Raw genomic sequence first — 457,061 nt, 5'->3', positions numbered from 1 at the left:
CGAGTTCCGGGGGACGCAGGACCGTGCCGTCCGCGGTGATGCGTTCCCCGACCTCGATCACCCGCTCGTACAGGGCCCGGGGGAGGGTGATCGCCCGGTCGAAGATCCGGGGCCGGTTCTGGTAGCCGATGCGCAGCGCGTCACCGAAGCCGCGGGTGATGACCAGTGCCGTCCGCTCGCCGCCGCGCTCCAGAAGGGCGTTGGTCGCCACGGTGGTGCCCATCCGTACGGCCTCCACCGTGCCGCTCGTGACGGCCTGGTCCTCCCGCAGGCCCAGCAGCGTGCGGATCCCGGCCACGGCGGCGTCCCGGTAGCGGGCGGGGTCCTCCGACAGGAGCTTGTGCGTCAGCAGTCGGCCGTCGGGGCGGCGCGCCACGATGTCGGTGAAGGTACCGCCACGGTCGACCCAGAACTGCCATGTCCCACCAGCGCCGTCCGTCACGTCAGCTCCCTTCACCGCCGGCCGCGTCGCGGCCCGCCACGCCCCTACCGCAGGGTGATCTCCTCGCCGATGCCCCGCTCGCGGGCGGCGGCGAGGACCAGCGCCGCGGCGGCGGCGTCCTGCACCGCCACACCCACCGATTTGTAGAGCGTGATCTGCTCCGGCGAGGTGCGCCCCGGCTTGTCGCCCGCGACGAGTTCGCCCAGTTCGGTGTGGACGTGCCCGGCGGTGATGACGCCGTCGCGGATCGGCTCCAGAAGGTCGTTGCTGCCGGTGGGGAAGGGGGCCAGCGCGGTCCGCCGCGACTCGACGCACACCAGCGCCTCGGCGACGGTGGCATCGTCGATCTCACGGCCCTTCGGGTTGTACCCGACCGAGGTGATGTGCACTCCGGGCGCCAGCCAGGGGCGGCGGACCACCGGATCCGTGCTGTGGGTGGCCGCGGCGGCGATGTCGGCGCCGTCGAGCGCCTCGGCGTAGGTCGGCACCGCCCGCACCTCGGCGTCGAGTACGGACGACAGGTCCTCGGCCAGAGCTGCCGCCTTCGCCGGGTTCCGGCCCGCCACCCGGATCTGCCGGATGGGGCGGACCCGGCACATGGCGCGGGCGTGGGAACGGGCCTGCACCCCGGTGCCCAGTACGGCCAGCACGGACGCGTCCTCGCGGGCCAACAGCCGCGCCGACAGCGCGGAGCAGGCACCGGTGCGTTCCGCGGTGATGGCCGTACCGTCCAGCAGACCCACGGGCTCACCCGTCTCCGGGTCGAACACGACGATCAGCGCCTGGTGGGTGGGCAGCGGCGTTCCCGCGTTGTGGGGAAAGAGGGAGACCAGCTTGCTCATGAGCACCCCGGCCGAGGGCACATGGCCCGGCATGGCGGCCAGCAGCGCCTCGCGCCCGGGCACCAGCGCGGCGACCCGGTCCGGCGCCGAGGCGCGGCCCGCACTGAGGTCGGCCATCGCCGACGCCAAGGTGTCGATCAACTCGTCCAGGTCGAGCAGGGTCTCGACCTGGGTGGGCCCCAGAACCAGCACACGCCTCAGCCTCCCGATTCGCCGTCCCGCCGCACGGCCGGGGCGCCGGCCCGCGGTCCGGGCCGACGCGGCCACGAACACACCGCGCCGCCGGGCACGTTCACCGTTCGTACACGTCCGAACGCGTTCGACTGTACGCGCTGTCCGCCTCGTGTCCGTGCCGCCGGGCCCCGGCCACGGCGCCGTCACCCGCCCGCCGCACGGGGCGAACGCGTCGTTCACCCGGGCGAGCCGGTTCAGGCGCCCGCCTCGGCTTCCCGCCCCGGCGGCCGGGGCACGCGGCGGCGGACGGTGGCGTGCAGCGGGGTGGCCGGCTGGAGCAGCAGGCCGGCCTGGACCGCCGTCTCGCCCGGATCGACGTCCACGTGGTACCGCAGGCCCACCGTGGCCAGCACCACGGCGGCCTCGACCAGGGCGAAGCGGGCTCCCAGGCAGGTGCGTTGACCGCCACCGAAGGGGAACCAGGCGTGGTCGGGGACCGGAGCGGGGGCGTCGGGGTCCCAGCGCTGCGGGCGGAAGGCCGTCGGCTCGGGGAACCAGCGGGGGTCCCGGTGGGCGGTCCACTGACTGCACCACACGACCGTCCCGGGCGGCACGGCCGTACCACCGAGGGTCGATCCCTCCCGGGCGACGGCGGCGATCAGCCAGGCGGGCGGATACAGCCGCAGTGCCTCCTTGACGATCTGTTGGGTCCAGCTCAGCCGTTCGTAGTCGTCGATGGTGGGCAGCCGTCCGCCGAGCACCCGGTCGAGTTCCTCGTCGAGCCGGGCCCGGGCCTCCGGCGACTTCGACAGGAGGTACCAGGCCCACGTCAGCAGGGTGGAGGTCGTCTCCTGACCGGCGGCCCAGAGCGTCACCGCTTCGTCCCGGACCTCCTTGGCGGACAGCGGCAGGCCCCGTTCGTCCCGGGCCGCGAGCAGCCTGCTCAGCAGGTCGTCGCGTGCTTCGGCGTCCGCACCCGCGGCCCGGCGCTCACCGATCAGCCGGTGTACCTCGGCGTCGATGGTCGCGACGGCGGCGAGCAGCCGCCGGCGCGCCGGTGTACGCACCCAGGGCGGCAGGAAGAGACCGATTCCGCGCAGCTCGGCGCCGACCTCCCGTTGGGCCACGACCATCGCGTCGCTCAGCGTGCGGGCCTGGTCGCCGATGTCGTTGCCGAACAGCGTCCGCACCACGATCCGCTGGGTGAGCAGCGCCATCTCCCCGTGCACGTCGACGCGCCCGCCGTCCGTCCAGCGGTCGGCCGACCACCGCGCGCAGTCAGCCATGGTCGCGGCGTACGCGCGGACCTGACGGGGGCGCACGGTCGGCTGCACGAGGGAGCGTTTGCGGCGCCAGTCGGCCCCCTGGCTGAGGATGACGCTCCGGCCGGTCACCTGCTTGAACGCCCAGCCGATCTCGAGCGTGTCGTAGGTGTGCTCCACGGCCCCCAAAAGCTCCGCGATGTGTTCGGGGCGGGAGACGAGCAGGCTGCGCCTCGGCCCCAGCGACCACGTCACCGCGTCCCCGAACTCGTCACGAAGCCGGGTGAGGAAGCCCAGCGGGTCCTGGCCGAAGGCGGGGAGATTCCCCAGCAGCGGCAGACCGCGCGGGCCGGGGACGGGACGCAGCGGTAGAGCGGTCGCGGTCATGACACAGCCCCCAGGCAGTACGAAGACCCTTGAAGTGGGTATTAATGATGATTACCCACCGCTCGACCGCGTAAAAGCCGGAATCGGGTGATGTGGTGACGTACGGACAGCGAACCGCCGACGTCGCGGACCTCCGTCCGTAAGGCTCGCGCCGGAGGGCTACCCCGGTGGGCGCGGACCGGCGGTCAGGGTGAGGCTGCCGGGGAGGGCCGCGCAGGCGTCGCGCAGACGGGCGGCCAGACCGGCGCGGGTGGGGGTGCCCGGCCCGGCCGTCCAGGTGTCCAGGGCGCAGTGGAAGGCGGCGACCAGCATGTCCACGGCCAGCCGGGTGCGTGGGTCGTCCGGGTCGGCCAGGTCGAGGCGGCGGTGCAGGATGGCGAGCGCGGCCCGGCCGGTGTCGTGGCAGAAGTGCAGGCCGTGCGCGTCCATCGACGGGGTGACGGCGGCCAGCCGGCGGGAGAGCAGGACGCGGTGGGCCCAGCCGTCGGCGGTCATCCGGTCCATCGCGGCGAACAGGGCGTCCTGCAGCATCTCCAGCACCGGGCCGTCCCCGGGCTCGCGCGTCTGGAGGTCCGCGAGGAAGGCCCGCCACAGGTCCTGGGTCGGTGCCATGGCGACGTCCTCCTTGCCGACGAAGTAGCGGAAGAACGTGCGCTTGGAGATCTCCACCGCGTCGCAGAGTTCGTCGAGTGTCACCCCGTTGAAGCCCCGCTCGGTGAACAACTCCAGGGCGGTGTCGGCCAGGGCCTGTCGCGTGCGCAGCTTTTTGCGTTCGCGCAGCGGGAGCCGGTCGTCGGGGTCGCGGGACGGCAGCGCGTTGCTCATGGCGCAAGCGTACCTGAGGGGTGAATGCCACTTGCGCGCTTATGCCACTCAGTGGCATAACTGTGTTTCCGATCTTCACCGACCTGATCTCCGGTGGCGATCCGACCCCAAGGAAGGTGCACCCCGTGCGTGCTCTGCTCGTCGACCGATCCGTCCCCGCCGGCCTCCGCCTCGGCCGGGCCTCCGACCCCGAACCCGCCCCGCACCAGGCCCTGGTGCGCGTGACGGCGACGTCCCTCAATCACGGCGAGGTCGAGTTCGGCCTGAAGGGCGCGCCCGAGGGCGCCGTCCTCGGCTGGGACGCGGCCGGAGTCGTGGAACGGGCCGCCGCCGACGGCTCCGGCCCCGCGGCCGGTACCCCCGTGGTCACACTCGGCGCCGACGGCGCCTGGGCCGAACTGCGAGCCGTCGACACCGACTTGATGGGGATCGTCCCGCCGGGAGCCGACCCCGGAGCCATCAGCACGGTGCCCGTGGCGGGCGCCAGTGCCCTGCGCGCCCTCCACCGCGTCGGGCCCCTCCTGGGCAGGCGCGTCCTCGTCACCGGAGCCACGGGCGGCGTCGGCCGGTACGCCGTACAGCTCGCCCGGCTCGGCGGAGCGCACGTCATCGCCTCCACCGGGGACCCGGGGAAGCACGGTGACGGCCTCCTGGAGCTGGGGGCCCACGAGGTGGTGAACGGACCGCTCCAGGTCGACGGGCCGGTCGACGGTGTCGTGGAGCTGGTGGGCGGACAGCAACTCGTCGACGCCTACGGCAAGCTGGTCGAGCGGGGCACCCTGGTCGCGGTCGGGCACTCCGCGGGGCAGGGCGAGACCTTGCCGTTCGGCGCGCTCTTCGGCGACCAGGGCCGGCACGACCGCGCGATCACCAGCTTCTTCCTGCTCGGCTGCCCGGGGCTCGCCCCGGACCTGACCTGGCTCGCGGACAAGGTCGCCACCGGAGGGCTCGACCCGCAGATCTCCTGGCGCGGCGGCTGGGACGAGGCCGCCGACGCCATCGGGGCGCTGCTCGGACGCCGGCTTCACGGCAAGGCGGTACTGGACATCCCCTGATACGCACCGGGGGACAGAAGGTGAGCGGCGTGATCGCCTGACGTGTGCCGCCCGGCACAGTCCTACGGCATCGGCCCCCACGCGGCGGCGCCGTGCACGGTGTTCGTCGACAGCACCTCGCAGCCCATCGCCGCCACCGCCCCGAGCACCGCCCGGCGGGCCCGCTCACTGTCCCCGGGCGGGAACGCCACCCGGATCTGATGGCCGTACGCCGTCTCGTACGTCAGCCGCCAACCGGTCTCCACGGTCGCGAAGTGGTCCTGGCGGCTGTCGTCGTACACGGAGTGGAAGCTGCCCCGGTCGACAGTGGGCGCCAAGGCGGCACGCAGGATCCGCAGCCGCTCCGCGTAGGGCAGGGACCCTTCCGACAGCGGCACGTACACATGGACCTCCTCGCGCGCCGCGTCGAACCACGGGGCGAGTCCCTCGTCGTCGGGCATGGCCTCGGAGACGATCCGCCCGCTGACCCAGCCCTCGATGAAGTCGGTGGCACAGCAGTCGTATTCCTCGTGGTCGTCATCGCGTGACCAGACCACCACCGACCAGGAATCGGGCTCCCCGACGGTCAGCCAGCACAGATGGTGGCCCACATCGGTCAGCCCCCAGGCGATCAGCCCGCCCGGTTCCGGGAACAGCGGATACGGATAGCGCTCGGGGAACATCTCCCGCGACGAGCCGTAGTCCTCGAGCAGGTCCGCCGTGAGCCGCACCGGGTTGTCCTCCCCGAACGGGGTGCACAGCCCGATGACGTCACAGAACTCCCCCCGGCCGTAGCTGGCGACGAGTGCCTTGAAATCGGACGGCAGACGGGTCCCGAGCGAGGCCTCCACGGCCGCCCAGTCGCCCTGACCGCCCGTCGGGCGGGCCGGCGGCGGCACGCGCCGGACGAGGTCGGTCAGCAGAGGGCTGGAAAAAGACATGCGGGCCACCCTAATCGGGCCGCTGCGCCGCTTCGCCGATAGCCTGGTTCCCCATCTGTTCGGCAACCACGCGAAAGGGGTCCGTCATGGTGAAATTCACCGGTGCCGTCCCGGTTCTGACCGCTGTCGACGTGTTGGCCGACGTCGCCTTCTGGGTCGATGCCCTGGGCTTCGAAGAGGACTTCGCGGACCCGGACTTCGCGGGCATCCACCGAGGTGACGTACAGCTCTTCATCAGCCGGACGGAACACCAGGTCGTCGCGGACAACACCTCCGCGTGGGTGGAGGTCGTAGGACTCGACGCCTTGCACGAGGAATGGTCGCGCGTGGTCTCCACCGACTACGCGGACGTCTCCGGCCCGGCCATGACCGCGGTGGGCGACTCACCGGCGGGCCGCGAGTTCGCGGTCCGCGACCCCGCCGGGAACTGCGTCCACTTCGCCGCCGAACGCTGAGGCGACGGGCGGCACCCACTCGCGATCGTGCGGCGCTCGCGCCCGGGCGCTACGAGCAGTCGGAATGGTAGGCGTAGGGCCGGTCGGGACACCGGGTGCAGACGAAGAGGTATATGCCGCCCATGTCACCGAGCGTCAGCCCCGGCGGCCCCTGGATCATCCGGCGCTCCTCGTAGGGCAGGTCCCAGATCTCGCCCGTGGCGGGCGTGTCCTCCAAGGGCAGCCAGCCCCGCCACGACTCCCCGTCGAACTCCCTGCTGTTGACCGTCAGCAGATGCTCCATGCGCAGGCCGCATCCGGTGCAGTCGGGCCAGTACGGATCCTGGGTCCACGTCGGGTATCCGCCGACCTTGACGCCGTGGGGCACCGAGAGATGGGACCAGTACGACCAGCCGGTCTCCTCCTCCACCTCCTCGAACCTCTCCTCCAGCGCGTCGGCGATGTCCTCGGGCAGATCCCAGTTCGGGTACTCGGTGACCCGCTCCGGGTGCAGCACGCACGGGTCCGGGAGGTAGTCGTCGTGGGCACCGGCCGGCCGGTGCGGTGCGACGGGTTCACCGTCGCACCGGGCGCTGTCCCACCAGTGCAGCTCCGGGCGGGGCACATAACCCGCCTTGTGGTCGAAGGGGCACCACAGGACCTGCAGGACGTCCGTTCCGGCGGGAAACGGCAGCTCGGGCACATCGGCGGCGAACAACTGGAGCACGGGCACCAAGGGCAGCGCACCGGCCTCCCGCGGCGGCGCGAACGCCGTCGACGGGTGGTCGTCCTCGCAGTGCGGCCAGTCCACCGACCGCGGCCACAGCACCGGCCCGCCCAGCGAACTCTCCCGCGCGCCGGGGCTCCCGGCCCGTGGGTGCAGCCGGACCGCGTCCCTGCGGTAGGGAACGACCTCGGGGAACAGCGCCTCCACGTCGAGGGGGCGGGGCGGGGTGGTACGAGCCATGGCGGGCACTCCTGACGATCCGGTCGCACGGCGGCTCCTGCCGCGGCGAATCGAGAGCGTAACCCCCGGGTATGACACACCCGCCGAAGAACTTGCGTTGAAGCACGCTCCAGCTCGTAGCGTCGTGGGCACGACCTCATCCGAAGGGAACACCGTGCGATACACACTGTTCGGCAGGACCGGTCTGCGCGTCAGCGAGCTGAGCCTGGGCGCCATGACCATCGGCGACGACTGGGGGTGGGGCGCCGCCAAGGACACCAGCGGGCGCATCCTCGACGCCTACGCCGACGCCGGCGGCAACTTCATCGACACGGCCGACATCTACACCGACGGCACCTCGGAGACCATTCTCGGCGAGCTGCTCGACGGCCGCCGCGAGAGTTTCGTCCTGGCGAGCAAGTACACCTGCGCCACCCGCAAGGGCGATGTGAACGCGGCGGGCAACCACCGCAAGAACCTCGTGCGATCGGTGGAGGAGAGCCTCGGCCGGCTGCGCACCGACCGCCTCGACGTCCTGTGGGTGCACGCCCGGGACAACTTCACACCGGTCGAGGAGGTCATGCGGGCGCTGGACGACCTCGTCCGCGCGGGAAAGGTGCTCTACATCGGCGTCTCCGACTGGCCCGCCTGGGAGATCGCGCAGGCCAACACACTCGCCGAGCTCCGCGGGTGGACCTCGTTCGCGGGCTCGCAGCTGCGCTACAACCTGCTGGAGCGCACACCGGAGCGTGAACTGCTGCCGCAGGCCCGCGCCTTCGACCTGGCCGTGCTGGCGTGGAGCCCGCTCGCGGGCGGCAAGCTGACCGGCAAGTACCGGCGCGGCGAGACGGGCAGGCTGAACGCCCCGGGCTGGGACAGCGGGACGGACCGCAAGGAGGACGAGATCATCACCGCGGTGATGGAGATCGCCGAACAGGGCGGCTGGAGCCCGGCGCAGGTGGCGCTGGCCTGGCTCCTGGGCCGTCCCGGCAACATCGTCCCGATCATCGCCGCCACCAAGGAGAGCCAGCTCGCCGACAATCTCGCCGCCGTCGAGGTCGCCCTCGACGCGGCCGCCGTCGAGCGCCTCAACGAGGCGAGCGCGGTGTCGCTCGGGTTCCCGCACGACTTCCTGCGGGAGCCGGGCATCACGGAGAACGTCTACGGCGACCGGTGGACCGCCATCGAGGACCGACGCTCCACCTATCGCCGCACGCCCGGCGAGATCCTCTAGGGGGAAACCCTCCAAGCCCGGCCGGACATCGTTGTGCCGGTCAAGACCACCGGGTTCGTCGGAGCGGCCGCAGACTTGCGGGACGGGGCGGCCGAGGCGGCCGCCGCGTCCTTGTCCGTGACGACACCTGGGACATCACACCGTGAGCGAACGCGTCATCGCACCCAAGAGCCGGGGCTTTTTGTTCCTCGACTCGCATCCCGGCGGCTGCCGACAACTGGTGGACGAGATGTGGCAGGCCGTCCCCGCCCCGGTCCCCGCCGGGAGCGAAGGGCCGGTGGCTCTGGTCATCGGCTCGTCCGCCGGGTACGGGCTGGCCGCCACGATCGCGGGTCTGGCCCGTGTCGGTATCCGGGGCATCGGGGTGTGCTTCGAGAAGGCGCCCGCGCGGCGCACCGGCACGGCCGGCTGGTACCGCACCGCCGCCACCGCCCGGCTCGCCCGACAGCACGGGCGGGACATGGTCTTCCTCAACGGCGATGCGTTCAGCGACACCGTGAAGGAGCAGGTCGCCGACCTCCTCGTCGAGCGGTTCGGGGGACGACTCGACTACCTGATCTACTCGGTGGCCGCGCCTCGCCGCACGGACCCGGACACCGGCCAGGTGCATGCCTCGGTCCTCAAGCCGATCGGCTCGCCGCACACCACCAAGATCCTCGTCTTCGACGAGCACGGTGCCCCGGAGGTGAAGGAGATCACCGCCGCGGCGGCCGAGGGCGACGACATCGAGCAGACCGTGGCGGTGATGGGCGGCACCGACTGGGAACGGTGGATCACGTTCCTGGCCGGCCGGTCCCTGCTCGCCGACGGCTTCGCCACCGCCGCCCTGTCCTACATCGGCTCGCCGCTCACCGCGGCGATCTACCGGCAGGGCACCATCGGCGCCGCGAAGTCCCATCTGGAAGCCACCGCACGCAGCTTGGACGAGCGACTCGGCAAGACCCTGGGCGGCCGGGCCGTGACCTCGGTCAATGCCGCCGCCGTGACCCAGTCCTCCACCGCCGTCCCCGGCATCGCCCTGTACGTCGGGCTGCTGCGCGGCGTCCTCGGCGACGCCATGGTGGCCCCCGTCGGTCAACTGGTGGAGCTGTGGGACCGGCTGACCGGCGCGCGCCCCCTCGACCTCGACGACGAGGGCCGGGTCCGCCTAGACACCTGGGAACTCGACCCCGCCGTGCAGAACGCCGTGGCCGAACGCTGGAACACCGCCACCAGCGACACCATCACCGCACTCGCCGACCTCGACTGGTTCGGCGACGAAGTCCGCCGTCTCTACGGTTTCTCCGTCCCCGGCGTCGACTACACCGCCGCCGTCGAAACCGACGTTCCCTGGCCCGCTCCCACCACCTGACCCGCGCCGCGAGCCGAAGAGGCGGCGCGCCGTCAGTCGAACCGGATGTGCCGGGCCCCCGTCCACGCCCGGCGCAGCCGGCCCCGGAGCGGGCTGTCGGTATTGGGGGTGAGCGCCAGCCCGGCGGAGTCCGCGATGTGGTCGGCGACCGCCGCGACCGGGATGTGGTCGGTCCACACGTGCTCGGCGAACTCCGCCTCGCCCAGCCGCTCCAGACACACATAGAGCTTCGACACCGCGAAGCTCTCCCGGCGCAAGGGGGCGTCCTTGCCGGCGACGACCCGCACGGCGTGCCCGAAGCCCCGCTCGCTCAGCCGTCGCAGCACCGTCTCCCGCCGGGCCAGCAGCGCGAAGTGCCGTACGTCGTGGCCCCGTTCCCGCAGCCGGCCGACGATCTCCCGGAAGTACACGGGCTCCACGACCGTCATCGGCACGATCACCGTGCCCTCGTACGCCGTGAGTGTCCGGTCCAGTACCTCATACACGCCCTGCCGCCAGGCCGGAAGGTCCTGGAAGTCCCCGCGCAGAGCCGGGGGCATCATCCGGTGCAGTCCGAAGCCGACGTGTTCGGGGTCGCAGACGACACTGCCGGGGAGCCGACGCTGGATCTCGTGCGCGGTCTGCGTCTTTCCCCCGCCGAAGGGGCCGTTGATCCATAGAAGCATGGACAGACCCTACGAGACCGTCCTCCGGCGGCGCGAAGGCAAGCCCGTCCGGCCGGCCCGGTGTGCTGCCGGGCCGGCCGGCGCGCAGGGGTCAGCGCGGTTGGTGGGCCAGGACCGGCGTCTGCTGCTCCGCCTTGGCCTCGGCCGCGTACCGGTCGACGTACTCCTGCTCCGACAGCTTCAGGAGCGCGTACATGATCTCGTCCGTGGCGGCCCGCAGCACCTCGCGCCGCTCCTCCATCCCCGCGTAGCGGGAGAAGTCCAGCGGCTTCCCGAAGCGGATCGTGATCGGCATGAGACGCGGGAGGCGGCGTCCGATCGGCTGGGACTCGAACGTGCCGATCATCGCGCACGGAATCACCGGCGCCCCCGACCGTATCGCCATGGCCGCCACCCCCACCTTCCCCTTGTAGAGCCGGCCGTCGTGCGAGCGGGTCCCCTCGGGATAGATGCCGAGCAGCTCCCTTCTGCCCAGCACGCGCAGACCCTCCTCGACCGCCGCCCGCCCGGCCCCCTCACCGGACCGGTCCACCGGGATCTGCCCGTTGGCGCGGAAGAACGCCGCGGTCAGCCGGCCTTTGAGGCCGCGGCCCGTGAAGTACTCCTTCTTGCACAGGAAGGTGACCCGGCGCTTGATCATCACGGGCATGAGGAAGCTGTCGCAGAACGACAGATGGTTCCCCGCGATGATCGCCGCCCCCTCGTGCGGCACGTGCTCCAGCCCCTCGACTCTCGGCCGGAAGAGCCACCGCAGCAACGGCACCAGCACCACGGTTCTGAACACGTAGTAGAACAAGTCAGTGAGCCTCTCTCCGTCAGCGACCCCCGTGCCGAGGGACGGTAAACCGCCGGGAGCGGCGAGCGGGAGAGTGCCACTTGAGCCATAAGAGGAACGCCGGGGGTGGCCGGAAGTGGTGTTCGTGCACCGTGCCGTGAGCGCGCCCGCTACTCGGCCGGTTCGCGCACGGCCTCGACGTCGACGATGACATCGATCATGTCGCTCACGACCACCCCGCCCCGGTCGACCACATCGTTCCAACTGACCCCGAAGTCATGTCGGTTCACCCGGGCCTTGGCCGTGAAGCCGGCGCGCTGCCTGGGCCCGAGGTCCCGGCCGTCCTCCCACCAGGGGGTGTCCCACTGCCCCAGATACGACACGTCGAAGGTCACGGGTCGCGTCACTCCGCGCACGGTGAGATCGCCGGTGACCTCGAACCCGGTCGCGCTCACCTGGTGGACGCGCGAGGAGGCGAACGTCCAGGTCGGGTGGTGGTCGACATCGAAGAAGTCGGCACTGCGCAGATGGGCGTCACGCTCGGGCTGCCCGGTGTACACCTGGGTCGCGTCGATCGTCGCTTCGACACGGGCCTTCTCCGGCTCGTCGGGGTCGACCTCCATCATGCCGCGCACGTTCTTGAACTGGCCGCGCACATAGGTGACCATCATGTGCCTGGCACAGAACTCCGCACCGGTGTGACCGGGCTCGAAGACCCACTTCGTCGTGACCATGGCAGCTCCCTGGCGCTTGCCCCTGCAGCCAGCGTAGGACGGGAGCGCGCGGGATTCCTGCGGAGGGGATCCCGGGTACGGTGACCGGGTGGGGAATGTCTTCGGAGGCGGCGGTCACGACCTCTATATGTCCAACGGCGGCACCGCGGTCTTCGCCGACACGCTGATGCTCGCGGTCACCGCGCTGGCCGTCACGGAGTGGGATTACCGCTTCGCGGCCCTCATCGCCCGCCAGGACCAGTCCCTCATGGGCTCCGGCGCGGTCGGTTTCCTGCTGGAGGACATCGACTGGGGCGAGAACCCCGCCGAGTGGGCCCGGAACAAGCGCTTCGTTCTCGACGTCGCCACGCTGGCCCTCGACCGCCACCGCTGGGACGAGCTCGGCTACGAGCCGCCCTTCGCCCTGAAGTATCTGCACCGCTTCCGCCGCATCGTCGCGGCCTTCGACCCGGCCACCGCCGGCGGGGAGCCGGACGAACTGCCGGCTCCCCATGACGTGATCCCCGCCTCATGCGTCCGGGACCGGGTACTGACCCCGCTGGCCTGGTGCGACGTCTGCATGTTCTGCGGCCGCGACTGGGGCGTCTGAACCGGCCCGGCCGCTACAGCCGCCCGTAGGCCATCCAGTTACCCGGAGTCTCCAGCGGCTGGAAGCCGACCTTCTCGTAGACGCCGTGGGCGTCCCCGGTCGAGAGCAGGATGCGGTTCAGCCCGAAGGGCGCGAGGTGGTCACGGACGGCCGTGACCAGCGCGGTGCCGAGTCCCTTGCCGCGTGCCCGGCGGTCGACGTAGACATCGCACAGCCAGGCGAACGTGGCGCGGTCCGTGACCACCCGCGCATAGGCGACCTGGGCGCCCGACGCCTTCTCATAGGCCCCGAAGTTCAGCGAACCGGCCATCGCGCTGTCCTGCTTCTCACGTGAGCGCCCCACCGCCCAATACGTGTCGGTGGAGATCCAGTGATGAATCAAGGCGCCGTCCAGGCGGGCCGGGTCGCTCGAGAACTCATAGTCATCGATCATGGAAGACGACCCTGCCACAGGCAGCCGGGGCCTCGCACCGGGGTATTTTCCGGACCGCGCCGGACCCCTTCCTGCCGGATCATCGCAGATCCGGCAGGCTCCGCAACTCGCCGATCTCGAAAGCCTTCGCGAGCAGCACGAACAGGAACACCATCGTGACGCCTCCCGCCGCCAGGCTCAGGGCCGGTGCCCACGCGGCCGGGACGAGGGCCGTGGGACAGGCACGGCCCGCGAGCCAGCCGAGCGTCCCCGCCAGCACCGCGGACGTCGTGAGCTTGCCGTACGTGCGGCACAGCCTCCGGCCGTCCAGCCGGCCGTCCAGACGGCGCCGCAGCACCAGCGCGGTGACCACCAGGCCCACGGCATAGGAGACGGTATAGGCGGCGGCCATGCCGGTGACCGCCCAGCGCGCGGGCAGCAGGAAATGACAGGCGGCGGACAGGCCGATGTTGACGGCACTGATCCACAGGGCCATCCGGAACGGTGTACGGGTGTCCTCGAAGGCGTAGAAGCCGCGGAGCAGCAGGTACTGCGCGGAGAAGGGCATCAGACCGAGTCCGAACGCTTGCAGCATGTGCCCGAGAGGACGGGTGGACGCGGCATCGGCCGCGCCGTGCGCGAACAGCAGCTGCGCGATCTGCGGGCCGAAGGCGAGGAAGAAGAAGGCGGCGGGAACGATGACGACGCCACTGACCCGCAGGGCCCGGGAGAGATCACCTCGCAGATCGTCGAGGCGGTCCTCGGCGACGGCCCGGGTCATCCGTGGCAGCAGCGCCGTGACGAGTGTGACCGTGACGATCGACTGCGGCAGCATCCAGATCGTCTGCGCGTAGGTGTAGGCGGTGAAGCCCACACCGTCGTGGGGCAGTGCCTTGTCCGCCGCGGTGGCGTAGTGCGTCACCACCGTGGTGGCCGCCAGGTTGACCAGCACGAACAACAGGGTCCAGCGGGCCGCCGCGACGCTCTTGCGCAAGCCGGTGCCACGCCAGTCGAAACGCGGCCTGAAGCGGAATCCGGCGGCGCGGACGCAGGGAATCAACGCGAGGGCCTGCACGGCCAGGGCGAGCGTGGTGCCCACCCCGAGTAGCGTCACCTGCGTCGGGGTGATGTCCTCCACCCGGTCCGGGACGGTCATCATGCCGACGTACACGCCGAACATCGCGATCAGAACCACGTTGTTGAGGACCGGAGTCCACATCATCGCCCCGAATCTGCCCCGGGCGTTGAGGACCTGGCCCAGGATGCTGAACAGTCCGTAGAAGAAGATCTGCGGAAGCAGGAACCGGGCGAAGACCACGGTCAGCTCGAACGCGGCGTGGTTCTCCGGTGAGTCCGTCTGGTAGACGCTGATGATCTGCGGGGCGGCCCACACGGCCAGCAGCGTGCCGATGCCGAGCACGGACAGCACGAGCGTCACCAGGCGCTGCTCGAAGGCCAGCCCGCCATCAGGATGCTCGGCCCGGGCCCGGACCAGCTGGGGCACCAGCACCGAGTTCAGCGCCCCTCCGATGAACAGGAAGTACAGGCTCGTCGGGACGACGTTGGCATTGTTGTACGTGGTGGCGAGCAGGCCGGTCCCCAGGGCACCGGCCTGGAGTATCTGTCTGATCAGCCCCGTCGCCCGGGACACCACCGTCCCCGCCGCCATCAGTAAGGACGAGCGCCTCAGCCCGCCCTTGCCCGCCCCCGGCTTCCGGGCGGCGTGCCGCCGCCTCCGTTGATCACGCGGCCGCGTCGCCGCGGTGTTCTTGCCCTCTGACATGGGCTCAAATCTACGGCGCCGAAATCATTCGCGGTCTTCCGCCTCATCCGGGCAGACGGGACGCACCCCGCTCCGTGCGCTACGGCACCGGTCTCAGGGGCGGGGTGCGCCGTGGGCCGGCCAGGGGTCGACGGGGCGCGGGGCGCTGCCTTCCGCGCAGCAGCGCAGGGCTTCCGCGGCTGCCCTGCGGCCGGCTTTGGCGAAGATCACCTCGTTGGAATCGACCTCGTGCCACTTCGCGTCGTGCAGCCGGACCCGGAACGCCGCGGTGGGTACCCGGCGGGTACCGGAAGCGCAGAGCGCGTGATGGACCCCGTGCTCGAACGCGTCCGCGAACTCGCGCGGGAGCCGGTCCTCCGGCACCTCCGCGGCGAACTCGAAGAGGAGGCCCGAGTCGGCGGGGAGCGGCTCGAAGTCGGTGGTGGCGATGGCGAAGACTCCGCAGGCGGCGGGCGTGACGAGCCGGACACGCACATCACGGACGGGGCGGCCGGGCACGCTGGGCCGGGGTCCGGGCACGTCGTACTCCGGCACCGGGTGCGTCGCCGTACGGGCGGGCGGCCAGCGCGTGAGGTAGGGGCGCGGGAGGACGCCTTCATGGATGCAGTGGCCCGCCTCACGGGCGGCACGCCGGCCGGCCCACGCGAAGCCGGCGGCGGTCGACTCGCCTTCGCGCCAGCGCGCGTCACGCAGCCGCACCCGCACCGCGTACGGCGGTACGCCGTTGAACGACCACGCGCGCAGCTCCGCGAGAACGCCCTCGCCGAACGCCGCACCGAACTCCGGTGGCAGCTCGGCGGCCGGCACGTCGTTGACGAACGCGAGGACGTCGGCGCCCTCGCCCTCGGGCACCAGTGGTTCGAAATCCGCCGACGCGAGGGCGTACGGCCGGAGGCCACCCGCGCTCGACAGGAACGCCTGCACGTCGCGCACCGGCTGCTTCAGGCGGAGGGGGTAGTCGCGCACTCTGGGCATGGGACCACCGTAGGACCTCGTGCCGTGCTCGGGGCGGCATCACCGGCTCGCCACGACGGGGTTCCGGATGTGTGACTGTCCGTTCGTCCCCTTACCGTCCCGGGGCGCGGCGTACGAAGCGGATCGGTTGTGACGGAACCTGAACGGCCTTGCTGCCGGACGTCCGGGAGTGGCCCCGGCCGGGGCGCCGCGGACTGACCGTATGGACCTTCAACCTCGGCTTCTTAAGATTCAGCAAGAGACCCCGAGAGACACCAAAAATCACCCTTCGCCCAAAAGGGGTCATTCTCTATTACGGATTGGCTCAACGGGCATACTTTCGCCTATCATTTGGACTGTCTTCGAGAAGGGAAAACCGCAATGGCCGTCAAGTTTGTCCAGGTCGACGAATCCGAAAAGGGTGAGCCGGGAGTGGAAGAGGCTGTCACCACTACGGTAGTCGGCGGCCAGACACTTACGACGACAACCTACGGGCGTCTGCTCCAGCACGACGACCTGAAGCCGGATGTCACCGAGGGTGTTTTCTCGGTCGAGCTCCTGGTGGCAGCCAAGGGCACCGAGGAGTACGACACGGGGGAGCAGAACGAGGACGGCAGCCCGAAGATCGCCATGCGACCGTGCGTGGTCTACGAGCGCCGGGAGCTGGACATGGGCGAGGACACCTTCAAGGAATACCTTGAGGCTCTTCAGCCTTATGTGGCTGCTTCCCGGGAGGCCCAGCAGGTTCCGGCGCAGGCCCGAAAGCGTCGTGCGAAGACGTCCAAGCCGGCCGCGGGCGAGCCTGTATAACGGTTTTTAGCCAGGTGCCCCAAGGGTAATCCGCAAAGGCGGCCACTGATTCGGTGGTCGCCTTTTTCGTACCCTTGGTAAAGGGCGCGTACATTGCGGCAGCCGAAATCGGAAACGGCAGGGCACGGATGTGTTCCGTGGTCGGCCGTCATTCCCGTAAAAGGCGCCACCCCGCACCTCTTCCATGGTGGGGTGGCGCCTTCCTGTCCTGGCCGTCAAGGCCGCGTTTCACCGGCCGAGGAAGCGCTCCACAGCCGCCGCCAGTGCTTCGGGGGCCTCTTCCGGTGCGTAGTGGCCGGCGTCCGGGAAAACGTGGAGTTCCGCATGCGGGTACCACCGCAGCCATGTGGACTCCATCGCCTCGCCGCCCAGCGCCGGGTCGTGCGCCCCGGCGACGAGGAGCACCGGCACCTGGTTGCCCTTCACGCGCTCGTGGAAGTCGTCGCGCGCCCAGGAGTCCAGATACGCGCGGAAGGCAGCCGGCGAGGACCTCTCCACCGAGCGGCTCACCATGGCGTCCAGCCAGGCGTCGTCGTGCTGCCCGCCCGTCGTGTTGTCGATGATCGCCCTGCGGTTGCCGGGATGCTCCGCGGCCCCGGCGAAAAGCCCCCACGTCTCCTCGTCGAGGGGGAAACCGGACGCGGGCACCGGAGAGATTCCGATGATCGAACGGACGCGGGACGGCGCGTCCAGCAGCATCAGTTGGGCCGCTTTCCCGCCCATGGAGTGGCCGACGACCGAAAACGTCTCCCAGCCCAGATGGTCGGCCACGGCGAGGGCGTCCCCGGCGACCTCCTCCATGGTGAACGCGCCGGCCATGTCCCTCGCCTCGCCGTACCCGCGGCAGTCCAGGAACGCGTAGCTGAACGCGTCACCGTTCAAGTGCTCGCGCATCGGCCCGAAGCTCGTACGGTCACCGAACCAGTTGTGGAGCAGCAGGCACCGTTCGGAGCCGTCACCCTGTACCTCGTGCGGAACAACCTGTCCTGTCACCACGTCTCCCGGTCGTGAGGCGGTCGCCCAGTGCTGGTGCCGGAGCCGGTGTCGGCGGCTGCCGGACGGTCCAGTCTCGCGACCTCCGTCGGGTGAGGTCAATACGCCATGCCGTGACGATCGGTGCGGTATTCCGCTGCGCCCGGATGATGGAACTCTGCCATCATGCGACGATGATCGAACATGAGACGACGGGCCCCCGGCCGCTGCTTCGACGCCCCGATGAAGGGGAGTTGATGGACGTGGCGGGGGTCGAGCACTTCTTCAAGCTGACCGCCGAGCACACCGGGGGACGGTTCTCCTTCGAGGAGTTCACGTTGGAGCCGGGGATCGTGGGTGCCCGGCCCCATGTCCACCACGGACACGACGAGTATTTCTATGTACTGGAGGGGGAGTTGACCCTCCACAACGGGGACGGCGAGGTGACCGCCGGTCCCGGCACCCTGCTGGCTGCCGTCCGGGGGACACCCCACGGCTTCCGGAACGCGGGCACGGAGACCGCGAGGGCCCTGTGCCTGTACACCCCCGCCGGATACGAGGGGTACTTCCGCGACGTGCACGCCGCGGTGGCCGCGGGCGCCGAGGTGACCGACGAACTGCTGACGGAATTCCGCGGCCGCTATCGCACGACATCGAGCTGAGCCCGCCCCGGGCTCTCCGACAAGTGCCTCCCCCACGCGAGGGAGGCCGGCGTACCCGGGGAGCATTTCGCGTGTGTCGTGTCGTGGGCGTCCGCTTCGGCATGCGGGAATGAGACCCGGGAACGACGGACCGACACATTCGGGAGCCCGCGTCCGTGCGCGCTGAGCGCGGTGAAGCGGCGAGCGGAGGAAGCCATGACGGACAAGCCGACATTTGTCTACGTCACCTACATCGAAAGCACACCCGAGAAGGTCTGGCAGGCATTGACCGACGCCGATCTGACGGCGGAATACTGGGGCCACAGCAATGTCTCGGACTGGCAGCCCGGCTCCGCCTGGGAGCACCGGCGGACGGACGGCTCGGGGATCGCCGACGTCGCGGGCACCGTGGTGGAGAGCGAGGCGCCCACGCGGCTGGTGACCACCTGGGCGGACCCCGGTGCTGAGCAGTCCGGTGAACCGTCCAGGGTGACCTTCGACACCCAGCCGTACGGCCAGATCGTCCGGCTGACCGTCACTCACGAGAACCTGGCCGACGAAGCCGAGCGGGAAGCGGCGGCCGCGGGGTGGGCGGCCGTGGTCTCGAACCTGAAGTCCCTGCTGGAGACGGGGAGCGCCCTCCCGCAGGAGCCGTGGCTGATGCCCGAGGGCAACCAGCGCTGAGCCGCCTCCCGGCGGCCGTCACCGGCCCGCCGGACTCCGGGCACCGGACATGCGCGGCGGCACGGGGCCCTCCGGGCGCCGCCGCACCCAGGTGAGCATCATGACGGCCGCCACCGCGGCGAAGGCGCACCAGGTGGAGATGAACTCCAGCCGCCACAGCGCCGCGCAGATCACCGCCCCGACCGCGACCAGCACCCCGAGCAGGCGCAACAGCGGATCACCACCGAGCAGCAGAGAGCCGACCGTGGCAAGGAGATAGCCCCCGACGATCAGCGGAGCGTGCGGCAGGTCGAGGACGTAGCCGAGCGTGTGGCCGCGGATCTCGGCCGTCACGGGCCGCGTGCCGAGGAAGTACGCGAGGACGCCGGAGGTGGCGATCCCCACCGCGGCGGGGGCCACGAGTCGGCTCCGGACGGCGGACGGAGCGGCGAGCCATACGCCGAACGGAACCCATACCGCCAGCAGCGGCAGGGCGATGACGGCCCAGGCCAAGGTCGCGGGGCCGGTACCGCCGCCGGAACGCCAGACGGCGGACTCGACGATCTGATGGGTCCCCAGGAGCAGCGGCAGCGCGCCGAGCGGCAGATCACGGGCACGCCGCAGCCGCACCACACAGACCACCCCGACCGCGGCGATCCCGCTGCCCGCCACGAGGTCCGCCGTCGCACTCCAGCACATGACGCCACCCGGAAACCCCGTTGCCGTGAAACACGTGTGACCCGACGCCTCCAGCATGCACACCGAAGGCGTTCGCGCGCGTCGGCACCCGCCGGCCGAAGGGCGTTGTCACAGGCATGTGGTGGGATCGAGGCGCACGATGCGGGGACGAACAGAGGGGGCGCCCGGTGGCGCGTACATACGGGCACGAGGCGGAGTCGCGGCGGCACGCCCTTCGGTTGTTGGCACCGGGGCTGCCGCCGGAGGACAGGTCGTCGTTGAAGCGGCTGTTCGGTGCGGACGCGCCGGAGCCGGAAGCCGAGGAGCACGGCGGCGGGGGCGTTGCTGCGCCCGGTGCGGCTCTGCGCGAGGCGCTCGCCGCGCCGGGCGCTCCCGCCCTCGGCCGGCTCGCCGACGCCGCGCGCAAGGCCGGTGAACTCGACGACGAGCTCGCGGGGGAACTGGTCGAGCGGGCCCGGCCGGCCCGCGCCCTGGCGGGCCTGCTGGGCTCCGCCGCCGTCCCCGACGGCCGCGCGGCAGCCCGCCTGCGGGACCTGGCCGCACGGCACCTCGGCACGGATCCGGTCCGCTGGCGGGGCGTGCACGACGCGCTGGGGGCGTACCGAGGCACTCTGCCCGAGCTGCTCGCCGCCGAGCCGAAGCCGGCCACCGACCGGATACCGCTCCCGCCCAGGACCGTGCCCGCCACCTTGTGCCTGCTGCTGGAACACGCTCCACCGGAGCACGCGGCGGCAGCCCTCCCCACGCTGCCGGACACCACCCTCCGCGACATGCTGGCCACGGGCTCCCTCCCCGGCCCCGCCCTGACGGCCACCGTGACCGCCCGGGGCGACCGACGGTCCCGTACCGCGCTCGCCGCTCACCCCAGGCTGGACGCCCGCGTCCTCAAACGGCTCGTCGCCGCCGACGACCCGGCCGTCAACGCCGCCGTCTACCGCACCCCCCGGTGCACCCCCTCCCTGCGCCGCGCCATCGCCCACGCGGCACACCGCGTGCCGCTGGAGCGCGGGCTGCGCGCCGAACTGCTGTCCGCCACGGGCGACGTCCCCCACACCTGGCTCGTCCCGCTGCTCGGCTGCGGCGACCCCGAACTCGTCGTGCGGGCCCTCGGTCAGGACGTACGCAAGACGGCCCAGCGCTACGCCCTTATCCGCGTATGGGAGCTGCGCGGTCCGGACGCCGTGCGGCGCATGCTCGCCGATCCCGCGACCACGCGTCACCTCCACCCGGACATCAGCGCCGAAGCCGCCGCCGCGCTGGACGAACCCGACGGCGCCGCCCGGCTGCGCGCCCGGGGCGAGCCGTACGAGGACCCCGCCACGCTCACCCGTCTGCTGGCCACCGTGCGCGGCACCAGCACCATCCGTGATCTGCTCGGCGAGCCGTACGCCCAGGACTTCCGCGCCCTGGCCGCCGCCAACCGGCGGACCCCGTTCATGCCGAAGGCCGCCGAGGAACTGGTCCGGCACGAGGACGCCACCGACGAGGACCGGATCGACTTCTCGCTCAGCGTGCTGAACGCGTCATGGCGGGCCGCCGGCCGATACGGCGGCAATCTCACCCCACCCGCCCGGCGGCTGGCCCAGGAGCCGCTGGACGACTCCGCCCGCCAATGGACCACGGGAATGGTCCGCGCCGGATTCCTGGACCCCGTCGACGTCGTGCGGCTCGCCCGCCCCGCCGCCCGCGCCGTGAGCGCGCTGGCCACCCTGGCGGATCGCGGTCTGCTGACCGACAACGCCCGCGAGGCGCTGCGCACCGCCGCACGGGAGCATCTCTCAGGCCGCCCCGAGGCGTGGGAAGCGCTGGCGCGCCTGGTGCCCGCTTTCGACGGCACCCTGCCCGAACTCCTCACGGTGGCAGGGCGGACACCACCGGCGGACAGCACGATCGAGAAGGCGGGGCGGGGCTCCCGGGAACAGTCCACTCCTGAACAGCCCGCTCCCGAGCAGGACGCGGCCTGCCCCACGGCGGTGGCCGCCCCAGCCGACCGACTTCCCGACGCCCCGCGCGGCGAGCGGCAGCGCGCGGTACTGAGCGCCCTGGACCTGCTGCTCTCGCTCTGCCCCGGGGACGCCCCTCTGCCCACCGACCCCGGAAGCCTCCACTTCCTCGCCCATACCGACCTCGTCGACTGCCCCGGCTGGGATTCCCCGGACTGGCTCATCCGCGCATGCCGCGACCACGGCGTCGCACCCAAGGACGGCTGGTACGCCGCTCCCACCCGTGACGAGGTGCTGACCGAGCTCACCCGCCCCCATCCCAGGACCGCCTGGCGCCTCGCCGAGCGGGCCTACACGCACGGCATCCTCCACGCCGACGACATCCTCCACTCCTTCCCCGCCTGCCAGCTGATCCACCTGCCGCACGACTGGCGCCGTCTGGCCTTCCCCGTGGCCTGGCGGAACGCGCTCGCCGAACTGCTCCACCGCGAGCTCGGCACCGACGCGGACGCCTGGCTGCGGCTGGCCGCGGCCGCGTCCGAGGAAGCCCACAGTGACAGTTGGCGGCGGGACGACGGCGCCACCTGGCCCGAGGTGCTCGACCGCTCCCGCACGCTGCCCGTACCCGACGGCGCCGACGTGGCAGCCCCGCGAGAGGACATGGGCGACGGGAAGTCACGGCACACCCCCGTCCCCACCACCCCCGACGACGCCGTGCGTCTCCTCGCCCGGGGAAACCACCTGTGGCTGTGGCCGGCGGGCACCCTGCTCTGTCTGGCGCGACCCGAGACCGTCGCCACCGTGCTGCCCCGCCTCGGCCCCGACGGTCCCTGGTTGCTCGCCGCCTATCTCCTGCGGCACGACCACACCCCGTCGGCCGCCTTCGACCACCTCCTCCGGCTGCGAGATCCGCAGGCGCTGCGGGTCCTCGCCGAGCAGTCACGCTGGCTGCACGAAGACCTGGAGCACCGGCTGGCCGACCTCCAGGACCCGGCCACCGACCTGATGCTGATACGCAACAGCCAGAACCACTTCGTCCGGCGGCGCATCGCCACCACCACGTCGTCCCGGGTGGCCGGCACGCTGACCCGTGAGTTGCGAGCCGACCCCGCGGCGACCCCGCCCGGAGGCGCCCTCTGGCTCCAGTCGGCCGAACCCGACCTCATCGAACTGGTCTTCGCCCGGATGGGCAGGCACCTGGGCCTCGCACAGCAGGTCGTCGGCTGCCTCAACCTCCTGAAGCACGGCGGCAGACAGCGCCTCGCCGCCCTGGTGGACAGCGGCCACCTCGGCCCCGCCGCGACCCGGCTCTGCCAGAAGGCGCTGGCGGCCGACGACGCCGCGGCCGCCCTCGCCGTCCTCCGCGCCCGCGCCGACCGCGAGCTGGCCACGGACAAGTTCGCGGGGCGGCTGCGCCGCTGCGAGCAGCGATGGTCGGCTACGAGCCAGATCCACAGCCTGCCCGGCGAACCGGACTGGGATCTGCTGGAAGCCGAACACCGCCGCGCGCCCATTCCGCATTGGTCGTTGCTGGTCAACCACCCCGGAGCACCCGCCGAGTTCAGACTCCGCCACGCCGCGGACCTTCCCGCGCCCACACGCCGTGGTACCACCACCGCGGACCCGGAGACGACACGTGCCCGGATCCGCCACGGACTGGGCGATCATTTCCACGAACCGCTCACCGTCCAGCTCGACCACCTGCTCGGCGCCGGCTTGCTGACCGGCCCCGAGCTGGTCGGCGAAGCCGCCCCGGCCGCCCTGGTCCTCGCCTACCTCAACGCCGCCCGCCACCGCACCGACGCCCCGGCTCCCGCGCGGGCGGCCCTGGCGGAGGTGGCCGCCCTGGTACGCGACCGGCTCGGCACCGACGCGGTGGCCTGGCGTCGTGTCGCCGACCGCCTCACCGAACGCGACCCGGAATGGAACCCCCTCAGCCCGATCGCCTCCCTGATCGGAGCCACCGGCCAGTAGCGCCCGCACCGCGTCGGCGCGCGGCCCGGGCGCCGGGGAGCAGTTGTCCACAGCCCCTCGCGCGCCGCGCCGTGAGCTGCCATGCTGAGCTCGTGGCGGTGAGCTATCAGGCAATCACTCTACGTGTTCTGAGCGAGTGTTCGACGATCGGGTGGACGCTGCGTGACGGTGACACCTGGTGCATGGTCACGCCGCCGCGCCATGTGCCACGGCAGCAGGGCTGGAAGCTGCACCTGTCCGCGACCCCCGCCTCCGCGGCCCGCGTTCTGGAGAGCGCGACCCGGGTCCTGGCGGCCCACGCGTGCGCGTTCAAGTTCGCCGTCTCACCACGGGTCACCGCCGAACTCACCTCGGTCCGGGCGCCCCGCGCGCAGTCGGGCAAGTTCCTCACTGTCTATCCTCTCGACGACGATCAGTTGCGGATCCTGACCGGGCAACTCCACGAGGCCACTGTCGGACTTGCCGGACCGGCCATTCTGTCGGACCGGCGGTACCTGCCGGACAGCCTGGTCCACTACCGCTACGGCTGTTTCGCGCGGCCCCGTGAGCTCAACGACGAAGGTCTCTACGAAGGGCGGCTCCAGGCACCCGACGGAACGTTCGTAGCGGACGAGCGCAACCCGTGGTTCTCACCACCCCCTTGGGCCCGCCCCCCGTTCGACCCGCCCGCCCGCGCAGCCTCGGGCCGCCGCCGCGGCGACCCCGTCCTCCTCGCCGACCGCTATCTGGTCCGTGAGGCCATCCGGCACTCCAACCGTGGTGGTGTCTACCGCGCGAGCGACCGGCGGACCGGTGACGATGTCCTGCTCAAGGAGGCCCGGCCGCACATCGGAGCCACCTCGGACGGCAAGGACGCCAGATACTGGCTGCGCTACGAGGCCGGCATCCTGAAGCGGCTCGCACCCCTTGGCATCACCCCTGCCGTCCGCGACGTCTTCGCGTCCGCCGGTCACGTCTTCCTCGTGGAAGACCTGATCGACGGCAAGAGTCTGCAACGGTGGACCACCGACGCCCTCGCACGGGACGTCCAAGGGCTGCTCCCGGTCGCGGCCCTGTGGAAGCTGGCCCGCGAACTCACCCACATGATCGGCCGGATGCACGCGGCCGGATTCGTCCTGCGCGACCTCAAGCCCGGCAATATCGTGATGACCCCCGACGGCACCCCCGTCCTCGTCGACATGGAATGCGCGGTCCGCGCGGACGAACGGGCCCATGTCGTCGGCACCCACGGCTTCACCGCCCCCGAGTACCTGGGCACCCCCGACCGGGACAGCGACTCACCACCACCCGCACCCGGCCCCGAAGTGGATTGCTACAGCCTGGGTGCCACCCTGCTGTACGCCGCCACCGGCATCATCCCCCTGCTCGCCGACGACTCCGTGCCCCGCCGTCCGGCCGGTGAACGGCTCGCGGAGATCGTCGACACCGCCGCACCGGCCGCGCCCGCGCTCCGGGCGCTCGCCCCCCTCGTCATCGGCCTCACAGCGGACGGCCCGTCCCGCTGGCCATTGGAGAAGGCCGCCGCCTTCCTCCGGGCGGACCCCGTCGGGACACCGGTGTCGGCCGCACCCGCGCCGACGCGCGGTGTCGTCGACCGACTGCTGGCCGACGGCCTGGCCCACCTCGCGGCCACCGCCGAACCGGACGCGGAACACCTGTGGCCCCGGCCGCGTTCGGCTCCGCTCAGCGACCCCTGCAACGTACAACTGGGCGCGGCCGGTGTGGTGGCCGTCCTCGACCGGGCGGTCCGCTCCGGCGAGACCACCGCCGAGCCGCTGTTGCGGACAGCGGCCCGGTGGCTGGACCGACGGCTCACCGCGCCGAGCAGGATCCTGCCCGGCCTCTACTTCGGCCGCTCCGGCACGGCATGGGCGCTCCACGACGCCGCGCGGACGCTCGGCGACCAGGGAATGGCGGACCGGGCCGTGGCATACGCCCTGCGCATCCCGCTCGACTGGCACCACCCCGACATCTGCCACGGCCTCGCCGGCGCCGGCCTCGCTCAACTGCACCTGTGGCACGCGACGGGCGATCCACGATTCGCCGATCGCGCGTCGGAGTGCGCCGACCGGCTCGTCCGCCTGACCGCGGGCGCCGAGCACGGCGTGGACTGGCCCGTCGGTCCGGAACACCGCCGCGAGCTCGCCGGCTCCGCCCTGTACGGCTTCGGGCACGGCGTCGCCGGGAACGCCGCCTTCCTCCTCGCCGCCGGGCGGGACCTGGGACGAGCGGACCTCGTCGACATCGCCACCGGGGCGGGGCACGCCCTGTGCGCCGTCGCCGAACCGCGCGGTGACGCGGCCGTCTGGCCGAAGGGGCCGGGCCGGACCGAACGGACCGATCTGAACTTCTGGTGCCACGGCGCCTCCGGCATCGGAACGTTCCTGGTCCGGCTGTGGACCGCCACCGGCGAGGCGCGATTTCGTGAGTACGCCGACCGCGCGGCGCGGGCGGTGCACCGGGACCGCTGCCGGATCGGCCCCAGCACCTGCCACGGGGCGGCCGGCAACGCCGAGCTGTTGCTCGACCTCGCCGACGCGACGGGGGAGGAGTACTACCGCACCCGGGCGGCGGAGACCGCCATGTGGCTGTCCGCCCGGGCGGTCCGGCGCGACGGCCGCCTGCTGGTGCCCGACGAGACCCTGCGCGACGTCAGCGCCGGCTACGGCGTCGGCCTGGCCGGCGTGCTGGATTTCCTGCTGCGCCTCACCCACGGCGGCAACCGATCCTGGCTGGTCGACCCTCGATGACCGGCCGACACCACCACAAAAGGAGAAACCCACCATGGAAACCGAGGTCCTGGAACTCCAGGAACTGCCCGAGACGGATGAGCAGTCACTGGAGCCGATGATGTGCTGCGACACCATCTTCACCACCGACCGCACGGACGGATGCACGGAGCCGCCCCGCTGTCGCTAGAAGAACCCAGAAGAACCCAGAAGAACCCAAAGAACACGGACAACGTGAGCCCGTTCCGTGCGGCCGGCCGGTACGGCCGCACGGAATCACCCGGGGACGAGGAGCCGACGTGGCGGGATGGACGGCCGTACTGCCGCCCGACACGGCCGCCGCGGCCCTCGATCTGGTCACCACCTTGGCGGGTCGGCCGCGCGCCACCCCCACCTGCGTCCGCCCCGACCTCGCCGGCGGCGGACCGGGGCTCGCCCTGACGTACCACCAGTTGGACCGCTGCATGCCGGGGCTGGGCTGGGACGCCATGGCCGACGGCTATCTGTCCGCGGCCGTCAGAGGCGTCGAGCGGCTCGGCACGAGCACCCCCGCGCTGTTCGGGGGCCTCGGCGGCCTCGCGTTCGCCGCCTGGTCGCTGTCTCCCGACGCCCCCTCGTTCCGTTCCCTGCACGACGGCGTCGCCCGGGAAGCGGGGCGGCGGGCCCGGGCCCTCGGCGACTCGCACGGCATGCCTGTCCGGGTTTTCGACGTCATCTCCGGCGTGACCGGTACGGGCGCGTATCTGCTCGGCCGCCGCCACGATCCCGCCGCCCGTGACGCGCTGTGTGCCGTGCTCACCGCCCTCGTGTCGCTGTGCGGTGAACGGGCAGGCACACCCCACTGGTACACCCCCGCCGAGGCCCTGAGGGACGCCCGGACGCGCGAGGAGTTTCCGTACGGCGTCCTCGACTGCGGTCTGGCGCACGGCGTTCCGGGGCCGCTCGCGCTGCTCTCCCTGGCCCTCGACGCCGGCGTCACCGTCCCCGGCCAGCGGGAGACCGTCGCCCGCGTGGCCGGATGGCTGGCGGAACACCGCACCGATGACGCCTGGGGCCCCGACTGGCCCGGAAGGGCACCACCCCCCGGCCGGCCCGCTCCCCGAGTCCGACGCCCCGCCCGGGCCTCGTGGTGTTACGGCAGCCCCGGCGTTGCCAGAACGCTGTGGCTCGCCGGGACGGCGCTCGACGACGCCTCCTTGCGTGCCCTCGCGGTGGACGCCCTCAAAGCCGCCCTCCGGCGGCCCGCGGCGCGGCACCACGTCGACGGCGCCCCTGGTCTGTGTCATGGAGTGGCCGGGCTGCTCCACATCACGTCCCGCTTCGCGTCGGACACCGGCGACCCGGAGCTCGCGCGGGCGGCGACCGCGCTCGCCGGGCAGTTGCTCACCTCACCCGCCGCGCTCTCGGCCGAAGGCCCGGGGTACCTCGAAGGCGCGGCGGGCGTGGTCCTCGCCCTGCTGGCGGCGGCCACCGATGTCGCACCGATGTGGGACCGGCCCCTGCTCCTGGCCTGATGCCGGTCCGGGCAGAGGTTGCTACCGCACGAGGTCGCTCGGGTCGGTGTTGGCGCCGCACAACACCACAGCGATCCTCTCGCCGCGGCCGGGCACGTAGGCCCCGGAAGTGAGGGCCGCCAAAGCGGTGCCCGCGGCGTGCTCGACCGCGAGGCGCCGGTGGTCCCAGAGCGACTGCCGGGCCTCGACGATGGCGGCGTCGGGCACGAGCACGGCCTGGACATCGCCGTGCTGGGCTGCCTCCAGAGCGGTGCGGGAGACGCGGCGGGCACCCAGGGAGTCCGCGGCGACCGAGTCGACCGTGACGTCGACCGGCCGGCCGGCGGCCAGGGCGGCGCCGAGGGCGCGGCAGTGCTCCGGCTCGGCCGCCACGACACGCACACCGTGCTGACGGGCGGCGGTGGCGACACCGGCGAAGAGGCCCCCGCCACCGACGGCGACGACCACGGTGTCGAGGCCGGGGAGCTGTTGGTGTATCTCGTCGAGGAGGGTGCCGGCACCGGCCGCGATGAGGGGGTGGTCGTAGGCGTGGGAGGCGAGCGCCCCGGTGGTGGCGGCGAAGTCCTGGCACGCGGCGAGTGCCTCGGCGTACTCGGTGCCGGTCAGGCGCACATCGGCCCCGTAACCCCGGAGTTTGGAGACCTTGACGGCGGGCGCGGTCCCGGGCAGGAACACGGTGGCGGGCACGCCGAGCCGGCGGGCGGCCCAGGCGCAGGCGAGTCCGGCGTTCCCGCCCGACGCGATGGTGACCCCGGCGTCGGGCAGGGCGCCTTCCTCCCGGTGCGCGGCGAGGAAGTTGTGCGCGCCGCGTGCCTTGAAGCTGCCGGTGTGCTGCAGGTGCTCGAGGGCGAACCACATCTCGCACGGCAGACCGCCGGGTTCGCCGGGATCGGCCGGGGCGAGGACGACGGGCCGGACGTGCCCGGCGACCCGGCCGGACGCTCGTTCGATGTCGTCGTAGGTGAGGCGCTGCACGGTGGGATTTCCTTCCGGCGGGGTCGGGGCCGAGCGAGGCCGGCCGGTGCTCGTTCTCGAATCCTCGCAGGTCGGGCCCTTGGCGCTGAGGGCGGTCCCGTGCGGCACCAGGCGGCCCGTGCCGGATTCGCCTGCTCCGAACCAGCAGGCCGAAAATCGACGAACGCTTGGCCGGAAACTCGAAGACGGGTGCGATCGGTGTGCGGCGGGATCAAACGTGTCCGCCCCGTACGGGGTAAGAGGGCGATCTGTGGCAGTGAGCCGCATTTTCCGTCGTAATGATGGGCCGCTCATCCGACATGCCGGAGCTGGGGAGGTCGGGATCGGTGACACGTCCGCGCGCGGTGGTCATTACGGGGTGCTCGTCCGGAATCGGTCGTGCCGTCGCCCTGCGCCTTCTCGGCCGGGGGTACGCCGTGTACGCCACCGCTCGAAGCACCGAGCCCTTGCGGGAATTCGCCACCGCGGGAGCCGAGGTCCTGCCGGTCGACCTCACGGACCAGGCGTCCATGGAGGAGTGCGTACGCCGTGTGGAGAAAAGGCACGGAGCGGTCTGGGGGCTGGTGAACAACGCGGGGTACGCCCTGGCGGGCCCGGTCGAGGAGCTGGACCTGCGCGACATCCGTCAGCAGTTCGAGGTCAATGTCTTCGGGCAGCTGGCCATGGCCCAGTTGGTGCTGCCGGGCATGCGGAGGACGGGGGAGGGGCGCATCGTCAACATCTCGTCCGTCGCGGGCAGGTTCACGCTTCCGGGCGCGGGCTGCTATCACGCCAGCAAGCACGCCCTGACCTCCTTCAGCGACGCCCTGCGGTTCGAGACCCGCCCCTTCGGGGTCCGGGTCAGCACGATCGAGCCGGGTGCCGTCCGGACCCGGTTCATCGCGACGGCCTTGCGGCTCCTCACCGCGCACGAGGCGCGGGACCCCGTCTACACGGCGTTCCGCGACGAACTCGCCCACTGCTACCGGCGCGTGCAGCGCTCTCCCCGGCGGTACGGCGTCGGCTCGCCGGCGGGCGTGGCCCGGGCCGTGGAACGGGCCCTGAGCGCTCGGTCACCCCGGTCGCGCTACGTGGTAGGCACGGCGGCCCGGGCGTCACTGGGCCTGCGGCGAACGCTGCCGGGGGCGTTGTTCGACGCGTTGGTCCGCACCCAGCTGCCCACACCGTGCCCCAAGAGGTGAGCGGCGTGCGACGGTGGGGCGTCCTCGGGGTCCTGTGCCTGTCCTTGATGCTGCTCGGCGTGGACCAGACGGTTCTCAACGTCGCCCTGCCCGGGATGCAGCGCGAGCTGCGTCTCGGCTCGGCGCAACTGCAGTGGGTGGTCGGCGCCCATATGCTCGCCCTCGCCGCGGGGGTGCTGGCAGCGGGGAACTGGGGTGACCGGCGGGGGCGGCGCACGGCACTGCTGGTGGGGCTGACGGTCTGCGGCCTGGCATCGGTCCTCGGTGCCCTGGCTGTCGGCGCGGGAGGCATCATCACGGCCCGTGCGCTGATGGGTGCCGGTGCCGCTTTCATCATGCCGTCCACCCTCTCCATCGTGGTGGAGGTGTTCACGGACGCCGGGCGGCAGGGGCTCGCCATCACCGCGTGGGCGACGGTCGCGGGGGCGGGTGTGCTCGTCGGACCTGTTCTCGGTGGCTGGCTGCTGGAGCACTACTCCTGGCAGTCGTGCTTCTGGGTCAACGTTCCCCTGGTGGCGGTCGCCCTGGTGGGCGTGGTCTTCCTGGTACCGCCCTGCCGGCAGGATGCGGCGCCCGCCGCCGATCCGGGGGGTCTGCTGCTGTCGTGTGCCGGTCTGTTCGCCGTGGTGTGGGCTCTCATCCAGGCACCGGCACGGGGCTGGAGCGACGCGACGGTGATGACCGCCGCGGTCGTCGGCCTGGCGCTGCTCGTGGCGCTGATCCGGTGGGAACAACGGGCACGTGCGCCGATGCTCCCCGTCGAGCTCTTCCGGAACCGCGGTTACGCGGTGTCCGCGGCGGCGCTCTCCCTGCTGTTCTTCACCCTCGTGGGCTCGACGTTCGTCCTCACCTTCTACTTGCAGGGCCTGCGGCGGATGTCGCCTCTCGAAGCGGGGTCGACCATGCTGCTCGGAGGGGCCGGAGTCGCGCTCGGCGGCCTGCTCTCGGCGGCCGGGGCGCGCTGGACGCGGCCCAGAGGGGTCCTGGTCGCGGGCATGGTGCTGTGCGGGTGCGCCTTCGTCCTCCTCGCCGGGACCACCACCGACACGGCCATGGGCCGGCTGCATGCCTTCCTCGTCGTCGTCGGGCTCGGCGTCGGACTGGCGGGCGGGCCCGCCACGAGCCTGATCATGCGGGCCGTGCCGACGGAGCAGGCCGGCATCGGGGCCGGGATGAACGACGCGGTACGCAGCCTGGGCAGCACCTCAGGGGTCGCCGCGATCGGGTCGGTCTTCAACACGGTCTACTCGGCGCGCATGAGCACGACGGCGGACGGAACGGCCGAAGTGACACCGGGGGCCGTCCGGGACCACTTCCTGCGCGCCGTGTCGGAAGCCGAGCACCTGGTCGCCACGGCCACCAAGGGGGACACCGCCCACCGGCTCCACCACCTGGAGCAGGCCCGCCGACTGGTGCGGGACGCGGAGCACGCCTTCGTCGTCGCGCTGCAGACGACGTCCTGGGCCTGTGCCGGTGTCTGTTTCGCCGGCGCATGCCTCGTGCTCATGACGCTTCCCGCCGAACGCCGCACGACGGCAACCCCCGGGCCCCCGACGGCCGTTCCCCCCGCGGCGGTGCGGCATGGAGCCGGGAAATGACCGCGGTGCGCGCCCTGCTCGTCGTCAACCCGGTCTCGACGGCCGCCGCCGCGGCCGGCCTTCCGGCGATCACGTCGCCGCTCGCCGCCGTCACGAGACTCGACGTCGCCGTCACCACGCACCCGGGCCACGCCGGCGAACTGGCGCGTGGTGCCGGCCGGGACGGTTTCGGCGTGGTGCTGGTGCTCGGGGGCGACGGAACCGTCAACGAGGCGGTCAATGGCCTGCTCGCCGACGCCCCGGACGCCGGAGTGGAGAGCCGCCCCGCCCTGGGCATCCTCCCTGCGGGAGGCATGAACGTCGCCGCGCGCTCCCTGGGGCTGCCCCCGCACCCCGCACGCGCCGTCCGGCGCCTGGTGGCCGCGCTGAGTCAGGAACGACGGACGGTCGTCAGCCTGGGCAGGGCCGACGGCCGCTACTTCCTGACCGGCGCGGGCATCGGCTTCGGCGCGGAACTCATGGCCCGGGTCGACGCGGCACGTTCGGCCGGCGGGCGCCCGCCGACCTGGAGGCGCTATCTGACCGAAGGGGCACGGCAGTTCCGGCACGCCACCGAACGGAGGAGCCCGGCGCTGCGCGTCGAGGCCGAGGACGGCAAGGCGGTTGACGACGTGTGCGCCGTCCTGGTGGCCAACGCCTCGCCGTACGCGTACCTCGGGCCGTGGCCCCTGTCCCCGTGCCCGCGCGCCTCCTGGCAGGGAGCCCTGGAGGGGTTCGCGCTCACCACACTCTCGGTGCCTCGCTGCACGGCCCTGATGACCCGCATGCTGCTCGCACCACGGCGTGAGCACGGCGGCCGGGCAGTGCGACGCTTCCGTCAGCAGAGGACGCTGACGGTCACGGCCGACGCGCCCTTCGCCCTGCACATGGACGGAGAACCGCTCGACCGGTGCCGCCGGGTGCGTTTCACCTCCTTGGAACGAGCGCTGGCCCTCGCGCTCTAGCCCACCCCCGACGACATGCCCGCAGCCAGGCCGAACACTCACCATGGGAGTACATGTGCGCTTCACCGGCGTGACCGATCGGACACTCGCACACCAGGGCTTCCCCGCGGAACACGACGGTCACGGTGAGGTCCCCGCACAGGGCGGCGACAGCGACGGCCCGGACGGTACGGGCGAACTGCCGCCCGTGGTGCGCCGGGACATGCTCCGCTTCAGCACCGGCATCAGCACCCACCTCATCGCGCTCTACCCCGACGTCCTGGACCTGACCGTCACCCGGGACCTGCTCGGGCTGGCGGAGGACCAGTGCCTCGACCCCGCGCTCGCCGAACAGATCGCGGGCCGGCTGCACGACACCCTCGTACGGCCGGTGCGCCATCTCATCGACTCGGGCGGACACCGGTGGCGTCCCTATCTGCTGGCCAAGGTCATCGATGTGCTGGGCGGCGACAGCGAGCGGTTCGCCCCGCTCCTGGCCGCCGGTGAGCTGATGCACACCGGCTCGCTGATCATCGACGACATCGAGGACGACGCCGGCCTGCGCCGGGGCAGGGCCGCGTCACACACCGTGTTCGGCACGGCTGTCGCCCTCAACGCCGGTACGGCGGCCTACTTCGCCTTCGACCGGGCCCTCCACCTCGTCCTGCCCGATGACGTGCCGCTGCGCTGCGCCGTCCAGGACGCGTATCTGCGGGCCTTGCGGTCCGCGCACGCCGGACAGGCACTCGACATCATCGGGCTGCGGGAACAGATGGACACGGCGGTCGCCACGGGCCGGGCGGGCCCCCTGCTGGAGCAGGTGCGCCTGACGCACCGGTTGAAGTCCGGCATCCCCGTGCGCACCGCCTTCGAGGTGGGTGCCCTGCTGGTGGGGGCGCCGCCGGACCTGCGGCGCGGCCTTCAGCGGTTCGGGGAGGCGATCGGAACGGCCTACCAGGTGACCGACGACGTGCTGGACCTCCGTGGGGTGATGCGCGCGGGAGCCCCGACGAAGACGGTGGCCGAGGACCTGCGCAACGGAAAGGTCACCATGCCGCTGGCGCAGGCGGTGGCGCTGCTGCCGCGCCAGGAGATGGCGGACATGTGGCAGCGGATCCGCGGTGGTGCGGTGACCGACGGCACGGTGCGGGAGGTGGTGACCGCACTGGAGTCCTGCGGAGCGCTCCATGCCTGTGTGGAGGAGACCGAGCACATGCTGCAGCCCGCGTGGACGGCCTTGCGGCCGCTGCTGCCGCGCACCCGCCCCGCCCTGTTCATCCAGGCCCTGGCCCGGTTCACCGTCCGGCGCGCGCGCGTCGCCTGACGCCAGCCCGGCTCACGTACGCCCGCGCCACCGGGGCTCGACGGCGGTGGGCGCGCTGACCCCGAAGTCCTCCACCGTGTAGTCGTGCTGGGTGCCGGGGTAACTGCGGACCTTCGGCGGGTGGTCGTAGAAGGACCGGCGCCGTGGCGGCAGGAGGCGCGAGCCGCGGGCCCGCAGCCGAAGTCCCAGCCGGGCGAGGTCCGCCACGGCACGCGGCTCGGGGTAGGCGAACGCCCGGCGCAGCGGTTCGTCCATGAGACCGATCACCATCGTGCGCATGACCGGCCGCAGTGGGCCGGGCACCCAGTGGCAGGCGACGTCGACCGCGTGATCGGCCACGCGGCGCCCGCCCGGTGCCGGGGCGAACCGCAGTGCCTCGTATTCCCGGTTGTACCGTTCGAAGTCCTCGTAGCGCCCGGGGATGTCGCGGATGTTCATGCGCAGGCCCACGTTCCGGTAGAAGTGGAAAGCGGCGACTCGTTCCTGTGCGACGAGGGGGCGCCACCCGTACCGTCCGATCCATCTGATGGGCTCGAAGACGAAGGCGGACAGCGTGTACAGCAGATCGGCGTTGTCGATGGCGTACCAACTGTGCGCCCTGTTGATCGTACGCAGGGCGGTCCTGCCTTCGGGTGAGTCGTATCCGTACTTGGCGAGCGCCGCCATGAGGACGAGCGTGTCGTCGTAACGACGTTGTCCGGCGTGGGCGAACTGGCCGGTGGCATCGATGAGCCCACCGATGGCGGGAACGGCGAACGTGCGCAGGAGTGCCAGTTCCAGGGCGCGCTGGTAGTCCCAGGGGAACTCCAGGCCCGAACTGATCCGATAGATGTGCGCATGGTCGCGTTCGGCGTCGAGGGTGGCGAGGTGCCGGGCTCGCGCGTAGCGGTCCCCGCGGCGTGGAGGGTCGAGGTGCCTCGGTGCCATCGCGCATCCCTCTGTTCGGCTCTCGCGGTCCGGCGCCGATGCTCCCCGGATCCTCGCGCTCCTGGGAGCTCTTCAGGGGATGACCATACGATCGGGCGAACTGTAGGGCGCCCGGCCGCCTCGTGCGGTCGTAGCGCGGGCGCACGGCCCACGCTACGACCGGACCGGGTCGGGGAGCGGTGCGGGCCGCCCCTCCCGATGCCTACTCGATGACGAGATCGACCTTGATGTTGCCGCGCGTCGCGTTGGAGTACGGGCAGACCTGGTGTGCCTGCTCCACCAGGCGGGTGCCCGTCTCGCCCGCGAGGTCGGCCGGGAGCTCGACGCGGAGGGTGACGGCGAGGGCGAAGCCCGGGCCTTCCTTGCCGATGGAGACCTCGGCGGTGACGGAGGCGTCCTTGGTGTCGACCTTCGCCTGGCGGCCCACGAGGCCGAGCGCGCTGGCGAAGCAGGCCGCGTAACCGGCGGCGAAGAGCTGCTCCGGGTTGGTGCCCTGGCCGTTTCCGCCGAGCGCCGGGGGCATGGCCAGCGCCAGGTCGATCTGCCCGTCCGTGCTCACGGCCCGGCCCTCGCGGCCGTTGGCGGTGGCGACAGCGGTGTACAGCGCGTCCATGGAAGGTCCCTTCGAGTCGGTTCGGCGGGCTGTCCGCCCGCCGCACACCAAAAGCATCGCACACGATTGAGTTGTGCACAATCTAATCGGGTCGGGGCTACCCTGGGTCCATGACCACGCCGCCCCTCCCGCTGCCGGACGACGCGGAGCTGCTCCGCCTCGATCACCAGATCTGCTTCTCGCTGCACGCCGCGTCGAGGGCCTTCGGCGGCGTCTACCGCAGCGCCCTGAAGGACCTCGCCCTGACCTATCCGCAGTACCTGGCGATGATGGTCCTCTGGGAACACGGCCCTCAGCCGGTCAAGGCCATCGGAGAGCGGCTGAGGCTCGACTTCGGGACGCTCTCCCCGCTGCTCAAGCGCCTGGAATCGGCGGGTCTGCTGCGGCGCGAGCGCAGCGTCGAGGATGAGCGCTCGGTCACCGTGCGGCTCACGGAGGAAGGTGAGGCACTGCGCGAGCGGGCACTGTCGGTGCCGCGCCGGATCGCCGAGGCCGCCGGGATGCCGCTGGACGACATCATCACGCTGCGCGGACTCCTCGAACGGCTCACCGACAACCTCGACGCCGCGCAGAACGGCCGGCCGAGGTAGCTTCCCGGCCCCCTTCGCACCGAGGCCGGCGGGGTCACCGCGCGGGTGAGGACGCCTTCCAGGGGGCGAACGCGTTGTTCACCGACTTCATGGACGAACGCAGCTCGGGGAAGTGCCGCAGAAGCACACTGACCATGCTGTTGTTCTCGATCCAGTCGAGACCGGTCCGCGTGTACACCTGCGGCGTGTAGTCCTTGGTCAGGAAGCGGTCGCTGTTCAGCCGGCGGGACGCCATGAGGACGAAGATCCGAAAGGCCGTGTCGCTGAAGGCGAAGCCCTTCGGCCGGGGCTCGGCGAACATCCCCACCATCAGGTCCACCTGCTCGATGTCGCCGTCGTACACCCGACGCAGTTCCTCGGCCCAGACCGGGTTGTCCGTGAGCGCGTCGAAATCCTTCGCCGGGGGGAGATGCAGCCGGCGCCTGAATTCGTTGTACCGCGGTACGCCGAGTTCCCGGGTCCGCAGGATGTCGACTGCCCCGAGGTCCATGAGATTGCCGTCGGGCCGCTCGAACTCCTGGAGGAATCGGGGGTAGTTGTGCAGGGTCACCAGGCCCGGGTGCGAGGTGCCGAAGGAATAGAAGAGATCCGGCAGGGTGTGTTTGCCGAGAATCTTGTAGGCGTGCCGCCCCGCCAGGTCCCGGAAGGTCGCCTCCTGCAGCAGGGAATCGTCCGCGACCGAGCGGAAGCTCCAGTCGTCGGGGACCAGCGGATGCATCCGGTAGACGGCCACGAACTCCTCGGTGAGGGAGTAGGGGACGCCGAAGTGATCGGTGCGCCCGCCCACGATGCCGCTGAGCACCTCGCTGGAGCTGATCCGGCCGAGCAGCCGGTGCACCCGTTCACCGAGGACGCCGAACCAGTTGACGCGCATCCCGGTGACCATCGTCGGATGGCTGATGACCGCCGGAGTCCATTCGATGGTGTGAATCTTGGCGATGAGTGCCGCCGTGATCAGCCGCGCCCGCTGGAAGATCTCCTCGTCCGACCAGCCGGGGTACTCGCCGCGCAGTCTGTCGCAGATGGCGTTGTGCTCCAGGATGAACAGCGTGTGCATCATGGCGAGGCCCACCCAGAACCCGGGCACGCTCGCCGGGTCCCGCTCGGGGTCGTCCGGGAACAGCGAACCGTTGCGGGGGACCTTGAGCTTGCCGTCCTCGCCCGTGCGCAGCTGCCGCTGTGCGGCCAGGTCGTCGCCGTAGAGCTGGGACGCGTCCCACCAGTGCGACTTCTCGTTGATGTAGGTCGGCGGCAGGCCGTCGCCGCCCTCCGGCCGGGTCGGGTCGGGCAACGTCCGTGGCACGAGCATCGGCCGGGCGGGCCACGGGTCGTCGTCGACCAGCTCGATGTGCCAGGGGCGGTCCACCGTGCCCTGACCATGGCTGACCCAGTCCCGGATCATGAACTGCAACCACGCGGCGACCAGGGCGTTGACGGACTCCGCGGGCACGAACGCATCCCTTGTGAGGACCGCCCGGCTCACTTCACGAGGGCTCGGCGACATGAGCTGCGGCTCGGTCTCGGGGGCGTTCACCTCCGGGGGGACGTTGCGTCCGAAGCGCGAACCGGCCATGCCCATACGGGGATTGCTCAGATCGTTGTACGTACCGTCGGCTGTGCGCTCGGTGAGGTGCCGCGGTTCCGACGGCCCGATCGGCGGCGGATTCCGGGTCGGATAGGTGCTGGTGTCGAAGAGGTTCTTCCGGCGCAGATTGTTGCGGAGACCGATGAGGGTCAGCATGCCGAGCCACTTCGGCAGATTCTGCCAGCCGATCTTGTGGTCGACGGTCAACGCCAGCTTGTTGTGCAGCTGGACGAACCAGGAAGCGGATCCCCTCTCACCGGTCTCACCGGTCCCGCCGGTACCTGCCGAAGTCGTGCGGCCCGCTGAGCCGTCGGGAGCTCTACCCATCGTGGAAATCCTTCCGGCGTCCGGTGCGGGTGTCGATGAAGACAAGGTCAGTGCGTGGCAGGACGGCAGCAGATCCGACGCTGGGCCAGGAACGTGAGGGCGACGTTGACCGTCGAGATCGCGGTGGCGGCCATCGCCGGCCGCCGGGCGAGAGCCCCCTCCTGCCCGGCCCAGGCCGCTGACAGCGCGTCGCTCGTATGGATGAGCGTGCCGACGCGCAGCGCCCGGTCGAGCTCGTCCGGGTCCTTGAGGCAGAGCAGCTCGGCGCCCAGGACGACGGTGCGTACACCGAACATCCGCAGCACGTGGATCAACGCCGGCCGGCTCGGGTCCGCCCCCAGCCGACGGGCCACCACCCGGGGGGCCAGCAGCGCCGCGACGCCGTTGACCAGCCGGATTCCGGCGAGGCTGTATCGCGCGATGGTGTGCCGGTCCATGGTCGTCGCCCCTTTTCCGCGGGGTAGTGCATGCCGCGTACGACGCTAGGGCATGTCCCCTCGGATCGCGCGCCGAGTCCGCCGCGTGGCCGAGCCGTGTCAGCCGTCGTCACCGGGGTCTTCGTGCGGTGTGCCGTTCATCGACTGCCGGAGCCCGGAGAGACGGAGATAGATGGCGCGGCGGGCACGGTTCTGATTGCCGAGCGGGCGGTGCTCGGGCAGCGCGTGCCAAGGGTTGAAGGAGAGCCGGTCGGAAAGGGCGAACTGCCGCGTCGCGTCGAACTCCTGTCTAGGAAGCCGCAAGGTGGCCACGGGGACGAACGGCGACAGCCGTTCGGGCCAGACCACCGACGCGTTCTCGATCGGCATCCGATGCGGGTCGGTCTGCACCTGCACGAGGAAGTCGAAGGTGACGTCCTGCTCCCGCAGCGTCCTGGCCAGGGCCTCTTGCAAGTAGTCGTCCGGAGGGTTCCACGGCGCCCGCGTGCGGGCACCGTCACGCGGGACCACGGAATACTGCATGGCCTGGCCCTCACCGAGCAGATACGGGGTGCAGCTCCAGTAGCGGGCCTCCAAGGGGCTGGAGTGTGTTCTGGCGTACAACCCCTGCATCACCATGTCGCACAGATGCGGGTGTCGCGGGCCCAGGAAATACAGGAGCGGGGTGCTGTCGAAGACGTGCCGCTGCAGCTCGAGGTTCTCCACCACGTCGGGGGTGGTGAAGGTCGGCGCGCTGATGCCCGTGAAGTCCTGGCTGGTCCGCTCGTCGTCGAGCAGCTTCATGCCTTCGACGCCGAGCAGTTTCACGCCGATGCTGAGAATGCCGTTGTCCTTGATGTCGGGCGGCGACAGGGGGCCCGGCCCGGCGAAGCGGACCCACGCCCGGAAGGTCGCCGGACGGCTGAAGACACCGTGGCGCAGCCGTTCGGGCACACCGGCGGGCACGGTGAACTCGCCGCGCACGACCCCGTAGGTCTTGGTGTTCCCCGCCCGCCGCGCGTGCCCGGGCGCGTACTCGCGTGTGACGAAGCGACCCATCTGACGTGCGATGTCCTCGGCGATTCCGGCTTCCTCGGGCCGGATCGTCTCCTCGGCGAGACGAAGGTGCTCATCGCGGCGGCGGACGTTGATGAGCCACTGCACCAGAGCCTGCACCGGTCGGCGCAGCAGCCGGTCGAGCAGCGGCCGGATGTAGGGATCGACGCGCCGTTCGAGATGGACGCACCACAGGATCGCGTCGTTGACCCGCTGCGCGCCGGTCACCGCTGCCCGTCCTCGCCGGTGGCCGTACAGAGATAGCGCAGTGCCCGCAGCCCGGGCAGGAAGAAGTAGGCGCCACCGCGTACGGAGACGAACTGCGGCAGGTCGAGGCGGCGGGTGCGCAGGGGCCTCGCCTGTTCGGTGAAGGTGGCGCGACGGTGCGAGCGGGGTGCGACGAGCGGGTCGGGGGAGTCGTAGAGCCCGTTGAAGTTCGGATTGTTCAGCCAGGTGTGCTGGATGAACTCGAACTGACGCGAGATGTTCGCGTTGAGGCAGAGGAAATGCAGCCCGCGCTCGCCCTCCGGACCACCGTCCGCGTAGGCCCGGCCCCGGCGCAGGATCCGGTGCCGCTTGCCGATCGCGACCGATGCGGCGGAGCCCGGCCGGGGGTCCAGCGAGTCCCGTGGGTTGGCGCGGCGGACGTGCGCGCCGAGGGGGCAGCGCAAGCCGTCCCGGTCGGTGGCGAAATAGCCGAAGTCGTTGTCCGTGGCGCGGTCCGGATCGTCCCGCAGCGGTGCGTGGACCAGCGGTGCGCCGCCGGGCCAGCGTCCCACCATGCGTGCGGCGAGCGCGTCGCGCGCGGCGGGATCGCCGCTGCCGTCGGGGCGCCTCGTCGCCGCGTCGAGGTAGTTCCAGAACGCGTCGACATCTTGCTGGAGTTGCCGGAAGACCAGATAGGTGCCGTTGTGTCCGAGGTCCGCGTCGGGGCCGCCGGGCACGCGGGGCAGCAGGCCCGCTGAGTCGTGCGGGGGCGGCAGCAGGGGCCGGTCCGTCAGCAGCCCGTACTCGTTGGGGTAGCCGAGGACGAACTCACCGGCCTTGACCACCTCGTCACCGGCTGTGCCCTTGGTACGGGCGGCCGTGGCCTTGGGCAGCCCCTCGACGAGCGGTTGTGAGATGCCGTCCCGGAAGCCGAAGGGTTCGCGTTCGGTCAGTTCGGCCGTTCCCAGCCGGACGATCTCGGCGAGTCCGCCCGTGGCGAGGGCGGCGTGGCGCACCTCCGCTTCGAGTCGTCCCAGCCCCGCCTCGTCCCGCGCGTACAGCAGGGCGAGGGCGTGCACGGGAGGGGTGGCCGGGCCGCCCCACCGCCAGTACCGGGGGGCGTTCTCCCCGGTGTCACCCAGGAGGCGGCTGCGGTTGGGGTCGGTCATCCCCGAGACGAACTCCTCGGGAAACCCCTCGTGGCCGGCGGCTACCAGCCCCAGAAGCCGTATTCCGTCCGAGGTGAAGGCGAGGTTCACGGCCGTCTCCGGGGGCTCCGCGCGGCCGTTCGTCACCCGTGGCGTCAGCTGACCGAGAGCGGCGCGTGCGCCCGCGGGATCGGTGATCGAGAGCATCAGGAAGCTCGCCCACCGCAGGCCGCCGTAGCCGCGCGTGATGAGCCCCTGCATGTCGTCGAGGTCCAAAGTCGCCGCCATCACGTTCCCCCTTCCTCAGAGCAGGGCGAGCCAGGCCTCGGTCTCGGCCGGGCTGAGCGTGCCGAACAGACCCGCGCGTACACGGGCGTTGGTGCGGACGTTGTCCGTGGTCAGGGTGTCGTACGCGGAGTACCAGACCTGGGTCGGCAGCTGGTGGGAGCGGAGGTAGTGCTTGAAGGCCAGCTCGTCCTTCGCGCCGTCCAGCACGAGCCACCGGGTGCGGGGATAGCCCAGCCCGTTGCTGAAGACGGCGTTGAGGCCCCAGGCGACCTTGTCGATGAAGTCGTCCATGTAGCTTTCCAGGCTGCCGTCGTAGTTGCTCGCGAAGACCACCCGCCGTTTGCCGTCGATGAACAGCCAGCGGGCGAAGTGAATGGTCTTGACCCCGGCGAGATTCCCCCGGTGGAAGAAGTGGCGGACGCCGTAGTCCACGACGAACAGGATCGCGGTCAGGGTGGCCCGCCGGAACCGGCCGGGCTTGACCGCGCCGACGGCGGTGAAGGGATTCTGCGCGACGAAGTCCTCGTAGGACGCGAGCTCGCGCACATGATCGCGGTCCGGGCGCTGCCGGCTGGGAACGTCACGGCGCTCGTGCGCTCGTACCAGCACGGCCCACACCGGCAGGGCGATCACAAGGAGTGGCAGCAACACCAGGCCGACCAGCGGTACGCCGACGAGATGAGCCGCCCGGCGGATCCGCCATCGCAGAGCAGGCGGCGCGGGCCGCGAACGCGCCCAGGCCAGGTCCTGGCGACCGGTGACGTATTCCTGGACGGCGGCGCGTATCCGGGCGGGGTCCTCACCCGACAGCTCGGCACGGTGCCCATCGAGGAACTCCTCGATCGCCTCACGCAGCCGGGCCTCGTTCAGTATCTGCCGCCGCCCCCGGCCGACGGTATGGACGTAGAAGGCCGCGCACGGCACGTGATGCGATCGCAGCCAGGCGACCCGCTCGCCCTCCGACGCCCCGCCCGCCGGATATCCGTCGCAGTACGCGAAGACCTTGTCCAGCTCGTCGCCCGCGCTACGGACGAGGTCGGCGAGGTGGTCGGACACCGGCACGTCCACCTCGCTCATGTAGACGACGCAGGGCGGCAGCAACGCCCCGGTGCTGCCCGGCCCTTCGGGGACCAGGAGCAGCCGCGCGAAATGGACCCCGGCCACCTCGGCGAACCGGAACACCTCACCGGTGCCCCTCCGGCCGGCCTCATTGAGCGCCTCCCGCACGTCCTCGACCCGGGCCGGGGGCACGGTGGCCAGTACGGTGACCGCCGATTGGTGCGGCATGTCCAGCACCTCCCACCCTGCCTCACGGCTGACGGGCCGTCGCCTGTGGTGTGTCAGGACGTCTCAGGTACGCGGACCGGTGAAGTGCAGGGAGAAATTGAGGATCCTGTGTCGCCCCCAGTACACGATTCCCAGGTAGCGGTGGGGGCCGATCTGGCGGATCTCGTCGCGTATCCGGTGCGCGAGAACAGAGGTGCGGGAGTAGTCCAGGACGATGCACTCGCCGTCGTCCAGCAGGCTCGAGTCGCGGTAGACCTTCGCGCGTACCGCCCGCACACCGAACGGCGTGACCTTGTTGCGCAGTCCGCCGCCGTCGCGGTCGAAGACCTTCCCCTGCCACGCGAGGAGACGTGCCGACGCGGCCACCGCCTTGGACAGCTTCGCACCGCGTGCCACCAGCACAGTGCCGCGCCCCTCACCCCGAGGTATCTCGCCGGGGGGACTGGCGCGGAACAACCGGTCGAGCTCCGACCGGGACATGGTCAGCAGCTCATCGACGTCCGCCCCCGTGTCGTGACTCATCACCCACACCTCCAGGGCGGGCCCCGGGAGCACGCCGTCCTGCCCGCGTCCGGGCACGGCGTCCCTCCCGCTCGCTCGCCAGCACCATCGTATTTCGGTTCGGTGTGCCCGGCATCCCGCAGCCGCCGCTCCTCGGTGCCGCCCTCTGAAACTGGTAGGACACTACAAAACTTCCTTGTCCACTTCCGTGGATCACCGCACATGATCATGCTCAGTTCCCCTGGCAGGGTGGACGATGAGTTGATTCCTCCCCGTGATCGCCCGTGCGGGGAGTTGTATCTCTACTACAAGGGGGTTCATCCGTGAACGCTGGCACCAATGATGTGGTGGTCACCGGGCTGGGGGCCACGACGCCGCTCGGCGGGGACGTCACTTCGACCTGGTCGGCGATGCTGGCCGGGCAGTCCGGGATCAGCCGGATAACGGAGGAGTGGGCGGACGACTTTCCCGTGCGGATCGCGGGCCGGCTCAAGGCCGAACCGACGGAGGTCCTGGACCGGGTGCAGGCCCGCCGCATGGACCGCTGTGAGCAGATCGCGCTCGTCGCCGCCCGTGAGGCATGGGCCGACGCGGGCCGCCCCGACGTCGATCCGGAGCGGCTGGCCGTCGTGATCGGCACGGGCACGGGAGGCGCGTTGACCCTCCTGGGCCAGGACGACATCCTCGAGGCCTCCGGAGTCCGGCGGGTGTCTCCCCACACCGTCCCGATGCTCATGGCGAACGGTCCCGCCGCGTGGGTCAGCATCGACCTCAATGCTCGGGCCGGTGCCCATACCCCGGTCAGTGCCTGCGCGTCCGGGGCCGAGGCGATCGCGATGGGAATGGACCTGATCCGACTGGGCCGGGCCGACGTGGTGGTGGCAGGCGGCACCGAAGCCTGTGTCCATCCGCTGCCGCTCGCCGGGTTCGCCCAGGCCAAGGCCCATTCGAGGCGCAACGACGAACCTCAGCGGGCGTCCCGGCCCTTCGACGTCGACCGCGACGGCTTCGTCATCGGCGAGGGATCCACCGTGGTGATCCTGGAGCGTGCCGAGTTCGCCGCCGCCCGGGAAGCCCGCGCCCACGCGACACTCGCCGGGGCCGGCGTCACCTCCGACGCGTACCACATCACCGGGGCACACTCCGATGGCCAAATACGCGCCATACGCCAGGCGTTGAACGTCGCGGGACTGTCCCCGCTCGACATCGAGCACGTGCACGCCCACGCGACGTCCACGCCGCAGGGGGATCTCGTCGAGGCCGAGTCCATCACCGAAGCCATCGGCACCCACCCGGCCGTCACCGCGACCAAGTCCATGACCGGCCATCTCTTCGGAGCGGCGGGAGCGATCGGCGCGCTGGCCGCGATTCTCGCGGTCCGCGACGGCGTCATCCCCGCCACGCAGAACCTCGACTCCCTCGACCCGCGGGTCAAGCTCGACATCGTCACGGGCGGGCCTCGGCGAGGAGGACTGAAGGCGGCGCTGACGAATTCCTTCGGCTTCGGCGGTCACAACGCCTCGCTCGTCTTCACCCCCGCTCCCTGACCCGACGCGGACGGCCGCGCGGGCCGGGGCGTGAGCCGCGGGGGCCGGTGCCCATCCTCTTCAGTGCAGTTGCTGTACACCTGTCGCGTCGCGGACGAAGACCGAACGGGTGTCGGCCGGGCGGTACCGTTCCCTGAGGGTGAACGCCTCAGCGGTGCCGGTCACGGGCGTGTCCGGCGCCTCGAAACACAGGACGTACGTCTTGGCCGTGTCCGATACCTCCGCCAGTTGCAGCCAGCCTTCGTAGCCCGCTGCCGGGAAGGTCCCGGTAGCCGTGACGGTCACCGCGGTGGCTGTCCTGGTGAAGGCGTAGTCCGCGGTGCCCGGCTCCAGGCGTTTGCGGTCGCCGTCCTTCCAGCGTCGGAAGAGCTCGACCCATTCGTCGGGCCACGGCCCGCCACCGGCGACCGGCGGCATGTCGTTCTCCAGACGGGCGAGAATGTCGTCGGCCTGCGAGACGACCGCGTCGTAGTCCCAGAGATCGAACGCGAAGGCCATGTGCTCGCGGTCCGTCGCCCGGAACATGGGCTGGATGTGCAGCTCGAAGACGGGCGTGCGCATATCAGTCGTACACCTCCATCAGCACGTCCCTCAACGCGACCTCAGCGACGAGTTCCACCGGGTCCTGGGCCTCGCCCGTGGGCGTGGGCGAGGGCAGGTACTGAAGCGTCAGCACATGGTCCCCGGCCGCCGCCGTCGCCGACGCCAGCACCGCCGTCACATCGAAGCGAGCGGTGCCGGCGGTCGGATGGTGGGCCGGCGGCCCATGGCCTCCGTGGTGGCCGTGGCCTCCGTGCGGTCCGTGCGGGGTGCCGTGGCCACCACCGTGGGAGGCATCGTGCGCCCGCCACATCGACACATAGCCGACGCCGTAACTCCGTGCGAACGCCTCGTCGTCCCGCCGGAACTCCACGTCGGCCGGGTGGACGAAGCCCCGCAGCACATAACTTCCGGTCACCGACACCTTCAGCTCGTCCAGCCTCACGATCACCCGCCTGCCCCGGCCGGGCGGGGCCGTGAGACGGAACTGCACCCGGGCCTTCTCACGCAGCCCCGTCGTGAAGTCGGCTTCGGACACCGCCTCCAGCGGCTGCGTCATCACCAGCTCACGAGGTGGCGACGGCGGCGGCACAGGCACCCCGAACGCCGTGTCGAGCCGGTCGGAGTACGCATACGCGTAGTCCAGGTCGAGTGTGTCGTGGAAGTCCGCGACCTTGTGTCTTGGCTGGTCCAGGAACCCGCGCAGATCGTGGTCCGGGGAGGTCGGGGGCGGTGAGCCGTTGCGCCGTTGCCACTCCGCCCACAGCAGGTCGACGAAGCAGTGGAAGCTGAAGTAGACCGGGTCCTGGGCCGCCGTGCCCGGCTCGGCCATCGCACCACCGATGAAGTCGGTGTGCATGTAGTTGTGGGGGCCCAGTTCGAGCCGGCCGTAGTCGCCGCCCGGATGCGCCTCGGGGTACCCGCCGAACTCGCCGGGGTCCGTCTCGGTCGTCACGATCTCGAGCGTGTCCGGTGGCAGGGGCGTCGGGGAGAGGTTGCGCCCTGGTGCGAACAGCCCGGGCAGGTCGAAAGCGGCCGGGAACTTCCCGGCCGGCTGGGCGTGGATCCAGTCCCAATAGGGCACGGTGACGTTCGCCGTCCTGGGCGGATCCGTTCCTTGCAGCAGCTTCTCGAAGTAATGCAGATGCGCGCGATGCCACGGCAGGAACAAGTCGCTCCCGTGCTCGCACGGGCCGACGAAGACATCGTTGTGCAGTGCGGCCTGGAAGTCGTATCCGGTCGGATCGTCGGGGTCCGCCGCCGAGCGTGCACGCAGGATGTCGACCGCGTGGATGTAGTCGCTCAGCTGACCCGCACTCAGTTCGTTGATGTCCTGACGGCTCTTGGGCATGGCTGTGCCTCCAGTCGCGAACGAACCTAGACGAGCCGTCGGCGGGTGGGGCGGCACGCGTCCGAACGTGGGCGTGGCACCCGGCCCCGGTCTCCCATTGGCGTACTCCACACAGCGCCCGGGCCGGTGGGGGAGTGAGGCTTGCAGCACCGACTTGGAGGTGTGCTGTGTCCGGACTACGCAGCAACGGCATCAGGCTGTTGCTCCGCCTTACGGCTCTGACGGTTGCTCTGCTCGCTGCATTGACGTCGCCGGTCTCACTGGCGGATGCCGCCGGTACGACGGAGCCGGTGGTACGTCAATCCGCATCCGCGCGCGGATTCAAGCACCCGGGGGTGTTGCTGAGCAGGACTCAGCTCGACCGCCTCCGTAAACGGGTCAAGGCCGGCGGCGAGTGGCGGTCGTCGTTCGCCGCGATGCGCCACAGCCGGTACGGGTCGCTCGGCTACCACGCGACGCCCGTCCGGATCGTGGAATGCCCGCCGGACGACCGGCCCGGTTACGGGTGCGTCGAAGAACGGCAGGACGCGATCGCCGCCTACACCCAGGCGCTCCTCTGGTACGTCACCCGGGACCGCGCGCACGCCCGCAAGGCCGTGCAGATCATGGATGCCTGGTCCGCGGTGCTCAGGGACCACACCGACGGCAATGCCGGCCTGCAGGCGGCATGGGCGGGCAGCTCCTGGGCGCGGGCCGCGGAGATCATGCGGCACACCTACGGCGGCTGGCCCCGGCACCGGGTGCGGCGCTTCGCCGGGATGCTGCGCACGGTCTACCTCCGCGAGGTGACGGTCACCGCACCGGACTACAACGGGAACTGGGACCTGGCCATGACCGACGCCGCCATGGGGATCTCCGTGTTCCTCGACGACCGGCGCGGTTTCAACCGGGCCGTGCGCAGATTCCGGGCCCGCGTCCCCGCCTACTTCTACCTCAAGTCCGACGGGCCCCTGCCCAAGCGCCCGCCGGGCGGCCACATCAGAACCCCCGACAGGATCAGGGAGTACTGGTTCGGGCAGCGGAGGTTCGTCAACGGCCTCGGCCAGGAGACCTGCCGGAACTTCACCCACATCGGCTACTCCCTGGCAGCCACCGCCCACATCGCGGAGACCGCCTGGCACCAGGGCCTCGACCTGTACGGCGAGGTCGGCACACGGATGCGGGCGGCGCTCACCCTCCACGCCCGGTACCAACTGGGCGCCGACGTGCCGCATTGGCTGTGCGGCGGGAATCTGGACCTCGACATGGGGCCGGACACCGAGGTGGCCCTCAACCACTTCCGCAACCGGAAGGGCATCTCGATGCCCCAGGCCCAGCGGGTCGCCCAGCGACTGCGGGACGAGGGAACGGACGACCTCTTCGTCGCCTGGGAAGCCCTGACCCACGCGAAGAACCGCTGAGACGACTGCTGTGGGTATGCCGAAGGGCGGCGGCACCGGGTGGGGTGCTGCCGCCCTTCGGCGTGCGGTGTCAGCTCCCTTAGTACGCGGAGTTGACGTTGTCCATGGAGCCGTACTTGTCGGCGGCGTAGTTGCAGGAGGCGGTGATGTTGGCGACGGGGTCGTAGGGGTCCCAGGAGGTGCCCTCGACGTGGTAGGCCTTGAAGGTCGGGTCGATGATCTGCAGCAGGCCCTTGGACGGGACACCGTTGGCGGCGTTGATGTCCCAGTCGTTGATCGCACGCGGGTTGCCGGTCGACTCGCGCATGACGTTGCGCTTGATGCCCTCGTAGGTGGCGGGGATGTTCTTGGACTTCAGGATGTCCAGGGACTCCTTGATCCACCCGTCGAGGTTGTCGGCGTAGGCCTTCTTCACCGGAGCCGCGGGGGCCGCGGGCTTGGCGGGGGCGGCGGGCTTGGCGGGGGCGGGCTTGACGGGGGTGCGGGCCTGGGAGCGGCTGGCGGCCTGCTGGTCGGCGCGGGCCTTGTCGGCCTTGGCCTTCGCGGCGGCGTCGGCCTTCTTCTTCGCCTCAGCGGCGTCGGCGGCCGTGGTCTTGGCCTGCTGGGTGATGTGGTCGTGGGCGCCGAGGTCGGTGGTGGTCCACGCGACGGGCTTCACGGCGATGGAGGGGGTCTCGGTGGCCTGGCCGGGGGTGACGGCCATGGCGAGGGCTGCGGCGCCCATGGCGACGGTGATGCCGGCGGCGGAGAGCTTGTGGGTCTTGGTCAGTCGGGCGGTACCGGTGGTGGTGGAGCGCATGCTGGCTGAACCTCTTCCAATCGCGTGAGTCGCACGGGCCGGATCGGCGCGAAGAAAGCGCCGTTTCTCGATCGACGGCGCCATGCGACTCGGCAATTGTTAGCGGCCCGAAAAGCCCCTGGCAAAGGTGTGACCTACTACCCGACCCCGGAACAACCGCCCACCCCGAACCCCACCCATCACCCCACTTCACACCCAAATGTCCGAATCAGGACTCCACTACCGGGGTTCGTAAGTGATCCGGGTCCCATGAGCGGCCTCACACCGCACCCCCCACCACCACACACCACGTAACGGCCCGCGCACCTACCGTGCAGAGCTGCTGACGCGTGCGGCTCAGGCCCGAATCCCCTGCCCTGACGGCACTTCCCCGGCGCCCAGTACCCGCGCGTGGTCGTCGACGGTGAGTGTGTGCCCGTGTGCGAAGGCCGCCGCGAACCCGTCCTCTCCCAGCGCCGCGCGTGCTCGCGCGGCGGCTCTGTCGACATCGGTGCGCTCGGGGGCCGGGAGCTTCGCGTCGACGGACTCGCGGAGGGAGGCGGCTGTGCCGAGGAGCTCGGCGGCGTGGTGAGGGTGGCCGCCCAAGGTTCGGGCGCCGGCCAGCCCCTCCAGGGCCAGGGCGACGGCGCGAGGGTCGCCGGTTCTGCGAGCCGCCGCCAGACCTTCGAGGTGGAGCTCCAGCGCGCGCCCCGCTTCACCGCGCTGTTCGGCGACGTAACCGAGCTGCGCGAGAATCAGGGCGGCGCCGGAGTCGACGCCCAGTCGGCGGTTCCACTCCAGCCACGGGAGGAGGTGTCGCTCGGCGGTGTCGAGATCGCCGCGGCGGCGGGCGCCGAGGGCCAGGCCCGTCTCGGCGAACTGTTCCGCGGGGCGGTGGGACTGTCGCTCGGCGAGTTGCCGGGCGCGCTCGTGGCATTCGGTGGCGCGCGTGTCGTCCCCGGTCAGCAGGGCGACCCGGCCGAGCCGGGCCAGCCGGAAGGAGACGTCGGTCCACAGTTCCAGCTCCTCGGCCCCGCGCACGCCCTCGTGATGCAGACGGGCCGCTTCCTCGTACGCTCCGCTGATCTCGGCGAGCGTCCCCAGATGCTCCGAGGCCCGCAGCCGGCCCCAGCGGTCGCCCAGCTCCGCGAAGAGAGCCGCGCTCCGCTCGGCGCTGCTGCGCAGCGCGGGGAGGTCGCCCCGGAAGCCCGACCGGGTCGCGCGGGTGATCAGCACCGCCGCCGTGCCCCAGTGGTCGCCGAGTGCGCGGAACTCCTCCAGCAGGCCGTCGAGCGGGTCGTCACCCGTCGGGCCGTCGAAGCCGCAGCGCGCGTAGTCGAGCAGCCAGCGGGCCCGGGGCGTCGCGGCCTCGTAGGTGTCGCCGTGTGGTGAACCGTCGCCGGTGAGCAAGGAGAAGGCCGCGCGTCTCGCCCGCGCGCTGTCCCGGGCCGTCGCCGCGCCCCCGGCGCATCCCAGTGCGAGATCCAGCGAGCGGCGGGCCTCGCCGAGGCGCCCGCGCAGGAACCAGTACCAGGACATCGCGTTGACCAGGCGCAGGGCGAGCGCGGCGTCCCCGTGCTCCACGGCGGTGTCGAGCGCCGCCCGCACATTGGCTGCCTCACCGTCGAGCCGGCGCAGCCATCGTCGCTGGTCACGGCCGTACAGATGGGCTTCCGCCGCTTCCGCGGCGGCGGCGTAGTGAGCCGCGTGCCGCAGCCGCGCGGCGCCGTGCTCACCCGCTTCACGCAGTCGCTCCCCGCTGTACGCCGTGACGGACTCCAGCGTGCGGTAGCGGGCCGGCTCCGTAGCGTCGGCCGCCGTCACGACCAGCGAGCGGTCGACGAGCCGGGTGAGGACGTCGAGTACGTCCTCATTCCGTACACCCTGAGCCACGCACACCGCTTCGACGGCGTCCAGGTCGAATCCTCCGGAGAACACGGCCAGCCGGCTCAATACGGTCCGCTCGGGTGCGGTCAGCAGCTCCCAGCTCCAGTCGATCATCGCGCGCAGCGTGCGCTGGCGTGCGGGGGCGTCCCGCCGTACCTGGTTCAGCAGCCGGAACCGGTCGTGCAGACGGTCGCCCAGGGCGTGCACGCCCAATGTCCGCACGCGCGTGGCTGCCAGTTCCAGGGCCAGCGGGATGCCGTCGAGGCGACGGCAGATGAGGGCCACGGCTTCGCTGTTGTCCGCGTCCAGGACGAAGCCGGGGGCGGATGCCGCCGCGCGGTCCGCGAAGAGCCGCACGGCATCCGCTTCGGCCAGCGGGGCGACAGCGTCCAAGGTCTCGCCCGAGATGGCCAGCGGTTCCTGGCTGGTGGCGATGATGTGCAGGCGTGCCGACCGGCGCAACATCTGCTCGGCGAGGGCGGCCACGGGCTCGATGACGTGCTCGCAGTTGTCGAGGACGAGCAGCATGTGCCGTGAGCCGACGGTCCGGATGAGCCGGTCCACCGTCCCGCCCGGCCCTGACTCGCGTGGGCTGTCGTCGCGCACGCCCAGGGCCGCCGCGACCGTCTCGGCCACCTCTCCCCGGGTCCCGGCGAGTTCGACGAGCCGTACGCCGTCGGCGAAGGTGTCCGACAGCCGGGCCGCCGCCTCCAGGGCCAGCCGGGTCTTGCCGACCCCACCGGGGCCGGTGAGTGTCACGAGCCGGCTCGACGCCGTCGCCGCGCATATCCGGGCGACGTCATCGCCGCGCCCGACCAACGCGGTGAGCGGAGCGGGCAGGTTGGTGTGTGCCGCGGTGGCTGATGGGGCCGGCGCGGGGCCCGGGGTGAGCTCGGGGTCCTGCTCCAGGACGGCCTGATGGAGGGCGGTCAGCGCGGCACCGGGGTCGAGGCCGAGTTCGTCGGCGAGCCGCCGCTCGATGTCCCGGTAGGCGTTCAGTGCCTCCGTCGGGCGCCCCGCTCGGTACAGGGCCCGCATATGGGCGCCGCGCAGCCTTTCCCGTAGGGGATGCAGAGCGACCACTGCCGTCAACTCATCTGCCAGGGCGGCGTGTTCGCCGAGTTCCAGACGGATCTCGGCGAGCTCTTCCGTCAGGGTCAGTCGCTGTTCCTCCAGGCGGGCGGCTTCCGCCCGGGCGAATTCGGCGTCACGGAAATCGGCGTACGCCTCTCCGCGCCAGAGGCCGAGGGCGTCCGCGAGCAGCCTCGCCTTCGCCCGCGGTTCACCGGTCGTGTGCGCACGGGCGACGAGCGCGGCGAACCGTCCGGTGTCCACCGCGTCGTCCGTGACGCGCAGGGTGTAGCCGGCCGGCCCGTACTCCACCAGCCCCCTGGCGCCCGGTTCGGCCTTCTCCAGCGTTCTGCGCAGCTGGGAGACCTTGGTCTGGAGGGAGTTGCCGGGATTCCCCGGCAGTGCGTCGCCCCACAGGTCGTCGACCAGCCGGTCCACGGGCACGGGCCGGCCGTGATGCACCAGCAGATCGGCGAGCAGGGCCCGGACCTTCGGCTCGGGCACGGTGACGGAAGAGCCGTCCTCCGTGGTCACGTTCAGTGGGCCCAGCACGTCGAATCGCATGGCGTCACGCTAACGCGCGGCCCTCAGCGGCCCGTGCGCGCACCGTCAGTGGTTCGTGCGCGGCCCCGTCCATGGTGGTCACATCAGCCGGTCCGCAGCAGCAACGGAAGAGAGAACCATCATGAACGACATCGCGACGCACACCGTCTCCCGGGAGATCCACCTCGTCTCGCGCCCCGTCGGGACCCCGGTTCCCGAGGACTTCGCCCAGGTCACCACCGCGGTGCCGGAACTCGCGGAAGGCCAGGTCCTCGTCCGTAACACCTGGATGTCCGTGGACCCGTACATGCGCGGCCGGATGGACGAAGCCCCCTCGTACATCCCGCCGTTCCCGCTGGGCGTCGCCATGGAGGGCAGCGCGATCGGCGACGTGGTGGCTTCCCGTGCCGCGTCGGTACCGGTCGGCGCGACCGTCTCGCACTTCCTGGGATGGCGCGAGTACGCGGTCCTCGACGCCGCGGCCGTGACCGTGGTGGACACCTCGTCGGCCCGGCCGCAGGACTACCTGGGGGCGCTGGGCACCACGGGCCTGACCGCGTACGCGGCTCTCACCCGGGTCGCCCCCGTCCGTGAGGGGGACGTGGTGTTCATTTCCGCCGCGGCGGGCGCGGTCGGCAGCGTCGCCGGACAGCTGGCCAGGAAGCTCGGTGCCTCCCGGGTGATCGGATCGGCGGGCGGCCCGGCCAAGACCAAGAAGCTGCTCGACGACTTCGGATACGACGCCGCTGTCGACTACCGCCAGGGCCGGCTCGGCGAACAGCTCGCCCAGGCCGCACCGGAAGGCATCGACGTCTATCTGGACAGCGTGGGCGGCGACCACCTCCAAGCGGCGATCACCGCGATACGGCCCGGTGGCCGGATCGCCCTCGTCGGCGCGATCAGCGGCTACAACACCACCGAGCCCGCCCCCGGCCCCGACAACCTCTTCCAGGCCGCAGCCAAGGAAGTGACGCTGCGCGGCATGCTCGTCAGCAGCTACTTCACGCTCTTCCCCGAGTGGATCGGACAGGCCTCCGGCTGGCTCGCCGACGGCACCCTGCGCACCGAGGAGACCGTCACGGAGGGCATCGAAGAGGCACCCGGCGCCTTCCTGGGCATGATGCGCGGCACGAACACCGGCAAGGCACTGGTCCGCCTGGCGACCGGGCAGTGACGACCGGGGCCTGACGGCAGGCCCCGGGAGGCGGCCCCCGGCTCGGCGAGAGGACTCGGCGAGGGGGGCCGTCACCCCTGGTCCCCGCATGAATGTTCCCCCTTGGCGGCCACGGTGGGTGAGCTATGTTGAGCGGGAGAAGGACGAGAGGGAGACCACCAGTGCCATCAGGGCAGCAGGCACGCGCGCAGGCGTCCGCGATCACGCCGGGCAAGCGGTCTCCGGGGGCGGAGCCGCTTCCCGCGGACAAGGTTCGCGCCTTGTTCGGCGACCACCGGTTGTCTCCCGCGCAACGGCGCATCGCGCGCTACATCACCGACCACCTCACCGAGGCCGCGTTCCTGTCGATCACGGACCTCGCGGAGCGGGTGGGGGTGAGCCAGCCGTCCGTGACCCGCTTCGCGTCCTCCCTGGGATTCAGCGGGTACCCCGGACTCCGGGAGGCCCTGCAGCCCATCGCGCTGAGCGCGGTCGCGAGGTCCACGGGAACGCGGGCGGAGGACCGCCGCAACGAGCTGCAGGCGGCCGTCGACGCCGAGATCGCGAGCCTGGAGAGCCTGCGCCGGGTGTTCGCCGACCCCGACCAGGTGCTCGACCTCGGCCGTGAGCTCGCCCGGTCCGTTCCCCTGACGATCCTGGGCCTGCGGATCTCCGTCTCGCTGGCGGAGTACTTCGCGTACGCGGCGAAGCGGATCCACCCGGACGTGCGGCTCGTCTCCCGCGGGGGCAGCGTGGCCTACGACGCCCTGCTCCAGTCGCGGGAGGCGGGCGGGACGTGGGTGCTGGCGTTCGCGATGCCGAGGCATGCCAAGGAGATGCTGGCGGCGATGCGGGCCGCGCGCAGCACGGGGCTGCGCATCGCGCTGATCACGGACCAGACGCTCGGGCCGCTGGTGGAGGAGGCCGACGTGGCTCTCACCGCCGGCACCGGCTCCCGCCTTGTCTTCGACTCCTACGCGGCACCCGGGGTGCTGTCCGCAGCCATCCTCCAGGCCATGGCCGACGCCGACCCCGAGCGCACGCAGCTCCGGCTGGAGAAGTACGAGCAGGCCGCTGAGCAGCACGACTTCTTCCTCGAACACTGACAGTTCTCCCGCGAACACCGACAGCGTCCGACGCCCCGCCGCTCCGGTCCTCCCTGCCCTACACCATGCCGGGGAGGACCGGATTTTTTGGCGCCTGAGCGAATGAAAATTTTCATACGCTTGATTACTCGGCAGTAAATATATTTACTTCAGGTGGCACCGGGGCCCGCAACGGGCTGCAGCCGGCACAACAGCGCTCGCGACGGCGAGCCCCCGGGGCAAATGGACGAACGCCCAGGGACGACAACCTCCTCGTCGGCCCGAAGGTGTTCTGTTCCGGGTAGTCCGCTCCCCTCGGATGGCCCCCCGGAGGCCCCGGTCACCCCCTGGACCGGGGCCACCGGCATGTCTGGTGCGGTCACCGGTCGAGGCGGGCCCGACGACCGAGGGCGAAGGCAGCCGCTGCCGTGCCGAGTGCGAGGAGCACCAGGGACGCGTGAACGCCGACCGTCACACCCTGCTGGATCCCGCCCGACGCGCCCGCGGTGAGCGCTGCGGCAGGCAGGTCACCGGACGGTGCCCCGCGCCCGAAAGGCAGATGTGCCGCGATGGCGAGCGCGGCCCCGGCGGCCACGGGACCGGACGCGCCTCCCAGCATGGCGAACGTGGTGGCCGTCGCGGTGGCCCGGGAGGTGAGGTGAGCGGCGCGGTGCCTGGTGACCGTGGTCATGGCCGCCCCGTTGGCCAGGCCGAGACCGCAGCCGACCAGAACGTAGCCGCCGCTCAGCAGCCAGAGGGGGGTGGGTCGGCGACAACCCGCGGTGGCGGCGAGCAGGCCGGCCGTGACGCACAGCAGACCGGCCCGTATCAGCGCCGGACCGCGGTGGTGTGCGGAGCGTGCGACGGCCAGGCGACCCGCGATGACTGCGGGAAGCGTGGCGGGAAGGGCGACGAGCGTGGCCTGGACGGGGCTGAGGGAATGCGCACGCGAGAGGTGGAAGTAGGCGAGGAAGTGGAATGCGGAGTTCGCGGTGAACAGCGTGAACAGGGTCAACAAGGCGCGACGTGCGGGAGCCCGGCGCAGGAGTCCCGCGTCGAGCGCGGGGTGAGAGTGCCTCCGGGTCTGCCGGACGAGGAGGGCAAGGAGCACGGCGGAGCTCAGCGTGGCAGTCGTCGCGAAGGCCGCGGAGTGTGCCGTCGCCGCTGTGAAAGTGATCAGAATCGCCGTGCCGGCTCCCGTGCACAGAGCGATTCCCAGGGCGTCCAGCGGCATCGGGGCCTTGGGATCCGGGTGCGGGGCGGGCAGAGAACGGGCGCGGCATGCGGTGAGGGCAGCGAGAACGGCGAGAGCGCCGAAGACTCCGCGCCAGCCGAGAAGACTGGTGAGCGAGCCGCCCAGAAGCGGTCCGAGGCAGGACGCGACGGCGGCCGTGGACACCCACCCGGCAACGGCACGGTCCTCGTGCCCGGACGCCGAGTGCAGGCCCAGCAGGAGCGTGAGGCTGACGGGAGAGAGGGCGGCTCCGCCTGTTCCTTGCAGCAGGCGGGCAGCGATCAGACAGGGGGCGTGGACGGCGACAGTGGCCAGGAAGCTCCCCGCGGCGAAGACGGCCAGGGCGCCCAGCAGTACCCGACGGGGGCCGAGGCGATCGGCGAGTCCGCCCGCTCCCAGTTGGAGCGGTCCGGCGCACAGCTGATAGCCGGCGGCGAACCACTGGACCTGCGCCGGGCTCATGTGCAGGGCGTGTGAAGCCGACGGCACGGCCGCTGTCGGGGAGGCGATGGCGAGGGCGCCGCACAACAGCGCCAGATGGCAGGTGAGCCGAGCCGCGTCCGGCCTTCGGACGGCGAGGAGGAGATGACGCATCGCGGCGGGCCGCGGACTACAGGGTGTGCCCGTCGGGGCGGACGACGCACGCCCGTGGGCACGCGTCGGAGCGGGCGGTCAGCAGGGGGTGGGCCAAGTCCGCCGCACGGGGGTCCGGGGTGCCGCACGCAGGGGTGAGATGGACATGATGGCCGCTGCGCAACGCCTCGAAAAGACGGCCCGGGGCGACCTGGCCCGGCGCGGCGCGCAGGAGCAGATCGGGCACGCGCTGCCCGCTGCGGAGCCGGCTGTCTGCTCGCGTGGCATGGGGGAGCCCCGCCAGCGCGGCGGCGAGACGTTGTCGTACGACGGGCAGCCGGGCCGTGCGGAGTCCGACGGCGCGCACGGCACAGGCCCACAAGGAGGGAGCCGCGTTGAGGTGAAGCAGCGCGCCGGTCAGACGCAGGACCCGCTCGGCGGCTTGCCGTCGTTCCTTCGCATACGCGTCCAACAACCCGTCGTGCCGAGGGTCGGCGGCGGCGGACGCGAGACGCCACCCCAGACTCATGGCATCGGCGATCCCGGTGTTGAGCCCTTGCCCACCGGTGGGCGGGTGGACGTGGGCGGCATCTCCCGCGAGGACGACGCGATGACGGCGATACCGGACCGCGTGGCCGCGCTCGCACCGGTATCGGCTGATCCATTGCACGTCGCGCAGACAGAGGTCGCGTCCCGAGACGCGGCGCAGCAGCGTTTCCGCCTGATCGAGCCCGCTGGTGGGTGCGCCACCGGTCCCGCGCGGACGGTAGTCGTACAGAATGATGCGCCAACGCCCGTCGCCGAACGGCAGCAGAAGGGCCATGCCTTCGCGCGCACACCGGCTCCAAGGCTGCTGGGAGTCGAGGTCGAGCCGCGCGTCGATGGACGTCACGTCGTAGGGATACACGGAACGGGACGCGGGGATGCCCGCCAGCCGGCGCACCGGGCCGCGGGCGCCGTCGCACCCGGCAACGTAGGCGGCGCGTATCCGGCGGACCTGTCCCGCGTGCCGCACCGTCAGCACGACGCCGTCGGCTTCCTGGAGCAGGCCGGTGACCTCCGCGCCCCGTACGAGAAGGGCGCCCTTGCCGCGCGCGTATGCCTGCAACAGGGTTTCCGTCCGATGCTGAGGCAGAGCGAGGGCGTAGCCGAATGAGCTGTCCAGCGTGGTGAAGGAAGCGTCGGCGCGCACGGTACCCAAGGGATAGTGCAGGTATCGGTGTCCGGCTGCGACGAATGACTCGGCGATGCCCCGCATGTCGAAGTACTCCAATGTCCGGGCGTGCAGGACCAGCGCCCGTGTTGCCTGCGCGATGTGCGGTTCCCGCTCCAGGACGGCACAGTCGATACCGCGCAGGGCGAGTTCGCCTGCCAGCTGCAGCCCTACGGGCCCCCCTCCCACGATGGCGACCTGCACGGCAGCGGGCAGGACTGGGCCCTGGGCGCGAGGCCGGGATGGGGAATCGGGCACGTTGCGCCCCTCCTTCCGCAGGTGACCGTGCGACGTGCTGGATTTCGCTGTCCTGGGGCGGCTGGAGTCGGCCACGCCAGGGTGACAGGAGCCAACTCCCCATGTCCAGATGGCCATTTGGAGGACCCGTAGAACCCGGCGGGTGGGGTCCGCGTGATACCCGCATTCGGATAATCGTATGGACGGTATGAAGTACGGGCTTACTTACACGGGAGGCGTTGACCTGCGGGACGGGCGCCTGCGAATGTGCTGCAGCGGGCGTCGCGGGAGGCGGCGTTTGCCGCCCTCAGCGGGACGGAGGCCGGTGGGACACATCATCGGAGACCACGCGTACGGCGAGTCCGGAATCGAATTTCTGCTGGTGGACAGAGCACAGCCGGGGCAGAGGGTCCGCAGGATGCGTGCGGACGTCAGCTTCGTCGTGGACCTGCCCGAGGCGTACCGGGACGGCGACAATGCCCGCCTGATCCCCACGGGCGCGATCAACAACACGGTACTGGCGCTCGGAGCACAGCACACCGACGCCGAACCCGAAGCCTACGCGCTGGCGTTGGCCGAGCGCTTTCTCGCGGCGGTGCCACCCGTCGAGACCGTCGATCTGCACCTCTCGGCGTCGGAACTGACGCCCCTGGAGACCGGCGCACGACACCCCGGCGTCCGGCACTTCGGCGCTGCCTCGCTCCCCCGGGACCACGCCCACGTCACCCTCCCGCGAGACGGCGAGCCCGTCGTACGGGGCGGCCTGCGTGACGTCGAGCTGTTCGTGACCGCCGGTGCGACGTTCACGGGTTTCGCCCGCGACGAGTACACCACCACGCAGGTCTTCACCGATCGTGTCTTCGGCGCACGGCTGGATGTGACCTGGCAGCTTGCGGAGGGGAGCACGGGCCGTCGGTGCGTTCGGAGCCGCGCGCTCCAGGCAGTGGTCGAAGCCTTCACCGCGCACACCAGCCGGTCGAGCCAGCACACCTTTCACGAGCTGGGCGCCGCTGTTCTCGACGCCTGCCCCGACGTCACGGTGGTACGTGTCGAGGGAGCCCACCTGACGCGTTCCCTGGTCGATCTCAGCCCGTTCGGGAGGGAGAACGACGGCCGTGTCTACACCGCGTCCGACTCTCAGCGGAGCACGGTCTCGGTCGTCGTGAACCGCACCTGAGCCACGTCTGCTCCGACTGCCCAACCATCCCCGCATCCCGGCACATCGGCACGTCCGTGTTGCTCGCCGCTTCGAAGAAGGAAGGGACCCTTGTGATCACGAGACTCCTCAGCAGGACGCGGATCGTCGTAGCCGCAGCTCTCCTCGGTGCTGCGACCGTCATCCCGGCGGCCCGGGCGACGGAGAGCCCCACCGTTCTCGTGGCGTGCGCGGGAAGCGTCGCCGCCACCTATGCGCCGGGGCTGACCTACGCCCCCCAGCCCACCGCGATCAGGTCGCACGCCGTCGCCAAGTGCCCCGTCTCCGTCGGGTCCACGCTCACCTCGGCAACCTTCGGGGGAAGCTCGACGGGTACGCTCTCCTGCCTGGCGGGCTCCGCGAGCGGCACCCTGACCCTCCACTGGGACAACGGGAAGTCTTCCACCGCCTCCATCACCAGCATCGCCTCGCTGCGCCCCAACGGGAACATGGTCACCGTCAGCACAGGAGCCATCACCGCCGGGACGTTCACGGGGGCGGCCGTGGTCACGGAGGTCACCCTGCTCGCCTCCAGCGTCAGCGCGTGTCTGACCCCCAAGGGCCTCACTTCGGCGTCCGGCCCCACCACCGTCACCGTGACCCGGCTGGTGAAGACTTCCCACGAGAGCTGAAACGATCGCCGGACGCCGCCGCCCCCGGGCAGCGAGCCGCCCTTTGTCCCCCCGTGGGCGGGGGGACAAAGGGCGGCTGGTTGCCGGTTGCGGACAGGGTCAGCCCGTGATGATCGCCGGGTCGCTCACGCCCGGCTCGCCGTTCTCGACGTGCCCCGCGAATCTGCGCAGGAACGTGCTGTCCTTGTCGGAGGTCACGGACAGGTCGTACCACCGCCGGCTCTCGCGCAGATCCACGGTGTGCACCACGCGCCCGCCCGCGCGCACCGTGAACGTCTCGCGCTTGCCGCAGTAGGCATTGCTGACCGTCAGACGACATGCGGTGCTGCCCGTGTTGGTCATGGTCAGCGCGATGCGCCCACTGCCCGCGTCATGGCGGGCGGTCACCTCGGGGCCCGCGGCGCTGCCGGGGCCCTTGAAGGTGCGCAGGAAGCCGTTCGGTCCGAACACCGACAGGTCGTGGGTGCCCTTCGAATAGGCGGAGTTCCAGGTGTCGGAGAGCTTCTTGCCGGCCTCGGTGGTGTACGTCCACGGCCCGTCCGTGCGGTTCCCGGACGTCACGGTGAAGCACACCCCGGCCGCCGCGCCGCCGCTGAAGGTGAGCGTGAAGCGCCCGGTCGAGGGTGTCGCGGAGCCGTCCACCCATGGTGCGTAGGGCAGGGGGCGGGTGCGCTTGGCGCCCTTCTCCTGCTTGGGCAGGGAGGGATCGGCCGGGGGCTTCGGTACGTAGTCGGGGTGCCGGTTGTTGTCCTTGGGCTTGTAGGCGTCGGTGCCCGGCAGCGACGCGGGCCCGGTGTGTGCGAGGCGGAAGTCGAAGGCCGAGGTGAGGTCGCCGCAGATGGCACGCCGCCAGGGGGAGACGTTGGGCTCGCCCACGCCGAAGCGGCGCTCCATGAACCGGAGGATGGACGTGTGGTCGAAGACCTCCGAGCAGACGTAGCCACCCGTGCTCCAGGGCGAGACCACGATCATGGGAACGCGCTGGCCGAGCCCGTAGGGACCGGCCGCGTAACGGCCGTTCCCGGCGAAGACGTCGAGCTTGGTGTCCACGGTGGAGGCGCCCTGCGCGGCCGAGGCCGGCGGGAAGGGCGGGGTGACGTGGTCGAAGTAGCCGTCGTTCTCGTCGTACGTGATGAAGAGCGCGGTCCTGCTCCACACCTCGGGATCGGAGGTGAGGGCGTCCAGCACCTGGGAGATGTACCAGGCGCCGTAATTCACCGGCCAGTTGGGGTGTTCGGAGAAAGCCTCCGGGGCGGCGATCCAGGAGATCTGCGGCAGCTTGCCCGCTTTCACATCGGCCTTGAGGCCGTCGAAGTAGCCGTCGCCGTTCTTGACGCTCGTGCCGGTGCGCGCCTTGTCGTAGAGCGGATCGCCGGGCTTGGCGTTGCGGTACTTGTTGAAGTACAGCAGCGAGTTGTCACCGTAGTTGCCGCGGTACGCGTCGTTGATCCAGCCCCACTTGCCGGCCGCGTCCAGGCCGTCGCCGGTGTCCTGGTACACCTTCCACGAGATCCCGGCCTGCTCCAGCCGCTCGGGGTACGTGGTCCAGTCGTAGCCGGCCTCCTCGTTGCCGAGGACGGGGCCGCCGCCCTTGCCGTCGTTCCCGGTGTGACCCGTCCACATGTAGTAGCGATTGGGATCGGTGGCTCCGATGAAGGAGCAGTGGTAGGCGTCGCAGACGGTGAACGCGTCGGCCAGTGCGTAGTGGAACGGTATGTCCTCGCGCGTCAGATATGCCATCGTGCCCGCGGACTTCGCGGGAATCCACTTGTCGTACCTGCCCTGGTTCCAGGCCTTGTGGCCGCCGGCCCAGTCGTGGTTGAGGCCCGCGATGAACTGCATGCCGAGGTCCTTCGCGTCCGGCCGGAAGGGCAGCACGTCCTTGCTGCCGTCCGACTGGTGCCAGACCGACTTCCCGCTGCCCAGGGTCACCGGGCGCGGGTCACCGAATCCGCGGACGCCCTTCAGCGAACCGAAGTAGTGATCGAACGAACGGTTCTCCTGCATCAGCACGACGATGTGCTCGACGTCCTTGATGGTGCCGGAGCGTCGCGTGGCGGGAATGGCGGCAGCACGGTCGATGCTGCTCGACAGGGCGGCGAAGCCCGCTGTCGCGCCGGCGATCTGCAGGAAGCGCCGCCGATTGAGTTCAGCCATGAGTCCGGGAACCTCTTGGGGTGTGAGGGCTGGATCGAACAGAGTGCTCCAAGGGCAGCGAGCGCCGGGGAAGAGGACGTGTCGTCAGGGTGAAGCAGTACGGTACGTGTGGCGAACGTCGTCGTAGAGGCATGCTGCTCCCTCCTCACCCGCGACGGGGTGAACCGGCACATGGAGATCCGGCCGCGAGGATATAGCGGGAGGCGACCAGAGTGAACAGGGCCTACTGCCGGGCCTGTTGAGGCCTGCGCACGCAGCCGCCGTCCCTTCGATGTCATCACCGCTGTGCTGCCGCTCCGCCGTCGGCCCCCAGGGTGGCACCGGTGGCCCGCAGCGCCGCGGTCACCGGCTGGAAGAAGGTCTCGCCGCCCCGGGTGCAGTCACCACTGCCGCCGGAGGTGAGCCCCACGGCCGAGTCCTCGGCGAACAGTGAGCCTCCGCTGTCGCCGGGTTCCGCGCACACGTCCGTCTGTATGAGGCCGTTCACGATGTCCCCGTTGCCGTAGTTGACCGTGGCGCCGAGTCCCGTCACGGTGCCGTCCTTCAGCCCGGTCGTGCTGCCGACCCGCTGTACCCGCATGCCCACGTTCGCCTCGGCGGCCCCGCTGATCTGCTGGACCGTGCCGTTCAACAGATCGACCGCGCTCGCCGCTCCGGCGTTGGGGTCGTCGTAGGTCACCAGGGCGAAGTCACTGCCCGGGAACTGCGAGTCGGCGACCGTGCCCACAGGTGTGCCGCCCGCCTGGTCCGCCGTCCACGTCCGCGAGGCATTGCCGCAGTGACCCGCCGTGAGGAACGCCGGTGCCCCCTGGACCGTGACGTTGAAGCCGAGGGAGCAACGGGAACCCCCGCCGAAGATGGCCCGCCCGCCGATGAGCGCACCGGCGCCCGGGGCGTCACCTTGTGCCCGGGTCCGTGAGCCGGACCGCCCGTGACCGGCCGGCGGCGGGCTGCCCTCGTACCGCTTGAACTCGCCGGATGACCGCTTGACGCGCACCAGCTGGCCCATGCGGTCGGTGACCTTCGTGAGGGCGTCGAGCTTGGCACCGGTCACCGTCCGGTCGGCGGTGACCACGACCTTGTTGGTCCTCGGGTCGATCGACCAGGCGGTGCCGGGCACCGAGGCCCGGTCGCTCAGCGTCCGGGTCGCGCCCCGCAGCGCGGCGGTGCTGTTCCGCACGATCCGCGGTACGGCACCGGTGGCCTTGACGCGCTGTGCGGCGTCCTCGGCCGTGACGTTCACGACCATCCGGCCCGTGGAGCCGTCCAGGTACCAGCCCGCCGTCTTCTCCCGGACACCCGGTTCGAGGGATGCCGCGAGGTGCGCGGCCGACCGCGAGGTGAAGGTGCGAGGAGAGCCGGGCTGGTCCGTGCCCGGCTTGTCGGTGCTCGCGTCGGCGTGGGGGAGCAGGGTCGCCGCCGCCACTACGGCGGCGGCAGCGGCGACGGCGACGGCTCCGCGGCGACGATTGACACGACGGTGGTTCAACGGATCGACCTCCGGCTCGGGGTGTGATGCGTACGGACGGCGGGGAGTTCATGAGTGCCGGTGGCCGTACGCGCTTGCCGTCCAGTACTACGGGCCCGGTGCCGACGGGTCTCACGGCTGCTCAAGGTGTGATGAATTCCCGGCAGGCACGGCCACGCGGCCGTATGCTTCTTCGTTCGCGCCCGGCCGTGACGGAGGGAGACCGTGGTGTCCGTACCCACCGCCGAAGACCCTGGCGCCCCGCAGCGGGCACCGGCGCGACGCGCCCTGGTCGCGGGCTCGGTGGGCAACTTCATCGAGTGGCACGAGTTCGGGGCGTACGGCTGCTTCGCCACGGTCTTCGCCGCCAACTTCTTCGGCGCGGGCTCGGGGGACGGCACCGAGAGCCTCATCAAGACCTACGCGTCGTTCGCGCTGGCCTTCTTCTTCCGGCCGGTGGGAGCGGCGCTGTTCGGCCGGATCGGGGACCGGTTCGGCCGGCGTCCCGCTCTTGTGCTGGCCCTTGTCCTCATGACGGGCTCCACCACGGCGATCGGGCTGCTGCCCACCTACGCCACGCTCGGGGCCGCCGCGCCCTGGGCCCTCACCCTGGTGCGCGTCCTGCAAGGCCTCTCCGCGGGAGGGGAGTTCGGTGGTGCGGTCTCGCTGATGACCGAGTCGGCGCCGCAGGGGCGGCGCGGGCTGTACGGGGCGTGGCAGTCGTTCACCGTCGCCCTGGGACTGCTCGCCGGTGCCGGGCTGGCCGTGGGGGCGGCGGCCGTGCTCGGGGAGCGCGCACTGTACGACTGGGGGTGGCGGGTGCCGTTCCTGCTGGCGCTGCCCCTCGGCCTGGTGGCGCTGTGGCTGCGGTGGAAACTTGAGGAGACGCCCTCGTTCCGGCGCACGCGCAGCACCGGTGCGGGGCCACCGGGCTCCCCGGCCACCCGCGGTGAGGTGTTCCGGTCCATCTTGACGGGCATCGGGCGGATCATGGGCTGGTCGGCGGCCGGATACACCTTCCTGGTCGTCCTTCCGGCCTACCTCCAGAACACGCTCGGTGCCACGTTCCAGGAGGCCCTGACGGCAGCCGTCCTGGCCAACCTGGGATTCGCGCTGACGATCCTGCCTGCCGGAGCGCTGAGCGACCGTGTCGGCCGCCGGCCCGTCATGGTGGCCGGGGCGGGGCTGGTCGTCCTGCTCGCCTTCCCGTTGCTGTGGACCGTCCGCAGCGGGAGCACGCCGACGGTGGCCAAGGGCCTCGTGGTCCTCCTCGCCGGAGCGGTGGTCGGGCTGATGGCGGGGCCGGGACCCGCCATGCTGGCGGAGATGTTTCCCACCAGGGTGCGCTGCACGGGGCTGGGCCTGGCCTACTCGCTGGCCAACGCGGTCTTCTCGGGCTGCGCCGGCCTCATCATCACCGAGTTGGTCCACCGCACGGCCAACGCCGACATCCCCGCCTACTACACCGTGGTGACCTGCGCGATCAGTGCGGCCGCGCTCCTGACGCTGCGCGGGGACGACCATCGGCGCGCGCTGCGCGACTGAGGGAGAAAAGGGACGGGTGACCATGCGGGTGATCGGTTTGATGTCGGGGACCTCGTACGACGCCGTCGACGCGGCGGCGGCCGACCTGCGGATCGAGGGGGACACCCTCCATCTGACGCCTCTCGGCATGATCGGCCTGGGGTACGGGGAGCGGCTCCGTGCCGAGATCGCCGCCGCCCTGCCGCCGGCGCACACCACCCTCGAGACCGTATGCCGACTGGACACCCGCATCGGGCAGGCCTTCGCCGAGGCCGCCGACCGGGCCGTCCGGGAACTGTGCGGGGGCCGGGCCGACCTTGTCGCCTCGCACGGACAGACCGTCTACCACTGGACGGACAACGGCCGCGTCCACGGCACCCTGCAGATCGGCGGGCCCGCCTGGATCGCCGAGCGCACCGGACTGCCGGTCGTCTCGGACTTCCGCTCCGCCGACGTGGCCGCAGGCGGTCAGGGCGCCCCGCTGGTCGGCATGGTGGACGTCATGTGGTTGCGCGACAGGCCCGGACGCCCGGTCGCGCTCAACCTCGGCGGCATCGCCAACATCACCGTGAGCAGCGGCGACCGGGCGCCGTACGCCTACGACACCGGGCCCGGGAACGCCCTGATCGACGCGGCCGCCCGGTATCTCACCCACGGACGGTGCGCCATCGACGAACACGGCGCCATGGCCGCCCGGGGCGGAGTGTGCCGACCGCTCCTGGACCGGCTGCTCGACGAGCCGTACTACGCGCGCCCCGCCCCGAAGACCACCGGAAAGGAGCTCTTCCACCTGCCGTACCTGCTGACGGCCGTGGCGGGCCTGGGGCCCCTCGACGCCGATGACATCCTTGCCACGGTCACGGCGCTCACCGCACACACCGTGGCCGCCGCCGTCCGGGACCACGGGGGCACCGAGGTCGTCGCCTCCGGGGGTGGCACGCGCAATCCGACCCTGATGGGAATGTTGCGGACCGAGCTCACCGGCGTCCCGGTGCACACCTGCGACGAGTGGGGCGTGCCGACCGAGGCCAAGGAGGCGTATGCCTTCGCGGTGCTGGGCTTCCTGACCGCGCACGGACTGGCCGGCACGCTACCGGCGTGCACCGGCGCCCGGCACGCGAGCGTCCTCGGCTCGATCACACCCGGTGCCGGGCCCCTGCGACTGCCACCCCCGGTGGCCGGTGGTGCGCCCGTCCGGCTGAGGGTCGCGGGACAGCCGTGAACGGGCGCCGGTGACGCTGGTGCGTACGGCCAGGGGTGATGGCTGTCTGTCGGGCCGTCGGCGATGACGCGTAGGCTCCGCGCCCATGAACGACGACGTACGCAACATCGCCCTGGGGCTGGTGGCCAGCGGGGTCAGTGCCACCGCGGGCTGGTTCTTCCGCACCTACCTGTGGCGCCGCCAACTCCGCCGCAGGCAGCAGTTCTTCGGGCTGCCGGGCGGTTCGGAGTGTCTCCTGGTGGTCAACCAGGATCCGAGCGCGAGCGGCCGCGGGGTCTCCCGGCACGACGCCTTCGCGCTGCTCGAACTGTCCGCCCTGATCAAGGAGTGCGGGGCGCACGCGGACATCGTGGTGCACGACGCCGCCCGTCAGGGCTTCGGCATACGGACGGAATTCTGTGTGGGAGGCCCGGCCTCGAACCGGCGTACCGACGCGCATCTGCGCTCGATGCTGCCGGGCGTCGCGGTGAACACCGACTTCGAGGACGCCACCGACGGTGGTGCGTTCACCATCGGCGGCGAGTCCTACCGGCTGGAGAAGGGCATCGCGGAGTATGTGCTCCTCGCCCGGCTGACCGGCCCCGAGGGCGGCCGGCCGGTCTTCCTCGCCTCCGGTCAGCGGGGGATCACCAACCAGGCGGCCGTGCGCTATCTGGCCCGGCACCACGCCCGGCTCGCCCGTCGCCATGGACTCGACGGCACCTTCTGCCTGTTGCTGAAGGTCGTCAACTCCGACGCCTACGGACCGGACATGGTGGAGCTGGTCGCCGATGTCACCGCGTCGGCGACCGCGGGGACGGTCACCGGACGCTGACGGCGTCCACGGCGCAGCACCCCACTGACCCCACCTGCGACGATCAATTGCACTAGTGCAAAAGGGTATTGAATCTAGTTCAATACGGGGTTAGGGTTTCGCGTATGCCTGCCACGACACCCTCGCCCGTAACCCTGACCGGCCGCCATGTGCGCCTCGTGCCGCTGACGATGGAGCACCTCGGTGAACTCTTCGCGGCAGGAGGCGGGGACGAGGAGGTGTGGCGCTGGCAGGGGCCGACGCCGCACACGCGGGACGAGTTCGCGGCCAAGCTCCGCGGCCTCCTCGAAGCCGCGGAGCAGGGGGAGTACGTTCCGTTCGCCGTCATTCACCGTGCGACCGGCCGGGCGGTCGGATGGACCACCTTCATGGACGTCGACACGGACCACGAGCGTCTGGAGATCGGCTGGACCTGGTACGGCCGCGCGTTCTGGCGCACGGCGGTCAACTCCGAGACGAAGCTGCTGTTGTTGACGCACGCCTTCGAGGAGCTGGGCATGGGGCGCGTGCAGTTGAAGACGGACCATATGAACCATCGTTCGCAAGCCGCCATCGCCCGTCTCGGGGCCCAGCGCGAAGGCGTCCTGCGTCACCACCGCCGCCGCCCGGACGGCACCTGGCGGGACACCGTCTACTTCTCCATCCTCACCGAGGAGTGGCCCGCCATCAAGGCGCGGCTGAGTGCTTCGCTCTGACGTCCTTCGACGGGCGGCACTCACTTGTCCGGGGCCCGGCCCGCCCCGGCGTCGGCGGCGGCCTTGTGCAGCGAGCGCAGCGCGAGCAGCAGGATGCCGATGTCGTCCAGATAGACAGGGTCGGGCACCAGGTCCACGGGGGAGACCAGATACAACAGGGCTCCCCAGAAGATGATCTTCTTGTTCTCGGGGACGCCGGCGTCACGCAGCAGACGCCGGGCCCGGAAGAGCCGTACCGCCACGACCACGGCGGCGACGGCCATCGCGGTGACCAGGACGGCGAGCAAGCTGACGAGGGTCCAGGATTCGCTGCTCATGCCTCACGTCTACCCCGTCGCCACCGATGCGTACGGGTGGACGCGCTGCGGATGCCGGACGGGTCGCCCGGAGCCGGCGGGCGTCAGCGGGGGAGAGCCGTTCGGAGCCGGCCCAGAAGGGCTTCGGCGGCGGGGCTGGAGAGGCCGGCCGTCCGCCAGGCCAGAGCGACCCGGCCGCGCAGTCGTGGCTCGGTGATCCGCAGGGTCCGCAGTCCGAGAACCGACGCCGCCTCGGCGGGGAGTCCGGGGACGACGGCCACGCCGAGGCCACGGGCGGCGAGCTGCGCCAGCACGGGCGGGGCAGCGGCCTCGAAGGCGATACGGGGGCGAAATCCCGCCTCCGCGCAGGCCCGCTCCAGCACTCCGCGCAGCCCTGTGCCGCGCGGCAGGCTGATCAGGGAGCGATCGCGGAGCGCGGCCAACGGAACGTCCGTGCGGTTCGCGTCGGCGAGGAGGGGGTCACCCGGAGCCATGGCCGCGACCAGCGGCTCGTCGATCAGCACCTGGAGCGAAATACCCGGCGGGGCCTCCTCGTCGGTGAGCCCGACCGCGGCGATGTCGAGTTCACCGCGGCGCAGCGCGGCGAGCATCCGCTCCGACGTGTCCTCGGTGAGCGCGATCTCGACCTGAGGGTGGTCGTCATGGAAGTCGGCCAGGACGGAGGCCACGTCGAACTCGGGGGTGACGGCGCCCGAGACGACACCGATCGTGACATGACCGCGCAGCAGCCCGGTGAACTCGTCCACGGTCTGCCGCGCCCCTTCGACGGCGGCCAGCGCGGCCCGCGCGTACGGCAGGACGGCCTCGCCGACCTCCGTCAGGGTCACCGAAGGGCCGGAGCGGTCCAGCAGGGGCTGGCCGAGTTCGCGTTCGAGCAGCCGGATCTGGGAGCTCACCCCTGGCTGCGCCAGATGCAGACGGGCGGCGGCACGGGTGAAGTTGGCCTCCTCCACCACAGCGACGAAGTACCGCAGCTGTCGAAGCTCCATAACCGCTGATTCTAGCCGTGAGACATAGGCGTTCTTGGACGTATGGCCCTGCCGTCGACACCCTTGATGACATGGGGAAAGCACCGCACCAAAGGACGGCGATGGACATCAGAACCGCGATCGCGGCCGAACGCCGGGAGCTGGCGGCCTTGTTGGACGGGCTGCCTGCCGACAGCTGGGACGCGCCGACGCTGTGCGCGGGGTGGCGCGTACGGGAGGTCGCGGCCCATATGTCCCTGGGGTTCCGCTACTCCTTCCCCCAGGTGGCGTGGGAACTCGTCAAGGCACGGGGCAGCCTCGACCGCATGACCGATCGATGCGCCCGCCGGGACGCGGCCGTACTCTCGACGGACGAGCTGGCCGCGGCACTCGCGGACAACGCGAATCACCCCTGGAAGCCGCCGACCCTCGGGATCGAGGCCGCGTTGGGCCACGACGTGGTCCACGGCCTGGACATCTCGGTCGCGCTGGGCCTCGACCGTCGCGTACCCGAGGACCGCTTGCGCATCCTGCTGGAGGGTGTCGATTCCAAGACGCTCACGTTCTTCGGGGCCGACCTCGACGGCGTCCAGCTCCGCGCCGACGACCTCGACTGGACCTTCGGCACAGGCACGCCGCTGACCGGCGCCGCACAGGATCTCCTGCTGCTCGCCTACGGTCGCAGACTGCCCCCGGGACACCTGCGAGGGGAGCGGTGCGACCGTTTCGTCGCCGCGTAGGGACGGCGACCCGGTTCGTCACGCGCCCACCGTGTCCCCAGGGCCGCAGCGTGAGTCGCCGCCGTGCGGCGCTGCGGCCCGTGGGTGACGTCACGGCTCAGTGGAGCCTGGCGAGCGCCTCCGTGCTGAAGGGGGTGAGCTCGTCGGTACGCCCGTCGAGGATCTTCGTGGCCCACTCGGGGTCGCCCAGCAGGGCCCGGCCGACCGCCACAAGGTCGAACTCGTCCCGCTCCAGCCTGTCCAGCAGCCCGTCGATGTCGGCGACACCACTTCCCTGACCCTGGAACGCCTTGAGGAATTCGGTGTCGAGGCCGACCGAGCCGACGCTGATCGTTGCCTTGCCCGTGAGCTTCTTCGCCCAGCCCGCGAGGTTGAGGTCCGAGCCGTCGAACTCCGGCAGCCAGTAGCGGCGGGTGGAGCAGTGGAAGGCGTCGACCCCCGCCTCGGCGAGCGGATCGAGGACGGCTTCGAGCTCCTGGGGCGACTCGGCGAGCCGGGCCCGGTAGTCACCCATCTTCCACTGGGACATCCGGAAGATGATCGGGAAGTCCGGTGACACCACCTGGCGGCAGGCCGCCACGATCTCCGCGGCGAAGCGGGTGCGGGAGACGGCGTCGCCTCCGTAGGCGTCCGTGCGCCGATTGGTGTGCGCCCACAGGAACTGGTCGATGAGATAACCGTGGGCACCGTGCAGTTCGATGCCGTCGAAGCCGTTCGCCTCGGCCGCGGCGGCACCGGCGGCGAAGGCGGAGATCACCTCGTCGAGGTCGGCCCGCGTCATGCTCCGGCCCGGCTCCGAGTCGTCCAGGGGAATGCCCGAGGGGCCGACGCGCGGGGCCTCCGGTACCGGCGGGGCACCGACGGCGCGTGCCATTCCCACATGCCACAACTGCGGCACGATCGCACCGCCGGCACGGTGGACCGCCTCCGCCACTTCGGCCCAGCCCGCGAGCGCGTCCTCGCCGTGGAACCGGGGGACGCGATCACTGGTCCCCGCCGAGGCGTGGCCGACATACGTCCCCTCGGAGATGATGAGACCCACCCCGCCCGCCGCCCGCCGCGCGTAGTACTCCGCCACATCGGCTCCCGGCACACCACCGGGCGAGAACTCACGGGTCATCGGCGCCATGGCGATCCGGTTCCGGACGGTGAGGCTCCCCAGGGAGACGGGACGGACGAGCACGTCCGTCGCGCGTGCGGCTGAGCTGCTGGGTATCAAGACATCCACCTTCGGTCGACGGGTGACCGTGCCACGATCGGCACGCGCTTTTCCCACCAACCCCATGGCCCACCGTTCCGATTCCCGGCGGCCTGGGAAATCTCGTGGCGACAAGGACGGGAACCGGCCACTCCGGCGGCCACCGGTCAGGACGTGAAGGGCATCACACCACGAACGAAGCCGTCGTCGTCCGGGCACCCTTACGCACGGACAATGGTCCGGTCCTTGCCGGGGCCCGAGGCCGGAGGCCCTCCGTCGATGACGGCGTCGGCCGGAAACCCGGTCACTTGAGGCTCAGCGCCCCCACCCGGCGGCCGAGGAACCGCGTCGGCGACTGGCGCAAAACCCTGAGGCATATGTCAGAGCCCGCCTCTACCGTGGTTCTCATGTCCCCGACTTCCCTGGACGCCCAAGCACTGAACGCCGAGATCCGCGCGTTCTTGCGCGCGCGGCGAGGCCGGGCTCTGACGGCGGCAGAGCGCCGGCGGTACGAACGGCTGCGCGCGGAGTGGCTGGCGGCGGTGCGACGGGCACGGCGGCGCACCGCCGCGTAGGCCGGGCCGTGGCCCGGTCGGCCGGTTCATCGGTCGGGCCACGGGATCCGCTCCGCGAGGAGCGTCCATTCCTGGTCGTCACGACAGGGGACGCTTCGCCCGGCGGCGGCCCAGCGCGTGGCCAGCGCCTCGAAGATGGGGGTGTCGGCCGGGCCTCGCGGGGGCGTGTCGTTGCCGGGGGCGATGACCGGCGTGGGCCGCATCGTCGTCATACGAGGTCAACGCCCTCCCGGCGGCGGAGGTCACGCGACCGCCCCGTAATGGCTCAGAAGCGGCGTGCCCCGCAAGTCTGCAGACGACTACGCCCGTGGCCGCCGTCGGCCACGGGCGTAGTCGTCTGCAGATCCGCTTGTCGTGGTTTTCCGGCGCGGGACACGCGAGCGCTGCCCGGGTACCGGCTGCCGATGGTGACGGCAGTAACCCGCTTCATCCATGGGCGAGTTGGGGTGAGCGGAGGGCCGGGAAGCGCCCGTGGCGGCGGCGAGAGGTGCATCCGCGCGTGGAGGATCATCGCACGCGCAACGCCTATGGTTGTCGGACGAGCCGATTGTTTACATCACGTACAACAGAGCGCGCGTGCTCTGCTGCGCGCAGCCAACAGAAGGGCGGTCACGCGGTGGAGGCTCCGCGCGTCGAGTTCAAGGTGCTGGGGCCCCTCGAGGTCGCCGCCGGCGACCGCGTCCTCCCGCTCGGCGGTCCGAAGCAGCGGACACTGCTCGCCACTCTGCTGATCCATACCAATGCCGCGGTCTCCGGGGACCGGCTGTGTGACGCCATCTGGGGTGCCGCCCCTCCCGTATCGGCCCAGGCCAATGTCCGCAGCTATGTCGCCGCGCTGCGCAAGGTGATCAACCCCGCCGCGGGCGAGGACCGGTTGAGCCAGGGGCACGGCGGCTATCAGTTGCGGGTGCTGCCGGGCGAAGTGGACCTCCACCTCTACGAGGACCTGGCCGCGCGTGGCCGCGCTGCACTGGCCGGGGGCCGGCACCGGGCGGCGGCCGGTCATCTGCGCGAGGCGCTGGACCTGTGGCGCGGCGGTGCCTTCGACGGGGTGGCGCACCACGACGCCCTGCACATCGAGGTGGCCCGCCTGGAGGAGTCGCGGTTGGCCGCGTTGGAAGACCACGCCGAGGCACACCTCGCACTCGGGGAACCCCGGGACGTGATCGGCCCGCTCCAGGCGGAGGTGGCCCGGTACCCGCTACGGGAGTCGCTGTGGGCCAAACTGATGACCGCGCAGTACCAGTGTGGTCGCCCGGGCGACGCGCTACGGTCCTACGCCCTCGCCCGCGTCGCGCTGCGGGACGAACTCGGGCTCGAACCGGGCGCGGAACTGCGCCGACTGCATCACGCGGTCCTCACCGGAGAACCGCTGCCGGAGCCGGAACCCGCCCCCGTGTGCGCCGAACGCCCGGTGGACTGCTGGCAGCCCACGAGTCAACTTCCCTCCGACACCACCGACTTCGTCGGCAGGAGCCTCATCCTGTCGCGGGCCGCGGCGGTGCTCGCCCCAGCCACCCCGGCTGCCGGGGACGCGCCGAGCTGCGCCGTGCCCGTCGTGATCCTCACCGGGCTCCCCGGCGTCGGCAAGACCGCCCTGGCCACCCGGCTCGCCCACGACCTGCGCGACGCCTTCCCCGACGGCCGGCTGTTCGTGCACCTGGACGGTGCCCGCGGGCCCCGCCGCGCGCCCGGCGCGGTCCTCGCCGATCTGCTGGTCAGCCTGGGCGTCGCCGGATCCTCCATTCCCGAGGCGACGGTCGACCGCGCCGCGATGTTCCGCTCCCTGCTGTCCGGCCGCAAGGTCCTGGTGCTGCTCGACGACGCACAGGACGAGGCGCAGATCCGACCGCTGCTGCCCGGCACCCCCGGAAGCGCGGCCCTGATCACCAGCAGGACGCGGATGGCCGGCCTGACAGGGGCTCAGCTGATCGACGTCGCCCCGTTCAACGACGAGGAGTCCCAGGACCTGCTGCGCCGCATCGTCGGCTCCCCACGGATCGCGGCCGAACCGGAGGCCACCGAGCAGGTCCTGGCCAGCTGCGCCGGCCTGCCGCTGGCCCTGCGCGTGACCGCGGCGCGGCTCGCGAGCCGCCCGCACTGGCGGATCCGGCGGCTCGCCGACCGCCTCGCCGACGAGCGGGGCAGACTGGCGGAACTCACGGTGGGAGACCTCGCCGTCCGCACCAGCGTCGCCGCCAGCTACCACGGCCTGACGCCGGAGGCCGCCCGGGCCTTCCGGGCCATCGGCATGCTTCCCTCGCCGGAGTTCCCCGGCTGGGCGCTCGCCGCCCTGCTCGACTCCCGCGACACCGATCAGGCGACCGACGTACTGATCGACGCGAACCTGGTCCAGGTCGCGTCGGTCGACCGTCAGGGCCTGCCGCGCTTCCGGACGCACGACCTGCTGCACGTCTTCGCGGGGGAGCGCGCTCTGGACGAGGAACCGCCGGCGTGGCGCCGGGCGGCGGTGGCCCGTCTCCTGGACGGCTGGCTCTCCCGGCTGCGGACGGCCGCCGACCAGATCGTCCGTCGAGAGGCGGGGGAGGGCGTACCGGGAGAGACCGGGGATCTCGTCGGCTGGCTGGAGGGCGAGCGGACCAGCCTGGTCACCGCGGTCGAGTTCGCCGCCAGTGCCGGCTACGGCACCCAGGCGGCGGAGCTGGCCTCCGCCATGGAGGACGTCTGCCACCTGCGGAACTGGTGGGACGAGTGGGAACGGGTGGCACGGGCCGCGCTCGACCGGGCGAGAGCCGACGGCGACCCGGTCGCCACCGCTGTCGCCCAGGGCTCCTTGGCCAGGTCCTTCGCCGTCCGCGGCCGGGTGGACGACGCGGTGATCCGGTGGTCCGCGGCCATCGAGCAACTGGACGCACACGGCGAGGCGCACCACGCCGCCCGGCTGCGTACGCACCGGAGCTTCGCGATCGCCGACCGGGGCATGGCCGAAGCCGCCCACGACGACGCCCGGGCGGCTGCCGCCGTGATGAGCCGGCTCGGCGACGAACACGGCGAGGTCGTCGCCCTGCGCAGCCTCGGCTTCGCGCTCGTCTGTCTGCGGCGCGAGGCGGAAGCCGTCGACGTCCTGGAATCGGCCCTGGAGACGGCGGAGCGACTCGGCCGGCCCCTCGCCCTCGCCGACGTCCTGCAACTGCTGTCGTGGGCCGAGATCTGCCACGGCCGGTTCGACCGGTGCGTCGGCCATCTGCACCGGGCCCTGGCCGCTTTCCGCACGGTGCGCCACCGGCCCGGTGAGGCGTACGCGCTGCTGACCCTGGGGCGGATGCACATCGCCCTCGGCCCCGACCAGGCCGCGCACGCCCTCGGCCCGCTCGGTGAAGCGGCGTCGATCTTCACCGAGCTCGGGGAACGCCGGGGTGAGGCACTCGTCTCCTACTGGCTGGGCCGCACCTACGCCGCGGCGGGTGACCCCGACCGGGCGGAGAGCCACCTCGCCACGGCACTGAACGGATTCCGCAATCTGCGCATGCCGTTCTGGACCGAACAGGCACGGCTCGGCATCAGCAGCCTCGCGCGGGCCGTCACCCCCTCCTGAAACCCTTCCCGAACCCCTTCCGCAGGACCTCCTCCCCGGCGCGACCGGGCGGCCGCGCGACCCCTGGTGCGACCTCTTGTGCGTTTCTCATGCGCCCGCAGAGCACGGTGGGAACCAGTCCACGAAGGGAGGCGCGGTGTCCGATCTCGCCGCACCCAACAACGAACAGGTCGCCGTAGCGATACTCCGGGAGATCCTGGCCCACCAGCGCAGAATGCGCGGGGGCGGTTGCACCGGAGAGGTCTGCCCGCAGTGCGTCGGGCACCATCTGAACGCCGTGCGCGGCGCCGTGGAAAGCGGTCGGCGCATCGACTTCGTCCTGCCGGCGTTCCCGACCAAGTCCCCGAACCCGGCCAAGGTGATCGGCCCGCTGCCCGATCTCGCCGAGGAACTCGCCCTGCGCTTCCTCAACTCGCTGTGCGAGCGCATCACCGAGATCCACCCACCGGGAGCGGCCATCCTGATCTGCTCCGACGGACGGGTCTTCAACGACCTGCTCGGGGTGAGCGACGAGAACGTCAGCGGCTACGCACAGGAACTCGACGCCATGATCACCGAAATCGAGGCCACCCACCTCGAGCAGTTCACCCTCGACGACGTCTACGACGGCGCGGGCCACGAGGACATGCGCGCCATGCTCTCCGCCGGCTACGCCCCGACGATCGAGGAACTGCGCGAGGAGGTGCGCAACGGCGGTGCCCCGCTCGCCATGTACCGGGGCATCACCAGATTCATGCTGGAGGACCTGTCCGGCCCGCACTACACCGGCACCCGCTCCGCGCTGCAACGTCACTGCCGCGCGCTCGCCTACCGCGTCATCCAGCGCAGCAGGGCATGGGGAGGGCTGCTGGACGGGCTCTTCCCGGCCGCCGTCCGGCTGTCGATCCATCCGCAGCCCTGTGCCACGGACAAGATAGGCATCCTGCTCGCGGACACCCCGGACGCCTGGCTCACGCCCTGGCACAGCGTCGCGGTCGAGTCCGGCGGACGCTTCACGCTCATGAAACGCGCCGAGGCCGAGGAGGCCGGAGCCAAGCTGGCCTTCACGGCGGGCCGCCCCAGCCACTACGCGCTGGAGCAGCCCGGCACATCCCCCACGTCCGACACGGCCGGCGCCCCGGACTCCGCCTCCGCGCACCACGAGCCGTGGGACCGGGCCTGCGCATGACGGTCAGCCACGGATCCCCGCACGGCCCACGTGCCGTGTCCCCGCATCACGACCAGAGGAGGAACCACATGACCGACGACCGCGATCCCCTCGCCGGCACCCGGTACGACATCACGCCGATCACGCCCTTCGGCGTGGCGATACAGGCGCGCGAAAAGGGCCTGCACGTCCGGGACGTCCCCGTGGCACCGCTGCGGACACTCGTGGCGGAGCACCACATCCTGCTGCTGCGCGGCTTCGACACCTTCGACGCCCCGGACGAGCTGTCCGCGTACTGCGAGCGCTGGGGCCGGCTGAGCGTATGGCCCTTCGGCACCGTGCTCGAACTGGTCGAGCAGGAACAGCCCGAGGACCACATCTTCGACAGCAGCTACATGCCGATGCACTGGGACGGCATGTACCGTGAACAGATCCCGGAATTCCAGGTGTTCCAGTGCGTGAACGCGCCCGGTGAGGGCAACGGCGGCGAGACCACCTTCTCCCACACCACCGCCGTGCTCGAACGCACCGACCCGCAGACCGTCGCCCGATGGTCGAAGGTGACCGGCACCTACCACCGGGCCATGGAGTACTACAACAGTGTCACCGTCTCCCCGGTCGTGACCGCCCACCCCCTCCACGGCGCTCCGGTCATCCGCTACAACGAACCCACCGTCGCCGATGACGCCGACTTCGTGAACCACCCCGACCTGCGGTTCTCGGGACTGCCGGACGACGAGATCGCCGAGGTCCACCGCAGCCTGCGCGCTGCGCTGTACGACCCCGCGCACCTCTACGCCCACAGCTGGCGGACGGGCGATCTGGTGATCACCGACAATCACACGCTGCTGCACGGTCGGAACGCCTTCACCAGCGGCGCACCCCGCCATCTGCGCCGGGTGCAGGTGCTCGGCACACCGCCGCTGGACAACCCGGGGCTGGTTCGATGACCGACCACCACACGCTCATGACGGGCGAGGAGTATCTGGAGAGCCTGCGCGACGGCCGCCAGGTGTATCTGGACGGAGACCTGGTCAAGGACGTCACCCGGCACCCCGCCTTCCGTAACTCCGCCCTGTCGGTGGCACGGCTCTACGACGCCCTGCGCGACCCGGCGACCGCCGACGTGCTCACCGGGGTCGACGCGGGGACGGGCATCCGCACCCACAAGTTCTTCAAGCCCAGCCGTTCGGCGGCGGAGCTGGTCGAGGCCCGCGAGGCGATCGCCACCTGGGCGCGGATGAGCTACGGCTTCCTCGGCCGCACACCCGAGTACAAGGCGTCCTTCATGTCGGGCCTGGGAGTCAACGCCGACTACTACGGGCCGTTCGCCGCCAACGCCACCGCCTGGTACCGCGAGTTCGCGGGCAAGGCGCTGTACCTCAACCACGTCATCATCAACCCGCCGGTCGACCGCAAGCGGGCGATCCACGACATGGAGGACGTCTTCGTGCACGCCGTGCGCGAGACGGACGCCGGTGTCGTCGTCAGCGGGGCGAAGATGCTGGCCACGGGCTCCGCCATCACCAACGCGGGTTTCGTCGCCCCGGTCGGATCGGCGGTCCTCGCCCCCGGCAAGGCCGAGCCGTTCGCCCTCGCGTTCTTCGTCCGGATGGACAACCCCGGCGTGAAGCTCGTCTGCCGCACCCCGTACGCGCAGGCCACCCGCAGTCCCTTCGACGCCCCGCTGAGCAGCCGCTTCGACGAGAACGACAGCGTGCTCCTGCTCGACGAGGCGCTGATCCCCTGGGAGGACGTCCTCGTCTACCGGGACATCGAGCGGGCGACGGGCTTCTACGCCACGTCGGGCTTCGCGAACCTGTACAACTTCCAGTCCGGAATCCGGCTGAGCGTGAAGCTGGAACTCATGGCCGGCCTGCTCGCCCGCGGCACCAGGGCGAACGGCACCGACGAGTTCCGCGGGGTCCAGGCCGCCGTCGGGGAGGTCATCACCATGCGGGACATGGTGTGGGCCCTGACCTCGGCGATGGCCTACGACCCCGAACCGGGCAGCGGCGGCATGGTCGTGCCCCGGCTCGAGCACGCCTCCGCGATGCGGATGTACAACGCCCAGGTGTGGGACCGGGTCCACGAGCTGTTCGAGACCACCCTCGGCGGAGCGCCCCTGGCGGTCCCGTCGAGCGCCCGCGACCTGGCCAACCCCGAACTACGGCCGCTCATCGACCGCTTCTACCGCGGCGCGGACACCAGCGCCCTGGACCGCATCAAGCTCCTGAAGCTGGTCTGGGACGCGATCGGCACCGAGTTCGGCGGCCGGCACGAGCTCTACGAGCGGAACTACTCGGGCAACGGCGAACAGGTCCGGCTGGATGCGCTGAAGTGGGCGACCCGGCGCGGCAACCTCGCCCGCTGTGAAGCCCTGGTGCAGGACTGCCTCGACGACTACGACCTCGACGGCTGGCGCAGAGGCCCGTGGCACGACCTGACCCCCACCGACTGAGGAACGGAGCAGACACATGTGTGGCATCACCGGATGGGTCGACTACACCCGCGACCTCACCACCCAATCCCCGGTCCTCGACGCCATGACCGACACCCTGGCCGCCCGGGGGCCGGACGCCCGCGGCGTATGGCTGGACACGCACGTCGCCCTGGGGCACCGGCGACTGGCCGTCATCGACCTCGAACACGGCACGCAGCCCATGCGCACCCCGGAGCGCGGCCCCGGAGATCTGCCCCGGGCGGTGATCACGTACGGCGGGGAGATCTACAACTTCCCCGAGCTCCGCTCCGAACTCGCCCTGCGCGGCCACCGGTTCACCACCCGCAGCGACACCGAGGTGGCGCTGCGCGCCTACCTGGAGTGGGGCGAGGGCTTCGTCCACCGCCTCAACGGCATGTACTCCCTCGCCCTCTGGGACACCGCCCGCGACGAGCTGCTGCTCGTACGGGACCGGCTGGGCGTCAAACCCCTCTTCTACTACCCCACACCGGACGGTGTGCTCTTCGGCTCGGAGCCGAAGGCCATCCTCGCCAACCCCCTGGGGCGGGCCGAGGCGGGACCGGAGGAGCTCTGCGACGCGCTGCTGTTCCTGCGCACCCCCGGGCGGGTGCCCTTCCGCGGCATGCGTGAGGTCAAGCCGGGCCACCTGGTGCGCGTCGGCCGCGGCGGGATCACCGAGGAGCGGTACTGGGCCCTGGAGGCCCGCCCGCACACCGACGATCTGCCGACCACCGTCGCCACCGTCCGCGAGCTGCTCGACGACATCGTGCCCCGCCAGATGGTCGCCGACGTCCCCCTGGTCTCGCTGCTGTCCGGCGGCCTGGACTCCAGCACGATCACGGCTCTCGCCGCGCGGACCAGGTCCGCGACCGGAGCCGGCCTCTCCACCTTCTCCGTGGACTTCACCGGTCACACCGAGAACTTCCGGGCCGACGCCATCCGCCCCACCCCGGACGGCCCGTACGCCCGCGCGGTCGCCGAGCACGTCGGCAGCGACCACCACGCCATCGTCCTCGACCGCGCCCGGCTGCTCGACCCTGCCGTCCGCCGGAGCGTCCTCGGTGCCTGGGACCTGCCGTTCAACTTCGCGGACCTCGATGTCTCCCTCCATCTGCTCTTCGCCGCCGTCCGCGAACACGCGACCGTGGCCCTGTCCGGAGAGGGCGCCGACGAGGTCTTCGGCGGCTATCTGTGGTTCTCCGACCCCGCCGCGCGGCGCGCGGAGACCTTCCCCTGGCTCAAGCTCGGCGCCCACCGGGGCCTCGACCCCCGTTCGCTGTTCCACCCCTGGTTCGTCGACGGGCTCGACCTCGGGGAGTACGAGGCCGATCTGTACCGCACCGCACTGGCCGAGGTGCCGCGGCTCGAAGGCGAGAACGCCGAGGACCGGCGGACCCGGGAGCTCAGCCACCTGACGCTGACCCGCTGGCTGCCGATCCTGCTGGACAAGAAGGACCGGATGGGCATGTCCGTCGGACTCGAGGGCCGGGTGCCCTTCTGCGACCACCGCCTGGTGGAATACGTCTTCAACGTCCCCTGGGCGATGAAGACCTTCAGCGGCGAGGAGAAGTCACTGCTGCGCGCGGCCGCCGCCGACCTGCTGCCGGAACCGGTGCTGCGCCGCAAGAAGGCCGCCTACCCCTCCATCCAGGATCCCGCCTACGACCGCGCCCTGATCACCGGACTCACCGCGGCGGCGGGCGACGGCAGCGCGCCGCTGAGCCCCTTCCTCGCCGGTGAGGCGGTGCGGCGGCTCACGGCCAAGACCTCCGGGGGCAGCCTGTCGGAGTTCGAACGGATCCTCGTGGAGTCCACCGTCCGCCTGGACGACTGGCTGCGCACCTACCAGGTCGAACTGACCGGAGTGAAGGGAACGAACTGATGCACGCGATCGAGATCCGTGAGACCGGCGGCCCCGAGGTCCAGCTCTACGTCGAACGGCCGGACCCCCGGCCGGGCGAGGGGCAGATCCTCGTCGAACTCGCCGCGGCCGGCGTGAACTTCATCGACCTCTACCGCAGGGAGGGGCGCTATCCGCTGCCCGTGCCGTGCGTACCCGGCGAGGAGGGCTCGGGGACCGTGGTGTCCACCGGCCCCGGCGTCAGCCGGTTCAAGCCCGGCGACCGGGTCGCCTGGACCACGGTCCTCGGCAGCTATGCGAGCCGCGTGGTCGTACCCGAGGACAAGGCGATCGCCGTGCCCGACGGCATCGACCTGATCACCGCCGGCGGGGTGCTCGTCCACGGCATGACCGCCCACTTCCTGGCCAACGACTCCTACCCGGCGCGCGAAGGCGACACGGTGCTGGTCCACGCCGCCGCCGGCGGGGTCGGGCTCCTGCTCACCCAGCTGCTCAAGCGGCGGGGCGTCCGCGTCATCGGCACGGTCTCCACCGCGGAGAAGGAAGCACTGGCCCGGGGGAACGGCGTCGACGACGTCATCCGCTACACCGACTTCACCGAGGAGGGAGCCCTGGCCGCCGAGGTGCGCCGGCTCACCGGCGGCGAGGGCGTCCACGCCGTCTACGACGGCGTCGGCGCCGCAACCTTCGACGCGAGCCTCGCCAGTCTGCGCACCCGCGGCACCCTGGTCCTCTTCGGCGGCGCCAGCGGCGCCGTGCCGCCCGTCGACGTGATGCGGCTGCTGTGGGGCGGCTCCCTGACCCTGACGCGGCCCTACCTGGAGCACTTCCGGGCCACCACCGAGGAGTTCGAGTGGCGGGCGGGGGAGGTCTTCGCCGGCATCCTCGACGGCACCTGGAAGTTCACCGTCGCCGGAACGTACCCCCTGGCCGAGGCCTGCCGTGCGCACGAGGACCTCGCCGCCCGGCGCACCAGCGGAAAGCTTCTGCTCATCCCCTAGCCCCACGACCGCGAAGGAGGTCGCCCATGGGCGACATCGTCGGTGCGGGCCTGCTCTCGCACGCGCCCGTCATCATGTTCCCCGAGCAGATGAGGATCAGGGAGAACGGAGGCCGTGACTTCACCCTCGCGACCGGCCTGACCCGGCTCCGGCAGGAGGTGATCGATACGAGGGACCACGACACCGTCGTGGTGTTCGACAGCCACTGGGCGACCACGACCGAAACGGTGATCACCGCCCACCCGCGCCGCGCGGGCCTGTTCACCTCGGACGAGATGCCCGGCGCGATCAGCCGGCTGCCCTACGACATCCCCGGGGACCCGGAACTGGCCCACGCCGTCGCCCGAGCGGCGGAGCGGCGATCGCGGTGGCTCACCGCCAACGACGACCCGTACCTGCCGATCCATTACGCGACGCTCAACCTCTGGACCTACCTCGGCCGGGCCGGCACCCCCTGGGTCTCCGTCTCGGTCTGCCAGACGGCGACCACCGAGGACTTCCTCGAAGCCGGCGAGGTCGTCGCGGAGGCGGTCGCCGGCCTCGACCGCAAGGTGCTGCTGCTCGCCTCGGGAGGTCTGTCCCACCGCTTCTGGCCACTGGCCGAACTGCGCGAGCGCATGGCGGGGGACCCGGGCAACATCGTCACCCCCGAGGCGCGCGCGGCCGACGAACAGCGCATCGCCTGGCTGGAGGCGGGCCGGCACGACCAGGTGATCGGGTCCATGCCGGAGTACCTCCGCTTCGCCCCCGAGGCACGTTTCGGCCACTACCTGATGCTGGCCGGCGCGGTCGGCGGCGCGGACTGCGGGGCGCCGGGCAGCCGCTTCGGCACGTACGAGAACGGGATCGGCACCGGGCAGGCCCACATCTGGTTCGACCGGCCCGCCACCGGATGGCAGCCCGCACCGAACGGCCACTGAGGGCGATTCCGCAGCCTCGGGCCTCTTCCCTCCCGCCCCGCCGGTGCTTCGGCGGGGCGGGAGGAAGCCCTTCCGGTACCGGCCGTGAGCCCGCCGTGTCCGGATCCGCCCCAGGCCACCGGGTGTAGACCGCCCCTGGATGGATAAGGATCGGCCGGGGCGGTGCCTTGCAGCGGCCCGCCCGCCTTGTCACAACCCGCCTTGTCACAAGGGGAGGGACGTCTGAAATGGATGGTGCCCCGTTATATCTGGAGCCACGGCTGGAACAGCCGTTGGCGTCGTTGCTGGAGTCGGCGGCGTTCCTCCACACCCTGGTCGACGCGCTGGGCTCGCCGCTCAATGTCGTACTGCCCGAGCGGATCGCGGAGAACGTCGAGCGCTTCCGTTCCGTCTACCGCCGCCACAGCCTGGCCGGCCAGGTGTACTTCGCCCACAAGGCGAATCGTTCCAGCGCCCTGGTGCGCCGGCTCGCGATGACCGACGCCGCCATCGACGTGGCGTCGCTCGGCGAACTGCAGCATGCCCTCGGCGCCGGATTCGGTGCGGAGCGCATCGTCGCCACCGGCCCCAAGGACCCGGAGTTCCAGTGGCTCGCCGCCCGCTGCGGGGTCACCGTCAGCATCGACGGGCCCGAGGAGCTGGAGAGCCTCGCCGCCCTCGTCCGCGCCTACGGTCTGCCCCCGGTGCCGGTATTGCTGCGGTTGTCGGAGTTCGAGACGTCCGGGGTCAAGGTGCGCTCCCGGCAGAGCCGCTTCGGCACCTCCATGAAGTCGCTGCCCCGGCTGCTCGACGCCGTCGCACATCACCGCGACGTCCTCCGGCCGACCGGCGTCGCCTACCACCTCGACACCACCAGCCTGGACGAGAAGGCGACGGCCCTCGAAGGCTGCCTCCGGGCCATGGACGAGCTGCGCCGCCGGGGATTCACCCCGCGCGCCGTCGACATCGGCGGCGGCTTCGGCGTCAACTACCTTGCCCACGAAGCCCAATGGGACCGCTACACCACCGAACTCACCCATGCGGTCCTGGGCAGACGCCCGCCCCTGGCCCGCGGCGGGCACGGCTACGGCCTCCGGGCCGAAGGCGGCACCCTGCGCGGCGCCCTGAGTCTCTACCCCGCCCACCGCCCGGTCGCCGGGGCCGGCTATCTCGACGCGCTGCTGTCACGGCCCGCCCCGGCCCTGAACCGGCCGCTGGGCACCCTCCTCCTGGAGAACCTGTACGACCTGTACACCGAACCCGGCCGGGCCCTGCTGGACCAGTGCGGGCTGTCGCTGGCGAAGGTGCTGGAGGTACGGCGCACGGACCGCGGTGATCCCCTGGTGCGCCTCGCGATGACGGCCGACGACGTCAGCCTGGAGGAACACGGCGTCCTCATGGACCCGGTGCTCCTCGCCCGCGACGCCGCCCCCGCCGAAGCCGGCGAGGAGCGTGGCCCGGTGGGCGTGCACCTCGCCGGCAGTCTCTGCCTGGAAGCCGACCTGATCACCCGGCGGACGGTGTACCTGCCCCGTATGCCGCGGCCGGGCGACCTCCTGTGCTTCGCCAACACCGCCGGGTACTGCATGGACTTCCAAGCCACCCACGCACAGCGCCGGCCCGTAGCCCGGAAGGTCGCGGTATACCAGGAGGGCGGCTCCTGGCGCTGGTGTCTCGACGAGCGGTACTGGCCCATCACACATCCGGGAGGGCACGAGGCATGAGGTACGACAGCATCACCGACGCCATCGGCGACACCCCGCTGGTACGCATCGATCCGTCCGTGCACGGCCTGCGCACCATCGACCTCTACGCGAAGCTGGAGATGCTCAACCCCTTCGGGTCGGTCAAGGACCGGGCCGCCTGGAACATGGTGCGGCCCGGACTGCCCGCGGCGGTGCGCGGCGGCGAGACGGTCGTGGAGCTGTCCAGCGGCAACACGGCCAAGGCACTGGCCGTCATCGCGGGCATGCACGGGCTGCCGTTCAAGAGCATCACCAACCGGATGCGGGTACCGGAGATCAAGGACCTGCTCCTGCTGCTCGGCGCAGAGATCGAGGAATTGCCCGGACAGACCGAATGCCTCGACCCCACCAACACCGACGACCCGCTCACTCTCTTCCACCAGGAACTGTCACGGCCGGGCAGCCCCAACCTCCACACCGACCAGTACTTCAACGCACGCAACACCGAGTCCCACGCCGCGGGCACCGGCCCGGAGATCGTGGCGGATCTCGACGGGCGGGCACCGGACTTCTTCATCGCCTGCGTCGGCACCGCCGGTTCCTCCACCGGGGTGGCCCGGGTCCTCCGCGCACACGACCCCGCGGTAACGGTCGTCGGCCTGGTCGCGCAGAAGTCGGACTTCATACCGGGGATCCGCACCATCGACGAAGTGCAGGAGGTCGGCCTCTTCGACCCCGCCACGTACGACACGATCGAGGCCGTGAGCGCCGACGAGGCCATCGACGGGATGCTGACGCTGGTACGGCGCTGCGGCATCCTGGGCGGCCCCACCGGCGGGGCCGCGTACTTCGGGGCGCTGCGCCATCTGCGCCCGCTCGACGCGGAATCGACCGAGCGGAGGACGGCCGTCTTCATCGTCTGCGACCGCGTCGAGAGCTACGTCGGCTATGTGCGCCAACGCCGCCCGGAGCTGCTGGGCAGGCCGCCGGTGAAGAACTCCGTGAGCGCGCTCTCCGACGCCGAGGTGGCGGCCGCCACGGTGATCGACACCGCCGACGCGCGGAAGTGGATCGCGGAGGAACGCCCTCTGGTCGTCGACCTGCGGGGCTCCTTCGCCTACGCGGCGCTGCACATCGAGGGCTCGGTGAACATCGTCGACGAGCTCTTCGACGAACTTCTGCGGGGCGGCCTGCCGTTCAGCAGGCGGCAGGCCGTGCTGCTGGCCTGCCCGGTCGGTGACAAGTCCGCCCGCTACGCCGCCCTGCTGACCCGCATGGGCCATCCCGACGTCCGCAGTCTGGCCGGCGGCATCATCGCCTGGCGCGACGCGGGCGCCCCATTGGAGCGTGGCTGACATGGACCGACCGCTGGACGAGCTGCGCGACTGGCAGCGTCCGCTGCGCGCCCAGTTCCCGATCATCGTGGACCATCCGGACCTGGCCTATCTGGACAGCGCGGCCACCGCGCAGAAGCCGCGGGCCGTCCTGGACGCCGTGCAGAGGTACCTCACCACGTCCAACGCCAACTCCGGCCGTGGTACGTACCCCTGGGCCAATGCCACGACGACGCTGGTGGAGCGGACCCGCGACCGGGTCAAGGAGTTCCTGGGCGACCGAGCCCCGGACCGCTCGGCCGTGCACTTCACCAGCGGTACCACCGAAGGGCTGCGCACCGTGGCCCGCGACTGGCTGCCCGCCGTCCTGACCGACGGCGACGAGATCGTGGTGCCCTTCGCCGACCATCAGGCGAATCTCTCGCCCTGGCTGGAAGCGAGGCAACTGCTGGCCCGCCAGGGGATCGACGTGGCCGTCCGCCCGCTGCCGTACCAGGAGAGCTCGGGCGACTACGACCCGCGGGCGCTGGCGGAAGTCGTCGGCCCCCGCACCCGCTTCGTCGCCGCCACCCATGTGCACCACGTCTACGGCGGCGACATGAACGTGCACCGCATCCGCCGGGTGGTCGGCCCCGAGGTGCCCATCTGCCTGGACGCCGCACAGAGCGTCGGCCATCTGCCGGTCTCCGTGGCCGATCTCGACGTGGACTTCCTGGTCTTCTCCGGCCACAAGGCCCTCGCCCTGCCGGGCTCCGGAGTGATCTGGTCCCGCGGAACGCGTGGGCCGCGGCTGAGGCCCGGCGGGTGGAGCGGCACACCGAACACCGCCGGCATCGCCGGCCTGGCGGCCGCCCTCGACTGGCTGGACGCGGCGGGCCTGGACCGGATCGAACAATGGACCGTGGCCCTGGCGGCCCGGCTCACCGACGGCCTGCGCCGTCTGTCCGCCTACGAGGTCCTGGGCTGCCCGCTGAGCCTGCCCGCCGGGTCCCCAGTGCAGCGGCGCCGCAGCATCGTCACCTTCCGGCACCGCGGGGTCAACTCCAACGACCTCGGGTTCATCCTCTTCAGCCACGGCTTCATGGTGCGGTCCGACGGGCACTGTCAGGCCGGGGCAGCAGGGGAAGAAGGCTCCGTGCGGGTGAGTCTGCACATCCACAACACCCCAGAAGAGATCGACGCGTTGCTCTCCGCCCTCGCTAAACTACAATGATTGTCAATACCACCAGAACCGCGGGCGGGTGAGATGGCTGAGGTGCGCAGCAGGCCGGGCGTGAGCGCGGCGACGGCGGCACGCTGGGTGAAGCGTTGGGAAGGCCAGCAACAACGGTATGCGGTCGACCGCGAGGAACGATTCACCGTGATCGCCGACGTGGTCGACCACGTCACGGCCGGCCGCCCGAGACCCCTGGTCGTCGACCTCGGCTGCGGCCCGGGAGCACTGGCGGCACGCCTGTCGCGCCGACTGCCGCACGCGGAGGTTCTCGCCGTCGACGCCGACCCGCTGCTGCTCGAACTCGGCCGGACCCACTACGGCCCCGCCGTCCGGTACGTCGAAGCGGTGATCGGCGCACCGGGCTGGCTCAGAACCCTCGGCCTGGACCGCCCCCTGGACGCGGCCGTCTCGACGACGGCACTGCACTACCTCGGCGAGCGCACCCTGCGGCAGGTCTACCGGCAGCTCGCCGCCCTGCTGCGTCCCGGCGGAATCCTCGTCAACGGCGACCACCTCTGCCAGGACACCGCGAAGATCTCCAGGATCGCCACCGCCGTCGGACGCCGCTGGGCCGAACGAAGAGCGGTGCTCGCCCACGAGGACTGGCAGTCGTGGTGGACGGCGATGGAAGCCGACCCGGAGCTGGCCCCTCTCCTCGCCGAACGCCGCACCCGTCCACTCCCCAGCAGCCAGGGCGAGGATCTGACGCTCTCCCGCCACATCACGCTCCTGCGCGAGGCGGGATTCGAGCACGCCGGCGCGGTCTGGCAATTCGGCAACAGCCACGTCCTGGTCGCCGTCCGCTGAGCCTCGACCGGTCATGGCTCAGGGGAAGAGCCAGCGGGTCTGGCTGTACGTCTCGCCCTTGCCGAAGCCGAAGGCCGTACGGGGGGTCACTTCGAAGACCACGGCCTCACCGGCGCCGGGATTGACGAACAGCCCGTCCCGTACGTCGAAGTGCCATTCCGCGCCGTACTTCGCTTCCCACGCCCCGGCGAGCCGCCGCAGCCGGGCTTCGTCGCCCACCCGCACGGCCTCACCCTCGACGACCAGGTCGTAGCCCTCCCGCAGACTGTTGGTCCCGGTGGTGAGCACGACATGCGGGTTGCCCCGCAGGTTCTTCGCCTTCCGCTCATGCGCTCCGGTGCAGAAGTGCAACGCGCCGTCCGCCCAGACGCCGATGAGCGGGGTGACGTGCGGGCGTCCGTCGGGGCGTACGGTCGTCAGCCAGTACACCTCGGCCTCGGTCAGCCGGGTGACGGCGTCCGTCCACGGCACTGCCGTCGCCCGCTCGTCGCTGTAGCGCGCGTCCAGCTCGGTGCGGGGTTCCTTGTCGGGCATCGGGTGTCCTCCTGGAGTCCGATGGTGCCCTCCCGGCGCGGGCCCCGCATCCGCGCGGCGAAGAGGGCACCTGGGACTACTACCGCGTCGAGCCGTCCGTGCTCGCCGCGATGGGCCGCCTGCCCGTCTCCGTCCGATCCCCTCGCCCGCCCCGCCAGGCCAGTGCCACGTAGACCAGGGCGACCAGGACGGGCACCTCGATGAGCGGGCCGACGACGCCGGAGAGGGCCTGGCCGCTGGTGACGCCGAAGGTGGCGATGGCGACCGCGATGGCCAGCTCGAAATTGTTGCCCGCCGCGGTGAACGCCAGGGTCGCGGTCCGCTCGTAGGTCAGGCCGATGGCCTTGCCGAGGGCGAAGGTGCCGAACCACATGATCGCGAAGTAGGCCAGCAGGGGCAGCGCGATCCGGGCGACGTCCCCGGGCCTTGAGGTGATCGTCTTTCCCTGGAGGGCGAAGAGGATCACGATCGTGAACAGCAGTCCGTACAGGGCCCACGGGCCGATCTTCGGTAGGAATGCCGACTCGTACCTCTCGCGGCCCATCCTCTTCTCGCCCAGGCGGCGCGTGAGGAAGCCGGCCAGCAGGGGGACGCCGAGGAAGACGACGACGTTCAGGGCGATCTTCCACAGGGAGATGTCGAGGTGTGCGCCGTCGCCCAGGCCCAGCCACCCGGGCAGCAGGTCCAGGTAGAGCCAGCCGAGAAGGCCGAAGGCGACGACCTGGAAGACGGAGTTCAGGGCGACCAGCACGGCGGCGGCCTCACGGTCACCGCAGGCCAGGTCGTTCCAGATGATGACCATGGCGATACAGCGGGCCAGGCCGACGATGATCAGGCCGGTGCGGTACTCGGGCAGGTCCGGCAGGAAGATCCATGCCAGCGCGAACATCACCGCGGGCCCGAGGATCCAGTTGACGGCCAGCGAGGAGACCATCAGCTTCTTGTCGCCGGTGACCGCGTCGAGCCTGTCGTAGCGGACCTTGGCCAGTACCGGATACATCATGACCAGCAGACCGACGGCGATCGGCAGGGAGACGCCCCCGATCTCGACCTCGGCCAGCGCGTCGTTCAGGCCCGGGATCAGACGGCCCAGCCCCAGGCCGAGGCCCATGGCGATGAGGATCCACACCGCGAGGAAGCGGTCGAGCGTGGAGAGCTTCGCGACGACCGAGGCTTCCGCCGTGCCCGCGGGGCTTTCGGTGCGGGTCACGGGCAGGACCTCTTCCGGTCGGCGGCGGCACGGGCGTGCTCGGCCAGCTCGGTGAACTGCCCGGCGAGGGTGGCGATGACCTCGGGCCGAAGCCTGTAATAGGTGAACCGCCCGCAGGGCTCGGTGTCCACGACCCCGGCTTCCCGCAGCACCTTCAGGTGGTTGGAGAGATTGGTCTGCCGCGCGCCCGTCTCCTCGACCAGATGCGTGGTGCACAGCGTCTCGTGGGCGAGCAGGGTCACGATCCTCAGCCTGAGCGGGTCGGCCAGCACCCGGATCAGATCAGCATCGACTGATGTCATCATGGGCTGATATTCTCACATCAGTCGATGCTGATACCAGTCGTGGCTGATCCATGAATCGGCATCCCGCCGGGCACACGCTCGCTCCGTTGCTCGAACCGCGAAGGAAGAACCGATGTCCGCACCCCGCTCCGCGTCCGTCCTGTTCGTCTGTGTCCACAACGCCGGGCGCTCGCAGATGGCCGCCGGCTTCCTCACCCACCTCGCGGGCGACCGGGTCGAGGTCCGCTCCGCCGGGTCGCTCCCCGCCGATCAGGTCAACCCCGCCGCCGTCGAGGCCATGCACGAGGCCGGGATCGACATCGCCGGTGAGCAGCCCAAGCTGCTCACCACCGAGGCCGTCCAGGCCTCCGACTACGTCATCACCATGGGCTGCGGCGACACCTGCCCGGTCTTCCCCGGCAAGACCTACCTCGACTGGGCCCTCGAGGACCCCGCCGGTCAGGGGCTGGCGGCCGTCCGCCCCATCCGCGACGAGATCCGGACCCGTGTCGAGGCCCTGATCGCCGAGATCGACGCCCGCCGGGACCGGTGACACCGCTGACGCACACGAGCGGCGTCGCCCGCCCGATGCTTCGCCCTGGGGGAGGACCGGGCGGCCTCCCCCAGGGCGCCCGTCACAGGTCTCGGCTCTTCTCCGTGGCGTCGGCGGGCTTGCGCTGCCCGGGAAGGGTGGCGGTCTGTCCGTCCATGAACTGACGGCGTTGCATCTCGTAGAGGTCGCGGAAGATCCCGACCGGCGGGTTGTCCGTCAGTTCCTGGAAGGTGCCGCTCTCGCGGAGCCTGCCGTTCTCCAGGACGTGGATGAGGTCGGCGTCACGCACCGAGGCCAGCCGGTGCGTGATCAGGAGGACGGTCTGGCCCGCTTGGGCGAGTTGGCGGATCTGCTCGAAGACTTCGAGTTCGGCGCGGGCGTCGAGGGCCGAAGTGGGTTCGTCGACGATCAGGATCTGGGCGTCGCGGTAGTGGGCGCGGGCCAGGCCCAGTTTCTGCCACTGCCCGCCGGAGATCTGGTGGCCGCCCTTGTAGCCCCGGGAGAGCAAAGTGTCCCACCCGCGCGGCATCCCCTCGACCACCTTGCGGGCTCCCGCGTAGCGAGCGGCCGCCTCCACCCGCTCCTCCTCCAGCGGCCGGTCGGTGCGGCCGATGGCGATGTTCATCCGGGCGGTCAGCGGCCAGCGGTGGAAGTCCTGGCTGACCATGGCGAACCGGGAGAACAGCTCGGCCCGGTCCAGGGCGCCCGCGTCCTGGCCGTCCCACCGGATCGTGCCCTCACCGGGCTGGTAGAGGCCGGCGAGCAGCTTGACCAGGGTCGTCTTGCCGGAGCCGTTCTCCCCGACCAGGGCCACGATCTTTCCCATGGGGATGTCGAGGGTCACCCCGCTGAGGGCGGGCCGCTCGGTGGGGGAGTCGCCCGGGTAGGTGAAGGTGACGTCCTCGAAGCGGATGAGCCGTGGCTGTTCGGGGACCGGCAGTCCGCCGACGGGAATGGCCCGCTTCCCTGCCTCGACACACAGCCGCTCCAGGTCCATGACGTAACACGCCTCCTCGTAGAGGCTGTTGACCTGAAGGATGAGGGTCGTCAGGCTCGCCGCCCCGCTGCGGGTGGCCAGCACGGCGGTTCCCGCGACCGACAGTGCCATCACGCCGGTCAGCAGGAGGCCGCCCAGCGCGAGATAGGTCACGAGAGTGGCGAGGCCCGTCAGGGCCGAGGCGATCAGCCGGGTCTTGGCCGCGCTGCGCGCGAGCCTGGTCTGTTCGCCCTCCGAGCTCTCCGACATGCTCCGGAAGTGGCCCAGCAGGAAGGGCCCCACGTCGTGCACCCGGATCTCCGGCGCGGGATCGGTACGGATCAGGGTCTGGCTCAGCAGACGGCCGGCCCGGGAGTGCTGGGCCCACCGCTGGAACGACTCGTAGCGCGTCCGTGAGTTGCGCAGCGCGGCCCAGGAGCGCGGCAGCGTCATCAGGAGCAGTAGGGGCAGCAGTACCGGGTGCAGGATGGTCAGCACGCCGGCCGCGGCGGTGAAGGAGACCAGCGCTCCGACGACCGCCGTGCAGTACCGGATCATGCGCCGGGCCCCCGCCGCGCCGTACTGGGCGGTGTCCAGCAGCCGGTGGAAGTTCTCGTCCTCGATCGCCTCCAACTCCACGCGGATCACGCGTTCCAGGTACATCTCGGTCGCCACCCGCTCGACCTTCGGCTCCAGCCGTCCGGTGCCCGCGGTCGAGGCGGACATGGCCAGAGCCCCGACGAGACCGGTGGCCGCGACGCAGATCAGCGCGGGCACGGCCGCGTGGAGCCGGTCCGCGATGGGGCCGGTGGCCAGCACGGCACCGAGGACGTCGTTGACCGCCACGAGACCGATGGCCTGGGTGACGCCGTGCAGGACCTCCGCGCAGCCCACCGCCCACAGCGCCCGGCGGTCGGCCCGCCACGCCAGCCGGACGGTGGAGGCGACCAGGCGGGGCAGGCTCAACGCCATCGCCCACAGCGACATTTCCAGATAGGCGCGCTCGTGCTTGTTCCAGCCCGTGTCGTGCAGCAGCGGCCCGCCGAACAGCAACCGCTCCGAGGGCGAACCCTCCTGTGTGCCCGGACCCGCCGTGGCGGTGGTGTTCTCGGCACGGCGACTCACATCGACCACCTCCCGGCGGTCGCGACGACGGCCCCGGCGGACGTCGTCGGACTCACGTGTTCGAACAGCAACCGGGCCCCGGTGGTGTGGGTGTGACGGTCGTGACGGTGATGCACTACGCCTCCTCGTTGACATCCTGATCGGACGAGTGATCGGGAAAACGACCCCCGATCGGAGGAGTCACGGCCACCGGAGGGCGTGAGGTAGCGCAAGGATTCGAAGGTGCGTCAACCGCCCCGAAGTCCCGGGGCGGGGCGTCGGCCGGAGTTTGTGCGATTCACTCCACCGTGGTCCGTCACCCGATCCGGGCATTGCGTTGCTGCCGGAAACGATGAGCGCGCATCACGCGGAAGGGGGTAGGGCGTCCGGGTTGAGGTGCGCGACCAGGCGGTACAGCAGGCTGTGCGCGGTTGCCTGTTCCGCCGGGGAAAGCACGGACAGCGCGGCATCGTTGACGTCCTTGACGACGGCCTGGGCGCGCTCGGTCAGGCGGCGGCCGTCGTCGGTGATGTGCAGACAGAGCACGCGTCGGTTGGTCGGGTGGGGCCGGCGTTCCAGCATGCCCCGGTCGACCAGGCCGTTCACGGCGGCGCCCATGGACTGGGCCGTGACGCCGGTGCGGCGGGCGGCGTCCGCGCTGGAGATACCGGGGCTGCGGGCGATGTGCATCAGGGCGGTGTGCTGCGCCAGCGTCAGGTCCAGCACCCGTAGCTCCTTCTCCAGGCGGGTGCCCATGACCTGGGAGAACTGCCAGGCCAGATAGCCGGTCGTCGCGGACTGCTCGTTCATGGACACCACCATTTGTAAGGCACCTTATATTTCCTGCTACGGTTATCAGGCAGCTTACAAGTTTGGATGGTCTTCGTGTCACTCCCCACTTCCTCCCGCCCTGCCGCCGCGCGGCAGGCACACCCGCACGCCGACATACCGGACGAGGCCCCGGCTCCGCACCCGCAGGGCGGCCTGAAGGGGGTACTCCTCCCGGTCGCCGTCGTCCTCGCGATCGGCACGATCTTCGTCAGCGTCTACCTCGCCGCGTTCCATGCCCCCAGGCCGCACGACCTGCCGGTCGCCGCCGTGGGCACGTCGCAGGAGATACACCGGCTCGAAAAGGGCCTGGAGTCGGCTCTGCCCGGTGGCTTCGACGTACGGCCCTACGGTGACGAGAACGCGGCCCGGAAGGCCGTCGAGCACCGCGACGTCTACGCCGCCTACCTCACCGGACGCGGCGAGCCGACCCTGCTGTACGCCGGCGCCAACGGGCCCTCCGTCACCGGAACCCTCACCGGAGCCTTCGGCCCGGTCGCCAAGGCGGACGGCCACCGGCTCGCCCAGGAAGACATCCTTCCCAGCTCCGAGGGTGACACCCGCGGCCTGTCGATCTTCTACGCGGCCTTCGGCCTGGTCCTGGCCGGCTATCTGTTCGGCATGATGACCTACCAGGCCGCGCCCACCCTGCGCTTCAGGCAGCGCATGGCCAGCCTCGCGCTCTTCGGAGTCCTGGGCGGGATCATCATCGCCCTCCTCGCCGGAAGCACCGGATTCGGCGCACTGCCCGGCTCCTTCGTCGGGATCGCCGGGATGACCGCGCTGATGGCGATGGCGGCCGGCGGCGCGACCATGGTGTTCATCCGGTGGACCGGAGCGGCGGGCGCCGGGCTGGCCTCGGTCGTTCTGCTGACCCTCGGCAACAGCACCAGCGGTGGTGTCATGCCCGCCCCCTACCTGCCCGGCTGGCTGCACCCGCTGTCCGAGGTCCTGCCTGTCGGCGCCGGTGTCCGCGCCATTCAGGGACTGGCGTACTTCCACCACGACGGTCTGGAGCGCGGCATCATCGTGCTGGCCATCTGGATCGTCGCCTGCGCGGGGCTGCTCTACCTGCGGGACGCGCGCGGCGCCCGCGGCCGGCGGGCCGTCACCTCCTGAGCCCGGACCTCGCCGGGGACGACCCCTGGGCGGGCTGCCGGGCCCTGCCCGGGGCCTTTCCCCGGCAGCCTGCCCGGTGCCGGCGCCGAGCAGGCCCCCGCGCCGCCCTTACGCCTCGGGCCGCCGTCCGCTGCCGACCGCCTCGCAGGCCGGTGGCTGCAGGGCGTCGGACGGCAGGGTGGCCGTGATGATGGTGTCCAACACTCCGCGCGCGGCCAGGAGATCGGCCACGGCATCGCTGATCCGCTGCCGTTCCCGGTACAGATCGGGAAGCATCTCAGGGCACGCGGGCGCCAGCCCCCGGCCGTCGTCCACCATGCAGGGCAGCAACTCCCCGATCGTGGTGGTACTGAGACCGGCGGCGAGCAGGGTGCGGATGCCGCGCACCGTGTCGATGTCCTCGTCGCGGTACTCGCGGTACCCACTGGGCCGCCGGTGCGGACGCAGCAGACCCTGTTCCTCGTAGTAGCGCAGCAATCGTTCGCTGACGCCGGTCCGCCGGGACAACTCTCCGATACGCATGGTGACCGCCGTCACGTCGAATCGAGTGGACTCTCACATGGATGTGAAACTTTAACGTGCCCGTATGACCACTCAGCACGCAACAGACCCGATCCACACCGCCGTTACCGTCGTCGGACTCGGCCCCATGGGCATGGCGCTCGCCGAAACGCTGCTGAAGCAGGGCCACCCCACGACGGTCTGGAACCGTACTCCGGAGAAGGCCGACGGCCTCGTCGCCGAGGGCGCGCACCGGGCGGCGACGATCGCTGACGCCGTTGCCGCGAGCCCGCTGACCGTCGTCTGTCTCAAGGACTACGCGGCCATGTACGAGATCCTCGATTCCGCATCAGCGGCCCTGGCCGGCCGCGCCCTGGTGAACCTCAGCTCCGGTACGCCCACCGAGGCTCACGCGGCGGTCGCCTGGGCCGGGGAGCGCGAGGCCGACTACCTCGACGGTGCGATCATGGTCCCGCCGCCGGCGGTGGGGCACCCCGACTCCGTGTTCCTGTACAGCGGTTCGCGGGAAGTCTTCGACGGCCACAAGCCGACGTTGGCAGCCATGGGCGGCCCCACGTACCTCGGTCCCGACCCGAGCCTGGCGGTGCTGTACAACACCGCGCTGCTCGACTTCATGTACGCGTCGCTGAACGGCTTCCTGCACGCCGCCGCCCTGGTGGGCACGGCGAACGTCGAGGTGGCGAAGTTCGCCGAGCTCGCGATCGGCTGGTTCCTGCCCGCGGTCGTCGGCGCGACCGTCCTCGCGCAGGCCCCCCACCTGGACCAGGGCGACTACCCCGGTGACCAGGGGACCATGGAAATGAACCTGAACGCGCTGGAACACATCGCCCGCACCAGCGTGGAGCGGAACGTCAGCTCCGACCAGCCGAAGCTGATGCAGGAGCTCGCCGAGCGGGCGATCGCCGAAGGTCACGGCGGACAGAACTACCTCGCCGTGTTCGAGCTGCTCAAGAAGCCGACACCCTCGTCATGACGAGCGCAGGACAAGGCAGACGAATCCCAATGTGTCCCGGTACACGCGCAGCCACTCGGAGCGGTGGGTCGCGGCTGCCTCGAGCGCCTGGGCGCTCCCCGGATCGTCGGGGTGGTCCAGCGCCCATGCGGACAGGGACCCCGTCCACGCCCATTCGTAGGCGTCCAGCTCCTGGCGTGTGCTGACGTGACCGTGCACGGGGGTCCACCCGTCGGCGACGACGCGGTCCACCGTGGTCGCCAGGTCGTCGAAGTCCCCGAGCATGTCGACGGCCTCCGGTGAGGGCTCGCGCTCCCAGAATCCGTCACCGACCAGGACGCGTCCGCCGGGCGCCAGATGCTTGCGCGCGGCCGCGAGGGTGGGGAGCAACCCACCGAAGGCATGCGTGGACCCGACACAGAGCACCAGGTCGAACGGGTGCGGGGAGGTGAAGCCCGAGGCGTCCTGCTGGTGGAGTGTGAGCCGGTCCTGGACGCCGAGTCCCACCGCGGCCTCGTGGGCGCGTGTCAGGGACGCCTCGGATATGTCCACGCCCTCGGCCCGCAGCTGCGGGCGGGCGGCCAGGGCGCGCAGAAGCCATTCCCCGCCACCGCAGCCGAGGTCGAGAACACGCTCGTCGCCGCGAGGGATGCCGTGGTCCAGCAGTTCGCCGACCGAGGCGTCGTCGAGCGGGGCTGCGATCGGATGGTCGGCGTGCGCGAGTCTGGAGATCATTTCACGTTTCACCGGCGCAGTCTGACAGCGGCAGGTTGCGCCCGCACCTGCTTTTCCGACCCCCCCCGGGCGGGGACGACCCGCCCGGGGGCCGTCGGCGGGATTCACGCGATCGCCCGCCCCGGCTGCCGGTCGTGTGATCGCTGCGTGTGATAGCAAAGGGAACGGCGGAAATCGCCGTGAAAGCACCACGGAGAGAGGAGTCGGCATGTCCTCGAAGCGTCGCCGTAAGAAGAAGGCACGTCGTAAGCACGCAGCCAACCACGGCCGACGGCCTCAGTGCTGAGACAGGCCCGAGCGGCTGGATTCACGACGGGGCGGCCCTCTGGGGCCGCCCCGTCGTGCACCGGACCGTGTGTGTCCGACTGCTCACGTGGTGTGTGGTGGTGGGGGGTGTGATGTGAGGCCGCTCATGGGACCCGGATCACTTACGAACCCCGGTAGTGGAGTCCTGATTCGGACATTTGGGTGTGAAGTGGGGTGATGGGCGGGGTTCGGGGTGGGCGGTTGTTCCGGGGTCGGGTAGTAGGTCACACCTTTGCCAGGGGCTTTTCGGGCCGCTAACAATTGCCGAGTCGCATGGCGCCGTCGATCGAGAAACGGCGCTTTCTTCGCGCCGATCCGGCCCGTGCGACTCACGCGATTGGAAGAGGTTCAGCCAGCATGCGCTCCACCACCACCGGTACCGCCCGACTGACCAAGACCCACAAGCTCTCCGCCGCCGGCATCACCGTCGCCATGGGCGCCGCAGCCCTCGCCATGGCCGTCACCCCCGGCCAGGCCACCGAGACCCCCTCCATCGCCGTGAAGCCCGTCGCGTGGACCACCACCGACCTCGGCGCCCACGACCACATCACCCAGCAGGCCAAGACCACGGCCGCCGACGCCGCTGAGGCGAAGAAGAAGGCCGACGCCGCCGCGAAGGCCAAGGCCGACAAGGCCCGCGCCGACCAGCAGGCCGCCAGCCGCTCCCAGGCCCGCACCCCCGTCAAGCCCGCCCCCGCCAAGCCCGCCGCCCCCGCCAAGCCCGCGGCCCCCGCGGCTCCGGTGAAGAAGGCCTACGCCGACAACCTCGACGGGTGGATCAAGGAGTCCCTGGACATCCTGAAGTCCAAGAACATCCCCGCCACCTACGAGGGCATCAAGCGCAACGTCATGCGCGAGTCGACCGGCAACCCGCGTGCGATCAACGACTGGGACATCAACGCCGCCAACGGTGTCCCGTCCAAGGGCCTGCTGCAGATCATCGACCCGACCTTCAAGGCCTACCACGTCGAGGGCACCTCCTGGGACCCCTACGACCCCGTCGCCAACATCACCGCCTCCTGCAACTACGCCGCCGACAAGTACGGCTCCATGGACAACGTCAACTCCGCGTACTAAGGGAGCTGACACCGCACGCCGAAGGGCGGCGGCACCCCACCCGGTGCCGCCGCCCTTCGGCGTATCCCGCGGAACCCCGCTCCCAGCCCCGCGCTTGCGCTGCTCAGTCCGCGGTGCCTTCGAGCGCGACGAGGTCGGCCAGCGCCCGCAGCCCGCCGTCGGCCCATGCTTGCCGCTGCCGGTCGGCCGGCGTGCCGCGCTGAAGGAACTGATGCAGCAGGGAGGTCACCTCGCGGGTGTCCCCGTTGTCCTCGAGTGCGGGAGCGATGTGGTCGAGCAGCGCGCAGACAAGGTCCCCGGCGGACCGTTGGCAGCCCTGGGGGTCGATGAGTCTGCCTTCCAGACCGTGCCGGGCCGCGTGCCAGTTCGCCGCGTACAGCGCCTCCGGCAGACACGGGGGGACAGGGACCCCTGTGTTCTCCTCGCGCAGGGCGGTGGCGGCCAGCGCGCGGACGATACCGGCGAACATCGCCGCCTCCTCCGCCCTGAGCTGGACATCGAAACAGCGCACCTCGAGGGTGGGGTACCGGTCGGAGAGGCGTGCCTGCCAGTAGACCTGGCCGGTGTCGGCGATCGCCCCGGCCTTCACCAGTGCGTCCACCCGCCGCTCGTAGTCGGCCGCGTCGGCGAAGTGGGGAGGAGGCCCGCTGACCGGCCAGCGGCCGAAGACCACCGTGCGCCAGCTGGCGAATCCGGTGTCCTGGCCACGCCACAGCGGGGAGTTCCCCGCCATGGCCACCAGCAGGGGTAGCCACAGGCGGACCCGGTTGAGGACCGCCACGCCCGCTGACCTGTCGGGCATCGCCACGTGCACGTGCATGCCGTTGACCAGCTGCTCGTCGACCAGCCGCGCCCCTTCCGCGCGCAGCGCCAGATAGCGGGGGCTCGGGGTGACCGGGACCGGGATCCCGCCGGTGAGCGGCGCCGCCCCGGTGGCGGCTGCCCGGCAGCCGACGGTCGAGGCAGCGGCGCTCACCGCGTGGCGCAGCCGCAACAGGTGCCCGCCGACCTCGGCCAGGTCCTCGCACACCGGGGTGGCGACCTCCACCTGGGCCTGTAGCAGCTCCGGCTGGACCTCTTCCTCGCCCGCGATCCGCTGCAGCCCGGCCGCCGCACGCGTTTCCTCGGCCAAGGACACAGGCAGGGCGGTGACGGGGTCGAGCAGCAGGTACTCCTCCTCCACACCAATGGTCATCACTCAGCTACCCGTACCCGCACGTCGGGAGGCCAATCCCGGGCACCCTTCCGGGGCGGCCCGGGAGGGGCAGTCCCCCCGCCGACGGAGGGAGAGCGGGCGGCGTCGGCGCCCGCCCGTACTCACCCGAGTGGCGGAGCGGTCGGCTCGCCTCCCTCCATGCCCCGTCCACGCGGAGGACGACGGAGAACCCACGAACAGCACACCCGTCGTGAGCACCTGCCTCGCGCGGTGCCCGGTGGAGAGCCGCCGCGTGCGGCCGTCCAATGGTGACGCCACACCGCCGCACCGGAAGAGAGCTGATCATGGCCGTTGTAGACCCCGTGGCAGACCCCGCGGTCACCACCTCGCCCGTCGAGTCGTACAACGAGTGGGACCCGCCGAATACACCGCTCGCGCCGCCGCGGAGCTGGAGGATTTCGCGGCCCGAGTCGCCCATGGCCTGGCGCTCCCGCTACTTCGAGGCACACGCGTACCAGCGTCTGCTCATGGACTACTTCCGCCGGGGTGCCAAGTGGATCAGTGCCCCCGGCCACGGCTGCTGGACAGCCTGTACGACGAGGACTTCGACGACGAGCGTCCCTACCGCAGCGGCCGGTACGCCACCACGGAGGCGGAACCGACCTTCGACGCGGCCGACTTCGTCCGCTGCGGACGTGACCTCTTCGCCCAGCGCAGCCACGTGATGAACCTGGCGGGCATCGAATGGGTCCGCAGGCACCTCGGGGACTCCTACCGCGTCCACCTGGTAGAGGTCGCCGACCACGCGCCGATGCAGATGGTCGACAAGCGGCGAGTCGTCGTGGAGGCGGGCGAGGCCCCGTGATCGACTTCCTGCAGGACTGGGTTCTCGACGTCCTGCAGGTGAGCTTCCGCAACGTGATCCGGTTCGGCGGCTGCTTCCACTGCGTCACGGCGGACGTTCGCCGACGTGGGGAACTGCACTCGTACTTCTGAACGGCTGGGACCATGGGGGACATGGCTCAGTCGCGAAGGGATCACTTGACGTTGACCGCGGTCCACGCGGCTCCCACCGCCCGGTACTGGGCGCTGTCCTGCCCGTGGAGATCGGCGGCTGCGGCCAGCGTCGCCTGGCGCGCGCCGTGGTAGTTGACGTTTGACGTCATGCGTTCGGTGAGTGCCTTGTAGAGGATCTTCTCGGCTGCGGATCGTCCGATGCCGGTGACCGGGCGGCCGTCGTAGGTCGGGCTGTTGTAGGAGACGCCGTTGATGACCTTCTGCCCGCTGCCCTCGGCGAGCAGGTAGAAGAAGTGGTTCGCGGGGCCCGAGGCATACTGCGGATGTATCTGGCTGATGCCGGAGTACCAGTAGTCCTTGGAAGCGCCGTCTCTTGACGGCTTGTCCAGGTAACGCAGGGGAGTGCCGTCGCCCGAGATGTCGATGCCTTCGCCGATGAGGTAGTCGCCGGGGTCGGCACGGTTGCCGGCGTGGAATTCCGCGGCCACGGCGAAGATGTCGCCGATCGCCTCGCCCAGCCCGGCGGTCTCCCCGAAGTAGCCGAGGTTGGCGGTCGCCGCGATGACGCCGTGGGTCATCTCGTGCGCACCGACGTCGATGCGCGTGAGGTACCGGCGCGTCGAGGTTGCGGTGCCGTAGGTCATGCAGGAGGTGGCGAGGTTGTAGAAGGCGGCCTCGTTGCCGTAGCGGACGCGGCTGCAACCGGCCCGCCCGTCGTTCCGCATGCCTTTTCTGCCGTGCGCGTCGAGGAAGTAGTCCCAGAACACGGAGTGGATGTAATGGGCGGCCACGGCGTCCGCCTGCCGGTGGTGAGGATCGTTGTCGCACCAGACGTTGTCGTCGTCGGTGACCAGGGTGCCGGTGCCCGTCGTGCTGCCGTTCATGTCATAGGTCTTGTGGTTGCCCCGCTTGGGGTCGTTGAGCTCGTACCGCTTGGTGTCGGGGTTGTACGTGGTGTCCAGCTTGACGCCTCCCGCGCCGGTGGCGCAGCCGAAACCGACGGCGGCGTCACCGGCGGGCCGGGCGCCCGCGGGGCCGGTCTGGAGACAGGAGGCGAAGACGACGGTCGCCGCGAACAGGCCGGCGGTAAGGGTGCGACGGGGAGAGCGGGACAAGGCCATGTCGGCTCCTGGTGGCGTCGGATCCGGTGCGATTGCGCTGGCGGCCTGGATTGTAGGAAAGCGCCCCTCGACGCGCCAGGCCCCGGGAGTGCCGTTACCGGGACGGTCGGCCGGGGGAGGGGGGGAGAAGGGGGATCTGGCGGCGTGGTGCTGTTGCGAGGCAATCGCACCTGGTCACAGGGTGTATGACGGCTGTAGCCGCAATCGGATCGGTGTGCCAGTGTGGGATGTCATGGAGGGGTTTCGGCACACGCGCACCCACGACCACTACCACGACCGCGGCGGATCGGGGCATCGGCAGGGCGGGGAGCGTTCCCGCGCGTCCCGTCTGCGGCACGGGCTCGCCCATCTGGTCACCCCGCACCGCCATGAGGCCGGCGACAAGGTGGACGCGGCGATGGAGGCCTCCCGTGAGGGGATGCGCACGTTGTGGTTCTCCCTGGTCGTCCTGGGGGCGACGACCGTCGTCCAGGCCGTGATCGTCGCCCTGTCGGGATCCGTGGCGCTGCTCGGCGACACGATCCACAATGCCGCCGACGCCCTGACCGCCGTCCCGCTGGGAATCGCGTTCCTGCTGGGGCGGCGGGCGGCGAACCGCCGTTACACCTACGGCTACGGCCGCGCCGAGGACCTGGCGGGCATCGTCATCGTGGCGACCATCGCGGCTTCCGCGGGCCTGGCCGCCTACGTGGCCGTCGACCGGCTGCTGAACCCCCGTGAACTCACCCACCTCTGGGCGGTCTCCGCGGCCGCCGTGGTCGGGTTCGCCGGCAACGAGTGGGTCGCCCGCTACCGCATCCGCACCGGGCGGCGGATCGGCTCCGCCGCGCTGGTGGCCGACGGTCTGCACGCCCGGACCGACGGCTTCACCTCGCTGGCCGTCCTCCTGGGCGCAGGCGGTGCCGCACTTGGCCTGCGGACGGCCGATCCGATCGTCGGCCTGCTGATCACCATTGCCATTCTGCTGGTCCTCAAGGACGCGGCCCGCGAGGTCTACCGGCGTCTGATGGACTCCGTCGACCCCGCCCTCGTCGACACCGCGGAGACCGCGCTGCGTGGTGTCGACGGCGTGCTGGACACCGGGCAGGTGCGGATGCGGTGGATCGGTCACGCACTGCGGGCCGAGGCCGACATCATCGTCGCGTCGCACCTGACCGTAGTCCAGGCCCACGAGCTGGCCGTCGCGGCCGAACACGCCCTGATCCACGCCGTTCCCCGGCTGACCGCGGCGACGGTCCACACCGACCACCTCCCCGCCGGCGGCGACCCGCACGCGGCTCTCGCCCACCACGGCAGCCGGCCTCAGGCGCCCACGTGAGGCCGGATGAAGGCTGTTCACCAACGGGGCTTCTTGTCCAGCTGGTTCCACTTCGCGCCGGGTGGCAGGGTGAAGTCCGGCTTGAGCGACGAGCCTTCCCAGCGCCAGCGGACGTCCTTCGGCCGCCCGGACGGACAGCACTGGGGGTCGCCGGTCCTGAACTGGGGGAAGCGCACCGTGACGGTCGTACCGTCCGAGGACCGGACCGACACCACTTCCGTGGTGAGATCACCGACCTTCCTGGAGCCGTGGAAGAAGTAGAGGACCTGGCAATCGGTCACGACGTGGGGGCAGACACCGGCCACGGCCCGTAGGGGGCCGGGCTGGTCGGCAGGGTCGTTGAACACATCACTCACCCCCGCTTCAGCCATCAGCCGGCGGACCGTGCGAGCCTCGAAGTCGTCCCGCTCTCCGCTCGGCGAGGCGGAGGAGGGTGCGGGAGAGCCGGCAGGTAACGCTCCGGACGAAGATCCGGTCGGGCGGCCGGAGGACGGGCGGGCGCGTACCTCGTCCGGTGACGAGGCGCACCCCGTGGCGGCGTACAGGGCGAGCAGCGTGAGAGCGGGGACCGCTCGGGGTAAGTTCATCGCTTCACCTCTGGTTCGGGGGCCGGGCACAGCGTGTCGTCGTCACTCCCTTTCGGGAATGTCCGGCGTTCGGTCGCGGTGGGCTCGCGACCCACCAGAGCGCACAGATGCCTGATCCATCGCCCGGGGCCGAAGGGCACGGGCCGGACCTGCCTTCCGGACGCGATCAGAAGGGTCTCGCCGGATCGTGTGACCGCCATTCGCAGGTTCGTCGCGGTCTGCCGCAACTCGGGCCCCACCAGATCGGCTTGGACCAGGTGGCCGTCAGGGCCGAGGGCGCTCAGGCGTGCCCTGCGGTCGAAGGCCGCCAGATATCCGCCGCTGAAGCCGATGAGCCGGTCGCTGTTGTCGGTGCCCGAGAGGAGCCCCGTCGTCCTGCCGTCGGCGAACCGGTGCACCGTGGTCCGACCGTGGGAATCGATGAGGGCGAGACGGTCGCCGTCAGGGCTGAAGACGGCGCCCTCCGCGGTCGTGCCGGACGCCGTGCTGAACGTCCTCGTCTGTTTCCGCCGGTGGAGGTCCCGGACACCGACATCGGCGATGCCGTGCACGACCAGGGCGACCTGCCCGGTGCCGGGGCGGGGAACCAGCTCCGCCTCCGGCCGGGCCCCACCGGCGCCCGCTCGCGGAGCCGGCCCGGGGGCCGCCACCGGCAGGGGCCGGCCGATGCTCCTGCCACTGTCGACGTCCCACCGGGTGAGCATGCCGTCGCGCCACACCAGCAGGCGGCCTGCCGAGTCCGCGCCGATGGCCTCGGGCCGGTCGCGCTCGTCGGCCGACCGGGGCGGGGCGATCAGTCTCGCTTCTCGCAGGGACGGGAGCGAACGCAGCACGATGCCGTCGCTGCGGCTCTGCGCCAGGAACCTCCCCACGAAGGCGAGGCGTGCCTCGCGCGGCGCCGACTCGTCGGCGATCTGCCGACCGGTACCGAGGTCGTACAGCCGAAGCCGGGACTCCTTGTCCACCAGCGCGGCATAGCGGCCGTCGTCCCGTGACACGAGGCTCGACGCCGCTCCGTCCATGCCCACCGGAACCAGCCGGTCGTCTTCGCCCAGTGCGACAAGGGTGTTGGCGGTGGTGGTCACCACCATGCCGTTCCGCGGCCCGCCGAGTGGCAGCGGCAGCCGGTCCCGCGCGGACATCAGTCCGTATTCGGCCACCTTCTCGTAGGTGTCGTCGCGGCCGTCCGCGGTGGCTTCGGGAGCGGGCCGTACGCCCACGGAAGCCTCGGTCGCGAGGACCGCGGCGTGGGAACCGTCACCGAGCTCGATCAGATGGGTCTCCTCGAGGTTGCAGGGGGCGAGCTCGGACGCGTAGCCCGGGGTGCGGTGGCGCCCGGAGACGAGGTCGGTGAGCTGCCACGTGCCGACGTTGTCGGTGAATTCGCAGGCGAGAGCCTGTTCCCCCGACGAGGACACGACCCGGCCGTTCCCCTCGTCGGCCGGCGCGAGGGCAGTGCCGCGGACGGGACGGGGAGGGCGGCCCGACCAGATGGTCACCTCATTGGTGCCGGCTCCCGCGGCGTGCGTGGCGGCGGCCCTCCCCTCGGTGAGGACGCGCCCTTCGGTCCCCGGCCAGACGCGGGAGAATTTTTCCCGCCCCGCGGCGTCGGGCCGGATGAGCGCCGGAGCCCCGTCCGCCCGGCGCAGGTCCCAGACGACGGCGCCGAGCCCTCCGGCCGCCATGCCCACGAGCCGTAGACCCGAGGCGTCGAACGCCAGGCTGACGACACTACGGCCGGCTCCCTCCTGGACCGGGGGAACCGGGAGCGACCGGACACGCCGATGCGTTCGAGCGTCCCACAGGGCGACCTCGTCGCCGGGCACCGCGGTGGCCAGGTGACTCTCGTCCTTCGACACGGCGACGGCACGGGCGCGTCCGTCCACGAGCACCCGGGCGCGCTCCCCGCTTCCCGGGCGCCAGGCCAGGACGCGCCCCTCGCTGCTCCTCGCGGCGACGAGCCGGCCGTGCGAGCCCGTGGTGTAGGCCATCTCCTCCCCGTCGGGAGAGGGGAGGAGAGCCTGGTGGTGCCGGGTGCGGAGGAACTGCAGCAGCAGACTCTCCCAGGCCTCGGGAGTCGCCTCCGTCCGGTAGGCGGCGACAGCGGCCAGCCCCGCGGTGTCGGGCGCGGTCGCGGCGTCCTTCGCCCGCGCGGCAAGTTGCTTGGACGCGCTGGTCCTGCGCGTATCGGCGGCCTGACGACTTCTCACATCGACCACCACGACCGCGGCGACGAGCGCCAGGACCAGGCAGACGGCCAGGGCGACACCGCCGGTCCGCAACAGCGCATGGCGGCGCCTGGCGCTGCGACCGGCCAGAATGTAGGAGCGTTCCGCCTCGGTCAGGTCCGCCTTGCGCTCGTCGAGCCATCGCAGGGCGGCTTGCAGGGACCGTCGGGTGAGCAGCCCGCCGCGTTCGCGACCGCCGCGCTCCCAGAGGGCGATATGGCCCCGCAGCTCCTCCTGCCACACCCGGAACGTCCTGTCCTCGGCGACCCAGCCCGCCAACCGCGGCCACGCGCCGATCAGCGCGTCATGGACGAGACTCGCGGTCCAGCGACCTTCCGGATCCTTGTCCGAGACGAGGAGCCGGGCCGTCGAGAGACGGTCGACCACCGACTGGCGCCGTGGGGTGAGATCGTCCAGCGCCACCGCCCGCCCCGTGTGCCGTCCGGAGGCGTCCGGTCGCACCAACTGGGTGAACAACCACCGTGCGTCCTCCTGCCCGGCGGGCTCCAGACCGTCGCGCCAGACGCGTTCCGCGTAGTGGGCGAGGGCCCCGGTGACGCCACCGAAGCCCTCGTAGACCCGGTGCGTCATGAGGCCGGCGCTGCGCTGCTCCCACAGCAGGCTCAAGGTGAACTGCACCAGCGGCAAGGGCTCGGCCGCCGAGCCCACCTCGTCGAGGATGCGGCTGACCAGCCCTGCCTCGAATCCGATGCCCCACCAGCGTGCGATCGGGCGCTCGATGACCCGTCGCAGGTCGTCGACGGAGAGCCGACGCAGCAGCAGCGGGTGTTCGGTGACCATCCGGCTCAGGACGGGGTGGCGCAGCGCCGCGTCGAAGAAGTCCGCGCGGAGGGCGACCACCAGCCGCAGTACCGCCGGCCGCGCCGAGGGCCCGCCGACAGCCAGCGACAGGAGCTGTTCGAGGACACGGTCGTCCTCCTCGGTGGAGGCGATGACGAGCTCCTCGAACTGGTCGATGATCAGGACGAGTTCCCGGTGGTGTGATTCCGCGGCGCCGACGACGATGTCGGGCAGCCGTCCCCGGGCGATGTCCTCCTCGAGCGACCGCACGAGCTCATGGCCGGGCGGCGTACCGTCGGGGGAGGGCGGTGCCGTCAGCCTCGCCAGGGAACGGGCCAGCGCCGAGCCGAGAGTCGTTCCCGCCCGGGGCCGGAGCACCGCCCACGGGGTGTCCGAGCGCGCGAGCCGTGGCACCAGCCCCGCGTGCAGGAGCGAGGTCTTCCCGCTGCCCGATCCCCCCACCACCGGGACCACACGGTGGGATCCCGTCAACGCGTGCAGACGGTCGACGTCCCGTTCCCGGCCGTGGAAGACGGCGGCGTCCTCCGGCCGGAACGCTTCGAGCCCGCGGTAGGGACTGGGCGGGTCGACGGCGGAACGCAGGTCCGGCCAGGCGTCCAGGAGAGCCGACGTCGGGAGGGCGTACCCGGTGCGGCGTTCGGCGCGTGTCTCGACGGCGACGACCATGCCGACGACCGCTTCGAGCCGTAGGTCGTGGACGGGCGCGCCGCTGAACCCGCGCGCCACGGGGAATCCGGTCGTGCGGGTGTCCTCCAGCTGGAGCCACCCGCCCGCCTGGCGGGCGAGCAGCCTGCCGCGGCTCCACACGCCCATGGACCTGCCCTCGGGCAGCCCGAAGGTCAGGTAGGGGTGGTCCCACAACTCCGTCACGGGGCTGAGGCGCACGGCCCGTACGGACGGGGGCAGGGGGCCCAGCACACGCAGCCCCGCCACATCGCCCGACTCGTCGTCGGCCACCGGATGCCAGGTCACGACCTCGGCGAGGACGGGCTCGCCCGGCGCCACCAGAGGGAAGACCAAGGTGAGACGGTGCCCGATCCAGGACGCGGGGTGCGGATGGACCGCTGCTTCCACCACATGCGCACAGGTGATCACTTCACGCGGACCGACGAGGAAGGCGAGGCCGGAGGACGGGCCCCCGGCGTCGATGACGGCGATGGCTCGTTCGATGGCGCTGCCCGATGACTCCCGCATCCGCGACGTCGGATCGCCGGGGCGTCAGTTCGCCGGACGTGGGCCGTCGAAGCCCCGACCGTCCGGTTCGGCAGATGGTGGGGCGGGCACCGCTTCCCGGCGCCAGGTCAGGGAGACCTGGAGATGCCCGTCGGCGCCGGTCCTCGCGATGACCGCACCCGCTTCGGCGTTGAGACGGACACCGAACTGGATCTGCACCTCGTCCGGCCGCGCCTCCATGCTCCGGAAGCCGCTGAGGGCGGCGTCGGCCGCTCTTCGTACGTGATCGAGCGCGGCTTCGAACGACTCCGTGGTGGAGGTGATCAGATTCCCCACCCGCGAGGCTCTCGCGATCCCCGGCTCGTCCGCCTCGACCTCCACCATGATCGAGCCGTGCTCGGCCAAGTCGAAACGCAGTAGGTCGGACATGTCCCCCCCCCGTGGTGGAACACCGGGTATCAGCCTGCGCCCGTACCCAATGAGTCCTCGCGCTCTGCCTGCGGACCACGATAGGCCCGTCCCACGAACGGTGGAAGGCGTAGGCCGCGGCCCTTCCCGTTCTCCGATTGCCGCATCGCCGGGTGCGTGACGCTCCCGCGCCGATACGCTCGATTCCCCGGGCCGCGTCGCCTTGCGAGGGGCAGCGCGGAACAGGGGAAGACAGCGGGGGAGGGGACTGACTTGTTGGATCAGTCGTTGATCGCGTTGGCCTCGGCAGCCGGGGCGGCGGTGGCCTCGGCAGCGGGCACGGACGCCTGGGCGGCGTTCCGGGAGCGGGTGGCCGGTGTTTTCCGCCGTGGCGACACTTCGGGGAGCGGGCTGGTCGCCCGGCGCCTCGACCGGACAGTGGCCCAGCTCGAAGGCGCCGGCCCCCAGGAGGCCGAGCGGCTACGCGTCCTTCTCGGGGCGTCCTGGCAGACCCGGTTCGAGGACCTGCTGGAGAACCTCGGCGATGCGGAACGCGCCGAAGTCGCCGGTCAGCTGCGTGACATGGTGGCATCGGCCCGGCGGGCGACGAACGCCGTCTCGGCGGGGGACGGAGGACTCGCCGTCGGCGGGAGGGTGGACATCCGCGCCGACCACGGATCGGCGGCCGCCGGCGTCATGGGGGACGTGGCGCTGGGAAACCCTCCGCAGCCGGGTCCGGAACGGGGCTGACCGCACCCGGCGCGCACACGGCCCCGAACGTCCCCGACGCCGCCTCGGTCACCGCCCGGGACCACAGCATCGCGGCCCTGACCATCGGTCGGCTCGAATACCACGCCCCGCCACGCGCGCCGGTCCCCTGGCCACGATCGGTCGGGATCGTCCCCCGGCAGGCGGACTGCTTCCAGCACCGCGCCGCCGCCGACGCCCTGAGCGGCACGGCCGGCACGGGCGGTCCCGAGGCGCTCTGCCACGTCCTCTCCGGGACCGGCGGAGCCGGCAAGACCCAGCTCGCCGCCCACCACGCCCGCACCACCTGGGAAGCCGGGGGTACGGACCTGCTGGTGTGGGTCACCGCGACCGACAGGGCCGCGATCCTGAGCGCCTACGCCGAGGCCGCCGCCGCGGTGACCGGCACCGACGACACCCGGCACCTCGGCACCGACGACCCCGAGCGCGCCGCCGCCCGCTTCCTGAACTGGGCACAGTCCACCGACCGCCGATGGCTGATCGTGCTGGACGACGTGGCCGACCCCGCGGACCTGAGCGGCCTCGGCGGCCGGCTCGCGCTGTGGCCCCCTACGCACCCGCGGGGCCGGACGGTGGTCACCACCCGCCGCCGCGACGCCGCCCTGCCCGGCGACCGCGTCGACGTCGGCCTGTTCACCCCCGCCGAGTCCGTCGCCTACCTCACCGCGAAGCTCGCCGCGCAGGACCGCCGGGAGGACCCCGAAGACATTGCGGCGCTCGCCCGCGACCTCGGCCGGCTGCCGCTCGCCCTGGCCCAGGCGGCCACCTACCTGGTCGACCTCCACCTGAGCTGCGCCGAGTACCGCGCCCGACTGGCCGACCGGGCCCGCACCCTGCCCGACCTGGTACCGGAGGACAGCGGTCTGCCCGACGCCCACCGCGCCACCGTCGCCGCCACCTGGTCCCTGTCCGTCCAGCACGCCGACCGGCTGCGCCCGCGCGGCCTGGCACGGCCCATGCTGCAGCTGATCGCCCTGCTCGACCCCAACGGCATCCCCACCACCGTACTGACTTCGCCCCCGGCCCTGGCCCACCTCTTTGAGCGACGCACCCCCGGCCAGGACGGACACCGGCCGGGCCACCCCATCGGCATCGAGGACGCGGCGGACGCCCTGCGGTGCCTGCACCGGCTCAGCCTGGCCGACCACACCCCCGGCACACCCCACCAGGCGGTGCGCGTCCACGCCCTCGTCCAACGCGCCACCAGGGAGACCCTGCCGGAGACCGCGCGCGACACCCTGGCACGCACCTGCGCGGACGCCTTGTTCACCGCCTGGCCCGACACCGAACGTGACACCGCCCTCGCCCGGGCCCTGCGCGCCAACACCGCCGCCCTCACCGCCTGCGCCCCCGGCGCCCTGTGGGAGCCCCGGGCGCATCCGGTGCTCTTCCGCACCGGAGACAGCCTCGGTCACGCCGGTCTCGTCATCTCTGCCGTCACCCACTTCCAGGACCTCCACGCCACCGCCTGCCGGCACCGGGGCCCGGACCACGCCGACGCCCTCCAGGCCCGGCGCCGCCTGGCCTGGTGGCGGGGCATGGCCGGGGACGCGGCGGGCGCGGCCCTCGCATATCAGGAGCTGTCGGCCGACGAACTGCGGCTGCTGGGCCCCGACCACGCCGACACCCTGGACACCCGGCACGCTCTGGCCTGGTGGCGGGGTATGGCGGGCGACGCCGCCGGCGCCGCCACCGGCTTCGCGGAGCTCCTGGCCGACTACCTGCGGCTGCTGGGCCCCGACCACCTCCACTGCCTGGTCACGCGCGGCAACCTGATCCACTGGCGGGGAGAGGCGGGCGACGCCGTCGGCGCCGCCACCGGCTTCGAGGAACTGCTGGCCGACCATCTGCGGGTGTTAGGCCCCGACCACCCCGACACCCTGAACGTGCGTCATGGCCGCGCGTGGTGGCGCGGGGCTGCGGGGGACGCCGCCGGTGCCGCCACGGCCTTCGAGCACCTTCTGGGCGACTACCTCCGCGTCCTGGGCCCCGACCATCCCACGGTCCTGACCGCCCGCTCCGACCTCGCCCACTGGCGGGCCGAAGCGGGCGACGCCGCCCACGCCGCCGCCGCGTACCGGGAACTGCTCACCGACAGCCTTCGGGTGCTGGGACCCGATCACCCCAACACCCTTCACGCCCGCCGTGGACTGGCCCGCTGCCAGGGGGCGGCCGGTGACGCCACCGGCGCGACCGCCGCCCTGGAGGAGCTGATGGCCGACTACCTGAGGGTGCTGGGCCCCGACCACGCCGAAACCGCCAATGCCCGCGTCGAGCTGACCCGATGGCGGGATGGTGCCGCCCTCGGCTGAGGGCACCGGTGTCAGGGCGAACGCTTGAGGTGAGTGACCAGCCGGTCGAGCACGTCGGGGTGGCTTGCCAGGGACAAGTGGTCGACGCCCGGGTTGTCGGTCAGGCTGAAGTCGTGGCACGGCATCGCCCGCCAGGCGAGCACCGCCTCGTTGGTGATGTCCTCCTGGTTGCCGTCGCCGTCCCGGGTGAGGAACTGGTCGCCGCCGACGATCTGCCCCGGGGACAGGTTCGCCAGCCGCGCTCCCACGGCGGTCGGGAGACCGGAGCCCTTCTCGGCGTACACGTCGACATCCGGGAACGATCCGGCCTCGGTGAACGCGACGAAGCCGATGTAGTGATCGGCGATCTCCTTGGCCACCGGCAGCTTCGCGTCGGTGAACAGCTTCGCGTGGTCGCGTGGTGTGTAGGAGACGCCGGTCGAGGTGTCCTGGACGACGACCTCGCGATCGCCGAAGATCTTCGGGTCGGCGGCACCCATGTACGTCGACGGGGCGCCGGCGTGCATGCGTGCGCTGCTCGCGGCGTTCTCCTTGGTCGTCGGGTAGCTGAAGTCCCTGGTGTTGAGCCCGGTGAAGGGCAACGAGTAACTCAGCCCCTGCCCGGGGAGGTTCCCCGCGATCGGGGTGAACCCCTGGATGTACTTGTCCCGCCAGGCGCGTGTGGTGTGGGTGAGCAGATAGTGCGCGTAGACGGGCCCGTTCGAATGGCCCACGAGATGCACGCGGCGGTTGCCGTTGTCCCGGTAGGCGGTCTCGACGAGCCGGCGGGTCCGTTCGAGGAAGCCGCCGATGTCCGGGGTGAGCCGGCTGTCGTAACCGGCGACCCGGATGTCGGTGTCCCGCCGGTATCCCTCCGCTTCGAGCCGACGGTAGAGCGGCTCGTAGAGCGGCGCGCTGCCGGTCTTGCCGTAGTCGATGACCCGGACGTCGACCCCCGCCAGGTTCGAGAAGCGCGCGGACATCGGCTTCGACGGATCCGCGTCGTAGCGAAGGGTGAGCAGCCGGTCCTGGCAGACCTGACTGAACACGGTGCTCGGGCGGTCGTTGCCGTACCAGTCCTCGAAACTGCCCGACCGGGGGCACTCGGGTGCCCCGGTCTGCTGGTCGACACTCACCTTGAGCTTGGTCGCGTGGAACGCGGGGAAGAGCACGACCGGGGCTCTGTCCGGTGGTGACGCGTTGGCGGTACCCGGTGCCGAGACCAGCACGATGAGCGCCGCCGCCACACCCCGAAGCCAGGACTTGCCGAACATCCGTGACCACCCCCGTCACTTGAGACTCTCGTTCACCTTAGCCATGTCTCCTCGCGCCAGTGGGGTGTTTCGCCGCACCGCTCAGTAGCCTGCCGGGCGCACCAGTCCCGTCTCGTAGGCGAAGACGGCCGCCTGGGTACGGTCGCGCAGGCCCAGCTTGAGCAGGATCCGGCTGACGTGGGTCTTCACGGTCTGTTCCGCCACCACCAGCCGCTTGGCGATCTCCGCGTTCGACAGGCCCTGCGCGATCAGGGACAGGACCTCCGTCTCGCGTTCCGTCAGGTCACCGACGCGTTCCTTGAGCGGGGCGCGCGGGGCGCCGCTCATGCGGGAGAACTCGGCGATGAGACGCTTGGTGATGTTCGGCGCGAGCAGGGCGTCACCGTCCGCCACGACCCGTACGGCCTGGGCGAGTTCGGCGGCGGAGGCATCCTTCAGGAGAAACCCGGAGGCGCCCGCCCGCAGCGCCTCGTACACGTACTCGTCGAGGTCGAAGGTGGTCAGGACGAGGACCTTCACGGTGGCATCGGCCGGTTCGGTGATGAGGCGCGTCGCCTCGATGCCGCCGAGTCCGGGCATCCGTATGTCCATCAGGACGACGTCGGGGTGCAGTTCGGCGACCTTGGCGACGGCGTCGAGCCCGTCCACCGCCTGCCCGACGACCTCGATGCCGGGCTCGGCGTTGAGCAGCACCGTGAAGCCCTGGCGGACCATCATCTGGTCGTCGGCGATCAGCACGCGGATGGTCGTCATGGGGTGTCCTCGGCAGGTTCGGCGGGCGCGGCGGGGGGCTGTACGGGCAGGATCGCGGTGACTTCCCAGCCGCCGTCGGGGGTGGGGCCGGTGGCCAGGTCGCCGCCCAGCATGGCAGTGCGCTCGCGCATGCCGAGCAGGCCGTGGCCGGTGCCCGGCGAGGCCGGGGCGGGCCGGTCCGGTGCGGTGTTGGTGATCCGCACGGTGACCCCGGCGGAGCGGTACCCGATCTCCACCCGGACATCGGCGCCGGGCGCGTGCCGTATCGCGTTGCTGAGCGACTCCTGCACGATGCGGAACGCCGACAGCTCGACGCCCGGTGACAGCGGGAGCGGGTCCCCGCTGGTGTGGCGGGTGACCGTGAGCCCGGCACTACGTACGTTGCCGAACAGGTCGTCCAGCCGGTCGAGGGTGGGCTGCGGGGCGTGCCGTACGGTCTCCGGGAGCGGGTCCTCGGAGCGCAGCACGCCGAGCACCTGGCGCAGTTCGGTGAGTGCCTCGACGGCGTTCTCACGGATGCCCGCGAGGTTCTCCTTCAGTTCCGCGGACGGGTTCTCGACCAGGTGCGGGGCGACCTGCGCCTGGATGGAGATGACCGACATGTGGTGCGCGACGACGTCGTGCAGCTCGCGGGCGATCCGGTTGCGTTCTTCCAGGAGCGTGCGCCGGGCCCGCTCCTCCGCGGTGAGCTCCTCCTGCTCGACCAGTCGCGAACGGGCCACCGCGCGGCCGCGCAGCGCGGCGCCGATCGCCGTCGCGGCGACGAAGACCGGGACGGCCACATCGGCGTCCTGGTAATAACCCGTCTGCGGTGGGCTCGCCAGGCAGACCAGCCCCGACAGCGAACTGATCACCAGTACCGTGACCGAGGCCCGTACACGGACCCGCAACGCCACCAGGAACAGCACCCCGGCCTGCACACCGATCCCGCCGTGGGTCCACGGGAAGGGCATGGCGAACCTGGTGTCGGCCAGGGACTGGGCGGCCACGAACGTGGCGAGCGTCGTGGCCCACCAGGCCGGGACCGGCCGGTACATCGCGACGACGAGGGCCACCGACTGGACACAGGCGAGCGCAAAGCCGAGGTCTTTGCTCAACTGGTAGTCGAACATGTAGTCGTTGGCGTTCAGGATCAGCAGCAAGCCCGCCACCAGCGCCAAGGGCACGGCGAGCGCGGGCCGCCATTCCAGCCAGCTCGTCCGTCGCGCGTGGGGCGGCGGGGCGGGGGCGGCCGTCCACAGGTCCTCGCGCAGTGCGCGCGCCACCGCCCGTACGCCCTTCGACCACTTCGCCATGTTCTCCCCCTGTACAAGATCCACTCTAGGCACCGCGCACCACTGTCTTCCGCGCGGGGCGCCCCTCGCGCACGACCCGGCTGTCCTTGCGCGGCCGCCCTCGCTCGTAGGCGCGGAACGCCGCCCAGCACACCAGCAGCGCCCCCGCGAACACCGGCAGCCAGGCGAGCCGGGCGAGCAACCAGCCGGTCCCGTCGGGGACGGTGTGCAGACCGGGCAGGGCGCTGCCGGTGAGCAGACCGAGGGCGGTGACCGCGATCATCGCGGTCTGGTGCCACAGGAACACCGTCATCGCGGAGAGGTTCGCCAGCGCCACCGCCGCCCACACCGCCGGCCGCCGCAACACCCGGCGCAGCGGGCCGAGCAGCAGCAGGGCCGCCCCGCTCTGGGCCAGGCCGAAGCTGACGGCGGCGAGGGTGGGCGGGTTCAGGTTGGAGATCCTGGCGCCGGGCACGCCGACCATCGAGGCCGGGTAACCGGCGAACAGCACGAGAGAGGCGGTGGCGCACACACCGCCGAGGAACAGCCCCCACCCGATCGCGGGCCGTCCCGGCAGCCCTTGCCGTGCCCAGCGCGTCCCCAGGCAGTACGGGACCATCCAGCCCGCCGCCACGTTGATCCAGCCGAGCGGCTCGGGACCGTCGAAGGCGAACCGGAGCACATCGACGGACAGCACGACGGCCAGAGGCCACAGCGGGTGGAGCCGGGTCAGCACCGGCGTCGCCACTGTCAGCGCGGTGAAGACCAACAGGAACCAGAGCGGCGACACGACCAGTTTGCACAGGGCCTGCACGGTCGTGAAGCCGGCCCCCGACAGCAGCATGGCTCCCGCCGCCACCGCCCATACCGTCAGCACGGCGGCGACCGGCCTGAACAGCCGGCCCGTCCGCGCGCCGGTCCACTGACGGTACGTCACCCCCCGGGCGCGTGCGGCGGCATGGCTCCTGGCCCCGACGTACCCGCCCACCAGGAAGAAGACGGCGAGGGTCTGGAACACCCAGGAAACGGGGGCGAGCCGGGGAAAGTAGTGCAGGGGGCTGATGCCGCGTATCGTGCCGCTGTCGGCGACCAGGGCGGTCACCAGCCAGTGACCGAGCACCACGCCGAGGATGGCCAGGGCGCGCAGTGCGTCGACGGCCCGGTCGCGGTCGGGCGGGGTGGCGGCGTCGATCCGCCGGACGAGATCACGCATGACGGCCGGCCAGGGACGGTGCCTGTCCGGAGACGATCCGGGCGATGTTCTTCAGGGGCACGGAACCGGGCTTCAGATAGTCGCTGTGACCGCCGGTCCCCGCGTCGAAGACACGGGCACCGAATTCCCTCGCGACCGGGTCGGTCCCGAAGCCGACGGTGACGAAGGGCAGTCGGAGCCGCGCATGGGGCACGGCGGCGATCCAGTCGTCGGCGCCCCGGCCCGCCCAGACGGCGGCCCGGCTGCGCAGCCCGTCAACGCTGTCCGTGCCGGTGCCGGGGCTGCCGTACAGGACGACGGCGTCGGCCCGCAGGCCCGAGGCGCCACGGGCGCAGACGACCGAACCGTAGGAGTGACAGAGCAGCGACGTCCGGGCCGCGGGCTTCACCGCACGCAACTCCTCGAAAATTCGCCGGAGCCGGGGCGCCGCCACCTCGGCCCGCCCCGGAGTCATCGCCTCGGGGCTCGCCGTGCTCGGTGTCCGGTAGCCGAGCCAGGCGATGACCGCGGCCCGCTCGCCCAGCTGCTGCCGCAACGCGACGGCGCCGGCCCGGAAGCGCCCGTACGTGTCGAGGCTCGTGTCCGAGCCCGGTACCAGTACGGCTATCCGCTCGGCCCGGGACAGGTCACCGAAGACCTCGGTGGTGCGGCCGCCGTCGCGGCCGTCGAAGGAGAGGAAGTGACGCGTCGGTTCCGCCATGGCGCGCAGCACCGCGGCCCGCCTGCGGTCACCGTGGTCCGCGGCCATCCGCCCGGCCGCCCGGATGCCGTCGCGGTTGACTGCGTACCGCTCGTCGAGGGCGGCGGGCGTCGCGGCCCGCATCGGGGCGAGGAGGGCCGGGGCGGGTGCCGGGACGGCCGCGGGGCGGGCAGCTCCCGCGACCGGCACCGCCACCGAAGCGGCGACGAGCACGGCGAGCAGCGTGCGGAGCGGGCGGCTGCCGCGCGGGCGGAACGCCATGGTGGGGGTCCTTCCGTACCGGGTGTCTTCCGTGTTTCCGGTACCGAAGTTATGGATCGCGCCGAGTGGTCGGCGTCCCGCCGGGGAGCGCACTCTCCGCGTAGCTCCGGAGTACTACGGGTAGGGGGTGGGGCCGGCCTGGGGCCGCCGTACGCATACTGCGCACGGTGTGCTCTAGGGTGGGCGGGGAGCGAGACCGACAGGGAACGAGGAAGCCGTATGTCAGCCGATGAGCAGCCGATCGCCTCGGTCTGGACCCGTCCGCGCCACCGGCGTGAGCAGCTGAGCCGGGAGCAGATCGTCTCCGAGGCCGTGGCGCTGCTGGACGCCGAGGGCCTCGAGGCCCTGAGCATGCGGCGCCTGGGCACCCGGCTGGGTGCCGGGGCCACGTCGCTCTACCGGCACGTGGCCAACAAGGACGAGCTGATCGAGCTGGTCGTGGACGAGGTGTACGGCGAGCTCGAGGTGCCGGCCGCCGACGAGGCGGCGGGCTGGCGTCCGGCCGCGGTCCGCAGTGGTGCCAGTCTGCGGTCGATGGCCCTGCGGCACCCCTGGGTCGCCTCCGTACTCGGACAGGTCGGCCTCGCCCACCTGGGGCCCAACGTGATGCGGATGTCGGAGCGCATGCTCGCCGTCTTCAAGACCGCGGGCTTCGCCCCGGACGAGGCCGACCAGGCCATGAACACGCTCATCGCGTACGTCATCGGCATGGCGACCAGCGAGGCCGCGTATCTGTCGCTGATCGCCCGGAGCGGCAGGAGCGAGCAGGAGTTCGTGGAGAGCCTGCGGGCCACGCAGGAGCACCTGCGGGTGCCGGAGGGGCAGCTCGCGCAGCGCGGCAAGGATCCGCGGCAAGTCCGTGAGGACAACTTCGACTACGGGCTTCAGCGCGTCCTCGACGGTCTGGAGGCCCGGCTCCACAGCGCCAACGGCTGAGGTTGCCGTCTGTGGTGGGGCCTCTCAACGCAAGGCCCCGGGGCGGGAATTGAGGATCCTGGGACACGGCGGGCCCCCGCGCGGAAGGATCGGCGTATGAGGTCTGACGCGACATCCGCTTCCGGCAGTCAAGAGGGCATACGCGAGCCCGACGGCCCTCGGCGTCGCGGCGGGCCCGCGCTGAAGACCGACGCGCGGTCCGCCGTACCCGACGTCTGCGCCGCCCTGGCCGTCACCGCTACCGTTTTCCTGTTCCTCTTCGCGCGTGTGCGATCGGGGGAGTCGGCGACCGTCGCGGTCATGCCCTTCATGAAGGACGCCGGCACCTACTGGATGTATATCCTCAGCCAGGCCTTCGGCTGGTCGGGACTGCTGTGGGCCTGGATCACGATCATGCTCGGGCTGCTTCTCTCCGGTCCCCGGCCCGGCCGGCTGCCGGTCTCCAGGGCCGGGCTCGAACGCCGGCACCGCGTCACCAGCCTCACCACCATGGCGCTGATGCTCGCCCACGCCTTGATGTTCGCGGCGGAACTCATACGCTACAAAGCGGAGTTGACCTGGGCTCAGCGCTTCTGGGACGCGTTCGTGGACACCTTCGTGCCCGGCGGGTACTCCTCGGGGACCGGCCGGCTCGCCATCCCCATCGGACAGGGCGCCCTCTATCTCGCCATCCCCCTGGGCCTGCTCTTCTACGTCCGGCACCGTATCGGCCCGCACACCTGGCGCAGACTGCACCGCTTCATCGTCGTCGTCTACGTCCTCAGCGTCTGGCACACCCTGCTGTACGGCACCAACGTCTGGTACGCCGAGTGGCCGCGCACCGCGCTGTGGCTGCTGCAACTCCCCGTCGCCGCCCTGCTCCTGCTACGGCTGCTGCGCCCTGCCCGCCGCGCCGAGCGGCTCACGTGGCCCGGCCGGCGCGGAGGCGGCGCCGACCGGCCGCCCCCGCCCCGACTCCCGGCATGGGCGGCCCGGGTGGTGGGCCGGGTCGCGGTCGGCGCGGTGCTCGTCGGCCTCGTCGCCGTGGTCGCCTCGGGTCACGACGGCGGCCGGGAACGCCCCGCTCCCGCCCCCTCGCCGCAGGCCCCGCACGACCACGGGTCCGGTTGACGCCCGTCGGTGGACGCGGCCGGTTCCCCGGTCACCACCACGTCCCCGCCCGTCGCCGCCTCCTCGGGGAGGAAGGTGACATGGGGTGCGCCGGTCCGGGGATGGACGGTGACTTCTCCCCTCACTCCGTAGACCTCGGCGAGCAGCCGGGCGGTGAGCACCTCCCGCGGCGGCCCCGACGCCGCTACCGAGCCGTCCCGCAGCACGTAGAGGCGGTCGCAGTAGTAGGCGGCCAGGTTGAGGTCGTGGAGCGCGACCAGAGCCGTGGCGGGGATTCGGCGCAGGAGGCCCAGCACCTGCATCTGATGCCGGATGTCCAGGTGGTTGGTCGGCTCGTCGAGGACCAGGAGGGCGGGCTGCTGGGCCAGTGCCCGCGCGATCAGTACGCGCTGTCGCTCGCCCCCCGAGAGTTGGTCGAAGGGGCGGTCTGACAGCTCCGTCGCGTCGACCCGTGCCAGTGCGGAATCCACCAGCCGGGCGTCCTCGACGGTGTCCCCGTCGAGCAGACGTTTGTGGGGAGTGCGCCCCATGGCCACCACGTCGCGCACCACCAGATCGAAATCGGCGCCGGGCTCCTGCACCACCGCCGCCAGCGTGCGTGCCAGCCGCCGCACGGGCAGCCGCCAGGCGTCCGCCCCGTCGACGAGCACCCGCCCGGCATCCGGGCGCAGAACCCGGTAGACGGTGCGCAGCAAGCTCGACTTGCCGCTGCCGTTGGGCCCCACCACCCCGACCACCTCACCGGGGGCGGCGCTCACGGACACGTCCCGGATGAGGCGGTGCGCTCCGGCAGTGACCGTGAGGCCCTCCACGTCCAGTTCCGTCGCGCTCATTCCACCCCCCGGCCGGTGCCCCGCCGGGCGTCCCGGCGCATCAGCCACAGGAAGAACGGGCCACCGCACAGGGCGGTCAGCACCCCGACCGGAATCTCCTGCGGTGCGGCGACCTTCCGGGCCGCGATGTCGGCCCACACCAGGAAGACCGCCCCCGCCAGAGCCGCCGTCGGCAGGACACGGCGGTGGTCCCCGCCGACGAAGAGTCGCACGATGTGCGGCAGCATGAGCCCGACGAAGCCGATGGGCCCGGCCGCCGCCACCAGGACACCGGTGACGAGGGAGAGCAGCACGAACATCCGGCCGCGGAACCGCGCCACATCCAGTCCCATGGTGGTGGCGGCCTCCTCGCCCGCCAGCAACAGATTGAGCGACCGGGCCTGCAGGAGCAGCAACGTGACGGCCACCAGCAGTGCGCCCGCCGGCAGCCAGAGGGTGTCCCACCGCACTCCGCCGAGGCCCCCGAGCGTCCAGGCGAGCACCTCGCGCGCCTGGTTGCCGCGGTCGGCGGTCAGGAGCACGAGATCCGTCAGGGCGGTCGCGACGGCGGCGACGGCGACTCCGGAGAGCACCAGCCGGACGGAGGTGATCCGCCCGGCGGCCCGGGCGGTCGCGTAGACCAGCAGCAGGGTGAGCAGGGCTCCCGCGAAGGCGGAAACCGACAGCGACAGCGTGCCGAACAAGGTCACACCGGAGACGATGACCAGGACCGCTCCCAGCGAGGCGCCCGAGGACACACCCAGCAGATACGGGTCGGCGAGCGGATTGCGGACCAGGGCCTGCATGGCCGTGCCGACCACCGCGAGGCCGGAGCCGGTCACCGCGCCGAGCAGCACCCGGGGAGCCCGGGCGTCGAGGACGATGGTCTCCCGCGCCCGGGACCAGGCCGGCTCCGGCCACGGCGCCCCCATGCGGTGGGCGATGATGCCCCACACCTCACCGGGCGGCACGTTCACCGAACCGATGGTCAGCCCGGCCGTCACCGAGACCAGCAGGAGAGCGCCGAGCAGCACCAGGACCAAGGGATACGGCACCTTGCGCCGTCGGCGCGGTGGCATCCCGTCAGAGCGCGAGCGCCGGGACGCCGTGCCGGCCGTGTCCGCCATGGCCGACGGACGGGCCGTCACCGGAACCGCTCGGGATGCAGTCGACGGGCCAGGTCCTCCACCGCGTAGGGGGGCCGCACACCGACCAGGGTCGAGGTCAGCGGCAGTACCGTGAACCGCTGGTTCTTGACGGCGGGCACGTCGGCGAGGGCGGGGTGGGACAGGAGGAACTTCTTCTTCTGCTCGACGCTGCCCGAACCGCGGTAGTCGTAGATGGCGATGACCTCGGGCTTGCGCTCGGCGACCTGCTCCCAGGAGACGTCGCCGAAGACCTCGTCGAGGTCCCCGAACACGTTGCGCCCTCCGGCCAGCCGGATGATCTCCGTGCCCAGGCTCTTGCCGCCCGCCGTGAAGGCCGCCTTGTCCCCGCTGTCGTAGACGAACACCGGCACCGGTCGGCCGCCTTCGACCGTCTTGGTCGTCTTGTCGACGCGTTCCTCGAGGCGGGTCACGAGCTCGTCGGCCCTGCCCTGGATGCCGAAGATCCGGCCGATGGTACGGATCTCCTCGTAGGCGTCCGCCATGGCCACACGGCCTTTGCCGCAGTATTCGCGGTTCAGGTAGGTGTGGATGCCCGCCTCGGCGAACACCTTGCGGGAGCGTCCCTCCTTCTCCGCGAACGCGGAGCCGTAGCCGCCGTACACGAAGTCCGGGTCGGCGTCCACGACCGTCTCGAAGGACGGCTCCTTCTTCGCCAGCTCCGGAATTCTGTTGAAGTCACGGCGGTGCTCGGGCAGCACCGCGGAATCGGGGAACGCCGTGCCGACCATGGCCTTCTTCAGCCCGAGGGCGAGCATCAGCTCGGCCGGGTGCTGGTGGATGGTCACCACCCGGGTGGGTGGCTTGTCGTAAGTGGTCCGGGTGCCGCAATTGTTGATGGTGACGGGGAACCCCTTCGCCCCCGGGGCCCCGGCCCGGTCGTCCGCACGGTCCGTCGCTCCGCAGCCCGCCAGGATGGTCGTGGCGAGAACCGAAGCCAACGCACAGCGGAGGACCCGCCGACGGGTGGGGGACGAAAAGGAAGGACGGTGGATGCCGTCGTACACGTGATGCCTCCTGCGGAGTCCGCGCTCCTCGGACAGCCCTCGCGACGGGACAGTGTCCTGACTCCCGGAGCGACGTTCCCTGGGACCCGACCGCGCTCGCGGTGGTCTCCCAGAGGTGTCGCTTCCCGGTCACAGTGGCGGGACCGTGCCGGACTCACACCGGCTTCCTGATTCCCCGTCGCGACGATGACCCGGTGATATTACGAGTGGCGGGCGAGGCGGGAAAGGGCGCGCGACCGATGGCTTCACGCCCCCCCTTCGCCTCGTTCAGCCCTTACGGGTGGCGCGAAGGATCAGCCGTTCGGCGTCCTGGTCGTAGGGCCGGCCGTCGAAGCCGCCGAAGATCTCCACCTCTTCAAATGCGGCCTCCTCGGCCATCGCCCGCAGCTCGACCGCGCTGTACACGAACCAGACCAGGCTCGCCCGGTGCACGCGGTCGCCCCGGACCAGTACCCAGTCGCTGCGCAACCGGGCCCAGTCGTCGAGCACGGTGTCGGTCTGCACCAGCAGATCACCGCCCCGGTGGACGACCTTCGGCGGCACGACCTTTCGGGCCAGGAGCTCCTTGCCCGCCACGTCCAGCAGCAGACGGCCACCGGGCTGCAGACAAGCGCGCATGTTGTGCAACACCCGCATGTTGTCGGCGTGTTCCTCGAAGTACCCGAACGACGTGAACATATTGAGCACGACGTCGTACGCCTCCGGCTCGACGTGGTGCAGCGCGTCGGTCCCGACGAAGCGGGCCTTCGCCCCCGCCGCCCCGCAGAACTCCCGCGCCCGCTCCAGCATCGCCGGGCTGCGGTCCACGCCGGTGACGTGATGGCCGCGACGGGCCAGCGGAACGGTGAACACCCCCGGGCCGCAGCACAGGTCGAGGACGCGGGATCCGGGAGTGAAGTCCAACAGGGGAGAGGAGTCGAGGAGTTCCTCCGCTTGCGTGTAGCGCTGTTCGGAGAAGAGAAAGTCGTAGAACCCGGTCCAGAACTCGTCGTCCTCGAACCCGTCCGTCCGTGTCATCAGGAATCAGCCTTCCTTCGCGTCGTCGAGTCGATCGGTTTCCGTGCACCCGGTGCCGCGCGCACCGCGAGCAGCAGGGGCGGCAGAAGCAGACACTGCGCGGCGGCCGCCAGCCAGAACCAGCCGGTCTCTCCGGCACCGAGGCCGAGACCGTAGAGCTGTCCGCCGAGAATCCCGCTGGCGCACGCGCCGAGGCCGGCCGCGAGACGCTGCTGCCCGAACACGACGGCATCGGAGCGCGGGCTGCGGCGCAAGGCCTCCAGGTCGTTCTTCAGGAACAGCACGATGTCACCGAAGGTGATCAGCGCACCGCCCAGGAGCAGCGTCGGACGGGTGCCGGCCGCCAGGACCGCCATCCCGGCGGCGAGCGCGAGGAAACCCCCCACCAGCGCCCACCGGTAGGGCATACGACGGATCCAGCCGGAGGCCAGTGGCTGGACCACGATGACCAGGACGAAGCAGGTGAGCAGCACCAGGCTGTAGAACTCGCTGGACGCCCGCTCCACCGCGAACACAGCCAGATAGTGCTGGAAGTAGAAGTACAGATAGAAGGCCAGCAGATTGGCCGCGAAGGGCAGCGCTGCCACGCCCGAGAGCAGGCCCCGGCCCACCGCCGCACCACCGGCCCTCCCCGCATCCGCGCCGCCGGCCCCACCCGTCGGCCCCACCGGCGCGCCCTCCGCGGGCAGCAGCGCGTGGCCGGCCGTCACGACCAGGAACAGGGCGGCCGCAGCGAGGAACAGCCAACCGGGCGAGGACAGTACGAACGGGCCGGCGATCAGCGGTCCGACCGCCATGCCCGCGTTGAGCGCCGCGTTCCCGGCCGACAGGAACATCGGCCGCCGTGCGTCGTCCACGCCGTGCACCAGATACGCCTTGTTCGCGGGGAGATACAGCGCCGCACCGCAACAGGTGAGGATCAGCGCGCCCACGACGAGCGGCGGCCAGCGCAACGCCGACAGCAGACCCACGAAGCCCGCCGTACGTATCACCAGGGCCCACACCATGGTGCGCCGCAGACCGATCCGGTCCGCGAGCGCCCCGCCGACGACGCCACCGGAGAACTGCACGAGGGACGCCACGGCCAGGACCAGACCCACCGCTCCCAGGCCCATGCCGAGCCGTTCGTGCAGGAACACCGACATGAACGGCAGGACCATGAAGCTGCCCAGCGGGATGAGGAAGGAACTGACCAGCAGGAACCGCAGCGGTCCGCTCAGCCGGAGAAGCGAGACCCCGAGGGGCGCCGCCGTGGCCCGCCCTCCACTCACCCGGCCGCCCGCTCGGTGTGGACCCGTACGGCGTTGGCGGCGGCCACGGCGCGGTGGGTGGCCAGTTCAGCGGTGTCCGCTTCCGCCCAGACGATGCCCGCGTAACCCCGGCTGTCGCCCAGGTGCTCGATACGGTCCCCGACGCGCTTGACCGGATACCAGGCGGGCGACCCCGGCATGTCCTCCAGCCGGTCGAGGCCCGTCACACCCGTGAACACCCCTGCGCGTTCCGGGTATCCGAGTACGAACGCGACCGCCGGGCCGCCCGGCAGCTCCGCGTCGATGAGGCGGGGGCGACGGCCGAGAGAGGCCTCCACCATCGCCTCGTACACATTGCAGCCGAGAGCCCGGCACATGCCCTCCGCGACGAGAGCACCGCCGATCCGAGGATTGATCTCGATGATCTCCGGGCCCGTCACGGTGAGGGCGAACTCGACGTGGGCAAACCGGTCGGTGTACCCCACTGCCGCGAGGATCTCGCCCAGCCACTTCTCCAGCGACAGGCGTTGCGGCTCGGGGAAGGCGACGGGGAACGCGGTGATCTCCTCACGGAAGTGCGGCTCGTGCGACATCAACCGGCTGGAGACGCCCAGCAGCCTGGTCCGCCCCTCCCAGGTGAGTGTCTCGGCGCTGTAGAGAGGCCCGGAGAAGTACGGCTCCGCGAAGAGGCGGCCGGTCAGCCGCCGCCCGCCGGCCTCGCGCAGGGCCTCTTCGAGCTCCGGTAAGTCCCGGGCGAGCCAGACGTTCTGGCTGCCGGTTCCGGCGGTGTCCTTCAGGACGGCGGGGAAGCCCACCTCCTTCCCCAGCCGACGCGGGTAGTCGGCGTCGGCCCCCAGGGCTCCGGCCTCCACTGCCCGGCCCCTCGTCAGGCCCGCCTCGTGGAGCAGATTGCGCACCCTTGCCTTGTCCCGCGTCAGCTCCAGCACGGCGGCGTCCAGGCCGGGCAGCCGGAAGCGGGCCGTCAGCTCGGCACCGACCAGCGTCCAGGTGTCGGTCGAGCTGATGAGCCCCCGCAGCCCCGGGAGGCGGGCGAGGTCCGCGGCCACGGCCTCCACGTCGAAGGTGTCGATCTCGACCACGTCGAGGGCCCCGTCCGGCAGCTGCCGCAGTTCGTGCGCGTAGACGAGCGGGTCGCGGGTCAGCAGCCGGATCCGCTCGCCGAGCGCGTCGGCGGCCCGGACCAGGTGCCCCAGGCCGAAAGTGAGGGCTTCCAGGGAGACCACCGTCACGATGCGAGCTCCTTCTGCCGGCCCGGTGCGGGGCTGCGGTTCCAGGCCATCGTCGACCAGGGCATGGACAGGTCCGCCGGCGACGTGATCTCGGCCGGGCCGAGCGCGGCGGTGTCCAGGGCCTCGCGGTGCCGGGCGAAGACCCGCTCGACGTAGCGGTGACCGGTGTCGGCCCCGATCACCAGATGGAGCCGGCCGGGGCAGCGGCGCGCCTCCCAGGAGGCGGCGAGGTAGGCGGCGCCCGTGGACAGGCCGGCGAACACCGCGTGCTCGCGCAGCAGCGCCACGGCCCCCGCCATGGCGTGCTGGAAGTCCATCCAGTGGATCGCGTCGTACAGATGGTGGCGGACGTTGTCGAAGACGATCGAGGAGCCGATGCCGGCGATGATGGCCTCCGGATCGTGGTGGTCCTCACTGCCGAAGGTGACGCTCCCGAAGGGCTGCAGACCGATCAGACGGACCGACGGATCACGCCGGCGCAGATGCTCGACCAGCCCGCCCGTGGAGGCGCCCGACCCGATCCCCCCGACGACGGTCAGCGGCCGGTCCGGGAGCGCGGTGGCGACGATGTCCGCGAACTCCCGGTATCCCAGATAGTGGATGTCGTCGTGGTACTGACGCATCCAGTGGACGTCGGGACGCTCCGCCAGGATCTGCCGCACCCGCGCCACGCGCAGCTCCTGGTCGAGTGCGAGGTTCTTCGACGGGGCGACCTGCTCGACGGTGGCGCCGAGGATCTCCAACTGGGCGCGGGTGGTGGCGTCGACGGTGGTGGACGCGACGATGTGGCAGCGCATGCCGTAGCGGTGACAGGCCAGCGCCAGTGCCTGGGCGTAGATTCCGCTGGAGCTGTCGACGAGGGTCTGCCCGGGCCGGACCGTGCCCCGGTCGAGCAGTCGGCGCACCGCGGCGAGCGCGGAGTAGATCTTCATGGATTCGAAGCGGGCCAGGACCATGCCGTCGGACAGTCGGATCAGGTGCGGGGACTTGAGAGCGTCGGCGATATGGGCGTGTATCACCCGTAGCCTCCTTGGGCGAATGAGCACTGGTGGCCGAGCGTGTGGAAGAAGCCGGACAGTTCGTCCTTGAGCGCGGGGGAGGGGCGGCGGGCGAAGAGATAGCCGACGAGGCAGCCGGTGTGCGCGACGAACACACCGTCCGCCCCGAACTCCTCGCGGTGTGCCAGCACGGTCTCGAACGTGGCTTTGGGCAGCACCTCCTGGGAAAGAGCGGCGCTGGTCGTCGCCGAACGGGCGACAGCCGCGGGATCGGCTGCCGAGAAGCCCTTGAGGAGATCGGTCAGGCAGCGCTCGTAGTCCGCTGACCGCCGCAGGTAGTGCCGCAGCAGCAGCGGGGTCACCGCGGCCGTGTCGACGGTGCCGGCCTCCGTGATGAACGCGGTGTGGAAGGCGATGGCGGTTCCCATGCGGCGGACGACACGGTGCCGGTCACTGAGATACAGCGCGAACTCGTCGAGGAAGACACTGTCCGCGCGTTCGATCGCGGACAGCACCTCGATCACCGCACGCGGGTCGTAGGGCAGCGAGAAGATCCGGAACAGACAGCGCAGCGTCGCCACGATGTCGGCGGTGGAGCTGGCCATGCCCACGCCGACGCGCAGGTCGGAATGGGCACTCCACCGGCCCGGCGGCAGGGTCAGGCCGTAGCGCTCCAGGAACAGCCCGGCGGCCCGCGCCGTCTTCTCCCCGGCCGGCAAGGCCCCCGGAGGGCCGGCACCCCGGGTGAAATGCACCCAGGAGTGCCGGTCGACGGGGAAGGAGACGAGCGCGATGCGTTGCTCGCCCTCGTGTCGGAGCGGCCCCTGGAACAGCTCCCCGAGGGTGCCGTGGCACACCCCCGAGAAGGTCCGCCCGTCCCGTGCACACGGAACGCGGAGCACGGGCCGCGCGTCGACGACGGCTCGATCGGTCTGCGGCGCCGTGCCGACCGCCGTACGGGAGGGCGGGACGGGGGCGCCCCCTTGCCCGGAGGACGTCACCGAGGCGGCCTGGGGGGAGGGCGGCGAGGGACATCGGTCACCAGGGCACTCCTTCGCGCGTCGCCGGGATCCCGGGACCGCTGAGGGCACGCGAAGGAACAGCGGACGCCGCCCGGCACGAGCACGATGCCCACCTGCACCCGCCGGCCCACCCTCGAGGCCACCGCGATCAGCGCGTGCGGGCCGCACGCGCGCAGTGGGCAGGTTTCGGACTCGTGGGCCTGCGAGGTCGCACGCGACCTACCTCGCACCTACCGGCCGTCGCTTCCCGGACCCGTTCTCCCGGACCGGTGCCGATGACGACGTTCGTTCCCACTCACCGTTGCGGGGCAGTCCCGGACTCCCACCGGGTTCCCTCTTACGACGCGGCTGCCAGGCGGACAGCGCGAACCGACTGCGCCTCCAGAGTAAAGGGGCGGACGCGTGTGCGACAGGGGGCCTGACGACCCCACCGGGGTGTGAGGGAAAGGGACTTGGGGCGAAGGGGGCTGGGGGCGACCCCTCGTGTCCACCGACCGGTGGACACGAAGTTCAACCGGTCGAGGCTCATGGCAGCGGCACCCCGGCGACCAGCATGGACACCATGACGACCTTCCCTGTACGTATGGCCCGTTGGAGTGCCGGGCACCCGTGGCGCGCGATAGGCGGCTGGTTCCTGTTCGTCGCCCTGTGTCTCGGCGCCGGGATCTCGGTGGGCGCCAACGCCGCCACCAGTGAGGATTTCCGCGTCGGTGAAGCGGGCCGGGCGGAGGCCATGGCGGCCGGGGGCGGACTGCACCAGAAGCCCGTGGAGCGCGTGCTGATCACCGCGAAGCCCGGCACGGACACGCTCGACCGGACCGCCGCGGACACCGCCGCCCGGGACATCACCGCCCGGATGCGGAAACTTCCCGAAGTCGCCTCCGTGGGCGCGCCCGTGCGCTCGGCCGACGGCAGAGCGGTCCGGGTCGATGTGACCATGAAGGGCCCCGAGCTCGACGGCAAGAAGCACGTCGCACCGCTGCGGGCGCAGACCGCCGCGGTGCGGGCCGCACACCCCGCACTGCGCGTGGAGGAAACCGGCAGCCCCTCCATCAGCAAGGGCGTCGAGAAGCTGCGCGGCGACGACCTCTCCCGCACGGAGATCATCGCGCTGCCCGTCACCCTGATCACCCTGCTGTTCGTCTTCCGCTCCGTGGCGATGGCCACCGTGCCGCTGCTGCTGGCACTCTCCTCGATCGCCGCCGCCATCGGCCTGTCCATGCTGGCCTCGCACGCCTTCCCCGACGCGGGCGTCGGCACCAACGTCATCCTGCTGATCGGCCTGGCCGTCGGCGTCGACTACACCCTCTTCTACCTCAAGCGCGAACGGGAGGAACGCGCCCGGGCGGGCGGCCGGCTCAGCTCGCAGGCCGTGGTGGAACTCGCCGCGGCCACCTCCGGACGGGCCGTCGTGCTCTCCGGGCTCGCCGTCGCCGTCTCCAGCGCGACGCTGTACCTGGTGGACGACGTCATCTTCTCCTCGATCGCCACGGGCGCGATCGTCGTCACCCTGGTCGCCGTGGTCAGCTCGCTCACCGTGCTGCCCGCGCTGCTGGCCACGTTCGGTGAGCGGGCGGAGCGCCGCGCGCTGCGCAAGGCCGCCCGCGCGGCCGGGAGCGGGACCGCACAGCCGAAGCACCCCCGGCAGCCGAAGGGCGGTGCCGGTCGCCTCACCGGGGCCGTCCTGCGCGCCACGAGCAGGCGTCCGGCCGCCACCCTGACCGTCGCCGTCCTCGCGACACTCGCCCTGGCCGCCCCGCTGCTGGACCTCGAACTGACCGACATGGGCCGCGAGACCCACTCCCGCTCCATCCCCGCCATGCAGACGTACGACCGGCTGAACCACGCCTTCCCGGAACTGAAGTCCATGCACCAGGTCGTCGTACGCGCTGAGCCCGCCCTCGCCGACGAAGTGACCGGCGCGCTGCGCGAACTCGCCCGCCGCGCCGAAGCCGACCCGGCCCTCACCGGCACGGCGGAACTGCGCACCTCACCCGACCGGCGCGTCAGCCTCCTGGAACTGCCCGTACCGCACCACGTGAGCTCCGACGCGGCGCAGACATCCCTCGAACGCCTCCGCGGGACGTACGTACCGGCCACCGTCGGCCAGGTGACCGGCGCCCGGACCGCGGTGACCGGGGACGTCGCCCGCTACGCCGACTACCCCGAGCACCAGAAGCAGAAGCTGCCGATCGTCATCGGGTCCCTGCTCCTGGTGACCTTCGCCATGACGGTGTGGGCGTTCCGCTCCGTGCTCCTCGGCCTCATCGGCGTGGCACTGAACCTGCTCTCGGCCGCCGCCTCGCTCGGTCTGCTGGTGCTGGTCTTCCAAGGCGAATGGGCCGAGCCCCTGCTCGACTTCACCTCCACCGGCTCGGTCGGCTCCCGGGTACCGCTGTTCCTGTTCGTGATCCTCTTCGGCCTGTCGATGGACTACCAGGTGTTCGTCATCAGCCGGATCCGGGAGGGTGTGCTCCGCGGTGTGCCGACCCGGCAGGCCGTACTCGAAGGCATCGGCGGCTCGGCGAGTGTGGTGACCAGCGCCGCCTTCGTGATGGTGACGGTGTTCGCCAGCTTCGTGCCCCTGCACATCATGGAGATGAAGCAGATCGGCTTCAGCCTGGCGGTGGCCGTACTGATCGACGCCTTCGTCATCCGTATCGTGATCCTGCCCGCACTCATGCTGCTGCTCGGCGACAGGTGCTGGTGGCCGTCGCGGAACGGTCGCGGAGCACCGCCCGTCGTCCCGGTCGGCCGACCGCTCGAAAACGTAGGCTGACCAGCATGATTCAACGGCCACAGCCCAACGACCGGTTCTGGATACCGACGCTTCACCGGTGGTACACCGTCGCCTGGGTGCTCCTCGGTCTGGCGCCCTCCGTCATCGGTGTGCGGAACGATTCCGGAGCGGCGAAATACTGGTCGCTGGCGCTGCTGGCCGTGATCTCCCTCGGCTACGCCACCCTGCGTCTCTTCCCGGGCAATCCCGTGTGGCGTCCGCGCGTTCATCTGAGTGTCCTCGCCCTCGGTGTGGGGGCGATGGGCGGTCTGCCGGGCGGGGGCGCGGCGCTGTTCATCGTGTCCCTCCCGCAATTCTGGATGTTCGCCGCGAGCCCGGGATCGGCCATTGCCTACAGTGGCGCCGCCGTGGTGGTGACCGTGACCGCCCGGGCCGTTCGGCACACGGAACTCCTCACGGGCAACGTCGCCTTCACCGTCATCGGCTACGCGGCCGGTGTGCTCGTCGGGCTGCTGGTGCATCGCATCGTGCGGCAGAGCGACGAACGTGCCCGCCGACTGAACGCCGAGCTGGAGAACGCCCACCAGCAGCTGGTCGAGGCCCACCAGCGCCAGGGCGCCGCGGAGGAGCGGGAACGGCTCGCGCGGGACATCCACGACACCCTCGCCCAGGGTTTCGCGTCCATCATCGTGCTCGCCGAGGCGGCCCGCTCCGGACTCGGTACCGACCCGGGGAAGAGCGCCCAACAGCTGCTCTCCATCGAGCACACCGCCCGCGAGAACCTCGCCGAAGCGCGCGTCCTGGTCGGCTCCGCCCCCCAGAGCGGCGTCGCCCCCGGCTCGGTCGCCCGCGCCCTGCGCCGCACCCTGGACCGCTTCGCCGAGGACACCGGCCTCACGGTCGACGCGGAGCTGCCGGACGTCGAATGCGACCAGCAGACCCGGATCGCCCTCCTGCGCTGCACGCAGGAGTCGCTGGCCAACATCCGTAAACACGCGGCCGCTTCCACCGTGGGCGTCGTCCTCGCCGACCACGGCTACGGTCTGGAACTGGAGATCACCGACGACGGCCGCGGCTTCGTCGTCGCGGACTCCTGCGGCTTCGGCCTCGACGGCATGCGCAAGCGGCTGGCCGAACTCGGCGGCGAGCTCACGGTCACCAGCTCGGTCGGCGACGGCACCCGCGTCCTCGCCATGGTCCCCACGAACGGTCAGGTGTGACATGACGGCTGTGACAGCGACAGAAGGAAACCTCCGCATCATCGTGGTGGACGACCATACGGTGATGCGCGCCGGCGTGGTCGCCCTGCTGGCCTCGGAGCCCACCATCGACATCGTCGGCGAGGCGGGCAACGGCCGGGAGGCCGTCGAGCTCGCCCGGCGCCTTGAACCCGATGTGGCCCTGATCGACCTGCGCATGCCGGTCCTCGACGGGGTGGCCGCCACCAGGGAAATCGTGGCGGGCCAAACCGGGACGCGTGTTCTGATCCTGACGACGTACGACACCGACGTCGAGATCGAGCGCGCGGTCGAGGCGGGCGCCATCGGCTACCTCCTCAAGGACACCACGCGCGAGCAACTCGTCGACGCCATCCGCTCCGCAGCCCGGGGCGAAACCGTCCTGGCCCCCCGGGTCGCGCAACGGCTCATGGCCAGAATGCGGCAACCCGCCCCGGTCGCCCTGACCGCACGGGAGCGGGACGTACTGAACGCGGTCGCCGACGGCCTGTCCAACGCCGACATCGGCAAACGCCTGGCCATCGCGGAAGCCACGGTGAAGACGCACCTGCTGCGTGTCTTCGCGAAGCTCGATGTCAGCGACCGCACGCACGCGGTGGTCACAGCCCTCGAACGCGGCCTGCTCAGCCGCCTGGAGCGGGGGTAGGCGCGGGGGCGGGAGCAGGGCGGGGGAACGAGGTCGCGGACGGGTCCGCACACCTGCCATGGTGTCCGTCATGAGTTCCGAGCCGATCGACCGGACCCGCCACTACGACCCGGGAAGGGGATTGGTGCAGTTCACCGGCTGCATCATCGTGGTCTGCCCCCGGTGCGGCGGGTCCGCGCTCGTCGTACCCGGCCCCGGTCTTCCTGAGCCACGCCACTTCGGCGAGTTGCTGTTCCAGCCGCGGCGCCTGACGTGTGCGGGGTGCGGTGCCGTCGACGGCTGGGAACCCGAGGCGCGGGGCGCCGGCGTGGTCGGCGCCGTGCCGGGTGGTACGCACGACCCGTTCTTCCGGCGGCCGCTGTGGCTCCAGACCCGCTGTGCCGGGCACATCCTGTGGGCGTACAACGAGGAGCACGTCGACGAACTGGGCGCGCACATCGGAGCCCGGTTGCGTGAACGGGGAGGCATGCGTCCCACGATGGCCATGTTCGCCCGGCTGCCACGGTGGATGCGGGCGGCCGGCAACCGCGACGAGGTGCTGGCCGGCCTGGAGACGCTCCGGAACCTGGCCACGCGGTCCGCCCCGGCGGAACGGTCCGACGCCGCGTACGAGCGCGGCGACCACCCGCGTTCGCACCAGAGCATGTACTTCCGGGGCGGCCCCTACCGAGCCGGGCGCACGTAGGGGCTGTCGCCCGGCCGTCACAGCCCGGTCGGTGTGCCGCCGGCATCGAGGGCCGCGCGTTCCGTCGCGCTGGCCTCGATGCAGAACTCGTTACCGGCCGGGTCCGTGAAGACCACCCAGCCCCTGCCGTTCGGCTTGCGCCGGTCGTCGACGATGGTCGCGCCGAGCGCCGACACCCGCTGCACTTCCTCATCGCGCGGCTGGTCCGGTTGCAGGTCGAGGTGTACGCGGTTCTTCAACGTTTTCGCCTCGGGTACCCGGATGAACAGCAGGGTCGGCTGACCGGTGGGTACCTCCAAGGCCACTTCGTCGTCGCCCGGTTCGTCCTCCGGGTGGACCGGATGACCGAGGACCCGGCTCCAGAACTCGGCCAGCTCGTAAGGCTCGTGCGGCTCGGCGCAGTCGAAGGTGATGTGCCGGATGAGGGACGTCATTCGATCTCCTTGTGTGCCAGGGACGCGAAATGCCCCTCGGACTGTACCGGGCAGGACCGGCGGCCGCCGGGGTATTTCGCCGGGCCTCAGGCGAGCCGTGCTGGTACCGCGCAGGCATCGGCAATCACGGCGGTGTCCCAGTAATAGGGGCGGACCTCGACGATTTTCCCGTCCCGCACGGTGATCGTCTGCAGGATCGGGAAGGAGAGCTCACGGCCGGTCGCACGGGCGCGCGCCCGTACCTGGGTGAGCACCACCGCGGTCTCGCCGGTGGCGAGGAATTCCTGATCCACCATGTCGAACGACTCCCACGCGTCGCTCATCGCGAGGAAGAACCGTGTGAGACCCGCGTGTCCACGCCAGGTGCCGCCATAGGGGAGCGCATCGGCTTGATGGAGGACGACATCGGACGCGAAGAAGGGGGCGAGGAGATCGAAGGGTGCCTCGCCGGGGCCGCCGGCTGCCAGGTACTTCGCCTCGGCCTCGTACATGCCGGTGAGGAGAGCTGTCGAGTCGGTCGTGCGTGGTTGCGTCATACCACCAGGGTGATCGGTGGAGCCGGACGTTGCTGGCGGCCTTCGGACATCGATGTGCGGTGCAGCGCCCCACGCCCCGCCCGAGCCGATCGGCACAGTGACGTGAAATCCGGGACGGACAGGCATAGCCTGGGGGAATGGGTGGTGACCTGGTCACCCTGTTCCTCAGCGGTGACGTGATGCTCGGCCGCGGCGTCGACCAGATCCTTCCGCACCCCGGCGACTCGGCCCTGCGGGAGGCGTACATCAAGGACGCCCGCGCCTACGTCGAGCTGGCAGAGACGGTGAACGGCCCGATTCCCCGCCCCGTCGATTTCCGCTGGCCGTGGGGTGACGCGCTGGCGGTGCTCGAGGAAGCCGCGCCCGACGCGCGGATCCTCAACCTGGAAACCAGCGTCACGCAGAACGACGAGGTCGCACCCGGCAAAGAGGTGCACTACCGCATGCACCCCGCCAACCTGCCCTGCCTGGCCGCCGCCCGTCCCGACGTCTGCGTGCTGGCCAACAACCATGTCCTGGACTACGGCCACCGAGGGTTGGAGGAAACCCTCGATGCCCTCGCCGGCGCGGGCCTGCGTACCGCCGGAGCCGGGCGCGACGCGCAGGAGGCGCGACAGCCCGCGATCGTCCCTGTCGCCGGGGACCGACGAATCCAGGTCCACTCCTTCGGAATGGCGTCCAGCGGCGTCCCCCGGAACTGGGCCGCCACGGCAGCCCGGAACGGCATCCACTTCGTGGCCGGGCCGTCGGACGCCGCGGCGACCGAGGCGGTCGCACGGATACGGCAGTCGAAGCGCCCCGACGACATCACCGTCGTGTCGATCCACTGGGGTTCCAACTGGGGTTACGACGTCTCACGCGACCAGATCCGCTTCGCGCACGCCCTCATCGACGGCGGCGCGGACGTCGTGCACGGGCACTCCTCGCACCACCCCCGGCCGCTGGAGGTACACCGGGGAAAGCTCATCGCCTACGGCTGCGGTGACCTGGTCAATGACTACGAGGGCATCACCGGCTACGAGGCGTACCGGGACGACCTGCGGCTGCTGTATCTGGTCTCGGTCGAGCCCGGCACCGGCCGCCTCCACGAGGTGCGCATCACGCCCTTGCGGGCCTGGCGCATGCGGTTGCGGCACGCCTCGTCGGAGGACTGCCGTTGGCTTCACGGCCTCTTCGAGCGGATCGGCCGTGACTTCGGTACACGCGTCGATTCCGCGCCGGACGGCACACTGATCGTTCGGCCCGCCTGAGACGCGCGCCGCAGTCGCCGCCCGCGCGCCCCGTCACTCACGTTCCGCACCGCCGCTCACCTTCCGCACCCGGTGGTTGCCGAAGTCGGCGATGTACAGCTCGCCGGTGACCTCGACCGCGATGCCGAGAGGCTGATCGAGCAGGGCCAGAGAAGCGAGTCCGCCGTCACCGCCGTACCCCTTCACCCCTCCGCCTGCCACCGTGGTGATGATCCCGTCCGTACCGACCCTCCGAACCCGCTCATTGCCGTAGTCGGTGATGTAGAGGTTGCCGAGGCCGTCGACCACCACGCACTGCGGCAGGTTCAGGGCGGCCGTGACGGCAGGGCCTCCGTCACCACTGAACCCGATGGTGCCGTTGCCGGCCACGGTGGTGATGATGCCGTCCGTACCCACCTTCCGCACCCGGTAGTTGTACCGGTCCGCGATGTAGAGATTGGCAAAGCCGTCGAAGGCCACGGCGTGGGGAAAGTGGAGCGAGGCGGCGGTGGCGGGCCCTCCGTCGCCACCGAAGCCGTCGGCACCGTCACCGGCCACGGTGGTGATGATGCCGTCCAAACCCACCTTCCGCACCCGGTGGTTGTAGTCATCGGCGATGTACAGAACGCCGGCAGAGTCGACCGCCATGGCGTGGGGAAAGTTCAATGAGGCGGCGGTGGCGGGGCCGTCGTCACCGCCGAATCCGGGGGTGCCGTCACCGGCCACGGTGGTGATGATGCCGTCCGGACCCACCCTGCGCACCCGCTGGTTGGAGCGGTCCGCGATGTACACGTTGCCCTCGCCGTCCAGCGCCACACCGGCGGGATCCTTCAGACTCGCGGCCGTGGCGGGCCCGCCGTCACCGCCGTATCCCTTGGTGCCGTTCCCGGCCACGGTGGTGATGATGCCGTGCGGATCCACCCTTCGCACCCGGTGGTTCTGGTAATCGGCGATGTAGAGAGAACCGAGGCCGTCGAGCGCCACGCCGAAAGGGCAGTGCAGACCGGCGGCCGTGGCGGGCCCGCCGTCGCCACCGAACCCGGCGGTACCGCTGCCCGCCACCGTGGTGATGCTGCTCTTGAACGGCGCCGCCGTCGGCTCGGCGAGGCCGTCCCTCGTGGCTGTCATATCCATGAAGCACCCTTTCGCAGGCTGATCGATGGTCTGTCCGGGTTGCCCACACGCGGGCCCCGCCCGGGTGGGGCGGGGCCCGCATAGGGGCTTCTCGTGGTCAGAGGACGTTCGCGTACAGCGGGATGGTGGTGGAGCCGATGGTGACGTCGCCCCGCTGCTTCCCGCGCGGGGCGTCGTTCTTCGCCCGGATGGTGAGGGTGTACTGCACCGGGCTCCGGTCCTTGGCCGGGTCCGTGTTCAGGCGCAAGGGGGATGTCACGAGCAGGGTCGTGTCGTTGTCCGCGAGCTCGGTCGTGAGTGTCCCGTTGGGGTGCGAGGCGATGTAGTAGTAGCCGTACGTCGCCCCGCCGGTGAAGACGAACCCGGTGGGTGCCTTGAAGCGCTGCACCACCTGGGTGGCCCCGTCGAGCCGCTGAGTGGAGCGGATCTCCACATTCAGCTTGCCTTCGCCACCGGGCGCCGCCTGGGCCCGCTCTTCCGCCACCTGCGTCAGCTGCAGGGGTGCCACCGTGCCCGTGACCTCGGCTTCGAGCTGGACGGCCGGGTGCCTGCCGACGCACGCCCTGCCGTCCTTGCGGGGACCGGGCTCGGCTTCGGGCAGCGCCTGGAGGACGAAGGTGTAGACAAGGGGGCCCGTCGCTTTGGTGACGCGGGGGTTGGCCGTGAACACCAGCGTCCTGCTCGGGTACCCGTCGGGGCTGCCCAGGTTTCCCTGGACGCGAGGCTTCGTGGAGTAGTAGGCGTACGACGGCTGCCGGCTGAACACGAACCCGCTCGGCGCGGTGAACGTCTGGGTGATCTCGCCGGGGTCGACCGGCTTCCCGGTGGGGGAGGTGAACCGGACGTTGAACTTGACTGTTCCACCAGGAGCCACGGCCGGAGTCGGCTGCTCCTGTTGGATCTCCAGTGTGGTCTCGTCGCCACCGCCGGTCCCGCCGACGACCCCGATCACTTGGCGCACGCGGCCGTTGTCGGTGTCGGCGATGTACAGGTTGCCCCAGCGGTCCAGCGCGACCCCGCGGGGGCGGGTGAACTTCACACCCTTGTCCGTGGCCCGGCCACCGTCCCCGCCGTAGCCGCGCTCCCCGGTGCCGGCCACGGTGGTGATGATGTTGTCGGGCGTGACCTTGTAGACGCGGTCCTGTTCGTTCCCGGCGAAGAAGAGGTTTCCGGCACCGTCCACGGCCATGCCGTTGGGAAAGTCGAGCGGGGTGGCGGTGGCCTGGCTGCCGTCGCCCGCGTAACCGCCCTGCCGGCCGTTGCCCGCGACCGTGGTGATGATCCCGGTCGTGGCGTCGACCTTGCGGATGCGATGGTTGAGCTCGTCGGCGACGTAGAGGTTCCCGGCGGCGTCCACCGTCACATAGCGGGGAGTGTTGAGCTGGGCGGTCGTGGCCGGCCCGCCGTCGCCACTGAAACCGGGCTTCCCGGTGCCGACGACCGTGGTGATGATGTTGTCAGGGGTGACCTTGTAGACGCGATGCCGCCCGTTGCCCGCGATGTAGAGGTTTCCGGCGCTGTCCACGGCCACGCCGTTGGGCTCCTTGAGCGGTGTGGCCGTGGCCTGGCTGCCGTCGCCCGCGTAGTCGCCCTGCCGGCGGTTGCCCGCGACCGTGGTGATGATCCCGGTCGCGGCGGTGACCTTGCGGATGCGGTGGTTTCCCTTGTCGGAGATGTAGACGTTGCCCCGGCCGTCCACCGCCACGCCGAACGGGTCGTGCAGCTTCGCTGAGCGCCCCTGGCCACCGTCCCCGGCCCAGCCCGGCTCGCCCGTGCCGGCCACCACGGTCATGGTGTTGTCGGGAGTGACCTTGTACACGACGTGGTGGCCGTGGTCGGCGACGTACAGGTTTCCGTCGGCGTCCGTCGCCACGCCGCCCCATCCGAAGTCGAGATGGGCCGACGTCCCCTGGGTGACGCTCGGGTCGTAGTGGCTGTTGCCGTCGCCGACCACGGTGCGGATCGTTCCGTTGGGGAGGTTCGCTCGCACCGCGGATGTGCTTGCTGTCGTCACTGTGATGTCCCTTTCCGTGTTTCCGGGGTCGGTGCCTGCACGTCACCGCCCCCTGCGTCGTGCGGGAGGACTCAGCGGGGGCGTATGCCGAGCAGTCGGCCGCAGGCCGCGGCGCAGCGTTCCCCCGCGCGCCCGTCGCCGTACGGATTGGTGGGCACGACCGCCCGGATCGCGTTGCCGGGAAACGCGTTCTCGCGGGCGAATTCCTTCTCGACGGCGGCCACGATCTCCGATTCCTCGGTTCCGACGAGTCGGGCGAGGCCGGATGTGATCCCTTCGGTCCGTTCGGTGTTGTCCCGGGTCACGAGGACCGGTACGCCGAACGCGGCCGCCTCTTCCTGGATCCCGCCGGAGTCGGTGATCGTCAGCAGGGACCTGGCCAGGATCCGTGCGAACGAGCCATAGGGGATCGGGCCGGTGAGCCGCACATTGGGTATCCCGCGCAAGGATTGCTCGGTGGCGGCCCGGACCGACGGGTTCATGTGGGCCGCGACGACGAAGGTGATGTCGGGATACCGGCGGCTGAGATCGGCCACGGCCCCACTGACGCGTCGGATCGGTTCGCCCCAGTTCTCCCGCCGGTGGGCGGTGACCAACACCAGAGGTGCGCCCGACTGCTCCACCTCTCGCAGGAGAGGGTTACCGCTTGCCGTCGGCCGTCGGCTCGCTTCCACCACCGCGTCGATCACCGTGTTGCCGGTGACGTGGATCCGTTCGGCTGCGACGCCTTCGGCCAGCAGGTTGTCGCGGGCGGCACGGGTGGGCGCCAGGTGCACGTCGGTGATCCCGGCGATCATTTTGCGATGAGCTTCCTCGGGGAAGGGGCTGCGCGGGTCGCCCGAACGCAGGCCCGCCTCCACATGCGCCACGGGGACGGCCGCGAAGAAGCCCGCCATGGCCCCGGCCAGGGCGGATGACGTGTCGCCCTGCACCACGACCGCTTGCGCGGCTGTCGCGCGAAGGGCGCCGTCGAGCCGGGAGAGCAGACCGGCCGTCAGCTCGGCGACCGAGTCGTTGCCGCGGCGCACCGTCAGCTCGATGTCCGGCCGCAGTCCGAAGCAGGAGAGCGTTTCCGGGACGACGTCGCCGTGCTGACCGGTGGTGATCAAGACAGGGTCGGCCCAACTGCTCCGGCTCAGCGCCAGGGCCACGGGGGCGAGCTTCACGGCTTCGGGCCGGGTGCCGATGACGATCGCTATGCGCCGACGTCCGTTCCGTTCTTCATGGTCTGCGAAGGAATCCGGGTGCATGGCCGCCTGTGGAGAGAGGTCGTGGGAAGGGAGAAGCGGCAGAGCCTCCGGACATGCGGAAGCCCGACCGGGACCGCCGTCCACCCACGCCCAGGGGCGCGAGTGGACGGCGGTGGCCGACAACGCCTTGGTCAGAGGACGCGGGCGATCAGTGGTACGGGCGCGAGGCGGCCGATGACGGCCCGGCCGTCGTTGGGCTGGGTGCCCGATGTCGCGCCCGGCAGGGCCTTGACCACGATCGTGTGGATCAGGGAGGTCTTGTCCGTGGTGCCGGTGTTCAGGTGCGGGTTGGACTGGATGACGAGCGTCTTGCCGTTGTCCTCCAGGCGGGTGTCGAGGTTCCCCGTGACGTACGGCTTGGTGTTGTAGTAGCCGTAGGAGGCAGCGCCGGTGAACTCGAAACCGGTGGGTGCGGTGAGGCGCTGTTCGATGGTGCCGGGGTTGACCGGCTGGTTGTCGAACGAGCGGAACTCCAGGTTGAACTTGGAGGTCTGGCCCGGTGCCGCCGCGGGTACCGACGCCTGCACCACACGCAGCGCGGTCTCGTCGTGGGCCTTACTGGTGATCTTGCCGGAGATCTGGACCGGGGTGTGCCGCCCGATGCTGGCCGAGCCGTTGTCGTACTGCCCGGGCACCGCGTTGATGCGGGCCTGGACGGGGATCGTGTAGATCACCGAGCCGTTGTCGCTGGTGGTGGTGTTGACGTGCGGGTTGGCGGTGATGATCAGGGTGCGGCCCTCGTCCTCGATCCGGTAGTCGAGACTTCCGGTGACGATGCCGTCGAGGGCCTCGTAGTACGCGTACGTGGGCTGTCCGGCGAAGATGAAGGACGTCGGGGCGGTGAAGCGCTGGACGATGGTGCCGGGGTTGACCGGCTGCCCGGCCGCTGAGGTGTAGCGCATGATGAACGTGGACCGCTGGCCCGGGGCTACGTCGGGAACGGTGTCCTGGTAGATCGTCAGCGCCGTCTCGTCCGCGACGGGGGCGGGCACGACGACTGTGACGGGCAGGGCGAACGTGTTGTCCTTGAGGTTCAGGTCCCCGCCGTACTGGATCTCCAGCGTGGACTCGTACGTGCCCGCGGGGGTGGTGTCCGGGGCGATCACCCGGAAGACTCCGTCCAGGCTGCCCTGGTACGGAATGAGCTGCTGTCCGGTGAACGTGCGGGTGAGCCGCCGTCCCGTGCTGCCGGGGCCGCCGACCAGGCCGTCGGCCAGGGTGAGCACCACGGTCACGTGCTGGCCGTCGGCCGGGTTCGGACCACGGCTCCTGATCCGAGCGCCGAGGTCGAACTCCTGGCCGCGCTGCACCCGGTACGGGCTGACGACCTCTCCGTACAGATCGGCGGCCGGCGGGGGCGGCGGCGTCATCTGGGCCACGCCCGTGACGCCGCGGACCCGCTGGTTGCTCTGGTCGGCGATGTACAGGTTGCCGGCCCGGTCCAGTGCGATTCCATTGGGGTAGTACAGGCGCGTGCCCGCGGCGGGGCCGCCGTCGTCCACGTATCCGGCGGTGCCGTTGCCCGCGATGGTGGTGATGATGCCGTCCGAAGTGACCTTACGGATCCGGTGGTTGTGGTTGTCCCCGATATAGAGGTTGCCTGCCTCGTCCAGGGCCAGCCCCCAGGGGTAGTGGAGCCGGGTGCCGAGAGCCGGTCCGCCGTCGGAGACGTATCCGGCGGTGCCGTTGCCCGCGACGGTGGTGATGATGCCGTTGGGGGTGACCTTGCGGATGCGGTGGTTGTGCCGGTCGGCGATGTACAGGTTCTCCTGGGCGTCCACGGCCAGCGCGATGGGGTAGTAGAGCCGGGTCGCGATGGCCGGTCCGCCGTCGGAGACGTATCCGGCGGTGCCGTTGCCCGCGACGGTGGTGATGTTCCCGTTGGGGGTGACCTTGCGGATCCGGTGGTTGCCGTAGTCCGCGATGTACAGATTTCCGCTGCGGCCCACGGCCACTGCGTACGGGCAGTTGAGCGGGGTTGCGATGGCCGGTCCGCCGTCGGAGACGTATCCGGCGGTGCCGTTGCCCGCGACGGTGGTGATGTTCCCGTTGGGGGTGACCTTGCGGATCCGGTGGTTGCTCATGTCGGCGATGTAGAGATTGCCCGCGTCGTCGACCGCCACGTCGCTGGGATTGTAGAGGCGGGTGGCGACAGCCGGTCCGCCGTCGGAGATGTAGCCGGCGGTGCCGTCGCCGGCGATGGTGGTGATGTTGCCGTTGGGGGTGACCTTGCGGATGCGGTGGTTGGCCTGGTCGGCGATGTAGAGGTTGCCGTTCTTGTCCACGACCACGCCGTTGGGGTTGTAGACCCTGGTCAGCGCGCCCGGTCCGCCGTCGGAGATGAACCCGGCCACGCCGTTGCCCGCCACCGTGGCGATGGCGCCTTCGGCCAGGCCCGCGGGTTGCGGGCCGGTTCCGGTGCTGGGGGTGGTTGTCATGAGTTGGTGCTCCTGTCTGGTCGGAGGACGCGAGCGGTCAGTGGTGCGGGTGCGAGGCGGCCGACGGTGGCCTCGCCGTCGTGGAGCCGGGTGTCCGGTGTCGCCGTGGGCGGTGCCCTGATGGCGAGGGTGCGAATGAGGGAGGTCTTGGCGCGGCTCGACGTTCGCAGGGGCGGGGTATCGGGTACGGGCCGGGAGGCCGGCGGCACGTGACCGGGTATCGCCGGGCTGACCGGCCGCCCCCGCGGGGATCCCGCAGCGGGGGCCGGTTGACTCCTCGCACCCGATAACGCGCCGGCGTCCGCGAATTCCCTTTCCGCCGCCGCGTCGACCCTCACACCCAAGCGAAGGTGCTGCGTGAAATGAGATCCGGGGCGCGCGTTCGGGGCGTGACCGTACATCGACTCCTCGCTCGCGGTACGGACCAATGGATTCATGTGGCTTGCCACCGCAAAGGTCAAAGACGGGCACTGATGGTCGATCCGTCTCGATGCCCGATCAATGCGTCGGATTGAAAGCTTCCAGTTTCTTCCTCGGTGCGCGGCCGCCAGAACGGACGAGGGCGTAATTCTGTTCGATTCTTTTTGATTCGGAATCGGATCGTCAGTGAACGGCCTTCGGATCGTGGTGCCGACCGATTCGATCGTGGTGTTGTCGGTCGCCGGAATCCGTGTGTGCTGTCGGGCGTTCGACGTCCCCATGCTCTCCGCCCCTCGTGCGTAAAAAAGCGGCCGGCATGTCGGCGGCCCGAAGGAATGGTGGCGCACAGAATCGACCGCTCTCGCTCAGCGATGCTGAAGGCCGAGCAAAGGCAGGGAAGTTGAAATGGATACCTGTCACTCATGGTGTGGAGTGCGGTCCGCCCATGAAGTTAACGGCCCGCGTACGCGGCGTGCAATGGGCTCGATACGGCGTGATTGGCCGGATCCCCACAGTGTCGGTATTTACTGGGCGGAAACCCCTTGGTGTGCCTGGCGGGCGGGGAATCCGGATACCTCCTGGGACGGCGCGAAACTGCCCTCCGGCGCCCTATGCGCGTTGTGGTGGGGTCTGGTCACCGGCCGTTTCCTGAGCAAGAGTGGTCGGACTCTCTTCCCCCGCTGCGCGCAGGACGCGCTCCTTGCTGCCCGGAGGTGCCGCCGCACTATGTACACGGGATTCACCTGGCCGCTGGTCGGCGGCATGGCGGCCACCCGTGTCGGGGGAGGCGTCGCGCCCGGCCGCGGCGCACTCCTGGCGGTGATCGGTGCGGCAGTGGTGCCCGTGGGCTTCGTCCTGGGACGGGAGCTACAGCGTCGCATCACCGGGAGCGTCTGGATGGCTGAACCCGCCCTGGAGAAGGCCGGCGGCCTTCCTGCGGTACCCGCGCACCCGCACCCGGCTCCCGCGGTACCGGTGGGGCCGCCCTCATGGAGACGTCAGAAGTGGGAGGCCCGTCGGTGAGACGCAGGCTCTTGAAGGCCGTTGACACGATCGGCCTTGCCGTCATCGGCATGTCCGCGGGCTACCTCGCCCTCGCCATGGGTGCGGGTCTCATCGAACTGCGCCGCCAGAAAGCCGCGTTGCGCGTCCAGGGCGACACCGTGTACGGCAGTCCGCATCTGGGCCGCCGCGACCACCGGCATCTGTACGCCCTCATCCCGTGTCTCAATGAGGAGTCAGTGATCGGCACGACGGTCACCGGGCTGCTCGGACCCCGTACCACGGTCGTGGTCATCGACGACGGCTCGGACGATGCCACCGGGCAGGAGGCGGAAAGGGCCGGCGAGGAGGCGCGGGCGGCGGGGCGGCCGGGCGAGGCGGTCGTGCTGCGTCGGGAGCTGCCGAACGCCCGACAAGGCAAGGGCGAAGCCCTCAACCACGGAATTAGGCGGATCCGGGAGAGTGTCGTGGCGCGCGGCCAGGACCCCGGTGAGGTGATCGTGTGCGTGATGGACGCGGACGGCCGCCTGTCGGACCGGGCGCTGCGTCATGTCCTGCCGCTCTTCGACGACCCCCGTGTCGGCGGTGTTCAGCTCGGTGTGCGTATCCGTAACCGGCGCGGAAACTTCCTGACGTGGTTTCAGGACTACCAGTTCTGGGGGATGGCCGCGGTCACCCAGTTCGGCCGCAACCTCACCTCGACCGTCAGCCTCGGCGGCAATGGACAGTTCACCCGGCTCTCCGCTCTCGACGGCCTGGGGGACCGCCCCTGGTCACGATCGCTGACCGAGGATCTGGACCTGGCCATCAGTCTCGCCGCGCGGGGGTGGCGACTGCGCACCACCGCCCACGCTTCCGTGGATCAGCAGGGGGTGAGCGATCTGCGACGGCTCGTCCGGCAGCGGACCCGCTGGTACCAGGGCCATATGACGGCGATCCGGCGGATGGGTGAGATATGGCGGGCGCCGCGGATGCGGCATCTGGCCGCCCTGGAGATGTTCTCCTACCTGCTGGTCCCCTGGGTGCTGGACCTGCCCTGGTCGATCCTCTTCCAGTACTGCCTGATCTGGTTCGTCCGCAGCCCCAATGTGCTGGTGCTGCACGGCCGGCGCGTCGCCGCCGTCAACGCGACCTGGCTGAAGTGGCCGGTCAATCTCATCGCCTGGTACCTGCTCACCTTCGCGCCCGCGCTCGCCACGTCCTGGACGTATCTGCGCCGGGACAGGAGCGTCGGCGTGGGGCGGGCTCTGGTGCTCGGGCACTCCTTCGTCGTCATGAACTACATGTCGTTCCTCTGCGCCTGGAGTGCCCTTTTCCGCATGATCCGCGGGCAGACGGGCTGGACCAAGACCGCCCGGGAGGCCGAGGCGGTGGTGGTCTGACCGTGGGACAGCACGGCCACGCCGCTGTCAGGGGCGCCAGGGTTGTGGGACTTCACCGCGACAAGACGGATGAAAAGTATTTTCCCGGCGATCTGCGAAGCTTATGTCATGAACCATCAGCTCCGTTTGCTTGCCGGGCGCTGGCCCTTCCTCATGCCTGCCCTGGCCGCCGTCGTCCTCGCCCTGACCTGGGGACGGTCACTGTCCGCCGGGATGGTGGCGCTGGTGAGCTGCTGTCTGGCCGGTGCGGTGCTCTCCGCGGTGCACCACGCGGAGGTGATCGCGCACCGGGTCGGTGAACCCTTCGGATCGCTGGTGCTGGCCGTCGCGGTGACCATCATCGAAGTGGCCCTCATCGTGACCCTGATGGCCGACGGCGGCGAGAAGAGCAGCTCGCTCGCCCGCGACACCGTCTTCGCCGCCGTCATGATCACCTGCAACGGCATCGTCGGCCTGTCGCTGCTGGTGGGCGCGCTCCGACGCCGGGTGGCGGTGTTCAACGCCGAGGGCACGGGCGCCGCCTTCGGGACCGTGGCGACACTGGCGGGGCTGAGCCTGGTGCTGCCGACCTTCACGACGAGCACCCCGGGCCCGCAGTTCTCCTCGGCCCAGCTGGTCTTCGCCGCGATCGCCGCGCTGATCCTCTACGGGCTGTTCGTGGCGACCCAGACCGTGCGGCACCGTGACTACTTCCTGCCGGTGACCGCCGAGGGTGTGGTCATCGACGCCGACGACCACGCCGATCCGCCCTCGTCCAAGGTCGCCCTCACCAGCCTCGGCCTGCTGGCCGTCGCGTTGCTGTCGGTGGTCGGTCTGGCCAAGGGCGTCTCCCCCACGATCGAGTCGGGGGTGGCCGCCGCCGGTCTGCCCGCCTCGGTCGTCGGGGTCGTCATCGCGTTGCTGGTCCTGCTTCCCGAGACGATCGCGGCCGTGCGGGCAGCCCGCCGCGACCGCGTCCAGACCAGTCTCAACCTCGGACTCGGCTCGGCCATGGCCAGCATCGGCCTGACCATTCCCGCGGTCGCGATGGCCTCGATCTGGCTGGAGGGCCCACTGATGCTCGGCCTGGGCGCGACCCACATGGTGCTGCTGGCCCTGACGGTGGTCGTCGGCACCCTCACGGTGATCCCGGGCCGCGCCACACCGCTCCAGGGCGGCGTGCACCTCTCCCTGCTGGCGGCTTACATCGTGCTCGCGGTCAGCCCCTGACCTGCCCCATCGGCGCCGCACGGTCCCGCCTGCCCCGTCGGCGGACTCATCCCTCCGGCAGAGCGAAGACCATGAGGATCACGATCACCGGTGGCAGCAGCGCGCACCACGCGACGATCCTGCGCGCCGTCGAGAACCGCATGCGGCGCGGCAGAGCCCAGGAGGTCAGAAGCAGCACGGGCGTGCCGAACAGGGTCGCGTACAGACATCCGATGATGCCCGCGAGGGCGTGTTCGAGGGCAGCGGAACAGTGGTCCGGGCCGCAACTGTCCGTGGCCATCGGGGAGAGCCCGCCGAAGATCATGGCAACGGGGATGAGGAACAGCGCCAGTCCCGTGGCCCAGCCGGGTGCCACCCAGGCGTTCTCGTCGCGGTCGGCGGGTCCTCGGGGTGAGGTGTCGCGTGCGTCCGCGGCGGCGTCCGCGGCGTTGGCGGCGGCCCACGCCCGCCGCAGTTCGCGGTCCGCGACCGTCTCTTGATCGTTCATACGGGCAGTGAACCCTCCGGCCCCGGCGATGCGCTTCGGGACGGGTACTCACAAGACATCGGTACACATACTCAGTACCCCGGGGCGCCCGCGGCCCCGTCGCGTCCGGGGAAGCCGGATCCGATCGGGCAGAGGCACGTGCCGCGGATCTCCTCCCGGGTGCCCAGCATTGGGCAGCGTCCCGCCCCGCACCCAGCCACTCTGGGGTCACCTTGCCCGGACTTCCGGCCGGACCCTGGAGGGACCATGAACCACCTCGGCATGAGGACACCTCACACCACGGACTCCGATCCCTCTTCGTGCTCCTTGGCATCCCGCTCCGCGGACGAGGTCGCGGTCGAGCGTCTGCGCGTACTGGCGGGTGACGCCTTCGCGGAGTTGCAGCGCGGTGATGCCAAGGCGGCGGCGCTCTGCGGCACGGCGGGGGCCGGCCTGGGAGCGGTGATCGCGGCGGTGTCCGCGGCGGCGCACGCCCTGCCCCTGTGGGCTGTGATCGGTCTGTGGTGTGCGGGCGCGTGCTTCGTCCTCTCGATCGGACAGTGCCTCTCCGCCGTGCGTCCGTCGCTCCGGGCCGGGAACCGGCGACGACCGGCCTGCTACCTGGACTGCGCGGAGACCACCACCGACGAGCTGCTGGCCGTGGTGGCCGGCCTCACCACCGCCGACCTGGCCCGGGCCGAAAGCCGCCGCGCCACGGAGCTGTCCTTCCTCGCTCAGGCCAAGTTCAGGATGCTGCGCCGAGCCACCCTGTGGTCGCAGCTGGCCTTGACGGCGGCAGGTCTCGGCGCCCTGACCGCGTTCGTCGACGCGGTCGCCGAATGGTGAACGCGTTGAATATGCTCTACCCCTGACGGCCCGTCGAGGCTGCGGGCGGCCCGCACCTCCCCTCTCCTCAACCGGGGGTGCCTTGTACCAGTCCCATCGGGCGTTGCTCGGCGACCGCTTGTGGAACGCCCTGCTGCGCCTCGCCCCCGAGCGGCCCCGGGAGCCCCGCAGCGTGCTGCTGCGTCAGGACGCTCGGCCCACCCACGTCCTCGTGCTGTCCTCAGGATCCGTCGCCGTCATCCGGCGGGACGGGCGGGGGCAACGTTCGCTGCTCGCCGTGCGCGGAGCCGGCGAACTGCTCGGCGAGCTCTCCTGGCTCGACGGCGGAGTCCGCAGCGCCACCGTCATCGCGGCCGGCCCCTGCCGGGTGCACACCGTGCCCGCACCCGACTTCGAAGCCTTCGTCAGCGAGCACCGACTGATGCACGCGCTGACGCGGCACGCGGTGGGCCGTATCAGGGAGAGCGAAGAGATCCGCCAGGAACTGGCGACCGCCCCCGCTCCCGCCCGGCTCGCCGCGGCTCTGCTCCGCCTGGCCGAGGCCTCGGGACAGCCGGCTGTCCTGCCCGTGCACATCGGGCTGACCCAGGAGGAGCTGGCCCAGCTCATCGGCACCTCACGCAATTCCGTGGTGCATTCGCTGTCACCCTGGCGCGCCGAGGGATGGATCCGCGCCGCGCCGGGCGGTGGGCTCGTCCTCGAGCATCTCGACGGATTGAGGCGCGTCGTCGGTCCCCGGTGAGGTGCCACGCGGCCCGATGAGACGCAGGCCATGCGCGCGGTGCCCAGTTCTGGGCAGCGGGGACTTCGTGGGGCGCGCATCATCGTCCCGAACACTTCCTCACCGCTCCCTCCGACAGAAGGACATGCGCACATGGATGCCCAACAGCCCGATGACGTCCGTGACATACCGGACTACCAAGCCCTGGTCGTGATCGACATGAAGGGGTACAGCAAGGTTCCCTCCCACCGCATGCCGGCCATGCGGGCCGACCTCGACACCATGCTCGCCACGGCCTTCGCGGAGAGTGGCCTCGGACGGGAATGGGAAGAGCGCGCGTACTGGAGCGACACCGGCGACGGCTGCATCCTGGCCCTGCCGGTCCGCCGGATGTGGCGGCTGGTGGACCCCCTGCCCGAGATACTCGACGGCGTGCTCGCCCGCCGTGACCGGGAACGCCTCGCGTCGACTCCGGAGATCCGGGTGCGCATGAGCGTTCACGTCGGCCCGCTTCCCGACAGCTACCGGGGCGATCCCATCAACGACGCGTGCCGGCTGATCGACAGTGACGCGGCCCGTGACGCGGTGGACAAGGCGCGGGCACTGGGTTCGTACGTCGCGTTGGTGATCTCCGAAGCGGTGTTCCAGGCCGTCGTGCGTCCTCGGCGCACGACTCGGCTCACCGAGCACGACTTCCTGCCCACACGGGCCGAGGTGAAGAACAAGTACTCCGAGACCGCGTGGGTCCACGTCCCCCGGCGGAGCCCGGCCGATCTCGGTACCCCGGCGGGAAGCGGATCCGAGCGGGCCGCGGAGGCGGCGCCGCCTCCCGAGGCGCCGGGAGCCTCGCCGGCGCCGGCGGCCCCCAGGTTCGCCATCGAAACCGTAGGCAACATCATCGATACGCCCCAGGGAGACCTGTCATTCACGCAGGACTTCAGGCGGTCCGGCCGATGAGCGACCGGCGCCCCGAACGTCGTCTTGAGGAGGACATGTGAACGAGCCCGTACCCGGCCTGCCGGTATCCGACGAGGCAGCCCCGAACCCGCCCGTGGACCACACCCATGCCCCTGATCCGCAGGCCACGCCCCAGGGGTCCGACCGGGAGCTGCCCGCGGATCCGGTCCGACCAGAGGACAGTCCGAGTCGGGAGGAGCCCATGCCACGAGCGCAGCCGTACGTGCCGATCGCCACGCTCACGCTCCCCGGCCGCACACCGTCGATCGATACCGTCGGCAACCTCATCGTCGGCCCCACCGGGCCCATCAACGTCAGCCAGACGTATGAGGTACGCACCGCCGACCTGCTGGAGACCGTCCTCGTCTCCCGTGAGCACGTCCTCTCCGATGCCTCCTACGTCGAGGCCGAGGTGTGGCGGGAAGTGCGACGACGCGCGGCCGGGGCGCTCGCCGAAACCTCCGTCGTGTTCCTCGTCGCCCCGCGCCGGCACGGCGCCACCACCTTCTCCCTGCGCCTGCTCGCCGAAGCGACCGAAGAGACCGTGGCCCTGCAGGTGGTCGAGCCCAGCTGGGACCGTCCGCTGGTCAGCAAGCTTCCCGTCCAGCCCGACTCGGCTTATCTGCTCGACTTCCAGGACCCGGAACGGGACAGGATCGACAGGTCCTTCCTGACCGGTCTCGAACAGCACGCGCGGAACCTCGGCGGCATCGGCTCCCGTCTCGTCATCACCATCACCCCGGAACTCTGGTCCCACGTCGCGGGCCAAGTGCCCGCCGGGCTCGCCGTGGTACGGCTGAGCAGCCACCCGAAAGCCGACCAGGTGGCGCGGGCGCACCTGCTGGCCCGCGGGCACAGGGGCCTGACGCGTTACCTGGACGATCCGCCGGTGCGGGACGGCATCGAGGCCTGGACACCCGCCCGCGCGGTGTGGCTGGTCGACGAGATGATCGGCCTGGCGCGGGAACACGCCCGTACCGCCGCCGAAGAGGGAGCCGCCCTCGCGGACCACGAGGAGCGCCTGCGCTCGGCGGTGCGGGAACTGGCCCAGGGCTGGGCGACGATCCTCGGCAGCCGCTTCGCGGACAGTACGAGGCCCGGAGCGCGGGGCACCGCGACACCGCACGGCCATGTGGCGCCGCTCGATGTCGACGACCGTTGTCTGTCCCTCGCCCTGGCCGTTCGTGGCTCCGGCCCGGTCACCAGGATCCAGGCCGACGCCGAGCGCCTGGCGGGCATTCTGGCGGGCGCGGCCGTGTCGGGTGCGCCGAAGAACGGCGAACGGAAGGGGCCCGTCGATCTGACGCACGTCCTCGGCGGTGTCGGACTGCGCACCCGCTTTGAGAACATCGGCGCCGAAGTGCGCTTCGGAGAGGCGGAGTTCACCTCGCCGACCTACGGGGACGCCCTCCTGACGCACATATGGGACCAGTACCACCCGCTGCACGAGCGGCTCATCGGCTGGATGGTGTCCTGCGGGGAAGAGGACGGGCGTGCCGCCGGTGACGATCCGGCCGTACGGGCCATTCTGGGAGTGCTCACCTACCACCAGGACGACTCGCAGCTCGCGGAGGTCCGTAAGCAAGCCTCTGCCTTGGGGAAGACACAGCTGGCCACCGCCGTGATGGCCGGAGCGGCGCGCGATGAGCACTTGGGCCGCCGCGCCCGTCAGTTGCTGTACACCTGGGCGGGACAGAAGGACGCGAACACACAGCGGCTGGTCGTCGCCGTCTGCCGTGAACTGCTCGACGACCAGCCGGTCCCCGCGCTGACCCGGCTGCGCAGGGTCGCCGACAACCGCGCCGACGAGCACGTCACCGCCGATGTCCTGCGCACGTTCAAGGAGGTGGCGAACGTCCCCCGGCTGACGGGCTGGTTCGCCGAATCCGTCACCGCCTGGCAGCACCAGGCCGGAAACGGGGGCTCGCGCGCCGTGAACCTCGGAACGCTGGCCCTCATGTCCGTGGACGCGGGGGACCGCCCGTGGCTCCTGACCGGGGCCGCACCCGAGCTGGACGTCACCGCCGCGCTGCGTGAACTCTTCGCGGACCTGGACGAGAACGCGGAGGTGATCGACGAGCTCACCCGTTGGCTGCGAGCCGACGGAGGCACGCTGCACGACCAGGTGCTCGCCCTCTTCCAGGACGCCGTCTCCGACCGGGTCGGATTCAAGGCTCTGGCACGGCTGATCAATGAGTTGGGCAAGGTCCGCAGGCCGGACGGCAGCGACCCCGGCACGCGGTTGCGGGACATCCTCGGGGACGACCCCGACCTCGGAGAGCTCCCTCTGAGGACGTACCCCGCGTGACGTTCCGATTCCGCCGCCGACGCCCACCCGTGTACACCGAGCACATCTTCACCGAGCCCAGGTCACTGCGCAGCGGCACTCCGGACATCTGCTTCACGGCGACGTTCTCCGCCAGGTGGCTGCTGGGCGGCACCGGCCATCACGCCCCGGAAGCTGTGGTGATCACCGAACTCGTACGGCTGGCCGCTTCGGTCACCGGGAACTGGGAGGCCACGGACGTCCGCGGCGCCGAGGACGCGCTCAACGCGGTGCTCGGCCACCCCGTCCCGATCCCGGGGATGGCGGACTCCGAACTTTCCGCGCGCGCCCGGCTGACGCTGTCGGCGCGGGCGCGCGCGGACGCCGAGCAGTACCGCGAGGACAGAGCCAGGGTGGCCCGGCTGCGCTACCTCAAGGAACACCTCTACAGCGATCCGGAAATGGTGCTTCTGGACCATCTGGAACGGCACCCCCAAGACCTCAGGACCGCGGACATCAAGGACTTCCAACGTCTGTCGCGCAGTCTGCGGGTGGGGGGCCAGTGGTGGTACCCCTTGCTCGACTGCCTCGAAACGCTCTCCGTCGAGCTCCCCGACCGGCACGGCGACCGGCTCGCGATGAAGCTGCTGCTGAGGGCGTTCAAGGACACCCTTCCCGAGCTCATCGACCGGTACCAGCTGCGGGAGGTGGTCGACCAGTTGCTGGACGAGCCGGAAGGGGGCAGCCCATAGGGCCCGGCACAGGTTTCGACGTCTCCCCGGATCGGAATTCAGTTTTCCGCATTTCTTGATCAGGTCGGCCGAGGGTGAAGATCAATACCCAACTGATCTATCGGCGGCGGCACGTGAAGAAAATGCAGATGCTTTTCAGATCTTGACTCGTGCTGCGAGTGAATCCATGATGGGCACGCGCAGAGGCACCAGGAGTCCCAAGCGGGTGCTTGAGTCCCTCGCGGCATGGAGTCGCGAGGTTTATGACGGGGAACGTCCTATTTTGCATTCGCATGCGACGCTGCACGGCGCACCGAACGCTGAAAAATGATCAGCTCCCCTTCATATCTCTTGGCGTCCGGAGGAAATGGAGGGTCAATGCCGGTGCAACCGACCTATCCCGGCGTCTACATCGAAGAACTTCCCAGCAGCGTCCGTACCATCACGGCGGTCAGCACCTCCGTGGCCGCGTTCCTCGGGCACACCCGCCGGGGCCCGGTCAACCGGCCGGTGACCATCACCAGCTTCGCGGACTACGAGCGCCGGTTCGGCGGTCTCGCCTCGGACAGCGCGGTCAGCTATGCCGTCCAGCAGTTCTTCCTCAACGGGGGATCGGTCGCGGTCGTCGTGCGGGTGGGCGCCGCGGGGACCGGCAAGTCCGCCGGGGTGACGCTGACGTCGAGCGAGACCGAGGCGGCGGCCGACGCGCTGGGGCTCACCGCCAAGGAGCCGGGGGTATGGGGCTCAGGGCTGCGCGTCGCGGTCGACTACGACACGCCGAAGCCGAAAGAGACCTTCAACCTGCACGTCTTCGACAGTGCGGGCGGGTCGCGGGAATCCTTCACCGGAATCTCCATGGATCCGGCCCACCCCCGTTATGTGAAAGCCCTGGTGGATTCCGCTTCCTCCCTGGTCCAGGTGACTTTGGCCCGGGGTGGCCGCCCCGACCCCGTGGGAACGGTTTCCAAGCCGTTCGGGGAACGGCTTCCGGATTTGACCTCGGCGATCGACGTGAAAATCGGCGCGGTCAAGCACACATTCAAGATCTACGATCCGCGGACCGACGGCGACTCGCCACCGAAATCCGTACCGCAACTCGCCCTCCTGCTGGAACGCAAACTGCGGGCCCTTCCCGACGCCCCGGGCAAACGGGCCTTCGCGGGTACCCGGGTCACCGCCTTCGGGCAGCGGCTCCAGGTCGTGGCGGGCTCCCTCGACCAGGACGACGTGGTCCATTTCAGCGGCGACGCCGCAGGACCGCTCGGCCTCGAGGACTTCGCCCGGCCGCCCGCCTTCGTCCTCGACGGCGGTCAGGACGCGAGCCCGCCGGGACCGACCGACCTGATCGGCAGCGAGGCCGGGAAGACCGGCATCAACGCCCTGCGCGAGGTCCAGGACGTCAATCTCCTGATCCTGCCGGAGGTGGCCGGCTACACCAACGTCGATGACGCCGCGACCGTCCTGTCCGCCGCCGTGGCCCTGTGCCAGGAGAAGCGGATGTTCCTGGTGGCCGACGCGCCCGCCGCGTGGCGGAGCATCGACGCCGCACGGGCCGGCCTGCCCATGTTCGAGTCCGTGCCCGGAGCGCACGCGGCCCTGTACTTCCCGCACCTGGAGATGGTCGACCTGGTCACCGGGCGGCTGCGGGCCTTCCCGCCGTCGGGCGCCGTCGCCGGGGTCATGGCCCGCACCGACAGCGAGCGCGGGGTGTGGAAGGCACCGGCCGGCACCGAAGCCCGGCTCGCCGGGGTACGGGCGCTCACCGTGCCGATGACCGACCGGGAGAACGGGCTGCTCAACCCCGTGGCGCTCAACTGCCTGCGCTCCTTCCCCGTCGTCGGCCCGGTGATCTGGGGCGCACGGACCCTGGCGGGGGCGGACGTCCTCGCCTCCCAGTGGAAGTACGTACCGGTCAGGCGCCTGGCGCTGATGCTCGAGGAGAGCCTGTACCGCGGCACCAAGTGGGTCGTCTTCGAGCCCAACGACGAACGTCTGTGGTCGCAGATCCGGCTCAACATCGGCGCGTTCCTGCACACGCTCTTCCAGCAGGGGGCGTTCCAGGGCACGGCCGCGCGCGAGGCGTACTTCGTCAAGTGCGACAAGGACACCACCACGCAGGACGACATCAACCGCGGCGTGGTGAACGTCGTGGTCGGATTCGCTCCGCTCAAGCCCGCGGAGTTCGTGATCGTCAAGATCGAGCAGATGGCCGGACAGATCGAGGTATAGGAGCTCCATGGCCGAGTTCACGGTCAACGCGCAGCGGTTCGACCCGTATAAGAACTTCAAGTTCCTGGTCGTCTGGGACGGGCGCGTCGTCGCAGGCGTCAGCAAGATCAGTCCACTCAAGCGCACTACTGAGGTGGTCAAGCACCGCAACGGAGGCGACGCCAGCTCTCCGCGCAAGTCACCGGGGCGCACCGAGTTCGAAGCCGTCACGCTGGAACGCGGCGTCACCCACGACACCGAGTTCGACCGCTGGGCGAACAAGGTGTGGATGGTCGGCGCGGGCCGCGGCTCCGAGGTGTCACTGGCCGACTTCCGCAAGGACATCGTCATCCAGGTGCTCAACGAAGCAGGTCAGGTCGCGGTCTCCCACAAGCTCTACCGCGCCTGGATCAGCGAGTACCAGATCGTCGGTGAACTGGACGCGAACGCCAACGCGGTCGCGATCCAGAGCCTCAAGCTCGAATGCGAGGGCTGGGAGCGGGACTACGAGGTCCCCGAACCGGAAGAGCCCTCGTACCAGCAACCGGCCTAGGCCGGTCAACGATGGAACACCTGGAGGCCGGGGCGCTGCTCGCCGCGTGGGAGGCGGGACTCGCGTCCGACGACGGCGGGCGCGCCCTGCTCCTGCACGGGCTCGCCCGCCCGGGGTCCGAAGCCGGGGAACTGCTCTCGGTGCCGGTGGGTCGGCGTGACGCCGAGCTGTTCGCCGTCCGGCGGACGCTGTTCGGGGCGCGGCTGGAGGTGCGCACCGACTGCGCCGAGTGCGGGGAGGAGATGGAGTTCGCCTTCGACGCGGGCGATATGGGAACCGCCGGCGACGTGCCCGGCAAGCCGATCCGCGTCGAAGCGGGGGAGTGGACGGTCGAGTTCAGACTGCCCACCCCCGCCGACCTCGCCGCGGTCGAGACCGTACCGGATGACCGGGCCAGAGCCGCGCTGCTGGCCCGGTGCGTCCTGCGGGCCGAGCACGGCGGACAGGACGTGGCGGACCGGCCCCTGCCCGACCATGTGCAGCGACGGATCGCTGCGGCCTCCGAGGAATCCGACCCGTTCGCCGACGTCACGCTCAACGTCGCCTGCCCGGCGTGCGGGAAGGCCACCCGGGCCGAACTCGACATCGCCTCCTACCTGTGGGCCGAGCTGGACGCCTGGGCCCGCGACACCCTCCTGGACGTCCACCTGCTCGCCACCGCGTACGGCTGGAGCGAACCGGAGATCCTGGCGCTCAGCCCGCTGCGGCGCCGCTACTACCTGGAGCTGTGTGCGGATGCCTGACTTCTTCGACCGCCTGCTGGCACGCCACGTGCCCGGCCGGCAGGGCGCGCCGACCGCCGTGGCGAGGCTGCGGCCGCGCCTGCCAGGACCGTTCGAACGGATCGAGACGGCCGGGACGGACGCGCCCTCGCCCATCGTCGGGCCCGCGCCCGCTCCCGGCTCCGCCCGGAGTGCCGGGCCATCACCCGTACCCGTGCCGCCGCGACCGGCCCCACCGGCCGCTCCGCCCGCGCCCCGCGCGACGACGACACCGGCCCCGGATCGCCCCGCCCCGGCGGTACGTCTCGTTCCCGCGCGGCCCCTGCTCGTCGCCCCACCCCTGCCACCGGCCGCCACCGTCGCACCGAACGGCGAACGGGCGCCGGGCCGGCCCACCGGCACCGCCCGGCCCGACGCCACCGGACGGCCCTCGGCGCAAGCCACCCGGCGACCCGCCGCACCGGCCTTGCGGCCCTCCACGCCGACACCCGGCACACCCGCCGTCGCGGCGGCCCGCCCCAAACCTCCCCAGCGGCCCGCCGACAGCACGGCCGCCGGCGACCGGCGCCGACGCCAGAAGCCACCCGAGCGGGTCGTCCACGTCAGCATCGGCCGCCTGGAGGTCACCGCCGGGCAGCGTCAGGGCCCGGCGAAACCGGACCGGCGCACTGGGACCGAGGACGGCGGACGGCCCCGGCCCGCCATGACACTCGACCAGTACCTGGGAGCCGGAAGGGGCGGGGAGTCATGAGCAACTCGCTGGCCATCGCCACCGTCACCGAAGCGCTGCGCCTGCTCATCGCGAACTCCGTCGCCCTCGACGTCCCGTTCGCCGTCGACGTCGCCGCCATCAAACCGCCCGCCCAGCCCCCGGCCCAGCCCACGGTCACCGTCTTCCTGTACCAGGTCGCACCCAACGGGACGCTGCGCAACCGCGACACACCGACCCGAACGGGCGACGGCACCCTGCTCACCAAGCCCGCCGCCGCCCTCGACCTGCACTATCTGGTCAGCTTCTACGGCGACGAACGGGAACTCGTAGCTCAGCGCCTGCTCGGCTCGGTCGTCCGCACGCTCCACGAACTCCCCACCCTGCCCAAGGAGGTGATCGACGAGGCCGTGGCCTCGCCGTTCCTCGTGGGCAGCGACCTCGCTGCAGCACCCCAGCGGGTGCGGTTCACCCCCTCGCAGATGGACGTGGACGATGCCTCGAAGCTCTGGTCGATGCTCTTCCAGACCCCCTACGCGCTGTCCCTGACCTATCAGGGCACCGCCGTCTTCATCGAGGGCAGGCAGGAGCCCATCGCCGGAAAGCCGGTGCTGCGCCGTACCGTGCGGGCCATCCCGACCCGGCAGCCCCTCATCGACCGGCTGCTGTCCCGCCCCGCCGGATCACCACCCGGCACCGAACCGGTGGAGGGACCGGTGCCGGCGGGCCACGAACTAATCGCCCGTGGCACGGGGCTGCGCGCCGACCGCGTCTCCGCCCGCGTGGGCGGTCGCGAACTGCCCCTCGACGCCGACAAGGTACGCGACGACCAGGCCGTCATCCGGGTGCCGGACGACCTGCCGCCCGGCGTCCACCCGGTGCAACTGCTGCACGCCCTCGACCTGGGCATTCCGGCGACACCGCACTGGGGCCTCGAATCCAACGCCGCCACGTTCGCCCGCCGCCCCGGCATCACCGGCCCCATCGGGGTCGAGGGCCGCGCCGGCGACGACGAGATCTCGGCCGTCCTCGTCCTCGGCCTCGACATGCCACTCGGCGCCGACCAACGGGTGCTGCTCCTGCTCGACGAGAAACAGCCACCCCCGGGCCGGCGCCCGGCCGGATACCAGTTCCGCGCGCCCTTCCCGCTCGGCCAACGGCCCGACCCCAAACGGCTGAGGATCGCGATCGCGGGCGTACGACCCGTCGCCTACCTGGTGCGGGTCCAGGTCGACGGGGTGCCGAGCGCGCTCACGTTCTCGGACGAGGGCACGTTCGACGGCCCGACTCTCGACCTCGGCGAGACGCGCTGACGGGGGCCGGACGGTGACGACACGGGGGACCGGGCGGCGCACTTCGGACACGTCGGGGGAGGACATGAACGAGCGGCACGGCGCACACCAGCGGGCGCTCGCCGCCGCCGTGGAGGCGGTCCTCCGACGCCTGGACGCGCACGCCTCCGCGCGTCCCCGCGCCGGGACCCGCACCACCCCGGACGCACCGACCGGCGAACCCGCCGACGGAGATGCGGGATCCGCGCCCGCCCCGGCGAGCGGCGTCCCGTCCTTCGACGCCCTGGCGGTCGTCGTCTCCTGCCTCGGTCTCACCCCCTTCGAACGCGATGTGCTGGTCCTCGCCGCCGCGGCCGAGACCGACCCGACCACCGGCCCCCGCTGCGCCGCCGCCTGCGGCGACCCGGCCCGCCCCCACCCCACCTTCGCCCTCGCCCTCGCCGCCCTCGACGACCCGCACTGGAGCGCGCTGACCCCCGTCGGGCCGCTACGCCGCTGGCGGCTGATCGAGCTCGACGACGACACCTCACCGACGACGTCACGCTTACGCCTGGACGAACGCATCCTGCACTTCCTGGTCGGCGTGCCCTACCTGGACGTACGCCTGCACGGACTGCTCAGGCACCGGGCTCCCGGCCGGGAGGAGCTGCCCCCCGGCCACCAGGACGCCGCAGAGAGCATCGCCCGCGCCTGGACCGGCGCAGAGCTCGACGGGCCACCGCACACCGAACTCGTCGGCGCGGACCGCGCCACCCGCTGGGACATCGCCGCCACCGCCGCCGACCGCGCGGGCCTGTCCCTGTACACCGCCTCCGCGGACGACCTGCCCACCGAGCCCGCCGAACGGGACCGGCTCGCCCGGCTCTGGCAGCGCGAAGCCATCCTGCTGCCGGCGGCCCTCCTGATCGAGGGCGGCGACCGGGCGGGCGAACACCGCGGCGCGGCCGAGGCCTTCCTCGCCGAGCTGCCCGTACCCGTGATCGTCTCCAGCGACGAACCCCAGCCGGGCCTCACGGCCCGCCGCGAACGGGTCATCGCCCAGCCCCTCACCCCCGACGAGCAACTGCGGCTGTGGACAGGGGCGCTCGAAGGCGTCGCGGGCGTCCGGGAACAGGACGTACGCGACCTCGTCGCCCAGTTCTCGCTGCCCGCCCATGTCATCCGCTCGGCGGGAGCGGCGGTGCGCCGGGCCCCCGAGGGCGACGCCAAGAAGCTGGCGTGGCGCGCGGGCCTGGCCGAGGCACGCATGTCCCTGGACGAGCTCGGCCGCCGGATCGAACCCCGCGCCGGATGGGAGGACCTCGTCCTCGCCGACCGCCAGCGCGAGGCGTTGAGAGAAGCCGTGGCCCACGTGCGGCGCCGCGCCACCGTCTACCAGGAGTGGGGCTTCGAGGCGGTGCTGCGACGCGGCCTCGGGGTGACCGCCCTGTTCGCCGGGGGGTCGGGAACGGGCAAGACACTCGCCGCCGAGGTCGTCGCGGGCGAGCTGGGCGTCGACCTGTTCGTCATCGACCTCTCCCAGATCGTCAGCAAGTACATCGGCGAGACCGAGAAGAACCTGCGGAGGGTCTTCGACGCCGCCGAGCGCGGCGGCGCCCTGCTGCTCTTCGACGAGGCCGACGCGCTGTTCGGCAAGCGCAGCGAGGTCAAGGACAGCCACGACCGCTACGCCAACCTCGAAGTCAGCTATCTGCTGATGCGGATGGAGGCGTACCGAGGACTGGCCATCCTGACCACCAACATGAAGCAGGCACTCGACCAGGCGTTCATGCGCCGGATCCGCTTCATCGTCGACTTCCCCTTCCCCGGGGTGCCGGAGCGGGCCGAGATCTGGCGCCGGGTCATCCCCCGGCAGACACCGAGCGAGGACCTGGACCCGGAGCGGCTGGCCCAGCTCACCGTGGCGGGTGGCTCCATCAGGAACATCGCCCTGTCGGCGGCGTTCCTCGCCGCCGACGAGGGCAGCCCGCTGCGGATGCGGCACATGCTGGCCGCCGCGCGTACCGAGTACGTGAAGTTGGAGCGCTCGCTGACCCCGTCGGAGGTACGCGGATGGGTGTGAGGGATCCGGGCCGCGATCCGGGGCGTGATCATTTGGGGCGCGATCGTCCGGGGCGGGTTCATGTCGAGATCGGCGAGCTGGCGCTGCACGGTTTCGAGCACGTCGACCACGAACGCGTCGCCGAAGCCTTCCGGCACGAACTCCACCGGCTGGTCCGGGACCGCGGTGTCCCGATCGCCGGGGACACCGGCGTCCGTCTGGACCTCGTCCGCGGCCTGCCACCGCTGCCGGCCACCACCTCCCCGCACCGGTTGGGCGCGGCCCTGGCGCGCGCGGTGCACGCCGGTCTGACGGGTAGGGGCGACGCGGGCGCGAGGCGTACGGATGCCGGGGGGCGGGGCGCATGAGCCGGGTCCAGGTGTCCGCCGGGCACCAGCAGGCGAACGAGGCCGCTTCGCAGCAGCGCAAGCGCAAGGCCCGTGCGCCCAAGGCCCGCACCCCGGAACCCAAAGAGATCATCACCGGCGCCGGACAGCCGCTCGACCTGGGCCTGCGCCGCGAGCTGGAGGAGCGGCTCGGCCACGACTTCAGCCGCGTCCGTGTCCACACCGACCGTGACGCGGCTCTGCTGACCGATCTGCTGGGCGCGGACGCCGTCACGGTGGGCGAGGACGTCTTCTTCGCCGAGGGAAGGTTCCGGCCGGGAACGGAGGACGGCCGACGGCTGGTCGCCCACGAACTGCTGCACACCGTCCAGGCGCCGCACCCTCTGGGCGCGCTGAAGGCGGGCCGCGACCTCGGCGCGGTCAGCATGCCGCAGGACGCGGTGGAACGGCAGGCCGAGGACGGAGCCCGCTCGGAGAGCCCGCGCCCGGAGGTGACGCGGAACGCCACACCGGGCTGGCTGCGGTACGCACGGGTGCGCGCCGACCAGTTCCGCACCGAGCTGCTGGACCCGGCGACGCTGGTGGACCGCCTCACGGCGGGCATCCTCCGCTCGCTGCGCGGCGACCCGACGGACGCGACCGGGCGGGTACGGCAGCAACTGACGCGTTTCGCACCGGAGTTGAAGGCGTCGGTACTGGAAAGGCTCTCCCTCCGCCTGCCGTCGTCGGACCATGAGCGGCTGCTGGAACTGGTGGAGCGGAGCGAACGCGGCCCGGCGGAGACGGACGCGGGAGTGATCCCGGGGCCGGTGACGGAGCCGACGCACGAACCGGTCGAGGAGTCCGACGTCCCTCCGAAGGATCTGCCGAAGGACCCGGCGGGGGAGAAGGACGAGGACGAGCCGAAGCCCGAAGAAGAGGAGAAAGGCAAGGAGAAAGGCAAGGAGAAAGGCAAGGGGAAGGGGAAAGAGGAGAAAGAGAAGGAGAAGTCCGAGGAGGAGGCGGAGGAGGAACCGCCCGCCAAGGACAAGGAGCCCGAGCCCGGGCAGACAGGCCCGGCCGGAACCGAGCGTCCCCAAGAGGCCACCGTCGGCGCCACCGCCGGGGCGGTGGGGGGCGCCGAACCACCCACGGCGACTGCCGCCGCGCAGGCCCCCGGTGCGCCCGAGCAGCAGCGCATGGCCGGGCAGCGCCGCCCTGCCGAGGGCTCCAGGCCCAAGGCCGTCGACCGGCGCCAGGACCAGCAGCCCGGAGCGGCCCGCCCTGAGCAGGTGGACAAGCTCGCCGGTGCGAAGGACAGTCCGCTGGCCCGGCACGGCCTGCTCGACGACGAGAAGGGCACGGCGGTGGACGAGCCGCTGGGCGTGGAGGCGGAGGCCGAGAAGGAAGTCGAGACCCCGAAGGACGAGGAGCCGGAGGCCGCCAAGCCGGCCGGCCCGGAGCTGCGTCCGGAGGACTTCGTCCCGAGTACCGATCTCGATGTCTCGTCCGTACCGACCGCCGACCGGCTTGATATCTCCGCGGGCGGACCGGCCGCGCAGGAAGCACCCTCGTTCCCCGAGCCGCCGCGCACCAAGGCCGACGAGATCCAGCAGGACCGGGAGAACGAGGCGGAGGAGGAACCCGAGGAGGCACCCGAACCGCCCGCTCCCCGACAAGCCGAGGCCGACCGGCCCGCACCGGCACCCGAGGCCGATGCCTCGGCCCGGCGTGAGGCCGACCGGGAGGCGGAGAGCCGCACGGCGCGGGATCTCCAGCCGGACAAGCCGGTCGAGCAGGAAGTCGGACCTGACCCGGAGGCGGGGGGGCCCGAGGCGGGCCGGCTGGGCCCGGAGACGGATCAGGAGGCGGTGCCCGAGCTCTCCCACAGCGACGGCCCCGGGCGGCAGAACGTCGAACCGGCAGCCGCCGAGGCCCCGTCGGCGGATGTGCGTGGCCGCTCCGAGCGGGGGGCCCGCCCGGGCCCGGGCGGGCCAGGGCCCTCGGACGCCGCCGGAGCGCCCGGCGCCATGGCGGAAACCGAGGAGCCCGGCCCGGGTCTCGGTGCCATGGGTCCCGCCGCGGAGCAGTCCGAGGCACCCGGCGCCCTGGGTGCCCCCGGTGCGCAGGCCGGTCCGGATGCCTCCATGGAGGCGGGCGGTGGCGCCTGCGCCGGCGCCCCGCAGCCCACCACCGAGGAGGCCGGTGGCGGTGAGGGCGGCTGTGGCGGCGGTGGCGCGGGCGGCAAGGAGAAGGAGGCGGAGAAACCTGCACCTCCCGACGTCTCCGGCCAGGACCCCCAGAGCGCCCTCGCCACGGCCGGCACCCTGCCGCCCGACCAGATGGTGCCCACGCTCGACGGCGTCGACGGGGCGGTGGACCGCTCCGTCGGCGAGCAGCACGCCGCCCTGGAGGCCAACGCTCCCACCGCGCAACGCCCTTCGGGTGCCCCGCGCACGCTCTCCGGTACGCCGGAGGAGGCGGTACCCGCCCAGCAGGTCACCGAACGCGTCGAGCGGGAAGGCGCTGAGGGCGGCAAGGAGCAGAAGAAGGCCGACGGAGAGAAGGTCGGGGGACAGAACCCGGCGGCCGACGTGTCCCGCCCCAACGTCGCGGATGACGCGGCGAACCAGGTGACCGCGCAGGACGTCCAGAACATGCAGCACGCGGTGGGCGAGGTACCCACCTCGGACCCGTCCCTCAACACCACCGTGGGCACGGCGCCCAAGGTGCAGCTCACCGGGGAGAGCGACCCCCGGCGCACCGACAAGCAGGCCGAGAACCTCAAGGCCTCGTCGGCAAAGATCCTCGGCGTCGGCCGCGAGGACGCGGCCAAGCCGATGGGCGAGGACCAGATCTACCCGGACGTGCCCGGGGAGACGCTCCGGGGCGACGTACCAGGGGGCGGCGGCGGGGCGGGCGGGCGGCGCCGGGCCGGCGCGGCAGTCGCGGCCAAGCCGGGCGTGGCCGTCGTCGCCCAGCAGGAGCGGGGCCCGCAGATCCAGGCCGCGGTCGGCCAGGGCCAGGGCCGCATGGGCCAGGAGCAGTCCCAGCAGAAGCAGGCCGAGGCCGAGGAGCGCCGCGCGAGCCAGGAAGCCCAGGACCAGGCCGTCGCCGAGAACGCCGAAGCCCAGGCGGGCGAGCGCGGCCAGGCCGCCGAGCAGGTGCGGGCCGAGCGCACGCAGTGGCAGTCGGAGCAGGACGAGGAGATCGGCCGGGCCGACACCGACGCGGCGAAGGAACACGGCGACAAGAACAAGGAGATCGACACCAAACGCACCGACACGGACAAGGACGTCGGCAAGCGCCAGGACGGGGACAACCAGAAGATCCAGGACAACCGGAAGGAGGCGGAGGAGAAGGCCCGTAAGGAGAAGGAACGCAAGAAGGAGGAGTCCTCCGGCTGGTGGGGCTGGGTCAAGTCCAAGGTGAAGGCGGCCTTCGACGCGCTGCTGAGCGTGGTCACCGGGATCTTCGACTTCTTCCGCAAGATCGTCAACGGGATCATCGAGAAGTTCCGGGAGTTCGCCAACTGGGCGATCGAGCAGGCCAGGAAGTTCGCGGTCGAGCTGATCAAGAAGCTCGCGGACGCGCTGATCGCCATCGGTGACGTTTTGCTGGCGGCGTTTCCCGAACTGCGGGAGAAGTTCCGCAACAAGATCCGTCAGTGGCGTGACCAGGCGATAGCCAAGGTCAACAAGTGGGCGGACAAGCTCAAGGCAGCCGTCAACAAGCTCCTCGACGTGCTGGCCGCCGGCCTGAACAAGCTGCTGAACCTGCTGGAGAAGGGCCTCAAGGCCGCGATCGCGATGGTCCGCGACGCGGTGGTGGCCGCCATCGACTTCGCACAGAAGGCGATCGCGATGCTGGGCCAGTTCGCGGCACTGGTCGCGGACATCGCCCCGGACCCGGGCGGTTGGCTGTCGAAACTGGGCACGGCAGCCAAGGAGGGCATCCAGAACCACCTGTGGGGCGCCGTGAAGACGGCGGTGAAGTCGTGGTTCAACGAGAAGGTCGAGTCGGTGCTCGGCTTGGGCAAGACCATCATCAACGTCCTGGTCAAGGGCTGCGTCTCGATGGCCCAGATCGGACGGATGGCCTGGCAGGCGCTGGTCCAGTCGCTGCCCGCGATCATCATCTCGATCGTGGTGGAGAAGGTCGTCTCGATGATCGTGCCGGCCGCCGGGGCGATCATGACGATCATTCAGGGCCTGATGGCGGCCTGGGGCACGATCAGCAAGATCATCGCCGCGTTCGGCAAATTCTTCGGCTTCCTCAAGGCGGTCAAGAGCGGCGTAGGAGCGGCTTGCCTGTTCGCCCAGGCGGTCGCGGCGGGCGTGGTCGCGCTCCTCGAATTCATCACCAACTTCCTGCTGAGCCGCCTGAAGCTGGCGGCGAAGGGGGTCGGTGGGCGGCTCAAGGCGATGGCCCAGAAGATCATGAAGGGCCTGGCGAAGGCGACGAAGGGCCCACGGAAGGCGGCGGGGGCCGCCGTCAATCGCGCGAAGGCCGCGCTGACCCGTGCCGGCCAGGCTCTTACGGGGCGCGGTCGCCGTCGCCCGACGGCGAAACCGGTCCGTCGCCCGGCTTCCCCCACGAAGCCGGCCACCACCCACCGGCCCCCGGAGCGGCTGGCGTCCCGCCCGGCCGCCCCCAAGCCCAAGCGGTCGACGGGCCGCCGCCCCGGCCCGTCGCTTGCGGGCCGCGCCCTGAACGGGGCGAAGGCCGCGGTCAAGGGCGCGCTGAAGAAGGTCGGCAACGCGGCGAAGGCGCTGGGGCGCAAGCTCAAGAACAGCCGGGTGGGCAAGGCGCTCACGAACGGTGCGAAGAAGATCCGCGAGGCGTTCGCGCGGCAGCGGGACCGCTTGCGGGACCGCTTCAACAGGCGCAAGCAGCAGCGAGACGAACGCCATAGGCGGGAAAATTCTCAGCAGAGCAAGCAGAACCGTCTCAAGGTCATCGTGGCGCGCATCCGTCCCAGGCTCCAGCGCCTGCTGAACCGAGGCGTTCCCATCCGGTCCTTCCGCTTCCTGCTTCCTGTGCTACGGGCTTGGTACCGGCTCACTCGCTTGGAAAAGGCAGGTGCTGCTGCTTTCCAAGTCCTGGCCGTGCTCAACCCGCAAGAAAGGGCGGTCGATGGAATCGATGTCGACATCGCCGACCGCCTGCTGCTCATGATCAATCGCATCGGTGAGGAGTATCGGACCCGGGCTCTCGCCGAACAAGGAGGCGTCGTACCCCGGCCTGCAGCTGCACGAGTCGACTCGCCGGAGCTGGAGCAGCGGATAAGCCCTCGGAACATGGAGCGGCGGCAGACATCCGACCGGTACCCCATCGCTGAGGGAGGCACCTCCTACCAGGCTTCGGGCATGGTCCAGTCGATTCCACCTCGGCAGAGCGCGAATTTCTCCAGCTATGTGGAATACCAGGACCAGGGAGGAGCGGCGGCGAGTGTCCGCAGGGACCAGGGCCCGAACTACGCTGGAACGCTGCTACAGGAAGACCAGGTCGTCCACTGGACCTCTGCAGAAGGCGGGGAGATGAGGTCCCAGGCTCTAAAGCATGAGGAATTCACCCAGGTGCTGAGCTCACAGTGGACGGCGGATCAACGCCGGGCGTTGGCCGGTGAGGCATTGTCCGTCGTAGGTGGTCGAACCCCTCGAGGGCCACACCGGCAGAACTCCGCAGAGTTCGTCCAATGGTTCTTCGAAATCGAGGGCGGTCGTGATCCGGCGATGTTCCCGTTGACGACCATGGGGCTCGACATGGCTGTGCGCGGACGAGGGCGGCTCACGCTCCCGGGTGAAGCTGTCGACTACTCAGACCTGCTTCAGTTCGCCCGAGACTTCCCCATGCGAGAGGTGAAGGCGAAGAAGATACGGCGCGATCTGGGACGGCACCTGGCAAGCGTCCAGAAATTTTGGCAGAACCCCTTCACCGCTCGTGGGAGTGCTCGTAGGCGCCCCTTGGTCAACACCGATTCACTTAGTGGGCAGCAGAAGGCGGATATGCGGCGGCGGCAACTCCGGATATTTCGTGCCTGGCTGTCCAGTATGGATGATCTCAAGGCCTGGGCGAAGGCTATAGAGAAACTTTCCGCCGAGGATCCCAAGGTTGTGGAGAGTAAACTGGCAGAACTCGAAAAGATAGTTCGGGCTAGAATGCAAAGGCTCTGGGAACAAGGACATGGGCAATCCGAATAGGCGGGTGCGTGTAGTGGGTGGCGGCAGCAGTGAATTCGGCTCACGGCGACGTGTGCTCAAGGAGTCGAAAGGGGAGGCCGAAGTCGCGGCGTTCTGTTCGGCGCACGACTGGCCGCGAGCCCGGGAAGGTTGGCTGGATCCCGACACAAAATGGGAATACAAGATCACTTGGTCTTGTGGGCCTGCTGTTCAACTGCACTACGTAGAGGACGGGCTGGCTGGCTGTCGTTATGTTCAGACGTCCAGTACGAACTCCGCCCTGCTGGCAACCTATGTCGAAATGGCGGACGAGGAACTGTCCTTCTGGAGTCGGGGGGAGTTGTTGCGTGATGTGGACGACAGCGCAGATCCCCTGAGTAAAGGGCGCGGACTCATCCGCATGGGTGTCGGTGCTCCGATCGGCGAGGACCCCGAGGTCATCACGCGCATCCAATGCGGACTTCGGAACAGCGCTCGGGAAGTGAGGGACATGTCCATCCTGGCGGCCTTCTATGCGAAATACCCCCAACTTCGCACGACTCTACGGGAGGTCGCAGAGGAGGACCAGGACGGGGAACTGAGGTTGAGGGCCCGCGCGATTCTCGAAGCCTACGACACTCTCGGGGTGAGACAGCCATGACCCGCTACGCCGACCTCGCCAAACCCATCCGCTCCGGAATCGTCATCATCGACCCCCAACGCGGAACCCCCCGCGGCATCATCGTCCTCCAATTCAACCCCGACTCCCTGGAGCGCTCCCTCACCCCCCAAGGCGCCGGCGCCGAAGGGGCCGGGGACCGGACCGAGGCGTTACGGCTCAAGGGGCCCGCCGCCGAGACGTGGAAGTTCACGGCGGAGATCGACGCCACCGATCAGATGGAGCTGCCCGTCCCGCAGGGGATCCAGCCTCAGCTGGCCGCGCTGGAAACGTTGCTGCACCCGGCGAGCGCACTGCTGCGGCGCAATCAAAGCCTCGCATCCCTGGGGACGTTGGAGATCACGCCGATCGAGGCGCCGCTGACCCTGTTCACCTGGGGGCGCAGCCGCGTGCTTCCCGTTCGGCTGACCGAGCTCACCATCACCGAGGAAGCCTTCGATGTCGAGCTCAACCCCATCCGGGCCTCGGTCGGGATCGGGCTGCGGGTGCTGACCGTCAATGATCTGCCCACCGGGCATCGCGGTGCGGAGCTCTACCTCGCGCATCTCGCGCAGAAGGAGCAGCTCGTCGGGCCCGCGGCCGGCGGGAACCGCAGTGCCCTCGGGCTCGGGAACGCAGGGGGTTTCTGATGACTTATGACACCGGGAACGGCCACACTCCGGACGCGATACCCGCGCCCTCGTCCTACCCCCGCTCCAGCCGCTACCACGGCATACCCGTCGCCGTGCACACCGAAGCCGACGGCCGGCAGACCCCCTACCTCAGGCGGCGTCTGCTGCCCGACCCCGCCCGGCTGAGCACGCTCACCGAGCACACCGTCAGCGTCGGCGACCGGGCGGACCTGCTCGCGTACCGCTACCTCGGCAGCGCCGAGCAGTGGTGGCAGATCGCCGACGCCAATCCCGTCGTCGACCCGGGGGAGCTGACCCGGACACCGGGGCGCAGGCTCAAGATCGCCCTTCCGGCGGGCGTGCCCGGAGCCGCGAATGGTTGACGCCCCGGTCACCGCCGGACCGATCCGGCTGACCCTGATGATGGGGCCCCGGATCCCCGTGCCCGTGCCCCAGCCGGTCACCGACGCCCTGCTGTCCGCCCAGGTCACCGTGGCCAGCGGGCAACGCAGCGGGTTCCAGCTGGCGTTCGACCTGTCGAAGAACGGGCTCATCAACACCGCACTGCTCCCGGGTGGGTTCTTCGATCCTGAGATCCGGGTCGTGCTCGTCGTCACCGTCCAGGGCACACCGACCGTCCTCATGGACGGAGTCCTCATCCGTCAGGAGGTCGGGGTCAGCAATCAGCCCGGTCAGTCCACCCTCACCGTCACCGGCGAGGATCTGACGGTGCTGATGGACCTGGAGGACAGGACCGGTACGGACTATCCGGCGATGTCGCCCGCCGGGCGGGTCGCCGTGATGCTGACCCGGTACGCCCAGTACGGCATCACCCCGCTGGTCGTTCCCGAGCTGATCCCGCAGATGTCGGTGCCGACCCACCGGGTGGAGGCTCAGAACGGCACCGACCTCGCCTACATCAGCGAACTGGCGAAGGCCAACGGCTATGTCTTCTACCTCGACCCGGGTCCCGTTCCAGGGATGAGCCGGGCCTACTGGGGGCCGGAAGTGCGGCTCGGCATTCCCCAGCACGCGCTCAACGTGAACATGGACGCCCTGTCCAACGTCGACCAGCTGACCTTCGCCTTCGACGGCACCGCCCGTGAGGAGCCGAGGGCGCGGGTGCAGATCCCCGCCACGAAGATCTCGACCCTGCTGCCCATCCCCGAAGTGAGCATCCTGCGGCCCCCGCTGGCCCTCAAGCCCGCACCCGCGCTGAAGAAGACGACGGTCAACGACGCCGCCAAGAAGGAAACCGGATCGGCCCTGGCCGAAACCCTCGCCAAGGCCATGGAGTCGGCCGACGCGGTATCGGGGTCCGGGCAGCTCGACGTCGTCCGTTACGGCCATGTGCTGCGCCCCCGCGAACTCGTGGGCGTACGCGGCGCGGGGATCACCTACGACGGCCTCTACTTCGTCAAGAGCGTCACCCACAACCTCCAACGAGGCTCCTACACACAGAACTTCACCCTCGCCCGCGAGGGACTGATCTCCCGCACGCCCGTCGTACGCCCGTAAACGCAAGGAACCACAAGAAGCGCAAGGGGCCACCAGAAGCACAAGGGGCCACCAGAGTTGTCAGAGCCCGACAGAGCAGGAGCACAGGAGCAGACGCATGGCCACTGAACCCACCCGCTACCTCGGCAAGTACCGGGGCACCGTGGTGAACAACACCGATCCGGAGCGGAGAGGCCGCATCACGGCCCTGGTGACGGACGTCCTCGGTGAGACGCCGTCCAACTGGGCCATGCCCTGCTTCCCGGTGGCCGGCCGGGGGATGGGGCACTACGCGGTGCCCCCGGTCGGGTCCGGGGTGTGGATGGAGTTCGAGCAGGGCAACCCCAGCGACCCCATCTGGTCCGGCTGCTGGTACGGACACGAGAGCGAACTGCCGCCGCAGGCGCTCACCGGTCTTCCCGGCGCTTCCAACCACGTCCTGCAGACGACGCTGGGCCGGCGGACCCTCGTGCTCTCCGACGACCCGGTCACCGGGATCACCCTCAAGTCCGCGAACGGCGCCTCCATCGTGATCAACGACTCCGGGATCCACATCGACAACGGCCAGGGAGCGAAGATCACGCTCATCGGCCCGACCGTGACCATCAATCAGGACGCCCTGAGCGTGACCTGAGAGGGGAGGGTTCTTTTGTCCGGGAATCTCTTGCACGTCAACGCCACGGTGACCTGTCCGCACGGCGCACGGGCCACGATCCTGCCCGCGCAGACCCGGGTCGTGGTCAGTGGCAACGTCGCCTCCTCGGTGGCCGACCTCTACACCGTCAGCGGCTGCCCCTTCACCGTGGCCAATGTGCCGCATCCGTGCGTGACGATCCGCTGGGTGGCGCCCTCCACCCGGATCAGGATCAACGGCTCGCCGGCCGTACTGCGCTCCTCGACGGGCCTGTGCCTGGCCGCCGACCAGGCGCCGCAAGGGCCGCCCAACATCTCCGTGGTCCAGCAGCGGGCGGTGGGGCGATGAACGAGCGGCGCAGGGGGATGAGCATGCGGGTCCCCGAGGCGGGGCCGCGTCGGACCGACATCGCGTTCCCGTTCCGGATCGGCAGCCGGGGACGTACCGCGGACACCGGATACGACGACCATGTGCGCGACCTCGTGGAGCAACTGCTGTTCACCAGCCCCGGCGAACGGGTGATGCGCCCCGACTTCGGCTGCGGACTGCTCGACCTGGTCTTCGCGCCGAACAGCCCCGAGCTGGGCTCCGCGCTCCAGCTGACCGTGCAGGCGGCCCTGCAGCGCTGGCTCGGTGACGTGATCGAGGTGGAGTCCCTCGAGGTGGTGAGCGAGGAGAACGTGGTGCGGGTGCACCTGGTCTATGTGGTGCGCCGGACCGGCTCGCACCGCGTCGAGGAGTTCGAAGGACGGGGAGCGGCGTGATGGGCGGGGCAACGGCGCACAACTGCGCCACGGAACGCAGACGGGACGACGTCCGGCGGGCGGAACTCAACGGCGTCGACGGGATCGAGGTGAGCGACGACGGCCGTACCCTTACCGTCACCTTCCTCGGCAAGGCGCCCTCGCCGTGCCACATCGGCCCGCAGAACATCCGCATCGACGGCGGACGCCGCGTCACGGGCATCCGCGCCGTCGAGGTGACGGTGGAGGTCGAGGAGGACCCCGAGCGCGACGACCGCATGCTGGTCACCGTCGACAAGGCCGGGGACGCCTCCCGCTACCGACTGGGCGTGGTCGAGGCCGACGCCTACGGGCGGCCGGGCGAGCAGCCGTACCGGGGCTTCGACCCGCGCTACCACCAGGCCGAGTTCGGCTTCGACCGCTCCTGTCCCACCCCCTTCGACTGCCGCAGCACAGAGCCCTGCCCGCCGGAGCCGGGGGCGCGGCCGGTCATCGACTACACCGCCCGCGACTACGAGAGCCTGCGGCGCCTGGCCCTGGACCGGATGACGCTCACCACCCCCGACTGGGCCGAGCGGCACGTCCCGGACCTCGGGGTGACGCTCGTCGAACTTCTCGCCCACACCGCCGACCGGATCAGCTACCAGCAGGACGCGGTGGCCACCGAGGCGTATCTGGACACCGCCCGGCGCAGGGTCTCCGTGCGCCGTCACGTCCGGCTCATCGACTACCCGATGCACGACGGCTGCAACGCCCGCGCGTTCGTGGCCCTGGAGGTGGACGACTGTCTGACGCTGGAGGCCGGCACCTTCCGGTTCGCCGCCGTGGACGTCAGCGGACTCCCGCCGCAGGAACGACCGGAACTGGGCACCGTCATCGCCGACGGGGAACTGGACACGATCGCCGAGAACGCCCTGGTGGAGGTCTTCGAACCGCTGGGCCGGTGCGACCTCGAACTGCGTCCGGAACACAACGCCGTGCGTCTGTGGACCTGGGGCGACGAGGAGTGCTACCTGCCCGCGGGAGCGACGGCCGCGACCCTGCGCGACGAGTGGCAGGACGGGGACGGCACGGAAGAGGCGGGGAAGGGGGACGAAGAACGGGAACGGGCCCTCGCGCTGTGCCCCGGCGACGTCCTGCTGATCGAGGAGGTGCTCGGTCCGCGCACCGGCGCCCCCGCCGACGCCGATCCGGCCCACCGCCAGGCCGTCCGGCTCACCTCGGTCACCCCTGCCGTGGACGAGCTCTACGACCAGCCCGTCGTCGAGGTGACCTGGGCCCCGGCCGACGCCCTCACCTTCCCGGTGTGCCTGTCCAGCCGCGGCGGCACCGACTGCGCGCTCCTGACGGACGTGAGCCTGGCCCGGGCGAACATCGTCCTCGTCGACCACGGCCGTTCGCTGACCCACTGCGACGGCGAGCCGGAGTGCGTTCCCGTGCCGCCCGCACCCGTCGTCGTCGCCGGGTGCGAGCCGCCCGAGTTCGGCTGTGGCGACCGCGCGGAGACCACCGGTTCCGCCGCGGCGCTGCACGACCTTCTCGACCTGACCCGGTCGGGGCACCAACTGGACCCCGACCACGTGCGTGAACTGCACCGGCTCGTGGGCGAGGCGGCCGTGGCCCGGGCCGGGCTCGACATCCACCTGGCCCCCGGCTTCGACGGCGAGGAGCAGGTCGTACCGCCCGGCGCCGACGCACAGGCCGCCGCCCTGGAGACCCTGCTCGCCCAGACCGGCTATCCGCGCCTGCCCGTGCGGTTCCGTCCCGTACTGCCGTACGCGCCCGTCACCCAGGCCACCCCCTACCCGGCCCCCGCGCACGTCGCCGCGGGCCAGGCCGATCTCCTCGCCACCCTCCCCGAGCGGCTGCGCGTACGGCTGGAGGAACTGTGGCGCCAGGTCCATGACGGCGAGGACCTGACACAGGAGCAGACGGCCGAGCTGACGGTCGTCTTCGGCGCCCGCACCCTCGACCGGTTCCAGCTGGGCCAGCGGCCCGCCCAGGCCCTGCGCGAGCTGATCGCCCGCCGCGAGCGGCTGCTCGCGGGCAAGCTGCGACGCCTCTCGGTGCTCGTGGCCCGGGCCCGCGCCGGCGGTGTGCTCGACCGGCGCACCGCCTGGGAGGTGCGGCACAGCTGGGGCGAGGAGTATGCAGACGGCCTCGACCCCGCCGACCCCCGGCTCGCCGGGCCCGCCGCCGCGACCGGCCAGGACCCCCGCTCCGCCCTGCCGGCCGTCAGCGCCGTCGGGGGACGGGGCGAGGGCGCCCGGACCGGGTGCCGCACCAGGTGGCTGCCCCGCCGCGACCTGCTTTCCAGCGGGCGCAGGGACCGTCACTTCGTCGGTGAGCTGGAGGACGACGGCAGGCTCGCCCTGCGGTTCGGCGACGGCCGGCACGGCGCCGCGCCGACTCCCGGCTCCCGGCTGGAGATCGCCTACCGGATCGGCAACGGCCCGGCGGGGAACGTCGGCGCCGAGGCCATCAACCACCTTCTCCTGTGCGGCTCCGGCTCCTGCGAGGTCACCCGGGTACGCAACCCGCTGCCCGCCGCCGGGGGCACCGCGCCCGAGTCCCTGGACGACGTCCGCCAGCTCGCCCCCCTGGCCCTGAAGCGGTCCCGGCTGCGCGCCGTCACCGCCGGGGACTACGCCGAGCTGGCTGCCCGCGTTCCCGGGGTGCAGCGCGCCGCCGCCGACATCCGCTGGACCGGCGCCGCCCAGGAGGTTCACGTGGCCGTCGACCCGCTCGGCTCCGCCGCACCCGGCACCGTCCTGCTGGAGACCGTCGGCCATGTCCTCGACGGCTACCGGCGCATCGGCCACGACGTGGTGGTCCACCCGGCCCGCCTGGTCCCGCTCGACATCTCCCTCACCGTGTGCGCCGCCCCCGGCCACCAGCGCGGGCACGTCCTCGCCGAGCTGCGCCGGGTCCTGGGCACCGGAGTGCTGCCGGACGGCCGGCCCGGCTTCTTCCACCCGGATGCCCTCACCTTCGGTGAGCCCGTCCGCGTCAGCCGGCTGGTCGCCGCGGCCGCCGCGGTACCCGGTGTGCTGAGCGTCCACGCGACCCGGCTGCGCCGGCTCCACCACCACGACGACGGTGAGCTGGAGGCCGGAGTGCTGCGGCTGGGCCCGCTGGAGATCGCCCAATGCGACAACGACCCGGACCGGCCGGAGAACGGCCGGCTCGCGATCGAGATCGGAGGCGGCCGATGAGCGGCCGATGCGACTGCGGCTGCCGGGGCACCTCGGCGGCGACACCCACCGAGGTGACGAACCCGCCCGGCCAGGACGCGATCCACTACCGGGTGGGCACCTACCGGGAGTTCCGGTCCTCCATGCTCGCCCGGCTGTCCGGCCCCGCCTACCCGGCGCTGCGCGATCTGACCGTGCGCACCCCCGACGACCCGGCGATCGGCCTCCTCGACACCTGGGCCGTCCTGGGCGACCTGCTCACCTTCTACTCCGAGCGGATCGCCAACGAGGGATATCTGCGCACCGCCACCGAGGACGGCTCCCTCACCCTGCTCGGCAGGCTCGTCGGGCACCGGCCCCGCCCCGGCGTGGCCGCGGACACCTTCCTCGCCTACACCCTCGACCGGGACCCGCGCCCCGGCCAGGAGACGCCCGTGCTGATCCCGCGCGGCGCCCGCAGCCAGAGCGTGCCGGGGCCGGGGGAGGAGCCGCAGTCCTTCGAGACCTCGGAGGAGCTGACCGCCCGCTGGTCGTGGAACGAGCTCGCCGTGCTGCGCCGCCGCCCCTACCAGGTGACGCCCGACCGGCTGGAGAAGCGCACGGAGCTGTTCGTCGCGGGTACGGCCAACAACGTGAAGCCCGGCGATCAGCTCCTGTTCGTCTTCAGCGCCGAGGAGTCCGCCCGGGACAAAAGGTTTCTGCGCACCGTTCCCCACGTGCGCATCGACCGTGAGAACGATGTGACCGCCATCGGTCTTCCCGTCGCCGCGCAGCCGTCGCTGAAGAGGCTCCGTGAGGAGCTCGGCACATGGATCGCCCCGTCGGCGAAGGACTCGCCCCACCCCCGGCCCAAGAGCAGCCGCCTCGTCGACCGGTTCGACAAGGACGTCCTCGCCCCGCTGCGCGACGACCTGGACACGCTCAAGACCGCCACCGCCTTCGCCGACCGTCTGACCCGCGACGTGGAACGGGTCCACGAGGCCGCCGAACTCGCCCGCCGGTACCAGGACATCGCCGGCTGGTTCGAGACCCTGGCCGCGAAGTTCACCGAACTGATCGGGCAGGCCCGCGCGCTGGAGCCGCCGCAGCCCGCGAAGCCGCCGGCAGGTGACGGGAAGAGCGAATCCCTCTTCGCCGGACTGCGTCTGGGGTCCGGCGCCGTGGCGGAGCACGGCGGGCAGCGGACCGCGGTGGCGGAGACGACCGGAGGGGCCAACCCGGCCTTCCGCGGTCTGGGCGCCCTGCTGCCCGCCCTGCGGACCGCGCCCGTACGGCCCCCGGCGGGCGCCCGCCACCTCGCCCGGGACCCCGAGCGCATCTACGCGCCCGGCTCCGACATCGGTGCCCAGCTGCTGGCCGCGCTCGACGCCAGGGTCCGCGACGGTCTGCACGACGCCTGGCGGCAGGCGGACCTGACCGCGCCCCTGGCGCTGGCCACGGTCCAGGTGATGAGGGCCACCGCGACGCCGTTCGGTGCCACCGCGCCCATGAAGCCCCGCTACAAGAACAACAACGAGATCGACTACTACGAGGACTGGCCGCTCAGCGGAAGCACTTCACTCGACACCACGGTCACCTACGACACGGCGGGCACCGTACCGGCGAAGATCACGTTCACCCACTCGGTCGCCGACTCCTCCTCACCGACCAAGGAGCTCACCCTCCCCGACGACGAGGAGATCAACAAGAAGGTCCCCGACGTCGGCCCCGGTGAGGTGCAGGTCAGCACCCTGCTGCCACCCCCCGAGCCGGACCCCGACCCGGCGGGCGAGCCCGGCGGGGCAGCACCGCCCCCGCCCCCGGACCCGCACAAGCTCGGCGTCCGCGCGGAACTGCTGCCCAAGCTGCCCAGGGCCACCGTTTTCGTCTCCCGGCCCAACAGCGACAACAGGGTGCTGGTCACCGTCACCGACGGGACCACCACCGTGGAATACCCCCTGGGACCCGACGAGTCCGCCCAGCAGCGGACGCTCGGCCGGCTCACGATCAACGTGGCCCGCAGGACGCCCACCGGCAAACCCTCCACCGTCAGCGTGACCATCGGCACGCAACTGGAGGTCACCGACCGGAACAAGCTGGCCCTCGACGCCGTCTACGAGGGCATCGGCCCCGGCAGCTGGGTCGCCGTCGAACGCCCCCGCAAGGGCAGCCCCGGCCAGATCCCCGGCAGCAAGGAACTCGCCCTGGTCGTCACCCGGGTCACCGGTATACGGGTCCTCTCCCGGGCCGCCTTCGGCATCACCGGCAAGGTCACCGAACTCACCCTCCAGGACGACTGGCTCGACGCCGACGACGTCTCCCTGGCGCACATCAGGGACGCCACCGTCCACGCCCGCGGCGACGCCCTGCGCCTCGCGGAGGAGACCGTCACCGAGGACGTCCACGGCAACGAGATCGAGCTGGCCGGGCTGTACGACGGGCTGGCCCCCGGCCGCTGGCTGGTCTTCAGCGGCGAGCGCACCGACATCCCCGGCACCACGGGGGTACGCGGCACGGAGCTGGCCATGGTCGCCGGCGCCCGGCAGAGCGTCGACCCCGCGTTGCCGGGCGACGCGGTGCACACCACGCTCGTGCTCACCGCGGACCTGGCCCACCGCTACCGCCGCGACACCCTGCGCATCCACGGCAACGTGGCACGGGCCACCCACGGCGCCACCCGGGACGAGCCCATCGGCAGCGGCGACGCGGGCAGGGCCCACCAGACCTTCACCCTCTGGCAGTCCCCGCTGACCTGGCTCGCCGCCGAGAACGCGCTGGGCGCGCAGAGCACCCTGGAGGTCCGGGTGGACGGGGTGCGCTGGCGGGAGGTCGACAGCCTCGCCGGACGCGGCCCGCAGGAACGTGTCTTCGTCACCGGCACCACCGGCGCGACCGACCCCGCGGACGCCACCGCCGGCCGTACCACCATCACCTTCGGCGACGGCGTGCACGGCTCGCGGCTGCCCACCGGACACGAGAACGTCCGGGCCCGCTACCGCATCGGCGTCGGCAGATCCGCCAACGTCAAGGCCGGCCGCATCACCCAGCCCACCACCCGGCCCCTCGGGGTCACCGCCGTCGTCAACCCGCTGCCCGCCACCGGCGGCGCCGACCCCGACGGCCCCGGGCTCGCCCGCCGCAACATCCCCCTGGCCGTCACCGCGCTCGACCGTCTGGTCTCCGTGGCCGACTACGAGGACTTCGCCCGCTCCCGGGCCGGCATCGGCCGCGCCAGCGCCCGGGAGATCTTCGACGGCACCCGGCGCAGCGTGCACCTGACCGTCGCCGGCGTCGACGACATCGCACTCGGCGACGACTCCGACATCGTCCGCACCCTGCGGACCTCCCTCGCCGCCCACGGCGACCCCCGGGTGCCGGTCACCGTGGCCGTACGGGAACTGGTGCTGCTCATCGTCGCGGCCAACGTCAGGGTGCACCCCGACCACTCATGGGACCTGGTCGAACCGGTGCTGCGCCGCGCACTGCTGGCCCGGCTCGGCTACCCGGCACGCGAACTCGGCCGGCCCGCGTACCTGTCGGAGGTGCTGGCGACCGCCCAGTCCGTACCGGGCGTGGACTACGTGGACGTGGACGCCTTCACCGGGGTGCCCGGCAGCCTGACCCCCGAAGGCCTGGAGAAACTGCCCGAGAGACTCAAGCGCCCTCAGGCGGTGGTCGAGTCCCGGCTCGCCGGGTACCAGGAGGACCGCTACCGGGTGTCGCCCCCGGGCCAGGAGACCACCGAGACCCTCACCGCGGTGGCCGCGAAGAACGGCATCACCGTCGCCGAACTCCTGCGGCTCAACCCCGACATCACCGACACCCGGCCGCTGCCGAAGGGCCGCACCGTGTTCGTCTTCCGCGGCATCCGCCCGGCGCAGTTCGCGCTGCTCTCCCCGGACGTGCCGGACACACTGATCCTTAAGGAGGCACGGGCGTGAACCGTGAGCCCGACGGCCTGCTGGAACTGCTCCCGCAGTGGCACCAGCTGCGCGACGCCGAGGCCGGGGAGCCGCTGCGGGCCCTGCTGGCCGTCATCGCCGAGCAGGTCGACCTGGTGCGCTCGGGCGTGGAACAGGGCTACGAGGACTGGTTCATCGAGACCTGCGCCGACTGGGCCGTGCCCTACCTCGGCGACCTCGTCGGCTACCGGATCCTGCCCGGCTACGAAGAGGTGCTGACCACCGGCCTGTCCCCGGGCGGCCCCGGCGGCGACCGGGCCGCGTCCCGGCGGCGCCTCGCCGCCCGCCTCGCCCCCCGCCGCGACGTGGCGGACACCGTCGCCAACCGGCGGCGCAAGGGCACCCTGGCGCTGCTGGAACAGCTGTCGGCGTCGGTGGCCGACTGGCCCGCCAGGGCGGTGGAGTTCTCCCGGCTGCTCGGCGCCCACCAGCCGGTGCGCCTGTTCGGGGCGGGCCAGGAAGCGGCCACCGCGACCCGGCTGACCCGGGGGCGGCTGCTCGACGTCCGCGAGGGGGCCACACTCGACCTGCTCGGCGGGGCCTTCGACGCGGCCGCGCACAGCGTCGACGTCCGACGGGCCGGATCCGCCCGTCGCCGCAGTGGATACACCCCGGCGGGCGTCGGCCTGTTCGTCTGGCGCCTGAAGCCCTACTCGGTGACCCGCGCCCCCGCGTACTGCGTCGACCGGGCCCGCAACCTCTACACCTTCTCCATCCTCGGCAACGACAGCCCCCTGGTGGCCAAGCCCGAACCCGAGCCCTCCGCCTCGCACCTGGCGACCATGGACAACGTCCCCGTCCTCATCCGCCGCCGGCAGCTCGCCGGCCGGCTCACCGACACCTACGGCCCCGGCCGCTCGTTCGCCCTCTGGCGGGACGACGACGAGGAGCCGGTGCCGCCCGCCGACATCGTCGTCGCCGATCTGTCCGACTGGACCTACCGGGCCCGGCGCGGTCAGGTCGTCGTCGACCCCGAACTCGGCCGGATCGCGTTCGGCACCCGCTGCGCGCCCCGGCACGGGGCATGGGTCAGCTACCACTACGCGTTCAGCGACGACACCGGCGGCGGGGAGTACCCGCGCGAACGCGACACACCGCCCCGGTCCACCGTCTACCGGGTCGGACCGGGCCGCCCCCACGAGCGCATCATGGACGCCTACGAACAATGGCGCTCCGACGGCGGCGCCGAGGCCGTCATCGAACTCACCCACAGCGGCGCCCACCAGGAGCAGCTGGACTTCGACCTGTCCCCCGGGGAGCGGCTCGAACTGCGCGCCGCCGAGGGCGCCCGGCCGGTGATCCGCCTGCTCGACTGGTACAGCAACCGCCCCGACGCGCTCAACATCCACGGCAACCCCGGGGACGGGCCGGCACCGCGCGTCGTCCTCGACGGCCTGCTCGTCACCGGCCGCGGCATCAACGTGACCGGCCCCGTCGGCTCCGTCGTCATCCGGCACTGCACGCTGGTACCGGGCTGGTCGCTGGAGCCGCGGTGCGAGCCGCACTCGCCGCAGGAGCCCAGCCTGGTCCTGGAGTGCACCACGGCCTGCGTACAGATCGAACGCAGCGTCCTCGGCACGATCGAGGTCGTCGGCGACGAGGCAGGCACCGACCCGCTCGAGATCCACATCGCCGACAGCGTCCTGGACGCCACCGGCTCCGACCGCGAGGCCCTCTCCGGGCCCGAGTGCCGGCACGCCCACGCCGTGCTGCACGCCCACCGCACCACGGTGATCGGGGAAGTCCACATCCACGCCGTCGACATCGCCGAGGACAGCATCTTCACCGGCCGCGTCCACACGGCCCGGCGCGGCATCGGCTGCATGCGGTTCTGCTACGTCCCGCCGGGCTCGCGCACCCCCCGCCGCTACCACTGCCAACCGGACGGGGTGCGCGCCGCCGTGCGGGAACGGGCCGACAAGGACGGGATCGACCCCGCCGACGTGCCCGGACTGCAGGACGCCGAGGCCGCCCGCGTCCGGCCGGTGTTCACCAGCCTCCGCTACGGCACCCCGGCCTACGGCCAACTGGCCGACGGCTGCGCACCGGAGATCACCCGCGGGGCCGAGGACGGCTCCGAACCGGGCGCGTTCCACGATCTCTTCCAGCCCCAGCGCGAGGACAGTCTGCGGGCCCGTCTGGAGGAGTTCTCACCGGCCGGCACCGACGCCGGGATCATCCACGTCACCTGACCCTGCCCGACGGACCCAGGGGAACGAACACAAGGGGAACGAACTCATGCACGCAGACCTCTCCCGCCTCACCTTCCGGCCCGCCAAGCACTACTCCGGTGTGCTCGCCCAGCAGGGCCGGGTCCAGCTCGACGCCGACGCCAACGAACAGGCGGCGATCACGCAACACCAGGCGCGCACCCTGGCCGCCGACCTGATCGGGCAGCACGGCGGCCCGCACGGTGCCACCGGCTTCCGCATCGACTACTGCCCGGGTGAGAACAAGCTCGACAACCTGGCCGTCCACGGCGGGCGTTACTACGTGGACGGCATCCTGTGCGACGCCGACCGGCTGCCGGCGGGGACACCGGCAGGGACTCCGGCGGGACAGGAGCCGACCACCACGCCGCGCGACGCTCCGGCCGGTGACACCGGCTCCACGGGTTCCGATGGTTCCGATGGCGGCACGGACGGGGAACAACACCCGTGCACCGACGGAACGGTCTGGACGTACTGGGACCAGCCCGACGCCTACCGGGACCCGGAGAAGCCCGCCGACCGGCTGCCCACGCAGTTCCCCTACCTCGTCTACCTCAAGGTGTGGGAGCGGACGGTCACCGCCGCCGAGGATCCCGAGATCCGGGAGGTGGCCCTCGGCGCCGCACTGCCGGACACGGCGGCCAGGATCAAGACGGTCTGGCAGGTCCTGCCGCTATCCGGCACCGACCTGGGCGCCCCGGCCAACCCGACGGCCGACCAGGTGCGTACGGCCTTCCGCACCTGGTCCGACGCACAGCGCGCGACGGCCGCGACGGCGGCGTTCCGCACCGAACGCCCGGAGCGCTCCGACGACGAGCCCTGCCTCACCCGGCCCGACCACCGCTACCGGGGCCCGGAGAACCAGCTGTACCGCGTGGAGATCCACACCGGGGGCACGGACGGGACCGCCACCTTCAAATGGTCCAGGGAGAACGGGTCCGTCGTCTTCCCCGTGGCCGCCCTGGACGGCACCTGGGTGGAGCTGGCCACCCTCGGCAACGACGACAAGCTCGACCTGGGCGCCGGGGACCGCGTGGAACTCGCCGACTCCGCCTACACCAGCCGCGGCGAGCCCGCCGATCTGCTGCGGGTCGAGGAGGTCGACCTGCCGGGCCGCCGGGTGCGACTGAGCGCCGAGCCCGGCCCGGGCACCGGCAGGCTGCCCGCCCTGCACCCCTTCCTGCGCCGCTGGGACCACCGCGCCCCCGGCGGACGCGGTACGGCCAAGCACCACCGCAACGGCGCCCTGAAGGTCGTCGAAGGCACGTGGATCGACCTGGAGGACGGGATACAGCTCTGGTTCGAACCCGGTGGCCGGTACCGGCCGGGGGACTACTGGGCCGTAGCCGCCCGCACCGCCACCGGCACGGTGGAGTGGCCCGTGGCGGCGGACAGCCGGCCACTGCTCCAGCCCCCGGCGGGCGTCGACGCGCACTACGCCCCGCTGGCGTGGGTCGTGGGCGGCGAGCGCGCGGTGACGGACCTGCGGTACACGTTCCGGCCGTTGGCCGTGCCGGTCGAGTCGGCCGGGAGCGCCTCACGGGAGTGACGTCCCGGACGACTTGTTGTTCCGCACGCGAGTACGACTTTGTACGTAGTCAAGGAGGAAGTCATGGCAAAGCCCCTGTCCGCCGACCGACTGGTCGAGGCTCTCCGTCAGGAGGGTGTGACGGTGCGGGAGCACCGCAGTTGGCGTACCCACAACCGCAACGGCAAGGGGGCGTGGGGTCCCGTGCACGGGGTGGTCATCCATCACACCGTCACCTCGGGGACGGCGGCGTCGGTCGACCTTTGCTACGACGGATATGCGGAGCTGCCCGGGCCGTTGTGCCACGGCGTCATCGCCAAGGACGGCACGGTATATCTGGTCGGCAACGGCAGATCCAACCACGCGGGACTGGGTGACGGCGACGTCCTGAACGCGGTGATCGAGGAGCGGTCGCTGCCCGCGCCCAACGAGAACAACACCGACGGCAATGCCCGCTTCTACGGCTTCGAGTGCATCAACCTCGGCGACGGGGAGGACCCATGGCCCGCCGCCCAGCTGGAAGCCATCGAGAAGGTGTCGGCGGCGATCTGCCGTGCCCACGGCTGGACCGAGCGCTCGGTGATCGGCCACAAGGAGTGGACCAACAACAAGATCGATCCCAAGGGCTTCACGATGAGCTCGATGCGCTCGCGGACAGCCGACCGCCTCAAGGGGAAGCCGGGCGGTCCGGGGCCCCAGCCGAAACCACCGCAGTACGAGCCCTTCCACGGCGCGGACTTCTTCCGCCCGGGCCGGAACAGCCCCGTCATCACCGCGATGGGCAAACGGCTGGTGGCGGAGGGATGCGGCCGTTACGAGGAAGGCCCCGGTCCTGAGTGGACCGAGGCCGACCGCAAGTCGTACGCGGCGTGGCAGCGCAAACTCGGCTACTCCGGCGCGGACGCGGACGGCACTCCCGGCAGGACGAGCTGGACGAAGCTGCGCGTGCCCAAGGTGTGAACCCCGCCCGCACGTCCTGTGGTGGCCCGGTGCCCGTGAGCACCGGGCCACCGGACGTCCGGCCCCGTCACAAGCCGTGCAGGAACTCCTCGAGGGCCTGGTTGAAGGCGTCCGGCTGCTCCATGTTGGGGAAGTGGCCGGTGCCTTCGACGGCGGTCACGCGGCCGTCGGTGACGGCACGGGCGACGTGCTCGGCCATGCCGATGAGGTCGGACGCGTCGAGTGCGCCGTTGAGCGCCAGGACGGGAACGGAGATGTCCTTCGCGCGCGTCGCGGTGTCGAGCACCGGAACGTTGAAGTCCGTTTCGTCGGCGGTGTGCTTGGCGATGGTCCGCCCGGCCATCTCCCGCAGCCGTCGTACGAGGTCGGGGTGGACGGCGTCGGGCGTGCGGTGCGGGCCGGCCGCGGAGAGCGCGAACGTGTCGAGCCAGCCCCCGATGTCACCGGCCCCCAGCGCGCTGAACTGGGCGGCCCGCAGCTCCTCGGTCCAGGGGTCGCCGGGTCCCGGGGTGCCGCCACCGCTGACGACCAGGGCCCGCACCAGGCCGGGGTGCTCCAGCGTGGTGTCGACCGCGATGTTCGCCCCCATCGACACCCCGACGAGGACCGCCGGGCCGACATCGAGGTGACGCAACAGCGCGGCGACGTCGTCGGCCTGGCGGAACGGTCCGCTCGCGTTGGAGGACCAGCCGTGTCCGCGGGCATCCGGGGCGATCACCCGGTGGTGACGCGCGAGCGCCGGTATCTGGTCGTCCCACATGGTGTGGTCCAGGAAGCCCGCGTGCAGCAGCACCAGGGGCGCTCCGCTGCCGGTGTCGCGATAGGCGAGGGGGCCGTCGTGGCTCTCGAAGGTGCGGAGTTCGGAGGCGTGGTTCATGACAACCAAGGTGCCATATTCCCACGGGTTCGACAACCAAGTTGTCATGTGTTCCTGAAAGACGGCACCCCGGGTGTCATCATGGTCCGGTGACCGACACCGATCAGCCCCTCCCGCCCGACGACCTCGCTCCCCGACTCATGGAGGTGTTCGCCCTGGTGGGGCCGCTGTACCGGCGTGTCCAGCGCAAGGTCGAACAGGACGCGCCGAACCAGGGGGTCTCCGTCGGGGTGCGTGGCGTCCTGGAACTGCTCAAGGAGCACGGCCCCATGACCGTCCCGCAGATGGGCCGCGCCCAGGCGCTGAGCCGCCAGTTCGTGCAGCGCATGGTCAACGACGCCGCGGCACGACACCTCGTCGACATCCTCCCGAACCCGGCCCACCAGCGGTCCTCGCTCATCTCGCTGACCGACGACGGCCGGGCGGCCATCGCCGCCGTGCTCCACCACGAACACGCCCTGTTGCGCCAGGTCGGCGGGGACCTCACCGACGCCGACGTCACGACCTGCGTACGGGTCCTCGGCCGGATGCTGGAACTCTTCGACGACGTCGACGTGAACTGAACCCGTTGCCTCACGGTCCCGGAGGGAGGTTGCGCCGGTAGAAGCGCCGGTACGCGCGCACCGAGTCGCCGTCCGCCGCCGACCACAGGTCCTTGGCCACCGGGCGCCGCCATCGCAGGACGTCCACGTCGGACGCGGCGTTGCGCCGCACCACGCGCCGCAGGAACGCCGCCCACAGCCGGTTGACCGGCCACAGCAGCCAGTCCGGGCCGAGCTTGCGGACGACGACGGCCCAGATCGCGATCGTCAGGCCGGGACGCACGGGGCTCACGGCGGCGATCACGGTGAGCATCGGCGGTTCGGCGTCCGGCTCCGGCCGGGACTGGGCCGTGACCAGGGCCAGGGTCGGGCCGGCCATCGTGACCAGGGCATACGGGCGGAAACGCTGCACACGAGTGACGTTCGTGTCGACCGGCTGGATCACGAAGGAGAAGTGACGCCCTTCGTCGCGCAGCGGAACGTACCTCATCGGCCCCGGCGCGCCGTGCGCGCAGGGCCAGTGCGCGACATCGGTGACGTGCTCGCTGACGGTCAGCAGGTCCGAGTGGCACACGTGCACCTCGCCGGGCAGGTACAGAAATCGCCGGCGGTCCCGCGCGTGGTCGAGGTCGGTGAAAGGTGCCGCGGGGCCGGGGCCGTGCCAGAACCAGACGCACCCGCTGTGTTCGGCCACGGTGAGACTGCGCTGCGCGGCCCGGGACGGGATGCGGCAACCGCCGGGGATCTGCACGCAGCGGCCCGCGACGTCGAATTCCCAGGCGTGGAATCCGCAGGTCAGGCTTTCCTCGCGGACGTATCCTCCCCGGGCCAGATGCGCGCCCATGTGGCAGCACTGACTCTCGATCATGCCGACCTGCCCGCTCTCCGTTCTGAACAGGGCGTACTCCTGCGACATATAGGTGACCGGCACCACCTGACCGCGCCGCAGGTGCTTGCTGAACCGCGCGAAGTACCAGCCGGTGGGGCAGACGACGGGCTCGGGGACGACGTTCGGCGGCAGGTGGTCGTGGACCTCCCGGTCGTAGGGTCGCAGGTGCGGACGTCGGGTCATGGCTGCTCTCCTCGCTGCTCCCCGTGCGCGGGCTGCGTGTGGTGGCTGTCCTGCGGCGTCGCGGGAGCGGGCAGGTGGACGCGGCCGGTCGGGGTGTGCCAGATGTAGGCGCGGGGATCGAAGCGGCTCAGCCGGTGGACGAGCCGCCCGGTGGACCAGGGCCATACGAAGGTGTTCCGCCCGCTGGGGGCGAGGTAGTAGCTGGCGCAGCCGCCGGAGTTGTACACCGTGGTCCGCAGCGCCTCCTGCACGGCCGCGTTGTAGGTGGCCTGCACGCCCGGCCGGACGTCCAGGGCGGCATGGCCACTGCGGCCGAGATGGGTCAGGGCCGCGGTGAGGTACGTCAGCTGGGCTTCGAGGGCGGTGATCGCGGAGGTGGATCCGCCGAGCAGATTGGGCCCCAGGAGCACGAAGAGGTTGGGGAATCCGCTGACGCTGGTACCCAGGTAGGCCTGTGGCTCTCCGCCCCAGGCATCGTGGAGGGTGCGGCCGTTCACACCGTGCAGACTCCGGGCCAGTGGCAGCTCACCGACGCGGAAGCCCGTGGCCGTGACGAGGACGTCGGCCCGGACCGCGGTGCCGTCGGCCCCGAGGATCTCCTGGCCACGGACAGCCGTCACGGCCGTGGGGTGCAGGTGAACGTGCGGCCGGGCCAGGGTGGGGTAGTAGGTGCTGGACGTCAGGAGGCGCTTGCAGCCCAGTCGGTAGTCCGGTGTGAGCGCCCGGCGCAGCCGCCGGTCACGGATCGCGAGCCGCAGGTGCGCACGGGCGCCCACCTCGACGAGGCGCGCGAGCTCCGGATGACGGAAGGCGCAGCCGAGGCTCTCCTGCAGCCCGTACTGTCCGGCACGCAAGGCCCGCCGGGCTCCGGGAAGACGGTCCAGGCACCGGTTGACCGCGGCGGGGACCGGCAGGTCCGGTTTGGGCAGCACCCATGGGGCGGTCCGCTGGAAGAGGTGCACCGCCGAAGCGCGCGCCTGGACGGCCGGGACGAGCTGGATGGCGGAGGCGCCGCTCCCCACCACGGCCACACGGCGGCCGGTCAGCTCGACGTCGTGGTCCCAGCGGGCGGTGTGGAGCACGGGTCCGGGGAATTCGTCGACGCCGGGCACGTCGAGGCCGCGCGGCTCGTGCCACGGCCCGGTGGCCAGGACCAGTATCGCGGCGGTGCGGGGCCCGTCACTGGTGTCCAGCCGCCAGCGCCCGACGCCCGGGTCCCACCGTGCTCCCAGGACCCGCACTCCGCAGCGCAGCACGTCGCCGAGCCCGTACCGCTCGGCCGTCGACCGCAGATAGGCGTGTATCTCACGCTGCCCGGCGAAGACTCTCGTCCAGGCGGTGCCCGGGGTGAAGGAGTAGCTGTACAGCGTCGAGGGCACATCGCAGGCGCAGCCCGGGTATGTGTTGTCCCTCCAGGTGCCGCCGAGTTGTGGTCCCTTCTCCAGGAGGAGCACGTCGTGGAACCCCGCCCGGCGCAGTCGGACGGCGGCGCCGATGCCGGAGAAGCCCGCTCCGACGACCACGACGTGCGTGTCCCGGCCGGGCCGGGCGGGCTGCGCCGGGATCACCGCATCGGTCATCAACGGGCCTTTCCATGATTACAGTCCGGATTGCGCCAGAGTGTCGTGTTGGCCGGGTTCCTGGCAGAGCGCGAACCGCGGCGCCCGGATCGCGGGGCGCGGCGCGGCGTGCCCCGCACGCCCGTCCGTTCACCTGCCGCCGGGCCGACGGCGTTCAGCCCCTCCACCTGCTTCCGGCTGCCCGCGAGGGGGCAGGCATGAAAGGCCGTCGCGATCAGGAAGGCGGCCGGACACAGGGCAAGAGGGCTGCCGCGGTGACGCGGCGGTCGCACGGGAGGAACCGGAGTGGGGACAGACCGGCACGCTTTGGCGATGACGCACACCAGTGCCGACGCGGTGCGGCACTACGAGAGGGCACTGGAGCATCTGCTCTTCTTCCGTGACGAGGTCACCACCGAGGTCCGGGCGGCGCTCCGTGCCTCCCCGCACTCGGTCATGGCGAACGTCCTCACTGCCTACCTCGGCCTGCTCGGGACGGAGGAGAAAGACGCGGCCGAGGCCCGCGCGTCCTTCGACGCGTTCCGCAGGGGCGCGCCCCTGACGGACGTCACGCCTCGGGAGCGCATGCACCTCGCGGCCGCGTCCTCCTGGCTGGACGGCGACATCCATGGGGCCGGCCGCATCCTCGGCGAGATCAGTGTGGCCAGTCCGCGGGACGCCCTGGCCCTGGCGGTGGGCCACCAGATCGACTTCTTCACCGGCAGCGCCGCGCTGCTGCGTGACCGCGTGGGCGGGGCGCTGTCCGCCTGGGACGAGGACGACCCGCACTTCGGGCTGCTGCTCGGCATGTACGCCTTCGGCCTGGAGGAGGCCGGCCACTACAGCCGGTCGGAGCAGGTGGGACTGGCGGCCGTCGAACGCAACGCGCGCGACGTGTGGGGCATCCACGCCGTGGTGCACGCCTACGAGATGCAGGGCCGGTTCGCCGACGGCATCCGCTACCTGGACGACCGCGCGGGCGACTGGACGGACGGCAACTACCTCAAGGTCCACAACTGGTGGCACTACGCCCTCTACGTACTCGAGACGGGGCGCACGGACCAGGTGCTGGCGGTCTACGACGACGCCGTGCACCACGAGGGATCAGCGGGGGTGGCGATGGAGCTGCTGGACGCGTCGTCCTTGCTGTGGCGACTGCATCTGGCCGGCACCGACACCGGAAGCCGCTGGGCGACGCTCGCCGATGCCTGGGCCGGACGCGAGGACGGCGCCTACTACGTCTTCAACGACATCCACGCCGTCATGGCCTACGTCGGCGCGGACCGGACGCTTGAGGCCGAACGTCTCGTCCGCGACCGGGAGGCCTGGATCCGGTCGACCCGTCCGGAGGTCTCCAATGTGGCGATGACCGCCGAGGTCGGACTGCCGGTGAGCCGGGCGCTGCTCGCGTACGGGCGGCAGCGGTACGACGAGGCAGTCGATCTCCTGCTTCCGTTGCGGTACCGCCTGCACCTCTTCGGGGGCAGTCACGCCCAGCGGGACGCCGTACAGCGGACCTTGGTGGAGGCGGCTCTTCGCGCCGGACGGCACGACGTGGCACGTGCGCTGCTGAGCGAGCGCACCGGCCTGCGCCCGGTGAGCCCCTACAACTGGGGAGCCCGGGCGCGGCTCGCCGACCACCTCGGCGACACGGCCCGGGCTGCCGCCGACCGTCGCCGGGCGCGGGAGCAGGCGGCGGCGGTCATCGGCTGACGAGAGGCCTCGGCGTACGTGCCGAAGGCACCGCGAGGTGCGCGGTGCCTTCGGTGTTCGCGGACGACGTCAGGCGCGTGCGATGTCGGACATGTTGACGTCGGAAGGCTTCGAGGTCAGGCGCGCACGGTGTACCACGCGCCGAGGCCGCTGCACCCGGTCGCGTTGTAGGTGGTGCTCCGGTAGCCGGCCGGAATGGGCGAGCCCGGGCAGGTCCAGATGCCGTTGCGGACCAGCTGGTGGTACCAGGCGCCGATGCCGCTGCACCCGGTGCGTTGGTACATGGTGGTCACGTACCCGGACACGATGGGCGAGCCCGAGCAGGTCCAGATCCCGTCACGGGCCAGCTGGTGGTACCAGGCCCCGATGCCGCTGCAGCCGTTGCGGTCATACATGGTGGAGACGTACCCGGTCACGATCGGCGAGCCGGCGCAGGTCCAGATCCCGTCGCGGGCGGGCTGCTGGAACCAGGCTCCCGCGCCGTTGCAGCCATTGCGGTCGTACATGGTGATGACGTACCCGGCCGGAACGGGCGCCCCGGAGCAGGACCACCCACCGGCCGCGGCCTTGGCCTCGGCGGGCGCGGCGGCGGCTGTGCCGGTGGCGGCGCCGGTGAGGACGGCCGCGATCAGTGCGACGGCTCCTACCATCGCGGAGATCCGTCTTCGGACGGCCGCGATCGCCGTACGGGTGCCCCACAGCTGACGTAATTGGCTGTTCACTTCACACCAGTCCTATCGACATGCGCACGGGAAGTCTCTCGATGGCCGCGAACACCTGTCGGCACAGCAGGGAGGCCCCTTCTTGCTCGGCCGACTTACTCGACCTCGCCGAGGAAATGAGGGCTTCTCGCCCAGGGGGAAACAGGGGCCGGAGTATCGGAACGGGAATGCGCGATGGAGCGGAGAAAATGATTCCGGTTCGGTGGCGGGGCTGCTGTGCACGGTGAGCAGGCTGCGCGTTCATCGGCATCTTGTCGCGTATCCCTCAGCCGGGCAAGGGGCCCTCTGTGAAGGAGTTTGCCGGGGAGCGGTTGCCGCGGGGGGGCGAGGTCAGGCGCGGTGCGGACGGCAGGACGCGGCGGGCGCGGGAGGTCTTCGCTTCTCCGGTCCGCGGGCGCGGCTTTCCGCTGTCGAGAGAAAATCGGTGTGTGAAGGGCCCGCTGTTTCGCCGCGGGCCCTTCACGATCCGCTATGAGGAACGGCGACGCCGGGAGGCCCGGCGAATCAGGAAGATCACCAGCACGATCAGCGCCACCACGAAAAGGGTGCCGAGGAGCATGACCACCAGCAGGGCGGCGCCCAGCTTACGGAAGAGGCCCTTCTTCTTCTTGTTCTTTTTCTTCTTCTTGTCCTTGCCCTTGGCCAACTTCTTGTAGTCCGCCGTCTTGTGGTGCGACGAGGAGAGGGATCCGTGCTGGGACGCTGCCGCGCCCACCGCCCCGGCAGTCATCGGACGGGCGTCCGTGCTGCTGAGGAGGGAGTGCTGGCCGGTCCCGGCCGGGGTGTGCACGCCGGCGGCCGACGCGGGCGTTGCCAGCAGGGCGGCGCCCAGTGTGAGGGCGATGAGCAGGGAAACCCTGCGGGCCAGGCGCTGTCGGCGCCTTCCCTTGTATTGCTGCTCGCTCTTCATGCGCGTGCCCCCTGTATCGGTGCTCTCGTGGTTCGGTGCGCCTCGCCTGCGCGGGGCGCACCCATTATCGACACACCAGAGGCGTGCCCGGTTCCGGGCTGTTGATGCGCGGTATTGATACCGAGTCGAGGCCTCTTGGGGTATTCGCGTGAAAGCGAATGGGCTGGGCATTTATCCGGCTTGAGGTTTTGGGTCGCGGACAATTGATCAAAAAACAACCGGGCCGGACCGACGCCCCGGCGCTCCCGCTGCTACCTTCCGGGTCCATGGACGACAGTGTGTATGTGGGCAACGCGGGGCGGGACGCGGCGCTGGACCGAGGATGGCTGCTCGGACACTTCAAGGACACCGCGGACCCCCGGCACAGCGAGGACGTCGAGATCAAGTGGGGTGTCCATCAGCGGGGCGACAAACGCACGCGATGGGTGAACGGCGAGGAACGGACCGCCCTGCTGGTCCTCATCAGCGGCCGCTTCCGCGTGGAACTCCCCGGTCGCAGTGTGGTGTTGGAGCGGCAGGGCGACTACGTCGTCTGGGGCCGGGGTGTCGACCACTCCTGGTGTGCCGAGGAGGAATCCGTCGTACTGACGGTCCGCTGGCCGTCCGTCCCGGGTTATCGGGCCGAGTGAGTGGTCACCCCGTGCTTCGCCTTCACGCAGGGGTGTAGCCGCGGGTGTGTACATGGTCCTCGACGATCCGGGTGAACGCCCGGGTGGCGGCGCTTCGGTAGGCGTTCTCGCGGCGCAGCAGGCTGACCGTACGGGAGGGGAGGGCGGGGTCGAGGGGGACGGGTGTGAGGTGGGGGTGGTCGTGGGTGATGGCGTCGGGCAGGACCGTGGCGAGGGTGGTGCGCTGGACGATTTCGGTCAGGGCCTGGATGGAGTTGGCCTCCACCACGATGCGCGGCGTGACGCGGTGCGCGGCGAAGTAGGCGTCGATATGGCCGCGGGTGGCGAAGTCGCCGCTCAGCAGCGCGAGATGGCGGTCGGAGAGATCCCGGACCGGTAGCGGATCCGGCCCCTCGGCGCCGGTCCGGCCGGTGCCGGTCACGAGGCCGAGAGTCTCGGTGAACAGGGCGGTTGCCGTGATGCCCGGCAAGTGGGAGCCGTGGAACGCGATGCCGAGGTCCACTTCGTCGGCCAGCAGGCCCGCCTCCATGCGGTCCTGAGGCAGCTCTTTGACGTCCAGGGTGATGCCGGGATGGCGGGCGTGCAGCTCGGCGATGAGCGGACCGATGAGATACGCGGTGAAGGTGGGCGTGAAGGCCAGGCGGAGGTGGCCACGGGAGAGGTCGGCCACATCCACCACGGCACGTTCGGCGGCGGCGAGGTCACGCAGGGCGCGACGGGCGTAGTGCACGTACGTTTCACCGGCATCGGTGAGACGGACCGTACGGCCCGTGCGGTCGAGAAGCTGGGCGCCGACAGTGCGCTCGAGCTGCTTGATCTGCTGGGAGAGCGTGGGCTGCGAGATGTGCAGATCTTCGGCGGCGCGGGTGAAGTTGGCGTGCTCGGCGACGGCGAGCAGATAGCGCAGATGACGGAGTTCCAGAGCCATGACCACAACTATAGATGTCATCGATAGTAGCCATGAATATCAGGTATTGGACGCTATAGAAGCAGGTCATGCATGGTGGATCTCGTCAGCCCCACGGGGCGGACAGCCACCGAAGGGAGTGACCATGCAAGACCTCACCGAGGGTGTCGCGCGTTTCCAGCGGGACGTCCACCCGGCCAAGGCGGAGCTCTTCGCCCACCTGGCCGCGACGCACCGGCCGACGACGCTGTTCATCAGCTGTTCCGACGCCCGTGTGGTGCCTGAGCTGCTCACCCAGAGTGAGCCGGGTGACTTGTTCGTCATCCGCACCGCCGGAAACCTCGTCCCCGCCTACACCCCCGGCTCCGACGGGGTGGCGGCCAGCATCGAATACGCCGTGGCCGTCCTGGGCGTACGCGACATCGTGGTGTGCGGGCACTCCGCCTGCGGTGCGATGACCGCACTCGCCGAGGACCACGACCTGGGCGGTGCCCCCGCGATCGCCGACTGGCTGCGCCACGCGGACGCCTCCCGGGCCCGTACCACCGCGGAAACCGGCACGGACAAGGTGGCCGCCCTGGTGCGCGGAAACGTGCTCGCCCAACTGGCGAACCTCGCCACCCACCCCTCGGTGGCCCGTGCCCTGGCGCAGAACACCGTCACCCTGCACGGCTGGGTCTACGACATCCCCACCGGCGCGGTCGAGAACGTGACCGCGGCCGGTCGCCCAGGTGCCCTCGCGGCCTGAGCCGGCCGCCCCCATCCCGATCACCCCGGAGCCGTTCCCACGGCTCGCGGGTCCCCAGAAGCTGCCGTCCCCCTTCTCCTCGGGAGCGGCACCCCCCGAAAGGAAACCCTTCTCATGGTGCACGCCCAGTTCGACCCCACCGCCCGTCAGGCCCTCGCTGTGAAGGCGGTCGAGGCCAAGGTGCGCAAGGACCTTTCCTGGCAGCAGATCGCCGACGCCGCGGGCCTGTCGGTCGCCTTCGTCACCGCCGCCGTGCTCGGCCAGCACCCCCTGCCGGAGAACTCGGCCAAGGCTGTCGCCGAACTCCTGGGCCTGGACGACGACGCCGCGATGCTGCTGCAGACCATCCCGACGCGCGGCTCCATCCCCGGCGCCGTTCCGACCGACCCGACCATCTACCGCTTCTACGAGATGCTGCAGGTCTACGGCACCACGCTCAAGGCCCTGGTCCACGAGCAGTTCGGCGACGGCATCATCAGCGCGATCAACTTCAAGCTGGACGTGAAGAAGGTCGCCGACCCCGAGGGCGGCGAGCGCGCGGTGATCACCCTGGACGGCAAGTACCTGCCGACCAAGCCCTTCTGATCCGGCTCACCCCACTGATCCGGTAGACCCCGGGGCGGGCCCGTGGCGACGAGGCCGTCGGCCCGCCCCCTCCCGTAAGGAACCCTCATGGACTTCGCACAGCGCACCATCGACATCGCCCGCCGCAACGTCGAAGAGGGCGGCCGTCCGTTCGCGACCGTCATCGTCAAGGACGGGGACATCCTGGCCGAGAGCCCGAACCTGGTCGCCCAGACCGCCGACCCGACCGCCCACGCCGAAATCCTCGCCATCCGTGAGGCCTGCGTGAAGCTGGGCACCGAGCATCTGACCGGTACCACCATCTACGTGCTCGCCCACCCCTGCCCGATGTGCCTGGGATCGCTGTACTACTGCTCCCCGGACGAGGTCGTCTTCCTCACCACCCGCGACGCCTACGAGCCGCACTACGTGGACGACCGCAAGTACTTCGAACTCGACACCTTCTACGGTGAGTTTTCCAAGGACTACACCGAGCGGCGCCTGCCCATGCGCCACGAGGCCCGTGACGCCGCGGTCGAGGTGTACAAGTTCTGGCAGGAGCGCAACGGCGGTGAGCGCCGCGTGGCAGGCGCCCCCACCGCTTGAGGGGACGGCTGACCCCTCACAAATCACTTGATCCGTCGGCATAGGGTTCCCGCATGACGACCACGCTCCGCCTGGAGAAGATCACTGCCGACAACTTCGACGCGGCGATCGGCCTCACCGTACGCCCCGACCAGGAGCACCTGGTGGCTCCTGTCGTGAAGTCCCTCGCCGAGGCGTATGTGCACCCCGATACCGCCTGGCCCCGCCTCGTCCTCGACGGCGACAGGCCCGTCGGCTTCCTCATGGCCTTCCTCGGCATCGACTTCGCCGGTGACGGTACGGGCACCGACATCCGATCGGGCCTGTGGCGCCTCAACATCGCCGCCGGCGAGCAGGGCCGCGGCTACGGCCGCTTCGCGGTCGAGTCCGTGGCCGCCGAGATCCGCCGCCGTGGCGGCACCCGCCTCACCACCACCTGGCACCCGGGCGAGGACGGCCCCGAACGCTTCTACCTGGCGCTCGGCTTCCGGCCGACAGGGGAGATGAGCGGGGACCAGACGGTGGGGGAACTGGAGTTGGGCTAGACACCGGCCCGCCGGTGGGCGGGCCTCAGTTCCGCAGGTGCCCCAGCACCGATCGCACCGCGCGGTCCACGGCCTGGCGCGCCTGCTCGGTGTGGTCGGTCGTCTCGAACCCGTGGTGACCGAGCGGTATGTCGATCACCTCGACAGCGGCTTCGCAGTCCGTGGCCGCCGCCAGGAATTCCTCGACCGTCCGCGCGATCGCCGCGCTCTCCAGGCCCACCCGGGTCAGCACGACCGGCAAGGGCCCGGCGGCACGCACCGCGGCCGCAGGGCGGAACCGGTCGCTCAGCCCCCAGTTCGGCAGCGGCGCGAGTATCGGGTACGTCGCCGCCACACACCGCAACCACGGCGGGGGAGCCGCGAGCCAGTCCGCCGACAGCAGCCCGCCACCGGAGAAGTACCACAGCGCGACGCGTTCCCCGTCGACGCGCGGATCAGCGCGTACGAGCTCGACGGCTTCGGCGACATCCTCGGCGGCCCGTTCGTAATCGGCGAGATCGTGCAGCCGGTGGTCCAGCGTCACCCCGACCGTTCCCAGACTCGCCACGTACCGGCCGTAGCCGACATAAGCCGGCCAGTCGCGTGGTGTCGGCCGGGCGTCGGCCGGAACGGGCCCGCCATGGACGAACACCACCGCCGGACGCGGCCGGTCGGCATCGGGCAGGTAGAGGTCGACCCGCCCCACCCGCTCGCGAGGCCGCTCCGGCACTTCCATGAGGAAGGACCGCAGGTGCGCGGGCTGTGCGCTCGGCGCGGCCAGCCGGTGCCCTTCCCCCGCGGCGGCCCGGAGCAGTACCCCGGCCAGTTCGCCGGGGGTGGACAGCATCGGCCAGTGCCCGGTGTCGAGTTCGAAGAAAGTCACCCGCGGGTCGACGAGCGCCCGGAAGCGGGGATCCCCCAATCCCACCAGCGACTCGACCATGGCGATGCCCGCACCATTGGCCGTGCACAGGACGCCGGTCATCGGCAGCCCGGAAGTCGCCCCCGACAGCCGGAGCGGCTGGGTGAGGGTGCCCAGCGGCTGCGGTGCGGCAAGGCGCACCAGCCGATCCAGCGCTTGGGCGGGGATGCCGACGGTGCTGCCCCAGCGGTGCCACTCGTCGTGGGACGGCGGGGTGACCGACCCGTCGCCCTCGGCCTGCTCCGCCCGCAGCAGCCGGTCGCGGACCGCCCGGTCGGGTACCAGCTCGAGGGCCGCATCGCCGTCCCGGGGCATGCCCGCGTCCAGATGGACGATCCGGGCGATCCGCTCCGGCCGTCGGTCGGCAGCGCCGAGCACCGGGTGGATGCCGTAGCAGTGACCGACGATCACCACCTCCGGCGCCCGAACCTGGTCGATCAACCGCACCAGATCCTCGATATGCGTCTCCAGGTCCGCCCCCGGTCCTGCCGTACCGCGGCGTTCACCCATGCCGGTGAGCGTCACCGGATACACCTCGGCTCCCGACTCTCCCAGTCGGGCTGCCACTTCCTCCCATACCCAGCCGCCGGTGAAGGCGCCGGACACCAGGATGAATGCCGTCATGAACATCTCCTCCCACACGTTGGCCCGCACGGCCGGCCACCGGGGCCGTCCGCGCTCACCGGTACGGTAAGAACTCCAGCTGGGGGAGGTTCAAGTCGTGTCGTCCGACAGCAAGCGGAGCCCTGACCACACGTGGAGCATCGGAGAGCTCGCCGAGCGCGCGGGGGTCACCGTCAAGACCGTCCGCTTCTACTCGGACCGGGGCCTGCTGCCGGAAGCCGGACGCAGCGCCGGGGGCCACCGGCGGTACGGGCCCGAAGCGCTCGACCGGCTGCGTCTGATCCGCTCCCTGCGCACCCTCGACCTCCCCGTCCCGGAAGTCGGCAGGATCCTCGACGAGGAGGACACACTGGAGGACGCCATCGCGGGCCAACTGCGGGAGGTCGGCTCGCGGATGGCCGCCCTGCGCTGGCGGGAGGCCGCCCTCCACCTGCTCCGCGACTGTGCCGCCGAAGAACGCGTCGACCGGTTGCGTCTGATCGGGGCGATGGCCACCCCGCCCAGCACGGCCCCACTGGCACGCTTCTGGCGGCGGTGGCTGCCGCCGCGGCTCCCGTCCCGGCTGGTCGCCACCATCGTCGAACAGGCGGTGCCGCAACCACCGGCGGATCCGACCCCCTCCCAGGTGCTGGCCTTCGCCCGGCTGCACGCCTTCACCTCCGGAGACTGCCGCGGCACCGATCGCGGACAGCCCATGGCACACCGCTCCGACAAGGGCTACCGCCCGGCCGTGCTCTACGACGGCCTCATCGAGGCGTTCGCGCTGGCCTCGCCGGAACTGCGGGCGCAGCGCGCGCCGCACCAGGGCGAGGCGCTCGAATGTTTCGTCTCCGCCTACGCCCGCGCGTGCGGTGCGCGCGACACTCCCGCCTTCCGCCACGGGCTCAGCGCCCAGCTCGCCGCGGACCCCCGCATCGACGGCTACTGGCGACTCGTCGCCGAACTGTCGGGCCCGTCACAACCGACCCCCGGCGCCGCGCACGACTGGCTCCGCGCCGCCCTCGTCGAGGGCGAACTCACCGTCCATGAACCAGCCATGCGCGGTCAAAGCCAGGAAGCTGAAATACGCCGGTCAGTCGGCGGTGTCACCCAGGGCGGTCAGGATGTCGTCGAGGGTGTGCTCGAAGAGCGGTTCGGGGTCGGTGAGGGCGAAGTCGAGGTGCCCGAAGACTTCCACGGCCACCGTCCCGTACAGACGGGCCCAGGAGGCGACGAACACGTAGATGACCTCCAGCGGTACCGGTTCGCCGGAGAGGTGTTCCCGCACCTCCTCCAGTTGCGTCACCCAGGCAGGATCCAGGCCGGCGGGCGGGTGAATCCTTCCGCTGCGCCATAGCCGGACCATGAGGCCGAGGATGACACCGCCGAAGCGCCAGCTCGAGTCGTGGGCGACGGTGCCGGGAGTGGTGTCGGCGTCGGTGACGGGCTTGGCGAACAACAGCGTGAACTCGTTGGGGTGGGCGAGTGCCCAGCGACGCAGCTCGCGGCCCGCCTCGCGCAGCTGCCGGCCCGGCTCGGCGGAGGGGTGACGGTCACGGGCCGCGGCCAGGGCAGTGGCCAGTTCGTCGTAGAGCGCCGAGGTCAGCGCCTGGATCAGGTCCCGGTGGCCGGCGTAGTAGCGGTAGAGGCCGGGCGCGGTCATGCCCATCTCGCGGGCGATGGCCCGCAGCGTGACGGCACCGGGGCCTTCCTCGACCAGTAGCCGCCGACCGGTGCGCAAGATCTCCGCCAGCGCCTCCTCACGTACGCGGTGGCGGCGGCCGGTACGGGTACCCGCAGTGCTCGACATGGGCTCGGACCACTTCCGTTGACAAAGTTAACACCTATCACTTTAGCTCTTCCCTGAAAGTTAATGGTGTTAACAACTGCTCCGGGAGAGTTCATGAAGTACGGCATCGTTCTGACCTACACCGTCACCGAGCGGTGGCTGGCGCTGTCACGCGAGGAGCGCAACGCGATGCGTGAGACGCATCTGGAGCCGGTCTTCGCCTCCTACGCCGACCGGGTCCGGGCCCGCTTCTTCGACGCCGAGGCGTTCAGCGGCCGAATCTCCGACTTCGCCGTGCTGGAGACCGAGGACCTGGGCGCGTACTACTTCCTGATCGAGGCCCTGCGCGACACGCCGGTCATCGCCGAGGGCTACCTCACCTTCGGCGAAGTCTTCCTGGGGGTCGAGGACGGCTTCCACCAGTACGAGCAGATGTTGTCCCGGTGACGCCGAGTGCACGGATGACCCCCGCGGTGCCGTCCTGCTGCTCGATCAACGCCCCGATGCGGCAGGTCCGTTCGCGGTAGCGGCTGTCGGCGAGGAGCCGTGTCAGGGCGAGGCCGAGACCGTCGGGGCCGAGACGGCGCATCGGGACAGTGGCGGGGGTGAGACCGAGGGAGCGGAGCCGGGCGGCCCAGAAGGGCTGGTCGAGCTTGAAGGGGACGGGGAGGGTGGGCAGAGCCGCTCGCAAGGAGGCATGAGTGGTTCCCGGCCCCGCGTGATGGACGGCGGCGGCCATACGCGGGAAGAGCCAGGCGTGAGGGCATTCCCCGATGGTGAGGATGTCGTCGCCGTCGCCTGTCAGGCCTGCCCAACCGTTCTGGACGACGGCGCGGATCCTGAGCCTGCGGACGGTGCGCGTGATGATCCGGGACAACCGTTCCGCCTGGTCTTCGCCCATGCTGCCGAAGCCGAAATACACGGGCGCGGGCCCGGAGGCGAGGAAATCGGTGAGACGCGCATCAGGGCGCCAGCCCGGCGGCTGAGCGGGCCGCCAGACTCCGACGGTCTTGTGCGCGGCAGGCAGAGGCATGCGGTCGGGCAGCAGAGCGCTGCTGAAACCGTAGTAGACGGTGTGGCGACGGGCGGAAGGGATCAGGGCGTCGCCGGTGAAGCGGTGACGCAGGCCGAGTTCGCGGCGTAGGGCGGTCATCACCGGTGCGTACAGCGGGCTCAGGGCCAATTTGACCAGCGCATCGGCGGCCGCGTAACGCGCGCGTGGGGTACCGGCGATGAGGCGGGGGAGCATCATGGCATGCGAGACGGTGTAGACGCCGTGGCACGGCAGACCGAGCCCTTGGCCGATGACGGCGGCCTGCGGGTGCAGCAGGGGGTGGGAGAGAAGAACGTCGGTGCCTTCACCGGCGGCTTCCAGAAGCACTGTGCCTGCGGTGAGCGCCATGTCCCGGCCGTTGTCGATACGCGCGCGGCGCGTTGTGTGTGCCCCGACCGCCGCCTCCTGTTCGTCCAGGGGCATGGCCCGTACCCGGAGCCCGTGTTCGCGGAAGAGGGCCGCGTACCGCCGTGAGGTCACCACGGTCACCTGGTGGCCCGCCCTGCTCAGGCCGGTTGCGAGGCCGGTGTAGGGGGCGATGTCGCCGGTGGTACCCCACGTGGCGCCGACGTCTCCCACCCGCAGGCCGAACTCGAGGCGCAGCTCGCCGAGGTGTACGCCCAGCCCGAGGCTGCCGCCCTTCACGGGTCGAGGCCTCCGGGAAGCTGAGGCGGCACGAGGGCACCGACGCAGCACACGATCCCCGGCGGCAGCGCTAGGCAGTGTCCGGCGGATCATGTGACTGTCGGACTGCTGGCTCGCTTGCCGGCATGGGGCGGGGCGATCTGACGAATACCGAGTGGGTCCGGCTGGAGCCACACTTGCCGGCATCGGGACAGCGTGGCGGACGGTGGACCCATCACCGCAAGGTGATCAATGGGATCTTGTTCCGGGTGCGAACCGGCATACCGTGGCGGGACCTTCCGGAGCGTTTCGGCAGCTGGAAGACCGTCTACGAACGGCACCGTCGCTGGTCGGCGGACGGCACGTGGGACCGGATCCTGCGTGCCGTCCAGGCGGACGCCGACCTCGCGGGCCGGATCGACTGGAGCGTGGTCAGCGTCGACTCGACGTCCTGCCGTGTCCATCAGCACGCGGTCGGCGCCCGGAAGAAGAAGCCACGCGTCCCGAAAAAGGACAACGCCCCGGCACCACCGCCCCGACGAAGGACCCGGACGGTCCCGGGGCGGCCTCACCTGCAAGATCCACCTCGCGGGAGAAGGCGGATGCCGACCGATGGCCTTCCTGGTCACGCCCGGCCACTGGGGCGACGCGCCGCAGATGATCGAGGTCCTCGAACGCATAAGCGTTCCCCGTCCGCAGGGCGGTCACCCCCACGCCCGGCCAAACCACCTCGGCGGGGACAAGGCATACAGCTCACGCCGCAACCGCCGTTACCTGCGAAGACGCCAGATCAAGCACACCATTCCCGAGCCGAAGGACCAGCGGGCCAATCGCAAACGGCGCGGCAGCAAGGGCGGCCGGCCCACCAGAGGTCGGTGGGCGGCGAGGACTTCGACTTCGTTCTGCAGAACGCCCGCAACTTCGCCCAGACTTACACCTTCTTGACCCTCGACCCCGGCGACCAGGAATCGTCGACCGCCATGCAGGGCTACCGCGACCAGGTGATGGCCGAGACGACGGCATGGTGGCAGCGGCGCACCGGCGGCAGGGTCTTGCTGTCGGCCCACAACGACCACGCAGGCTACGCGGCCACCCACCCCACGATGTACCCGAAAACCCAGGGCTCGTTCCTCCGCGACACCCTGGGCGCGGACTACCTCGCCATCGGTACCACCTTCGACCGGGGCTCCTTCCTCTCCAAGGACGAGGCGCTTGCCGGCGAGTGGAAGAAGTTCACCGTCGACCCGGCCGGTCCCGGCACGAACGAGTACACGCTCGACCAGGTCCGGTACCGCGACTACTACGCCGACCTGCGCAAGGCCCCTGCCGCCGCCCGCAGGTGGCTGGACGCCTCGCGCCCGACATGCAGCGTAGGCACGCAGTACCTGAACGACAAGACGCCTGAGATCGCCATCGGCAGGGCCTACGACGCCCTGGTCTACCTCCATACCGTTCGGGAGGCGGGCAAGCTATAGCGCCCCAGCGCGAACCGGGCGTCTGCCGACTACCGGGCAACGGCGCCCGCACCACGCACCCGCACGCACGCCGACCTCCCAACAGGCCCCGCTGACCTGTCGCAGCGAAGGTTGAGCATTCTCATCAAGCATTGATTGGTGCCGTCATGCCGTCATGCCGTCATCACGAGGACACGGTCAGGGCCAGCGAGGCCACGGCGGTGGCGAAGTAGAAACCGGGAAAGGCGAGGTTGTAGAGCACGCGGGCGCGCAGATGGAAGGTGAGCGCGCCCATGTAGAGCAGCACGAGGCCGCAGGCCGCGGCGGCGCCGAGAGGGCGCAGTGCGGCGTCGTGGAGGCCGAGGAGGAGGCCCGCTGCCCCGGCCAGCTTGAGGGCGGCCAGCCGGGGCAGCCAGGCTCGAGGCACACCCACCTCCGCCGAGTTGGCCAGTACGAAGCGCGCCCCGGCGAGGTCGGCGACGGCCATACCGACGTTGACGGCGGCGGTGAGCAGGGTGACGACGAGGAGGGCGAGCTGGATACCGGTCATGCCTTCAGGATCCGCGGTCACCTTGGCACCGTCCAATAGCTGCTTCTATAACCTGGCGGCATGGACGTGAACACGCGCCTGCTGCGGTACTTCGCCGCAGTGGCGGAGGAGGGCAGCCTGACCGGGGCAGCTGAGAGGCTGTTCGTTTCGCAGCCTGCGCTGACCAAGCAGATCCGGCGCCTGGAGGAGGATCTCGGGGTACGGCTCTTCGTGCGTTCGCGGTCGGGGATGGCGCTGACCGAGGCTGGCCGTGAGTTCGCCTCGCGGGTGCCCTCGCTGTTGGACAGCTGGGACGAGGCGGTCCAGGCAACCGGCCGGGCGGCGCGGGTGCTGCGCCTGGGCTTCCTGGACGCGGGCGGGGTGGGTGCCGTCCGCGAGGTCATCGCCGCATTCCGGCAAGCCCGGCCGGAGTGGCGGGTGGAACTGCGGCAGTTCGACTGGTCGGACCCGAGCGCCGGCCTGGCCCGGGGTGAGGCGGATGCGGCAGTGGTGCGTATGCCGTTTCCGGGCCAGGAGAGGTTGACAGTGCGGGAGTTGTACGTCGAGGAGCGCGGGGTGCTGCTACCCGCTCGGCATCCGCTGGCGAACAGCGAGACTGTGGAGTTCTGGGAGCTATGGGACGAGCCGTTCGTCGCGGCCGGAGCCGAGACAGGAGCCTGGAGGGAGCACTGGCTGGCGGCGGAGGAGCGGGACGGGCACCCCGTCCAGGTCGGCGCCGTCGCCAGCCTTCCCGACGAATGGCTCGCAGCGGTGGCGGACGGCTGCGTGGCGCTGGCCCCGGCGTCGGCGGCTCGTTTCTACTCCCACCCGGACGTGGTGTTCCGTCCGGTCCGCGGGGTCTCACCGAGCCGGGTGGGGCTGGCTCGGCCTCAGGGGCGAACGCAAAAGGCGGCGCTGGATGAATTGCTGGAGGCCATCGCGCGGCGGCTGAGTCGGAGTTGACGACGGGGCCGACGTACCGCGGCGCGCTGTCCGGCCGGATCGACGCTACTGCCTACCACGCCGAGCCGATGACACTCAGTGTTCGATGAGAACACTCAACCTTCGCTGCAACAGGTCACCCGCAACGACGAAATCCCGCCCGATCAGATTGATCGGACGGGATTTCGTCAACCGCTCCCGAGCTAACTCAAGAACGGCCCTGCGAGAGGCTGACCAGGGACTCGTCCACGATGTCCCTCACCCGAAAGAGACACGTGCGACGACGGCCAGGAGCTCACCGGTGCGGGCCGCTTGCGTCAGGACCGTCTCGTCGGCGGCGTCCTTGACCGGTCCAGCGACCAGGACGTGCTGGGCGCGGTCGAGGAGGTCCCACCAGTTCTCCGACAGAGACACGGTCCCGGCCGCGTCCCACAGGTGCGGCAGGACGTCGTCGCCCTCCTCAGTGACGTGGGTCAGACTCACCAGGGACCGGGAGGCGATGTCCACCGCAGCCGCCTGGAGACGTCGAGCCCCGGCATGCGGCGCAGGTCCCAGGGCTGCCAACCGGTACGGCGGCGCAGATCTTCGATCCCGGCACCCGTGGTCTCGCACTCCAGCGTGAGCATGGGCAACCACCCCTCCCCGCCGGGCGCGGCCGTACGGGTCAGCAGCACCCGGTACCGCGGAACGCCGTCGGGGTCGTCAAGCAGGAGACGGACAACCTTGAAGGGGCGGCTCCCGGGGGCCTCGACCCACGCGATCGCACTGCCCTGGGAGCCCGTATCCAGCGCCTGGGCCGTCAGCGGCGCGCCGCCGGCAGCCCAGTGGTCGAGCACGTCCTCCAGGAGTTCGGCGGCCGCCGCTTCCGGCAGCTGCTCGAGCGCGGCGAACGCCGCGGTGCCGTCCCCGGATTCGGCGGCCGCCAGCGCCAGCGGCGCCCACAGGCGCGTCGTGGACGAGGCGAGCGGTGAGTGCGCGGCACCGCGGTTCAACGACAGCCCGTAGACCGTGCCGGCGACCGTACGTTGACCGGCGGCCGGGGCCTCGACTCACCTAGCTGCCCCCGGGGGCCAAGGTGTTACGACCGTAACAGCTTCGGTGATGCCCTCGAACGAAGGTCCAGGAAGAGGTGCGTTTGAACCGCTTCCTGGACATGTGAGCGATCCCCCACCGATACGTCGTGCCTTACGTGCCTAACTGCGGGCTACCTGTCTGACCTGCACAAAAAGTCAGCAGCACTAGATAACCAGCGCTTCGGCGAAGCCGCAGCTGTTGAAGAACGCTCCCAGTGCAGAGGGTTGACCCGCTCCGAGGACCCCACAGCGCCAGCCAGCAGGACGACGTACGGGCACCGGCCGGGCGCTGATGTCCGAGTTTGCGCGCCAGGCCCAGGAAGCCGGGGCCACCGGGATCGGACTCTTGGCCGAGCATGGCGGAGACCGTGACGGCCGCGGGGAAACTCGCCCCGGGCAGCAGCGCGGAGGGGTCAGCGCTCGGCGCGGTGGTCGTAGACCGTGAGGGCCAGGGCTCGCATCGCGGCCTGGGCGCGCTTGGTGTCCACGCCCTGGTCGACGGCTTCCAGTGCTTCGGCCGCCGAGACCCGTACCGCGAGGGGGAGGCCGTCGTAGGCGGCGGCACGGTAGGCCAGGGTGCGGCGGGCCTGGCGTTCCGTTTCGCTCACCCCGTCGGGGGTGAGGGGGAAGACGGCGGCCTGGTAGGTCGCGATGGTCACCAGGACCGCGTCGGCGATCCCCTCTGCATAGCCGTCGGCCCGGATGGCATCGGGGTCGGGGTGGAAGAGGGCGGCGATCTGGCGGCGGGCGAGGAACGAGCCGATCCCCGCGCCCAGGCCTGCCGCACCCGCGGCAACCAGGGCCGTCGTGCGGCCGCCCATGAGGAGACCGAAGCAGACTCCGCCGAGCGTCGCGCACGTCACCAGCACGAAGGTGATCAGCAGGTGTATGCGGGTGGCGAGCGGAGACGTCATCCCAGCAGTATGCACAGCACCCCCAACACCCCCAGCACCTCCGCGGGGACCGCGGGTCGCGGGCGTTGGCCCCAGTCCACCCCGCGCGCCCGGCGATGATCCGTCGGTCTGTGCGGACTTGACCCGCTCGAATTGGTCCGCCCATCGCGCCCATGGATGGTCCGCCGATCGCCCGGGCCACGCGTTACAGCCCGGCGTCCGCCCGCGCGTCTGCGTATGCAGCCCGACGAGGTCACCCGCCTATCCCAGGTCAGCGGCCTCGCCGAGATGTTCGCCGACGCCGAGTTTTCTGAAGCCTGGGAGGCCGCTGCTGGCGACCCCTTCATCGCCGAGTAGCACCACCACCTCACTGGCCCGCCCGGCGCCATACATCTGGGAGAAGACGCATCGGCGGCGTTGCGGGCGAAGCTGCTGATGATGAGCATCCCTCTGCGCGACGACCGTCACGCACAGCTACACGAAACGGCGCGGACTCCCATCTCGGACATCAGCCACAAAGTAGCTATGCACGAAGTTCAGGCCGTATGGTCCGCATCGCGAGGATGTGGTGGACGGTGGCACCATAGGTCACCCTTGTTTTTTGCCTGTCAAGGCTGCTGTTGAGCAAGGTGGCGCTGAAGGTCGATGTGCCGGAATTGGTACACCGTTCCGACCTGCCGCAGCACGCAGCGATGCTCGTGCGCGTCCTGGAGAAAGGCCATCAGATCCCGCGGGACTCTGCGGCGTACTGTCAGGTAGGCCCTGGCCACCGCGAAGTACGCCCAAGCGGTGTGACTGGGCCCGTCCGTGGTCCCGCCGGCGAGACCGAAGGCAAGCCCTGTCGCAAGCCCGGCCACGGTCCCGCCCGCGAGGCCGAGGGCAAGCCCAGTCGCAAGCCCGCCAGCTAGCCCGGCCCCGACCCCGATCCCGAGGATGATGAAGGTCCGGCGATCTGAGGAGAGCAGCACGGCTGGGGCGGTGATGGTGGTGAGAGCAGGTCTCTCAGTCCCGATCCCGACCCCTAGCCCAATCGCGGACCGGGTGTGAGGCGCAGCGGCGCCAGACCAAGCGCGGGCCCGCCGCTCGCAGCCGAGCTCAACGGCCTACGAGGCAGGTGACCGTGACCTTGCGCACTGGGAGGCCAGCTCAAGGCTGGCGCAGTCCACGCCGATGTCCTGCGCTGAGCAGCTATCTCCCCGGCGTGCTCTGCACTATCTCCACGTTGAGGGCCCCTGCTTCTCCAGCCCAGCCTTTCGCTGCTGCGCAGAGGGCTGGTCGTAGGAGACCACCGAAGTGCGGCGCTCACCGCCTGCCGCGGGCGTCCATTTAACCCGGTAATCGATCACCATCGTCCTCCAATAGCGTGCTCGTGGCCCCGAGGGCAGCAGTGGCTCTGCGAGGCGCACCCGCTCAGGCCCGTACCGCCACTGACATCGGCGGTGCTGTGGCGAGAGTGCCCCTTGTCGGCTTGCCGGGGTCGGGGCCCGGCCGCGTTCGGCGACGCGTTCATGGGCAAGCAGAGCTTGCCCGCCACCTGGGGGCTGCGTAACCAGACGAGGACGCACCGGCGGATCCGCGCCGCCCTCTCCGGCGACGACACGGCCAGGCCGTCGGTCACACCGCGTCAGCCCAGCCGCCTACGGGGCGATGATCACCTGGAAGGCCTCGCCGTCGAGGATGCGGTCGGACCGCACCGCCGCGCCAAATTCTTTACTGCCCGCATCGACGTTGTCCTTGTTGGTGACGTGGCCGCGTACACAGGGCGCGTTTGTCTTGACGTTGCCGTTGCGTAGGACCTTGACGTTGCTAACGTCCCATACGCCGCCCACTTGTTGGGGGAGGATGTCCACGCACAGGGTGCCCGCTTTGCCGCCCTCCTGGGTCGCGGCGAAGGGGAACTCGTCACAGGAGTCGTCCGGCACCGAAGGGTCTTTGACGAACCTGTCCGGCGCCCGATTGCAGGTGAGGTCTCGACTGCGGTTTTTTTCCTCTTCGGTCTTTTTCTTGTAGTGCAGGGGTTTGTTCTTGGTGCCCATGCTGAGGGTGGTCAGGTTGTTCTGTGCCCACTCGTAGGTGATGGCGGCGGCCCGGTAGAGGGACCTGCGGATGGTCACGTTGGCCATGTGTTCCGGGATGACGCAGCCCGTCCAGTCGCCGGTCTTGCCGTCACAGCGTATCTGGGGGCCGCCCCAGTCGTTGTTTGCAGGCGGCAAAGGCACCCCGGGGACCAGAAGGTTCAGCATCGCGTGGTACTGGGGCTGGACCAGTGTTTCGCCGCCCGGGCCGACCGGAGAATTGTAGTCGATGGTCCCGCCGACGTGTTCACCCACATTCGACAGCTTCGCCACGAGGGGTGCCGACGCGGAGCACTGCCCGGTGCAGATGGCCTGCAGGACCAGTTCCACGGCGGGAATATTGTCCGTTTTGCTGTCCAGGGTGACGATCACGCTCTCTTTCCAGTTGGAATGCGGCACGGCCTTGAGTTTGGAGTAGATGTAGAGCCTACCCGCAGCGGCGCCGATCATCTCCTTCTGGTCGGGGCCGTAGTAGATCCACAACAACTCTTTTTCAATGCAGTACACGAGGCGGGTGGAGTTGTCGGGGGGCTGTTTGCCGCACAGGGCTTCCGGGCTTTCCGGGTCCGGTTGGTCGTCGCGGGGAGCGGGGGCAAGAACACGTGCGGTGGCGGGGGCGGGGGCAGACGCCCCGGGCTTGGCCTCGTAGCAGGCCCACGCCGCGCCCTTGGGGGCCCCGCTGTCAGAGGGGACAGCCGTGCAGGTGCCGCGGCCCTGGGGGGCGGGCAGGGCCGTGGTCCGGGCAGCGGCGGCCGAGGAGGTTCCCAGGGCCAGCAGGGCGGCGGTGAGGGCAAGTGAGACTATTGCCGCCAGCAGTCGTCTGACGCGTTCGTGGTGGCGATGTAAACGTGGTAGGGGCATGTTCGTTTTCTCCTTGTGTTTCCGATTGGCCGGGGTTTCGTGCCCCGTGCTGGATGCGCTCGGGGCTCATGCGGACGCTGCCGGGCCGGTCGTCGGGACCGGCGTTCCTGCTTCCGGCTCACCGCCAGACATCGTCTGGCTCGATCCGCTGAATTCCCTTCTGTTGTGCCGACTTTGTCGCGCCCAATCGTTCATAGGGCCGCTTACGCTGGCGCGCAAACATTTAAGGCGCCGCGGCCGCCGGAGGCCGTCGGTTTCAGAACGGCCAAGTTGGCCGAATGTCGTGATGGCTTGGCGGCAGTCGGCTGCGCCGGGCGGATGATGAGAGGCCGGTCTGGCGGGCCCTGGTCGTCGCGGTGACAGCAGAATCACGCCTGAACAGCCTATTTCTGCGGTGCCGGTGGCGGACCTTAGCTACGCGGATGAAATCTTGATGAACCACTGGCAGATCAAGGCTTCCTTACAGCCCATGAGGGGTCATGGATTTCTCCTCGGACCGGCTGATTCCGTCATCGTCACTGCGTCGCTGCCGACGCTACATTGACCTTGATCGACCACCACTCCCGCCGCGTAACTGACAGAGCTCCGGCTGGGGCGACATGACGCCCGGTCAGGGAAAGGGCATAATGGGTCACTTGAGATCTGCTGGCCGCTGGGCCAGAGGGCTGGTCGCCCTCACCGTAACCGCTGCATCGACGCTGGCCGCCATAACTGCCGTGGCCGGCCCCGCCGCGGCAGGGCAACTGAAACCCGCCATAACCGCCGGCAAGCCGAAGCTCGGCGACGTCTGCACCTCCGCCGATCTTGGTACCCGTCACCCGATCATCAAGAGCGCCGACGTCGCCCCCACCGTCACGCACTTCAAGGGCTGGTACGTCACCGAGGGCTCGACCGGCAACCAGAGCGTCAACACGAACACCACGGAGACCATCTCCGTCTCCGTCGGCCTCAACGGCACCGTGCAGGGCAGCTTCGCCGTCGAGACCCTCGGCTCCGTCGGCGCGAGCCTGGGCCTGAACGTGCAGGTGAACTACACCTCCACCAGCAGCACGTCGACGTCCGTCACATGGAACTTCCGCACCCCCGGCTACTACGGCCTCTACAAGGGCACCAAGAAGGTCACCGGCACCTATGGGAGTCTCAACTGCAACCGCGTCCAACAGGGCGACGGCAGTTGGGCGCTGAAGTGGACCGAGGGACCCGACAGCGGCAGCTACACCACCTTCACCACTCTCGAAGAAGGCGCGGTGCGCTGCGAGGACAAGGTTCCCGCCAACAGCATCATGGCCAAGGCCCAGGGGCTGTTGGACTGCGGCTCCCCCGCCGCCACCGCGAAGCAGCCGGCAGGTCCCGTCCCCTCGGCCAAGGCCGACCGGGCCAAGCACGACGCCGACAACGCCGCCAAGGCCGCCAAGAGCGTGAAGGCCACCCAGGCCGCCAAGCCCGCTCCGCGCGCCGCCCTGAACTGCCAATCCGGCGTCTACAGGATCCACGTCCCCGGCAAGCCCTTGAACTGGAGCGCACCGCTCCTGGCCAACGACGGCATCCGCCTGCGCGAATCGAACTGGACCAGCGCCCACCTGGACAACTGGCGGCTGTGCAACGTGACGGAGCGCAACGGGGTCATCGAAGCGTCCCTGTGGAACTGGGGCAACGGCGGATGCGCGACCATCCCGGCGGACATAGCCAACCGGGAACAGGCCTACCTGACGACGGCCACCTGCGCGGAGGACGACCTCCAGCGGTTCTACTTCTACCGCGACGTCCCCGGCAGCTCGAAGATCGGTCTGCAGAACAAGTACACCGGCTCCATGCTGGGCCACGACCGGTACGCGGACGGGGAGCTCATCCGCCAGTATTCCAGCGGCCGGCAGGACGGCACCGGTACGTACACCCTGACCGCAGTCTGACGGCCCCCACCAAGTGGGCGCGGCCCCGCACGTGCCCCCCCCGGTCTCCCGGCGGTTCCGTGCGGGGCCCTCCGCGTCTCTACCCCGAGTCCAGCCTCGGGGACCGGTGCCCGCGGCTGAACGTCCCCGCTGCACGCGGCGAACCCCTGCCAAGGCGGTTCGCGCTTCAACCCGACGACAGGAGCGAGCTCACCTCATGCGTATACAGGGCCCGTTGGCAGTGGCCTACGAGTTCTCGTCTCGGTTCGTCACCGACCCACCAGACAGGCCCTAGGCCGTTCCTTGTGGAGCCGACCCGGCTGACCGAGGGCAGAGCTTTGGCAGAGACGCCGTCAGGGCGTGTCGCCGGAGTAGTAGAGGCGGCAACTGACGCCGGGGCCGGGTGTGCGGGGTTCGCCGGGGCGCGGGTCGTACAGGGCGCGGCCGCCGGGCCACCGGCAGAGCTCGGTGGTCAGGGCGACACCGTCGTCGACTTCCCCGGCCCGCCATCCGTGGATGTCGAGCAGCAGGCCGTCCAGCGGCCCGCCGACCAGTTCGGCGTAGGTCCGGTGCGGCAGAGGGCCGGGGTGGGGATCATCGTGGTCGTGGCCGGGGAGGCGGCACTGGGCCCGGTCTGATGGAGGCAGTGCCCCGTCGCCGGGACTAGGCCGGCTACCGGCGCGGTCCCGGTAGGCCGCGGTTCTTCATCGCATGATTCGTCTGGCACCGGCCACGAAAGGACCGCTGGTCCTAGCCCAGGATGGGTCGCTCTCGCACTGGGCGGGGGCGACCAGGCAGGGGCTGACCCCCTTACGCGCCTAGCCCGTCGGGTCGTCCTGATCGGGATACGTGCGTCGGTGGGGAGACGCCCCTATGGGGTTGGTCAAGGCGGTGGGGCGAAGATGGCGCCATGACGATCTGGTTCCGTGCCTACTATGAGGATGAAGACCTGTGGCAGTACTTCGAGGCCGATGATGAGGGCTGGGCGGTCCGTCAGGTTGAGGTTCGGGGGGATTCCCGGCCGGTGACAGCCGCGTCTCTGATGGAGGTCGTGCATCTGCGTGATCACTGCGACTGGGCGGCGATGAGCCGGTATGAGCAGCAGTACGGAGTCCTGGCGGACGGCAGAGTCTTTGACGGCTGGAAGGACGAACCGGATGCCGAAGAGCTCTCCGTTGAAGAGTTCGAGCAGGTATGGGCTCGGGCCAGTCAGGCCCTGGGTGGCCAGGCTGACGTAGCGGGTGGGGTTTCGTAGAAGGTGCTGTCGCGAGCATCGCGAAGACGTCGGCCCGCCGTCTCGTGAGGCAGAGCACTGCTCGGGTGGGGTGTTTGCCTTGGAGCAGGCCCGCACGGGTGATCGGTATTCTCACGTGCATGGGGCTGGACATCACTGTGCTGATCGCCGACTGGACATGGCTGAGTGAGATTCCGCCCAGGGACAGGCTCTCGCGCTTGAGAGGTGCCTGGTACGCCGACGAGACCGGGCTGTGGGATGACGATGCGCCCGTGGTCGAAGGCGCCTGGGCGCGGCCAGGTGGGTCCAGTAGCGCGTTCTTCGCCGTCTACGAGTTCCGGGGCACCCTCGGTTCGTTCAAGCCCCACTTCTGGGCGGGGGAGCGGTGGGAGTCCGTGCGCGACCATGCCGACCCGCTGGTACGGGCCCGTTTGGATACCTTGCTGCTCGGGCTGATCTGGGGAGGGCTGGACGGTGAGGCGGAGCACGTGGATCAGGGCTTCTTCTGTGATGACCCCGCCGTCACCTATGGTGTTCTGCTCGCGAGGTCGCCGGCCAGCGTGCGGGAACTGGCCACGACGTCGGAGGAGGTACGGCCGTGGCTCGACGGGTTGCGTGGGGCGTTTGACGAGCATGCCGCACTGCCCGGGGGATGGGTCCGCGACTTCGAGGAGTTCACCGAGCTGCTGGAGGACTGGGGCCGCGTCCTTTCCGAAGCCGCCCGGAGGGGCTGGGGAATCGTAGGGCTGAGCGAGTAGGGGCAGGCCCGGTCGCCTCGCGCGACATGGTCACGCCGGATCGCTGCGGACCGGCTCTCGCCCCCGGCCGCCGCTGATCGGACTGACTGGGCACCATGAAGCCGCAGGGGAGGACGATTGGCCGCTGCTGGTCGGTTCCGCATTCAGATGAGGCCTTGGCGGAGTGCATAGGCCACGGCGTGCGAGCGGTTGCGGAGCTGCAGCCGGGTCATCAGCCCATGCAGCACGTTCTTGATGGTCCGCTGGGAGTAGGCGAGCTTCCGGGCGATGTCGGCGGTGTCGAGTCCCTCGGCGACCAGCCGCAGTACTTCGATCTCGCGGGCGGACAGGCCGTTGAATTGATGCCGCGCGGCCCGAGCACCTCGCCCTGCAGACGGCCGACCTGCTCCAGCAGGCTGCCCAGCAGATCGGCCGGCACATACCCCTCTCCCCGCGCCACGGTCCCGATCACCTGGACCAGCCGTTCCGGAGTGGCCTCAGAGCGGCGGACGACTCCGACGAAGCCGCATTCCGCCGCGCTCACCAGTTGTTGCTCGTCGATCTGCGTGATGACCAGCACCTCCCGCGCGGTGCTGGTCCGCTGGATCTGGCGCAGCACGCGCACGACGCCCTCGTCGACGGTGTCCACGACCATCACGATGACCTGGGCGTCCTCTGCGTCGCTTTCGTCGATGAGGCGTACTTCGGGGCGGGGGCGGAGCTGGCCCGCCACCCCGGCTTGCGAGATGGGGTCGTACGCTCTCACGTCCACCACGATGCGGTCCGCGGATGCCCCATTCACTGTGCATCCTTCAGGCGCTGGTCGGCAGGTGTCAGGTACTCGGCATGCCAGTGAGTCTGTGGCAGCGGGATACGGCTCGAACCGTGTCCAGCCGTTGCTGCGATGGCAGCGTGTGCTGCCAGAGAGGGGAGAGCTCTGTGGGGCATCGCGGGATCCTTCGAATTGTCGTAGCTGTGGGCCACGGACGTCGGCCGAGGGAGTTCTCCCTCGGCCAGATGAGCTCCGGATGATGGCCGGCAGCGCCGTGTGCCGGGCAGGGCTGGCCGGAGGTGGCGGCGGGGCACGAGAAGACCTCGTCAGGTAGGGCGGTGGTCCAGGGCCGTGCGGGGGGAACCTTGTTGTGCGGTGGTGATGTCGTGGGCCCTACGCAGGGCCCACGCACGCATCCGGTGCGCCACGTCGTCGACCTTCGCATCCCGGCTGGTGCTGACTGACAGCAGGACGTCGTCTCCTGCGGCGATGGTAAGGACGTAGCCGGTGCCGAACTCGACGAGGCTCATGCGCCATGAGGCATCGCCCGGCGGGCAGAACTCGGCGCTCACCCGGTGGGTGGCGTGGGCTGCGGCCAGTCCGGCCGCGATCCGGTTCCGCCTCCTGCCGCTCCAGGTTTTCGCTGTGCACGTGGACCAGGCCGTCGAGTGTCAGCACCATCGCGCCCCTGACCGCAGGGTCCGCGACGATCTCGTCCAGGAGGCGGGCGTCGTAGTCGTGATGGGTATACACACAGGTCCTTTCCCGGGGGCGGGGGCGGGGGTGCGGCGGGCGGTTCGCCCGCCGCACCTGGCGCATCAGGCGCGGGTGAAGCCGCGGCGCCGCTCGGTGTCCGGAACCTCGTAGCGCAGCGCGTCCAGTTCGACCTGCGCCGCGTTCTGGTAGTGGCGGGCGACGGTGGGTGTGAGGAGGTGTTCGGCGAGTCCGCCGTCCACGTAGGCGGCGAGGGCCTGGTCGAGGCTGGCCGGGACGGGAGCGTGGGCGGTCGTCTTGTAGGCGTTGCCGGTGCTGGCGGGCGGGGGTGTGAGGGCTTCGCGGATGCCGTGGTGGGCGGCGGCGAGAACGGCGGCCAGGGCGAGGTAGGGGTTGACGTCGGCGCCCGGCAGACGGATCTCCAGGTGGCGTCCGCGTCCGTGTCCGGTCACACGCACCGCACAGGCACGGTTGTCGTGCCCCCACGTGAAATGGGTGGGGGCGAAGGAATCAGGCCGGAAGCGCCGGTAGGAGTTGGGGGTCGGTGCGTACAGGGGGGCGAGCTGGGGCAGCGCGTCGAGCAGCCCCGCGATGACCTGCAGAGCGACCGGGGACAGTTCACCGGTGGAGTCGGCCAGGACGGGCTTGTCGCCGTTCCACAGGGAGAGGTGGATGTGGAGCCCGCTGGCCAGTCCCGTGGCGGGCGCGGCCATGAAGGTGGGCACCAGGCCCTGGCCGTCGGCGACCGCCCGGGCCCCGTGCTTGAACACCAGGTGGCTGTCGCAGGCCTTGAGCGGATCGCCGTAGGGGAACGTCACCTCCACCTGCCCGGGCGCGCCTTCGGTTTTGACCGCTTCCACGGGCATTCCCGCGAGCCGCAGGTGTTCCGGGAGCGTGCGCAGGTACGGGGCCAGCGGGGCGGGGTGGTCGAGGGTGTAGTCCAGATTGTGGGGGGAGACCGGTGCCAGGGGCCGGCCGTCTGCGATGCGGGCCGGGTCGCAGGGGTAGAGGAAGAACTCCGCCTCCAGCCCGACCTTGGCGGACATGCCGAGTCGGGCTTCCAGCTCCTTCAGCTGGCGGCGCAGTACCTGCCGGGGCGCGACCTGGACCGGCTGACCGTCCAGGTCGTGGGCGTCGGCGAAGACCAGGGCGGTCCGTGAGGCCCACGGCAGGACGCGAAGCGTTGCCGGGTCGGGTATCAGGCGCAGATCGCCGTAGCCGGTGTCCCAGGAGGACAGTGCGTATCCGTCGACGGGCCGCATATCGACATCGGTGGCGAGAACATAGGCACACGCCTCGGCACCCTCCCCCGCGATCCGCTGGAGGTAGTGCCGGGCGTCGTGGGCTTTGCCCTTGAGGCGTCCCTGGAGATCGGGCACAGCGAGCAGGACGGTGCTGATGTGGTCGGTCTCGATCAGCTCTCGCAAGTGGTCATCCTCGCCGGAAGCGGCGGGGCGGGGCTCATCGGCGGAGGTGGCGGCGGGGGTGGGCATCAGACGATTTCTCCTTCGAGGTTTTCCATGCCGGCGCTGCTGCTGGCGCGGGGCGTTAGGTAGGAGTGACGGCCGGAGACCGCCCACCAGATGGCAGCCAGCGACAGGACAGCGACCAGGGCAACCGGGGCATAGTTGAACGAATTGACGGTGATGGGGCTGGACTGCGGCAGGCAGAACAACACCGTGACCAGGCCAACCCACACCACCGCGGCCCAGCCCACGACCCGGCTCCACGGGCCGAGATGCCACGGCCCGGGAGTGAAGTCCTTGGCGCGCAGGCGCAGGTAGATGGGGATGGCATAGGCGGGGGTGATGCCGATGACGTTGATGGCGGTGACCGCACCGTAGGCGGTGGGGGAGTACAGCGAGGGCAGCGCGAGCACCGCCGCCGCGGCGACGCACAGCCACACGGCCGGGCGGGGCGTGCCGGTGGCTTCGTGGACCTGACGCCAGAGCCGTGAGCCGGGCAGCGCCCCGTCACGCGAGAAAGCAAAAACCATCCGGCTGGTGGCCGCGACTTCGGCGTTCCCGCAGAACAGCTGCGCGCCGATGACGATCAGCAGCAGGGCCTTCGCGCCGTAGACGCCGAGGGAGTCGATGAAGATCTGCGCGGGTGGCACACCGGTTGCTGTGGCCTGGGTGCCGGCGTAGTCCTGGATCGCGAACGTCAGCCCGATGAGGAGGACAAGGCCGGCCAGCCACGACCACCGGATGGCGCGGACGATCCCGCGCGCCGCGGCCACCGCCGCCCCCGGTGTTTCCTCGGACAGGTGGGCCGAGGCGTCGTAGCCGGAGAAGGTGTACTGGGCCAGCAGCAGGCCGATCGCGGCGACGTACCAGGGGCTGGACCAGCCGGTGCCGTTGTTGAAGTGCCCGAAGACGAAGCCGGCGGACTGGTGGTGGGAGGGGACGACGGCCAGGACGGTGACGATGACGGCGACGCCTATCAGGTGCCACCACACGCTGACGCTGTTCAGCACGCTCACCAGCCGCACCCCGAAGAGATTCAGCAGGGCGTGGAGCAGCAGGATGCACAGGAAGATGACCATGACCAGGCCGGGGGTCGGGTCGATGCCCCACTGGAGGTTCAGGAAGGCGCCGGTGAAGAGGGCGGCGCCGTAGTCGATGCCGGCGATCGCCCCGAGCAGGCCGAGGAGGTTGAGCCAGCCGGTGTACCAGCCCCAGCGGGGGCCGCCGAGTTGGTCCGCCATGAAATACATGGCCCCCGAGGTGGGGTAGGCGCTGGTGACCTCGGCCAGGGCGCCGCCGACCAGCATCACCATCAGCCCGACAGCCACCCACCCCCAGATCATCACGGCCGGGCCGCCGGTGGTGAGGCCGAAGCCGTAGAGGGTCATGCAGCCGGACAGCACGGAGATCACACTGAAGCTGATCGCGAAGTTCCCGCGCGAGGTCATTCGCCGGGACAGCACGGGCTTGTAGCCCAGGCGGCGCAGCGTTACGTCGTCATCCGGCTGCCCGTCAGAGCCGGGGCCGGGGCGGGGATGAGGGGAGTGAGAGTGGGACACGGCAGAACCTCCAGATGCGTAGATTCGAAAGAATGAGACGGGAGCAAAGGGGGGTTGGGGGGGGTGCCCGGCAGGGTATGGCGGTCATGCGGCCGGGGGGTGGTTGCGGGCGTAGGACAGGGACTGTGTACGGGCCCGCACGAAGTCCTCCCGCCACTTGTCCGGGGTGTCGCTGACGTACCGCCAGGGCTCACTTGTGGCATAAGGCCCCTTCGCGGTGAATACCCTGGCCGCGTCCTGGAAGTGGTGGGCAGCCCAGAGGGCGTGAGCCAGGTGGCTGAGGTCGAGGACCGACCGGACCGGAGACGACTCCTGCACCTCGTGGTCGAACCAGCCCTCCAGCGCCCGCAGGGTGTCACGCAGGATGTGTTCCTTGGTCCACTCCTGGCGGACCAGCAGCTCATCACCGCGCTGGCGCCGGTACCAGTAGCTCCTCGCGTAGGTGTACAGCGGCAGCACCCGCAGCGCCGTGCCTGCCGGTGCCCAGGACCCCACCCAGCGCCCGTAATCGACGGCCTCGCCGGGGGAGCCGCCGTGGCGCACGTACAGGAATGCCAGCAGCCGGTGATACGCCTCGCGGTTGTGCTGATCACGCTCGTCTGCTCCGTGCAGCAGCCGCCACGGGCCAGGAGGGAGGGTGGGCTCGGCGGGCAGCCACCGGTTCTCCCGGAGCGACTGCCGCGGATCCAGCTGCGCCAAGGCGAGCATGGACACCCACGGCACAGGATCGGAAGGCGCACAATGGGCGGCTGCCTCGCACGCCGCACGAGCCTCTTGTGCCAACTGCCAGCTGTAGGCAGTCCGCTGGCGCTCTGCCCGCAGAGCCCGTTCCACCATCACGCGGGCCCGCGTCACTGCCGCATCCACACTGCCTCGCTCCTCGGTCTCCCATTCCTGGATGACGGTCGAGCCCGCAGCCGCGGCCGCCAACACCTGGGTCCGCGCGGTGCGTAATCCCCAGCGATCCTCAGCGCGGGCAAGGAGGTTGCGCATGGCCAGCCAGCGGCCGACCTCCAGCTCCTCCAGGACCTGGTGCAGCTCGTGGTCCAGGCCCGCCGGGTGATACACCGGCCAAAAACCCCGGGCCCGGCTCACTCCTCCTCCCCGCAGCGGTCCTCAATCTCGCGCAGCAACGCCAAGCCCGCCTCCGCAGACCCGGCTTGAGCCCAAAGGCCGTCCAGCACCGAGTACAGAGAGCCGTCACCGGCGGTGGAGTAGCCCACCGCGAGCGACTCCTGAACGAAAAGCGCCTCACCACCCGGCAGGGTCAGCTCCGTGAGATTGCCCGCCGGCACGCTCAGCCCCCGCTCCGGGCTGAGGAAACGCACCTCAACCTGCCCCAGCCCGGCCGCACGGCGCAGCCACCAGCACTGGCCTGCCACGACCCCCCGCCCCCAGCTCGCGCTGCGCAGAGCTGCCTCCTCCAGCAGGATCTCCACCCGGCACCCCGAGGGATGCCCCCGTGGCACAGGCCGGGCAGTGACGGCCGACAGATCGGGATCGACGATCAGCCCACCGTGCGGCCTGATCAGAGCCTGCGCGTAGGCCGGCGTCTGGAACATGCCCGGCACCATGAGGGAGGAGTAGACCCGCATCTCCATGGCCTCCCGCTCGACAGCGAGCAAGCGGGCCAGCCGCCCGGGGGCCACATCCCCCACCGGATGACACGCCTGTGGGAACCGGGACTGCGCCAGCAGACGCTCGATCCCCTCAAGCTCCCAGGCGCTGTAGCGCTTGTACAGACGCAGGAGCGTCACAAGCTCCCCCTCCGGCGGCGGGGCCTCGGCGCGCTCCATCCGGCTGATCGTCGCGACGCTGCAGCCGGTCGCATCGGCCGCGTTCTGCTGGACCTTGTCGGCCCGGCAGCGTAAGTACCGCAGGTACGCGCCGACAACGAGCGCGGCGGCCGGTGGCGGACTGCTCATGGTGTGGCCTTCCAGGGAGCTGATCGGGACGACCGCGCGCGTGACTGGCCGCTGCCGGTGAGGACGCGGGGCCGTGTACAGGGACGGGTGATCACGGGCGTCACAGGGCGGTTTCGGGGTGGACGAGCCACAGGAAGACGCGGCGGTCGCGGCACCAGCACAACTCAGCCCTGTACAAGCGGTCGCAGGTGCTCAGGTGGGTTCGGGTCGGCATGAGGACCCCGTGGGCGCGCTGCTCCAGCAGGGCCTGGCGGACCTGGGCCCACCCCGGCCGGGTCCTGGGGTCGCTATCGCCCGTGGCGTCGTGGAAACACTCACGGACCTGCCACCTTCGGGAGACCGCAAAGTCCTGGGCCTCGGCCAGGGGAACCGCCGGGTCACCGTGGGCAGTGGTGAGGGCATAGACCACCACGGACACCCTCTCGGCCGCCGGGGCGAGAGAGGCATCGAAGACCTGCTGACGCAGGGCGCGCAACTGTCCCGCGGCCGAAACGGCTGCCCCTTGCGGCGGGCCAGGGCGCGCACGGGCGGTTTGCGCTGGCCCGAGCCCCGGACCCGGTAAGAAGGCGTTCATGCTGCGCCCTTCCTGGGAAAGCGGCTGTTGCCGGGCTTGACCGCCGTGTTGGCCTGGGCGCAATGGAACGTGGCGTAGATGCCCGGGTCGGCCGCGGCCTGGGTCGGCATGAGAGTGAGCAGCAGAGTTGGGCGAACGGCCAGCAGGGCCCGAAGGGCCGCCGCGAGGAGCGGCGCGGCTGCACCGATCGTGTCCAGCGGGTCACCGTGCGGTCACCTCCGCACCGAGAATTCCGTAGGCGTGACCGAGCTTGACCACGTGGGTTTCGCTGCGCGCACCGGCCCGCACCGTCAGGTCTTTGATCATGCCGCGGGCGGTGTGCCGGGAGACCTTGAGGCTCTGCCCGATTTCCGGCAGCGGCTTGGTGGCGAGGAGATTCCACAGGTCATGGTCTCGCTGGGTGAATTCGCCGGGCGCTTCGGCGGCATCGGGCCGCTGCAGCTGCTCACCCATATACGCGGCGTGGACCATGACGGGCCGGTCAGTGACGATCAGTTTGTCGCGGATGTGCGCCAGGTGTCCGCCCAGCGTCCTGGGCGTGATGCCCATCGTCTCGGCTACCTCGCGAGTGGTGAGCCCCTCGGCCAGGTGCTCGAGGACGCTGACCTCCGTCTTGGTCAGCTGCGCTAAATCTCGATTGAACCCTCTGGTCCCCATGATTCCTCTCCGATAGAGCTGCACACCGTGTGCAGCTTGATGGGCAGGGCCTGGCGGACCCCTGCGGTCTGCGCGACGGGACTTCGTGGCGGTCCGCTGGTGGGCTGGTCGTCGAAGGAAGGCAGCGGTCAGTGGTCATTTTCGGCACCGGTCGGGAGGTGCGGGTGGCGGCGGCGCAGCGAGCGCCTGACCGGGGAATCGGTCATCCCTCGTCCTCGTCCAGGACATCGAGCATGGCCAAGGTGATCAAGGCGAGCCGGCGCAGATACGTCCGTGCCGGGCCGAAGCCCGGAGGCGGGGCCTCTCTCAGCAGGACGTGCGCTCGGCCCGCTGCCGAAGCCGCCGTGCCACGGCTGACAGCCACCAACTGGCTGAGGTTCTCGCGGAACCGCCCGGTGAGCTCCTCCACCTCGGCCCCGCTCGGATCGGCATGCTCACCCAGCACGGCTTCGAGGTCGTCATACATGGCGTCCAGGGCCCGAGACCCACACAGCCCCGCCAGGACCCTCTCAACGAGATCCAGTCCCCTGGATGCCGCTGCGGCCTGGTTCAGTGGGCCTGACGTGCGTATGGCCCCCAGCGCCACATCGAGGGGCAGGTGCTCCCAACAGGAAGCCGGGGAACGGACGGTGCACGCACAGGCCTCACCGGTGCCCCTCCGCCCAGGGCGTGACGGCTCCTCCGCAATCGGCCCGACGAAGTCCGGTGCGCACTGCCCGGCCTGGCCGCTGGCTGGGGTCCGGCGTGCCTGGTGCCTTCCGCTGGGATGGCGGTGATGTGCCCGCTGCCCGGGGGCACTGGGTCTGCTCGCGCTCATCGCGGTTCTCCGGTGAGGTCCAGGAGGTCCAGGGTGGCCAGCGCGACCCGGCGGAGGTAGACGAGCGCGGGTATCGGATCTGAGGGCGGGGCCACGGTCAGCAGAGTCCGGGCCCGTCCGGCGACCCGGTGCGCCTCGCAGCCCGCAGTTGCGGCCACCGGGAGCCGGGCCTCGCCGGCCAGCTGTCGCAAGACCGGGAGCAAACGGAGGGTGAGCTCGCGGGTCTCGTCTGTGCCCGGAGGGGTGTGCGCGGTGTGTTCGCCGAGAACCGCCTCGAGGTCTTCGTACACGGCTCCCGCCCAAGCGGCGTCCCGGATCCCCCAGAAGCCGGCGCCGTCTTGGTCAGCCAGGCCGCGCCTGGGCAGTGCCGGGACGCAGCTGTCGTCCCACCGCGGCATGGCGCACTGCGGCTGGTACCGGTTGATGTCAGGGAACATCGTGCTCGGCGACAAGGGATCCTCCAGGACAGGGTGCTGGTTCGTACGCCGTGACCGTTGCGCGGCTGACGTCGGGGTGTCCCGGTTAGGCGGTGGGGGTGGTCTCCGCGATGAGCGCTGCGAGCGACGGCGTCCGCCGGGGAGAGTGCTGGAGCAGATGGACATGGCGGCCGCCGCGGAGCACCGTCTCCACACCGCCGCAGTGCATGTCGTCACGGGCGTAGCGCATCAGTCGATCGGAGCGGGCGACGCCGCGCAGCCAGTCCACTCCACCCAGGCGCGCCGCATAGTCCAGTGCCCACCACACCATGAACCGGCTCAGTCCCTGGCTGCGGCACCGGGGGTCGGTGAAGAGGGCTATGACGCTCAGTGCCGGTTCGGCCAGCTGCTCTGCCGACCAGCCATGCCCTGGGGTGGAGCCCAGCAGCGCGATGCATCCCAGGAGCTGGGAATCCTCGCGCAGCAGCCACACGATGGGGCGGCCCGTCTCGGTTTGGCCCAGGAGCTCCACGACCGTGGCCCCGGGGGTCTCGATGCCGGCGCGTGCTCCCTCGCCCAGCTGAAGGATCCGGTCGGCGATCAGGTCTGAGACCGCCCTTCGGTCAGCCTGGGTAGCCGGCTGCATCTCGTAGACCGGGGCATGCCCGCGCCCGTGCGCCCGGGCGGGGTCGTGCGGGGTGGGGACAGCGCGGGTGTGCTGGTCGGTGTTCTTCATGCGAGGGGCTCCGGATCAGCGAGGTGGTGACATGCCTGTCGTGCCGCCGTGCGGGCCGCTGCGTACCTGGCGGGTACGCGCCTGCGTCGATCGGCTCAGGAGGTCAGCCACGGCGGGTATTCCCCGCCCGTCGCCCGGCCCGTGTGGCCCACGCGAATCCGCTGGTCGAGAGGTGTCTGCGGTGCCCGGCGTGTCGTCCGGGCGGCGGGCAGAGGGTGCCAGGTACCGGGGATGTCCGCCAGGGACAGCGGCACGCCGCCGTGGGACGGCGTGCTCACGCGGATGCCGCCGCATGCTGGCCCACCGGGCGGTGGGCGGGATGACCTGGCCGTCCGGCAGGAGAGCCCCGGTGTCCTCGAAGTAGAGAAGGCCGTTGCATAACAGGGTCCACCCCTGCTCGGGGTACCAGGCGGTACAGTGCGCGGCCTCGCGGTCGGAGGCGTGCGCGCTGGGGCACAGCGGTGTGTGCGAGCACGTACTCATCACGGTCCCTTTCACGTAGGGGCGTAACTGGCCCGCATCTCGCCCATCGCAATCAGGTGACGCGGGTCCGGTGCACTGATCGGGTGCGTGGCAGGCCAGGACTGCGGGCAGGGGCGTACAGCTCCCGTGTATCGGGTGGCGAACTGTTCGGGCCGGGAGGGCAACTCTCGTGCCCCCAGGGGCTGTTGCGCACGTCAAAGTGTGCGATATTGCAGACCGCTGCAATATCGCAGAGGAGATACGTACCGCGCCGCCGGGAGTGGTGTATGACGGACACACAGCAGCCCCAGGAGGGCCAGCTCGACACGGAGCGCGGGCAGCCTCCACAGGCCGCAAAAGCCCTGCCCTCAAATATTTGGGCCCGCCCCGACGTACGCGAGGCCCTGGCCGCGGCGGACTTCAGCGCCCTGTGCCGGGCGCTGCGCAAGCACTCCGGATGGCGCCAGCAAGACCTGGCCGCCCTCGCCGGGGTATGCCAGGCCTACTGGTCGCAGCTCGAGCGCGGGAGGCGCGGAATGCCCTGGGCCAAGGCCGCAGGGTTCCTGCGTGCCCTCGGGGCGCCGACGTCACTGCTCCCCGCCGGCCCGGACCCCAGAACACTCGCGGTCGCCTGCCACCGCGCGCAGCGGTGCCCTGGTGACACCGCTTCAGGCAGTGGGACCAGCTTGTCGGCCCTCAGTGCAGCCAGCGCTGACTCCTCCTTGCAGTTCGTCGAACTGATCACATCGGGCGCGGTCGACTCCGACGAGCTCGAGTACCTGTCCCTCCAGCTGAGCCGCCTTGCCACGGCTTACGTCCACGCCCCGCTGCTGCCGCTGTTCAAGGACCTGATCAAGGTCCGAGACCGGATCTTCGACCACCTCCGGCGCCATCAGGGCCCCGCCCAGACCCGGGTGCTCTACCGGCTGGCCGGAACGGCCTGCCTCCTGCTCGCCCACGCATCGCAGAACATCGGCGACGAGCACTCCGCCCTGGGACAGCTCAGGACGGCAAGGACCTTCGCCGAACAGGCCGACCACACCGGTCTGCGCGCCTGGACCCGCGGCACCTACGCCCTGTTCGCCGAATGGTCACCACGCCGGCGACAGGCGCTCGCCTTCGCGGAGGAGGCCGCTCGCCTGGCTCCACCGGGTGATTCCCGTATCCGCATCGCCGCCATTGCCGCGCGTACTGCCGCCCGCCTCGGCGACCGTGACCGGGCCCTGGTGGCCCTGACAGCCATGCGCGCCGCCCAGGCCCAGACGCCCGTCGAGGACGAGCTGTCCGAGATCGGCGGGATCCTGACATTCCCCCGCGCGAAACAGGACTACTACACCGGCACCGTCTACAGCCTCCTGGGCGACCACAGCCGGGCCGAATACCACGCCACCCGAGCCCTCCAGCAGTACGCCGCCGGGCCCGCCGAGGAGCGCTCCTACGGCGACGAAGCCCTCCCCCTCACCGACATCATCACCGCCCGCCTGGCGCACGCAGACTTCACCTCCGCCGGCCGGCTCCTGCAACAGCTCGTAGACCTTCCCCCCGCCCTGCGCATCCGCCAGCTGGGAACCGGCCTCCACCGCATCCAGTCGATACTCAGCCAGCCGCAACTGCGCACCACTCCCGCCGCCCGGCACCTGGCCGAACTCACGCACGCCTACAAGGTCATCGAAAGCGCCGGCCCGGTACCGTCCGTGCGGTGACCACCACCACAGCACAGTCCAAGGACGCGGCCCAGGCCGCCTGCCGGGCCCTGGGAATGGACCCACGCGGCCTCACCCCGCTACGTGTTCATGCCACAGCCGTCTACTTCCTCCCCGGTCAGGAGACGGTCGTCAGGGTCAGCCCGGGGGCCAGGGGCGAAGCCATTGAGCGGGCCACGGGCCTGACCCGCTGGCTCGCCGGCCAGGGCTTCCCGTGCGTCGAACCGCTGCACCGGCCGGTGCACCACGAGCAGCACGTCGTCAGCTTCTGGCGCCACTACCCGCAAGACCGGCGGAAGCAGCCACCGGCCGAGCACCTCGGCGGTCTCCTGCGACAGCTCCACGATCTCCCGCCACCGCCCCTCGACCTGCCGGTCTACCAGCCACTGGCCACGCTCCGGCAGGCAGTCACCGGCAGCAGCTTCCTGACACAGGAGATACGGGCCTGGCTCATCGAGACCTGTGACCACCTGCTCCGGGCCTACCAGGATCTCGAATTCCCCCTCGGCATCGGTCTCGTGCACGCAGACGCCTACCCGGGCAACACCCTGTGGGACGGCAACCTGGTCCGCCTCGGAGACTGGGACGAAGCGGCCACCGGCCCACGGGAGCTCGACCTCGCCAACACCTACCAGGGGATCCGATTCGGCCGGCTACCCGAGGAGCTCGACGCGTTCACCCGCGCCTACGGCTACGACCCGCGCACCTGGGAAGGACTCCCCGTCCTGATCGCCATACGCGACCTCCACACCCTGGGGCCATTCATCCGGCGAGCCGACACCGGAGATACCCAGGCCACCGTGCAATTGCAACACCGCCTGGACACTCTCCGTTCAGGAGACACCGCGACGCGTTGGGACATTTTCTGACGCCCCAGTCTCAGCCGGCACTGTGAGGCACGCCGAATCGGTGTCCGCAGCTGCTTGCCCCTTCATGAGCACGCCCCGGTGTCTCTTCTGCTGGTCGTCAGAGTGTGAGCCACGGTCCCACGACCGCCGCCGGAGGGCCCCTTTGCAGGTGTGATTCAGGTGGTGCTTGCCCGGCACCCGCGGACGTCTGCCGGGGCGTGGACTGCCCCTGCGGCGGCCTGGACCGCCGCCGACAAGGCGGCCGCGCGTTCCGCGCGCGAGATCTCATCCTGAGCAATGGCGGCTTCCACGGAATCGGCCATTTTCCTTCTCACCGTGTCCGAAATCAGCGGACGCTTCACGGAGGCGGAACTGGACGAGCCTGTCGGCGCCGCTCGTCTTGTCGGTGGCCGACCGTAGGGTGCACAGGGTGAGTGACCTCTATGAGCTGATGATTGCCGTCGACCTGCGGGACGAGATCTCCGAGAACGAGCTCGCCGAGCTGAGCTGGCATCTGGGGATCGGGCCCCGGCCGGAGCACCTGTCCATCGTCACCAAGTTCCCGGTCGTGGTGGTGGACGACTCGGGGGCCCCGGTGATTGAGGACGATCCCTATCCGCTGCTGGCCGGGCGGGGCGCGGCACTGCGGGTGGGCGGTGTGCTCTGCTCGGCACTGGCCAGTCGCGCGGACCTGCCACGGAAGGGCTGGTCGCTGATGTCCCGTCAGGAGATCCACCCGGACGAGTTCGAGAAGGTCGGTGAGCTGCTGGGCTGGCTGGCCACAAGGGCTCACGAAACGCACCTGCTCGGGGATGGCGCGGTCGGGATCGGATTTCTCAGGTTCCATGAGGCCAGGGTTCCGGATGTACTTCAGGTCGAGTATGGGCAGGTCAGCTGGCCGTAACGGCCTGCGCGAGTGGTGTCCTGGTGCGGCGTGCGGATCCCCGGGCCGACGTTCTCCGGCCTGCCGGCCGCAGTACCTCCACCAGCGAGTGGGGGCAAGCACCCGGGACATGACCTTAGGAGGTGAGGCTGCCGCTGTTGCGCCGCCGCCGTGACCTTCTCCGGGCGCGGACCGGGCGGGATTCGAGGGTCAGGAAGAGCGATCTCCCGTGGCGGTATGGGCTCCACAGGGCCCACCGTGTGATGCAGATCGCCAGCCTCCCGGAGCGGCCGCCAACCGGCCGCTCGGTATCGGCGTGCCGGGGCAACTGGGGTGCGTGGTCCCTCTCCCTCTGGCACCCGTTCCATGATCCACTAGTGCCGTGTTGTGCCCGGTGTGGGCGCACTTGATGTCATAAAGGGGGGCCTATGCAGTACGTGTTGACGCAGGCTGTGCGTGTGAGCGCTGGCCTGGCGTACGCCGCTGGCGCTGCGGGGTTTATCTGGGCTCTGGGGATCGATTATCAGCCGGCTCCGCATACCGGTGTCCTCATATGTGTGTGGGCGGCGGCCGGCTTCGCGGTCGTCCGGGCGGTCCTGTTGTGGGTCCGGCGCATGCATGGCAGACGCCCGCCCCGGCCGGCACCCGCTGGTGTGTCCCTGGAGAAGGGTTCGTGTGCGGTCCGCCGTCAGGGGTGGGACCTGTTCGATGCCGTGCCGGACGGGTCGGAGGGGTGGGCCAAGGTCCGGCGGCTGGCCGTGAACTTCCTGATCCTCGCGGCATCCATGACCGCTGTCACCCTGCCCTCCTTGCCGGAGCGCGACAGTGTGACGGCCACCCTTCAGCGCGCGGGTGCCGAGGTCGCGAACGCCAGCGTAGTGGAGCAGCCTCGGGTCATCCGCAAGAGGTATGACGATGATGACCGTGATCTCGTCGTGGGGTATGTGGTTGAGATGGTGGTGTCGGTTCCTCATGGTCCCGCACGTCTTTCCCTTGCCCGGGTTGAGAGGAGCGAGCTGCCGCGCGTGGGTGAGCGTATGTCGGTGCTGTGGTCGCGGGGGGACCCCTCGCTGGGCGGCATTACCGGTACCGCTTCCGAGCTGCACCGGCTGGCGGACACCCAGTGGAAGGTGAATCTGATGGGTGGAAACGTCTGGGCAGGCGTTGCCCTGGTTTTCGGGCTGTGCATGCTTCCCTGGGTCTTCCTGTTCGCGCTGGGCCTGGAAGGCGACACTCTCCAGGAGCTTGCCTGGTCGCCAGGCGCCCAGTGGGTGCACGCCCTCATCATCCTGTGCGCAGCCTATGGCTACACACCAGCGCTCACCGGACACTCGGCCCACGGTCTGCAGGCGCTCTTCCAGGCCGGCGGGTGGCTCCTCCTCGCCGGCATGCTCTTCTCACCCGCCTACCAACTGGTCAAAGAGAACCGGTCCTGAACCACTCAGCCCACTCACGACCGCGGCCTTCCGCGTTCTCCCTCAGTCTGTGTGGCGGAGAAAAGGATCAGGCGAAGAACATATTCGCCTTGGGCTGAACGGCGAGAACGCTGATCAATTCCGCTTCGTGTTCGCCTGACCCTATTCGACAAGGCTCCTGCTGTGCGTGGTTTGTCCCGTCGGCCCGCACCAGTGTCCGGGCGACATCACCGACGCCCTGCCTCCGTGCACTCCTGATGCACCGCGATCACCCCGTTCGCTCAGGCACCGGCTAGCTAGTCCACTCGGACGACTCGCCACTCGCCGCTCCGCTCGGCCACCAGGAACTGCGTGAAGCCCAAGGGATTGACGGGCAGGTTGACGGGGATCAGCGGGTCCTTCTTCCTAGGGGTGACGTGCTTCTCGGTCAGCTCTTCCTCAGCTATGGAATCGCGTTGCTCGCCGGTGAGGGGGCGGGCCAGGGAGGTGACGGCTGAGGGGCAGTCGGCCGCGCCATGGCGGTTGGCCAAGGAGGTGGCGGCGGGTCTGGTCAGCACCGCACACGCCGCCGAACCGTCCCCTCGTCCGAGCGCGTGCAACAGGTCGGTGGCGGTCCGCGCGACCGCGTCCTGCCTAGCGTGGTCCTGGCGTCCGGAGGGGACCACTACACAGGCATAAGTGAGCCCTAGGATGAGTGTCACTGCGGCCACGGGCAGGTAAGTCGTCGCGGGGATTCTCATAGCCGGGAGCCTATGGCGCCCTCGCCGGGACCGGGAACCTCAGCCTGAAGAGCCCGTAACCCCATGAGGCCCGACCGTGCACTCCCAGGTGTCCGCGAATCGCGAACACCTTCTCGCGTCGGACGCCGCGGTGCCCTGAGCGAGGGGACCGTCGTCTACCAGGCCTCGTCGAGCCACCGTGCGCGAGCGCACAGACCCCCGGCAAGAGCACGGTCCGGCACCCGCACCTTCCCCCTTTCCGACCCCCCCTTCCCGGCGTCGATGGCGGATCTTCACATGCTCGCCGCCTGTATGAAATCGCCGTCCGGGGATTGAAATTGATACAGGCGGGAAAGCGTTCTGGGGTAGGACTTGAATACCGAATCCGGATACGAAGGCGCTCCGTCGAGGAAGTTGTCCAGCAGATCCTCCCGAGCGAATTCATAGATGGTTGGATCGTGTGGATCCTCCAAGTTGATGGCCAGGTAGGATCGATCGTTTTCCGTCCAGGATCCGATGGGGTAGAGCTTCGCGTATTCCATGAAGAGCGAGTGATCTTCTCCGGCCATGTCGCCCAAGGCGAACGTGTACCAGACCTTGTGTACGAGATCGAACCTGGCGCAGTCCTCATCGTATTCAATGAAGCGAGCAGGCATCGACGTGCGCATACCTGCAAGTGCCCTCCGAAGCTCTCGCAGCCATCCTGGAAGCGTCACGCCATCCCTGACTTCAATTCCATCGAGATAGCCCTCTGTTTCCTGGTAGAAGGTCAGGCCGGGGAAGTTGTCGATGAAGGAAACGAGGTCTTTCTTGGCCTCTCTGTTGAGTCCGGAAGCCGCCACCCAGGCCAGGGCTTCCGAGTCCGTTCCGAGTATTACCCCTTCGGTCATGCTGCGCCCTTCCTGGGGAAGCCGACGTTGCTGGGCCTGGCCACCGTGTTGGCTCGCGCACAGTGGAACGTGGCGTAGATGCCCGGGGCGGTCGTGGTCTGGGGCGGCATGAAGGGGAGCAGCAGCGCGGGCCGGGTGGTCAGCAGAGCGCGAAGGGCCGCGGCAAGGAGCGGTGCGGCCGCGCCGGTGGTGTCCAACAGGCGCATCACCGTGCGGTCACCTCCGCGCCAAGGACCCGGTAGGCGCGGCCGAGCTTCACCAGGTGGCTTTCGCTGCGCGCGCCGGCCCGCTTCATCAAGTCCCGGATCCTGCCTCGCGTGGTGTGCTCGGAGAGGTTGAGGCGCTGCCCGATCTCCTTCGCCGTTGTGGTCGCGACCAGGTGCCACAGTCGCAGGTCCTCTTCGGAGAAGTCGGCCGGAGCGTCAGCGGCTTCGGTCCGGGCCAGTTGCCCGTTCAGATACGCCGTGTGTACTTGAGCTGCCCGGCCGGAAACCAGGAGTTTGCCCCTGATGCTGGTCAGGTGCCCGACGTAGGTGCCCTTCCCCATGGACAGCCTCTCGGCTCTTTTCTCGTTCGTGAGCCCGTCCGCAACAGCCTCAAGGACGCGGACCTCTGTGGCGGTCAGCCGGGTAAAGTCCTTCACCCGGCGGTATCCGCTGATACCTGACATGACATCTTTCTTTCTCATGAGAAAACCGTGTGGCCTGGACGGGCCAGGCGGGAGCAAACCAGCGCGGCCCCGCGCGCTTTGAGACTTCAGCTGGCCCTCCAGCCCGGCAGCCGTCAGGCCTTCAGAGACTCGCGCGAGAAGTGAGCCTCGGTCAGCTCGTCGTCGACTGTGCAGATTCGAAGTGCGCGGCGGGGTCGGCTCTGACCGCCGACGGAGTGGATCCCGCTGTCGCCGTGATGTGCGCGAAGCGTCTACGCCCCTGTTCGAAGCGGGCCAGGGCCGGGAGCGCCGTCCTTACGGAGCACGATGGCGGCGGTACGACCCACGCAGCTCGGTTCACAGCGCGCCACGGAATCCCAGCCCTGGCCCAGGCCGTCGATCTCCGCCCTCGTCAGCCCCGCAGGCCACCATCGCTCAGGCACTTTCTCTCGCACGCTCGTCAGCACGTACATCGCTCCCCCTGGCCTCAGCCAGCCGTGCACCCGGTCGATGAACGCCTCCCGGTCGATGAGGTAGGCCAGCGAGTGGCGGCACACCACCAGGTCGACCGACGACGGCTCCAGCCCCGGCGGACTCCCTGCCTCCAGGTCATGCTCCAGATACCGCAACCGCCGCTCTCCCGTGGCCGTGCGCGCACGGATCAGCGCCTGACGTGACCAGTCGAGACCGGTCACGTCGTACCCCAGCTGCCACAGCTGACGGCTGAAGATGCCCAGCCCGCACCCGGCGTCGACCGCCACCTGCCCCCGAACCGGCCGCACCAACCGACGGAACTCGATCATCTCCGCGTTGCTGATCATCCGCAGACCAGTCCCCTCGCCCTCGGCATACGCCCGGTCCCAGTCAGCCATGCTGCGCACCCTGTTCACCGCTGCTCCGCCTCGGCACAGGTGAGCAGGGGCGCCGGGCGGGAGACGACCGGACCCGTCCCGTCCGCCATGACCGGTCGCGGGGGAGGGGCCGTCCAGGAACGATCCGCGCCAGGCCGGGCAGGCGGCCGCAGGGCCTGGTCCGGCATACCGTCCGGCTCGTCCTCAACGGGCGGTTGCTGCCGGGCTTCGGCGTAGCCTTCCGGCAAGCCGTTGGTGAGCTCAATGAAGGTGCCGGTGGCTTCCGCTTCGAGCGCGGCGCGGATCTGGAGCGCCAGGAGCGGGGAGCATTGACTGCCGATACTTGCTGGCCCGGCCTGGGGCTCCTTGAGGAGACGCACGTGGGCGTCGAGGACGCGCACCTCGATGGCCTCGTCGATCATGAGCCACCGGTAGGCCCAGATCTCAGGACTCCGGCCATCCGGCTCCGGCAACACGATCTTGATGTCCTGGGGGACAGGCCGGACCGCGTAGACGAACTCGGTGGTCGGCTCCTCCTCGCCCACGTACCGGTGTTCAAGGACGAGAAGCCCGCGCGGTTTCAGCGTGAGGCCGGTCAGCCTGCGCACCTCGTACTCCACAGCGTCCCGCGGCGTTTCCCTGGGGCGCACGTAGCCGCCAGGCAGCCAGTACCGGTCACGCTCGGTATGGCAGACGGTGAGCACCCGGCCGCTGCCGTCGCGGATCAGGGCAGACGCACGGCGCCGCGGGCCGCGCGCGTCGTAGTCCCTCTGCATCAGCAGTGCCCCTCCCGGGCGGCTCCGGACCGGTTCACCAGGGCGTCCCGACGGTCGCCGCGCGGCAGGTAGGCGGCGAACCCGGTGTCCAGAGTGGTCAGCGGCACACCGAAGACGTCGTTCATGCGGCGCACTGGCTCATCGCACCCGCCGCCGATGAGGGCGCGTTCGAGGACGCTGGCGCAGACGCCCGCCTTCAGACCGGTGCACTCACTCAATACCCGCTCGGCCGGGGCATCGACCGGGATGACTTGGGTGGCGACGCCGGCGTGCTGGGCGGTGATGGCGGCCTGTACGTGTTCGGCCTGGGTGAGCGCGAGCGGCGAGGAACGTGCACTGATACGCAGCGGGCGGGGCATGGCGGGCCTCCAGGACGGGGATGGGGTGGGCAGGGGGCAGGGCTGAGATCAGGCAGCGGGCGGGGCCAGCTCGAGAACGACGGGCAGGTGATCGGACAGGAGTCGTGTCTCCTCGGTGTCGTGCACGGCCGCGCCGGTGACCTGGTCGGCGGCATGCCGGTTGGGCAGGATGAAGTCCGAGCGGTGGTCCACCAGGTCGGTCTTGCTCCAGTAGCCGGCCGTGCGGGCCGGGCCCAGGCCGAGCAGGTCGAACGGGTCACGGAACCCGGCACGGGCCAGCAGCTGGATCGCCCGCCGGTCGGTGTCGCCGAACGCCCCGCTCGCGGTCAGGTGGCGGTGGCGCGAGTGCAGGTGGGACGGAATCCGGTTCCAGTCCGGTTCGGGGTCGTGCTCACCGATGCTGTTCAGGTCACCGAGCAGCACCACCCGCTGCGGCTCGCCCTTGTAGGTGTTGCCGTACCCGGTCAGCCACCGCGCCTCGGCGTAGCGTTCGGCCCCGCCGAGGAAGGAGAGGTGCGTGAACAGGACGGTGAGCAGCGGTTGGTCCCGGACGTAGAGCCGGGCCCGGCCCAGCCCGTGATGGAACGCCCCGCGCGCCACGTTGTTGTCGTAGTCGTCAATCCGCACGCTGCCCGGCCGGTAGAGCAGGGCGAGATCGTTACCGCGGCCGCGCGCGGAGATCACCGGGGGCAGCGGCACCATGCCCAGCAGGTTGGCGGCCTTCCACAGCCGCCACCAGCCGCCCTCGTCCCAGCCGCGCAGCTCCTGCAGCGCGATCAGGTCGGCGTCCAGCGAGGCCAGGAACTCAATCTGCTTCCGGCGCCGCCACTCGTCTCGGTCGCAGTCGATGCCGCCGGTGAGCGTGTTGTAGGTGACCAGCCGGGCGCTGTCCGCGACCCGTTGCCGGTCACCGGCGGCCGTGAGTACACGGTGGGGAGCGGCGGTGGGGGCGCCGGTCAGCAGACAGCCGGTCAGATCGGTCCCCGCCTGATGGTCCTCCGTAGACGGATCCGGGAGGGCGATCGTCAGGTCCCGGGGGCGGAGGGGGAGCGGGGGCTGGAGGCTGGCGCGGGCAGCGGTCACCGGGTACCGCCCACGGTGAGGGGGAAGTCGAAGCTGTGACCGCGCCCGCCGGGCCGCAGGCCGATGCTCTCGTACCGTTCGTTCATGTCGGCCAGCCGCCGGTCGGCTTCCTGCTGATCCAGCCAGTACCGGGCCGGCGGATCGCCCCACGCTTCGCGGTAGCAGGCATGGGTGCAACAGCCCGTGCGGTAGGCGTGGTTCTCCCGGTTGCTCCGGTGCACCAGACTCAGCAGGTTGCTCTCGGCGAGCCGCCAGACCAGCGCCCCCTGGGCGAGGACCACGTGGACCATGGCATCCACCGGGGCCGGGACCGCCAGGTGGCTGGCCTCGTCGTCGATGGTGAGGACCAGGACACTCGCCCGCAGTGCCACCGCGCGCAGGGCTTCGGTGAACAACGGCCCGCAGTCCCGGGCGGCGTCCCACCGGCTGATGAGCGGGAAGCCCGCAAACGACACCTCCGTGGAGGCCAGCGCCGCAACCCTCAGGCGCTCGTACTCGCCGTCGGCCTCGATCCCTTTCAGGACCTGCTGGGCCCCCTCAGCGACCTCCCGGACATCGGGCAGGACCGTTTTGCGGGACATAGGGAACACCACTTCCATGTGATCGTGAGATGGGCTCGCCCAGCGGCCAAGGCCAGCGAGGCGGGGAATGTGGAGACCGTGGACCCGGTGGTCAGCTGGCCACGGCGGGTTAGAGGGTGACGCTCACGTACCCGGCCTGCACCGGGCCGCGCGTCAGGGCCATCAGGCGCAGGTCCGCCGGCCGCGCCGCATCCCCCTTCGGTAGCCCCACCCGGTGCCGGCGCAGCCCCAACAGGCACGGGGCACCGACCGGGTGCCGGCTGGCCGTGCCGTCGGAGCCCAGCACGTACTGCGTGCCGTACAACTGCGGCTCGTTGTCGTGCATCAGCAGCCGGTCAGTGAGGTAGGCCAGATGCCGGGCCGGTGCCGCGCCCCGGCCGACGGCCTCCTGCAGGAGCCGGTGGGCGTCCCGCTGGAAGAGCGTCTGCCGGTCGCAGAGCAAGGTCACCCACCACGCCGCCTCCGCCCCGACCTCACCCACCAGACCCGGCCCCGGCCACCCGTGCGCATCCAAGATCGGTGCCAGCTCCCTCGCAGCGCGCTGCTCCCACCGCACTATCTCCAGCAGCTCCGGACGCGTGGGCACGAGGTCACGGGTCATCCGGGCGGTGATCCCTCCGCGGTGCAGACGGCACAGGGTGAACAGGAGATCCAGACGGACCTGGGGGCGGGTGGCGAGCTTCATGCGGGTGTCCTTCGGCAGGGCAGAACCGGAAGATCAGACAGAGAAGCGCCGACCAGTGCGGGCCCGGCTGCGACGGTGAGAGGCTCCCTGGCGGCGGGCTTCGGGGGCGGCCGCCGCCAGGGGCCAGATCACGGCCTGCTGCTCATAGCAGGAGAGGGGTAAGACGAGCCGGGCACCCACCCGCTGGGCAGGCGCCCAGCAGCAGGAGAACGGCACCCCGGCGCCGCCTCACCGGACCACCGGGGGAGAGCGAGGTTGCCGGGATCGCTAGTGGCGGTGTCATCGGCATCAGCGGGACGCACTTCACCTGCCGGGCCTCCGTAACGTCCGGGGCGTCCGCTGGCCGGGCGACGGGCGGCGGTCACCGTGTGGCCTCCTGATGTGCGGGGCGCACGTAGGCCCAGGTGGACAGGTGGCCGTCGGGCAGGGTGCGCCAGCCCCAACGGCCCAGGCTCTCCACCAGATCCAGCCCGCGGCCGTGCTCGGCATCCTCGTCGATCTGCCGCCGGGCGGTGGGTCTTCCCGCCCCACCGGAGTCTTCGACCTCGATCAGGATCGCGCCGCCGCCCTCGGCGATACACAACCCGATCTCCGAACCCCGGCTGGCATCGTCGGTCCCGCTGTGGCGGAAGGCGTTGGTCAGCAGCTCAGCCGCGAACAACTCCGCGCAGAACGCCTCCTCGCCGGCTACGCCCCACTGGAGCAGCAGCTCCTTGACCAGACGGCGGGCATCACTCACCGCTTCCTTTCGTCGCGCCACGGCCATGGCTTCCATGTGCGCCGCGCGCAGGCGGGGCCGTTTCCTCAGCGCGGGCACGGTCCGGAGCGGGGCGGCACACGGGGAAGTCGCGACGCTCATGACGCACCACCGGCTGCGCTTCCGAGGACCAAGCCGGTAGGGGCGCTGTCGTGCGGGCTGCCCAGGGCCCGGTAGCAGCGCCGGGCGCCGTGTCCTGCCGGTACCGCACCGAGTCCCGACCGTGCTTCAGCTCCTGCGTCCTGCCCATGCACGGTAACGAACTCCGCAGGGCCGGATGCAGGGGTACCGCCGTCACCCGACTCCAGCACGCCGCGACCCTCGCCCCCGGCCGCAACACCAGTGCCGCCATCCGGTCGCTGCTCAACCGCGAGGCAGGCATAGTTGGCAGTGACTGCTTCTTCGACGCGGTCGTTGACGAATACCGACAGCTGCTCGCCGACGACCCGTCCGGCGCCGGGGGGCTCCTTGCCCGGGCGGCAGCGGGGGCGGTGGTCCAACGACTGCAGCGCATCATCCGCACCGCGGGACAGTCGCTGCCCAACCTCATGACGGTGGCGACGGGGCACCGGCTTCGCAATGAGATGGCCGCGTAACGGGAAAGCCGAACGCGGGCACGCGATGCCACTGCCGGTCTCGGTTCTTGCCTCATTCGCAGATGTGCGCACAGACCTCTCCCTTCCCTCCGTAAGGCAGAGCGATGAATCCGGACCTCCGGCGCCGCACTCGCTGTGCTGCAAAGAGCCGGCCCAGGAGACGCAGAATGGTCATGACCACGCGCCGCAACAACCTGCAAAATGTGCCAGGTTGCCAGCAACCGTCAGAAAATGAGGTCGGGAGGCGAGGCGAACAGTGAGAAGTTCACTGTTTCCCGTCACGTGATGCAGGGCCCAGTTCCTATGATCGTGCAAGCACCCACGCACGAGCTGGGGAGGGTGAACAGGTGGTGGATCCCACGCACTCACGCGCCTGCGCCACGCGCCTGCGTGAACGCGCGCAGCAGGAAGACTGGCCGACTGAACAAACGGCCACGGCGATTCACCAGTGCTGCGGGGTCAGCAGGCTTCGCGCACACCGCCTCGCGCACGGGTGGACCCTGCGTGCGGCGGTAGAGCGGTTGCTGAACCTTTGTGCGGAAGAAGGCCTCACCGCGCCGAAGATCGATGCCGACCAACTGGGGCACTGGGAGAGCAACACGCACACGCCGCGAGCGACGACGGTCGACCGCTTATGCCGGCTGTACCGCACCGACGCGCACAGCTTGGGACTGGCAGGCGCCGCCGACTACCGCCCGCACCAGGGCGCCCCGACCACAGGCCCTGCACCGGCCGTCACCCCCTCTCGCCACCTGGTGGCGAAGCGTTCCGCCGTACCGCTTGCGCCTGCCCCGGAGCACGACGTCGATCTGCAGATCGAGCAGCTCCGACGTTCCGTGGACCGCACGCTGGCCACGGGCAGTGTTAGCTCCGGGCAGCTGGACCTGATCGAAGAACGACTGCTGTGGTCGCGCCAGCGGTACCTGTACGCCCCGCCCACCGACATACTCAAGGAACTCATCGAGGAGCTGTCCGACGTCCAGGCCCTCGCCGCTGAGCGACAGCCGGCCAGCGTGCAAACCCGCTTGTCGGAAATGACGGCCGTCCTCGCGACCCTGATCGCGGACGCGCTCATGAAACTCGGCAACCTGCGCAGGTCACACGCCTGGTACAACACCGCCCGCACGGCAGCAGACGACAGCGGCAACCTCGAACTCCGCGCCCGCGTCCGGGCCCAAGCCGCCATGCTGCCCTACTACTACGGCCCCATCGAAGCCGCCGTATCACTGACCAGAGAAGCCCGCCTGATGACGCGTGCCCGCCCGACAGCAACCGCCGCCTTCGCAGCCGCAGCCGAAGCCCGCGCACTCGCCCAACTCGGCGACGCAGCATCGGCCGAGCACGCCATCCACAGCGCCCAACACGCCTTCGAACAATGCGACCCCGGCGCGGACAACGACGCCTTCGCCTTCCCCGCCCGGCGCCTGCTGCTCTACCTCTCCGGCGCCTACACCGCCCTCGGCCACAGCATCCAGGCACGCCGAGTCCAAGAGGAAGCCCTCACCCTCTACCCGGCGCGCACGGGCATCGACCCGGCGCTGCTCCACCTGGAGGCCGCGATCTGCCTAGCCCACGAGCGCAGCCCGGGGAAAGCCTGTCAGCTGGCCTGTGACACGTACCTCCAGGTGCCGGCAGGGCACCGCACCACCATCCTCGGGGCCCGAGCGCAGCAGGTCATCGACGTGCTGCCCACCTCCGCACGATCTGCCCGAGCTGTGCGGGAACTGAGCGACGTCCTCGCTCTGCCCGGGGGACCGATGTGACAGCCGGGCTGAGCGTCGGCCAGCCTTGGCCCATGACTGCACCAGCAACGGTCCATGGCGGGTTCGAAACGCAGGAGATGAACGAGGTTCTGCGCCGCGCTTGCGCGGCTGCGGGGCTCGACAGCACAGACGCGAAGATCCTGCGCGGTCACACAAACGCCGTCGTCCTCCTCGCGCATGACCCAGTCGTCGTGAAGATCGCCCGCCGGGGCTCCAGCCAGGCCAGCGTCCAGCGCACCGTCCGCTTCGTATCCTGGCTGATGGAGCTCGGCTTCCCCACCGTCCCCCTTCACCCCGTGCCGCAGCAGCCAACGGTGATCGACGGCCACCCGGTCACGTTCTGGACCTACCTGCCCCAGCCGCAGCACCCGGTAGCCGCCGAACTGATCGCCCCGCCGCTCCGCGCCCTCCACCAGCTTCCCGAACCCCCAGAACCGCTGCGGGAACTCGACAACGCCGCCGCCATCAAGGCCTCCATCAACGCCACGACCTCCCTGCCGGCAGCTACCTTGGACTTCCTCACCCGGCGGCTGGCCACTCTCGAAGCCCGCCTGGCCGACGTGGCCTTCGCCCTGCCGCGAGCCGTCGTCCAAGGCGACCCTCAACACCGCAACGCCCTGCACCACGAGGGGCGGGCAGTCCTGTGCGACTGGGACACAGTGGCCCAGGGGCAACCGGAATGGGACCTGGTCACCATCGAGATCCACTGCCGCCGGTTCGGGTATGGACAAGAGCACTACGACGCCTTCGCGGACAGCTACGGATTCGACGTGACGACCTGGGAGGGCTACCCCACCCTGCGCGACCTCCGGGAGCTCCGAATGATCACCACCAACGCCCGGAAGGCCGCCCAGGCCCCGGGAACCCTGGCAGAAGTCGAACGCCGCATCACAGGGCTCCAGCGCGAGGACGCGGACCTGCGCTGGAAGATCTTGTGACAGGGGTACTGATCACGTCGTGCCGCCGATGCCGCCACCACCGTTCCTTCTCGGGCAGGGCTGTGGCCAGGCACGCAGCTGACCACAGCAAGCTTCCTTCCGCTCCCCCGAACGTGAGGCCAGGTGCTGCGGGCCGGACATGCAGCCGTGCCGATGGCGGCAGGATGGGCGGAGACTCGATCCACGCTGACGTTGTCGCCGTTTCGTCAGCCGGTGAGGACACCGCCGGAGGAGGGCACGGGGGTGACCTTGTCGGGGGCCGGGGCCACCGCCGCCACGGGCTTGCCGAAGTCCGCGAGGTTCATCGTCACGGTGACACTGACCGGGCCCCTCGCCACTGCCATCCTCGACCGGCTCCTGCACCACTGCGACGTCGTCTCCATCAACGGTCCGAGCTACTGGCTGAAGAACCGGTTCGCCGCCATCGAACGTGACACCAACGTCGCTTGAAACAATCACCCAGCCCGGGAACTCAGGCCGCCGCCCACGACTCAGCACGCCAGCCAGGCAGTTCCTTGTCCAGCCATTCCTCGACGGTCCGCCGCCAAGGGTCGGTGGAGTCACTGTCGACGACATCGGCCCAGGTGTCTTCAGCGAGGTCCGGATCGACGACAAGGCTGTCGAGGTAGGTGTCGAAGTCGTGAGCGACTTTGGTGAAGGCCCCCTTCGACAGGTACCCCGGGTGAGGGATGCCATGAACGAAGGCATGGAGCTGGCCATGGGTCGCCGGGTTCAGGTCCAGGAACAGGGTGTCGCTGCCGCCGTTGCGGGCGATCGGAAGAAGGCCGGCCAGTGAGACCTCATGGGCGAGCAAGCCATCACGGCTGCGGCGGTACTCGCCGAGCAGGGTGCCCCAGCCGTATTCTCCATCGTCGTCACGGCCGAGCTGATAGAGGTCGTCGAAACTCTGGAACGGCTCCGGGTCGCAAGCCGGCAATCGGACCGAGTATGTGAGGCTCTCCCCTCCCGCCGCCTCAAGGAACGAGCGATAGGAAGACGGCAGTGGCAGCCCGATCTCCCGTTCGAGACCTTCAACTTCACCGACCTCGAACGGCCTGAACGGCCCCACGACCAGGCGGCCTCGATACCAGCGCGACAACTCCTCAGACACGGCCAGATTGTCGCACTCCGTCGCATCCCGAAATCCTCCAAGCCCCCGCGTTACTGAACGTCGAGCTGAGCACATTCATCCGTACCTGCCTGAGCACTCCGACGGCTCTGGCAAGATTTTCGTAGCCGGAGATCATGTCGGTGACCCGGTCGGCCGGTCCGAATCCCGGGCAGCCTATGCCTGTGCTCTGTTGAACTGGCGAGCCTGTTACCGCAGTTGACCAATGTGCTGGTGGTCTCGGTCGATGTCTCCGATGCTGTCGTTGTGGTCCGCGCCCGCACGAGATCCGGTGTATCAGCGGGATGTACCGGATGCGGCGAGCCAAGCACGTGGGTCCACAGCCGCTATGTACGGCGCCTCGCCGACATCGCTCTCGGAGGCCGGCCTCTGCGCATCGACTTGTCCGTACGCCGCCTGTACTGCGAAAACCCGACTTGCCCGAAAGTGACCTTCGCCGAGCAGGTCCCAGGGCTGACCGTGCGTTACCAGCGCCGCACACCGCAGTTGCAGCGCCTTGTGGAGGCCGTCGGTGTGATCCTGGCCGGCCGGGGCGGCGCCCGGATGCTGCGCATCCTGAACGTCACGCTCTCGCGGTGCACGGTTCTTGCTCAGCTGATGCGGGTGCCGCTTCCGCCACTGGAGACACCCCGGGTGCTGGGCGTGGACGACTTCGCGCTCTACGGCGACACCTACGGCACCCTCCTGGTCGACGCCACCACCCGGCTCCCGCTCACGCTCTGGGAGGGACGCGACGCTGAACGGCTCGGCCGCTGGCTCCGCGAGCACCCCGGTGTCGAGGTGGCTTGCCGCGACGGCTCGCTCACCTACCGGCAGGGCATCACCACTGGTGCCCCCGACGCGGTGCAGGTCAGCGACCGTTTCCATCTCTGGCAGGGCCTCTCCCGCCGGGTCCAGGACATCGCCTCCACGCACCGCTGCTGCCTGCCCGCAGCACTTCCCCCAGTCAGCGAGATCGATTCAGCCCCGATCGAGGAGACTGCCGAGGACGCCGCGGCGGACACCCGGGCCGGGCGCCATGCCCGCAGGTTGTTCGAGGCCGTGCACGCTCTGACGCGCACCGGCCGCAGCCACAGTTCCGTGGCCCGGGAGCTCGGCCTGGACCGCCGCACCGTGCGCAAGTACGCGCGAGCCCGAACCTGGCAGGAAGTGATGCGCCGCCCGCCCCGCAAGCCCTCCAGCCTGGACCCCTACCTCGACTACCTGCAACAACGCTGGGACGAGGGACAGCACAGCGCGAAGATCCTGCACGAGGAACTCCAGGCCAAGGGCTACCTCGGCCACTATCAGCGGGTGAAAATGGCCGTCGCACCCCTACGACGGGGCCTGCCCCTGGACGCGCCTCGCGAGCGACCGCCTTCCCCACGCGAAGCAGCCCGCTGGATCACCACCCACCCGGCCCGCCGCAGCCCGCACATCAACGACCGCCTGCCCCGGCTCCTCGATCACTGCCCTGAGCTCAGAACCGCCCACGACTTGGTCCGGCGGTTCGCCGGCATGCTCGAAAACCGCGACGCCCTACTCCTGCCGGGCTGGCTCGACGACCTCGCGAAGAGCGGACTGCCCCCTCTCGCCGGCCTCGCGGGAGCCCTGCGCGAAGACCGGCATGCCGTCGCTCAGGGCATCGCCACCCCCTACAACTCCGGAGTGAACGAAGGCCGCATCACCGATGTCAAGCTGCAGACACGTCTCATGGCTGGCCGCGCCGGCGTTCCACTCCTCCGCCAGCGCGTCGTCCTGATCGCCCACCTCCGCCGACAATACGCAGACCGGCCGACCGGGTCACCGACATGATCTCCGGCTACGAAAATCTTGCCAGAGCCACTCCGACGAGTACGCGGACACAGCCCCGTGATCAGTGCCTCCCCTGCTCCCTGCCGGGGCGCCTTGCGGGTGGCGCCGTCGCCCGGCGGCGGGCCCTGAGCCTCGCGTCCGGGGGCTTATCCGTGCCGGGCAGGCTGATGTGCAGGCGTTTGCCGCGATGGACGACCAGGGCTGCTTCACTGGCCACAGGTGAGGCCCGCTTTGGGGTGACGGAAGGGCATCGTCGAGCTGGTCACTGGTCTACCTGCTGAGCTCGAGCCCACGGCTTGCCGGGCATGGGCTCGGATCGATCTGGTCCGGGCGTGAACGCCCGTGCGATTAGTCTGGTTATCCAGTGTGATCAGGGACTGACGGAGGCAGCGTGCGCGCTCTGAGGCAGGCAGCGGCTATTGCGGGGACGGGTGTGATCCTCGTGCTCGCCACAGCATGCGGTGGGGGTGAATCTGTCGGTGCGAAGGCCTCGGCGAAGGGGGCGCAGGAGTCGGCCGCTTCCAAGTCGAAGGCCACGAACATCGCTTTGCGGACCACCACGCCCCAGAAGGCCACGTGGACCGACCGTGAGGAGAAGCCGCACCAGCTTCGGGTTGCCCCGAAGAGCCTGATGCGCGGTTCGGTATCGGACCTTGACCGTGTGCGGCTCGACGACGAGCTGAAGGGGATGACGCCTTACTACCTCACCGTCTCCTTCTCCAACACCAGCAAGGACGCGCTGAGCCAGCCGGACCTGGCAGGACAGCTTTCCGTCGTGGGGACGGACGGGATTCGAGCCAAGGGAGTCACGCTGTTCAGCAATGCCCTGGCGACCGGTTCGGGTCTGCCGAAGGAGTGCAGCCGCGGAAACCCCGGAGCACTTGCAGCGGGGGGCACAGCGGAGGTGTGCACGCTGGTCATGCTGGCCAAGGATCAGGAGCCGGCGACTGTCTCCTACTCCGACGACGGGAGCGGCACGGCCCTTTGGGAGGTGGGGGGCAGCCGGAACGGTGGGGCCGGTGACGTGCTGGCGATGGGGAAGACCGCTGATGCCACCGTCGATGACAATCACGGCCACATGCTCAAGATCAAGGTCACGCCGAAGACCGTGCGCGAGGGGAACCTGGAGGACCTCAAAGACTTCAAACTGAGCGGTGACAAGGACCTCGTCCCCTACTACGTGACGATCGAATACCGCAATACCGGCGCGTACGACCTCCTCCCCAGCATGCAGGATGACGTGGTGCTGGCGACTGCCGGCGGGGAACAGGTACGGCCGCTGGTAATGCTGGCCATCGGCGCCAAGGTCGAACAATGCCCGGACAGTGAACCCCACGCCATGGTGAAGCCGAACGCCACCGTGAAACAGTGCTCGATCCACATGCTGCCCAAGGGCGACCGCCCTGCCATCATCAACTACAAGGGCGACGACCCCGACGCCAAGTGGCTCACATGGCGCGCAACGAGCTGATTCGAGCACTGTTCACAAGTCCGCCACTCCATGTACTGGCTTGTTCGTTCAATCCGCGCCGGTAGCGGCTTCCCTGACGGCAGGCCGCAGCGATAGAGCTGACCTAGGCCGTCTCTTTCGGATCTTGGTTCGGAGGAGTCCGCATGCGGCCTGCCCGCACATATATTGGCGAGGTGGACGAAGCCGAAGCGAGCGGTCAGGTGTGGAGGGACGAGGTTCGCGTGCGTCCGACGGCTGAGCAGGATCGGGACGCGTTGGCACGGCTTGTCGAGGTGGACGCAGACCCTTTCGAAGTCGAGTTGTACGAGCGCGCGGCGGACCCCCAAGCGCTTTTGATCGATCGAGCTCAGAGGTCGCGGGCCGGGCAGTACGCCAGGCATGTGCAGCGGCTTCGAGAGCATCAGCAGCGCCAAGGCAGTTGAGCAGTACCCTTCGGATCATCTGATAGAAGGGGCCCCGGCAGACGAGCCGCACGATTATGCCCTCGGGCGCTCCCGTGGCGGGCTGACCACAAAGATCCACCTTGCCGCCGACAGTCGCTTGTCTGACCACAGCCCTGTTCCCAGAATGCACGGCGGAGAACGACATCGGCGCACTACGTGATCAGTGGCCTGTCACAGGATCTTCCAGTGCCAGCCCCTGGCCTTCGTGATCACACCTGGACAAGTCGGTGACGCACCCGTGTTCCCCCAGGTCATGGCCCGCTTACGGGTTCCGCGACCGGTCGGCAGGCCGAGAGTGGCACCGGACGTGGTCCTGGCCGACCAAGGCCTATTCGTCCCGCGCGATCCGCTCGCAGCTACGCCGGCACGGGATCCGGGCGGTGATCCCACAGCCCTCCGGCCAGGCTGCCCACCGCAAACGGCTCGGCAACCGTGGCGGCAGACCACCGGCCTTCGACCGCGACGCATACAAGCCAACCTCGATACCGGACCACTTAGCTGGCGCCATCCGCCGACCGGGCCGGCGTACCAATGTGGCGCTTGACTAGGCGAGCGCCTGTAGATCCCGTGGGGGGCTCGCCGAGACGCCCACGGATCACCTCCTGGATGCCCGGGCGCCGCTGCTGTGAGCCCGACGTGCGCGGCGTGCCAGTCGGCCGCACGCTGGCGCCACCCTGACCGTCGGCTCGCGCACGCCGGTGGCCGGGCACCCCGCCTGGGTAGCCTTCGAGGTCGTCCGCGGCGGATTCGCTACCGGCGAGGCAAGCGCCGGTACTCCGCTGCCCTACGAGCACGATGGCCCGCCACCAGCTGCGCCCTGCGTGTGCACATGCCCCTTCCGAGCCTGTGCTGAAATGGGGGCGATAGAATCGATATTCGATATTTGAGGGCATGTCGGTGTCGCCCTGTCATAACTTTCTTGGGGGGAAATTGCGACGTTCATTCGTCCTTGTCAGTGCCGTTGTTCTGTCGTGCGCGGCATGTTCCACGGATTCGGCGGAGAAGCCGCGTCAGCCCGCGGAGACGGCGGCCGGGCCCGCTTCCTCGCCCAGTGCGGGGGCTGATTCCGGGCAGGTGGTGCGGGCCGCCGCGACCGCAACGGCGAAGAGCAGTGCCCGGATCGACAACAAGATCGAGATACGCGCCGACGGCACGAACATGGCGCTGGCGGTAAAGGGAAGTCTCGACATACCAGGTGGCACGGGGCGCCTGACGGTGAACCTCTCAAGCCAGGGCGAGGGGAAGACGGTTTCCCTCGACGAGATCTTCACCGGCGGCACCGTGTACTTCAGGATGCCAGGGGAGAAGAACGGCGACACCGCCTGGCGCTCGGTCCCCCGTGACAAGGCCGAGTCCCACTACCTCCTGCGCTCACCAGTGAACGACCCCGAGCACGTCCTGCAGCAAGTGGAACGGATGCACAGCGTGTCGAAGGCCGGCGAGGAGAACGTGAACGGTGCGCCGGCCGTGCACTACCGCGGCAAGCTGGACCACGCGACGCTCACGCTCCGGATGGCCGAGGACCGGCGCGCCAAGTTCACCGAGGCACGGGACCGATTGGGCAGCGACCTCCCCGCCGTCGCGGATGTGTGGATCAGCCGGGACGGGCGCATCGTCCGCACGCGCCTCGACTGCCCCATGGGGACAGCCGGCATCACGGCCACGATGAACCTGACAGATCTCGGCAAGCCCGTGGAGACACCGGCCGTCCCGGAAGACGCCTCAGCGATACCGCCGAACACCGTTGGCGGACCGCTCACAGGCTAAGACACCCGACCACCCGGCATCGGTTCCCCTTCCCGTAGCAGTCCCGCGGGCTGCCTCGCCCTCCGCCAGGCACCCCGCGGAACTCGGGCGCCAGGCTGGGCGAAGGGCGCCCAAGCCCGGTGCGCGGAGGCGACGCCCGCCTCCGCGCACCCTTGCGCTGCGGCGCCACTACCCGGCCGGCACGCCAGGCCCGCGGACCAGCCCGCAGACCCCTCGCCAGGCCGCGGACTTCCGGCGGCGCCTGCTGACAGCTCTCACCAGCAGGAGGCGAACCGTCACGGCGCTGCTCGGCGCCGGTGGTGTCCCGGAGGAGTGCCAGGACCTGCTGGGGGCCACGCTCCTCTTCGCCCTCGTTCAGGCACAGTTCGGGCACGGCCCGATCTGTGAACCCCACGCCATGGTGAAGCCGAACGCCACCGTGAAACAGTGCTCGATCCACATGCTGCCCAAGGGCGACCGCCCTGCCATCATCAACTACAAGGGCGACGACCCCGACGCCAAGTGGCTCACTTGGCGCGCGACCAGCTGATCCGGGCACGGTTCTCAAGAATGCCGCTCCCTGCGCTGCCTCGTTCGTCCGGTCCGCGTCGCATGCGAGCCACGGGCGGCACGCGGCCCCCCTTTCAGGGCCTATACCGCGCCAGTGCGGGGTGGGGGCTGGCCGGCGTCCTCTTGGCCCCGAGCCTGGGCCCGCCCGCCGGGATGAGGGGGATGGCGACGGCTGCCATGACCGACCGCGGGGCAGTAGCCCTCCTCGCGGTTCAGCCGGACGTCGCGAATACGGCGAGAGCGCCGATGAGCATGAAGGGGCCGAAGGCGACCTGGGCGCGGCGGTGGCGGCCAGTGGCCAGCAGCGCTACTCCGCATACGCCGCCGATGAGGAATCCGGCGAGCGCGCCCCACCACAGGCTGGTCCAGCCGTGCCAGCCGAGGAGGGCGCCAATGGCCGGGGCGAGCTTGACGTCGCCCAGGCCCATTCCCGCGGTCAGCGGGAGGAGAAGGAACACGGCAGTGACGGCTCCGGCTCCGGCCGCGGCCCGGCCGAGACTGCCGGGTTCGCTGGCGAGGGCCGCACCGGCGAGCAGCAGGATCGTTCCGGCGCAGGCCGGGGCGGTGAGCACGTTGGGTAGGCGCTGGACGGCGAGGTCGATCAGCGCTAGGGCGACGCCGCATGCGGCGAGCCAGTACTGTGCGGCGGCGAACCCGCTCGTGGCGCCGCCGGCCGCGAGCGCGGCGAAGGCCGCGGCTGCCAACAGCTCCGCCGAGAGCGAGGGGGCCCAATGCGCTGCCTGCATTTCGGGCAGCGTCCCGAGGGCGGTAGCGGCCGGAGCTGGCGTGCCCCGAGGAGTGCGTTGCCGCAGTGAGGGCAGCTGTTGCGCGAGGTCGCGCCCGTGGGGACCGAGCGGGCAAAGACCACGGGGCGCGCTGCTGCTCCGGCGGCAGCGGAGGCGGCAACGCTGAGGGCGGACACGGTGGAGGGCTCCTTGCGCACGGCTCGGCCTCGACGGCGCTCAGCCCGACGACTGGTCGGAACTGCTCGGGCTGAGCACGGACGGCAGATACGGCCTCTTCTCATCTCTGGCGTCCAATCTGGTGCCCGGCGACACCAACCGCTTGTACGACGTGTTCGTCCGGGACTTACGGACCCGGCGTACCGAGCGGGTCAGCGTCACCGATGACGGCTCGCAGTTGAAGGGGTCCACGAGTCAGGCGGCGATCAGCGGCAACGGCAGATACGTGGCGTTCGGCTCCGATGCCACCGACGTCGTGGCGGGACAGCCTGCGAACGGCGGCTCGCACATCTTCGTCCGGACCGCCGGACGGGACACCCCGAACTCGTCACGGCCGGAAGCCCGCCGGAAGCGACAGGACCGGCAGCTCCCACAGCCCTGCCATCAGCGGGGACGGCCGGTACGTGGCGTACTCCTCCGACCGGAGCGACCTGGTGCCCGGCGAGCAGCCCGGGCCGGGCCGGAACATCTACGTCACCGACCGCTGGAAGGGGGCCACCCGACTGGTCACCGCCGACGCCGACGGATCCCCTGCCGACAACGCGTCCTACGAGCCGGTGATCAGCGCGGACGGCACCACCATCGCCTTCCGTTCGAAAGCGACCAACCTGCTGCTCCGAGGCCGGACCCCTGCGGCCCTCGCCGGTTCGAAGCCTGCTCCGGCGCGCCACATGTTCCTCTTCTACGTGCACGACGCGCGCACCGGCCGGATCCAGGGCGCCAGCGTCGACCCCGCCGGCGTGCCCCCGTGAGATAGGTCGACGATCGACCTGGGAAGACTGGGGCTAGATTCATCGCATGCCTTCGCATCTCAGCCCTGGCGCATCCGGAGCCCTCCGACGCTTCGCTGGATGGCTCGCCCGGGGGACGGTAGGCCATCCGATACTGGAAGGGGTCGACTACTGGGAGGAACTGCGCGAGTCGCCCTCTCAGGTGGAGATCTGCGTCGCGATCTTCGCCAACGTCCTCGAACTGGACGAGCAGGGAGAACCGGTCAACGAGAAGCATGCGGAGCGCAGAGCTGCGACCTGGCTCTATCGATACTGCACCGGGGAGCTGCCCCCGGGAGAGCCGGACATCGAGCCTTGGGAATGCCAACTTCATTGACCGTTGATGTGCGACGCCAATCGAGTAAGGCAGCCCCGCCTCGCCCCCCTGCGCTGTGGGAAGCCCGCGATCTCATACGCCCACTCAGCTCCGCTGACGCCATCTGTCGACCAAGCCCCAGGGCCTATGGCTCAGATCGCCGGCATTCCGGGTGAGGGGGGCCGTCGCCTTCCTGGGCTTCGTTGTCAGTAGTGGGCCTTACCGTGGTGGTAGGGCGTTTGGCAGGTCAGGAGACGCTATGGGGAGGCGGCATGCCCGATTGGGCTCTCGCGATACTTGTTCCGGTCGGTCTGCTGGCTGTGGGCCTGGTGACGTTCTTGATCTGGGCTCGCCTGGGGACGAAGGAACCGTTGAAGCACGACAACCGGATGCCGGAGACCCATTTTCGACAGGGTGGTGGTGTCGGCGGCAGCTGACCGGCGGCGCCCGGCTGGGCATGGGCAGGGCCGCTTCAGCCTCGGGCCCGGTCCGGCTTGGTCGCGCCGGATGTCGAGGACGGCTGCCTGGAAGGCGCTGGAGAGCGACCGTGGCGTGACCGCGCAGAGAATCGCGTCCATCTGCCCGCGATCGCTGGAGCGGCGCCGATGCCTGCCGGGCTGCTGATGTCCCCGGCCAGCGAGCTGAACACCGCTCCTGTATGCCGTACGCCGCCACTTCTCTGAGCTGCCCAGACCGCCGGAGTAGGACCACGCGACCGCGCCCGTCTGTGTCCCTGTTTCCCGGCGGTTCCAGGGCCCTGTTTGCGCAGTGCTATGAGGAGACGTCCCTTCAACCTGGTGGGTGTTGCGTCCTGCAGGGCGGTGCGGTCAGGGGTTGCTGGGGAGGACATGCAGGCGCGGCTGAGCCGTCGTGCCGGAGCTGCACCGCGGCCCACCTTCGCGCACTGTTGGACCGGGCCGCGTGGTAGTGGTTCGGCACCCGCCTTGGCGCGAGTCCCCTGGTCGGCGTTGTGCCCATCGGATCGGTCAGCATCTGCGACGCGAACTGGCCCCCCACAGTCATCACTAACCGAACGGACGCATCCGGCCATCTGACCAACCCAGCGAAGGGCGCTGGATGTTGCGGGCCATGACGTTGGTGACACAGGTCAATGCCGGTAAAACCCAAGTGCCTCGACGGGCACCAGTCGGGTACCGTGCGGGCCATGTCGAGTCCTGAGTCAGACAAGGTGGGGGCTTTCGGTCACGCCGTCAGCCCCCTGAACCACTGAGCTCGTAGCCCTGTCGTCGCACCGCATTCTGCGGTCGGGCGAGTGTGCCCTTGGGGCTGCCGTGCGGTGACGAGATGACCTTCTCGTGCTTCTCCTCACCTCGGAGCCACTCGATGCCCATCCCGCTGTATTTTCTTGCCATGGCGGTCTTCGCCATGGGCACCTCGGAGTTCATGCTCGCCGGCCTCCTGCCGGACATCGCCTCAGATCTCGACGTCGCAGTTGGGACAGCAGGCACGCTGACCTCGGCCTTCGCGGTCGGCATGGTCGTCGGTGCTCCCCTTGTGGCAGCGCTTGCCCGCGACTGGCCCAGGCGCTCCAGCCTTCTCGGGTTCATCCTCGTTTTCGCGGCGGCTCACGTCGCGGGTGCCATCACCACGAGTTTCCCCGTCCTGTTCGCTACCCGTGTCCTCGCTGCGCTCGCGAACGCGGGGTTCCTCGCCGTCGCTCTCACGGCTGCCGCCACGCTGGTCTCGCCCGACAAGAAGGGACGTGCGCTGGCCGTGCTGCTGTCAGGCACGACGGTGGCCACGATCGTCGGTGTCCCTGGTGGGTCGGTGCTCGGCACGGTGCTCGACTGGCGGGCCACATTCTGGGCCGTCGCCGCGCTCTGCCTGCCTGCAGCTTTCGGCATCCTGAAGGGGACCCCAGCGGGACGTGAGACGGAAGAGGCGACTGGCAGGCCAGCCCTGCGAGCGGAGCTCGCCCAGCTCACAAGGCGGCGGTTGATTCTGGTGATGCTGCTGGGCGCGCTGGTGAACGCCGCAACGTTCGGAAGCTTCACTTTCCTCGCCCCCGTCGTGACCGACACCGCCGGCCTGGGCGAGCTGTGGGTCTCTGTCGTTCTGGTGCTTTTCGGGGCGGGTTCCTTCGTCGGCGTCACCTTCGCCGGCCGGTTGTCCGACCAGCGCCCCGGTCTGGTCATCGCCGTCGGCGGTCCGCTGTTGCTCATCGGATGGTCGGCCCTGGCTGTGCTGGCCGACAAGCCGGCCGCTCTGCTCATCCTCGTTTTCGTGCAGGGCGCGCTGTCGTTCGCGCTGGGCAGCACACTGATCACGCGGGTCCTCTACGAGGCCGCGGAAGCCCCCACCATGGCCGGGTCGTATGCGACCGCGGCACTCAACATCGGCGCCGCCGTCGGCCCCCTCATCGCCGCGACCACCCTCAGCACCGGGGCCGGGAACCTTGGGCCGCTATGGTCGAGCGGCCTGCTCGTCGCGATCACACTGCTCATCGCTTTCCCCCTCCGCACGGTCGTCGCGGCGGACCGAAGCACCGAGGTGCTCCAGTGACGCATGCGAACGCCCCTTGAAGATCGAGGGGCACCGAAGGCTCGTCGAACCCTGCCACACCTGTCCGATCGTCCACGTCGCCGCCGAGGCCGGTGTCTCCCGACACGTACAGCGAGGCTGGGCTGCGGGGCCGTGCGAGCGTCCCGGACTCCTCTGGACGGACGCTTGACGTCCGGGTTCGCACCGAAGGCGGCCGATTCCTAGTAATTGGCCATAGCAGCAGACGCGCTCATGAAAGTTGTGGCCGCTGACGATCCTGAAGCTGTCGACGAGCCTGCGACCAAACGGTCTCGAACTCATGAGCCGACAACCACTGCGGGTCGTGCCCCTCCCACTCAGAGATGGGCAGTTCCGCGATCAGGCCGTAGACACTCTCGTATTCAGCCAACCGGCCGTCCCTTTGGGCTCCTTGACTTTCGGCCAGCCAGGCAGCGGCCAACGCCTTACTGCCGGGCTCCTGCAACTCGACTTGCCGCATCACGTAGCCATCCTTGTCCAGCTCGAAGTAGAACCAGACGCCCTCCTCGTCCCAGAAACAGCGAACCCAGCGCGTCATGGGCTCACCACGTCGAAGGGCTCGTCGTGCCAGCGCCAGGCGGCGGTGCCGTCGTCGTGGATATGCAGCATGAACTCAGCGACCGGGCCGCCGTCGGGGAATGTCATGGTGAGTGCACTGCGGATGTGGGTGTAGCAGGCGTCGGCCCGCTCCCAGTCCTCCTCTCCGAGACCCCGTTGTTGCTCACGGAAGAGGGGGCGGAACTCATCAAAACCAGACAGTGCGTCGACTTCGGCGTGAGTCCAGGGCATATCGGTGCCGGTGACGGTCAGCAGAGCAATCTCCTGGTCGTTGTGGTGAAGCCGCCAGATACTGCCCGTGGCCAGGTTCGGGTTGGTCATACCCCCATGATGGCGATCACCACTGACAGACGTGGAGAGTGAGCCGTTCGATCGTGACTGCGATGTCCTGGCCCTCGGCTTGCCGAGGACGAGGTTGCTCGCAGACTCCGCAGCAGGCCGACAGGCACCTCGTGGCCCAGTCCGCCGCCGGACAGTTATACCGATGCTCCGCCCGACGGCTGGCCGGTGCTGCACACTCTGCTGTATCACCGGCCTCGATCTTCACCTGCGCCCAGTTACTTGCAGCCCTCGCCCTAACCGCCTGATTCTCAGTTGGCCGGCGCGCTCAGCCGGCGCATGGCCGTGAGCAGCTCGGGAGGGGGCTGGACGGAGAACTGTCGTGTCTCGTGGTCGATGTGTGTGATCGAGGTCAGCCTGCCCTGGTGCCACCAATACAGCCGGGGAGAAAGCTGCCCGTCGCCGACGGCGTCCTGATAGGCCCCCAGGCCGAAGGAAGCCAGGGCATTGACGGCGCTGACGGCGTGTTCGTCGACGATCAGGTGGAAGGCCAGACGGTGACGGCTGGGAACTGTGAGCAGCACGCCGTCGGCGGGCGGCTCCTGGCCGAGATATGTGCGCAGCAGCTCGGGCAGCACGAGGGCCTTGCTGGCCACGAAGAACGAGTCGCCGGCGATGAGGTGGATGAGAGCACCGTCATGGCAGACGGTCTCGCGGTCGACGGGCTCGTTGATGAGGTTGGCGCGGGCGGCCGACCGCAACGCCTCCCGTCCGATCGCTGTCACGTCCTTGTCGTCGAGGAGCCGGACGGCATCCGGGGTGTCCAGGGCGATGGCTTCGAGCAGCCCGTCGGCGACAGGTTGGGCGTATGAGAATGCGGCGGCGGCTTCGGCCGGCAGGAAGTCGTCCGGGACCAGCCGCAGATAGGCGCCGCGCAGGACGTCCTCTGCGGAGCCGGGACCGTTTTCGGTGCCGGCGAGCGTTGAGATGTGCGCGTCGACCAGCGCCGGCCACTGACCGCTCTCGGCGGTGCTGCACCGGCGGGCAAGGCTCTCCAAGGACAGGACCCGGCTCTGTCCGCGCAACACAGCGCCGTCCACCGTGACGCGTATGCCGCGGTCGTCCAGACACTCGACGGCGAGGCTACGCAGACGGTCGGCCTGCTCGGCGGTCAGGACCGGCAAAGATGGATCCCGGTGTCCGACCGGACGCGGGGTCAAGGGCTCGTTGGAGTCGGGAACTGCACGTGGTGTCATGCTCAGACCCTAGGGTGCCGCTGTGACATTGCCGCGAAGTGCGGAGTGCCGACTGCCCCCTCAGGTCGCGTGGGACGGGCCGGCCGCGTGGGGGCCGCCAACAGGGGCAGCGAGCGTCCGCCGGTGCGCAGTCGTCGGCCATCGGCCGGGCGGTGACGGCCGGGCGGTGACGCCGGCGTCGGCGCCCTGGCCGACGACGCTGCGCGACGTGGGCGCGATCACCGCGTGGCATCCCGGGGCCGCGTCGGCGCAGGTGCTCGCCTGTCATACGGTCGATTTCACTGCCGCACTGACCGAGTTGGCCGCGGATGAGCCGGACGGCTCGCCGACGGCGGTGTGCTGGTGGCTGGCCCGGGAGATCCGCCGCCGGGATCATGCCCAAGGACCAGCCCGTACACCCCGAGTGCAGCTTCTGGCCGCCCGCGCCGGGGTACCGCATCTAACAGGCCGCGCTCAGCCCCTGGGCGCACCCCCTCGGGCGGGTCCGGTCAGTTCTGCCGGTACCGCGTGTGCCGCGGCCTGGCATTCGGAAGGAGCGCAGGCCTATAGGGCGATCGGGCGGTAGGCGAGGGCTTGCTCGACTACCTCCTCGGCCGAGAGCTCGCCCGCCGGAGGCCAGAAGATGAGGTCACTGACATAACCCGTCGGACAGGCCAGGGATCTGTCGAGTGCGTCCAGCCAGCGGTCCGCTTCATTCTCCGCGGCGTAGTCCGCATTCATGATCCGCTGTACCAAGGCCACGGCCTGGGCCCGGCTCATCCCCGCCGAATCCATCACACCATCATCCCCAAAACCATCCCGCGCATCCTGCGGCGTCGGCCGCACGAGCCAAGAATCCTACCGGCCGGGCCACGAACGCCTCGGCGGCCGGGCACTGCGCACCGTCGGCACCCTCATGGCAGGCCTCTTCCTCGACGCTGGTCCGCTGCCTCCCCGGCCGCTCGCTGGCGGGCCCAGCTACCTTCGCCCTATCGGCATTGGACAACTGCCCCACCGTCGCGGAGGCCTTCTCTGCGGCCTGGAAGGTCTACGACGAGCTCGTGGAGGTGCGACGGACCGCCGAGCGCTTCCACCGCAGCCAGCCCGTACGCACCATCAGCACCCCCATGGGTGGCCAGCCCCGCTGAAACCAGCCCGGCGCGGCGCCTGCTCACCTCGGTGCCGGCCGCCGCGCGGTAGGACCGCAGGCCGGCCAGGCTGTCGTTCATCCTCTTCGCCCGGCGGTGACACGGATCGTCGGCTGGCAGTTGTCTGGCAAGGAGGCACAGTCGGCAGCACAGGGTGCCGACACCCCACGCGATCCCTTCCGCGAGGTCAGGGCGGCTGCCTGGCACCGCTCGCCAGATGCGGCGCTCGCTTCGGAGTGTGCAGCGAAAGAGGTCCGTGTACCCCTCGCTGCTGACGGCTAGGGCAGCCCCACCAGCCCCCAACCGCGGTGGGCGGCCTCCGTGGTCACGTCGCCCCATTCGCGCAGAAGCGCGGCGAAGTCCTCGAAGGTGTCCGGGCGGCCTGCCCAGCCCTCGCACTCGGCGGCAAACGGTTAGCGCAACTGCTCAAGGTGGGGCTCCACTTGCTGCCAGGCGCGGGCCTTGCCGGGGACTGTCTCAGGCGGGCACACCAGAAGGACATGCGGGAGCCCTCGGCCGGTGGCCGGCGGGAAGAGCCCTCCGCCGCCAGTCAGCGCGGGGTCGTCGGCCGGATCCGCATCCCAGATCAGACCGACGAGGAGGGTGTCCATCGCCTCGCGTACGGACGCGTCGACGAGGAGCCGTATGTCGGCCCATGCATCGCCCGCGCGGGCATGCGGGCTATAAGCGCCGGTGGTGGTGAAGAAGTTGTACTCGGCGCACCATGCAGACCCCCGATCAGGGGGCCACAACCAGCCTCCGGCCAGTCCGTACCTCAGGTACTCGTCGTCGCGCTCCGGTGACCATGCCGTGTCGTCCAGTGCTTGGACCCGGTTCTCGACGGGGATGGCACTCAGCTGCTCCCAGTCCGCCATGAACAGCGTGAGGTTCAGACCCATAGCGGCAGCATAGGCAGGCCACGCGGAGCAAACCAAGGCCTGTCGGCACTCCCGCCGCAGTCGGCGTCCTGGCCCTCAAGTCAACGTCCCGCTCAGCGGCCACCAGCTGAATGAAAATCGCAAACCGTCACGAGATGTTACGGGGGAGGCGTCGCGATAGTGGCGTACGGTCTGGCGGTGTTCCCTGCCCTCTAACTTGAGACGTTTGGCAGCGAATCCAGCTTTTGCGGCTTATATGGAAATAAATCCAGTGCTGCGGCCCGGGGAGGCTCACCGGCGCCGTGGAACAGCTCGAAATAACTGCACCGTTCGGTAATGTGTTCGCCCGGGGAGGGCCCGAGCGGCAGCTGCCAGCGTCAACGGTAGCCACAGATGTGGACACGTCCCATGACCACGGGCATCGGCACGGCTTCCGGTGTTCCTGATCCTAGATGACGGACCACGAGACGAATGGGGGAACACCGATGACGACCGCTCACGTCTTTTCCGAGGTTGGGAGCAGCCCACCACCGGGGAGCGACACGGTCATCGATGTACGGGATCTGCGGATGCGCTACCGCAGTCAGGACGTACTGAAGGGGGTCGGCTTCACGGCCCGGCGAGGCGAAGTCGTCGTGCTGCTCGGCCCGAACGGCGCGGGCAAGACGACCACGATCGAGGTGCTGGAAGGCTTCCGGATGCGCTCGGCCGGAGACGTGACCGTCCTGGGCACCGATCCGGCTCGCGGGGATGAGCGGTGGCGTGCGCGCCTGGGCATCGTGTTGCAGTCCTGGCGCGACCACGGCAAGTGGCGGGTGCGGGAACTGCTGGCTCACCTTGGCTCGTACTACGCGCCGTACTCCACCACCCTCGTGCGGCGGCCGTGGGAAGTCGACGAGCTCATCGCCGCTGTGGGGCTGACTGAGCAGGCGGACAAACGGATCGGAACCCTGTCCGGCGGGCAGCGTAGGCGTTTCGACGTGGCCGTCGGCATCGTGGGCAAACCCGAGGTGCTGTTCTTGGACGAGCCGACGGCAGGTCTGGACCCGGAGGCCAGGAACGAGTTCCACGGCCTGGTACGCGGGCTCGCGGACGAGAACACCACCGTTCTGCTGACTACGCACGACCTCGCCGAGGCGGAGAAGCTCGCCGACCGGATTCTCATTCTGGCCGGTGGCCGGATCGCGGCCAATGGCTCTGCCGAGGAGCTGTCCCGGCAGGTATCAGCCGAGGCCACCGTGCGCTGGACTCGGGACGGGCAGCCCTTCGAGGAGTCGACGGCTGAGCCGACCCGGTTCGTCCGTCGGCTGTTCGAGGAGCACGGCGAGGCGATCGGCGGGCTGGAGGTGCGCCGGGCGAGCCTGGAAGACACTTACCTGGCGATGGTGCGAGAGCTGGAGGCGGGGAGCGCCCCCAGCGAGCGGGCGGCACACGCTTTCGGGGAGGAATCGCGATGAGTCCGGTGTGGTGTGCGGCGAAAGCAGGGGTGAGGCGTGGCTGGACAGAACTCCGGCAGACCTTCACCACAGGCCAGGAAGTGTTCGGGTACGTGCTCTGGACGGCCCTGCTCCTCGTGCCGCTGTTCCTGGTCAGGGACGAACCGCTGAAGGGCGCAGGTATCTCGGCGGGCGCGTTCATGCTGCCGAGCATGCTGGGGATGACGCTGGCGTTCACCGGGATGATGACCACGGCGCAGCTGCTCGCGACCGAGCGCGAGGACGGCACGCTGCTGCGGGCCAAGGCCGTGCCCCACGGCATGGTCGGCCACCTGATAGGCAAGATCATCATGGTGTCGGGGACGGCTCTCGTCTCCATGGCATTCCCCTTTGTCGTCGGCGTGTTCCTGGTGGACGGTGTTGCCCGGCAGGGCGGCGGAGCGTTGCTGACGCTGGTGTGGGTGGTGCCGTTGGGCCTCTTGGCCACCCTGCCGGTGGGGGCAGTCATCGGCTCACTCGTCAACAGTCCGCGCACCATCGGTTTGCTGATGCTTCCGGTGATGGGGCTCGTCGTGATCTCCGGGATCTACTTTCCCTTGTCGAAGCTGCCCGAATGGCTGCAGACCGTTGGACAGATCTTCCCCGTGTACTGGCTCGGCCTCGGTCTCCGCGCCGCGTTGCTGCCGGCCGAAGCGGTCGCCGCAGAGGTCGGCGCGTCCTGGCGGCAACTGGCGACCGCGGGCGTGCTGGGTGCCTGGGCGGTCGCAGGCCTGCTTCTCGCACCGTTCGTCCTGCGCAGGATGGCTCGCCGCGAGTCCGGGGCGGCGATGGCTGAACGGCACCGGAAGGCGATGCAGCGAGTCGGTTAGTGATGTGCGGGGAGATCGACTCATGCGGATCATCTCGACCCGCTCGGTCCAGAGCAATGAGGTCAACCGCTGAGCCGTCCGCCCCTGGCGTGCCCGCCGCCCTCCGGACAGGTCTGTCCTGCGAGATCAGGGGCAGGACGCCGCCTCCGCCCTTGGACGTCGCGCGCTTCGTCCGGCCGGTCGGGATTGAAGTCAGCCCGGGGCTTCACCGGTCTCAGGGCCCCGAGTGACTGGTCAGCCTCACCCGGCCGGAGCAGACTCCGTGGTTGACGGAACTGATGCCACCCAGCTGACCGGGGCCTGGTACGCGATGTCCAGGGCGGCATCGAGGTGTTCCAGCGCGAGGCGGGCCTCGGCCAGGAAGGCACCGGGTTTGTCAGGAGTTCGCCAGACCCCCGTCTCATCGGCGGTCTAGGGTACGAGCACGCCGTCCGCGGTCACCCGAGGAGGAATCCTGTGTCATCGCCCTGCGACCCCCAGTACGCTCCCGCCGGCGATGTGGGCGCAGCACTCATGGCGATCGATTCTCGGCTCAAGAGCATCCACGCCGGCAAGGCCGAGGCCGATCCCGAACAGCAGAAGCTGATCGACCAGTACATTGCGTCCCTGAGCCCCGAGGGAGCCAATGACGTGCTGGACGGTGCGTGCACCCTCGTCTTCCTGTTCATGGAATGGCTGCGGATGACCCACCAGGACCATGACAAGGACGTCATCGAGTACGTGCTGCCTCCTCTCGTGGCCACACTGCGGAGGATGCCCAAGAGCGTCAGCCCCGAGACCATTCCCACCATGGCCGGCTTGGTAGTCGCTGCGGGCACCGGCCTGAGCCCAAGCCTGTGGCGCAAGCAGTACGGGGACTGGAGTGAGGGCGAGATGAATGCCTTGGAAGCCACCGTCTTCCTGCTCGCCGAGCACATCAACCGTGTTACCGACGACCCTGACTTCGCTACCCGCATGGTCACCGAAGCTTTGTCCAGTGCGGACGATGACTGACGTGTCGCACGCTTCGCGGGCGGCACGGGCCAGCCCACCGCCCGGGGCGGATACCTCATGCACACGGCATACCGTAACGATCACCGCACGTGTCAGTCCCCACGACAATGCACAGGCGAGTCAGTAAGCGGCAGGCACGGCCGTCAGGGGGCGTTCTGTCTCGGGCCCTCAGTGTGGGAAGCGGCGGGGTGGGCGGGTCACGGTGGATTCGCGGAACTCGTTGATCCGAGAGTGGACTTGGCGCATCAGGTGAGTGTCCTCGAGTCGGTCCAGATAGAGGCAGCGGGCTGCCAGCCCCGGAAGGTCGAAGGCGAAGTACACGGACATCAGCGGGTTCACGAACAGCTCGCTGCCCCGGGTTCGGTCGGTGAACTGGACATCGCCGAATGAGCCGCGCACGGCTGCCGCGATGGAGCCGTTGACAATGCTGGGGTGCTCCGGGGTGTGGTGCTGGGCGTGCGTCACCGCGTCAAGATAGAGAGCACCCTCACGGGTGGCGCGCGGTATGGAGAATGCGCCGAGGTACGCGCCGTCGCGTTCCAGCGCGGCGATATTCTCCAGTACCTGCACGTGGTTTACGCCGTGGTAGGCGTCTATGCCGAATCCGACCGAGACCACGAGTCGGGTCCTTATGGTGTTCAGCGCGGCCAGCGCCGCCACGCTGGTCAGGTCCTCCTCCGGAGTTCCCAGACCGGATTCGTCGCCGCGCAGCAGGATGTCCGTACCGCCGTCGACCAGTACCACAGCGTCGATGCCGTGCAGCTCGATCAGTGCTTGGTAGGCGGCCCGCAGCGGGCGCACCCCGGTCTGGGGGAAGGCGTACACGGTGGACGGGTAGCCGTGTTGGCGTAGCCACTGGGCGAGTGTCCGCTCGGGGAAGTAGCTCTGGTGCAGGGCGGAGTCGGGAGTGATGACGGCCAGGTCGGGGGCAGCCCAGTCGTCGACGGGGAGACCGGCGAGTGCGCTGAAGGAGAGATTCGCGAGATATACCTCCTTGTCCTGGTGCAGGAGGGAGAGGGCCAGCGGGAGGCCGGAGTAGATGTCGAAACCGCCGCCCGCGCCCGCGATGAGGATCCGTTCGGAATCGGCGAGCCGGGTGAAGAGTGGGTTGGCGTGGAGGGAGGTCATAACGACCATTGTCCCGGGACCTGGCCGCCGGGCGCTCCTGAACGCCATTGCCCACCGACAGCACCTGAGATTTCTTTCCGTTCAGCCGAAGGTCCACTGCGAGACGGTGCTGTGGACCCCACGACTGCCACGTGTACAGCACCTCCGCGTCGCTGCTGATCGACCCGTTCCCGCTGGACCGTGCAGCTGCGGGAGGAGGTGCCGGCGCTCCTCGCCGCAGGTCTCGACCGCCCGGCGTAGATGAATGCATCGACAGGGTTAGTGGGGCAGTGCTTTGTAGGCGGCTTGGATGAGTTTGTGGCCGCGCGGGTCGCTGAGGCCGAGGTAAGTCATCTGGTTCATGACGTAGGTGACGGTCAGGCGTGCGTCACGGTCGTTGATGATCAGTGATCCGCCTCTTCCGCCCCAGTAGGCGGTGTTGGGATTGGGTGTGCTGACGGGTGCGTCGCCGGCCGAGAGGGCGTAGCCGATGCCGAACCGCAGCGGGATACCGAGCACGAGATCGACGCCGCGGGATTGTTCGTCGAATACCCTGCGGCAGGTGGCTTCGGACAGGAGGCGGGTGGAGGGCGTCTGGCCTCCGGAGGCGACTACGGATTGGATCGCGGCCACGGATCGCGCGTTGCCGTAGCCTGCTGCGGCAGGGATTTCGGCGCGGTGCCATTGGGGGGTCCAGGTGTCCTGGGGGGTCACATAGGCGCCGACCGGGATGGTTACGCGGGGGTTGGCTGCGGGTGCGGGGCCCGGGGCTGGGATGACCTCGGAGACCCGGTGGTCGTCTTCGGCGGGGAGGCCGATGTGGAAATCGGCGCCCAGTGGGGCAGCGATCTGGTCGGCGAAGAATGCGCCGGTTGACTGCTGGGAGATGCGGCGGATGACTTCGCCGATCAGGAAGCCATGGGTGAACCGGTGGTAGCCGGACGCCGTGCCGGGTAACCAGCGGGGCGTCTGGCGGCCCAGCAAGGTGGTGGCCTTCTCCCAGTCGCACAGGTCGTCGAGTGTCATGGGCCGGTCCCAGTCGGGGAGGCCGGCGGTGTGACTGAGCAGGTGTCGGACCTTGATGTGCTCCCTTCCTGCGCTACCGAACTCCGGCCAGTACTTCGCGACCGGCGCACAGAGGTCGAGTTCGCCGCGGTCGGCGAGGAGGAGAGCGCACAGTGCGGTCATCGTCTTCGTGATGGACCACACGTTGGTGATGGTGTCGCGCTGCCATGGCTGGGTGCGGGCCGGGTCGGCATACCCTCCCCACAGGTCGACGACGGGTTCGCCGTCGAGGTAGACCGCCACCGAGGCACCGACATCCGCTCCGCTGCGCAGGGAGTCGGCGAATACCTCCCGTACTGCGCTGAACTGATCGCTGCAGCTGCCTTGAATATCCATGGTGAAAAGGTCTCCGATCTCATTGTGTCGCTATCAGGTCGAGGCGCCAGGGGCCGGCCCCTGTGGACTGTATTCGTACCCTCACGCCTCGGAACCGTCGTGTCGTCCCGTCAGAGGAGCGTCTTCACCATCACGCGTTCCCTGGATACACCGTCGGACAACCGCCACAGCGGCCAGTCGTTTGTCGTGAGAACCTGCAGGTGCACCATGGTGACGAGTCTGCCGCGACGCTCGGGGAGAAGTCCACGGCGCCTTGGGTTCTGACGGGACAGTGTCCGGCAGTTACGGGACAGTGTGCGGTGTTGGAGCCCCTGATAGGTAGATTGGCGGTTGCTCTCCCTTGACCTCGTCGGTCACCCAGGAGAGCCCGAGCCCTACTGCGATGCCGAGACCGATCGCTGCCGCCGCGTTGGCCACCACAATGGCGGCTCGGAGGCCGGAGTCACCAGGGCTGCCATCGGGGCGCTCGGCCGGATCCTCGTTGTTCTCCGGGTAGACGTCGCTGGGGTTGTCGTTCTCGGATGGGACCGGGCGTCGCCGGAACGCGACCTGCCGATGTGAGCCTTGGCTCGTGACCTCCGAGCCGGAACGGCCCTGTACGCAACACCACGCACCCGATGGGAGATCCGGAAGACGCACAGCGCCGCGGAGAGCCGCAGACCGGCCAGTAGCTTCAGTGCCCAAAGGTTCAGTGCCCAGAGGCGTCCATGTCCTCGGGGTTGACGTCGCGAGCCCGATCGCCCATCTGGTCCCAGAACCTGCGCATGCCGGCGACCGGTACCTTGCGCTGCCACGGAGCCTCCCGGCGGAACCGCAGGAAGAGCCACGACCGGGGCTGCCACGCCCTCAGCAAATCGTGCTGGTGCACGCAGAAAACCTCGCTGAACTCCACTCGCAGGTTCTCCACCTTGGCTGGGTACGGGCACATCCTCATCCCGCACTCGTCCGTGCAGTTGCTGCCCGGTTGTGAGGTGCGTTCCACGGCGCGTACCGGGTCCAGCCGTGTGCGGTCCCTGCTGAGGCACGAGGGGAGCCTGCAGCTCTCCGGACAGCAGAGCTCAAGGAGACGGAAGAGGTCCTTCGGGCGGTAGCCACGTTCGCCGAGCACGGCCAGCACCAGTACGTCCGCCAAGAGCTGCTGGGCCGCGGGGTCCAGGGTGCTCCACCCGGTGGACGGCGGGATCCAGAGGTTGTGGACCCGTTGTTCTCCGGGGCTGCTGACCTCGGTGCCCACTTCAGAGGCCACACCGGCCTCGTCGATCCACAGGAACCGCTCGGGGCGACGGGTCTGCAGCGCGCGGACCGCCAGCCTGCCCGCCGCCGCGACCAATGGGTGTTCCCGCTGCCCGTCTGTGGGCGCCAGCCACTCCCGCACCTGCCACTTGAACCCTTGCGCGAGCGAGACCCCCAGAGCCAGTCTGTTGCCCTGGCCCATCGTCTCGTCCGGCGCGTCCCCCCTGGTCGCCTTGGCTATCCATCGCTCCAGATCGTCGCGTGGACTGCCGAGGTGACGCGACATCATGATGCTGTCGACGAGCATGGGGAGCGCCCAGGCGCACATGGTGTTGGCGTACCACTTCTCCCTCTCGACCAGGGCCTCTGAATGGGCGGCCATGCGTTCGTACCGTTCCTTCCGCCTTTCCAACAACCGCACCACCGCGCGTCGCTCCCGGTCTCCCTGCCCCTCCACCCAGTCCAGGAAGGGTTGCCGGGTGGGTTGTTCGCCGGGTGGCTTCGGGGGGCGGCCGTCGCTGACGACGTGCTGGGGGCACTCCAGGTGCTCGTACAGAGCGAGCGCCTTGTAGGCCTGCTCGCCACCGCTTCCTGCGCGATCGCGGTTCGTACTCGGTAGTCCGGCTCGCACTTGCCGATCTCGAAGAGCTTCTCGTAAGCCCGTGTGTTGCTCCCGGCGACGGCGACGCGCCGGGCCGCCGCCCCGCACTGCCCCACCAGGGCGATCTTCGCCTCGCGGAGCGCCACGGGGCCCTGGCCCCATCCGAACTCCATCCAGTGCTTCCTGATCTCGCCGAAGAGTTCGTTCTGCTGCGGCCTTGCATCGACGCTGTCGATGTCCGCGGCGGATCCGTAGATGCTGAGCGCCCTCAGCCGAGCACCGCCCCGATCATCGTGACTGCGGCTGCCGAGGCCGGTCGCACGGCCCTGTCGCGAGAGTTTCTCGGCCCGCATCGCCTCATCCAGCTGGTTGCCGGCCTCCTCCCGCAAGAGGTCACGCCTAACGGCGACCGAACAGGTCCCGGCCGCATCCGTCTGCCGGTAGCCGCACCTGCACCGGCCGTCGAGCGAACGGGAGTGCAGTGTGAAGGCGATGAGAAGTTCCCGTCCGCCCTGCCGCAGCGCCTGGAGGATGTGGTGGTCCTTGCTGAGCTGAGCCAGGAGCGGCACCGCATCCACGCACACGCCAAAGGCCGGTGACTGTCTCACCGGGCTGCCGAGCACTCTCGCCAGGAAGCGGGACCCGAGATACGCCTGCATGACGCTGTGCTGGAAGCGTGCCTTCCGCCCGTACTCATGCACCAGCCCCATCCGGGCACCCCACGTCGCGGCAAGCCGGAGATCGGTCCGGAGACCTTCCAGGCACTGTTTTCCGGCGTCAGCCGAGCCGTCCGGTGAGGTCTCCTGGCACACCGACGCGCCAGCGGGCTCCTGCGGACTCCGCGCTCGTCGCAGGCAATCCAGCTGGCAGTCCAACTCCTCGGCCACACGTTTGTCCCATTCGTCATTAGACGGCACCTGTGTGTTCCACTGCCAGTCTCCGCGTCGCTGAGCTGGTCTCCGCCGTGCGAGGGTCGAGTTCCCACAGCCCCACTTCCGCGCGGTCCGACGCCAGCCCGATGCAGGCGAGCGCCGAGATGTGGGACACCACCACCGACCTGGTGTCACGGTCTATGGGCAGCTCCGGGTGGACCTCCCCGTCGACGAGCGCGTCGAGCCACCTCTCCATGAGGTCACCTCGCAGCTCCCAGGTGTCGTGGAGCGTCGGATCCGTCGTTCCGCCTTCCGTCCACAGTGGCTCCAAGAGGTCTTTGCGGTGCAGGTCCTTGGCGATCTGCAGATAAATGGGCGACTCCGGCATTTTCGCGACTTCCACGACCCGGTCGAGGAGGAGGGAGTCCGAGCGCCAGCTGCCGCTGCGGGCGATGTACTGCAACGCCGCCTCCGCGCTCAGCGGCTCCAGTTCCGTCATGGCGGCCTGCATCGCGCGCAGCGGTTCGTGCGGCCGGGAGGCGATGACCAGCGGCAGCCCTTCCTCACCGGCCTTACGTATCGCCTTGCGGATCAGGTTGTCGCGCTGACCGCTCGCGTGATTCCGGCTGAGCGTCTCTTCGAGACCGTCCCCGAGCACCACGATCCGGTCGGCCCGCTGCCGCAGCCACCGCCAGATCCGGTCCACCTCACCGTCCGACCGCACCACCGGCTGCACGATTTCCTGGCACCGCTGGCGGGCAAGTTCGCAGAAGTCCAGACTGTCCCCCTGGGCGTCGCGCAGCCGTACTGGAATGGGGACGGCACCCTTGGCCGCGAGTTTCTCGGAGAGACGCACCAGCAGGGCGGTTTTGCTCGCCCCGACATTGGCGACGACGATGTGCGGGCGGCGGGCCTTCCGGTCCCGGAGATTGTTCATGATCGCGTTGCAGAGCTGGTCACGCCCGACCACCTCGTCCATGAGGCTCCCCGCCGTCTGTACGAAGCTGCCGGCTTCCTTCCTCGCCTTACGTGTGCAGAACCTGCGGACCCGCCCGAGCCGCCAGGCCAGGAACAGCAGGGTCGAAATGGTCAGCAGCAGCACCGGCATCACCACTCCGTTGGCCGCTCCGCACGACGTCCCGATCTTTGAACAGGCCTTGTCCGGGTTGAACGCCCCCCACCACCACCCGTTGTCCTTCTCGCCGGTGTCGTTGAAGAAGACCGCGACCACAAGTCCCCGGAGCGCCCAGATGACGAACACCGCGGCGAGGACGCCGAAGACCAGGATCCCCACGGTCGTCACGAACGGGTTCCGCCACCGTCTCGCATGGGTGATACCCCGATGCAGCAACCACCAGGTCCGCAGCGCCCTGACGGTGGCGTCGAAGGGCCGCCGGAGGTGCGCAATCGCTTCCCGGAAGAACCCACCCTCCGGTGGGCCGGTGACGATCCTGACCTTTGACGGCGTCGCCAGGCTGACCAGCTGAGCCGGTGGGCCACATCGCGCACATGGTGGGCGACGAGCATCGTGAACAGGCGCTGGATCTCGTTGCAGGTGAGCGGGATCAGCCCGTCCGGGGCGGGATGGCGAGTGTGTTCGCCGGCGCGCACGACGGCGAGGAAGGCATGGGCGAGCATGGCGAGGGTGACCCAGTGAGACCACGAGGTGAAGCGGCGGAGTTGGTGCTCGTCCAGTCCCGCCAGCCCCTTTCCGGCCTGGAAGGTCCCCTCCACCCGTCATCTCGACCCGGCGACGCGCACCAGCGTGGCCAGGGGCGCCGGGGTCGGCGACCAGCAGCGATAGTAGGCGAGTTCACCGGTGGTGCGGTTGCGGCGGATCAACAGCCGGTGGCTGCCGGGCCGCTCTTCGGCCAGGTCGATGAGGGCCCAGTCGTAGAAGCGGTGTCCTTTGGCCCCGGCACCTTCCGACAGCTTCTGCCAGACCCGTTTCGGCACCTTCGCGCCCAGGACGTTCGCACGGAACTTCCCTGCCCCGGTGAAGACTTCAGCCGAGCAGGCGGCGGCGAGCACGTAGCCGACCTTGTGCTCTTCCAGCGCAGACCGCAGCTTCGGGTTGCCGCCGTAGACCTCATCGCCTGCGACCCAGCCCACGGTGCCCAGCACCCAGGAACCGGCCGATCATCCGGGCGGCCAGCTCCGGCTTGGTCGCGAACTCGGTGTCCCCGCTCAGGCCCGCCGCCCGGCAGCGGTCCGGATCCGCAGTCCACGAGCGCGGGATTACAGCTCACGGTCCACCGCCGTGTGCCCGCGCTCTCCCTCTTAGGTGAGGTAGACGGCGACCTGCGCGTTTTCGATCCTCCCGGCGGTGCCGGTGTACTGGCGCTGGACCCCGACGGTGTGCGTGCCCTTCTTCACGTCCCCGGTCTCGTCGACCACCAGCACCGCATCCTCGCCGTGCAGATGCTCCAGCACGTACTCACGCACGTCATCACGCATGCGGTCGGCATCCCACCGGGCCCGGCCGAGCAGGTGCTGCATGCCGTCCGGGCTCGCTTCCCCGGCCCACTCGGCGATCGACCAGCAGTTCTTGCGCGGCAGGTCCGACAGCAGCCCCCGCACCAAGTCCCTCATCCGGCGCCGGGGCTCAACCCGCGCGAACCGGCCCGCTATCCGGCCGATCAGGACCTCGAACGCCTCCTGCCAGCGGGCAGACTCTACGCTGCGACCCGTGGCCACCGCATGATCTTCAGTCTTCACATACCGATGACCAGCGGTGGCCGTGGCCTTCCCGCAGCCGGTCCACCAGCAGCATCAATGTGTACGGCTGGAATGCTAGGAGCGGGTCCGGCATAGTTCTTGACCCACGAGTGTGATCATGGCCTGCTGGGTGTCCTGACCGCCGTCACTGGTGACGTACACCACGGCGGTCCGGGCCCCGTCTCGGGTGGCGCCGCCCCAGGTGACATAGCCGAGGAGTTCGCCCCGGTGGCCGAAGTAGCTGCCGCCACAGGGCAACGGGATCTCGGCAAGACCGAGTCCATACCTCACGCCCAGCTCGGGCAGCGCGGGCATGGTGGTCGTCATCTCGTCGAGCTGCGCCGGAGCCAGCAGACGGCCGCCGAGCAGCGCGGCGTAGAACTGGTTCAGATCATGCGCGGTGCTGATGATCGAGCCGGAGCCGACGGCCATACTCGAATTGAGCTTCGTGACGTCGATGCCGGTGTCGGTGCCGAACGCGGCGTAGCCCTGGGCGTGCGGGCCCAGGATGGACGGGAAGACGCCGGGCGTACGGGTGTTCCTCAGGCCCAGGGGGCGGATGATCCGGTCCTTCACCTCCCGTGCCCAACTCCGGCCGGTGACCTTGTGGATGATCATCGCGGCGAGAATGTAGTTGGTGTTGGAGTACGACCAGCCAGCGCCCGGGGAGAACTTTTGCCGCATCGCCAGCCCCACTAGCTCCTCGGGGGTGTACGTGCGGAACCGCTCGGCCCGATAGCCGTCCGCGCTGTTCAACGCGGATATCTCCGGCTCGACATCAGGGATGCCGCTGGTGTGCTGCAGCAGCTGCCGCACGGTGATCTGGCTGCCGTCGTTGCCGTTGCCCCGGACCACTCCCGGCAGCCACTGCTCGACGGTGTCCTTTAGGGACATTCGCCCCTCGCCGACGAGTTGCAGCACAACCGTGGCGGTGAAGGTCTTGGTGGCACTGCCGATCCGGAACCTGCCGTCCCGCGGCATGGGTCTCCTTGTGTTCATCGCGGCCGTCCCGGCGTACGCGCTGTCGCGTGTGTCCGGTGACCTCACCTCGGCGTGCACACCGACGGCCCCGGTGTCGTGGATCGCCTCCACCTGCCGTTGGAGCGGATGGGCCGGCCACGGCTTCGCCGCCGCCGTGGACGCGGTCGATGCGGCGAGGACGGCTGTAGCCAGGCCGGTCAGGGCGAGCAGATCTCGCCGGCGGCTTCTTAACCCATGCATGACAACCCCTTCTCTGTTCAGGTTGCGCGCGCGTTCAGGGACCGCTCAGGCTGTGCCCCCGCGACTGTGTCGCCTCGGGAGCCGGCGGTCGGTGACCATCCCACCAGCGGAGGAGGGATCGCCCCATCCGGCTTTCCCCCGACGTATTGATGCGCTGTCCTCAGGGCGGTGCCGGGGGTTACCCCCCGATGCTGAGACTCCCTCCCCGGCCGGGCCCCGACCAGCAAGATCACGATCTACGGCTGGAGTATTAGGGGCGAGCCCTTATTGAACGTATCCGAAGGGAATGGTTCGCCTGACCGGCGAGATTGGGGGGCTTCCCCAAGCAGCAGTGAATTCTGACTCAGGGGAAACAGGCCGCCATGCATTTCCATTAACGGTTGCCGGTAGCTTCTTGTGCAGTTCCCGGCAGAGCCGAGCCTGTTCTTCCGGCGGAGGTGGATCTGGAACGGCGATCTCAGCACTGCCGTCAGACCCGCAGCCGGCAGACGCAAGCAGACGACACGCCAGGTGTGGGGCGGAGAAGTGAGCCTTGTCCGCGGGGAGTTTGACGGGTAGGCGCCGCGTGGTCCCGGCGGGACTGGACGGCGGTATGCCGTGGATGAACGGCTTGTGATCCATACGGTGAAGCGGCGATGTGCGGTGGCGGGCCATGTGTCGAACGTCGGCGGCAGATGCCGCCAGGCCCAGCCGCTGGTCAGCGCGTACACCACTGCCGTGGGCACGGCCCGCTCGTCACACGGAGCGGCCCGGCCACCTTGCGGACGAGCGTCATCGATCATGCGGCATGAGCCTGTCATGGGCTGTTCGTGGTCTCAAGATCCCGTAGGTGGTCCGCACGACGGGCGGAGCCGAGGCCTGGCCATGGCCGCCGCCCTGACCTGCTACAAGAAGCCCGCGAAACTTGCCACGAGAGGCAACCCTAAGTCGCTTACTCCTGTGCTCCCTCCCATGCGGATCATTCAAGACAGGGGCGCAGCACCTGCACACGCGCGCCACGCTCCTTGAGCCAGCGCTCCAGGTTGGCTCCGTGAAACTCGCGCGGACCGTCGGCGTCGTCGGCGACGGTGGCCGGTCCGAACAGCGTTCCCGTCACACCCTCGACGACCGTCCCACGGCCTATGGCCACCTCGAAGAACGTTTCGTTCACGGTTGCTCCGGAGAGGTCCGCACCCTGTAGCCGCACGGTGTCCAGGAAGGCGCCGTTGAGTCGGGCGCCGCGTAGGTTCGTGCCGGTCGCGTTCACCTCGTGGAGCTCAGCACTTCCCAGGTTGACCTCCTGCAGATTCGCCCCGAGCAAGGACGCTTCGTCGAGGATGGCCTTGTTCAGGCAGGCACCCGAGAGGTCAGCTCCCGTGAGGTCGGCTGCCTTGAGGTGGGCTCGGTACAGGCACGCTCCGGAGAGTTGGACTCTGCGAAGGTCTGCCTCGCTCGGCCGGCTGCGAAATCCACCCGCGTGAGATCGGCTCCTCTCAGATCGAGCGACGTCGCGTCAATGGTCCGGCCGTCCTCGGCGGATCCCCATTCCGCCAGCCATCCGGGGCCTCTTCGTCCGTCGGCAGCTTCCTGATCCGCCGCGCGCAATCGCATCCATCCCGCACAGTGCGCCCCCCGTCGTGCCTCCTCCTCGTGCCCGGCTTTCGTATTCAGTCGTCTACGGTCATTGCGAGCAGGACAATGTGCGACTGCGTGACCAGCAGGAAGTTCTTGTTCCAAGTCGCTGGACATCCCTCGTCTTCGATGACGACATCCGCGGCCATGCGTACGCTTCCCAGATACTGCTCGATGGCCCTGGCGACGGCGAGCGCCCCGTCTTTCCCCGGTCCCGGCTGGCCGTCGGAGGCGGCTCGTCGTGCGGTCCTGTCGATGGTCTGCCCCAGTTCGCCAGTCCAGCGCGACGGGGGCTTCAACGGCCGTACGCCCGTCACCGCCTCGGAAGGGGCCGTCACCGATCGAGCCATTTCTGTCAATGAGGACCGCGGCGGGAAGCCTTCCACAAGCGGCTCAGCCGCGACCAGCGATATACAGACGGCGCGGTCGGCTCCAGTGATCGCTGCCTCCAGCGGGGCCACGACGTCACGGAGCGCCGCCCGCGCCGCACGGGCTGCTTGTGTGGCCCCAGTGTCCGTTGCACCTTTTGCCGAACGAGGCCGCGCGCCGCGGGGAGCGGAATTCTTGTCCCGTTTCACGGGATCATCCTCGCAGGATCACACGCACTCGTCCGGCTTGCCACCGCCCATGAGCCGCACGCTATCTTGGCGTCATCCTCATCTGGGCCCGGCGCTGACCCGGTCCACGAGATCAGTCGCCCGGACTGAGAAGCCGCTGCACGTCCCGGAGCCGTTGACGTGCCTCAGGGATCCACCCCTCGTCCATATCGAGTGGGACTCTTACGGAGATCTGGGTCTGGTGCTGGTCATGGACTTCCACCACGTAGGGATCGTCCGCGATGAAGCGGAGATAACCGTCGTTACCTGCAGGGGGCCAGTCGACGCTGAGGACGTCCCCGTTGGCAGCCCGAAGCTCGTCTGCTTCGATGCGGTCCAGGGCTCCGGTCCAGTGATCCAGGTCCTCAAGCGTCACGAGGATCCGAAGCTGAGCGTTCACGAAGTCGCTGGAGATGATGATGTCGGCAGCGTAGTAGCCCGGGTCCCACGCCGGCACACGATCGGCAAGCTTGACACTGACCACCTGGTGCCCATCGGCCAGACGGATCAGTTCGAGAGCTGTCGCTTCATCCACAGGCCGAGTGTCTCAGAGCCTCCCATGGACGGGTCAGCCGCCTCGTTCAAGAGACAGTGCCTAGCTGTGTCCCCTTGCCGGGTTGGCCAATTGATCGGATGCGTCGATCCCGGTTAGCGATCAATGATGCGATACAGGGCCTCGATCGCGCCGCTGGTGCCGGCCGATCCGGTCCGAGGGCGGCGGTGGGACCTGCCACTGCCGCACCCCTCAGACCATCGTGTCGCGCGCTTCGCCTGGGGACTCCACGTTTGTCGGCGCCACTCGCCTTGTCGGTGGCCGGCCGTAGGGTTACCGGGTGAGTGACCTCTATGAGCTGATGATTGCCGTCGACCTGCGGGACGAGATCTCCGAGAACGAGCTCGCCGAGCTGAGCTGGCATCTGGGGATCGGGTCCCAACCGGAGCACCTGTCCATCGTCACCAAGTTCCCGGTCGTGGTGGAGGACGACTCAGGGGCCCCCGTGATTGAGGACGATCCCTATCCGCTGCTGGCCGGGCGGGGCGCGGCATCGCGGGTGGGTGGTGTGCTCTGCTCGGCACTGGCCAGTCGCGCGGACCTGCCACGAAAGGGCTGGTCGCTGATGTCCCGGCAGGAAATCCACCCGGACGAGTTCGAGAAGGTCGGTGAGCTGCTGTGCTGGCTGGCCACAAGGGCTCACGAAACGCACCTGCTCGGGGATGGCGCGGTCGGGATCGGATTCCTCAGGTTCCATGAGGCCCAGGTTCCGGATGTACTTCAGGTCGAGGCCGGGCAGGTCAGCTGGCCGTAACGGCCTGCGCGGGCGGTGCCCTGCGGCGTGCGGATCCCCGGGCCGACGTTCTCCGACCTGCCGACCGCGGTACCTCCACCAGCGAGTGGGGCAAGCGCCCGGGATACGACCTTACGCAGTGCCGCCGCCGCGGTTGTGCCGTCGCCGTGGCCTGCTCCGGCGCGGACCGGGCGGGATCCTGAGCCAGGTGGACAGCGACCATGGCCGCAACCCTGATACCCGCCCATTCAGCCGACGTCATCCGCCGACCGGGCTGGCGTACCTATGTGGCGTCCGAGTAGGCGAGATGGGATCCGCAGGACCGGCACCGGAACAGGTAGGCGGTCGGTTGGCCGTCCTTGGACAGGGCACTGAGGTACTGCTCGGTCTGTGCCGGCGGCCAAGACGCATCGGCGAGCTCCTGTCGGAGAACTGCCAGTGCCGCGGGATAGTTGGCAAGTTCCGTGGCTCCGGCGGGGCCGAGGAAGGCTGCGCCGTCGCCGCAGTGAGTCAGCCAGCGTTCCTGCTGCCAGGCGGCGAAGCCGGGCGTGCGACCGGTGATGATCAGCAGCAGTTCCAGGGGGACGTCGTCCACCACGTCCGTGAACTGGGCTTCAAAGCGTTCCGCGGCGCTTCCATCGGCGATGCACCAAGGACAGAGCCGTCGCCCAAGGTCCTCAACCGCGTAGACCGGGCCGGTGTAGATGTAGCCGCGTGCTCGCCCGCAGCATACGCATACGGTTCCGGAGCGGACGACGGCACCGGTGGCCACCGGATCCGGGTGGTAGGGGAAGTCGGGAAGCGCCTGGGTCACGGTCAGCGACCGTATCAGCCGCCTTCTGCCGGACGCTGCGAGGCGGCCGCCGGACCAGACGCCTGGACCACCAAACCCTGACCCGGGCCGACTCGGGGCTGGCCAGCTTGTTTACTGCATGCGATTACGCGACTGCCGCGCCCCCGCAACCCGGCGGCCTTGTGCACGACACCGACCGCCGGAGGAACGCCCCTGCCCTGCCGCTCAGCTCAGGCGTTGTCGGCGGTGGCGTGGAGCACGGTCTCGGCGATCTCACGGATCCGGTCCAGGGTGATACCGGTTCGCTGTTCAACCGCGAGGGGGTGGTTCGTAGGCTCCAGCTCGATGAGAGGGCGCTGGCCGACTGGGCGGGTGTGGACGTGAGTCTTCAGATCGATGGTGCTGGGGGAGTAGAGGGAGAGATCGGTGCTCAGCCAGCCAAAGTACGGCTCCTCGGCTTCGCGGCCCGCGGTGTCCCATCTGCCCACGGCACGAGCGAAGTTCTCACGGCTCAGGGAAACCCAGACGCCCCAGGAGAACACGGCATCACTGCTGCCAACGACCGGTATTTCGATCAGGCCCTTGACGAAGTAGTGCTGGGCCTGGATGACGCACTGATCCGAGCTGAGTAGACAGTCCGAACGATCGGAGAATCTCTCGTCCCACACGTAGGGCGCGGTGGTCGAGTATGCCATCGGGAGCTCCGGGTGCTGTGCTCCGCAGCACGAGCAGGTGAAACCGGCATCGTTGGTCATGGCTGGCAGCCTAATCGGCCCGGGAGGCGCCACCTTGTCCGGGCCTTGGACGGCTGCCTGGGCAGGTAGGCGGCCGGGCGGTGATGCTGATCCCGCACCGTGCGCCGGACGTGGAGGGAGTCCATGCCCCCGCCGGACTACCAGCGCGTTTTCGCCGCTGTGCGGCAGGCCGCCGGGCCGGTCATGGCCCGGCAGGTCGGCGAGGTGCTGGCGGGGCGACGTCGCCGTGAGGTCTAAGCTGGAATCACTGCGCGGGAGGATGGTCAGGCTGACTGACCGCCGCTGGCTGCGCAAACTGCCCGACGGCTGGTTCACCATCTGCCTGTGACCGGGGACACTACGCCCGGAGTGGTGTGCCGCTGGCGTAACCACGGTGCCCTCGGCGGCCGTTGGATTCGTGTGACGAAAACCAAAGAATGCGCCGAGGGCACCTGCCTGCTTGTCCACCAGTGCCGTCTGCCGCTGTCCACGTGGACCGTCAACCACCTCGCCGGTCTGTTGCGCCGCCATCTGAAGGCGATCCGTTCCAGGTGGCGAGCCCTGCCGCACGGACGCATCGCGGTGATCGTTCTGGCCGTGCTGCGCCACGACCAGCGCCTGGCCGACATGGCCGGCGGCAACAACGTGTCCGAGTCCACCGTCCGCCGCTGGCGCGACGAACTGATCGGACTGCTCGCCGCGCAGGCTCCGCGCCTGGACCGCGCCCTGAAGAAGGTCGCCAGGCAAGGCGGGTAGGTCGTCCTGATCGACGGCACCCCCACCCAGCGCCGGGCCGGGAAGGCCGACCGGCGGAACTACGCCGGCAACACCGCAGCCACGGCCTGCACTTCCCTGCCCTGACCGACGGGAAAGGCCGCCTGACCTGGATATCCGCAGCCCGGCCCGGCCGCACCCACAACCTCATCCTGGCCCACTTGCGCGCCATCGGCCTCGGCGCTCTCGCGGGTCTCGGCTTCCGCGGCCTGGACAACGACGTCCGCGACCCCGTGATCGTCACGGTCTTCCATGCCAGCCGCGCCCACAAGCTCACCGCCGGTCAGAAGAACGCCAACCGAGTCCTCGCCGTCGGACGGGCACCGGTCGAGCACGGTTTCGGCCACCTCAAGAACTGGCGGATCCTTGCCAAGCTCCGCACCGATCCCGCCCGCGCCACCCGGCTCCTGCGAGCCCTGCTTGTCCTGACAAACCTCGAAGCCAACCGCCGACGTAGGTGGGGCCGCACCGTCTGAACGTTCAAAGTCACTCAGCGAGGGTGAGTGAACGAAGGTCAGCGTCCAGCATGCGGATCAACTCACCAACCCGCCCGCCGCCACTCGGCGCCGTCGGGAAGCGTTTGAGCACGTCAACGACGACCGGCGTCGCACGATGCAGCATCTGCTCAAGATGTTTGGCACCAACGCTCCGATCATCGTCGGCGACAAGTTCGACCGCTCTGGCCGCGTATGCGCCAGCTCCGAGAATGTGCTTGACCTGGGTGGCCTTGGCCAGCGGATGCAGGTACGCGGCGCCTGCCGCAGACATCGCTGCCCGAGCCGCCTCGCGCGCAGCCGCAGTGTCCGCGCTCTTGGCTGCCTTGAGTGCCGCCCACGCTCTGTCGCGCAGAGTCTTCCCTCGCTCACCACCTCGAGCGAACTCCCACGCCGCGCCGATAGCGTCTCGAGGCCGCAAGTCGTCCGGTTGATCGCTCTCGAATACCTCGAGTACCACTTCCGCGCATGCTGCAGCGAACGCGGTGACCTCACGAAGATCTTGCTTACTCAGATCGATCTCGCTCACTTCCCCTGTCATGACTCCATCCTCGACCATTGCGCTGGACAGCCAAGCGGCTGGGGCGGCTCTGGGCTAGGCCGTTTCCTTTGGATCACCTCGCTGAAAACACGGGTGCGTCACCGGCTTGTCCAGGTGTGATCACGAAGGCCAGGGGCCGGCAGCGACTGTCGGCGGCGAGGTGGATCTTTGTGGTCAGTCCGCCACGGGAGCGCCCGAGGGCATGATCGTGCGGCTCGCCAGCCGGGGCCCCTTTTGACGGGCTCCGGCGGCGTGCTGGTGGGCCCTGACGACGGTGGAATCGACCGCGACGACCCATTCAAGGTCGCCTTCGGCGTCGGCCTGAGCGAGCAGAGCGGTGAAGACCTTTTCCCAGGTCCCGTCGGCAGCCCACTTCCGCAGCCGATTGTGGGCGCCCTTCCAGGACCCGAACTGCTCGGGTAGATCCATCCACGGCGTGCCCGTCCGGTACTTGAACGCGATCGCGTCGATCACCTGCCGGTGATCACGCCACCGACCACCCCGCTTCGGCGTCCCCTCCGGCAATAACGGCTCGATGCGCGCCCACTGCGCGTGAGTCAACGACACACCCGACAAACGATCAGATGATCCGAAGGATACTGCTCAACTGCCTTGGCGCTGCTGACGCTCTCGAAGCCGCTGCACATGCCTGGCGTACTGCCCGGCCCGCGACCTCTGAGCTCGATCGATCAAAAGCACTTGGGGATCCGCCGCGCGCTCGTACAACTCGACTTCGAAAGGGTCTGCGTCCACCTCGACAAGCCGTGCCAACGCGTCCCGATCCAGCTCAGCCGTCGGACGCACGCGAACCTCGTCCCTCCAGACCTGACCGCTCGCTTCGGCTTCATCCACCTCGCCAATAAATGTGCGGGCAGGCCGCATGCGGACTCCTCCGAACCAAGTCCCGAAAGAGACGGCCTGTTCCACCACCGCACCCGTGGCCTCACGCCAGCCCGCCACGTAGTCCACGACGCGTACCACGCTTCCGCACCAACCAGGCGGCCAAGACCTCAGCCTCAGATCCTGCTTTGCCACTCTCTCTGGCAGGTAAGGAACAGGTAGACGATGCGAGGGCAAGGGAAGAGCCATCGCATAGCGAGTATCGCCACGCTCGGAAGGCAGGCCACTCGGGCCCCTTGGGTAAACCTACTTAGCTCTGATTGAGCACGCCGCCCCTGTCGACCAGCCTGTCCCATAAGGTGGGATCGCCTTATGGAGACACACCCGCCCCAGGAATCGATCGCCGACCCTGCGTCCATCCCGACCGCCACGGTGAGCCGCAAGGTGGTCGTGCGGCGCTGGCTCATCGGCTTGGCTGCAGTCGGAGTGATCTGGGGGACGTGCTCGGCTGTGTCCGACTTCCTCGAGGACCTCCAAGGCGGCCCCGTACGGTCTGTAGCGGACTACCGCAAGCAAGACACCAAGACCCGCGAAGCCGGAAGGCGGGCTATCGGCGAACTGCGGCCGGGCGCCGCTGACGCGAACCTGGAAAGAGGAGAAGACAGCACCTCATGTGTCGACGACCTGGGGTTTGACCGGGGCGGTGTGACCCGGGAGCAGCCCCGCTACGAGTGGGGCCTGCGGTACTCCAGCAAGGCCGACTATCTGGCAGACCTGGGCAGGCTCCGTACCACCTGGGAGCACCGTGGCTGGAAGACATACGACGTACCGCCACCCGAGCCGCCGAACCGCGAAAGCACCCTCCCTGACTGGCCGGGCATACGAACCACCGACGACCATGGCATCGCCATCAGGATCAGCCTCGACTGGTACTCAGGAAAACCGACTCTGTCGACCGACGGCGGCTGCATCCGCTACGACCGTGATGACACGGTCACCGCGCGCAAACGCACTGGCGCCGCTGACGGAAGGCGACCGAGGCGAGAGGGCACCATCACCTACGGCGACGGCGTCCAGGTCTCCATCGGTCCCGTCCAGCCCATCACGCCGACGCCGGAGATGACAGGCGATGCCCCGCCGGCCGCTCACACCTACCGCGTAGTCGTCAGAGTGACGAATCGAAGCGGCGCTCCGGTGGAGCTGAACAGTCGCGGCATCGGGAGTTACAAGGGGGCGAACCCGGGTGTCAAGTGGCTTGCCGGTTACCCAGCGGAACTCCAGGCGGGCAGCCGGAACGAGGTGGCGGAAGGTACGTCGACGCGCCTGGAATACGTACTCACAGCGCAGGCCAAGCCCGCACACCTGGAGATCACGTACGGCCCTGGCAAGCTCCACACGCGCTACCCGTGGCTTCTCTCTGTCGCGTAGGGCTGTAGGCAGGGCGAACGAGACAGTCGGCAGCTTGACGCGGGAAGCAGGTGTGCCGAGCCAAGCCGGATTCGGCTCAGCCGGCGGCCGCCCAGAGAGCCCTGGAGGACGGGGCGGCGGTTACTGCGACCCTTGGGGTTGGGTGATCAGAGCTTCTCGCCGGTGTGTACTCGACTCCACGCCTGGGGGAGAGGTCGCCTCCGAAACCGCCCCTCGCCGCCTCTTTTCCTGAGGCCGGCTGGGGAGACGCAAGGCGAATACTTCGGCCCTGTCGTACGGTACCGGCATGGTTACTGCAGAGGAGATGAAGTCTGTTGAGCACGACCTGGCGAGTGGCGAGTGGGTGCCGAGTGAGAGCGAACGCGCTCTGGGCCGCGCGCTCTTGGAGTGCCATGACCGGCTGGAGTGCGCCCCCTGTCCGGCGGATATGCGGCCCGGCCGTGACACGTGGGATCTGTGGCTGACACAGGGCCTGGATGTCCGTGTGCTGCTGGCTCGCGAGATCTCCAAGGTGCTCCTGCCGCGGTGGCGGGGCGAGCTGGAGGGAAGCCGGATATTCCGTCTGGCAGAGGCCTACACCCAAGCACTCGCTCCGGTCTTCCCGCACGCCGAACGTCTCCTGGCTGCATGGCAGACCTCAGCGCCTGGGGCGCCTACCCCAGACCGGGTGGCGCAAGAAGCAACCTACCTGGGCCTCACGCTTGCTGAAGCTGAAAGAGACCTGCGATACCAGGAGATCTGGTCCTGGGAACTAACGCAGCTTCGCCCAGACAAGCGGCATGAGGTGGAGGTCGCCCTGGAGGACACGCGGTCGGTTGGGAAGGTCATCTATGCCGCCGTCGCCGGCAGCCACCGGCCATGACCGTTTGAGGCCAGTGTGCCCAGGGGGGCACCGGCTCCCGGGTGGCCGCCGCCGACACGGCCGACGAGGCATGCACCGCGCTCTCCTCGCTGCATGGGGCCGGGCCCGCACGGCCGGACCCACATGACGCCCTGTCCAGCCTTGTCGTCCTCGTCACCACAGTGAGGACGTCGATGCACTCAATACCTGCGCCCAGACTCTGGGGTGCGCCACGCCGCGAGACGCCGGCGCTGGTAGTCGGCCACCTTGTACAGGTGCGGCAAAACGACTACCGCTCCCGCCACCGCGGCGCCGGCCCGGATGTCCTGAACGGCTACCGCGCAGTGATCACCGCCGTGTCCACAGACGACAGGTGCAGATCACCTGTCGGCGGGAGGACCCCAGCGGCACTGTCCGCTATCAGCAAGCGTGGATGCCCCCCGCTCAGATCAGCCAGGGCGCCCTCAGCCCGGGCCACGCAATGACGACACGGTCACCCAGCCGCTTCGCGTAGCTTGCGCCATTCCGGCGCCAGCACCGACCAGATCTCCATGTCGTGGCGTACGCCGCGGAACAGGTTGCTCTCCCGCAGCACCGCGTCCCGCACCATCCCCAGCCTCTGGGCGACGTTGATGCTCGCGGTATTGGCGGAGGCCGCCAGCCACTCCACGCGGTGGATCCCGCGTGCGTCGACCGCCCAGTCGATGAGCACCCTGATCGCGCGCGTGACCAGCCCGCGGCCGACGGCCGACTCCTCCAGCCAGCAGCCGACCTCGCAGGTGCCGGCTCCGGCGTCGAAGGTGCGGAAGAGGACACCACCGACGAGCGTGCCGTCCGCCCAGATGCCGTAGATACGGCCGCTGTCGGCGGCCTTCTTGTCCGCGTACAACTGGAGGAACGCGGTCGCGGACGCGAGGTCGACGGCGCGGTCCGCCAGCGCGATATGGCGCCCGATGTACTCGCGGGACCGGTTGATGTGGGCCAGGTACTCCTCGGCGTTCCACGGCTCCAGAGGCCGCAGCTCGGCACCGTCGTCTCCCAGCGATATCGCGAACATCTTGCCCCTCCACGCCGTGTACGTAACAACGGCTCAACCTCTGCGGAGGCGCTGGAGTTCCCGAGGACCGCGGTGACCGCCGCTCGGTCACCGAGCCACGACGTAGGCCCGTACGCCGGCTCCCGTGTGCAGCTTGAGCGGATGTCCGAAGGCGCCGCGCGGGGTCGGCGGGCACAGGACGGTGCCCAGGTCCACGTAATCCCCGTGGTCGAGGAGAGCCGCACGGAGCTCCTGGTGGGAGGCGGTGGGCAGGAGGTCCAGGAGACGGGCGGGGAGGGAGCCCAGGTCCTCTCCCGTCCACGAGTGGACCCGGGCCACGGAGTCGCCCGGCGCGGCCCTTTCCTGTACCAGGACGCCCGCGCCGTCGTGGCTCTGCAGGAGGAGGGCCCACAGGGTGCGTTCCACGACGTCGCGCGGGAGCGCGAACAGGTGCCGCGCCAAGGCGTTGTCGGAGCCGGAGAAGGCGTGGAACTCGGCCGCGGCCGGAGGGGCCGGGGCCCCGGTGGTCGAAGCAGAAGAGGGTGCGACGGTCATGGTCATCCGCCTTGCTCGGCCGGTCGGGTGGGACGGTCAGGTGAGCCGGGTCAACTGCGGCCGGTGGGGGATTCCACCGACTTTTCCGCGGCCGACGGGCGGAGCCGCGGAGGTTTCCTCACGACGGTCACGGCCATGGAAGCCGCGGCGAGCAGCGCCGCCGCGGCGGCGGTCAGTGCGCCGAACCCGGGGGAGACGTGCTGGACGACCACACCCGTGACGAAGCTTCCGGCCGCGAAGCCCACCCAGTTGGACGCGACCAGCACCGCGAAGGCCTGCGCCCGGGTGGCGGCCGAGGCGTACTCGCCGACCAGGACCGTCTCGATGGCGTCGGCCGGCCCGTTGACGAAACCGATGGCCACCAGCAGGGCGAGGGTGAGCAGGGTGCCCGGCCCCGGCCCCAGGGCCAGGATGCACCCGCCGTACAGGGCGAGGGCGGCCGTGAGCTGCGCCGGGCCGCTGCCGGGCAGCCGCAGGCCGCCGTACAGGAAGCTGCCCAGTACGCCGCCGCAGGCGAGCGCGGCGAGGAACAGCCCGGCGTGGGTGCCGAGCTCGCCCGCGTGTGCCGTCACCGACACCTGTACCCCGCCGATCGCGAACGCGGCGGCGGCCACGACGAGTTGGATGTGCACCTGCCGCCGGTTCCAGTCGATGCGCATTCCCGGCCCCGTCAGCGGTGGTCGTTCCCGGTCCACGAGCCGTACCGCCGGTGCCGCCCGCAGCCACAGCACCCCGATGGCGGACACGGCGGCCGTGACCACGACGGCGTACAGCGCGGGCAGCACCATGACGGTGGCGGCCACCAGCAGCGGGCCGCAGACGAAGACACTCTCGGTCAGGAGCCCGCACAGGGCGAAGAGGGTCTTGCGGTCCTCCTCCCCGGCAACCACCGCCATGTACACCGCGTTGGAGATCGCGGCCGCCGGGGGAGTGGCGGCACCGGCGAGAAACGCCGCCGGCACCAGCAGGGCCGGCCACGCCGACGCGGCGACGAGCGCCACGAACAGGCCGAAGGAGAGGGACTGCAAAGAGGCCGACCAGGCCAGGGCGGTCCGGGCGCCGTGCCGGTCCGCGACCCGGCCCCACACCGGTGAGGTGAAGGCGAGGGCGACGGCGTAGGCACCGGAAACGGAGCCGGCGTTGGCGTAGCTGCCGCTGGCGTCCTTGGCGACGAGCAGCAGCGCCAGACTGACCATGCCGGACAGCATGCGGCAGACGAAGGCGGCCGCCACCACACGTGCGATACCCGGGTGGGCGAGCGCCGTTCGGTACCGTGCCATGACTGCCATCCCGGGCCACCTCCACCGAGCGGGTGTCCTGCCGACGGTCGGACGCTACCCGGCGAGCGGTGATCCGGGAAGTGAGGCGGAGAACCCCCGACGGAATTCGCCCCGAGGGATGTACACGAAGGGGCGTACGCAAAGTGGTGTACGCGGCGGGAGCGGCTCGGTGTGTTCACGGACCGGTAGGTCACCGACAGGGAAATGCCGGGCATCGCCTGCCTACCGGTAGGGGACTAGCGTGGCGAACCTCAAGCGGCCCATCCGGAAAACTCCATTCGGAACATCGACCCGCAACGTCCACCCGGAAACACATCCGGAAATCCGGACCACGGAGGTACCGCCGCAATGACCACCCAATCAACCCGCGCCGCACAGCACATCACCGCCGCGACGGCCCAGGCATGCAAGACGGCGGCATGGGACTGCCAGTCGCACGTCTTCATGGGCTCGCCGGAAACGGTGATCGAGAATCTGGCCGGCCTGCCCGACGAGCTCGTGGGCCGGCGGGTGTACATGCTCCTTGTCCAGGGCGACAGCCACGCCGAGGCCCGTATCTTCGAGCGCTTCAACCTGGAGGACACCGAGGGCACCGTCTCGAGCTGGGCCGAGGACGACATGCACGGCATGGTCAGCCAGATCACCGAAGTGCTCGTCGCCAACCGCGGTGTGCACTGTCCCGGTGAGCAGGTCAAGGCCACCCTCGAGAGCACGCGTGAGATCCACGTCGGCGCCCCGGCACCCGCGCCCAAGTCCACGGCCGAGGCGTTCACCCCGCTCGTCGAGGGCTTCAAGCACGACAAGTTCGTCCGGGCCACCGTGATGGTCCTCTGCTGACGGCATCGCGGCGGACGCACCGACCATCTCTTCCGCCGCTCATGGCAGCGTGTCGGCTCAGCCCTCGCGGGCGTCCGGCACGCTGCACGGAATCCCGCCCTCCATGAGCCATTTGGCCACCAGAGCAGCCCGGTTGTGCACATTGTGCCGGTCGTAGAGACGCTGAAGATGCGATTCGACCGTGCGCGTGGACATATCCAGCTGCCGGGCTATTTCCTTGTTGCAACAGCCCGACACGATCAAAGAGAGGATCTGTTCCTGTTTGGGGCTCAGGTGCACGGGACTCTCCCTCAAAAGAGGATCTTGGCGAACCGGGGTGATCCCCGGCGAGCGCGGTGCACATGACCTGCTGTCAACAGCGTGGATTATTCCATGTGCCTCCCCACAGGAGAAGCCGTGGCCGAGTTCCCGACCCCCGCCCCCCTTCCCTACGGCGCCTGGCCCTCTCCGCTCACCGCCGGGATCGTGGCCCGGGCGCGGTTGCGCCTGGACTTCCCTCTCGCGGCCAGCGGCCGTGTGTGGTGGCAGGAGTCCCTGCCGACGGAGGGCGGTCGGACGACGGTCGTCGAGTACACCCCCGGCGGCGGCAACCGGGAGCTGATCCCGGCGCCCTGGGACGCCCGCAGCCGCGTCCACGAGTACGGCGGGCTGTCCTACCTGCCGGTGCGGTCACCACGGGACGGCAGTCGGCAGATCGTGTTCGCCCAGTTCACCGACCAGCGGCTCTACCTCACCGCACCGCGCGGGCAGCCGCCGGTACCGCTCACGCCCGAACCGGCCGCGCCCGCCGCGCTGCGCTACGCGGACTTCGCGCTCTCTCCCGACGGCCGGGAGGTGTGGTGCGTGCACGAACGGCACGACGACCCGGGCGGGATCACCCGCTCCATCGTGGCGGTTCCACTCGACGGCTCCGCCGCCGGGGCGCCGGGCGCCCTCCGCGAACTGGCGGTAGGAGCGGACTTCTTCGCCTACCCCACCCCCTCGCCGGACGGCCGGCACCTGGCGTGGATCTCCTGGAACCACCCCGACATGCCGTGGGACGCCACCGAGCTGCGGATCGGCCCGGCCGACCGGGCGGGACCGACCACCGGCCGACCGGTCATGGGGGCCGGACCCGTCCGGGAGTCGGTGCTCGCACCGTGCTGGCGCGACACACACACCCTCTACGCGGTTTCCGACCGCTCGGGCTGGTGGAACCTCTACGAGGTGGATCTGGCGGAGTACGCGCGGCCCCGCGCCCTGTACCCGGCGGAGGAGGAGTACGGTCACCCGCTGTGGGACCTGGGCGGCCGCCCCTTCGCTCCCCTCGCCGACGGGCGCCTCGCCGTCGTCCACGGACGGGGTGATCAGCGGCTGGCCCTGCTGGATGCGAAGACCGGCACCCTGACCGACCTCGACTGCGGATACCCCGTGTTCTCCCCGGCGCTGTCCACCGACCGTGCCTTCGTCGTCGGGCTGGCGGGCGGCCCTACGACACCGCCCTGCGTCGTACGGGTCGACACCACCACCGGCGTGGCCGAGGAACTCCGCCGCGAACTCGACGTTCTCCCCGACCCGGCGTATCTGCCCGCCCCTCGCCCGGCCGAGTTCCGCGACGCGTCCGGTCAGGTGGTGCACGCGTCCGTCTACCCGCCGTCCCACCCCACGGCCCGGGCGCCCGAGGGCGAGCTGCCGCCGTATGTGGTGTGGGTCCACGGCGGGCCGACCGGCAGCGAGTCCGGGGTGGTGGATCTCGCCAAGGCCTACTTCACCAGCCGTGGCATCGGTGTCATCGCCGTGGACCACAGCGGTTCGAGCGGCTACGGCCGTGCCTACCGCGAACGGCTCAAGGGGCAGTGGGGCGTGGTGGACGTCGCGGATGTCGTCATGGCGGCCCGTCAACTCGCGGCACGCGGTGAGGCCGACGGCAGGCGCCTTGCCGTACGCGGCCCGTCGGCCGGTGGCTGGACGGCACTCGCCGCCGTCACCACGGGCATCGCGGCCCACGGGCCGGTGTTCCGGGCCGCCACCTCCTATTTCGGCGTCGCGGATCCCAGGCTTCTCGTCGCCCAGCTGCACGACTTCGAGTCCCGCTATCTCGACGGCCTCATCGGCCCGCTGCCCGCCTGTGCCGACCGCTACCGACAGCGATCGCCGCTGGGCCATGTCACCGCCGGCACCTGCCCGGTGCTGCTGCTGCACGGCACGGACGACCCCGTCGTGCCGCCCGCCCAGGCGGAGGCGCTGGTCAGGGAGCTGGGGGAGCAGGGCATCGGCCATCTACACCTGGCCTTCGCCGACGAGTCCCACGGTTTCCGCAAGGCCGAAACGATCGCCCGGGCTCTGGAGACGGAACTGGCCTTCTACGGCAGGACCCTCGGCTTCGATCCGCCCGATGTGCCACCGGTGGAACTGTCCTGACCTCACGGGGCGCCGGAGCCGGCGACGGCGACCGCTTCCCCGAGTTGGTACAGACCTATTGACGCCATGTCAGGGCCGCCCTACGTTCGAAGACATCCGGGCGCGCACCGCTCGTCCCGCCATCGGCTGCCTCTCCGGGTGGAAGGGAGAGAAGCAATGGTCGGTCGGATCTCACCGCTGCCGGGCCTCGCCCTGGCCCTGGCCCTCGTCGCCCAGGTGCCGCTCGCCCCGACGGCGAGCGCGTCGGCCGAGGAGACCTGCGCGGTCAAGTCGAAGCCCACGGGCAAGGTGCTCCAGGGGTACTGGGAGAACTGGGACGGCGCCGCGAACGGCGTCCACCCGCCCTTCGGATGGACACCGATGACGGACCCCCGCATCCGCGAACACGGCTACAACGTGATCAATGCGGCGTTCCCGGTGATCCGCCCGGACGGCACCGTCCTGTGGGAGAACGGGATGGACGCGACGGTGAAGGTCGCGACCCCCGCCGAGATGTGCCAGGCCAAGGCGGCCGGTGCCACGATCCTGATGTCCATCGGCGGCGCGACGGCCGGCATCGACCTCAGCTCCAGTACTGTCGCCGACCGGTTCGTCGAGACGGTCGTGCCGATCCTGAAGACATTCAACTTCGACGGCATCGACATCGACATCGAGACGGGTCTCACCGGCAGTGGCGACATCAACAGACTGTCGGCCTCGCAGGCCAACCTCGTTCGCATCATCGACGGCGTGCTCGCCCGGATGCCCTCGAATTTCGGCCTCACCATGGCGCCCGAAACCGCCTACGTCACCGGGGGCAGCGTGACCTACGGCTCGATCTGGGGCGCCTATCTGCCGGTGGTGAAGAAGTACGCGGACAACGGCCGCCTGTGGTGGCTGAACATGCAGTACTACAACGGCAACATGTACGGCTGCGCCGGCGACTCCTACTCCGCCGGGACGGTCAAGGGGTTCACCGCGCAGACGGACTGCCTGAACAAGGGCCTCGTCGTCCAGGGCACCACCATCAAGGTCCCCTACGACAAACAGGTCCCCGGACTGCCGGCCCAGCCCGGCGCCGGAGGCGGCCACATGGCGCCGCACCTCGTGGCGCAGGCCTGGAACACCTACAACAACCAACTCAAGGGACTGATGACCTGGTCACTCAACTGGGACGGCTCGAAAGGGTGGACGTTCGGCAATAACGTCAAGGCCCTGCAAGGCCGCTGAGGCCGGGCCGTGAGCACACGAACGCACGACGGAATGCCACCCGCCGACCCCGTGCCCCTGCACCGGCTGACGCTCCCGCCACCGCAGGTCCCGCCCTTCACCATCGGCTCCTTCGACGCCTTCGGCCCCGACTCCCGCGCGGGCTATCCGCACCGGCACTCCTTCTACGAGATCGTCTACGTGACCGCGGGCTCGGGCGGCCACGTCATCGACCTCGTCCGCCGACCGCTGCGCCCTCCGCACCTGTGCGTTCTGCTGCCGGGACAGGTGCACTACTGGGACCGGGTCCGCGGCCTGCGGGGTGTGCTGATGCTGTTCACCGACGACTTTCTCCTGGCCCGCCCCGGCGACCGGCAGCTCCTGCGCGCCCTCGGCGAGCGGTCATGGCTGCACCTGCCTCCCGGAACGGGCGGCAGCGACGCCGCGGGTCTGGGTGCGTTGATCCGGGCGATGGAGCGGGAGTTCACCGACCGGGCCGACGGCTGCGCCTCCGTGCTCGCGGCGTATCTGCACATCCTGCTGGTCCACGCGCTGCGCCTGCCCGGCGCCGCCCCGCGGCCCGACGCGGCCACGGGGCGAGCCGCGGGCGTCTCCCGGCAGTTCGGCCTGCTGCTCACCGAGACCGCCGGGGCCGCCGGGTGGTCGGTCGGAGCGTATGCCGCGCGGCTCGGGGTCTCGGTCGGCTATCTGAACGAGGCCGTCAAACGGACCACGGGCCGGACCCCCGGCGAGCTGGTCCGCGCGGCCAGGACGCTCGAGGCGAAGCGGCTGCTGGCCGGCTCCGACCTCGGAGTCGGCCAGGTCGCCCGGCGGGTGGGGTTCTCCGACCCCGCGTACTTCTGCCGCTTCTTCCGACGCGAGGCCGGGGTGAGCCCCGGGGAGTTCCGCCGCACGGCGGACGGGAATCACCACGTTCACCGAACGGAGTCCATCGATCCGCACGGCCCGCCGCCCTAGCTTCGTGAGTGAGGTACTCACCCCTGGAGGCAGACCATGGCGGACGAGCACATCCCCACCCACGACACGGAGGCCGAGCGACGGCCGGTCAGTCGTAAGACCCTGGTCAAGGCGACCCTCGTCGCCGTATCCCTGCCCGCGCTGCTCGGCGGCGGCGTGGCCCTGGCCCGCGACCACCGGCCTTCGGACGCGCCCCTGACGCCGACGCCGTTCTGCGACGACGGGGACGATCCCACTCCGCCGCAGACCGAGGGGCCCTACTTCAAGCCACGCTCACCCGAGCGCCTCTCCCTGCTGGAGCCCGGGACGCGGGGCACCCGGCTCACGGTCACCGGCTATGTCTTCGGGCTCACCTGCCGTCCGGTCGCACACGCGCTGCTGGACTTCTGGCAGGCGGACGACGCGGGCGCGTACGACAACCGGGGATTCAGGCTGCGGGGGCACCAATACACCGACGCGCGCGGCGCGTTCACCCTGACGACGATCGTTCCGGGGCTCTATCCGGGACGTACCCGTCATCTCCACGTCAAGGTGCAGGCACCCGGCCGGCCCGTGCTCACCACGCAGCTCTATTTCCCCGGCGAGCCCCGCAACCACACCGACCCGCTCTTCAACGCAGCCCTGCTGATGAACGTCCGTCAGGCCGGACCGGCGAAGCAGGCGAGCTTCGACTTCGTCGTCGACTCCGGCGGCCCCGGCCGGTAGGCCGACCGGGCGTCCCGACGCGTCAGGCGGTCTCCGACGAAGGGCGGCTGCCCGGGCGGCACTCCCGGTATTCGTTCGTCAGCAGCGCGTCCATGGTCCCGCGGAGGTGGCCGATGAAGTCCTCGAACCCCTGGAGCTGCTCGGGGGTGTACCGCGCCATCTCCGCGGCCATGCGCTCGGCGTAGGGGCCGAAGAACTCCACTGCCCGCGGCCTGATGTCGGGGCTGCTGCGCAGGGTCACGATTCTGCGGTCGGTGTGCTCGCGGGTGCGGACGATGTGCCCTGCCCGTTCGAGGCGGTTCAGCAGGATGGTCGTCGCGCCGGACGACAGGGAAACGCGCTCGCCCAGCCGGGCGGGGGAGAGGGGGGAGCCCTTGTCCTCGGCGTACAGGATCTCGGCCAGTGCCGCGGCGTCGGTGGAGTGCAGCCCCAGCCAGGTCGCGAAGCGCTGGGTGAACTCGGTGTAGTTGGCGCCGAACGCGCGCAGCCCCTCCATGAGGCGGTCGCGCCGCGCCTCGAGGTCGCCGGACTTCGGATTCTCCATGCGCGTGCTCCCCTTTCCGGTCCGCGCGGGCGACTCACACGCGCGGGTGATGTGATCCACCGCTCGGTTGACAACCTACCCTGCCCGAAATAGCTTTGCCGCAAAGCTATCTACCTTTGTGGCAAAGGCATTCAGGGCGGAGTCATCGTGGACGGCACAGCACAATCCCCTCTCATGAGCCGATGGTTAGGACTCATCGCCGTATCTCTGGGCGTGGCCCTCATCGTCGTGGACATCACCATCGTCAACGTGATCCTCGCCCCGATCATCGAGGACCTCTCGATCGGCGCGGTCGAGGCCCAATGGATCCAGGAGTCCTACGCGATCGTCTTCGCCGCGCTGCTCCTGCTCACCGGACGCCTGTCCGACCTCCAGGGCGCCCGTAAGATCTTCCTCACCGGCATCGGCGTGTTCGGCGCGACCAGCGTGATGGCCGCCCTCGCACCGAACGCCGGCCTGCTGATCCTGGCCCGGTTCCTGCAGGGCATCGGCGGCGCCATGATCCTGCCGACGTCATTGGCCCTGGTGAACGCGTCGTTCACCGGCAAGGCACGAGGGCAGGCCTTCGCGGTCTGGGGATCGACGATCGGCGCCGCGGCGGCCGTCGGCCCGCTGTTGGGCGGCTGGCTCGCGGACTTCTCCTGGCGCTGGGCCTTCGGCGTCAACCTCCCGCTCGTGGCACTGATCACCGCGGGCGTGCTGCTCCACCTGCCCGCGTCGCCCCGCACCCGGGGGCGTGTCGACGTTCTCGGCGGCGCCCTGTCGACGATCGGGCTCGGCCTTCTCGCGTTCGCGCTGATCGAAGGACGCACCTACGGCTGGTTGACCACCACCGAGCCGCTGACCGTCGGCGCTCTGTCGTGGAGCGGCGGCCCCTCGCCGGTCCTCGTCGCCTTCCTCGTGTCAGCTCTGGCCCTGTTCGCCTTCTGGCGTCGGCAGACAGTGCTCGGCCGCACGGGCGGTGAGCCGCTGATGGACGTCCGGCTGTTCTCGATCCCCTCGTTCCGCAACGGCAACGTCGTGACGCTGGTCGTCGGCATCGGAGAGTTCGGCATCATCGCCGTGCTGCCGCTGTGGTTGCAGTTCGCGCTGGACTACAGCGTGTTCCAGGCGGGGCTCGCCCTCGTCGCCCTCGCCGCGGGCAGCTTCTGCGCCAGCGGGGCGAGCTTCTCGATGCCCGCTCCGCCGCTCGTGCACGTACGGACCGGGCTCCTCCTGGAGCTCGCGGGCCTGGTGCTGCTGGGGCTGACCGCCGCCACCGACAGCGCCTGGTGGCTGATCGCGCTCGCGTTGTTCGTCTACGGAGTCGGCGTCGGGTTCGCCACCGCGCAGGTCACCAATGTCGTCCTCGCGGACGTACCCGCCCCGAGCGCCGGACAGGGATCGGGCGTGCAGAGCGCGGCCCGCGAGCTGGGATCCGCCCTCGGCATCGCCGTACTCACCACCCTGTTCTTCAGCACACTCGCCACCACCCTGCATGACCGCCTCACCCGCTCCGGTCTCCCGGGCCAGGACGCCGAACGGCTCGGCACGGTCGTGACGGAGAGCGCCGGATCGGCGATCCCCTCGCTCTCGGCCGATCCGCGGACCGCGGCGGTCGCCGACGCCGCACGCGAGGCGATGACCACCGGGCTCGCGGTCTCCGCCTACGTCTGCGCGGGACTCCTGGCGCTGGCTCTCGTGGCCACCGTCTCCATCGCCCCGAGGGCCACGACCACCGCCACCGATGAGCACGAGCCCGCACGCCGGGAGCCGACCCCGCGCGCGTGAAGCTCCGCTGTTGACCCGGTTAAGAAATCCTCGATGGACGGAGCCCCTCCGGCCCGTCAGATTGGTACGCGTTCGTCGTCGGCCCTTTCACCACGCCTGGAGCCACAGCCATGAAGGCACTTGTCAAGCAGCACGCCGAGCCCGGGCTGTGGCTGATGGACGTACCGGAGCCGGAGACGGGCCCGGGCGATGTGCTGATCAAGGTGCTCCGCACCGGCATCTGCGGCACGGACCTGCACATCCGGTCCTGGGACGGCTGGGCGCAGCAGGCCGTCACCACGCCGCTCGTGCTCGGTCACGAGTTCGTGGGGGAGGTCGCGGCCGTCGGCGCGGACGTGGCGGACATCGCGGTCGGCGACCTGGTGAGCGGCGAGGGTCACCTGGTGTGCGGGAAGTGCCGCAACTGTCTGGCCGGCCGTCGCCACCTGTGCCGCTCCACCGTCGGACTCGGCGTCGGCCGCAACGGCGCCTTCGCCGAGTACGTGGCCCTGCCCGCGTCCAACGTCTGGGTGCACCGCACCAAGGTGGACCTGGACGTCGCCGCGATCTTCGACCCGTTCGGCAACGCCGTGCACACCGCGCTCTCCTTCCCGCTCGTCGGAGAGGACGTACTGATCACCGGTGCGGGCCCGATCGGCATCATGGCGGCGGCCGTCGCCCGGCACGCCGGCGCGCGCAATGTCGTGATCACCGATGTCAGCGAGTCCCGCCTGGCCATCGCCCGCAAGGTCGGCGCGACCCTGGCGCTCAACGTCGCCGAGTCGGACATCGCCGACGCGCAGCGGCAGTTGGGCCTCAAGGAGGGCTTCGACATCGGCCTGGAGATGTCGGGCCGCCCCGAGGCCATGCGGGACATGGTCGCGAACATGACGCACGGCGGCCGGATCGCCATGCTCGGCCTGCCCGCCGAGGAGTTCGCGGTCGACTGGTCAAAGATCGTCACCTCGATGATCACGGTCAAGGGCATCTACGGCCGTGAGATGTACGAGACGTGGTACGCGATGACCGTCCTGCTGGAGGGCGGGCTCGACCTCAGCCCCGTGATCACCGGCAAGTACGGCTACCAGGCCTTCGACGAGGCCTTCGACGAGGCCGCCACCGCACGCAGCGGCAAGATCATCCTTGACTGGACGACCTGAGCCACCGACGGGGCCCCGTCCCGCCCTGCTCCGTCCTCCCGAACCGGGCCGCGCCCCGGCCCCCGGTCCCGCAGAACCACCGCCAGGAGAGAATCCCCGCATGTACGCATCCGTCCGCGACGACCTGCGCACCACCCTTGACGAGATCCGCACCGCCGGTCTCTACAAGCCCGAGCGCGTCATCGGCACCCCGCAGAGCTCCTCCGTCGCCGTCGCGTCCGGCGACGTGCTCAACTTCTGCGCCAACAACTACCTCGGCCTCGCCGACCACCCCGACGTGGTCGCCGCCGCCAAGGACGCGCTCGACCGCTGGGGCTACGGCATGGCCTCCGTGCGCTTCATCTGCGGCACCCAGGAGATCCACAAGGAGCTGGAGCAGCGGCTCTCCGCCTTCCTGGGCCAGGAGGACACGATCCTCTACTCCTCCTGCTTCGACGCCAACGGCGGCGTCTTCGAGACGCTCCTCGGTCCTGAGGACGCGGTCATCTCCGACGCCCTCAACCACGCCTCGATCATCGACGGCATCCGTCTTTCCAAGGCCCGCCGGCACCGCTACGCCAACCGTGACCTCGCGGACCTGGAGCAGCAGCTCAAGGAGACCCAGGACGCCCGCCGCCGGCTCATCGTCACCGACGGCGTCTTCTCGATGGACGGGTACGTCGCCCCGCTCGCCGAGATCTGCGACCTGGCCGACCGGTACGACGCCATGGTCATGGTCGACGACTCGCACGCCGTCGGCTTCGTCGGCCCCGGTGGCCGCGGCACCCCCGAGCTGCACGGCGTCATGGACCGCGTCGACATCATCACCGGCACCCTCGGCAAGGCGCTCGGCGGCGCCTCCGGCGGCTATGTCGCCGCCCGGGCCGAGATCGTCGAGCTGCTGCGCCAGCGCTCGCGCCCGTACCTCTTCTCCAACTCCCTCGCCCCGGTGATCGCCGCCGCGTCGATCAAGGTCCTCGACCTGCTGGAGTCGGCCGGTGAGCTGCGCGAGCGCCTGAGCGCCAACACCGAGCTCTTCCGCACGAAGATGACGGAGGCGGGATTCGAGATCCTGCCCGGCGACCACGCCATCGCCCCCGTGATGATCGGCGACGCGGCCGAGGCCGGCCGGATGGCCGAGCTGCTGCTCGAGCGCGGTGTGTACGTGATCGGCTTCTCCTACCCCGTCGTCCCCATGGGCGCGGCCCGGATCCGTGTCCAGCTCTCCGCCGCGCACTCCACCGCCGACGTGGAGCGGGCCGTGGCGGCGTTCGTCGACGCCCGCGCGACAATGGCTGGGTGATCGACCCCCGAAGGCTGCGCATACTGCGAGCCGTGGCGGACCACCGGACGGTGACCGCCGCGGCCGCGGCGCTGTATCTGACCCCCTCCGCCGTCTCCCAGCAGCTCGCCGCACTGGAGCAGGAGACCGGCCACACCCTGCTGACCCGCAGCGGCAGGGGCGTACGGCTGACCGCCGCCGGCGACATCCTGCTCGCCCATGCCAACGCCGTACTCGTCCAGCTGGAGCGCGCCGAGGCCGAGCTCGCGGCGTACGCGGGCGGGACGGCCGGCGAGGTGCGGGTGGTGGCCTTCGCGACAGGTATCGCGGAGGTACTGGCCCCGGCCATCGGCCGGCTCGCCGACCGCCACCCCGACCTGCGGATACGGGTGCGGGACGCCGAGGGCGAGGAGAGTCTGCGGCTGGTGCTCGACGGGGAGGCCGACGTCGTGCTGGCCGTCGAGTACCGGGGCTCGCCGGGCGAGGACGACCGGCGCCTGGCACGCGTACCGCTCTACGCGGAGCCGTTCGATGCCGTTCTGCACACCTCGCACCCCCTCGGGCAGGGCGCGTACGTCGCGCTCGCCGAGCTGGCGGACAGCGACTGGATCGGCCCCTACCCCGGCAACCCCTGCCATGACGTGATGCTGCTCGCCTGCGAGCTCGCGGGGTTCCAGCCACGCCTCGTGCACTCCTCGGACGACTTCCGTGCCGTCGTCGCGCTGGCGGGGGCAGGGGCCGGGGTGGCGCTCGTACCGCGCTCCGCGCTGCGCGGCATGGAGCTCAAGGACACCGTGGTACGCCCTGTGACGGGCCCGGCGGCGACCCGCCGGGTGTTCGCCGCCGTACGCCGGGGGGCCGAACACCATCCGCTGATCAGACCGGTGCTGGACGCGCTGGCGGCATCGGCGGCCGGACTCTCCATCGACTGACACACACCCCTGGGAGGACGTCCCCCGGGCGGACCGTCGCTCCGCCCGGCGGTGGGTGAGCCGTGTCTCATCCAGGCGGTCTTGTCTATGCAACGAGTTGCATAGGAAGATCCGGGCTATGGCGCTCGAGCACGCGATCCTCGTTTCCCTGCTGGAGAAGCCGGGCTCCGGCTATGAGCTGGCCCGGCGCTTCGAGCGGTCCATCGGCTACTTCTGGACCGCCACCCACCAGCAGATCTACCGCGTTCTCAAGCGTATGGAGGGCGACGGCTGGATCGATGTCCGCGAGGTGCCGCAGCAAGGCCGTCCGGACAAGAAGGAGTACTCCGTCGCCCCCGACGGCCGGACCGCCCTCTCCCAATGGCTTCACGAGCCGATCGAACCCGAGAGCGTCCGGCACGACCTCGCCGTGAAGATCCGGGGCGCGGCCTTCGACGACCCGGCCGCGCTGATCCACGAGGTCGAACGGCACCACCGGGAGCACACCGACCGGCTCGCGCACTACCTCGCGGGGGAGCTGCGCGACTTCACCGGACCCGAGGCCCCCCGAACACCCGACGCCGGTCAGGAACTGCAGCACGCCGTGCTGCGCGGCGGCATCGCCTACGAGCGGATGATGCTCGCCTGGCTCGACGACGTCCTCGCCACTCTTCACCGGCTCCGTCCCGAGCGCTGAACCCTCTCCTACCCGCCCTCGACATCCGTCAACTGCCCAGCAGGAAAGGCGAACACCCATGGCTGACCCGCTTCTGTTCAACCCGCGCACCTACGACCCGGCGCACTTCGACCCCGAGACCCGCAGGCTGCTGCGCGCCACCGTGGACTGGTTCGAGGAGCGCGGCAAGCGCAAGCTGATCGAGGACTACCGCTCCCGTGCCTGGCTGGCGGACTTCCTCGCGTTCTCCGCCAAGGAGGGGCTGTTCGCGACCTTCCTCACCCCGGCCTCCGCCGCCGACGGGCAGCAGGACAAGCGCTGGGACACCGCCCGGATCGCCGCCCTCAACGAGATCTTCGGCTTCTACGGGCTCGACTACTGGTACGCCTGGCAGGTGACCATCCTGGGTCTCGGCCCGGTCTGGCAGAGCGACAACGCCGCCGCCCGGGCCCGCGCCGCGGAACTCCTCGCCCAGGGGGAGGTGTTCGCCTTCGGACTGTCCGAGAAGTCCCACGGCGCGGACATCTACTCCACCGACATGCTGCTGGAGCCCGACGGCGACGGTGGCTTCCTTGCCAGCGGCTCCAAGTACTACATCGGCAACGGCAACGCCGCCGGGCTCGTCTCCGTCTTCGGCCGCCGCACCGACGTCGAAGGCCCCGACGGCTATGTCTTCTTCGCCGCCGACAGCCGCCACCCGGCGTACCACCTCGTCAAGAACGTCGTCGACTCCTCGAAGTACGTCAGCGAGTTCCGCCTCGAGAACTACCCGGTCGGCCCCGACGACGTGCTGCACACCGGCCGTGCCGCCTTCGACGCCGCACTCAACACCGTCAACGTCGGCAAGTTCAACCTATGCACCGCCTCCATCGGCATCTGCGAGCACGCGATGTACGAGGCCGTCACCCACGCGCACAACCGCATCCTCTACGGCCGCCCCGTCACCGCCTTCCCGCACGTGCGCCGCGAGCTGACCGACGCCTACGTCCGGCTCGTCGGAATGAAGCTGTTCAGCGACCGCGCGGTCGACTACTTCCGCTCGGCCGGCCCCGACGACCGCCGCTACCTCCTCTTCAACCCCATGACGAAGATGAAGGTGACCACGGAGGGCGAGAAGGTCATCGACCTGATGTGGGACGTCATCGCGGCCAAGGGCTTCGAGAAGGACACCTACTTCGCCCAGGCCGCCACGGAGATACGCGGGCTGCCCAAGCTGGAGGGCACGGTCCACGTCAACCTCGCGCTGATCCTCAAGTTCATGGGCAACCACCTGCTGAACCCGGCCGAGTACGCCCCGGTGCCGACCCGCCTGGACGCTGCCGACGACGACTTCCTCTTCCGGCAGGGACCGGCCCGTGGCCTGGGTGCCATCCGCTTCCACGACTGGCGCACCGCCTACGACGCGTACGCCGAGGTGCCCAACGTCCGCCGCTTCCGGGAGCAGGCGGACGCGCTGTGCGCGTTCGTCACCACCGCCGCCCCCGATGAGGAGCAGAGCCGCGACCTCGACCTCCTCCTCGCCGTTGGCCAGCTGTTCGCGCTCGTCGTGCACGGCCAGCTGATCCTGGAGCAGGCGCAGCTGACCGGCCTCGAGGAGGACGTGCTCGACGAGCTGTTCGCCGTCCTCGTCCGCGACTTCTCCGCGCACGCCGTCGAGCTGCACGGCAAGGACTCCGCCACCGAGGACCAGCAGAGCTGGGCCCTCGGTGCCGTCCGGCGCCCCGTCGTCGACGACGCCCGCTCGGCGCGCGTCTGGGAGCGTGTGGAGGCCCTGTCCGGCGCGTACGAGATGAAGCCGTAGCCGTAGGACCGCGGCGACCAGGCCGTCCGGCCTGGTCGAGCCGGTAGCCGCCGTGGACCGCGGGAAGCCGCACTTCCCGCGGCCCACGGACCTCACCGTGCGTAGGAGCCGAGGCCGACCAGGCAGTAGACCACCGAACTGATGGTCCGTCCGTTCAGTGTCCTCTCGGAGGAGAAGGAATACTGCGTGTCGGAGTCGCTGCGGCACCGGCTCATGTCGGTCGTCCCGTGGAAGGTCTGGATCACCCGGTAGTGGGCGTCGGCGGACGAGCAGGCGACCACGTCCACGTCACTCACGCTCACCGGGGTCGTCGAGTCGGGGATGGTTCCGTCCAGGCAGGTGCCGGCGCGGTACGGGCTGGGGGCGACGGGCGGGGTCGTGAGGGCAGGGCCGGTGCCCGGGTCATGGGTAGCGGAATCCGGGTGGCCCGTGTCGTCGCCCGTGCCGCTGGAGGTCGGGGCAGTGGCGCCGGCGCCCGGGCCCGATGCCGAGGGTGAGGAATCGCCTTGGCGGGTCAGAAGGACGACGACGGCCAACAGTACGCCGAGCGCCACCAGGACGAACAAGGGCCTGGCCAGAGGGCTGCCGGTGAAGGCCCGTCGCGGCCCCGGCTGCGCGTCGGTGACACGGATACGGATGAAGGTCGTCTCGCCCGTAGCGGTGGAGACCTTGATGAGGTTGTTGTCCCGCACAGGTGGAATGCGCAGGTTGACCGGGCCTGTCGGAAGGTCGACGACTCTGATGACGCCAGAGGCCGCTTCGTTCGGGGTCAGCCATAAAGGGACTTCTGTCGGCACCGGTCACTCCATGGAGGGCTCGGGGATGGTGCGCGCAGGCGCGGCCATCTCGGTGGACTCCCCGAATTGTCTTCGGAAAGCCGCCTGTTGCCCAGCCCCAGCCGGGCAACAGGACCGAGCGGTCAGGTGCAGGAGGTGAAGGTCGGGCTGGTGTTCGCGACGTACATGGTGGCGCCGCCGGTGGGGTCGTCCTTGAGGGGGACGGTGATGGTGTCCTCAGCCGTCCAGGGGAGGCCGTGTGCGTCGAACGTCCAGGTGCCGGTCACCTTCTTCGCCAGCACCGACAGGGTCACCCAGCCGTACTGCTTGGGCGGTACGGAGACCGTGACCGTGTTGTTGACGGTCTTGGAGCCCTGCCAGACCTGAATGAAGTCCAGTTGCGAGCTGACGACCGCCATGACTCCCGGCATGGACCCGGCGTGGAGCGCCGACGACATGTGGGTCCCGATCGTGTTGCTCCAGCCGGTCATGTCGGTCACCGAGAAACCCTGGGCGATGGGCTCGCTGGTGTTGTTGTACCAGACCGACGACACGCAGACCTTCGGCAGAGGAGCCGCGGCGGCCGTGCGCTTCACTGCCCATGTGCAGCTGGAGGTGTCCTTCTGGCACTGCTTGGCGGCGTGGTCCACGGCCAGGTTCTGGGCCTCCGTGGTGGTGGTCCACCGCTGGTTCGCCGCGCCGTGGCAGTTGGACTTACCGGTCCAGGCGTCGTTGTAATTGGCACTGGCGATGAGGTCGATGCACGAGTTGTCGCTCTGGTTACGGATCATGAAAGCCTTGTCGGCTCCCGCGACCGGCTGGAAGTACCACTTCTGGCTCTGCTGGCCCCTGCAGGTCTGCTGGCGCAGGGCCGGCCAGCTGAGGTCGATGCACTTGCCCGTCGCGTTGTTCACAATGTTGAAGGACGAGTCGGTCGAATCGACGCTCAGACGCCAGGTCTGGTGGTAGCCGGGCGCAGAGTTGGTGACGATGATGGCCCCGTCACCGGTCGAGCCGTTCTGCACGTCGAGCGCGCGGCCATTGCTCTGGGATGTGAAGGTCACACACTGGAGCGGGGAAGCACAGTTCTCCGCCGCGTGGGCCTTGGCCGTGGTGGCCGGGGACAGCATGAGCCCCAGAGCGACGCAGCAGGTCGCCAGGACGGCGGCTATGAGTCGCAGGCAGGGAACCGAGGGTCTCGGAACCGGGGTGGATGTCACAGGGCATTCCTTACTGTTCGGGATGGTGTCTCTGTCGACAGGAATGTGCGCAGCGCGGAACGGCCCTTGCCGTGCTGCGTGTGGGGTGGGATCGGGTGCGCCGGGATCATCCGGGCGTCAGGGGCCGACCGGGCGGTCTGCCGCCCGATGTCTCATCCGCGCCGGGCAGCGGGAGCGTGCGCCGGCCCCTGCGACGCGAATGCCGTTTCGAGCCGCGGGACGTAGTCCACGAGGTCCTGTGCCCAGCAGCCGTAGTTGTGGCCGCCGTTGCAGTTCTCGCCCCAGCCGGAGCCGTTGCCGTAGTCCACGTAGTGCGCGGGGTGGTTGAGGGCGTCCAGGCGTTCCTTGGCGTGCTGGGAGGCGGACTGGACCCAGAACTCGGGCTCGGCGGGGTTGCCGCCGCCGTTGCCGGTGTAGATCGTGACGCCCGTGCCGGCCCGGGCCAGGACGTCCATGTGCGCGACCGGGTCCGCCTCGTTCCACCGCCAGTCGGCGTTGAACACCGGATACGGCGTGCCGAAGACCGCGTCGCTGGAGACCGTGGGACCGAAATTGAGCGAGCAGGTGGGGCTGGAGGTGCCGCAGAGCGGGGCGCCGATATTGGTCAGCGTGGCGACGACGGCGGCCCGCATGACGGCGTGGTTGCGCGAGAATTCGTTGGCGCCGGAGAGCGTGGCGACCTGGCTGAAGAGGCCGGGGTGGCGCTGGGCGTAGTGCAGGGCCCCGAAACCGCCCATCGACAGGCCGGCGACGGCCCGCCCCTTCTTCGTCGCGGTGGTCCGCAGGTTCGCGTCGATGAACGGGATGACCTGGTTGATGTGGAAGTTCTCCCAGTTCTGCGCACCGGCGGCGGTGCCCTGGTCCAGCCAGTTGCTGTACCAGCCCCGCAGGCCCCCGTCCGGGATGACCGTGATCATCGACTGGGCCGCGGCCAGGGCGGGGTAGGCCAGGTTCGGGTTGCCCGGGTCGTCGGACGCGCCGTGCAGGAAGTACAGCACCGGATACCTCTTGTCCGGGTTGGCCGCGTAGTCACGAGGCAGCAGGATCCGGATCCGGTGCGCTCCGGCGACCTGGAGCGTGTTGACCGTGACCACGAAGTTGGTGGCCGTACCGGTGGCACCGCCGGCCTGCGTCAGACCGAAACCGTCGGACATCTTCGGCGGACCCGACGCGGCCTCGGCACGCACGGAAGGCGCCCCCAGCATGAGAACGGCGGCTGCCACGGCGATGACGGCCGCCTTCACACCCGGGAGCCGGGTTCTCACGACGCACTCCGGACGACGGCCCCGGGTGTCCGGGGTAACCGCGGTGTGCGTAGGGCCTCTGTGGTGTGGTGGATTGCCATGGCGTGCACGGTAGCCAGGTCCGGACTAATTTTCTACAAGATCACTCCAATACCTTTAACGGCCGATCAGCCCCGTCGTCCTCGCACGTTAGGGGTCCCGAGCGCCGCCTTCTCACTCCTCCCGTCGCGCCCGTCGGACACCGCCTGCGCGCTGGGGTGTTTGCGCACACGACGCGGGGGCAGCCGGAGGATGGCAGCAACGGGGGCGATGAGAAGGGAGTGATCGCATCATGAGCGCAGGAGAGAAGGCCAAGGCCAAGGGCGAGCAGGTCAAGGGCACGGTCAAGAAGGAGGCGGGCCGTGCGGTCGGCAATGAGAGCAAGACCGCCGAAGGCCGGACCGAGAAGTCCAAGGGTGATCTGCGCGAGGCCAAGGAAAAGGCCAAGGACGCCTTCAAGGACTGAGGCATCGCACTCCGCAGGAGTTGGCGGGGCCCAGCCGTCATGGCTGGGCCCCGCTGCCATGAGACAGCGGGGCGGCCCCTCCCGATCCCGTCAGGCGGGGGTGTCCGGCTGCTCCGGTGTGGTGCCGGCCGGTGAGGGAGCGACGAGGTCGAAGCACGCGTCCACCGAGGCCGCGGTGATGATGGCCTGGTCCATGCCGGTCAGGGCGAGTACGTGCCGCACGTGGCCACCGACCGCCGCCAGGGCGATCCCGCCACCGGCTGCCCGGGCGCGCTGCTCGGCGCCGAGGAGGGCGTTCATTCCGCGCGAATCGCAGAACGCGAGCTGAGAGCAGTCCAGAACGATCCAACGGTGCCCGCCATCCAGCACCTCGGTCATGGCCGCGGCCAGGACCGCCTCACTGTCCAGGTCGAGCTCACCCGTCAGCCGGAGCACGGCTTGCTCCTCCTGCTCCCGGCTCGCGGGGAGGACCACCAGCCTGGTGTTCACCGCTCCTGCCTCCTCGATCGACGCGGTCGCGGCGCACAACAAAGTCTCCCCGCGACGCACTAAAAACTACCTCACCTGAGGTAGATATATTACGGGTCGGGGATTAATTTTCGGTTAGGGGGCAGATGGCTTCCCGCCATCGTGCGCACGGGCGCGTGTCCCGTCCGCACGTCCGAGACGCGAAGCCTCTGCCGAGCGCACCGAAGTGCGCTGCGGCGAGGCTTCGCTACTCGACTGGTGACCGAATCGCATCGTGTTGCGGCAAGCGGAGGTGAGGCCACCGGAGGCTGCGCGTCAGCGCTCTCCGGTCGGCAGACAGTGGTCCTCTACCAGTAGTGCCGCCGCCCGCCGACGGCATGTCCGACCGCGCCGAGGATCCACAGGGCCGCGCCGATGACGAGCAGAACGATCCCGATGGTCCACAGGATGGCGATGTCGGCGAGGAAGCCGATGATGAGCAGAATGACTCCGAGGGCGATCACGGTGTCCTCCGATCTCGCGAGGTGCAGGCTCAGTTCCACTATGTGCCGCGTCGGGTCCCACCGCAACGGATACTTTTGGGTGAGTATGCTCAGATGAGCGGCAGGGGGCGGAAGAGCCTGATTCTGCCGGGCGAGGACCGGCGTGCCCCCGGATATCACCGAACTCGCACATGATCGGACTATCCCGGTACTTCACCCGTCGCCAGTGTCTTCAGGGCCTTCTCGAGCCGGAGCTTCCTGGTCCTCGGGGTGCGAGCCTGGAGCAACGGCAGGATCATCAGATAGCGCCCGGTCCTGTCGAGTGCCTCGAACGCCTTCATGGCAGCGGGGTTCGCATCGAGCGCCGCCGCGAGATCGGGCGGCACCGTCGCCGTCTTCTGCGACTCGTAGGCACCGGCCCATCGCCCGTCCTGCTGTGCTTTGCGCACCTCCGCCAGCCCGGGTTCGCGCATCCGCCCCGCGGCCGTCAGCATCGCGACCTTGTCCACGTTCACCTGTGACCACAGGCTTCCGGGCCGACGGGGCACGTACTTCTGCAGGTAGTACTGCTCGTCGAAGGACCGCCGTTGCCCTGAGATCCAGCCGTAGCACAGCCCGATGTCGACCAACTCGTCGTCGGTGACCGTCGGAATACCTGACTTCTTCTTGGCTGTCTTGATCCACACACCCTCGTGGCGGGGGTAGTGCTCGGCCAGCCAGCTCTCGAACGCCTCGGCGTCGAGGAAGGCGATGACCTCCACCCCGTCGATGTCATCCATGCGTTTCAGGCTATCGCCCGCCTGGAGCGCGCCCCGGCCCCGCGGGCAGAGCCCGGGGCTCGGCTACCGGCGGAGATCCCAGACGGCGGCCTGTTGCTTCTTCGTCTCGTCGATGCGGTCGGCCGGCAGGAAGTTGCGATAGAGGCCGGAATCCTCCTCGGCAAGCCGCACGAACAGCTCGACGATTTCCTCCGGGGCCTTCTGGTTCTCGCCGGTCAGCTCGCCGTAGTCGTCGGTGAGGTGGACGTCGACGCCGAGGTCCGTCGTGAACCGCTCGGCGCTGAAGCTGCTCCCGGGGTCGAACCAGGTGCGCAGGGAGTTGCCCATCCGGTCGTTGAAGCCCGTTTGATACGGACCGGGATTGATGGTGGCGACCTGCACGCCCAGCGGTTTGAGTTCGTCGTGGAGGGCCTGGGCGATCGACTCGATCGCGTACTTGGAGGCACAGTAGGGGGCGAGATAAGGGTTGGTCGTCAGACCGGCGATCGAGGACAGCCAGACAATGCGTCCACTTCCCCGTTCGGCCATCTGCCGGGCGAATCCCTGGGTGAGGGCGAGGTTGCCGAAGACGTTGACCTCGAAGACTTTCCGAATGAGGTCCAACGGCATCTCCGACAGCGGCCCCATCTCGCCGATGGCGGCGTTGTTGAAGAGAACGTCGATGTCCCAGGTGTGGGCATGACGTCGGTGGAGCTCGTTGGTGACATCGAGGTTCTCCACCTGTAGCTCGACGCCGCGTTCCTTCGCCGCGTCGATGAGGCCGGTCATCTGCGGCCGGTTCTCGGTGGCAGCGATGACATGGTGGCCGCGCTCGGCCAGGCGCAGAGAGGCACTACGGCCGAACCCGGAGCCTGCCCCGGTGATCAGGATGCGCTTGCCGTCGGGCATGAGGGTTCCTCCGAAGAATGGGCAGACCCTGACCGGGCCCGGGGAAGGGCGGCGACCCGCCGAGGGGAACGGGCCGCCGTCACGTCGGACCGATCACCACCGCCTCACCCGCGTGTGGGTGTGGCACCGGCGACCGCCTCGGCCGGCTCACTTCGGGTCAGGCATGATCCAGAGCTTGGTGCCGAACTTCCCCTGCGTCTCGTCGTTGTTGAGCTTCTCGAAGTCGGTGAGCTTCTGCTTGGCGAACTTCTCCAGGCCCGCGGTGTCCGAGTACTCGGCCTTGGGCTTTCCCTTGAGCTTGGTGGTGACGGTGTTGACGGCCTTGGCGTGGGCCGCAGGGTCCTTGCACATCTTCCGCCGGGTGACGGGATTGAACTCGCGCGTGCCGTAGAGGCTTTGCCGTACCTCGCCGGCGATGGTCTTGGTGTTGTCCTTGAGGGCGTAGGGAGCGCGGTCTTCGATCGCCGAGTACTTCTCGTACCACGTCTTGGTGCGGTCCTTCGGGCTGCAGACGAAGTTGAAGATGGCTACAGCGCGGTCGGCGTAGGAGTCGTCGTACACCGGTGCTGCCACGGCAGTGGTGGGCGTCGCGGTGATGGCCAGGCATGTCAGCGCGGTAGCGGTCACTCCCGTGCGCAGTCCCGAGGCGACGAGCCGCGTGTGGCTCCGGAGAAGGGATTTCATGAGGTGAATATCCTTGTCTCGACGAGAATCTCATGTGATGAGCGGGGCCGGGCGGCGGCGAGGCGCACGGACGGCCCCGACGGGGCGGTACGACCCGAACGACCCTATGCAGGCGCCACGGTTCCGGAGCGCTGCCGCACGGGCAAGGTCACCCATGCAGCGGGTCACCTGCCGGTGGCTGCCGCCATGATGGAACCGGGCCCCTCGCCGGCCCGGTAAATCCGGTGGCGGACCGGGCCGCCGGTGGTGAGGATTCCCGCATGCGCAACTTCCTGGAAACCGGCCGGCTCGTCCTCCGTGCGTTCACCGAGGCCGACGCCGGCCATCTGCTCGCACTCGATGGCGACCCCGACGTGATGCGCTTCATCAACGGTGGCCGGCCGACGGATCGCGAGGCGATCGAGTCCCATACCGTCCCGAGGCTCCTCCGCTCGTACCCCTGCCTCGGCGGCCGAGGCTACTGGGCGGCGGAGGAGAAGGTCACCGGCACCTTTCTGGGCTGGTTCGAATTCCGGCCGCTGGCCGAGCACAGCCCCGCCGTGGTCGAACTCGGCTACCGGCTGAACAAGGCCGCGTGGGGCAGCGGCTATGCCACGGAAGGGTCGCGGGCCCTGATCGACAAGGGCTTCACGGGCCTCGGAGTGGAACGGGTGACCGCCAACACCATGGCCGTCAACGCACGGTCCCGGCGTGTCATGGAGAAGGCCGGCCTGTCCTTCGTCCGGAGCTTCACCGGGGACTGGCCGGAGGTGATCGAGGGTTCCGAGCACGGCGAAGTCGAGTACGAACTCACTCGGCCCGACTGGCAGAGGCGGCGGCAGGAGCCGGCTGCGGCGGTCCGCCCCGGGCCCCGAACGGCTGAACGGGCCGGCCTCCGGGCATGCGGAGTGCCCGGGCGTGCCGAAGACTGAGCGAGCCGCGAACCGACCAGGGAACGGCCCGCGTCGCGGCTCGCGAGGATCAGACAGGGAGTGATCGAGTTGCCCCCACCGCACGAATCCGGCTGCGCGATGATGAAGCGCATCGCGAAGGAACTCGAGAAGGAAATCGACCGCACCCGAGAACGAATCGGTGAGCTCCAGGACAAGATCGCGGCCCTTGAGGCGCAAGCGAATCCGGACCAGCAGGAGATCCAGGCTCTCAAGAAGATCGTGGAGCAGCTCCAGAAGAAGCTGGAGGAGGACCAGAGCTCCCTGTCGACGCTCCAGGACGTCATCAGCGAGAACTGCTAGTCGCCACCGCCGGGTGGGGCATGGCAGGATCACGTGCGGTTTGGCATGATTGATCGCTTGTCCTGCCTCCACCGGTCGGCGCCGCGTGCGGGCCGTATGGAGCAACGCGTCACCCGGGTCATGGGCGACCCGCCCATGGGTGCCCAGGGCACGGCCGGAGCCATGACAGGATGTCCTTATGTCTACCAACGTTTTCTTCGACATCACCATTGACGGCGACGCTGCCGGGCGCATCGTCTTCAAGCTGTACGACGACGTCGTTCCCAAGACGGCGCAGAACTTCCGCGAGCTGGCCACCGGCCAGCACGGCTTCGGCTACGAGGGCTCCGGCTTCCACCGCGTCATCCCGGAGTTCATGCTCCAGGGCGGTGACTTCACCCGCGGCGACGGCACCGGCGGCAAGAGCATCTACGGTGAGAAGTTCGCCGACGAGAACTTCAAGCTCAAGCACGACCGGCCGTTCCTGCTGTCCATGGCCAACGCCGGCAAGAACACCAACGGCTCCCAGTTCTTCATCACCACGATCGTGACGTCGTGGCTGGACGGCAAGCACGTGGTGTTCGGCGAGGTCGTCGAGGGCCAGGACCTGGTGACGAAGATCGAGTCCCTGGGCAGCCAGTCCGGCACCCCCCGGGCGAAGGTCGTCATCGCCAAGTCGGGCGTCGTGGGCGAGTAACACCACCTCGTCGCAGGATTCGGGGCCGCGGGCCGGAGACCACTCCTGCCCGCGGCCCCGCGCCTTGCGCCGGGCCCCGTGGCCGAGGGTGCCGCCGTCGCGCCACGGCGCGTCACGCCGCGGGGTAGAGCGTGCGGATTCCGTCGATGTCGTCCTGGGAAAGGGTCCGGTGGACTCCGCTGTAGGTGGGTGCCATGACCGCTGTGGCCACCTGGGAGTGGTCCAGTCCCAGCAGGTGTCCGATCTCGTGCAGTGCGACCGTCTCCGTGTCGAAGGTCATACCGCCGCCGGTCATGCTCCACTTCTCGGCGTCGTCGAAGTGTAGAGCTCCGGCATGGGTCCCACCGCACGGCGGGGGGAAGAACGCGTGGGCGAGCGTATTGCCGATGCCGTCGAAGCTGGACCCGTCGCCATGTGATCCACTGGCCCATCCGACCGCGAAGTCCGCGTCCGAGGAGGTCGTCGCCTCGAAGCCCATGTCGAACAGCGCACGGGCCCAGGTGTCGAAGGCATTCCCGACCGAGCCCCGCTCGTCCTCCGCGGTGATGTCCGGCGTGTCATTGAAGAACCGGTACGTCAGATTTTGTTGCTCATACTTGCAACCTCTCAGTACGAATTCGGCACTGTCGCCGTCCAGTACCCGCTCGACGCTCCGCGTGTCGGGTACTCCGCAGCGGGGCTTCTCCATCGCCTCTATGGTTGCCCGGTCAACCTCACCGGTCTCCTCGAGTCCGAAGAAGCGCTGGAACGTGGTCAGCGCGTCGCTCGTCGCGTCGTCGAGCAGGCCCCGCTGCCCGCTCTCGCGAAGGTAGCCGTAACGTGACAGATACTCCTGGACCTTGACGAGCTCGGGGTCCTCCGCGCCTCTGGTGGCGTGTTCGAGCCCGATCGTGAATCGTTGCTCAGCCATCTCGTCTCCCGGCCTTCGTCCCTGCTCCTGATCCCCCTGTTCCGCCCGGTTCGCTGCGCCCGGGGCTTACTTCCATCGTGGGCATTTCTCCGCGGCTCCGCACTTCGGTGCGCCGGGATCACGCGCGGCGATGACGCACGGCCCGCCGGGTCGTAGAGAGGCGGCCAGTCGGTGCGTGCGGCCAGCAGGTCGGCGAGCACGGGCACCGCCGGGCGGCGGTCATTCCCGGGCGGCGGCAGCGCGTCCCTTCTGCCGCTCGACCGGTCGGTCGGCGCTCGCGCCCTTGGCCCACAGCGAGCGCACATGTCCCAGGTGCCGGGCCATGCACTTCTCGGATCCCTTGGCGTCACCGGCCAGCATCAGATCGAGGAGTTCCAGGTGCTCCTCGGCCGAGTGGATCAGCTCACCGCGCTCGTCCAAGCCGGTCAGCCCGTACAGACGCGAGCGCTTGCGCAGGTCGCTGACGGTTTCGACGAGGCGTTCGTTGCCGGAGAGGGCCAGCAGGGAGAGATGGAACTGGCGGTCCGCTTCCAGATAGCCGATGAGGTCGTGGTCGCGCGCGGCGCGCACGATCTCCTCGGCGACAGGCCGCAGGGCCTCCAGGTCCTCGCGGGCCGCGGTACGGGTGATCCGGCCCGTCATCGGCACCTCGATCAGCGTGCGGATCTCGGTGTACTGGTCGAGGTCGCGCTCGTTGACCTCGGTCACCCGGAAGCCCTTGTTGCGGACCGGCTCGACCAGGCCTTCCCGGGCCAGATCGAGCATGGCCTCGCGTACGGGCGTCGCGGAGATGCCGAAGTCCTCCGCGAGGCCCGGCGCCGAATAGACCTGGCCGGGGCGGAGTTCACCGGAGATCAGGGCGGCCCTCAGGGCGTGGGCGACCTGGTCGCGCAGCCGCTCCGTGGCGGTGATGAGGTTGCGCTGCTTGAGGTGCCCCATGGTGTCCCTTTCGTGCCCCGATGGACTGGACCACCAGCGTACAATGTCACATTGCGATCAGGGTGCCAGGGTGTAAGTCCGGCTCGATGTGTAGAACTCCATTGCGGCGTGCCCCTGTTCACGCTGTCCGTGCCCCGAGGCCTTGGCGCCGCCGAAGGGCAGATGGAAGTCGACGCCGGTGGACGGGGCGTTGACGCGGACCATACCCGTGTCGAGCCGGTCGAGACCGTGCAGAGCCGTACCGAGGTCGGCGGTGTGCACGGAGGTGACCAGGCCGTACGGGACGGAGTTGCTGATCCGGACGGCGTCCGCCAGATCGTCCGCCGGCAGCAGGGCCGCGATCGGCCCGAAGACCTCCTCGCCGAGCAGCCGGTGGCCCTGCGGCACCTTCTCCACCAGCGTCGGGGCGGCGTACCAACCGGGCCCGTCGCAGGTGGCGCCCGTGGCGAGGACGGAGACATCGCCCCGGGCCGCACTGACCCGGTCGCGCGCCCACGCCGAGATGAGCGGTCCGCACACCGTGGCCGCATCGGCCGGGTCGCCGACGGGGAGCGTACGCACCGCCTCGGCCAGCGCCTCGCGCAGCGGTTCCAGGGCCGCGCCGACGGCGATCACCCGGCTGGTGGCGGTGCACTTCTGCCCCGCGTAGCCGGCGATGGCCGAGGCGATATGGGCCGCGGCCCGCTCGATGTCGGCGTCGGGCAGCACGATCGCCGCGTTGAGCCCGCCCATCTCGGCCTGGACCGGGATGCCCCGGGCGGTGGCCGCACGGACCACCGCGGTGCCTACGGCCGTCGAACCGGTGAACGAGACGACGTCGGCGGTGGACAGCAGGGCGCCACCCTCGGTCGGACCGCCGGGCACGACCGTGAACACCCCGCCCGGCAGGGCCTGTCGAGCGATCTCGGCGAGGCGGAGGGCGCAGGCCGTGGCCTCGGGCGCGGGCTTGAGGACGACGGTGTTGCCTGCCGCCAGAGCGGGCGCGGCCTTCCAGCTGGGAATGGCGAAGGGGAAGTTCCAGGGGGTGATCAGGCCCGCCACGCCGTGCGGCCGTCGGCGGGTCAGCAGGAGCCCGGGGCCGGTGGCCGTCTCGTGGACGGCGCCGGTGGGCTCGTAGGGGGCTTGGGCGTAGTACCGCCAGATCGCGACGGTGCGGGCCACCTCGGCCCGTGCCTCGGCGATCGGCTTGCCCACCTCCCGCACGGCGAGGTCGGCCAGCTCCTCGGCGGCGGCCTCGACCGCCCCGGCGATCGCCGAGAGGGCCGAGGAGCGCGCTGCGGCCCCGCCGTGCAGCCAGCCGGCCTGGGCGGCACGCGCCCGGTCCGTGGCATCGGCGGTGGCGAAGGCGCCGGGCGCGGTGAACTCGGCGACGATGTCCGAGGGGGCGGCCGGATTGCGGGAGACGAAGGAGGTCATGTCGTCCGGTGTCTGCTGGGCGGTCATAGGAGGAAGCCTCCGGGGAAGGGGTCGTCCGGGTCGAGGAAGTACTGGGCCGTGCCGGTGATCCAGGCGCGGCCGGTGATGGTCGGTACGACCGCGGGCAGCCCGCCGACCTCCGTCTGTGCCACCAGGCGACCGGTGAACTCCGTACCGATGAAGGATTCGTTGACGAAGTCACGGTCGAGCGGCAGAGCCCCGCGGGCGTGCAGCTGGGCCATCCGGGCCGACGTTCCGGTGCCGCAGGGAGAACGGTCGAACCAGCCCGGGTGAATGGCCATGGCGTGCCGCGAGCGGTACGCGTCGGAGCCGGGCGCGGCGAGGTAGACGTGCTTGAGACCGTTGATCTCCGGGCGCTCGGGGTGGACGGGCCGGTCCGGGGAGGCGTTGACGGCGTCCATGACGGCGAGCCCGGCGGCGAGGAGTTCGTCCTTGCGGTCCCGGTCGAAGGGCAGGCCCAGCGCCTCGAGCTCGACGAAGGCGTAGAAGTTGCCCCCGAAGGCGAGGTCGTACGTCACCGTCCCGTAGCCGGGTACGGCCACCTTCCGGTCCAGACCGACGCAGAAGGCGGGCACGTTGGTGAGCGTGGCGGACTTCGCCGCGCCGTCCTCGACCCGCACCTCGACCGTGATCAGTCCGGCCGGCGCGTCCAGCCGTACGGTGGTGACGGGCTCGGTGACCGGCACCATCCCGGTCTCGACGAGCACGGTGGCGACTCCGATGGTGCCGTGTCCGCACATCGGCAGCAGCCCGGACACCTCGATGAAGAGCACCCCGTAGTCGGCATCGGGTCGCGTGGCCGGCTGGAGGATCGCGCCGCTCATGGCGGCGTGACCACGGGGTTCGTACATCAGGAGGGTACGGAGGTGGTCCAGGTGCTCGATGAAGTGGATCCGGCGCTCGGCCATGGTGGTGCCGGGTATCACCCCGACGCCGCCGGTGATGACGCGGGTGGGCATGCCCTCGGTGTGCGAGTCGACGGCATGGAAGACATGACGGGTACGCACGAGCGTCCTTTCGGCAGGGGGCCTTTCGGCGGTCGGCGGCGGGTCGGTCGTCAGCGGTGACCGTCGGCGACGGCCTTCTCGGTGGCGGCGCGGACCTGCGCCTCGGTCTCCCCGCTGAGCGGGAAGCGCGGGGGCCGGGTGGGCCCGCCGTGGCGGCCGACGATGTCCATCGAGAGCTTGATGGACTGCACGAACTCGGTCTTGGAGTCCCAGCGCAGCAGCGGGTGCAGCGACCTGTAGAGCGGCAGCGCCGTCTCCAGGTCTCCGGCGACGGCGGCGTGGTAGAGCTCGGCGCAGGTGGTGGGGAAGGCGTTGGGGTAGCCGGCGATCCAGCCGACGGCCCCGGCGGTGGCGAGCTCGAGCAGGACGTCGTCCGCGCCGATGAGCAGGTCGAGTTCCGGGGCGAGTTCGGATATCTCGTAGGCACGCCGCACGTCGCCGCTGAACTCCTTGACCGCCACGATGCTGCCCTCCCGGTGCAGCCCGGCGAGGAGGGCGGGGGTCAGGTCGGTCTTGGTGTCGATGGGGTTGTTGTACGCCACGACCGGTACCCCTGCCGCCGCGACCTCGGCGTAGTGCGCGCGTACGGCGTGCTCGTCGGCGCGGTAGGCGTTCGGCGGCAGCAGCAGGACGGAACCGCAGCCAGCTTCGGCGGCCTGGTCGGCCCAGCGGCGCGCCTCGGCGCTGCCGTAGGCGGCGACGCCGGGCATCACCCGGGCGCCGTCGCCCGCCGCCTCGACCGCGGTGCGGACCACGCGGGCCCGCTCCTCGGCGGTGAGGGTCTGGTACTCGCCGAGGGAACCGTTGGGGACGACGCCGTCGCAGCCGCTGTCCAGGAGCCACCGGACGTGATCGGCGTAGGCGTCGTAATCGACGGAGAGATCCTCGCGCAGCGGGAGCGCGGTGGCGACCATGATGCCGCGCCAGGGGCGGTCGGTGTTCCAGGAGGTGGCGGTCATGCCGGTAACCCTTCTGATGGGAGACGTTTCATGTCACGCGGAGGCAGTCGAAAACGGTGTGGCAAGGGTCAGCCGGTGCCCTCTTCGGTGGACGGCGGGTCGTCGAGCGCGGCCAGCACCCCGAGGGGAACGGGCACGGCGAGCGGCCTGCGCTCGGCCGACGGCGGTACGGTCCCCTGCGCCGTACCCCCGGCGGCGAGGCAGGCCACGGCCGTCGCGCACATCCTGCCCTGGCACCAGCCCATGCCCGCGCGGGTGAGGAGCTTGACGGTGCGCGCGTCGTGGGCACCGAAGCAGGTGACCGCTTCGTGGATCCTTCCCGCGGTCACCTCTTCGCATCGGCAGACGTCCGTGTCGTCGGTGAGCCAGTCGCTCCAGCCGGCTGCGGGGGAGTGGGCGGCGGCCATGGCGTCGGCGAAGGCGCGCATGCGGACGCGGCGGCGGCGCAGCTTCCGCACACGGCCGCTGCCGGTGAGCTCCGGCTCGCCGCGCAGTCGGGCGGCCACGGCGATGCCCGCCAACTCACCTTCGGTGCGGGCCAGTTGCCAGCCACCGATCCCACCGGTCTCCCCGGCGGCCCACAGGCCCGCGACCGAGGTCTCCTGGAGATCGTCCAGGGCGAGGGCGTACGTTCCGTCCGGTGTGCGGCGCATCGCGCAGCCGAGCCCGGTGACGAGCTCGGTCTGGGGTATCAGCCCGTGCCCCACGGCCAGCGCGTCGCAGGCGATCCGGCGGCCCGTCCCCGGCACCGGCCGCCAGTGGCGGTCGAGGCGGGAGACCGTGACGGCTTCCACCCGGTCGGTGCCGTGCACCTCGGTGACCGCGCTGCGGGTCCGCAGGGCGACCCGGTGACGCAGCAGTGCCGAGCCGTGCACGGCGGCTTCGAGGAGCTTGTGCGGGTTGGTGGCCAGGGCCCGCGGATGCCGGGCGTAGCCGAGATAGCCGGAGGCCTCGACGACGACGGGGACGTCCGCGCCCGCCCCCGCGAGCGAGGAGGCGACGGCGAGCAGCAGCGGTCCGCTGCCCGCGACGACGATCCGTGCGCCGGGCAGGACGAGCCCCGACTTGAGCATCGCCTGGGCGCCTCCGGCACCCACGACGCCGGGCAGTGTCCAGCCGGGAAAGGGCAGCTGCCGCTCAACGGCACCGGTCGCGAGCAGGACCGCGCGGGCCCGCACGCGGACCGGGCGGTCGCCGTCGCCGTCGGCTCCGGTCAGGGCGTGCGCGCTCCACAGGCCGTCGCTCTCCCACGTCACGCTCCAGACGTGGTGGAACGTGAGGTGGTCGATGCCGTCGGTCTCCAGGCCACGGCGCAGTCGGGTGAAGGCGGACCAGTCGTGGTGCAGGGCCTGTGGCCGCCGGGCGCCCGCGGCCGGGGCGGGGTGGCGGAAGTACTGGCCGCCGGGTTGCCCGGAGGAGTCCAGGAGCGCGACGGACAGGCCGAGGCGGGCAGCGGCCCCGGCACCCGCGAGACCGGCCGCCCCCGCACCGATCACCGCGAGGTCGTACGGCTCAGACGCTGAGCTCGGCATGGCCGTGTCCTTCCTGGGTGGTGATCGCGTCGCCGGGCCGGGCGGGCACCAGGCAGGCCCTTCGGTTGGGTTCCCCGTTGACGGTGGCGAGGCAGTCGTAGCACTGTCCGATGCCGCAGAACGCCCCGCGCGGGCGGTTGCCTTCGCGCGTGGTGCGCCAGGCGAGGATGCCGGCCCCCCACAGCGCGGCGGCGATGGACTGACCGGGCAGGGCGGTGAGCGTACGGCCGTCGAAGGTGATCTCGAACGGCGGACCGGGCTCCGCCCTGACCAGACCGGCGGGGGTACGGGCCACTGCGGGCCTCCTCTCGGGACGGGACGGGAACAGAAGGGAACAGGGGGTCAGGCGGCGGACGCGAACCGGCCCGGAAGGAACGGTCGTATGTCCATCGGCGGTCGCTCGCCCGTCATCAGCCGGGCGACGATCAGGCCGGTGGCGGGGGCCAGGCCGATCCCCGCGCCTTCGTGGCCGCAGGCGTGCAGCAGCCCGGGCACGCCGGGGTCGGCTCCGATCGCGGGCAGATGGTCGGGCAGGTACGGACGGAACCCCGCGTAGGTCCGTATCGCCCGCGCCTTCGCCAGCACCGGGAACAGGGCGGTGGCCCCCTCGGCGAGGCGTCGGAGCACCTCCACCGACAGGCTGCGGTCGAAGCCGACCCGTTCACGGCTGGCGCCGATCAGGACCGGTCCCGCCGGGGTGCCCTCGACCACGGCCGAGGTCTGCAGGGCCGCCGATCCGCTCGCCACATCGGCGACGTAGTCCGCCGCGTACACCTTGTGCCGCACGACGCGCGGCAGCGGTTCGGTGACGAGTACGAAGCCCCGGCGCGGCAGGACGGGCAGGAACGAGTCGGCGAGCCGGGCCAGTTCGCCGCCCCACGTGCCGGCCGCGTTCACCACGTACGGCGCGTGCACGTCACCGGCCGGCGTCCGGACGCCCCGCACCTCACCGCCCGGGCCGGTGAGGATCGCGGTGACCTCCTCGCCGGTACGGACGCGGGCGCCCGAGGCGCGCAGCAGGTGGGCGGCGGCGAGGGCGGGCTGGACCTGGGCGTCCTGGGGGTAGTGGAAGCCGCCCGCGAGGGCGGGGGAGAGGTGTGGTTCCAGCTCGCGCAGCAGGGCGGCCGGGACCTCGTCCGCCTGGACGCCCGCCTTCGACTGCGCCGCGGCGAAGTCCCGCAACGCGGCCGTCGCCGGGGCGTCGGAGGCGACGACCAGGCCGCCCTTCGCCTCGAACTCGATGCGCACCGGCAGCTCTTCGGACAGCTCCCGCCACAAGCGTGTGGAGAGCAGGGCCAGCTCGAGTTCGGGGCCGGGCGCCTTGTCGGAGACCAGCAGGTTGCCTTCACCGGCCCCCGTGGTCCCGCCCGCGACGGGACCACGGTCGATCACGGTGACGGAGAGGCCGGAGCGGGCGGCGTAGTAGGCGCAGGCGGCGCCGACCACGCCCGCTCCGACGACGATGACGTCCGAGGAGTTTCTGGTGGGCACGGCAGTAATATTTCACATTGCACTACCGCTGCCAAGGGTCGTCCTCGGATAACTCTTCTCAGCCTTCCAACAGTTCGCCCATCCACGACTCGATCGCGTCCGGGGTCCGGGGCAGCGCCCCGGACATCAGCCGCGCCCCGTCGGGGGTGATCACCAGATCGTCCTCGATGCGCACCCCGATCCCGCGCAGCGCGGCCGGCAGCGTCTCGTCGTCGCTCTGAAGGTAGAGCCCGGGTTCGACGGTGAGCACCTGCCCCTCCTCCAGGACGCCGTCGAGGTAGGTGTCCGCTCTCGCCTGGGCGCAGTCGTGGACGTCGAGACCGAGCATGTGCCCGCTGCTGCACAGGGTGTAGCGGCGGTGGAGGTCGCCTGCGGCGCTGCGCAGCACGCCCCACTCGGCGAGACCCTCCGCGATCACCCGCATGCCGGCCCGGTGGAAGTCGCGGAAGCTCGCCCCCGGCTTGAGCGCGGCGATGCCCGCCTCCTGGGCGGCGAGGACGAGCTCGTAGACCTGGCGCTGCACGGGTGAGAAGCGCCCGGACAGCGGCAGGGTGCGGGTGATGTCGGCGGTGTAGAGGGTGTCGGTCTCCACGCCGGCGTCCAGGAGCAGCAGTTCGCTCGGGTCCAGCCGCCCGTCGTTGCGTATCCAGTGCAGCACGCACGCGTGTGCGCCCGAGGCGGCGATGGTCTCGTAGCCGGTGCCGTTGCCCTCCGTGCGGGCGCGCAGGGCGAAGACGCCCTCGATCCACCGCTCGCCGCGCGGGTGGGCCAGCGCGCGGGGCAGCGCCCGCACGACGTCCGTGAAGCCGGCGGCGGTGTGGTCCACGGCCAGTTGCAGCTGTTCGACCTCCCATGCGTCCTTGATCAGCCGCAGCTCGCTCAGGGCGGTGGCGAGCTCGGGATCGCGGGAGGCGTCGCGCCCGGGCGGCAGTTGGGCGTAGGTGTCCTGGTGGGCGCAGCGGATGCCGGTCATGCGCTCCGCCTCGGCGAGGTCGGGGCGCGGGCCGACCCAGAACTCGCCGTAGCGCCGGTCGCGGTAGAACTCCGCGCCGTCACGCGGGGAGCGCGGCCGCACATAGAGCACCGGCTCGTGCCGGTGCGGGCCGTCCGGTTCCAGGACGAGCACATGACCGGCTTGCTCCTCGCCGGTCAGGCCGGTCAGCCACGCATAGCCGCTGTGCGGACGGAAGCGGTAATCGCAGTCATTGGAGCGGACCTTCAGTTCTCCCGCGGGCACGATCAGCCGCTCGCCCGGAAAGAGGGCGGAAAGCCTCTCCCGGCGTACGGCGGTGAGGTCCGCCACGGGCAGCCGGATGTCACCGGGCAGCGGGCTCGCCGCCCATCCGTCGGCCATGAAGGCCGCCAACTCCGGTGAAACGGGCAGGTCGTGACTTACCGTGCGGGGTGCGGTGACCGCTGGTTCGTTCATGGGGACTCCTCCTCGGACACAGGTGGATAACGGCGAGGCTGACACCTTGTCAGTGCAATTTCACATTACTATGTTACGGGTCACATTTCAGTCTCCCCGACTGTTCGACTGTTCACGGAGTGACCACTGATGAACAAGCGCACCCGTACTGTCCTCGCCGCCCTACTGGCGGCCCCCCTCGCACTCGCCGCGGCCGGATGTTCCGGCGGGAAGCAGGCGGGAGGCGACGGCAGGAACGGCGGCAAGAACCCCGCCGGCGAAGGCTCCGTGATCGGCGGTGCCCCGCAGAAGGGCGGCACGCTCACCGTGCTGTCCAACCAGGACTTCACCCACCTCGACCCGGCCCGCAACTGGGTCATGAACGACATGGACTTCGGGACCCGGCTGCTCTACCGGACCCTGGTGACGTACAAGGCGGCCCCCGGGACACAGGGCAATCAACTGGTCCCCGATCTGGCCACCGACCTGGGCACCCCGTCCAACGGAGCCAGGACGTGGACGTTCCACCTCAAGCGGGGGGTGACGTACGAGGACGGCTCACCCGTCACCGCGCGGGACGTCAAATACAACGTCGAACGGTCCTTCTCCCCGGATCTTCCCGGCGGCGCCGACTACGCGGCCCGCTACCTCGCCGGCGCCGAGGGCTACCAGGGCCCCGCCCAGGGCAAACACCTGGACTCCATCAAGACCCCGGACGATCACACCATCGTCTTCGAGCTGAACAAGCCCTTCGCGGAGTTCCCCAATGCCACGGTGATGCCGACCTTCGCGCCCGTACCGCAGGGCCAGGACAAGGGCCCGCGCTACGACAACCGGCCCTTCTCCTCGGGGCCCTACAAGATCGAGTCCTACGACCGGGGCAAGAAGCTCGTCCTGGTACGCAACGACAAGTGGGACCCGAAGACCGACGAGGTGCGCAAGGCGTACCCGGACAAGCTGGTCGTCGTCATGGGGCTCAAGGCCAACCAGATCGACGACCGGCTCATAGCGAGCCAGGGCGCCGACGCCTCCGCCGTCTCCTGGGGCGCCCTGCGGCCGGAGAGCGCCGCGAAGGTGCTGCCCAGGGCCGAGGTGAGAAAGCGGCTCCTGGCCGAATCCACCAACTGCACCGACATGGTCCAGATGCACACCGGCCGCGCCCCCTTCAACGAGGTGAAGATACGTCAGGCGGTGCAGTACGCCCTCGACCGGGGCGCCGTCCTGACCTCCTCCGGCGGCCCCGCCTTCAACGACCTGTCGACCGCGTACATGCCGGCCGCGCTCTTCGGCGGCAAACAGCCCGACACCCTGAAGATCCCCGCCACGGGCGACACGGCGAAGGCGAAACAACTGCTGAAGGAGGCCGGAAAGCCGGACGGCCTCTCCACCAAGATCACGGTCTCGTCGGGTGACAAGGGCCGGGCGGAGGCCATCCAGCAGTCCCTGGCCCGGGCCGGCATCAAGGTCACCATCGAGACGGTCGACCCGTCCGCGTTCTACGCCACCATCGGCGACACCAAGAACCGCACCGACATGGTGTACACCGGCTGGTGCCCCGACTACCCCTCCGGCTCCACCTTCCTGCCCTTCGTCTTCGACGCCCGCTTCATCAAGGAGAAGGGCAACTCCGGCAACCACTCGCTCTTCCGCGACGACGCGACCATGAAGCAGATGGACCGCATCGCGGCCCTGACGGACGCCACGGAGGCCGGCCGGGCCTGGCAGCGGCTGGACGGCGAGATCCTCGCCAAGGCCCCGACCGTGCCGGTGCTGATCCGGCGGTGGCCGCTCGTCCTCGGCACCAACATCGCCGGCGCCTACGGGCACACGTCCTTCGGCGGCCAGATCGACTACGCCACGGTCGGCCTCAAGGACCCCGCCAAGAGCCAGGGCTGAGGACCGGTACCCCCATGACCACCACCACACCCCCCGCCGCCGACGTCCCCTCGGGCAGCGGCCCCTGGCGGCTCGCCCGCGCCGAACTGGGCCGTCGCCCCTCCGTACGGATCTCGCTCCTCGTCGTCGCGCTCTTCCTGCTCATGGCCGCGGGCGCCCCGCTGCTGAGCTCCCTCGCCGGCTGGACACCCGAGGAGTTCGACAAGAGCGCCGTCGACCCCTATCTCGGCGGCCAGCCCCTCGGCCCGCTCGGCGGCATCTCCGCCGACCACTGGCTCGGCGTGGAACCCGTCACCGGCCGCGACCTCTTCGCCCGGGTCGTCCACGGAGCCCAGGTATCGCTCCTGATCGCCCTGACCGCCACGGCGATCGTCGTCGTCGCCGGTACGGCGGCCGGCATCGCGGCGGGCTACTTCGGCGGCCGCACCGACACCGTCCTCTCCCGGCTGATGGACCTCACCATGTCCTTCCCTTCCCTCATCTTCATGATCGCGACGATGTCGGTGGCGAAGGACGTCAACCGGATCGTGCTGATGACCGCCGTCATCGGGCTGTTCGGCTGGCCCGGCATCGCCCGTGTCGTCCGCGGCCAGACCCTCTCCCTCAAGCACCGCGAGTACGTCGACGCCGCCCGCGTCAGCGGCTCGGGGCCCTGGCGCATCCTCACCCGCGACATCCTCCCCGGCGTCCTCGGGCCCGTCATCGCCTACACCACCCTCATCATCCCCGGCATGATCGCCACCGAGGCGGCCCTGAGCTACCTGGGCGTCGGCGTCCGGCCGCCCACCCCCTCCTGGGGGCAGATGATCGCCGAGAGCGTCGCCTTCTACGACACCGACCCCATGTACTTCGTCATCCCGAGCACCTGCCTGTTCCTGACCGTGCTCGCCTTCACCCTGCTCGGCGACGCGCTGCGCGACGTCCTCGACCCCAGGAGCGGCCGCGCATGATCCTCTACATCGGCCGCCGGCTCCTCGCCGTCATCGGGGTGCTCATCGCCATCGCCGCCGTCACCTTCACCATCTTCTACGTGCTGCCCTCCGACCCCGCGGCCGCCGCCTGCGGCAAGTCGTGCAGCGCGGAACGACTGACCGCGATCCGCGCCCACATGGGCCTCGACCAGCCGCTGTGGCGGCAGTTCGCGGACTTCGTCACCGGCATCTTCACCGGCCGGACCGTGGGCAGCGGCCAGTACGCCCTGCACTGCGACTTCCCCTGCCTCGGCTACTCGTACGAGAACTCCCAGGCTGTCTGGGACCTGCTCATGGACCGCCTGCCGGTCTCGGCGTCCCTCGCCCTGGGGGCGGCCGTGCTCTGGCTGCTGCTCGGCCTCACGGCCGGGGTCACCGCGGCGCTGCACAAGGACTCCCTCACCGACCGCGCCCTGATGGTCGGCGCCGTCGCCGCCGCCTCCCTGCCGGTCTACTTCACCTCGATGATGCTCATCTACGGCCTCATCCGGGTGGCCGGACTGCTGCCCTACCCGAGTTACGTCCCCTTCGGCCACGACCCGCTGGACTGGGCGTCGAACCTGCTCCTGCCCTGGCTGGCGCTGGCCGTGCTGTACGCCGCGATGTACGCGCGCCAGAGCCGCAACTCGATGATCGAGACCATGGCGGAGCCCTACATCCGCACCGCCCGCGCCAAGGGCCTGCCGCGCCGCACCGTCGTCGTCAAACACGGCCTGCGGGCGGGCATGACCCCGATCCTCACCCTCTTCGGCATGGACCTCGGCGGCCTGCTCGCCGGTGCGGTCATCACCGAGTCCATCTTCGGGCTCCCGGGCATCGGACGGCTCTTCTACGGCGCGCTGTCCACCGGCGACCAGCCCGTCATCCTCGGCGTCACTCTGCTGGCCGCCACCTTCATCGTCGTCGCCAACCTGGCCGTCGACCTGCTCTACGCCGTCGTCGACCCGCGAGTGAGGTACTGATGACCGCCGAACAGCCACCCCTGCTCCACGTGCGGGACCTCACCGTCACCTTCCCCACGAAGCACGGCCCCGCACGCGTCGTGGACTCCCTCGCCCTGACGGTGCACCGCGGCCGGACCCTGGGCATCGTCGGCGAATCCGGCTCCGGCAAGTCCGTCACCTCCATGGCGGTCATGGGCCTGCACACCGACGCCGAGGTCACCGGCTCCATCACTCTCGACGGCCGGGAACTCGTCGGCCTCCCCGAACGCGAGCTGCGCCGACTGCGCGGCCGCCGGATGGCGATGATCTTCCAGGACCCGCTCTCCAGCCTCCACCCCTACTACACGGTCGGCGAGCAGATCGCCGAACACCACCGGGTCCACTTCGGCTCCCGCCGCGCGGCGGCCCGCAGACGGGCCGTCGAGATGCTCGGCGAGGTCGGCATCCCGGAGCCCGCGCGCCGGGCGGGGGAGTACCCGCACCAGTTCTCCGGCGGCATGCGCCAACGCGTCATGATCGCCATGGCGCTCGCCTGTGAACCCGAGCTGCTCATCGCCGACGAGCCGACCACCGCCCTCGACGTCACCGTCCAGGCCCAGATCCTGGAGCTGATCGCCCGCCTGCAGGAGGAGCGCGGACTCGCCGTCGTCATGATCACGCACGATCTGGGCGTCGTCGCCCGCGTCGCCCAGGACGTGCTGGTGATGTACGGCGGCCGGGCAGCCGAACAGGCCCCGGTGGACGCCCTGTTCGCCGAACCGGCCCACCCCTACACCCGTGGCCTGCTCGACTCCCTGCCCCGCCTCGACGACGGCGACGACCAGCCGCTGCGAGCCATTCCGGGCAGCCCGCCCTCCCTGCTCACGCCCACCCCCGGGTGTGCCTTCGCGCCGCGCTGTCCGCGCGCGGCGGCCGCCCCGCCGGCCGACCGCGCCCGCTGCACGGAGACCAGGCCCGAGCTCAGCCCCTCCCACGGCCACCTGGTCGCCTGCCACCTGTCCCTGCACACCACTGCCCACCCGTGCGGAGGCACCCGATGACCGCGCCCGCCGAACCCCTGCTCTCCGTCCGGGACGTGACCATGACCTTCCCCGGCAAGCGGGGCCGTTCGGCTCCCGTACGGGCCGTCGACGGCGTCTCCTTCGACGTGGCGGCGGGCGAGACCCTGGGGCTCGTCGGCGAGTCCGGCTGCGGAAAGTCCACCACCGGCCGCATGATCGTGCGGCTCCTGGAACCGACCGCCGGGTCGATCACCTACGACGGCCGCGACATCAGCCGGCTGCGGCAGCGCGAACTCAAACCGCTCCGCCGGGACCTGCAGATGGTTTTCCAGGACCCGCACTCCTCCCTCAACCCGCGCCAGACCGTGGCCCGGATCATCGCCGACCCGCTGCTGGTACAGGGACGTCCGGCCACGGAGGCACGCGAACGGGCGGCGGAGCTGATGGCACTCGTGGGCCTCATCCCCGAGCACATCGACCGCTACCCGCACGAGTTCTCCGGCGGGCAGGCGCAGCGCATCGGCATCGCCCGCTCCCTCGCCACCGGCCCCCGCCTGATCGTCGCCGACGAGCCGGTCTCGGCCCTCGACGTCTCCGTACAGGCCCAGATCGTCAACCTGATGGAACGGCTGCAGCGGGAGCTCGGGCTCGCCTACCTCTTCATCGCCCACGACTTGTCGGTGGTGAAGCGCGTCTGCGACCGGGTGGCCGTGATGTACCTGGGGCGGATCGTCGAAATCGGCGACAAGGAACGGGTGTACGCGGCGCCGGCCCATCCCTACACGCGGGCCCTGCTCTCCGCCGTCCCACTGCCCGACCCGGCCGCCGAACGCGCGCGGGAGCGGATCACCCTCCTCGGCGACCCGCCGAGCCCGGCCGCACCCCCGCCCGGCTGCACCTTTCATCCCCGCTGCCCCAAGGCGCGGGAAATCTGCCGGAGCGAGGCCCCGCTCTTGCGGATCGCGGTGCCGGGGGAGGCGCGGGAGGTGGCCTGCCACTTCCCCGAGGAACCCTGAGCGCCCGGGGCCCGCCTCACGCCCAGGACCCAAGGGGCCCTGGGCGTGACCGGTGTTCAGGGGATCATGCCTGGGTGACGCGGACGATTTCGCTGTGCCGACCGGAGCTCAGGACATCGATGCGAACGCCGGCGGCGGAGCCGGTGAAACGACCGGTCCGCCCGGTAGGGGGCGTCGTCCAGCGGCCGTCGGCCGCTCGCGGCTCGGTCACGCGAAGCGTCGGAAGCGTCGGACACGTCTTGGAGGCCATCCGTCAAGGGCGTGTTGATCAGCTGCCCCTGACCGGCGCTTTCGATCGGGCCGACCTTCACCGGGGAGCCGGAGCCGTCCGTGACGGGCAACGTGGCGGCGCCCGGGTGCGGCACTTGGCAACCTTGACGCTCTCTTTGGAGCCGGCCCCGGCGGCCGTGCCCTGCCCGGCGGAGCTCTCTCCGGCGGAGCTCTGCCCAGGGGGTCCTGACCGGCGGAGCCCTTTCCGCCGCCCTGATCCGAACCGCCCGAGCCCGAACCGCCGCCCGAAGGAGACGCGGAGGAGGCGGACGACGGGCTGCTCTGACCCGTGCCGCCGTCGTCGTTCTGGCAGGCCGTGAGCGAAAGGCCTGCGGCCATGGCCAGGGCGGATAAGGTGAGCTTGTGAGCGCGCATTGCTTCTGCCTCAATATCGGTTGGGGTTGGGGGGTGCCGACCGCTCGGTTCGAGTTGGTACGAGCGAACGCTTCTGATCACCAGGATGAACCTGACCCGGTGAAGGGTTCCGCCCAACCGCTGGCTCATACATGTCGGTTACATACACAGCTATGGGCGACGCCACGGCTGACTCTGAGCGCCCCCAACCGATCTCAGCGCCCCACTACGGTTCCACCTTCGTCCCCGAAGCCGGACTGAAGCAGGGCAGCGGACGGCACAAAAATGGGTCACCAACGCCCCATAAAGAGGCGCTCCTTGCCATGTGCGGGGAGCTGACCGTTACGGTCGGGTCATGGTCAGCAGCAGACATGAGTCGGGGGTCCGCGGCCGTACGCGGCAGGCGATCCTCGGCGCTGCGGCGTCCGTCCTGTCCCGTCGGCCTCATGCCACGTTGGCGGAGATCGCGGCAGCGGCGGACGTCGGGCGCAGCACCCTCCAGCGGTACTACCCGGACCGGGAGGTGCTCGTTTCGGCGGTCGTCGAGCACTCCCTTCAGCGGCTCGACGAGTCGTTGAAGGAGGCTCGTATCGATCAGGGCCCGCCCTTGCAGGCGTTGCGTCGGCTGGTGGTCGCGATGCTCGACGTGGGCGATTACGTGTTGTTCCTGTACGGCGATGCGCGGATCACCCAGTGTGTGGCCGCGCGGGGCGGCCCCGATCCGGCGGGCGAGGAGATCGGGCGGCTGATCAGGCGGGGGCAGGCCGAGGGGCTGCTGTACGCGGAGGTGAGCGGCGACTGGATGGAGCATGTGCTGTGGGCCCACGTCTCCGCGGGCTGTATGGCGGTCAGCGGGGGGACGTTGCCGCGCCACGGCGCCTCCGCATGGGTCATCCGCACGCTGGAGAACGGCATCGGGGCCCGCACGGCATGTTGACGGATGTGACGAGACGAGACGAAAGGTGATCCATGACGATCCTGGTGACGGGAGCGACCGGCAATGTCGGGCGGAACATCGTGCGGGAACTCGTGGAAGGAGGGCATGCCGTGCGGGCCCTGACCCGCCGGGCGCGCACCGGGGTGTTCCCGGATGAAGTGGTGGTCCACGAGGGCGATCTCACCCGTCCGGAGACGCTGAAGGGCGCCCTGGAGGGTGTCGACGCGCTCTTCCTCTTCCCGGTGGCGGCGACCGCCGAGGAGGTGGTCCGCATGGCGAAGTCAGCGGGCCTGCACCGCATCGTGGTGCTGTCCTCCGGCGCGGTCACCACCGGATACGACACCGACTTCCACCTGCCGGTGGAGCGGGCGGTCGAGGCGTCGGGGCTGGAGTGGACACATGTGCGCCCCGGTGAGTTCGCCATGAACAAGCTGGCCCTGTGGGGGCCGCCCATCCGCGCGGAGCGCGTGGTGCGAGACCCGGCCCCGGACGCCGCGTGGTTCCCGGTACATGAGCAGGACATCGCCGATGCGGCGGTGGCCGCTCTGACCGAGGAGGGCCACGCCGGGCAGGCGTACACCCTCAACGGGCCTGAACTCCTCACCCACCGACGCCAGGTGGAACTCATCGCCGAAGCGATGCAGGAGGAGATCCGCTTCGAGGTGGTGACCCCGCAGGAGGCGCGCGAGATCTATCTCGCACAGGGCGGCTTCGCGGCCCAGAGCGCCGACTTCCTCCTCGGGTTCGAGGACTACAGCGGCAATGATGCGGACGCCTCACAGGTCGAGGCATACGATCCCTCGTCCATCGGCCCGATGCCGACGGCGGAAACCGTTACGGGACGGCCCGCCCGCACCTTCGCGCAGTGGGCCCGGGACCACGCCGAGGAGTTCCGCTCCTGACGAGCCCACGGAGCCCCAACCCCGGGGCGCGCTCAAGCCGGGCGGGTGGCGTCGGTCTGCTCGCGCAGGATGTCGCTGTGGCCGGCGTGGCGGGCGAATTCCTGGATCATGAGCAGGTAGATCCATCGCAGGCTGACGGTGCCGAAGGCAGGGTGCTGACGGGTGACATCGAGGTCGAAATCCGCGGCGATCGTTCGTGCGCGGTTGCTGGCGCGCTCGAATTCAGCGATCACGTCGGCCACCGACTCGTCGTCACTGACCACGAAACTGGCCTCACCCACCATCGGGCCGTCGCACTCGGAGTCCGGCAGCCCTGCCAGGATGCGCTGGAACCAGTTCCGTTCAGCGAACGCGGCATGTTTGACCAGACCGATCGACGTCGTCATGGACGGGACGAGTCGGCGGCGGGCCTCTGATTCAGACAGTCCGCGCACCGTGTCGATCAACTCGGCCCGAGTGTGGTCGAGCATGTATTCGAGCAGCTGACGCTCGGAGCCGTCGGTGGTGCGAGTCGGGTTGTTCATGGTGCGCACGTCCTTTCGTGGACAGCGTTGGGGTTCACGGATTTGATCGATCGGAGTGTCGATGCTGCCGGCCGAACGCCGTGTCGAGGCGATGCTGCCAGCTTCGGTGTGGGGCGGATCGGCGGGCGCGCTCGGCCAGGTGGGACCTCATCAGCCGGCCAAGCGGATCCCCCGCGTAGAGGCCCTCATCGTATGTCGCCGATGGCGCGTCCTCGCAAAGGATGCCACTGACAGCGACCGCTGGTCTCGGTGATGTCCGTTGCCGCGGGGCTTACCGGACCGGTCTTTCGCTGGATTGGGCATCGGCAATGACGGCCATTCGCCGGGGGAGCCGAGTGTGCCGACTTCTTCACCCTTCCACGGGGTGACCTCAGCCCACGGTATTCGGCAGCCTCTCGTACAGGTCCGGACATGCATTCCCGTAAGCCGCTGAACATGGCCTACCCTCCACCGCATTGATTCGGCGTACCGGAAACAGCAGCAACACCATGAGGTCCACGCCACGACACCACCGCTGACTTGAACCTGGGCTCCTGGCAGGGCTCCCCGCGCCCCGGCCGCCTCCGGTCACAGCCTGCGAGCGTACGACTGCGCGGGACGGCAGTGGTTCGCGGTTCCCGCTCGGCAGGGTGAAAAGCGTCCGGAAAGCCGTTCGCTGAGGATTCAACAAAAAGCTCACCGGAGCACCTACTTCCAGATGGTGCACGGTACTTGGTTGTACCACTCCGGGTACAAGTAACGTTTAATGTCCGAGTTTTGACGAAGGGTAAAGGACTTCACGTAGCGGTAATGCATGGGTAAAGTAATGGGCTCCGGCGGTCGAGCAGAATTGGCCGCAGACGGCTGGCGCCCGCGCGATGACGCCGTGCACCACCATGACCGCTCGACATGCTCTTCGAGTTGACCCGACCACGCGCCGCACCCGGCGACACGCTGCGGTGCCCCACGAGGCAGGCCACCATGCAATCAATCATCGACAACGCCCGTTCCTTCGCCACCACCCTCGTTGCCGATCCCGAGCGCGCCGAGCGCCTCAGGGCTCTGGAGGCCGGACAGTCCCCGGAAGTCCTCTTCATCTCCTGCGCGGACTCCCGCGTCATCCCCGCGCTCATCACCGGCGCGGACCCCGGCCAGCTCTTCGAGCTGCGCACCGCGGGCAACATCGTGCCCGACTACCACAGCGCCCGCCCCACAGGTGAGGCCGCGACCATCGAGTACGCGGTCAGCGTGCTGGGCGTCCGCGACATCGTCGTCTGCGGGCACTCGCACTGCGGCGCCGTCGGCGCCGTCGTGCGGGGCGACGACCTCTCCTCCGTGCCGGCCGTACGGGGCTGGCTGGAGCACTCCCTGCCCCACAACGCACCCGCCCGCACGGTGAACAGCGCCTCACCCGACATGGCGGAAGCCGTCCAGCGTCACGCCATCGCCCAGTTGGACACACTGCGCACCTACCCCTGCATCCGAGAGCAGATCGACCGGGGTCAGCTGGCGCTGCACGCCTGGTACTACGAGGTCCATACCGGCGTTGTCAGCGCACAACGGCCCGACGGCGTCCTGCCGTTCCCGCCCCTGTGACCCGCCCGGAAGAAACACACAAGGGACTCTCACCCATGCTCTCCAACCTCAGGAAGCCAGGCGTCCTGCGCCAGGACGTACTCGCCTCGCTCGTCGTCTTTCTCGTGGCTCTGCCGTTGTGCGTCGGCGTGGCCGTGGCCTCCGGCGTACCGGCCGAACTCGGTCTGATCACCGGAATCGTCGGCGGCCTCGTGGTGGGCGCGATGCCCGGCAGCGTCATGCAGGTCAGCGGCCCGGCCGCCGGCCTGACGGTGCTCGTCTTCGAGGCCGTGCGGGAATTCGGGCTCGGTGCACTCGGCGTCATCGTGCTGGGCACCGGCCTGCTCCAGCTCGCCCTTGGATTCGCGCGGTTCGGCCGCTGGTTCCGCGCGATCTCCGTGTCGGTCGTGCACGGCATGCTCGCCGGCATCGGACTCATCCTGATCTTCGGTCAGCTCTACACGATGGCCGGGGTCAAACAGCCGCGCGGCGGTCTGGACAAGATCGCGGGCGTCCCCGGGCTGATCGCGGATGTCGTGACCAACCGCGACGCGCTGACCGCCTTCGCGGTCGGCCTGTCCACCATCGCTGTGCTCGTCCTGTGGAAGAAGCTCCCGGCCAAGGCCCAGCTCGTCCCCGCGCCGCTCGCGGCGGTCGCGCTGGCCACGGCGGTGACCGCGGTGGCGGGCTTGAACATCGCCAACGTCGAGGTGAAGGGCCTTTCCGGTGCTATCCAGCCGCCGGGCCTGAGCGACTTCTCCTCACTCGGCAGCATCGGCCTGATCGGCACCATCGTTGTCTTCACGCTCATCGCTTCGGCGGAGACGCTGTTCAGTGCCGCCGCGGTCGACCGGATGCACGACGGCCCCAGCACCCACTACGACAAGGAGCTGGTGGCCCAGGGGGTGGGCAACACCGTGTGCGGCCTCCTCGGCGCCCTGCCGATGACCGCCGTCATCGTCCGCAGCTCCGCCAACGTCCAGGCAGGTGCGAAGACCCAGCTCTCCCGCATCCTCCACGGCGCATGGCTCCTGGTGTTCGTCGTGGCGCTCCCGGCCGCCATCGGCCTCATCCCGCTGGCTGCGCTGGCGGGCGTACTCGTCCACGCCGGCTGCAAACTCATCCCCGCCCAGCAGTTCCGGCCGCTGTGGCGCGAGCACCGCGGCGAACTCGCCATTCTCGCGATCACCGCCGTTGGGATCGTGGTGACCAGCATGTTCGAGGGAGTGATGATCGGCATCCTCCTCGCGGTCGTGAAGTCGGCCTGGACAACCTCCAAGGTCAACACGCACATCACCGAACTCACCGACGGCAGGATCCGGGTGCGGCTCACCGGCAGCGCGACCTTCCTGCGGCTGCCCCACATCCTGGACTCACTGGAGGCCCTGCCCCAGGACCGCCCCATCGAGCTCGATCTCTCCGAGCTGCGGCACCTGGACCACGCCTGTCACACAGCATTGGAGGGATGGGCGGCGCGCCACAACGGACAGGGAACGGAAGCGGTGCGGGTCAGGCACCCGGAAGTGGTGACTGCAGCATGATCGGCGAGGCCCACGACGTGCCCCCCTGCATGCTGACGAGACCGCATGCACCGCTTCTGGCTTGATACGCGAGCTTTCCTCCGGCGCCCCGGGCAATGCGCTCACATGGTGCAGCAGGCGCACCGCGGTCGACGTCGCCGGGGCCGATAGCTCTCCAGATGCGGTCACCTTCTCCGACCGGCCGGCAATCGCTGGCCGGTCGGAGATGCGAGGGGCCGGGATCCCGGGCGTCACGCTCGCCGGCTTCCTGGACCGCTTCCACTACCTGAGCAAGGGCCTGGCGATCATCTTCGCCTTCATCGGCGTCAAGCTCATCCTCCAGGCCTCCCACAAAACGATCAGCCCCAGGATCCCGGAAATCCCCTCGCCCATCAGCCTCGCGGTCATCGTCGTCGTCCTGGCCGCATCCGTTGGCCTCTCCATGTTCCGACTACCGGGATCTGTGGTGAAAGATGAGCAAAGTCCAGCATGAGACCGGTCCTCAGGGAGAGCTTCTCTGCCCGGTCTGCAAGCAGCCCGTGACCAGGACGATCAAGAGGCGGCACAAGACCCTGGGCGTCTTCGTACCTGTCTGGGCCCCCAGCCGCTGCCACAACGCCGACTGCCCCGCATACCTGGAAGACCCGGCACCGTCCCGGGAAGACGACCGACCCCAGAACCGCTGATTCCTGTTCCTTAACCTCAATGCCCGATCTGGGGTTCGGCCGGTTGGTAGCCAGGGGCAGAGCTTTGCGCTGTATGGGGGATAGGGCCGATCCGCCTCCAGCTGGGACCGCACCCCCTGGTCATGGTGTACGAACCGGCCCTCGTCCGGCACGTGCTCCTCAACCCCCGCACCTTCGACAAGTACGGCCCGATGTGGCAGCGCGTCCGCGAGGTAGCCGGAAACGGGCTGGCCAGCTGCCCCCATGCAGAACACAAACGACTGCGGACCCTGGTCCAGCCCTCCTTCCACCCCCCGTCGCCAATCTGTTCCGCACGGACATGCCCGAAGCGGTCCGCGCGGCCGTCGCCGCCTACCTGAACACCCTCATCAAGGCGGGAGCGGGACCGAGAACACCGGCGAAGAGCGGCAGACTTGTTGGACGCCCTGCTCGACAGCGGATCGCCCTCATCTCACGTCGATCCGCCGGGCTCAGAGCCGGGGCTGAGCGACGAGGAAGTCACCGACCAGGTCGTCACCTTCTATGGTGCCGGCGTCGAGAGCACCACCTACATCCTCACCTGGGCCTTGGCCCTGATCGCGGCTCACCCCGATGTGGAGGCCCGAGTCCACGACGAGGTCGACCGCGTCCTCGCGGACGGCGCTGGCGCCCATGAGCACCTCGATGACCTGCCCTACCTGGGCCAGGTCATCACCGAGACCCTGCGGCTGTATTCCGCGGGCTGGTTCCTCACGCGCACCACCACGCACAGCACCGAACTCGCTGGTGTACAGCTGCCTGCCGGTACCCTCATCGGCTTCAGCACGTACGCCATCCATCGCAAGGACGCATGCTTCCCTGACCCCGAACGCTTTGACCCCGGCCGCAAGGACGCACTGGCCATCAACCCTGACGTCCCGAACAAGTCAAGGCGGTCTGTGACAGGGCCCGCCACCGCAGCTCAGACGCCGGTCGTGGTCTTGGCCCAGGCGGTGTGGGGGCTGGTGCGGCTCAGGCGACGGGTGGAAGGTCTGCTGCGAGCCAAGGGGCGGGGGAGGGGCAAGCCCTCCCGGGCGCCCTGCACGACCTGGTCACCGGCCTAAAGCGTTCTGGCCCGACGGACTGACCCTGGTCGCACATCGAGGACACCCCACGGCCTATATGCCCCCTACGGTCTGTTCATGACCACTTCGTCGCACAACCCGACCCCACTTCTTCGAGGCGAGCGCGGTGAGCTTCTGCATGCGCTTTCGGAGCAGCGGGAGTTGCTGCTGATCACGGTCCGCGGTATCACCGACGCACAGGCCGCCCAGCGCACGACCGCGAGCGACCTGACCCTGGGCGGAATCATCAAGCACATCACCCGCGGTGAGCACGTGTGGATGCAGATCATGGTCAAGGGGGACGGTGAGCTGCCAGAGGGCATGCTGGACATGGGGCAGTACGACATGGCCGATGACGAGACGCTCACCGGGCTGCTGAATCAGTACGCAGCCGCGGCGCGGACGACTGACCAGGCGGTGGCCGACCTGCGGGACCTGGACCGAAGAGTGCCCCTCCCCAGTACGCCGTGGTCCCCGCCGGAGACGGTCCACTGGTCGGCGCGCCGGATCCTGCTGCACCTGATCCGAGAGACCGCCCAGCATGCAGGGCACGCGGACATCATCCGGGAATCACTCGACGGAGCCAGCACCACCGCTCAACGGTGATCGCTCCAAGGGGTTCTGGCGCGGGGAAGCCGCAGGTCCGGCGGACGCCGTCGTCGCCTCCGCCGGCGATTCCGCAAGGCGGCCCGGGCGCAGGGGCAAGGCGTACCGAGTTCCTACCGTGGCCCGCTGGTGAGGGCGTCGAGGAGGCGGGTGAGGGAGGGGCTGGCATTGTCGGTGCGGTGGACGAGGTGGAGTGTGGTGCTTGTGCGGTTCAGGAGTCGCGGGGTGACGCCGGTGCGGCGCAGGGCTCGGTGAGAGTCGGTCAGGACGGCGGCGCCGAATCCGGCGGCGACCAGGGCGAGCAGGGTCTGGACGCTGTGGCCTTCCGCGGCGATGCGGGGGCTGACGCCGACGCGGTGGCACAGAGCGATGATCTCGTCGTAGGAACGTGGTGAGACGTCGCGGGGCCACAGCACCAGGGGGATCTCGCCGAGGATCGTCGGATCGGCGGGCCGACGGGCCAGCCCCTGGGCGAGGGGGTGGGCGGCGGGCAGGAAGACGGAGAGCGGCTCGCTCCACGCCGCGTTCGCCGCGCACGATCCGGAGCAGCTGCTCGCCCTGGTCGACGAGGACGCCCACTGGTACGTGCCGGGCGACCCCACTCTGGTGCCCTGGGCCGGCGAACGCCGCGGGCACGCGAGTCTGCGGGAGTTCTTCGAGCTCGTCTTCACCGTCGCCGAACCGCTCGCCTTCGACATCCACGGCATGGCCACGCTCGGTGACACGGTCCTGATCCCCGGCCGCTTCGCCTACCGCTACCACCGGTCCGGACAGGTACTGGACGACGAGTTCGTCCTCAAGATCACAGTGCGGGACGGCCTGGTCACCAGCTACCGCATCTTCGAGGACTCCCTACGCCTGGCCCGCGCCTACCTCGGCGAGGACGCACCGGTCCTCTCAGCCGAGGCGGCCTGACGCACCTGCTCCCGCCGCGCGGTTGCCCCGTGTACGGATGTGGCAGGCGCATTCAGATGTGCGTCTCCGGTGGGAATCCGGTCCAGCGCAGATCGGCGGGCAGATGCCGCATGTCGTTTGAGGTGAGGACGGAGGCCGGCCGACCGGGCGCGTACCGGATGACCGTGAGTGCGGCGTTGCCGTGGTTGAGGCCGAGCCAGCGCCACTGCGGGGCGTGCATGGCGTCCCGGACGAGCCAGGCGACCAGGAAGTTGTGGGTGACGACCAGTTCGTGCCGGTCCTGATCACCGTTCACCGGGCCGGTGAAGGCGTCCAGCGCCTGGCGGGCCAGCGCAGGTCCGTGCGCCCGTTCCTCCTCGGTGGCACCAGCGAGAAAGCGGAGGAGGAAGTCCGCTGATTCCTCGGGGAGCTCGTCCCTTTCCGGCGTATAGGGAACGTAGTCACCGGCTGCTTCCGAGATACGCAGGGGGACGTTCGTCAGCTGGTCGCCGATCAGACGTGCGGTCTGTTCTGCCCGGGGCAGTGGACCATGGTGAACAACGGCGAGAGGGATGTCCCGGAGGCGTTCGCCGATCAGCACGGCCTGCCGACGGCCGGCCTCCGTCAGCCCGCTCTGCTCCGACGCTGCCTCGCCGTGCCGGACCAGATAGAGGTACCGGGTGGCTGTGCCGGCCATCTCACGCTCCTGTGCGCCCGCTAGCGATCTTGTGCATCGACGGACGCTGCCTCCGCCTGCGCCGGTTCCCTCTGCCCATCAAGGAGACAACCTCTGGCTTGGGGTGCAGGTCGCGCAGCCCTTGGGCCGCGTCGTAGTCTTCCGCCCATGACTGATTCCCTCACTGCCCAGGGCGCTTTCGAGATGTTGATGGCCGGTAACAAGCGGTTCGTCGCCGGTTCCCCGGAGCATCCGAACCAGGATGCCGCGCGTCGCACCGAAGTCGCGCCGGGGCAGAATCCGTTCGCTGTGATGTTCGGATGTTCCGACTCCCGTCTGGCCGCCGAGATCGTCTTCGACCGTGGTCTCGGTGACTTGTTCGTCGTCCGTACGGCGGGGCATGTCACGGGTCCGGAGGTGCTCGGCAGTATCGAGTACGGGGTGAGCGTGCTGGGCTGCCCGTTGGTCGTGGTGCTGGGGCATGACTCCTGCGGTGCGGTCGCGGCGACCCGGTCCGCGGTGCAGGACGGTACGACCGCGGGCGGGTATGTGCGGGACGTCATCGAGCGGGTGACCACCAGTGTGCTCGCCGCCCACGCGGCCGGCCGTACGGAGGAGGAGGACTTCATCGCCGAGCACATACGGCACACCGTGGACCTGCTCCTGGACCGTTCCCGCATCCTGGCGGAGGCGGTCGCCGAGGGCCGGACGGCTGTGGTGGGCCTGTCCTACCGGCTGGCCGACGGCACTGCCCGCCTGGTCACCGCCAAAGGCATCGACATGAAGGACGCCGCAGCCTGACAGGCGCTGGACAACAAAACACCGCCCCCTCACATGCGGGCCAGGCTGCAATCTCTGCTCCCGCGCAGCGAGCACAGGCAGCAGCCCCGCTGCTGGAGCACCCCGCGTCGACGGGGCTCTCCACCGGCCATGCCGTGACGTGTCCGGTGTGCACCCCACGGTCAGTGGGGTGCACACGCGGCCGACTCGACGGTCGATCATGCCCAATTCATCCGACCAGAGGTCCCGCGCACACCTCCAGGAGATCCACCACGTGGCCGCTGTCATCCCGCCTCGTACCGATACCGGCCCGGGCTTGCTGTCCGTGCGGCAACTGCCCCGCAGCGAGGACGGCCAGCGGCTGCACACCCTGCTGTGGTCCGCCGGACCGGGCTGGCAGATGATCAGCAACGCCGTTCTGGGCGGAGGCATCGGCGAACGCGCCTGGGTCCTCAACGCCCAGGTGGCCCACGGCTACCGGCGTACCGACCCCGACCGGCACCTCGCCGACCTCGCCGAGGCCGCAGGCGCACAAGGAGCGGGCGTGGGATTGATGACCGCCGCCGACATCACCGCCCACGCGCACGCCCGAGACGAAGGTGTCGAAGCCCTCGCCACGGCAGGCGTCACGGTGCGCGGATGGGCAGCGTCCCCGGAACAGGGCATTGTCTCCCCGGCACTGCCCGGCACGATCAACATCATTGCCGCGCTCCCCGTGGCCCTGACTGACGCCGCCCTCGTCAACGCCGTGGTCACCGCCACGGAAGCCAAGGTCCAAGCCCTCCTCGATGCCGGTTACGACTGCTCCGGCACCCCCACTGACGCCGTGTGCGTAGCCGCCCGCAAGCCCCGTTGTGGCAGCGCGGCACATGCCTTCGCCGGACCGCGCTCCCTGTGGGGCGCCCGCCTCGCCCGCGCGGTCCACCACGCCGTCCTCACCGCCCTGCCCTGCCCCTGACGATCGGTACCAGGCCTGTGGGGCTGCCGGACATGGCGGCGGAGGATGCGGCGCACCAGCACCGCCCAGGCTTCCCGCCTGTCGGGGGGCCCGGAGATGGTCCGGGCTGTTGCCGTAGTCGGCCGGCAGTCGTACTGCCGTCTCTCAGCGCTGTCACGACGAACCGTGGAGTCGGGGGCGGGCTACGGGGCGGGGAGCTCCCAGGCGGACGCGACGGACCCCTGGTGAGAAGTGGAGGACGGGGGTGCCGTCGGGTGGTGGGAGGCCTGCGGCCTGGGTGAGGGATTGTTCGAGTCCGTCCTCGCGGGCGGTCGACAGCGGCCAGGGTTCGTGTTCGACGGGGGTCTGCCACAGCCGTCCGGCCCGGCGGGTGACCGCACGCCAGCGGGAGGTCAGCCAGATGTCCCGTCCGTCGGGGACGAGCGCCGGGCCGGGGCGGACGGTCAGGTGGTAGGAGGGGGTTCCGCCGCGGCGGACTCCCGTGTAGGTGATGCTGCCGTCGCCTCTGGTGCGCAGGCTGAGGTCCCCGAGGTGGTAGGGGGCGCCGGCGAGGCGGGCGGTGAGCATCAGGGCGCTGGATACCTCGAGGGAGAAGAACCACAGGGCGTCCGTGCCGTCCTCGAGGCGGACATAGGTGCGCAGGTTCGTTTCGGGGAAGGTGGCCCGGGGCGCGGCCGACGGGCCGGGCGGTCGTACGTGGCTCATGAGGAAGGGGGTGAAGCTGACCCAGGCCGCGTCGTCGTAGAGGTCCGCGCTCAGGCCGGGGGGAAGGGCTGACTGCACCACGGCCGGCTCGTAGGGCCAGTGGACGAAGGTCTGGCACAGCCACTGAGCCTTGAGCAGGGGGAAGGTGACGCGGTGCTCAGCCGATGAGGACACCATGGGGGCCTGCCTTTGCCGGGCCGGGGTCGCCGTTTGGGCCCGGTCCGCCCCCTGGGTACCCCGATGGAGACGGTGTATGCGTTCATGGCCCTGAGCGGGGTGCCCAGTGCCTGTGCGAGGAGTCGGGCAGTCCGACAGCCACCACCCCTTCGAACGGTCAGACGACCGTTTTCCCAGCCTTGGACGGCCTCTTCTCGCCGGCTGCGCTTGTGCGCGGAGCACCGGCGCCCCGCCGGTCGAACAACTGGCGGAGCCTGGCGGTCCGGCAGGGCTCGGGCGACGCCGGCCAGGGCGACCATGCCGACCCGGCGGCGTACCTGTGCGAGGCCATGGGGCGCAGGATTTCGTCGGCGTCGTCGTCGGCGCCGATGGTGACGGCCTCGCCCTGGGCGAGGCCGCCAGAGCGAGCGCAACTGCAGGCCGCGGGCCAGCGCCGCCTGCGTACGTTGCGCCGGCTCCCACAGCGCGCCCTGACCGCCGCCCGGCTGGGACACCAGGAGTTGCCGGGACGCGTTCGCCACCAGGGTGTCCACGCACGCTCGCAGATTGCCGAGACCGGTGACGACCTCGGTGCTCTCCTCCCTCAGCCGGTGCATGACCCCCGTCGTGGTACCGGTCGGAGAGGGCCGAGATCCCCCCGTAAGTGGGACAGCGCCTCCTGGAGCTCCGCGACCTTTCGCGCGGCGGGCATGAGCACGTGCAGTTCGGCGCTGTCCGGGGAGACGACGGTCAGTTTGGCGGGGTCACCCTGCGCCGGTCGCAGCAGCCGCAGCAGAACCCGGGCCGAGTTCGCGTCGTCCTTCTGCGAACGGCCGATGACGTCCTGGTGTGCTTGGGCCAGGACGCTGGAGGATTGGAGGCAGGCCTCGAGAAGGCCGGGGGCCGTCCCGGCCACGGCCCCCGTCACGGACACCCACAGCGAAGCGCTGGACGGTCGACTGGGCTGACGGTGCCCACCGGTCAGGGGCGGCCACCGCGTATACCGGCGGCGCCCGTCAGCTACGTCGGTTTGTGCGTTACGGGCGAGGTGGGGCGGGGATACAGGACACCGCCTGACAGGTCCTCGTCCTCACGGAAGACATAACGTGGTTTGGCGAACTGCTCCTGCTCGGTGAGCGAGTCGAGGGAGACCAGGGTTCCGGGTGCTACGGCCCGGGTTTCGATCGTCACACCGAGCTGGTGGCGCAGGAGCTTGCGGAGTTCGCTTTCGGCCTCCCGGGCGGCCCGCGGCTCGCATTCGATGTCCAGGCGCAGGCTGCCGGAGCCGCTGACGGCACGCCAGAAGAGCACGCCAAGGTGTTCCGGGAGAGAGTAGACGGCCTGTTCCAGGTCGAGTGAGGACAGGGGTTTCGCCCCTGTGTTCAGCAAGGCCTCGGGGCGGCCCAGCACCTGGAGGGTGGGAAGGTGCCAGTCGCAGTCGCATGCGTCGTAGCGCAGTTCGACGAGGTCGCCCACCAGGTAGCGCAGGAGCGGCATGGCCCGGCGGTACAGCGTGGTGATGACGAGTTGTCCGGTGCCTTCGGTGGCGAGCGTTCCTGTGCTCGGGTCGTACACCTCGGGCAGATAGCGGTCGGCCCACAGGTGCAGTCGCCCCGAAGGACACTGGCCGCCGAGGTTGCTGCCGCATTCGGAGACACCGAAACTCTGGTAGACGGTGGCGCCCGTCCACAGTGCTTCGATCCGTGTGCGTTTGGCATCGCTGAGGGGCTCGCCGAAGGAGACGATCCCCCGCAGAGGCCCTCCTCGCTCGGGCAGCGTCGCCGCTTCCGGCCACAGGCGTGCGCATGCTGCCCACAGCAGTGGTTCCAGCGGAACGCAGCAGGCCACGGTGACCTCCAGATCGCGCAGCAGTCGCAGGACGCGCCGGAACGACATCGCCGAGCTGCGGCTGTCCGCCGGCACGACGAGGGCTCCCACCGCGCGTGCTGCGGCGTGCATCTGGTGCGTAGCGGTGGCCATCGCATAGGACATTTTGACCAGGACGGTGTCTGTGGACGCCAGCTTCACGCTGCCGCGCAGCACACGGTCCATGAGTTCGGCCCAGTCGTCTTCCGTCATGTAGGAGGCTGTGGACCGGCCGGTCGCGGTGCCGCTGGACTCGTGGTAGGCGACCAGCTCGTGGCGGTGCACGGCGAGAAAGCCGAAAGGATAGCCCTGCCTCAGCTGGTCCTTGGTGGTCAGGGCGAGCCGGCTGAGGTGTTCCATGGCGTCGTCGGGGCGCTGTGGTGTTCGCAGTCCCGCATAACCCGGGGACCGTGCGGCACGTTCGAAGGCATCGGGGAGCGCGGCGCGCTGAAGGGCGAACAGCTCGTCGGTGTTGTTCCAGTCCCCGAGTCGTGGCCAGGAGCCGGCGCTCATAGGTTCTCCCGTCGCTCTTGCGTCGTTCGCAGGCGTGCCTCGCGGATATGCGCGGCAGGTCTTACGGAGGAGGAGCGTGCACGTGCTGCGGCAGGGGTGGATAGCCGTTGAATCCTGCCAGGGCGCTGGTGGAACAGTAGGCGCCGGTTGACCAGATGACGACGCGGTCACCGGTGGCCAGCGCCACGGGAGCGCGGTAGGGCGTAGTGGCGGTCAGGCAGTCGAGCGGGTCGCAGGTGGGGCCGCAGAACGTGACGGGCTGGGTGGCGCAGCCGCTGGGGTGGCCGGGGAAGGTGATGCGGTATTCGATGCCGCAGAGGTTGTCCAGAAGTCCTGCGTTCCACATGCCGACGTCGAGAATGACGTAGGTGCCCCAGGGCCGGCCGACGACGGCCTTCACGGAGGCCGTGGTGATGCCGGCGTCGGCCACCAGGGCCCTGCCCGGTTCGATGATCAGCCGTGGCTGTCGGTGGCGGGGGAAGTGCCGGTCGACGGCGGCCAGGATGACACTGGCGTAGGTCTCCACGGAGGGTGTGCTCGCCCGGTAGGTTGCGGGCATGCCGCCGCCGAGGTTGAGGTGGTGGACGGTGACACCGTGGTGGTCGGTCCGCCGGACGATGCGGGCGGCGCGTTCGAGTGCCTGCTCCCATTGCGTCGGGTCGCGTTGCTGACTGCCTACGTGCCACGTCAGACCGGCCACCTTCAGTCCGCGTCGGACCGCCAGGAGGGCGAGTTCGGGCGCTTCGTCCTCCTGGCAGCCGAAGCGGCCGGCGATCGGAATGGCAGCTTGGGTGAGGTTCTCCTGTGCGATACGGATGAATACGGCTGAGTGCGGGCACACGTTGGCGATGCGCTCGATCATGTCGGAACTGTCAGCGGTGAAGGTGGTGACGCCCCTGATCCGTGCGTGGGTGAGTTCTTGCCGGTCGGCGAAGGCGTTCGAGCAGGACATGTGCCGGGGTGCACAGCCGGCACGCAGTGCTTGCTCGATCTCTTGCGGCGCTACGACGTCGAGTCCACTGCCCCGCCGGACGAGCGCTGTCAGCAGCGCATGGTCCGGGCGGGCCTTGACTGCGTACTGTATGCGTACCCGGCCTTGGAATGCCTTCAGCAACCGGTCGTATGCAGCCACAGCCTCGCCGATGTCGAATCCGGCGCGGGGTGTGGAATGCCGCTCGTCGGCAGCGAACCGCTCGAGCCATGTCCCTGGCAGGTGCATCGTCTGCCTCCTCCTGAGGGGCAAGGCGCCGGGCCGGGTCGGGAATGCTGCCGACGGGGACTCGTCTCAGCTGCCATGGTGGTGACGCGCCTCGCGCAGATATCGGCGGAGCTGGTCGACAGCTGCGGGATCGGTGGCCGTGGGGTCCAGGAATTGAGGGTCGACGACTTCCGGCGGCAACGCGACGGGGTCCTGCAAGCTGTCGTAGAACCGCTCGATGCGTTGGTGGGCCCATTCTTCGAGAGGCATGTGGTCGAGCCACCACGGCATGTTCATCCCCTGGTCGTGCATGGTGTCCGCCGCGTGCCGGGCGGTATCGGTGATGGCCTGGGCGACGGACAAGGTCTCGATCGGCAGCCGTTCGGGCGCGAAGTGGGTGAACGGAGCCCCGTGATCATCGGTTATGCCATGGAGGAGGGCCGTCGCGACGTGCCGGGCGATGGCAGGGCTGCTGTGGAAGCCGTCGCGATAGGTGCCGGTGGCGAAGAACAGGCCGGGTACCGAACAGGGCCCGATCAAGGGAAAGCAGTCCAGCGGAATCGGCCGGACGCCGATCAGGCAGTCGCGCAGGTGGGCGACAGCCAGGGTGTGGTCGATCTGTTCGAAAGCCTGCCTCAGCATCGTCTGCGCCAGGCCGAGATGCACACCCGGCGCGGGCCGAACGCTGATGACGTTCGTCGCGCCGATGTACTGTTGGTCCTCCCCGGTCAGCGGCACCACGTGCAGGCCGCAGGTGCCGGCACGGTTCGGCGTGCGGATCACGTACGGCCCCCGGGACCCCGTGTTCGGTTCCCTCGTCACCCTCACGGCCAGGCCGGTGCCGTAGAGCATGGGCGGTACCGCACCCGGCGGCAGCACATCTGCTGCCAGAACACCGCTGGCCGCTCCCGCGGCCAGCACCACCGTGCCGGCTCCCAGCATCCGGCCGTCCCCCAGCCGCACGCCCGAGACCGCGCCGTGCGGCGTCAGTGCCAAGGACCGCACGGTGGCGTCCACCAGCTCGACACCTCGCCGACGCGCTGCCTTCTCCAGGGCCGTGACCACCGCTCGGGCGTCCACGGCGCCCTCCCGCCGGAGGTACAGGGCTTGCATGGGACGGTGGTCCAGGCGAGGTGAAAGGCCGTCGACGCGGTCGTACGACACCAGCTCGTGAGCCTCGCCGGTCTCCGCGGCGGCTGTGCGCATGGCCGCGAAGTTCTCCTCCGCGATCCGCCCTGAGCGGCTGCTCATGATGACGAAGGTGCCCTCGCTCCACGATGCCCGGACCGCGGTGGCCTCCGGATCACCGGCGTCTTCCTCCAGAGCGGACAGCCACTGAGGCCACAGCGCGAGCGCATCCCGCGCCGCGGCGAACCGGGCCTCGGCGGCGGGATGAAGGCGGGTGTAACGGGTCACTTCTCCGAAGCAGTTGAGCATGGCTCCCGCGGCCACACTCGCACCTCGGGTCCGAGCCGCAGGCGCCACGACCGTGACTCGGGACTCAGGGGATCTGCGCGCGACCTCGACCGCCACCGACAGCCCCACCGCGCCGTTCCCGACCACCATCACATCGGCCAGACGCTGCACCCTGCCCCTCCTCTGCCCAGGCCGCGCTCGGGCGCCCCCTCTGGTCCTCGGGCAGGCCCGCCCCCGGCCTCACCGGAATCAGCAGAGAAGCGTCCGGCGCAGAAACCGGCCGGTCCATCCGCGTCCTCCTGCCAGGAAACAATCAGGACAGCACCGCCCCGAAGAGGACGACATGGATTTCATGCCTTTGAGTACACCCTCGAACGCATGCCCGGCTCGCCTGTCTTCGGCAGGAGGTCTCCCGGTACCTACTCCGGGCCAGGCGGACACCAACCGCAATGTGGATGACACGAGTCTCACCTGCGGCAACGGAACGCCGAGTCCCAGTGGCGCCGCGCTTCCCTGCACCGAGACCCAAAAGGTCCGCCAGCTGATCAGCGCCCGCTCATGGACTACGTGGGTCTGACGGTCCCCGTGGGGCTGTGAGCCCGTGACCGGGGGATGAGGGCAGCCTCCCGTCACATCCCCACGGGGCGTTCCGCCCCGCCCCGCGTGGTCGCGGCGCCGACGCAGTGGCGACTTCACTGATGCGCAGGTCGGCCCGGTGCCCCACCGTCCGTGACACCGGGCTTGGCGGCTCAGCCGCATCGCGTGCGGCACGCACAGCCCGCCTCACCGTCGTGATCACGGACGGGTTGTCGGTGCGGCCAGCAACTGCGTGACATACGACCGGGCATCCGCCGCGGTCACCCGGTGGTCGGGAAGAAAAGTCGCCGCCACGGGGCCCGACCCGCCGGTGAAAACAGCCAGGGCCCGCTCACCGGGCGAGATCGTGCCGTCCTCGATCGCTTCGAGCACACCTGCCAGCGAGTACAGCCCGGCCCGTTCCTGCGGCCGCCCGTCGACGGAGAGAGTGATCTCCGCGCCCGCCTCGCCCATCATGGCGACCGCCCGCGGCTCCCACTGAAGGTAGCGGGCATTGGGCAGGCAGCGCACAGTGCCATTGCTCGCGACGCACATCTGCCGCACGCGGTCGATCAGGTCCGCCGGCACCGACCGGCGAAAGAGCGTCGGCTCCAGCATCACCACGTCCTCTTCCGGCGGCCCGGCACCGCTCAGCGCGCGGGCGTACGGGGCGACCGATTCCTGCTGTACTCCCAAAAAGCGCGGCACCTTCGCCCTGGCCGGACTCGCAGAGCAGGTCTCGGCCAGCCCCCGGTAGAAGCCCAGAGGCCCATAGGCGCTGGACAGTGCTTGCGCATGCCAGTCCCACCCCTGGCCGCTCCTGCCCACGGCATCGCGCAGGAAGTAGGCCCGCAGTTTGTTGCCCTCGTACTGGTCGTGCAGAGTCGGCAGGGCAGGCACGTCGGCGGCGCGTGCCGCGTCCTGCAGAATGTCCTTGATGTGCTTCTCGCAGGCGTCCACCTCCACGAGATCGATGCCGGGATGCCGTGCCGGAACGGCGTGGATCCGCCTGCGGGACTGCGGAGGGTACAGAATCACGGCGCGCAGCCCGGCGCGGGCGGCGTAAGCCGCCAGCGCGTTGGCCGTGTTGCCCGAGCTCTGTGCCGCGATGACATGCCGGCCGGCCGCCCGCGTGCGAGCGACGGCCACGCAGGCCACCCAGTCCTTGAAGGTTCCGGTCGTGGACAGCGTGGACAGGTCCAGGACGTCGATCCCGACCTGACGGTAGGGGGACAGCCGCAGAATACGGGCCCCTTCGCGCATCGAGACCTGGTGCAGCCCGGCCGGGGAGAGACCTTGCAGGTGCTCGGCATAGCGCAGAACCACGCTTTTGTCCTCGCGGTAGATCTCCATCGTTCCTCTCAGGCCAGTGCCTCGTCGCCGATGTGGGACAGGAGCGTGTCACTGGGGACACCGATGATCGGTAGCGCCAGAGCGTCCCGGTAGTGGCGGCCCAGGGCGGCTTCGCCACCCGCATAGCCGGCTCCTCCGCACAGCAACGCCGCGTTGCGGACGAGTTCTTGGAGCGCCGAGGTGCAGAACACCTTGGCCTCACCGGAAGTCAGCGACGGGCGGGTCCCGGTCGTGCTCTGCCAGACGGTGCGCATCACCGCGCGGCACGTGGTGAGCTCGCCCATCCGCAGATTGACGGCACCCCGAGCCTGTGGGGACCTGCCGCCCATTGCCGCGCGCACGTGGCGCAGCGCGGCCTCGTACACGGCGTCGGCCGATCCCAGCGCCCGTGCGACATAGCTGGTCAGGTCATACGTCCGTAGCGCTTCGGTGAGGTCATGGCCTCGTCCGCCCAGTACGTCCTCGTCCGGGTCGAACTCGTACCCGGTGAAGGTGACCTCCGCCAGTGAGATGCCGAGCATTCCCGGCCGCGGGAGTTCCGGACCGATCTCCACGCCGGGCCGCCCGGGGTCGGTCAGCACGGCGACGGTGGCGTCCCCGGCGCGGGCGATGGCCACGATGCGGTCGGCGTGCCGGGCGTTGGTGACCCAGCCCTTGCGTCCGTACAGCCTGCCGTCGGCGTGCACTCGGGTCCGCAGCTGTGCCGGGTGCGGCACGCCCTGCTCGTGGTAGGCCCGGGCGAACACCTGCTCGCCGCGGGCCATGGGGGCCAGCCATGCGGTCCTCTGCTCGGCGGTTCCGTGGCGTTCCACCAGCCGGCACAGCTTCAGGTGGGTGCCCACCAGGCCGGCCAGTGACTGCCAGCCGCGCGCGAGTTCGTAACTCAGCCGAGCCGTCCCGGGAGCCGGCCAGTTCCCTCCGCCGTAGGACTCGGACACGGCGGCTCCGAACGCCCCGAGACCCCGAAGCCGTGCGACAAGGCGGTCGGGGTAGAGGTGCTCGGCATGAGTCGCCAGGTAGGCCCCCACTTCCTCGTCGACGAAGGCACGGATGGCTGACAGCTGCTCGTCCGCCGGGGTCGGTCTCCCGGACCGAGGCGCCTGCGTTCCCTCTTCGAGCTCGGTTGGCCGACGATCGGCATTTTCTGCCATAAGGGTCATGAAACAGGTGCACACCCTGGCGTGACCGCGTATGCCGGGTCCCGCTACTCGAACGGGTGAAGGGCGGTTCATGGCCGAGCGACGGACAGGGCTTGTCGACCGACGGACAGGGCTTCCGGAGTTCAGTCATCCGCTTGGTGTTTTACCGAACTCAAGTCCCCTGAGGGCTTGTCAGTAACATTTCACATTACTACGTTACACATCACATGGCGCCGCAGCGGCCCCCACGTACCGCCTGTTCGGAGGCGGCTGAAGCTCCGCTGCGCCGTCATCGGCACGCACGCTGTCCCTCCTTCGCGTGCGGCTCACTCCACACCTCCCACACAGGAGTCATCGGTGTACCAGTCCACAACCCTGCGCAGATCCCTGCTCACCGCCGCCATAGCGGCGACGCTCTGCGCCACCGCCGTCCAGCCCGGCCACGCGGACTCCCCCTCGCCCGCGTCCTCGTCCGCGGCGACCACGCGCGCGGACACCCCCACCCCGAACCCCTTCGACGAGGTCACCCGACTGGCCAAGGCCCCCCGGCCGGCCATTCAGTCCCCGACCGCGCCGGGCGGCCTCACCGACGGGCGCGTGCCGGGTCTGCGCACCGACCGGCCGAAGACCGGCAAGGGCAAGGCCGATCAGGGCAAGGGGAAGTCCACGTCCCCCGCTCCCACCGTCACCGTCGGGAACACCGCGGTTCCCTGCACGCTCGACGGCATCACCCGGCTCGGTCCCGAGCAGTTCGCCGACTTCCTCGCCGACGGGGCCGTCACCGCCGACGGCTGCCTGCGCGACATCCTGTGGACCTGGGACCAGCGGCTGGTCCCGGTCATGTCGAAGGCGCACGTGCAGGCCGTCTCCCGCCGGATCGAGAGCCTGGCCTCCGCGCACGACGGGAAGAACGGCAGTCACCTGCTGGAGATGTTCACCTACCTCCACGCGGTCGCCTACCACGACTTCTCGCGCGACGAGATCGACATCACCGACGCACCGACCGTGGAGGCCATGCGCCGCGCGGTGCATTCCTTCGGCTCGGCCGCCCGTACCTTCGACGTCACCCGCACCAACGCCGAGTCCCTGCGCGAGGCCCTCTACGCGGCGAGTGCGCCCGGTCTGCGCCAACACCAGCTCCCGCTGCTGAAGCGCGTCCTGGCCACCATGGACGCGGCCCACCCCGCGACCTCGCGGGACACCTCCTGGGCCGGTGCCGCCCTCGCCGCCCTCTCCCTCAACTACCTGGGCGTCTACCCGGGCAACCAGGACAGCGCCTTCCACGCCGCGGTGACGGCTGACCCCTCCTACCGCGCGGCCCTCAAGGCCTTCGCCGACCACACCCACCTCAAGGGCACAGCCAACGCCTGGGTGGCCCGCGACGGCGTCAGCGAATACGGCCGGCTCGGCCAGGTCGGCGCGCTCAAGAGCGAGATAACCTCCGCCCTCGGCGGGCTGCTGAGCACCACCGTGCGCAACTTCGGCGAAGGCAGCGAGCCGTGGGGCAAGGTCGTCACCTGGCTCAACGAGTTCGAGGCGTGCAAGCAGTACGGGGTGTGCAAGACCGACATCGAGCGCCGCATCTTCCCGCACACCTACACCTACGACAACGGCGCCATCAAGGTCCGCACCGCACTCGCCCGGACCACCGTCGACCGGCTGTACTACGCGAGCAAGCAGGTCAAGGCACAGTTCCACCGCGTCCTGGGCACCGAGCAGCCGTTGGCGGGCGACACCAACACCAGCCTGAACATCGTGCTGTACGCCTCGCGCTCCGACTACGAGATCTACCACCCGCTGCTGACGGGCATGAGCACCAACAACGGCGGCATCTACATCGAGAAAGGCGCCACCTTCTACACCTACGAGCGCAGGGTCCCGCAGGACTCGACCCTCACGCTGGAGGAGCTGTTCCGCCACGAGTACACGCACTACCTCAACGGCCGCTGGGCGGTGCCGGGCTTCTTCGGCGAGGGGCCGTGGTACCAGGGCGATCGCACCACCGCGATGGACGAGGGCACGGCGGAGTTCTTCGACGGCGCCACCCGCGACGACGGCATCAAGGTCCGCAAGTCGCTGGTCCAGAGCATCATCAACGACACGGCCGGCGGCAAGCCGCGCATGAGCGTCAACCAGCTGCTGCACGCGGAGTACGACAGGGACGGCTTCCGTTTCTACTCCTACGCCGGAACGTTCTTCGAGTTCCTCTGGGCCGAACGCCCGTCGCTGCTCAAGGAGATGTACGGCTACACCCGGGCCGACAACCCGGCCGGCTTCGACGCCTGGCGCAACCGTCTCGGCAGGGACGCGAACCTGCAGCGCGCGTACGACACGTTCCTGGACCAGCAGATCGCCAAGGTCAAGGACCTCTACGTGCCGAACACCACGTACACGCCCGTCGGCGGGCTGGACGCCGGCCACCCCGCCACGGTCCGCGCGTCCTTCCAGGCCACGACAGGCAACAGGCCCGACTGCCGTAGCAACGGCGACCCGCAGCGCCCCCGCTTCATCTGCACCGGCCGCATCACCGCCAACCTCAGCAGCCCGGGCAACGCCGACCTGGTCTTCAAGGACATGTCCGAGACGGTCGACTACTTCATTCTCGACCGGACGAAGAAGGGCACCAACAACTTCGCCGACATGAACTGCTCCTTCGGCAAGGTCGACCTCTGGAGCGACCGTCCCGCGGGCTCGGCGGACTTCACCTGCGAAGGCCCCCTCCGCGGCTGACGGCCCCAGGCGACCGTGAAGGGCCCGGCGGAACGCCGGGCCCTTCACGGGTGAGAAAGCGGGGGACAGGAGGTGGGCCGTCAGTGGCTCACGTCACCGATGACGGCTGTGGCGAGCACGGAGCCGGCGCTGATCATGCTGCGTGTGACGTCGTCGATCTGCCTCCGCGCCACGACCGGCAGGCAGCCGTCCTCCCATGCCTTGACCGCCCGGTCGCCCAGGGCCCGCTCGGCCTCCTCCCGGGAGCACCCGTGCCGCTCGGCGTGGACCATGACCTCGTCCGGAGTGGGCAGGACGGGCGGGTCGGTCAGCCATGCCCGCTCCATGTGGTGGGCGAGCGGGCCGAAGGGCCGCGCCGGGGCGACGTAGGCCCGTAGGAGCGTCACCATGGGGCTCCCGAGCGGGCACCGGGTCCGCCACTGGTCGACGAGGGCATCCGCCATGCTGACCAGGTCCGTGAGCCAGGCCAGGTACTGCGTCGTCCACGGGCCCCACGGCTCCGGTCGCACGGGCATCGCCGGACGCGGGTGTTTCTGCAGTTCACCTCGGCGGAAGAGGAATTCCCCGCCCAGATCCTGTTCGCTTCCGGTCGGGACCCATTCCCGCCGGCGGAGAGCGGCCTCGATGGCCTCGACGGTGTCAGTCACCCCGCCACCGTACGGCCCCCGGTCGAACCGGGTGCTCGCCGGCCCGCCCCGGTGGAGGTGGCGCACGCGGGCCGGGCGGGGGAGTGCGGCAGAATCCCGGTATGCGAATTGTGATCTTGTGCGGTGGAGAGAGCCCGGAACGCGACGTCTCCAAGGCCTCGGGCCGGTCGGTCGCCCGGGCCTTGCTCGAGCGGGGACACGAGGTGGTGCTGGTCGACCCGGCCGCCGCGGAGCCGGTCCTGGCCGGGCCACTGCGCCCCGGTGATGTGGTCGACGCCGTCGAGGTCGGCAAGGAGCCGCCGTCCCCGTCGGAGCGGCAGCGGTTGCGGGGGCGCATGCACGCCGCCCTGACCGGCGGTCCGGTCCTGGAGCTGCTGCGTGACGCGGAGCTGGTGTTCCTGGCGCTGCACGGCGGCTGGGGCGAGGACGGGCATGTGCAGGCACTGCTGGAGATGGCCGGCGTGCGGTTCACCGGTGCGGACAGCGCGGTCTGTGCGGCGGCGTGGCACAAGGGGCGGGCACAGGCGGTGCTGGGTGCGGCAGGGGTGCCGGTGGCCGAGCGGGTGCTGTGGCGGCCCGGGGTGAGTGACATGCCGCAGGACGTGCGGCGGCTGGTGGCGGCCGGCCCGGTGGTGGCCAAACCGGTCGCGGACGGTTCGAGTGTGTCGGTCCACCGGGCGGACTCGCTGTCACAACTGGCACAGGTCGCGGCCGAGGTGCACTCCGGTGATGTCGAGCTGCTGGTGGAGCCCTTCCTTCCGGGGCGGGAATTCACCGTGGCCGTGGTCGGCGGCCAGGTGCTCCCCGTGGTCGAGATCGAGCTGACGACGCCGATGTTCGACTACACGGCCAAATACCAGCCCGGTGCCGTCAGCGAAGTGTGCCCGGCGCGGGTCCCGGCCGACTTCGCCTCCCGGCTGCAGGAGTTGGCTCTGCGCGCGCATGATGCTCTGGGGTTCGGCCCTGACGCGTACTCGCGCACCGACTTCCGCTGCGACGCCGACGGTGAGCCGATGTGCCTGGAGGTCAACACGCTCCCGGGCCTGACGGCGACGAGCCTGCTGCCGCTCGCGGCGTCCGGGGCGGAGTGGACCTACCCCGACCTGATCCAGCGCATCGTGGATCTCGCGACGTGATGACTCCACCGGGGTCGAGCGCTGCCCGGGAGTGAGTGCGCCTCGACTGGGCGGGTCCCAAGGCGTGTTCTAGGGTGCGGTTCATGACTGACGCTGCCACCACCAGCCTTTTCGACGAGCTGCGCAAGGATTCCGTACGGGACGTCGCGGGGCTGCGTTCGCTGTACGAGATGCCGGGCGCCGCCGCCGTCCGCAAGGAGATGGGACACCTCACCGACAAGACACGGCAGTTGGTGGGCCTCTCCTCCCTCGTCTTCATCGCGACCGCCGACGCGGACGGCCGCTGCGACTCGACCCCGCGCGGCGGGCCGGCCGGCTTTGTGACCGTGCTCGACGAGCGGACCCTCGTCATCCCCGACGCCACCGGCAACAAGCGCCTCGACAGCATGCTGAACGTGCTGGAGAACGGCCACGTCGGCCTGCTCTTCGTGATTCCCGGCCGCACGTCCACGCTGCGGGTGAACGGCCGGGCGTGTGTCTCCGCCCGGCCCGAGCTTCTCGACCGGCTCACCGCGGTGGGCAAGCGGCCGGTCAGCGCGCTGGTGGTGGAGATCGACGAGGTGTACCCGCACTGCCCCAAGGCCCTGATGCGCGGCTCGGCCTGGAAGCCCGACGAGTGGCTCGCCCCCGATGCGCAGCCGTCCTCGGCGGAAGTGACGCTCGCCCAGCTGCGCATGCCCGGCATCACCGTCGAGGACATCCAGCGGGTCGAGGAGGAGTCCCTCAAATACCGCTACGCCTAGGCAGCCCGGCACGGTCATGCCGTACGGCCGTCCGGCATGAGTTCGAGATCGCTGAACGTGTCCGCGACCCGCGACCGCCCGCCCGCGTCCTCGTTCGTGCTCCGTCTGCCGCCGCCGTCCAGCGTGCGCAGCCGGGAGACCGCCTCCTTCAAGTGGTAGGCCCCGCCTCCCAGCACGACCCACTTGCCGACGTCCGGGTGCATGGCCAGGGCGGCGTCCCGGTTCTCGGCGTCGGACGTGGGACGGTCCACCCAGATGTCGCAGCTCCCGGTCACCCCGACCGGCAGGCCGCCGGCGGACCACGCGACCGTCACCGTCACGGTGTGCCGGCCCGGTCGTTCGAGCGGGAACCCGTCGGAGCTCCAGAACACGCGGTAGCCGCCTTCCAGGGTGCCGCCCGGCTCCAGCGGGGCCAGCTTCGCCTCCTCGCAGGTGATGACGAACGGGCGGATCGGCCTTTCCTCACCACTCTCGTCGAGGCTCGACATGGTGGTGTACAGCGCCTCCATACGGAGGTCGTTGGGGACCAGCAGGTCGGCGTCGGAGGTGTTGGTCAGCTTCCACGAGACGGTGACGGGTGCGCCCAGGGGCGCGCGCTCGGCCTCGGCGCTGACCTCGAACTTCAGCTCGCTCGCGTAGAAGAGGTTGCGGTCGGATGCCTGCGGGGCGCCGGCGGGGAACCAGCCGCCGAACGGCCAGCCACCGGGGCGCACCACCGGGTCGGGCATGTGGGCCAGATGGTTGCGCACTGTGGCGTTGAAGCCGAGGTTGATCTGGTCGGGGAACACCCCGGGTGCGCCGGTCGTGGGTCCGGCCAGGACGTCGGCCACGCTCGGCGTGGTGGTCATGATCGAGTTGTCCGCGGCGGTCTCGGTCTCCTGGTGGATCTGGTTGAAGGCGTGGGTCACCTCATGGGTCGCCGACCGGAGATAGGCGCGCAGCACGTCACGTTGCCGCTGGTCCGCCGCGGTGCCGAAGTTCGGGGAGTTGCTGCTCGGGTAGCCGTCGTCGCTGAAGCTTGCGGATCCCTCGCGCGGTGCCCCGATCTGGTCGTACATCACTCCGCGGGCGCAGCCCATGGTCGCGGGGACGACCACGAGGTGGGTGCGCCACTCGGTGTCCAGGTTGGTGCCGGCCTTGCGCACGCTCGCCATGAGGGCGTGCAGGTCGGCGGCCGACCAGCAGGCGTTGGGGTCGACGCCCGCGGGTGCCGGGATGTCGGTCTGTGCTTCGGCGTGGTCGATGGTCAGCTGCCAGCGGGCCGTCGCGTAGACGGTGTCGAAGAACTCCGTCCCGGTGCCGGTCGGGCTCGGGACCGGCTGGGGTGCGACGGCCCCCTTGAGCGTGTCGATCTCGAGTACGGCACGGCGCAGGAAGCTCGACACCCAGGTGAGGGTCACGGAACCCCGGTCGATGCCGCCTTCGAGGACGCGGCCCTCGAACCTCGGTCCGGAGAAGAGCGGGGAGGGGACGGTGCCCGGCACCTGGTTGAGGACGAATCTCAGCGACCGGCTGGGTGAGTCCGGGAACGCCCCCTGGAACGAACCGGCCGTCGGCTGCTTGTAGGCGAAGTCGTCCACGTCGAGGGTGACCTGACACGGTTGCCCCGGCAGGGAGGCGCTCGGTACCACCAGGCGCGTGCCCTTGAGATAGGAGCGGTACTGGTCCCGGGGGAAGATCGGGATACGTCGTCGCGGGAAGGGGAGCGGCCCGTCCGCCCGACTGGCCGCGGCGGCGACGGACTCGCCGGGGGCGCCCGGGATCACCGGGGTGTCCTCGTCGAGCACGGCGTCGGACAGGGGCGACGACCCCGGGTCGTCCGCGACCGGTTGTGCCACGGGTGGTGGCTGCCGGTACAGGTCGCCACTGATGATCACCCCGTCCGGCCCGGCGGCCGGTGCCTCCCGGTCGACCCGCAATGTTCCGACGGTGATCTGGAAGGAGCCCAGGGTCGGGCGGATCGTGATCTGGTAGCAGCCGTCGCGAAAGTCCGGTCGGCAGGACGGCTGCGGGGCGGGCGCGTCGGCGTTCGTGGCGGATGTGCCCGGCGCTCCCGGTGATTCGTTCTCGACCGTGAGCGGGACGGCGACCGGGACGCCGGGGGGAACCACGTCGGCGCTGTTGGGTGACAGGTGCTCGTCGACGTCGGAAGTCTGTCGTGCGCGGTCACACATGAAGTCCTCCTGGGGTCGATACGGGTCGATACGCAGGGTGGACACGATCCGTGTCCTGTCCCTTTCCGCACCGATCCCCGCCCCCCTCGGCCCCGGGACGCGCGGGCCGGACACGGCAGAGACTTCTCCCGACTCAGCCTGCGCCCCGAGAGGGAGCGCGGCAACATGACGAGCGGCGTCGGCCCCGGGCCGGCATGGCCGCCTATAATCGGCCGCACTATGACGGATCCGGGCGCTTCAGAACCGCGGCTCGTCTCGGGCCGCTGGCGTCGTGTCTCCGACTCCGAGTGCGTTCGCAGATACCCGGCCGCACTCACCATCGGTCCAGGGACCCGGTACCTCGGCACCCGCGCCCCCGACCAGGGGCTGCCGGTGTGGGATGTGGGCACGGCCCAGATGCCGGACGAGTCGACCCTGGTGATGAGCACATCCAGCGACGAACTCGTCAGCTATCCGGTCGAGGTCGTCGGCGGGCGGTTCACCGTCACCGCCCCGGACGGGTGCGTCGTCACCTTCGAGCGGCAGGACTGACCCAAGGGGCGTTCGCCGCCGGTTCTCCCTCCGGACATCGGTGGGGCGGAACGCCCGTCCGCGCTCAGCGCTCTTCGTCATGGCTGTGGCCCGGGTGCCGCAGGCGCATCCAGATGTCCCTGGCGCGACGGCCGGCCTCGGTCCGGCTGTCGGCGACCAGCAGCCGTGCCTGTTCCGGCGTCTCCACCATCGGCCCGGAGCCGCGCAGCGGCTTGCCCGCCGTCTCGTGGAGGAAGAACGCCGAAACGAGCCCGACCGCACCCGCGGCCATCAGGTAATAGGCGGGGATCATGGCGTTGTCGGTCGTTTCGAGGAGAGCGGACACCGCCAGGGGAGTGGTGCCGCCGAAGAGTGACACGGAGATGTTGTACGAGACGGACAGTGCCCCGTAGCGCAGCCGGGTGGGGAAGAGCGCCGGCAGCGTCGCGGCCGCGGTGCCCGCGAAACACACCAGCAGCAGCCCGAGGATCAGGCAGCCGAGCGCCGGGAGCAGGGCCCCGTCGGCGCGGACCAGGAGCATCGAGGGGACGGCGAGCGCGATCAGGGCGGCGCTGCCCGCCATGAACATCGGCCTGCGCCCCCAGATGTCGGAGGAGCGTCCCACGACGGTGATGGTCAGAGCCACCAGGATCATGGTGCCGAGGATCAGCAACTGGGCGGTCGTGGCGTTCTTGCCGAGCGTTTCGGTCATGTACGTCGGCAGATAGGAAGTGACCATGTAGCTGGTGACGTTGTAGACGACGACCAGCCCCATGCAGATCAGTACGGCCTCCCAGTGCCGGGTGAAGATTTCCTTCAGCCGTCCGTGGCCGGACTGGCGCGCCTGCTCGACCTCTTCCTCGTGGGAGCCGGTGCCGGCCGAGGACCGCGCCTGGGCCGCCTCGGTCTCCGCGCGGAAGGCGGGCGTCTCCTCGAGCCGCATCCGCATGTACAGACCGATCAGCCCGAGGGGGCCGGCGACCAGGAAGGGCAGGCGCCATCCCCAGTCGGTCATGCCGTCGGTACCGAGAACCGCGGTGAGCACCGTCACCAGCCCCGAACCGAGCGCGTAGCCGACGAACGTCCCGAAGTCGAGCCAACTGCCCAGAAAACCACGGCGGGTGTCGGGTGCGTACTCGGCGATGTACGTGGTGGCGCCGGCGTACTCACCGCCCGTGGAGAAGCCCTGCACCAGACGGCAGATGAGCAGCAGTACCGGCGCGACGAATCCGGCCGTCGCGTAGCCCGGCAGGAAGCCGACGGCGAAGGTGCTCACCGCCATCATGATCATCGTGGCGGCGAGCACCCGCTGGCGTCCGATGCGGTCGCCCAGCGGACCGAAGACAAGCCCCCCGAGGGGTCGGACGAGGAAGGCGGCCGCGAAGGTGGCGAAGGTGGAGATGACCTGTGCGCCGGAGGAGCTGGAAGGGAAGAAGACCTTGCCGAGGGTGACCGCCATATAGGCGTACACCCCGAAGTCGAACCACTCCATCATGTTGCCCAGTGCGGCGGCCAGCACCGCGCGGCGGACCTCGGGGCGGTCGGTGACCGTGACGTCCTCGATGCTCAGCTGTTTCTTGCGGCGCCGCAGCAGGGTGCGGAGCATGCGGTCGGTGGCCACCGCCCCGCCGCGCAAGGGGGCGGCGCGTCCGGGCTTCGGGGTCTTCTTGCGATCGGCGCTCACGGTCACCTGCCGGTGGGTCGGGGGTCCAGGCGCTGGGGCTCCTGGGGCGTTCATGTACTCATGGGCCGTATCTTGCGGTTTATGCATTGAACCGTGTTCGGGCCCCGACAGGCCCATGACCCGCCCGTCGCGCCGGACCCGGGCAAGCGGGAGGGCCGGCGCCGTGCCCGGAGGCCGCTCTCGGGATGCGTCCGGGCCGCTGCGGACGGAGGCTGGAAGCATGCCTGGACATGTGCGGATCGTCGTCCACCCGCCGTCTCCGTCGGGTGGCCGGCAGGTGACGGTCGGCCGGGAGGTCCTGGGTACGGCGTACGGGGTGATCGACCTCTATGAGTTCATGCGCCGGGCCGGTGTGCCGAAGGACGACGTGCGACTCGAGGACACGACGCTGATCGACTGGCAGGGCGGGGGCCCTGGCGTCTGGTCGTGACGCGCGGAAGGGCCGGCTGCCGCGGGTGCCGCGTTGTCGTCAGGCGCGCGGTTTTCCACCGGCCGCCCATTCAGGACGTGTTGTAGCGCAGCAGGTAGGCGGCGAAGCGGGCGAGGTCGGCCTCGTCCCAGTCGGCGAGGCGCTCCCGGAAGGCCGCGCGGCGATGGCCGCTGACCTGTGTCAGGGCGGCGGTACCGCGGGCGGTCAGATGCAGCATCTGCGCCCGCTGGTCGTGCGGGTCGGGGCGGCGTTCCACGAGGCCGAGGCGTTCGAGGTCGGCGACCTGCCGGCTGACGGTGGACTTGTTGAGCAGGAATCGGTCCGCGAGGTCGGTGGCCCGGCAGCCGCGCTGGTCCTCCAGGTGGGCGAGGAGGGCGAAGGAGACCAGTGACAGCTCGGGGTGCATACGGGCGGCTGCGGCCCGGGAGCGCCGGGCGAAAGCCGTCAGCTCGCGCTGGATGGTCTCGACGGAATCGTCGCGGTCGGACACGGGTGGCCTCTCTTCCCTATCTAGATGTAGAGTACAACTGGATTAAGTAGTTGTAGATGCCAACCATCCCCTTCGGGGGAGTCGAGGAACCACCATGAAATCCGCGACGGGCGGCGCGCTGCGCCATGTCCTCACCCATCTGCTCACCCCGCTGCTCATGTGTATCGGCATGGGCCTGGCCTACCTCGGCGCGTTCGCCGATCCCGTACCCCACGACCTGCCGGTCGCCGTGGTGGGATCCGGCCCGAGCGCCCAGGAGCTCGCGCGGACCATCGCAGGCAAGGCGGGCGACGCCCTCGCCGTCCACACCGTCGATGACCGGGCGCAGGCGGAGGAGCAGCTGCGCCACCAGGACATCTTCGGCGCGTTCGTCCCCGACGAGAAGAGCCCCGAGCTGCTGGTCGCCTCGGCCGGATCGGACACCACGGCCTCTGTCGTCCAGAAGGTGTTCACGCCCGTGGCCGCCCACCAGGGCGCCCCGCTGAAGGTCACCGACATCGCGCCGCCTGCCAAGGACGACCCGACCGGGCAGGGCATCTTCTTCCTGCTGGTCGCCGTCAGTATCGGCTCCTACGCGTCCGTCGCGGTGATCGGCGGCGCCGGTGCGGTGCTGCCCATGCGGATACGGGCGCTGCTGGCCGCGGCGACCTCCTTGGTGGTCAGCGTGATCGGCGTGCTCCTGGCGGGGCCCGTCTTCCACCTCGTCGACCATGGCCTGGGCGGACTGTGGGGGATGGCCTGGCTCTACTCCGCCGGTGTCCTGCTGATCGGCACCGGGCTGCACACCTTCCTCAAGCGCTGGACGACGCTGACGATGATGGTGCTGTTCGTGATGCTCAACTTCACCAGCTCCGGGGGCATTTTCCGGCCCGAGCTGCAGAACGGCTTCTTCGCCTCCCTGCACGGTTTCTGGAACGGTGCCGCCTTCGTCGAAGGCACCCGCGGTCTCGCCTACTTCAACGACGCCGGCCTGGGCGGGCACGTAGGGACGCTGGTCCTGTGGCTGATCGTCGGCCTGGCGGTGACCGCCCTCGCGTGGGCAGCCGAAGCCCGGCGGCAGACCCCGGCCACGACCACGGACTCCTCCGGCACCGAGGAAGAGATGGAAGAAGCCGTCGGCGTCTGACCCCACCGCCCGCCCCCTCCCGCAGCCGCAGTCACGGCGGACACTGCCCGTGTGACTGCGGTCTGCGTCCTAGGAGGCTTCGGCCTCGTCCAGTACCGCCCGGATCACATGCCGGGCGTTGCGTGCCATCACCGGGTTCGTCCTGCGGTAGTACGGCAGCGCGATCAACGCCTGCGAGAGCGTGCGCCCCCGGCCGCGGTTCCAGGTCGCGTCGTCCACGCCGAGCGCCTCGCGGAACACCTTCCGCGCATCGGCCGGCAGTAGATTCCACGCCGGGAACAGATCGCAAGCCGGATCGCCCACGCCCATGCACCCGAAGTCGATCACTGCCGTCAGTCTGCCGCCGTCCACCAGGAGATTGCCCGGCATCAGATCGGCGTGCAGCCACACCGGCGGCCCGTCCCGTTCCGGGGTCCGCAGGGCGTCCTCCCATACGGCGGCCACGGCATCACCGTCGACACCCTCCTCCGGGATCCCGCGCAGTTCCTCGATCGCCGCCCGGGTCGACGCGTCGAGCGAGGCGAGGGGCCCACCGCGGTAGGCCTCCGGCGCCCCCGGTAGGGAAACGCTCCGCATCGCCGCCACGAACCCCGCCAGATCCTTCGCCAGCAGCACGGGATCGCTCAACGCCCCCGCCTCGGGATTCTCCCCCGCCAGCCACCGGCACACCGACCACGGCCACGGATACCCCGCACCGGGCTCCCCGGCCCCCAACACCTCGGGAACGGCCGTGGGCAGCAGGGGCGCGAGCCGGGGCAGCCACTCCCGCTCCATCACTACGTCCGGGGCTCCGCCCTTCATCAGCGGCAGCCGAACGACCATGTCATCGCCCAGCCGGTATATGGCGTTGACCGTGCCGCCGGACGTGAACCGCTCCACCGCGACCCCCGCCCACCGGGGAAACTGGTTGGCGATCAGCCGCCGTACGAGGTCGTCGTCGACGGGGTGCGGGCCGGGACGCGTCTGTGCTGTGCTCATGGGCCGCCATCCGACCGCCGGACGCAGGCGGGCGTCAAGCGCTTTTCCGGTACGGACCATGTACTCGCTTTGCCACCAGGCCCGTTGAGGTACCCACGGCTCCGGACCGTGGATCCGCTCTTGGCGAACCCTGTTGGTGCTCGGCGTGTGCGGTGCTTGAGTGCGGGCATGGAGATCCTTGTTCTGGGTGGCACGGCATGGGTGGGCCGCGAGCTGTCGCGGCAGGCAGTCGAGCGCGGTCACAAGGTGACGTGCCTCGCGCGCGGCGAAAGCGGAGAAGTGGCCGACGGAGCGGTGCTGGTGCCCGCCGACCGGCGCGACCCTTCCGCGTACGAGCCGCTGCTCGACCGCATATGGGATGCAGTTGTCGAAGTGTCATGGCAGCCCGGCTTCGTTCGTGGAGCCCTCGACGCGTTGGGCGACAGGGCACGGCACTGGGCCTACATCTCCTCCGTCAGCGCCTATGCCTCCCATGCCGAACCGGACGCGGACGAGTCCGCGGCGCTCCTGCCCCCGACCGATCGGAGCGAGGTCGGCCGCGAGTTGTACGGGGAGGCGAAGGCCGCCTGCGAGCAGGCGTCGACGGCGGCCGTTGGCGACCGGCTCCTCATCGCGCGCGCCGGCCTCATCGGCGGCCCCGGTGATCACAGCGGCCGCTCCGGCTACTGGGTGGCTCGTGCCGCACGGGATCCGCAGGGTCCCATGCTGGTGCCGGATTCCCCTGCCATGCCGACCCAGGTGGTCGACGTCCGGGACCTCGCCGCCTGGCTGCTCGACGCCGCGGAGGCGGGGACCGTCGGCACGTACAACGCCGTCGGCCCGGTCGTTCCCTTCGAGAAGTGGATCGCGCTGTCCCGCACCATCGGCGGGCATACCGGGCCGGTGGCCACCGTCGACGGGGCATGGTTGCTCGCGCACGGTGTGGCCGAGTTCATGGGCCCCGAGTCGCTGCCGATGTGGGTGGTCGCGCCGGGCTGGGAAGGCTGGTCGGCCCGCAACGGTTCCGCGGCGCGTGCCGCGGGGCTGCGGCATCGCCCCCGGTCGGACGTGCTGGCCGACACGCTGCTCTGGGAACGCGAGCAGGGCCTCGACCGTGAGAGGCGTGCGGGCCTCAGCGCCCGGCGCGAGCGCGAACTGCTCGACGCACTCGACTGAACCCCGCGCCGCAGGTTGCCGTGGCCTCTACCGCCGCCGGTAGACCGAGCGGTGAAGCTGGTCCTTGGCCGGGCCGGTGGTGCGCCAGCGCAGATGCCATTCGTCCCGGGAGACGATGGTGAACATCCCGTCGTAGAGGTCGTCGGCGCAGGGGTGACGGACGTCCCAGCGGCCCGTGCGCAGATCCAGTGAGTGGAAGAACCGGCCGTCGGCGAAGGTCACCTCAGCGGTGCCGTCCGGCCCGGGGTACAGCCGGAGCATCCGGCCCGCCCGGTTGACGGTGCCGTTCCAGGCCAGTTCACCGTCCTCGACGTGCAGGACGTACGCGGGGTCGCCGGACGCCCGGAACGTGGCCGTGCCGTGGAACGCCCCCTCGGTGCCGGTGGCCAGATCGAGGAGCGTACGGTCGACCGCCCACTGCCCGCCCAGATAGGCCACCGCATCGGCAACGGGATACGGGGCCGAGGCCTCGGCGGGGAGCGGATCGTGGGCGGCGGAACTCATGACCGCATTATCGCCCGGCGCCGCGTGCCCCGGTGCTGCGGTCACCGGTACGGTCCGGGACCCCTAGGGCAGGTCCAACGCCGAGTCCGTATGCAGCGTGATGTGTACCGGCACGAAGCCGGTGGCATCGACCGCCGGCTCCCCGGTGCCGGGATTGCGGGCGTAGCGCGGATGGGCGCCCCCGCTGATCTGCAGCCGTATGCGGTGACCGGCGGCGAAGCGGTACGCGGTGGAGCTCATCGCCACGGTGACCACCGAGGACGCGTGACCGGTGGCCCGCAGCCGGGTCAGCCCGTCGCAGACGTTGGTGGAACGGCCTTGGGCGTCGACGTCGCAAAGGCGGGCGAAGACGTCGGCGTATCCGGTGTCCGTCGAGATCCGCAGTCGCGCGGAGACGCTGCCGAGAATCTCCATCGGCTCGGTCAGTGGCGGGCCGGTGAAGGTCAGGACGTCCTCTCGTTCCTCCAGGGTCCCGTTGTCGCGGGGGCCGGCGCCGCGGGAGAGCAGGGGGCCGCCCACGGAAGGGGTGGGATCGGCCGGGTCGTAGCGGAAGGTCGCGAGCGGTGTGGAGTCCGTGGGCGGCTGCCGGGTGAGATGCCCGTCCGGGGTGGGGAACCAGGGAACCGTGCCCGGCGACAGCGGCCACTCGGTGAGCTCCCGCCAGGTCTCCTCGCCGCCGACGTGCACACGCACTCCGGTGGCGCGCAGGCCGGAAGGGTCGTCGCGCAAGTGCGCGCGCAGCCACGCGAGGCTCTCGGCGAACACCTCGGGCCAGCCCTGCTGGAGCGCGGAGGTGTGGGTCCAAGGGCCGACGAGCAGGGACGTCTCACCTCCGGCCCGACGCAGTCGGCCGTACTGCTCGAGGGTCTGGTCGAGCAGCACGTCGTGCCACCCGGTGATCAAAGCGGTGGGCACGGCCGGCTGCTCGGCCGCCTGGCCCATGGATGTGCCGCGCCAGTACGGATCGTCGGCGTCCGTGGTGGTCATCGCCTCGTCCAGCCAGGGCACCTCACCGAGGACGGCCGCGTGGGCCCCGCGCAGCGGCTCCGCGGTGGTGATCTCACGCAAGCGGCGCTGAAGGCGCAGGGTCGCCTTCATCATGGGGGCCAGCCCCTGGTGCTGGAACGTCATGCCGACGCCGGAGACAAGGACGTTCTCCAGGTTGAGCGCACCGCCCGCGTGGAAATAGGCATGGGGGTCGTGCATACCGACCTGTACCACCATCGCCTTGAGCTCCGGTGGCGGGTCCTGGGCGAGGGCCCACTGCGTATAGCCCAGGTAGCTGGCGCCGATGGTGCCCAGGGTTCCGTCGAACCACGGCTGCTCACGCAGCCAGGACACCGTGGCCAGGCCGTCGGCGGCCTGGTCGCGCCACGGGCTGAACTCACCGCCCGAGCCGCCGGTGCCGCGGCAGCTCTGCAGGATCACATGGAAGCCCTGTTCGGCGAAGAGCACGCCGTACAGGGGTGACCACGGCAGGCCCCTGCCGTAAGGGGAGCGCACGACAAGGGTGGGGAAGTCGCCCTCGGTGCGGGGGAAGTAGTGGTCCGTGACCAAGGGACTGCCGTCGGCAGCCGGCACCACGAGCCCGGGCTCCCACCCGACGTCGTGCTGTTTCGCCGGAAGGCCGCGCCACGTCGCCCTCATCATCCGCGAGCTCAGCGGCGGTTTCTCCGTCGGTGCGGTCCAGGCGGGCTTCGACACGACGTCGTGCGCGTGTGTGGGCATGTGGATTCCCCTCCGTCATTCCCGTACGTTGTACGAGAATAGCTGATGCTTGGATGTCCTCCGCAACCCGCGGCGACCAGGAGAGGAACGAGAAGAACATGACCCGTCGTGACGGGACCGGCGCCACAGGCGTCGATCCCCAGCAGCTCTGGCTGAGCCCCGGCCGGCCCGGCAGGGGGCGCAAGCCCACCTTCAGCCGTGAGGCGATCACGGCAGCGGCCGTCGCCCTGGCGGATGCCGAGGGGCTGGAGGCGGTCACCATGCGCAAAGTCGCCTCCGAGGTCGGAGCCGGCGTCATGTCGCTCTACAGCTACGCCCCCGACAAGGAGACGCTGCTGGAGCTGATGGTCGACCACGTCAGTGGCGAACTCCCCGTGACGGGTCCCCTCACCGGCGACTGGCGCACCGATCTGAAAGCCATCGGTCACCTCCAGCGCGCCCTCATGCTCCGGCATCCCTGGCTTCCCGCAGCGCTGTCCACCCGCCGAACGCTCGGCCCCAACACGCTGGCGTTCCTGGAGCGCGCACTCGCCGCCCTGCGCCCCACCCGACTGGACGGCACCACGAAGCTGGAGATCTTCAGCCAGCTCACCGGCTTCGTCACCGGACACGTCGGCCACGAGATCGCTCAGTCCGCTGCCGCGGACCAGCCCGACCGGGCCGCGGCCGAAGTCCGCTACCTCGCCGCCGTCGCCGCCGACGGACACCACCCGGAGCTCGCCGAAGTCCTCTCCGCACCCGGGCGCCCCCTGGACCCCGAAGCCACCTTCACCCGGTTCCTCGACCGCCTGGTCGACGGCCTCGACGCCTCCCCCTGATGCGGTCCCTCGCCGTGATCACGCCGGAGCGGACAGGGCCCTGAAGCAGTCGGACAGGGCCGCCGCGGTGTCGGTGAGGGGGAAGCGGGCGCCGAGCTGCCCGTCCGGGCGGACGAGGAAGCCCGTCGGGGCGGTAGAGCCGGGCGAACTCACCGGCGGCGTCGCGGTATTCGGGAGACGGGCGGGGCGGGGGCCAGACGGCCGACGACGGCCTGGAGGCGGGAGCTCCGGGCCGCAGCATGCGCGCCCCGGCCGGTCAGAGCGCGTGGCCACGCATCTCGCTGAGCACATTCGGCCGTACGCCGCGTGACGCCGCCGAACCGGCCTACCGCTCGGCGACCGGCCGGTAGGTGCACACATTCACGCCTGTGCCGCTGGTGACCGCGGACACCAGCTCGAACGCGCGCAGTACACCGTCGTCAGGGAAGATGCTCTTTCCGCCGCCGAGAATCACCGGCTCGACCATGAGCCGGAGCTCGTCGACCAGCCCCTCGCGCAGGAGAGTGCGCACGAGGGTGGGGCTCCCCATGACCAACAGGTCACCGTCGTCCCTCGCGCGCAAATCCACGATGCGGGCGACGGCCTCGTCGCCGGGGATGCGTGTGGTGTTGTCCCACGTCAGCGCGTCGTCGCCCAGTGTCTGGGACACGACGTACTTCGGAATGGCGTTCATCCGGTCGGCGAACGGGTCACCGGCTCGCCCGGGCCATGCCGCGGCCATCGTCTGCCACGTCCGACGCCCGAACAGCAGCGCCCCGGCCTTGGCCAGCGCGTCGTCGAAGGCGCCGCCCATCACCTCCGGATCGAAGAATGGGTGCGACCAGCCGCCGTGGGCGAAGCCATCGTCCGTGTCCTCCTCGGGCCCGCCCGGCGCCTGCACGACCCCGTCCAAGCTCATGAACTCAGTGACAACGATGCGCACGGGACTCGCTCCTCATCCTCGTCCGGGGTACGGCACGGGCACCGTCGCGCCACTCGGTCCACCGCCGGGTCCACCGCACGGTCCACCGCCACGATCCGTTTCGGATCCGACCCTAGCCGAGCGGCCCGGCAGCGACGCGGTATGACGTGACCGCGCGCGATTCCCGGCGCGGGACGCCTCGGTGGGAGCACGTCACGCGGCCGGGGATCTGCTATGCGTGCTGCACCGCGTGCACCAGTCCGGCAACGAGTTTCGCCCGCTCGGCCATGGCGTCGATCACCAGGAACTCGTGGTCGGCGTGGGCACCGCCCCCGACCGCACCCAGGCCGTCGAGTGTCGGCACTCCCAGCGCGGCCGTGAAGTTGCCGTCGCTGCCGCCACCGACTGCCCTGCCTTCGAGGCCGGGAAGCAGACGCCGGGCCACCGCGAAGAGTTCGGCCGACGCCGACTCGGGCATCGGGGGCCGGCTGATCGCTCCCTGCACCGCGATCTTCGCCTCGTCGAGATGCGGAGCCAGTGCCGCGAAGGCGGATTCGATGCGTTCCTTCTCGTCGGCCGACTCGACCCGGACGTCGACGATGACGGTCGCCTCCGCGGGAACGACGTTGTCCAGGGTCCCGGCGGACGCGACGGTCGGGGTGACCGTCGTGCCCACCTCGGGCCGGCCGAGCGCCGCGATGTCCAGTACCTGGTGTGATGCTTCGATCAAGGCGTTGACCCCGGCCGCGGGCTCAAGGCCCGCGTGCGACGCCCGGCCCGTGATGGAGACGCGGAACGTGCCGCAGCCTTTACGGCCGGTCTTCAACCCGCCGCCGTCAGCAGCGCCTTCGAGCACCAGCACAGCGCCGCAGGCAAGGGCTCGTTCCTCGATGAGAGCGCGAGAGGAGCGGGAGCCGACCTCCTCGTCGGCGGTCATCAGGATCTCGACGCCGGAGCGGTCATCGAGCGTCGCCAGGCCGTGAACGGCCTGTACCAAACCACCCAGCATGTCGAAGACCCCGGGGCCGGTCGCCTGCCCGTCGGCCACCATGAACGGGCGGCGCTCCAGGGTGCCGAGCGGGAATACCGTGTCATGGTGACCGAGGATCAGGACTTTCGGATCCCCGCCGGCCGACCAGTGGACGTGCGGTCCGGCCTCGCTCTCCACGAGGGTGGCCTGGCCGCCGAGACGGTTCTCGATGACACCGGCGACAGCCTTGGCCGATGCAGCCAGGGCCTCGGTGTCCCGCGAAGGGGACTCGATTTCGACGAGTGTCCTGAGGTCCTCGAGCATCGCGTCGACACTCACGTCGACGGCTTGGTGCATGGTCACGTCGCCAGGGTACTTGGTGGTCCGTGGCGGAGTGGAGTTCACAACGCCATGGCCCGGCTGCGGGCCGAGGGCGCCATTTGAACAACCTGGACCAGCCCCGACCGCGGTGAGGCTGGTCCAGGTTGTTCAGCCCGGGGATTCGGCCCGACCTACCTTCACGGTGAGGTGAGGGGCTCGGCCCGGTAGGCCCGGTGAAGCGACTCCAAGAAGGACGGTGCCTCGGGCATGGGCACCGAGCCGATCCGGTGTACCGCCACACCCGGCGTCCACGAGTTCATGACCACAGCACCGGCCAACGCCGGCAGGTCGGCGAGCGTGACCGCCTCGACGCGTTGGGGGACACCGAGGCGGTCCAGCTGCCGGCGGACGATCCCCATGGTCGTCCCGCCCAGCATGCCGGCCTCGGGCCACACCACTGCGGCGCCGTCCCAGAAGGCAAGATTCCAGATCGTCCCCTCGCTGAGCCGGCCCCGACGGTCTACGAAGGCTGCATCGTCGAAGCCCTGCCCCACGGCCTGCCGGAGGTAGTACGTCTTGGCCACTTCGCCGACGTGCTTCACTGCGGGCAGCACCCGTTCGTACTCGACGGTCGCCAGCGCCAGCGGGCCCTCCGGGCCGGACGCGGCCGGGCCGGAGCGGACCAGCACCTCGGGCTTCGCGCCTGCCACGCCCGCGGTGAACTCTCCCGTCGGCGCGTACATGGTGGCCGTCAACGAGACGTCGGCCGGACCGGCCTCCAGCGCGGTCCGCAGGAAGGACCGCACCTGGTCGTCGGGCAGTGCCTGACCGAACAACTCCACCGAGGCCGACCGCAGCCGCTCCAGATGGAGATCGAGGCCCCGGACCTGGCCCCCACGCACCTGCATGGCTGTGAAGTGGGCATAACCCGCGAAGGCGAGCGGGGCCAACTCCTCGACGGTCGCCGCCCGGCCGTTACGTTGAACAACAAAAGAGGTCACGCTGTCACTCCGCGGTAGGAATCGAGAGGAGGGAAGAACAGGCCACCCGGGCACGGTCCACGTACCCGGAATGTTTGCGCCTGGGGCGACGTTAAGGCTTCACACCAATGGGAAGGTCAACCTCGGACAGGGCGGGTCACATGCTGATAGGGGAGTTGTCCCGGCGAACCGGGGTCAGGCCGCGAATGCTGCGGTACTACGAAGAGCAGGGACTGCTCGACGTCAGGCGCGGCCCGAACGGATACCGCTCCTACGACGAGGAGGCGGTGGTCACCGTGCGGCAGGTTCGCGCCCTGCTGGACGCGGGGCTGTCCACCGAAGTGATTCGTTCGGTGCTGCCGTGCGCCCGGGGCGAGCGGCCGGAGATCGACATGTGCGTGGACCTGCGGGCCGTCCTGGGCCGGGAGCTGGCGGCCACGGAGGAACGGATCGACGAGCTCCAACGCAGCCGCGACACCCTGGCCGGCTACCTGACGTAGTCCGGAGCCGCCGCCCCGTTTCCTCCTCGCGGCAACAGGGCTGTGCTACTTACCTCCGTCGGCCTCCGCGAGCGTGTGGGCGACGAGAGCGTTGGCGTGGCCATGGCCCAGGCCGTGCTCGGCCTTGAGCCAGCCGACCAGCTCCATGTGCTTGGTCAGGGGCGAAGTGCGGATGAGGTTCTTCCACTCGGCTATCGGCTTGCCGTACTTCTTCTCGATCGACGGGAAATAGCTGGCGGGGCCCTTCACGGGTTCAGTCATGGCCGCAGTCTGCCACCCGCCACTGACATCCGGCTGCGCACCGAGCCCCCTTCAGGCACCCCGGGCGTCCGAGGGGGAAACGGAGGTGGTGCAGGATGACTTCTCGCGCCGGATCACCTCCTGGCCCGGCGCGATGTTCGAACCGTCGGGACAGGCAGGGACTACAAGGTGACGAATCATCACTCCGAGCTCACGGCAGCGAGCGGCGCCGTCGCTCCGCTCCACGGAACGGAGGACGCACGCCGATGAACCGGGCTCTGACACTGCACGACATCATCGCCGCAGGCATCGCGGTGGCCGCCGGCCTGGCCGTGGCGCTCGTGCTGCGGATCATCCTGCGCTGGCTCGGCGAACGGGCCCGCAGGACCCGATGGACCGGGGACGACATCATCGTCGACGTGCTGCGCACCCTGGTCCCCTGGTCCGCGGTGGCCGCCGGCGTGGCCGCGGCGGCAGCCGCCCTCCCGCTGACCCGGCAGGTCGGACACATCGTCAGCCAGACGCTGACGGCCCTCGTCCTGCTGACCGCGACGCTCACCGCCGCCCGAGTGATCAGCGGACTGGCGCGGTCCGTGGCGCAGTCCAGATCCGGCGTGGCCGGATCGGCCACGATATTCGTCAACATCACCCGCGTCGTGGTCCTGGCGATGGGCTTCCTCATCATTCTGGAAACCCTCGGCGTATCCATCGCCCCGCTGCTCACCGCCCTCGGTGTGGGCGGCCTGGCGATCGCCCTCGCGCTGCGGGACACCCTGGCCAACCTCTTCGCGGGCGTGCACATCCTCGTCTCGAAGACGGTTCAGCCCGGTGACTACATCCGGCTCAGCAGTGGCGAGGAAGGCTACGTCCGCGACATCAACTGGCGCAACACGGTGGTGGAGGAGCTCTCGAACAACCTGGTCATCATCCCGAACGCCCAGCTCGCCGGCACGAACATGACCAACTTCAGCCGGCCCGAACAGCAGCTGACCGTCACGGTGCAGGTGGGCGTCGGCTACGACAGCGACCTGGAGCACGTCGAACGGGTCACCAACGAGGTCGTCGGGAGCGTGATGAAGGACATCACCGGTGCCGTGCCCGACCACGAGGCGGCCGTGCGGTTCCACACCTTCGGGGACTCCCGCATCGGCTTCACCGTCATCCTCGGGGTCGGTGAGTACAGCGACAAGTACCGCATCAAGCACGAGTTCATCAAGCGCCTGCACCAGCGGTACCGCAACGAGGGCATCCGGATCCCCGCTCCCGCACGAACGGTCTCCCTGGAGCAGAGCGCGGAGGCTGTGATCCCGCATCCCCGCCCGTCTCTGGACGCCGCCCCGGGCCGCCTCGGCACCACGGCCTGACGTCCGGACACACGCGGGTGCCGCGATGTCGAGGTCGGCCCAGGGACCCCGGGGGCGATGAAGTCCTGGAGGAACAGGGTGGCCTGCACCGTGTCGCCGTGGCGGTGGGAACAGTTCACGCGGTCGGCCACCGCGGAGCGCAGATGCCGGCGATCATGGGCGCCGCGTGCATCTCACCCGGCGGCTTCAGGGACAGTCCGCCGGAATCGAAGGTGACGCCCTTGCCGACCAGGCCGACCGTGAGAGCCGGTGGCCCCGCCGGTGGTGTGTAGTCCATCTCCACGTATCCCGCTGACTCGTGGGAGCCCCGGCTGACGGCGGCCAGGCCGGCGAGCCCCATGTCCGTCAGGTGTTGGATGCGGTGGGCGAACGTCGTGGGTGCCAGGGTGCCGGCCGGGCAGTTGACGCTGGCCGAGCGGGCCGGGCCCAGACCGACGTTGAGGACGACCGAGCGGCCGTCGGGGGACGGCTCGGCGACCACCTGACCCAGCCGGGCCGTGAATCCACGACGTCGGCAGAAAGGGCTCGCGGACGCACCCGTATGCCGGGGCCGGGCGGTGACGTCCGCCGGTGTGCGGGCGTCACCGGCCACAACGCTGACCACGGTCAGACGCGCTCGTACGCCGTGCCGGACCTGTTCCTGTTCAGCAGCCCCTCGTCCACGAGGGCGCGGCGCAGACTCACCCAGTCGTCGAGCCATTCGCCGCAGAGCGCGTTCACCTTCGCCTCGGAATAGGCCACACCGGGCTCGAACGAGTCGGTCACCACGGCCAGCACCCGACGGCGTACTTCCGCGTTGCCGGGGATGGAGGTCAGCCGTCCGCGCCGGAAGTAGGACCCCGCACCGTCCCCGTCGCCCCGGCCGGAGATTTTGGCCTCCGCCTGGACCGCCAGCCGGAAGGTGTCGTCGAGCAGCCGGTATGTGTGCTTCTCACTGTCGTAGGCGGCGATCCGTCCGTCCGTCAGCTTCCGCAGCGCCGCGGCGGCGGCCGGCGGACGGAGTTTCGCCATGTCGGCGACTTCCGCGACGGAGGTCGCCCCGAGCGCGAGGGCCGCGTAAGCGGCGCGCCGGTCGCTTTGCGCGAGGATGCCGACCAGGTCTCGACAGGAGGGCGGATGGTCCTCAGCGGGGGCCGTGTTCATGATGTCCATCTTCCGGTTGTCGTTCGGGGCGCCGAGGCTGTCGGCTATGTGACACAGGCCCGCAGGAAACAGGTCCACGTGCCACACATCCACGTACCACAGATCCACAGGTCCCCTACAAGTACCGCGATCCCAGGCTCCGGTGAAAGCGATATCCAGCGAAGCGGCACATTCCAGCCGGTCCGTCGGGGCAGGCGTGGAGCGCCGGCTCTTCGAGGGGAGAGGGGCACGGCCCGTTGTCGGGCGGCGCGTCATAGGTGCTCAGATCGAAGTCCAAGGTGACGCAGCCTTTCAGTGGTGGCCATCGGATGCGGCCGCTGCCCGCCCTGTTCCTTGTCCTGGTCACCGAGAGGATTCCGGAGGAGGTGCGCGGCCGGGTGCTGGGACTGCGGAACGCGGTGTCGATGACGGCGGTTCGCTGGGCACCTTGGGTGCCGGCCTGTCGGTCGAGTGGATCGGGCTGCGGCAGGCCGGAGCACTCCTCGCCGTCGGGTGGGCCGCGGTGGCCGCGCTTCCGGCACTGGCGCGGTTGGACGCCGAGCCGAAGGACAAGGGGGTGACGGCGGTTGATGCCGGCGCGGCCAGCCCGGCCGTGACGGGGCAGTGAGCCTTCACGTACTGCTGACGAGGCATCCGTCACGGCCCGGCGTCGGCGCGGCGGGTGTCAGGAGGAGAACCCGATGATGCCGAAGCCGGGCCGGCTCTCCGCGTGCCGCATCCACTGGATGCACTGCATGACGGCTTCCACCACCTCGGGTTCGAGCGGCGGGGCGTGTCCCGCCTTCTTGGTGGCCTCGAACTGCGCCAAGGCCTCCGCGCACTGCTCGGGTGTCCACTGGCCGCAGCCCGGCAGGCAGGTCCACGGCAGAGGATCGGGCAGGTCGGAGCTGCTTGTACGCGTAGGCGTACTGGAAGGCGTGGTCCGGGTCCTTGGAGAAGGGCCCTCCGGGCACGACCGCCTGCAGCGCCTCGTACGCGGTGGGGGCGCCCGCCGCGATCGAGTGCTGGAACCAGTCGTCGTCACGGGCCAGGTCGTCCCCGAAGTTGTCGCGTATGGCCTGGAGCAGTTGGTCATCACCGGATCCGACCAGGGCGCGCGTCGCGTTCAGGTCGAGGAGGTGAAGGCTCAATGAAGAACTCATGCGAGGAACCTCACCGCGGCCACTGACAACGCGGCGGACGGGTCTGCGGAGGTGACCGGGGGAGTGGTCACGTGATGGTGGTGTCCCCGAAGGAGATGAGGAGCCGGCGCAGCATGCCCGCGAGTTCTTCGCATTCCGCGCGGTCGAAGGGTTCCAGCATGCCGGCCTCGTGCGCGAGGTGGTCGGTCATGTAGGCGCGGGTGATCTCATGCCCCCGCTCGGTGAGCCGGATCTTCACCGAGCGCCGGTCCGCGGTGTCCCGCACCCGTTCGACCAGGCCCTTGGCCTCCATGCGGTCGAGGCGGTTGGTGATGGCGCCCGAGGTCACCATGGAGGCCTTGCGGAAGGCGCCGGCGGTCAGCTCGTACGGTGGGCCCGACCGCTGCAGTGTGGACAGGACGTCGAACTCGCCGAGCTCCAGGTCGCGTTCGGCGGCGAAGGTCCGGAACCTCTTCTCCAGTGCCGTACCGAGTCGCTGCAGTCGGCCGAACACCTGCACCGGCCACAGGTCGTCGGCCATATCGGGGCGCTCCGCGACCCACTGCTCGATGATCTCGTCCACTGCGTCGCCGCTCATCGCTCTCCTTCGCGTCGGTCCGTGTCGTGCCGTCTGTCGCTGTGTCGCACCCCGACTGTATCTCAACGTTGAAATACTTGACGCTGAACGATCGGCGTGTTTTTATCTCAACGTTGAAATAATCAACCTTGAGCAAACGGAGAACGTCATGTCCACGTACCCCCTCGCCCTCGACGCCGACGCCCAGAACCTGCTCTTCCGCGAGGCCCGCACCGCGAACGCCTTCTCCGCCGAGCCCGTGACGGACGAGCAGATCCAGGCGATCTACGACCTGGTCAAGTACGGCCCCACCGCCTTCAACCAGAGCCCGCTGCGCGTCACCCTGGTCCGCTCGCCCGAAGCCCGGGAACGTCTGCTGAAGCACATGGCCGAGGGCAACCAGGCCAAGACCGCCGCCGCGCCGCTGGTCGCGGTCCTGTCCGCGGACAACGAGTTCCATGAGGAGCTCCCGCAGTTGGTCCCCCACTACCCGCAGGCCAAGGACGAGTTCTTCGGCGAGCGCCCGGTCCGTGAGCAGTCCGCGCTGCTCAACGCCACCCTCCAGGCCGCGTACTTCATCATCGGCATCCGCGCCGCCGGTCTGGCCGCGGGCCCCATGACCGGCTTCGACTCCGCCGGGCTGCAGAAAGAACTCCTGGACGACGACCACACCCCGCTGATGGTGATCAACATCGGCAGGCCCGGCGAGAACCCCTGGTACCCGCGTGCCCCGCGCCTGGCCTACGACCAGGCCGTCACCACCGTCTGACACCCGCCGCCCGCCCCTCCCCAGGAGTTCCCATGTCCGACCAGTCGGTGGCCGAGCCCGCCACCGCCTCCGCGTCCCCGCTCACCGGCAAGGCACCGTCCGGGAGAGTGCCGGCCCTCTGGCTGGCCCTCCTCGCGGCCCCCATGGCCATGGGGGCCAACGCGCCCGTGCTGATCCTGCCCTCCATGGCCCGCTCCCTCGGAGTCCCCACCGCCACCGCGACCTGGCTGGTGACTGTCTTCGCCTGGGCGATGACCATCGGCAGCCCGCTGTGCGCGGGACTGATCAGGCAACGGGGGCTGCGCCCGGCCCTCCTCGTGAGCGGGACGGCCGTCGCCGTCGGCACCACCCTCGTCACCACCGCGCCCTGGTTGCCTCTCGCCCTCACCGGACGCGCCGTCCAGGCCATCGGCGGCGCGGGCCTCGTGGCCGTCGCCATGAACCTCACTGGCTCCACCCGGCGCATGGGAGTCATCACCGCCGGTTTCGGGATACTCGGCGCCTCGGGGCCGCTGCTCGGCTCGGTTCTCGCGAGCGCGGTCTCCTGGCGGCTGTCCCTCGCCCTGTCCGCGGTGGCGCTCCTCGCGATCCCCGCCGTCTGGCGTCACACACAGCGGACCCCACCCGCCGCCACCACCTTCGACGCCACGGGAGCCGGTCTCGTGGTGGCCCTGGCGTCGGCACTCGTGCTCATCCCCACCGCGCCGCTCGGCGCCGCACTCGCCGCCCTGGTCATCGCCGTCCCCCTCGTGGTCCACGCGAAGCGCAACCCGGACGGATTCGTCCCCGCCGTCCTCCTGCGCTCACCCGCCTTCATCGGATCCGCGCTCCTGGCCTGTGCGTTCTCGACCTCGTACTTCGCCCTCCTCTTCAGCCTGCCGCGGCTGATCGCGCAACGCACACCGTGGAGCACGGACGCCATCGGCACCGGGCAACTCATCGCCCTGCTCCTCGGCTCGGCCCTGTCCTGGCTCCTGTCCGCGTCCGCCGGCCGACTGTCCTACCGCGCCGTCCTCACCACCCTGATCGCCCTGGGCACTCTCGCCCCCCTCACCGCGGCCTTCGCCACCTGGGGGCCGCTGCTCCTGCTCGCTGCCACAGCAGCCGTCCTCGTCTCCACCGGCAGCAACGCCGTCCTGTCGATCCGCGCCACCAAGGACGCCCCCGACCACCAACGCCCCACGGCGATCGGTCTGTTCGTGCTCTGCTACCAACTGGGCGGAGCCCTGGGGCCCGCGCTCGCGGCCTTGTTGGTCCTGAAGTGACAACCGCCGCCTGGCAGCCGACGGGCCCAGGCGACCGATCGGATGACGCGATGTTCCGGACGGAGTGAGTGCCTCCGTACGCGGTGGGACTGCGCTGTTCGCGCCGGTGACGTCGGGCGGAACGGCGGGCTCAATGGTGGTGTGGACACGATTCCAGCCCGGAGCCGGGCTTCCCGGAGCCAGGTCGACGCGTACGCAGAGCCGAGCGCCGACACCGTCGTCGAGATCGAGGAGGCATTCACGGATCTGTACCTTGCCCCGTCCGCCTGCGCGGCGCCCGCGCCGGTGGCGTTCTGCCTGCCGGAGGGGGCCGAATGCCTACCGGGGATCGACGTCTGTTGCTCGGGATTCTGCTTCACCGCCGCGGGGGAGACCAGGGCCCACTGCCACGGGTGACCGGAGCGGGAGGAAGAGATGTGACGGTTCAGCTGAGTCCTGACGCCCGGTTGGTGGAATTCGACGACGGCGCGATGTTGCTGCGCTGTGACGTTCCCGCAGCCGCCTGGGTGTCTCCTGCCGCCCTGGACTGGACACGTGGTGCCCCTGTACCGCCTGAGCACGCGGCCGACTACGCGCGGTGTCTCGAGACTTGGCGGTCGGCAGGACTCGTAAGGGGCCCGGCCCGGCAGGACGAGCCGGCTCCCGCGGAGGAGCCCGCGGACCGGCAGGGGCCAGGACTCGACCGTGTGAGCGTCTCCCGTCCGGTTCTGGTGGTGGCTTCGTCTCCCGACTGCGGCTACTGCCGGCAACTACGGTCCGATCTGGACGCCAACCGGCAGACGCTCACGCTCAGCGGAGCCTCGGTGCTCCTCTTGGGCGAGGGCAGTCCCCTGACGTGGGGTGCCGCACTGGAACCGGCCCAGGCCGAAGAGCTGACCGCGACGTACGCGCGTCTGGGGCGGCGGGGCACCCCTTCCGCGGTTCGGCTGTCACCCGGCGGCGGTGCCCACCGGGCGGTGCGCGGCTTTGAAGCGGTGACCGCGGCCTTGATCGAGCTCAGCGGATCGGAACCGGGCCGGGTGGTCTGCGAAGTACCGACATCCTGCTCGGCCGGAGTGAACGGTGCCCCCGTGGACGCATTGGTCATCGCGCCGGCCGGTGGAAGGGCGGTGGGGATCGCCGCGCGGGGCGAGGGGGCAGTGCGGATGGCCACGCTCGTAGCGGAGGGCACCCCGGCCACGAACACCGTACGGGGATACGCACCGGTCACCCTGCTCGTGGAACGTCCGCGGAACCTGTGGCTGGTGTTCCGCGGTGGTGAGCTGGTAGCCCGCTCCCGCAGCGCGGACGAGGCACTGGACGCGCTGAGACGAATCGTCGCCGGGTTCGAGCCCCCCGGGGCCCACCAGGTGCGGCTGATGTGCGGGGCGCTCGTGCGGAGCGAGGGAGGACGGGCTCTGCTCTTTCCCAGAAACTGGATGTCGTATCTGGTGGCACGCAACGCCTCCCTGGCGCGAGCCGGTTGGCGACTCGACCCCGACCCGTTCGCCTGCCTGGAGCCCGGCCCGGACGGCGCGGCCCTGCTCAGCCATTCGTCGCGGACGGCTGGGCTTCCGCCGCGCACACGGGTGGCGGGAGTGCTGACACCACGACCGACGGCTTTGACGCCGGGGCCGGGCACCCGGGCGAGACTGCTGACCCAGATCGTCAACTGGGCCGTCCGGCCGGTAGCGCCCCATCACGTCAGGACTCTCTGCGCGTGGGTTGCCGACCTGCCCCTCCACTTGGGTACTCCGGAAGAAGCACTCGCCTTCCTCACCCGTTCTCCGGGCGTTGTGTAACGACGGCCGGGAAGGCCTCGCAGCGGCAGCGGTCGTCAGTAGAGGATGGAGGGGAGGTACGCTCCGGCGGGTTCGTTGTAGAGCCCGATGGTCATCAGACTCATGAGCTGCTGGACCTTGAGCCCGCGTCGCAGGCACCACTGGAGCAGGGTGCTGTTCCGCGCGGGGACGAGGATGCCGGGGCCGCCGAAGGCGGGAGCCGCGGCGATGAGCGCTTTGATGTCGTCGGTGCTCTCACCGACCGCGTGGGCGAAGAACGACAGGTCCGTGGCGTAGCCGGTGACCCGTCCGTCGTGCTCGGTCACGCGAGCCGTCCCCATCGTGAGCGCGTCGGTCACCTCACCGCCGCGATCGGTCCCGTGGACCTTCCGGCACACCTCGTCGCAGGCTGCCAGGTCAGCGTCCGTCGCCGCCCGCACCCCGTACCCGGGCACGCTGCCTCCGATCGGCGGTCCCTGCAGGCAGGCCACCGTCTCGCGGAACTCGAACCCGAGGCCGGCGTAGAGCGCGAACGACCGTGCGTGATAGCCGCTCTGCAGCAGTCGGATTCCGGGTGCCTGCCGCTCGGCCGCCCGTCGCATGACGTCGTGCATGAGACGGCGCCCGATGCCGCCGTTCTGGGTGGCCGGGTCCACGGTGATCGGCCCGACGCCGGCGACCGGCGACCGCTCGTCGAGGAAGTTGCTGCCCACGATCCGGCCGTCGAGTTCGGCGACGACGCTGTAGAAACCGGGGTGGCTGAGCAGCGTTCCGCACATGCCCGCGGCTTCGTCCGCACCGGGAATGTCAGAAGGGAATCCATGCTCGCGGGCGATCCCGGAAAAGGCCTCGAAGCAGATCCTGCCGCACTCCGAAGCGTCCTCCGCCCTTCCGGGGCGCAGTACGAGATCCACGATGGCATCTCCTTCCGGCCTGCAACCCGACCGAAGCTCTCCTTCCATCAAACGCGCCCGCCGCCGCATCGGCAAACGGGTCCGCCCCGCTCCGTGCGGCCAGGTGTGCCGGCTACAGGTGTCCCACGGGAGGTGTCCCCGGATGAGCGGCATCCTGGCCGACACGGCTACCGCTTCCTGGTGGCCTGACGGCCGGCGTCACGTCAGATGTCGGGTGAAGAACTGGGCCGCGGCGTCGCCCGCGAACCGCGGGACGCCGGTGTGCCCGCCCGTATTGGCGTGCAGCGTCTTCTCCTTGGAGCCGAAGGCGTCGAACAGGTCCAGGGCCGCCTGCCGGTCTTTCCCTTCGTCGTCCCACTGCAGCAGGACGTGCAGAGGAATGGTGACCTGGCGGGCTTCCTCGAACATGGCGCGCGGTACGAAACTCCCGGCGAACAGAACAGCGGCCGAGATGCGCGGCTCGACCACCGCCAGCCGGGTCCCGATGGAGATCACTCCCCCCGAGTACCCGACCGGGCCGCCGATCTCGGGCAGCGACAGGAGGACGTCCAGGGTGGCCTGCCATTCCGGGACCGCCTTGTCGACCAGGGGGAGGATGAGGGCGTCGATGATCTCGTCGCTGACCGGCTCGCCGGCCTCCATGGCCCGGCGCAGGTCGGCGAGGGCCTGCTCGGCGGCGGGCCAACGGGGCCGGTCGCCGCTTCCGGGGAGCTCGATGGTGGCCGTGGCGAATCCGTCCGCCGCGGAGTGCAGGGCTCGGGCCACCAGCCGGGGGTACGTCTTGCGCAGCCCGAGAGGAGGGGGGCTGAGCAGGATCAGCGGCGCCGGTACGGATGCGGATGACGATCCGGGCGTCCACAGGATGCCGGGGATCTCGCCGAGGATGAATTCGCGCTCGAGGACAGCGTCACCGAGACGCTGTTCAGAAGTGAATCGCATGGTCGTGCCTTTCGGGAGTGCCATGGAACGGCGCTCCCGGACGACCTATCTCCCGACCGTGACCCCGGAGGGGAGCACCCATGTCGATACGTTCACGGGTACCACCTCCTCGCTCTCCTGCACGGCCTCCGGAAACGTAGCAGTGGCTGTCGTGGATCCGCCATGAACCGGCCCGGAATCCGGGCCGGGACGCTCAGCCGTAGAGGAGGTGGGCGCGGCGGTCGGCGTCGAAGGCAGCGAGTTCGTCGTGCCAGGAGGCGGTGATGTCGTCGAGGCCGGCCCCGGCGTCGATCATGGTGCGCAAACGGTCCGACCCGGCGAGCTTGTCGATGAAGTGATCGGTGCGCCAGGCGAAGTCCTTCCAGATCTTCCTGGCAGTGATCAGCAGCGCGACGCCGGTGCGGACGGGGTCGTAGGCGGCACGGTCGTGGACGTGGATCTGGAGGCCGCCGACGACCTTGCCCGCGTAGGTGGAGAACGTCGGGGTGTAGTAGGCCTCGCGGAAGTGGGCGCCCGGCAGACCGAGGCCGTTGACGGCGTCGGCCCAGGCGCCGTCGACGCCGGGGGCACCCAGCATCTCGAAGGGGTGCACGGTGCCGCGGCCCTCCGACATGTTGGTGCCTTCGAAGAGGCCGGTCCCGGAATAGACCAGGGCCGTCGCGGGGGTGGCCATGTTGGGGCTCGGGGGCACCCACGGCAGACCGGTCGCATCGTGGAAGTCGCCGCGCCGCCAGCCTGCGACGGGGACGACCTCCAGATCGACCCGGCGTCCGGCCGCGCCGGGGAGGAACCGGTCGTTGAAGAGGAGAGCGAGCTCGCCGGGGGTCATCCCGTGGGCCTGGGCGATCGGTTCGCGCCCCACGAAGCTGGCGTACTTCTTGTCCAGGACCGGGCCGAGGGCCTGGCGTCCGCTGACGGGGTTGGGCCGGTCCAGGACGACGAACCGCCGACGGGCCATGGCGGTGGCGACCATCGCGTCGTAGAGGGTCCAATTGCAGGTGTAGAAGCGGGCCCCGCAGTCCTGGAAGTCATAGACGAGGGTGTCCACCTTCGAGCGGTCGATCACCTCCGCGAGGGCCTTGCCACTCCTGAGGTAGGTGTCGAAGACGGGCAGCCCGGAGGCCCGGTCGACGGTGTCGCCCTCCGACTTGCCGGCTTGCGGGGTGCCCCGGTAGCCGTGCTCCCCGGTGAAGATGGCCGTCACTTTCACCCGGTCGTCCGCGTGCATGACGTCGACGATCGAACGGCAGTCGCGGGTGATGCCTGACATGTTGGTCAGCACCCCGACCCTCTGTCCCTCCAGCATCCGGTAGCCGTCGGCGGCCAGATTCTCGAAGCCGGGCAGCACAGGGGGCGATACGGGAGCCGTTCCGCCCGCGGCCATGTCCGTGCCGACAGCGGCAGCGGAGCCGTTACCGGACGCCAGCAGCATGCCCGTGCCGGCCGTTGCCGCTGCGGCGAGGAGCGAGCGCCGAGAGGTCGTCATGGCCACGGACAGTAGCGGTAGTGGTGCGGGGGCGTGACCGCGACGCGCGAGGGTGGGGGTGTGATCGTGCGTCGGTGTGACGTCCGAGGGCGGGTGTGACAGCCGGAGCCGGCTGTCACACCCGCCCTCGTGGCGGCACCCCTGATTAATCGTCAGGAACTTCTGGTCAGCAGGTGGGGCCGGCCGGCGGGGTCTCGAAGGTCTGACCGTTGGCCTGGAGCAGTCCCACGTACTTCTTGTTGCAGGGGTAGCTCATGTTCCAGGTCGTGTTGGCCCGCTCGCCGGTGCTGATGGTCTTCCACGGGCCCCAGTCCGCACTGTTGGTGCGGAACCCGAGGCGTGCCTGGATGGTCGAGCCGGCCTTCTTGGTGTAGAAGACCTCGATACGGGACGGGCTGGTGTTCAGCGAAATGCAGAGCTGTCCGTTGCTCATGCTCGTGCACTTGACCCGGTCACTTCCCGCCGCCGCGGCGGCGGCCGGTGCCGACGCCGGTGCCGTCGCCTGAGGCGACGCGTCACGCACGGATGCGTGGGCGGGCGCGGCGACGAGCGAGGTGCCGGCTGCTACGCATGCGGCGACAGTCAGCGCGATCCGACGGCTCATATGGTGTTCCCCCTGGTGGTGTTGGTCTTGATCAACGGTGGCGAGACTACAGGGGGGTGATCACGATTTCCATGGTTGAAGCGTGCTGGTAGTGACTGATGTTGGGCGTGACCGGCACGAGCTGCCGGCCGCTGCCGCACCCGACGGGACCGGGCACAGGATGTCGGTCCGGCAGGGTGGGTTCTTCTTGACATGAGTGATCGAAAGCGAAGGAGGCCGCGGTGCTGGAGTCACTGAACCAGGCCATGGAGCACATCGAGGACCGCCTCGATCAGCGGATCGAGACGGCCGACTTGGCGCGGATCGCGGTGACGTCGGAGTACCACTTCCGGCGGCTGTTCTCCGCGTTGGCAGGGATTCCCCTGTCGGAGTACATCCGGCGCCGACGGCTCACCGTCGCGGGAGCCGAGGTGCTGGCCGGGGACCGGACGCTGCTGGAGATAGCGGTGCGGTACGGCTACACCTCGGGGGAGGCGTTCGCGCGGGCATTCCGTGCCCTGCACGGCGTCGGTCCCGGCGAGGCCAGGCGGTCCGGTGCGAGCCTGCAGTGCCAGCCGCGGTTGTCCTTCCGTCTCACCGTCGAAGGGAGCAGCAGCATGCGGTATCGGGTTGTGGAGAAGGACGAGTTCCGCGTGGTGGGCAGGAAGGCGCGTGTCCCTCTCGTGCACGAGGGGGTGAACCCGGCCATCGCGGCCTTCATCCGGGACATCGGCCAGGAGACGCTGCGCCGCATACAGAGCCTGTCCGATCAGGAGCCGAAGGGGATCGTCTCGGTGAGTGACCAACTGGACGACAGCCGCGCCGAAGGAACCCAACTCGATTACTACCACGGGGTGGTGACCGGCGCTGCCGTGTCCGAGGACATGGACGCGCTCACCGTCCAGGCCGGGACGTGGGCTGTCTTCGAGAGCTCCGGACCGTTTCCGCGGGCGCTCCAGTACCTGTGGCGGGACGTGTTCACCCAGTGGTTCCCGTCCAACCCCTACCGGAGCCGGCCGGGGCCCGAAATCCTGCGCACCCAGTTGTCGCAGGACGGGGCTCGGGCGGACGCGGAACTGTGGGTCCCCGTGGAACGGACCGCGGTCTGAACGGTGGCTCTCCTGCGCCCAGGGTCACCGCCCCTGACGATGCGTGAACCTTCGGTTCGTAGGTGCCCCTGCGGGCCCACGTCTTCGAAAGTGTCTGCCTGGAGAGGTAAAGCCTTTGTTTCAAAGATTTGTTCACGGCTGCGACCTCGGGCCTGGCGGCAGCACGGGGGGATGAACCTCCAGGACGACCGCGGTGCCCGCGACGGTGCGGTCCTCGTGCATGGTGATCCGCAGGCCCGGCTGGACGTCCTCCCATTGGGAGGGTGTGAGGGGCACGAGGCGAACCGTGGCCCGCCCGCCGGGCTCCAGATACGGCATGCCCTCCACCCAGAGCCGGGCAATGTTGACCGCCGGTTCACCGGTGGGCGACAGATGTCCGATGTCCCACATGGGCCGGAGAACACCGGGGCCGGAGATCGGCGTCGTGCGTCGTGCCTCGGCGGCAGGACGGAGCGTCAGGTCCGCCCGGATCACGCCGTTGCGGATTTCGGAGCACCGCCAATGGCACCAGGCCGCGCTTCGCTCAAGCCGGAGCTGCTCAGCCGCGTCGGCCAGTTCCTCCCAGAACAGGAGAGGGAGCGGATGACCGTTCCCGAGCTCCTCCAGCAGGCCGAGGGCGACCTCCCACTCGTCGTGGACGAGGTACTCCCAGATGTCTCCCACCGTGATGTCGTTCTCGGTGGCGATCGCTTCCGGAACCAACAGGGAGACCGATTCGAGCAGCTCAGGGACATGCATGTGCTCATTGTCGACCACCTCGTCCGCAGGCTGCGCGTCTCGACTTCACCACCTCTCCTGCGCCCCTCCATGCGCGCAATGCGCCCCCACAGTGCCGCTGTGCGCCCAGAGATGTGAGGCGATCTGTTTCGGTCAGCGGCGCTGCCCTTGATACTGACGTAACGCCATGGGTGGGCACGGACGGGGGAGGAACTGTGGCACGCAAACGAGCACGCGAAGACGCACCCGAACGAGCATTGATCACGAAAATCGCCAGAGACGTGATCGAGGAGATAGCCCCGGAAGAAGTGCCGACCTTCTCGGCGGTGAGCCGGGCATACTTCGCCGATCCACAACGGGCCCTCTCCGGGAGAGGGTCACGGCAGGCGCCGCTGGGGTTCGGATCCGGGATGGTCGAACTCATCTTGACGCCCGTCGTCCTGGCCGCCACAGCCAAGGCCGTCGAGTGCCTGGCCGGCATCCTCTTCGAGCGCACCCCGGGGGAAGGCACCACCGCAGCCCTGCGACGGATCTTCCGCGTCGGGCATCGTTCCCCCGGCACCCCTGTATCTGTACCCGATGATGCCGAGCAGAGCACGTCCCCCGGAGCTGCCGCCGTCGCCTTGCGGCAGGAAGACATCGAACGGCTCAGGGACGTGGTGGAAGCCACCCTCCGCGACTGTGGGACCGCTCCGGAAAGCTCCCGGCTGATAGCCGACGCGATCATAGGTCGGTGCCGGACTCCGCGGCCGACCAGCTAGCGCCGCGGCACCGCGATGACCGCGATGAGGGACGCATTCTCCGGGCGGCGTAGCGGACAGCGTGCATCACCCGGTCTTCCCGGCGGCACGACCAGCCGGCTCGTCCTCCTGATCGCGGCCGTGGGTGCGGGCGGGCTGTATGTGTTCCTTCAGGCATACTTCCTCGTCCCACAGAACGCGGACTTCTTCTTCGGCACGTTCAGCCGGTGTTTCCGGGACCCTCGGATCGGGCTCCCGCAGCAGAGCAGTCATGCCTTCGAGGAAGCGCGGCGCCGGATGGCGACCTGTCAGCAGCCCGCTTTCGTCGACCAGGCGCAATGGGTCGGCATCGGGTTCCTGCTGCTGTGCGGCGTGTCGTTGGCCTGGTACCTTTCGCACCCCTGGTGGGTGACCCGCAGCAGGTGCGAGAAATTCCCGGTACTGCCGAGCCTGCGGTCCCGCTCGCTGTCGCGGTTCCCGTCGAAGGACGACCCCGACGGCCAAGAGATCGCGGAGTACCTCGACGAGCAGTGCCGCACCGCCGGCGTGCACCCCTCGCCCGTCTGGATGCTGGACGCCTTGGCACGTTCGTCCAATGGGCTCGCCTTCGGCCTGCCCTGGCGTCGGCGCGTCATCATCGACGCCCCTTTGGTGAGCCGTTTTCGCTCCGATCGCGAGGTGTTCCGCGCCGTGATCGCGCACGAGCTGGCACACCTGCGCAATCGTGATGTGGACAAGACCTATTTGGCCTTCGGTATCTGGTGGGCCTTCCTGACCGTCGTGGTGATGCCCTTCGGAGTGCTGACCCTGTACAACGCATGGTCCGGCGGGCCGCCCGTGATCCCTCCAGGCGCCGTGCGGTACCTGGTGGACGTTCCGCATGCCGTGGGGCTGATGGCCGCCCTCACCGTGCTCGTCCACCTCATCCGCAACTCGGTGCTGCGGGCTCGCGAGTTGCACGCCGATGCCACGGCTGCGGCGCAGAGCGGGTACGACGGGGCAGCGGCGATCCCCCGGGCGCTGCTTGCCCCTGCCACCGCGGGCCGAGGCCAGGGCTCCGCACGCGCCGCCCTCGGTCGGCTCACACGCCGACTGGGGTACTGGCCGACGCCCGAGAAGCGGCAGCGCGTCCTGCGCGAACCGGCCCTGCTCACCCGCCCCACGGTGTGGGAGCTGCTGGGCGCCGGAGTCGTGGCGGGCGTCTTCACCGCCAGTGCCGATGACCTGGTGGACACGCTGTTCCGCCTGCTCTGGGGCAAACTCAACACCCGCATGGGCGATCTGACGGTCGGCTGTGCCGTCGGCGCCGCACTCACGGGAGTGCTCGCCGCAGCCGTGTGGCGCGCCGTCGCAGTGGCCGACCTGGAACCTCGGCCCCCCAGGTCCGCCTGGCCGGCGCTTCCTGCCGGGCTCGTCGGGGGATACCTCGCCGGAGCCAGCCTCCCTCTGCTCACGGACGGAACCGAGCTGCCCGCCACCACGATCGAGGGGCAGGGCTTCGCGTGGCTGCTGAGGGCGGGGCCGGTGCTGCTGGCCGGGGCCGTGTGTGCCACCGTCTGGCTCGTCTCCGCAGCGCGCGGTCTGCTGCCCCGGGCCCGGGGACGCGGGGCCCTGTACGCGGTGGTGGCCACGTCCGTCGTCTCCTTCGCCCCGTGGTTCGCCGTCTGGTACTCCGTCCGGCGCACCGGCCGGAGCGACGGGTTCCAGCCCGTCCTGGGGGACGCCCCGGACATCGGCTCCTCGATCGGCTGGTACACGGTACTCAGCCGGTGGACAGGCTTCACATGGCAGCCGCTCACCCTGCAAGGGCGGCTCCCGTTCACCCTGGTGGGTCTGATGCTGCTCTGGCTCGTACCGCTCACCTTGCTCCTGGTCCTGGGCAGGGCAAGCGGCACCCACACCGACGTCCGGCCACAGATCAGGACGGCGCTGCTCCTGGGCCTGGCCGGAGGGGCGTCAGTGATCGTCGCGGCCGTGGCGTTGCCGTTTCTCGCGCGGGCCGCACTGCCACCCGCTGTTCTGCACTATCCCGGAACGCGGCAGGACACGGGGTTCCCGGGCGTCTACTGGCACACCTACATCGCCGTCGCCTGCGTCGCCCAGGGCGCTGTGGCCGTGTTGATCTCTGCCACTGTCGGAAGGCACCGGCCCGCACTCGTCCTGGTCGGCACAGCACTGACCGCGCTGGTGGCGGATCTCGGCCGCGCGCTCGCCTTCGCGGTGGTCGGCTGCACCCGCCTCTTCGGCGCAGCCGTCCGCCAGTGTTCCGTGCCGTTCGTCCCGGAGGTCCTCGCGGAGGACCTGCGGACCATCGCCCTGCGCGGTTTGCCGGCCGTAATTCCCGCGACCTTGCTGGGAGTCGGCATACGAGCGCTCACACGGAGCCGGACGGTCACACAGCACGGCACGCACACAGCGGGCGGGCGCCGGAAACCCGTCCGGCCCCGTACGTGGCTCCTGGCTACGGCCCTCGTCGTCCTCGTCGCAGCCGACGTCGCCGCAGTGGCCCTCGCGCTTCCCGGAGACCAGTACGTCTGGGAGACCTGGATCAGAGGCTGACGCCGTCTCCTGGCCCTCACGGCAGGGCGCGGTGACCCGGGGGCGTGGGCACCGCGCCGGGCCGTCCCCGTGTGAGGGTGACGGCCCGGCGGGCGGGGCGAGTCGCCTCCGCGCGTGCGTTCGGCTCTCGGCTCCCGGCCGCCCTGAGCGTTGCGCCCAAGGCCGGCGTGTACCCGTTGTCAGATGCGTGTGTCCTCCACGGCGGGGACGTCGTGGCTGCCGCGCTTCTTCCCGGTGAGTGAGCGCTGCGGCGCGGGGGACGCGGCGGTCCTGCTGCAGAACGCGGGCTCGAGCGTGTTCGTCAGGCTCTGGGTGACGGCACCGTTGTTGGACGCGTTGGCGAAGAGCACGACGGTGCGCTGGCCGTCGGGGGTGGCGAAGCTCTGCGTCTGGTAGCCCTGGACGATTCCGCCGTGGCCGAGGACCTTGCCGCAGGAGAGGGTGATCTCCCGCAGGCCCAGCCCGTAGCTGATCTTTGCCGTGCTGGTGGGGAGCACACTCGCCATCTGCCGCAGTGACTCGTCGGAGACCAGCCCTCCGGAGCCGCCGGCGAGCAGAGCGGTCAAAAAGCGGTCGAGGTCGGAGGCGGAGGAGACGATGCCTCCGGCGCTCCAGATCCAGGACGCGGTCTGCTCGGTCGAGTCGAGCAACGGCTTGCTGCGGTCGTCATTGGTCAAGTAGCCGGTGATGCGCGGGCCGGCGATGCCCTTCTCCGGCACGGTGAACGAGGTCTGCCGCAGCTTCAGCGGCTCGAGGATCTGCTCGCGCAGCAGCTCGGCGTAGGGACGCCCGGTGAGGTGCTCGACGGCCATGCCCATCAGCACATAGCCGGTGTTCGAGTACGAATACGCGCCACCCGGGGTGTACTGCAGGCCGCGCTTGACCGACAGGGCCACGAGGTCCTTGGGCTCGTAGACGTTGTTGCGGATGCGCTTTTCGAAGGCGTCGGTGGTCTCCTCACCACTCTGCTCGAGGAGGCTGTTGGTGTGGTCGTACACCCCGGCGCGGTGTTCCATCGCCTGGCGTGCGGTGAGGAGCCAGCTCTCCGGAAGTGTCCCCTCCGGCAGGTAGTCGCGCAGCGGCTTGTCCAGGTCGATACGGCCCTGTTCGGCGAGGCGCATCACGAGGACGGAGGTGAACATCTTGGTGTTGCTGCCGACTCTGAACCGCCAGTCGGCGTGCATGGGCGTGCCGTCGAGGTCGGCCTTGCCGATGGCCAGCGACCGGTCGAGTCCGTGGTCGCCGTGGTCGCGGATCACCGCGAACGCGCCCGGTGCGCCCGAGTCCAGGACGCGTTGCAGCGCGGCCCGCACCGCGGAAGTGTCCGGCGTGACAGGGGCCTGCTCGGCGGACGCGCTCACCGCGCCGCCGGCCACGAGCACCACAGTGGCCGCGAGCGTGGTCACCGAACGCCTGAGCCTGGTTGTCACCATAAGTACCTCTGTTCCCCGGTCACTTGTCTATAGTCCCGGTTTTGTCGCATGTATGGGACCAAGATCGTATATGGGTTTCGGAGTCCGTTCCCCCTGTGGCGCCTCTCCGACCCACCTCGACGACTCCGGGCCTAACAGACATCGAAGCCTTCCGTCACTCGGGGCACGTCAGCCGAATCCTTGGACCTGACGGCGTTTTTCTCACTACTCTCGACAGAGCCCGGGAGCGCGGTGCGAGTCCGGCCCCTCACGCGGCCGGGAAGGGGCCTGTTCGAGGACGCCTCCTGGGGCTCCCGGCCCGGCACCGGAGCAGCGAAGGATCCTTGTGAGGGAACACGCGTGGGAGTTGGTCCGGCGCCTGACCGAGCGGCTGGACGACCACAGCACGCTGCCGGTCGAGCAGCGGCGCATTCTCCAGATCCTGAAGATCAGCGAGGAGGCCGGCGAAGTCGCCGAGGCGGTGAGGCGCGTTGGGGCAGAACCCGCGCAAGGGGTTCTCCCACACCTGGGACGATGTGCGGGCCGAAGTGTGCGATGTGATCACCACCGGCATGGTCGCCCTCGACCGCCTCACCCCCGATGCCGCCGAGGTGTTCGCCCGGCACCTGGCTCGAATCGCCGAACGCGATCTCGGAGAGAGGCGCCGGCTGGTCCAGGTGTCTGTGCCCGCGCCGTCACCGTGCGCGGGGACCGCTCCCTTCTACCGCCGCTACCGCTCCGGGCCGCCGGCCGAGGTCGGCGCTCTATTGGCCCGCTCGGTCGCCGATGTGGACGAGCCGACCCTGCTGGACCTCGGTTCCGGTACCGGTCAGGTGCCGCTGGCGCTGCACGCGGTGTTCGCGCAGGTCGACATGGTCGAGCCTGATGCCGGCATGGTCGCCGAGGCCGAGCTGCTCCTGCCGTACCTGCAAGGACCGGGGCAGACCGTGCGTCTGCACCCAGTGAAGGCGGAGGACTTCACCCCGCCGTCGGAGGCCTGGCGCGCGGATCTGGTGACGATCTGCAGGGCTTTCCACTGGTTCGGCCAGGACGCTGTTCTGCGGCAGTTGGATGCCTGGACCACCCCGCGGGCCACGGTCGCGGTCATGGGCGACAGAAGCCTGTGGACCCTCGACAACGACTGGACCAAAGCCCTGTGGCTGCTGATCCAGTCGTTCCTGGGGGAGGACCGGCGCGCCGGCCCCGGCGACGTCTTCACACCGCCGGGCCGGCCCTACGCCGACGTCCTTGCCGAATCGGCCTTCAGTGACGTGCGGGAGTACCGGTTCGAGGAACAGCGGGAGTGGACGCCCCGCCAGGTCATCGGCTACCTCTCCTCGACGTCGTTCGCCTCCCGGGCGGTCTTCGGGGACCAGTGGCAGGCGTTCGAGCGGAAGGCGCTGCGGCTACTGAGCGAGCACTGCGATGAAGGGACCGGGCTGCTGACGGAGGACAACACCTTCACCGTCCTTCTCGCCAACCGCCCGTGACCGTGTCTCTCATAGGGATCTGTCGAAGACCTGCTGCCGATCGCTCCCCGGTCGGCCCTGTCCAAGATCTTGATCGACCGTGCCGGTGTTCGTCACCGTTCCAGCAGCGGACGCAGCTGGGCATGAGCCCACCCACTGAGCGGGGTGGGGGTGGTGGTGAGCAGGTCACGGGACTGCTCGGGCACCAGATCGCGCGATCCGGTGGTCATCCCGACGATGCCCTCCACCGCCGATGCGGGCAGCCCGGCCGCGCGCAGCGCGTCCCGCGTCGCGTCGTCGCTGACGGGGTTGAGCCGGACCGTGCGCCCGAGCGCCTCGGTGAGGATCCGCGCGACCTGGCGGAAGGTGAGGTCTTCCGGCCCGTGGACGGCCTGCACCACCCGGCCCTGCCAGGCATCGCTCAGCAGTCGGGCCGCGACCACGTCACCGATGTCGCGCGGATCGACCCACGGCATCGGGTGGTCGGGATCGAACGCCGTGGTCAGGACGCCTTGGGAGAGCCCTTCGAGGTCGAGCAGCAGGTTGGTGAAGAAGTACGCGCACCGCAGATGCAGCACGTCCACTCCGGTGGCATCGAGTTGTTCCTCGATCCCGGCCAGGGCGTCGATGTGCCCGACGCCGTGCCGCTTCTCCGCCCCGACGCTGCTCAGCAGCACCACCCGCCCCACGTCGCGGGCCCGGGCGGCCTCTACCAGCGGCGCCGCGGTCCGCAGCGAGACTTCGATCGGGTCTGCCGTCGCGTGGGGAGTGGGATCGACCCAGAAGACCGTCCGCACCCCCGTCACCGCCTCGCGGACGAACCCCGCGTCCGTCAGGTCACCCCGGCGTACCTCGACTCGCGCGCGGGTCGCCTCGTCCAGGCGGGCCGGGTCCCGTACCAGAACGCGGGGGCGGACGCCGGCCTGGAGCAGCAGCCGGACCACGCGCGATCCCACGTGTCCGGTCGGTGTAGTGACCACGATGGTCATCGAGATATCCCTTTCGTGCACATCACTGGCGTTCCCCGCACTCTAGACTCCGCGTGGCCGCAGTCGCCTCATGAGACGAGCCCATGCCCGCGAATCAGCCATTTCCACCGCGGCCCATGTCCTCGGCCGGAAGCGGAACTTCAGGTGGCGAGACCGGCCGCAGGGCGCGGGGTGAACCCGGTGGACACCCAGGGCCCGCTCACCCGGCAGTTCGGTCTCTCGTGCCGGACTGCGCGAGGAGGCGCTGGAGCCAGCGGGTACGGGCGTTGCGTGCGTCCTGGCTGAGGGTCGCCCGTGGCGCCATGCCGTCGAAGCCGTGGTAGGCGCCGGGCCATACATGCAGTTCGGCCTGGCCGCCGGCCTGCCAGATCGCATTCGCGTAGGCCACGTCCTCGTCCCGGAACATCTCGGCCGACCCCACGTCGATGTAGGCCGGGGGGAGCCCGGAAAGGTCCGTGGCGCGGGAGGGGGCCGCGTAGGGCGGCAGATCCGCGGCACCGTAGCGGTCACCCAGCAGTGCCTTCCACACGGTCGCGTGGGAGATCCGGTCCCACACGCCGACGCCCGACATCTGATGGGTGGAGAAGGTGCTGTCGCGATCGTCGAGCATCGGGCACAGCAGCAGCTGCCCCAGTGGCTCGGGGCCGCCGCGGTCACGGGTCAGCAGGGCGAGGGCCGCGGCGAGACCGCCGCCGGCGCTCTTCCCCCCGATGACGATGCGGTCCGCGTCGATGCCGAGTTCGGCCGCGTGGTCGGTCGCCCACACGAGCCCGGCGTAGCAGTCCTCCAGCGGTCCCGGGTACCGCGTCCGCGGCGCCAACCGGTACTCGACGGAGATGACGGCCATTCCCAGCGGGAGGGCCCACTCGCGAAGAATCCGCGGAAGCACGGACCATGCGTTGCCCATGATCATTGCGCCTCCGTGCATGTAGTACAGCAGAGGCAGCGGCCCGGCGAGCCCGGACGGCCGCGCGCTCACCAGCGTGACATCCGGTCCGCCCGGCGGCCCCGGCACACGGAGCTCCGTCACCTCGAAACGGCCCTCGGCACGCAGATCCTCGGCCGTCGGCCTGGGCCGGGACGCGGCGTCCCGCTCCTGCCGGGCCTCAAGGTTCTCCGGGGTGACCGGCTCCCTCGACTCCTTGCTCAAACCCTCCAGTACGACGCTCAGTTCGGGGTCGAAGGGGGGTACTGCCTTCGGCGCCGGGAAACGGCCGGACTCCGACTCCGACGGCGCGCGGCCGGCACTCACGACCCACCCCCCGGCCGGACAGCGGGATACCGTCCGGCACCCTTGCCGAAACAACTCGGCTGTACACGCGTGCACTCGAGGAATGTTCGCCTGATACCCATACGGCGTAGCCAATCACACCACCGTTTACGGACTTTCGCGGTCGGCGACGCTCGCCGAACCTTTGACCGGGACCCGGACGAACCGCGTGAAGGCGTCGGACCGATCCTGGCCAGCTGCGTGCTCTCTATGCTGACGACATGATCAATACACCTCTTTCCGCCTTGGAAGTCGCGATGGTCCAAACAGGCACCCGAGCCGTGGACACGTTGCGCGACACCGCGGCCTTCGCGCAGGGCCTGGAGCAGCTGGGCTACCACCGGCTCTGGTACGCCGAGCATCACCACTCGCCCGCGATCGGCGCGTTCCCCCCGGTCGTGCTGACCGCGCACGCCGCCGCCTCGACCTCATCCATCCGTATCGGTTCCGGCGGAGTGCTGGCCCCCAACCACGCGCCCATCACGCTGGCGGAGCAGTTCGGAACACTGGCCGCCTTGCATCAGGATCGCATCGACCTGGGGGTCGGCCGTGGCCCTGGAACCTTCGACGAGGCCACCGCCCGGGCGCTGCGCCGCGGAGCCGGACCGGCGACGGATGAGGAGTACCGGAACGACATAGCCGCGATCCTGTCCCTTCTGGTCGACGAGGTCGCACTCGGCCCGCTACCGGAGCCATGGCTGCTGGCATCCAGCACCGCGGGTGCCGCTCTGGCCGCCGAGTTCGGCCTGCCGATCGCCGTCGCACACCACATCCGGCCGGAGAACACCCTCGCGGCCCTGGAGCGTTACCGAGCGAAGTTCACCCCGTCCCGTTGGTGCGAGCGACCTCGGGTACTGGTGTGCGTGGAGGCGCTGTGCGCCGAGACGGAAGTAGAGGCCGTGTGGCGCCTCGGGCCGATGGAGGTCGTCAAAGCGGGGCTGCTCAAGGGCCGGAGTGAGACCCCCTTCCCCACCCCGGAGGCCGCGGCCGCCCACCGCTGCACAGCGGAAGAACGACAGGCGCTGGACGGCTTCCGTGCACAGCAAGCCGTAGGGACACCCGAGACCGTTGTTCACCGGCTCGCACAACTGGCTCGCGAGACCGGAGCGGACGAACTCATGCTGACCACCCCCGTCTACGACCTCCGCGACCGCATTCGCTCGTACGAACTCATCAAGCAGTACATCGAGGCCACGACAACACGGTAGGGACCGGAACGGGGACGGCGGTTCGCCGCACCGTGAACCGCCCGTGCCGACCGCGTTCGATTTCTTCTCGCACGAGTCCGCAGACCGCGGTGCGTGAGGTGTGCATGTTCTTGCGCGGCGATGGAAAAACATGCCACGCTGCGGTACTCGGAATGTTCCCGAGCCGCTCGTACGTGACGAATCAAGGGGCCTCGCGTCCTGCGGGTCTAAGGTGCAAGCATGTCGAAGGTCTTGAGCAAGCTGCCGGTCGGCGAACGGATCGGTATCGCGTTCTCCGGGGGACTGGACACCTCGGTCGCGGTGGCATGGATGCGTGAGCGCGGTGCCTTCCCGTACGCGTACACCGCCGACATCGGCCAGTACGACGAGCCGGATCTCGCGGAGGTGCCGGAGCGCGGCCTCGCCTACGGAGCCGAGCGGGCGCGGCTCATCGACTGCCGTGGCGCGCTGGTCGAGGAGGGCCTGGCCGCGCTGGTGTGCGGCGCCTTCCACATCCGGTCGGCCGCCCAGGCCTACTTCAACACCACTCCGCTCGGACGTGCCGTGGTGGGCACCCTTCTGGTGCGGGCGATGCATGAGGACGACACCTCCATCTGGGGCGACGGGTCCACCTACAAGGGCAACGACATCGAGCGGTTCTACCGCTACGGCCTGCTCGCCAACCCCAATCTGCGCATCTACAAGCCCTGGCTCGACCGGGGGTTCGTGGCGGAACTGGGTGGCCGGCACGAGATGTCCGCCTGGCTCGCGGAGCGCGATCTGCCCTACCGCGACTCCGCGGAGAAGGCGTACTCCACCGACGCGAACATCTGGGGTGCCACGCACGAGGCCAAGCTCCTGGAGTACCTCGACACCTCCCTCGAGACCGTGAAGCCGATCATGGGGGTGGCCTTCTGGGACCCCGAGGTCGACATCGAGACCGAGGACGTCACCGTGGAGTTCGAGCACGGACGGCCCGTACGGATCAACGGGCGTGAGTTCGCCGATGCGGTGGAGCTGGTGCGGGAAGCCAATCGCATCGGCGGCCGCCACGGGCTCGGGATGTCGGACCAGATCGAGAACCGCATCATCGAGGCCAAGAGCCGCGGTGTGTACGAGGCTCCCGGTATGGCGCTGCTGCACGTGTGCTACGAGCGGCTGCTCAACGCCATCCACAACGAGGACACCGTCGCGATGTACCACAACGAGGGGCGTCGGCTCGGGCGGTTGCTGTACGAGGGCCGCTGGTTCGACCCGCAGGCGCTCATGCTCCGCGACAGCCTGCAGCGCTGGGTCGGCTACCCCATCACCGGCAGTGTCACGGTGCGGCTCCGCCGCGGCCAGGACTACTCCGTGATCGACACACAGGGCCCGAACCTCAGCTACCACCCCGAGAAGCTGTCCATGGAGCGCAGCCACGACCCGGCGTTCGTCCCGGACGACCGCATCGGTCAGCTGACCATGCGGAACCTGGACATCGCCGACACACGGAAGATGCTGGAGGAATACGCCAAGCACGGTCAGCTCCGGCCCTGGAGCGGTCTGATCGGCGAGCTCGCCCCGGGCGGTGCGGTGGCCATCGCCGCGGGAAGCGAAGAGGCGGAAGCCGCCGCGGCGGCTTCCGACACGCTCGACCATGCGGCTATCGAGTCGGGGACGGACTGAGAGGCTCGCGCGAGGACCCGGTCTCTCCGGCGGGACAGCGGGCACGACCCAAGACTGTGAGCCGACCGGCCCTCGGCAACTGCCTCCTCTGACGTCACCCGACGATCTGGCTCACAACCGGCCAGCGGCGAGTTGAAAGGGGCCGCCCGGAGCGGGATCGCCCAGCGGAATTCGGTTGCGCTCCCGTCACCAGGCGCGAATGCTCGGCGTCCATGGACGTGAGTACCCGGCGTCACGTCCCGTTCAGGACGGCGACGCCGAGTCGACGAGAGGTACACATGACGGACGTACGGGCTGCGCAGGTGGCAGGACAGAAAGCTTCAGCTCGTGAGTACCTCGTCGGCGTTCTCGACCTGCTGCAGCACAACGCCTTGAACCGGGATCGCGTCGACTGGGAACGGCTGCGCCGGGAGGCATTCGCCCGGACAGCGGAGGCGACCTCGGCAGCGGAGACCCATGAGGTGATCCGGGAAGCCATCGAGGCGCTGGGGGACCCGCATACGTTCTTCCTTTCGCCCGAGGATGCCGTTGAGGCGTGGAGCGAGTCGGCAACGCGCGGCGCGCCCGTGCCCACAGGACACCTCATCGACAGACTGTTCGGGTATGTCGTCATCCCTGAGGCGAGCGGCGCCGAGGAGGCCGATCAGCGATACGTCCAGGCAGGAGTCACGGTCGTGCGGGACCTCGACGCGCACGCCCCGCCCATCGCGATCCTCACCGATGCCAGAACAATGAGCGCCGCGGAAGCAACGCTCATCTCCTTTCTCGGCTTGCCGAACGTGCGCACCTTCGGTGCGCCCACGGCCGGGCTGGCCACTGGTAACGAAGCGATCGACCTCAGCGACGGAGCCGTGTTGGTGCTCACCGCGGTCCGCGAAGCGGACCGTACCGGTCGCCTCTACGGGAACGAGCCGATTGCGCCTCACCAGCCCGTGCCGCCTGGCGAGGACGCACTCGCCGCCGCGACCGACTGGCTTGCTGCGCTTGCCGAACACCGGCCCCCTACGCGTGGGGCGTCGCAGACCCAGCTGTAGTCGAACACGTCAGGAGTCGGTCGGACTGCGAGCTGTCTCGACGTATCGGCGGACGACCGGACAGAGGTAGTCGACCAGAGGCCCAGCGAGTTCCGCCACCTCGGTCTCGGAGTGGATCAGGGCGATCCGGTCCAGTTCCGGATCATGTCCCAGCGCCGTCTCCGAGGACACCAGAGCGGCGAACCGTTGGTGCAGCAGTTCGGCTGGTCGACTCGGAGCGAGGAACACGAAACCGATGTTCCCGTGCTCTCCCCGCGTGATCAGCCACAGTGTCAGGTCCGGGGGCGCGGTGTCGACCCCTGTCTCTTCGAGAAGCTCCCGAGCCGCATGGTGACGGAGCGCGGCGACATCGAGCGGCTGCCCGTGATGCGGCGGCTCCATGGAACCGCCGGGCAGCTGCCAACGGCCAGGAGCGGCCGTCGACGACGACATGCGCCCGACCAGCAAACCTCCGTCATCTGTCACCTGCAGGACGCAAACGAATACAGAGGACACCGGGGGAGCGCCGGGAACCCGGCGCAGGGCGCGATACCGATACGTTGACCTCGCCCAGGAGAGGACCAAGCTGCCTGTCTGCTCCTCCCAACCCAGTCCCGTGCACGTTACCGCCGGCCCGTCGAAGAGACTCGAGTTGGCCTGGACGGCCTCGTCCCAGACGCGGTTCATAGCCAGTTGCTCTTCGGCCGACAGCCGGGGGCCGGCCCCTTCCATGAAGCGGACCCGGTGAGCCTCGAAAAGAGCAACGGGGGAGGATCGCAGCGGTGGTTCGGTCACGGTTCATGCTGGCACACCGGAGAACCGAGCGGGCTGAGGATCGGCAGACGGCCGTGATTCTTGAGACGGCCTGCAGGCTCGCGACCCGTCAGCCGACACGAATCCGCCACGGTGCGGTGACCCTGGACCCGCCCGGCGAAAGTGGCGCAGGCTCTGGCTCGGTGGTGATGACGGTGGGATCATCCCGTCATGGATCTACGCGACGCGAGGGTGTTGGTGACGGGCGCCACCGGCGGGATCGGGCAAGCGCTGGCGGTGGCCCTGGCCGCCCGCGGTGGTGAAGTGGTGCTCACCGGGCGCCGTAGGGACCTGCTCGAGCCGTTGGCCGAGAGGCTGGGCGGCCGGGCCGTCCCCGCCGACCTGGCCGACCGGGACGCGATCGAGGAACTGCTGGAGGCGGCGGGCGAGATCGACGTGCTCGTGGCCAACGCCGCGTTGCCGGCGGCAGGCCTGCTGGCCGACTTCTCCATCGGCGAGATCGACCGCGCGCTCGACGTCAACCTCCGCGCGCCCATCGTGATGGCGAAGCTCGCCGGGGAGCACATGGCCGCCCGCCGCCGCGGTCACCTGGTCTTCGTTTCCTCGCTCTCCGGCAAGGCCGCGTCCGGGCAGGCCTCTCTCTACAACGCCACCAAGTTCGGAATGCGCGGCTTCGCCCTGGCCCTCCGCGAGGACATGCGGCCCCACAACGTCGGCGTCTCGACCGTCTTCCCTGGCTTCATCAGGGACGCGGGCATGTTCGCGGAGTCCGGCGCGACCCTGCCCCGTGGAGTCGGCACCCGTTCGCCGCAGGATGTGGCGCGCGCGACCATACGCGCCATCGAGAAGAATCTCGCCGAGGTGGACGTGGCCCCGCTGAGCCTGCGCCTGGCCGCTCTGTTCGGCAGCGCCGCGCCCAGCGTGTCCGCCGCTGTCCAACGCCGCGCCGGCGGTGACAAGACCACCGAACAGCTCGCCAAGGGGCAACGCCACAAGCGCTGACGCCCTCGTCATGCCGGCTGCCGCCGACCGGTCAGCTGATCGCCGAGAGAGCTGCGGCGATACAGGACCTGCCGTCCGTCGCGTGCCCGGGTGACGAGGCCCGTGGCGTGCAGCACGCGCAGATGCTGGGACACGGCACTTGCGGTGACCCTGAGGCGGCGGGCGATCTCGACCGTGGGCAGCGGCTCGTCGAGGAGGCCGAGCAGTCTCGCTTTGGGGGCACCCAGAAGGGACACGAGAGCGGGAGTGTCAACGAGGGGCGCCTGGCCCCAGAGCGTCGCTACCCCGCGGCTGGGATACGCCAGCATCGGCGGTTCCTCCGGGCTGACCGGGGGCGCGGGCTTGTGAGCGAACACGGACGGTACGAGGAGCAGGCCCCGGCCGGACGACGGGACATGGTGCCGGCCGATCATCTTCTCGATGTGCAGCACGCCGTTGTGCCAGCGCAGATTCGGGTGCATGTCGGCGAACAGCAAGCGGGCGCCTCCCACGGCCAGTTGCCGCGCGCGATAGGTCATGTCGGCCTCCAGCAGTAGTCGCATCTGCGGCCACATCGGCTTGATGGCGGACTCCCAGTACTGCCGCAGGAGTTCGCAGAGGGCATCGCGGAGTCCGACCACGCGCGCGTCGTCGGCAGAGGCGGCATCGAGCAGAGCGCCGGGGAGTGGGTCGGGGGCGTGCGTGGCCAGGAGATCGCGGCGGACGAGATCAGGGGACGTCCGGCGGACGGATGCCAGTTCTTCCTCGAAGGACGGGGCGAAACTCGCGGGTCGTGGGGTCAGGAAGTCGGGAAGGGTACGCCTCACCGACACCAAGGACATCAGCAGGTCGGTGTCGAGCGCTTCAAGTCCGCCGAGAACGGACCTGCGCCACGGGAGGTGCAGCGCGGACAAGCCCGGCTCGCGCAGCACCCGCAGGCTGAGCACCGTCTCGTGCAGCGGTGAGACGGCGAACCGCGTGTCCGCAAGATCCTCGACGCCGAGCTCGTAGCTGATCATTAAGTCATACGCTACATCGATTGGCGGCGACGGACCGGTGCCGTGAACTCCACTCATGAGACATGCGGCTTGCGCACAGTGCGAAGCGATCGTCAACGGAGCGGCACGCGGTATCGGTCACGAGTGGGACGGTGAACCGAGGTGAGCCGCCGATTGGTCCTTATCCTCGCTCTGACCTGCGCCGTCGGCGTGGGCAACATCTATTTCCCACAAGCGATCAGCCCGTTGGTCGCGGCGGGACTGGGCGAGTCACCCGATTCCGCCGCCCTGGTGGTGACCGCGACCCAAGTCGGCTACACAGCCGGGAACTTTCTGCTGGTGCCGCTCGGCGACCGGCTCCCTCACCGCCCGTTCCTCGTCACCTTGCTCGCCCTCACCGGCGTCGGCCTGCTGGCCGCGGGCTGCGCTCCCGCCCTGCCGCCCCTCGTCACCGTCAGCGCACTGATCGGCATCACCACGGTGGCCGCCCAGATCATCGCCCCGCTGGCAGCCGGTCTGGTGGCCCCCGACCGCCGCGGAGCGGTCATGGGCACCTTGCTGAGCGGCTCAATCGGAGGCATGCTGCTGGCTCGCACCTTCAGCGGCACGCTCGGCGAATGGCTGGGATGGCGCGCCCCCTACCTGGTGGCCGCGGTCCTGGTCCTGCTGCTCGCAACCGTCCTGGCGTGCACCCTGCCGGCCGGCACCCCGCCCTCGCGCCAGCCGTACCCGGCACTCCTGGCAGAGCCCTTGCGCCTGCTGTGCACCGAGCCGGACCTGCGCCGCTCCTGCCTCTACCAAGCGATGATCTTCGCCGGCTTCTCGGCCATCTGGACCTGCGCGGCACTTCTCCTCACCGGACCGGCCTACGGTCTGGGCGCCCAAGCGGTGGGCATGCTCGCCCTGGTCGCCGCGGCGACCATGCTCTGCACTCCGTTCGCCGGACGGCTGGTGGACCGCTGGGGGCCCGACCCGGTGAATCTGGTCTGCATGCCGGCAGTCCTCGTATCGGCCGCGGTCCTGACAGCGGGCGCCAGAGGCGGCGTACTGGGGCTGACCGCCCTTGTCCTCGGCACGCTGCTGCTCGACATCGCCATGCAGTCCGGCATGGTCGCCAACCAAGCGCGGGTGTTCGCCCTGCGCCCCGACGCCCGCAGTCGGCTCAACACCGCCTACATGACCTGTGCTTACCTGGGCGGCAGCGGAGGCTCCTGGATCGGGGTACGAGTCTACGGCCAGGCCGGCTGGCGGGGCGTGTGCGCGCTCGTGGCCATCCTCGCCGCCGTCGCCCTGGCCCACCACCTCATGGCGCTGTACGGCCGAAGCGGCCCTGTGCTCCCGAAGCTGCCGCGAAATGACAAGTAGCGCTCGGCAGTCAGAGTGACCCTCGGTCAGGGTGAGCGGACCGGGAGGCCGGGGGCGTCGTCGGCCCGGAGGACGGTGAAGTCGGCGTGGGCATCGTGAGGTGCCGCTTCGTGCCGGAGTTGTCGGCAGCGGCCTCGGGGGTGATGCCGTGCTGCTCCTCCTCGGGGCGGCCCTCCTCGGGCAGCAGGAAGGTGATCGCGAGGAAGGCCGCCAGCAGACACGCCTGGACGATCAGCGCGCGGTGGAAACCGGCGGTGAAGTCACCGGACTTGGCCTGGGTGAAGAACACCGAGCCGAAGATCGCGACGCCGATGGAGCCACCGACCGCCTGGACCGCCGTCAGGACGCCGGAGGCGGATCCGATCTCGTCGTCGTCGACCGCGGCCAGGATGAAGCTGAACAGGGCGGCGATCACCATGCCGGCGCCGATGCCCGCCACCGCCGTGCCGGGAACGATGTCCCAGATGGAGAACGAGGCGGTGTCGAGGCCGTCGAGCTCGAACCACAGCACGGCCGCGCCGGCCAGCTGGACCAGCGGTCCGATCTGCAGCACCTTGCGGCCGATCCTGTCCGCGAGGAACGCGCCGCTGACAGCGCCGCCGATCGCGGTTCCCACCGCGAGCGGCAGGTTGCCGAGTCCCGCTTCGCCCGCGGTGAAGTGCCGGCCGATCTGGAGGAACAGGGTCAGTACGAGCTGGGTGCCGATCAGTCCGCCGAAGAACAGGGCGATGCCGCCGAGCCCGACGGTGAAGGCCGGCTTGCGCAGCAGACCCGGCGTCACCAGCGGTTCACGGCCCGCGGCGGCCGTTCGGCGCTGCCGGCGGGCGAACAGGGCGAAACCGATCACCGAGGCGGCCATGCACAGCCATGTCCACAGCGGCCAGCCGTCCTCCTGCCCCTGGTTCAGCGGCAGCACCAGCAGGGCGCAGGACATCACGACCAGGGCCGCGCCGGCCATGTCGACCCGTACCGTGCGGTCGCCCGCCTTCTTGGGCACGAACGTCGCTGCGACGACCAGCGCCGCGATTCCGATGGGCAGGTTGATCAGGAATACCGACCGCCAGCCCAGGCCGAAGAAGTCGCCCTCGATGAGGAAGCCGCCCAGGACCGGGCCGATGATGCCGCCCAGGCCGAGGACCGGGCCGAAGATCGCGAACACCCGGGTGAGCTCGGGACCGGAGAAGTTCTCCCGCAACAGGCCCAGGCCCTGGGGCAGCAGCATCGCTCCGGCGGTGCCCTGCAGCAGACGGAAGGCGATCAGAGACTCGATGTTCGGCGCGATCGCGCACAGCAGCGAGCTCGTGGTGAAGGCCGCCAGACCGATCAGGAACATCCGGCGCCGCCCGTAGCGGTCTCCGAGCCTGCCGCCCAGGACCAGTCCGGCGCCCAGGGTGAGGGCGTAGCCGCCGATCACCCATTGCAGTCCGACGGAACCGGCGCCCAGAGATTTCTCCAGGTCCGGCCCGGCGACGTTGACGATCGAGGCGTCCAGGAGATCCATGAGCTCCGCGACGATCATCACCGCCAGGATCAGCCACCGCCACCGGTAGGGCTCGGTCGTCTCGTCAGGGGTGGGGGACGGGTCACGCACGCCAGATACCTCCATGGTGAAGTAATTCCATGGTGAAGGTAAAGTGGTGGCGGTAGGTTGTCAAAGCGGGGTGACCGTGTGGACCGCACGGCAGGAGAGAAAGGTGGAGGGGCTGCATGGAGGAAGCGATGCGCGACGACGTCGCGGAGCGGCGTGAGCGGCTGATGGAATCGCTGAGGATCTACGGTGGCCACTACGCCGAGCTCAGTCGGCGCTTCGCCGCCTGGCTGGGCCTGCACTCCACCGACGCGACCGCGGTACTGGAGATCGCCGCCGCCGAGGAGCGCGGCACCCCGCTGTCACCGGCGCGGCTGAGCGAACGGATCTCCCTGTCCACGGGCGCCACCACCGCACTGCTGAACCGTCTCGAAGCGGCAGGGCACATCACCCGCGCCCGCGAACAATCCGACCGGCGCATCGTCACCCTGCGCAGCGGCGGGCACATCCAGGAACGGGCGGACGAGTTCTTCGGCCCGCTCGCCCACCGCCTCGACGCCACCATGTCGCACTACCCGCCCCAACTCCTGGAACAGTTCGAAGCGTTCATGGCCGGCCTGAACACCACCATGGACACCCACCTCACGGAACAGGTCCCGGCGACACCGCGCTCCCCGCACCCCACGGGTGGCCGGACTCCCTGACCGGCGCGGTGCCGACTACGCAGGCGGAGCCCCCCCCGCGGCTACCCGGCTGCCGCAGCGCGGCACGGGACTTCCCTCGGCGTCCGGCCATCAGCGCGTACGCCGCTTGGTGGCCAGCAGCAGGGGGGCCAGGCTGATCCAGAAGGCAATTCTCGCGAGTGTCGGGGTGACCACGGCAAGGACCCCGAGTCCGACCAGCGAACTGCCCGCTGTCTTGAGACCGATCAGCGGCAGGGTGCCTCCGGTGAAGCCGACGACGCTGCACCACAGCCCCAACAGGGCAACGGCACCGGCAGCGGTGTACGCCACGACGAACGGCCACGTAGCTGCTTCCTTGCCCGACACCCGGCCCCCAACTCCGATACGTAGGAGGAAACTACCCCGCCGCGCGGGGGAGCGCCGCATGCGCCCCCTTCCGGTCCGGGCAGCTCGGCGGCCCGCGCGGCTCGGTGGGGGAGTGGCACGGTGGCCGCTGCTCCTTGTCGGCAATGCCCCGGGGGATAGCCCCACCTGGAACGGGTGGGTGGCCTGATCGCCCAGGGCGGTCACATCCGGACATGCTGGGCCCTGTACACCCGCTGGTTTCCCATCGATTCCCAAGGAGTTGGCTCGTGCGTGAGCAGGCATGGCGAAAGTTTCGTTCTTCCGGGCAGCAGCGAGGCGGTTCGCGCAGAGCCGCGTCGGCCGCGGCCGCGGTGGCCGTCGGCGTGATGACGATGAGTGTCCTCGCGCCGCCCGCGGCGTCAGCCGCCGCCAGGCCGGATGCCCTTCAGCAGAGCCTGGACGCGCTGGTGAGCGATGACGGCCTGCCCGCCGCGCTGGCGAGCGTCAAGGGCCGTGACGGCCGCACCCGTACCTACACCGCGGGGGTCGGCGACCTGGCCACCGGCTCGAAGGTGCCCAACGACGGCCAGGTGCGGATCGGCAGCAACACCAAGACGTTCACCGCAGTGGTCGTGCTGCAACTGGTCGGTGAAGGGAAGATCGATCTCGATGCCCCCGTCGACACCTATCTGCCGGGCCTCGTACGCGGGAAGGGCATCGACGGAAGTCGCATCAAGGTCCGTCATCTTCTGCAGCACACCAGCGGACTTCCCAATTACGTCAAGTACCTCGGCGAAGACGTCCAGCGCTACGAACCCCGCGACCTCCTCGACATCGCGCTCCGGCACGAGGCCGTGACCGCCCCCGGGGAGAAGTGGGAGTACAGCAACACCAACTACGTGCTGGCCGGACTGATCATCGAGAAGATCACCCACCGTCCCCTCGCCGAGGAGATGGACCAACGCATCATCAAACGCCTCGGGCTGCGCCACACCTACTTCCCCGCCCCCGGGGACGGGACCATCCGCGAGCCCCATCCCAAGGGTTACTACCAGGATGCACCGGGTGCGCCTCTGCGCGACGCCACGGAACTGGACCCCTCCTGGGGCTGGGCGGCCGGTCAGATGATCTCCACCAACTCCGACCTCAACCGGTTCTTCACCGCGCTCCTGGCGGGCCGCCTCCTCGGCCCCGCGCAACTCGCCCAGATGCGCACCACCGTCCCGGCCGGGCTCCCCTTCCGCTCCGGCGCCGGCTACGGACTGGGGCTCGTGAGTACGCCGCTGTCGTGCGGTGGTGTCTACTGGGGCCACGGCGGGAGCACAACAGGGTACGAGACCCGGGGCGGCGTCACCGACGACGGCCGCGCCGTCAATGTCGCGGTGACCATCCAGCCGAACGACAAGGCAGCCATGCAGAGGGTCGAGAGGGTCGTGGACACGGCCCTGTGCCGCTGAACCGCCGGGCCGGGGCGCGCGAGCGCCCAAGCGCGGGGGGTACGACCCGGCCAGGCAGGAGGGCCGGCCCCCTGCCCGGTCCCGGGCTACCCGCCCTCAGGCACCGTTGAAGGATGACCGGGCACTGTCGAGGGTGGCTTCCATGCGGACCACCTGTCCCTTGGTGAACATGAACATGGCCCGGTCGTCGGTGTAGTCCATGTAGTTGACGAACATGTCGCCGTCCGGGCCGTTGTTGCACGACAGCTTGGGGAAGGTCGGGGCCTGGAAGTTGGGGCCGCCGCAGTTCGGGGTGTCCGCGACGAGGTCGCTGCCGTTGCAGCCGCCGCCGTCGTCGCCCCAGATGTGGAACAGGTTCAGCCAGTGCCCCACCTCGTGGGTCGCCGTGCGCCCGCCGTTGAAGGGGGCGGACGCCGTGCCGGTCGTGCCGAAGAACCGGTGGCCGATGACCACACCGTCCGTCTCGGCGGGGCCGCCCGGGAACTGGGCATAGCCGAGTATCTCGTTGGGGTCGCCGGGGTCGAAGATGCGCGGGCAGACCCACAGGTTGAGGTAGCGGTCGGCGGGCCAGGCGTCGTGACCGCCGCTCGACGAGTGCTTGACGGTGTTGGTCCGTATGTTGAATTTCGCGGCCTGGGTCGGTGTACGGGTGATGCCGTCGGTGGGCTGCCCCTGCGGATCCTGCGTCGCGAGATGGAACTCGATGCGGCTGTCGGCCACGAGCGGCTTCCAGACCGGCGGTACCTGATCGATGTCCGGATTGAGAGCCCGGAAGTCCTGGTTCAGCACCTCGATCTGGCTGTTGACCTGGTTCTCGCCTATGTTCTGTTCGGCGGTGTTGAACACGACGTGCACAACGACCGGGATGCGGGTCACACCGACACGTGCGGTGGCCTCATCACCGGTCTCGTAGGCGAAGGCTTTGTTCTCGATCCGGACCCGGGCCTCGGCGTACGCCGGATTCTCCGCCATCAGCAGATGGTGCACCGGCATGGTGCCGCAGCCTCGGCGGGCAGGAGCGGTGGTCGCATCATTCTCAGGCATATCGCACCTCCAGTTCGGCCGCGGGTCGCGGCTGTGGCCGGGTGAGGCATTACCGTTCTCCGGTGAATGAGCCGTGGTGATACGAATAAATTTAGCCACTAAAAGGCTATCATTTGTTGCAAATCAGGGCAAAACGTGCCTCCGAGGGAAGGTCGGACGATGAGCGAGCTGCCTGCCGAACTGTTCCAGCGGTGGACGCACTCCTATGAGGAGGACACCGAGGGCGTGACCGTCTACCGCCCGGTCGACTACTCCTTCCCACCCGCTCGGGGCCGCAGGGGAATGGAGATCGTCGCGGACGGCACCTACATCGATCACGCCATCGGCGCCGCCGACGTACCCGACGCCATTCCCGGCCGCTGGTCGACGGCGGACGGAAGGTCACTCGTCATCAGCTTCCCGGGGTCGGACCGGCCCGACCGCCGGCTCGAGATCCTGCAGTGCGACAGCGAGCTGCTGAAGGTGCGCAATTCCTGAGACGGCCGCACGATCGGTGCCCCTGCTGCCGAGCGCTTCCGATATCGCCCCCGCTACGGGTTCAGGTGCGCGCGGGCAAGGGCCGTGAGGACGCTGCGAGTCTTGGAGGCCTGAGGCGAGAGGGACTGGAGGTCCATGTCCAGGAGAGCCTGTTCCAGCAGGCCCTGTGCGCCGGAGGCTTCCGCGGGACGCGCCCGGAGCGACAGCTCCAGAAAACGTAGGTCAGAGCCGACGCTCCAGAATTCCGCGGCGAGCGGGTGGATCAAGTCGCGACGGGAGGGCTTCCACTTGATGGCCTGAACCGGGCCGAGGGGCACCAGGCCCTCCAGATCGTCGTCGGTGAACCCGGCGCTCGACAGCAGTTCCCCCTGCTCCCGGGACAGCCGGGGCCGACGCGAGTCCCCGTCATCCCCGTCGTTGGTATCGGCGATGGGATGGTCGAAGTCGCCTTCCACCTTCAGCGAGGCCGCCCAGACGCGGTTGCGGCCGCTCCAGTCCTCCTCGACCTTGAACTCCCAGTCCTTGCCGTCACGATTCGCCCGCCAGTCGGCAGGCAGCTCGTCCGGGACGCACGGCCGCAGTTTCACGGTCAGGTCGTCCGCATCGCCCTTCGCGGCCTTCCGCAGCCGGACAATGACTCCGGCCTCCGAGAGGGGGAGACGGATGTTGTCGCCGTCCGCCCACGGCTTCTCCCAGAAGTAAATCGTGAGGCCCTTGCCGTCATCGGCATCCAGCCCGAGTTGCTGGCGCACGGCTTCGACCGCCTCATCGGACACGGTGGTCTTGACTTCGACATCGGCGTTCTTCAGCGCATCCGCCATGTTCCCTTTATCGCATGGGGGTACCTAGTGCGCATCCTTGCAACGGTCAGGCAGCCGCCGTAGGAAACAGCCGAGCGGAGGGTCGCCGACGGCATGCGTGTCAGCCGCTAAAGAGCGAGCTTGAAACCATCGTGACTGCGCGCGAAGCCCAAACCTCCATAGAAGCGGTGCGCGTCCTCGCGCCGCTTGTTGCTGGTCAGCTGGGCAAGCGCGCAGCCCCGCGTGCGGGCCCGCTCGATCGTGCGCTCCATCAAGATCCGCCCGAGCCCGTCGCCTCGACGGTCCGCACGGATCCGCACCGCCTCGATCAGAGCCCGCTCGGCACCGCCCTTGCCCAGTCCCGGGATGTATGTCACCTGCAGACAGCCAACCACCGTGCCACCATCACCCTGGTCGTCGACGCCTTCCACCAGGACCAGCATTTCGTTACGCGGGTCCGCGTCGATGGCCGCGAAAGCCTGCTCGTACGCCTCATCGACTACGAGCGTCGCCGGGTCCACGACCCTCTCCTCGTCAGCGAGCAGAGCGAGCACCGTGGGCAGGTCGGCACGTGTCGCGGGGCGCAGCGTGAGAGCGGTCACGTGGGCGGGTTCAGAGGCAGCCGGCATGGCACCGACCATAACGTCCCCTCATCTGCTCACTCGCCTGTGACCGGCCTGTTGCCGGAATCGTGGCTTCCATCACGGCCGACATGGTCTGGTCCTGATCGACTCAGTGAATGCGTAACGCCTCCCTCACTTCTCCCCTCGTCGTCCTCGCCGGCGTCCTGCTGCTCACGGCTTGTGGATCACAGAAGGCCGGTTCCCGGAGCGACGGCTCGCCGCAGAGGCAGGGGTCCGACTCCACGGGCCCTCCAGGTAAGTCTTCCTGCGGGGCGAAGAACTCCGACACACCGACCGCGCCCAGCACTTCGGCGCTTTCAGGAAGCCCTTCCGGTCCGGAGAAGGGCGGAGTGAGAATCACCGGCTCGAGCGGTGGTGCCCGAGCCTGCGCCGAGTTCGACGTCACCAACCACGAGACCGAACCCTTCACCTACATGATCACCTTCGATTTCCTGTCGAGCTCGGGAGAGGTGTTGACGAATACGCAGCAGACTGTGCAGTCCGTCAAACCCGGTCGGACCGTGAAACGCAGAGTCGTCATGGGCGAACTCCCCTCGCGTTCCCGCGGTGCGGTACAGGTGCGGATCGCCAAGGTGAGGAGCGTCCCCGCTGACGAGGCACCCTCCGACAAGGGCACTTGCCCGTCCTCGGGAGTGCGCGTGTACGCCGATGACGGCGATGCCGCCATGGGACTCCGCGTCGTGAGCCTTCATTTGGAGAACTGCGGCACTCGAACCCACCGGCTCAACGGCTACCCGCAGATCCAGCTCCTCGACGAGGGTCACAAGCCCGTCAACAGCGTGAAGGTCCTCAAGGGCGGCAGCGCTATCGCCACCGGCACCGGAGCCGATGGCACGCCCCAGCCGCTGGACTTGAAGCCCGGCGAGCGCGCCTACGCCGGCCTGGTCTGGCGCAACACCGTTGCAGCCGGTGTCGGCGATCCCGTGAACGCGCCCTATGTGAGGGTGTGGGAGAAGCCCGGCGCCGACCCCGTGACGGTCATCCCCGAGTTCGATCTGGGCACCACGGGAAAGCTCGGTGTCGGCCCCTGGAAGAAGAACGAAACGAATGGTCCGGTCACCGACGGCGCCTCCGGCGCGTCGCGGTGACCGCCACTGTGGCGTAGGGCATCGTGAATGTGCCGCCCATCGCGTCGATGGCAGCCCCGACGTAGTCCAGCACCTCCGCGAGCTTGTCCGGTGGGAGCCGGGTGAAGGCGCCCTGGGTGGGCATCTGCTCCAGCCACTCATCGCGGGTGTAGGACCGCTCCCAGTCGAATCGCCACTGTTCCGGATCGCTGAACCCGCCCGCCTGCCGCACCCTGTCGGCGACCCGGGTGAGCTGCTTCCGGTACGTCTCCGAGGCCGGCGCCGTCATCGCCGCCCAGTTGAACGGCGCGTCCGGCATCACCCGTTCGCAGACGGCGACGGCGGCTTTCGCCACGTCGGGCGGGAGCTGGGGCACGTGCCAGAACGGTGCCAGCAGGCCTCCGGGCCGCAGCACCTGGCCGGCCTTGGTGGCGCCCGCGACCGGGTCGACCCAGTGCCAGGCCGTCCCGGCGACGACCGCGTCGAATCCCCGCCCCGCAGGGTCCCAGGCCTCGAACGTCGCCACCTCGGCCTCCACCCCGCTCCGCCGGGCCAGTTCGGCCATCCGCGCGTCGGGTTCGACCCCGAGCACCCGGCAGCCGGCCGCCTGGAACTGCCGGGCGGCGATGCCGGTCCCGCAGCCGACGTCGAGGACGTCGGGCCCGGGAATGCCGGCGACGATCCGCCCCACCAGGGCATCCGGGTAGCGGGGCCGGGTCCGGTCGTAGCGTTCGGCGTCCGTGCCGAATGACTCGGCCGTCTCTCGGTGCCGATGGGGCTCGGGCTCGGACGGACGCGCTTCTTCAGACGGTAAAGTGGGCATGTGCCCACTTTAGTGGGCACATGCCCACTCTTCAACGGTGCAGGGGATGAGACGATCACGATGCCGACAGGGACAGCGCTCCGCGATGCGCGTGAGCAATTGTTCGACGCCGCCGAACGGGTTCTGCTCCGGGACGGATCGAGCGCGCTGACCAGCCGGGCGGTCACCACGGAGGCCGGCTGCGCCAAGGGGGTCCTGCACCGGCACTTCGCCGACTTCGACGCCTTCCTCGCCGACCTCGTCATGGACCGCATCGCCCGGATCGACCGCCAGGCCGCCGCCCTGCGCGACTCCGCCGGGACCGGAACCGTCGCCGACAACCTCACCGGCGCGCTGACAAAACTTTTCGGGCCGGTCGCTGTCGCGATCGTCGCTCTCGTCACCTCCCGGGACGGCCTGCGCGCCCGGCTGCGCGAGGCCGGGGTGGCCGGTATCCCGATCGTGACGGAAGCCACGGCCATGATCGCCTCCTACCTCGTGGCCGAGCGCGAACTGGGCCGTATCGCGCCGGACGCCGACATCAATACGCTCGCTCCCACGCTGGTCGGAGCGGGACACCTGATGTTCGCCGACCGGAATGGCACCCCGCCGGAGGCCGAAGCCGTCCGCAAGGTCGTGACCACCGTCATCCGCCCCTGATGACCGGCGCGCTCGCCGGCTGCCGCGGCGCTCTAGCCGGTCGGTGCGCGACGCGCGAGGATGCGCTCCGGCCCTGGGATCACCCGGAGCCGCCGTCGAGCACTGGAGGTTGACCGGTCGTGCACCGAAGACTGTTACGAGGCGTACTGCACAGTGTGATCGCGACGCTGTTCGCCTGCACCGGACATGTGCTGCTCTCTCCCGCCGCACACGCCGCAGCCGCGTGCGCGGGCGACAGCAACGCTAGGGGCCTCGCTTCCCGGCCCGCTCCGGGAAGCCTGGTGTCGGTGACGCGGGCCGACGGGCGGGTCGAGCATTTCCAGCAGTTCTACGACGACTCCTCGACGAGCGGCCTGCCCTTCGTCTGGCACCGGGCACAGGACGTGGCCGGCGGCCCCTACGGCGACTGGGCGCGGATCAGCGCCGTCCCCGCCGGGCCGAAGCTCTACCAGGTGACTGCCGCCGAGAACAGCATCGGCGGGCTGGAGGCGTTCATCCCCTCGTACGGCCGCTTCTGCCACACCGTGCTGCCCGTGCCCGGCAGCCGATGGGGCCCGCCGGAGGACTTCGGCCTGCAGCCGGCTCCGTACCACGGCGGCATCGTGCTGTTCAAGGAACGCGACGGGCGTCTGCACGCCTTCGCCTCCAGCGGCAGCCCCTACTCCTCGATGGACGTACGCAGCCAGTACAGCTCTTCCGGAAGCCACTGGGCGGACATGCGGTCGCTCGGGAAGGCCCCCGAGGCGAACGTGGGGCTGGGCGCGCCGACATCGGTCACCCAACTCGCCGACGGGCGGCTGCACATCGTCGCCCGCGAATGGAACCGCGACCGCTACTGGCAGACCACCGAGCGGGATCGCTTCCTGTCCTGGGAGCCGTGGCGGATGTGCGCGGATGCCACGTGCACGTGAGCTCGTGAGGAAGCGGGAGCGGCTTCGGCTGTGGTGACGGGCACTCACCGCGTGAGAGGCTCAGCAGGACTGGTAGGTGTAGCCCTCAGTACCGGCAGGACGGACGTCGCGGTCGCGCAGGGTGATGGACAGGTCCTTCCCCCAGGCCCGGCAGGCGGCGGCAAAGTCCCGCTTCGCGTACTCGATGTCGAAGACCCTGGCCCCGTAGGCGTCGCTGAAATCGGGGCACTCCTTGTAACGTCCGCATTCTTCGACCACGGCGAAGTCGAAGCCGATGCGGGCGCGCTGGGGGAGCAGGTCAGCGGTGTTCTTCTGAGCAATGGCCAAGTGCCGCTGGTGCGCGCGATCGGCCAGGAGCTGGGCGAACGCGGCCGCGTGCTGGGGGGTGAGCTTGCCTTCGGACCGCTCGTAGGAATCGAGATTGTCCGGTTCCACCGCGTCGTAATGCGCTGCTGCGCAGCCGTCGATCCAGGGGCCGACGATGTTCATGAGCGCTTTGCGTTTGGCCGGGGTGGATATGTCGAGCAGGGGCTCGGACCAGTCCTCATCGACGACCAGGTCTCCGTCGTCGTTCTTCAGGAGCAGCTCCGGGTGGTGTTTCTTCCACCAGGTGACGGCTTCACCGGGCTGCGTCTGGAAGGCGTTGACGTAGCAAATGTTGTAGAGACCGTCGACGGGCTCGGCCTCGCGATCGCGGGACACGGCTCGGACCTTGCCGGGAGGCGGGTACGCGCCACCGAGCTGGTAGTCGAAGGCCGCGTTCGCGGCGGGCACCCGAACTTTCTTCGGGGCGCCGGTGCGGGACGGCTTCCGGGGGCTGTCGCCCTCTTGCGATCCGGTGGTGGAACAAGCTGTGGCAAGGGCTACGGACAGGATCACGACGGTGAGAGCGACGCGGGAAGGGAGATGGGTCACGGAGGCAGCCTACGGTCGGGCCGTCCGGCGGACGAGTTGCCCGGGGAAGCCGGGAGCTGGGGAGCCGTGGGCCGACGCTTGGCGTCCGCGCCCTGGGGCAGGGGACGTCACTGATGCGCGGGTGCGGGGGACAGGAGTGTGGATCAGTCCTGACCGGCGGCCCAGTCGGCGAAGCTGTGCCAGCCGATGTCGGGGTGGTCGCGTCGCAGGCGGGCGACGTCCGCATCAAGGCCGCTGGTGGTGAAGTAGTCGCACATGGCCGCCAGGCCGGCGGATCGGGCCCGGACGTCGGGCAGAGGCACCTCTTGGGTGATCGGGCGGCCGATTGCCGCCGCGAGGATCCAGCCTCCGGCGTAATTGTCCATGAAGGCCGCCGAGGCTGTCCCTGTCCAGGGCACGCCCGCTGCGCGCAGGTGCTGCTCGACCAGGTGCTTGCACTCATAGTGCGGGACACCGGTGTCGCGGTCGGCGTGGGCGACGGAGGCGAGCACGATGTGCCCGAGCCCCGGCGGCTGCGGCGGCGTCGAGAGAGGCGCGATCGTCGAAATCGGCGTGGCGTACCTCGGCGCCAAGGGCGCGCAGTGTGTCGGCGGCAGGCGAGTCAGGGCGGCGGGTGAGCGCACGGACCTGGTGGCCGGCGTCCAGTAGATCACCTGGGGGTGCACCCGACCGATGTGCAGGCGTTGAGTTTGCCGTCAGCCGCCCCCGGGCCGCTGACGGTCAAGCAGATCGCCGACACGACGGGCCTGACCACGGGCTGCGCCACACGGCTGGTGGACCGGCTCGAACGAGGGGCTACGTGGTCCGCGTACCCGACCAGCAGGACCGTCGCCGCGTGCTGGTCACCCCGGTGGCCGATCGTCGCCCGTGTCACGGCCGTGTGGGACGAGCTCGGCCAGGCCTGGCAGACGCTCCTCGACGGCCACACCGAGGACGAGCTCGAGGTGATCACCCGTCACATGCGACAGGCACACGAACTCAGCCACGACCAGATGCGGCACCTGCGCTCCCGGCCGAAGCCGGACTGAGCAGGCACCAGCCGGGGCAGCACTGATCGACACGGGACGGGCAGACATCCCGTTGGCCGGCTCCGCCGGGAGGGCCCAGCGGCACAAGCCCCCTGCCGGTCCGCCCCCCGGGGTGCGCGGCGAGCCCTCGGCCGAGCCGGGCACGCTACGCCTGTGCGGCTTTCGCCTCCACGTTGCGGATCATGCGCTGCAGGACGGACAGCGCGATCACGTACTCCTCGTCCGGGATGCCCTCGTGGATCTCGGCCCGCAGTTCGTCGACGAGCTTCTTGATGCGGCCCTGTGCCTCCCGCCCGGTGTCCGTGAGGCGGAGACGTTCGGTGGCGTCGGCGGCGAGCCAACCGCGGGCGAGGAGGCCATCGGCGGCGCGGCCGACCATTTCCTCGCCGTTGTCGACGAAGCCGCCCAGTCGGACCCGGAGCTCGTCGCGGGTGAGGCCTTCGTCGGCACCGCTGACGTGGTTGATCACCCACCAATGCGGCTGGGTGATGTCCAGCCGCGCCATCGCGCTCTGGATGTGCTGGAGGACCGCCTTGCTGGCCACCGTGGACCAGTACCCGATCGGCTGCGTGGCCACGGGGGTGCTGTCGGGGTTCGCGGGTGCGGTTGTCGCTGTCGTCGTCATGGGCAGGACGCTAGGAGCTCAACCGCACTTGAGGTCAACGGCTCCGGCCCGCGGGTGATGCACACCACGGGGGGCGTCGCTTCGGCGCCCCGGGTCAGGAGACGCGCTTCAGCTGCCATGCGTTGTGGTTGAGGCTGGGGGTCGCCGAGTAGCGGCAGCTGCTGCTGTAATACGAGCTTGTCTGGACCCAGCCCGCGGGCTGGTAGGTGGAGGCACAGGCCTGGACCACGGTGCCGACAGGCAGCCCGGTGAGCTGCTTTATCTGCTTGATGTTCGGGCTGAAGCTCTGCGTGCCGCAGCTGCTGCTGTAGCCCCAGCTGACGTCGACGAAGCCGGTCGGGGTGAGAACGCTCGCGCAGGAGGTCGTGACATCTCCGGGAGCGGCGTGGGCGGGCGCGGCGGTCAGGGCGAACATCGCTGCGGCGCCGACGAGGGCCATACCGGCGGTGCGAAAACGAGTCATGGGTGATGGCTCCTTTTGATCACGGCGGCCGGTCAGGCCGAGAAGCCATTCCTACGGGGTGGCGATCAGTTTCTGATAGCGACTTTCAAGCCTAAAGACGGTCACGCGGCGGGGAGGCGGACGGCTACGAACTCATCCCCGCACTACGCCCGATCCGCACCCGGGACGCAGCCCCGCGGACATCCTCCTGCTCGCCGGCACCGGAAGGCACCCTCACGGCCTGTCATCCGCATATTCCTTGCCCCCTCTGTTAGCTTGCGGTCCATCACCGCCCGATGTGCCTCGCCACTCCTCCCTCCTACCGGCGGGCTGAAACTGACCGCGCGCCCCGTTCGCCGAGAGTGACGAGAGGTAGCGCCTGTCCTGCCCCTCCTTCCACCGTGTAGGCGTGCAAATGCGGCACCTGCTTCCAGCCCCCTCACCGGTTCGCAGTCAAATGAAGCCCTCCGTTCCGCCGCTGCGGAACGCGGACGCTCCCGCTGTACCCGGAGTCGCCGACAGGCTTTTCATCCACTACGACCGCACCGTCGCCTTCGGCTTCGTCCTCGATATTGACGGAGCGCCACCGGGCATCGACGCCTTGAGGGAACACCTCCGACACCGCACCGGGCCCCTCGCGGCGCTGCATCTGTTGCCGCACCGTGCCTCCTCGGGCTGGCAACCCGTCGGCCGCCCTCTGGATCTGACCGTGCACGTCAGGCAAGGCCCCGACAATCCTTCCGGGCGCGCACGCGACGAGCTGACCAATGAGCTGATCCGCGAGGACCTGCCCCAGCCACCCCACCCGCCCTGGGACATGTGGCTGCTCACGAACCAGGAACACCCCTCGTACCGCATCTGCTTCCGTATGGACCACGCCCTGTGCGACGGCGTCGGCGCTGCCTATTACCTCGCGGCTCTCCTGGCCGACCAGGAGCTGCCTGCTCCGCACCTGCACCGGCCCGCTCGGCCCACCCTGGCAGCTGCCTCCCGCTTCGCCCGTAACTACCTCCGCCGCCAGCCGCGCGGCCGGGCGTGGCCGGACCTGTCCGCCGACTACCCAGGCGGCGCCCGGATCGCATATGTGGACGTACCGGATGACCGCCTCCTTGCCCTGGCCCGTGCATGGGGAGTGACGGTCAACGACGTGTACCTCACGGCCCTGGCTCTTGCCCTGTCCGTCTGGCACAGCCGGGAGTTCCCCGAGTCTCCCTTTCTTGGGCTGACGGCAGCGGTTCCCCTGTCGGTCCGGGCATCCGGGAACGAGGGCGCGCCCGGCAACCACGTGGTTTCCATGGACCTCGCCCTGCCCCGCTCACCATCCGACCCCCGGCACTGCCTTGAGGCCGTCCTGAAGCAAACTCGTCAAGCTGCCCACACCGGGTACCGCGACACGGCCCACTTCTTGATCGAGCGCGTGCTCTCCCCATGGCTCACGCGTCCGAACCCGCCCCCGCGTCACGCGTTGACCGCCACTCACCTCAAGCTTCCGTCGCCCTGGACCGTTTTCGGCTCCTCTCTTACCGCGGCCGGCCTGTTCTGCGTTCCGGCCGGGAAAATGCCCTGCTACGTATCACTGACCAGGACGGCGGCCATCGCCAGGCTCGGCGTGGTCCACGACCGGCGCAGCCCCGGTGCGACCAGGCTGCCCGAGCTGTGGAGGAATGCGTTGAGCGAACTGGAAAGCCAGGTGGACCGCCCGGCCGGCGAGCCCGCGACCGGCGCCTGCTCTCCCTCTCCGGCATCGCCCTGAGCCGGGCACCCTTGAACCGGACACCCTTAAGTAGGGTGGGCGCGACAACACATCGTGAACCGGAACAAGGAGCAGACGTGAGCGAGCCGGCGTCCATCGCCCTGCAGCAGGAGATAGCCCGGGAACTCCAGGTCGCCGAGACCTTCGAGGCAGAGCGCGAGGTCGAGCGCCGGGTGGCCTTCCTCGCCGAGCGACTGACCTCCACCGGTCTGCGCTCCCTCGTGCTCGGCATCAGCGGCGGCGTCGACTCCACCACCACCGGTCGGCTGTGCCAGCTCGCCGTCGAGCGGGCCCGGGCCGCCGGGCACGAGGCGCGGTTCTACGCGATGCGGCTGCCCTACGGCGTCCAGGCCGACGAGCACGACGCCCAGCTCGCGCTCTCCTTCATCCGGGCCGACCACGTGCTGACCGTGGACATCAAGCCCGCCAGCGACGCCGCGCTCGAGGCCTCGCTGGCCGCCGGGGTGAGCTTCCGCGACGACCACCACCAGGACTTCGTACACGGCAACATCAAGGCCCGGCAGCGCATGATCGCCCAGTACGCCGTGGCCGGCGCGCACGACGGCCTGGTCGTCGGCACCGACCACGCCGCCGAGGCGGTCTCCGGCTTCTTCACCAAGTTCGGCGACGGCGCCGCCGACCTGGTCCCGCTGACCGGCCTGACCAAGCGCCGGGTGCGCGCCGTCGCGGACGCCCTGGGCGCCCCCGCCGAGCTGGTGTGGAAGACCCCGACGGCCGACCTGGAGACCCTCGACCCGGGCAAGGCCGACGAGGACGCCCTCGGGGTCACCTACGACGACATCGACGACTTCCTGGAAGGCAAGCCGGTGGACGAGCGGGCCTTCGAAGCGATCGTCCGCCGCTACCGCGTCACCGACCACAAGCGTCAGCTGCCCGTCGGTCCCTGAACAGCGGTGCGGTAGGTGTTACGGGAGGCTCACCGGACGAGCCTGCGGTGCCGCCGCGACCCGGCTGCGGCTGAACGGGCTGCCTGGCCGGAGTGGCCGGGCAGCCCGCTCGGACCCGCGCCCAGGGAGCGGGTCTCAGGAAGCGCCGCCGGACAGGGCGAAGCCGCGGTACCCGTCCCGGGCGGCCGCGTCGCACTCCGCCCGGTACCGGTCCGCGCCGCCCGTGTAGGCCAGGAACACGCGCGGCTTGCCCGGCACGTTCGCCCCCGTGTACCAGGAGGCGACATCCGGGTAGAGGGTCCGGGAGGCGAGATCGGCGACGTGGGCGCACCAGTCCTCCTCGGCGTGCGGGGTGGCGTCGATCTCGGTGAGGCCGTTCCGCCGCAGGTGGGCGATGCAGTCGGTGATCCACTCCACATGCTGTTCGATGGAAACCACCGCGTTGCTGAGCACCGACGGGCTGAGCGGACCGATGACCGTGAAGAGGTTCGGGAAGCCGGCCGAGAGCAGGCCCAGGTGATTCCGGGGGCCGGCGGCCCACTTCTCCCTGAGAGTGGTGCCACCCTTGCCGACGATGTCCACGGCGACCTGGGATCCGGTCATGGCGTCGAAGCCGGTGGCGAAGACGATGACATCGACGGCGTGTTCCCGCTCCGAGGTCCTGACACCCCTCGGTGTGATCTCCACGATCGGGGTCCTGGTGAGGTCCACGACCCCCACGTGCGGCTTGTTGTAGGTGGCGTAGTAGTCGGTGTCCAGGCAGGGACGCTTGGTACCGAACGGGAAGGTCCGTGGTGAGAGCGTCTCGGCCGTCTCCGGGTCGGTGACGATCGACCGGATCTTGGACCTGACGAACTCGGCGACCGTCTCGTTGGCGGCCCGGTCGGCGAGGATGTCGGTGTACGTGCGCAGCAGACCGCTGAGCAGGCCCGAGCCCCAGCCCGCCTCATACGCGGCCGTGCGCTCCGCCTCGTCCACTTCCAGGGCCGACTGGGTCGGCAGCTCGAAGACGGTGCCGCCCCGGGACTTCCGCTGGGCGGCGCGGAACTCCGGATAGCGGGCCTTGAACGCGGCGGTCTCCTCGGCGGTCAGCGGCCGGTTCAGGGCCGGCAGTGCGTAGACCGGCGTGCGCTGGAAGACCGTGAGCGCGGTGGCCTGCTCGGCGAGGAGCGGGATGGCCTGGACGCCGGAACACCCGGTACCGATCACGGCGACCCGTCTGCCGCTGAGGTCGACGCCCTCATGCGGCCAGTCGGCGGTGTGCAGGGCCTGGCCGGCGAAGGTGTCGGCCCCTGGTATGTCCGGTTCCTTGACGGCCGACATGCAGCCCGTGGCCAGCACGACGAACCGAGTGGTGACCGTCTCCCCGGTGTCGGTGGTGACCTGCCAGATGTGACGGTCCTCGTCGTACACCGCCCGGGTCACCCGAGTGCGCAGGACGACGTCCTTGCGCAGGTCGAAGCGGTCGGCGACGTGATGGAGGTAGCGGAGGAGCTCCGGCTGAGTCGCGTACCGTTCGCTCCACTCCCACTCCTGGTCCAGTTCGGGCGAGAAGGAGAAGGAGTAGGCCGTGCTCTCGACATCGCAGCGGGCCCCGGGGTACCGGTTCCGGTACCACGTTCCGCCGATGTCGTCGCACGCTTCGAAGACGCGGGTGCGCAGGCCCAGTTCACGCAGTCGGTGCAGCTGGTAGAGGCCGGAGAAACCGGCCCCGACGACGACGGCGTCGAGCTGCGGGGTGACGGGGTCGGAGGGGGAAGAGGGCCGGGGGGCCGTGTGCATGCCGTTCTCCTGACAGGTGTCTCACGCCGGGTGGTACGGGCGGACGCGCGTCGGTGCCGACGGTCTCCGGTGCGCGACGCCGCGAACCCGTCCGGCGAGGCCCACCGGTGCCGGTGACCGGCTCCTTCGCGCGCTTCCCACAGGGGGACATCCTGGTTCACACCCTGGCCCTTGGGAAGACCCAGACCCCTGACCGGAGCCACCGCGGCCCGCACGGCCGGTCGCCGCCAACTCCGCCCCGCTCAGGGCGGATGTCTGGTGCCATGGCGGCAACCGGCGGAAGTTGAGGGAAAGAGGGAGGCCTCACTCCCTTCCATGATCAACATATAGCGCACCGGGGGCTTGCGGCAAGGCCCCGGTCGTACCGCACAATCACCCACCGAAGCCAGGACCTGCGGAAATGAGAATCACGACATGCGTGTGGTGTTGTCGACGTACGGGTCGCGCGGAAGCGTCGAACCCATGGCGGGACTCGCGGTGCGGTTGCGGGAACTCGGCGCCGAGGTGCGAGTGTGCGCGCCGCCGGACGAGGAGTTCGCGAAGCGCCTGTCCGAGGTCGGCGTGGAGATGGTGCCGACCGGACGGCCGGTGCGCCCGCTGGTGACCTCGGTGACGCCGGGGTCGGCGGTGGGCCTGGCGCAGCGTGCGGCCGAGTTGATGGCCGCGCAGTTCGACACCGTCGCCGCGGCGGCCGAGGGAGGTGATGCGCTGGTGGCGGCCGGGCCCTTGCCGGTCACCGCCGGTGCGCGGTCGGTGGCCGAGAAGCTGGGCATCCGCTACGTGCACGCGAGCCACCAGCCCGTCATCCTGCCGTCGCCGCACCGCCGCCCGCCTGGGCGGCGGGGCCGGCCGTTGCCGTCGGATGTGACCGACAACCGGGAGCTGTGGGACCTGGATGCCCAGATCGCGAACGCGATGTTCGGCGAGATGCTCAACACCCGACGGGCGTCGATCGGCCTGCCACCAGTGGAAAGCGTCCGGGACTACGCCTTCACCAGCCGCCCCTGGCTGGCCACGGACCCGATCCTGGCCCCGTGGCAGCATTCGGCGGACCTCGATGTGGTGCAGACCGGTGCGTGGGTCCTGATCGATGAACGCCCGCTTCCGGACGAGTTGATGAGGTTTCTGGACGCCGGCACACCGCCGGTGTACGTGGGCTTCGGCAGTCTGCCCATGCGCGACCCGGAAAACCTCGCCCGGGTGGCCATCGAGGCGATTCGCGCGCAGGGCCGCCGCGCGGTCGTCTCCCGAGGCTGGGCCGAACTGGCCCTGATCGACGACCAGGACGACTGCTTCGTCGTCGGCGAGGTCAACCACCAGGCACTGTTCCGCCGGGCGGCCGCCGTCGTGCACCACGGCGGCGCGGGGACCACGACGACCGCGACCCGGGCCGGCGCGCCTCAGGTGGTGGTCCCACAGGGGGCGGACCAGCCGTACTGGGCCGGCCGGGTGGCCGACCTGGGCATCGGCGCGGCACACGAGGATCCGACTCCGACCATCGAGTCCCTGTCAGCCTCGCTGAAGACTGCCCTGGCTCCCGAGACGCGCGCACGAGCAACCACCTTGGCCGGCTCGCTGCGCAGCGACGGGGCGACGGTGGCCGCGAAACTGCTGCTCGAAGCGGCCAGTTGAGAGGCCGTCGGCACCCGTGTGAACCACGTGGCATCGTCGGTCCAGGGACCATGCCCGGCGAGAATCGGGCGGGACACTCGGCCTGCCCATCGCAGCGCTCGGTCCCTCCACCGAGGTGCTGATCCGCCAAGTGAGGCGCTCAGTCACAGCTCGTGTGACTGAGCGCCAGACGTGGTTGTGGCCGCTCCGCCGTGACGCGTATGGCCGGAGCGCATGGGTCGAGACGAGAGAGCTCGTGTGCCCGCGAGGATCTCGGTCAGGCGCCCACGTAGGCCGCGAGGTGCTCGCCGGTGAGGGTGGAACGGGCGGCGGCGAGGTCGGCGGGTGTGCCCTCGAAGACGATCCGGCCGCCTTCGTGACCGGCGCCGGGGCCGAGGTCGATGATCCAGTCGGCGTGCGCCATGACCGCCTGGTGGTGCTCGATGACGACGACCGACTTGCCGGAGTCGACCAGCCGGTCGAGCAGGCCGAGCAGCTGCTCGACGTCGGCGAGGTGGAGGCCGGTGGTCGGCTCGTCGAGGACGTAGACACCGCCCTTCTCGGCCATGTGGGTGGCCAGCTTGAGCCGCTGCCGCTCGCCACCGGACAGCGTGGTGAGCGGCTGGCCGAGGCTGAGGTAGCCGAGCCCGACGTCGGCGAGCCGGTTGAGGATGCGATGCGCGGCCGGCGTGCGTGCCTCGCCGTCGCCGAAGAACTCCTCGGCCTCGGTCACCGACATCGCCAGTACCTCGCTGATGTCGCGGCCGCCGAGGTGGTATTCGAGAACCGCTGCCTGGTACCGCTTCCCCTCGCACTCCTCGCAGGGGGTGGAGACGCCGGCCATCATCGCGAGATCGGTGAAGATGACGCCGGCACCGTTGCAGGTGGGGCAGGCGCCCTCCGAGTTGGCGCTGAACAGCGCGGGCTTCACGCCGTTGGCCTTCGCGAACGCCTTGCGGATCGGGTCGAGCAGTCCGCTGTACGTCGCCGGATTGCTCCGCCGCGAACCGCGGATCGCCCCCTGGTCGACCGACACCACATCCGCGCCGGCGGGGATCGACCCGTGCACGAGCGAGCTCTTGCCGGAGCCGGCGACGCCGGTGATCACACACAGCACCCCGAGCGGGATATCGACATCGACGTTCCGCAGGTTGTGGGCGGTGGCACCACGGATCTCCAACGTGCCGGTGGACTTCCGCACCGTCTCCTTCAGGGAGGCCCGGTCGTCGAAATGGCGGCCGGTGATGGTGCCGCCGGACCGCAGCCCCTCGACGGTGCCCTCGAAGCAAACGGCGCCACCCGCTGTACCCGCGCCGGGACCGAGATCGACGACGTGGTCGGCGATCGCGATCGTCTCCGGTTTGTGCTCCACGACCAGCACCGTGTTGCCCTTGTCCCGCAGCCTGAGCAGCAAGCCGTTCATCCGCTGGATGTCGTGGGGGTGGAGGCCGACCGTCGGCTCGTCGAAGACGTAGGTGACATCGGTGAGCGAGGAGCCGAGGTGGCGGATCATCTTGACGCGCTGCGCCTCGCCGCCCGACAGCGTGCCCGACGGTCTCTCGAGCGAGAGGTAGCCGAGACCGATCTCCACGAACGAATCGAGAGTCTGCCCCAGCGCGGCGAGCAGCGGGGCCACCGACGGCTCCTTGAGCTCGCGGACCCATTCGGCCAGGTCACGGATCTCCATCGCGCAGGCATCGGCGATGCTCAACTTCTTGATCTTCGACGACCGGGCCCCCTCGCTGAGCCGGGTACCGTCGCACTCGGGGCAGACGCTGAACGTCATCGCCCGCTCCACAAAGGCGCGGATGTGCGGCTGCAGCGCGTCGATGTCCTTGGACAGGAACGACTTCTGGATCTTCGGGATCAGACCTGCGTACGTCAGGTTGACACCATCGACCTTGATCTTGGTCGGCTCCTTGTGGAGAAGGTCGTACAGCTCCTTCTTGGTGTACTTACGGATCGGCTTGTCCGGATCGAAGAAGCCGCAGCCGCGGAAGATGCGGCCGTACCAGCCGTCCATGCTGTAGCCGGGGATCGTGAGCGCGTCCTCGTTGAGCGACTTGCTGTCGTCGTAGAGCTGGGTGAGGTCGATGTCGGAGACCGTGCCCCGGCCTTCGCAGCGCGGACACATCCCACCGGTGCGGTGGAAGGTCGCCTTCACCGCCTTCTTCGCACCGCGCTCGACGGTGATCGCACCGCTCGCCCGGACCGAGGCGGTGTTGAAGGAGTACGCGCCGGGCGGGCCGATATGAGGCTTGCCGAGCCGACTGAAGAGGATGCGCAGCATCGCGTTGGCGTCGGTGGCGGTGCCGACCGTGGAACGGGGGTCGCCGCCCATCCGCTGCTGGTCGACGATGATCGCGGTCGTCAGCCCGTCCAGTACGTCGACCTCGGGCCGCGCCAGTGTCGGCATGAAGCCCTGCACGAAAGCGCTGTACGTCTCGTTGATCAGCCGCTGTGACTCCGCGGCGATCGTGTCGAAGACGAGTGAGCTCTTGCCCGAGCCGGAGACGCCGGTGAACACCGTCAGCCGGCGCTTCGGGATCTCGATGCTGACATCCTTGAGGTTGTTCACACGCGCGCCGTGGACGCGGATCAGATCGTGACTGTCGGCAGCGTGTGGCGCGGACGACCGTTCATGCGTCCTCTTGACCGTGCTCATCATGTCTCCATCTGTGAGGCGGGCCGCCCTCGCGGTGTCCGTCGGCGACGCCTGGCTCGATTCTCACCAGCTTCGAACAATACGTCTGTCGTTCTTCGCCGGCGCGGTATGGCAACGGTCCGCCGCATACCTGATCGGCGGTGCCGGCCGGGGTGGCGTGCCGCCTGTTACGCGTACGAACCGGCGCCCGCACCGACGTTGACCACGGTCCGCGCTGTGCCGAGGGCCCGAGCGATGACTGCCGCCGCCTCACGCCTCGCGTCTCGACGCGGCGGCTCATCCCGCACGCAGTTGACGGTCGGCTCCCAGGTTGCCCGCCTACACTGACGGGCATGGCATGCCGCATCAGTGAGTTGGTCATCGAAGCCGCCGACCCCGACCGGCTCGCCGCGTTCTGGAGCGAGGTCCTCGGCTATGTCGAACTCGACCGGGAGGACGACGGAAGCATCGAGATCGGGCCGCCCGACGTCGGCTTCGGCGGCCCGCAGCCCACCCTCATCCTCAGCCCCAGCAGCGCACCGCGGACCGGGAAGCTCCGACTGCACATCGACGTCAACGCCACCGACCGCGACCAGGACGCCGAGCTGGAGCGGCTGCTCGCTCTCGGCGCCAGGCCCGCCGACGTCGGCCAGACCGGCACCGAGAACTGGCACGTCCTGGCCGACCCGGAAGGCAACGAATTCTGCCTTCTGCACACCCGGCTGAAGCCCCTCTGACCTCGTGTGAAGCCCCTCTGACCACCTAACTGCCGTCGGCTGGTCCTCGCCGCACGTGCCCCGCGATGGCCGACCGTGCTCAGGCCTGCGGCTGACCGGGACGCCGCGACCCCGGGACGGGCTCCGGTTCCCCCTCGGGCGGCAGGAAGTGGCTGAGGCCCTGCGCGGTGCGTGTGGCCAGGTCCGCCGCGCGCGGCAGCATGACCTCCTCGTAGGCCCGTACCGCGGCGTCGGCGTCCGGGTGCGTGACGAGGGCCAAGGCGAGCTCGGCGCCGTCGAGGAGGGCGAGGTTGGCGCCGACGCCGAGCGGCGGCATCAGGTGGGCCGCGTCGCCCACCAGCGTCAGGCCGGGCACGTGGTCCCAGACAGGGGGTGTGGGCAGCGCGTACAGGGGCCGGTTGACGAATCCGCTGTCGCCGGCCCGCAGCAGGTACAGCAGGCTGTCGTGCCAGCCGTCGAACATGTCCAGCAAGTGGGCGCGCACGGCGGCGGTATCGGCGAAGTCGAGCCCGGCGGTGACGTACCAGTCCTCCGGGGCACGGAACATGGCGACGGCGTCGAGGTGACCGCCGCTGTTGCGCTGGGCCGTCAGCCCCTTGCTGCCGGACCGGGCGGACATGGTGCCGTCACCGACCAGCCGGGCGAACGCCGGATGACGGGTGTCGGAGTCGTGGAACCCGGTCCCGACGAAGCTGACACCCGTATAGCGCGGCACGGCGTCGGACAGCGCCGGACGGACGCGCGACCAGGCGCCGTCGGCGCCGACGACCAGGTCGAAGTCCTCTCCCGTGCCGTCCTCGAACAGCAGCCGGTGCGTGCCGTCGCCGTGGGGGACGACGCGGCTGACCGGACAGCCCCAGCGGACGGTTCCGGTCGTGAGGGAGTCGAGCAGCAGCCCGCGCAACTGCCCGCGGTCGATCTCCGGCCGGCCTGCGTGGCCGTCGGCGGGCCGGTCGACCTCCAGGACCTCGGCGGTGAAGGGGTCGAGCCGCCGCCACACCTCCCCCTCCGGCCGGGCCAGCGCGTGGAACTTGTCGAGCAAGCCCGCCTCGCGCAGCGCCTGTTGGCCGGTGGTGGTGTGGATGTCGAGCGTGCCGCCCTGCGTACGCGCGGCAGGGGACGCCTCGCGCTCGAAGACGGTGACGGACCAGCCGTGCAGTTGCAGGATGCGGGCACATATCAGCCCGCCGGGGCCGGCCCCGACGACAGCGATGCGAGCGGAAGTGGCGTTCACGAAAGACTCCTTCGGTGGCGGGAGGATGCGGAAGTGCGTGCCGGATGCGGCACTCTCACGAAAGCACACCCACTACGAAGGTGCAATCACTTAACTTTTTGCCTGACTCAACCTGAGGGGTGTCCGCGGGGTATGGTGTGCCGGTGAACGCACCGACCGGACGCCGCGAGCGCAAGAAGGCCCAGACCCGTAAGGCCCTGGCCGACGCCGCCTTGGAGCTCTTCCTCGACCGCGGCTACGACCAGGTCGGCGTGAAGGACGTGGCGGACGCCGCCGACGTGTCGGTGACCACGCTGTTCAAGCACTTCCCGTGCAAGGAGGCCCTGGTCTTCGACCTGGACGAGGACATCGAGGCGGCCCTCGTCGCCGCCGTGCGCGAGCGCGCGCCCGGAGTCTCCGTTCCGCAGGCCCTGCGGGAGCACCTGCTGACGGCGGTGGGCCCGCACACCCTGGTGCTGAGTCCGCACACCCTGATCCCCCATCCGCCGGGCGAGCAGACCGCAGGGACGAGACTGGCGGAGTTCAGCCGCATGGTGGAGGAGACTCCGGCACTGCGCGAGTACGCACACCGGATGTGGATGCGTCACGAAACAGCCCTGGCCCGGGCCATCGCCGAGGAGACCGGCGCCCCCGAGGACGACGCCGCCTGCGCCGCCCTGGCCCGCTTCGCCCTGAACGCCCCCCTCCTCGCCCGCAGCCACCCCGACCCGCACCGCGCCGCGAACGAGATCTTCGCTCTGCTCGAACGGGGCTGGGGCGATCCGACCGCCCGCTGACGGCTCCGGTGCCCCCTGTTGTGTCGGGAGCACCGTGCGGCCCCCGGGTACGCGCCCGAGGGTCCCTCCTTCCCGCCCACAGCCGGGAAGGAGGGACGTGATGCCACCGTTCCGTCCCCGGAACGGTCACGTTCGCGGTGACGGAACTTCGAACGGCAGCGTTACGGGTTGAAGATCACGCTGGAGAACGTCAGGCCTCGCGCCCCGTGCTGCCCCGGCCCCAGGCGGGTCGCTGTGCCCTTGCACTTCTTGCCCGAGTACACGACAAGCGACTTCTTCGTCTCGTTGTGCGGAGCCCGGGCTTCCTGTCCCATGTCGAGGCACTTGCGGTCCGGGGGGTTCTGGACCGAGTAGATCTTTCCCTTGGGCCCCTCCCAGATGAAATGGCCCCCTGCGGCGACCGCCGAGGCGGTGGCCAGTGAAACGGAGAGCACAAGCCCCCCGAAGGTGGCGACTCCGATGCGGAACAGGCGCATTACGGCTCCTTGAGGCGACGAGAAAATGGGCTGTCGATACGGACAACGACGTTCCCCGCCGAACGAAACTCGCCGAGCGGTATACGCTGCCCAGTCGCAGCAAGCCGCCTAGGGCCCAGCATCGGAAACCCCCCGAGCTGCAGCTGAGCGCTTCATATGACAGCCCTCGCCAACTGGAGCTCTCAAGAACAGGCGGGCTCTCCGGCCTGCACGGGGAGGGCGGTCGTCCGACGCCGGTAGTACGCGATGGCTGCCAGCGTCAATAGCGGCGCCCAGGCGAGCAGAGGGGCGTAACAGACGACGAGGAGCGCTTCCTGGGCCGCCGAATTCGTGATGCCGCCCGCCGTCATGTTTGAAGTCTGCAGGTAACCGACCCAACCGCACAGGCCGAACAGCGTGGCCGCGCCCAGCAGCGCCGGAATGACGGCGGCGAGTGGGCGCACCGTACGGCCGCCGATCAGCGGAATCCAGCGCGGCACGATTTCGCCCCACGGCTGCACCAGGCCGAGTGTCAGCAGGGCAAGCGCTTCGGAGACGACGGTCAGCGAGAGGACGTACAGCACACCCCAACCGGTTCGGACAGGCTCTCCGGCCACCGGAAGTCCGGCGACCAGGGCGACCCGCCACAAGCCCGACGGCAGAGTGATCAGCGGTACGGCGTAGGCGGCGAGTGCGGCCCAGCGCGGTACTCCAGGCAGTGCGTTGACTCTCAGCATGTGTTCCATGATCGTTCACGGGGGCATCGCCGGACCTCAGCCTCAGGGCCCGTCCCCCTCCGCCGAATGGGGGAGGGGATGCGCGTATGCCCAACACGCCGAGTGCCCCAACGCTCGGGCGGGGGCAAGCGGATCACGACCCGTGTCGATCAGGCGAGGTTGTGTTCCAAGGCGGCGATGTACTTCTTGATGGAATGATCACGCACGCCGTCGCTCGTCGGGGCGAACATGTCGGCGGTCATGCCCCTGACGCGATCGGTCAGTGTGCTGAATCGCGGTGTGGAATTGTGGACCTTGCCCGTGGAGTCGATGTAACGCAGGGTCTCGACGTGGGTGTAGGCGGGCTCGGGCGGCATTTGGGGCACGATGTCGTTGTTGTTGACGAACCGATAGAGCCGGTCCTTGAAGCCCTTGTTGCAGGCAGCCGCCAGGAGCCGGTCGCAGGTGCGCGGCTGCCCGAAGGTGTAGACACCGTCCGCACGCAGCCTCGGCTCCTCCAAATACATCCGGCATCCCGCGAGCATGGCCAGCGCGCCACCGAGACTGTGGCCGGTGAACCAGACCGTTTGCTCCTGGCGGCGTAGTTCGGCGAGGCTGTCGCGGACCGACGGGAAGACCGAGTCCAGTGCTTCGCCGAATCCGTAGTGGACGTACCCGGTCTTGGCCGGGCCCGGCCACGGCGGCGTGGTGACGTCGGACAGCCAGTCACGGATCTGTACCGGCTCCGTGCCACGGAACCCGATGATGATCATGTGATCGCTGGCCATCGTGTACGCCTGCGTGTCCTCGAGCGGGAAGGGTGGCGTGAACCGGGACTCGTGGTGGTGGACCTGGTCGAAGCCCCACTGCCCGGCCTGCCGATCGATGGTGGCCTCGTCCTTGTAGGCCAGGTCGGCGGCCTGGGCCATCCAGTAGGCGTGCTGCAGGCTGTAGCCGGCCGCGTGGTGATCGATCACTGGTGGAGCAGACACAGGTGGACCTCTCGGACAGGACAGCCGTGACGGCTGCTCAAGCGACTGGGGCGTCACCTGTCGTATCTGTCCGCGGCGGCACCTCCGATGCCGCCCCGCTTGCCCTTCACCCGGAAGGGGGCATAAGTGCCTGCGAAGAGGCCTGTCATTATGAAGGGCTTCCGGGCGTCAGGTCATTCAACGGCAGGAGCAAGCAGCCCTTCGAGCTGACCGACGAGCGGGGTGCCGCTGCCCTGCCGGACGTGGTGGCGGCCGATTCGCTGGACGGCTCGGTGCCGGCGCAGCCCCACGATGTGGCCGCGCTGGCCACCGCTAAGCGCGCCGTCCCGCACCGGGCCTTCGCTGTCGACTCAGCAGGCGGATCCGGCCGTCGCGGCCGCAGTCGACGTCAGCACCGCCGTCCGTTGCCGGTCGAGTTTCTCCGCGACACGGTCGCGGAGAAACTCGTGGCATCCTGGCCGAGACCACTGACAACCGCCGGGAGGTACGCCCGACGACTGAGCCGCCCGAGGAACAGTAATTGACCCCGTACTCTCTGGCGTTCTACGTGGACGTCATCACCACCGGCACCGTGCTCGGCCTGCGCCCCACGGACTCTCCCGACCGCGTCACCGAGGTCCTGGGGGCGGACTACGGTGAGAACCGATTCGGCGACCGCAGCATGTGCCGTGACTACGGCCTGACCGAATTCTACTGGGACCGCGCTTCCGTGGAACTTCCATGGGCGGGGCACCACTTCACCTTGCAGGTGCACAGACTGGCGTACCGGGGCCAGACGCTCAGGCTCACCCACGAGACGCTCCGCGCCCGGTACGGGCGATTCACCCCCAGGCTTCGATTCGAAAAGCTGCGGCGCCTGCTGGAGCGGCGCGGCGTCCCCCTGCTGGAGATCCCGGAAGCCCCGGCGAACGCACCGTACTACCGGACGTTCTGGCAGCCGGACTCCCAGGTTGCCGTCTCCGTCATCGGCAGCTATGGCGAGTACAGCACACCGGACAATCTGCGGGTCGGCGACGTGGACAGCATCCGCGCCGCCATGACCGCCGATGAAGTGGAGTGGCGTAGGGCACGGATCGGATAGCTGAGAGGCCTTGATGACCGCCGCCGGTCCAGCACCTGCCCGGGCGGCCTGCCCTCGGAGCGTCACCGCGGAGCTGTGAGATGGCATCGGCACCAAAGCAAGCCAGAGCGTTTGCTGCTCAGACTGGTTCTCTGGGTTGCCGGGGACAGCGTTCCACCACGTTGGCGAGGTTGCTGAGCATGCGGCGGTGGCGCAGTTGCAGCACGGCGTCCAAAGCGGTGTTGTGAAGCCGCGCGCTCGGCCCGCGCAGGGGGTGTTCGTCCATGGTGAGGAGGCTGTTGCGCTCCCACGGCTGGATCTGGATGGCGATCCTGACGGTTCCCAACCGGCCGCTGTCCACTTCGAGTTCGAGTCTGTGAGGTGGCTCGCAGCGGCGTACGTAGGTGTGGCCGCAGGCTGTCCACGGGCCGAGCCGGACGGTGTACTCGATCGAGGATCCGAGCTCGGGCCAGGTGCCCTGGGCGGGGGCTGACCTGGCGGTGCCCACAACCCATTCGTCGTAACGGGAACCGTCGGCGAGGACAGCCCAGACCGCCTCCGGGCTCCGCTCGATCAGTTGGTGCCGTACCGCCATGGGTCCTCCGGCGTCGAGGTGAACGGGGCTTCGTCGTTCAGCCGCCTCCAGCCTAAATCCGTCGGTGATTCCCGGCCTGCTGAGTCAGGCGGGGGCGAGGGCGGCACCCCGGAAGAATCGAACACATCTCCTGCGCGGTGCTGTCAACGACGGGCTACACAAGAGGGGTGGGGGCCTCCGTGGAGGCGGCACTCAGATGATGGCGCTGCTGGCGGAGATTGTCTGCGTTCGGCCGGGGGATGTACGTGACCGTCGGTGTTCCGGTAGCCGACTCGTCGTGGGCCAGCGGCCTGACCAGTGCTACCGCCAGGAGAGCGAACCATGTTCCCACCAGGATCAGGTGTGCCCGCTGCGGAATGCCATGCCAGCCCGGCCCGCCGAACAGGGGGCCAACCGTGGCCACCGCACACACCATGGCGCACGGCAGCAACCAGGGACCCCAGCGGCGGATCAATGGCCACCTGGGGCACCCGGCCTTGGCCGCGGCGCTGAGCAGTGCCATGGAGGAGAAGATCGCGAAGTGGACCAGTGCGCTGGTGGTCGTGTGCCACGGGTTCACAGCCTCACAGGCGCGTTCCACCGACGGCGCGCAGCGCATCGGCACGATGGTGTCGGCCACCGAGCACGCGGCGAAGGCAATCACTGCCCACCAGCCGGCAGCGGCCAGGCGGCCCGGCAGCGTGTACCGCGCCAGCAGTGCCCCTGCGGTCACGAGCAGCGCGCAGGCGACCTCGATCCCGCTGAACAGCCCTTGAAAGGGCTGGTCGGCTGCGTAGAGCTCACTTACGTACGAATGCCTGGGGTCCAGCCCTGTGGGCAGAAGGAACTCCAGAAGCCAGCCGTTGTAGGCCACCGCTGCCGTGCCCAGCAGCATCGCGGCCCACAGCCTGCGTCGGCGTCCGCACAAGCGCGGCGTCCTGTCGCACTCAGGGGCTTGGTGCATGGTTCTCCTCGAAGTCCTGGTCGCGTGTGGGAGGCGGAATCAGTGGTGGAGCTGTATGCGAGGTCGCCGACAGCGGCCAGTGTCCAAGACACCCTTCACAAAGAAACTCAACCCATCGAGCTACTGAGCCATCCGGGCGGCACAGTGCACCTTTTGGCGGAGAGCAGCCTTTTGTGCGTCGTCGGGGCAGTCGATGTGCAAAAGGCAGTGAAGACGGCATCTCCAGGCCCTGAGGCCTCCCGGACAACGAATGGCCAAGGAAAGGAGAGCTCCCACTCCGTGCGTCTCTCGACATTGAGCCGCACTGGGCCCAGCTGGCTACCCAAGCGGTTCGGCGCTGCCGTCAGCTGCTAAAGTACTGCTACACGCGAGCCTTCTCGGTGCGGACCTCGATCCGCCGGGAAGGCTTTTTTCATGCCCGGGTTCAGCCTGCCCCGGCCCTGGTGAACCCGTTTCGAAGGCCCTCGCCCCGCCGAGCGATCTGAACGCATCGCGGGTACCCGCCCCCTAGCAACAAGAGGAGATCCATCTCATGAGCCCACAAACGAATACAGCGGCAGCCTCAGGCACCAGTACGTGGCAACTCGGTGATCTGACCGTCAACCGCCTCGGGTTCGGCGCGATGCGCCTGACCGGTACCGCGCCCTTTGGTAACGGCGTGCCGCGTGACCGCGAGCAGGCGATCGGCGTGCTCCGGCGGGCGGTCGAGCTCGGCGTGAACCACATCGACACCGCCGCGTTCTACTTCTCGGCGACGCGTTCGGCCAACGAGCTGATCAACCGGGCGCTGGCACCATACCCGGAAGATCTGGTCATCACGACCAAGGTCTGGCCGGGACGCGGCCCCTCGGGCGAGTGGTGGTGGGCAACACCGGAGCAGTTGCGCGGACAAGTGGAAGAGAACCTGCGCCAACTCGGCCGCGATCACCTGGATGTGGTGAACCTGCGCGTGCCGCCGAGCCGGCGGACCGGCTCGATCGGTGAGCATCTTGGCGCGTTGGCCGAACTGCGCGATGCCGGACTGATCCGGCACCTCGGTATCTCCAACGTCACGTCCGAGCAACTGGCCGAGGCCCTGGCCATCGCCCCGGTGGTCTGCGTGCAGAACCCTTACGGGATCGGTGCGTCGAAGGAGGACCGGGCTCTCCTGCGGCTCTGCGGTGAACTCGGCCTCGCCTTTGTCCCGTTCTTCGCCATCGCCGGTTCCGGGCGCGAGACGGGCCCAGCGGCCCGGGACAGTGAGTCGGTGTCCGCCGTCGCTCGCGCGCATGGTGTGTCCGTCGCGCAGGTCCGCCTGGCCTGGACCTTGCACCAGGGGCCGCATGTGCTGGCTATCCCGGGGACCGGTGATCCGGACCACCTCGCGCAGAACATGGCAGCCGGCGCGCTACGGCTCTCGGAGGAGGAGATGGCACGCCTCACCTCACTGCAGCAGACCAGCGTATAGAGGGCCGTTCGCCCGGCCGGGCGCCGAAGTCTCTTGCTGCGCAACGAGGTTAGCTCTGGAGGTACTGGCATCCAATACAGAGCAGTGCTGTATTGTAAGTGTCCGTGAAGCTGGACAACGACAAGGGCGGACACGCCGCCGACACGCCGACCCCGTCCGCGCAGCCTCCCGGCCGGCCACGCAGCCGGGAGGCGGACGAGGCGATCCTCACCGCGGCACTCGACCTGCTGATCGAGCGGGGTGCCGGCTCGACCAGCATCGAGCAGGTGGCACGCCGCGCCGGGGTCACCCGCGCCACCGTGTACCGGCGGTTCCCGACCTTGACCGACCTGCTGGTAAGGGCGGTCGAATGGGAGTACCGAGACGTGGCCCCCGGCTCCCTGGACTGGCCGGACATCGACGGCATGATCACGGACTGGGCCGACCATCTCAGCCGGCCCCGCGCCCGCCGACTGATCCGCCGTCTCTACAGCACGGTGGACGACCTCCCCGAACTGCTGCGCGCCTATGACCGTGCTCATGGTCGCCACCGTGGCCGGGCGGTGCGTACCACCCTTGAACGGGCACGCGCGGCCGGACAACTCCCGCCGGGCAGCGACCTGGGGATCCTGCAACAGATACTCAGCGGCGCGGCGCTCCAGCACCTCGCTGCCTACCCCGACACCACCAGCGCGGAAGAGGTCAGGACCTATTTCTTCGCTGTCCTCGGACAGATAGGCCTCCCAGCCGTACCCGCCACCCGAAGGAGGACTGGTCAATGAGTGAGAGCACGGCATGGCTGGGGCGGGACATCCGTCGCGCCCGCAAGCAGGGCATGGCCGCGATCACCCGGCGGCAGCGTGATCGGTTAGCCGGCATGGTCGCCCATGCCCGCACCGCATCGCCGTACTACCGCGAGCTTTACCACGGCCTGCCCGAGCGAGTGGAGGATCCGGCCCTGCTGCCGGTCACCGACAAGAAGAAACTGATGGGGCGCTTCGACGACTGGGTGACCGACCGCGACATCACCCTGGAGAAGATACGCACGTTCGCAGACGACCCGGACCGGATCGGGCAGCGGTTCCTCGGAAAGTATCTGGTGGCCACCAGCTCGGGCACCAGCGGCCGACGCGGCCTGTTCGTTCTCGACGACCGGTACATGAACGTCGGCTCCGCGCTGACCTCCCGCGCACTCACCTCCTGGCTGGGACCGTCGGGCACCCTCCGGGCCACTGCCCGCGGCGGGCGTTTCGCCCAACTGGTCGCCGTCGGTGGGCACTACGCCGGATTCGCCGGGTACTCTCGCTTGATCCGCGAGGGTGGGTGGCGAGGCAAGCTGCTCCGCGCCTTCTCGGTGCAGACTCCGATGCCGCAGCTGGTCGCCCAGCTCAACGCCTACCAGCCCGCCATCGTCATCGGCTACAGCAGCACGATCATGCTGCTCACCGCCGAGCAGGAGGCCGGGCACCTGCACATCGCCCCGTTGTTGATCCAACCGGCCGGCGAGACGATGACCACGCGCGATACCGACCGTATCGCCGCCGCCTTCCGCACCACGGTCCGCACGATGTACGGCGCGACCGAGTGCACCTACCTCAGCCACAGCTGCGCGGACGGCTGGTACCACGTCAACAGCGACTGGGCCGTACTCGAACCGGTCGACGCCGACTACCGGCCCACCCCGCCCGGAGAGTTCTCGCACACCGTCCTGATCAGCAACCTCGCCAACCGTGTACAGCCGTTCCTGCGCTACGACCTCGGCGACAGCGCTCTGCTCCGCCCCGACCCCTGCCCCTGCGGCAACCCGCTGCCCGCCATCCGCGTGCAGGGCCGCGTCGGCGACTTCCTCACCTTCCCCACCGGTTGCGGCGACCACGTTCGCCTTGCCCCACTGGCCTTCGCCACCCTGTTCGACCGCATCCCAGGGGTCGAGCTGTTCCAGATCGAGCAGACCGCTCCGTCGACCCTGCGGGTACGCATACTCCCGCGTGTCGGAGTCGACTCGGACCGCGTGTGGCAGACCGCCCACAAGGAGCTGACCCACCTGCTCGCCGACAACAAGCTCGACCACATCACCGTCCAACGGGCCGAGGAGCCACCCCAGCAGGCGCCCGGCGGCAAGTACAGGACAGTCATCCCGCTCGTCTGACCGCCACCCCCGCTTCCACATGGGGCGATGCCGTACGACTACGACGCCTTCGGCTGCATTCCCCCCGTAACCGTACTCTGGCGGGACACCCGCGACCGCGCCCGAACACCTGGCCCGCGTCGCGCGCGGGTCTACGTCCGGATGATGGCGGCCCGGTCGCTGTGATGTCCGGCGGCGAGCAGGGGCCTCTACCCCTCGCGCCTGATCAAGCCCAGAGCATCGATCGCAGCCGGGGACAGCACCGACTCCTCCAGGTCGTGCAAGGGCACCCAGGTGACAGCGCACGTGGAGTCGTCGGCCTTGGTGACCACGAGTGGACCGGGCTGGAGCTCGACGATGTAGAAGAGCCCCACCAGGTTCCAGCTCACCCCGAGTCGGTAGGCGGTATACGTCCGCGCATCCACCAGGCGAGCGTCGAGGAGTTCGAGGCCGGTCTCCTCGTACAGCTCGCGTTCCAGTGCCTGCCGTGGCTGCTCGCCCGGATCGATTCCTCCGCCGGGCAGATGCCACAGCCCCGGCGCAAAGACGGGCGAGGAGTCCGAAAGCTGGGTCAACAGTAGTTGGTCCCGCATGGCAGCAACGGCATACGCCGATACACGCGAACGCACGCGCCTCTCCAATGTTTCCCTCCGGGCCTCGAGTTCTGCGGCTCCGCCCCGGCCGCACAGGACAATCTAGCGATCACGCAACAAGGGGGAGGGGCGCATTTGAGGTCATCGGTGTTCGTCCAGCTCCGAGAGCAGTGAGGGGTTGACGATGCGGACGATGGCCTCGATGTCGGCTCTGCCGGCGAGGGGCCAGAGCACAGCGCGCGCGGCCCGGTACTTGTCGGCGAGGCGCCCCTGTTTGTCGGGCGACAGCTGGGCTGCTCTGTCGGGGCGGGAGTTGTGAGCGTTGTCAGCGATCTTCACGAGCGTCGCCTGGGCGTCGCCTGTGATGCGCTGAATCCTCTCGGTGTAGGGAGTGCCCGGCTGATTGGTCACCGCCTCCACGATCTCCACGACCCGCACGGGGATGCCGGCGGCACGCAGTTGCTCCGCGGTCCAGTCGGTGTCCTCGATGATGTCGTGCAGGAGCCCAGCCATGACGAGTTCGTCACCGAACGGCGCAAGCCCGGCGGCTACGGCGCGGACGTGCTCGATGTACGGCACGCCGATCTTGTCGACCTGTCCGGCGTGTGCGCGGTCAGCCAGGAAGTCAACCTCGTCGACGGACGTCACGTCTCCTCCTCCGTACTCTTCGCTGTAATTGCGATGGTGTCTTGCTGGTGGCCTGTTTCCAACCCCACCACAGTTCTGCCGCCGTGTGAGAGTGGGGGCAGGGTTTGAACCTGGGTGCTGCCTTCCTCCGATTCCGGATCCGGCACTGGTTCGCACAGGCCCCGGGGCTACCCCGAAGCCTGACCGGGAACCGCCTGTCCCAGCGGCAGGATCAGCTTGCCGACCGTCCCATGCTGCGCCGGACCAGGCACACGCCGACGCCACCCCCGCCACTCCACTCCGGGAAGCGGGGGAGTACGGGGTCTGAGGAACATCGGTGTCAGATCGTGCGCTAAGGGTTCTCCGGTCTGGTTGGGGCTTTGACCTGGGGTGATTGAGCGTCGGAGTCTTCGAGGGTCGCTGTTGTCGATCTTCGGAGAGTTGTTGTGGCGGTCGAGTTCCTGACGGACGAGCAGGCGGCCCGGTACGGGTCGTTTCACGAGGTGCCTTCGCGGGCGGAGCTGGAGCGGTACTTCTTCCTGGACGACGCGGACCGGGAGGCGGTGCAGGCCAAGCGTCGGGCTCACAACCGGCTTGGGTTCGCGGTCCAGCTCACGAGCGTGCGGTTTCTGGGCCGGTTCATGCCGGACCCGCGGCAGGTGCCGGCGGAGGTGGCCGGGTACCTGGCCGAGCAGTTGGAGATCGCGGACGTCTCGTGCCTGAAGCTGTACGGCGAGCGGGACGGTACGGCCCGTACGCACGCTGGGGAGATCCAGGAGCCGGGGGCTGGCGGGACTTCGCCGAGGTCCGTGACGAGCTGGTGGTCTGGTTGGACGCGCGGGCTTGGACGACTGGGGACGGGCCGAAGGCGTTGTTCGACGCGGCGGCGGGCTGGCTGCGCGAGGGGCGGGTGCTGCTGCCGGGAGCGAGTCGTCTGGCCCGGCTGGTGGGCACGGTGCGGGAAGCGGCGAACCAGCGGTTGTGGGACACGCTGTACGGGCTGCTGAACGTGGGTCAGCGGGCGGTGCTGGACTCGCTGCTGACCGTGCCGCCCGGTGAGCGAGTCTCGGAGCTGGACCGGCTGCGACGCGGTCCGGTACGGGTGTCGGGCCCGCAGATGAAGTGGTCGCTCCAGCGGGCGGAGGAGATCGCTGCCCTCGGCATGGGGGACCTGGACGTCTCGGCGATTCCGCCGCGGAGACTGGCGGAGCTGTCTCGGTACGGCGTGGACGGCAAGGCATCGCTGCTGCGCCGCCACGGCGATTCCCGCCGGCTGGCGACGCTGCTGGCCACGACGGTCTACCTGACGACCCGGGCCGTCGACGACGCGCTCGATCTCCTGGAGGTGCTGATCGCGACGAAGCTGCTGGCCAAGGCCGAGCGCGAGACCGTCAAGGAGAAGATGAAGACGCTGCCGCGCGTGGAACGGGCCTCAACGAAACTGGCGACCGCGTTCCAGGTCGTCTTCGACACCACGAGCGAGCTGGTCGACACCGACACCGGGGAGGTCACCGGCCCGGCGGTGGAGTCGTTCGAGGCGATGTGGGAGCGGATCGAGGCGGTGGTACCCCGGCACGAGCTGGCCGCCGCGATCGCCGCGCTGTTCGAGCTGACCCCGCCGCTGGACTCCGACGCGGACGAGGCGTGGCGGTCCATGCTGGTCAGCCGGTTCGGCACCGTCCGGCCGTTCCTCAAGCTCCTGGTCGCGGTCGTCGACTTCGGCGCCACCCCCGAGGGCGAGGCCGTGCTGGACGCGCTCAAGTCGCTGCCGGACCTCATGGGTCGCAAGAAGGTCGGCCCGGCCGAGATCGACACCGGCCTGCTGGTCGGCTCGTGGCGGCGCCTGGTTCTCTCGGCTCCGCACCTGGAGCCGGGCACGGTGGACTGGAAGGCGTACACCTTCTGCGTCCTGGAGCAGCTGCACCGGATGCTGCGGAGCAAGCAGGTGTTCGCGAGGAACTCCTCCAAGTGGGGCGATCCCCGGGCGAAGCTGCTGGCCGGTGAGGCGTGGGAGCAGGCCAGGCCGACCGTGCTGGCCTCGCTCGGACTGCCCGGAGAGGCGGGCGAGCACCTGGCGGCGAGGGCGGCGCTACTGGACGGCACGTACCGGGAGGTCGCCGGGCGCCTGCCGAACAACGCGCAGATCGTCTTCGACGACGACGGCCGGCTGCACTTCGCCGCGCTGGAGCCGGAGCCCGAACCAGCCTCCCTGCTCGATCTGCGGGCCGCGGTGAACGCGATGCTGCCCCGCGTAGACCTGCCCGAGGTACTTCTGGAAGTGTTCTCCTGGACCGGCGCCGACCAGGCGTTCACCTCAGTCACCGGCGGCGAGGCCCGCCTGAGGGACCTGCACGTCACGATCGCTGCGCTGCTCGTCGCCCACGGCTGCAACGTCGGCTACACCCCCGTGATCGGCGGGGCCGACGCGCTGAAGTACGGGCGGCTCTCCCACGTCGACCAGACCTACCTGCGGCTCGCGACCTACCGGGCTGCGAACGCGACCCTGATCGAGCACCAGGCGTCCATCGGCCTCGCCCAGGCGTGGGGCGGCGGGCTCGTGGCCTCGGTGGACGGGATGCGGTTCGTCGTCCCGGTGCCGAGCGTGTACGCGCGGCCGAACCCGAAGTACTTCGGCCGCCGGGGCGGCGCCACCTGGCTCAACATGATCAACGACCAGGCCGCGGGGCTCGGCGGGAAGGTCGTGGCCGGCACACCGCGCGACTCCATGTACGTGCTGGACGTCCTCTACGACCGCGACGGCGGCAAGCGCCCGGAGATGATCGTCACCGACACCGCCTCGTACAGCGACATCGTCTTCGGCCTGCTCACGCTCGCCGGTTTCGCGTACGCGCCACAGCTGGCGGACCTGCCCGATCAGAAGATGTGGCGCATCGACCGCGCCGCTGACTACGGCGCCTTCGCGGACGCGGCCCGCGGCCGGGTCGATCTCGCCCGGATCGAGCGGCACTGGGAGGACATCCTGCGGATCATCGGCTCCATCCACACCGGCGCCGTCCGCGCCTACGACGTGATCCGGATGCTCTCGCGCGACGGCCGCCCCACCCCGCTCGGCGAGGCGATCGCGCACTACGGGCGGATCGCGAAGACCCTGCACATCCTGCGCCTGGCCGACGAGCCCGGCTACCGCCGCCAGATCAAAGTGCAGGCAGACCTCCAAGAAGGCAGGCACGCGCTCGCCCGGAAGATCTTCCACGGCCGGGCCGGGCAGCTCTACCAGCGCTACCAGGACGGCATGGAGGACCAGATCGGTGCCCTCGGCCTCGTCCTCAACGCCCTGGTTCTCTTCAACACCCGGTACATGGACGCCGCCGCCACTCAGCTCCGCGCCGACGGTCACGAGGTCCGTGATGAAGACGTCGCCCGCCTCTCCCCGTTCGTGCGGCACCACGTCAACATGCTCGGCCGGCACTCCTTCCAGCTCCCCGACCTGCCCGGCGGCCTGCGGCCCCTGCGTGACAAGAACGCCCCCGAGGCCGAGTAAAGACACCAGCAGAAACACGACATCAGCCGCAAAATGGCAAACTGCAAAGAGTTCTTCGCGAAGGTCTATTTGCGAAGAACTCTTTGCGGACTACGGTGTGCCGCATGACTGATGCTGTGGAGAGGCCAGATGGCCCGAACGTGGAAGAGGACTCCGTCGTCCTGGATGCCAAGGGGCTGCGTGCCCTGGCGCATCCGGTGCGCGTGCAGGTGCTCGGGCTGCTGCGGAAGTACGGCTCGTCGACGGCCACCCGCCTTGCGGAGCGGCTGGGCGTGAATTCCGGTACGGCCAGCTACCACCTCCGACAGCTCGGTGCGGCCGGCTTCGTCGAGGAGGACATCGAACGCGGCAACGCGCGAGAGCGCTGGTGGCGTTCGGTGCACCGGACGATCTGGTTCAACGACCGTGAGCTGGCCGAACGGGAGCCCGAGGCCGCACTGGCCTACCAGCAGTCCGTCGCCGCCATCTACACCCTGCGCACGCAGCAGACCCTGAACGGGCTTCAGACGATGCCCCGCGCATGGCGGAACACCTTCGACATGAGCGACTGGGCCCTGCGGCTCACGCCGGAGGAAGCCGGTGCCCTATACCGGGACCTGGCGGACGTCATCGCGCGCTACCGGCGCGACACACCGGAGACGGCGGCAAGCGCCCCCGAGGGAGCCGAACGGGTCGCCGTGATCACGCAGATCCTGCCCGAACTGGACGCGCCTGCCGCGTCGCCGATCCCTTCCGACCCCCGGGACGAGGAAGGAGACCCGACGTCATGACCGACGACGCCTCGAAGGCCGACGGCATACCCGGCAAGAAGTCCTTACGGCCGCTGGGCGGGGTGCTGGCGGCCATGGCTGTGTCGCTGACCGGCACTCGGATCTCCGTTGTGGCACTGCCCTGGTTCGTCCTCGCCACAACCGGCAGCGCCACCCAGACCGGACTGGTCGCCTTCTGCGAGATGGCTCCCTACGTGATGGTCAAGGCGTTCACCGGACCGCTGGTGGACCGGATCGGCCCCCGGGCCGTTTCCTGGACCACCGACCTGGCCAGCGCGACCGCCGCCGCCGCGGTTCCCCTGCTCCACACCCTGGACCTGCTCTCCTTTCCCCTTCTGCTGGTTCTCGTCGCGCTGATCGGCGCGGCCCGAGGGCCCGGCGACCTGGCCAAAGAGGTGATGGTCCCGGAGGCGGCCGAGCGGGGCCAGGTGCCACTGGAACGGGCCACCGGTCTATCCGGCGTGGTCGAGCGGCTCGCATCCACCGTCGGCCTGGCGGCCGGCGGATCCCTGGTGGCGATGCTCGGTCCCCTCACCGGACTCGCCGTCAACGCAGGCTGCTTCGCCCTCGGATCAGTGATCATCAAACTCGCACTGCCTCGCGGCATGGGGCACGCCGCCGAGGAAGCCCCCTGCCAAACCGGGGAGACGGAACCGGGCTACTGGCGGCGGTTCGGCGAGGGCTTCACCTTCCTGCGCGGTCAGCCGCTCCTGCTCACGGTCATCGTCATGGTCGGCATCACCAACCTGCTGGACGCGGCGTTCACCTCGGTGCTCGTACCCGTCTGGGCCAGGGAGTCCGGCAACGGGCCGGCCGCGATCGGCCTGATGGGCAGCGTCATGGGGGCCACGGCGGCAGGCGGGAGCCTGATCGCCGCGATGATCGCACACCGGCTGCGGCGACGGACGGTGGTTCTCACTGGGTTCCTGCTGGCCGGAGCACCGAGGTTCCTGATCCTCGCCTTCGACACCCCGCTGTGGACGGTACTGGCCGTCTTCGCAGTCAGCGGGTTCGGCGCCGGCTTCGTCAACCCGGTGCTGGGGGCCGTCCTCGTCGAGAGGGTCCCGCGCCGGATGTTGGGCCGGGTCAACGCGCTCGGTGACTCACTGTCCTGGGCCGGCATCCCCCTCGGCGGGCTGCTCGCCGGGGCGGCGGTGACCGCTGTCGGACTCGTGCCGGTGCTGCTCGCCGGTGGCAGTGCGTACTTCCTCACCACAAACCTGGCCGGACTACGGCCGGAATGGCGCGAGATGAACCGTACGCGGGGGCGGGGCGCCGCAACAAAGGAAGACGCCTCACGAGACAGTGCGAATGTAGTGACGTGATGTTCACGGGAGGAAGGTGGTCCCTCTTGTTTCCTCCTGCCACGGTCAGCACCGCGGGCACGCCGCGAGCCGCAGCCCGCTCCGCTCAGCGGTGGCTGTCGCCCGGCGCGAGCAGACTTGTGAGCTCGGCGATCGCCTCCGGCGACGGCTTGAAGTAGCGGCGGACGTTCTCCGGTTTCTTGTGCCGGGACTTGGCCATCAGCATCAGCAGCGATGCACCCTGCTCGCCAAGGTGGGTGAGAGAGGAGTGGCGGTATTCGTGCAGGTCCCAGCCGGTGCCCGGCCCGCGTACGGCGGTGTGCTCGTCCAGAAGGGCGCGGGCCTGCCCGTACGAGAGCCGGGCGAACCCGGTGTCCGGGCAGACGTCGCGCGGGCTGACGACCTTGCCGGGACCGGGCTTCCGGTGGGTGACGAAGACCGGCCCGCGGGTGCGGCCGCGCAGCAGGCGGGTCAGGAGCCGGGCGGTGCCGGCGTCCCAGTACACGGTCTCCAGCACGTAGTCCTCGCGGGCCTGGCCGCGGCGGCGGGCCTTGGTCCGGGCACCTTTCGCCTTGACCGGGCAGCGGCGTCCGGCGAAGTCCAGATCCTCGATGTTGACGCCCAGAATTTCCTCCGCCCGCCCGGAGGTCTCGTAGAGCATCCGCCACAGGGTCTTCTCCCGGAGGTGGACCTCGCGCCGGGCGATCAGCCGGTCGATCGCCATTTCGAGCGGGCCGGGGTTTCGGAGTCCGGCACCGCCAGCCGGTTCGCCCAGACCGGTACCGCCGGGCCCTCGTAGCCGCGCTCCCGGCACCAGCTGAACCAGGACAGCACTCCGGCCCTACGGGAGTTCCAGGTGTTGACAGCAGCGGTGCCCCAGAGCAGTTCGAGAGCCTCGCCGATCTCGTCGTCCGCGACCGACGTCAGCGGTCGGCCTTCGCCGATCCGCTCGGCGGTCTTGCCGACCCCGATCCCGTAGTTCCGGACCGTGTTCGGGTTGCCGAGCGAGTCGAGGAACACGTCGGCCGCCGCCCGGACGGTCAGCGTCTTCCCGGTCGGCAGCTGTACGACGGTGGGCACCGCTTCTCCCTTGCCGCAGATAACAGGGCTGCTTCACGTAGCGACCGGAGAACGTCGCCGCAGGTGACGGATCAAGCTACCGCAGATATTGGGGTGTTATCTGGGGACGACTTCAGACCGGCCCCGTTGCCGACGGCCCGCCGGCCGCCCACCAGGGCCGACGAAGACTTAGCGCACGATCTGACACCGATGTTCCTCAGACCCCAGTACCCCCGTGGGCTGGCCGTGCTGCTCGGCTTTCACGCGGCCTGCTTGCGGTGGGCGAGAACGGCCAGGTCGATCAGGCACAGCACGGCGACGACTGCCGTGAACCACTGGACGGCGTGGAGCAGGCCGGTCACGCGGGCGAGGAGGCCGACGCCGATGACGGGGACTCCGACGCCTAGGTAGACGACAACGTAGAAGCTGGAGATGACGTCGGCGTGGCGGTCCGGGGGTGCGGTGCGGTTGACCTCGGTGATGCTCCCGAGAAAAGCCATGCCTTGGCCGACCCCGCCGATCACCGTGGCCACCAGGAGCAGGGGCAGAGAGGAGGTACCTCCGGCTGTGGCGAGGAGGATCAGCCCGGGAGCCAGCAGTGCGAGACCGGTCATCTGCAGGATGCGCGCCTTCTTGCCGTAGGCGAGCAGTTGGGCGATGCAGGAGCAGGCCAGCATCAAAGTGACCGCCCCACCTGCGAGTGCCAGGTTGTCACTGCCGGAAAGTTTGGTGACGTAGGTGGGGACCAGGGCGAGGAACAGCCCGACGACGGTGAAGGCCAGGAAGCTGGCTGTTCCGCTGGTGGTGAAGACGCCGCGCACGGACGGTGGGATCGACGGTCGCCGCGGCCGCCACTTCGTAGCGGGTCGAGTGGCCGGCAGTAGCATCACGGTGATGAAGGCCGGCACCAGTAGGACGATCTCGACAATGAACGGAAGTTCGTACGGGTGAGGAGCGTACTGTGCCAGGACTCCTGCCAGTAGCGGGCCGGTGCCGAGGCCACCGACGGATGCGACGGTGGAGACCAGGGCGGCCCGTCGGCGGTTGCCGGTGGGCTCGGCCTCGTTGAGAGCCGCGGTGAGTGCGCCGGAGGCGGCGCCGACGGCAAGCCCTTGGAGCAGGCGGGCAGCGAAGAGCCAGGTGACATTGGTGGCCAGGGCGAAGGTCACGGATCCGAATGCGGCCACAAGTATGGCCGGGACCAGGACTTTGCGCTGGCCGATCGCGTCGGAGAGTGGCCCGAAGACCAGCAGGGACGGAACGAGCGCTGCCACGTAGACCGCGAAGATGAGGGTCAGTATGAGAGGCGAGAACCCGAACTGTGCCTGATAGCCGCGGTAGAGGGGAGTGGGGACGTTCGTCCCGGTGAGTAAGAACAGCAGTGTGTAGGCGATGGCCCAGAATCTGCCCCGATTCCGTACGGGCTGGGGCGCTACTGCGGGCGGTGTTGTGGCTTGCTCCGTTTTCATCTCGTCCTCGGGAGAGCAGGTGACAGGGGATGGATGGCCGGCTGGCCACCGGGGATCGGGCCGACCGGCAGCCGGCTCAGCGGTAGGCATCCGACTGAGTGACTGGCGGTCAGTCAAACAGTTCGGGCGGCGAGGGGCAACCATTGACCGGTGGTCAGTCATAATGTGCCCGAGGCTGGGCTACGGATCACGCCGACCAGAACAACCCACAACTCAGGACGATTTGGGCGGGGAGTGTCGATGGCACCGAGTACGCGACGCAAACGGGTCACCAAGAGTCAGATAGATCGCCGGGAGGACATCTTGCAGGCAGGCGAGAAGGTCTTCGCCACCGTCGGCTTCAATCAGGCCACCATCGTTGAACTGGCCGACGCCGCCCAAATCGGCAAAGGCACCTTCTACCTGTACTTCGACTCCAAGGACCACCTGCTCGGAGCGTTGTGGGAACGCTACGTCGACACCATCGTCACCACCACGCAGAACATCCTCGGTGAAGGTTCCTCCTGGTGGCCCACCATCGACCGGCTCCTGACCGCCCTCATCCACCACGCCGTACGCAACGCCGAACTGCACCGCATCGTCTACGGATCCGCCAACGCCAAGGCACTGGAGATCTGCAAGCAGGCCAACCAAAGGGTCATCGATCTCATCTGCGCCTTCGTCACCCAAGGCGCCCAGGCCGGAGCCTTCCAGGCCACCGATCCCAGCACGGCCTTCCGCATGATCTACCACGCTGCCGACGGCCTCCTGGACGACCTGATCTCCACCGGTAGCGACATCGACGCCGACCAGGTCATCGCCATGGTGCTCGAACTTACCCACCGCGCCCTAGGGGCACCGAATGCGGGCAGGCTCCCCGGTCCGCTCCATACAGGCAAAGTTGAGCCGCATCAGGACGATGACCTTGAGGATCTCGAGAAGCGCTCTCGGCGCGAGCGTCAGTGAACCGATCCGCAAGGTGGCTGCAGACGCGGCACTCCGGTGCTCTGCGCGTAGGCGGTGGTGAGCTGGACGAGTCGCCGGCGACTGCCGACCCCGCGGTGTCCGCTCAGTGCAGGCATGTGGCGTGGGAGGATCGCGATATGGAGATCCCTGATCCTTCGTTCCGTCGACGGTTGCTCATCGAGTCGCTGACCGTGGTGGCGGCTGAGGCCTCGGTTCAGGTGGCCTGGCTGGACCGGCATGGCGTCCTTGCGGATGAGATCGCGCTGGACTTCGGCGATGCCTTCCGTATGGCCGGGCGTCTGAAGGAGGAGGGGCTTTGGGCGGGAGGCCCTGCCTGATCTCCGAGCGATCGACACGATCTTCTGTGAGATGAGCGGTCAGGAAGACGTCGGCCGGTGGACAAAGAATGCGCTGTCCACCGACGAGGGATGGCGGCAGGCACGGCGACTGGCCCGCAAGGTCCTTGTTGCGGAACTGGGCGAGTGGAGCCTGCCCATGCCGGAGATCTGCGTCATCCGCTGACGGGATCGGGACGTCATCTCCCTCCGAAGGAGGGATGCTGCGCGGCGAGCCGGCACCCACTGGCCCCGGCCCGGCGAGTAGCCCGTGCCGTTCGGGTTGGCTTGGCTTGGTCCGGTCAGTAGCGCAGGCGAGCACTGTTTCCGTCGATACGGACGGGTGCCCAGCCGGAGCCGGGGATGAAGCGGCAGAAGAACATCGGCTGATCGACTGCGTACTCCCTTAGTTCGCCGATCGAAGTGTCGCCCTGCATGAGCCGCCACGTCTTGTTCGCCACGATCCCCTCGGTCCCAAACGCACCGAACAGAACGAAGGCCGGGGAGACGAACCTGGTGAGCAAGTCGCTCCGCGCAGGCGGAGGTGAACCGCCACCGCCTGAGTTTGCCGCACGAGGCCTTCGGCCAGACAGGAATGCGCCCCACACACTCGCGTGAGAGGCACCCGCCCACCCTGCTAGGACTTGTCCGGCTGATCATGTTAGGGAGCCGACCACCCCGGGGGTGCGAACCGGCCGCCACTGACGCAGGGCAGGGCAGTATCGTCGGGTCCGGGGTGAGGCCACTCGGCCCGCGACCCACGGGCGGAGCGGCCCGCTTCGCACCACAGTCTCCCGCCATCGTGGCTCGGACAACGGAGGTACCGCACATGAACGCTGACACCGACCGGCCGACCTTCCTGCTGGTCCACGGAGCCTGGCATGGAGCCTGGTGCTGGGACCACTTACGCGCCGCGCTCGACGCCGACGGTTGGCGGTCCCACGCCGTCGACCTGCCCAGCGCCAACCCCCCGGCCGGCCGGCACGACGGTGCCCGCCCGGCGGGCATGTTGGACGACGCGGAAGTCATCGGGGACAGCCTCCGGCGCATCGACAGCCCGGTGGTGGTGATAGCCCACTCCTACGGCGGTGTCCCCGCCACGGAGGCCATCGCGGATGCCGCGAACGTGGTAGGGGTGATGTACCTCGCCGGATTCCAACTTGACGTGGGCGAAAGCATGTTCACGGCCCTGGGAACGCCCGTGCCGGACGACGGCACGGGCCACGCTCCGCCGTACGAGAATGCCCGGCGGATACTCTTCGACGACGTGCCTGAAGCCGAAGCCGACCGAGCCGTGGCCCGGCTGCGCCCGCAGAGTGTCCGGTCCTTCACGGAGCAGGTGACCACGGCAGGATGGCGCACCGTGCCCTCCAGCTACATCGTCTGCGACCGCGACCAGGCGCTCGAACCGTCCCGGCAACTCGTGCTCGCCACGCGCGCCGATTCCGTCCACCGGCTGCCGAGCAGCCACTCGCCGTTCCTTTCCATGCCCCGGCAACTTGCCACTCTCCTGGGCCGGATCGCCACCTCCACCCTCCCCACCCCACGACGATGACTCGCCCCGCCGTGATTTGACGGATGCTGATCGGGAGCGGCTGCGGCCGCTCCAATGGTCAGCAGGTCGGCCAGCTCCATCGAGAAGAGTTGTCGCGATGAGAGCATCCCGCCCGGCCAAGGCGGCATGGCGTCAGGGCGTTGTCTGGCGGATCGTCCGCTGCGTGCTCTTGTATCTTCTGGTCTATGCTCTGGCCTGGACGGCCGTCGGGCTGGTGGCGCCCCGGGAGACCACTTCCTTCTCCGAGCAACTCTCGTGTTGGGACTCTTTCTTGTCCTATCTCGATGCGGGAATGTATTGCTTCGTACTGATCGGGCTTCCGTCGATCTTCATCATTGTCCTGGCAGGGCTGTCCCATCATGAGATGGAGTCACCGGTGTTCAGGGCGATGGTGACCGCTCTGATCCTGTTGCCCACATGGTTTCTCCTGTTCGGTAACGTAGTGGAAGAGCTGCTGTTTCAAGTTGCGGCCCAGGTAGTGTTCACCACACTCGTGATGCCCGTCCCTATAGTCCCCCGACGGGATTCCGAGCCATGAGCCGTCCGTTCTTCACTGATTGAGGGCTTTCGGGGCTGGGAAGCAGCCCGTACCGGGCGCTCCCTGGAAAGGGATCTGGCCCTGTCTGCGGAGCGCCACTGCGGCGGCTACATCCACCTGGCGTGGGGCTCCCCCGACCGAGTAATGGCACTTCAAGACCAGGCCGTGCCTTTTCGAGCAGTCACGCGGACGGGGGAGCCCTGTTTGGCCGCCCCTGACCCGTCAACCCAAGCCGAGAGCGCTTGGCGCTGGCCAGACCAGGGCAGGAGGATGGGCCGTCATGGGAACCGACATACATGGGTTCGTTGAGTGCAGGGCCACCTTCGGAACACTCGACGAAGAGGATGCCGCCTGGCACGCCGCGATCAGCCTGGACCTGCTGTACGGCGGGCGTGACTACGACGCTTTTGGCTGCCTGTTCGGCGTGCGGAACTACGCCGGTTTCCGCCCCATCGCCGAAGGTCGAGGCCTGCCCGGCGATGTATCAGCCCAGACCCGCGATGCCTACGAGACATGGGAGCCGGACTGCCACAGCTCATCCTGGGCCAGCTGGGCCGAGCTGGACCAGGTGGACTGGGACGAATCCGCTGACACAGTAGACGAACGTGTCCACCAGTACACGTTCACTCCCGACCACGGCCGGGTCCTTACCGGGAAGTCATTCCAGGATATTCAAAGCAGACCCGAGCGGGCTGAGTGGACACAGGGCGACGTGCTCTACCGCGTCGTGCGGATGATCCGGCGGGACGCGATAGCGGAAACCAGCGAATGGACGCCGGTGTGGATGGCTATGCAGGCACTTGCTGACGTCCACGGTAGCGAGAACGTCCGGCTCGTCGTGTGGTTCGACAACTGAAAGGTAACTCCGTGGCCAGACAAATTGTTTACAGTCGCCCCACATCCGAGACCAGGAGGCGCGATGCAGCCCACCCCGCCCCGCTGCGAGGACACCGCCCTCATCATCACCATCAAAGAATGACTGTGACCTGTCGGAAGAGTCTGCTCCGCATGCGCGAACACGACGGCGCCACTGAGGCCAGCACCGGGCGGATTGCCCGCGACTGCACGATCTCGATGGCCGCCCGCGAACTTTTCCTGACGTGCCCACCCAGCACATCTGCAACTTCTAAAGCAGAGCCCGGCGCGCCACGCGGTAGCGGAGGTAGACGACTCCTGAGCTGAAGGTGCGGGTTTCGACGAGTTCGAGATCCACTCGGCGCTCGCGCTGGGGAAAGAAAGGGATGCCATCGCCAACCAGGACGGGGTAGACCATGGTCCGGTACTCGTCGATCAGATCCAACGCAGCCGCCTCGGCGGCGAGAGTCGCGCCGCCGATCGCGATGTCGCCCTCCCCGGGCTCGGCTCGCAACCGCTCGATCTCCTCCGCCAAGCCGCCCTCGGCCAGGCGGGCATTGCCCTGCACCGCCGACAGCGTGGTGGAGAACACCACCTTCGGGAGCGGCTTCCAGATCGCGGCCCACTCGAGCATTGAGTCGTCGAGCGATGGATCCTGGTCGGCGGTCTCCCAGTACAGCATCGTCTCGTACAGACGTCGTCCCAACAGATGGACGCCGACCTGTCGAATTTCGTCGATCCAGAAGCGAAAGACGTCCTCGTCGGGCGCCGTCCAGTCGAAGTCGCCGTCCGGTCCGACGATGTAGCCGTCAAGCGAGACGCCCATCGAATAGGTCACGCTGCGCATCAGTAGTCCTCCTCGGTAACGGTTCGACAGTACGACCGCCGACCGCCGTAGGACTCGTCACGGCACGCGGGATCTGCTCAGATTTCCCCACCCCACGCGAAGATCATCATGAGGGAGGGTGCTCTTTCAATGCGCGACCTACGCGTATCCGTGGGAATCATCAACGTCGCTAGCGGTTTGGTTGCGTGCCAGGCCCCCGGGCGCGCGTGGTAGCCCTCGAGGTGGGCCACGGGTCCGATGGGGCCGCCCGGTGCTGCAGTCGAACTGGGCCGGTCTCCCATCCGGCGGAAGCGGATGCTTGTGCGAAGATCGCGGCGTGAGTGATCTACTTTTCCGCATGGCTGCCGGCGCCGACCTTGCCTCCGTCGTACGCCTCCGTGACGACGCCGCACGCTGGATGAACGCCCAGGGCATCACCGGCCAGTGGCAGCCCGGAGAACTGGGCGAGGACCACTTCCTGCGGATCATGGACGACGGGGAAGTCTGGATCGCGGAGGCCGACGGCCGTGCCGTCGGGGCCTGGGAGTTGTGGTGGGAGGACATGGACGCTTGGGGACCCCAGCCCCCGACAGCCGGATACATACATCGGTTGATGGTGGACCATGACACGGTCCCGCCGGGGACGGGACAGCGGCTTCTGCGGGCCGCCGAGCGCCGCGTGGCCGAATCGGGCCGAACCTTGGTCCGCCTCGATTGTCTGGCAGGCAACGCTCGTCTGACCGCCTACTACCTCGACTGCGGGTACCGCGTCGTCGGCCACAAGGAGGGCAAGCCGCAGCCGGGCGGTACGACCAAGTCGTTCACGCTCCTCGAAAAGTCCGTGCGGTACGCCGGTCGCTGAAAGGCGACGGCGTTCACACCGCCCTGCTCGGCATCGCCCGGCTGCACAACCTCGCCCTCACGGGATAATTCCCGCCCCATACGTTCAGTCGATACAGAATTCGTTGCCCTCGATGTCCAGCATCGGGGTGCACGAATCATTACCGTCATACAGCGTTCGCACGTGTACCGCGCCGAGCGGGATCAGTCGTGCGCATCAGCCTCAAGTGCGGCGAGGCGTTCTTTACCCACGAGTCCGGTGCCGACCCGCACATCAAGGTGCACCCGGTTCTTGGCGGCCTTCCCTTCGGGGACGCGTTGAAAGGACAGTCGCGGGCCCACACCTGAAGGATCAATGAAGGCGAACCATGAATCCCGCTGCTCAGGTGGCTGCGAACGCTTGAAATCATCCCAAGTGGCAAGCCCCGCTGGCGGCGGCGGTATGACGTACCCCAACACCTCGCACTAGAAGCGAGCGAGGCGCTCAGGTTCCGCGCAGTCGAAGGCGATTTGGCACGTCCTGATCGCTGACATCGGTGCACCGTACCAAGGGGACTTGGGACTCTGTCGCTCATTTCGCCAGATGGAGCTGCCCGCAACCCCGTCGCGCCCTGGGCCACCTTGGACACCAAATGATCAAACCGGACAGTCCACGAGAACGAAGCGATTCCGTGAGCGGAGCCAACAGGTGGTCCCCAGGACCCAGCCCTGACCAACCGCCCTCATGCGAAAGATCAGTTACGGGACAACCCGTAGGGGTGACGGTGGTGTGATCCCTGCGGCATACCGGGAGGATGCGGTGTTGCCGCTGGGGTGACCTGATGCGTCGTCGCGTCTGATGTGCCGGTGGGGCAGGCATGTTTCGGTGCCTGCCCCACCGGCGCGACCGGGCCCCGTGCGCCCGGGGTGTGCTGCTTTGTCTTAGCCCGGGTTATTGGGTGGGGGTGGGGTAGGTGGGGTGTTCGATTCCGGTGATGTGTTGGATGACGCGGATGACTTGGCAGGAGTAGCCGTATTCGTTGTCGTACCAGAGGTAGAGGATGGCGTTGTCGCCGTCGATTTTGGTGGCGCCGGCGTCGATGATGGAGGCGTGGCGTGAGCCGATGAAGTCGCTGGAGACGGCGTCGGGGGCGGTGGTGAAGTCGATTTGGCGTTTGAGGGGGGAGGTGAGGGAGATGTTGCGGAGGTGGTCGAGGACTTCTTCGCGGGTGGTTTCGCGGCCGAGTCGGAGGCTGAGGATGGCGATGGAGACGTCGGGGACGGGGACGCGGATGGAGCTGCCGGTGATGGGGGCTTTGAGGTCGGGGAGGGCTTTGGCGACGGCGGAGGCGGCGCCGGTTTCGGTGATGACCATGTTGAGTGGTGCGGAGCGGCCGCGGCGGTCGGCGCTGTGGTAGTTGTCGAGGAGGTTTTGGTCGTTGGTGAAGGAGTGGACGGTTTCGACGTGTCCGCGCAGGACGCCGTATTCGTCGGCCATGGCTTTGAGGGGCGGGACGATGGCGTTGGTGGTGCAGGAGGCGCAGGAGAGGATCTGCTCGTCGGGTTTGACGGTGTGGTGGTTGACGCCGTGGACGATGTTGGGGATGTCGCCCTTGCCGGGTGCGGTCAGGACGACTTTGTCGATGCCGGGGCGCAGGTGTTGGGAGAGGCCTTGGCGGTCGCGCCATTTGCCGGTGTTGTCGATGAGGACGGCGTTGTTGATGCCGTATGTCGTGTAGTCGATCTCGGAGGGGTCGCCGGCGTGGATGACGGTGATCTCGTTGCCGTTGGCGATGATTTTGTTGTGGGTCTCGTCGACGGTGATGGTGCCCTGGAACTGGCCGTGGATGGAGTCGCGGCGCAGGAGTGAGGCGCGTTTGACGAGGTCGTCGGCGGCGCGGCCGTTGCCGGGGCGGACGACGATGGCGCGCAGGCGCAGGCCGTTGCCGGAGCCGGCTTTCTCGATGAGGAGGCGGGCGACGAGGCGGCCGATGCGGCCGAAGCCGTAGAGGACGACGTCGCGGGGCTCGGGGCGTTCGGTTTTCGCGGTGCCGGTGGCGCCGGCGACGGCGCGGGCGGTGAAGTCCTGGACGGAGAGGCCTTCGTCGTTGCTCTTGTAGGTGGCGGCGAGCATGCCGATGTCGATCTGGGAGGGGCCGAGATCGAGTGTGGTCAGTGCCTGGAGGAAGGGCAGGGTCTCGGTGACCGAGAGTTCTCCGCCGGCTATCTGGCGGGCGAACCGGTGGGTTTTGAGGATGCTGATGACCGATTTGTTCACCAGGGAGCGGCTGTGGAGCAGGACGGTGACGTCCTGTTCCCGGTGCAGCTTCCCGATGATCGGGATCATCGATTCCGCGATCTCCTCGCGGTTCTTCCAGTTAGTGAACGCGTCGTCATTGACAGTCACAGGTCCATCTTTCGAGCTAGGCGGCGCTCATATGCTAACCCGCCGGTGTGGTGGTCCTTCAGGCGGAGCCCCCGGGCAGGGGGGCCGTGACCAGGCCCGCAGCCCCGCTCGACGGGCACCGCCCCGCCCGCCCGGTGGCACCGGCGCCGTTTTGTGCCCGGCGGCGGCCGGCGGTGGGCCGGTGGCCGCCCGGTGGCGGGCCGGTGGTGGGTAGGCATGCCTGAGCCCGTCTTCCCGCACGGGAACGTGGCCGCGAACGGGAGTGTGAACGGGGGCGTGGCCCCGAGAGCGAACGCGAGTGCGGCCTTGAACGGGCACGGAACGTGAACGTGAACCCGCAATGCGGGGCTGCCCGGCGGTGTGGTCCTGATCAACGGAGTCTTTTGTGTTGTGCCGGGGTCGTGCCGGGTTTCTGCGGGTCTTTTCTGCGTTGCCGGTGTTCATGGTGAGGGTCACGCTCGCGGGGGGCGGGTGGGGGTGCCGATGCCGGGCGGCGCGGAGGCGGCAGCCCCTCACACTCTCCGGGCCGGGTGCCGCCGGGGGAGAAGGGGTACCGGGCCTTCGGGTGGTCGCCCCCCGGGGGTGAGCCAAACCGGTCCCCGCCTCTTCCGCCGCCGCTCAGCCGCCCCGCCCCCTGGGCGTCCCGGCCTCCCGGGGTGCGCCTGCCCGGTCCACGCCTCCTTCGCTGCCCGGAGCGCCCTTCGCCGCCGGGCCGGGTGGCCGCCCCCCCCCGGGGGGCACGCCTGCCCGGTCCCTGCTTCCACCGCCTACGCTCGCCGGCCTCGGCTCCCGGCCGGGAGGCTGCTGGGGCGTGTCCGCCCGGTCCCCGCCTCCGCTCTACAGTCCCTGCCCCGGGGTCGGGTGGCTGCTGGGGTTTGCTTCGGAGCCGGGCCGGGGTGGATGCCCGGTGTGTTCGCGTACGGAAGCCGCCGGATGGTGCCCAAGTGTGCCCGGGTTCACGGGACTTGCCGGTGGCCGGGGGCTGTGGTGGTGGTGTGCCGGGGGCGGGGATACTCCCCCCCCCCGGGGGGGCAGGGTGCTGTCCGGGGTGTGTTGGGCTCGTGGTGGGGGGTCGGGATGACGGACACGGACGTGATCAAGGGCGGCGGTGTGAGTGTCGCTGCCGCGTTGCGGGCGCCGCTGCGGGGGCTGTCGCGGGTGTGGGGGCGGGGTGCGGAGGGGGTGGCGATCCCTTGCCAGGAGCACGTCGCGGGAGGCGTGTTCGTAGTCGTTTTCCTGTCGGTGGTGGAGATCGCGGTGGTCGATGTCCTGCTGTCGGCGCCCTGGGCGCGGGTGGCAGCCCTGCTCACGGGGCTGGTGGTGGCGTATGTGACGGCGGGGTTCGCTGTGGCGCTGGCCGCCTGTCCGCACCGGCTGGCGGCCGGGACACTGACCGTCTCCTACGGTGCCGCTTTCCGCGCGGAGGTCCCGCTGGGCCTGGTGGGGGAGGTGGCCGAGCGGCGGGTGATGACCGGCCAGAGCCGTACCGCGGAGCTCAGTGACGGGGTGCTGTCGGTGCCGGTGATGTCGGCCACCAACGTGGTCCTCCGGCTGCGCCGCCCGGCCCTCCTCGAGGCGGGCCGGGCGAGTGGGACCGTACGGGAGATCCGTATCCACGCCGCCGACCCCGGCGCGGCGGTACGGGCCGTGCGCGGCGCCCTGGCGGCCGGCCCCGAACCGCCCCCGGCCCCCACCGCGGGGGAAAAGCCGTCCGGCGGGCGGGGGGCCCGCCGGGTGCGGTGGCTGCGCCGGGGCCGGTGGGCGGGGCTGTCGGTGCTGCTGGCCGAGATCGTGCTGGTGGCCGCCGGTGCGCTGGACTGGCGGATCGCGGCCGGGGTCCTGGCCGTCACCGAGGGCACGCTGGCCGTCCTGGGCCTGGTCTTCGGCGCCGCCCTCGTCCGCGGGTACCGGCAGCTGCGCGGGGACGGTTCCGGGCGCCGGGCCGCTCTGGGCGGTGCGTTCTTCTCCCTCGTGCCCCCGCCGGTCGCCCAGGCCGTGCGCCAGGAGCTGTCGGTATGGGGCATCCTCGCGCGGGCCGTGACCTTCCGAACGGAGCCAGGGCCCGGGGAGCTACCGCTGGGCCGGTCGCCCGGGCCCGGCCGGGCCCCGGCCGCCGGGGCGGTGGTCCTGGCCGCGGGTGCGGCGGGGCTGCCGGCCTGGCTCGGCACGGCCCCCCTCGTCCTGGCCGGGGCCCTGGTGCTGCTGTACGCGGCGGCGGCGGCCGCGGCCTGGGCGGTGGCCGGGCGGGTGCGCCCGCACGGTGTGCGCGCCGGGTGTGTTGTGCTGCGCTGGGGGCTGCACCACACGGTGGAGATCCCGCTCGCGGCGGTGGAGCGGTCCGGGGTCGCGGACTGGGCGGGGCAGCGCTCGTCCGAATCCCGCTTCGTCCTGCCCGGCAGGGCCGCCGGTGCCCTCGTCCTCCACCTCGGCTCCCCGGTGGAAGTCCCCGCCCGGATGGGGGCGTTACGGCCCGTCACGGCCATCACGGTTCCCCTGCACGACGCCGCCGCGGCCCGCACCACCCTCCTGGACCACCCCGCAGGAGATCCCCGGTGAACCCGGTCAACTCGGTGAAGGCCCGCGAAGCCCGGGTGAAGGCCCGGGGGCCTCGCGGGCCGTTCCGGCACCCGTAAGCACCCCCCGCCCGCACGCCCCCCGCACGCGGGCCGAGCCGGTGCCCGTCACCGTCACCGTCGGGCGAAGCGGACTGACTCCACCGCCTGGGCCCCGATCGCGGCGACCGGCCCCACCATGCCCACCAGGGCTGACGGGATCACCGGGCCCACCAGGCCCACCGACAGCGGGCGGGATCACCCGGGTGACGCGGTGACCGTCTCACCTTCCCCGGCACGGCCATCGAGACCGGTACCGGCTCCTACCCCCCGCCGCACCCGGGCGCGAACCGAGAGCCCGCCGAGCCCTCTCCGTGCATGCCGCGGGGTCTTTCCCGCGGTCTCTTCACCGTCTCCGGCCGGGTGTTCAGAGCTGCTGTCGCAGCCACGCGTCGAGAGCCGTGTAGTCGCTGTCGGTCAGGCCGTGGCGGGGATCGAGACGATGGAGCAGGGCGTGTCCTTGGTGGTGGGCGGCGACCCAGGCCCGGTCGGTGTCGGTGACCTCGTCGTCGACCCAGACGAACGGGCGTCCCGCAGCCCGTTCGACCAGTGTGCGGGTCTTCCAGTGCAGTCCGTTCCGCTCGTCCTGGTCATCGATGCCGGAGGGCCCCGGCCAGATCACCACGTCCAGTTGCGGCAGACCGATGCGGGGGGCGATGCACTCGTTCGCGTCAGCCATCCATGTCGTCGCCCAGACCACCTCGCACGGCAGTGCCGCCAGCCGCGGCCCGTGCCCGGGATCGATCCTGTTCAGGAGCGGATTCGTACCGGCACCCAGCGGTTGGGGACCCGTCGCATAGGTCGGATACGGCCGGGATGCCGCGCCGAAGGGGATGAGTGGCCCGTCGACATCGAGAAACAACAAGGAACACCGCGCAGAGCCAGTCACGGGAGCCACGATAGCGACAGATCCCGCCGGACCGCCTCGATGCCCGCGCCCCTGCACCCCCCCGTCGCCCCGTCCGCTGCTCTTCCCCGGGAACATCCGCGGGCCCGGGATCCGCAACTGCTGCTCACGGCGTCGAGGTGCAGCCAGGGGCATGCCGAGTGTGTCCAGGTGCGTGATGCGGTCCTCGCCCCTGGTGTTGCGGGCGCGGAAGCGCCCCACAATGATCCATGCGGGGCGCGTGCCCCGGGTGGCGGACCGGGAAACGGCAACGGCCGCCCCCCGGCCGGCCCATCCACCCCGGGGGGCACCACGGTGCTCCGCCCCCCGGCTGGCCCATCCACCCCGGGGGGCATCACGGTGCTCCGCCCCCGGGCACCGCGACCGGCCCGTTGCGGGGTGCGGGTTGCGGGTGCCGCGTTTTGGCGGCGCGCCGGGCGGGGCCGGCCGCTGTCCCTCGTCACCCCCTGTCACCCGTTGTTATGCCTCGTCATGTGCGTCGTTCCTTGTCGCTGGCAGCCCGGTGGTCCGGGGAGGGGCATGGAAGTCCGCCGGTGTGGCAGGGGATCGTCATGAGGCACGCTGCGGGAGGGAAGGTATGTGCGGAGGCGGCCGGGGTCGCACGGTCGGTGCGGCGGGCCTGGCAGGGGCCGGGCCGGGAGCGGGACCTGGTGGTCCTGGCGCTCAAAGCGACACTCGCGGCGGTCCTGGCGTGGTCGGTGGCCGCCTGGCTGTTGCGTAACACCCTTGCCCTGATGGCGCCGTGGGTGGCGCTGGTGCTGGTGCGGACCACGGTCTACCGGTCGGTGGCCTGGGCCGTCCAGCAGACGCTGGCCATCGCGCTGGGGACCGTCGTGGCGACGGCCGGTGCGATGGCCTTGGGCCGGCCGGTCGCGGCGATGCTCCTCGTCCTGCCGGTGATGCTGCTGATCGGCAACTGGCAGCACTTCGGCGAGCAGGGCATCGCCGGGGCGACGTCCGCTCTGTTCACTCTGGCGGGCGGTGAGTGGTCGGCGGGCATCGCGGCCGACCGGGTCCTGGCGGCGTTCCTGGGCGCGGGGGTGGGCGTGGTGGTCAACGCCCTGGTCCTGCCGCCGGTGTACCTGCGCAGCGTCCACGAAGCCGCGGGCGGTGTGGTGCGCGAGTGCTGCGCGATCCTCGAGGCGGTCGCGGACGGGCTGAAGGGACCGTGGCGGTACGAGCAGGCGGTGCGGTGGCAGGAACGGGCCCGCCGGCTGCCCGGGCTGCTGCGTGGCCTGCGCTCGGCGGTGGAGTGGGCCGAGGAGAGCACCCGCCTGAACCCCGAGCGCCGTCGCCGCGCCCGGCCGAACGGGCCCGTGCCCCTGGGGGAGGAGACCCTGCGCACCCTGGAGGACGTGGCAGACCACCTGCAGGGCCTGACACGGGTCCTGGCCGAGGCGGCGGCGGACTCCTCGGCGGCGCGTTGCGTGCGGCACACCGACGTCACCCGCCCGTACGCGGACTTCCTGCACGGGGTGGGCCAGGCCCTCACCGCCTACGGCCGCACGGTGACCGGTGAGGACACCCAGGACGCCCGCCGGGAGCTGGAGCGGACGCTGCGGCAGGTGGAGGCCGCCCACGAGGACTTGCGGGCCCGCCTGGCCGAACGGCCGGTCCTGGGGCCGGCCGCGATGGAGCTGTCCGGTTCCCTGCTGGCCGAGGCCCGCCGGCTGACCCGCCGCCTGCGCCCCGGGCAGACACGGGGCGGGACGGATGCCTCCGCGGGGAGCGGACCGCCGGCCCGCTGAGCGCCCCCACGCGCCTCCCGGCAGCGGTCGCGGTGACGCACCCGGGGGAGCGCGGGGCACCGGGGGAGGGCGGGCCGGGGGGCGCGCAGGGCCACCCACCCACCGGGCCTCAGGTCCCCCTCGTCCCGCCGGCGTCGTCCCCCTCCTGCTCCCCTCCCTGCCTTCCGCCCTGCTTCCCCTGTTCTCCCTCCTGCTCTGTCGGCCGTTCCCCGGGGCCGGGGGTGATGTGCAGGGCGGCCTCCTCCGCGGACGCGGCCCCGCCGTCGGTGCCGACGTCCCTGGCGACCATGTCGTTCGCGTGGCGCGGGAGCCCGTCGTCGGCTGCCACGAGCCGCCCGGCCCGGGCGTCGCCGGCCTCCTCCTCCAAAGCCTCGCCGTCGGTGTCCACCTGGTCGCCGATGCCGTCGCCCTCGGGTGGTGCGATGTCGGGCTCCTCCTCGGCCAGGCGCTGCTCCAGGCTCTCGCCCTCCCGCTGTTCCCGCGCTGTCGTGCCGTGATGCTCCGCGGCCAGGGGTTTCTCCGGCGGCGAGTAGCCCTCGTCGAGGGTCTCGTCGAGCCCGTCCCCCTCCAGCGCGTTCTCCAGGTCGAGACCGTCGGGGCGGTCCCGGGTGCCCGAGCGGTCCGGCTGGTAGACCTCGTCACCCATCGCGTCGTCGGACATCAGGTGCTCTCCTTCATCCATCGGCCGGACAGCCGGGTGCCTGTCCATCGTGGAGCGGCCCGTGACGTCCAGCCGCCCCGGCGGTGCGTACAGGTGAGCCCCGCCGTCCCCGGCCCCCGCCCGGTGACCCGCCCCGTGGGTCCGAGGACCCCTCACGGCTGTACTCCCTGTGCTCTGGGGGATGACCACCCGTCTTCAGGGGCCCGAACAGCCGGCCGCCTCGGTTTTCGCTCTCCTGCCCGCGCCCGCGTGCACGGCTTCCCGGGGGCGGAACCGTGTTCCTGCGGAGTCCCCGCGGACGAGCCGCCGGTGGTGCCGGGTGCAGTGGCCTCATCCCGGTGAGCCGGGCAGACGGGGTGCGACCAGGCCCGGGGCACGCCTGACCGGGGCGGTGCGGCGGGGCGTAGCCGTCTCTTCGCCATCCTGTGCGCCCGGCCGGCCCCCGCTCGCCCCCACCACCCCACCCCTCACCCCAGGCGGGCGAACTCGCCCGAGGCGAGGCCGTCACCACCGCCGCCGACGCCACAGCCGGCCAGATCCAGCGCACCACGGGCTCGCACCAGGCACGCCGCCTGCCGGTCATCGATGCCCACCGCCTGGCGGGTGTGGTCGCCCTGGCCGAGCCGTCCGGGCCCTGCCCGACCGTCAGGCCGGCGACCTGCTCCAAGCCCTGTCCACCGACTGACCCCCAAGGCGGCGTCCCGAAACAGCGGAAAGAAGGGGGACTGTACCCCTGGCGGCTGTGCTCGGGCCGCAGCAGGCGGTCCGCACACACAGCCCCGCCGGCACCGCAGCCCAACCGCCCAACCGCCCAACCGTCCGGCAGCCCGGCAGCCCGGCATGGGAAAAAGGCTCTGCGAAAAACTCCTGGACCGTCCGGATGGCGTGCGGCACCCGGACCGTCTGTACGGCCCGGCCCGGGGTATGCGGCTGAGGGAGGTGATCGTTGTGACGCAGGAGAACCGGGACAACCCGGCAGAGCGCTACCCGCGGCCTGAGTTCCCCGACCAGGAACAGACACCGCCCGGGCACACCGGCCGGATGGATCCCCGCCCGGACCACGGTGAGGACACCTACCGGGGCAGCGGCCGGCTGGAGGGCCGCCGGGCCGTCATCACCGGTGGCGACTCGGGTATCGGACGGGCGGTGGCGCTGGCGTTCGCCCGGGAAGGCGCGGATGTGCTGTTCACGCATCTGCCCGAGGAGAAGGAGGACGCCCACGAGACCTGCGCCCTCGTCGAGGCCGCAGGGCGCCGGGCGACGGCCCTGTCCTGCGACCTGCGTGAAGAGGAAGAGTGCCGCCGGGTGGTGGACCACGCGGTACGGGAGTTCGGGCGCATCGATGTGCTGGTGAACAACGCGGCCTACCAGATGGCCCAGCCCGACGGCCTCGAGGCGATCAGCACAGAACAGTTCGACCGGGTGCTGCGCACCAATCTCTATGCGATGTTCTGGCTCTGCAAAGCGTCCCTGCCGCACATTCCCGCAGGCGGGAGCATCATCAACACGACCTCTGTGCAGGCCTACAAACCCAGTCCTCACCTCTTGGACTACGCCATGACGAAGGGGGCGATCGTCACCTTCACCCAGGGGCTGGCCGGCCAGCTTGCCGAACGGGGCATCCGCGTCAACGCCGTGGCTCCCGGCCCGGTATGGACTCCCCTTATCCCCGCCACTCTCCCGGACACGGCTGGCTTCGGGAAACAGAGTCCCCTGGGGCGCGCGGCCCAGCCGGCCGAGATGGCACCCGCCTACGTCTTCCTCGCCTCGCAAGAAGCGAGTTACATCACCGCCGAAATCGTCAACGCCACCGGTGGTATCCCCCTTCCCTGACCCGGTATCCGCCCGAACCGCACCCAGCCGAGGAGTGTGCCCCCGGGCGGGTGGCAGCTCTCGCGGACCGCACCCCCGGGGCCCCTCCGCCCCGGGCTGAGCGCAGCACTCGGCAGGGTGTGGTGGCGGGGTATGCGGACGACAGCCTCACCAGTCTGCGGAAAGTCCTCCGGGCGGGCGGCACGCGGGACGGAGATGACTCCGGGCGCGCTGAACCGACCAGCCCGCGGGGGCGCCCGGTCCGGGCGGGGGCTGCGGCGGGTGCTGGTCGGCCCGGGAGGTGTCAGTGCCGTCTCCTACGATCCGCACCATGCGTGGATTCTTCATGGTGGGTGGCCGGAGACTGTCGTATCTGGACTTCGGGGGTCCCGGCAGGCCGCTGCTGGCCCTGCACGGGCATTACAACGAAGCGTCGGCGTTTGCTCCGTTGGCTGCGGCGCTGGCTCCGCGGTGGAGAGTGATCGCGCTCGATCAGCGCGGGCATGGGGAGTCCGACCGTGCTCACCGTTACGAGCGGGCGGAGTACGTAGCCGATGTGGCGGCCTTTCACCGGCATCTGGGGGCCGGCCCGGTGCCGGTGCTGGGCCATTCGCTGGGCGGGGTGAACGCCTACCAGTTCGCGGCCCGGCACGCGGACAAGGTCAGCGCGCTGATCGTCGAGGACATCGGTGCGGTCGTGGACTGCGACTGGTCGTTCACCACACGTCTTCCCGGCGTCGCGCCGTCCCAAGAGGCCCTGGCCGCGGCTCTGGGGGAGGCGGCGCCCTATCTGGAGTGTTCCTTCCGTCAGACAGACCAGGGCTGGGGCTTCTCCTTCGGCATCGCTGACACCGTGGCGTCTCAGAAGGCACTCAACGGGGATCACTGGGATGACTGGATGTCGGTGACCTGCCCCACGCTGCTGGTCCATGGAACCCACAGCGACGAGCTGACGGCCCATCACGCCCAGGACATGGTCACCCGCCGGGCCGGCCGTATCCGTCGCGTCGAGCTGCCCGCCGGTCACGTCGTGCACCACGACGTCCCGGACCGCTTCGCCGAAGCCGTCGCCGCCTTCCTCTCCAGGCCGTGCTGACGTCGGACTTCAGACCAGGCGGCGGATGCCGCCCGGGCCGCCGCGCCGGACCGTTCCCGCCGCGCCGGACCGTTCCACCCGGGTCACGGCACCGGCCGGCGGAGCCGGGACGCCTCACCATGGACGCCCCGGCCGACAAGGCCCGAGGAGGGGGAACACGCCAGGACCCGCCCCCCGGGGCCCGCCTACCCGCCCTGTCCGAACAGGGTCGCGGCGAAGTACTGCGTGTCGAAGTACTCCCGCATGCTCACGATCCTTCCGTCACGGACCGTGAACTGCGCGCTGATATCGATCGCGTACGGGGTGCCGTGCACGGTCCGCGAGCGGGTGACGCACTCGACCGACACCTGGTCGCCCTCGGCGAGGACGTGCGAGACCTCCACCGAGTAGGAGGCCTCCGGGTCGAACAGCGCCCCCATGGGGGTGAAGAACTTCTCGGCGATCTCGTCCAGGCCGCGGAAGGTCCCGGCCAGCGGGTGGCTGCCGGGTATGCGGTAGACGGCGTCAGCCGCGATGAGCTCGGGGATCGCCTGCACGTCACGGGTGCGCAGGGCCTGGAGGTAACGGGTGACGACGGTGCGTGCGTCGGGCTGGGTCATGCCTGCTCCCTGGTCGTATCCGGATGTCTCGGCCGCACGGCCTGCAACGGCCCGTACGGGCTGCGGGGCTCAACTGCCCAGCAGCTGCGGGGTCAGGGCCCGCTGGAAGGGGGCGAAGAGCACGGACTGCGGAGCGCGGCGCAGGTACGCGTCGCGGACGGCACACAGCACCGGGTTCTCCACCTGCTCGAAGCCGGCGAACTTACGGGAGGTCTCGACCATGAACCGGGTGCGTTCCCGGCGCGTGTTCTCATACGCCCGCAGCGCCGCGACGGGGTCGCTGTGCGAGGCCAGGCACTGGGCCAGCACCACGGCGTCCTCGATGGCGGTGCTCCCGCCCTGGCCCAGGCTCGGCAGCATCGGGTGCGCCGCGTCGCCCAGCAGGGTCACCGGGCCGTCGCCCCACTGCTCCAGGAAGGGCCGGTCCAGCGCCGGCACGGCGACGATGTCCTCGACGGGCGTGGTGCGCACGGCGTGGCGGACCTCGTCGGCCCAGCCGGCGTAGGCGCGGACGATCTGGTCCTTGTCGCCGTTCCAGGCGCGGGCGGCGTGGGCGGGCATGTTGATGGTGCCCCACCAGTAGGCGCGGCCGTGGCCCACGTCGTGGATGCCGAACCGCTTGCCGACCCCCCAGTAGTGGCCGTTGAACCCCTTGGTCATGCGCGGGTGTTCGTAGGGCGTCACGGCCAGCCAGCACAGGAAGCCGCCGTAGCGCGGCCGCCCGTCGCCCGTGCGCTGGCGCCGCACGACGGAGTTGATGCCGTCCGCGCCGATGAGGATGTCACCGGTGGCTTCGCTGCCGTCCTCGAAGCGCACCCGCACCCCCTCGGGCGTCTTCTCGTAGCCGGTGGCCGCGGCGCCCGTGCGGACCGGCACCTCGCCCATGCCCTCCAGCAGGGCCGCGTGGAGGTCGCCCCGGTACATGGCCACGCTCGGTGCGCCGAGCCGGTCGCCCTCGGACTCGATCGGCAGCGACCGCAGGGTCCGCCCCTGGCCGGTCATGATCTCGGTGTGCGCGATGGTCTGCCCGCGCGCCTCCAGGCCGAGGTCGATGCCCAGCACGCGCAGGGCGGCGACGGCGTTGCTCACGACGGATATGCCGAATCCGGCGGGCCGCAGCTCGCTCGCGCGCTCAAAGACCTCCACCTCGACGCCCACGCGCCGCAGGGCGACGGCGGTCGCGAGCCCGCCGATGCCGGCTCCGACGACGATCGCCCGGGTACGGGTGTGCAGGGACATGGTTCAGTGTCCTTTCGGGGTGGAACGGGTGGGGCGGGTGAGGGACGGCGGTGCGGTGACCGTGCCGGTCAGGTCCGCGATGGCCTGGGCCACGTCCGCCACGTGCGGCTCTTCCATGATCGTAAGGTGGTCGCCGGGGACGGGCACGACGTGCACCGTGCCGGTGGTCACCTCGCGCCATCCGTTGGCCGGGTCGGTGTAGCGGGTGCCGGCGGCGCCGTGCATCGACCGCAGGACCTCCGGCAGCGGCTCGCTCGCCCGCAGCAGGACGATGTCCTGCTCGGCCGGTTCCGGCCGGTGGTCCACGGTCGCACGCCAGTTGGCGGCGTAGACCGTGAAGAGCCTGCGGACCAGGGCGTCGGCGCCGTCGGCGGGCAGGACGCCCTCACGGACGGCCAGGCCGGCGATGAAGGAGAACTTCTCGTCCAGCGTGGTGAGCTCCTCGGGGACGACGGCCAGGGGTGAGGAGCCCCCGCGGCGCAGCCAGAGCAGTTCCCAGAAGAACCAGCCCAGCAGCGCCTCGTCGGTGTAGGCGCCGCGCCGCGCGTCGGGGCCGACCGCGACCGTGTCCAGCAGGATGACCCGCGCCGTCTCCTCGCCGGCCGCCCGCAGCTGCCGGGCCATCTCGAAGGCGACGAAGCCGCCGAAGGACCAGCCGCCGATCAGGTACGGGCCCGTCGGCTGGACGCGGCGCATGGCCGCGATGTACGAGGCGGCGATCTCGGGCAGGGTCCGCAGCGGTTCGGTGCCGGGCTCGGCGCCGGCCGCCTGGAAGGCGTACAGCGGCTGGTCGTCGGGCAGGTGCCGGCCCAGCGGCAGGTAGCACAGGACGTTGCCGCCCATGGGGTGGGTCAGGAACAGCGGCCGCCGGCTGCCGCTCGTGCGGATCGGCACCAGCGGGTCGAAGGCCGCGGCCGCGTGGCCGGCGCGCAGCAGGTCGGCGAGCGCGGCCACCGTCGGTGCGGCGATGAACCGGGAGAGCCCGATCGCGACGTCGTAGCGCTGCTCGATGAGGACGACGAGCCGCATCACGGTGATCGAGGTGGCGCCGCGGGCGAAGATGTCGTCGTGGATCCCGACGGGGCCGCCTCCCAGCAGGTCGGCGAGCATCTCCACCAGCGCCCGCTCGTAGGCGTCCCTGGGCGGGGTGCCGCCGCGGGAGCCGGCCTGGGACAGCGCCACGGTGCGCAGCGCTGTGTCGTCCCGTTTGCCGGAGGGTGTCAGCGGCAGTGCGGGCAGCCACTCCCAGTGGGTGGGGACCATGAAGTCCGGCAGCACGGTGCGCAGTTCGGTGCGCAGCAGGCGGGTGTCGGTGCGGTCGGCGTCGCCGACGAGGAAGGCGACCAGGGTGGTCTGTCCGCCGGTGTCCTTGCGTGCCACCACCGCGGCCTCCCGCACGTGCGCCCCCTTCTGGCGTGCGGCCAGCTCCGTCAGGGCGAGTTCGGCCTCGGCGGGCTCCACCCGGTAGCCGCGGACCTTCACCTGGGTGTCCGCGCGGCCGGCGTAGTGCAGGGTGCCGTCGGGCAGGACCAGGGCGAGGTCGCCGGTCCGGTAGAGCCGGTGCTCCCCCCGGTGGCCGGCCGGCCGCACGAACCGCTCGGCGGTCAGTGCCGGATCGCCGAGGTAGCCGTCGGCGAGCACCGCACCGCCCAGGTACAGCTCGCCCTTGACACCGGCCGGCACGGGGCGGCCCCGCTGGTCCAGGACGTGCACCTCGGCGCCCTCGACGGGGGTGCCGATCGGGGCGAGCAGCGGGAAGGAGGCCGGGGGACCGGTCATGGTGTGGCGGGTGACGACGTGCGACTCGGTCGGCCCGTACTGGTTCTCCAGGACCGCCTCCGGCAGCGCGGCCAGGAGCGCGCGGATCTCGTCGGTCACCCGCAGCTGCTCGCCGGAGGAGATGATGATCCGCAGCCGCCGCGGGACGATGCCGAGCGCGGCGGACGCCTCGGCCAGCTGTTGCAGCGCGACGTAGGGCAGGAAGACGCGTTCGACCTCTTCCCGGTCGAGCAGCCGCAGCAGTGCGGCCATGTCGCGCCGTTCGTCCTCGGTGACCAGGCGCAGGGTGCCGCCGCAGCAGAGCGTGGAGTAGATCTCCTGGAAGGAGACGTCGAAGCTCAGCGGCGCGTACTGGGCCGTCGTGCGGCCGGGCGCCGCCGAGGCGCCGCGGATCTGCCAGCCGATGAGGGCGGCCAGTGAGCGGTGCGGCATCGCCACGCCCTTGGGCCGGCCGGTGGAGCCGGAGGTGAACAGGACGTAGGCGCCGCCGGCCGGGTCGATCGCCGGCAGCACCTCCTGCGCGGTCCGGGCGTCCGGCGCGTCCAGCAGCGACTCGGCGTCCAGCAGCAGGCCCGGGTCCGGCACGAGGGCCGCGTCCGCCGCCCGGGCGATGATCCGGACGGGACGGGCCTGGTCGACCATGGCGGCGAGCCGCGCCGCCGGATAGGCGGGGTCCAGCGGCACGCACACGGCACCGGCCTTGGCGATGCCGAGGACGGCGGCGATCGTCTCCCGCGAGCGGCCCGTGGCGAGGCCGATGCGGTCCCCGGGGCGGGTGCCGAGCGCGAGCAACCGCCGGGCCACCCGCTCCGCCCTCTCGCGCAGATCACGGTAGGTCCATGCACCCTCGCCCTCACTGTCGCCGGGGCCGGCGGAGACGGCGATGGCGCCGGGCGTGCGGTCGGCCTGCCGGTCGAAGAGACTCACCACATCCTGCGTGGCCGCCGGGCCCGACGAGGGCCGCGGCGCGGCCGCGAGGAAGGCGAAGTCCACCCCCTCCTCGGGCCGGGTGACGATCCGGCGCAGCACCGCGGTGAAGGTCCGGGCGAACAGCCCGGCCTGGGAAGCCGTGATGCCCTGGCCGCCGCCGTCGACCCGCAGCCCCATACGCCCGTCGACCGGGTCGGTGAAGGCGTTGACGAGCAGCTGGAAGTCGGTCTCCTCCCGCGTCGTGAAGGACTCCAGCCGCAGACCGGGCAGGCGCAGCACCTGCGCCAGGACGTGGAAGTGCACGTAGTTGAACGCCGTGTGCAGCACCGGGCCGCCGTGGTCCTCCTGGATGGCGCTCAGCGGGTACCGCCGGTGGGCATGGGCCTCGCGCTCCTGCCGGAACAGCTCCCTCACCACCTCCAGCCAGCTGCCCGGCGCCTGGGCGCGGGCATCACCCACCCGGACGGGAAGGGTGTTGAGGAACAGGCCGGCCATCCGCTCGGCGTCCTCACGCTCGGGACGTCCGTGGGTGATGAGCCCGGTGGTGAACTCCTCGAGCCCGGAGAACAGGCGCAGGGTCAGGCAGTGCGCGGCCAGCAGGACCGACTTCACCGGCAGGGCGTGCTGCCGCGCCAGGGCCCGGACCTCCTGTGCGAGATCGTCGGGGAAGACGGCCTGGTGCACCACATGGCCGCCCCCGCGCGGCGCTTCGGCCGGGGCGAAGCCGTCCAGGCGCAGCACCTCGGCACCCTCCAGCGTGCGCCGCCAGTGCTCCCGCGCCGCGGGGTCGGCCTGCGCCGCCCGCTCCTCGCGCACGTGATGGGCGGGGCCCGGCGGCGGCGCGTCCGCCACCGGGCCGATGGCCGCCCCCAACATGTGCTGGTAGTCCTGGAGGAGCTCGCGCAGCAGGTTGGCGACACTGCCGCCGTCGAGCAGGGCGTGGTGGAAGCTGAACACCAGCTCCACCGCCCCCTCGCACACATGCGCACGGAAGAGATACAGAGGAGCCCGCGCGAAGTCGTAGCGGGTAAAGCGCCGTTCCTCCACATGCGCCCCGATCGCCGCCTCGACGGCCTCCGGCGTGCTGCCCCGCAGATCGACGACCTCGAGGCCGCCCGGTGCGCTCGCGTGCACGATCTGCAGCGGCTCGGAGAACCCACCGAGATCGAAGGAGGAACGCAGAGCCGCATGGCGGGCGGTGAGCCGGTCGAAAGCACGCCGGAACCGCTCCTCGTCCCACACCATCGCCAGCCGGTAGCGGAAGACGTCGTGGTAGACGGCGGAGTGCTCCTCGCGGCGGCTGTGGTAGACGAGCCCGATCTGCAGCCGGCTCATGGGGAACGCGTCCACGGCGCCCTCCAGCCGCCCCCGGTCCACGTCAGGGACCAGCGCGAACGGCGCCAGCGCACTGTCCTCCACCGCCGGCCCGGACGTCTGCGCCACGTGCGCGGCGAGCCCGGCCACGGTCGGGTGGCGCATGAGGTCGTCCAGAGTGAAGCGCAGCCCCCGCCGCTCCGCCAGCGCCCGGACGCGCAGCATCAGCAGCGAATCACCCCCCAGGGCGTAATAGTTGTCGTGCGCCCCCACCCGCTCCACACCCAGCACCTCGGCCCAGACGGCGGCGAGCGCCTTCTCCCCGGCCGTGCACGGCGCCGCACCCGGAGCCTGCGCCTCCACGGCGCCCGGCGCCGGCAGCAGACGCCGCTCCAGCTTCCCGTTCGGCGACAGCGGCAGCCGCTCCAGCCGCACGAACCGGACCGGGATCATGAACTCCGGCAGATGACCCGCCAGTTGCCCGCGCATCCGGACCTCGTCCAGGTCCCGCCCGTCCTCGGCGACGTAGTAACCGACCAGGTACGTGCCGCGCCCCTCGGAGACATGGTCGGCCACCGCGGCCTCGCGCACCCCCGGCACACGGGCCAGCGCGTCCTGGACCTCACCCAGCTCCACCCGGTTGCCACGGACCTTCACCTGACCGTCGATGCGCCCGAGGTACTCCAAAGTGCCGTCGGCCAGCCAGCGGGCCAGATCACCCGTGCGGTACAGCCGGCCGCCCAGCACCCAGGGATCGGCGACGAACTTCTCCCGCGTCAGCTCGGCCCGGTTCAGATAACCGCGGGCCACCTGGACACCGGCGATGCACAGCTCACCCGGCACGCCCACCGGCGCCGGCGCCCCGTCCGGCCCCAAGACGTACAGCTCCGTGTTGTCGATCGGCCGCCCGATGGGCACCCGCCCGGCCGCCGCCCCCGGCTCGCACTCGTACACCGAGACATCGACCGCCGCCTCCGTCGGCCCGTACAGATTGACCAGCCGCGGCGCCCGGCCGCCGGCCGGCGCGAAGACCCGGTGGAACTGCTCGACGCGCCCCGGCGGCAACGCCTCACCGCTGCAGAACACATAACGCAGCGACCCGACCTCCGCCAGCCGCTGTGGCGCCTGCTCCAGCAGATCCAGGAACGGCCCCAGCATGGACGGCACGAAATGCAGCACACTGACACCGCGCTCCGCGACGGTGCGCAGCATCAGCTCCGGGTCCTTCTCCCCGCCGGGCGGCAGCAGGGCGACAGCGGCACCCTCGATCGCCCACCAGAACAGCTCCCACACCGACACATCGAAGGACACGGGCGTCTTCTGCAGCAGCACATCACCGGCGCCGATCGGGTAGGCGCGCTGCATCCAGGCCAGCCGGTTGACCACCGACCGGTGCTCGACCATCACCCCCTTGGGCTGCCCGGTCGAGCCCGACGTGTAGATCACATAGGCCAGGTCCCGCGCCGAGGCAGCAGCCCCCGCCGGGCCATCCGCACCGGGCGCACCGTCCGGTCCGTTCAGCAGCTCCTCCACCGGGCACAGGAGCACCCCCTCCGGCAGGGGCACCGCCGGCACCGGGGCGTCCGTCACCACAGCCTTCGCACCACTGTCCGCCAGCACGAAGCCGGTCCGCCGCGCCGGATGACCGGGGTCCACCGGCACATACGCGCCCCCCGCCCGCAGGATGCCCAGGATCGCCGGCAGCAGGTGCGCCCCGCGCGCCATCAGCACGGCCACCCGGTCACCCGGCCCCACACCGCGGGCACGCAGCGCCGCGGCGATCCGGCGGGAGCCGGCCTCCAGTTCCGCATAGCTCACCGCACCCTGCCCGCCCGGCAGGAACACCGCCGGCCGCCCGGGCACCAGGGCCGCCCGCGCCTCGAACAGCGCAGGCAGCGTGGCATCCTCGGCGAACGCCACGCGCGGCCCCCGGGCAAAACGCCGCAGCCGCTCCCGCTCCGCCCCGCCCGCCAGGGGCAGCTCGGCCGCCGGCCGCTCCGGCTTGTCCAGGCCGTGCCTGATCAGCGACATCAGGTGCTCGACGAGCGAGGTGACGGGCAGGTCCTCATCGAAGACGTCCGTGGCGTAGTTGAGGGCGACGCTCAGCTCGGACGTGCCCCGCGTGCCGACCACGTAGACCGCCAGCGCCTCCTGGTCGTGCGGCGGCGCGAAGTGCATCGGCCCGCTGCGCCCGACGCCCTCCGCCAGCGCCTTGACCGGCTTGAGCGACATGAAGGACAGCGTGACGTCGTAGAGCCTGCGCTCCGATCCGCCGGCCGCCGGCAGCTCGCGCAGCAGCTCCCCGTAGGGCAGCCGCTGGTGTTCCTGGAGCAGGGCCAGGGAGTTCTGCACCTGCGCCGCCACGGCCGCCAGCGGCCGCCCACCGGGGACCTCGACGCGCAGCGGCAGGGTGTTGGCGTACTGCGCCACCGTGGAGAGCTCCGCGCGCGTACGGCGGTTGAGCAGCGGCGTGCCGAGCACGGCCTGGGAGGTGCGGTGGACGCGCGCCAGCCAGGTGCCCAGCGCGGCCGCGAGGAACGCGAACGGCGAGCCGCCGCCGTCCTTGATGCGCTCCACCACCTCGCCGGGCACGGTGAAGGTGTGCCGGCCGAAGGCGGGCACCGCCTGCGGCTCGTGCCGCCGGGCGAAGAAACTCGGCTCCGTCCGCGCCAGTTCACCGCGGTGGAAGGCCCGGTCCGCCTCGCACTGCGGCGAGGCGAAGTAGTCACCCCGCCCGGCGACGGCCTCCAGCGCCGACGGCGCCACCTCCCGGCCCTTCGCGGCCCCTGCGCGGACCCGGCGCGCGTACTCCTCCGTCGCCTCGGTGTGCACGAGGTCCATGGCCCGCCCGTCGGCGACCAGATGGTGCGTCTGGATCAGCAGGTGGACGGCCGCATCGCTCTCCCGCAGCAGCGCGACCTTGAACAGCGGCCCGCCGCCCAGGTCGAACGGCGTCCGCAGGACCCTCTCGCGCCAGTCCAGGCACGCGGCCCGGGGATCCGGCGCGGACGACAGGTCGACGACCTCGACGGGCGGTGTGCCGTCCGCCACCAGGGCGTCGGCGAGCCACTGGCGCGGAACGCCGTCCCTCTCGCCGAAGCGCAGCCGGAAGGCGTCGTGCCGCTCCAGGGTCAGGGTCAGGCAGTCGCGGAGCAGGAAGACGTCCACGGCACCCGTGAACTCCTCGACGATGGTGGCATTGAACTGCGGACTCTTCGGTGCGCGCGTGGCGGCCAGCCAGATGTCACGCTGATACGGCGACAGCGGAACGCTTTGCTGCGTGGGCAGCCGAGAACTCCCGGTGTTGATGAGCTTTTCCCTTTCCCGGAAACCGTGCTGTGGGCAGCCGGACACACGCCCTCGACGGGGCGTGGCGGCGGAGGGCGGGGCCGGGCGCTGTCACTCAGCGCGTCGAACAGACCGGTAACGGTCCGCAGTGATCCAGCCGATGTGCCCATGGACGCGAGATCGACGGCCGGAACGGCCCCAACTGCGGCGGTGGCACCAAGCCACATCGCCTGACCTCAGCGTTGTCTCACAATGTCCTTCACAGGGCTCCCCCTTGATCCCAGCCGGACGGACTGATCTGGCTATCGTGTGCGTGGCGTGATCTATTCGAAAACCAGGGAATAAGCCACTCCGCTGGCCGGAAACTTCCGTGACGAACACGACCCCCGGCCGCGCAGACACTCCCTCGCCCCACAGACACCCGCACTGCTACCGTCAACGCCCCCACAACGCACCTGGCCTGTCACAACGCCGGCCCTCCGGTACGCCGACGGCCGCCCTCGAAGCCCGAAGCCCCCGCGGCCGGCCCCCGGATGCTTCAGCGCTCCCGGCCCCTCGCCCCGAGTCCCGGATACGCGCCGCTACGCAAAGGGGCCGGCCGGCGGCGTCGCCCGAGATCACGTTCAGCACGCGGGGCGGGCGCCTCGCGGAACAGCTCGCCCGTCCGCAGCACCCCAACGGGGAGTCGGGGGAAAGCTTGAGCACCACGGTGTTGACCGCGAGCAGCGCCGGAGCGACCTTGCAGACGCTCAGGAGGACGGGGAAACCGGACGGGGCGATGGCAGCCACCACGCCGTGCGGCACACGCCGGACGGCGACCCGCGAGACCCGCCCGTCCGTGAACGACTCGTCGGCGACGGTCAGTTCGGCGGCATGGCCGAACCAGTCCGCAGCCAGCCGCACCTCGGCCAGGGCGCGGCCTCCCGCAGCGGCTTCCCTTCTTCCGCGGTGAGCAGCCGGGCCACTTCACCGGCGTGGGACCTGCAGGACGTCCCGGCAGGCCAGCAGGTGCGCGCACCGGCCCTCGCGCGGCGACGCGGACCAGGCGGTGAACGCCGTGGCGCCGGACTCCACAGCCGCGTCGCGGAGCCCGGGGGTGCGGCAGGGGGCATGGGCGAAGTCGCGGGCCGTCGCCGGGCCTCGACGGGCAGGAGGGCGGGGAGGGCTGGCGCGGAGCGCCCCAAGGGGAGGGCGCCGGCCGGCTGTCCGGCGACAGTCATGGTCACAGCTGTCCGCGCGTTCTCCCTCGCCCTCTCTTCCAGAGGTCGTCCGGTGGGAGTCCGTGCGGGGACCGAGGCCGGGCAGGCCGGCCCGGGCGGCACAGTGAAAAAAAGGGGGGCGCCGGCAGTCCGCGGAGAGAGCAGAGCGGCGGCTTCCCGCTGACGTGTCATACAGGACATCGGCGCGCCGCAGGAGCGGAGTTCGGACGTCCGTCATGAATTGACGCGAGCGTCTCCCGGCAGTTCCGGAGTGCCTCCGGAGATGGTTGCGACCCCGTTCCGGATGTGGTCTCATCGAGGAATCTCGGTAACTCGTTCATGAGCACGGTCACTCGCACAAAACCCTTGGGGGATCTGTGTCGGAAAAATTGACTTACCGGAATTCCGAATCCTCGACTCACGCCGTTGCGGAGCGCGTCCAAAAAATCTGGGCCGAAGTCCTGGAAGTGACACCCGAGTCCATCGACATCCACCACGGCGACTTCTTCGAACTCGGCGGATACTCCCTGCTCGCACTCCAGGCCATCGGCCGTCTGCTGGCCGAGTACGGCGTCGGCGAGATCGAGTCCGTGGAACTGGAAGGCACCCTGCTGGACCGGCTGTTCGACAACCCGACGGCCATCGGCCAGGCCGAATGCCTGATCGCCGCCGGCTACGGCACGGACGACGCATGACCGCTCGCCCCGGCCGCGCCGCGCCGACGTCACCGCGTCCGCCGGCCGCCGACCGCCCCGCGCGGCCGACGGCGGGCAGCACCTACCCCCTCACCTACGGCCAGCAGGGCATGTGGTTCCTCGAACGCATGACGCGCCCCGTGCAGTACCTGGACCCGGGCACCTTCCGGCTCACCGGCGAGCTGTCCGAACCCGCCCTCCGCCACAGCCTCGTGGACGTGGTACGCCGCCACGACGCCCTGCGCACCGCCTTCCCAACGGCCGGCGGGCGCCCCGTGCAACGGGTCACCGCCGAGCCGGACCTCCCCTACCGCCTCCACGACCTCACCCGCCTCCGCCCGCGCGAACGCGAGGCCGCCGCGGCAGCGCTCCTCGAAGCCGATCTCCACGACCCGTTCGACCTGGCGCAAGGACCCCCCATCAGGGTCGCCCTCGTCCGGCTCGCCCCGGACGAGCACCTGATCCGGCTCACCCTGCACCACCTGGTCTCCGACGCCTGGAGCGGATGGGAAGTGATCTTCCGCGAGTGGGCCGGGCTCTACCGCGCCCGCCTCCGCGGGGCCGAACCCGCGCTTCCCCCGCCCGCGGCCCAGTACGGCGACTTCGTGGCCTGGCAGACCCAGTGGTGCGACGGACCCGTCTACGCCCGGCAACGGGACTACTGGCAGCGGACGCTGGCCGGAGCACCCCCGCTCCCGGACCTGCCGCTCGCCGCGCCCGGCGACGCGCCCCCCGAGGGCGGACGGAACCCGTCCGCCACCGAGCGGCTGACCCTGCCCGGCCCCCTCGCCGCGAGCCTCCGCGAAGTCGGCCGCCGCGAGCGGGTGTCGCTGTTCATGCTGCTGCTGGCCGCGTTCGACGCCCTGCTGTACCACCACACCGGCGCCACCGACCTGGTGGTGGGGACCCGCGCGGCCCTGCGCACCCGCCCCGGCTTCGAGCAGGCGGTCGGGTTCTTCGTCAACGTCCTGCCGATCCGCGCCCGCGTCGACCCCGCCGCGCCCTTCACACACCTGCTGCACGAGGTGCGCCGCTCCTCGCTGGGCGCCTACACCCACCGCGAGATGCCCTTCGAAAAACTCCTGACGGAGCTCGGGCTACGGTGGCGCCCCGGCTCCTTTCCGCTGGCCAACGTCCTGTTCAC

Annotated in this window: 416 protein-coding genes, 18 pseudogenes and 2 riboswitches (1 of these 436 running past the window's edge); of the genes and pseudogenes, 213 read left to right on the top strand and 221 right to left on the bottom strand. The window is 70.2% G+C overall.

Annotated features, from left to right (window positions below; translation table 11 throughout):
• The 4 genes from AB8O64_RS02170 to AB8O64_RS02155 all read right to left on the bottom strand — a co-directional run.
• Positions 1–442, bottom strand: the start of a protein-coding gene (locus AB8O64_RS02170; RefSeq protein WP_370417568.1) for a hydantoinase B/oxoprolinase family protein. 3,251 nt of this gene lie to the left of the window's left edge; the window shows 442 of its 3,693 coding nt (coding positions 1–442); its start codon is at positions 440–442; its stop codon lies beyond the left edge, outside the window.
• Positions 443–486: 44 nt separating this feature from the next.
• Positions 487–1,476: an ornithine cyclodeaminase family protein gene (locus AB8O64_RS02165; protein ID WP_370417567.1), complete on the bottom strand. Its 990-nt coding sequence runs from the start codon at positions 1,474–1,476 to the stop codon at positions 487–489.
• A gap of 236 nt (positions 1,477–1,712) precedes the next feature.
• Positions 1,713–3,107, bottom strand: a complete 1,395-nt coding sequence (locus AB8O64_RS02160; protein ID WP_370417566.1) for a cytochrome P450 — start codon at positions 3,105–3,107, stop codon at positions 1,713–1,715.
• A 159-nt stretch (positions 3,108–3,266) separates the two neighbouring features.
• A complete protein-coding gene (locus tag AB8O64_RS02155; protein ID WP_370417565.1) occupies positions 3,267–3,932 on the bottom strand; it encodes a TetR/AcrR family transcriptional regulator in 666 nt (221 codons plus the stop codon).
• A gap of 125 nt (positions 3,933–4,057) precedes the next feature.
• Here AB8O64_RS02155 and AB8O64_RS02150 point away from each other — a divergent pair, with 125 nt between their 5' ends.
• Positions 4,058–4,987, top strand: a complete 930-nt coding sequence (locus AB8O64_RS02150; RefSeq protein ID WP_370417563.1) for a zinc-binding dehydrogenase — start codon at positions 4,058–4,060, stop codon at positions 4,985–4,987.
• 62 nt (positions 4,988–5,049) lie between these two features.
• On the opposite strand, the gene AB8O64_RS02145 is transcribed toward AB8O64_RS02150, so the two are convergent.
• The gene (locus AB8O64_RS02145; protein WP_370417562.1) at positions 5,050–5,907 is read right to left on the bottom strand and encodes an SMI1/KNR4 family protein; all 858 of its coding nucleotides are present in this window, start codon (positions 5,905–5,907) and stop codon (positions 5,050–5,052) included.
• Between the two features lie 86 nt (positions 5,908–5,993).
• Between AB8O64_RS02145 and AB8O64_RS02140 the strand changes: the two genes are divergently transcribed.
• Complete coding sequence (locus tag AB8O64_RS02140; RefSeq protein WP_370417561.1) at positions 5,994–6,362, top strand: bleomycin resistance protein; 369 nt, start codon at positions 5,994–5,996, stop codon at positions 6,360–6,362.
• Positions 6,363–6,411: 49 nt separating this feature from the next.
• On the opposite strand, the gene AB8O64_RS02135 is transcribed toward AB8O64_RS02140, so the two are convergent.
• Positions 6,412–7,308: a DUF1963 domain-containing protein gene (locus AB8O64_RS02135; RefSeq protein WP_370417560.1), complete on the bottom strand. Its 897-nt coding sequence runs from the start codon at positions 7,306–7,308 to the stop codon at positions 6,412–6,414.
• A 154-nt stretch (positions 7,309–7,462) separates the two neighbouring features.
• On the opposite strand from AB8O64_RS02135, the gene AB8O64_RS02130 reads away from it, so the two are divergent.
• Complete coding sequence (locus tag AB8O64_RS02130; RefSeq protein ID WP_370417559.1) at positions 7,463–8,521, top strand: aldo/keto reductase; 1,059 nt, start codon at positions 7,463–7,465, stop codon at positions 8,519–8,521.
• Positions 8,522–8,663: 142 nt separating this feature from the next.
• The gene (gene fabV / locus AB8O64_RS02125; protein ID WP_370417558.1) at positions 8,664–9,872 is read left to right on the top strand and encodes an enoyl-[acyl-carrier-protein] reductase FabV; all 1,209 of its coding nucleotides are present in this window, start codon (positions 8,664–8,666) and stop codon (positions 9,870–9,872) included.
• Positions 9,873–9,904: 32 nt separating this feature from the next.
• Here the strand turns inward: fabV and AB8O64_RS02120 are convergent, their stop codons facing one another.
• From AB8O64_RS02120 to AB8O64_RS02110, 3 genes are all read right to left on the bottom strand, one after another.
• Positions 9,905–10,537 (bottom strand): AAA family ATPase, encoded by a 633-nt coding sequence (locus AB8O64_RS02120; RefSeq protein ID WP_370417557.1) that lies wholly within the window; start codon positions 10,535–10,537, stop codon positions 9,905–9,907.
• A gap of 91 nt (positions 10,538–10,628) precedes the next feature.
• Positions 10,629–11,333 carry a lysophospholipid acyltransferase family protein gene (locus tag AB8O64_RS02115; protein WP_356455548.1) on the bottom strand — a complete coding sequence of 235 codons (705 nt, stop codon included), beginning with the start codon at positions 11,331–11,333 and terminating at the stop codon, positions 10,629–10,631.
• Between the two features lie 149 nt (positions 11,334–11,482).
• A complete protein-coding gene (locus AB8O64_RS02110) occupies positions 11,483–12,046 on the bottom strand; it encodes a YceI family protein (RefSeq protein WP_370417556.1) in 564 nt (187 codons plus the stop codon).
• Between the two features lie 88 nt (positions 12,047–12,134).
• Here AB8O64_RS02110 and AB8O64_RS02105 point away from each other — a divergent pair, with 88 nt between their 5' ends.
• Positions 12,135–12,635: a hypothetical protein gene (locus AB8O64_RS02105; RefSeq protein ID WP_370417555.1), complete on the top strand. Its 501-nt coding sequence runs from the start codon at positions 12,135–12,137 to the stop codon at positions 12,633–12,635.
• A gap of 13 nt (positions 12,636–12,648) precedes the next feature.
• Here the strand turns inward: AB8O64_RS02105 and AB8O64_RS02100 are convergent, their stop codons facing one another.
• From AB8O64_RS02100 to AB8O64_RS02090, 3 genes are all read right to left on the bottom strand, one after another.
• Positions 12,649–13,068, bottom strand: coding sequence for a GNAT family N-acetyltransferase (locus tag AB8O64_RS02100; protein ID WP_370417554.1), 420 nt, complete (start codon positions 13,066–13,068; stop codon positions 12,649–12,651).
• 79 nt (positions 13,069–13,147) lie between these two features.
• Complete coding sequence (gene murJ, locus AB8O64_RS02095) at positions 13,148–14,830, bottom strand: murein biosynthesis integral membrane protein MurJ (protein WP_370417553.1); 1,683 nt, start codon at positions 14,828–14,830, stop codon at positions 13,148–13,150.
• A gap of 93 nt (positions 14,831–14,923) precedes the next feature.
• The gene (locus AB8O64_RS02090) at positions 14,924–15,805 is read right to left on the bottom strand and encodes a hypothetical protein (protein ID WP_370417551.1); all 882 of its coding nucleotides are present in this window, start codon (positions 15,803–15,805) and stop codon (positions 14,924–14,926) included.
• 360 nt (positions 15,806–16,165) lie between these two features.
• Here AB8O64_RS02090 and AB8O64_RS02085 point away from each other — a divergent pair, with 360 nt between their 5' ends.
• Entirely contained in the window at positions 16,166–16,594 is a 429-nt protein-coding gene (locus AB8O64_RS02085; protein WP_370417550.1) for a hypothetical protein, read from the top strand.
• A 228-nt stretch (positions 16,595–16,822) separates the two neighbouring features.
• Here AB8O64_RS02085 and AB8O64_RS02080 read toward each other — a convergent pair whose 3' ends face one another.
• A complete protein-coding gene (locus AB8O64_RS02080) occupies positions 16,823–17,587 on the bottom strand; it encodes an alpha/beta fold hydrolase (RefSeq protein WP_370417548.1) in 765 nt (254 codons plus the stop codon).
• A 173-nt stretch (positions 17,588–17,760) separates the two neighbouring features.
• On the opposite strand from AB8O64_RS02080, the gene AB8O64_RS02075 reads away from it, so the two are divergent.
• Together AB8O64_RS02075 and AB8O64_RS02070 are read left to right on the top strand one after the other, a co-directional pair.
• Positions 17,761–18,228: a cupin domain-containing protein gene (locus AB8O64_RS02075; protein WP_370417546.1), complete on the top strand. Its 468-nt coding sequence runs from the start codon at positions 17,761–17,763 to the stop codon at positions 18,226–18,228.
• A gap of 108 nt (positions 18,229–18,336) precedes the next feature.
• Positions 18,337–18,891: pseudogene (locus AB8O64_RS02070) on the top strand (SRPBCC family protein); the annotation flags it as partial.
• 18 nt (positions 18,892–18,909) lie between these two features.
• On the opposite strand, the gene AB8O64_RS02065 reads toward AB8O64_RS02070, so the two are convergent.
• Positions 18,910–19,569 (bottom strand): DUF6629 family protein, encoded by a 660-nt coding sequence (locus AB8O64_RS02065; RefSeq protein WP_370417544.1) that lies wholly within the window; start codon positions 19,567–19,569, stop codon positions 18,910–18,912.
• A 167-nt stretch (positions 19,570–19,736) separates the two neighbouring features.
• Here AB8O64_RS02065 and AB8O64_RS02060 point away from each other — a divergent pair, with 167 nt between their 5' ends.
• The 4 genes from AB8O64_RS02060 (at position 19,737) to AB8O64_RS02045 (ending at position 27,729) form a co-directional block, all read left to right on the top strand.
• Entirely contained in the window at positions 19,737–23,486 is a 3,750-nt protein-coding gene (locus AB8O64_RS02060; RefSeq protein ID WP_370417543.1) for a hypothetical protein, read from the top strand.
• 98 nt (positions 23,487–23,584) lie between these two features.
• Positions 23,585–26,236, top strand: coding sequence for a class IV lanthionine synthetase LanL (gene lanL / locus AB8O64_RS02055; RefSeq protein WP_370417542.1), 2,652 nt, complete (start codon positions 23,585–23,587; stop codon positions 26,234–26,236).
• A 34-nt stretch (positions 26,237–26,270) separates the two neighbouring features.
• Positions 26,271–26,405, top strand: a complete 135-nt coding sequence (locus AB8O64_RS02050) for a hypothetical protein (RefSeq protein WP_263454252.1) — start codon at positions 26,271–26,273, stop codon at positions 26,403–26,405.
• A 109-nt stretch (positions 26,406–26,514) separates the two neighbouring features.
• Complete coding sequence (locus tag AB8O64_RS02045; RefSeq protein WP_370417541.1) at positions 26,515–27,729, top strand: lanthionine synthetase C family protein; 1,215 nt, start codon at positions 26,515–26,517, stop codon at positions 27,727–27,729.
• 21 nt (positions 27,730–27,750) lie between these two features.
• Here AB8O64_RS02045 and AB8O64_RS02040 read toward each other — a convergent pair whose 3' ends face one another.
• Positions 27,751–28,704 carry a threonine/serine dehydratase gene (locus tag AB8O64_RS02040; protein ID WP_370417539.1) on the bottom strand — a complete coding sequence of 318 codons (954 nt, stop codon included), beginning with the start codon at positions 28,702–28,704 and terminating at the stop codon, positions 27,751–27,753.
• A 326-nt stretch (positions 28,705–29,030) separates the two neighbouring features.
• Between AB8O64_RS02040 and AB8O64_RS02035 the strand changes: the two genes are divergently transcribed.
• The 4 genes from AB8O64_RS02035 (at position 29,031) to AB8O64_RS02020 (ending at position 33,730) form a co-directional block, all read left to right on the top strand.
• Positions 29,031–29,885, top strand: a complete 855-nt coding sequence (locus AB8O64_RS02035) for an SDR family oxidoreductase (protein ID WP_370417537.1) — start codon at positions 29,031–29,033, stop codon at positions 29,883–29,885.
• A 5-nt stretch (positions 29,886–29,890) separates the two neighbouring features.
• Positions 29,891–31,483, top strand: a complete 1,593-nt coding sequence (locus AB8O64_RS02030; protein WP_370417535.1) for an MFS transporter — start codon at positions 29,891–29,893, stop codon at positions 31,481–31,483.
• Positions 31,480–32,427 (top strand): diacylglycerol kinase family protein, encoded by a 948-nt coding sequence (locus AB8O64_RS02025; RefSeq protein WP_370417533.1) that lies wholly within the window; start codon positions 31,480–31,482, stop codon positions 32,425–32,427. The genes AB8O64_RS02030 and AB8O64_RS02025 overlap by 4 nt, the downstream gene beginning before the upstream one ends.
• A 70-nt stretch (positions 32,428–32,497) precedes the next feature.
• Positions 32,498–33,730 (top strand): polyprenyl synthetase family protein, encoded by a 1,233-nt coding sequence (locus tag AB8O64_RS02020; RefSeq protein ID WP_370417532.1) that lies wholly within the window; start codon positions 32,498–32,500, stop codon positions 33,728–33,730.
• 12 nt (positions 33,731–33,742) lie between these two features.
• Here the strand turns inward: AB8O64_RS02020 and AB8O64_RS02015 are convergent, their stop codons facing one another.
• Together AB8O64_RS02015 and AB8O64_RS02010 are read right to left on the bottom strand one after the other, a co-directional pair.
• Entirely contained in the window at positions 33,743–34,657 is a 915-nt protein-coding gene (locus tag AB8O64_RS02015) for an oxygenase MpaB family protein (protein ID WP_370417531.1), read from the bottom strand.
• A gap of 202 nt (positions 34,658–34,859) precedes the next feature.
• The gene (locus AB8O64_RS02010) at positions 34,860–35,270 is read right to left on the bottom strand and encodes an organic hydroperoxide resistance protein (protein ID WP_184737562.1); all 411 of its coding nucleotides are present in this window, start codon (positions 35,268–35,270) and stop codon (positions 34,860–34,862) included.
• Positions 35,271–35,380: 110 nt separating this feature from the next.
• Between AB8O64_RS02010 and AB8O64_RS02005 the strand changes: the two genes are divergently transcribed.
• Positions 35,381–35,860 (top strand): MarR family winged helix-turn-helix transcriptional regulator, encoded by a 480-nt coding sequence (locus tag AB8O64_RS02005; RefSeq protein WP_370417530.1) that lies wholly within the window; start codon positions 35,381–35,383, stop codon positions 35,858–35,860.
• Positions 35,861–35,894: 34 nt separating this feature from the next.
• On the opposite strand, the gene AB8O64_RS02000 is transcribed toward AB8O64_RS02005, so the two are convergent.
• The 6 genes from AB8O64_RS02000 to AB8O64_RS01975 all read right to left on the bottom strand — a co-directional run bounded on the left by AB8O64_RS02000 (position 35,895) and on the right by AB8O64_RS01975 (position 42,696).
• A complete protein-coding gene (locus AB8O64_RS02000; protein ID WP_370417529.1) occupies positions 35,895–37,772 on the bottom strand; it encodes a peroxidase family protein in 1,878 nt (625 codons plus the stop codon).
• Positions 37,773–37,819: 47 nt separating this feature from the next.
• Positions 37,820–38,209: a hypothetical protein gene (locus tag AB8O64_RS01995; RefSeq protein ID WP_370417528.1), complete on the bottom strand. Its 390-nt coding sequence runs from the start codon at positions 38,207–38,209 to the stop codon at positions 37,820–37,822.
• Between the two features lie 99 nt (positions 38,210–38,308).
• Positions 38,309–39,472, bottom strand: coding sequence for a catalase family protein (locus AB8O64_RS01990; protein WP_370417527.1), 1,164 nt, complete (start codon positions 39,470–39,472; stop codon positions 38,309–38,311).
• Complete coding sequence (locus tag AB8O64_RS01985; protein ID WP_370417526.1) at positions 39,469–40,887, bottom strand: Dyp-type peroxidase; 1,419 nt, start codon at positions 40,885–40,887, stop codon at positions 39,469–39,471. The genes AB8O64_RS01990 and AB8O64_RS01985 overlap by 4 nt, the downstream gene beginning before the upstream one ends.
• A gap of 15 nt (positions 40,888–40,902) precedes the next feature.
• Positions 40,903–42,174: a hypothetical protein gene (locus AB8O64_RS01980; protein WP_370417525.1), complete on the bottom strand. Its 1,272-nt coding sequence runs from the start codon at positions 42,172–42,174 to the stop codon at positions 40,903–40,905.
• A 63-nt stretch (positions 42,175–42,237) separates the two neighbouring features.
• Positions 42,238–42,696: a hypothetical protein gene (locus AB8O64_RS01975; RefSeq protein ID WP_370417524.1), complete on the bottom strand. Its 459-nt coding sequence runs from the start codon at positions 42,694–42,696 to the stop codon at positions 42,238–42,240.
• A 302-nt stretch (positions 42,697–42,998) separates the two neighbouring features.
• On the opposite strand from AB8O64_RS01975, the gene AB8O64_RS01970 reads away from it, so the two are divergent.
• Positions 42,999–44,222: a beta-ketoacyl synthase gene (locus tag AB8O64_RS01970; protein WP_370417523.1), complete on the top strand. Its 1,224-nt coding sequence runs from the start codon at positions 42,999–43,001 to the stop codon at positions 44,220–44,222.
• A 60-nt stretch (positions 44,223–44,282) separates the two neighbouring features.
• Here the strand turns inward: AB8O64_RS01970 and AB8O64_RS01965 are convergent, their stop codons facing one another.
• Positions 44,283–44,783: a hypothetical protein gene (locus AB8O64_RS01965; RefSeq protein ID WP_370417521.1), complete on the bottom strand. Its 501-nt coding sequence runs from the start codon at positions 44,781–44,783 to the stop codon at positions 44,283–44,285.
• Between the two features lies 1 nt (position 44,784).
• Positions 44,785–46,113 carry a tyrosinase family protein gene (locus AB8O64_RS01960; protein ID WP_370417519.1) on the bottom strand — a complete coding sequence of 443 codons (1,329 nt, stop codon included), beginning with the start codon at positions 46,111–46,113 and terminating at the stop codon, positions 44,785–44,787.
• A 191-nt stretch (positions 46,114–46,304) separates the two neighbouring features.
• Between AB8O64_RS01960 and AB8O64_RS01955 the strand changes: the two genes are divergently transcribed.
• Positions 46,305–47,513: an alginate lyase family protein gene (locus AB8O64_RS01955; RefSeq protein WP_370423767.1), complete on the top strand. Its 1,209-nt coding sequence runs from the start codon at positions 46,305–46,307 to the stop codon at positions 47,511–47,513.
• 79 nt (positions 47,514–47,592) lie between these two features.
• Here the strand turns inward: AB8O64_RS01955 and AB8O64_RS01950 are convergent, their stop codons facing one another.
• Both AB8O64_RS01950 and AB8O64_RS01945 read right to left on the bottom strand, forming a co-directional pair.
• Positions 47,593–48,312, bottom strand: a complete 720-nt coding sequence (locus AB8O64_RS01950) for a transglycosylase SLT domain-containing protein (protein WP_370417471.1) — start codon at positions 48,310–48,312, stop codon at positions 47,593–47,595.
• Between the two features lie 336 nt (positions 48,313–48,648).
• Positions 48,649–51,813: a BTAD domain-containing putative transcriptional regulator gene (locus AB8O64_RS01945; RefSeq protein ID WP_370417517.1), complete on the bottom strand. Its 3,165-nt coding sequence runs from the start codon at positions 51,811–51,813 to the stop codon at positions 48,649–48,651.
• A 121-nt stretch (positions 51,814–51,934) separates the two neighbouring features.
• Between AB8O64_RS01945 and AB8O64_RS01940 the strand changes: the two genes are divergently transcribed.
• A complete protein-coding gene (locus AB8O64_RS01940; protein ID WP_370417516.1) occupies positions 51,935–52,966 on the top strand; it encodes an NADP-dependent oxidoreductase in 1,032 nt (343 codons plus the stop codon).
• A gap of 161 nt (positions 52,967–53,127) precedes the next feature.
• Positions 53,128–54,051, top strand: coding sequence for a MurR/RpiR family transcriptional regulator (locus AB8O64_RS01935; protein WP_370417514.1), 924 nt, complete (start codon positions 53,128–53,130; stop codon positions 54,049–54,051).
• Positions 54,052–54,409: 358 nt separating this feature from the next.
• On the opposite strand, the gene AB8O64_RS01930 is transcribed toward AB8O64_RS01935, so the two are convergent.
• Entirely contained in the window at positions 54,410–55,858 is a 1,449-nt protein-coding gene (locus AB8O64_RS01930; RefSeq protein ID WP_370417512.1) for an MFS transporter, read from the bottom strand.
• 16 nt (positions 55,859–55,874) lie between these two features.
• Positions 55,875–57,308, bottom strand: a complete 1,434-nt coding sequence (locus AB8O64_RS01925; RefSeq protein ID WP_370417511.1) for an FAD-dependent monooxygenase — start codon at positions 57,306–57,308, stop codon at positions 55,875–55,877.
• Positions 57,309–57,612: 304 nt separating this feature from the next.
• On the opposite strand from AB8O64_RS01925, the gene AB8O64_RS01920 reads away from it, so the two are divergent.
• Both AB8O64_RS01920 and AB8O64_RS01915 read left to right on the top strand, forming a co-directional pair.
• A complete protein-coding gene (locus AB8O64_RS01920; RefSeq protein WP_370417509.1) occupies positions 57,613–58,464 on the top strand; it encodes a hypothetical protein in 852 nt (283 codons plus the stop codon).
• 92 nt (positions 58,465–58,556) lie between these two features.
• Positions 58,557–59,114: a hypothetical protein gene (locus tag AB8O64_RS01915; protein WP_370417508.1), complete on the top strand. Its 558-nt coding sequence runs from the start codon at positions 58,557–58,559 to the stop codon at positions 59,112–59,114.
• A 99-nt stretch (positions 59,115–59,213) separates the two neighbouring features.
• On the opposite strand, the gene AB8O64_RS01910 is transcribed toward AB8O64_RS01915, so the two are convergent.
• Positions 59,214–61,271 (bottom strand): phosphocholine-specific phospholipase C, encoded by a 2,058-nt coding sequence (locus AB8O64_RS01910; RefSeq protein ID WP_370417506.1) that lies wholly within the window; start codon positions 61,269–61,271, stop codon positions 59,214–59,216.
• 277 nt (positions 61,272–61,548) lie between these two features.
• A complete protein-coding gene (locus AB8O64_RS01905; protein WP_370417504.1) occupies positions 61,549–62,760 on the bottom strand; it encodes a S1 family peptidase in 1,212 nt (403 codons plus the stop codon).
• A 204-nt stretch (positions 62,761–62,964) separates the two neighbouring features.
• On the opposite strand from AB8O64_RS01905, the gene AB8O64_RS01900 reads away from it, so the two are divergent.
• The 4 genes from AB8O64_RS01900 (at position 62,965) to AB8O64_RS01885 (ending at position 66,994) form a co-directional block, all read left to right on the top strand.
• Positions 62,965–64,284 carry an MFS transporter gene (locus AB8O64_RS01900; RefSeq protein WP_370417503.1) on the top strand — a complete coding sequence of 440 codons (1,320 nt, stop codon included), beginning with the start codon at positions 62,965–62,967 and terminating at the stop codon, positions 64,282–64,284.
• 22 nt (positions 64,285–64,306) lie between these two features.
• Positions 64,307–65,485: an anhydro-N-acetylmuramic acid kinase gene (locus AB8O64_RS01895; protein ID WP_370423766.1), complete on the top strand. Its 1,179-nt coding sequence runs from the start codon at positions 64,307–64,309 to the stop codon at positions 65,483–65,485.
• Between the two features lie 85 nt (positions 65,486–65,570).
• A complete protein-coding gene (locus AB8O64_RS01890; protein ID WP_370417502.1) occupies positions 65,571–66,299 on the top strand; it encodes a hypothetical protein in 729 nt (242 codons plus the stop codon).
• Positions 66,300–66,403: 104 nt separating this feature from the next.
• Complete coding sequence (locus AB8O64_RS01885; protein WP_370417501.1) at positions 66,404–66,994, top strand: GNAT family N-acetyltransferase; 591 nt, start codon at positions 66,404–66,406, stop codon at positions 66,992–66,994.
• 20 nt (positions 66,995–67,014) lie between these two features.
• Here AB8O64_RS01885 and AB8O64_RS01880 read toward each other — a convergent pair whose 3' ends face one another.
• Together AB8O64_RS01880 and AB8O64_RS01875 are read right to left on the bottom strand one after the other, a co-directional pair.
• Entirely contained in the window at positions 67,015–67,311 is a 297-nt protein-coding gene (locus tag AB8O64_RS01880) for a YkvA family protein (protein ID WP_370417500.1), read from the bottom strand.
• An 83-nt stretch (positions 67,312–67,394) separates the two neighbouring features.
• The gene (locus AB8O64_RS01875; protein ID WP_370417499.1) at positions 67,395–68,300 is read right to left on the bottom strand and encodes a LysR family transcriptional regulator; all 906 of its coding nucleotides are present in this window, start codon (positions 68,298–68,300) and stop codon (positions 67,395–67,397) included.
• 101 nt (positions 68,301–68,401) lie between these two features.
• On the opposite strand from AB8O64_RS01875, the gene AB8O64_RS01870 reads away from it, so the two are divergent.
• Positions 68,402–69,019 (top strand): maleylpyruvate isomerase family mycothiol-dependent enzyme, encoded by a 618-nt coding sequence (locus AB8O64_RS01870; protein WP_370417498.1) that lies wholly within the window; start codon positions 68,402–68,404, stop codon positions 69,017–69,019.
• A 97-nt stretch (positions 69,020–69,116) separates the two neighbouring features.
• Here the strand turns inward: AB8O64_RS01870 and AB8O64_RS01865 are convergent, their stop codons facing one another.
• Positions 69,117–70,238 (bottom strand): NADH:flavin oxidoreductase, encoded by a 1,122-nt coding sequence (locus tag AB8O64_RS01865; protein WP_370417496.1) that lies wholly within the window; start codon positions 70,236–70,238, stop codon positions 69,117–69,119.
• Positions 70,239–70,624: 386 nt separating this feature from the next.
• On the opposite strand from AB8O64_RS01865, the gene AB8O64_RS01860 reads away from it, so the two are divergent.
• Positions 70,625–70,792, top strand: a complete 168-nt coding sequence (locus tag AB8O64_RS01860) for a hypothetical protein (protein ID WP_209513500.1) — start codon at positions 70,625–70,627, stop codon at positions 70,790–70,792.
• A 26-nt stretch (positions 70,793–70,818) separates the two neighbouring features.
• Here the strand turns inward: AB8O64_RS01860 and AB8O64_RS01855 are convergent, their stop codons facing one another.
• Positions 70,819–71,004 (bottom strand): hypothetical protein, encoded by a 186-nt coding sequence (locus AB8O64_RS01855; RefSeq protein WP_356457134.1) that lies wholly within the window; start codon positions 71,002–71,004, stop codon positions 70,819–70,821.
• 404 nt (positions 71,005–71,408) lie between these two features.
• Between AB8O64_RS01855 and AB8O64_RS01850 the strand changes: the two genes are divergently transcribed.
• From AB8O64_RS01850 to AB8O64_RS01800, 11 genes are all read left to right on the top strand, one after another.
• Positions 71,409–74,348 carry a BTAD domain-containing putative transcriptional regulator gene (locus AB8O64_RS01850; protein WP_370417493.1) on the top strand — a complete coding sequence of 980 codons (2,940 nt, stop codon included), beginning with the start codon at positions 71,409–71,411 and terminating at the stop codon, positions 74,346–74,348.
• A 136-nt stretch (positions 74,349–74,484) separates the two neighbouring features.
• The gene (locus AB8O64_RS01845; protein ID WP_370417491.1) at positions 74,485–75,516 is read left to right on the top strand and encodes an L-tyrosine/L-tryptophan isonitrile synthase family protein; all 1,032 of its coding nucleotides are present in this window, start codon (positions 74,485–74,487) and stop codon (positions 75,514–75,516) included.
• A gap of 68 nt (positions 75,517–75,584) precedes the next feature.
• Complete coding sequence (locus AB8O64_RS01840; protein ID WP_370417490.1) at positions 75,585–76,445, top strand: TauD/TfdA dioxygenase family protein; 861 nt, start codon at positions 75,585–75,587, stop codon at positions 76,443–76,445.
• Complete coding sequence (locus tag AB8O64_RS01835) at positions 76,442–77,956, top strand: 4-hydroxyphenylacetate 3-hydroxylase family protein (protein WP_370417489.1); 1,515 nt, start codon at positions 76,442–76,444, stop codon at positions 77,954–77,956. The genes AB8O64_RS01840 and AB8O64_RS01835 overlap by 4 nt, the downstream gene beginning before the upstream one ends.
• Before the next feature lie 16 nt (positions 77,957–77,972).
• Positions 77,973–79,841 carry an asparagine synthase (glutamine-hydrolyzing) gene (gene asnB / locus AB8O64_RS01830; protein ID WP_370417487.1) on the top strand — a complete coding sequence of 623 codons (1,869 nt, stop codon included), beginning with the start codon at positions 77,973–77,975 and terminating at the stop codon, positions 79,839–79,841.
• Complete coding sequence (locus tag AB8O64_RS01825) at positions 79,841–80,821, top strand: quinone oxidoreductase (protein WP_370417485.1); 981 nt, start codon at positions 79,841–79,843, stop codon at positions 80,819–80,821. Before asnB ends, AB8O64_RS01825 begins: the two co-directional genes overlap by 1 nt.
• 26 nt (positions 80,822–80,847) lie before the next feature.
• A complete protein-coding gene (locus AB8O64_RS01820) occupies positions 80,848–81,741 on the top strand; it encodes a catechol 1,2-dioxygenase (protein WP_370417484.1) in 894 nt (297 codons plus the stop codon).
• A 227-nt stretch (positions 81,742–81,968) separates the two neighbouring features.
• The gene (locus AB8O64_RS01815; protein WP_370417483.1) at positions 81,969–83,444 is read left to right on the top strand and encodes a Y4yA family PLP-dependent enzyme; all 1,476 of its coding nucleotides are present in this window, start codon (positions 81,969–81,971) and stop codon (positions 83,442–83,444) included.
• Positions 83,441–84,760, top strand: coding sequence for a pyridoxal-phosphate dependent enzyme (locus tag AB8O64_RS01810; RefSeq protein WP_370417482.1), 1,320 nt, complete (start codon positions 83,441–83,443; stop codon positions 84,758–84,760). Before AB8O64_RS01815 ends, AB8O64_RS01810 begins: the two co-directional genes overlap by 4 nt.
• A 1-nt stretch (position 84,761) precedes the next feature.
• On the top strand, positions 84,762–85,952 hold the full coding sequence (locus AB8O64_RS01805; protein WP_370417481.1) for an aminotransferase class V-fold PLP-dependent enzyme: 1,191 nt from the start codon (positions 84,762–84,764) through the stop codon (positions 85,950–85,952).
• 33 nt (positions 85,953–85,985) lie between these two features.
• On the top strand, positions 85,986–86,762 hold the full coding sequence (locus AB8O64_RS01800) for a methyltransferase domain-containing protein (protein ID WP_370417480.1): 777 nt from the start codon (positions 85,986–85,988) through the stop codon (positions 86,760–86,762).
• 18 nt (positions 86,763–86,780) lie between these two features.
• On the opposite strand, the gene AB8O64_RS01795 is transcribed toward AB8O64_RS01800, so the two are convergent.
• The 3 genes from AB8O64_RS01795 to AB8O64_RS01785 all read right to left on the bottom strand — a co-directional run bounded on the left by AB8O64_RS01795 (position 86,781) and on the right by AB8O64_RS01785 (position 88,811).
• Positions 86,781–87,296 carry a pyridoxamine 5'-phosphate oxidase family protein gene (locus AB8O64_RS01795; protein WP_370417479.1) on the bottom strand — a complete coding sequence of 172 codons (516 nt, stop codon included), beginning with the start codon at positions 87,294–87,296 and terminating at the stop codon, positions 86,781–86,783.
• Between the two features lie 79 nt (positions 87,297–87,375).
• Entirely contained in the window at positions 87,376–88,506 is a 1,131-nt protein-coding gene (gene arsB, locus AB8O64_RS01790; RefSeq protein ID WP_370417478.1) for an ACR3 family arsenite efflux transporter, read from the bottom strand.
• A complete protein-coding gene (locus tag AB8O64_RS01785) occupies positions 88,503–88,811 on the bottom strand; it encodes a metalloregulator ArsR/SmtB family transcription factor (protein ID WP_356457159.1) in 309 nt (102 codons plus the stop codon). The genes arsB and AB8O64_RS01785 overlap by 4 nt, the downstream gene beginning before the upstream one ends.
• A gap of 112 nt (positions 88,812–88,923) precedes the next feature.
• Between AB8O64_RS01785 and AB8O64_RS01780 the strand changes: the two genes are divergently transcribed.
• Positions 88,924–89,343, top strand: coding sequence for an arsenate reductase ArsC (locus AB8O64_RS01780; RefSeq protein ID WP_370417477.1), 420 nt, complete (start codon positions 88,924–88,926; stop codon positions 89,341–89,343).
• Positions 89,344–89,425: 82 nt separating this feature from the next.
• Here AB8O64_RS01780 and AB8O64_RS01775 read toward each other — a convergent pair whose 3' ends face one another.
• Both AB8O64_RS01775 and AB8O64_RS01770 read right to left on the bottom strand, forming a co-directional pair.
• Entirely contained in the window at positions 89,426–91,444 is a 2,019-nt protein-coding gene (locus tag AB8O64_RS01775; protein WP_370417476.1) for an ABC transporter ATP-binding protein, read from the bottom strand.
• A gap of 342 nt (positions 91,445–91,786) precedes the next feature.
• Positions 91,787–92,233, bottom strand: coding sequence for a MarR family transcriptional regulator (locus tag AB8O64_RS01770; protein WP_365212182.1), 447 nt, complete (start codon positions 92,231–92,233; stop codon positions 91,787–91,789).
• A gap of 75 nt (positions 92,234–92,308) precedes the next feature.
• Between AB8O64_RS01770 and AB8O64_RS01765 the strand changes: the two genes are divergently transcribed.
• Positions 92,309–93,370, top strand: a complete 1,062-nt coding sequence (locus AB8O64_RS01765; RefSeq protein ID WP_370417475.1) for an ABC transporter permease — start codon at positions 92,309–92,311, stop codon at positions 93,368–93,370.
• 108 nt (positions 93,371–93,478) lie between these two features.
• On the opposite strand, the gene AB8O64_RS01760 is transcribed toward AB8O64_RS01765, so the two are convergent.
• Positions 93,479–93,892, bottom strand: coding sequence for a MerR family transcriptional regulator (locus AB8O64_RS01760; RefSeq protein ID WP_370417474.1), 414 nt, complete (start codon positions 93,890–93,892; stop codon positions 93,479–93,481).
• 64 nt (positions 93,893–93,956) lie between these two features.
• On the opposite strand from AB8O64_RS01760, the gene AB8O64_RS01755 reads away from it, so the two are divergent.
• The gene (locus AB8O64_RS01755) at positions 93,957–94,865 is read left to right on the top strand and encodes an NAD(P)-dependent oxidoreductase (protein WP_370417473.1); all 909 of its coding nucleotides are present in this window, start codon (positions 93,957–93,959) and stop codon (positions 94,863–94,865) included.
• On the opposite strand, the gene AB8O64_RS01750 is transcribed toward AB8O64_RS01755, so the two are convergent.
• Positions 94,860–95,591: a cyclopropane-fatty-acyl-phospholipid synthase family protein gene (locus tag AB8O64_RS01750; RefSeq protein WP_370417472.1), complete on the bottom strand. Its 732-nt coding sequence runs from the start codon at positions 95,589–95,591 to the stop codon at positions 94,860–94,862. The genes AB8O64_RS01755 and AB8O64_RS01750 overlap by 6 nt on opposite strands.
• 651 nt (positions 95,592–96,242) lie before the next feature.
• Here AB8O64_RS01750 and AB8O64_RS01745 point away from each other — a divergent pair.
• The gene (locus AB8O64_RS01745; protein WP_370417471.1) at positions 96,243–96,962 is read left to right on the top strand and encodes a transglycosylase SLT domain-containing protein; all 720 of its coding nucleotides are present in this window, start codon (positions 96,243–96,245) and stop codon (positions 96,960–96,962) included.
• A 103-nt stretch (positions 96,963–97,065) separates the two neighbouring features.
• Here the strand turns inward: AB8O64_RS01745 and AB8O64_RS01740 are convergent, their stop codons facing one another.
• The gene (locus tag AB8O64_RS01740; protein ID WP_370417470.1) at positions 97,066–98,160 is read right to left on the bottom strand and encodes a glutamate--cysteine ligase; all 1,095 of its coding nucleotides are present in this window, start codon (positions 98,158–98,160) and stop codon (positions 97,066–97,068) included.
• Between the two features lie 511 nt (positions 98,161–98,671).
• On the opposite strand from AB8O64_RS01740, the gene AB8O64_RS01735 reads away from it, so the two are divergent.
• Positions 98,672–98,983 carry a hypothetical protein gene (locus AB8O64_RS01735; RefSeq protein ID WP_370417469.1) on the top strand — a complete coding sequence of 104 codons (312 nt, stop codon included), beginning with the start codon at positions 98,672–98,674 and terminating at the stop codon, positions 98,981–98,983.
• Entirely contained in the window at positions 98,980–99,114 is a 135-nt protein-coding gene (locus tag AB8O64_RS01730) for a hypothetical protein (RefSeq protein ID WP_370417467.1), read from the top strand. Before AB8O64_RS01735 ends, AB8O64_RS01730 begins: the two co-directional genes overlap by 4 nt.
• Positions 99,115–99,155: 41 nt before the next feature.
• Here AB8O64_RS01730 and AB8O64_RS01725 read toward each other — a convergent pair whose 3' ends face one another.
• Positions 99,156–100,256, bottom strand: coding sequence for a M4 family metallopeptidase (locus tag AB8O64_RS01725; protein ID WP_370417466.1), 1,101 nt, complete (start codon positions 100,254–100,256; stop codon positions 99,156–99,158).
• Positions 100,257–100,488: 232 nt separating this feature from the next.
• Here AB8O64_RS01725 and AB8O64_RS01720 point away from each other — a divergent pair, with 232 nt between their 5' ends.
• Positions 100,489–101,574: a cation diffusion facilitator family transporter gene (locus AB8O64_RS01720; RefSeq protein ID WP_370417464.1), complete on the top strand. Its 1,086-nt coding sequence runs from the start codon at positions 100,489–100,491 to the stop codon at positions 101,572–101,574.
• Between the two features lie 17 nt (positions 101,575–101,591).
• On the opposite strand, the gene AB8O64_RS01715 is transcribed toward AB8O64_RS01720, so the two are convergent.
• Genes AB8O64_RS01715 through AB8O64_RS01705 form a run of 3 tightly spaced genes read right to left on the bottom strand, consistent with a single transcriptional unit; the run spans position 101,592 to position 106,813 of the window.
• Positions 101,592–102,161: an LppP/LprE family lipoprotein gene (locus tag AB8O64_RS01715; RefSeq protein ID WP_370417462.1), complete on the bottom strand. Its 570-nt coding sequence runs from the start codon at positions 102,159–102,161 to the stop codon at positions 101,592–101,594.
• Positions 102,158–106,405 carry a trypsin-like peptidase domain-containing protein gene (locus AB8O64_RS01710; protein ID WP_370417461.1) on the bottom strand — a complete coding sequence of 1,416 codons (4,248 nt, stop codon included), beginning with the start codon at positions 106,403–106,405 and terminating at the stop codon, positions 102,158–102,160. The genes AB8O64_RS01715 and AB8O64_RS01710 overlap by 4 nt, the downstream gene beginning before the upstream one ends.
• A gap of 24 nt (positions 106,406–106,429) precedes the next feature.
• Positions 106,430–106,813 carry a CU044_2847 family protein gene (locus AB8O64_RS01705; protein ID WP_370417459.1) on the bottom strand — a complete coding sequence of 128 codons (384 nt, stop codon included), beginning with the start codon at positions 106,811–106,813 and terminating at the stop codon, positions 106,430–106,432.
• Positions 106,814–107,080: 267 nt separating this feature from the next.
• Here AB8O64_RS01705 and AB8O64_RS01700 point away from each other — a divergent pair, with 267 nt between their 5' ends.
• Positions 107,081–107,542, top strand: a complete 462-nt coding sequence (locus AB8O64_RS01700; RefSeq protein ID WP_370417457.1) for a hypothetical protein — start codon at positions 107,081–107,083, stop codon at positions 107,540–107,542.
• On the top strand, positions 107,470–109,872 hold the full coding sequence (locus tag AB8O64_RS01695; RefSeq protein ID WP_370423765.1) for a tetratricopeptide repeat protein: 2,403 nt from the start codon (positions 107,470–107,472) through the stop codon (positions 109,870–109,872). Before AB8O64_RS01700 ends, AB8O64_RS01695 begins: the two co-directional genes overlap by 73 nt.
• 11 nt (positions 109,873–109,883) lie before the next feature.
• Here AB8O64_RS01695 and AB8O64_RS01690 read toward each other — a convergent pair whose 3' ends face one another.
• From AB8O64_RS01690 to AB8O64_RS01670, 5 genes are all read right to left on the bottom strand, one after another.
• On the bottom strand, positions 109,884–111,125 hold the full coding sequence (locus tag AB8O64_RS01690) for a hypothetical protein (RefSeq protein WP_370417456.1): 1,242 nt from the start codon (positions 111,123–111,125) through the stop codon (positions 109,884–109,886).
• Positions 111,126–111,206: 81 nt separating this feature from the next.
• A complete protein-coding gene (locus AB8O64_RS01685) occupies positions 111,207–111,878 on the bottom strand; it encodes a response regulator (RefSeq protein ID WP_370417455.1) in 672 nt (223 codons plus the stop codon).
• Complete coding sequence (locus AB8O64_RS01680; RefSeq protein WP_370423764.1) at positions 111,875–113,173, bottom strand: sensor histidine kinase; 1,299 nt, start codon at positions 113,171–113,173, stop codon at positions 111,875–111,877. Before AB8O64_RS01680 ends, AB8O64_RS01685 begins: the two co-directional genes overlap by 4 nt.
• Positions 113,174–113,198: 25 nt before the next feature.
• Positions 113,199–114,365, bottom strand: coding sequence for an acyltransferase (locus AB8O64_RS01675; RefSeq protein ID WP_370417453.1), 1,167 nt, complete (start codon positions 114,363–114,365; stop codon positions 113,199–113,201).
• A complete protein-coding gene (locus AB8O64_RS01670) occupies positions 114,358–115,326 on the bottom strand; it encodes an alpha/beta hydrolase (protein ID WP_370417452.1) in 969 nt (322 codons plus the stop codon). The genes AB8O64_RS01675 and AB8O64_RS01670 overlap by 8 nt, the downstream gene beginning before the upstream one ends.
• 219 nt (positions 115,327–115,545) lie before the next feature.
• Here AB8O64_RS01670 and AB8O64_RS01665 point away from each other — a divergent pair, with 219 nt between their 5' ends.
• Positions 115,546–116,262 carry a TetR/AcrR family transcriptional regulator gene (locus AB8O64_RS01665; protein WP_370417451.1) on the top strand — a complete coding sequence of 239 codons (717 nt, stop codon included), beginning with the start codon at positions 115,546–115,548 and terminating at the stop codon, positions 116,260–116,262.
• A gap of 96 nt (positions 116,263–116,358) precedes the next feature.
• Positions 116,359–117,372, top strand: coding sequence for a ferric reductase-like transmembrane domain-containing protein (locus AB8O64_RS01660; protein WP_370417450.1), 1,014 nt, complete (start codon positions 116,359–116,361; stop codon positions 117,370–117,372).
• Here AB8O64_RS01660 and AB8O64_RS01655 read toward each other — a convergent pair.
• The 8 genes from AB8O64_RS01655 to AB8O64_RS01620 form a co-directional block, all read right to left on the bottom strand.
• Positions 117,300–118,205: an ABC transporter ATP-binding protein gene (locus tag AB8O64_RS01655; protein ID WP_370417449.1), complete on the bottom strand. Its 906-nt coding sequence runs from the start codon at positions 118,203–118,205 to the stop codon at positions 117,300–117,302. The two genes, AB8O64_RS01660 and AB8O64_RS01655, sit on opposite strands and share 73 nt — an antisense overlap.
• A complete protein-coding gene (locus AB8O64_RS01650) occupies positions 118,202–119,263 on the bottom strand; it encodes a FecCD family ABC transporter permease (RefSeq protein WP_370417447.1) in 1,062 nt (353 codons plus the stop codon). Before AB8O64_RS01650 ends, AB8O64_RS01655 begins: the two co-directional genes overlap by 4 nt.
• A gap of 65 nt (positions 119,264–119,328) precedes the next feature.
• Positions 119,329–120,357, bottom strand: a complete 1,029-nt coding sequence (locus AB8O64_RS01645) for an ABC transporter substrate-binding protein (protein WP_370417446.1) — start codon at positions 120,355–120,357, stop codon at positions 119,329–119,331.
• Positions 120,358–120,386: 29 nt separating this feature from the next.
• Positions 120,387–120,568, bottom strand: a riboswitch (cobalamin riboswitch).
• A 56-nt stretch (positions 120,569–120,624) separates the two neighbouring features.
• The gene (locus AB8O64_RS01640) at positions 120,625–121,374 is read right to left on the bottom strand and encodes a class I SAM-dependent methyltransferase (RefSeq protein WP_370417444.1); all 750 of its coding nucleotides are present in this window, start codon (positions 121,372–121,374) and stop codon (positions 120,625–120,627) included.
• Positions 121,374–122,645 (bottom strand): MFS transporter, encoded by a 1,272-nt coding sequence (locus tag AB8O64_RS01635; RefSeq protein WP_370417442.1) that lies wholly within the window; start codon positions 122,643–122,645, stop codon positions 121,374–121,376. The genes AB8O64_RS01640 and AB8O64_RS01635 overlap by 1 nt, the downstream gene beginning before the upstream one ends.
• The gene (locus tag AB8O64_RS01630; protein ID WP_370417440.1) at positions 122,642–123,874 is read right to left on the bottom strand and encodes an ATP-grasp domain-containing protein; all 1,233 of its coding nucleotides are present in this window, start codon (positions 123,872–123,874) and stop codon (positions 122,642–122,644) included. Before AB8O64_RS01630 ends, AB8O64_RS01635 begins: the two co-directional genes overlap by 4 nt.
• Positions 123,871–124,893: a cysteine synthase family protein gene (locus tag AB8O64_RS01625; protein ID WP_370417438.1), complete on the bottom strand. Its 1,023-nt coding sequence runs from the start codon at positions 124,891–124,893 to the stop codon at positions 123,871–123,873. Before AB8O64_RS01625 ends, AB8O64_RS01630 begins: the two co-directional genes overlap by 4 nt.
• Positions 124,890–125,873 (bottom strand): hypothetical protein, encoded by a 984-nt coding sequence (locus AB8O64_RS01620; RefSeq protein WP_370417436.1) that lies wholly within the window; start codon positions 125,871–125,873, stop codon positions 124,890–124,892. The genes AB8O64_RS01625 and AB8O64_RS01620 overlap by 4 nt, the downstream gene beginning before the upstream one ends.
• Before the next feature lie 181 nt (positions 125,874–126,054).
• A riboswitch (cobalamin riboswitch) is annotated at positions 126,055–126,283 on the bottom strand.
• Between the two features lie 173 nt (positions 126,284–126,456).
• Between AB8O64_RS01620 and AB8O64_RS01615 the strand changes: the two genes are divergently transcribed.
• The 4 genes from AB8O64_RS01615 (at position 126,457) to AB8O64_RS01600 (ending at position 131,203) form a co-directional block, all read left to right on the top strand.
• Positions 126,457–128,673, top strand: coding sequence for an MMPL family transporter (locus tag AB8O64_RS01615; RefSeq protein ID WP_370417435.1), 2,217 nt, complete (start codon positions 126,457–126,459; stop codon positions 128,671–128,673).
• A 5-nt stretch (positions 128,674–128,678) separates the two neighbouring features.
• Complete coding sequence (locus AB8O64_RS01610; RefSeq protein ID WP_370417434.1) at positions 128,679–129,854, top strand: sensor histidine kinase; 1,176 nt, start codon at positions 128,679–128,681, stop codon at positions 129,852–129,854.
• Position 129,855: 1 nt separating this feature from the next.
• The gene (locus AB8O64_RS01605) at positions 129,856–130,518 is read left to right on the top strand and encodes a response regulator (protein WP_370417432.1); all 663 of its coding nucleotides are present in this window, start codon (positions 129,856–129,858) and stop codon (positions 130,516–130,518) included.
• Between the two features lie 70 nt (positions 130,519–130,588).
• Positions 130,589–131,203 (top strand): hypothetical protein, encoded by a 615-nt coding sequence (locus tag AB8O64_RS01600; RefSeq protein ID WP_370417430.1) that lies wholly within the window; start codon positions 130,589–130,591, stop codon positions 131,201–131,203.
• Between the two features lie 17 nt (positions 131,204–131,220).
• Here the strand turns inward: AB8O64_RS01600 and AB8O64_RS01595 are convergent, their stop codons facing one another.
• Both AB8O64_RS01595 and AB8O64_RS01590 read right to left on the bottom strand, forming a co-directional pair.
• Entirely contained in the window at positions 131,221–131,637 is a 417-nt protein-coding gene (locus AB8O64_RS01595; protein ID WP_370417428.1) for a VOC family protein, read from the bottom strand.
• An 86-nt stretch (positions 131,638–131,723) separates the two neighbouring features.
• Positions 131,724–132,173 (bottom strand): nuclear transport factor 2 family protein, encoded by a 450-nt coding sequence (locus AB8O64_RS01590; RefSeq protein WP_370417426.1) that lies wholly within the window; start codon positions 132,171–132,173, stop codon positions 131,724–131,726.
• 137 nt (positions 132,174–132,310) lie between these two features.
• On the opposite strand from AB8O64_RS01590, the gene AB8O64_RS01585 reads away from it, so the two are divergent.
• Positions 132,311–133,423, top strand: a complete 1,113-nt coding sequence (locus AB8O64_RS01585) for a CapA family protein (protein WP_370417425.1) — start codon at positions 132,311–132,313, stop codon at positions 133,421–133,423.
• A gap of 33 nt (positions 133,424–133,456) precedes the next feature.
• Here the strand turns inward: AB8O64_RS01585 and AB8O64_RS01580 are convergent, their stop codons facing one another.
• The 4 genes from AB8O64_RS01580 to AB8O64_RS01565 form a co-directional block, all read right to left on the bottom strand.
• On the bottom strand, positions 133,457–134,530 hold the full coding sequence (locus AB8O64_RS01580) for an NHL repeat-containing protein (protein WP_370417424.1): 1,074 nt from the start codon (positions 134,528–134,530) through the stop codon (positions 133,457–133,459).
• A 103-nt stretch (positions 134,531–134,633) separates the two neighbouring features.
• On the bottom strand, positions 134,634–136,526 hold the full coding sequence (locus tag AB8O64_RS01575) for an NHL repeat-containing protein (protein WP_370417422.1): 1,893 nt from the start codon (positions 136,524–136,526) through the stop codon (positions 134,634–134,636).
• 95 nt (positions 136,527–136,621) lie between these two features.
• A complete protein-coding gene (gene wecB / locus AB8O64_RS01570; RefSeq protein WP_370417421.1) occupies positions 136,622–137,800 on the bottom strand; it encodes a non-hydrolyzing UDP-N-acetylglucosamine 2-epimerase in 1,179 nt (392 codons plus the stop codon).
• A 131-nt stretch (positions 137,801–137,931) separates the two neighbouring features.
• Positions 137,932–140,238, bottom strand: a complete 2,307-nt coding sequence (locus tag AB8O64_RS01565; protein WP_370417420.1) for an NHL repeat-containing protein — start codon at positions 140,236–140,238, stop codon at positions 137,932–137,934.
• Positions 140,239–141,384: 1,146 nt separating this feature from the next.
• On the opposite strand from AB8O64_RS01565, the gene AB8O64_RS01560 reads away from it, so the two are divergent.
• From AB8O64_RS01560 to AB8O64_RS01550, 3 genes are all read left to right on the top strand, one after another.
• A complete protein-coding gene (locus AB8O64_RS01560; RefSeq protein WP_370417419.1) occupies positions 141,385–141,681 on the top strand; it encodes a hypothetical protein in 297 nt (98 codons plus the stop codon).
• Positions 141,678–143,042, top strand: coding sequence for a glycosyltransferase (locus AB8O64_RS01555; protein ID WP_370417418.1), 1,365 nt, complete (start codon positions 141,678–141,680; stop codon positions 143,040–143,042). The genes AB8O64_RS01560 and AB8O64_RS01555 overlap by 4 nt, the downstream gene beginning before the upstream one ends.
• A 108-nt stretch (positions 143,043–143,150) precedes the next feature.
• The gene (locus AB8O64_RS01550) at positions 143,151–144,251 is read left to right on the top strand and encodes an ionic transporter y4hA (RefSeq protein WP_365205178.1); all 1,101 of its coding nucleotides are present in this window, start codon (positions 143,151–143,153) and stop codon (positions 144,249–144,251) included.
• 46 nt (positions 144,252–144,297) lie between these two features.
• On the opposite strand, the gene AB8O64_RS01545 is transcribed toward AB8O64_RS01550, so the two are convergent.
• Complete coding sequence (locus AB8O64_RS01545; protein ID WP_370417416.1) at positions 144,298–144,738, bottom strand: hypothetical protein; 441 nt, start codon at positions 144,736–144,738, stop codon at positions 144,298–144,300.
• Positions 144,739–145,044: 306 nt separating this feature from the next.
• Between AB8O64_RS01545 and AB8O64_RS01540 the strand changes: the two genes are divergently transcribed.
• The 25 genes from AB8O64_RS01540 (at position 145,045) to AB8O64_RS01420 (ending at position 180,247) form a co-directional block, all read left to right on the top strand.
• Positions 145,045–145,563, top strand: a complete 519-nt coding sequence (locus AB8O64_RS01540) for a Pycsar system effector family protein (RefSeq protein WP_370417415.1) — start codon at positions 145,045–145,047, stop codon at positions 145,561–145,563.
• Between the two features lie 103 nt (positions 145,564–145,666).
• On the top strand, positions 145,667–146,305 hold the full coding sequence (locus AB8O64_RS01535; protein WP_370417414.1) for a Crp/Fnr family transcriptional regulator: 639 nt from the start codon (positions 145,667–145,669) through the stop codon (positions 146,303–146,305).
• Between the two features lie 132 nt (positions 146,306–146,437).
• Positions 146,438–147,241 carry a hypothetical protein gene (locus AB8O64_RS01530; RefSeq protein ID WP_370417412.1) on the top strand — a complete coding sequence of 268 codons (804 nt, stop codon included), beginning with the start codon at positions 146,438–146,440 and terminating at the stop codon, positions 147,239–147,241.
• 202 nt (positions 147,242–147,443) lie between these two features.
• A complete protein-coding gene (locus AB8O64_RS01525; protein WP_370417410.1) occupies positions 147,444–149,549 on the top strand; it encodes a hypothetical protein in 2,106 nt (701 codons plus the stop codon).
• Entirely contained in the window at positions 149,546–150,259 is a 714-nt protein-coding gene (locus AB8O64_RS01520; RefSeq protein WP_370417409.1) for a hypothetical protein, read from the top strand. The genes AB8O64_RS01525 and AB8O64_RS01520 overlap by 4 nt, the downstream gene beginning before the upstream one ends.
• A 357-nt stretch (positions 150,260–150,616) precedes the next feature.
• Complete coding sequence (locus AB8O64_RS01515) at positions 150,617–152,467, top strand: phage tail sheath family protein (RefSeq protein WP_370417408.1); 1,851 nt, start codon at positions 150,617–150,619, stop codon at positions 152,465–152,467.
• A gap of 7 nt (positions 152,468–152,474) precedes the next feature.
• The gene (locus AB8O64_RS01510; RefSeq protein WP_087924793.1) at positions 152,475–152,999 is read left to right on the top strand and encodes a phage tail protein; all 525 of its coding nucleotides are present in this window, start codon (positions 152,475–152,477) and stop codon (positions 152,997–152,999) included.
• Positions 153,000–153,010: 11 nt separating this feature from the next.
• Entirely contained in the window at positions 153,011–153,742 is a 732-nt protein-coding gene (locus AB8O64_RS01505; RefSeq protein ID WP_370417406.1) for a hypothetical protein, read from the top strand.
• A complete protein-coding gene (locus tag AB8O64_RS01500; protein ID WP_370417405.1) occupies positions 153,735–154,472 on the top strand; it encodes a hypothetical protein in 738 nt (245 codons plus the stop codon). The genes AB8O64_RS01505 and AB8O64_RS01500 overlap by 8 nt, the downstream gene beginning before the upstream one ends.
• A complete protein-coding gene (locus AB8O64_RS01495) occupies positions 154,469–155,743 on the top strand; it encodes a DUF4255 domain-containing protein (RefSeq protein ID WP_370417404.1) in 1,275 nt (424 codons plus the stop codon). Before AB8O64_RS01500 ends, AB8O64_RS01495 begins: the two co-directional genes overlap by 4 nt.
• 64 nt (positions 155,744–155,807) lie before the next feature.
• Positions 155,808–157,784, top strand: coding sequence for an ATP-binding protein (locus tag AB8O64_RS01490; RefSeq protein ID WP_370417403.1), 1,977 nt, complete (start codon positions 155,808–155,810; stop codon positions 157,782–157,784).
• A 32-nt stretch (positions 157,785–157,816) separates the two neighbouring features.
• A complete protein-coding gene (locus AB8O64_RS01485; protein ID WP_370417401.1) occupies positions 157,817–158,131 on the top strand; it encodes a hypothetical protein in 315 nt (104 codons plus the stop codon).
• On the top strand, positions 158,128–164,292 hold the full coding sequence (locus AB8O64_RS01480; protein WP_370417400.1) for a DUF4157 domain-containing protein: 6,165 nt from the start codon (positions 158,128–158,130) through the stop codon (positions 164,290–164,292). Before AB8O64_RS01485 ends, AB8O64_RS01480 begins: the two co-directional genes overlap by 4 nt.
• A complete protein-coding gene (locus AB8O64_RS01475; protein ID WP_370417399.1) occupies positions 164,276–164,911 on the top strand; it encodes a hypothetical protein in 636 nt (211 codons plus the stop codon). Before AB8O64_RS01480 ends, AB8O64_RS01475 begins: the two co-directional genes overlap by 17 nt.
• Positions 164,908–165,558 carry a hypothetical protein gene (locus AB8O64_RS01470; protein ID WP_370417398.1) on the top strand — a complete coding sequence of 217 codons (651 nt, stop codon included), beginning with the start codon at positions 164,908–164,910 and terminating at the stop codon, positions 165,556–165,558. Before AB8O64_RS01475 ends, AB8O64_RS01470 begins: the two co-directional genes overlap by 4 nt.
• Positions 165,558–165,923, top strand: a complete 366-nt coding sequence (locus AB8O64_RS01465; protein WP_356454242.1) for a hypothetical protein — start codon at positions 165,558–165,560, stop codon at positions 165,921–165,923. Before AB8O64_RS01470 ends, AB8O64_RS01465 begins: the two co-directional genes overlap by 1 nt.
• Positions 165,916–167,058 carry a hypothetical protein gene (locus tag AB8O64_RS01460; RefSeq protein WP_370417397.1) on the top strand — a complete coding sequence of 381 codons (1,143 nt, stop codon included), beginning with the start codon at positions 165,916–165,918 and terminating at the stop codon, positions 167,056–167,058. Before AB8O64_RS01465 ends, AB8O64_RS01460 begins: the two co-directional genes overlap by 8 nt.
• A gap of 97 nt (positions 167,059–167,155) precedes the next feature.
• Positions 167,156–167,671 (top strand): phage baseplate assembly protein V, encoded by a 516-nt coding sequence (locus AB8O64_RS01455; protein WP_370417395.1) that lies wholly within the window; start codon positions 167,156–167,158, stop codon positions 167,669–167,671.
• Between the two features lie 15 nt (positions 167,672–167,686).
• Positions 167,687–168,019, top strand: coding sequence for a hypothetical protein (locus AB8O64_RS01450; RefSeq protein WP_365205150.1), 333 nt, complete (start codon positions 167,687–167,689; stop codon positions 168,017–168,019).
• Positions 168,016–168,435, top strand: coding sequence for a GPW/gp25 family protein (locus AB8O64_RS01445; protein ID WP_370417394.1), 420 nt, complete (start codon positions 168,016–168,018; stop codon positions 168,433–168,435). The genes AB8O64_RS01450 and AB8O64_RS01445 overlap by 4 nt, the downstream gene beginning before the upstream one ends.
• A complete protein-coding gene (locus tag AB8O64_RS01440) occupies positions 168,435–171,629 on the top strand; it encodes a putative baseplate assembly protein (protein ID WP_370417393.1) in 3,195 nt (1,064 codons plus the stop codon). Before AB8O64_RS01445 ends, AB8O64_RS01440 begins: the two co-directional genes overlap by 1 nt.
• A complete protein-coding gene (locus tag AB8O64_RS01435; RefSeq protein ID WP_370417392.1) occupies positions 171,626–175,528 on the top strand; it encodes a putative baseplate assembly protein in 3,903 nt (1,300 codons plus the stop codon). The genes AB8O64_RS01440 and AB8O64_RS01435 overlap by 4 nt, the downstream gene beginning before the upstream one ends.
• A complete protein-coding gene (locus AB8O64_RS01430) occupies positions 175,525–177,741 on the top strand; it encodes a hypothetical protein (protein ID WP_370417390.1) in 2,217 nt (738 codons plus the stop codon). Before AB8O64_RS01435 ends, AB8O64_RS01430 begins: the two co-directional genes overlap by 4 nt.
• 46 nt (positions 177,742–177,787) lie before the next feature.
• Complete coding sequence (locus AB8O64_RS01425) at positions 177,788–179,308, top strand: DUF6519 domain-containing protein (protein ID WP_370417389.1); 1,521 nt, start codon at positions 177,788–177,790, stop codon at positions 179,306–179,308.
• Positions 179,309–179,371: 63 nt separating this feature from the next.
• The gene (locus AB8O64_RS01420; protein ID WP_370417387.1) at positions 179,372–180,247 is read left to right on the top strand and encodes a peptidoglycan-binding protein; all 876 of its coding nucleotides are present in this window, start codon (positions 179,372–179,374) and stop codon (positions 180,245–180,247) included.
• A 67-nt stretch (positions 180,248–180,314) separates the two neighbouring features.
• Here AB8O64_RS01420 and AB8O64_RS01415 read toward each other — a convergent pair whose 3' ends face one another.
• Positions 180,315–181,124 carry an alpha/beta fold hydrolase gene (locus AB8O64_RS01415; RefSeq protein ID WP_370417386.1) on the bottom strand — a complete coding sequence of 270 codons (810 nt, stop codon included), beginning with the start codon at positions 181,122–181,124 and terminating at the stop codon, positions 180,315–180,317.
• Between the two features lie 89 nt (positions 181,125–181,213).
• Here AB8O64_RS01415 and AB8O64_RS01410 point away from each other — a divergent pair, with 89 nt between their 5' ends.
• A complete protein-coding gene (locus AB8O64_RS01410; protein ID WP_370417385.1) occupies positions 181,214–181,687 on the top strand; it encodes a MarR family winged helix-turn-helix transcriptional regulator in 474 nt (157 codons plus the stop codon).
• A gap of 10 nt (positions 181,688–181,697) precedes the next feature.
• Here the strand turns inward: AB8O64_RS01410 and AB8O64_RS01405 are convergent, their stop codons facing one another.
• Positions 181,698–182,738, bottom strand: a complete 1,041-nt coding sequence (locus AB8O64_RS01405) for a Rieske 2Fe-2S domain-containing protein (protein WP_370417383.1) — start codon at positions 182,736–182,738, stop codon at positions 181,698–181,700.
• Positions 182,735–184,318: a flavin-containing monooxygenase gene (locus tag AB8O64_RS01400; protein ID WP_370417381.1), complete on the bottom strand. Its 1,584-nt coding sequence runs from the start codon at positions 184,316–184,318 to the stop codon at positions 182,735–182,737. The genes AB8O64_RS01405 and AB8O64_RS01400 overlap by 4 nt, the downstream gene beginning before the upstream one ends.
• Positions 184,319–184,630: 312 nt before the next feature.
• Between AB8O64_RS01400 and AB8O64_RS01395 the strand changes: the two genes are divergently transcribed.
• The gene (locus AB8O64_RS01395) at positions 184,631–186,010 is read left to right on the top strand and encodes a tetratricopeptide repeat protein (RefSeq protein WP_370417379.1); all 1,380 of its coding nucleotides are present in this window, start codon (positions 184,631–184,633) and stop codon (positions 186,008–186,010) included.
• Between the two features lie 116 nt (positions 186,011–186,126).
• Here the strand turns inward: AB8O64_RS01395 and AB8O64_RS01390 are convergent, their stop codons facing one another.
• Together AB8O64_RS01390 and AB8O64_RS01385 are read right to left on the bottom strand one after the other, a co-directional pair.
• Positions 186,127–186,660, bottom strand: a complete 534-nt coding sequence (locus AB8O64_RS01390) for a hypothetical protein (protein WP_370417378.1) — start codon at positions 186,658–186,660, stop codon at positions 186,127–186,129.
• Positions 186,661–187,201: 541 nt separating this feature from the next.
• Positions 187,202–187,642 carry a hypothetical protein gene (locus AB8O64_RS01385; protein WP_370417377.1) on the bottom strand — a complete coding sequence of 147 codons (441 nt, stop codon included), beginning with the start codon at positions 187,640–187,642 and terminating at the stop codon, positions 187,202–187,204.
• Positions 187,643–187,908: 266 nt separating this feature from the next.
• Between AB8O64_RS01385 and AB8O64_RS01380 the strand changes: the two genes are divergently transcribed.
• Positions 187,909–188,271 (top strand): signal peptidase I, encoded by a 363-nt coding sequence (locus AB8O64_RS01380; protein WP_356454272.1) that lies wholly within the window; start codon positions 187,909–187,911, stop codon positions 188,269–188,271.
• A 22-nt stretch (positions 188,272–188,293) separates the two neighbouring features.
• Here AB8O64_RS01380 and cynR read toward each other — a convergent pair whose 3' ends face one another.
• Entirely contained in the window at positions 188,294–189,199 is a 906-nt protein-coding gene (cynR, locus tag AB8O64_RS01375) for a transcriptional regulator CynR (protein ID WP_370417375.1), read from the bottom strand.
• 124 nt (positions 189,200–189,323) lie between these two features.
• On the opposite strand from cynR, the gene AB8O64_RS01370 reads away from it, so the two are divergent.
• From AB8O64_RS01370 to AB8O64_RS01355, 4 genes are all read left to right on the top strand, one after another.
• Entirely contained in the window at positions 189,324–189,926 is a 603-nt protein-coding gene (locus AB8O64_RS01370) for a carbonic anhydrase (RefSeq protein ID WP_370417374.1), read from the top strand.
• 114 nt (positions 189,927–190,040) lie between these two features.
• Positions 190,041–190,511: a cyanase gene (gene cynS / locus AB8O64_RS01365; RefSeq protein WP_370417372.1), complete on the top strand. Its 471-nt coding sequence runs from the start codon at positions 190,041–190,043 to the stop codon at positions 190,509–190,511.
• Between the two features lie 87 nt (positions 190,512–190,598).
• Entirely contained in the window at positions 190,599–191,096 is a 498-nt protein-coding gene (locus AB8O64_RS01360) for a nucleoside deaminase (RefSeq protein ID WP_370417371.1), read from the top strand.
• 53 nt (positions 191,097–191,149) lie between these two features.
• Positions 191,150–191,620 (top strand): GNAT family N-acetyltransferase, encoded by a 471-nt coding sequence (locus AB8O64_RS01355; protein ID WP_370417370.1) that lies wholly within the window; start codon positions 191,150–191,152, stop codon positions 191,618–191,620.
• A 25-nt stretch (positions 191,621–191,645) separates the two neighbouring features.
• Here the strand turns inward: AB8O64_RS01355 and AB8O64_RS01350 are convergent, their stop codons facing one another.
• Positions 191,646–193,145, bottom strand: a complete 1,500-nt coding sequence (locus tag AB8O64_RS01350; protein ID WP_370417369.1) for an alpha/beta fold hydrolase — start codon at positions 193,143–193,145, stop codon at positions 191,646–191,648.
• Between the two features lie 79 nt (positions 193,146–193,224).
• Here AB8O64_RS01350 and AB8O64_RS01345 point away from each other — a divergent pair.
• Positions 193,225–194,148, top strand: a pseudogene (locus tag AB8O64_RS01345) (MerR family transcriptional regulator); the annotation flags it as partial.
• A gap of 69 nt (positions 194,149–194,217) precedes the next feature.
• On the opposite strand, the gene AB8O64_RS01340 reads toward AB8O64_RS01345, so the two are convergent.
• Positions 194,218–194,934 carry a TetR/AcrR family transcriptional regulator gene (locus tag AB8O64_RS01340; RefSeq protein WP_370417368.1) on the bottom strand — a complete coding sequence of 239 codons (717 nt, stop codon included), beginning with the start codon at positions 194,932–194,934 and terminating at the stop codon, positions 194,218–194,220.
• Between the two features lie 93 nt (positions 194,935–195,027).
• On the opposite strand from AB8O64_RS01340, the gene AB8O64_RS01335 reads away from it, so the two are divergent.
• Positions 195,028–195,360, top strand: coding sequence for a darcynin family protein (locus AB8O64_RS01335; protein ID WP_370417367.1), 333 nt, complete (start codon positions 195,028–195,030; stop codon positions 195,358–195,360).
• Here AB8O64_RS01335 and AB8O64_RS01330 read toward each other — a convergent pair.
• On the bottom strand, positions 195,290–196,612 hold the full coding sequence (locus AB8O64_RS01330) for a glycosyltransferase (protein ID WP_370417365.1): 1,323 nt from the start codon (positions 196,610–196,612) through the stop codon (positions 195,290–195,292). The genes AB8O64_RS01335 and AB8O64_RS01330 overlap by 71 nt on opposite strands.
• A gap of 125 nt (positions 196,613–196,737) precedes the next feature.
• Here AB8O64_RS01330 and AB8O64_RS01325 point away from each other — a divergent pair.
• Positions 196,738–197,455 (top strand): annotated as a pseudogene (locus AB8O64_RS01325) (IS5 family transposase); the annotation flags it as partial.
• An 11-nt stretch (positions 197,456–197,466) separates the two neighbouring features.
• Positions 197,467–198,066, top strand: a complete 600-nt coding sequence (locus AB8O64_RS01320) for an erythromycin esterase family protein (RefSeq protein WP_370417363.1) — start codon at positions 197,467–197,469, stop codon at positions 198,064–198,066.
• A gap of 163 nt (positions 198,067–198,229) precedes the next feature.
• Here the strand turns inward: AB8O64_RS01320 and AB8O64_RS01315 are convergent, their stop codons facing one another.
• On the bottom strand, positions 198,230–198,595 hold the full coding sequence (locus tag AB8O64_RS01315; protein ID WP_370417362.1) for a DoxX family protein: 366 nt from the start codon (positions 198,593–198,595) through the stop codon (positions 198,230–198,232).
• Between the two features lie 60 nt (positions 198,596–198,655).
• On the opposite strand from AB8O64_RS01315, the gene AB8O64_RS01310 reads away from it, so the two are divergent.
• On the top strand, positions 198,656–199,537 hold the full coding sequence (locus AB8O64_RS01310) for a LysR family transcriptional regulator (protein ID WP_370417360.1): 882 nt from the start codon (positions 198,656–198,658) through the stop codon (positions 199,535–199,537).
• A 237-nt stretch (positions 199,538–199,774) separates the two neighbouring features.
• On the opposite strand, the gene AB8O64_RS01305 is transcribed toward AB8O64_RS01310, so the two are convergent.
• The 4 genes from AB8O64_RS01305 to AB8O64_RS01290 form a co-directional block, all read right to left on the bottom strand.
• The gene (locus AB8O64_RS01305; RefSeq protein ID WP_370417359.1) at positions 199,775–200,023 is read right to left on the bottom strand and encodes a hypothetical protein; all 249 of its coding nucleotides are present in this window, start codon (positions 200,021–200,023) and stop codon (positions 199,775–199,777) included.
• Positions 199,996–200,508 (bottom strand): hypothetical protein, encoded by a 513-nt coding sequence (locus tag AB8O64_RS01300; RefSeq protein WP_370417358.1) that lies wholly within the window; start codon positions 200,506–200,508, stop codon positions 199,996–199,998. Before AB8O64_RS01300 ends, AB8O64_RS01305 begins: the two co-directional genes overlap by 28 nt.
• Positions 200,509–201,002: 494 nt before the next feature.
• Positions 201,003–201,503, bottom strand: coding sequence for a hypothetical protein (locus AB8O64_RS01295; protein ID WP_370417357.1), 501 nt, complete (start codon positions 201,501–201,503; stop codon positions 201,003–201,005).
• A gap of 1,616 nt (positions 201,504–203,119) precedes the next feature.
• Positions 203,120–204,418, bottom strand: a complete 1,299-nt coding sequence (locus AB8O64_RS01290; protein ID WP_370417356.1) for a NucA/NucB deoxyribonuclease domain-containing protein — start codon at positions 204,416–204,418, stop codon at positions 203,120–203,122.
• A 626-nt stretch (positions 204,419–205,044) separates the two neighbouring features.
• Between AB8O64_RS01290 and AB8O64_RS01285 the strand changes: the two genes are divergently transcribed.
• Positions 205,045–206,328: a hypothetical protein gene (locus AB8O64_RS01285; RefSeq protein ID WP_370417355.1), complete on the top strand. Its 1,284-nt coding sequence runs from the start codon at positions 205,045–205,047 to the stop codon at positions 206,326–206,328.
• A 332-nt stretch (positions 206,329–206,660) separates the two neighbouring features.
• Here the strand turns inward: AB8O64_RS01285 and AB8O64_RS01280 are convergent, their stop codons facing one another.
• A complete protein-coding gene (locus tag AB8O64_RS01280; RefSeq protein ID WP_370423763.1) occupies positions 206,661–206,954 on the bottom strand; it encodes a hypothetical protein in 294 nt (97 codons plus the stop codon).
• 263 nt (positions 206,955–207,217) lie between these two features.
• Here AB8O64_RS01280 and AB8O64_RS01275 point away from each other — a divergent pair, with 263 nt between their 5' ends.
• A complete protein-coding gene (locus AB8O64_RS01275) occupies positions 207,218–207,562 on the top strand; it encodes a hypothetical protein (RefSeq protein ID WP_370417353.1) in 345 nt (114 codons plus the stop codon).
• A gap of 119 nt (positions 207,563–207,681) precedes the next feature.
• Positions 207,682–208,299, top strand: coding sequence for a hypothetical protein (locus tag AB8O64_RS01270; RefSeq protein ID WP_370417352.1), 618 nt, complete (start codon positions 207,682–207,684; stop codon positions 208,297–208,299).
• 143 nt (positions 208,300–208,442) lie between these two features.
• On the opposite strand, the pseudogene AB8O64_RS01265 reads toward AB8O64_RS01270, so the two are convergent.
• The 13 genes and pseudogenes from AB8O64_RS01265 to AB8O64_RS01205 form a co-directional block, all read right to left on the bottom strand.
• Positions 208,443–209,011: pseudogene (locus tag AB8O64_RS01265) on the bottom strand (response regulator transcription factor).
• A 365-nt stretch (positions 209,012–209,376) separates the two neighbouring features.
• Positions 209,377–209,580: a hypothetical protein gene (locus AB8O64_RS01260; protein WP_370417350.1), complete on the bottom strand. Its 204-nt coding sequence runs from the start codon at positions 209,578–209,580 to the stop codon at positions 209,377–209,379.
• 288 nt (positions 209,581–209,868) lie between these two features.
• Positions 209,869–211,257, bottom strand: coding sequence for a glutamine synthetase family protein (locus AB8O64_RS01255; protein WP_370417348.1), 1,389 nt, complete (start codon positions 211,255–211,257; stop codon positions 209,869–209,871).
• On the bottom strand, positions 211,257–212,678 hold the full coding sequence (locus tag AB8O64_RS01250) for an amino acid permease (protein ID WP_370417346.1): 1,422 nt from the start codon (positions 212,676–212,678) through the stop codon (positions 211,257–211,259). The genes AB8O64_RS01255 and AB8O64_RS01250 overlap by 1 nt, the downstream gene beginning before the upstream one ends.
• Before the next feature lie 195 nt (positions 212,679–212,873).
• Positions 212,874–213,857: a hypothetical protein gene (locus tag AB8O64_RS01245; RefSeq protein WP_370417344.1), complete on the bottom strand. Its 984-nt coding sequence runs from the start codon at positions 213,855–213,857 to the stop codon at positions 212,874–212,876.
• Between the two features lie 23 nt (positions 213,858–213,880).
• On the bottom strand, positions 213,881–214,714 hold the full coding sequence (locus AB8O64_RS01240) for a Scr1 family TA system antitoxin-like transcriptional regulator (RefSeq protein WP_370417342.1): 834 nt from the start codon (positions 214,712–214,714) through the stop codon (positions 213,881–213,883).
• Positions 214,715–214,814: 100 nt separating this feature from the next.
• A complete protein-coding gene (locus tag AB8O64_RS01235) occupies positions 214,815–215,189 on the bottom strand; it encodes a hypothetical protein (RefSeq protein WP_370417340.1) in 375 nt (124 codons plus the stop codon).
• A 300-nt stretch (positions 215,190–215,489) separates the two neighbouring features.
• On the bottom strand, positions 215,490–215,945 hold the full coding sequence (locus AB8O64_RS01230) for a helix-turn-helix transcriptional regulator (RefSeq protein ID WP_370417338.1): 456 nt from the start codon (positions 215,943–215,945) through the stop codon (positions 215,490–215,492).
• Positions 215,946–216,147: 202 nt separating this feature from the next.
• Positions 216,148–216,411: a DUF6415 family natural product biosynthesis protein gene (locus AB8O64_RS01225; protein ID WP_370417336.1), complete on the bottom strand. Its 264-nt coding sequence runs from the start codon at positions 216,409–216,411 to the stop codon at positions 216,148–216,150.
• A 347-nt stretch (positions 216,412–216,758) separates the two neighbouring features.
• A complete protein-coding gene (locus tag AB8O64_RS01220; protein ID WP_370417334.1) occupies positions 216,759–217,214 on the bottom strand; it encodes a DUF6415 family natural product biosynthesis protein in 456 nt (151 codons plus the stop codon).
• A 70-nt stretch (positions 217,215–217,284) separates the two neighbouring features.
• Entirely contained in the window at positions 217,285–217,914 is a 630-nt protein-coding gene (locus tag AB8O64_RS01215) for a GNAT family N-acetyltransferase (RefSeq protein WP_370417332.1), read from the bottom strand.
• Between the two features lie 95 nt (positions 217,915–218,009).
• Positions 218,010–218,192, bottom strand: a complete 183-nt coding sequence (locus AB8O64_RS01210) for a hypothetical protein (protein WP_370424067.1) — start codon at positions 218,190–218,192, stop codon at positions 218,010–218,012.
• 34 nt (positions 218,193–218,226) lie between these two features.
• A pseudogene (locus AB8O64_RS01205) lies at positions 218,227–218,397 on the bottom strand (DUF5999 family protein); the annotation flags it as partial.
• Positions 218,398–218,663: 266 nt separating this feature from the next.
• Between AB8O64_RS01205 and AB8O64_RS01200 the strand changes: the two are divergent.
• The 4 genes from AB8O64_RS01200 (at position 218,664) to AB8O64_RS01185 (ending at position 223,246) form a co-directional block, all read left to right on the top strand.
• Positions 218,664–220,079 (top strand): helix-turn-helix domain-containing protein, encoded by a 1,416-nt coding sequence (locus AB8O64_RS01200; RefSeq protein ID WP_370417330.1) that lies wholly within the window; start codon positions 218,664–218,666, stop codon positions 220,077–220,079.
• Positions 220,076–220,948 carry a phosphotransferase enzyme family protein gene (locus tag AB8O64_RS01195; RefSeq protein ID WP_370417328.1) on the top strand — a complete coding sequence of 291 codons (873 nt, stop codon included), beginning with the start codon at positions 220,076–220,078 and terminating at the stop codon, positions 220,946–220,948. The genes AB8O64_RS01200 and AB8O64_RS01195 overlap by 4 nt, the downstream gene beginning before the upstream one ends.
• Positions 220,949–221,357: 409 nt before the next feature.
• Positions 221,358–221,831, top strand: a complete 474-nt coding sequence (locus AB8O64_RS01190) for a hypothetical protein (protein WP_370417326.1) — start codon at positions 221,358–221,360, stop codon at positions 221,829–221,831.
• Positions 221,832–222,238: 407 nt separating this feature from the next.
• Entirely contained in the window at positions 222,239–223,246 is a 1,008-nt protein-coding gene (locus AB8O64_RS01185) for a hypothetical protein (protein ID WP_370417324.1), read from the top strand.
• 275 nt (positions 223,247–223,521) lie between these two features.
• Here the strand turns inward: AB8O64_RS01185 and AB8O64_RS01180 are convergent, their stop codons facing one another.
• From AB8O64_RS01180 to AB8O64_RS01130, 11 genes are all read right to left on the bottom strand, one after another.
• Entirely contained in the window at positions 223,522–223,782 is a 261-nt protein-coding gene (locus AB8O64_RS01180; RefSeq protein ID WP_370417322.1) for a hypothetical protein, read from the bottom strand.
• A 455-nt stretch (positions 223,783–224,237) separates the two neighbouring features.
• A complete protein-coding gene (locus AB8O64_RS01175; protein WP_370417320.1) occupies positions 224,238–224,834 on the bottom strand; it encodes a hypothetical protein in 597 nt (198 codons plus the stop codon).
• A complete protein-coding gene (locus AB8O64_RS01170; RefSeq protein ID WP_370417319.1) occupies positions 224,831–225,040 on the bottom strand; it encodes a hypothetical protein in 210 nt (69 codons plus the stop codon). Before AB8O64_RS01170 ends, AB8O64_RS01175 begins: the two co-directional genes overlap by 4 nt.
• On the bottom strand, positions 225,040–225,504 hold the full coding sequence (locus AB8O64_RS01165; RefSeq protein ID WP_370417317.1) for a LuxR C-terminal-related transcriptional regulator: 465 nt from the start codon (positions 225,502–225,504) through the stop codon (positions 225,040–225,042). The genes AB8O64_RS01170 and AB8O64_RS01165 overlap by 1 nt, the downstream gene beginning before the upstream one ends.
• Before the next feature lie 251 nt (positions 225,505–225,755).
• Complete coding sequence (locus tag AB8O64_RS01160) at positions 225,756–226,355, bottom strand: class I SAM-dependent methyltransferase (protein WP_370417316.1); 600 nt, start codon at positions 226,353–226,355, stop codon at positions 225,756–225,758.
• A 14-nt stretch (positions 226,356–226,369) separates the two neighbouring features.
• Positions 226,370–227,110 (bottom strand): NUDIX domain-containing protein, encoded by a 741-nt coding sequence (locus tag AB8O64_RS01155; protein ID WP_370417314.1) that lies wholly within the window; start codon positions 227,108–227,110, stop codon positions 226,370–226,372.
• Complete coding sequence (locus tag AB8O64_RS01150) at positions 227,110–227,469, bottom strand: hypothetical protein (RefSeq protein ID WP_370417313.1); 360 nt, start codon at positions 227,467–227,469, stop codon at positions 227,110–227,112. Before AB8O64_RS01150 ends, AB8O64_RS01155 begins: the two co-directional genes overlap by 1 nt.
• 48 nt (positions 227,470–227,517) lie before the next feature.
• Positions 227,518–228,552: an endonuclease/exonuclease/phosphatase family protein gene (locus AB8O64_RS01145; RefSeq protein WP_370417311.1), complete on the bottom strand. Its 1,035-nt coding sequence runs from the start codon at positions 228,550–228,552 to the stop codon at positions 227,518–227,520.
• The gene (locus tag AB8O64_RS01140) at positions 228,549–229,133 is read right to left on the bottom strand and encodes a hypothetical protein (RefSeq protein ID WP_370417310.1); all 585 of its coding nucleotides are present in this window, start codon (positions 229,131–229,133) and stop codon (positions 228,549–228,551) included. The genes AB8O64_RS01145 and AB8O64_RS01140 overlap by 4 nt, the downstream gene beginning before the upstream one ends.
• A 109-nt stretch (positions 229,134–229,242) precedes the next feature.
• Positions 229,243–229,818 (bottom strand): DUF6624 domain-containing protein, encoded by a 576-nt coding sequence (locus AB8O64_RS01135; protein ID WP_370417309.1) that lies wholly within the window; start codon positions 229,816–229,818, stop codon positions 229,243–229,245.
• 361 nt (positions 229,819–230,179) lie between these two features.
• Positions 230,180–230,677, bottom strand: coding sequence for an ATP-binding protein (locus tag AB8O64_RS01130; protein ID WP_370417307.1), 498 nt, complete (start codon positions 230,675–230,677; stop codon positions 230,180–230,182).
• A gap of 146 nt (positions 230,678–230,823) precedes the next feature.
• Between AB8O64_RS01130 and AB8O64_RS01125 the strand changes: the two genes are divergently transcribed.
• The 4 genes and pseudogenes from AB8O64_RS01125 to AB8O64_RS01110 form a co-directional block, all read left to right on the top strand.
• Positions 230,824–231,171 carry a hypothetical protein gene (locus AB8O64_RS01125; RefSeq protein ID WP_370417305.1) on the top strand — a complete coding sequence of 116 codons (348 nt, stop codon included), beginning with the start codon at positions 230,824–230,826 and terminating at the stop codon, positions 231,169–231,171.
• Positions 231,172–231,518: 347 nt separating this feature from the next.
• Positions 231,519–232,934: a helix-turn-helix domain-containing protein gene (locus tag AB8O64_RS01120; RefSeq protein ID WP_370417303.1), complete on the top strand. Its 1,416-nt coding sequence runs from the start codon at positions 231,519–231,521 to the stop codon at positions 232,932–232,934.
• Positions 232,935–232,966: 32 nt separating this feature from the next.
• On the top strand, positions 232,967–233,872 hold the full coding sequence (locus AB8O64_RS01115; protein ID WP_370417301.1) for a phosphotransferase family protein: 906 nt from the start codon (positions 232,967–232,969) through the stop codon (positions 233,870–233,872).
• Positions 233,873–234,202: 330 nt separating this feature from the next.
• A pseudogene (locus tag AB8O64_RS01110) lies at positions 234,203–234,322 on the top strand (ATP-binding protein); the annotation flags it as partial.
• Positions 234,323–234,344: 22 nt separating this feature from the next.
• Here AB8O64_RS01110 and AB8O64_RS01105 read toward each other — a convergent pair.
• A complete protein-coding gene (locus AB8O64_RS01105) occupies positions 234,345–234,983 on the bottom strand; it encodes an SMI1/KNR4 family protein (protein ID WP_370417299.1) in 639 nt (212 codons plus the stop codon).
• A 225-nt stretch (positions 234,984–235,208) separates the two neighbouring features.
• Between AB8O64_RS01105 and AB8O64_RS01100 the strand changes: the two genes are divergently transcribed.
• The 5 genes and pseudogenes from AB8O64_RS01100 to AB8O64_RS01080 all read left to right on the top strand — a co-directional run bounded on the left by AB8O64_RS01100 (position 235,209) and on the right by AB8O64_RS01080 (position 241,005).
• Positions 235,209–236,795, top strand: coding sequence for an ISL3 family transposase (locus AB8O64_RS01100; RefSeq protein WP_370423762.1), 1,587 nt, complete (start codon positions 235,209–235,211; stop codon positions 236,793–236,795).
• 433 nt (positions 236,796–237,228) lie between these two features.
• Positions 237,229–238,266 carry a hypothetical protein gene (locus tag AB8O64_RS01095; protein ID WP_370417297.1) on the top strand — a complete coding sequence of 346 codons (1,038 nt, stop codon included), beginning with the start codon at positions 237,229–237,231 and terminating at the stop codon, positions 238,264–238,266.
• A 465-nt stretch (positions 238,267–238,731) separates the two neighbouring features.
• Positions 238,732–239,182 (top strand): annotated as a pseudogene (locus AB8O64_RS01090) (transposase); the annotation flags it as partial.
• Positions 239,183–239,600: 418 nt separating this feature from the next.
• On the top strand, positions 239,601–240,476 hold the full coding sequence (locus AB8O64_RS01085; protein WP_370417295.1) for a hypothetical protein: 876 nt from the start codon (positions 239,601–239,603) through the stop codon (positions 240,474–240,476).
• 397 nt (positions 240,477–240,873) lie between these two features.
• Positions 240,874–241,005: a hypothetical protein gene (locus AB8O64_RS01080; RefSeq protein WP_370417293.1), complete on the top strand. Its 132-nt coding sequence runs from the start codon at positions 240,874–240,876 to the stop codon at positions 241,003–241,005.
• A gap of 232 nt (positions 241,006–241,237) precedes the next feature.
• Here AB8O64_RS01080 and AB8O64_RS01075 read toward each other — a convergent pair whose 3' ends face one another.
• Positions 241,238–241,771 (bottom strand): prepilin peptidase, encoded by a 534-nt coding sequence (locus tag AB8O64_RS01075; RefSeq protein ID WP_370417291.1) that lies wholly within the window; start codon positions 241,769–241,771, stop codon positions 241,238–241,240.
• 620 nt (positions 241,772–242,391) lie between these two features.
• Between AB8O64_RS01075 and AB8O64_RS01070 the strand changes: the two genes are divergently transcribed.
• The 3 genes from AB8O64_RS01070 (at position 242,392) to AB8O64_RS01060 (ending at position 245,596) form a co-directional block, all read left to right on the top strand.
• Positions 242,392–242,739, top strand: coding sequence for a hypothetical protein (locus AB8O64_RS01070; RefSeq protein ID WP_370417289.1), 348 nt, complete (start codon positions 242,392–242,394; stop codon positions 242,737–242,739).
• A 46-nt stretch (positions 242,740–242,785) separates the two neighbouring features.
• Positions 242,786–243,094, top strand: coding sequence for a hypothetical protein (locus AB8O64_RS01065; protein ID WP_370417287.1), 309 nt, complete (start codon positions 242,786–242,788; stop codon positions 243,092–243,094).
• A 1,323-nt stretch (positions 243,095–244,417) separates the two neighbouring features.
• On the top strand, positions 244,418–245,596 hold the full coding sequence (locus AB8O64_RS01060; protein ID WP_370417285.1) for a Cmx/CmrA family chloramphenicol efflux MFS transporter: 1,179 nt from the start codon (positions 244,418–244,420) through the stop codon (positions 245,594–245,596).
• A 229-nt stretch (positions 245,597–245,825) separates the two neighbouring features.
• On the opposite strand, the gene AB8O64_RS01055 is transcribed toward AB8O64_RS01060, so the two are convergent.
• From AB8O64_RS01055 to AB8O64_RS01040, 4 genes are all read right to left on the bottom strand, one after another.
• Positions 245,826–246,152 (bottom strand): hypothetical protein, encoded by a 327-nt coding sequence (locus AB8O64_RS01055; RefSeq protein ID WP_370417283.1) that lies wholly within the window; start codon positions 246,150–246,152, stop codon positions 245,826–245,828.
• Positions 246,149–246,493 carry a hypothetical protein gene (locus AB8O64_RS01050; protein WP_370417281.1) on the bottom strand — a complete coding sequence of 115 codons (345 nt, stop codon included), beginning with the start codon at positions 246,491–246,493 and terminating at the stop codon, positions 246,149–246,151. Before AB8O64_RS01050 ends, AB8O64_RS01055 begins: the two co-directional genes overlap by 4 nt.
• 269 nt (positions 246,494–246,762) lie before the next feature.
• Positions 246,763–247,635, bottom strand: a complete 873-nt coding sequence (locus AB8O64_RS01045) for a hypothetical protein (RefSeq protein WP_370417279.1) — start codon at positions 247,633–247,635, stop codon at positions 246,763–246,765.
• A 615-nt stretch (positions 247,636–248,250) separates the two neighbouring features.
• Positions 248,251–248,466 carry an e9imm peptide gene (locus AB8O64_RS01040; RefSeq protein ID WP_370423761.1) on the bottom strand — a complete coding sequence of 72 codons (216 nt, stop codon included), beginning with the start codon at positions 248,464–248,466 and terminating at the stop codon, positions 248,251–248,253.
• A gap of 218 nt (positions 248,467–248,684) precedes the next feature.
• On the opposite strand from AB8O64_RS01040, the gene AB8O64_RS01035 reads away from it, so the two are divergent.
• Positions 248,685–248,834: a hypothetical protein gene (locus AB8O64_RS01035; RefSeq protein WP_370417277.1), complete on the top strand. Its 150-nt coding sequence runs from the start codon at positions 248,685–248,687 to the stop codon at positions 248,832–248,834.
• A 413-nt stretch (positions 248,835–249,247) separates the two neighbouring features.
• Here AB8O64_RS01035 and AB8O64_RS01030 read toward each other — a convergent pair whose 3' ends face one another.
• Positions 249,248–249,733: a hypothetical protein gene (locus AB8O64_RS01030; protein WP_370417275.1), complete on the bottom strand. Its 486-nt coding sequence runs from the start codon at positions 249,731–249,733 to the stop codon at positions 249,248–249,250.
• A 464-nt stretch (positions 249,734–250,197) separates the two neighbouring features.
• Between AB8O64_RS01030 and AB8O64_RS01025 the strand changes: the two genes are divergently transcribed.
• From AB8O64_RS01025 to AB8O64_RS01015, 3 genes are all read left to right on the top strand, one after another.
• Positions 250,198–251,169, top strand: coding sequence for an ABC transporter ATP-binding protein (locus AB8O64_RS01025; RefSeq protein ID WP_370417273.1), 972 nt, complete (start codon positions 250,198–250,200; stop codon positions 251,167–251,169).
• The gene (locus tag AB8O64_RS01020) at positions 251,166–252,017 is read left to right on the top strand and encodes an ABC transporter permease (RefSeq protein WP_370417271.1); all 852 of its coding nucleotides are present in this window, start codon (positions 251,166–251,168) and stop codon (positions 252,015–252,017) included. Before AB8O64_RS01025 ends, AB8O64_RS01020 begins: the two co-directional genes overlap by 4 nt.
• Before the next feature lie 456 nt (positions 252,018–252,473).
• Positions 252,474–253,010: a hypothetical protein gene (locus AB8O64_RS01015; RefSeq protein WP_370417269.1), complete on the top strand. Its 537-nt coding sequence runs from the start codon at positions 252,474–252,476 to the stop codon at positions 253,008–253,010.
• Positions 253,011–253,178: 168 nt separating this feature from the next.
• Here AB8O64_RS01015 and AB8O64_RS01010 read toward each other — a convergent pair whose 3' ends face one another.
• From AB8O64_RS01010 to AB8O64_RS01000, 3 genes are all read right to left on the bottom strand, one after another.
• The gene (locus tag AB8O64_RS01010; protein ID WP_370417267.1) at positions 253,179–254,138 is read right to left on the bottom strand and encodes a DUF1152 domain-containing protein; all 960 of its coding nucleotides are present in this window, start codon (positions 254,136–254,138) and stop codon (positions 253,179–253,181) included.
• Between the two features lie 258 nt (positions 254,139–254,396).
• Positions 254,397–255,518 carry a serine hydrolase domain-containing protein gene (locus tag AB8O64_RS01005; protein WP_370417265.1) on the bottom strand — a complete coding sequence of 374 codons (1,122 nt, stop codon included), beginning with the start codon at positions 255,516–255,518 and terminating at the stop codon, positions 254,397–254,399.
• 688 nt (positions 255,519–256,206) lie between these two features.
• Positions 256,207–257,133 carry a hypothetical protein gene (locus tag AB8O64_RS01000; RefSeq protein ID WP_370417263.1) on the bottom strand — a complete coding sequence of 309 codons (927 nt, stop codon included), beginning with the start codon at positions 257,131–257,133 and terminating at the stop codon, positions 256,207–256,209.
• Between the two features lie 395 nt (positions 257,134–257,528).
• On the opposite strand from AB8O64_RS01000, the gene AB8O64_RS00995 reads away from it, so the two are divergent.
• Positions 257,529–257,951, top strand: a complete 423-nt coding sequence (locus tag AB8O64_RS00995) for a hypothetical protein (RefSeq protein ID WP_370417261.1) — start codon at positions 257,529–257,531, stop codon at positions 257,949–257,951.
• A gap of 307 nt (positions 257,952–258,258) precedes the next feature.
• Here AB8O64_RS00995 and AB8O64_RS00990 read toward each other — a convergent pair whose 3' ends face one another.
• The 7 genes and pseudogenes from AB8O64_RS00990 to AB8O64_RS00960 form a co-directional block, all read right to left on the bottom strand.
• Positions 258,259–259,527 carry an NACHT domain-containing protein gene (locus AB8O64_RS00990; RefSeq protein ID WP_370417259.1) on the bottom strand — a complete coding sequence of 423 codons (1,269 nt, stop codon included), beginning with the start codon at positions 259,525–259,527 and terminating at the stop codon, positions 258,259–258,261.
• Between the two features lie 125 nt (positions 259,528–259,652).
• Positions 259,653–260,864 (bottom strand): annotated as a pseudogene (locus AB8O64_RS00985) (IS701 family transposase); the annotation flags it as partial.
• Between the two features lie 153 nt (positions 260,865–261,017).
• A complete protein-coding gene (locus AB8O64_RS00980; RefSeq protein WP_370417258.1) occupies positions 261,018–262,163 on the bottom strand; it encodes a serine hydrolase domain-containing protein in 1,146 nt (381 codons plus the stop codon).
• Between the two features lie 236 nt (positions 262,164–262,399).
• Positions 262,400–262,945, bottom strand: coding sequence for a transposase (locus AB8O64_RS00975; protein ID WP_370417256.1), 546 nt, complete (start codon positions 262,943–262,945; stop codon positions 262,400–262,402).
• A 176-nt stretch (positions 262,946–263,121) separates the two neighbouring features.
• Positions 263,122–263,577 (bottom strand): annotated as a pseudogene (locus tag AB8O64_RS00970) (pentapeptide repeat-containing protein); the annotation flags it as partial.
• 232 nt (positions 263,578–263,809) lie between these two features.
• Entirely contained in the window at positions 263,810–264,235 is a 426-nt protein-coding gene (locus AB8O64_RS00965; protein ID WP_370417254.1) for a hypothetical protein, read from the bottom strand.
• A 229-nt stretch (positions 264,236–264,464) separates the two neighbouring features.
• The gene (locus AB8O64_RS00960; RefSeq protein ID WP_370417252.1) at positions 264,465–264,905 is read right to left on the bottom strand and encodes a DUF5959 family protein; all 441 of its coding nucleotides are present in this window, start codon (positions 264,903–264,905) and stop codon (positions 264,465–264,467) included.
• A 298-nt stretch (positions 264,906–265,203) separates the two neighbouring features.
• Here AB8O64_RS00960 and AB8O64_RS00955 point away from each other — a divergent pair, with 298 nt between their 5' ends.
• A complete protein-coding gene (locus tag AB8O64_RS00955; protein WP_370417250.1) occupies positions 265,204–265,677 on the top strand; it encodes a hypothetical protein in 474 nt (157 codons plus the stop codon).
• A gap of 262 nt (positions 265,678–265,939) precedes the next feature.
• Here the strand turns inward: AB8O64_RS00955 and AB8O64_RS00950 are convergent, their stop codons facing one another.
• On the bottom strand, positions 265,940–266,470 hold the full coding sequence (locus AB8O64_RS00950; RefSeq protein ID WP_370417248.1) for a CbrC family protein: 531 nt from the start codon (positions 266,468–266,470) through the stop codon (positions 265,940–265,942).
• Between the two features lie 209 nt (positions 266,471–266,679).
• A complete protein-coding gene (locus AB8O64_RS00945) occupies positions 266,680–267,204 on the bottom strand; it encodes a DUF2199 domain-containing protein (RefSeq protein ID WP_370417246.1) in 525 nt (174 codons plus the stop codon).
• Positions 267,205–267,603: 399 nt separating this feature from the next.
• Between AB8O64_RS00945 and AB8O64_RS00940 the strand changes: the two genes are divergently transcribed.
• Complete coding sequence (locus AB8O64_RS00940) at positions 267,604–267,939, top strand: hypothetical protein (RefSeq protein WP_370424066.1); 336 nt, start codon at positions 267,604–267,606, stop codon at positions 267,937–267,939.
• Positions 267,852–268,433: a transposase family protein gene (locus AB8O64_RS00935; RefSeq protein WP_370423760.1), complete on the top strand. Its 582-nt coding sequence runs from the start codon at positions 267,852–267,854 to the stop codon at positions 268,431–268,433. Before AB8O64_RS00940 ends, AB8O64_RS00935 begins: the two co-directional genes overlap by 88 nt.
• Before the next feature lie 10 nt (positions 268,434–268,443).
• On the opposite strand, the gene AB8O64_RS00930 is transcribed toward AB8O64_RS00935, so the two are convergent.
• From AB8O64_RS00930 to AB8O64_RS00920, 3 genes and pseudogenes are all read right to left on the bottom strand, one after another.
• The gene (locus AB8O64_RS00930; protein ID WP_370417244.1) at positions 268,444–268,992 is read right to left on the bottom strand and encodes a putative immunity protein; all 549 of its coding nucleotides are present in this window, start codon (positions 268,990–268,992) and stop codon (positions 268,444–268,446) included.
• Between the two features lie 91 nt (positions 268,993–269,083).
• A pseudogene (locus AB8O64_RS00925) lies at positions 269,084–269,568 on the bottom strand (IS5 family transposase); the annotation flags it as partial.
• A gap of 27 nt (positions 269,569–269,595) precedes the next feature.
• Positions 269,596–269,961 carry a hypothetical protein gene (locus tag AB8O64_RS00920; RefSeq protein WP_370417242.1) on the bottom strand — a complete coding sequence of 122 codons (366 nt, stop codon included), beginning with the start codon at positions 269,959–269,961 and terminating at the stop codon, positions 269,596–269,598.
• Between the two features lie 243 nt (positions 269,962–270,204).
• Between AB8O64_RS00920 and AB8O64_RS00915 the strand changes: the two genes are divergently transcribed.
• The gene (locus AB8O64_RS00915; protein ID WP_370417240.1) at positions 270,205–271,260 is read left to right on the top strand and encodes a hypothetical protein; all 1,056 of its coding nucleotides are present in this window, start codon (positions 270,205–270,207) and stop codon (positions 271,258–271,260) included.
• Positions 271,261–271,546: 286 nt separating this feature from the next.
• Positions 271,547–272,122: a hypothetical protein gene (locus tag AB8O64_RS00910; RefSeq protein WP_370417238.1), complete on the top strand. Its 576-nt coding sequence runs from the start codon at positions 271,547–271,549 to the stop codon at positions 272,120–272,122.
• Between the two features lie 472 nt (positions 272,123–272,594).
• Here AB8O64_RS00910 and AB8O64_RS00905 read toward each other — a convergent pair whose 3' ends face one another.
• From AB8O64_RS00905 to AB8O64_RS00895, 3 genes are all read right to left on the bottom strand, one after another.
• Positions 272,595–273,158: a GNAT family N-acetyltransferase gene (locus tag AB8O64_RS00905; protein WP_370417236.1), complete on the bottom strand. Its 564-nt coding sequence runs from the start codon at positions 273,156–273,158 to the stop codon at positions 272,595–272,597.
• Positions 273,159–273,245: 87 nt separating this feature from the next.
• The gene (locus AB8O64_RS00900; RefSeq protein WP_370417234.1) at positions 273,246–273,692 is read right to left on the bottom strand and encodes a hypothetical protein; all 447 of its coding nucleotides are present in this window, start codon (positions 273,690–273,692) and stop codon (positions 273,246–273,248) included.
• 50 nt (positions 273,693–273,742) lie between these two features.
• Positions 273,743–274,972, bottom strand: coding sequence for an MFS transporter (locus AB8O64_RS00895; protein WP_370417232.1), 1,230 nt, complete (start codon positions 274,970–274,972; stop codon positions 273,743–273,745).
• Between the two features lie 348 nt (positions 274,973–275,320).
• Here AB8O64_RS00895 and AB8O64_RS00890 point away from each other — a divergent pair, with 348 nt between their 5' ends.
• A complete protein-coding gene (locus AB8O64_RS00890) occupies positions 275,321–275,809 on the top strand; it encodes a hypothetical protein (protein WP_370417230.1) in 489 nt (162 codons plus the stop codon).
• 57 nt (positions 275,810–275,866) lie between these two features.
• Here AB8O64_RS00890 and AB8O64_RS00885 read toward each other — a convergent pair whose 3' ends face one another.
• Positions 275,867–276,088, bottom strand: coding sequence for a response regulator transcription factor (locus AB8O64_RS00885; RefSeq protein ID WP_209513287.1), 222 nt, complete (start codon positions 276,086–276,088; stop codon positions 275,867–275,869).
• Between the two features lie 117 nt (positions 276,089–276,205).
• Here AB8O64_RS00885 and AB8O64_RS00880 point away from each other — a divergent pair, with 117 nt between their 5' ends.
• The 4 genes from AB8O64_RS00880 (at position 276,206) to AB8O64_RS00865 (ending at position 281,080) form a co-directional block, all read left to right on the top strand.
• Positions 276,206–278,209, top strand: a complete 2,004-nt coding sequence (locus tag AB8O64_RS00880) for a prolyl oligopeptidase family serine peptidase (protein WP_370417228.1) — start codon at positions 276,206–276,208, stop codon at positions 278,207–278,209.
• A gap of 156 nt (positions 278,210–278,365) precedes the next feature.
• Positions 278,366–279,418: a chitinase gene (locus tag AB8O64_RS00875; RefSeq protein ID WP_370417226.1), complete on the top strand. Its 1,053-nt coding sequence runs from the start codon at positions 278,366–278,368 to the stop codon at positions 279,416–279,418.
• 33 nt (positions 279,419–279,451) lie between these two features.
• The gene (locus AB8O64_RS00870; protein WP_370423759.1) at positions 279,452–280,375 is read left to right on the top strand and encodes an AraC family transcriptional regulator; all 924 of its coding nucleotides are present in this window, start codon (positions 279,452–279,454) and stop codon (positions 280,373–280,375) included.
• A 36-nt stretch (positions 280,376–280,411) separates the two neighbouring features.
• Positions 280,412–281,080 carry a dioxygenase gene (locus AB8O64_RS00865; RefSeq protein ID WP_370417224.1) on the top strand — a complete coding sequence of 223 codons (669 nt, stop codon included), beginning with the start codon at positions 280,412–280,414 and terminating at the stop codon, positions 281,078–281,080.
• Positions 281,081–281,102: 22 nt separating this feature from the next.
• Here the strand turns inward: AB8O64_RS00865 and AB8O64_RS00860 are convergent, their stop codons facing one another.
• The gene (locus tag AB8O64_RS00860) at positions 281,103–281,624 is read right to left on the bottom strand and encodes a MarR family winged helix-turn-helix transcriptional regulator (protein WP_370417222.1); all 522 of its coding nucleotides are present in this window, start codon (positions 281,622–281,624) and stop codon (positions 281,103–281,105) included.
• Positions 281,625–281,798: 174 nt separating this feature from the next.
• On the opposite strand from AB8O64_RS00860, the gene AB8O64_RS00855 reads away from it, so the two are divergent.
• The 6 genes from AB8O64_RS00855 to AB8O64_RS00830 all read left to right on the top strand — a co-directional run bounded on the left by AB8O64_RS00855 (position 281,799) and on the right by AB8O64_RS00830 (position 289,182).
• A complete protein-coding gene (locus AB8O64_RS00855) occupies positions 281,799–283,394 on the top strand; it encodes an MFS transporter (RefSeq protein WP_370417220.1) in 1,596 nt (531 codons plus the stop codon).
• 110 nt (positions 283,395–283,504) lie between these two features.
• Entirely contained in the window at positions 283,505–284,533 is a 1,029-nt protein-coding gene (tdh, locus tag AB8O64_RS00850) for an L-threonine 3-dehydrogenase (RefSeq protein WP_370417218.1), read from the top strand.
• A 100-nt stretch (positions 284,534–284,633) separates the two neighbouring features.
• A complete protein-coding gene (locus AB8O64_RS00845) occupies positions 284,634–285,815 on the top strand; it encodes a glycine C-acetyltransferase (RefSeq protein ID WP_370417216.1) in 1,182 nt (393 codons plus the stop codon).
• Complete coding sequence (locus AB8O64_RS00840; RefSeq protein WP_356457688.1) at positions 285,812–286,726, top strand: LysR family transcriptional regulator; 915 nt, start codon at positions 285,812–285,814, stop codon at positions 286,724–286,726. Before AB8O64_RS00845 ends, AB8O64_RS00840 begins: the two co-directional genes overlap by 4 nt.
• A 118-nt stretch (positions 286,727–286,844) precedes the next feature.
• Positions 286,845–287,402 carry a PadR family transcriptional regulator gene (locus AB8O64_RS00835; protein ID WP_370417214.1) on the top strand — a complete coding sequence of 186 codons (558 nt, stop codon included), beginning with the start codon at positions 286,845–286,847 and terminating at the stop codon, positions 287,400–287,402.
• Between the two features lie 58 nt (positions 287,403–287,460).
• Complete coding sequence (locus AB8O64_RS00830; RefSeq protein WP_370417212.1) at positions 287,461–289,182, top strand: acyl-CoA dehydrogenase family protein; 1,722 nt, start codon at positions 287,461–287,463, stop codon at positions 289,180–289,182.
• A gap of 92 nt (positions 289,183–289,274) precedes the next feature.
• Here AB8O64_RS00830 and AB8O64_RS00825 read toward each other — a convergent pair whose 3' ends face one another.
• From AB8O64_RS00825 to AB8O64_RS00815, 3 genes are all read right to left on the bottom strand, one after another.
• A complete protein-coding gene (locus tag AB8O64_RS00825; protein WP_370417210.1) occupies positions 289,275–289,874 on the bottom strand; it encodes a hypothetical protein in 600 nt (199 codons plus the stop codon).
• 227 nt (positions 289,875–290,101) lie between these two features.
• Positions 290,102–291,022: an RICIN domain-containing protein gene (locus tag AB8O64_RS00820; protein WP_370417208.1), complete on the bottom strand. Its 921-nt coding sequence runs from the start codon at positions 291,020–291,022 to the stop codon at positions 290,102–290,104.
• 308 nt (positions 291,023–291,330) lie between these two features.
• Positions 291,331–292,383 carry an alpha/beta hydrolase gene (locus AB8O64_RS00815; RefSeq protein ID WP_370423758.1) on the bottom strand — a complete coding sequence of 351 codons (1,053 nt, stop codon included), beginning with the start codon at positions 292,381–292,383 and terminating at the stop codon, positions 291,331–291,333.
• Between the two features lie 370 nt (positions 292,384–292,753).
• Here AB8O64_RS00815 and AB8O64_RS00810 point away from each other — a divergent pair, with 370 nt between their 5' ends.
• The gene (locus AB8O64_RS00810) at positions 292,754–292,927 is read left to right on the top strand and encodes a CsbD family protein (protein WP_209513274.1); all 174 of its coding nucleotides are present in this window, start codon (positions 292,754–292,756) and stop codon (positions 292,925–292,927) included.
• A gap of 90 nt (positions 292,928–293,017) precedes the next feature.
• Here the strand turns inward: AB8O64_RS00810 and AB8O64_RS00805 are convergent, their stop codons facing one another.
• The 5 genes from AB8O64_RS00805 to AB8O64_RS00785 all read right to left on the bottom strand — a co-directional run bounded on the left by AB8O64_RS00805 (position 293,018) and on the right by AB8O64_RS00785 (position 296,228).
• Positions 293,018–293,416, bottom strand: coding sequence for an STAS domain-containing protein (locus AB8O64_RS00805; protein WP_370417206.1), 399 nt, complete (start codon positions 293,414–293,416; stop codon positions 293,018–293,020).
• Positions 293,417–293,742: 326 nt separating this feature from the next.
• Entirely contained in the window at positions 293,743–293,898 is a 156-nt protein-coding gene (locus AB8O64_RS00800; protein WP_365376006.1) for a DUF6131 family protein, read from the bottom strand.
• A 179-nt stretch (positions 293,899–294,077) separates the two neighbouring features.
• On the bottom strand, positions 294,078–294,656 hold the full coding sequence (locus AB8O64_RS00795; protein ID WP_370417203.1) for a YdeI family protein: 579 nt from the start codon (positions 294,654–294,656) through the stop codon (positions 294,078–294,080).
• Between the two features lie 63 nt (positions 294,657–294,719).
• Positions 294,720–295,544 carry an SDR family oxidoreductase gene (locus AB8O64_RS00790; protein WP_370417201.1) on the bottom strand — a complete coding sequence of 275 codons (825 nt, stop codon included), beginning with the start codon at positions 295,542–295,544 and terminating at the stop codon, positions 294,720–294,722.
• Between the two features lie 147 nt (positions 295,545–295,691).
• Positions 295,692–296,228: a hypothetical protein gene (locus tag AB8O64_RS00785; protein ID WP_370417199.1), complete on the bottom strand. Its 537-nt coding sequence runs from the start codon at positions 296,226–296,228 to the stop codon at positions 295,692–295,694.
• A gap of 260 nt (positions 296,229–296,488) precedes the next feature.
• Between AB8O64_RS00785 and AB8O64_RS00780 the strand changes: the two genes are divergently transcribed.
• From AB8O64_RS00780 to AB8O64_RS00770, 3 genes are all read left to right on the top strand, one after another.
• Positions 296,489–297,139: a GNAT family N-acetyltransferase gene (locus tag AB8O64_RS00780; RefSeq protein WP_370417197.1), complete on the top strand. Its 651-nt coding sequence runs from the start codon at positions 296,489–296,491 to the stop codon at positions 297,137–297,139.
• A 60-nt stretch (positions 297,140–297,199) separates the two neighbouring features.
• Entirely contained in the window at positions 297,200–297,460 is a 261-nt protein-coding gene (locus AB8O64_RS00775) for a hypothetical protein (protein WP_370417195.1), read from the top strand.
• Between the two features lie 178 nt (positions 297,461–297,638).
• The gene (locus AB8O64_RS00770) at positions 297,639–298,136 is read left to right on the top strand and encodes a peptidylprolyl isomerase (RefSeq protein WP_356457962.1); all 498 of its coding nucleotides are present in this window, start codon (positions 297,639–297,641) and stop codon (positions 298,134–298,136) included.
• 112 nt (positions 298,137–298,248) lie between these two features.
• Here the strand turns inward: AB8O64_RS00770 and AB8O64_RS00765 are convergent, their stop codons facing one another.
• From AB8O64_RS00765 to AB8O64_RS00725, 9 genes are all read right to left on the bottom strand, one after another.
• Entirely contained in the window at positions 298,249–299,046 is a 798-nt protein-coding gene (locus AB8O64_RS00765) for a matrixin family metalloprotease (RefSeq protein ID WP_370417193.1), read from the bottom strand.
• Between the two features lie 219 nt (positions 299,047–299,265).
• Entirely contained in the window at positions 299,266–299,985 is a 720-nt protein-coding gene (locus AB8O64_RS00760) for a GntR family transcriptional regulator (RefSeq protein WP_370417191.1), read from the bottom strand.
• A 57-nt stretch (positions 299,986–300,042) separates the two neighbouring features.
• A complete protein-coding gene (locus tag AB8O64_RS00755; RefSeq protein WP_370417189.1) occupies positions 300,043–301,428 on the bottom strand; it encodes an aldehyde dehydrogenase in 1,386 nt (461 codons plus the stop codon).
• A complete protein-coding gene (locus AB8O64_RS00750; protein WP_370417187.1) occupies positions 301,425–302,429 on the bottom strand; it encodes a proline racemase family protein in 1,005 nt (334 codons plus the stop codon). Before AB8O64_RS00750 ends, AB8O64_RS00755 begins: the two co-directional genes overlap by 4 nt.
• 50 nt (positions 302,430–302,479) lie before the next feature.
• Positions 302,480–303,388, bottom strand: a complete 909-nt coding sequence (locus AB8O64_RS00745) for a dihydrodipicolinate synthase family protein (protein WP_370417185.1) — start codon at positions 303,386–303,388, stop codon at positions 302,480–302,482.
• Between the two features lie 68 nt (positions 303,389–303,456).
• Positions 303,457–304,920, bottom strand: coding sequence for an NAD(P)/FAD-dependent oxidoreductase (locus tag AB8O64_RS00740; protein WP_370417183.1), 1,464 nt, complete (start codon positions 304,918–304,920; stop codon positions 303,457–303,459).
• On the bottom strand, positions 304,901–305,215 hold the full coding sequence (locus AB8O64_RS00735) for a (2Fe-2S)-binding protein (protein WP_370417181.1): 315 nt from the start codon (positions 305,213–305,215) through the stop codon (positions 304,901–304,903). The genes AB8O64_RS00740 and AB8O64_RS00735 overlap by 20 nt, the downstream gene beginning before the upstream one ends.
• Positions 305,216–305,262: 47 nt before the next feature.
• Positions 305,263–306,411, bottom strand: coding sequence for an NAD(P)/FAD-dependent oxidoreductase (locus AB8O64_RS00730; protein WP_370417179.1), 1,149 nt, complete (start codon positions 306,409–306,411; stop codon positions 305,263–305,265).
• Positions 306,412–306,469: 58 nt separating this feature from the next.
• Positions 306,470–307,840 carry an aminopeptidase P family protein gene (locus AB8O64_RS00725; RefSeq protein WP_370417178.1) on the bottom strand — a complete coding sequence of 457 codons (1,371 nt, stop codon included), beginning with the start codon at positions 307,838–307,840 and terminating at the stop codon, positions 306,470–306,472.
• Between the two features lie 129 nt (positions 307,841–307,969).
• On the opposite strand from AB8O64_RS00725, the gene AB8O64_RS00720 reads away from it, so the two are divergent.
• The 7 genes from AB8O64_RS00720 (at position 307,970) to AB8O64_RS00690 (ending at position 316,110) form a co-directional block, all read left to right on the top strand.
• Positions 307,970–309,715: an ABC transporter substrate-binding protein gene (locus AB8O64_RS00720; RefSeq protein ID WP_370417176.1), complete on the top strand. Its 1,746-nt coding sequence runs from the start codon at positions 307,970–307,972 to the stop codon at positions 309,713–309,715.
• Between the two features lie 14 nt (positions 309,716–309,729).
• Positions 309,730–310,665 (top strand): ABC transporter permease, encoded by a 936-nt coding sequence (locus tag AB8O64_RS00715; protein WP_370417174.1) that lies wholly within the window; start codon positions 309,730–309,732, stop codon positions 310,663–310,665.
• Positions 310,662–311,648, top strand: a complete 987-nt coding sequence (locus AB8O64_RS00710) for an ABC transporter permease (protein WP_370417172.1) — start codon at positions 310,662–310,664, stop codon at positions 311,646–311,648. Before AB8O64_RS00715 ends, AB8O64_RS00710 begins: the two co-directional genes overlap by 4 nt.
• Complete coding sequence (locus AB8O64_RS00705; protein ID WP_370417171.1) at positions 311,648–312,670, top strand: ABC transporter ATP-binding protein; 1,023 nt, start codon at positions 311,648–311,650, stop codon at positions 312,668–312,670. The genes AB8O64_RS00710 and AB8O64_RS00705 overlap by 1 nt, the downstream gene beginning before the upstream one ends.
• Entirely contained in the window at positions 312,667–313,647 is a 981-nt protein-coding gene (locus tag AB8O64_RS00700) for an ABC transporter ATP-binding protein (RefSeq protein WP_370417170.1), read from the top strand. Before AB8O64_RS00705 ends, AB8O64_RS00700 begins: the two co-directional genes overlap by 4 nt.
• 979 nt (positions 313,648–314,626) lie before the next feature.
• Positions 314,627–315,208, top strand: coding sequence for a TetR/AcrR family transcriptional regulator (locus AB8O64_RS00695; protein ID WP_370417169.1), 582 nt, complete (start codon positions 314,627–314,629; stop codon positions 315,206–315,208).
• A 32-nt stretch (positions 315,209–315,240) separates the two neighbouring features.
• The gene (locus AB8O64_RS00690) at positions 315,241–316,110 is read left to right on the top strand and encodes an SDR family oxidoreductase (protein WP_370417167.1); all 870 of its coding nucleotides are present in this window, start codon (positions 315,241–315,243) and stop codon (positions 316,108–316,110) included.
• A gap of 32 nt (positions 316,111–316,142) precedes the next feature.
• On the opposite strand, the gene AB8O64_RS00685 is transcribed toward AB8O64_RS00690, so the two are convergent.
• Positions 316,143–316,634, bottom strand: a complete 492-nt coding sequence (locus AB8O64_RS00685) for a DinB family protein (RefSeq protein WP_370417165.1) — start codon at positions 316,632–316,634, stop codon at positions 316,143–316,145.
• A 960-nt stretch (positions 316,635–317,594) separates the two neighbouring features.
• Here AB8O64_RS00685 and AB8O64_RS00680 point away from each other — a divergent pair.
• From AB8O64_RS00680 to AB8O64_RS00660, 5 genes and pseudogenes are all read left to right on the top strand, one after another.
• Positions 317,595–318,209 carry a carbonic anhydrase gene (locus tag AB8O64_RS00680; RefSeq protein ID WP_370417163.1) on the top strand — a complete coding sequence of 205 codons (615 nt, stop codon included), beginning with the start codon at positions 317,595–317,597 and terminating at the stop codon, positions 318,207–318,209.
• A gap of 35 nt (positions 318,210–318,244) precedes the next feature.
• Positions 318,245–319,729 (top strand): SulP family inorganic anion transporter, encoded by a 1,485-nt coding sequence (locus tag AB8O64_RS00675; RefSeq protein WP_370417161.1) that lies wholly within the window; start codon positions 318,245–318,247, stop codon positions 319,727–319,729.
• Positions 319,730–319,964: 235 nt separating this feature from the next.
• Positions 319,965–320,201, top strand: a pseudogene (locus tag AB8O64_RS00670) (TerC family protein); the annotation flags it as partial.
• A 588-nt stretch (positions 320,202–320,789) separates the two neighbouring features.
• Positions 320,790–321,476 (top strand): annotated as a pseudogene (locus AB8O64_RS00665) (cytochrome P450); the annotation flags it as partial.
• A 78-nt stretch (positions 321,477–321,554) separates the two neighbouring features.
• The gene (locus AB8O64_RS00660) at positions 321,555–322,082 is read left to right on the top strand and encodes a DinB family protein (protein WP_370417159.1); all 528 of its coding nucleotides are present in this window, start codon (positions 321,555–321,557) and stop codon (positions 322,080–322,082) included.
• A gap of 113 nt (positions 322,083–322,195) precedes the next feature.
• Here AB8O64_RS00660 and AB8O64_RS00655 read toward each other — a convergent pair whose 3' ends face one another.
• The gene (locus AB8O64_RS00655; RefSeq protein WP_370417157.1) at positions 322,196–322,684 is read right to left on the bottom strand and encodes a LysR family substrate-binding domain-containing protein; all 489 of its coding nucleotides are present in this window, start codon (positions 322,682–322,684) and stop codon (positions 322,196–322,198) included.
• On the opposite strand from AB8O64_RS00655, the gene AB8O64_RS00650 reads away from it, so the two are divergent.
• Entirely contained in the window at positions 322,632–322,997 is a 366-nt protein-coding gene (locus AB8O64_RS00650; RefSeq protein WP_370423757.1) for a nuclear transport factor 2 family protein, read from the top strand. The two genes, AB8O64_RS00655 and AB8O64_RS00650, sit on opposite strands and share 53 nt — an antisense overlap.
• Positions 322,998–323,049: 52 nt before the next feature.
• Here AB8O64_RS00650 and AB8O64_RS00645 read toward each other — a convergent pair whose 3' ends face one another.
• Positions 323,050–323,673 carry a histidine phosphatase family protein gene (locus AB8O64_RS00645; protein WP_370417156.1) on the bottom strand — a complete coding sequence of 208 codons (624 nt, stop codon included), beginning with the start codon at positions 323,671–323,673 and terminating at the stop codon, positions 323,050–323,052.
• Positions 323,674–323,820: 147 nt separating this feature from the next.
• On the opposite strand from AB8O64_RS00645, the gene AB8O64_RS00640 reads away from it, so the two are divergent.
• A complete protein-coding gene (locus tag AB8O64_RS00640; protein WP_370417154.1) occupies positions 323,821–324,453 on the top strand; it encodes a carbonic anhydrase in 633 nt (210 codons plus the stop codon).
• A gap of 253 nt (positions 324,454–324,706) precedes the next feature.
• Positions 324,707–325,390, top strand: coding sequence for an adenosylcobinamide amidohydrolase (locus AB8O64_RS00635; RefSeq protein WP_370417152.1), 684 nt, complete (start codon positions 324,707–324,709; stop codon positions 325,388–325,390).
• A gap of 153 nt (positions 325,391–325,543) precedes the next feature.
• On the opposite strand, the gene AB8O64_RS00630 is transcribed toward AB8O64_RS00635, so the two are convergent.
• From AB8O64_RS00630 to AB8O64_RS00595, 8 genes and pseudogenes are all read right to left on the bottom strand, one after another.
• Positions 325,544–326,272 (bottom strand): YqjF family protein, encoded by a 729-nt coding sequence (locus AB8O64_RS00630; protein WP_370417151.1) that lies wholly within the window; start codon positions 326,270–326,272, stop codon positions 325,544–325,546.
• Between the two features lie 239 nt (positions 326,273–326,511).
• Positions 326,512–326,687, bottom strand: a pseudogene (locus AB8O64_RS00625) (CBS domain-containing protein); the annotation flags it as partial.
• A 168-nt stretch (positions 326,688–326,855) separates the two neighbouring features.
• Positions 326,856–327,179 (bottom strand): hypothetical protein, encoded by a 324-nt coding sequence (locus tag AB8O64_RS00620; protein ID WP_370417149.1) that lies wholly within the window; start codon positions 327,177–327,179, stop codon positions 326,856–326,858.
• Positions 327,180–327,271: 92 nt separating this feature from the next.
• A complete protein-coding gene (locus AB8O64_RS00615; protein ID WP_370417147.1) occupies positions 327,272–328,630 on the bottom strand; it encodes a phenylacetate--CoA ligase family protein in 1,359 nt (452 codons plus the stop codon).
• Between the two features lie 61 nt (positions 328,631–328,691).
• Positions 328,692–329,849, bottom strand: a complete 1,158-nt coding sequence (locus tag AB8O64_RS00610; protein ID WP_370417146.1) for a hypothetical protein — start codon at positions 329,847–329,849, stop codon at positions 328,692–328,694.
• A gap of 66 nt (positions 329,850–329,915) precedes the next feature.
• Positions 329,916–331,394 (bottom strand): NAD(P)/FAD-dependent oxidoreductase, encoded by a 1,479-nt coding sequence (locus AB8O64_RS00605; protein WP_370423756.1) that lies wholly within the window; start codon positions 331,392–331,394, stop codon positions 329,916–329,918.
• Between the two features lie 645 nt (positions 331,395–332,039).
• Positions 332,040–333,173, bottom strand: coding sequence for a pyridoxal-phosphate dependent enzyme (locus tag AB8O64_RS00600; RefSeq protein ID WP_370417145.1), 1,134 nt, complete (start codon positions 333,171–333,173; stop codon positions 332,040–332,042).
• 8 nt (positions 333,174–333,181) lie between these two features.
• On the bottom strand, positions 333,182–334,324 hold the full coding sequence (locus AB8O64_RS00595; RefSeq protein ID WP_370417143.1) for an acyl-CoA dehydrogenase family protein: 1,143 nt from the start codon (positions 334,322–334,324) through the stop codon (positions 333,182–333,184).
• A 345-nt stretch (positions 334,325–334,669) separates the two neighbouring features.
• Between AB8O64_RS00595 and AB8O64_RS00590 the strand changes: the two genes are divergently transcribed.
• On the top strand, positions 334,670–337,042 hold the full coding sequence (locus AB8O64_RS00590) for a collagenase (RefSeq protein WP_370417141.1): 2,373 nt from the start codon (positions 334,670–334,672) through the stop codon (positions 337,040–337,042).
• Positions 337,043–337,122: 80 nt separating this feature from the next.
• Here the strand turns inward: AB8O64_RS00590 and AB8O64_RS00585 are convergent, their stop codons facing one another.
• Positions 337,123–337,689 carry a hypothetical protein gene (locus AB8O64_RS00585; protein WP_370417140.1) on the bottom strand — a complete coding sequence of 189 codons (567 nt, stop codon included), beginning with the start codon at positions 337,687–337,689 and terminating at the stop codon, positions 337,123–337,125.
• Positions 337,690–337,790: 101 nt separating this feature from the next.
• Here AB8O64_RS00585 and AB8O64_RS00580 point away from each other — a divergent pair, with 101 nt between their 5' ends.
• Both AB8O64_RS00580 and AB8O64_RS00575 read left to right on the top strand, forming a co-directional pair.
• Entirely contained in the window at positions 337,791–338,825 is a 1,035-nt protein-coding gene (locus tag AB8O64_RS00580; protein WP_370417138.1) for a D-alanine--D-alanine ligase, read from the top strand.
• A gap of 83 nt (positions 338,826–338,908) precedes the next feature.
• A complete protein-coding gene (locus AB8O64_RS00575; RefSeq protein WP_370417136.1) occupies positions 338,909–339,568 on the top strand; it encodes an MSMEG_1061 family FMN-dependent PPOX-type flavoprotein in 660 nt (219 codons plus the stop codon).
• A 14-nt stretch (positions 339,569–339,582) separates the two neighbouring features.
• Here the strand turns inward: AB8O64_RS00575 and AB8O64_RS00570 are convergent, their stop codons facing one another.
• Positions 339,583–341,787 carry a hypothetical protein gene (locus AB8O64_RS00570; protein ID WP_370417135.1) on the bottom strand — a complete coding sequence of 735 codons (2,205 nt, stop codon included), beginning with the start codon at positions 341,785–341,787 and terminating at the stop codon, positions 339,583–339,585.
• A gap of 174 nt (positions 341,788–341,961) precedes the next feature.
• Here AB8O64_RS00570 and AB8O64_RS00565 point away from each other — a divergent pair, with 174 nt between their 5' ends.
• A complete protein-coding gene (locus tag AB8O64_RS00565; protein ID WP_370417134.1) occupies positions 341,962–342,273 on the top strand; it encodes a hypothetical protein in 312 nt (103 codons plus the stop codon).
• 64 nt (positions 342,274–342,337) lie between these two features.
• On the opposite strand, the gene proP is transcribed toward AB8O64_RS00565, so the two are convergent.
• Positions 342,338–343,858, bottom strand: coding sequence for a glycine betaine/L-proline transporter ProP (gene proP, locus AB8O64_RS00560; RefSeq protein WP_370423755.1), 1,521 nt, complete (start codon positions 343,856–343,858; stop codon positions 342,338–342,340).
• A gap of 298 nt (positions 343,859–344,156) precedes the next feature.
• Between proP and AB8O64_RS00555 the strand changes: the two genes are divergently transcribed.
• A complete protein-coding gene (locus AB8O64_RS00555) occupies positions 344,157–344,366 on the top strand; it encodes a hypothetical protein (RefSeq protein ID WP_370417132.1) in 210 nt (69 codons plus the stop codon).
• Between the two features lie 70 nt (positions 344,367–344,436).
• Here the strand turns inward: AB8O64_RS00555 and AB8O64_RS00550 are convergent, their stop codons facing one another.
• Entirely contained in the window at positions 344,437–344,856 is a 420-nt protein-coding gene (locus tag AB8O64_RS00550; protein WP_370417131.1) for a MarR family winged helix-turn-helix transcriptional regulator, read from the bottom strand.
• Positions 344,857–344,950: 94 nt separating this feature from the next.
• On the opposite strand from AB8O64_RS00550, the gene AB8O64_RS00545 reads away from it, so the two are divergent.
• The gene (locus tag AB8O64_RS00545; protein ID WP_370417130.1) at positions 344,951–345,982 is read left to right on the top strand and encodes a hypothetical protein; all 1,032 of its coding nucleotides are present in this window, start codon (positions 344,951–344,953) and stop codon (positions 345,980–345,982) included.
• Between the two features lie 69 nt (positions 345,983–346,051).
• On the opposite strand, the gene AB8O64_RS00540 is transcribed toward AB8O64_RS00545, so the two are convergent.
• Positions 346,052–346,960, bottom strand: a complete 909-nt coding sequence (locus tag AB8O64_RS00540; RefSeq protein ID WP_370417128.1) for an aminoglycoside phosphotransferase family protein — start codon at positions 346,958–346,960, stop codon at positions 346,052–346,054.
• A 168-nt stretch (positions 346,961–347,128) separates the two neighbouring features.
• Between AB8O64_RS00540 and AB8O64_RS00535 the strand changes: the two genes are divergently transcribed.
• On the top strand, positions 347,129–348,115 hold the full coding sequence (locus AB8O64_RS00535) for an NAD-dependent epimerase/dehydratase family protein (protein WP_370417127.1): 987 nt from the start codon (positions 347,129–347,131) through the stop codon (positions 348,113–348,115).
• A 27-nt stretch (positions 348,116–348,142) separates the two neighbouring features.
• Here AB8O64_RS00535 and AB8O64_RS00530 read toward each other — a convergent pair whose 3' ends face one another.
• Both AB8O64_RS00530 and AB8O64_RS00525 read right to left on the bottom strand, forming a co-directional pair.
• Positions 348,143–348,619, bottom strand: a complete 477-nt coding sequence (locus AB8O64_RS00530; protein WP_370417125.1) for a DUF6314 family protein — start codon at positions 348,617–348,619, stop codon at positions 348,143–348,145.
• A 63-nt stretch (positions 348,620–348,682) separates the two neighbouring features.
• Positions 348,683–350,347: a CocE/NonD family hydrolase gene (locus tag AB8O64_RS00525; protein ID WP_370417124.1), complete on the bottom strand. Its 1,665-nt coding sequence runs from the start codon at positions 350,345–350,347 to the stop codon at positions 348,683–348,685.
• 98 nt (positions 350,348–350,445) lie between these two features.
• Between AB8O64_RS00525 and AB8O64_RS00520 the strand changes: the two genes are divergently transcribed.
• Positions 350,446–351,165, top strand: coding sequence for a TetR/AcrR family transcriptional regulator C-terminal domain-containing protein (locus AB8O64_RS00520; protein WP_370423754.1), 720 nt, complete (start codon positions 350,446–350,448; stop codon positions 351,163–351,165).
• 18 nt (positions 351,166–351,183) lie between these two features.
• Here the strand turns inward: AB8O64_RS00520 and AB8O64_RS00515 are convergent, their stop codons facing one another.
• From AB8O64_RS00515 to AB8O64_RS00500, 4 genes are all read right to left on the bottom strand, one after another.
• Complete coding sequence (locus AB8O64_RS00515; RefSeq protein WP_370417122.1) at positions 351,184–351,318, bottom strand: hypothetical protein; 135 nt, start codon at positions 351,316–351,318, stop codon at positions 351,184–351,186.
• Positions 351,319–351,490: 172 nt separating this feature from the next.
• Complete coding sequence (locus tag AB8O64_RS00510; RefSeq protein WP_370417120.1) at positions 351,491–352,087, bottom strand: dihydrofolate reductase family protein; 597 nt, start codon at positions 352,085–352,087, stop codon at positions 351,491–351,493.
• A gap of 211 nt (positions 352,088–352,298) precedes the next feature.
• Positions 352,299–353,393 (bottom strand): M20 family metallopeptidase, encoded by a 1,095-nt coding sequence (locus AB8O64_RS00505; RefSeq protein WP_370423753.1) that lies wholly within the window; start codon positions 353,391–353,393, stop codon positions 352,299–352,301.
• Positions 353,394–353,554: 161 nt separating this feature from the next.
• The gene (locus AB8O64_RS00500) at positions 353,555–354,358 is read right to left on the bottom strand and encodes an aminotransferase class IV family protein (RefSeq protein ID WP_370417118.1); all 804 of its coding nucleotides are present in this window, start codon (positions 354,356–354,358) and stop codon (positions 353,555–353,557) included.
• Positions 354,359–354,498: 140 nt separating this feature from the next.
• Between AB8O64_RS00500 and AB8O64_RS00495 the strand changes: the two genes are divergently transcribed.
• A complete protein-coding gene (locus AB8O64_RS00495) occupies positions 354,499–354,837 on the top strand; it encodes a MerR family transcriptional regulator (protein WP_370417117.1) in 339 nt (112 codons plus the stop codon).
• 45 nt (positions 354,838–354,882) lie between these two features.
• Here AB8O64_RS00495 and AB8O64_RS00490 read toward each other — a convergent pair whose 3' ends face one another.
• On the bottom strand, positions 354,883–355,098 hold the full coding sequence (locus AB8O64_RS00490) for a DUF4287 domain-containing protein (protein ID WP_370417115.1): 216 nt from the start codon (positions 355,096–355,098) through the stop codon (positions 354,883–354,885).
• Between the two features lie 245 nt (positions 355,099–355,343).
• On the opposite strand from AB8O64_RS00490, the gene AB8O64_RS00485 reads away from it, so the two are divergent.
• A complete protein-coding gene (locus AB8O64_RS00485; RefSeq protein ID WP_370417114.1) occupies positions 355,344–356,441 on the top strand; it encodes a mechanosensitive ion channel family protein in 1,098 nt (365 codons plus the stop codon).
• 115 nt (positions 356,442–356,556) lie between these two features.
• Here AB8O64_RS00485 and AB8O64_RS00480 read toward each other — a convergent pair whose 3' ends face one another.
• Together AB8O64_RS00480 and AB8O64_RS00475 are read right to left on the bottom strand one after the other, a co-directional pair.
• Positions 356,557–357,045: a hypothetical protein gene (locus AB8O64_RS00480; RefSeq protein ID WP_370417112.1), complete on the bottom strand. Its 489-nt coding sequence runs from the start codon at positions 357,043–357,045 to the stop codon at positions 356,557–356,559.
• Between the two features lie 2 nt (positions 357,046–357,047).
• Positions 357,048–357,584: a DUF2087 domain-containing protein gene (locus AB8O64_RS00475; protein WP_370423752.1), complete on the bottom strand. Its 537-nt coding sequence runs from the start codon at positions 357,582–357,584 to the stop codon at positions 357,048–357,050.
• Positions 357,585–358,011: 427 nt separating this feature from the next.
• On the opposite strand from AB8O64_RS00475, the gene AB8O64_RS00470 reads away from it, so the two are divergent.
• Positions 358,012–358,191: a hypothetical protein gene (locus AB8O64_RS00470; protein ID WP_370417111.1), complete on the top strand. Its 180-nt coding sequence runs from the start codon at positions 358,012–358,014 to the stop codon at positions 358,189–358,191.
• A gap of 57 nt (positions 358,192–358,248) precedes the next feature.
• Here AB8O64_RS00470 and AB8O64_RS00465 read toward each other — a convergent pair whose 3' ends face one another.
• Positions 358,249–358,392 (bottom strand): hypothetical protein, encoded by a 144-nt coding sequence (locus AB8O64_RS00465; RefSeq protein WP_370417109.1) that lies wholly within the window; start codon positions 358,390–358,392, stop codon positions 358,249–358,251.
• Positions 358,393–358,793: 401 nt separating this feature from the next.
• On the bottom strand, positions 358,794–359,303 hold the full coding sequence (locus AB8O64_RS00460; RefSeq protein ID WP_370417107.1) for a MarR family winged helix-turn-helix transcriptional regulator: 510 nt from the start codon (positions 359,301–359,303) through the stop codon (positions 358,794–358,796).
• 148 nt (positions 359,304–359,451) lie between these two features.
• Here AB8O64_RS00460 and AB8O64_RS00455 point away from each other — a divergent pair, with 148 nt between their 5' ends.
• The 4 genes from AB8O64_RS00455 (at position 359,452) to AB8O64_RS00440 (ending at position 363,097) form a co-directional block, all read left to right on the top strand.
• Positions 359,452–360,051, top strand: coding sequence for a malonic semialdehyde reductase (locus AB8O64_RS00455; RefSeq protein ID WP_370417105.1), 600 nt, complete (start codon positions 359,452–359,454; stop codon positions 360,049–360,051).
• Between the two features lie 32 nt (positions 360,052–360,083).
• Positions 360,084–361,316, top strand: a complete 1,233-nt coding sequence (locus tag AB8O64_RS00450; protein ID WP_370417104.1) for an MFS transporter — start codon at positions 360,084–360,086, stop codon at positions 361,314–361,316.
• Positions 361,317–361,457: 141 nt separating this feature from the next.
• Complete coding sequence (locus tag AB8O64_RS00445; RefSeq protein ID WP_370417102.1) at positions 361,458–361,712, top strand: hypothetical protein; 255 nt, start codon at positions 361,458–361,460, stop codon at positions 361,710–361,712.
• Between the two features lie 290 nt (positions 361,713–362,002).
• Complete coding sequence (locus AB8O64_RS00440; protein WP_370417101.1) at positions 362,003–363,097, top strand: thioredoxin family protein; 1,095 nt, start codon at positions 362,003–362,005, stop codon at positions 363,095–363,097.
• 35 nt (positions 363,098–363,132) lie between these two features.
• Here the strand turns inward: AB8O64_RS00440 and AB8O64_RS00435 are convergent, their stop codons facing one another.
• The 4 genes from AB8O64_RS00435 to AB8O64_RS00420 all read right to left on the bottom strand — a co-directional run bounded on the left by AB8O64_RS00435 (position 363,133) and on the right by AB8O64_RS00420 (position 367,019).
• Positions 363,133–363,990, bottom strand: a complete 858-nt coding sequence (locus tag AB8O64_RS00435; protein ID WP_370417100.1) for a GNAT family N-acetyltransferase — start codon at positions 363,988–363,990, stop codon at positions 363,133–363,135.
• A 198-nt stretch (positions 363,991–364,188) separates the two neighbouring features.
• A complete protein-coding gene (locus AB8O64_RS00430; RefSeq protein WP_370417098.1) occupies positions 364,189–364,929 on the bottom strand; it encodes an alpha/beta hydrolase in 741 nt (246 codons plus the stop codon).
• A 193-nt stretch (positions 364,930–365,122) separates the two neighbouring features.
• Positions 365,123–366,415 carry an exo-beta-N-acetylmuramidase NamZ domain-containing protein gene (locus AB8O64_RS00425; RefSeq protein ID WP_370417096.1) on the bottom strand — a complete coding sequence of 431 codons (1,293 nt, stop codon included), beginning with the start codon at positions 366,413–366,415 and terminating at the stop codon, positions 365,123–365,125.
• 166 nt (positions 366,416–366,581) lie between these two features.
• Positions 366,582–367,019, bottom strand: a complete 438-nt coding sequence (locus AB8O64_RS00420) for a hypothetical protein (protein WP_370417094.1) — start codon at positions 367,017–367,019, stop codon at positions 366,582–366,584.
• Positions 367,020–367,240: 221 nt separating this feature from the next.
• Between AB8O64_RS00420 and AB8O64_RS00415 the strand changes: the two genes are divergently transcribed.
• Positions 367,241–368,107 carry a GyrI-like domain-containing protein gene (locus AB8O64_RS00415; RefSeq protein ID WP_370417092.1) on the top strand — a complete coding sequence of 289 codons (867 nt, stop codon included), beginning with the start codon at positions 367,241–367,243 and terminating at the stop codon, positions 368,105–368,107.
• 132 nt (positions 368,108–368,239) lie between these two features.
• On the opposite strand, the gene AB8O64_RS00410 is transcribed toward AB8O64_RS00415, so the two are convergent.
• Positions 368,240–368,845, bottom strand: a complete 606-nt coding sequence (locus AB8O64_RS00410) for a hypothetical protein (protein ID WP_370417091.1) — start codon at positions 368,843–368,845, stop codon at positions 368,240–368,242.
• Between the two features lie 389 nt (positions 368,846–369,234).
• Here AB8O64_RS00410 and AB8O64_RS00405 point away from each other — a divergent pair, with 389 nt between their 5' ends.
• Positions 369,235–369,585, top strand: a complete 351-nt coding sequence (locus AB8O64_RS00405) for a hypothetical protein (protein WP_370417089.1) — start codon at positions 369,235–369,237, stop codon at positions 369,583–369,585.
• Between the two features lie 24 nt (positions 369,586–369,609).
• Entirely contained in the window at positions 369,610–372,123 is a 2,514-nt protein-coding gene (locus AB8O64_RS00400) for a M48 family metallopeptidase (protein WP_370417087.1), read from the top strand.
• A gap of 179 nt (positions 372,124–372,302) precedes the next feature.
• Here the strand turns inward: AB8O64_RS00400 and AB8O64_RS00395 are convergent, their stop codons facing one another.
• Entirely contained in the window at positions 372,303–373,553 is a 1,251-nt protein-coding gene (locus AB8O64_RS00395; RefSeq protein WP_370417086.1) for a serine hydrolase domain-containing protein, read from the bottom strand.
• Positions 373,554–373,914: 361 nt separating this feature from the next.
• Here AB8O64_RS00395 and AB8O64_RS00390 point away from each other — a divergent pair.
• Both AB8O64_RS00390 and AB8O64_RS00385 read left to right on the top strand, forming a co-directional pair.
• Positions 373,915–374,194 (top strand): annotated as a pseudogene (locus tag AB8O64_RS00390) (MazG-like family protein); the annotation flags it as partial.
• An 18-nt stretch (positions 374,195–374,212) separates the two neighbouring features.
• On the top strand, positions 374,213–375,025 hold the full coding sequence (locus AB8O64_RS00385) for a trans-aconitate 2-methyltransferase (RefSeq protein ID WP_370423751.1): 813 nt from the start codon (positions 374,213–374,215) through the stop codon (positions 375,023–375,025).
• 92 nt (positions 375,026–375,117) lie between these two features.
• Here AB8O64_RS00385 and AB8O64_RS00380 read toward each other — a convergent pair whose 3' ends face one another.
• Entirely contained in the window at positions 375,118–375,993 is an 876-nt protein-coding gene (locus AB8O64_RS00380) for an NAD(P)H-binding protein (protein WP_370417084.1), read from the bottom strand.
• Between the two features lie 199 nt (positions 375,994–376,192).
• Positions 376,193–377,245, bottom strand: a complete 1,053-nt coding sequence (locus AB8O64_RS00375) for an alpha/beta hydrolase (RefSeq protein ID WP_370417082.1) — start codon at positions 377,243–377,245, stop codon at positions 376,193–376,195.
• A gap of 239 nt (positions 377,246–377,484) precedes the next feature.
• Between AB8O64_RS00375 and AB8O64_RS00370 the strand changes: the two genes are divergently transcribed.
• The 3 genes from AB8O64_RS00370 (at position 377,485) to AB8O64_RS00360 (ending at position 381,149) form a co-directional block, all read left to right on the top strand.
• Positions 377,485–378,471, top strand: a complete 987-nt coding sequence (locus AB8O64_RS00370; RefSeq protein WP_370417080.1) for an LLM class flavin-dependent oxidoreductase — start codon at positions 377,485–377,487, stop codon at positions 378,469–378,471.
• A 219-nt stretch (positions 378,472–378,690) separates the two neighbouring features.
• Positions 378,691–380,115, top strand: coding sequence for an argininosuccinate synthase (gene argG / locus AB8O64_RS00365; protein WP_365208511.1), 1,425 nt, complete (start codon positions 378,691–378,693; stop codon positions 380,113–380,115).
• A 278-nt stretch (positions 380,116–380,393) separates the two neighbouring features.
• A complete protein-coding gene (locus AB8O64_RS00360; RefSeq protein WP_370417078.1) occupies positions 380,394–381,149 on the top strand; it encodes a S41 family peptidase in 756 nt (251 codons plus the stop codon).
• A 9-nt stretch (positions 381,150–381,158) separates the two neighbouring features.
• On the opposite strand, the gene AB8O64_RS00355 is transcribed toward AB8O64_RS00360, so the two are convergent.
• Complete coding sequence (locus AB8O64_RS00355) at positions 381,159–381,923, bottom strand: NUDIX hydrolase (RefSeq protein ID WP_370417077.1); 765 nt, start codon at positions 381,921–381,923, stop codon at positions 381,159–381,161.
• Positions 381,924–382,112: 189 nt separating this feature from the next.
• Here AB8O64_RS00355 and AB8O64_RS00350 point away from each other — a divergent pair, with 189 nt between their 5' ends.
• Positions 382,113–382,904, top strand: a complete 792-nt coding sequence (locus AB8O64_RS00350; protein WP_370417076.1) for an SDR family NAD(P)-dependent oxidoreductase — start codon at positions 382,113–382,115, stop codon at positions 382,902–382,904.
• Between the two features lie 8 nt (positions 382,905–382,912).
• Here AB8O64_RS00350 and AB8O64_RS00345 read toward each other — a convergent pair whose 3' ends face one another.
• The gene (locus AB8O64_RS00345) at positions 382,913–383,902 is read right to left on the bottom strand and encodes a helix-turn-helix domain-containing protein (RefSeq protein ID WP_370417074.1); all 990 of its coding nucleotides are present in this window, start codon (positions 383,900–383,902) and stop codon (positions 382,913–382,915) included.
• 141 nt (positions 383,903–384,043) lie between these two features.
• On the opposite strand from AB8O64_RS00345, the gene AB8O64_RS00340 reads away from it, so the two are divergent.
• A complete protein-coding gene (locus tag AB8O64_RS00340) occupies positions 384,044–385,246 on the top strand; it encodes an MFS transporter (RefSeq protein ID WP_370417072.1) in 1,203 nt (400 codons plus the stop codon).
• 10 nt (positions 385,247–385,256) lie between these two features.
• On the opposite strand, the gene AB8O64_RS00335 is transcribed toward AB8O64_RS00340, so the two are convergent.
• Positions 385,257–386,837 carry an MFS transporter gene (locus AB8O64_RS00335; RefSeq protein WP_370417070.1) on the bottom strand — a complete coding sequence of 527 codons (1,581 nt, stop codon included), beginning with the start codon at positions 386,835–386,837 and terminating at the stop codon, positions 385,257–385,259.
• A 116-nt stretch (positions 386,838–386,953) separates the two neighbouring features.
• On the opposite strand from AB8O64_RS00335, the gene AB8O64_RS00330 reads away from it, so the two are divergent.
• Positions 386,954–387,478: a MarR family winged helix-turn-helix transcriptional regulator gene (locus AB8O64_RS00330; RefSeq protein ID WP_370417069.1), complete on the top strand. Its 525-nt coding sequence runs from the start codon at positions 386,954–386,956 to the stop codon at positions 387,476–387,478.
• Between the two features lie 90 nt (positions 387,479–387,568).
• Here AB8O64_RS00330 and AB8O64_RS00325 read toward each other — a convergent pair whose 3' ends face one another.
• Positions 387,569–387,787, bottom strand: a complete 219-nt coding sequence (locus tag AB8O64_RS00325) for a hypothetical protein (RefSeq protein ID WP_370417068.1) — start codon at positions 387,785–387,787, stop codon at positions 387,569–387,571.
• 302 nt (positions 387,788–388,089) lie between these two features.
• Between AB8O64_RS00325 and AB8O64_RS00320 the strand changes: the two genes are divergently transcribed.
• Positions 388,090–389,259 carry a serine hydrolase domain-containing protein gene (locus AB8O64_RS00320; protein WP_370417067.1) on the top strand — a complete coding sequence of 390 codons (1,170 nt, stop codon included), beginning with the start codon at positions 388,090–388,092 and terminating at the stop codon, positions 389,257–389,259.
• Between the two features lie 96 nt (positions 389,260–389,355).
• Here the strand turns inward: AB8O64_RS00320 and AB8O64_RS00315 are convergent, their stop codons facing one another.
• Positions 389,356–390,303, bottom strand: coding sequence for a zinc metalloprotease (locus AB8O64_RS00315; RefSeq protein WP_370417065.1), 948 nt, complete (start codon positions 390,301–390,303; stop codon positions 389,356–389,358).
• A 159-nt stretch (positions 390,304–390,462) separates the two neighbouring features.
• Between AB8O64_RS00315 and AB8O64_RS00310 the strand changes: the two genes are divergently transcribed.
• Complete coding sequence (locus AB8O64_RS00310) at positions 390,463–390,780, top strand: hypothetical protein (protein ID WP_370417064.1); 318 nt, start codon at positions 390,463–390,465, stop codon at positions 390,778–390,780.
• A gap of 53 nt (positions 390,781–390,833) precedes the next feature.
• Here the strand turns inward: AB8O64_RS00310 and AB8O64_RS00305 are convergent, their stop codons facing one another.
• Together AB8O64_RS00305 and AB8O64_RS00300 are read right to left on the bottom strand one after the other, a co-directional pair.
• Positions 390,834–391,601, bottom strand: coding sequence for a hypothetical protein (locus tag AB8O64_RS00305; RefSeq protein ID WP_370417063.1), 768 nt, complete (start codon positions 391,599–391,601; stop codon positions 390,834–390,836).
• Between the two features lie 107 nt (positions 391,602–391,708).
• A complete protein-coding gene (locus AB8O64_RS00300) occupies positions 391,709–392,209 on the bottom strand; it encodes an N-acetyltransferase family protein (protein ID WP_370417062.1) in 501 nt (166 codons plus the stop codon).
• A 344-nt stretch (positions 392,210–392,553) separates the two neighbouring features.
• On the opposite strand from AB8O64_RS00300, the gene AB8O64_RS00295 reads away from it, so the two are divergent.
• Entirely contained in the window at positions 392,554–393,312 is a 759-nt protein-coding gene (locus AB8O64_RS00295) for a DUF4232 domain-containing protein (RefSeq protein ID WP_370417060.1), read from the top strand.
• On the opposite strand, the gene AB8O64_RS00290 is transcribed toward AB8O64_RS00295, so the two are convergent.
• Positions 393,281–394,114 carry a class I SAM-dependent methyltransferase gene (locus AB8O64_RS00290; RefSeq protein WP_370417059.1) on the bottom strand — a complete coding sequence of 278 codons (834 nt, stop codon included), beginning with the start codon at positions 394,112–394,114 and terminating at the stop codon, positions 393,281–393,283. The genes AB8O64_RS00295 and AB8O64_RS00290 overlap by 32 nt on opposite strands.
• A 60-nt stretch (positions 394,115–394,174) precedes the next feature.
• Between AB8O64_RS00290 and AB8O64_RS00285 the strand changes: the two genes are divergently transcribed.
• Both AB8O64_RS00285 and AB8O64_RS00280 read left to right on the top strand, forming a co-directional pair.
• The gene (locus tag AB8O64_RS00285; protein WP_370417058.1) at positions 394,175–394,753 is read left to right on the top strand and encodes a TetR/AcrR family transcriptional regulator; all 579 of its coding nucleotides are present in this window, start codon (positions 394,175–394,177) and stop codon (positions 394,751–394,753) included.
• A gap of 155 nt (positions 394,754–394,908) precedes the next feature.
• Positions 394,909–395,664 (top strand): hypothetical protein, encoded by a 756-nt coding sequence (locus tag AB8O64_RS00280; protein WP_370417056.1) that lies wholly within the window; start codon positions 394,909–394,911, stop codon positions 395,662–395,664.
• Positions 395,665–395,724: 60 nt separating this feature from the next.
• On the opposite strand, the gene AB8O64_RS00275 is transcribed toward AB8O64_RS00280, so the two are convergent.
• From AB8O64_RS00275 to AB8O64_RS00265, 3 genes and pseudogenes are all read right to left on the bottom strand, one after another.
• A complete protein-coding gene (locus AB8O64_RS00275; protein ID WP_370417054.1) occupies positions 395,725–396,579 on the bottom strand; it encodes an endo alpha-1,4 polygalactosaminidase in 855 nt (284 codons plus the stop codon).
• Positions 396,580–396,722: 143 nt separating this feature from the next.
• Complete coding sequence (locus tag AB8O64_RS00270) at positions 396,723–397,151, bottom strand: NmrA family NAD(P)-binding protein (protein WP_370417053.1); 429 nt, start codon at positions 397,149–397,151, stop codon at positions 396,723–396,725.
• Position 397,152: 1 nt separating this feature from the next.
• Positions 397,153–397,224, bottom strand: a pseudogene (locus AB8O64_RS00265) (hypothetical protein); the annotation flags it as partial.
• Between the two features lie 38 nt (positions 397,225–397,262).
• On the opposite strand from AB8O64_RS00265, the gene AB8O64_RS00260 reads away from it, so the two are divergent.
• A complete protein-coding gene (locus tag AB8O64_RS00260) occupies positions 397,263–397,607 on the top strand; it encodes a MarR family transcriptional regulator (protein WP_370417052.1) in 345 nt (114 codons plus the stop codon).
• 145 nt (positions 397,608–397,752) lie between these two features.
• Here AB8O64_RS00260 and AB8O64_RS00255 read toward each other — a convergent pair whose 3' ends face one another.
• Both AB8O64_RS00255 and AB8O64_RS00250 read right to left on the bottom strand, forming a co-directional pair.
• Complete coding sequence (locus AB8O64_RS00255; protein WP_370417050.1) at positions 397,753–398,232, bottom strand: MarR family winged helix-turn-helix transcriptional regulator; 480 nt, start codon at positions 398,230–398,232, stop codon at positions 397,753–397,755.
• 94 nt (positions 398,233–398,326) lie between these two features.
• Positions 398,327–398,695, bottom strand: coding sequence for a hypothetical protein (locus AB8O64_RS00250; RefSeq protein WP_356453676.1), 369 nt, complete (start codon positions 398,693–398,695; stop codon positions 398,327–398,329).
• Positions 398,696–399,131: 436 nt separating this feature from the next.
• Here AB8O64_RS00250 and AB8O64_RS00245 point away from each other — a divergent pair, with 436 nt between their 5' ends.
• Positions 399,132–400,427: a wax ester/triacylglycerol synthase domain-containing protein gene (locus AB8O64_RS00245; RefSeq protein WP_370417048.1), complete on the top strand. Its 1,296-nt coding sequence runs from the start codon at positions 399,132–399,134 to the stop codon at positions 400,425–400,427.
• 77 nt (positions 400,428–400,504) lie between these two features.
• Positions 400,505–401,335, top strand: a complete 831-nt coding sequence (gene nadE, locus AB8O64_RS00240) for an ammonia-dependent NAD(+) synthetase (RefSeq protein WP_370417047.1) — start codon at positions 400,505–400,507, stop codon at positions 401,333–401,335.
• Positions 401,336–401,470: 135 nt separating this feature from the next.
• On the opposite strand, the gene AB8O64_RS00235 is transcribed toward nadE, so the two are convergent.
• Entirely contained in the window at positions 401,471–403,117 is a 1,647-nt protein-coding gene (locus AB8O64_RS00235; RefSeq protein WP_370417045.1) for a flavin-containing monooxygenase, read from the bottom strand.
• A 414-nt stretch (positions 403,118–403,531) separates the two neighbouring features.
• Here AB8O64_RS00235 and AB8O64_RS00230 point away from each other — a divergent pair, with 414 nt between their 5' ends.
• Positions 403,532–404,749: a glycosyltransferase gene (locus AB8O64_RS00230; protein ID WP_370417044.1), complete on the top strand. Its 1,218-nt coding sequence runs from the start codon at positions 403,532–403,534 to the stop codon at positions 404,747–404,749.
• Between the two features lie 256 nt (positions 404,750–405,005).
• Here AB8O64_RS00230 and AB8O64_RS00225 read toward each other — a convergent pair whose 3' ends face one another.
• Complete coding sequence (locus tag AB8O64_RS00225) at positions 405,006–407,393, bottom strand: ATP-binding cassette domain-containing protein (protein ID WP_370417042.1); 2,388 nt, start codon at positions 407,391–407,393, stop codon at positions 405,006–405,008.
• A 332-nt stretch (positions 407,394–407,725) separates the two neighbouring features.
• Between AB8O64_RS00225 and AB8O64_RS00220 the strand changes: the two genes are divergently transcribed.
• Entirely contained in the window at positions 407,726–408,109 is a 384-nt protein-coding gene (locus AB8O64_RS00220) for a VOC family protein (RefSeq protein WP_365374434.1), read from the top strand.
• Positions 408,110–408,188: 79 nt separating this feature from the next.
• Here AB8O64_RS00220 and AB8O64_RS00215 read toward each other — a convergent pair whose 3' ends face one another.
• Positions 408,189–409,343: an FAD-dependent oxidoreductase gene (locus AB8O64_RS00215; RefSeq protein ID WP_370417040.1), complete on the bottom strand. Its 1,155-nt coding sequence runs from the start codon at positions 409,341–409,343 to the stop codon at positions 408,189–408,191.
• Between the two features lie 143 nt (positions 409,344–409,486).
• Between AB8O64_RS00215 and AB8O64_RS00210 the strand changes: the two genes are divergently transcribed.
• Positions 409,487–410,119, top strand: a complete 633-nt coding sequence (locus AB8O64_RS00210; RefSeq protein ID WP_370417039.1) for a TetR/AcrR family transcriptional regulator — start codon at positions 409,487–409,489, stop codon at positions 410,117–410,119.
• A gap of 161 nt (positions 410,120–410,280) precedes the next feature.
• Here AB8O64_RS00210 and AB8O64_RS00205 read toward each other — a convergent pair whose 3' ends face one another.
• The 3 genes from AB8O64_RS00205 to AB8O64_RS00195 form a co-directional block, all read right to left on the bottom strand.
• Positions 410,281–410,595, bottom strand: a complete 315-nt coding sequence (locus tag AB8O64_RS00205; RefSeq protein ID WP_370417037.1) for a hypothetical protein — start codon at positions 410,593–410,595, stop codon at positions 410,281–410,283.
• A 182-nt stretch (positions 410,596–410,777) separates the two neighbouring features.
• Positions 410,778–411,311 (bottom strand): hypothetical protein, encoded by a 534-nt coding sequence (locus AB8O64_RS00200; protein ID WP_370417035.1) that lies wholly within the window; start codon positions 411,309–411,311, stop codon positions 410,778–410,780.
• Between the two features lie 149 nt (positions 411,312–411,460).
• Positions 411,461–412,282, bottom strand: a complete 822-nt coding sequence (locus AB8O64_RS00195; RefSeq protein ID WP_370417034.1) for a lipase family protein — start codon at positions 412,280–412,282, stop codon at positions 411,461–411,463.
• 520 nt (positions 412,283–412,802) lie between these two features.
• Between AB8O64_RS00195 and AB8O64_RS00190 the strand changes: the two genes are divergently transcribed.
• Positions 412,803–413,363, top strand: coding sequence for a hypothetical protein (locus tag AB8O64_RS00190; RefSeq protein ID WP_370417032.1), 561 nt, complete (start codon positions 412,803–412,805; stop codon positions 413,361–413,363).
• A gap of 118 nt (positions 413,364–413,481) precedes the next feature.
• Here the strand turns inward: AB8O64_RS00190 and AB8O64_RS00185 are convergent, their stop codons facing one another.
• Both AB8O64_RS00185 and AB8O64_RS00180 read right to left on the bottom strand, forming a co-directional pair.
• Positions 413,482–413,937, bottom strand: coding sequence for an SRPBCC family protein (locus AB8O64_RS00185; protein WP_370417030.1), 456 nt, complete (start codon positions 413,935–413,937; stop codon positions 413,482–413,484).
• 154 nt (positions 413,938–414,091) lie between these two features.
• Complete coding sequence (locus AB8O64_RS00180) at positions 414,092–414,811, bottom strand: DUF998 domain-containing protein (protein WP_370417028.1); 720 nt, start codon at positions 414,809–414,811, stop codon at positions 414,092–414,094.
• Positions 414,812–415,412: 601 nt separating this feature from the next.
• Here AB8O64_RS00180 and AB8O64_RS00175 point away from each other — a divergent pair.
• The 3 genes from AB8O64_RS00175 (at position 415,413) to AB8O64_RS00165 (ending at position 418,455) form a co-directional block, all read left to right on the top strand.
• The gene (locus AB8O64_RS00175; RefSeq protein WP_370417026.1) at positions 415,413–416,327 is read left to right on the top strand and encodes an aldo/keto reductase; all 915 of its coding nucleotides are present in this window, start codon (positions 415,413–415,415) and stop codon (positions 416,325–416,327) included.
• A gap of 104 nt (positions 416,328–416,431) precedes the next feature.
• The gene (locus AB8O64_RS00170) at positions 416,432–417,088 is read left to right on the top strand and encodes a TetR/AcrR family transcriptional regulator (RefSeq protein ID WP_370417024.1); all 657 of its coding nucleotides are present in this window, start codon (positions 416,432–416,434) and stop codon (positions 417,086–417,088) included.
• Complete coding sequence (locus tag AB8O64_RS00165) at positions 417,085–418,455, top strand: phenylacetate--CoA ligase family protein (RefSeq protein ID WP_370417023.1); 1,371 nt, start codon at positions 417,085–417,087, stop codon at positions 418,453–418,455. Before AB8O64_RS00170 ends, AB8O64_RS00165 begins: the two co-directional genes overlap by 4 nt.
• Positions 418,456–418,643: 188 nt before the next feature.
• Here the strand turns inward: AB8O64_RS00165 and AB8O64_RS00160 are convergent, their stop codons facing one another.
• Together AB8O64_RS00160 and AB8O64_RS00155 are read right to left on the bottom strand one after the other, a co-directional pair.
• Complete coding sequence (locus AB8O64_RS00160; protein WP_370417021.1) at positions 418,644–419,063, bottom strand: NUDIX hydrolase; 420 nt, start codon at positions 419,061–419,063, stop codon at positions 418,644–418,646.
• Between the two features lie 105 nt (positions 419,064–419,168).
• Positions 419,169–419,675: an HD domain-containing protein gene (locus AB8O64_RS00155; protein ID WP_370417019.1), complete on the bottom strand. Its 507-nt coding sequence runs from the start codon at positions 419,673–419,675 to the stop codon at positions 419,169–419,171.
• Between the two features lie 425 nt (positions 419,676–420,100).
• On the opposite strand from AB8O64_RS00155, the pseudogene AB8O64_RS00150 reads away from it, so the two are divergent.
• From AB8O64_RS00150 to AB8O64_RS00140, 3 genes and pseudogenes are all read left to right on the top strand, one after another.
• Positions 420,101–423,156 (top strand): annotated as a pseudogene (locus tag AB8O64_RS00150) (Tn3 family transposase).
• 104 nt (positions 423,157–423,260) lie between these two features.
• Positions 423,261–423,926, top strand: a complete 666-nt coding sequence (locus AB8O64_RS00145) for an ArsR/SmtB family transcription factor (protein ID WP_370417017.1) — start codon at positions 423,261–423,263, stop codon at positions 423,924–423,926.
• Positions 423,923–425,251, top strand: coding sequence for an MFS transporter (locus AB8O64_RS00140; RefSeq protein WP_370417016.1), 1,329 nt, complete (start codon positions 423,923–423,925; stop codon positions 425,249–425,251). The genes AB8O64_RS00145 and AB8O64_RS00140 overlap by 4 nt, the downstream gene beginning before the upstream one ends.
• Positions 425,252–425,336: 85 nt before the next feature.
• Here AB8O64_RS00140 and AB8O64_RS00135 read toward each other — a convergent pair.
• A pseudogene (locus AB8O64_RS00135) lies at positions 425,337–426,310 on the bottom strand (tyrosine-type recombinase/integrase).
• Positions 426,311–426,549: 239 nt separating this feature from the next.
• Positions 426,550–427,758 (bottom strand): MFS transporter, encoded by a 1,209-nt coding sequence (locus AB8O64_RS00130; protein WP_370417014.1) that lies wholly within the window; start codon positions 427,756–427,758, stop codon positions 426,550–426,552.
• Between the two features lie 240 nt (positions 427,759–427,998).
• On the opposite strand from AB8O64_RS00130, the gene AB8O64_RS00125 reads away from it, so the two are divergent.
• The 3 genes from AB8O64_RS00125 (at position 427,999) to AB8O64_RS00115 (ending at position 429,225) form a co-directional block, all read left to right on the top strand.
• Complete coding sequence (locus AB8O64_RS00125) at positions 427,999–428,703, top strand: TetR/AcrR family transcriptional regulator (protein WP_370417013.1); 705 nt, start codon at positions 427,999–428,001, stop codon at positions 428,701–428,703.
• A gap of 137 nt (positions 428,704–428,840) precedes the next feature.
• Entirely contained in the window at positions 428,841–429,041 is a 201-nt protein-coding gene (locus AB8O64_RS00120; RefSeq protein WP_370417011.1) for a hypothetical protein, read from the top strand.
• A 31-nt stretch (positions 429,042–429,072) separates the two neighbouring features.
• Positions 429,073–429,225 (top strand): hypothetical protein, encoded by a 153-nt coding sequence (locus tag AB8O64_RS00115; RefSeq protein ID WP_370417009.1) that lies wholly within the window; start codon positions 429,073–429,075, stop codon positions 429,223–429,225.
• A 115-nt stretch (positions 429,226–429,340) separates the two neighbouring features.
• Here AB8O64_RS00115 and AB8O64_RS00110 read toward each other — a convergent pair whose 3' ends face one another.
• Positions 429,341–429,499 (bottom strand): hypothetical protein, encoded by a 159-nt coding sequence (locus AB8O64_RS00110; RefSeq protein ID WP_370417007.1) that lies wholly within the window; start codon positions 429,497–429,499, stop codon positions 429,341–429,343.
• Positions 429,500–429,867: 368 nt separating this feature from the next.
• Here AB8O64_RS00110 and AB8O64_RS00105 point away from each other — a divergent pair, with 368 nt between their 5' ends.
• The 4 genes from AB8O64_RS00105 (at position 429,868) to AB8O64_RS00090 (ending at position 431,987) form a co-directional block, all read left to right on the top strand.
• Positions 429,868–430,593 carry an alpha/beta fold hydrolase gene (locus AB8O64_RS00105; RefSeq protein WP_370417005.1) on the top strand — a complete coding sequence of 242 codons (726 nt, stop codon included), beginning with the start codon at positions 429,868–429,870 and terminating at the stop codon, positions 430,591–430,593.
• Between the two features lie 97 nt (positions 430,594–430,690).
• Positions 430,691–431,131, top strand: coding sequence for a hypothetical protein (locus AB8O64_RS00100; protein ID WP_370417004.1), 441 nt, complete (start codon positions 430,691–430,693; stop codon positions 431,129–431,131).
• Between the two features lie 15 nt (positions 431,132–431,146).
• The gene (locus AB8O64_RS00095; protein ID WP_370423750.1) at positions 431,147–431,440 is read left to right on the top strand and encodes a DUF6228 family protein; all 294 of its coding nucleotides are present in this window, start codon (positions 431,147–431,149) and stop codon (positions 431,438–431,440) included.
• A complete protein-coding gene (locus AB8O64_RS00090; RefSeq protein WP_370417003.1) occupies positions 431,412–431,987 on the top strand; it encodes a hypothetical protein in 576 nt (191 codons plus the stop codon). The genes AB8O64_RS00095 and AB8O64_RS00090 overlap by 29 nt, the downstream gene beginning before the upstream one ends.
• 270 nt (positions 431,988–432,257) lie before the next feature.
• Here the strand turns inward: AB8O64_RS00090 and AB8O64_RS00085 are convergent, their stop codons facing one another.
• Positions 432,258–432,833: a dihydrofolate reductase family protein gene (locus AB8O64_RS00085; RefSeq protein WP_370417002.1), complete on the bottom strand. Its 576-nt coding sequence runs from the start codon at positions 432,831–432,833 to the stop codon at positions 432,258–432,260.
• A 337-nt stretch (positions 432,834–433,170) separates the two neighbouring features.
• On the opposite strand from AB8O64_RS00085, the gene AB8O64_RS00080 reads away from it, so the two are divergent.
• Entirely contained in the window at positions 433,171–433,674 is a 504-nt protein-coding gene (locus tag AB8O64_RS00080) for a GNAT family N-acetyltransferase (RefSeq protein ID WP_370423749.1), read from the top strand.
• 84 nt (positions 433,675–433,758) lie between these two features.
• Here the strand turns inward: AB8O64_RS00080 and AB8O64_RS00075 are convergent.
• Positions 433,759–434,186: pseudogene (locus AB8O64_RS00075) on the bottom strand (VOC family protein).
• Positions 434,187–434,583: 397 nt separating this feature from the next.
• Entirely contained in the window at positions 434,584–436,038 is a 1,455-nt protein-coding gene (locus tag AB8O64_RS00070) for a glyceraldehyde-3-phosphate dehydrogenase (protein WP_370417001.1), read from the bottom strand.
• Between the two features lie 1,077 nt (positions 436,039–437,115).
• Here AB8O64_RS00070 and AB8O64_RS00065 point away from each other — a divergent pair.
• Positions 437,116–438,594, top strand: a complete 1,479-nt coding sequence (locus AB8O64_RS00065) for a hypothetical protein (RefSeq protein ID WP_370417000.1) — start codon at positions 437,116–437,118, stop codon at positions 438,592–438,594.
• Between the two features lie 423 nt (positions 438,595–439,017).
• Here AB8O64_RS00065 and AB8O64_RS00060 read toward each other — a convergent pair whose 3' ends face one another.
• Positions 439,018–439,539: an HAD domain-containing protein gene (locus AB8O64_RS00060; RefSeq protein WP_370416999.1), complete on the bottom strand. Its 522-nt coding sequence runs from the start codon at positions 439,537–439,539 to the stop codon at positions 439,018–439,020.
• Positions 439,540–440,108: 569 nt separating this feature from the next.
• Here AB8O64_RS00060 and AB8O64_RS00055 point away from each other — a divergent pair.
• Complete coding sequence (locus tag AB8O64_RS00055; RefSeq protein ID WP_370416998.1) at positions 440,109–441,305, top strand: aromatic acid exporter family protein; 1,197 nt, start codon at positions 440,109–440,111, stop codon at positions 441,303–441,305.
• Positions 441,306–441,414: 109 nt separating this feature from the next.
• On the opposite strand, the gene AB8O64_RS00050 is transcribed toward AB8O64_RS00055, so the two are convergent.
• A complete protein-coding gene (locus tag AB8O64_RS00050; RefSeq protein ID WP_370416997.1) occupies positions 441,415–441,966 on the bottom strand; it encodes a DUF5709 domain-containing protein in 552 nt (183 codons plus the stop codon).
• Between the two features lie 467 nt (positions 441,967–442,433).
• Positions 442,434–442,559: a hypothetical protein gene (locus tag AB8O64_RS00045; protein WP_370416996.1), complete on the bottom strand. Its 126-nt coding sequence runs from the start codon at positions 442,557–442,559 to the stop codon at positions 442,434–442,436.
• Between the two features lie 355 nt (positions 442,560–442,914).
• Here AB8O64_RS00045 and AB8O64_RS00040 point away from each other — a divergent pair, with 355 nt between their 5' ends.
• On the top strand, positions 442,915–443,799 hold the full coding sequence (locus AB8O64_RS00040; RefSeq protein ID WP_370416995.1) for an SDR family oxidoreductase: 885 nt from the start codon (positions 442,915–442,917) through the stop codon (positions 443,797–443,799).
• A 310-nt stretch (positions 443,800–444,109) separates the two neighbouring features.
• Complete coding sequence (locus AB8O64_RS00035) at positions 444,110–444,874, top strand: alpha/beta fold hydrolase (RefSeq protein WP_370416994.1); 765 nt, start codon at positions 444,110–444,112, stop codon at positions 444,872–444,874.
• Between the two features lie 185 nt (positions 444,875–445,059).
• On the opposite strand, the gene AB8O64_RS00030 is transcribed toward AB8O64_RS00035, so the two are convergent.
• From AB8O64_RS00030 to AB8O64_RS00015, 4 genes are all read right to left on the bottom strand, one after another.
• A complete protein-coding gene (locus AB8O64_RS00030) occupies positions 445,060–445,473 on the bottom strand; it encodes a nuclear transport factor 2 family protein (RefSeq protein WP_370416993.1) in 414 nt (137 codons plus the stop codon).
• Positions 445,474–445,542: 69 nt separating this feature from the next.
• Entirely contained in the window at positions 445,543–446,712 is a 1,170-nt protein-coding gene (locus AB8O64_RS00025) for an FAD-dependent monooxygenase (RefSeq protein ID WP_370416992.1), read from the bottom strand.
• Positions 446,713–446,715: 3 nt separating this feature from the next.
• Entirely contained in the window at positions 446,716–454,023 is a 7,308-nt protein-coding gene (locus AB8O64_RS00020) for an amino acid adenylation domain-containing protein (RefSeq protein WP_370423748.1), read from the bottom strand.
• A gap of 435 nt (positions 454,024–454,458) precedes the next feature.
• Positions 454,459–454,926, bottom strand: a complete 468-nt coding sequence (locus AB8O64_RS00015) for an aldehyde dehydrogenase family protein (RefSeq protein ID WP_370416991.1) — start codon at positions 454,924–454,926, stop codon at positions 454,459–454,461.
• Positions 454,927–455,599: 673 nt separating this feature from the next.
• Between AB8O64_RS00015 and AB8O64_RS00010 the strand changes: the two genes are divergently transcribed.
• Both AB8O64_RS00010 and AB8O64_RS00005 read left to right on the top strand, forming a co-directional pair.
• A complete protein-coding gene (locus tag AB8O64_RS00010) occupies positions 455,600–455,917 on the top strand; it encodes a phosphopantetheine-binding protein (RefSeq protein WP_370416990.1) in 318 nt (105 codons plus the stop codon).
• Positions 455,914–457,061 (top strand): condensation domain-containing protein (locus AB8O64_RS00005; protein ID WP_370416989.1); only part of this gene is annotated, 1,148 nt, incomplete at its 3' end. The genes AB8O64_RS00010 and AB8O64_RS00005, both read left to right, overlap by 4 nt.

Origin of the sequence: Streptomyces sp. QH1-20 (assembly GCF_041283565.1) — a bacterium.
Lineage (GTDB): Bacteria > Actinomycetota > Actinomycetes > Streptomycetales > Streptomycetaceae > Streptomyces > Streptomyces syringius.
This window is presented reverse-complemented; position numbering and strand designations above follow the sequence as displayed.

Excerpts from the sequence above, each read along its gene's own strand:
- AB8O64_RS02160 (WP_370417566.1), bottom strand. The coding sequence starts at position 3,107 with ATGACCGCGACCGCTCTACCGCTGCGTCCCGTCCCCGGCCCGCGCGGT.
- AB8O64_RS02155 (WP_370417565.1), bottom strand. The coding sequence starts at position 3,932 with ATGAGCAACGCGCTGCCGTCCCGCGACCCCGACGACCGGCTCCCGCTG.
- AB8O64_RS02145 (WP_370417562.1), bottom strand. The coding sequence starts at position 5,907 with ATGTCTTTTTCCAGCCCTCTGCTGACCGACCTCGTCCGGCGCGTGCCG.
- AB8O64_RS02140 (WP_370417561.1), top strand. The coding sequence starts at position 5,994 with ATGGTGAAATTCACCGGTGCCGTCCCGGTTCTGACCGCTGTCGACGTG.
- AB8O64_RS02135 (WP_370417560.1), bottom strand. The coding sequence starts at position 7,308 with ATGGCTCGTACCACCCCGCCCCGCCCCCTCGACGTGGAGGCGCTGTTC.
- AB8O64_RS02120 (WP_370417557.1), bottom strand. The coding sequence starts at position 10,537 with ATGCTTCTATGGATCAACGGCCCCTTCGGCGGGGGAAAGACGCAGACC.
- AB8O64_RS02110 (WP_370417556.1), bottom strand. The coding sequence starts at position 12,046 with ATGGTCACGACGAAGTGGGTCTTCGAGCCCGGTCACACCGGTGCGGAG.
- AB8O64_RS02100 (WP_370417554.1), bottom strand. The coding sequence starts at position 13,068 with ATGATCGATGACTATGAGTTCTCGAGCGACCCGGCCCGCCTGGACGGC.
- murJ (WP_370417553.1), bottom strand. The coding sequence starts at position 14,830 with ATGTCAGAGGGCAAGAACACCGCGGCGACGCGGCCGCGTGATCAACGG.
- AB8O64_RS02090 (WP_370417551.1), bottom strand. The coding sequence starts at position 15,805 with ATGCCCAGAGTGCGCGACTACCCCCTCCGCCTGAAGCAGCCGGTGCGC.
- AB8O64_RS02085 (WP_370417550.1), top strand. The coding sequence starts at position 16,166 with ATGGCCGTCAAGTTTGTCCAGGTCGACGAATCCGAAAAGGGTGAGCCG.
- AB8O64_RS02075 (WP_370417546.1), top strand. The coding sequence starts at position 17,761 with ATGATCGAACATGAGACGACGGGCCCCCGGCCGCTGCTTCGACGCCCC.
- AB8O64_RS02065 (WP_370417544.1), bottom strand. The coding sequence starts at position 19,569 with ATGTGCTGGAGTGCGACGGCGGACCTCGTGGCGGGCAGCGGGATCGCC.
- AB8O64_RS02050 (WP_263454252.1), top strand. The coding sequence starts at position 26,271 with ATGGAAACCGAGGTCCTGGAACTCCAGGAACTGCCCGAGACGGATGAG.
- AB8O64_RS02025 (WP_370417533.1), top strand. The coding sequence starts at position 31,480 with ATGACCGCGGTGCGCGCCCTGCTCGTCGTCAACCCGGTCTCGACGGCC.
- AB8O64_RS02015 (WP_370417531.1), bottom strand. The coding sequence starts at position 34,657 with ATGGCACCGAGGCACCTCGACCCTCCACGCCGCGGGGACCGCTACGCG.
- AB8O64_RS02010 (WP_184737562.1), bottom strand. The coding sequence starts at position 35,270 with ATGGACGCGCTGTACACCGCTGTCGCCACCGCCAACGGCCGCGAGGGC.
- AB8O64_RS02005 (WP_370417530.1), top strand. The coding sequence starts at position 35,381 with ATGACCACGCCGCCCCTCCCGCTGCCGGACGACGCGGAGCTGCTCCGC.
- AB8O64_RS02000 (WP_370417529.1), bottom strand. The coding sequence starts at position 37,772 with ATGGGTAGAGCTCCCGACGGCTCAGCGGGCCGCACGACTTCGGCAGGT.
- AB8O64_RS01995 (WP_370417528.1), bottom strand. The coding sequence starts at position 38,209 with ATGGACCGGCACACCATCGCGCGATACAGCCTCGCCGGAATCCGGCTG.
- AB8O64_RS01985 (WP_370417526.1), bottom strand. The coding sequence starts at position 40,887 with ATGGCGGCGACTTTGGACCTCGACGACATGCAGGGGCTCATCACGCGC.
- AB8O64_RS01980 (WP_370417525.1), bottom strand. The coding sequence starts at position 42,174 with ATGCCGCACCAATCGGCGGTCACCGTACTGGCCACCGTGCCCCCGGCC.
- AB8O64_RS01975 (WP_370417524.1), bottom strand. The coding sequence starts at position 42,696 with ATGAGTCACGACACGGGGGCGGACGTCGATGAGCTGCTGACCATGTCC.
- AB8O64_RS01965 (WP_370417521.1), bottom strand. The coding sequence starts at position 44,783 with ATGCGCACGCCCGTCTTCGAGCTGCACATCCAGCCCATGTTCCGGGCG.
- AB8O64_RS01960 (WP_370417519.1), bottom strand. The coding sequence starts at position 46,113 with ATGCCCAAGAGCCGTCAGGACATCAACGAACTGAGTGCGGGTCAGCTG.
- AB8O64_RS01950 (WP_370417471.1), bottom strand. The coding sequence starts at position 48,312 with ATGCGCTCCACCACCACCGGTACCGCCCGACTGACCAAGACCCACAAG.
- AB8O64_RS01945 (WP_370417517.1), bottom strand. The coding sequence starts at position 51,813 with ATGCGATTCGACGTGCTGGGCCCACTGAACGTGACCACGGAGGACGGC.
- AB8O64_RS01940 (WP_370417516.1), top strand. The coding sequence starts at position 51,935 with ATGAACGACATCGCGACGCACACCGTCTCCCGGGAGATCCACCTCGTC.
- AB8O64_RS01930 (WP_370417512.1), bottom strand. The coding sequence starts at position 55,858 with ATGCGTCATCTCCTCCTCGCCGTCCGAAGGCCGGACGCGGCTCGGCTC.
- AB8O64_RS01910 (WP_370417506.1), bottom strand. The coding sequence starts at position 61,271 with ATGGCTGAACTCAATCGGCGGCGCTTCCTGCAGATCGCCGGCGCGACA.
- AB8O64_RS01895 (WP_370423766.1), top strand. The coding sequence starts at position 64,307 with ATGCGGGTGATCGGTTTGATGTCGGGGACCTCGTACGACGCCGTCGAC.
- AB8O64_RS01890 (WP_370417502.1), top strand. The coding sequence starts at position 65,571 with ATGAACGACGACGTACGCAACATCGCCCTGGGGCTGGTGGCCAGCGGG.
- AB8O64_RS01885 (WP_370417501.1), top strand. The coding sequence starts at position 66,404 with ATGCCTGCCACGACACCCTCGCCCGTAACCCTGACCGGCCGCCATGTG.
- AB8O64_RS01880 (WP_370417500.1), bottom strand. The coding sequence starts at position 67,311 with ATGAGCAGCGAATCCTGGACCCTCGTCAGCTTGCTCGCCGTCCTGGTC.
- AB8O64_RS01875 (WP_370417499.1), bottom strand. The coding sequence starts at position 68,300 with ATGGAGCTTCGACAGCTGCGGTACTTCGTCGCTGTGGTGGAGGAGGCC.
- AB8O64_RS01870 (WP_370417498.1), top strand. The coding sequence starts at position 68,402 with ATGGACATCAGAACCGCGATCGCGGCCGAACGCCGGGAGCTGGCGGCC.
- AB8O64_RS01860 (WP_209513500.1), top strand. The coding sequence starts at position 70,625 with ATGTCCCCGACTTCCCTGGACGCCCAAGCACTGAACGCCGAGATCCGC.
- AB8O64_RS01855 (WP_356457134.1), bottom strand. The coding sequence starts at position 71,004 with ATGACGACGATGCGGCCCACGCCGGTCATCGCCCCCGGCAACGACACG.
- AB8O64_RS01840 (WP_370417490.1), top strand. The coding sequence starts at position 75,585 with ATGACCGACGACCGCGATCCCCTCGCCGGCACCCGGTACGACATCACG.
- AB8O64_RS01835 (WP_370417489.1), top strand. The coding sequence starts at position 76,442 with ATGACCGACCACCACACGCTCATGACGGGCGAGGAGTATCTGGAGAGC.
- asnB (WP_370417487.1), top strand. The coding sequence starts at position 77,973 with ATGTGTGGCATCACCGGATGGGTCGACTACACCCGCGACCTCACCACC.
- AB8O64_RS01825 (WP_370417485.1), top strand. The coding sequence starts at position 79,841 with ATGCACGCGATCGAGATCCGTGAGACCGGCGGCCCCGAGGTCCAGCTC.
- AB8O64_RS01820 (WP_370417484.1), top strand. The coding sequence starts at position 80,848 with ATGGGCGACATCGTCGGTGCGGGCCTGCTCTCGCACGCGCCCGTCATC.
- AB8O64_RS01815 (WP_370417483.1), top strand. The coding sequence starts at position 81,969 with ATGGATGGTGCCCCGTTATATCTGGAGCCACGGCTGGAACAGCCGTTG.
- AB8O64_RS01810 (WP_370417482.1), top strand. The coding sequence starts at position 83,441 with ATGAGGTACGACAGCATCACCGACGCCATCGGCGACACCCCGCTGGTA.
- AB8O64_RS01805 (WP_370417481.1), top strand. The coding sequence starts at position 84,762 with ATGGACCGACCGCTGGACGAGCTGCGCGACTGGCAGCGTCCGCTGCGC.
- AB8O64_RS01800 (WP_370417480.1), top strand. The coding sequence starts at position 85,986 with ATGGCTGAGGTGCGCAGCAGGCCGGGCGTGAGCGCGGCGACGGCGGCA.
- AB8O64_RS01795 (WP_370417479.1), bottom strand. The coding sequence starts at position 87,296 with ATGCCCGACAAGGAACCCCGCACCGAGCTGGACGCGCGCTACAGCGAC.
- AB8O64_RS01785 (WP_356457159.1), bottom strand. The coding sequence starts at position 88,811 with ATGATGACATCAGTCGATGCTGATCTGATCCGGGTGCTGGCCGACCCG.
- AB8O64_RS01780 (WP_370417477.1), top strand. The coding sequence starts at position 88,924 with ATGTCCGCACCCCGCTCCGCGTCCGTCCTGTTCGTCTGTGTCCACAAC.
- AB8O64_RS01770 (WP_365212182.1), bottom strand. The coding sequence starts at position 92,233 with ATGAACGAGCAGTCCGCGACGACCGGCTATCTGGCCTGGCAGTTCTCC.
- AB8O64_RS01760 (WP_370417474.1), bottom strand. The coding sequence starts at position 93,892 with ATGCGTATCGGAGAGTTGTCCCGGCGGACCGGCGTCAGCGAACGATTG.
- AB8O64_RS01755 (WP_370417473.1), top strand. The coding sequence starts at position 93,957 with ATGACCACTCAGCACGCAACAGACCCGATCCACACCGCCGTTACCGTC.
- AB8O64_RS01745 (WP_370417471.1), top strand. The coding sequence starts at position 96,243 with ATGCGCTCCACCACCACCGGTACCGCCCGACTGACCAAGACCCACAAG.
- AB8O64_RS01725 (WP_370417466.1), bottom strand. The coding sequence starts at position 100,256 with ATGGCCTTGTCCCGCTCTCCCCGTCGCACCCTTACCGCCGGCCTGTTC.
- AB8O64_RS01720 (WP_370417464.1), top strand. The coding sequence starts at position 100,489 with ATGGAGGGGTTTCGGCACACGCGCACCCACGACCACTACCACGACCGC.
- AB8O64_RS01715 (WP_370417462.1), bottom strand. The coding sequence starts at position 102,161 with ATGAACTTACCCCGAGCGGTCCCCGCTCTCACGCTGCTCGCCCTGTAC.
- AB8O64_RS01710 (WP_370417461.1), bottom strand. The coding sequence starts at position 106,405 with ATGCGGGAGTCATCGGGCAGCGCCATCGAACGAGCCATCGCCGTCATC.
- AB8O64_RS01705 (WP_370417459.1), bottom strand. The coding sequence starts at position 106,813 with ATGTCCGACCTACTGCGTTTCGACTTGGCCGAGCACGGCTCGATCATG.
- AB8O64_RS01690 (WP_370417456.1), bottom strand. The coding sequence starts at position 111,125 with ATGTTCGGCAAGTCCTGGCTTCGGGGTGTGGCGGCGGCGCTCATCGTG.
- AB8O64_RS01685 (WP_370417455.1), bottom strand. The coding sequence starts at position 111,878 with ATGACGACCATCCGCGTGCTGATCGCCGACGACCAGATGATGGTCCGC.
- AB8O64_RS01680 (WP_370423764.1), bottom strand. The coding sequence starts at position 113,173 with ATGGCGAAGTGGTCGAAGGGCGTACGGGCGGTGGCGCGCGCACTGCGC.
- AB8O64_RS01675 (WP_370417453.1), bottom strand. The coding sequence starts at position 114,365 with ATGCGTGATCTCGTCCGGCGGATCGACGCCGCCACCCCGCCCGACCGC.
- AB8O64_RS01670 (WP_370417452.1), bottom strand. The coding sequence starts at position 115,326 with ATGGCGTTCCGCCCGCGCGGCAGCCGCCCGCTCCGCACGCTGCTCGCC.
- AB8O64_RS01665 (WP_370417451.1), top strand. The coding sequence starts at position 115,546 with ATGTCAGCCGATGAGCAGCCGATCGCCTCGGTCTGGACCCGTCCGCGC.
- AB8O64_RS01660 (WP_370417450.1), top strand. The coding sequence starts at position 116,359 with ATGAGGTCTGACGCGACATCCGCTTCCGGCAGTCAAGAGGGCATACGC.
- AB8O64_RS01655 (WP_370417449.1), bottom strand. The coding sequence starts at position 118,205 with ATGAGCGCGACGGAACTGGACGTGGAGGGCCTCACGGTCACTGCCGGA.
- AB8O64_RS01650 (WP_370417447.1), bottom strand. The coding sequence starts at position 119,263 with ATGCCACCGCGCCGACGGCGCAAGGTGCCGTATCCCTTGGTCCTGGTG.
- AB8O64_RS01640 (WP_370417444.1), bottom strand. The coding sequence starts at position 121,374 with ATGACACGGACGGACGGGTTCGAGGACGACGAGTTCTGGACCGGGTTC.
- AB8O64_RS01615 (WP_370417435.1), top strand. The coding sequence starts at position 126,457 with ATGACGACCTTCCCTGTACGTATGGCCCGTTGGAGTGCCGGGCACCCG.
- AB8O64_RS01610 (WP_370417434.1), top strand. The coding sequence starts at position 128,679 with ATGATTCAACGGCCACAGCCCAACGACCGGTTCTGGATACCGACGCTT.
- AB8O64_RS01605 (WP_370417432.1), top strand. The coding sequence starts at position 129,856 with ATGACGGCTGTGACAGCGACAGAAGGAAACCTCCGCATCATCGTGGTG.
- AB8O64_RS01600 (WP_370417430.1), top strand. The coding sequence starts at position 130,589 with ATGAGTTCCGAGCCGATCGACCGGACCCGCCACTACGACCCGGGAAGG.
- AB8O64_RS01595 (WP_370417428.1), bottom strand. The coding sequence starts at position 131,637 with ATGACGTCCCTCATCCGGCACATCACCTTCGACTGCGCCGAGCCGCAC.
- AB8O64_RS01590 (WP_370417426.1), bottom strand. The coding sequence starts at position 132,173 with ATGACGCAACCACGCACGACCGACTCGACAGCTCTCCTCACCGGCATG.
- AB8O64_RS01585 (WP_370417425.1), top strand. The coding sequence starts at position 132,311 with ATGGGTGGTGACCTGGTCACCCTGTTCCTCAGCGGTGACGTGATGCTC.
- AB8O64_RS01580 (WP_370417424.1), bottom strand. The coding sequence starts at position 134,530 with ATGACAGCCACGAGGGACGGCCTCGCCGAGCCGACGGCGGCGCCGTTC.
- wecB (WP_370417421.1), bottom strand. The coding sequence starts at position 137,800 with ATGCACCCGGATTCCTTCGCAGACCATGAAGAACGGAACGGACGTCGG.
- AB8O64_RS01565 (WP_370417420.1), bottom strand. The coding sequence starts at position 140,238 with ATGACAACCACCCCCAGCACCGGAACCGGCCCGCAACCCGCGGGCCTG.
- AB8O64_RS01560 (WP_370417419.1), top strand. The coding sequence starts at position 141,385 with ATGTACACGGGATTCACCTGGCCGCTGGTCGGCGGCATGGCGGCCACC.
- AB8O64_RS01550 (WP_365205178.1), top strand. The coding sequence starts at position 143,151 with ATGAACCATCAGCTCCGTTTGCTTGCCGGGCGCTGGCCCTTCCTCATG.
- AB8O64_RS01545 (WP_370417416.1), bottom strand. The coding sequence starts at position 144,738 with ATGAACGATCAAGAGACGGTCGCGGACCGCGAACTGCGGCGGGCGTGG.
- AB8O64_RS01530 (WP_370417412.1), top strand. The coding sequence starts at position 146,438 with ATGGATGCCCAACAGCCCGATGACGTCCGTGACATACCGGACTACCAA.
- AB8O64_RS01525 (WP_370417410.1), top strand. The coding sequence starts at position 147,444 with ATGCCACGAGCGCAGCCGTACGTGCCGATCGCCACGCTCACGCTCCCC.
- AB8O64_RS01515 (WP_370417408.1), top strand. The coding sequence starts at position 150,617 with ATGCCGGTGCAACCGACCTATCCCGGCGTCTACATCGAAGAACTTCCC.
- AB8O64_RS01510 (WP_087924793.1), top strand. The coding sequence starts at position 152,475 with ATGGCCGAGTTCACGGTCAACGCGCAGCGGTTCGACCCGTATAAGAAC.
- AB8O64_RS01505 (WP_370417406.1), top strand. The coding sequence starts at position 153,011 with ATGGAACACCTGGAGGCCGGGGCGCTGCTCGCCGCGTGGGAGGCGGGA.
- AB8O64_RS01500 (WP_370417405.1), top strand. The coding sequence starts at position 153,735 with ATGCCTGACTTCTTCGACCGCCTGCTGGCACGCCACGTGCCCGGCCGG.
- AB8O64_RS01495 (WP_370417404.1), top strand. The coding sequence starts at position 154,469 with ATGAGCAACTCGCTGGCCATCGCCACCGTCACCGAAGCGCTGCGCCTG.
- AB8O64_RS01490 (WP_370417403.1), top strand. The coding sequence starts at position 155,808 with ATGAACGAGCGGCACGGCGCACACCAGCGGGCGCTCGCCGCCGCCGTG.
- AB8O64_RS01480 (WP_370417400.1), top strand. The coding sequence starts at position 158,128 with ATGAGCCGGGTCCAGGTGTCCGCCGGGCACCAGCAGGCGAACGAGGCC.
- AB8O64_RS01475 (WP_370417399.1), top strand. The coding sequence starts at position 164,276 with ATGGGCAATCCGAATAGGCGGGTGCGTGTAGTGGGTGGCGGCAGCAGT.
- AB8O64_RS01470 (WP_370417398.1), top strand. The coding sequence starts at position 164,908 with ATGACCCGCTACGCCGACCTCGCCAAACCCATCCGCTCCGGAATCGTC.
- AB8O64_RS01465 (WP_356454242.1), top strand. The coding sequence starts at position 165,558 with ATGACTTATGACACCGGGAACGGCCACACTCCGGACGCGATACCCGCG.
- AB8O64_RS01460 (WP_370417397.1), top strand. The coding sequence starts at position 165,916 with ATGGTTGACGCCCCGGTCACCGCCGGACCGATCCGGCTGACCCTGATG.
- AB8O64_RS01455 (WP_370417395.1), top strand. The coding sequence starts at position 167,156 with ATGGCCACTGAACCCACCCGCTACCTCGGCAAGTACCGGGGCACCGTG.
- AB8O64_RS01445 (WP_370417394.1), top strand. The coding sequence starts at position 168,016 with ATGAACGAGCGGCGCAGGGGGATGAGCATGCGGGTCCCCGAGGCGGGG.
- AB8O64_RS01440 (WP_370417393.1), top strand. The coding sequence starts at position 168,435 with ATGGGCGGGGCAACGGCGCACAACTGCGCCACGGAACGCAGACGGGAC.
- AB8O64_RS01435 (WP_370417392.1), top strand. The coding sequence starts at position 171,626 with ATGAGCGGCCGATGCGACTGCGGCTGCCGGGGCACCTCGGCGGCGACA.
- AB8O64_RS01425 (WP_370417389.1), top strand. The coding sequence starts at position 177,788 with ATGCACGCAGACCTCTCCCGCCTCACCTTCCGGCCCGCCAAGCACTAC.
- AB8O64_RS01420 (WP_370417387.1), top strand. The coding sequence starts at position 179,372 with ATGGCAAAGCCCCTGTCCGCCGACCGACTGGTCGAGGCTCTCCGTCAG.
- AB8O64_RS01415 (WP_370417386.1), bottom strand. The coding sequence starts at position 181,124 with ATGAACCACGCCTCCGAACTCCGCACCTTCGAGAGCCACGACGGCCCC.
- AB8O64_RS01405 (WP_370417383.1), bottom strand. The coding sequence starts at position 182,738 with ATGACCCGACGTCCGCACCTGCGACCCTACGACCGGGAGGTCCACGAC.
- AB8O64_RS01400 (WP_370417381.1), bottom strand. The coding sequence starts at position 184,318 with ATGACCGATGCGGTGATCCCGGCGCAGCCCGCCCGGCCCGGCCGGGAC.
- AB8O64_RS01395 (WP_370417379.1), top strand. The coding sequence starts at position 184,631 with ATGACGCACACCAGTGCCGACGCGGTGCGGCACTACGAGAGGGCACTG.
- AB8O64_RS01390 (WP_370417378.1), bottom strand. The coding sequence starts at position 186,660 with ATGGTAGGAGCCGTCGCACTGATCGCGGCCGTCCTCACCGGCGCCGCC.
- AB8O64_RS01385 (WP_370417377.1), bottom strand. The coding sequence starts at position 187,642 with ATGAAGAGCGAGCAGCAATACAAGGGAAGGCGCCGACAGCGCCTGGCC.
- AB8O64_RS01380 (WP_356454272.1), top strand. The coding sequence starts at position 187,909 with ATGGACGACAGTGTGTATGTGGGCAACGCGGGGCGGGACGCGGCGCTG.
- cynR (WP_370417375.1), bottom strand. The coding sequence starts at position 189,199 with ATGGCTCTGGAACTCCGTCATCTGCGCTATCTGCTCGCCGTCGCCGAG.
- AB8O64_RS01370 (WP_370417374.1), top strand. The coding sequence starts at position 189,324 with ATGCAAGACCTCACCGAGGGTGTCGCGCGTTTCCAGCGGGACGTCCAC.
- cynS (WP_370417372.1), top strand. The coding sequence starts at position 190,041 with ATGGTGCACGCCCAGTTCGACCCCACCGCCCGTCAGGCCCTCGCTGTG.
- AB8O64_RS01360 (WP_370417371.1), top strand. The coding sequence starts at position 190,599 with ATGGACTTCGCACAGCGCACCATCGACATCGCCCGCCGCAACGTCGAA.
- AB8O64_RS01355 (WP_370417370.1), top strand. The coding sequence starts at position 191,150 with ATGACGACCACGCTCCGCCTGGAGAAGATCACTGCCGACAACTTCGAC.
- AB8O64_RS01350 (WP_370417369.1), bottom strand. The coding sequence starts at position 193,145 with ATGACGGCATTCATCCTGGTGTCCGGCGCCTTCACCGGCGGCTGGGTA.
- AB8O64_RS01340 (WP_370417368.1), bottom strand. The coding sequence starts at position 194,934 with ATGTCGAGCACTGCGGGTACCCGTACCGGCCGCCGCCACCGCGTACGT.
- AB8O64_RS01335 (WP_370417367.1), top strand. The coding sequence starts at position 195,028 with ATGAAGTACGGCATCGTTCTGACCTACACCGTCACCGAGCGGTGGCTG.
- AB8O64_RS01315 (WP_370417362.1), bottom strand. The coding sequence starts at position 198,595 with ATGACCGGTATCCAGCTCGCCCTCCTCGTCGTCACCCTGCTCACCGCC.
- AB8O64_RS01310 (WP_370417360.1), top strand. The coding sequence starts at position 198,656 with ATGGACGTGAACACGCGCCTGCTGCGGTACTTCGCCGCAGTGGCGGAG.
- AB8O64_RS01295 (WP_370417357.1), bottom strand. The coding sequence starts at position 201,503 with ATGACGTCTCCGCTCGCCACCCGCATACACCTGCTGATCACCTTCGTG.
- AB8O64_RS01290 (WP_370417356.1), bottom strand. The coding sequence starts at position 204,418 with ATGCCCCTACCACGTTTACATCGCCACCACGAACGCGTCAGACGACTG.
- AB8O64_RS01285 (WP_370417355.1), top strand. The coding sequence starts at position 205,045 with ATGGGTCACTTGAGATCTGCTGGCCGCTGGGCCAGAGGGCTGGTCGCC.
- AB8O64_RS01275 (WP_370417353.1), top strand. The coding sequence starts at position 207,218 with ATGACGATCTGGTTCCGTGCCTACTATGAGGATGAAGACCTGTGGCAG.
- AB8O64_RS01270 (WP_370417352.1), top strand. The coding sequence starts at position 207,682 with ATGGGGCTGGACATCACTGTGCTGATCGCCGACTGGACATGGCTGAGT.
- AB8O64_RS01260 (WP_370417350.1), bottom strand. The coding sequence starts at position 209,580 with ATGAGCCTCGTCGAGTTCGGCACCGGCTACGTCCTTACCATCGCCGCA.
- AB8O64_RS01255 (WP_370417348.1), bottom strand. The coding sequence starts at position 211,257 with ATGCCCACCCCCGCCGCCACCTCCGCCGATGAGCCCCGCCCCGCCGCT.
- AB8O64_RS01250 (WP_370417346.1), bottom strand. The coding sequence starts at position 212,678 with ATGACCTCGCGCGGGAACTTCGCGATCAGCTTCAGTGTGATCTCCGTG.
- AB8O64_RS01240 (WP_370417342.1), bottom strand. The coding sequence starts at position 214,714 with ATGAGCAGTCCGCCACCGGCCGCCGCGCTCGTTGTCGGCGCGTACCTG.
- AB8O64_RS01230 (WP_370417338.1), bottom strand. The coding sequence starts at position 215,945 with ATGGGGACCAGAGGGTTCAATCGAGATTTAGCGCAGCTGACCAAGACG.
- AB8O64_RS01225 (WP_370417336.1), bottom strand. The coding sequence starts at position 216,411 with ATGTATGACGACCTCGAAGCCGTGCTGGGTGAGCATGCCGATCCGAGC.
- AB8O64_RS01215 (WP_370417332.1), bottom strand. The coding sequence starts at position 217,914 with ATGAAGAACACCGACCAGCACACCCGCGCTGTCCCCACCCCGCACGAC.
- AB8O64_RS01200 (WP_370417330.1), top strand. The coding sequence starts at position 218,664 with ATGACGGACACACAGCAGCCCCAGGAGGGCCAGCTCGACACGGAGCGC.
- AB8O64_RS01185 (WP_370417324.1), top strand. The coding sequence starts at position 222,239 with ATGCAGTACGTGTTGACGCAGGCTGTGCGTGTGAGCGCTGGCCTGGCG.
- AB8O64_RS01175 (WP_370417320.1), bottom strand. The coding sequence starts at position 224,834 with ATGACCGAAGGGGTAATACTCGGAACGGACTCGGAAGCCCTGGCCTGG.
- AB8O64_RS01170 (WP_370417319.1), bottom strand. The coding sequence starts at position 225,040 with ATGCGCCTGTTGGACACCACCGGCGCGGCCGCACCGCTCCTTGCCGCG.
- AB8O64_RS01165 (WP_370417317.1), bottom strand. The coding sequence starts at position 225,504 with ATGTCAGGTATCAGCGGATACCGCCGGGTGAAGGACTTTACCCGGCTG.
- AB8O64_RS01160 (WP_370417316.1), bottom strand. The coding sequence starts at position 226,355 with ATGGCTGACTGGGACCGGGCGTATGCCGAGGGCGAGGGGACTGGTCTG.
- AB8O64_RS01155 (WP_370417314.1), bottom strand. The coding sequence starts at position 227,110 with ATGCAGAGGGACTACGACGCGCGCGGCCCGCGGCGCCGTGCGTCTGCC.
- AB8O64_RS01150 (WP_370417313.1), bottom strand. The coding sequence starts at position 227,469 with ATGCCCCGCCCGCTGCGTATCAGTGCACGTTCCTCGCCGCTCGCGCTC.
- AB8O64_RS01140 (WP_370417310.1), bottom strand. The coding sequence starts at position 229,133 with ATGTCCCGCAAAACGGTCCTGCCCGATGTCCGGGAGGTCGCTGAGGGG.
- AB8O64_RS01135 (WP_370417309.1), bottom strand. The coding sequence starts at position 229,818 with ATGAAGCTCGCCACCCGCCCCCAGGTCCGTCTGGATCTCCTGTTCACC.
- AB8O64_RS01130 (WP_370417307.1), bottom strand. The coding sequence starts at position 230,677 with ATGAGCGTCGCGACTTCCCCGTGTGCCGCCCCGCTCCGGACCGTGCCC.
- AB8O64_RS01125 (WP_370417305.1), top strand. The coding sequence starts at position 230,824 with ATGCACGGTAACGAACTCCGCAGGGCCGGATGCAGGGGTACCGCCGTC.
- AB8O64_RS01115 (WP_370417301.1), top strand. The coding sequence starts at position 232,967 with ATGACTGCACCAGCAACGGTCCATGGCGGGTTCGAAACGCAGGAGATG.
- AB8O64_RS01085 (WP_370417295.1), top strand. The coding sequence starts at position 239,601 with ATGTCGGTGTCGCCCTGTCATAACTTTCTTGGGGGGAAATTGCGACGT.
- AB8O64_RS01080 (WP_370417293.1), top strand. The coding sequence starts at position 240,874 with ATGGTGAAGCCGAACGCCACCGTGAAACAGTGCTCGATCCACATGCTG.
- AB8O64_RS01075 (WP_370417291.1), bottom strand. The coding sequence starts at position 241,771 with ATGCAGGCAGCGCATTGGGCCCCCTCGCTCTCGGCGGAGCTGTTGGCA.
- AB8O64_RS01065 (WP_370417287.1), top strand. The coding sequence starts at position 242,786 with ATGCCTTCGCATCTCAGCCCTGGCGCATCCGGAGCCCTCCGACGCTTC.
- AB8O64_RS01060 (WP_370417285.1), top strand. The coding sequence starts at position 244,418 with ATGCCCATCCCGCTGTATTTTCTTGCCATGGCGGTCTTCGCCATGGGC.
- AB8O64_RS01055 (WP_370417283.1), bottom strand. The coding sequence starts at position 246,152 with ATGACGCGCTGGGTTCGCTGTTTCTGGGACGAGGAGGGCGTCTGGTTC.
- AB8O64_RS01050 (WP_370417281.1), bottom strand. The coding sequence starts at position 246,493 with ATGACCAACCCGAACCTGGCCACGGGCAGTATCTGGCGGCTTCACCAC.
- AB8O64_RS01040 (WP_370423761.1), bottom strand. The coding sequence starts at position 248,466 with ATGAGCCGGGCCCAGGCCGTGGCCTTGGTACAGCGGATCATGAATGCG.
- AB8O64_RS01030 (WP_370417275.1), bottom strand. The coding sequence starts at position 249,733 with ATGGGTCTGAACCTCACGCTGTTCATGGCGGACTGGGAGCAGCTGAGT.
- AB8O64_RS01025 (WP_370417273.1), top strand. The coding sequence starts at position 250,198 with ATGACGACCGCTCACGTCTTTTCCGAGGTTGGGAGCAGCCCACCACCG.
- AB8O64_RS01020 (WP_370417271.1), top strand. The coding sequence starts at position 251,166 with ATGAGTCCGGTGTGGTGTGCGGCGAAAGCAGGGGTGAGGCGTGGCTGG.
- AB8O64_RS01010 (WP_370417267.1), bottom strand. The coding sequence starts at position 254,138 with ATGACCTCCCTCCACGCCAACCCACTCTTCACCCGGCTCGCCGATTCC.
- AB8O64_RS01005 (WP_370417265.1), bottom strand. The coding sequence starts at position 255,518 with ATGGATATTCAAGGCAGCTGCAGCGATCAGTTCAGCGCAGTACGGGAG.
- AB8O64_RS01000 (WP_370417263.1), bottom strand. The coding sequence starts at position 257,133 with ATGGCCGCCCATTCAGAGGCCCTGGTCGAGAGGGAGAAGTGGTACGCC.
- AB8O64_RS00980 (WP_370417258.1), bottom strand. The coding sequence starts at position 262,163 with ATGCATGGGTTAAGAAGCCGCCGGCGAGATCTGCTCGCCCTGACCGGC.
- AB8O64_RS00975 (WP_370417256.1), bottom strand. The coding sequence starts at position 262,945 with ATGATCGATGACGCTCGTCCGCAAGGTGGCCGGGCCGCTCCGTGTGAC.
- AB8O64_RS00945 (WP_370417246.1), bottom strand. The coding sequence starts at position 267,204 with ATGACCAACGATGCCGGTTTCACCTGCTCGTGCTGCGGAGCACAGCAC.
- AB8O64_RS00930 (WP_370417244.1), bottom strand. The coding sequence starts at position 268,992 with ATGACAGGGGAAGTGAGCGAGATCGATCTGAGTAAGCAAGATCTTCGT.
- AB8O64_RS00915 (WP_370417240.1), top strand. The coding sequence starts at position 270,205 with ATGGAGACACACCCGCCCCAGGAATCGATCGCCGACCCTGCGTCCATC.
- AB8O64_RS00910 (WP_370417238.1), top strand. The coding sequence starts at position 271,547 with ATGGTTACTGCAGAGGAGATGAAGTCTGTTGAGCACGACCTGGCGAGT.
- AB8O64_RS00905 (WP_370417236.1), bottom strand. The coding sequence starts at position 273,158 with ATGTTCGCGATATCGCTGGGAGACGACGGTGCCGAGCTGCGGCCTCTG.
- AB8O64_RS00900 (WP_370417234.1), bottom strand. The coding sequence starts at position 273,692 with ATGACCGTCGCACCCTCTTCTGCTTCGACCACCGGGGCCCCGGCCCCT.
- AB8O64_RS00895 (WP_370417232.1), bottom strand. The coding sequence starts at position 274,972 with ATGGCACGGTACCGAACGGCGCTCGCCCACCCGGGTATCGCACGTGTG.
- AB8O64_RS00890 (WP_370417230.1), top strand. The coding sequence starts at position 275,321 with ATGACCACCCAATCAACCCGCGCCGCACAGCACATCACCGCCGCGACG.
- AB8O64_RS00875 (WP_370417226.1), top strand. The coding sequence starts at position 278,366 with ATGGTCGGTCGGATCTCACCGCTGCCGGGCCTCGCCCTGGCCCTGGCC.
- AB8O64_RS00870 (WP_370423759.1), top strand. The coding sequence starts at position 279,452 with ATGCCACCCGCCGACCCCGTGCCCCTGCACCGGCTGACGCTCCCGCCA.
- AB8O64_RS00865 (WP_370417224.1), top strand. The coding sequence starts at position 280,412 with ATGGCGGACGAGCACATCCCCACCCACGACACGGAGGCCGAGCGACGG.
- AB8O64_RS00860 (WP_370417222.1), bottom strand. The coding sequence starts at position 281,624 with ATGGAGAATCCGAAGTCCGGCGACCTCGAGGCGCGGCGCGACCGCCTC.
- AB8O64_RS00855 (WP_370417220.1), top strand. The coding sequence starts at position 281,799 with ATGAGCCGATGGTTAGGACTCATCGCCGTATCTCTGGGCGTGGCCCTC.
- tdh (WP_370417218.1), top strand. The coding sequence starts at position 283,505 with ATGAAGGCACTTGTCAAGCAGCACGCCGAGCCCGGGCTGTGGCTGATG.
- AB8O64_RS00845 (WP_370417216.1), top strand. The coding sequence starts at position 284,634 with ATGTACGCATCCGTCCGCGACGACCTGCGCACCACCCTTGACGAGATC.
- AB8O64_RS00835 (WP_370417214.1), top strand. The coding sequence starts at position 286,845 with ATGGCGCTCGAGCACGCGATCCTCGTTTCCCTGCTGGAGAAGCCGGGC.
- AB8O64_RS00830 (WP_370417212.1), top strand. The coding sequence starts at position 287,461 with ATGGCTGACCCGCTTCTGTTCAACCCGCGCACCTACGACCCGGCGCAC.
- AB8O64_RS00815 (WP_370423758.1), bottom strand. The coding sequence starts at position 292,383 with ATGCTGGGGGCGCCTTCCGTGCGTGCCGAGGCCGCGTCGGGTCCGCCG.
- AB8O64_RS00810 (WP_209513274.1), top strand. The coding sequence starts at position 292,754 with ATGAGCGCAGGAGAGAAGGCCAAGGCCAAGGGCGAGCAGGTCAAGGGC.
- AB8O64_RS00795 (WP_370417203.1), bottom strand. The coding sequence starts at position 294,656 with ATGGATGACATCGACGGGGTGGAGGTCATCGCCTTCCTCGACGCCGAG.
- AB8O64_RS00790 (WP_370417201.1), bottom strand. The coding sequence starts at position 295,544 with ATGCCCGACGGCAAGCGCATCCTGATCACCGGGGCAGGCTCCGGGTTC.
- AB8O64_RS00785 (WP_370417199.1), bottom strand. The coding sequence starts at position 296,228 with ATGAAATCCCTTCTCCGGAGCCACACGCGGCTCGTCGCCTCGGGACTG.
- AB8O64_RS00780 (WP_370417197.1), top strand. The coding sequence starts at position 296,489 with ATGCGCAACTTCCTGGAAACCGGCCGGCTCGTCCTCCGTGCGTTCACC.
- AB8O64_RS00770 (WP_356457962.1), top strand. The coding sequence starts at position 297,639 with ATGTCTACCAACGTTTTCTTCGACATCACCATTGACGGCGACGCTGCC.
- AB8O64_RS00765 (WP_370417193.1), bottom strand. The coding sequence starts at position 299,046 with ATGGCTGAGCAACGATTCACGATCGGGCTCGAACACGCCACCAGAGGC.
- AB8O64_RS00760 (WP_370417191.1), bottom strand. The coding sequence starts at position 299,985 with ATGGGGCACCTCAAGCAGCGCAACCTCATCACCGCCACGGAGCGGCTG.
- AB8O64_RS00755 (WP_370417189.1), bottom strand. The coding sequence starts at position 301,428 with ATGACCGCCCAGCAGACACCGGACGACATGACCTCCTTCGTCTCCCGC.
- AB8O64_RS00745 (WP_370417185.1), bottom strand. The coding sequence starts at position 303,388 with ATGACCGCCACCTCCTGGAACACCGACCGCCCCTGGCGCGGCATCATG.
- AB8O64_RS00740 (WP_370417183.1), bottom strand. The coding sequence starts at position 304,920 with ATGCCGAGCTCAGCGTCTGAGCCGTACGACCTCGCGGTGATCGGTGCG.
- AB8O64_RS00725 (WP_370417178.1), bottom strand. The coding sequence starts at position 307,840 with ATGAACGAACCAGCGGTCACCGCACCCCGCACGGTAAGTCACGACCTG.
- AB8O64_RS00720 (WP_370417176.1), top strand. The coding sequence starts at position 307,970 with ATGAACAAGCGCACCCGTACTGTCCTCGCCGCCCTACTGGCGGCCCCC.
- AB8O64_RS00715 (WP_370417174.1), top strand. The coding sequence starts at position 309,730 with ATGACCACCACCACACCCCCCGCCGCCGACGTCCCCTCGGGCAGCGGC.
- AB8O64_RS00710 (WP_370417172.1), top strand. The coding sequence starts at position 310,662 with ATGATCCTCTACATCGGCCGCCGGCTCCTCGCCGTCATCGGGGTGCTC.
- AB8O64_RS00705 (WP_370417171.1), top strand. The coding sequence starts at position 311,648 with ATGACCGCCGAACAGCCACCCCTGCTCCACGTGCGGGACCTCACCGTC.
- AB8O64_RS00700 (WP_370417170.1), top strand. The coding sequence starts at position 312,667 with ATGACCGCGCCCGCCGAACCCCTGCTCTCCGTCCGGGACGTGACCATG.
- AB8O64_RS00695 (WP_370417169.1), top strand. The coding sequence starts at position 314,627 with ATGGTCAGCAGCAGACATGAGTCGGGGGTCCGCGGCCGTACGCGGCAG.
- AB8O64_RS00690 (WP_370417167.1), top strand. The coding sequence starts at position 315,241 with ATGACGATCCTGGTGACGGGAGCGACCGGCAATGTCGGGCGGAACATC.
- AB8O64_RS00685 (WP_370417165.1), bottom strand. The coding sequence starts at position 316,634 with ATGAACAACCCGACTCGCACCACCGACGGCTCCGAGCGTCAGCTGCTC.
- AB8O64_RS00680 (WP_370417163.1), top strand. The coding sequence starts at position 317,595 with ATGCAATCAATCATCGACAACGCCCGTTCCTTCGCCACCACCCTCGTT.
- AB8O64_RS00675 (WP_370417161.1), top strand. The coding sequence starts at position 318,245 with ATGCTCTCCAACCTCAGGAAGCCAGGCGTCCTGCGCCAGGACGTACTC.
- AB8O64_RS00660 (WP_370417159.1), top strand. The coding sequence starts at position 321,555 with ATGACCACTTCGTCGCACAACCCGACCCCACTTCTTCGAGGCGAGCGC.
- AB8O64_RS00645 (WP_370417156.1), bottom strand. The coding sequence starts at position 323,673 with ATGGCCGGCACAGCCACCCGGTACCTCTATCTGGTCCGGCACGGCGAG.
- AB8O64_RS00640 (WP_370417154.1), top strand. The coding sequence starts at position 323,821 with ATGACTGATTCCCTCACTGCCCAGGGCGCTTTCGAGATGTTGATGGCC.
- AB8O64_RS00630 (WP_370417151.1), bottom strand. The coding sequence starts at position 326,272 with ATGGTGTCCTCATCGGCTGAGCACCGCGTCACCTTCCCCCTGCTCAAG.
- AB8O64_RS00615 (WP_370417147.1), bottom strand. The coding sequence starts at position 328,630 with ATGAGCGCCGGCTCCTGGCCACGACTCGGGGACTGGAACAACACCGAC.
- AB8O64_RS00610 (WP_370417146.1), bottom strand. The coding sequence starts at position 329,849 with ATGCACCTGCCAGGGACATGGCTCGAGCGGTTCGCTGCCGACGAGCGG.
- AB8O64_RS00605 (WP_370423756.1), bottom strand. The coding sequence starts at position 331,394 with ATGGTGGTCGGGAACGGCGCGGTGGGGCTGTCGGTGGCGGTCGAGGTC.
- AB8O64_RS00600 (WP_370417145.1), bottom strand. The coding sequence starts at position 333,173 with ATGGAGATCTACCGCGAGGACAAAAGCGTGGTTCTGCGCTATGCCGAG.
- AB8O64_RS00595 (WP_370417143.1), bottom strand. The coding sequence starts at position 334,324 with ATGGCAGAAAATGCCGATCGTCGGCCAACCGAGCTCGAAGAGGGAACG.
- AB8O64_RS00580 (WP_370417138.1), top strand. The coding sequence starts at position 337,791 with ATGCGAATTGTGATCTTGTGCGGTGGAGAGAGCCCGGAACGCGACGTC.
- AB8O64_RS00575 (WP_370417136.1), top strand. The coding sequence starts at position 338,909 with ATGACTGACGCTGCCACCACCAGCCTTTTCGACGAGCTGCGCAAGGAT.
- AB8O64_RS00565 (WP_370417134.1), top strand. The coding sequence starts at position 341,962 with ATGACGGATCCGGGCGCTTCAGAACCGCGGCTCGTCTCGGGCCGCTGG.
- proP (WP_370423755.1), bottom strand. The coding sequence starts at position 343,858 with ATGCTCCGCACCCTGCTGCGGCGCCGCAAGAAACAGCTGAGCATCGAG.
- AB8O64_RS00555 (WP_370417132.1), top strand. The coding sequence starts at position 344,157 with ATGCCTGGACATGTGCGGATCGTCGTCCACCCGCCGTCTCCGTCGGGT.
- AB8O64_RS00545 (WP_370417130.1), top strand. The coding sequence starts at position 344,951 with ATGAAATCCGCGACGGGCGGCGCGCTGCGCCATGTCCTCACCCATCTG.
- AB8O64_RS00540 (WP_370417128.1), bottom strand. The coding sequence starts at position 346,960 with ATGAGCACAGCACAGACGCGTCCCGGCCCGCACCCCGTCGACGACGAC.
- AB8O64_RS00535 (WP_370417127.1), top strand. The coding sequence starts at position 347,129 with ATGGAGATCCTTGTTCTGGGTGGCACGGCATGGGTGGGCCGCGAGCTG.
- AB8O64_RS00530 (WP_370417125.1), bottom strand. The coding sequence starts at position 348,619 with ATGAGTTCCGCCGCCCACGATCCGCTCCCCGCCGAGGCCTCGGCCCCG.
- AB8O64_RS00525 (WP_370417124.1), bottom strand. The coding sequence starts at position 350,347 with ATGCCCACACACGCGCACGACGTCGTGTCGAAGCCCGCCTGGACCGCA.
- AB8O64_RS00520 (WP_370423754.1), top strand. The coding sequence starts at position 350,446 with ATGACCCGTCGTGACGGGACCGGCGCCACAGGCGTCGATCCCCAGCAG.
- AB8O64_RS00505 (WP_370423753.1), bottom strand. The coding sequence starts at position 353,393 with ATGCACCAAGCCGTCGACGTGAGTGTCGACGCGATGCTCGAGGACCTC.
- AB8O64_RS00495 (WP_370417117.1), top strand. The coding sequence starts at position 354,499 with ATGCTGATAGGGGAGTTGTCCCGGCGAACCGGGGTCAGGCCGCGAATG.
- AB8O64_RS00490 (WP_370417115.1), bottom strand. The coding sequence starts at position 355,098 with ATGACTGAACCCGTGAAGGGCCCCGCCAGCTATTTCCCGTCGATCGAG.
- AB8O64_RS00485 (WP_370417114.1), top strand. The coding sequence starts at position 355,344 with ATGAACCGGGCTCTGACACTGCACGACATCATCGCCGCAGGCATCGCG.
- AB8O64_RS00475 (WP_370423752.1), bottom strand. The coding sequence starts at position 357,584 with ATGAACACGGCCCCCGCTGAGGACCATCCGCCCTCCTGTCGAGACCTG.
- AB8O64_RS00460 (WP_370417107.1), bottom strand. The coding sequence starts at position 359,303 with ATGAGCGGCGACGCAGTGGACGAGATCATCGAGCAGTGGGTCGCGGAG.
- AB8O64_RS00455 (WP_370417105.1), top strand. The coding sequence starts at position 359,452 with ATGTCCACGTACCCCCTCGCCCTCGACGCCGACGCCCAGAACCTGCTC.
- AB8O64_RS00450 (WP_370417104.1), top strand. The coding sequence starts at position 360,084 with ATGTCCGACCAGTCGGTGGCCGAGCCCGCCACCGCCTCCGCGTCCCCG.
- AB8O64_RS00430 (WP_370417098.1), bottom strand. The coding sequence starts at position 364,929 with ATGCGATTCACTTCTGAACAGCGTCTCGGTGACGCTGTCCTCGAGCGC.
- AB8O64_RS00425 (WP_370417096.1), bottom strand. The coding sequence starts at position 366,415 with ATGACGACCTCTCGGCGCTCGCTCCTCGCCGCAGCGGCAACGGCCGGC.
- AB8O64_RS00420 (WP_370417094.1), bottom strand. The coding sequence starts at position 367,019 with ATGAGCCGTCGGATCGCGCTGACTGTCGCCGCATGCGTAGCAGCCGGC.
- AB8O64_RS00410 (WP_370417091.1), bottom strand. The coding sequence starts at position 368,845 with ATGCATGTCCCTGAGCTGCTCGAATCGGTCTCCCTGTTGGTTCCGGAA.
- AB8O64_RS00405 (WP_370417089.1), top strand. The coding sequence starts at position 369,235 with ATGGTCGAACTCATCTTGACGCCCGTCGTCCTGGCCGCCACAGCCAAG.
- AB8O64_RS00400 (WP_370417087.1), top strand. The coding sequence starts at position 369,610 with ATGAGGGACGCATTCTCCGGGCGGCGTAGCGGACAGCGTGCATCACCC.
- AB8O64_RS00380 (WP_370417084.1), bottom strand. The coding sequence starts at position 375,993 with ATGACCATCGTGGTCACTACACCGACCGGACACGTGGGATCGCGCGTG.
- AB8O64_RS00370 (WP_370417080.1), top strand. The coding sequence starts at position 377,485 with ATGATCAATACACCTCTTTCCGCCTTGGAAGTCGCGATGGTCCAAACA.
- argG (WP_365208511.1), top strand. The coding sequence starts at position 378,691 with ATGTCGAAGGTCTTGAGCAAGCTGCCGGTCGGCGAACGGATCGGTATC.
- AB8O64_RS00360 (WP_370417078.1), top strand. The coding sequence starts at position 380,394 with ATGACGGACGTACGGGCTGCGCAGGTGGCAGGACAGAAAGCTTCAGCT.
- AB8O64_RS00350 (WP_370417076.1), top strand. The coding sequence starts at position 382,113 with ATGGATCTACGCGACGCGAGGGTGTTGGTGACGGGCGCCACCGGCGGG.
- AB8O64_RS00345 (WP_370417074.1), bottom strand. The coding sequence starts at position 383,902 with ATGATCAGCTACGAGCTCGGCGTCGAGGATCTTGCGGACACGCGGTTC.
- AB8O64_RS00330 (WP_370417069.1), top strand. The coding sequence starts at position 386,954 with ATGGAGGAAGCGATGCGCGACGACGTCGCGGAGCGGCGTGAGCGGCTG.
- AB8O64_RS00315 (WP_370417065.1), bottom strand. The coding sequence starts at position 390,303 with ATGCCTGAGAATGATGCGACCACCGCTCCTGCCCGCCGAGGCTGCGGC.
- AB8O64_RS00310 (WP_370417064.1), top strand. The coding sequence starts at position 390,463 with ATGAGCGAGCTGCCTGCCGAACTGTTCCAGCGGTGGACGCACTCCTAT.
- AB8O64_RS00305 (WP_370417063.1), bottom strand. The coding sequence starts at position 391,601 with ATGGCGGATGCGCTGAAGAACGCCGATGTCGAAGTCAAGACCACCGTG.
- AB8O64_RS00300 (WP_370417062.1), bottom strand. The coding sequence starts at position 392,209 with ATGCCGGCTGCCTCTGAACCCGCCCACGTGACCGCTCTCACGCTGCGC.
- AB8O64_RS00290 (WP_370417059.1), bottom strand. The coding sequence starts at position 394,114 with ATGCCCACTTTACCGTCTGAAGAAGCGCGTCCGTCCGAGCCCGAGCCC.
- AB8O64_RS00285 (WP_370417058.1), top strand. The coding sequence starts at position 394,175 with ATGCCGACAGGGACAGCGCTCCGCGATGCGCGTGAGCAATTGTTCGAC.
- AB8O64_RS00255 (WP_370417050.1), bottom strand. The coding sequence starts at position 398,232 with ATGACGACGACAGCGACAACCGCACCCGCGAACCCCGACAGCACCCCC.
- AB8O64_RS00250 (WP_356453676.1), bottom strand. The coding sequence starts at position 398,695 with ATGACTCGTTTTCGCACCGCCGGTATGGCCCTCGTCGGCGCCGCAGCG.
- AB8O64_RS00245 (WP_370417048.1), top strand. The coding sequence starts at position 399,132 with ATGAAGCCCTCCGTTCCGCCGCTGCGGAACGCGGACGCTCCCGCTGTA.
- AB8O64_RS00235 (WP_370417045.1), bottom strand. The coding sequence starts at position 403,117 with ATGCACACGGCCCCCCGGCCCTCTTCCCCCTCCGACCCCGTCACCCCG.
- AB8O64_RS00230 (WP_370417044.1), top strand. The coding sequence starts at position 403,532 with ATGCGTGTGGTGTTGTCGACGTACGGGTCGCGCGGAAGCGTCGAACCC.
- AB8O64_RS00225 (WP_370417042.1), bottom strand. The coding sequence starts at position 407,393 with ATGAGCACGGTCAAGAGGACGCATGAACGGTCGTCCGCGCCACACGCT.
- AB8O64_RS00220 (WP_365374434.1), top strand. The coding sequence starts at position 407,726 with ATGGCATGCCGCATCAGTGAGTTGGTCATCGAAGCCGCCGACCCCGAC.
- AB8O64_RS00205 (WP_370417037.1), bottom strand. The coding sequence starts at position 410,595 with ATGCGCCTGTTCCGCATCGGAGTCGCCACCTTCGGGGGGCTTGTGCTC.
- AB8O64_RS00200 (WP_370417035.1), bottom strand. The coding sequence starts at position 411,311 with ATGCTGAGAGTCAACGCACTGCCTGGAGTACCGCGCTGGGCCGCACTC.
- AB8O64_RS00185 (WP_370417030.1), bottom strand. The coding sequence starts at position 413,937 with ATGGCGGTACGGCACCAACTGATCGAGCGGAGCCCGGAGGCGGTCTGG.
- AB8O64_RS00180 (WP_370417028.1), bottom strand. The coding sequence starts at position 414,811 with ATGCTGCTGGGCACGGCAGCGGTGGCCTACAACGGCTGGCTTCTGGAG.
- AB8O64_RS00175 (WP_370417026.1), top strand. The coding sequence starts at position 415,413 with ATGAGCCCACAAACGAATACAGCGGCAGCCTCAGGCACCAGTACGTGG.
- AB8O64_RS00165 (WP_370417023.1), top strand. The coding sequence starts at position 417,085 with ATGAGTGAGAGCACGGCATGGCTGGGGCGGGACATCCGTCGCGCCCGC.
- AB8O64_RS00145 (WP_370417017.1), top strand. The coding sequence starts at position 423,261 with ATGACTGATGCTGTGGAGAGGCCAGATGGCCCGAACGTGGAAGAGGAC.
- AB8O64_RS00140 (WP_370417016.1), top strand. The coding sequence starts at position 423,923 with ATGACCGACGACGCCTCGAAGGCCGACGGCATACCCGGCAAGAAGTCC.
- AB8O64_RS00130 (WP_370417014.1), bottom strand. The coding sequence starts at position 427,758 with ATGAAAACGGAGCAAGCCACAACACCGCCCGCAGTAGCGCCCCAGCCC.
- AB8O64_RS00125 (WP_370417013.1), top strand. The coding sequence starts at position 427,999 with ATGGCACCGAGTACGCGACGCAAACGGGTCACCAAGAGTCAGATAGAT.
- AB8O64_RS00120 (WP_370417011.1), top strand. The coding sequence starts at position 428,841 with ATGGAGATCCCTGATCCTTCGTTCCGTCGACGGTTGCTCATCGAGTCG.
- AB8O64_RS00115 (WP_370417009.1), top strand. The coding sequence starts at position 429,073 with ATGAGCGGTCAGGAAGACGTCGGCCGGTGGACAAAGAATGCGCTGTCC.
- AB8O64_RS00105 (WP_370417005.1), top strand. The coding sequence starts at position 429,868 with ATGAACGCTGACACCGACCGGCCGACCTTCCTGCTGGTCCACGGAGCC.
- AB8O64_RS00100 (WP_370417004.1), top strand. The coding sequence starts at position 430,691 with ATGAGAGCATCCCGCCCGGCCAAGGCGGCATGGCGTCAGGGCGTTGTC.
- AB8O64_RS00090 (WP_370417003.1), top strand. The coding sequence starts at position 431,412 with ATGGGAACCGACATACATGGGTTCGTTGAGTGCAGGGCCACCTTCGGA.
- AB8O64_RS00085 (WP_370417002.1), bottom strand. The coding sequence starts at position 432,833 with ATGCGCAGCGTGACCTATTCGATGGGCGTCTCGCTTGACGGCTACATC.
- AB8O64_RS00080 (WP_370423749.1), top strand. The coding sequence starts at position 433,171 with ATGGCTGCCGGCGCCGACCTTGCCTCCGTCGTACGCCTCCGTGACGAC.
- AB8O64_RS00065 (WP_370417000.1), top strand. The coding sequence starts at position 437,116 with ATGACGGACACGGACGTGATCAAGGGCGGCGGTGTGAGTGTCGCTGCC.
- AB8O64_RS00055 (WP_370416998.1), top strand. The coding sequence starts at position 440,109 with ATGAGGCACGCTGCGGGAGGGAAGGTATGTGCGGAGGCGGCCGGGGTC.
- AB8O64_RS00050 (WP_370416997.1), bottom strand. The coding sequence starts at position 441,966 with ATGTCCGACGACGCGATGGGTGACGAGGTCTACCAGCCGGACCGCTCG.
- AB8O64_RS00035 (WP_370416994.1), top strand. The coding sequence starts at position 444,110 with ATGCGTGGATTCTTCATGGTGGGTGGCCGGAGACTGTCGTATCTGGAC.
- AB8O64_RS00030 (WP_370416993.1), bottom strand. The coding sequence starts at position 445,473 with ATGACCCAGCCCGACGCACGCACCGTCGTCACCCGTTACCTCCAGGCC.
- AB8O64_RS00025 (WP_370416992.1), bottom strand. The coding sequence starts at position 446,712 with ATGTCCCTGCACACCCGTACCCGGGCGATCGTCGTCGGAGCCGGCATC.